Annotated in this window: 470 protein-coding genes, 7 tRNA genes, 3 rRNA genes, 1 other RNA gene, 3 riboswitches and 7 other annotated features (1 of these 491 only partly in view); of the genes, 384 read left to right on the top strand and 97 right to left on the bottom strand. The window is 42.3% G+C overall.

From position 1 onward, the window contains the following. Positions 1-784: 784 nt before the first annotated feature. Positions 785-1291, bottom strand: a complete 507-nt coding sequence (locus ACJA3J_RS16435; RefSeq protein WP_089654146.1) for a phosphatidylglycerophosphatase A — start codon at positions 1289-1291, stop codon at positions 785-787. 186 nt (positions 1292-1477) lie between these two features. On the opposite strand from ACJA3J_RS16435, the gene ACJA3J_RS16430 reads away from it, so the two are divergent. After that, entirely contained in the window at positions 1478-2443 is a 966-nt protein-coding gene (locus ACJA3J_RS16430; RefSeq protein ID WP_406944625.1) for a 2-hydroxyacid dehydrogenase, read from the top strand. Between the two features lie 660 nt (positions 2444-3103). Here the strand turns inward: ACJA3J_RS16430 and ACJA3J_RS16425 are convergent. Next, a complete protein-coding gene (locus ACJA3J_RS16425) occupies positions 3104-3325 on the bottom strand; it encodes a NifU family protein (protein ID WP_089654144.1) in 222 nt (73 codons plus the stop codon). A gap of 164 nt (positions 3326-3489) precedes the next feature. On the opposite strand from ACJA3J_RS16425, the gene ACJA3J_RS16420 reads away from it, so the two are divergent. The 3 genes from ACJA3J_RS16420 to ACJA3J_RS16410 all read left to right on the top strand — a co-directional run bounded on the left by ACJA3J_RS16420 (position 3490) and on the right by ACJA3J_RS16410 (position 4615). After that, a complete protein-coding gene (locus ACJA3J_RS16420) occupies positions 3490-3828 on the top strand; it encodes a YuzD family protein (protein ID WP_089654143.1) in 339 nt (112 codons plus the stop codon). A 68-nt stretch (positions 3829-3896) separates the two neighbouring features. Next, positions 3897-4127, top strand: coding sequence for a YuzB family protein (locus ACJA3J_RS16415; protein ID WP_089654142.1), 231 nt, complete (start codon positions 3897-3899; stop codon positions 4125-4127). 131 nt (positions 4128-4258) lie between these two features. Beyond that, on the top strand, positions 4259-4615 hold the full coding sequence (locus ACJA3J_RS16410; RefSeq protein WP_089654141.1) for an iron-sulfur cluster assembly accessory protein: 357 nt from the start codon (positions 4259-4261) through the stop codon (positions 4613-4615). A gap of 93 nt (positions 4616-4708) precedes the next feature. Here ACJA3J_RS16410 and ACJA3J_RS16405 read toward each other — a convergent pair whose 3' ends face one another. Next, positions 4709-5695: an NAD(P)/FAD-dependent oxidoreductase gene (locus ACJA3J_RS16405; protein WP_089654140.1), complete on the bottom strand. Its 987-nt coding sequence runs from the start codon at positions 5693-5695 to the stop codon at positions 4709-4711. A 295-nt stretch (positions 5696-5990) separates the two neighbouring features. On the opposite strand from ACJA3J_RS16405, the gene ACJA3J_RS16400 reads away from it, so the two are divergent. Next, positions 5991-7211 (top strand): NAD(P)/FAD-dependent oxidoreductase, encoded by a 1221-nt coding sequence (locus tag ACJA3J_RS16400; protein WP_406944624.1) that lies wholly within the window; start codon positions 5991-5993, stop codon positions 7209-7211. Positions 7212-7408: 197 nt separating this feature from the next. On the opposite strand, the gene ACJA3J_RS16395 is transcribed toward ACJA3J_RS16400, so the two are convergent. Next, a complete protein-coding gene (locus tag ACJA3J_RS16395) occupies positions 7409-8590 on the bottom strand; it encodes an IS256 family transposase (RefSeq protein ID WP_406944623.1) in 1182 nt (393 codons plus the stop codon). A gap of 606 nt (positions 8591-9196) precedes the next feature. Between ACJA3J_RS16395 and ACJA3J_RS16390 the strand changes: the two genes are divergently transcribed. Together ACJA3J_RS16390 and ACJA3J_RS16385 are read left to right on the top strand one after the other, a co-directional pair. Next, positions 9197-9514, top strand: coding sequence for a YuiB family protein (locus tag ACJA3J_RS16390; protein WP_244157253.1), 318 nt, complete (start codon positions 9197-9199; stop codon positions 9512-9514). 116 nt (positions 9515-9630) lie between these two features. Next, a complete protein-coding gene (locus ACJA3J_RS16385) occupies positions 9631-10308 on the top strand; it encodes a 3D domain-containing protein (protein ID WP_406944622.1) in 678 nt (225 codons plus the stop codon). Positions 10309-10343: 35 nt separating this feature from the next. Here the strand turns inward: ACJA3J_RS16385 and ACJA3J_RS16380 are convergent, their stop codons facing one another. Then, positions 10344-10826 (bottom strand): divergent PAP2 family protein, encoded by a 483-nt coding sequence (locus tag ACJA3J_RS16380; protein WP_089654136.1) that lies wholly within the window; start codon positions 10824-10826, stop codon positions 10344-10346. 275 nt (positions 10827-11101) lie between these two features. Between ACJA3J_RS16380 and ACJA3J_RS16375 the strand changes: the two genes are divergently transcribed. Together ACJA3J_RS16375 and ACJA3J_RS16370 are read left to right on the top strand one after the other, a co-directional pair. After that, the gene (locus tag ACJA3J_RS16375) at positions 11102-12577 is read left to right on the top strand and encodes a leucyl aminopeptidase (protein WP_406944621.1); all 1476 of its coding nucleotides are present in this window, start codon (positions 11102-11104) and stop codon (positions 12575-12577) included. Between the two features lie 115 nt (positions 12578-12692). After that, positions 12693-12920 carry a hypothetical protein gene (locus ACJA3J_RS16370; RefSeq protein ID WP_406944620.1) on the top strand — a complete coding sequence of 76 codons (228 nt, stop codon included), beginning with the start codon at positions 12693-12695 and terminating at the stop codon, positions 12918-12920. Between the two features lie 34 nt (positions 12921-12954). Here the strand turns inward: ACJA3J_RS16370 and deoD are convergent, their stop codons facing one another. Both deoD and ACJA3J_RS16360 read right to left on the bottom strand, forming a co-directional pair. After that, positions 12955-13665 carry a purine-nucleoside phosphorylase gene (gene deoD, locus ACJA3J_RS16365; RefSeq protein ID WP_089654133.1) on the bottom strand — a complete coding sequence of 237 codons (711 nt, stop codon included), beginning with the start codon at positions 13663-13665 and terminating at the stop codon, positions 12955-12957. A gap of 93 nt (positions 13666-13758) precedes the next feature. Next, complete coding sequence (locus tag ACJA3J_RS16360) at positions 13759-14139, bottom strand: kinase-associated lipoprotein B (protein WP_089654132.1); 381 nt, start codon at positions 14137-14139, stop codon at positions 13759-13761. Positions 14140-14263: 124 nt separating this feature from the next. On the opposite strand from ACJA3J_RS16360, the gene ACJA3J_RS16355 reads away from it, so the two are divergent. Both ACJA3J_RS16355 and ACJA3J_RS16350 read left to right on the top strand, forming a co-directional pair. Continuing rightward, positions 14264-14458: a hypothetical protein gene (locus ACJA3J_RS16355; protein ID WP_089654131.1), complete on the top strand. Its 195-nt coding sequence runs from the start codon at positions 14264-14266 to the stop codon at positions 14456-14458. 85 nt (positions 14459-14543) lie between these two features. Beyond that, complete coding sequence (locus ACJA3J_RS16350; protein ID WP_181898549.1) at positions 14544-15119, top strand: superoxide dismutase family protein; 576 nt, start codon at positions 14544-14546, stop codon at positions 15117-15119. A gap of 29 nt (positions 15120-15148) precedes the next feature. On the opposite strand, the gene ACJA3J_RS16345 is transcribed toward ACJA3J_RS16350, so the two are convergent. Next, complete coding sequence (locus ACJA3J_RS16345; protein ID WP_406944619.1) at positions 15149-16327, bottom strand: MalY/PatB family protein; 1179 nt, start codon at positions 16325-16327, stop codon at positions 15149-15151. Between the two features lie 295 nt (positions 16328-16622). Then, entirely contained in the window at positions 16623-16979 is a 357-nt protein-coding gene (locus ACJA3J_RS16340; protein WP_115893556.1) for a helix-turn-helix domain-containing protein, read from the bottom strand. 165 nt (positions 16980-17144) lie between these two features. Between ACJA3J_RS16340 and yugI the strand changes: the two genes are divergently transcribed. Further along, on the top strand, positions 17145-17525 hold the full coding sequence (gene yugI, locus ACJA3J_RS16335) for a S1 domain-containing post-transcriptional regulator GSP13 (protein WP_089654128.1): 381 nt from the start codon (positions 17145-17147) through the stop codon (positions 17523-17525). 65 nt (positions 17526-17590) lie between these two features. Here the strand turns inward: yugI and ACJA3J_RS16330 are convergent, their stop codons facing one another. Beyond that, positions 17591-17830, bottom strand: coding sequence for a DUF378 domain-containing protein (locus ACJA3J_RS16330; protein ID WP_089654127.1), 240 nt, complete (start codon positions 17828-17830; stop codon positions 17591-17593). A 139-nt stretch (positions 17831-17969) separates the two neighbouring features. On the opposite strand from ACJA3J_RS16330, the gene ACJA3J_RS16325 reads away from it, so the two are divergent. The 3 genes from ACJA3J_RS16325 (at position 17970) to ACJA3J_RS16315 (ending at position 21684) form a co-directional block, all read left to right on the top strand. Then, entirely contained in the window at positions 17970-19136 is a 1167-nt protein-coding gene (locus ACJA3J_RS16325; protein ID WP_406944618.1) for an iron-containing alcohol dehydrogenase, read from the top strand. Between the two features lie 698 nt (positions 19137-19834). Then, entirely contained in the window at positions 19835-21184 is a 1350-nt protein-coding gene (locus ACJA3J_RS16320; protein ID WP_089654125.1) for a glucose-6-phosphate isomerase, read from the top strand. Between the two features lie 83 nt (positions 21185-21267). After that, on the top strand, positions 21268-21684 hold the full coding sequence (locus ACJA3J_RS16315; RefSeq protein ID WP_181898550.1) for a YugN-like family protein: 417 nt from the start codon (positions 21268-21270) through the stop codon (positions 21682-21684). Here ACJA3J_RS16315 and ACJA3J_RS16310 read toward each other — a convergent pair. Together ACJA3J_RS16310 and ACJA3J_RS16305 are read right to left on the bottom strand one after the other, a co-directional pair. Then, positions 21667-22665, bottom strand: a complete 999-nt coding sequence (locus tag ACJA3J_RS16310) for a TrkA family potassium uptake protein (protein ID WP_115824823.1) — start codon at positions 22663-22665, stop codon at positions 21667-21669. The genes ACJA3J_RS16315 and ACJA3J_RS16310 overlap by 18 nt on opposite strands. 99 nt (positions 22666-22764) lie before the next feature. Beyond that, positions 22765-23316: a thioredoxin family protein gene (locus ACJA3J_RS16305; protein WP_406944617.1), complete on the bottom strand. Its 552-nt coding sequence runs from the start codon at positions 23314-23316 to the stop codon at positions 22765-22767. Between the two features lie 119 nt (positions 23317-23435). Here ACJA3J_RS16305 and ACJA3J_RS16300 point away from each other — a divergent pair, with 119 nt between their 5' ends. Both ACJA3J_RS16300 and ACJA3J_RS16295 read left to right on the top strand, forming a co-directional pair. Then, positions 23436-24494: a M20/M25/M40 family metallo-hydrolase gene (locus ACJA3J_RS16300; RefSeq protein ID WP_406944616.1), complete on the top strand. Its 1059-nt coding sequence runs from the start codon at positions 23436-23438 to the stop codon at positions 24492-24494. A gap of 99 nt (positions 24495-24593) precedes the next feature. Beyond that, the gene (locus ACJA3J_RS16295; RefSeq protein WP_089654121.1) at positions 24594-24806 is read left to right on the top strand and encodes a hypothetical protein; all 213 of its coding nucleotides are present in this window, start codon (positions 24594-24596) and stop codon (positions 24804-24806) included. A gap of 143 nt (positions 24807-24949) precedes the next feature. Here ACJA3J_RS16295 and ACJA3J_RS16290 read toward each other — a convergent pair whose 3' ends face one another. Beyond that, on the bottom strand, positions 24950-25126 hold the full coding sequence (locus ACJA3J_RS16290) for a hypothetical protein (protein WP_406944615.1): 177 nt from the start codon (positions 25124-25126) through the stop codon (positions 24950-24952). A 158-nt stretch (positions 25127-25284) separates the two neighbouring features. On the opposite strand from ACJA3J_RS16290, the gene ACJA3J_RS16285 reads away from it, so the two are divergent. After that, positions 25285-25563 (top strand): hypothetical protein, encoded by a 279-nt coding sequence (locus ACJA3J_RS16285; RefSeq protein WP_115824805.1) that lies wholly within the window; start codon positions 25285-25287, stop codon positions 25561-25563. Between the two features lie 110 nt (positions 25564-25673). Here the strand turns inward: ACJA3J_RS16285 and ACJA3J_RS16280 are convergent, their stop codons facing one another. After that, complete coding sequence (locus tag ACJA3J_RS16280) at positions 25674-25886, bottom strand: DUF2164 family protein (RefSeq protein ID WP_115893557.1); 213 nt, start codon at positions 25884-25886, stop codon at positions 25674-25676. 209 nt (positions 25887-26095) lie between these two features. Further along, a riboswitch (FMN riboswitch) is annotated at positions 26096-26242 on the top strand. A gap of 153 nt (positions 26243-26395) precedes the next feature. Here ACJA3J_RS16280 and ACJA3J_RS16275 point away from each other — a divergent pair. After that, entirely contained in the window at positions 26396-26989 is a 594-nt protein-coding gene (locus ACJA3J_RS16275) for an ECF transporter S component (RefSeq protein ID WP_406946310.1), read from the top strand. Between the two features lie 38 nt (positions 26990-27027). Here the strand turns inward: ACJA3J_RS16275 and ACJA3J_RS16270 are convergent, their stop codons facing one another. The 3 genes from ACJA3J_RS16270 to ACJA3J_RS16260 form a co-directional block, all read right to left on the bottom strand. Then, positions 27028-27402 (bottom strand): hypothetical protein, encoded by a 375-nt coding sequence (locus ACJA3J_RS16270; protein ID WP_406944614.1) that lies wholly within the window; start codon positions 27400-27402, stop codon positions 27028-27030. A 34-nt stretch (positions 27403-27436) separates the two neighbouring features. After that, positions 27437-27832 (bottom strand): hotdog fold thioesterase, encoded by a 396-nt coding sequence (locus tag ACJA3J_RS16265; protein WP_089654115.1) that lies wholly within the window; start codon positions 27830-27832, stop codon positions 27437-27439. 702 nt (positions 27833-28534) lie between these two features. Further along, complete coding sequence (locus ACJA3J_RS16260) at positions 28535-29479, bottom strand: 1,4-dihydroxy-2-naphthoate polyprenyltransferase (RefSeq protein WP_089654882.1); 945 nt, start codon at positions 29477-29479, stop codon at positions 28535-28537. Between the two features lie 227 nt (positions 29480-29706). Between ACJA3J_RS16260 and ACJA3J_RS16255 the strand changes: the two genes are divergently transcribed. From ACJA3J_RS16255 to ACJA3J_RS16225, 7 genes are all read left to right on the top strand, one after another. Beyond that, complete coding sequence (locus ACJA3J_RS16255) at positions 29707-31110, top strand: isochorismate synthase MenF (protein ID WP_089654881.1); 1404 nt, start codon at positions 29707-29709, stop codon at positions 31108-31110. Next, positions 31098-32834, top strand: coding sequence for a 2-succinyl-5-enolpyruvyl-6-hydroxy-3-cyclohexene-1-carboxylic-acid synthase (menD, locus tag ACJA3J_RS16250; protein ID WP_406944613.1), 1737 nt, complete (start codon positions 31098-31100; stop codon positions 32832-32834). The genes ACJA3J_RS16255 and menD overlap by 13 nt, the downstream gene beginning before the upstream one ends. Positions 32835-32836: 2 nt before the next feature. Continuing rightward, positions 32837-33628, top strand: coding sequence for a 2-succinyl-6-hydroxy-2,4-cyclohexadiene-1-carboxylate synthase (gene menH, locus ACJA3J_RS16245; protein WP_244157290.1), 792 nt, complete (start codon positions 32837-32839; stop codon positions 33626-33628). Between the two features lie 66 nt (positions 33629-33694). Then, positions 33695-34513 (top strand): 1,4-dihydroxy-2-naphthoyl-CoA synthase, encoded by an 819-nt coding sequence (menB, locus tag ACJA3J_RS16240; protein ID WP_089654878.1) that lies wholly within the window; start codon positions 33695-33697, stop codon positions 34511-34513. A 105-nt stretch (positions 34514-34618) separates the two neighbouring features. Then, on the top strand, positions 34619-36082 hold the full coding sequence (locus tag ACJA3J_RS16235; protein ID WP_406944612.1) for an o-succinylbenzoate--CoA ligase: 1464 nt from the start codon (positions 34619-34621) through the stop codon (positions 36080-36082). Continuing rightward, complete coding sequence (menC, locus tag ACJA3J_RS16230) at positions 36079-37191, top strand: o-succinylbenzoate synthase (RefSeq protein WP_406944611.1); 1113 nt, start codon at positions 36079-36081, stop codon at positions 37189-37191. Before ACJA3J_RS16235 ends, menC begins: the two co-directional genes overlap by 4 nt. 46 nt (positions 37192-37237) lie before the next feature. Continuing rightward, positions 37238-37549 carry a hydrolase gene (locus tag ACJA3J_RS16225; protein WP_089654875.1) on the top strand — a complete coding sequence of 104 codons (312 nt, stop codon included), beginning with the start codon at positions 37238-37240 and terminating at the stop codon, positions 37547-37549. Between the two features lie 41 nt (positions 37550-37590). Here the strand turns inward: ACJA3J_RS16225 and ACJA3J_RS16220 are convergent, their stop codons facing one another. Continuing rightward, entirely contained in the window at positions 37591-38412 is an 822-nt protein-coding gene (locus ACJA3J_RS16220; RefSeq protein WP_406944610.1) for a DUF6612 family protein, read from the bottom strand. A 203-nt stretch (positions 38413-38615) separates the two neighbouring features. Between ACJA3J_RS16220 and ytkD the strand changes: the two genes are divergently transcribed. Further along, entirely contained in the window at positions 38616-39083 is a 468-nt protein-coding gene (gene ytkD / locus ACJA3J_RS16215; RefSeq protein ID WP_115824795.1) for an RNA deprotection pyrophosphohydrolase, read from the top strand. 778 nt (positions 39084-39861) lie between these two features. Here the strand turns inward: ytkD and pckA are convergent. After that, entirely contained in the window at positions 39862-41454 is a 1593-nt protein-coding gene (gene pckA, locus ACJA3J_RS16210) for a phosphoenolpyruvate carboxykinase (ATP) (protein WP_406944609.1), read from the bottom strand. 949 nt (positions 41455-42403) lie between these two features. After that, a riboswitch (SAM riboswitch) is annotated at positions 42404-42514 on the top strand. Positions 42515-42797: 283 nt separating this feature from the next. Between pckA and metK the strand changes: the two genes are divergently transcribed. Further along, positions 42798-43994 (top strand): methionine adenosyltransferase, encoded by a 1197-nt coding sequence (gene metK / locus ACJA3J_RS16205; protein ID WP_089654870.1) that lies wholly within the window; start codon positions 42798-42800, stop codon positions 43992-43994. Between the two features lie 66 nt (positions 43995-44060). Here the strand turns inward: metK and ACJA3J_RS16200 are convergent, their stop codons facing one another. Next, entirely contained in the window at positions 44061-44576 is a 516-nt protein-coding gene (locus tag ACJA3J_RS16200) for a gamma carbonic anhydrase family protein (protein ID WP_089654869.1), read from the bottom strand. Positions 44577-44635: 59 nt separating this feature from the next. On the opposite strand from ACJA3J_RS16200, the gene ACJA3J_RS16195 reads away from it, so the two are divergent. Continuing rightward, on the top strand, positions 44636-45412 hold the full coding sequence (locus ACJA3J_RS16195; RefSeq protein ID WP_406944608.1) for an alpha/beta hydrolase: 777 nt from the start codon (positions 44636-44638) through the stop codon (positions 45410-45412). A gap of 56 nt (positions 45413-45468) precedes the next feature. Beyond that, positions 45469-46509, top strand: coding sequence for a tetraprenyl-beta-curcumene synthase family protein (locus ACJA3J_RS16190; protein ID WP_406946309.1), 1041 nt, complete (start codon positions 45469-45471; stop codon positions 46507-46509). 188 nt (positions 46510-46697) lie between these two features. Here ACJA3J_RS16190 and ACJA3J_RS16185 read toward each other — a convergent pair whose 3' ends face one another. Next, positions 46698-47273, bottom strand: a complete 576-nt coding sequence (locus ACJA3J_RS16185) for a class I SAM-dependent methyltransferase (RefSeq protein ID WP_406944607.1) — start codon at positions 47271-47273, stop codon at positions 46698-46700. A 127-nt stretch (positions 47274-47400) separates the two neighbouring features. Next, positions 47401-47618, top strand: a binding site (T-box leader). A 51-nt stretch (positions 47619-47669) separates the two neighbouring features. Between ACJA3J_RS16185 and leuS the strand changes: the two genes are divergently transcribed. The 7 genes from leuS (at position 47670) to ACJA3J_RS16150 (ending at position 56593) form a co-directional block, all read left to right on the top strand. Further along, a complete protein-coding gene (gene leuS, locus ACJA3J_RS16180; protein ID WP_406944606.1) occupies positions 47670-50084 on the top strand; it encodes a leucine--tRNA ligase in 2415 nt (804 codons plus the stop codon). A gap of 122 nt (positions 50085-50206) precedes the next feature. Then, positions 50207-50518 (top strand): rhodanese-like domain-containing protein, encoded by a 312-nt coding sequence (locus tag ACJA3J_RS16175; protein WP_089654864.1) that lies wholly within the window; start codon positions 50207-50209, stop codon positions 50516-50518. Between the two features lie 455 nt (positions 50519-50973). Further along, a 16S ribosomal RNA gene (locus ACJA3J_RS16170) occupies positions 50974-52540 on the top strand. Positions 52541-52711: 171 nt separating this feature from the next. Beyond that, positions 52712-55627, top strand: a 23S ribosomal RNA gene (locus ACJA3J_RS16165). A gap of 91 nt (positions 55628-55718) precedes the next feature. Further along, positions 55719-55832 (top strand): 5S ribosomal RNA (gene rrf / locus ACJA3J_RS16160). The 16S, 23S and 5S rRNA genes sit together here, the layout of an rRNA operon. A gap of 184 nt (positions 55833-56016) precedes the next feature. Then, a complete protein-coding gene (locus tag ACJA3J_RS16155; protein WP_089650473.1) occupies positions 56017-56286 on the top strand; it encodes a hypothetical protein in 270 nt (89 codons plus the stop codon). Between the two features lie 67 nt (positions 56287-56353). Then, a complete protein-coding gene (locus ACJA3J_RS16150) occupies positions 56354-56593 on the top strand; it encodes a hypothetical protein (protein ID WP_406944605.1) in 240 nt (79 codons plus the stop codon). 443 nt (positions 56594-57036) lie between these two features. Here the strand turns inward: ACJA3J_RS16150 and ACJA3J_RS16145 are convergent, their stop codons facing one another. Next, complete coding sequence (locus ACJA3J_RS16145) at positions 57037-58296, bottom strand: NAD(P)/FAD-dependent oxidoreductase (protein WP_406944604.1); 1260 nt, start codon at positions 58294-58296, stop codon at positions 57037-57039. Positions 58297-58399: 103 nt separating this feature from the next. Between ACJA3J_RS16145 and ACJA3J_RS16140 the strand changes: the two genes are divergently transcribed. Together ACJA3J_RS16140 and ACJA3J_RS16135 are read left to right on the top strand one after the other, a co-directional pair. After that, the gene (locus tag ACJA3J_RS16140) at positions 58400-60007 is read left to right on the top strand and encodes an oligosaccharide flippase family protein (protein WP_406944603.1); all 1608 of its coding nucleotides are present in this window, start codon (positions 58400-58402) and stop codon (positions 60005-60007) included. An 18-nt stretch (positions 60008-60025) separates the two neighbouring features. Continuing rightward, positions 60026-60751 (top strand): pseudouridine synthase, encoded by a 726-nt coding sequence (locus ACJA3J_RS16135; RefSeq protein WP_406944602.1) that lies wholly within the window; start codon positions 60026-60028, stop codon positions 60749-60751. Between the two features lie 68 nt (positions 60752-60819). On the opposite strand, the gene ACJA3J_RS16130 is transcribed toward ACJA3J_RS16135, so the two are convergent. After that, entirely contained in the window at positions 60820-61017 is a 198-nt protein-coding gene (locus ACJA3J_RS16130; protein WP_370551134.1) for a DeoR family transcriptional regulator, read from the bottom strand. A gap of 184 nt (positions 61018-61201) precedes the next feature. Here ACJA3J_RS16130 and ACJA3J_RS16125 point away from each other — a divergent pair, with 184 nt between their 5' ends. The 5 genes from ACJA3J_RS16125 to ACJA3J_RS16105 are packed head-to-tail and all read left to right on the top strand — an operon-like array spanning position 61202 to position 66270. Further along, complete coding sequence (locus ACJA3J_RS16125; protein ID WP_406944601.1) at positions 61202-62221, top strand: potassium channel family protein; 1020 nt, start codon at positions 61202-61204, stop codon at positions 62219-62221. Between the two features lie 2 nt (positions 62222-62223). Further along, positions 62224-63597: a dipeptidase PepV gene (gene pepV, locus ACJA3J_RS16120; protein WP_406944600.1), complete on the top strand. Its 1374-nt coding sequence runs from the start codon at positions 62224-62226 to the stop codon at positions 63595-63597. A gap of 18 nt (positions 63598-63615) precedes the next feature. Then, positions 63616-64797 (top strand): MFS transporter, encoded by a 1182-nt coding sequence (locus tag ACJA3J_RS16115; RefSeq protein WP_406944599.1) that lies wholly within the window; start codon positions 63616-63618, stop codon positions 64795-64797. Beyond that, a complete protein-coding gene (gene thpR, locus ACJA3J_RS16110; RefSeq protein ID WP_406944598.1) occupies positions 64794-65351 on the top strand; it encodes an RNA 2',3'-cyclic phosphodiesterase in 558 nt (185 codons plus the stop codon). The genes ACJA3J_RS16115 and thpR overlap by 4 nt, the downstream gene beginning before the upstream one ends. A 1-nt stretch (position 65352) precedes the next feature. Further along, positions 65353-66270, top strand: a complete 918-nt coding sequence (locus tag ACJA3J_RS16105; protein WP_406944597.1) for an NERD domain-containing protein — start codon at positions 65353-65355, stop codon at positions 66268-66270. Here the strand turns inward: ACJA3J_RS16105 and ACJA3J_RS16100 are convergent. Next, positions 66257-67276 carry an EAL domain-containing protein gene (locus tag ACJA3J_RS16100; protein ID WP_406944596.1) on the bottom strand — a complete coding sequence of 340 codons (1020 nt, stop codon included), beginning with the start codon at positions 67274-67276 and terminating at the stop codon, positions 66257-66259. The two genes, ACJA3J_RS16105 and ACJA3J_RS16100, sit on opposite strands and share 14 nt — an antisense overlap. Before the next feature lie 88 nt (positions 67277-67364). Between ACJA3J_RS16100 and ACJA3J_RS16095 the strand changes: the two genes are divergently transcribed. Together ACJA3J_RS16095 and ACJA3J_RS16090 are read left to right on the top strand one after the other, a co-directional pair. Next, a complete protein-coding gene (locus ACJA3J_RS16095) occupies positions 67365-68294 on the top strand; it encodes a diacylglycerol/lipid kinase family protein (protein WP_406944595.1) in 930 nt (309 codons plus the stop codon). Positions 68295-68452: 158 nt separating this feature from the next. Beyond that, a complete protein-coding gene (locus tag ACJA3J_RS16090; protein WP_406946308.1) occupies positions 68453-69259 on the top strand; it encodes a phosphotransferase in 807 nt (268 codons plus the stop codon). A gap of 651 nt (positions 69260-69910) precedes the next feature. Here ACJA3J_RS16090 and ACJA3J_RS16085 read toward each other — a convergent pair. Further along, entirely contained in the window at positions 69911-70084 is a 174-nt protein-coding gene (locus ACJA3J_RS16085) for a hypothetical protein (RefSeq protein ID WP_167355959.1), read from the bottom strand. Positions 70085-70345: 261 nt separating this feature from the next. On the opposite strand from ACJA3J_RS16085, the gene trmB reads away from it, so the two are divergent. Continuing rightward, the gene (gene trmB / locus ACJA3J_RS16080; protein WP_406944594.1) at positions 70346-70990 is read left to right on the top strand and encodes a tRNA (guanosine(46)-N7)-methyltransferase TrmB; all 645 of its coding nucleotides are present in this window, start codon (positions 70346-70348) and stop codon (positions 70988-70990) included. A 69-nt stretch (positions 70991-71059) separates the two neighbouring features. After that, positions 71060-71914 (top strand): MBL fold metallo-hydrolase, encoded by an 855-nt coding sequence (locus ACJA3J_RS16075; RefSeq protein WP_089650485.1) that lies wholly within the window; start codon positions 71060-71062, stop codon positions 71912-71914. Between the two features lie 34 nt (positions 71915-71948). Here the strand turns inward: ACJA3J_RS16075 and ACJA3J_RS16070 are convergent, their stop codons facing one another. Next, complete coding sequence (locus ACJA3J_RS16070) at positions 71949-72266, bottom strand: PepSY domain-containing protein (RefSeq protein ID WP_089650486.1); 318 nt, start codon at positions 72264-72266, stop codon at positions 71949-71951. A gap of 151 nt (positions 72267-72417) precedes the next feature. Here ACJA3J_RS16070 and ACJA3J_RS16065 point away from each other — a divergent pair, with 151 nt between their 5' ends. Together ACJA3J_RS16065 and ACJA3J_RS16060 are read left to right on the top strand one after the other, a co-directional pair. After that, on the top strand, positions 72418-73485 hold the full coding sequence (locus tag ACJA3J_RS16065; RefSeq protein WP_115825216.1) for a M42 family metallopeptidase: 1068 nt from the start codon (positions 72418-72420) through the stop codon (positions 73483-73485). Between the two features lie 145 nt (positions 73486-73630). After that, on the top strand, positions 73631-74131 hold the full coding sequence (locus ACJA3J_RS16060) for a DUF84 family protein (protein WP_406946307.1): 501 nt from the start codon (positions 73631-73633) through the stop codon (positions 74129-74131). A 634-nt stretch (positions 74132-74765) separates the two neighbouring features. Here ACJA3J_RS16060 and ACJA3J_RS16055 read toward each other — a convergent pair. Then, positions 74766-75206 (bottom strand): YtoQ family protein, encoded by a 441-nt coding sequence (locus tag ACJA3J_RS16055; RefSeq protein ID WP_089650488.1) that lies wholly within the window; start codon positions 75204-75206, stop codon positions 74766-74768. Positions 75207-75298: 92 nt separating this feature from the next. Then, positions 75299-77419 carry a methyl-accepting chemotaxis protein gene (locus ACJA3J_RS16050; RefSeq protein ID WP_406944593.1) on the bottom strand — a complete coding sequence of 707 codons (2121 nt, stop codon included), beginning with the start codon at positions 77417-77419 and terminating at the stop codon, positions 75299-75301. Between the two features lie 190 nt (positions 77420-77609). On the opposite strand from ACJA3J_RS16050, the gene ACJA3J_RS16045 reads away from it, so the two are divergent. From ACJA3J_RS16045 to motS, 14 genes are all read left to right on the top strand, one after another. Continuing rightward, positions 77610-78638 (top strand): PTS transporter subunit IIC, encoded by a 1029-nt coding sequence (locus ACJA3J_RS16045; protein WP_406944592.1) that lies wholly within the window; start codon positions 77610-77612, stop codon positions 78636-78638. 34 nt (positions 78639-78672) lie between these two features. Further along, positions 78673-78990 carry a thioredoxin family protein gene (locus ACJA3J_RS16040; RefSeq protein ID WP_089650491.1) on the top strand — a complete coding sequence of 106 codons (318 nt, stop codon included), beginning with the start codon at positions 78673-78675 and terminating at the stop codon, positions 78988-78990. 410 nt (positions 78991-79400) lie between these two features. Then, positions 79401-80219 carry a DUF1444 domain-containing protein gene (locus ACJA3J_RS16035; RefSeq protein WP_089650492.1) on the top strand — a complete coding sequence of 273 codons (819 nt, stop codon included), beginning with the start codon at positions 79401-79403 and terminating at the stop codon, positions 80217-80219. A 3-nt stretch (positions 80220-80222) separates the two neighbouring features. Further along, a complete protein-coding gene (gene ytpR / locus ACJA3J_RS16030; RefSeq protein ID WP_406944591.1) occupies positions 80223-80828 on the top strand; it encodes a YtpR family tRNA-binding protein in 606 nt (201 codons plus the stop codon). Between the two features lie 153 nt (positions 80829-80981). Continuing rightward, on the top strand, positions 80982-84032 hold the full coding sequence (locus ACJA3J_RS16025) for a DNA translocase FtsK (RefSeq protein WP_406944590.1): 3051 nt from the start codon (positions 80982-80984) through the stop codon (positions 84030-84032). 105 nt (positions 84033-84137) lie between these two features. Continuing rightward, a complete protein-coding gene (locus tag ACJA3J_RS16020; RefSeq protein WP_089650494.1) occupies positions 84138-85253 on the top strand; it encodes a nicotinate phosphoribosyltransferase in 1116 nt (371 codons plus the stop codon). A gap of 198 nt (positions 85254-85451) precedes the next feature. After that, positions 85452-86747, top strand: coding sequence for a UDP-N-acetylmuramate--L-alanine ligase (gene murC, locus ACJA3J_RS16015; protein WP_089650495.1), 1296 nt, complete (start codon positions 85452-85454; stop codon positions 86745-86747). Positions 86748-87284: 537 nt separating this feature from the next. After that, a complete protein-coding gene (locus ACJA3J_RS16010; RefSeq protein WP_089650496.1) occupies positions 87285-87704 on the top strand; it encodes a DUF948 domain-containing protein in 420 nt (139 codons plus the stop codon). Between the two features lie 14 nt (positions 87705-87718). Next, positions 87719-88141 carry a YtxH domain-containing protein gene (locus ACJA3J_RS16005; protein ID WP_089650497.1) on the top strand — a complete coding sequence of 141 codons (423 nt, stop codon included), beginning with the start codon at positions 87719-87721 and terminating at the stop codon, positions 88139-88141. Between the two features lie 61 nt (positions 88142-88202). Further along, entirely contained in the window at positions 88203-88520 is a 318-nt protein-coding gene (gene ytxJ / locus ACJA3J_RS16000; RefSeq protein ID WP_406944589.1) for a bacillithiol system redox-active protein YtxJ, read from the top strand. A 204-nt stretch (positions 88521-88724) separates the two neighbouring features. Beyond that, the gene (locus ACJA3J_RS15995) at positions 88725-89783 is read left to right on the top strand and encodes a bifunctional 3-deoxy-7-phosphoheptulonate synthase/chorismate mutase (RefSeq protein ID WP_406944588.1); all 1059 of its coding nucleotides are present in this window, start codon (positions 88725-88727) and stop codon (positions 89781-89783) included. Positions 89784-90080: 297 nt separating this feature from the next. Next, positions 90081-91079, top strand: coding sequence for a catabolite control protein A (gene ccpA / locus ACJA3J_RS15990; RefSeq protein ID WP_089650500.1), 999 nt, complete (start codon positions 90081-90083; stop codon positions 91077-91079). Between the two features lie 51 nt (positions 91080-91130). Continuing rightward, positions 91131-91958 carry a flagellar motor protein MotP gene (gene motP, locus ACJA3J_RS15985; RefSeq protein WP_089650501.1) on the top strand — a complete coding sequence of 276 codons (828 nt, stop codon included), beginning with the start codon at positions 91131-91133 and terminating at the stop codon, positions 91956-91958. Further along, entirely contained in the window at positions 91948-92733 is a 786-nt protein-coding gene (gene motS, locus ACJA3J_RS15980) for a flagellar motor protein MotS (RefSeq protein ID WP_406944587.1), read from the top strand. The genes motP and motS overlap by 11 nt, the downstream gene beginning before the upstream one ends. A gap of 49 nt (positions 92734-92782) precedes the next feature. Here motS and ACJA3J_RS15975 read toward each other — a convergent pair whose 3' ends face one another. The 4 genes from ACJA3J_RS15975 to ACJA3J_RS15960 all read right to left on the bottom strand — a co-directional run bounded on the left by ACJA3J_RS15975 (position 92783) and on the right by ACJA3J_RS15960 (position 98552). Continuing rightward, positions 92783-93955 (bottom strand): acetoin utilization protein AcuC, encoded by a 1173-nt coding sequence (locus tag ACJA3J_RS15975; RefSeq protein ID WP_089650503.1) that lies wholly within the window; start codon positions 93953-93955, stop codon positions 92783-92785. Beyond that, positions 93952-94599 carry an acetoin utilization AcuB family protein gene (locus ACJA3J_RS15970; RefSeq protein ID WP_089650504.1) on the bottom strand — a complete coding sequence of 216 codons (648 nt, stop codon included), beginning with the start codon at positions 94597-94599 and terminating at the stop codon, positions 93952-93954. Before ACJA3J_RS15970 ends, ACJA3J_RS15975 begins: the two co-directional genes overlap by 4 nt. Positions 94600-94603: 4 nt before the next feature. Next, complete coding sequence (locus tag ACJA3J_RS15965) at positions 94604-95248, bottom strand: GNAT family N-acetyltransferase (RefSeq protein ID WP_089650505.1); 645 nt, start codon at positions 95246-95248, stop codon at positions 94604-94606. Between the two features lie 127 nt (positions 95249-95375). Next, positions 95376-98552, bottom strand: a complete 3177-nt coding sequence (locus ACJA3J_RS15960) for a transglycosylase domain-containing protein (protein WP_406944586.1) — start codon at positions 98550-98552, stop codon at positions 95376-95378. Between the two features lie 120 nt (positions 98553-98672). Further along, positions 98673-98880, top strand: a binding site (T-box leader). Positions 98881-98970: 90 nt separating this feature from the next. On the opposite strand from ACJA3J_RS15960, the gene tyrS reads away from it, so the two are divergent. Further along, a complete protein-coding gene (gene tyrS, locus ACJA3J_RS15955) occupies positions 98971-100239 on the top strand; it encodes a tyrosine--tRNA ligase (RefSeq protein ID WP_089650507.1) in 1269 nt (422 codons plus the stop codon). 160 nt (positions 100240-100399) lie between these two features. Here tyrS and rpsD read toward each other — a convergent pair whose 3' ends face one another. After that, positions 100400-101002: a 30S ribosomal protein S4 gene (gene rpsD / locus ACJA3J_RS15950; RefSeq protein WP_089650508.1), complete on the bottom strand. Its 603-nt coding sequence runs from the start codon at positions 101000-101002 to the stop codon at positions 100400-100402. Positions 101003-101624: 622 nt separating this feature from the next. On the opposite strand from rpsD, the gene ACJA3J_RS15945 reads away from it, so the two are divergent. Continuing rightward, a complete protein-coding gene (locus ACJA3J_RS15945) occupies positions 101625-103508 on the top strand; it encodes a diguanylate cyclase domain-containing protein (RefSeq protein ID WP_406944585.1) in 1884 nt (627 codons plus the stop codon). 42 nt (positions 103509-103550) lie between these two features. Here ACJA3J_RS15945 and ACJA3J_RS15940 read toward each other — a convergent pair whose 3' ends face one another. Continuing rightward, positions 103551-104030: a GAF domain-containing protein gene (locus tag ACJA3J_RS15940; protein ID WP_089650510.1), complete on the bottom strand. Its 480-nt coding sequence runs from the start codon at positions 104028-104030 to the stop codon at positions 103551-103553. 122 nt (positions 104031-104152) lie between these two features. Between ACJA3J_RS15940 and refZ the strand changes: the two genes are divergently transcribed. Then, positions 104153-104752 (top strand): forespore capture DNA-binding protein RefZ, encoded by a 600-nt coding sequence (refZ, locus tag ACJA3J_RS15935; protein WP_089650511.1) that lies wholly within the window; start codon positions 104153-104155, stop codon positions 104750-104752. Here refZ and hisJ read toward each other — a convergent pair. Further along, the gene (hisJ, locus tag ACJA3J_RS15930) at positions 104742-105545 is read right to left on the bottom strand and encodes a histidinol-phosphatase HisJ (protein WP_089650512.1); all 804 of its coding nucleotides are present in this window, start codon (positions 105543-105545) and stop codon (positions 104742-104744) included. The genes refZ and hisJ overlap by 11 nt on opposite strands. A 159-nt stretch (positions 105546-105704) precedes the next feature. Here hisJ and ezrA point away from each other — a divergent pair, with 159 nt between their 5' ends. The 5 genes from ezrA (at position 105705) to ACJA3J_RS15905 (ending at position 112016) form a co-directional block, all read left to right on the top strand. Further along, positions 105705-107396, top strand: a complete 1692-nt coding sequence (ezrA, locus tag ACJA3J_RS15925; protein WP_089650513.1) for a septation ring formation regulator EzrA — start codon at positions 105705-105707, stop codon at positions 107394-107396. Positions 107397-107408: 12 nt separating this feature from the next. After that, positions 107409-107741, top strand: coding sequence for a hypothetical protein (locus ACJA3J_RS15920; protein WP_089650514.1), 333 nt, complete (start codon positions 107409-107411; stop codon positions 107739-107741). Positions 107742-107861: 120 nt separating this feature from the next. Continuing rightward, positions 107862-109001 carry a cysteine desulfurase family protein gene (locus ACJA3J_RS15915; protein WP_406944584.1) on the top strand — a complete coding sequence of 380 codons (1140 nt, stop codon included), beginning with the start codon at positions 107862-107864 and terminating at the stop codon, positions 108999-109001. Positions 109002-109006: 5 nt separating this feature from the next. Next, complete coding sequence (gene thiI, locus ACJA3J_RS15910) at positions 109007-110218, top strand: tRNA uracil 4-sulfurtransferase ThiI (RefSeq protein ID WP_089650516.1); 1212 nt, start codon at positions 109007-109009, stop codon at positions 110216-110218. Between the two features lie 208 nt (positions 110219-110426). Continuing rightward, positions 110427-112016, top strand: coding sequence for an amidohydrolase (locus ACJA3J_RS15905; RefSeq protein ID WP_406946306.1), 1590 nt, complete (start codon positions 110427-110429; stop codon positions 112014-112016). Between the two features lie 225 nt (positions 112017-112241). Here ACJA3J_RS15905 and ACJA3J_RS15900 read toward each other — a convergent pair whose 3' ends face one another. Both ACJA3J_RS15900 and ACJA3J_RS15895 read right to left on the bottom strand, forming a co-directional pair. Beyond that, entirely contained in the window at positions 112242-112439 is a 198-nt protein-coding gene (locus tag ACJA3J_RS15900; RefSeq protein WP_406944583.1) for a hypothetical protein, read from the bottom strand. Between the two features lie 216 nt (positions 112440-112655). After that, positions 112656-113459 carry an NAD kinase gene (locus ACJA3J_RS15895; protein ID WP_115824185.1) on the bottom strand — a complete coding sequence of 268 codons (804 nt, stop codon included), beginning with the start codon at positions 113457-113459 and terminating at the stop codon, positions 112656-112658. Positions 113460-113716: 257 nt separating this feature from the next. On the opposite strand from ACJA3J_RS15895, the gene ACJA3J_RS15890 reads away from it, so the two are divergent. The 4 genes from ACJA3J_RS15890 (at position 113717) to ACJA3J_RS15875 (ending at position 117460) form a co-directional block, all read left to right on the top strand. Continuing rightward, entirely contained in the window at positions 113717-114709 is a 993-nt protein-coding gene (locus ACJA3J_RS15890) for a class I SAM-dependent methyltransferase (RefSeq protein WP_406944582.1), read from the top strand. Positions 114710-114832: 123 nt separating this feature from the next. Next, positions 114833-116023 carry an acetate kinase gene (locus ACJA3J_RS15885; protein ID WP_089650520.1) on the top strand — a complete coding sequence of 397 codons (1191 nt, stop codon included), beginning with the start codon at positions 114833-114835 and terminating at the stop codon, positions 116021-116023. Between the two features lie 93 nt (positions 116024-116116). Next, positions 116117-116947 carry an EcsC family protein gene (locus ACJA3J_RS15880; protein WP_406944581.1) on the top strand — a complete coding sequence of 277 codons (831 nt, stop codon included), beginning with the start codon at positions 116117-116119 and terminating at the stop codon, positions 116945-116947. Continuing rightward, positions 116948-117460 carry a molybdenum cofactor biosynthesis protein B gene (locus ACJA3J_RS15875; protein WP_115893932.1) on the top strand — a complete coding sequence of 171 codons (513 nt, stop codon included), beginning with the start codon at positions 116948-116950 and terminating at the stop codon, positions 117458-117460. 23 nt (positions 117461-117483) lie between these two features. Here ACJA3J_RS15875 and ACJA3J_RS15870 read toward each other — a convergent pair whose 3' ends face one another. Both ACJA3J_RS15870 and ACJA3J_RS15865 read right to left on the bottom strand, forming a co-directional pair. Next, on the bottom strand, positions 117484-117948 hold the full coding sequence (locus tag ACJA3J_RS15870; protein ID WP_089650523.1) for a universal stress protein: 465 nt from the start codon (positions 117946-117948) through the stop codon (positions 117484-117486). A 277-nt stretch (positions 117949-118225) separates the two neighbouring features. Next, positions 118226-119533, bottom strand: a complete 1308-nt coding sequence (locus tag ACJA3J_RS15865) for a purine-cytosine permease family protein (protein ID WP_406944580.1) — start codon at positions 119531-119533, stop codon at positions 118226-118228. 87 nt (positions 119534-119620) lie between these two features. Here ACJA3J_RS15865 and ACJA3J_RS15860 point away from each other — a divergent pair, with 87 nt between their 5' ends. Next, positions 119621-120379, top strand: coding sequence for an SDR family oxidoreductase (locus ACJA3J_RS15860; protein ID WP_089650525.1), 759 nt, complete (start codon positions 119621-119623; stop codon positions 120377-120379). A 143-nt stretch (positions 120380-120522) separates the two neighbouring features. Further along, positions 120523-121641 (top strand): alanine dehydrogenase, encoded by a 1119-nt coding sequence (ald, locus tag ACJA3J_RS15855; protein ID WP_089650526.1) that lies wholly within the window; start codon positions 120523-120525, stop codon positions 121639-121641. A 244-nt stretch (positions 121642-121885) separates the two neighbouring features. On the opposite strand, the gene ACJA3J_RS15850 is transcribed toward ald, so the two are convergent. Then, positions 121886-122851 (bottom strand): bile acid:sodium symporter family protein, encoded by a 966-nt coding sequence (locus ACJA3J_RS15850; RefSeq protein WP_406944579.1) that lies wholly within the window; start codon positions 122849-122851, stop codon positions 121886-121888. Positions 122852-123073: 222 nt separating this feature from the next. On the opposite strand from ACJA3J_RS15850, the gene ACJA3J_RS15845 reads away from it, so the two are divergent. From ACJA3J_RS15845 to ACJA3J_RS15815, 7 genes are all read left to right on the top strand, one after another. Further along, positions 123074-123586: a DUF4178 domain-containing protein gene (locus ACJA3J_RS15845; RefSeq protein ID WP_406944578.1), complete on the top strand. Its 513-nt coding sequence runs from the start codon at positions 123074-123076 to the stop codon at positions 123584-123586. 12 nt (positions 123587-123598) lie between these two features. Then, complete coding sequence (locus tag ACJA3J_RS15840; protein ID WP_089650529.1) at positions 123599-124270, top strand: PspA/IM30 family protein; 672 nt, start codon at positions 123599-123601, stop codon at positions 124268-124270. 167 nt (positions 124271-124437) lie between these two features. Beyond that, positions 124438-125106, top strand: a complete 669-nt coding sequence (locus ACJA3J_RS15835) for a DUF4247 domain-containing protein (RefSeq protein WP_089650783.1) — start codon at positions 124438-124440, stop codon at positions 125104-125106. A gap of 14 nt (positions 125107-125120) precedes the next feature. Continuing rightward, positions 125121-125516, top strand: a complete 396-nt coding sequence (locus tag ACJA3J_RS15830; RefSeq protein ID WP_089650530.1) for a DUF350 domain-containing protein — start codon at positions 125121-125123, stop codon at positions 125514-125516. 85 nt (positions 125517-125601) lie between these two features. Then, the gene (locus tag ACJA3J_RS15825; protein ID WP_406944577.1) at positions 125602-127149 is read left to right on the top strand and encodes a polyamine aminopropyltransferase; all 1548 of its coding nucleotides are present in this window, start codon (positions 125602-125604) and stop codon (positions 127147-127149) included. 29 nt (positions 127150-127178) lie between these two features. Next, a complete protein-coding gene (locus ACJA3J_RS15820) occupies positions 127179-127859 on the top strand; it encodes a metal-dependent hydrolase (RefSeq protein ID WP_406944576.1) in 681 nt (226 codons plus the stop codon). Positions 127860-128007: 148 nt separating this feature from the next. Further along, the gene (locus tag ACJA3J_RS15815) at positions 128008-129321 is read left to right on the top strand and encodes a DRTGG domain-containing protein (protein WP_089650533.1); all 1314 of its coding nucleotides are present in this window, start codon (positions 128008-128010) and stop codon (positions 129319-129321) included. Positions 129322-129359: 38 nt separating this feature from the next. On the opposite strand, the gene ACJA3J_RS15810 is transcribed toward ACJA3J_RS15815, so the two are convergent. Next, positions 129360-129662 (bottom strand): YtpI family protein, encoded by a 303-nt coding sequence (locus tag ACJA3J_RS15810; protein ID WP_089650534.1) that lies wholly within the window; start codon positions 129660-129662, stop codon positions 129360-129362. Positions 129663-129781: 119 nt separating this feature from the next. Here ACJA3J_RS15810 and ACJA3J_RS15805 point away from each other — a divergent pair, with 119 nt between their 5' ends. Then, a complete protein-coding gene (locus ACJA3J_RS15805; protein WP_115893936.1) occupies positions 129782-130741 on the top strand; it encodes a bifunctional oligoribonuclease/PAP phosphatase NrnA in 960 nt (319 codons plus the stop codon). A gap of 14 nt (positions 130742-130755) precedes the next feature. Here ACJA3J_RS15805 and ytrI read toward each other — a convergent pair whose 3' ends face one another. Further along, complete coding sequence (gene ytrI, locus ACJA3J_RS15800; RefSeq protein ID WP_089650536.1) at positions 130756-131253, bottom strand: sporulation membrane protein YtrI; 498 nt, start codon at positions 131251-131253, stop codon at positions 130756-130758. Next, positions 131253-131585 carry a YtrH family sporulation protein gene (locus tag ACJA3J_RS15795; RefSeq protein WP_089650537.1) on the bottom strand — a complete coding sequence of 111 codons (333 nt, stop codon included), beginning with the start codon at positions 131583-131585 and terminating at the stop codon, positions 131253-131255. The genes ytrI and ACJA3J_RS15795 overlap by 1 nt, the downstream gene beginning before the upstream one ends. A 130-nt stretch (positions 131586-131715) precedes the next feature. Between ACJA3J_RS15795 and dnaE the strand changes: the two genes are divergently transcribed. The 8 genes from dnaE (at position 131716) to ACJA3J_RS15755 (ending at position 142497) form a co-directional block, all read left to right on the top strand. Continuing rightward, entirely contained in the window at positions 131716-135066 is a 3351-nt protein-coding gene (gene dnaE, locus ACJA3J_RS15790; protein ID WP_406944575.1) for a DNA polymerase III subunit alpha, read from the top strand. Between the two features lie 120 nt (positions 135067-135186). Continuing rightward, entirely contained in the window at positions 135187-136425 is a 1239-nt protein-coding gene (locus ACJA3J_RS15785) for an NADP-dependent malic enzyme (RefSeq protein WP_089650539.1), read from the top strand. An 80-nt stretch (positions 136426-136505) separates the two neighbouring features. Next, complete coding sequence (locus ACJA3J_RS15780) at positions 136506-137102, top strand: FadR/GntR family transcriptional regulator (RefSeq protein WP_406944574.1); 597 nt, start codon at positions 136506-136508, stop codon at positions 137100-137102. A 102-nt stretch (positions 137103-137204) separates the two neighbouring features. Further along, on the top strand, positions 137205-138065 hold the full coding sequence (gene accD / locus ACJA3J_RS15775) for an acetyl-CoA carboxylase, carboxyltransferase subunit beta (RefSeq protein WP_115893938.1): 861 nt from the start codon (positions 137205-137207) through the stop codon (positions 138063-138065). Beyond that, complete coding sequence (locus ACJA3J_RS15770; protein WP_115824202.1) at positions 138062-139024, top strand: acetyl-CoA carboxylase carboxyltransferase subunit alpha; 963 nt, start codon at positions 138062-138064, stop codon at positions 139022-139024. The genes accD and ACJA3J_RS15770 overlap by 4 nt, the downstream gene beginning before the upstream one ends. A 219-nt stretch (positions 139025-139243) precedes the next feature. After that, a complete protein-coding gene (pfkA, locus tag ACJA3J_RS15765; protein ID WP_089650543.1) occupies positions 139244-140203 on the top strand; it encodes a 6-phosphofructokinase in 960 nt (319 codons plus the stop codon). A gap of 28 nt (positions 140204-140231) precedes the next feature. Further along, positions 140232-141995, top strand: a complete 1764-nt coding sequence (gene pyk / locus ACJA3J_RS15760; RefSeq protein ID WP_089650544.1) for a pyruvate kinase — start codon at positions 140232-140234, stop codon at positions 141993-141995. A 109-nt stretch (positions 141996-142104) separates the two neighbouring features. After that, on the top strand, positions 142105-142497 hold the full coding sequence (locus tag ACJA3J_RS15755; RefSeq protein WP_406944573.1) for an FxsA family protein: 393 nt from the start codon (positions 142105-142107) through the stop codon (positions 142495-142497). 681 nt (positions 142498-143178) lie between these two features. Here ACJA3J_RS15755 and ytvI read toward each other — a convergent pair. Continuing rightward, entirely contained in the window at positions 143179-144300 is a 1122-nt protein-coding gene (gene ytvI, locus ACJA3J_RS15750) for a sporulation integral membrane protein YtvI (RefSeq protein WP_406944572.1), read from the bottom strand. Positions 144301-144557: 257 nt separating this feature from the next. Here ytvI and citZ point away from each other — a divergent pair, with 257 nt between their 5' ends. The 25 genes from citZ (at position 144558) to ACJA3J_RS15625 (ending at position 170516) form a co-directional block, all read left to right on the top strand. After that, on the top strand, positions 144558-145676 hold the full coding sequence (gene citZ, locus ACJA3J_RS15745; protein WP_115824208.1) for a citrate synthase: 1119 nt from the start codon (positions 144558-144560) through the stop codon (positions 145674-145676). Between the two features lie 110 nt (positions 145677-145786). Then, positions 145787-147061: an NADP-dependent isocitrate dehydrogenase gene (icd, locus tag ACJA3J_RS15740; RefSeq protein WP_406944571.1), complete on the top strand. Its 1275-nt coding sequence runs from the start codon at positions 145787-145789 to the stop codon at positions 147059-147061. A gap of 23 nt (positions 147062-147084) precedes the next feature. Next, positions 147085-148023, top strand: coding sequence for a malate dehydrogenase (mdh, locus tag ACJA3J_RS15735; RefSeq protein WP_089650784.1), 939 nt, complete (start codon positions 147085-147087; stop codon positions 148021-148023). A gap of 75 nt (positions 148024-148098) precedes the next feature. Further along, the gene (locus ACJA3J_RS15730) at positions 148099-148575 is read left to right on the top strand and encodes a MaoC/PaaZ C-terminal domain-containing protein (protein ID WP_089650549.1); all 477 of its coding nucleotides are present in this window, start codon (positions 148099-148101) and stop codon (positions 148573-148575) included. A gap of 255 nt (positions 148576-148830) precedes the next feature. Next, positions 148831-149526, top strand: coding sequence for a response regulator transcription factor (locus ACJA3J_RS15725; RefSeq protein ID WP_089650550.1), 696 nt, complete (start codon positions 148831-148833; stop codon positions 149524-149526). Continuing rightward, positions 149527-151281: a two-component system histidine kinase PnpS gene (gene pnpS / locus ACJA3J_RS15720; RefSeq protein ID WP_406944570.1), complete on the top strand. Its 1755-nt coding sequence runs from the start codon at positions 149527-149529 to the stop codon at positions 151279-151281. A 307-nt stretch (positions 151282-151588) separates the two neighbouring features. Then, positions 151589-152548, top strand: a complete 960-nt coding sequence (gene hflK, locus ACJA3J_RS15715) for an FtsH protease activity modulator HflK (RefSeq protein ID WP_406944569.1) — start codon at positions 151589-151591, stop codon at positions 152546-152548. Further along, the gene (gene hflC / locus ACJA3J_RS15710; protein WP_406944568.1) at positions 152545-153471 is read left to right on the top strand and encodes a protease modulator HflC; all 927 of its coding nucleotides are present in this window, start codon (positions 152545-152547) and stop codon (positions 153469-153471) included. Before hflK ends, hflC begins: the two co-directional genes overlap by 4 nt. Before the next feature lie 177 nt (positions 153472-153648). Beyond that, on the top strand, positions 153649-156288 hold the full coding sequence (gene polA / locus ACJA3J_RS15705; protein WP_406944567.1) for a DNA polymerase I: 2640 nt from the start codon (positions 153649-153651) through the stop codon (positions 156286-156288). 15 nt (positions 156289-156303) lie between these two features. Further along, positions 156304-157143: a DNA-formamidopyrimidine glycosylase gene (gene mutM, locus ACJA3J_RS15700; RefSeq protein WP_406944566.1), complete on the top strand. Its 840-nt coding sequence runs from the start codon at positions 156304-156306 to the stop codon at positions 157141-157143. Between the two features lie 47 nt (positions 157144-157190). Next, positions 157191-157793 carry a sporulation membrane protein YtaF gene (gene ytaF, locus ACJA3J_RS15695; RefSeq protein ID WP_089650556.1) on the top strand — a complete coding sequence of 201 codons (603 nt, stop codon included), beginning with the start codon at positions 157191-157193 and terminating at the stop codon, positions 157791-157793. Between the two features lie 12 nt (positions 157794-157805). Continuing rightward, positions 157806-158405, top strand: a complete 600-nt coding sequence (gene coaE, locus ACJA3J_RS15690) for a dephospho-CoA kinase (protein WP_406944565.1) — start codon at positions 157806-157808, stop codon at positions 158403-158405. 131 nt (positions 158406-158536) lie between these two features. Continuing rightward, a complete protein-coding gene (locus ACJA3J_RS15685) occupies positions 158537-159571 on the top strand; it encodes a glyceraldehyde-3-phosphate dehydrogenase (RefSeq protein ID WP_406944564.1) in 1035 nt (344 codons plus the stop codon). A gap of 246 nt (positions 159572-159817) precedes the next feature. Continuing rightward, positions 159818-160195 carry an adenosylmethionine decarboxylase gene (gene speD, locus ACJA3J_RS15680; RefSeq protein ID WP_115824217.1) on the top strand — a complete coding sequence of 126 codons (378 nt, stop codon included), beginning with the start codon at positions 159818-159820 and terminating at the stop codon, positions 160193-160195. Between the two features lie 782 nt (positions 160196-160977). After that, on the top strand, positions 160978-161352 hold the full coding sequence (locus ACJA3J_RS15675; protein ID WP_089650560.1) for a cytosolic protein: 375 nt from the start codon (positions 160978-160980) through the stop codon (positions 161350-161352). 38 nt (positions 161353-161390) lie between these two features. Continuing rightward, positions 161391-161855, top strand: a complete 465-nt coding sequence (gene nrdR, locus ACJA3J_RS15670) for a transcriptional regulator NrdR (RefSeq protein ID WP_089650561.1) — start codon at positions 161391-161393, stop codon at positions 161853-161855. Positions 161856-161988: 133 nt separating this feature from the next. Then, complete coding sequence (locus ACJA3J_RS15665) at positions 161989-163356, top strand: replication initiation and membrane attachment family protein (protein ID WP_406944563.1); 1368 nt, start codon at positions 161989-161991, stop codon at positions 163354-163356. A gap of 14 nt (positions 163357-163370) precedes the next feature. Further along, the gene (gene dnaI, locus ACJA3J_RS15660; protein WP_115893945.1) at positions 163371-164303 is read left to right on the top strand and encodes a primosomal protein DnaI; all 933 of its coding nucleotides are present in this window, start codon (positions 163371-163373) and stop codon (positions 164301-164303) included. A gap of 178 nt (positions 164304-164481) precedes the next feature. Further along, the gene (ytxC, locus tag ACJA3J_RS15655) at positions 164482-165300 is read left to right on the top strand and encodes a sporulation protein YtxC (protein ID WP_089650564.1); all 819 of its coding nucleotides are present in this window, start codon (positions 164482-164484) and stop codon (positions 165298-165300) included. A 328-nt stretch (positions 165301-165628) separates the two neighbouring features. Continuing rightward, complete coding sequence (thrS, locus tag ACJA3J_RS15650) at positions 165629-167575, top strand: threonine--tRNA ligase (protein ID WP_089650565.1); 1947 nt, start codon at positions 165629-165631, stop codon at positions 167573-167575. Between the two features lie 560 nt (positions 167576-168135). Next, positions 168136-168259, top strand: a sequence feature (ribosomal protein L20 leader region). An 82-nt stretch (positions 168260-168341) separates the two neighbouring features. Next, positions 168342-168845 (top strand): translation initiation factor IF-3, encoded by a 504-nt coding sequence (infC, locus tag ACJA3J_RS15645; RefSeq protein ID WP_089650566.1) that lies wholly within the window; start codon positions 168342-168344, stop codon positions 168843-168845. Between the two features lie 32 nt (positions 168846-168877). Next, on the top strand, positions 168878-169075 hold the full coding sequence (rpmI, locus tag ACJA3J_RS15640; protein ID WP_079479460.1) for a 50S ribosomal protein L35: 198 nt from the start codon (positions 168878-168880) through the stop codon (positions 169073-169075). Positions 169076-169105: 30 nt separating this feature from the next. Beyond that, the gene (gene rplT, locus ACJA3J_RS15635) at positions 169106-169462 is read left to right on the top strand and encodes a 50S ribosomal protein L20 (protein WP_089650567.1); all 357 of its coding nucleotides are present in this window, start codon (positions 169106-169108) and stop codon (positions 169460-169462) included. A gap of 161 nt (positions 169463-169623) precedes the next feature. After that, entirely contained in the window at positions 169624-169905 is a 282-nt protein-coding gene (locus tag ACJA3J_RS15630) for a DUF1294 domain-containing protein (protein WP_115893948.1), read from the top strand. Between the two features lie 38 nt (positions 169906-169943). After that, positions 169944-170516 carry a TVP38/TMEM64 family protein gene (locus ACJA3J_RS15625; RefSeq protein ID WP_115893949.1) on the top strand — a complete coding sequence of 191 codons (573 nt, stop codon included), beginning with the start codon at positions 169944-169946 and terminating at the stop codon, positions 170514-170516. Positions 170517-170525: 9 nt separating this feature from the next. Here ACJA3J_RS15625 and ACJA3J_RS15620 read toward each other — a convergent pair whose 3' ends face one another. Further along, entirely contained in the window at positions 170526-170951 is a 426-nt protein-coding gene (locus ACJA3J_RS15620; RefSeq protein WP_089650569.1) for a sigma-w pathway protein ysdB, read from the bottom strand. A gap of 484 nt (positions 170952-171435) precedes the next feature. Here ACJA3J_RS15620 and ACJA3J_RS15615 point away from each other — a divergent pair, with 484 nt between their 5' ends. Beyond that, a complete protein-coding gene (locus tag ACJA3J_RS15615) occupies positions 171436-171918 on the top strand; it encodes a dUTP diphosphatase (protein ID WP_089650570.1) in 483 nt (160 codons plus the stop codon). Between the two features lie 84 nt (positions 171919-172002). Beyond that, positions 172003-173088 carry a M42 family metallopeptidase gene (locus ACJA3J_RS15610; protein ID WP_115893950.1) on the top strand — a complete coding sequence of 362 codons (1086 nt, stop codon included), beginning with the start codon at positions 172003-172005 and terminating at the stop codon, positions 173086-173088. 45 nt (positions 173089-173133) lie between these two features. Here the strand turns inward: ACJA3J_RS15610 and sspI are convergent, their stop codons facing one another. Next, entirely contained in the window at positions 173134-173349 is a 216-nt protein-coding gene (sspI, locus tag ACJA3J_RS15605; RefSeq protein WP_035509556.1) for a small acid-soluble spore protein SspI, read from the bottom strand. A 115-nt stretch (positions 173350-173464) separates the two neighbouring features. Between sspI and ACJA3J_RS15600 the strand changes: the two genes are divergently transcribed. From ACJA3J_RS15600 to pheT, 3 genes are all read left to right on the top strand, one after another. Further along, complete coding sequence (locus ACJA3J_RS15600) at positions 173465-174199, top strand: TrmH family RNA methyltransferase (RefSeq protein WP_406944562.1); 735 nt, start codon at positions 173465-173467, stop codon at positions 174197-174199. A gap of 57 nt (positions 174200-174256) precedes the next feature. Continuing rightward, positions 174257-174472: a binding site (T-box leader), on the top strand. 103 nt (positions 174473-174575) lie between these two features. Beyond that, positions 174576-175610 carry a phenylalanine--tRNA ligase subunit alpha gene (gene pheS, locus ACJA3J_RS15595; protein WP_089650573.1) on the top strand — a complete coding sequence of 345 codons (1035 nt, stop codon included), beginning with the start codon at positions 174576-174578 and terminating at the stop codon, positions 175608-175610. A gap of 15 nt (positions 175611-175625) precedes the next feature. Beyond that, positions 175626-178052: a phenylalanine--tRNA ligase subunit beta gene (gene pheT / locus ACJA3J_RS15590; RefSeq protein WP_406944561.1), complete on the top strand. Its 2427-nt coding sequence runs from the start codon at positions 175626-175628 to the stop codon at positions 178050-178052. Positions 178053-178118: 66 nt separating this feature from the next. Here the strand turns inward: pheT and rnhC are convergent, their stop codons facing one another. Beyond that, the gene (gene rnhC / locus ACJA3J_RS15585; protein ID WP_406944560.1) at positions 178119-179054 is read right to left on the bottom strand and encodes a ribonuclease HIII; all 936 of its coding nucleotides are present in this window, start codon (positions 179052-179054) and stop codon (positions 178119-178121) included. Between the two features lie 147 nt (positions 179055-179201). Here rnhC and zapA point away from each other — a divergent pair, with 147 nt between their 5' ends. The 12 genes from zapA to uvrC all read left to right on the top strand — a co-directional run bounded on the left by zapA (position 179202) and on the right by uvrC (position 192871). Then, complete coding sequence (zapA, locus tag ACJA3J_RS15580) at positions 179202-179486, top strand: cell division protein ZapA (protein WP_089650576.1); 285 nt, start codon at positions 179202-179204, stop codon at positions 179484-179486. Position 179487: 1 nt separating this feature from the next. Continuing rightward, a complete protein-coding gene (locus ACJA3J_RS15575; protein ID WP_089650577.1) occupies positions 179488-180030 on the top strand; it encodes a CvpA family protein in 543 nt (180 codons plus the stop codon). A gap of 104 nt (positions 180031-180134) precedes the next feature. Continuing rightward, positions 180135-181856 carry a DNA polymerase/3'-5' exonuclease PolX gene (polX, locus tag ACJA3J_RS15570; protein ID WP_406944559.1) on the top strand — a complete coding sequence of 574 codons (1722 nt, stop codon included), beginning with the start codon at positions 180135-180137 and terminating at the stop codon, positions 181854-181856. Between the two features lie 18 nt (positions 181857-181874). Beyond that, positions 181875-184220, top strand: a complete 2346-nt coding sequence (locus ACJA3J_RS15565) for an endonuclease MutS2 (protein ID WP_406944558.1) — start codon at positions 181875-181877, stop codon at positions 184218-184220. A 22-nt stretch (positions 184221-184242) separates the two neighbouring features. Next, complete coding sequence (locus tag ACJA3J_RS15560) at positions 184243-184650, top strand: DUF350 domain-containing protein (RefSeq protein WP_089650580.1); 408 nt, start codon at positions 184243-184245, stop codon at positions 184648-184650. Positions 184651-185427: 777 nt separating this feature from the next. Then, entirely contained in the window at positions 185428-187131 is a 1704-nt protein-coding gene (locus tag ACJA3J_RS15555) for a long-chain-fatty-acid--CoA ligase (RefSeq protein ID WP_089652718.1), read from the top strand. 101 nt (positions 187132-187232) lie between these two features. Next, positions 187233-187823, top strand: a complete 591-nt coding sequence (locus ACJA3J_RS15550) for a TetR/AcrR family transcriptional regulator (protein ID WP_089652717.1) — start codon at positions 187233-187235, stop codon at positions 187821-187823. Positions 187824-187839: 16 nt separating this feature from the next. Continuing rightward, entirely contained in the window at positions 187840-188613 is a 774-nt protein-coding gene (locus tag ACJA3J_RS15545) for an enoyl-CoA hydratase (protein ID WP_406944557.1), read from the top strand. A gap of 18 nt (positions 188614-188631) precedes the next feature. After that, positions 188632-189405 (top strand): electron transfer flavoprotein subunit beta/FixA family protein, encoded by a 774-nt coding sequence (locus tag ACJA3J_RS15540; RefSeq protein WP_089652716.1) that lies wholly within the window; start codon positions 188632-188634, stop codon positions 189403-189405. Positions 189406-189430: 25 nt separating this feature from the next. Then, complete coding sequence (locus ACJA3J_RS15535) at positions 189431-190411, top strand: electron transfer flavoprotein subunit alpha/FixB family protein (protein WP_089652715.1); 981 nt, start codon at positions 189431-189433, stop codon at positions 190409-190411. Between the two features lie 133 nt (positions 190412-190544). Next, positions 190545-190859, top strand: coding sequence for a thioredoxin (gene trxA / locus ACJA3J_RS15530; protein ID WP_035509527.1), 315 nt, complete (start codon positions 190545-190547; stop codon positions 190857-190859). A gap of 212 nt (positions 190860-191071) precedes the next feature. After that, on the top strand, positions 191072-192871 hold the full coding sequence (gene uvrC / locus ACJA3J_RS15525) for an excinuclease ABC subunit UvrC (RefSeq protein WP_406944556.1): 1800 nt from the start codon (positions 191072-191074) through the stop codon (positions 192869-192871). Between the two features lie 24 nt (positions 192872-192895). Here the strand turns inward: uvrC and ACJA3J_RS15520 are convergent, their stop codons facing one another. Beyond that, complete coding sequence (locus tag ACJA3J_RS15520) at positions 192896-193339, bottom strand: YslB family protein (protein ID WP_089652713.1); 444 nt, start codon at positions 193337-193339, stop codon at positions 192896-192898. A gap of 282 nt (positions 193340-193621) precedes the next feature. On the opposite strand from ACJA3J_RS15520, the gene ACJA3J_RS15515 reads away from it, so the two are divergent. The 14 genes from ACJA3J_RS15515 to ACJA3J_RS15450 all read left to right on the top strand — a co-directional run bounded on the left by ACJA3J_RS15515 (position 193622) and on the right by ACJA3J_RS15450 (position 206194). Then, positions 193622-194242, top strand: coding sequence for a succinate dehydrogenase cytochrome b558 subunit (locus ACJA3J_RS15515; RefSeq protein WP_089652712.1), 621 nt, complete (start codon positions 193622-193624; stop codon positions 194240-194242). A gap of 62 nt (positions 194243-194304) precedes the next feature. After that, positions 194305-196056: a succinate dehydrogenase flavoprotein subunit gene (gene sdhA, locus ACJA3J_RS15510; protein WP_089652711.1), complete on the top strand. Its 1752-nt coding sequence runs from the start codon at positions 194305-194307 to the stop codon at positions 196054-196056. A gap of 14 nt (positions 196057-196070) precedes the next feature. Beyond that, the gene (gene sdhB / locus ACJA3J_RS15505; protein WP_089652710.1) at positions 196071-196835 is read left to right on the top strand and encodes a succinate dehydrogenase iron-sulfur subunit; all 765 of its coding nucleotides are present in this window, start codon (positions 196071-196073) and stop codon (positions 196833-196835) included. Between the two features lie 728 nt (positions 196836-197563). Next, positions 197564-199888: a sensor histidine kinase gene (locus ACJA3J_RS15500; RefSeq protein ID WP_406944555.1), complete on the top strand. Its 2325-nt coding sequence runs from the start codon at positions 197564-197566 to the stop codon at positions 199886-199888. Next, positions 199885-200535, top strand: a complete 651-nt coding sequence (locus tag ACJA3J_RS15495; RefSeq protein WP_089652708.1) for a response regulator transcription factor — start codon at positions 199885-199887, stop codon at positions 200533-200535. Before ACJA3J_RS15500 ends, ACJA3J_RS15495 begins: the two co-directional genes overlap by 4 nt. 94 nt (positions 200536-200629) lie before the next feature. Then, positions 200630-200854 carry a response regulator transcription factor gene (locus tag ACJA3J_RS15490; RefSeq protein ID WP_008635211.1) on the top strand — a complete coding sequence of 75 codons (225 nt, stop codon included), beginning with the start codon at positions 200630-200632 and terminating at the stop codon, positions 200852-200854. Between the two features lie 202 nt (positions 200855-201056). Beyond that, positions 201057-201494: a MarR family winged helix-turn-helix transcriptional regulator gene (locus tag ACJA3J_RS15485; protein WP_089652722.1), complete on the top strand. Its 438-nt coding sequence runs from the start codon at positions 201057-201059 to the stop codon at positions 201492-201494. Positions 201495-201515: 21 nt separating this feature from the next. Next, positions 201516-202337 (top strand): glutamate racemase, encoded by an 822-nt coding sequence (gene racE, locus ACJA3J_RS15480; RefSeq protein WP_115895018.1) that lies wholly within the window; start codon positions 201516-201518, stop codon positions 202335-202337. A 276-nt stretch (positions 202338-202613) separates the two neighbouring features. After that, entirely contained in the window at positions 202614-203726 is a 1113-nt protein-coding gene (locus ACJA3J_RS15475; protein WP_089652706.1) for a GerMN domain-containing protein, read from the top strand. Positions 203727-203866: 140 nt separating this feature from the next. After that, positions 203867-204625, top strand: coding sequence for a ribonuclease PH (rph, locus tag ACJA3J_RS15470; protein WP_406944554.1), 759 nt, complete (start codon positions 203867-203869; stop codon positions 204623-204625). A 1-nt stretch (position 204626) separates the two neighbouring features. Beyond that, positions 204627-205220 (top strand): XTP/dITP diphosphatase, encoded by a 594-nt coding sequence (locus ACJA3J_RS15465; protein ID WP_089652704.1) that lies wholly within the window; start codon positions 204627-204629, stop codon positions 205218-205220. A gap of 14 nt (positions 205221-205234) precedes the next feature. Further along, the gene (locus ACJA3J_RS15460) at positions 205235-205759 is read left to right on the top strand and encodes a metallophosphoesterase (protein ID WP_089652703.1); all 525 of its coding nucleotides are present in this window, start codon (positions 205235-205237) and stop codon (positions 205757-205759) included. Positions 205760-205872: 113 nt separating this feature from the next. After that, positions 205873-205946, top strand: a tRNA-Gly gene (locus ACJA3J_RS15455). A gap of 174 nt (positions 205947-206120) precedes the next feature. After that, positions 206121-206194: transfer RNA gene (locus ACJA3J_RS15450), tRNA-Arg, on the top strand. A gap of 348 nt (positions 206195-206542) precedes the next feature. Here ACJA3J_RS15450 and ACJA3J_RS15445 read toward each other — a convergent pair. After that, positions 206543-206932, bottom strand: a complete 390-nt coding sequence (locus tag ACJA3J_RS15445) for a thiol-disulfide oxidoreductase DCC family protein (RefSeq protein WP_406944553.1) — start codon at positions 206930-206932, stop codon at positions 206543-206545. 381 nt (positions 206933-207313) lie between these two features. On the opposite strand from ACJA3J_RS15445, the gene ACJA3J_RS15440 reads away from it, so the two are divergent. Beyond that, positions 207314-207478 carry a hypothetical protein gene (locus ACJA3J_RS15440; protein ID WP_167356075.1) on the top strand — a complete coding sequence of 55 codons (165 nt, stop codon included), beginning with the start codon at positions 207314-207316 and terminating at the stop codon, positions 207476-207478. An 84-nt stretch (positions 207479-207562) separates the two neighbouring features. Here ACJA3J_RS15440 and sda read toward each other — a convergent pair whose 3' ends face one another. Next, positions 207563-207709 (bottom strand): sporulation histidine kinase inhibitor Sda, encoded by a 147-nt coding sequence (gene sda / locus ACJA3J_RS15435; protein WP_202410038.1) that lies wholly within the window; start codon positions 207707-207709, stop codon positions 207563-207565. A gap of 352 nt (positions 207710-208061) precedes the next feature. Here sda and ACJA3J_RS15430 point away from each other — a divergent pair, with 352 nt between their 5' ends. The 8 genes from ACJA3J_RS15430 to ACJA3J_RS15395 all read left to right on the top strand — a co-directional run bounded on the left by ACJA3J_RS15430 (position 208062) and on the right by ACJA3J_RS15395 (position 217851). After that, entirely contained in the window at positions 208062-209042 is a 981-nt protein-coding gene (locus tag ACJA3J_RS15430) for a tetratricopeptide repeat protein (protein WP_406944550.1), read from the top strand. Between the two features lie 147 nt (positions 209043-209189). After that, positions 209190-210476, top strand: coding sequence for a trigger factor (gene tig / locus ACJA3J_RS15425; protein WP_089652699.1), 1287 nt, complete (start codon positions 209190-209192; stop codon positions 210474-210476). Positions 210477-210810: 334 nt separating this feature from the next. After that, on the top strand, positions 210811-212088 hold the full coding sequence (clpX, locus tag ACJA3J_RS15420) for an ATP-dependent protease ATP-binding subunit ClpX (RefSeq protein ID WP_089652698.1): 1278 nt from the start codon (positions 210811-210813) through the stop codon (positions 212086-212088). 257 nt (positions 212089-212345) lie between these two features. Continuing rightward, entirely contained in the window at positions 212346-214676 is a 2331-nt protein-coding gene (gene lon / locus ACJA3J_RS15415; protein WP_406944548.1) for an endopeptidase La, read from the top strand. Then, the gene (yihA, locus tag ACJA3J_RS15410) at positions 214666-215253 is read left to right on the top strand and encodes a ribosome biogenesis GTP-binding protein YihA/YsxC (protein WP_089652696.1); all 588 of its coding nucleotides are present in this window, start codon (positions 214666-214668) and stop codon (positions 215251-215253) included. The genes lon and yihA overlap by 11 nt, the downstream gene beginning before the upstream one ends. Positions 215254-215516: 263 nt before the next feature. After that, complete coding sequence (locus ACJA3J_RS15405; RefSeq protein ID WP_115895290.1) at positions 215517-216347, top strand: transporter substrate-binding domain-containing protein; 831 nt, start codon at positions 215517-215519, stop codon at positions 216345-216347. Between the two features lie 137 nt (positions 216348-216484). Continuing rightward, complete coding sequence (locus ACJA3J_RS15400; RefSeq protein ID WP_115822637.1) at positions 216485-217099, top strand: amino acid ABC transporter permease; 615 nt, start codon at positions 216485-216487, stop codon at positions 217097-217099. 29 nt (positions 217100-217128) lie between these two features. Then, entirely contained in the window at positions 217129-217851 is a 723-nt protein-coding gene (locus ACJA3J_RS15395) for an amino acid ABC transporter ATP-binding protein (RefSeq protein WP_181898752.1), read from the top strand. Between the two features lie 562 nt (positions 217852-218413). Here the strand turns inward: ACJA3J_RS15395 and ACJA3J_RS15390 are convergent. Further along, positions 218414-218896, bottom strand: a complete 483-nt coding sequence (locus ACJA3J_RS15390) for a LiaI-LiaF-like domain-containing protein (protein ID WP_258871689.1) — start codon at positions 218894-218896, stop codon at positions 218414-218416. Between the two features lie 248 nt (positions 218897-219144). Between ACJA3J_RS15390 and hemA the strand changes: the two genes are divergently transcribed. The 7 genes from hemA (at position 219145) to ACJA3J_RS15355 (ending at position 226443) form a co-directional block, all read left to right on the top strand. Beyond that, a complete protein-coding gene (hemA, locus tag ACJA3J_RS15385; RefSeq protein ID WP_406944546.1) occupies positions 219145-220518 on the top strand; it encodes a glutamyl-tRNA reductase in 1374 nt (457 codons plus the stop codon). A 12-nt stretch (positions 220519-220530) separates the two neighbouring features. Beyond that, positions 220531-221349 carry an inner membrane protein YpjD gene (locus tag ACJA3J_RS15380; RefSeq protein ID WP_089652692.1) on the top strand — a complete coding sequence of 273 codons (819 nt, stop codon included), beginning with the start codon at positions 220531-220533 and terminating at the stop codon, positions 221347-221349. Between the two features lie 18 nt (positions 221350-221367). Continuing rightward, positions 221368-222297, top strand: coding sequence for a hydroxymethylbilane synthase (gene hemC, locus ACJA3J_RS15375; protein WP_115822592.1), 930 nt, complete (start codon positions 221368-221370; stop codon positions 222295-222297). Further along, positions 222297-223061 (top strand): uroporphyrinogen-III synthase, encoded by a 765-nt coding sequence (locus ACJA3J_RS15370; RefSeq protein WP_406944544.1) that lies wholly within the window; start codon positions 222297-222299, stop codon positions 223059-223061. The genes hemC and ACJA3J_RS15370 overlap by 1 nt, the downstream gene beginning before the upstream one ends. Positions 223062-223063: 2 nt before the next feature. Then, positions 223064-224041 carry a porphobilinogen synthase gene (gene hemB / locus ACJA3J_RS15365; RefSeq protein WP_406944543.1) on the top strand — a complete coding sequence of 326 codons (978 nt, stop codon included), beginning with the start codon at positions 223064-223066 and terminating at the stop codon, positions 224039-224041. 24 nt (positions 224042-224065) lie between these two features. After that, positions 224066-225355 (top strand): glutamate-1-semialdehyde 2,1-aminomutase, encoded by a 1290-nt coding sequence (gene hemL / locus ACJA3J_RS15360; protein WP_406944542.1) that lies wholly within the window; start codon positions 224066-224068, stop codon positions 225353-225355. A gap of 110 nt (positions 225356-225465) precedes the next feature. After that, entirely contained in the window at positions 225466-226443 is a 978-nt protein-coding gene (locus ACJA3J_RS15355) for a LysM peptidoglycan-binding domain-containing protein (protein ID WP_406944541.1), read from the top strand. On the opposite strand, the gene ACJA3J_RS15350 is transcribed toward ACJA3J_RS15355, so the two are convergent. Continuing rightward, complete coding sequence (locus tag ACJA3J_RS15350) at positions 226440-226628, bottom strand: hypothetical protein (RefSeq protein ID WP_089652686.1); 189 nt, start codon at positions 226626-226628, stop codon at positions 226440-226442. The two genes, ACJA3J_RS15355 and ACJA3J_RS15350, sit on opposite strands and share 4 nt — an antisense overlap. A 130-nt stretch (positions 226629-226758) precedes the next feature. Further along, positions 226759-226986, top strand: a binding site (T-box leader). A gap of 52 nt (positions 226987-227038) precedes the next feature. Here ACJA3J_RS15350 and ACJA3J_RS15345 point away from each other — a divergent pair. The 22 genes from ACJA3J_RS15345 to ACJA3J_RS15240 all read left to right on the top strand — a co-directional run bounded on the left by ACJA3J_RS15345 (position 227039) and on the right by ACJA3J_RS15240 (position 252180). Next, on the top strand, positions 227039-229681 hold the full coding sequence (locus ACJA3J_RS15345) for a valine--tRNA ligase (RefSeq protein WP_406944540.1): 2643 nt from the start codon (positions 227039-227041) through the stop codon (positions 229679-229681). Between the two features lie 56 nt (positions 229682-229737). Then, positions 229738-231033, top strand: a complete 1296-nt coding sequence (locus tag ACJA3J_RS15340) for a bifunctional folylpolyglutamate synthase/dihydrofolate synthase (protein ID WP_406944539.1) — start codon at positions 229738-229740, stop codon at positions 231031-231033. A gap of 76 nt (positions 231034-231109) precedes the next feature. Continuing rightward, positions 231110-232843, top strand: a complete 1734-nt coding sequence (locus ACJA3J_RS15335) for a diguanylate cyclase (RefSeq protein WP_406944538.1) — start codon at positions 231110-231112, stop codon at positions 232841-232843. 117 nt (positions 232844-232960) lie between these two features. Continuing rightward, a complete protein-coding gene (locus tag ACJA3J_RS15330) occupies positions 232961-233371 on the top strand; it encodes a prepilin-type N-terminal cleavage/methylation domain-containing protein (RefSeq protein WP_181898751.1) in 411 nt (136 codons plus the stop codon). After that, the gene (locus tag ACJA3J_RS15325; RefSeq protein ID WP_115895281.1) at positions 233368-233868 is read left to right on the top strand and encodes a type II secretion system protein J; all 501 of its coding nucleotides are present in this window, start codon (positions 233368-233370) and stop codon (positions 233866-233868) included. The genes ACJA3J_RS15330 and ACJA3J_RS15325 overlap by 4 nt, the downstream gene beginning before the upstream one ends. A 5-nt stretch (positions 233869-233873) precedes the next feature. Then, positions 233874-235577 carry a hypothetical protein gene (locus ACJA3J_RS15320; protein WP_406944537.1) on the top strand — a complete coding sequence of 568 codons (1704 nt, stop codon included), beginning with the start codon at positions 233874-233876 and terminating at the stop codon, positions 235575-235577. 17 nt (positions 235578-235594) lie between these two features. Further along, complete coding sequence (locus tag ACJA3J_RS15315) at positions 235595-236962, top strand: AzlD domain-containing protein (RefSeq protein ID WP_406944536.1); 1368 nt, start codon at positions 235595-235597, stop codon at positions 236960-236962. A 21-nt stretch (positions 236963-236983) separates the two neighbouring features. Further along, entirely contained in the window at positions 236984-237730 is a 747-nt protein-coding gene (locus ACJA3J_RS15310) for a PRC-barrel domain-containing protein (protein WP_115895279.1), read from the top strand. Positions 237731-237760: 30 nt separating this feature from the next. Next, positions 237761-239071, top strand: coding sequence for a VanW family protein (locus ACJA3J_RS15305; RefSeq protein ID WP_406944535.1), 1311 nt, complete (start codon positions 237761-237763; stop codon positions 239069-239071). A 24-nt stretch (positions 239072-239095) separates the two neighbouring features. Then, on the top strand, positions 239096-240718 hold the full coding sequence (locus ACJA3J_RS15300; protein ID WP_406944534.1) for a GspE/PulE family protein: 1623 nt from the start codon (positions 239096-239098) through the stop codon (positions 240716-240718). Positions 240719-240732: 14 nt separating this feature from the next. Further along, positions 240733-241773 (top strand): type IV pilus twitching motility protein PilT, encoded by a 1041-nt coding sequence (locus ACJA3J_RS15295; RefSeq protein WP_089652675.1) that lies wholly within the window; start codon positions 240733-240735, stop codon positions 241771-241773. 1 nt (position 241774) lies between these two features. Beyond that, the gene (locus tag ACJA3J_RS15290) at positions 241775-242983 is read left to right on the top strand and encodes a type II secretion system F family protein (protein ID WP_406944533.1); all 1209 of its coding nucleotides are present in this window, start codon (positions 241775-241777) and stop codon (positions 242981-242983) included. 137 nt (positions 242984-243120) lie between these two features. Beyond that, complete coding sequence (locus ACJA3J_RS15285) at positions 243121-243567, top strand: prepilin-type N-terminal cleavage/methylation domain-containing protein (RefSeq protein WP_115895276.1); 447 nt, start codon at positions 243121-243123, stop codon at positions 243565-243567. Between the two features lie 64 nt (positions 243568-243631). Continuing rightward, positions 243632-244390, top strand: coding sequence for a prepilin peptidase (locus ACJA3J_RS15280; protein WP_406944532.1), 759 nt, complete (start codon positions 243632-243634; stop codon positions 244388-244390). 15 nt (positions 244391-244405) lie between these two features. Further along, positions 244406-245371, top strand: coding sequence for a type IV pilus biogenesis protein PilM (pilM, locus tag ACJA3J_RS15275; RefSeq protein WP_089652671.1), 966 nt, complete (start codon positions 244406-244408; stop codon positions 245369-245371). Between the two features lie 20 nt (positions 245372-245391). After that, positions 245392-245970 carry a hypothetical protein gene (locus tag ACJA3J_RS15270; RefSeq protein WP_406944531.1) on the top strand — a complete coding sequence of 193 codons (579 nt, stop codon included), beginning with the start codon at positions 245392-245394 and terminating at the stop codon, positions 245968-245970. Continuing rightward, positions 245967-246833: a hypothetical protein gene (locus ACJA3J_RS15265; protein WP_406944530.1), complete on the top strand. Its 867-nt coding sequence runs from the start codon at positions 245967-245969 to the stop codon at positions 246831-246833. Before ACJA3J_RS15270 ends, ACJA3J_RS15265 begins: the two co-directional genes overlap by 4 nt. Positions 246834-246927: 94 nt before the next feature. Further along, a complete protein-coding gene (locus tag ACJA3J_RS15260; protein WP_089652668.1) occupies positions 246928-247740 on the top strand; it encodes an SPOR domain-containing protein in 813 nt (270 codons plus the stop codon). Positions 247741-247903: 163 nt separating this feature from the next. Beyond that, complete coding sequence (locus tag ACJA3J_RS15255; RefSeq protein ID WP_406944529.1) at positions 247904-248470, top strand: Maf family protein; 567 nt, start codon at positions 247904-247906, stop codon at positions 248468-248470. A gap of 60 nt (positions 248471-248530) precedes the next feature. After that, on the top strand, positions 248531-249202 hold the full coding sequence (gene radC, locus ACJA3J_RS15250; RefSeq protein WP_143015261.1) for a DNA repair protein RadC: 672 nt from the start codon (positions 248531-248533) through the stop codon (positions 249200-249202). A 177-nt stretch (positions 249203-249379) separates the two neighbouring features. Further along, a complete protein-coding gene (locus ACJA3J_RS15245) occupies positions 249380-250570 on the top strand; it encodes a phospholipase D-like domain-containing protein (protein WP_406944528.1) in 1191 nt (396 codons plus the stop codon). Between the two features lie 125 nt (positions 250571-250695). Beyond that, positions 250696-252180, top strand: a complete 1485-nt coding sequence (locus ACJA3J_RS15240; protein WP_406944527.1) for a Sau3AI family type II restriction endonuclease — start codon at positions 250696-250698, stop codon at positions 252178-252180. A gap of 57 nt (positions 252181-252237) precedes the next feature. On the opposite strand, the gene ACJA3J_RS15235 is transcribed toward ACJA3J_RS15240, so the two are convergent. The 6 genes from ACJA3J_RS15235 to ACJA3J_RS15210 form a co-directional block, all read right to left on the bottom strand. Continuing rightward, positions 252238-253458: a tyrosine-type recombinase/integrase gene (locus ACJA3J_RS15235; RefSeq protein ID WP_406944526.1), complete on the bottom strand. Its 1221-nt coding sequence runs from the start codon at positions 253456-253458 to the stop codon at positions 252238-252240. Between the two features lie 3 nt (positions 253459-253461). Next, complete coding sequence (locus ACJA3J_RS15230) at positions 253462-254007, bottom strand: ImmA/IrrE family metallo-endopeptidase (RefSeq protein WP_406944525.1); 546 nt, start codon at positions 254005-254007, stop codon at positions 253462-253464. A 77-nt stretch (positions 254008-254084) separates the two neighbouring features. After that, positions 254085-254792: a hypothetical protein gene (locus ACJA3J_RS15225; RefSeq protein WP_406944524.1), complete on the bottom strand. Its 708-nt coding sequence runs from the start codon at positions 254790-254792 to the stop codon at positions 254085-254087. Beyond that, positions 254792-255196 (bottom strand): DUF6941 family protein, encoded by a 405-nt coding sequence (locus ACJA3J_RS15220; RefSeq protein ID WP_406944523.1) that lies wholly within the window; start codon positions 255194-255196, stop codon positions 254792-254794. Before ACJA3J_RS15220 ends, ACJA3J_RS15225 begins: the two co-directional genes overlap by 1 nt. A 53-nt stretch (positions 255197-255249) precedes the next feature. Continuing rightward, positions 255250-256269 (bottom strand): SHOCT domain-containing protein, encoded by a 1020-nt coding sequence (locus tag ACJA3J_RS15215; protein WP_406944522.1) that lies wholly within the window; start codon positions 256267-256269, stop codon positions 255250-255252. Then, complete coding sequence (locus tag ACJA3J_RS15210) at positions 256236-256589, bottom strand: helix-turn-helix domain-containing protein (protein ID WP_406944521.1); 354 nt, start codon at positions 256587-256589, stop codon at positions 256236-256238. The genes ACJA3J_RS15215 and ACJA3J_RS15210 overlap by 34 nt, the downstream gene beginning before the upstream one ends. 50 nt (positions 256590-256639) lie before the next feature. Here ACJA3J_RS15210 and ACJA3J_RS15205 point away from each other — a divergent pair, with 50 nt between their 5' ends. The 12 genes from ACJA3J_RS15205 (at position 256640) to ACJA3J_RS15150 (ending at position 263076) form a co-directional block, all read left to right on the top strand. After that, entirely contained in the window at positions 256640-256987 is a 348-nt protein-coding gene (locus ACJA3J_RS15205; protein WP_406944520.1) for a helix-turn-helix transcriptional regulator, read from the top strand. Then, positions 256987-257289, top strand: a complete 303-nt coding sequence (locus tag ACJA3J_RS15200) for a DNA-binding protein (protein WP_406944519.1) — start codon at positions 256987-256989, stop codon at positions 257287-257289. The genes ACJA3J_RS15205 and ACJA3J_RS15200 overlap by 1 nt, the downstream gene beginning before the upstream one ends. Before the next feature lie 69 nt (positions 257290-257358). Continuing rightward, positions 257359-257883, top strand: coding sequence for an XRE family transcriptional regulator (locus ACJA3J_RS15195; protein WP_406944518.1), 525 nt, complete (start codon positions 257359-257361; stop codon positions 257881-257883). Then, complete coding sequence (locus ACJA3J_RS15190; RefSeq protein ID WP_406944517.1) at positions 257880-258149, top strand: hypothetical protein; 270 nt, start codon at positions 257880-257882, stop codon at positions 258147-258149. The genes ACJA3J_RS15195 and ACJA3J_RS15190 overlap by 4 nt, the downstream gene beginning before the upstream one ends. A gap of 109 nt (positions 258150-258258) precedes the next feature. Then, positions 258259-258516 carry an AbrB/MazE/SpoVT family DNA-binding domain-containing protein gene (locus tag ACJA3J_RS15185; protein ID WP_406944516.1) on the top strand — a complete coding sequence of 86 codons (258 nt, stop codon included), beginning with the start codon at positions 258259-258261 and terminating at the stop codon, positions 258514-258516. Between the two features lie 217 nt (positions 258517-258733). Further along, positions 258734-258946 (top strand): hypothetical protein, encoded by a 213-nt coding sequence (locus ACJA3J_RS15180; RefSeq protein ID WP_406944515.1) that lies wholly within the window; start codon positions 258734-258736, stop codon positions 258944-258946. Between the two features lie 78 nt (positions 258947-259024). Next, on the top strand, positions 259025-259975 hold the full coding sequence (locus ACJA3J_RS15175) for a YqaJ viral recombinase family protein (protein ID WP_406944514.1): 951 nt from the start codon (positions 259025-259027) through the stop codon (positions 259973-259975). Beyond that, complete coding sequence (gene recT, locus ACJA3J_RS15170; RefSeq protein ID WP_406944513.1) at positions 259975-260862, top strand: recombination protein RecT; 888 nt, start codon at positions 259975-259977, stop codon at positions 260860-260862. The genes ACJA3J_RS15175 and recT overlap by 1 nt, the downstream gene beginning before the upstream one ends. Beyond that, positions 260862-261032 carry a hypothetical protein gene (locus tag ACJA3J_RS15165; protein WP_406944512.1) on the top strand — a complete coding sequence of 57 codons (171 nt, stop codon included), beginning with the start codon at positions 260862-260864 and terminating at the stop codon, positions 261030-261032. The genes recT and ACJA3J_RS15165 overlap by 1 nt, the downstream gene beginning before the upstream one ends. 5 nt (positions 261033-261037) lie before the next feature. Then, positions 261038-261826 (top strand): DnaD domain-containing protein, encoded by a 789-nt coding sequence (locus tag ACJA3J_RS15160; protein ID WP_406944511.1) that lies wholly within the window; start codon positions 261038-261040, stop codon positions 261824-261826. Positions 261827-261837: 11 nt separating this feature from the next. Then, positions 261838-262647, top strand: a complete 810-nt coding sequence (locus tag ACJA3J_RS15155; RefSeq protein ID WP_406944510.1) for an ATP-binding protein — start codon at positions 261838-261840, stop codon at positions 262645-262647. A 168-nt stretch (positions 262648-262815) separates the two neighbouring features. Further along, a complete protein-coding gene (locus ACJA3J_RS15150; protein WP_406944509.1) occupies positions 262816-263076 on the top strand; it encodes a hypothetical protein in 261 nt (86 codons plus the stop codon). Positions 263077-263115: 39 nt separating this feature from the next. Here ACJA3J_RS15150 and ACJA3J_RS15145 read toward each other — a convergent pair whose 3' ends face one another. Continuing rightward, positions 263116-263415 carry a hypothetical protein gene (locus ACJA3J_RS15145; protein ID WP_406944508.1) on the bottom strand — a complete coding sequence of 100 codons (300 nt, stop codon included), beginning with the start codon at positions 263413-263415 and terminating at the stop codon, positions 263116-263118. Positions 263416-264018: 603 nt separating this feature from the next. On the opposite strand from ACJA3J_RS15145, the gene ACJA3J_RS15140 reads away from it, so the two are divergent. Genes ACJA3J_RS15140 through ACJA3J_RS15130 form a run of 3 tightly spaced genes read left to right on the top strand, consistent with a single transcriptional unit; the run spans position 264019 to position 265613 of the window. Beyond that, positions 264019-264225, top strand: a complete 207-nt coding sequence (locus ACJA3J_RS15140; RefSeq protein WP_406944507.1) for an XtrA/YqaO family protein — start codon at positions 264019-264021, stop codon at positions 264223-264225. 34 nt (positions 264226-264259) lie between these two features. Beyond that, entirely contained in the window at positions 264260-265072 is an 813-nt protein-coding gene (locus ACJA3J_RS15135; RefSeq protein ID WP_406944505.1) for a putative phage abortive infection protein, read from the top strand. A gap of 49 nt (positions 265073-265121) precedes the next feature. Continuing rightward, positions 265122-265613, top strand: coding sequence for a hypothetical protein (locus ACJA3J_RS15130; RefSeq protein ID WP_406944504.1), 492 nt, complete (start codon positions 265122-265124; stop codon positions 265611-265613). A 110-nt stretch (positions 265614-265723) separates the two neighbouring features. On the opposite strand, the gene ACJA3J_RS15125 is transcribed toward ACJA3J_RS15130, so the two are convergent. Together ACJA3J_RS15125 and ACJA3J_RS15120 are read right to left on the bottom strand one after the other, a co-directional pair. After that, positions 265724-265966 (bottom strand): DUF3006 domain-containing protein, encoded by a 243-nt coding sequence (locus ACJA3J_RS15125; RefSeq protein ID WP_406944503.1) that lies wholly within the window; start codon positions 265964-265966, stop codon positions 265724-265726. A gap of 4 nt (positions 265967-265970) precedes the next feature. Further along, entirely contained in the window at positions 265971-267590 is a 1620-nt protein-coding gene (locus ACJA3J_RS15120; RefSeq protein WP_406944502.1) for an S-layer homology domain-containing protein, read from the bottom strand. A gap of 347 nt (positions 267591-267937) precedes the next feature. Between ACJA3J_RS15120 and ACJA3J_RS15115 the strand changes: the two genes are divergently transcribed. The 33 genes from ACJA3J_RS15115 (at position 267938) to ACJA3J_RS14955 (ending at position 293732) form a co-directional block, all read left to right on the top strand. Next, a complete protein-coding gene (locus ACJA3J_RS15115; RefSeq protein ID WP_406944501.1) occupies positions 267938-268387 on the top strand; it encodes a DNA-binding response regulator in 450 nt (149 codons plus the stop codon). 139 nt (positions 268388-268526) lie between these two features. After that, complete coding sequence (locus tag ACJA3J_RS15110; protein WP_406944500.1) at positions 268527-269015, top strand: hypothetical protein; 489 nt, start codon at positions 268527-268529, stop codon at positions 269013-269015. A 56-nt stretch (positions 269016-269071) separates the two neighbouring features. Further along, entirely contained in the window at positions 269072-269308 is a 237-nt protein-coding gene (locus ACJA3J_RS15105) for a hypothetical protein (RefSeq protein ID WP_406944499.1), read from the top strand. 76 nt (positions 269309-269384) lie between these two features. Then, positions 269385-270152 carry a phage terminase small subunit gene (terS, locus tag ACJA3J_RS15100; protein WP_406944498.1) on the top strand — a complete coding sequence of 256 codons (768 nt, stop codon included), beginning with the start codon at positions 269385-269387 and terminating at the stop codon, positions 270150-270152. After that, complete coding sequence (locus tag ACJA3J_RS15095; RefSeq protein WP_406944497.1) at positions 270145-271446, top strand: PBSX family phage terminase large subunit; 1302 nt, start codon at positions 270145-270147, stop codon at positions 271444-271446. Before terS ends, ACJA3J_RS15095 begins: the two co-directional genes overlap by 8 nt. Further along, entirely contained in the window at positions 271443-272756 is a 1314-nt protein-coding gene (locus ACJA3J_RS15090; protein ID WP_406944496.1) for an anti-CBASS protein Acb1 family protein, read from the top strand. The genes ACJA3J_RS15095 and ACJA3J_RS15090 overlap by 4 nt, the downstream gene beginning before the upstream one ends. Continuing rightward, positions 272740-273549: a minor capsid protein gene (locus tag ACJA3J_RS15085; protein ID WP_406944495.1), complete on the top strand. Its 810-nt coding sequence runs from the start codon at positions 272740-272742 to the stop codon at positions 273547-273549. The genes ACJA3J_RS15090 and ACJA3J_RS15085 overlap by 17 nt, the downstream gene beginning before the upstream one ends. Before the next feature lie 54 nt (positions 273550-273603). Then, positions 273604-274716 (top strand): DUF2213 domain-containing protein, encoded by a 1113-nt coding sequence (locus tag ACJA3J_RS15080; protein ID WP_406944494.1) that lies wholly within the window; start codon positions 273604-273606, stop codon positions 274714-274716. A gap of 25 nt (positions 274717-274741) precedes the next feature. Then, the gene (locus ACJA3J_RS15075; RefSeq protein WP_406944493.1) at positions 274742-275203 is read left to right on the top strand and encodes a hypothetical protein; all 462 of its coding nucleotides are present in this window, start codon (positions 274742-274744) and stop codon (positions 275201-275203) included. Between the two features lie 21 nt (positions 275204-275224). Continuing rightward, positions 275225-276121 (top strand): DUF2184 domain-containing protein, encoded by an 897-nt coding sequence (locus ACJA3J_RS15070; protein WP_406944492.1) that lies wholly within the window; start codon positions 275225-275227, stop codon positions 276119-276121. 1 nt (position 276122) lies between these two features. Further along, positions 276123-276458, top strand: coding sequence for a hypothetical protein (locus ACJA3J_RS15065; protein ID WP_406944491.1), 336 nt, complete (start codon positions 276123-276125; stop codon positions 276456-276458). Beyond that, a complete protein-coding gene (locus ACJA3J_RS15060) occupies positions 276458-276811 on the top strand; it encodes a DUF4054 domain-containing protein (protein ID WP_406944490.1) in 354 nt (117 codons plus the stop codon). The genes ACJA3J_RS15065 and ACJA3J_RS15060 overlap by 1 nt, the downstream gene beginning before the upstream one ends. Position 276812: 1 nt before the next feature. Further along, positions 276813-277421: a hypothetical protein gene (locus ACJA3J_RS15055; protein WP_406944489.1), complete on the top strand. Its 609-nt coding sequence runs from the start codon at positions 276813-276815 to the stop codon at positions 277419-277421. Further along, the gene (locus ACJA3J_RS15050; RefSeq protein WP_406944488.1) at positions 277421-277798 is read left to right on the top strand and encodes a hypothetical protein; all 378 of its coding nucleotides are present in this window, start codon (positions 277421-277423) and stop codon (positions 277796-277798) included. Before ACJA3J_RS15055 ends, ACJA3J_RS15050 begins: the two co-directional genes overlap by 1 nt. Continuing rightward, positions 277795-278277 (top strand): LIC_12616 family protein, encoded by a 483-nt coding sequence (locus ACJA3J_RS15045; protein WP_406944487.1) that lies wholly within the window; start codon positions 277795-277797, stop codon positions 278275-278277. The genes ACJA3J_RS15050 and ACJA3J_RS15045 overlap by 4 nt, the downstream gene beginning before the upstream one ends. A 3-nt stretch (positions 278278-278280) precedes the next feature. Beyond that, positions 278281-279297 (top strand): DUF3383 family protein, encoded by a 1017-nt coding sequence (locus ACJA3J_RS15040; RefSeq protein ID WP_406944486.1) that lies wholly within the window; start codon positions 278281-278283, stop codon positions 279295-279297. Positions 279298-279309: 12 nt separating this feature from the next. Further along, positions 279310-279714 carry a phage structural protein gene (locus ACJA3J_RS15035; protein ID WP_406944485.1) on the top strand — a complete coding sequence of 135 codons (405 nt, stop codon included), beginning with the start codon at positions 279310-279312 and terminating at the stop codon, positions 279712-279714. Between the two features lie 5 nt (positions 279715-279719). Next, positions 279720-280070, top strand: a complete 351-nt coding sequence (locus ACJA3J_RS15030) for a hypothetical protein (protein WP_406944484.1) — start codon at positions 279720-279722, stop codon at positions 280068-280070. A 201-nt stretch (positions 280071-280271) separates the two neighbouring features. Next, the gene (locus tag ACJA3J_RS15025; protein WP_406944483.1) at positions 280272-283946 is read left to right on the top strand and encodes a peptidoglycan DD-metalloendopeptidase family protein; all 3675 of its coding nucleotides are present in this window, start codon (positions 280272-280274) and stop codon (positions 283944-283946) included. A gap of 3 nt (positions 283947-283949) precedes the next feature. Beyond that, complete coding sequence (locus ACJA3J_RS15020) at positions 283950-284528, top strand: LysM peptidoglycan-binding domain-containing protein (RefSeq protein WP_406944482.1); 579 nt, start codon at positions 283950-283952, stop codon at positions 284526-284528. A 12-nt stretch (positions 284529-284540) separates the two neighbouring features. Then, positions 284541-284855, top strand: a complete 315-nt coding sequence (locus ACJA3J_RS15015; RefSeq protein WP_406944481.1) for a phage baseplate plug protein — start codon at positions 284541-284543, stop codon at positions 284853-284855. Beyond that, positions 284852-285643, top strand: coding sequence for a phage protein (locus tag ACJA3J_RS15010; protein WP_406944480.1), 792 nt, complete (start codon positions 284852-284854; stop codon positions 285641-285643). Before ACJA3J_RS15015 ends, ACJA3J_RS15010 begins: the two co-directional genes overlap by 4 nt. Continuing rightward, complete coding sequence (locus ACJA3J_RS15005) at positions 285640-286014, top strand: Gp138 family membrane-puncturing spike protein (protein ID WP_406944479.1); 375 nt, start codon at positions 285640-285642, stop codon at positions 286012-286014. The genes ACJA3J_RS15010 and ACJA3J_RS15005 overlap by 4 nt, the downstream gene beginning before the upstream one ends. Beyond that, positions 286011-286367 carry a DUF2634 domain-containing protein gene (locus ACJA3J_RS15000; RefSeq protein WP_406944478.1) on the top strand — a complete coding sequence of 119 codons (357 nt, stop codon included), beginning with the start codon at positions 286011-286013 and terminating at the stop codon, positions 286365-286367. The genes ACJA3J_RS15005 and ACJA3J_RS15000 overlap by 4 nt, the downstream gene beginning before the upstream one ends. Then, complete coding sequence (locus ACJA3J_RS14995) at positions 286360-287535, top strand: baseplate J/gp47 family protein (RefSeq protein WP_406944477.1); 1176 nt, start codon at positions 286360-286362, stop codon at positions 287533-287535. The genes ACJA3J_RS15000 and ACJA3J_RS14995 overlap by 8 nt, the downstream gene beginning before the upstream one ends. Beyond that, positions 287528-288169: a hypothetical protein gene (locus ACJA3J_RS14990; RefSeq protein ID WP_406944476.1), complete on the top strand. Its 642-nt coding sequence runs from the start codon at positions 287528-287530 to the stop codon at positions 288167-288169. Before ACJA3J_RS14995 ends, ACJA3J_RS14990 begins: the two co-directional genes overlap by 8 nt. A gap of 12 nt (positions 288170-288181) precedes the next feature. Then, the gene (locus ACJA3J_RS14985; RefSeq protein WP_406944475.1) at positions 288182-290965 is read left to right on the top strand and encodes a pyocin knob domain-containing protein; all 2784 of its coding nucleotides are present in this window, start codon (positions 288182-288184) and stop codon (positions 290963-290965) included. A 16-nt stretch (positions 290966-290981) separates the two neighbouring features. Beyond that, positions 290982-291350, top strand: a complete 369-nt coding sequence (locus ACJA3J_RS14980) for a hypothetical protein (protein ID WP_406944474.1) — start codon at positions 290982-290984, stop codon at positions 291348-291350. Positions 291351-291362: 12 nt separating this feature from the next. Continuing rightward, positions 291363-291497: an XkdX family protein gene (locus ACJA3J_RS14975; RefSeq protein WP_406944473.1), complete on the top strand. Its 135-nt coding sequence runs from the start codon at positions 291363-291365 to the stop codon at positions 291495-291497. A gap of 254 nt (positions 291498-291751) precedes the next feature. Next, a complete protein-coding gene (locus ACJA3J_RS14970) occupies positions 291752-292003 on the top strand; it encodes a hypothetical protein (protein ID WP_406944472.1) in 252 nt (83 codons plus the stop codon). Positions 292004-292263: 260 nt separating this feature from the next. Next, the gene (locus ACJA3J_RS14965; protein ID WP_406944471.1) at positions 292264-292500 is read left to right on the top strand and encodes a hemolysin XhlA family protein; all 237 of its coding nucleotides are present in this window, start codon (positions 292264-292266) and stop codon (positions 292498-292500) included. 15 nt (positions 292501-292515) lie between these two features. After that, positions 292516-292794: a holin gene (locus ACJA3J_RS14960; protein WP_406946305.1), complete on the top strand. Its 279-nt coding sequence runs from the start codon at positions 292516-292518 to the stop codon at positions 292792-292794. Beyond that, a complete protein-coding gene (locus ACJA3J_RS14955; RefSeq protein ID WP_406944470.1) occupies positions 292791-293732 on the top strand; it encodes a peptidoglycan-binding protein in 942 nt (313 codons plus the stop codon). The genes ACJA3J_RS14960 and ACJA3J_RS14955 overlap by 4 nt, the downstream gene beginning before the upstream one ends. Positions 293733-293898: 166 nt before the next feature. Here ACJA3J_RS14955 and ACJA3J_RS14950 read toward each other — a convergent pair whose 3' ends face one another. Together ACJA3J_RS14950 and ACJA3J_RS14945 are read right to left on the bottom strand one after the other, a co-directional pair. Further along, entirely contained in the window at positions 293899-294129 is a 231-nt protein-coding gene (locus tag ACJA3J_RS14950; protein WP_406944469.1) for a hypothetical protein, read from the bottom strand. Between the two features lie 92 nt (positions 294130-294221). Beyond that, positions 294222-294434, bottom strand: a complete 213-nt coding sequence (locus tag ACJA3J_RS14945; RefSeq protein ID WP_406944468.1) for a hypothetical protein — start codon at positions 294432-294434, stop codon at positions 294222-294224. A gap of 95 nt (positions 294435-294529) precedes the next feature. Between ACJA3J_RS14945 and ACJA3J_RS14940 the strand changes: the two genes are divergently transcribed. Beyond that, positions 294530-294760: a hypothetical protein gene (locus ACJA3J_RS14940; protein ID WP_406944467.1), complete on the top strand. Its 231-nt coding sequence runs from the start codon at positions 294530-294532 to the stop codon at positions 294758-294760. Positions 294761-294844: 84 nt separating this feature from the next. On the opposite strand, the gene ACJA3J_RS14935 is transcribed toward ACJA3J_RS14940, so the two are convergent. Then, positions 294845-295111: a hypothetical protein gene (locus ACJA3J_RS14935; RefSeq protein ID WP_406944466.1), complete on the bottom strand. Its 267-nt coding sequence runs from the start codon at positions 295109-295111 to the stop codon at positions 294845-294847. A 556-nt stretch (positions 295112-295667) separates the two neighbouring features. Here ACJA3J_RS14935 and ACJA3J_RS14930 point away from each other — a divergent pair. The 29 genes from ACJA3J_RS14930 (at position 295668) to yajC (ending at position 319673) form a co-directional block, all read left to right on the top strand. Next, on the top strand, positions 295668-296438 hold the full coding sequence (locus ACJA3J_RS14930; RefSeq protein ID WP_406944465.1) for a hypothetical protein: 771 nt from the start codon (positions 295668-295670) through the stop codon (positions 296436-296438). Between the two features lie 132 nt (positions 296439-296570). Next, positions 296571-297524 carry a hypothetical protein gene (locus ACJA3J_RS14925; RefSeq protein WP_406944464.1) on the top strand — a complete coding sequence of 318 codons (954 nt, stop codon included), beginning with the start codon at positions 296571-296573 and terminating at the stop codon, positions 297522-297524. 327 nt (positions 297525-297851) lie between these two features. Then, positions 297852-298892, top strand: coding sequence for a rod shape-determining protein (locus ACJA3J_RS14920; RefSeq protein ID WP_089652665.1), 1041 nt, complete (start codon positions 297852-297854; stop codon positions 298890-298892). 11 nt (positions 298893-298903) lie between these two features. After that, the gene (mreC, locus tag ACJA3J_RS14915; protein WP_089652664.1) at positions 298904-299785 is read left to right on the top strand and encodes a rod shape-determining protein MreC; all 882 of its coding nucleotides are present in this window, start codon (positions 298904-298906) and stop codon (positions 299783-299785) included. After that, complete coding sequence (gene mreD, locus ACJA3J_RS14910; protein WP_089652663.1) at positions 299782-300309, top strand: rod shape-determining protein MreD; 528 nt, start codon at positions 299782-299784, stop codon at positions 300307-300309. Before mreC ends, mreD begins: the two co-directional genes overlap by 4 nt. A 38-nt stretch (positions 300310-300347) precedes the next feature. Continuing rightward, a complete protein-coding gene (gene minC, locus ACJA3J_RS14905) occupies positions 300348-301034 on the top strand; it encodes a septum site-determining protein MinC (RefSeq protein WP_406944463.1) in 687 nt (228 codons plus the stop codon). Continuing rightward, positions 301027-301824 (top strand): septum site-determining protein MinD, encoded by a 798-nt coding sequence (gene minD, locus ACJA3J_RS14900; protein ID WP_406944462.1) that lies wholly within the window; start codon positions 301027-301029, stop codon positions 301822-301824. Before minC ends, minD begins: the two co-directional genes overlap by 8 nt. A 107-nt stretch (positions 301825-301931) precedes the next feature. Continuing rightward, the gene (locus ACJA3J_RS14895; RefSeq protein ID WP_406944461.1) at positions 301932-302699 is read left to right on the top strand and encodes a peptidoglycan DD-metalloendopeptidase family protein; all 768 of its coding nucleotides are present in this window, start codon (positions 301932-301934) and stop codon (positions 302697-302699) included. After that, entirely contained in the window at positions 302686-303543 is an 858-nt protein-coding gene (locus ACJA3J_RS14890; protein ID WP_406944460.1) for a site-2 protease family protein, read from the top strand. Before ACJA3J_RS14895 ends, ACJA3J_RS14890 begins: the two co-directional genes overlap by 14 nt. An 11-nt stretch (positions 303544-303554) precedes the next feature. Next, positions 303555-304982, top strand: coding sequence for a ribonuclease E/G (locus tag ACJA3J_RS14885; RefSeq protein WP_406944459.1), 1428 nt, complete (start codon positions 303555-303557; stop codon positions 304980-304982). Between the two features lie 36 nt (positions 304983-305018). After that, positions 305019-305091: a sequence feature (ribosomal protein L21 leader region), on the top strand. Positions 305092-305104: 13 nt separating this feature from the next. Next, a complete protein-coding gene (rplU, locus tag ACJA3J_RS14880) occupies positions 305105-305413 on the top strand; it encodes a 50S ribosomal protein L21 (RefSeq protein ID WP_089652657.1) in 309 nt (102 codons plus the stop codon). A gap of 12 nt (positions 305414-305425) precedes the next feature. Continuing rightward, a complete protein-coding gene (locus ACJA3J_RS14875; protein ID WP_089652656.1) occupies positions 305426-305755 on the top strand; it encodes a ribosomal-processing cysteine protease Prp in 330 nt (109 codons plus the stop codon). 14 nt (positions 305756-305769) lie between these two features. After that, the gene (gene rpmA / locus ACJA3J_RS14870) at positions 305770-306060 is read left to right on the top strand and encodes a 50S ribosomal protein L27 (RefSeq protein ID WP_035509352.1); all 291 of its coding nucleotides are present in this window, start codon (positions 305770-305772) and stop codon (positions 306058-306060) included. 282 nt (positions 306061-306342) lie between these two features. After that, positions 306343-306858 carry a Spo0B domain-containing protein gene (locus ACJA3J_RS14865; RefSeq protein WP_089652655.1) on the top strand — a complete coding sequence of 172 codons (516 nt, stop codon included), beginning with the start codon at positions 306343-306345 and terminating at the stop codon, positions 306856-306858. 14 nt (positions 306859-306872) lie between these two features. Beyond that, on the top strand, positions 306873-308156 hold the full coding sequence (gene obgE / locus ACJA3J_RS14860) for a GTPase ObgE (RefSeq protein ID WP_406944458.1): 1284 nt from the start codon (positions 306873-306875) through the stop codon (positions 308154-308156). A gap of 14 nt (positions 308157-308170) precedes the next feature. Continuing rightward, the gene (locus ACJA3J_RS14855) at positions 308171-308620 is read left to right on the top strand and encodes an ACT domain-containing protein (RefSeq protein ID WP_089652653.1); all 450 of its coding nucleotides are present in this window, start codon (positions 308171-308173) and stop codon (positions 308618-308620) included. A gap of 14 nt (positions 308621-308634) precedes the next feature. After that, positions 308635-309501, top strand: a complete 867-nt coding sequence (gene pheA, locus ACJA3J_RS14850; RefSeq protein ID WP_406944457.1) for a prephenate dehydratase — start codon at positions 308635-308637, stop codon at positions 309499-309501. A 177-nt stretch (positions 309502-309678) separates the two neighbouring features. Then, positions 309679-310758 (top strand): SafA/ExsA family spore coat assembly protein, encoded by a 1080-nt coding sequence (safA, locus tag ACJA3J_RS14845; RefSeq protein WP_406944456.1) that lies wholly within the window; start codon positions 309679-309681, stop codon positions 310756-310758. Next, on the top strand, positions 310748-311707 hold the full coding sequence (locus ACJA3J_RS14840; protein WP_406944455.1) for a phosphotransferase: 960 nt from the start codon (positions 310748-310750) through the stop codon (positions 311705-311707). The genes safA and ACJA3J_RS14840 overlap by 11 nt, the downstream gene beginning before the upstream one ends. Before the next feature lie 35 nt (positions 311708-311742). Further along, positions 311743-312480: an NAD(+) synthase gene (nadE, locus tag ACJA3J_RS14835; RefSeq protein ID WP_406944454.1), complete on the top strand. Its 738-nt coding sequence runs from the start codon at positions 311743-311745 to the stop codon at positions 312478-312480. A gap of 70 nt (positions 312481-312550) precedes the next feature. Beyond that, the gene (locus ACJA3J_RS14830) at positions 312551-313102 is read left to right on the top strand and encodes a YhcN/YlaJ family sporulation lipoprotein (RefSeq protein WP_089652648.1); all 552 of its coding nucleotides are present in this window, start codon (positions 312551-312553) and stop codon (positions 313100-313102) included. 697 nt (positions 313103-313799) lie between these two features. Continuing rightward, positions 313800-314552, top strand: a complete 753-nt coding sequence (locus ACJA3J_RS14825) for a YebC/PmpR family DNA-binding transcriptional regulator (RefSeq protein WP_089652647.1) — start codon at positions 313800-313802, stop codon at positions 314550-314552. A gap of 80 nt (positions 314553-314632) precedes the next feature. Then, positions 314633-315202, top strand: coding sequence for a BofC C-terminal domain-containing protein (locus ACJA3J_RS14820; RefSeq protein ID WP_089652646.1), 570 nt, complete (start codon positions 314633-314635; stop codon positions 315200-315202). Between the two features lie 140 nt (positions 315203-315342). After that, on the top strand, positions 315343-315960 hold the full coding sequence (gene ruvA / locus ACJA3J_RS14815; RefSeq protein ID WP_089652645.1) for a Holliday junction branch migration protein RuvA: 618 nt from the start codon (positions 315343-315345) through the stop codon (positions 315958-315960). An 18-nt stretch (positions 315961-315978) separates the two neighbouring features. Further along, a complete protein-coding gene (ruvB, locus tag ACJA3J_RS14810; RefSeq protein ID WP_115893548.1) occupies positions 315979-316980 on the top strand; it encodes a Holliday junction branch migration DNA helicase RuvB in 1002 nt (333 codons plus the stop codon). Further along, positions 316977-317174, top strand: a complete 198-nt coding sequence (locus ACJA3J_RS14805; RefSeq protein WP_089652644.1) for a DUF2905 domain-containing protein — start codon at positions 316977-316979, stop codon at positions 317172-317174. Before ruvB ends, ACJA3J_RS14805 begins: the two co-directional genes overlap by 4 nt. Positions 317175-317203: 29 nt before the next feature. Continuing rightward, the gene (gene queA / locus ACJA3J_RS14800; protein WP_089652643.1) at positions 317204-318229 is read left to right on the top strand and encodes a tRNA preQ1(34) S-adenosylmethionine ribosyltransferase-isomerase QueA; all 1026 of its coding nucleotides are present in this window, start codon (positions 317204-317206) and stop codon (positions 318227-318229) included. Between the two features lie 31 nt (positions 318230-318260). Beyond that, the gene (gene tgt, locus ACJA3J_RS14795) at positions 318261-319400 is read left to right on the top strand and encodes a tRNA guanosine(34) transglycosylase Tgt (RefSeq protein ID WP_115822548.1); all 1140 of its coding nucleotides are present in this window, start codon (positions 318261-318263) and stop codon (positions 319398-319400) included. 15 nt (positions 319401-319415) lie between these two features. After that, positions 319416-319673, top strand: a complete 258-nt coding sequence (gene yajC / locus ACJA3J_RS14790; RefSeq protein ID WP_089652641.1) for a preprotein translocase subunit YajC — start codon at positions 319416-319418, stop codon at positions 319671-319673. Positions 319674-319721: 48 nt separating this feature from the next. Here yajC and ACJA3J_RS14785 read toward each other — a convergent pair whose 3' ends face one another. Then, positions 319722-320105, bottom strand: coding sequence for a TIGR04086 family membrane protein (locus ACJA3J_RS14785; protein WP_089652640.1), 384 nt, complete (start codon positions 320103-320105; stop codon positions 319722-319724). 125 nt (positions 320106-320230) lie between these two features. On the opposite strand from ACJA3J_RS14785, the gene ACJA3J_RS14780 reads away from it, so the two are divergent. Next, positions 320231-321517, top strand: coding sequence for an ArsB/NhaD family transporter (locus ACJA3J_RS14780; protein ID WP_089652639.1), 1287 nt, complete (start codon positions 320231-320233; stop codon positions 321515-321517). Positions 321518-321537: 20 nt separating this feature from the next. After that, positions 321538-322230 (top strand): DUF421 domain-containing protein, encoded by a 693-nt coding sequence (locus tag ACJA3J_RS14775; RefSeq protein ID WP_089652638.1) that lies wholly within the window; start codon positions 321538-321540, stop codon positions 322228-322230. Between the two features lie 803 nt (positions 322231-323033). Here ACJA3J_RS14775 and spoVB read toward each other — a convergent pair. Next, positions 323034-324590: a stage V sporulation protein B gene (spoVB, locus tag ACJA3J_RS14770; RefSeq protein WP_406944453.1), complete on the bottom strand. Its 1557-nt coding sequence runs from the start codon at positions 324588-324590 to the stop codon at positions 323034-323036. A gap of 113 nt (positions 324591-324703) precedes the next feature. On the opposite strand from spoVB, the gene ACJA3J_RS14765 reads away from it, so the two are divergent. The 7 genes from ACJA3J_RS14765 to dtd all read left to right on the top strand — a co-directional run bounded on the left by ACJA3J_RS14765 (position 324704) and on the right by dtd (position 333602). Further along, positions 324704-325000 carry a post-transcriptional regulator gene (locus ACJA3J_RS14765; protein ID WP_406944452.1) on the top strand — a complete coding sequence of 99 codons (297 nt, stop codon included), beginning with the start codon at positions 324704-324706 and terminating at the stop codon, positions 324998-325000. Between the two features lie 171 nt (positions 325001-325171). Beyond that, positions 325172-327451 carry a protein translocase subunit SecDF gene (gene secDF / locus ACJA3J_RS14760; protein ID WP_089652635.1) on the top strand — a complete coding sequence of 760 codons (2280 nt, stop codon included), beginning with the start codon at positions 325172-325174 and terminating at the stop codon, positions 327449-327451. Between the two features lie 123 nt (positions 327452-327574). Further along, entirely contained in the window at positions 327575-327907 is a 333-nt protein-coding gene (locus ACJA3J_RS14755) for a lipopolysaccharide assembly LapA domain-containing protein (protein ID WP_406946304.1), read from the top strand. Positions 327908-327963: 56 nt separating this feature from the next. Then, complete coding sequence (gene recJ / locus ACJA3J_RS14750; RefSeq protein WP_406944451.1) at positions 327964-330291, top strand: single-stranded-DNA-specific exonuclease RecJ; 2328 nt, start codon at positions 327964-327966, stop codon at positions 330289-330291. Continuing rightward, positions 330281-330793: an adenine phosphoribosyltransferase gene (locus ACJA3J_RS14745; RefSeq protein ID WP_035509302.1), complete on the top strand. Its 513-nt coding sequence runs from the start codon at positions 330281-330283 to the stop codon at positions 330791-330793. Before recJ ends, ACJA3J_RS14745 begins: the two co-directional genes overlap by 11 nt. 137 nt (positions 330794-330930) lie before the next feature. Continuing rightward, positions 330931-333135, top strand: coding sequence for a bifunctional (p)ppGpp synthetase/guanosine-3',5'-bis(diphosphate) 3'-pyrophosphohydrolase (locus ACJA3J_RS14740; RefSeq protein WP_089652632.1), 2205 nt, complete (start codon positions 330931-330933; stop codon positions 333133-333135). Between the two features lie 20 nt (positions 333136-333155). Further along, on the top strand, positions 333156-333602 hold the full coding sequence (gene dtd, locus ACJA3J_RS14735) for a D-aminoacyl-tRNA deacylase (RefSeq protein ID WP_115893518.1): 447 nt from the start codon (positions 333156-333158) through the stop codon (positions 333600-333602). A 71-nt stretch (positions 333603-333673) separates the two neighbouring features. Here dtd and ACJA3J_RS14730 read toward each other — a convergent pair whose 3' ends face one another. Then, a complete protein-coding gene (locus ACJA3J_RS14730; protein ID WP_406944450.1) occupies positions 333674-335182 on the bottom strand; it encodes an SH3 domain-containing protein in 1509 nt (502 codons plus the stop codon). Positions 335183-335342: 160 nt separating this feature from the next. Then, positions 335343-335559, top strand: a binding site (T-box leader). Positions 335560-335629: 70 nt separating this feature from the next. Here ACJA3J_RS14730 and hisS point away from each other — a divergent pair. The 3 genes from hisS to ssrS all read left to right on the top strand — a co-directional run bounded on the left by hisS (position 335630) and on the right by ssrS (position 338952). Further along, positions 335630-336910: a histidine--tRNA ligase gene (hisS, locus tag ACJA3J_RS14725; protein WP_089652629.1), complete on the top strand. Its 1281-nt coding sequence runs from the start codon at positions 335630-335632 to the stop codon at positions 336908-336910. Position 336911: 1 nt separating this feature from the next. Next, complete coding sequence (gene aspS / locus ACJA3J_RS14720; protein WP_406944449.1) at positions 336912-338693, top strand: aspartate--tRNA ligase; 1782 nt, start codon at positions 336912-336914, stop codon at positions 338691-338693. A gap of 66 nt (positions 338694-338759) precedes the next feature. Then, positions 338760-338952: non-coding RNA, 6S RNA (ssrS, locus tag ACJA3J_RS14715), on the top strand. Between the two features lie 173 nt (positions 338953-339125). On the opposite strand, the gene ACJA3J_RS14710 is transcribed toward ssrS, so the two are convergent. Both ACJA3J_RS14710 and ACJA3J_RS14705 read right to left on the bottom strand, forming a co-directional pair. Beyond that, on the bottom strand, positions 339126-339782 hold the full coding sequence (locus ACJA3J_RS14710) for an RsfA family transcriptional regulator (RefSeq protein WP_406944448.1): 657 nt from the start codon (positions 339780-339782) through the stop codon (positions 339126-339128). A gap of 83 nt (positions 339783-339865) precedes the next feature. Next, positions 339866-341143, bottom strand: a complete 1278-nt coding sequence (locus ACJA3J_RS14705; RefSeq protein WP_406944447.1) for a replication-associated recombination protein A — start codon at positions 341141-341143, stop codon at positions 339866-339868. A 118-nt stretch (positions 341144-341261) separates the two neighbouring features. Between ACJA3J_RS14705 and ACJA3J_RS14700 the strand changes: the two genes are divergently transcribed. The 20 genes from ACJA3J_RS14700 to ACJA3J_RS14605 all read left to right on the top strand — a co-directional run bounded on the left by ACJA3J_RS14700 (position 341262) and on the right by ACJA3J_RS14605 (position 359778). Continuing rightward, positions 341262-341945 (top strand): YitT family protein, encoded by a 684-nt coding sequence (locus tag ACJA3J_RS14700; RefSeq protein WP_089652625.1) that lies wholly within the window; start codon positions 341262-341264, stop codon positions 341943-341945. Beyond that, positions 341899-342318: a cysteine metabolism transcriptional regulator CymR gene (gene cymR / locus ACJA3J_RS14695; protein ID WP_089652624.1), complete on the top strand. Its 420-nt coding sequence runs from the start codon at positions 341899-341901 to the stop codon at positions 342316-342318. Before ACJA3J_RS14700 ends, cymR begins: the two co-directional genes overlap by 47 nt. A 17-nt stretch (positions 342319-342335) precedes the next feature. Continuing rightward, positions 342336-343475, top strand: a complete 1140-nt coding sequence (locus ACJA3J_RS14690; protein ID WP_406944446.1) for a cysteine desulfurase family protein — start codon at positions 342336-342338, stop codon at positions 343473-343475. Positions 343476-343493: 18 nt separating this feature from the next. Then, positions 343494-344606, top strand: coding sequence for a tRNA 2-thiouridine(34) synthase MnmA (gene mnmA / locus ACJA3J_RS14685; protein WP_406944445.1), 1113 nt, complete (start codon positions 343494-343496; stop codon positions 344604-344606). Between the two features lie 207 nt (positions 344607-344813). Then, positions 344814-345473, top strand: a complete 660-nt coding sequence (locus tag ACJA3J_RS14680; RefSeq protein WP_089652621.1) for a lipopolysaccharide assembly protein LapB — start codon at positions 344814-344816, stop codon at positions 345471-345473. A 15-nt stretch (positions 345474-345488) separates the two neighbouring features. After that, the gene (locus tag ACJA3J_RS14675) at positions 345489-347813 is read left to right on the top strand and encodes an ATP-dependent RecD-like DNA helicase (protein WP_406944444.1); all 2325 of its coding nucleotides are present in this window, start codon (positions 345489-345491) and stop codon (positions 347811-347813) included. Between the two features lie 11 nt (positions 347814-347824). After that, positions 347825-348637, top strand: a complete 813-nt coding sequence (locus ACJA3J_RS14670) for a TIM barrel protein (protein WP_406944443.1) — start codon at positions 347825-347827, stop codon at positions 348635-348637. 54 nt (positions 348638-348691) lie between these two features. Beyond that, positions 348692-348868: a hypothetical protein gene (locus ACJA3J_RS14665; RefSeq protein ID WP_089652618.1), complete on the top strand. Its 177-nt coding sequence runs from the start codon at positions 348692-348694 to the stop codon at positions 348866-348868. A 6-nt stretch (positions 348869-348874) separates the two neighbouring features. Continuing rightward, positions 348875-349942, top strand: coding sequence for an AI-2E family transporter (locus ACJA3J_RS14660; protein WP_089652617.1), 1068 nt, complete (start codon positions 348875-348877; stop codon positions 349940-349942). A 345-nt stretch (positions 349943-350287) separates the two neighbouring features. Then, complete coding sequence (gene alaS, locus ACJA3J_RS14655; RefSeq protein WP_406944442.1) at positions 350288-352924, top strand: alanine--tRNA ligase; 2637 nt, start codon at positions 350288-350290, stop codon at positions 352922-352924. 64 nt (positions 352925-352988) lie between these two features. After that, a complete protein-coding gene (locus ACJA3J_RS14650; RefSeq protein ID WP_075034715.1) occupies positions 352989-353261 on the top strand; it encodes an IreB family regulatory phosphoprotein in 273 nt (90 codons plus the stop codon). After that, positions 353258-353674, top strand: a complete 417-nt coding sequence (gene ruvX / locus ACJA3J_RS14645; RefSeq protein WP_089652615.1) for a Holliday junction resolvase RuvX — start codon at positions 353258-353260, stop codon at positions 353672-353674. The genes ACJA3J_RS14650 and ruvX overlap by 4 nt, the downstream gene beginning before the upstream one ends. A gap of 14 nt (positions 353675-353688) precedes the next feature. Beyond that, positions 353689-353973: a DUF1292 domain-containing protein gene (locus tag ACJA3J_RS14640; RefSeq protein ID WP_089652614.1), complete on the top strand. Its 285-nt coding sequence runs from the start codon at positions 353689-353691 to the stop codon at positions 353971-353973. Positions 353974-354147: 174 nt separating this feature from the next. After that, the gene (mltG, locus tag ACJA3J_RS14635) at positions 354148-355272 is read left to right on the top strand and encodes an endolytic transglycosylase MltG (RefSeq protein ID WP_406944441.1); all 1125 of its coding nucleotides are present in this window, start codon (positions 354148-354150) and stop codon (positions 355270-355272) included. Between the two features lie 108 nt (positions 355273-355380). Further along, positions 355381-356016, top strand: coding sequence for an O-methyltransferase (locus ACJA3J_RS14630; RefSeq protein ID WP_406944440.1), 636 nt, complete (start codon positions 355381-355383; stop codon positions 356014-356016). A gap of 48 nt (positions 356017-356064) precedes the next feature. After that, positions 356065-356718 carry a uridine kinase gene (gene udk, locus ACJA3J_RS14625; protein ID WP_115822519.1) on the top strand — a complete coding sequence of 218 codons (654 nt, stop codon included), beginning with the start codon at positions 356065-356067 and terminating at the stop codon, positions 356716-356718. Between the two features lie 162 nt (positions 356719-356880). Beyond that, positions 356881-357357, top strand: coding sequence for a transcription elongation factor GreA (gene greA, locus ACJA3J_RS14620; RefSeq protein ID WP_089652610.1), 477 nt, complete (start codon positions 356881-356883; stop codon positions 357355-357357). A gap of 717 nt (positions 357358-358074) precedes the next feature. Beyond that, positions 358075-358776 (top strand): DUF1510 family protein, encoded by a 702-nt coding sequence (locus tag ACJA3J_RS14615; protein WP_406944439.1) that lies wholly within the window; start codon positions 358075-358077, stop codon positions 358774-358776. A 16-nt stretch (positions 358777-358792) separates the two neighbouring features. Beyond that, positions 358793-359485, top strand: a complete 693-nt coding sequence (gene mtnN, locus ACJA3J_RS14610) for a 5'-methylthioadenosine/S-adenosylhomocysteine nucleosidase (protein WP_406944438.1) — start codon at positions 358793-358795, stop codon at positions 359483-359485. A gap of 65 nt (positions 359486-359550) precedes the next feature. Beyond that, positions 359551-359778: a YrhC family protein gene (locus ACJA3J_RS14605; protein WP_089654343.1), complete on the top strand. Its 228-nt coding sequence runs from the start codon at positions 359551-359553 to the stop codon at positions 359776-359778. A gap of 44 nt (positions 359779-359822) precedes the next feature. Here the strand turns inward: ACJA3J_RS14605 and sigK are convergent, their stop codons facing one another. The 8 genes from sigK to ACJA3J_RS14565 form a co-directional block, all read right to left on the bottom strand. Continuing rightward, complete coding sequence (sigK, locus tag ACJA3J_RS14600) at positions 359823-360536, bottom strand: RNA polymerase sporulation sigma factor SigK (RefSeq protein ID WP_089654342.1); 714 nt, start codon at positions 360534-360536, stop codon at positions 359823-359825. Positions 360537-360674: 138 nt separating this feature from the next. After that, on the bottom strand, positions 360675-361061 hold the full coding sequence (gene mnhG, locus ACJA3J_RS14595) for a monovalent cation/H(+) antiporter subunit G (protein ID WP_089654341.1): 387 nt from the start codon (positions 361059-361061) through the stop codon (positions 360675-360677). Next, a complete protein-coding gene (locus tag ACJA3J_RS14590; protein ID WP_089654340.1) occupies positions 361042-361353 on the bottom strand; it encodes a Na(+)/H(+) antiporter subunit F1 in 312 nt (103 codons plus the stop codon). Before ACJA3J_RS14590 ends, mnhG begins: the two co-directional genes overlap by 20 nt. After that, complete coding sequence (locus tag ACJA3J_RS14585) at positions 361354-361830, bottom strand: Na+/H+ antiporter subunit E (protein ID WP_089654339.1); 477 nt, start codon at positions 361828-361830, stop codon at positions 361354-361356. A gap of 6 nt (positions 361831-361836) precedes the next feature. Then, positions 361837-363321 carry a Na+/H+ antiporter subunit D gene (locus tag ACJA3J_RS14580; RefSeq protein WP_406944437.1) on the bottom strand — a complete coding sequence of 495 codons (1485 nt, stop codon included), beginning with the start codon at positions 363319-363321 and terminating at the stop codon, positions 361837-361839. Further along, on the bottom strand, positions 363314-363652 hold the full coding sequence (locus ACJA3J_RS14575; RefSeq protein ID WP_089654337.1) for a Na(+)/H(+) antiporter subunit C: 339 nt from the start codon (positions 363650-363652) through the stop codon (positions 363314-363316). Before ACJA3J_RS14575 ends, ACJA3J_RS14580 begins: the two co-directional genes overlap by 8 nt. Before the next feature lie 3 nt (positions 363653-363655). Continuing rightward, on the bottom strand, positions 363656-365992 hold the full coding sequence (locus tag ACJA3J_RS14570; RefSeq protein WP_406944436.1) for a Na+/H+ antiporter subunit A: 2337 nt from the start codon (positions 365990-365992) through the stop codon (positions 363656-363658). A gap of 278 nt (positions 365993-366270) precedes the next feature. Further along, positions 366271-366423: a sporulation histidine kinase inhibitor Sda gene (locus tag ACJA3J_RS14565; protein ID WP_089654350.1), complete on the bottom strand. Its 153-nt coding sequence runs from the start codon at positions 366421-366423 to the stop codon at positions 366271-366273. A gap of 338 nt (positions 366424-366761) precedes the next feature. Here ACJA3J_RS14565 and ACJA3J_RS14560 point away from each other — a divergent pair, with 338 nt between their 5' ends. Genes ACJA3J_RS14560 through ACJA3J_RS14525 form a run of 8 tightly spaced genes read left to right on the top strand, consistent with a single transcriptional unit; the run spans position 366762 to position 371787 of the window. Next, a complete protein-coding gene (locus ACJA3J_RS14560; protein ID WP_089654335.1) occupies positions 366762-367286 on the top strand; it encodes a YqeG family HAD IIIA-type phosphatase in 525 nt (174 codons plus the stop codon). Then, positions 367286-368386: a ribosome biogenesis GTPase YqeH gene (yqeH, locus tag ACJA3J_RS14555; RefSeq protein WP_115893521.1), complete on the top strand. Its 1101-nt coding sequence runs from the start codon at positions 367286-367288 to the stop codon at positions 368384-368386. The genes ACJA3J_RS14560 and yqeH overlap by 1 nt, the downstream gene beginning before the upstream one ends. Positions 368387-368397: 11 nt before the next feature. Then, complete coding sequence (gene aroE / locus ACJA3J_RS14550; RefSeq protein ID WP_406944435.1) at positions 368398-369234, top strand: shikimate dehydrogenase; 837 nt, start codon at positions 368398-368400, stop codon at positions 369232-369234. A 1-nt stretch (position 369235) separates the two neighbouring features. Beyond that, a complete protein-coding gene (gene yhbY, locus ACJA3J_RS14545; protein ID WP_089654332.1) occupies positions 369236-369526 on the top strand; it encodes a ribosome assembly RNA-binding protein YhbY in 291 nt (96 codons plus the stop codon). Between the two features lie 12 nt (positions 369527-369538). Continuing rightward, a complete protein-coding gene (locus tag ACJA3J_RS14540; RefSeq protein WP_406944433.1) occupies positions 369539-370111 on the top strand; it encodes a nicotinate-nucleotide adenylyltransferase in 573 nt (190 codons plus the stop codon). Continuing rightward, entirely contained in the window at positions 370095-370655 is a 561-nt protein-coding gene (gene yqeK / locus ACJA3J_RS14535; protein ID WP_089654330.1) for a bis(5'-nucleosyl)-tetraphosphatase (symmetrical) YqeK, read from the top strand. Before ACJA3J_RS14540 ends, yqeK begins: the two co-directional genes overlap by 17 nt. Before the next feature lie 45 nt (positions 370656-370700). Beyond that, on the top strand, positions 370701-371054 hold the full coding sequence (gene rsfS, locus ACJA3J_RS14530; protein WP_089654329.1) for a ribosome silencing factor: 354 nt from the start codon (positions 370701-370703) through the stop codon (positions 371052-371054). 16 nt (positions 371055-371070) lie between these two features. After that, positions 371071-371787 (top strand): class I SAM-dependent DNA methyltransferase, encoded by a 717-nt coding sequence (locus tag ACJA3J_RS14525; RefSeq protein ID WP_406944432.1) that lies wholly within the window; start codon positions 371071-371073, stop codon positions 371785-371787. Positions 371788-372120: 333 nt separating this feature from the next. Here ACJA3J_RS14525 and comER read toward each other — a convergent pair whose 3' ends face one another. Beyond that, positions 372121-372930, bottom strand: coding sequence for a late competence protein ComER (gene comER / locus ACJA3J_RS14520; protein ID WP_406944431.1), 810 nt, complete (start codon positions 372928-372930; stop codon positions 372121-372123). A gap of 72 nt (positions 372931-373002) precedes the next feature. On the opposite strand from comER, the gene ACJA3J_RS14515 reads away from it, so the two are divergent. The 3 genes from ACJA3J_RS14515 to ACJA3J_RS14505 all read left to right on the top strand — a co-directional run bounded on the left by ACJA3J_RS14515 (position 373003) and on the right by ACJA3J_RS14505 (position 376465). Beyond that, entirely contained in the window at positions 373003-373584 is a 582-nt protein-coding gene (locus tag ACJA3J_RS14515; RefSeq protein WP_406944430.1) for a helix-hairpin-helix domain-containing protein, read from the top strand. A 56-nt stretch (positions 373585-373640) separates the two neighbouring features. Then, positions 373641-374198 (top strand): ComE operon protein 2, encoded by a 558-nt coding sequence (locus tag ACJA3J_RS14510; protein WP_089654325.1) that lies wholly within the window; start codon positions 373641-373643, stop codon positions 374196-374198. A gap of 92 nt (positions 374199-374290) precedes the next feature. Then, the gene (locus ACJA3J_RS14505) at positions 374291-376465 is read left to right on the top strand and encodes a DNA internalization-related competence protein ComEC/Rec2 (protein WP_406946303.1); all 2175 of its coding nucleotides are present in this window, start codon (positions 374291-374293) and stop codon (positions 376463-376465) included. A gap of 43 nt (positions 376466-376508) precedes the next feature. Here the strand turns inward: ACJA3J_RS14505 and ACJA3J_RS14500 are convergent, their stop codons facing one another. Then, positions 376509-376643, bottom strand: coding sequence for a YqzM family protein (locus tag ACJA3J_RS14500; protein WP_089654323.1), 135 nt, complete (start codon positions 376641-376643; stop codon positions 376509-376511). A 349-nt stretch (positions 376644-376992) separates the two neighbouring features. Between ACJA3J_RS14500 and holA the strand changes: the two genes are divergently transcribed. Beyond that, on the top strand, positions 376993-378012 hold the full coding sequence (gene holA / locus ACJA3J_RS14495; protein WP_406944429.1) for a DNA polymerase III subunit delta: 1020 nt from the start codon (positions 376993-376995) through the stop codon (positions 378010-378012). A 206-nt stretch (positions 378013-378218) separates the two neighbouring features. Here holA and rpsT read toward each other — a convergent pair whose 3' ends face one another. After that, entirely contained in the window at positions 378219-378479 is a 261-nt protein-coding gene (gene rpsT / locus ACJA3J_RS14490; RefSeq protein ID WP_089654321.1) for a 30S ribosomal protein S20, read from the bottom strand. 161 nt (positions 378480-378640) lie between these two features. On the opposite strand from rpsT, the gene gpr reads away from it, so the two are divergent. The 38 genes from gpr (at position 378641) to ACJA3J_RS14300 (ending at position 416252) form a co-directional block, all read left to right on the top strand. Then, a complete protein-coding gene (gene gpr, locus ACJA3J_RS14485) occupies positions 378641-379732 on the top strand; it encodes a GPR endopeptidase (RefSeq protein WP_406944428.1) in 1092 nt (363 codons plus the stop codon). 78 nt (positions 379733-379810) lie between these two features. After that, positions 379811-380959 carry a stage II sporulation protein P gene (spoIIP, locus tag ACJA3J_RS14480; RefSeq protein WP_115822501.1) on the top strand — a complete coding sequence of 383 codons (1149 nt, stop codon included), beginning with the start codon at positions 379811-379813 and terminating at the stop codon, positions 380957-380959. Positions 380960-380974: 15 nt separating this feature from the next. Continuing rightward, complete coding sequence (locus ACJA3J_RS14475; protein ID WP_406944427.1) at positions 380975-381292, top strand: hypothetical protein; 318 nt, start codon at positions 380975-380977, stop codon at positions 381290-381292. Positions 381293-381388: 96 nt separating this feature from the next. Beyond that, the gene (gene lepA, locus ACJA3J_RS14470) at positions 381389-383203 is read left to right on the top strand and encodes a translation elongation factor 4 (protein ID WP_406944426.1); all 1815 of its coding nucleotides are present in this window, start codon (positions 381389-381391) and stop codon (positions 383201-383203) included. Between the two features lie 73 nt (positions 383204-383276). Beyond that, a complete protein-coding gene (hemW, locus tag ACJA3J_RS14465) occupies positions 383277-384416 on the top strand; it encodes a radical SAM family heme chaperone HemW (RefSeq protein ID WP_406944425.1) in 1140 nt (379 codons plus the stop codon). Positions 384417-384820: 404 nt separating this feature from the next. Then, positions 384821-385843 (top strand): heat-inducible transcriptional repressor HrcA, encoded by a 1023-nt coding sequence (gene hrcA / locus ACJA3J_RS14460; RefSeq protein WP_115822497.1) that lies wholly within the window; start codon positions 384821-384823, stop codon positions 385841-385843. Positions 385844-385960: 117 nt separating this feature from the next. Beyond that, complete coding sequence (gene grpE, locus ACJA3J_RS14455; protein WP_089654313.1) at positions 385961-386491, top strand: nucleotide exchange factor GrpE; 531 nt, start codon at positions 385961-385963, stop codon at positions 386489-386491. Between the two features lie 42 nt (positions 386492-386533). Then, the gene (dnaK, locus tag ACJA3J_RS14450; RefSeq protein WP_089654312.1) at positions 386534-388366 is read left to right on the top strand and encodes a molecular chaperone DnaK; all 1833 of its coding nucleotides are present in this window, start codon (positions 386534-386536) and stop codon (positions 388364-388366) included. A 143-nt stretch (positions 388367-388509) separates the two neighbouring features. After that, positions 388510-389640 (top strand): molecular chaperone DnaJ, encoded by a 1131-nt coding sequence (gene dnaJ / locus ACJA3J_RS14445; RefSeq protein ID WP_089654311.1) that lies wholly within the window; start codon positions 388510-388512, stop codon positions 389638-389640. 144 nt (positions 389641-389784) lie between these two features. Next, positions 389785-390723 carry a 50S ribosomal protein L11 methyltransferase gene (gene prmA / locus ACJA3J_RS14440; RefSeq protein ID WP_115893532.1) on the top strand — a complete coding sequence of 313 codons (939 nt, stop codon included), beginning with the start codon at positions 389785-389787 and terminating at the stop codon, positions 390721-390723. A gap of 4 nt (positions 390724-390727) precedes the next feature. Then, positions 390728-391477, top strand: coding sequence for a 16S rRNA (uracil(1498)-N(3))-methyltransferase (locus tag ACJA3J_RS14435; RefSeq protein ID WP_406944424.1), 750 nt, complete (start codon positions 390728-390730; stop codon positions 391475-391477). Between the two features lie 89 nt (positions 391478-391566). Continuing rightward, complete coding sequence (gene deoC, locus ACJA3J_RS14430) at positions 391567-392238, top strand: deoxyribose-phosphate aldolase (RefSeq protein ID WP_089654308.1); 672 nt, start codon at positions 391567-391569, stop codon at positions 392236-392238. Positions 392239-392897: 659 nt separating this feature from the next. Further along, positions 392898-393467 carry a flavin reductase family protein gene (locus ACJA3J_RS14425; RefSeq protein ID WP_406944423.1) on the top strand — a complete coding sequence of 190 codons (570 nt, stop codon included), beginning with the start codon at positions 392898-392900 and terminating at the stop codon, positions 393465-393467. Between the two features lie 94 nt (positions 393468-393561). Then, positions 393562-393735: a 30S ribosomal protein S21 gene (gene rpsU, locus ACJA3J_RS14420; RefSeq protein WP_008638284.1), complete on the top strand. Its 174-nt coding sequence runs from the start codon at positions 393562-393564 to the stop codon at positions 393733-393735. 20 nt (positions 393736-393755) lie between these two features. After that, positions 393756-394202, top strand: coding sequence for a GatB/YqeY domain-containing protein (locus tag ACJA3J_RS14415; RefSeq protein ID WP_089654304.1), 447 nt, complete (start codon positions 393756-393758; stop codon positions 394200-394202). Positions 394203-394362: 160 nt separating this feature from the next. Continuing rightward, complete coding sequence (locus ACJA3J_RS14410; protein WP_089654303.1) at positions 394363-395721, top strand: nodulation protein NfeD; 1359 nt, start codon at positions 394363-394365, stop codon at positions 395719-395721. Positions 395722-395735: 14 nt separating this feature from the next. Then, positions 395736-396704 carry a flotillin-like protein FloA gene (gene floA / locus ACJA3J_RS14405; RefSeq protein ID WP_167356116.1) on the top strand — a complete coding sequence of 323 codons (969 nt, stop codon included), beginning with the start codon at positions 395736-395738 and terminating at the stop codon, positions 396702-396704. A gap of 28 nt (positions 396705-396732) precedes the next feature. Then, positions 396733-397218, top strand: a complete 486-nt coding sequence (locus tag ACJA3J_RS14400) for a hypothetical protein (protein ID WP_089654301.1) — start codon at positions 396733-396735, stop codon at positions 397216-397218. A 71-nt stretch (positions 397219-397289) separates the two neighbouring features. Next, positions 397290-397571 (top strand): sporulation protein YqfC, encoded by a 282-nt coding sequence (gene yqfC, locus ACJA3J_RS14395; RefSeq protein WP_089654300.1) that lies wholly within the window; start codon positions 397290-397292, stop codon positions 397569-397571. 16 nt (positions 397572-397587) lie between these two features. Beyond that, positions 397588-398769, top strand: coding sequence for a sporulation protein YqfD (yqfD, locus tag ACJA3J_RS14390; RefSeq protein ID WP_406944422.1), 1182 nt, complete (start codon positions 397588-397590; stop codon positions 398767-398769). A 2-nt stretch (positions 398770-398771) separates the two neighbouring features. Further along, positions 398772-399734: a PhoH family protein gene (locus tag ACJA3J_RS14385; RefSeq protein ID WP_406944421.1), complete on the top strand. Its 963-nt coding sequence runs from the start codon at positions 398772-398774 to the stop codon at positions 399732-399734. A 64-nt stretch (positions 399735-399798) separates the two neighbouring features. Beyond that, positions 399799-401916 (top strand): HD family phosphohydrolase, encoded by a 2118-nt coding sequence (locus ACJA3J_RS14380; RefSeq protein ID WP_406944420.1) that lies wholly within the window; start codon positions 399799-399801, stop codon positions 401914-401916. A gap of 1 nt (position 401917) precedes the next feature. Next, on the top strand, positions 401918-402388 hold the full coding sequence (gene ybeY, locus ACJA3J_RS14375; protein ID WP_406944419.1) for an rRNA maturation RNase YbeY: 471 nt from the start codon (positions 401918-401920) through the stop codon (positions 402386-402388). Next, positions 402363-402740, top strand: a complete 378-nt coding sequence (locus ACJA3J_RS14370; protein WP_406944418.1) for a diacylglycerol kinase family protein — start codon at positions 402363-402365, stop codon at positions 402738-402740. Before ybeY ends, ACJA3J_RS14370 begins: the two co-directional genes overlap by 26 nt. 78 nt (positions 402741-402818) lie before the next feature. Next, positions 402819-403724, top strand: coding sequence for a GTPase Era (gene era / locus ACJA3J_RS14365; RefSeq protein WP_115893539.1), 906 nt, complete (start codon positions 402819-402821; stop codon positions 403722-403724). 52 nt (positions 403725-403776) lie between these two features. Next, complete coding sequence (locus ACJA3J_RS14360) at positions 403777-403971, top strand: YqzL family protein (RefSeq protein ID WP_309545149.1); 195 nt, start codon at positions 403777-403779, stop codon at positions 403969-403971. Between the two features lie 18 nt (positions 403972-403989). Next, the gene (gene recO, locus ACJA3J_RS14355; RefSeq protein ID WP_406944417.1) at positions 403990-404736 is read left to right on the top strand and encodes a DNA repair protein RecO; all 747 of its coding nucleotides are present in this window, start codon (positions 403990-403992) and stop codon (positions 404734-404736) included. Positions 404737-405020: 284 nt separating this feature from the next. Then, the gene (gene glyQ, locus ACJA3J_RS14350; RefSeq protein WP_406944416.1) at positions 405021-405908 is read left to right on the top strand and encodes a glycine--tRNA ligase subunit alpha; all 888 of its coding nucleotides are present in this window, start codon (positions 405021-405023) and stop codon (positions 405906-405908) included. Continuing rightward, complete coding sequence (glyS, locus tag ACJA3J_RS14345) at positions 405901-407985, top strand: glycine--tRNA ligase subunit beta (protein ID WP_406944415.1); 2085 nt, start codon at positions 405901-405903, stop codon at positions 407983-407985. Before glyQ ends, glyS begins: the two co-directional genes overlap by 8 nt. 82 nt (positions 407986-408067) lie before the next feature. After that, complete coding sequence (locus ACJA3J_RS14340; RefSeq protein ID WP_115822482.1) at positions 408068-408697, top strand: helix-turn-helix transcriptional regulator; 630 nt, start codon at positions 408068-408070, stop codon at positions 408695-408697. A gap of 24 nt (positions 408698-408721) precedes the next feature. Further along, positions 408722-409534 (top strand): pyruvate, water dikinase regulatory protein, encoded by an 813-nt coding sequence (locus ACJA3J_RS14335; RefSeq protein WP_406944414.1) that lies wholly within the window; start codon positions 408722-408724, stop codon positions 409532-409534. Positions 409535-409789: 255 nt separating this feature from the next. Continuing rightward, a complete protein-coding gene (locus ACJA3J_RS14330; RefSeq protein WP_089654290.1) occupies positions 409790-410251 on the top strand; it encodes a DUF188 domain-containing protein in 462 nt (153 codons plus the stop codon). A 37-nt stretch (positions 410252-410288) separates the two neighbouring features. Beyond that, positions 410289-412100, top strand: coding sequence for a DNA primase (gene dnaG / locus ACJA3J_RS14325; RefSeq protein WP_406944413.1), 1812 nt, complete (start codon positions 410289-410291; stop codon positions 412098-412100). A gap of 37 nt (positions 412101-412137) precedes the next feature. Next, the gene (gene rpoD, locus ACJA3J_RS14320) at positions 412138-413271 is read left to right on the top strand and encodes an RNA polymerase sigma factor RpoD (protein ID WP_089654288.1); all 1134 of its coding nucleotides are present in this window, start codon (positions 412138-412140) and stop codon (positions 413269-413271) included. 78 nt (positions 413272-413349) lie between these two features. Then, the gene (locus ACJA3J_RS14315; RefSeq protein WP_406944412.1) at positions 413350-413883 is read left to right on the top strand and encodes a hypothetical protein; all 534 of its coding nucleotides are present in this window, start codon (positions 413350-413352) and stop codon (positions 413881-413883) included. Between the two features lie 108 nt (positions 413884-413991). Further along, a complete protein-coding gene (gene cccA / locus ACJA3J_RS14310; RefSeq protein ID WP_089654286.1) occupies positions 413992-414360 on the top strand; it encodes a cytochrome c550 in 369 nt (122 codons plus the stop codon). Positions 414361-414429: 69 nt separating this feature from the next. Then, positions 414430-415137, top strand: coding sequence for a tRNA (adenine(22)-N(1))-methyltransferase (locus tag ACJA3J_RS14305; protein ID WP_406944411.1), 708 nt, complete (start codon positions 414430-414432; stop codon positions 415135-415137). After that, positions 415134-416252 (top strand): Nif3-like dinuclear metal center hexameric protein, encoded by a 1119-nt coding sequence (locus ACJA3J_RS14300; RefSeq protein WP_406944410.1) that lies wholly within the window; start codon positions 415134-415136, stop codon positions 416250-416252. Before ACJA3J_RS14305 ends, ACJA3J_RS14300 begins: the two co-directional genes overlap by 4 nt. Positions 416253-416287: 35 nt before the next feature. Here ACJA3J_RS14300 and ACJA3J_RS14295 read toward each other — a convergent pair whose 3' ends face one another. Next, the gene (locus tag ACJA3J_RS14295; RefSeq protein ID WP_406944409.1) at positions 416288-417244 is read right to left on the bottom strand and encodes a 4-hydroxy-3-methylbut-2-enyl diphosphate reductase; all 957 of its coding nucleotides are present in this window, start codon (positions 417242-417244) and stop codon (positions 416288-416290) included. Positions 417245-417419: 175 nt separating this feature from the next. On the opposite strand from ACJA3J_RS14295, the gene ACJA3J_RS14290 reads away from it, so the two are divergent. Further along, positions 417420-418739 (top strand): DEAD/DEAH box helicase, encoded by a 1320-nt coding sequence (locus ACJA3J_RS14290; RefSeq protein WP_406944408.1) that lies wholly within the window; start codon positions 417420-417422, stop codon positions 418737-418739. Between the two features lie 15 nt (positions 418740-418754). Next, on the top strand, positions 418755-419648 hold the full coding sequence (locus ACJA3J_RS14285; protein ID WP_406944407.1) for a deoxyribonuclease IV: 894 nt from the start codon (positions 418755-418757) through the stop codon (positions 419646-419648). A 490-nt stretch (positions 419649-420138) separates the two neighbouring features. On the opposite strand, the gene ACJA3J_RS14280 is transcribed toward ACJA3J_RS14285, so the two are convergent. Continuing rightward, positions 420139-420423, bottom strand: coding sequence for a DUF2624 domain-containing protein (locus ACJA3J_RS14280; protein ID WP_089654280.1), 285 nt, complete (start codon positions 420421-420423; stop codon positions 420139-420141). 190 nt (positions 420424-420613) lie between these two features. Between ACJA3J_RS14280 and ACJA3J_RS14275 the strand changes: the two genes are divergently transcribed. Next, a complete protein-coding gene (locus ACJA3J_RS14275; protein WP_406944406.1) occupies positions 420614-421342 on the top strand; it encodes a transglycosylase SLT domain-containing protein in 729 nt (242 codons plus the stop codon). A 115-nt stretch (positions 421343-421457) separates the two neighbouring features. Further along, positions 421458-422030, top strand: coding sequence for a hypothetical protein (locus ACJA3J_RS14270; protein ID WP_406944405.1), 573 nt, complete (start codon positions 421458-421460; stop codon positions 422028-422030). Between the two features lie 34 nt (positions 422031-422064). On the opposite strand, the gene ispG is transcribed toward ACJA3J_RS14270, so the two are convergent. Then, positions 422065-423189: a flavodoxin-dependent (E)-4-hydroxy-3-methylbut-2-enyl-diphosphate synthase gene (gene ispG, locus ACJA3J_RS14265; RefSeq protein WP_089654277.1), complete on the bottom strand. Its 1125-nt coding sequence runs from the start codon at positions 423187-423189 to the stop codon at positions 422065-422067. Positions 423190-423439: 250 nt separating this feature from the next. Between ispG and ACJA3J_RS14260 the strand changes: the two genes are divergently transcribed. From ACJA3J_RS14260 to phoU, 16 genes are all read left to right on the top strand, one after another. Next, on the top strand, positions 423440-424060 hold the full coding sequence (locus ACJA3J_RS14260) for an NfeD family protein (RefSeq protein WP_406944404.1): 621 nt from the start codon (positions 423440-423442) through the stop codon (positions 424058-424060). A 93-nt stretch (positions 424061-424153) separates the two neighbouring features. After that, on the top strand, positions 424154-425938 hold the full coding sequence (locus tag ACJA3J_RS14255) for a methyl-accepting chemotaxis protein (protein ID WP_406944403.1): 1785 nt from the start codon (positions 424154-424156) through the stop codon (positions 425936-425938). Between the two features lie 196 nt (positions 425939-426134). After that, complete coding sequence (locus ACJA3J_RS14250) at positions 426135-427772, top strand: Na/Pi cotransporter family protein (RefSeq protein ID WP_089654346.1); 1638 nt, start codon at positions 426135-426137, stop codon at positions 427770-427772. Positions 427773-428717: 945 nt separating this feature from the next. Then, positions 428718-428794, top strand: a tRNA-Met gene (locus ACJA3J_RS14245). A 23-nt stretch (positions 428795-428817) separates the two neighbouring features. Beyond that, positions 428818-428893: transfer RNA gene (locus ACJA3J_RS14240), tRNA-His, on the top strand. Positions 428894-428896: 3 nt separating this feature from the next. Then, a tRNA-Ile gene (locus tag ACJA3J_RS14235) sits at positions 428897-428973 on the top strand. Between the two features lie 11 nt (positions 428974-428984). Beyond that, positions 428985-429077: transfer RNA gene (locus ACJA3J_RS14230), tRNA-Ser, on the top strand. Between the two features lie 62 nt (positions 429078-429139). Next, positions 429140-429212 (top strand) — tRNA-Phe (locus tag ACJA3J_RS14225). A gap of 176 nt (positions 429213-429388) precedes the next feature. Beyond that, positions 429389-430003: a superoxide dismutase gene (locus ACJA3J_RS14220; RefSeq protein WP_406944402.1), complete on the top strand. Its 615-nt coding sequence runs from the start codon at positions 429389-429391 to the stop codon at positions 430001-430003. Positions 430004-430105: 102 nt separating this feature from the next. After that, a complete protein-coding gene (locus ACJA3J_RS14215; protein ID WP_115822469.1) occupies positions 430106-431341 on the top strand; it encodes an MFS transporter in 1236 nt (411 codons plus the stop codon). Between the two features lie 85 nt (positions 431342-431426). After that, positions 431427-433574, top strand: coding sequence for a peptidoglycan D,D-transpeptidase FtsI family protein (locus ACJA3J_RS14210; protein ID WP_406944401.1), 2148 nt, complete (start codon positions 431427-431429; stop codon positions 433572-433574). A gap of 208 nt (positions 433575-433782) precedes the next feature. Further along, positions 433783-434781: a PstS family phosphate ABC transporter substrate-binding protein gene (locus ACJA3J_RS14205; RefSeq protein WP_115822467.1), complete on the top strand. Its 999-nt coding sequence runs from the start codon at positions 433783-433785 to the stop codon at positions 434779-434781. Positions 434782-434859: 78 nt separating this feature from the next. Further along, positions 434860-435807 (top strand): phosphate ABC transporter permease subunit PstC, encoded by a 948-nt coding sequence (gene pstC / locus ACJA3J_RS14200; RefSeq protein WP_089651714.1) that lies wholly within the window; start codon positions 434860-434862, stop codon positions 435805-435807. Next, positions 435807-436685, top strand: a complete 879-nt coding sequence (gene pstA / locus ACJA3J_RS14195; protein WP_115822466.1) for a phosphate ABC transporter permease PstA — start codon at positions 435807-435809, stop codon at positions 436683-436685. Before pstC ends, pstA begins: the two co-directional genes overlap by 1 nt. 22 nt (positions 436686-436707) lie before the next feature. After that, entirely contained in the window at positions 436708-437556 is an 849-nt protein-coding gene (gene pstB, locus ACJA3J_RS14190) for a phosphate ABC transporter ATP-binding protein PstB (protein WP_406944400.1), read from the top strand. A 19-nt stretch (positions 437557-437575) separates the two neighbouring features. Continuing rightward, positions 437576-438235, top strand: a complete 660-nt coding sequence (gene phoU / locus ACJA3J_RS14185) for a phosphate signaling complex protein PhoU (RefSeq protein WP_089651716.1) — start codon at positions 437576-437578, stop codon at positions 438233-438235. 190 nt (positions 438236-438425) lie between these two features. Here the strand turns inward: phoU and ACJA3J_RS14180 are convergent, their stop codons facing one another. Both ACJA3J_RS14180 and ACJA3J_RS14175 read right to left on the bottom strand, forming a co-directional pair. After that, positions 438426-438875, bottom strand: coding sequence for a hypothetical protein (locus tag ACJA3J_RS14180; RefSeq protein WP_406944399.1), 450 nt, complete (start codon positions 438873-438875; stop codon positions 438426-438428). Then, on the bottom strand, positions 438872-439249 hold the full coding sequence (locus ACJA3J_RS14175) for a hypothetical protein (protein ID WP_406944398.1): 378 nt from the start codon (positions 439247-439249) through the stop codon (positions 438872-438874). The genes ACJA3J_RS14180 and ACJA3J_RS14175 overlap by 4 nt, the downstream gene beginning before the upstream one ends. Positions 439250-439432: 183 nt before the next feature. Between ACJA3J_RS14175 and rpmG the strand changes: the two genes are divergently transcribed. The 5 genes from rpmG (at position 439433) to ACJA3J_RS14150 (ending at position 443747) form a co-directional block, all read left to right on the top strand. Beyond that, a complete protein-coding gene (rpmG, locus tag ACJA3J_RS14170; RefSeq protein ID WP_035509116.1) occupies positions 439433-439582 on the top strand; it encodes a 50S ribosomal protein L33 in 150 nt (49 codons plus the stop codon). Between the two features lie 661 nt (positions 439583-440243). Beyond that, positions 440244-440813, top strand: coding sequence for a 5-formyltetrahydrofolate cyclo-ligase (locus tag ACJA3J_RS14165; protein WP_406944397.1), 570 nt, complete (start codon positions 440244-440246; stop codon positions 440811-440813). 92 nt (positions 440814-440905) lie between these two features. Next, the gene (locus ACJA3J_RS14160; protein WP_406944396.1) at positions 440906-441889 is read left to right on the top strand and encodes an L-lactate dehydrogenase; all 984 of its coding nucleotides are present in this window, start codon (positions 440906-440908) and stop codon (positions 441887-441889) included. Positions 441890-441919: 30 nt separating this feature from the next. Beyond that, positions 441920-442105 (top strand): hypothetical protein, encoded by a 186-nt coding sequence (locus ACJA3J_RS14155; RefSeq protein ID WP_089651721.1) that lies wholly within the window; start codon positions 441920-441922, stop codon positions 442103-442105. A 109-nt stretch (positions 442106-442214) separates the two neighbouring features. Then, entirely contained in the window at positions 442215-443747 is a 1533-nt protein-coding gene (locus ACJA3J_RS14150; RefSeq protein WP_406944395.1) for a rhomboid family intramembrane serine protease, read from the top strand. Here the strand turns inward: ACJA3J_RS14150 and ACJA3J_RS14145 are convergent. Then, entirely contained in the window at positions 443744-444595 is an 852-nt protein-coding gene (locus ACJA3J_RS14145; RefSeq protein ID WP_406946302.1) for a hypothetical protein, read from the bottom strand. The two genes, ACJA3J_RS14150 and ACJA3J_RS14145, sit on opposite strands and share 4 nt — an antisense overlap. A 138-nt stretch (positions 444596-444733) precedes the next feature. Between ACJA3J_RS14145 and ACJA3J_RS14140 the strand changes: the two genes are divergently transcribed. The 6 genes from ACJA3J_RS14140 to ACJA3J_RS14115 all read left to right on the top strand — a co-directional run bounded on the left by ACJA3J_RS14140 (position 444734) and on the right by ACJA3J_RS14115 (position 451498). Further along, entirely contained in the window at positions 444734-446215 is a 1482-nt protein-coding gene (locus tag ACJA3J_RS14140; protein WP_406944394.1) for a spore germination protein, read from the top strand. Between the two features lie 66 nt (positions 446216-446281). After that, positions 446282-446500 (top strand): YqgQ family protein, encoded by a 219-nt coding sequence (locus ACJA3J_RS14135; protein ID WP_089651725.1) that lies wholly within the window; start codon positions 446282-446284, stop codon positions 446498-446500. Next, complete coding sequence (locus ACJA3J_RS14130) at positions 446497-447453, top strand: ROK family glucokinase (protein WP_406944393.1); 957 nt, start codon at positions 446497-446499, stop codon at positions 447451-447453. The genes ACJA3J_RS14135 and ACJA3J_RS14130 overlap by 4 nt, the downstream gene beginning before the upstream one ends. 299 nt (positions 447454-447752) lie before the next feature. Next, positions 447753-449633, top strand: a complete 1881-nt coding sequence (locus ACJA3J_RS14125) for an LTA synthase family protein (RefSeq protein WP_406944392.1) — start codon at positions 447753-447755, stop codon at positions 449631-449633. A gap of 376 nt (positions 449634-450009) precedes the next feature. Further along, entirely contained in the window at positions 450010-450696 is a 687-nt protein-coding gene (locus tag ACJA3J_RS14120; protein ID WP_089651728.1) for an ATP-binding cassette domain-containing protein, read from the top strand. Between the two features lie 13 nt (positions 450697-450709). Continuing rightward, positions 450710-451498, top strand: a complete 789-nt coding sequence (locus ACJA3J_RS14115) for an ABC transporter permease (RefSeq protein WP_406944391.1) — start codon at positions 450710-450712, stop codon at positions 451496-451498. 54 nt (positions 451499-451552) lie between these two features. On the opposite strand, the gene ACJA3J_RS14110 is transcribed toward ACJA3J_RS14115, so the two are convergent. Continuing rightward, positions 451553-451726, bottom strand: coding sequence for a DUF2759 domain-containing protein (locus ACJA3J_RS14110; RefSeq protein ID WP_307725367.1), 174 nt, complete (start codon positions 451724-451726; stop codon positions 451553-451555). Between the two features lie 185 nt (positions 451727-451911). Between ACJA3J_RS14110 and ACJA3J_RS14105 the strand changes: the two genes are divergently transcribed. Continuing rightward, positions 451912-452535 (top strand): MBL fold metallo-hydrolase, encoded by a 624-nt coding sequence (locus ACJA3J_RS14105; protein WP_406944389.1) that lies wholly within the window; start codon positions 451912-451914, stop codon positions 452533-452535. Positions 452536-452606: 71 nt separating this feature from the next. Here ACJA3J_RS14105 and ACJA3J_RS14100 read toward each other — a convergent pair whose 3' ends face one another. Beyond that, positions 452607-452852 carry a DUF2626 domain-containing protein gene (locus ACJA3J_RS14100; protein ID WP_089651732.1) on the bottom strand — a complete coding sequence of 82 codons (246 nt, stop codon included), beginning with the start codon at positions 452850-452852 and terminating at the stop codon, positions 452607-452609. A 246-nt stretch (positions 452853-453098) separates the two neighbouring features. On the opposite strand from ACJA3J_RS14100, the gene ACJA3J_RS14095 reads away from it, so the two are divergent. After that, positions 453099-453482, top strand: coding sequence for a Spx/MgsR family RNA polymerase-binding regulatory protein (locus ACJA3J_RS14095; protein WP_089651733.1), 384 nt, complete (start codon positions 453099-453101; stop codon positions 453480-453482). Positions 453483-453513: 31 nt separating this feature from the next. On the opposite strand, the gene ACJA3J_RS14090 is transcribed toward ACJA3J_RS14095, so the two are convergent. Genes ACJA3J_RS14090 through comGA form a run of 7 tightly spaced genes read right to left on the bottom strand, consistent with a single transcriptional unit; the run spans position 453514 to position 457344 of the window. After that, on the bottom strand, positions 453514-453888 hold the full coding sequence (locus tag ACJA3J_RS14090; RefSeq protein ID WP_406944388.1) for a hypothetical protein: 375 nt from the start codon (positions 453886-453888) through the stop codon (positions 453514-453516). Continuing rightward, on the bottom strand, positions 453851-454267 hold the full coding sequence (locus tag ACJA3J_RS14085) for a competence type IV pilus minor pilin ComGF (RefSeq protein ID WP_406944387.1): 417 nt from the start codon (positions 454265-454267) through the stop codon (positions 453851-453853). Before ACJA3J_RS14085 ends, ACJA3J_RS14090 begins: the two co-directional genes overlap by 38 nt. Beyond that, a complete protein-coding gene (locus ACJA3J_RS14080; protein ID WP_406944386.1) occupies positions 454251-454583 on the bottom strand; it encodes a prepilin-type N-terminal cleavage/methylation domain-containing protein in 333 nt (110 codons plus the stop codon). Before ACJA3J_RS14080 ends, ACJA3J_RS14085 begins: the two co-directional genes overlap by 17 nt. Continuing rightward, the gene (gene comGD / locus ACJA3J_RS14075) at positions 454570-455022 is read right to left on the bottom strand and encodes a competence type IV pilus minor pilin ComGD (RefSeq protein WP_244157109.1); all 453 of its coding nucleotides are present in this window, start codon (positions 455020-455022) and stop codon (positions 454570-454572) included. The genes ACJA3J_RS14080 and comGD overlap by 14 nt, the downstream gene beginning before the upstream one ends. Beyond that, entirely contained in the window at positions 454994-455311 is a 318-nt protein-coding gene (comGC, locus tag ACJA3J_RS14070) for a competence type IV pilus major pilin ComGC (protein WP_089651737.1), read from the bottom strand. The genes comGD and comGC overlap by 29 nt, the downstream gene beginning before the upstream one ends. 16 nt (positions 455312-455327) lie before the next feature. Further along, complete coding sequence (locus ACJA3J_RS14065; protein WP_406944385.1) at positions 455328-456380, bottom strand: type II secretion system F family protein; 1053 nt, start codon at positions 456378-456380, stop codon at positions 455328-455330. Next, positions 456334-457344: a competence type IV pilus ATPase ComGA gene (comGA, locus tag ACJA3J_RS14060; protein ID WP_406944384.1), complete on the bottom strand. Its 1011-nt coding sequence runs from the start codon at positions 457342-457344 to the stop codon at positions 456334-456336. The genes ACJA3J_RS14065 and comGA overlap by 47 nt, the downstream gene beginning before the upstream one ends. A gap of 95 nt (positions 457345-457439) precedes the next feature. Here comGA and ACJA3J_RS14055 point away from each other — a divergent pair, with 95 nt between their 5' ends. Both ACJA3J_RS14055 and ACJA3J_RS14050 read left to right on the top strand, forming a co-directional pair. Then, entirely contained in the window at positions 457440-457922 is a 483-nt protein-coding gene (locus tag ACJA3J_RS14055) for a shikimate kinase (protein ID WP_406944383.1), read from the top strand. 48 nt (positions 457923-457970) lie between these two features. Then, positions 457971-458153 (top strand): YqzE family protein, encoded by a 183-nt coding sequence (locus ACJA3J_RS14050; RefSeq protein ID WP_406944382.1) that lies wholly within the window; start codon positions 457971-457973, stop codon positions 458151-458153. 114 nt (positions 458154-458267) lie between these two features. Here the strand turns inward: ACJA3J_RS14050 and ACJA3J_RS14045 are convergent, their stop codons facing one another. Together ACJA3J_RS14045 and ACJA3J_RS14040 are read right to left on the bottom strand one after the other, a co-directional pair. After that, the gene (locus ACJA3J_RS14045; RefSeq protein ID WP_089651742.1) at positions 458268-459098 is read right to left on the bottom strand and encodes a YqhG family protein; all 831 of its coding nucleotides are present in this window, start codon (positions 459096-459098) and stop codon (positions 458268-458270) included. After that, a complete protein-coding gene (locus ACJA3J_RS14040) occupies positions 459095-460738 on the bottom strand; it encodes a DEAD/DEAH box helicase (protein ID WP_406944381.1) in 1644 nt (547 codons plus the stop codon). Before ACJA3J_RS14040 ends, ACJA3J_RS14045 begins: the two co-directional genes overlap by 4 nt. 167 nt (positions 460739-460905) lie before the next feature. Continuing rightward, positions 460906-460995, top strand: a riboswitch (glycine riboswitch). Positions 460996-461154: 159 nt separating this feature from the next. Here ACJA3J_RS14040 and gcvT point away from each other — a divergent pair. After that, positions 461155-461373: the start of a glycine cleavage system aminomethyltransferase GcvT gene (gene gcvT / locus ACJA3J_RS14035; protein WP_406944380.1), read on the top strand. Its footprint extends 882 nt past the window's final position; only the first 219 of its 1101 coding nucleotides appear in the window; the start codon lies at positions 461155-461157; its stop codon lies beyond the right edge, outside the window.

Here is a 461373-nt window from a genome sequence, read left to right as displayed (position 1 = left end):
TATTGTATCTCCTTCCTTTTTCTGCCTCTTCATGTAGTACGTAGTAAGATTATAAAGGTTTCAGAAAAATAAAAATACGATAAGAAAAGAAGTCTGAAAAATAACATTCAGCATATTTCAATTCATGTTCTTTATTAATCTATATGGCAGGATTGTGGAAGACTCAGTTTCGAGATGTTTCGGGTTTCGTTTACCAAATTGAGCGGTAGGGGTGGCTGGGAAGCAACTCGCTTTCCTGTGGGGGAGTGGCAAGCTTCCTCGGACTTCGTCCTGCGGGATCTCGCCTATCTCCTTTCACCCACGGGAGTCTCGTAGCTTCCCAACCACCCCATTTAATGTATGTGTGAAACGAACCCCTTTGCCGAGGATGAGTGTCTTTCACATTTCCTGGTCTATAGTAATAAAGCGCTCTATAGCAGGCTTTCAATGTAGAATATACACTTTAAGACCTAAAAGCTAATATGGAAAGCTTTGCTATTTATTGAAGTTCTTTCGAGATACTTATATGGCAAAGGGGCGGAGGGGAATGGCGAGACTCCTGCGGGAAAAAAGTGCATGGTGAGACCCCACAGGACGCAGTCCGAGGAGGCTCACCGCGCTCCCGCGGAAAGCGAGTCATTCCCCGCAGCCCCATGCACTCACCAAAAGTCTCGAAACTGAGTCTTCCACAATCGGGAGCTTTTATTGAAGGAGATTAGAGGAAAATAAAAAGCAGCTCAATGGGAAGGTACGGAAATGTCGTACACTTCATTGAACTACTTTACACTTACATCATTCATTTTTATTAAACTTCAGCATCTCCAGCGATGGTGTGGGCAAGTCTGCTGGATGCGGCGGCTGCAATGGCACCGACAATGTCATCCAGGAATGTGTGGCATTCCCCTGAGGATTTATCATTCAGTTTTTGTAAGATTCCTGGTTTCTGTTTATCGATGTAACCGTAATTTGTAAAACCGATAGATCCGTAAACGTTTACGATGGAAAAGGCGATGATTTCATCAATTCCATAAAGGCTTTCGTCTACTTCTATGGTCGACTGCAATGGTTCTTCAAGCATTTTCTTTTCTGCTAGCCGGTCCATTTGAATCCCAGTAATGACTGCATTCTGAACTTCCCGCTTTGTCAGTACTTTATTCACATTGAAGCGGCAGTCGTCCATGGACAAGTCTTCGTGATATTTAGACTGTAAGTAATAGACAAGGTCAGCAATGTCATCAATGGTGACCCCTCTTTCCACCAGCCAATCTCTTGCTGTTTTTTCAAGAGTGGATACTTTTCTTTCTTCTGCCATAGTGAAAAACCTCCCTGCTCATCATGACTTGCACTGTACCATACCCGCGTTTATTATTGCACAAACGAGCGGTGTTATGTTCATTATATCAAAACTTCTCCCTGAAGGTGCAAAAGTGTAGAAGGTTGGAAAGTCTCAGCGGTCATTTGCTATGATAAAATAATAAAAAAGATGGAGGTTCGATCATTGACAAAACCAAAAGTTTTTATTACCCGTCGTCTCCCTGATGAAGTCGTGAATCCTTATAGAGAGCACTTGGATATTGAAATGTGGCCACGTGAAGAAGAACCTGTAGGGCGCCAAGTTTTTATAGAACGAGCCCAATCTTCTCATGGCTTAATGACCATGTTGACAGAAGATGTAGATGAACAAATTCTCAGCCAATCCAATAATCTTTCTATCGTAGCGAATATGGCCGTCGGCTATGATAATGTCGATGTGAAAACAGCTGAGCGTCTAAATATTGCTGTAACTAACACACCAGATGTGCTTACAGAAACAACAGCAGATCTCACATTTGGTTTATTGATGGCCACAGCGAGGAAAATGATTGAGGCAAGTCAATACATAAAAGACAATAAGTGGGAGAATTGGTCTCCGTTGATGTTAGCAGGTACGGATATTCACGGGAAAACAATAGGCATCGTCGGGATGGGCAGAATTGGAGAAGCAGTTGCAAAGAGAGCAAAAGGCTTCGGTATGAATGTGCTGTATTATAACCGTTCTCGTAAACCCGAGGCGGAAGAGACCTTTGGTGCGAGCTATACGGATTTTGAGGTGTTGCTTGAACAAGCTGATTATGTCGTGTGTTTGACCCCTTTGACAGATGAAACCAAACACATGTTTAATAAGGATGCTTTCCATAGGATGAAAAAGGATGCTTTCTTCATCAACGCTTCAAGAGGAGCTACGGTAGATGAAGAAGCGCTGTATGAGGCGATCATAAATAAAAAGATTGCAGGGGCGGGGCTTGATGTATTTGAACAAGAACCGATTTCCTCAGAACATCCATTGCTTTCATGCCCTGAAGTGGTCTGTTTACCGCATATCGGATCATCGACGAAGGAAACAAGATATAAAATGATGAGGCTTAGTCTCGATAACCTTGTCCATCACTTCCAAGGCAAACCATTAATCACACCTGTCATTTAAAGCACTGATAACTTTTAAATTTCATTAAAGCGTTTTTGAATTATCTGGCAGGACTGTGTAAGACTCGATTTCGAGATGTTTCGTGGTTCGTTGCCATATTGAACGTAAGGGGTGGCTGGGAAGCAACTCGCTTTCCTGTGGGGGGGAGTGGCGAGCTTCCTCGGAATTCGTCCTGCGGGGTCTCGCCTATCTCCTTTCACCCACGGGAGTCTCGCAGCTTCCCAACCATCCATACCATGAGACTGAAAAACGAACCCCTTTTCCGAAGATGAGTGTCTTCCACTATCCATGCCAGAGTGTTACCAAGCGCTCCGTAGCAGCTTTCAATGTGGGGAATCCATTCTTTATCATCTGCATGCTAATCATAGTAAATTTCCTTTGTGGAAGTGGTTTCGAGACACTTATATGGTAAAGGGGCGTCGGGGGATGGGGAGACTCCTGCGGGAAGAGAGTGCTTGGTGAGACCCCGCAGTACAGAAGCTCGAGGAGGCTCACCGCGCTCCCGCGGAAAGCGAGTCATCCCCCGACGCCCCGAACCGTCCACACAAAAGTCTTGAAACTGAGTCTTCAAGAATGGAGAGCTTATGTTGAACTGAGATAGGGATGAGTATTACAAAAAAAGAGCCGCTCCATTTTGGGCGGCTCTTTTGGTTAGGTGTATTAAAATACTTGTTCGACTTCGTAAACTCCTGGTACTTCTTGTGCAAGAGCCCTTTCGATTCCTGCTTTCAAAGTGATTGTGGAACTAGGGCAGTTTCCGCAAGCACCCATGAGTCGCAGGCGGACGATTCCGTCTTCAACATCGACAAGCTCGACGTCCCCACCGTCACGTAGTAAAAATGGGCGAAGTTTATTGAGTACCTCTTGAACCTGTTCATGCATGTTCAATCTTCCCCTTTCTTAAGTATCATTATAAAACGAAATGACTAAAAAATCTATGGTTGTTTAAGTCTCTGTACATCAATATTGAGAACTATTATCATTTTATCTTTTTTCTTTTCTTTTGTAAAATGGAAAAAACGTAACATAAAAGGGAGAGGGTACGGATGGGGGAACAGCAGAAAGTTAGAGTAGCGGTTTATGGAGCTGATGTAAAATGTGCCAGTTGTGTCAATGCACCTGGTTCGAGGGAGACATATGAATGGCTGCAGGCGGCTATAGGAAGAAAGTATAATGATTCAATGGTTACCTACAATTACTATGATATCCATGAAGAAGATCGGAATGGCGCTGACTCTTCCATTATCCAACAGCTGTTAGATGACGAACTTTTTTATCCTCTTGTCCTCGTTGAGAATGAAATTGTAGGCGAGGGGGATCCTAAGCTGAAAAAAGTCTATAAGGCCTTGGATAAGAATGGACTCCAGCCAAAGGAAATTTCATAGCAGACTTGGCGGATGATGTGATATGATTAGGAAAAGGTAGGGTTTCATCCAATATAGAGGTGAAGCGGATGAATCCATTAATTGAATTTTGCATCAATAACTTGATCAGTGGATCGCAAGAAGCTAAAGAAACCCTTGAGAAAGATCCTGATCTTGATGTTGTCGAATATGGGTGTTTAAGAAACTGTGGACTATGTTCCCAGACGCTATATGCAGTTGTAGAAGGAGATCGTGTCATGGCCGATACACCGGATGAATTAGTCGATAAGATTTATGAACATTTGGACGAAACCCTATAAGACGGTGTAGCCATGGAAGTGAAAAGGTATCCTTTAAACAAGGGTGCCTTTTGTTTCTGAATACGGGATGTTTGATTAAAAGTTCTGCCATTTAGTATACTGACAATAAGAAGAGAAAGGAGAGGCTTGGTATGATTCTGAATATCACAGAAGCCGCAAGTCACCAGATCAAAGAGATGATGAAAGAAGAAGGAGATGTTCGTCTTCGCTTCGGTGTCAAAGGTGGAGGCTGCAGTGGATTGTCTTATGCCATGGGCTTCGAAGATGAAATCAATGAGGAACTTGATCTTGTAGAGGAGTCCAGTGGAATCCCGGTCGTCATTAACCGTCAAGATGCCGCTATTGTCGAAGGTACGACCATCGACTTCAAACAGAATATGATGGGTGGCGGATTCACCATTGATAATCCGAACGCGATTGTTTCCTGTGGTTGTGGATCTTCATTCAAAACAGCAACAAATGCTGGAACCCCAGATCCAAATTGTTAATATTAAACCTTTCTGTTTTTACAGAAAGGTTTTTCTTATCTCAGAATTTAAAAAGGAAGAAGACCGCTTAATAGGGCTTCTTCCTTTTGTTTTTTATGAAAACATGCTAGTCGAGTGTTTAGGTTGAACACGAGCACCTGGGTCGATATAGGCTTTCGCATTGTTGACGGCTGTTGGACCTTCACCAAAACCAGAAGCAATCAATTTCACTTTTCCAGGGTAGGTGCAAATATCCCCCGCTGCATAAATGCCTTTGATATTAGTTTCCATTTTAGAATTGACGACGATGCTGTTCTTTTCAATTTCCAACTCCCAATTTTTTATCGGGCCAAGGGAGGAGATGAAACCGTAGTTTACAATTACATCGTCAACATCAATCGTTTCTACTCGATCCCCTTTTACTTCTTTTAATTCCACCTGTTCAATGCGTTCCTCGCCAATCATTTTTTCAGGAGTGAATGGAGTCATAATTCTGACGTTCGATTCATTAAGCTGTGACACACTATGTTCGTGCGCTCTGAATTTATCTCTTCTATGGACGAGAGTCACTTGTTCAGCGATTGGCTCAAGCATAAGGGCCCAGTCGACAGCAGAGTCTCCGCCACCAGCAATCATGACTTTTTTGTCACGGAACTTGTCCATATTGCTAACGTGGTAATGGAGGTTTGTATCTTCAAAGCGTTCGGTATCTTCAATCTTTAGTTTTCTTGGTTGAAAGGCTCCATTACCTGCTGTGATAATGATAGTCTTCGTGTAATGAACGTCCTTGTCTGTCGTTAGCTTGATGGTTTCATCATCCATTCTTTCTACGGAAACCACTTCCTGGTTCAAAGAAATTGTAGGATTGAACATCATCGCTTGTTCCTCTAAGTTGTCGACAAGTTCTTGTGCTCGTACTTTCGGAAACCCGGCAACGTCAAAAATGTATTTTTCAGGGTAGAGAGCTGTAAGTTGGCCTCCCAAATGAGGAAGACTTTCAATGATGTTTACACTAGCTTCACGCATTCCGCCATAGAATGCTGTGAATAAACCGACTGGACCACCGCCGATTACCGTTATATCGTATATTTTTTCACTCATAATAAACCTCCTGATGAAAATTTCACTAAAATACATTCTATCATAAAAAAATTTCTGATGGGAACAGTAGGGGAATGTAAACCTTTACAAAAGGTTAATTGATGAATAATTCCGATAAAGGGCTTTCGGGTTGAAAATGGTTAGGAAAAGGTCTAAGATAAAATCAGATAATATAGTAAAAATTTGTGACAATTTTCACCTGAAACCGACTCAGGTTTTTTTCATTTTTTCTTGTGTGAAAGTAGTCACAAGCATTAGTCAACGGATCATTAATACGAGATGGAAGTGATTAACCATGAGAAACCCAAACATTGTGATTCTCGGTGCCGGTTATGGCGGAATCATGACAGCAGTGAAGTTACAGAAGAGCCTAGGTGCAAATGATGCAAATGTGACACTGGTCAATAAGCATAGTTACCATTACCAAACCACTTGGTTGCATGAAAATGCTGCGGGTACCTTACACCATGACCGCACGCGTATCCAAATCAGTGATGTCATTAATACGAGTAAAGTAAATTTTGTACAAGATACCGTGACGGATATCAAACCCGAAGATAAGAAAGTATTGCTCGAAAACGGTGAGCTTTCATACGACTACCTCGTCATCGGACTTGGTTTTGAGTCTGCCACGTTCGGTATTTCTGGATTGAAAGAGAATGCTTTCACCATAAACAGCATCAACAGTGCGCGATTGATTCGTCAGCACATTGAATATAACTTCGCAAAATATAATAATGAAGCGGAAAAAAAGCAAGAACGTTTAAACATTGTCGTAGGCGGTGCCGGATTCACCGGCATCGAGTTCGTAGGTGAGCTCGCTAACCGTGTACCGGAACTTTGTAAAGAATACGACATCCCACGTGAAAAAGTACGCATCATCAACGTTGAAGCTGCTCCAACGGCACTCCCAGGGTTCGATCCGGAGCTTGTGGAGTACGCGATGAACTCCTTAGAAGCAAGAGGCGTCGAATTCAAAATTGGGGCGATGATCAAAGAAGTTACTGAAAACAAGCTCGTTTTCGAGAAAGACGAGCAGCGTGAAGAAATTGAGACGAACATGGTAGTTTGGGCTGCTGGTGTACGTGGCAACTCTCTTGTTGAAAAAGCAGGATTTGAAGCAAACCGCGGACGTATCCCGGTCGGAGATGACCTGCGTCCAGAGGGTTACGACGATGTCTTCATCGTAGGGGACTGTGCATTGGTAATGAACGGGGAAACGGAACGCCCTTATCCTCCAACAGCACAAATTGCTATCCAGCAGGCAGAGCAAACAGCAGCGAACCTCACACGTCTGATCAGAGGTGAGGATCACCTTGAACCATTTGAGCCGGACTTGAAAGGGACCGTCGCCTCCCTTGGTCATAATGATGCGATAGGCGTAGTCTTTGATGATAAGAAATTGTTCGGATGGTCAGCAACCGCGATGAAGAAAATCATCGATAACCGCTACCTGCTAAAACTAGGCGGTGTACCACTCGTCCTCAAAAAAGGAAAATTAAACTTCTTCCATTAATTATAAAAAAGCGAAAGCAGAGCCACTGCTTTCGCTTTTCTTTTTGAAGACTCAGTTTCGAGACTTTTATGTGTGGAAATGGTGGTTGGGAAAACGGCTCGCTTTCCGCGGGGATGACGGCAAGCCTCCTCGAGCTCCGCGGTAGTGTCAAGAAGTCTGTGTAAATCAAATTGGGGCTCCTTTGTTAATCATTAAATTTACTTGTTAGCTGAGGGGCCGTACTTTTCCTCAAACATTTCATCCAACTCCCCGGAAACAGAGACGAATTCTGTTATCCCTCTTTGACTCCATTTTTCATTGAAGTCCCTGGCCACGAGGTAAACAATTTTCTCTAGGGCTCTTTCACTTGGTAAACTGTTCATTTTATGAGTACGCTTTTTCACTTCTTTGATGGTTCTTTCAATCGTGTTCGTAGTATAGATCATTCTTCGAATAAGGCGGGGATAGCCCATAAAAGTGAGTAAGACACCTAGGTCTTCTTCCCAACTTTTAATTACTTTGGGATACTTCTTCCCCCATTTTTGTTTAAAGGAATGGAAATGTTCATGCGCTTCATCTTTCGTATCCGATTTATAAACGTCCTTTAAGTCTTTGGTGAGCTCTTTTTTATCTGTTGAGCGGACAGAGTGAAGAGTGTTACGGATCTTATGGACCACACAGCGTTGAACATCAGCTTTAGGATAGATTTCCTTCATAGCTTCTTCCAGACCAGGAAGGCCGTCGAACACACCTAATAAGACTTCTTCGACCCCTCGGTTATAGAGATCAAGAAGAACTTCCCGCCAGCCATTGGAACTTTCTTTTCCACCTACCCGAAAGCTTATGATTTCTTTGATTCCGGTCTCTGTAATGCCGACCACCACATACACAACTTCACTTTCTACGTCACCTCTCCTGAGCTTAACGTAAGTCCCATCCAAGTAAAGGACGGAATACCGCTTTTCAAGAGGGCGCTGATGCCACTTCTCCATTTCCTCGATGACGACTTCTGTGATATTACTAATCGTGGCAGCTGAATAGGAGTTACCGAGTATTCTTTCGATAAACCTGCCGATTTCCCGAGTACTTGTTCCTTTACTGTACATCTCAATAATGGTTTCCCCTAACCATTTTTCACGCCTTTGGTAGGGATCGAAGAGTTGTGTTCTGAACGCCCCATTACGATCACGAGGCACGGAAAGATCATCAATTCTTCCATATCTCGTATCCAATATACGTTCATAGGAGCCGTTTTTACTGTTCTTCAACTCAGGGTGTTCGACTTCAAAGAAATTTTTCATCTCTTCTCTCATCAACACTTCCGCTTGATTCTTAATCATTTCTTTTAACATCGGTTCTAATTGCTTTATGAATGCTTCGTAGTCTATACTTATAGACATAGGTAGGGCACATCCTTTCAATGTTTTTTGTGGTGATTAACATTAAGGATACCCTACCTTGTTTTTTTATGCCTAAAACTTGTTTACACAGACTATTGTACGTCATCAGCTCCGCTCTGCGGGGTCTCGCCAGCCAATCCATTCCCACAGGAGTCTCCCCGTTTTCCAAACCACCTTACGATAGAAAGGTGCTCGAAACCACCTTCAGAGGCCGAGTTTTTTTGAGACGAAGAATGCTGTCGGACCAGTACTGGGACATGGTTATCCTACTTATAGGTAGGTGGTCTGAGGAGCGATTTCGAGAACTTATTATGGCAAAGGGGCGGAGGGGAATGGGGAAGACTCCTGCGGGAAAAAAGTGCTTGGTGAGACCCCGCAGGACGGAGTCCGAGGAGGCTCGCCGCGCTCCCGCGGAAAGCGACTCATTCCCCGCAGCCCCTAAAGCACACGCAAACGCTACGAAATCAAGTCTTCAAGACTCCTGTCAGTTTGTTTAATAAGCATTTGTATCGATATGGGAGAGCTCTTGCGCTTTTTATGTAACCGTTATAGAATGAGGTTTGGATTCGTTTGTGTTTCGTTGAACATACATAGGGGGAAACGTTAGTGAATATCGTGCAGTTCATCGTGTCAATGTTGTTATTTTTTGTGCTATTCTTCGGAATCTCTTTTTTATTGAATATGATTTTACGTTCTTCGTGGTTGATGGCTATCGTTTATCCGATCATCGTACTATTCATCGTTGATGACTTTTCATGGACAAAGTACTTTTCGGCTCCAGGGACTGCGTTTCCTACAGTTTTTGAACAATTATTCAACCTAAAGCTTGTGGATATCGTCATCTTGGCAAGTGGATTCGTCGGTACCCTGGTGGCTGGAATCGTTATTAAGAAATTACGAAAAAGTGGATACCAAATGTTTTAAAACGGAAAGGCTAACGGCATATTATGCTGTTAGCCTTTTTTAATAATCTTTGTTGAAAAGGACTCGTTTGAATAAAAAAATCGAGCTTGGACATGATTACACCTAGAGGTGATTTCATGAACAAGCGGACGAAGTCTATCTTTTTTATTCTACTGTTCAGCTTTGCTCTTTATAGTACTTTTACGAATGTAACAAACTTATCGCTCTCAGACTTTGACGAATGGCTGGCGTCAAAATTCAGAGGAGAATCCCTGGATGGGGAGACGCTTCTTCAAAAAGATCAAGATTTTAGTGAGAAAAGCTTAAAGATAAAAAATGCTCCGCAGACCAATGTTTCCAGTGCGGTAATCGAAGCGGTGGAACTGTTGGAAGATACGATTGATTTAAGTCAATACCCGAGTCAAGAAGTTGTAGCAACTGGTTATACAGCGGGGTATGAATCCACGGGCAAAACGCCTGAGCATCCTGGATACGGAATTACGTATTCAGGTGTTAATGTGAAGCGGGATTTATATTCTACCATTGCTGCGGATTTAGAAATGTTTCCATTAGGGACTGTATTGTTTATTCCTGGTTACGGCTATGGAGTGGTTGCAGATATTGGCGGGGCCATCAAAGGGAATAAGCTCGATCTTTATTTTCCAACCGTGAATGATGTATACAATCAGTGGGGGAAGCAAACGCTCGACGTTTATGTAGTTGAAGAGGGGAACGGCCAACTCTCTGAAGAAGACTTGAATAAATTGAATGAGGATGAATCGTTGCAAGTGTTCCGTTCACAAATGACTCAATAAAAATCTCTTCCGAAAATAAATCGGAAGAGATTTTTTTAGTAGATCAAGGAATGAAGAAGAAAGGTGAGGAGAATACCTGTCAGTCCCCCGAAGAACACTTCAATCGGCTGGTGGCCCAACAGTTCTTTTAGTTCTTCTTTCTTTTGATAGCCTTCTTTTTGCTGCCAGCTTTTGGCTTCACTTACGAACCGGTTGAAGTCGTTGAGTAAGATGTTCAACATAATGGCTTGTTCGCCAGTTTGACGCCTTACTCCTGTACTGTCGAACATGACGATGATACTGAACACGCAGGCAATAGCAAAAACAGATGATCCGAATCCTTGTTCAATTCCAACACCTGTGGCCAGAGCGGTAACAGCTGCGGAGTGACTGCTGGGCATTCCGCCTGTACTGAAGGCGAGGCTGGTATTCAATTGTCTGGATGCTATGAATTGAATAGGGATTTTAATCACTTGGGCGAAAAGAATAGCAGCGATCGACGCCCAAAGGGGGAAGTTTTGCACTAAATCTAATAGCATGTTGACATCCTTTCTGATCTTCCGGGGAATAGAAATGACAATCTATGTAGTTGTTCATTCATACAATAGAGCATGGGTGAACGAATCAAGTGCATCCATAAAATGATGGCATGTTCTTTTTGTAGCGTTTATATGGTGATGGAGCAAAGTCATTATACCATATGTTCCATGGAGCGAGATAGTTATATTCATGTTAAGTTAAGGTCGAAGAAATGATCTTTTTCACAAGGAAAACAAAGTGGGATTGTGTATACTTAAGTTGGAGGTGTATCAATATGTTTACTGTAACAAACGAATGGAATGATACGGGATCGTTACTTGTAGGTCTTTTTGACGAAAAAGAAGTGAACAAGCATATGATCGACAAGGTGAAAGATTCATGTGGAGTCGATCTTGGAGCGTACATAGATGCAGGACATTTGTCTACGGAAAGTAAAAAACTGGATAAGGTTTTAGTCATGAATGAAAGTGATTTGAAGAACATCTATGTCATTGGTCTCGGATCCTCACATAAATTTGACGAAAACAAGTGCCGCAAGACATTTGGTCGTGTATTTCAAAGCTTAATCAAAGACGAAATCTCGTCTGTGACTGTTTTACTTGAGAGTTTTATTCCTGAAGGGGAAGATGTAGAAAGATACTCCGCTCTTCTTTCGGAAGCTATGCTGACGTCTACGTATCGTCTCCCTTCTTTTAAAACCAATCAAAAAGAACCGGTCGACATCAATGAACTCACCGTTTGGACAGAAAGAGAGGAAAAGGTTGTCCTTGAAGGTTTATATAGAGGACAAGCCTTTGCGGATGGGGTGAACACGGCAAGGTATTTGGTTCATCTGCCTGCGAATATTTTGACAGCATCTGAAATGGCGGAGTTTGCTACAACGATGGCGGAAGACTATCAGTTCGAGTTGAGCATTCTAGAGAAAGAAGATATGGAAGAGCTGGGTATGGGAGCTTTATTGGCCGTCAATCAAGGATCTATAGAACCGCCCAAAATGATTGTGCTCAAATATCAGGGACTGGAAGAATGGAAAGATGTCACCGCCCTTGTTGGAAAAGGAATTACTTATGACACAGGTGGCTATTCGATTAAACCGAAAACCGGAATGCCAGGCATGAAAGGTGATATGGGAGGAGCGGCAGCTGTTCTCGGCGCTATGGAAACCATTGGTCAATTGAAGCCGAAAAAGAACGTCATTGCCGTGATTCCATCATCCGACAATATGATATCAGGCGATGCCTTCAAGCCGGATGATGTGATTACGTCTATGAGCGGCTTGACGATTGAAGTTTTGAATACAGATGCAGAAGGCCGTCTTGCCCTTGCTGATGGGGTCACTTACGCTCAGAGTCAGGGTGCGGATCGAGTGATTGATGTCGCTACTTTAACTGGCGGCGTCGTCACGGCACTAGGCTCCTGGATGACAGGCGCCATGACAAACGATGAACATTTTTATAAAGATGTTGAGGGCGCAGGGAAATCTGTAGGAGAGCCGATTTGGCTTTTACCTTACAATGATGATTATAAAGCGCAAGTGAGAAAAAGTGCGATTGCTGATTTGAATAACTCGCCGACGAGAAAAGCTCATCCAATCATGGGGGGAGCGTTTGTCGGTGCCTTCGTTGAAAAAGTACCATGGGTTCATTTGGATATCGCAGGTACATCCATTGCTGAAGGTGCGCACGATTTGGGTCCTAAAGGTCCGACAGGTGTCATGTCCAAAACTTTAGCCCAATATATTGTGAAATAGTTTAAAAACCTCCCGGGGCCGGGAGGTTTTTATGTTTTTATAGGTCCAGACCTCGCACCTCGTAGATAACAGGCGTATAACATATAGGGAGGTTAATGAGCGGGGAGGCTGGGAGATGTTCCAACTGACGTCGTTGTGGCGCAAAATCCGTTCTACGCCACGCAGGCGTGCCATCCTACGCATGGTAGAAAAGAATGTAGGGACTTTCCTTATCGTTCATACGTTGGATGGGTATTATTTCGGAAAAATGGAAAGAGTGTGGGGTGAGGAAGTTTTTATCAGCATTGGCGACCGTATCTATGTAGTCAATATAAACGATATAGAGAATGTTGAACAAAAATGAAAGCACCCACTACAGCTGTAGGGGTGCTTGTTTATTAGTCTTGAATCGCTGCTTCTAGAGCCACTTCGATCATTTCGTTGAATGTCGTTTGGCGTTCTTCCGCTGTCGTTTCTTCACCTGTCAGGATATGGTCACTGACGGTCAGAACGGATAGAGCCTGACGATTGTATTTCGCTGCCAGCGTGTAAAGCGCTGTTGTTTCCATTTCCACTGCCAGCACGTTGTACTTCGCAAGCAAGTTGAAAAGATCCATCGCTTGATCACGGTAGAAGCTGTCGCTGGTAAATACGTTACCGACTTTCAGCTTCAAGCCTTTTTCTGTTCCCGCATCATACGCATTTTTCAAAAGGTTGAAATCAGCGGTCGGTGCAAAGTCAATGCCACCGAAGACCATACGGTTCATTTGGGAATCCGTTGTGGACGTAGAGGCAAGGATGACGTCACGAACTTTAACGTCGCTTTGCAATGCACCACAAGAGCCGACACGGATCAGTTTTTGAACACCGTAGCTTTCCATCAATTCATTGATATAAATGGAGATGGAAGGAACTCCCATACCTGTTCCCTGAACGGAAATTCTTTCACCTTTATAAGTACCTGTATAACCGTACATGCCTCGTACTTCGTTATAGCATGTCGCATCTTCTAGAAAGTTTTCTGCAATGTATTTCGCTCGTAGCGGATCACCAGGAAGAAGGATCTTGTCTGCAATGTCTCCGGGTTTCGCTCCAATATGTGTTGTCATGGATATGACCTCCTCCATTACTTTTGACTATATAAAATTACCATACCCTTGAATAGAAAACAAATACGAAAAAAAGCGCTGTCATTCTCCCATTTAGCCAAAGTACTGCTTTTCTAAATCATCCAGCTGCTTTTTTGCACTCTGGTTGAATTCCGTCTCTCTTCTTTCAAGCTTTGCTTTAAGAGCATCCACTGCTTCTTTTAAAGACTCTTCGTATGAAGGAACTTCCCCTTCAAAAGGCTTGACTGCTTCTTTTTGTACATTCGCTTTTTCATTGTAGCTTAAAGCTTTCCGCTGATGGAAAAAGACTTCTTCTGTTTTGCCGGGGTTATGAAGGTCCCCTTGCATTGGGTGTTTATCGACGGCCAGGACTTTTACAAGATAAAAGCGGTTGCGGTCTTCGACGACTTCACCGATATAAATACCTGTTTTATAATGGGCTTTCACAATGGAGCCGCTTGGAAACTCTGACATACACTCACTCCTCTCACTTTCTCCATCTATTGTAACAAAAATTGAAATTGTGAAGATATCGTGAAGCTCTTCATTGGTGAGGTGGATTTTTGATATACTTCTAGTTAGAAGGATGTGTTGCCCTATGATGGAATTTCTATATTTCCCTCAAGATAAATCAGAGTATATTCCTGCGATCGTTATGTTAATGCTTTTTATTGTATTTGCCGCAGTCACAATGATCTGGTTCATTAAAATTTCCCAAAAAGAAGAGCAGAAAGTAGACCAAGCCTACAAAGTCGAAGCGAATGCTAATAAAAAGAATGAAAAGCCACGTTAGGGCCTGAGCCTGACGTGGCTTTTGTTATATTTTATAAATCGATGGAGATACTATCCATGGAGTATTTCATGAACGGAGGATTTATATGAGAATTTCAATCGGGTTATTGATAGCATTTGTGTTTATTCTTAATGGATGTTCGGGGGAAGAGCGCTCTCCTTTGAATACGTCGATTTATAATGCCGACAACGATAAAATTGGCACAGCAACATTGACTGAACAATCGGAAGGAGTCGAGGTGACATTAAAAGTAGAAGGCCTCGAACCTGGGATGCACGCAGTCCATATTCATGAGTTTCCGAAATGTGAAGCTCCTGATTTCAAGAGTGCCGGAAATCACTTCAACCCCCTTTCTAAAGACCATGGTTTGATGAATCCTGAGGGAGCTCACGTCGGGGACATGCCGAATGTGGAAGCAGATCAAAGTGGTATGGTGGATACGAAATTAATGTTGCCTGAAGCCAAGTTGAAAGAAGGTCAGAAGTCTTTACTTAGAGATGAGGGGACATCCATCGTGATTCATAGCGGTGAGGATGATGGGATGACCCAGCCGGCAGGGGATTCAGGGGAACGAATCGCTTGTGGTAAAATTACACTAAAAGCGGACGAAGATGAAACGAGTGATCCGACAGAGCCTGATAAGAAGCAGGAAGGAAATTAAAAAAGTCTCCCTTTGAGGGAGACCTTTTTTTATTGCTCTTGTGCCTTCACCGCCTCAATGATACGGTTGACACCATCTTCGATGATCGATTTCGGAGCGGCTATGTTCAGGCGCATAAATCCTTCTCCTTCTTCACCGAAGGAAGCACCATCGTTCAAGCCCACTTTCGCTTCTTTTTGCATAAAGCGCTTCAACTCTGTTTGGTCCATCCCTAGTTTTCTACAGTCCAACCATAGAAGGTAGGTACCTTCTGCTGGAAAAACGCGGATCGAAGATGTTTCGTTATGGAACTGTTGGGTGACGTAATCGCGATGATTTTCCAAAACATCCATTAATTCTATTAACCATTCTTCACCATGCTCATAAGCCGCTTCCATGGCTGTCACGCCTAATGTGTTCAGCATTAACATTCCCTGGTTTTTAAAGTAACGGTCCACTTTCTTCTTGTCTGTTTCATCAGGAATGACGACGTAAGAAGCCTGAAGCCCAGCTAAGTTGAACGTTTTGGTTGGTGATAAGCAGGTGATGGTTTGCTTGGCCGCTTCTTCTGATAAACTCGCTATAGGGACGTGGACGTTTCCTTTATAGATCAAATCTGCGTGAATCTCATCCGCAACGACCTTGACGTCGTGTTTTAAGCAGATGTCCATCATTTTTTGCAGTTCTTCTTTTTTCCACACCCGGCCAACGGGATTGTGAGGATTGCAAAGGATGAACATAGAAATGTCATTTTCTTTGATTTTCTTTTCAAAATCAGCGAAATCAATTTCATATTGCTCTTCGTTTAGTTGAAGAGGGTTTTTCACCACATGCCTTCCGTGATCTTTGATGACGCTGTAAAAGGGAGGATAGACCGGAGTTTGAATAATGATATGATCCCCGATTTCTGTGAGCGATTGAATGATCATATGCAAGGATGGAATAACTCCAGGGCTATAAGTGATCCACTCTGGATCTATTTTCCATTTGTGGCGGTTTTCGAGCCAATGAGTGATGCTTTCTTTGACTTTGGCATCAGGTATCGTGTATCCGAAAATTCCGTGTTCTGCTCTTTCTTTTAAAGCATTCGTTACGGCTGATGGAGTCTTGAAGTCCATATCAGCGACCCACATCGGCAGCACTTCTTTATCCTGGTAAAGATCTTCCACCATATCCCATTTGACGGACCTTGTTCCTTTTCTCGAAACGACTTCTTCAAAACGTTCCATAGCGTTTTCCTCCAATACTCCATTTTGTTATCTATCTTACCCGAATCGGACGGTTGAATGAAAATATGTTGTTTGTGTGCAATGACTCTACGAATAGAACGAAGATACATTGTATAACTAAGGAAAGAGGATCTCTTAGGAATGGCCGTATCTTCGTGATAAGTATTGGTGAGTGTTTGATAAAAAAGCCCAAAAAAAAAGCAAAGCGAACGTTCGCTCTGCTTACACAGGGGGAATACGAGAAAGTCTTACGTTATTTAATATAACCATCTTTCATAGTTTATAAACCTATTTTTTAATTTTTTTGTTGATTTAAATCATAGAGGAGATTCATTGCGCGAAGGACGTCCTGTTCTGAGAAGTCACGGGCTTTTTTAAGTAGGAGTTTTGAACGTTTCACGCCAATTTCCTGTATGAGAGTTTGTAACTCTTCATCAATTTCTGAGGAGTTTTCCTCATGGTTTTCCAATAATTCAGAGGCAGGGATATCAAGGACAGTTGAAATCTTAAGGATTGTATCCAATTCAGGAATACGTTCGTCAGTTTCATAACTTTCGAGAGTATGGACCCCAATTCTGGCTTTCATAGCCAGTTCTTCCTTTGTGAAGTTTTTCAACTCGCGGTATTTGCGGATATTGTTACCAGTGGACATAAGCATACCTCCTCTGTTCTTTCCTATATTATACCACTTTATCGGGGGAGAAATTTCAAACGTTTAGAGAAGTTTAAGATTACTTTGCTAAATGGTCTCTTTTATGGTAAAATCATTTATTGCGTGAAAAGAAGCGAATAATAATTAAATCAGGAGTTGTATAGCATGTCAGATAAGTTTCAAGAAGGTCAAGTTTTAGAAGGTAAAGTTACAGGAATTCAGCCATACGGTGCGTTCGTTGCTCTAGATGAGCAAGTTCAAGGACTTGTACACATTTCAGAAGTAACTCACGGCTACGTTAAGGATATCAACGAGCATCTTTCCGAAGGTGACGAGGTACAAGTTAAAATTTTGAACATCGATGAAAAGAGCAATAAATATTCTCTTTCTATCCGTGCGACGCAAGAAGCTCCAAAAGCAACACGTCGTCCTCGTAAGCAAGCAGCACCTAAGCAAGAAGAATCAACAGCTGGTTTCAACACGCTGAAAGACAAGCTGGAAGATTGGATCAAACAATCCGACGACCGCGAGAAATTCCGTAAATAAGAAAGATTTGAAAAGGACCTGTTCCATGGAACAGGTCCTTTTTTATGTTGATTCATCTTTTAAGTTTATTCCGCCGGATCAGGTGCCGCGGATTCCTCATGTTCGGCAACCGGTGAAAAATAAAGAGATATGACGATAAGTCCGCTAATACCGACAAGTGTATAGATTACCCGTGACAGCCATGCTCCTTGTTCACCACCGCCGAAAAGTCCAGCGACAAGATCGTATTGAAATAAACCAATCAACCCCCAGTTGATTGCTCCAACAATGACTAGAAGAAGTGCCACACGATTTAACCAATTCATCTAAAACACCTCCTTTTTGTTATACTTTATTAGCTTAAACACAGAAAAAAATATTATACGAATTGCATATCTTTTGAGAATACCTTGGAATTCGGGGATAATATCATCGTACGCTCAGTTTAGAAAGGGGAATTTCATTATGGATGCTTTTACGTTTCATAATCCAACGAAATTAATTTTCGGTAAAGACCAAATTAGTCAATTACCTTCCCAGTTACCGGACGGCACTAAAAAAGTGCTTATTGTATATGGTGGAGGAAGTATAAAGAAAAACGGTGTCTATGACCAAGTGATGAGTCAGTTGAACGAAGCGGGTGTGGAAGTCCAGGAACTATCTGGTGTAGAACCCAACCCTAAACTGACCACTGTGGAAAAAGGGGTGCAGATCTGTAAAGAAGAAAACATCGATTTCCTTCTTGCTGTAGGTGGAGGAAGTGTCATTGATTGTACCAAAACGATTGCAGCTGGAGCGAATTACGACGGAGCTCCATGGGATCTTGTTACAAGAAAAGCGAAGCCTGAATCAGCTCTTCCATTCGGAACCGTACTGACCTTAGCAGCTACAGGGTCCGAAATGAATGCAGGTGCTGTCATAACGAATTGGGAAACGAATGAAAAGTACGGATGGGGTGCAGCTCCTCTAACGAATCCGGCTTTCTCTATTCTTGATCCTGCCTACACGGTAAGTGTTCCGAAAGACCAAACGATCTATGGAATTGTTGATATGATGACACACTTGTTTGAGCAGTACTTCCATAACCCAACACAGTCTCCTGTGCAAGATGAGATGGTGGAAGGTGTACTGAGAGCAGTTATTGATACAGCACCTAAGCTTCTTGAAGACCTGGAATCACTCGAACATAGAGAAGCGATTCTATATGCGGGTACAGTTGCGCTGAATGGTATGCTTCAAATGGGTTACCGCGGCGATTGGGCCAGCCACAATATCGAACATGCAGTATCTGCTGTCTATGACATCCCACACGCGGGTGGACTAGCAATTCTATTCCCAAACTGGATGAAACACAACTTGGAAGTCAACGAACAACGATTTGCTCGTTTGGCTACAAAAGTGTTCGGTGTCAATCCAGAAGGAAAAGGGGATAAAGAAGTTGCCGAAGAGGGCATCAAGGCTCTACGTTCCTTCTGGAGTTCAATCGGAGCTCCTGAAACATTAGCTGATTACAATATTGGCGACGACAAATTCGATGTGATCGTCGACCGTGCAATGAAACGAGGACCATTCGGAAACTTCAATCAATTGCATGAAGAAGACGTTCAAAAAATCTTGGAGATGTCTAAATAAAATATGTAAAAAATCGGAGGGTGTGCCCTCCGATTTTTTACGTTTATTCAGCTGATTTGCGGGATTGCGGAAGGCTCGATTTCGAGATGTTTCGGGATTCGCTTGCCGCGTTGATCGTCAGGGGTGGCTGGGAAGCAACTCGCTTTCCTATGGGGGAGTGCCGAGCTTCCTCGGGCGGGCTGACGCACTAAAGGGATCTCGCCTATCTCCTTCTCCCACGGGATTCTCGCAGCTTCCCACCACCCATTCGATGAATATGAGATACGAACCCCTTTACTGTGGGAGGGTACCCTCTACTATCCTGGTGTTTTAAGCATGAAGCGCTCTATACCACATGCAGAATAGCGCCCTTGGGAGTTTATTCCCCTCCAATTACAATGAGTAAAAGCAGCTTATTCGGGGTGTGGTATCGAGATACTTATATAGCAAAGGGGCTGCGGGGAATGGCGCTCCCGCGGAAAGCGAGCTATTCCCCGCAGCCCCATCCACTCAACAAAAGTCTCGAATGAGTCTTCAACTAAAAGGAGCGTTTGTTGAGTTGGTTGGTTAATATTGGGTAAGTGTTACTCCATAATTTTTACAGATGTATGAAAGTTTCGCATGTATCCGTTTACAATTTCGCGTTTGCTTGATTTGAAGGTAAGGTTTCGATAAAGTGAAATTGGTCAAGCAAAAAATGACGATTTGGAGGGTCATCAATGACACATGTTCGTTTTGATTACGAAAAAGCTTTGCCTTTCTTTGGTGAACATGAACTAGAATACATGCAAGGAGCGGTTTCCCTTGCGCACAAATCCCTGCACGAAAAAACAGGAGCAGGAAATGACTTTTTAGGATGGTTGGATTTACCTGAGGATTACGATAAAGAGGAATTCGCACGTATTAAAAAATCCGCTGAAAAGATCAAATCAGACTCTGATGTTTTGCTGGTCATCGGAATCGGTGGATCATACTTAGGGGCACGTGCTGCGCTTGAAATGTTGAATCACAGTTTTTACAATGAGTTGTCTTCTGAAGACCGAAGCACTCCACAAGTGTTCTTCATTGGTAACAGCATCAGTGCGCCATACATGAATGAACTTTTTGATGTACTTAAAGACAAAGATGTTTCCATCAATGTCATCTCTAAGAGTGGAACGACGACAGAACCGGCCATTGCTTTCCGTATCTTCCGTAAGTTCCTTGAAGAGAAGTATGGCGTAGAAGAAGCGCGTAAACGAATCTATGCAACAACTGACAAAGAAAAAGGGGCCCTTAAGACACTGGCTGGTGAACAAGGCTACGAATCCTTTGTCGTACCGGATGATGTCGGTGGGCGTTATTCTGTTTTGACGGCAGTTGGTCTTCTTCCAATTGCCGCAAGCGGAATCGACATTGATGAAATGATGAAAGGTGCTCAGGCTGCTCAAAGTGAGTTGAGCACAGATAAGCTTTCCGAAAACCCTGCGTATCAGTATGCTGCCGTTAGGAATGTCCTTTATAACAAAGGGAAAACGATTGAAATGCTTGTGAACTATGAGCCATCCCTTCAATATTTCTCTGAGTGGTGGAAGCAATTGTTTGGTGAGAGCGAAGGAAAAGACCAAAAAGGAATTTTCCCTGCTTCTGCAAACTTCTCCACTGATCTGCACTCTCTTGGACAATATGTACAGGAAGGGCGTCGTGATTTGTTTGAAACGGTTTTAAATGTAGAAACACCATCTTCAGACATTACGATCGAGGAAGACAGCCAGAACTTGGACGGTCTTAATTACCTCGCGGGAGCTACAGTGGACGAGGTAAATGAAAAAGCCTACCTTGGAACAATGCTTGCACACACAGACGGAGATGTGCCGAACTTAATCTTGCACCTGCCGAAACGCGATGCTTATACGTTCGGATATCTCGTGTACTTCTTTGAAAAAGCATGTGCCATCAGTGGTTATCTATTGGGTGTGAATCCTTTCGACCAGCCAGGTGTAGAGGCATATAAAGTCAACATGTTTGCACTACTTGGTAAGCCAGGATTCGAAAAAGAAAAAGAAGAACTTGAAAAACGCTTGAAATAAGAAGAAAAGCTCAGGTCCTCCAGAAAATGGATGACCTGAGCTTTTTTTGTTTGGGCATAGTAAGGAATAAAGGAGTGATGACAGTGATTCCATTATCTTCACCAATTACAGGGCAAGTCTACACGTATAACGATGTGGAGAGTGAACTGAAGGCTCTCGGCTTTAAACTTTCCGACAACTGGGATTATGAGCATGGATATTTTGATTACAAAATAGACGATCATGTAGGTTACCAATTCATTCGTCTTCCGTTCGTCGTAACCTCAGGCTCTTTAGATGCACCTGGCGATTATGCCATGATTGAAATGAAAGAACCGTTCCTGCTCTCTCATAAATATAATCCAGGTCTTGATGATAACGTGAAAGAAGGGAACTTTCGTGCGATTTTCGATCAGTTCCAGGAGCCGGTGGATAAAGACGCATCTTTTCCTGAAGAACACATCAATAAGGGAAGAGAGTTGCTTGCCCAAGTTGAACAGGTCTTACTTTCGAAGGGGTGAAAAAACAACAAGTACATCCCCTTCTTCCAATACAATATCAGGGTGAAGGTCGAAGGAGAGATCTTCGCCTTTTTTTATGCCGATAATTTGATAATGTTCTTTCAGGAAGTGTTCAAAAGCTTTGAGCATAGGTTTTCCAATGAGTTCACCACTAATTGTTTCTTCATGAAATTGTCGTTCGGTCAACAAGTCAAGAAGAAGTTCAAATGGTTTAACCGGATCGTTGCGATAGAGTTCTTGATAAAAGAGGCTGCTCATAAAGTCATTAGAACGAATGATGGTATTGGCTCCTGCACGTTCTGCATTGATTTTTTGTTTTTCGGTTAGTACTTCAGCGATGATGAACAATCCTGGATGGTGCCCTTTCAGCGAGACAATCTGGTGAATAACCGTCTGATCGGACTGTTCTTCTTCCATGGATGGATCAGCGGTTATGATCGCCATTCTTGCTTCACTTACATTGGCATGTTCAAGTGTTTCTTCGTTCGTGGCACTTCCGTTAATGAAGTGCACACTGGATAAACGTTGATAAAATTGGTTCATTGTCCGGTCGATCAGAACGATTCTTTCTTGAAGGTTCTGTTCTTCCAACATGTCCAGTAAGTGACGGGTCCGTTCATTCCATCCCACAAGAATCAAGTGGTCGCTCCCTTTGTAGGGGACCTTTCCTTCTGATAAGTCTGTTTCATGTTTGACGGTAGAGGCCGAAAGTGTCGCCATATAGAAGGTCACGAGTCCTCCCCCTGATAGAATGAGAAGAATCGCGATGATTTTCCCTGTTGCACTTAAAGGGACATAATCACCATAACCAACGGTGGCGCCTGTCACAAATGCCCACCAGAGACCATCAAAGAAAGTGGGGAAGTTCTCAGGCTCTATGATATGGATGATCAACCCAAATAATGACATGGTAAACAATACTGTAGTCAATAACCGCAAAAACAGCGGCATTTGGAAGTATAGGCGGATTAAGGATTGCATGCCATACGCCCCTTTTTTATCCTCAGTATGGCTGTTCCGGTCTTTCTTCAAACATAAAAGGACTTCCTTAATAATAAGGAAATCCTTTTGGAAGCAGGGTCATGATATTTTTTCTTTCAAATCTTTATAGACACAAGACCAGAAGTCTCGATTATCACGATAGGCCTTTGTAATGAATGTAAGCATTTCCTTTCGTTTTTCGTTAAAATCATCAGCATTTTGATCAGGAAGATTTGCTAATGAATCATCAATAAATGCTTGGATTTCGGGAGCACGTGGTCCCCAAGTTCCCACCTCATTTCCTTTGGTGTCGAAAAAAATGATTTTAGGGATGGATCTTGACCGTCCGTTTGTCAAATATTGATCCATCAATTCTAAATTTTCATCACGCATAAGGAAGTGGACGGGGATATGTGCATGCTCTGCAACTTTTAAGAAAATCGGCAAGTTCAGCATCGCATCTCCACACCAGTCCTCTGTAAGAACAATGGCACGTAATTTCTTATTTTGTACTTTTTCGAATATGGGCTGATCTTCAACGGGGACCGGGAAGTTTTCATATATATAAATGAAGTCTTTCTGGTGTGTTTGCATGTGATCGACGTAGGTCTGTGCTGTCATTCCTCTGTTAAACCAGTTTTCTAAGTTCATTCCAATTCCTCCTCTAAAAACTCCGTACAGAATCATGTTCCCTCATTAGGATCAGAATAAGCGTCTAATTATAATGGTATTCCCCTTTTTTGGTATGATAAAAGAAAAGGGGGATGATTATGGAAAAAGAACGATTGAATTTTTTAATGGAATTGCTTAATACACCTTCTCCATCCAGCATGGAAATGGAGATACAAAAGAGATGGATCAAAGAGATGCGTCCATTTGCTGACGAAATCAAAACCGATCATGCTGGGAATGCTATCGCTGTATTGAATCCTGAAGCGGAATTCAAAATCCTGTTAGCCGGGCACTGTGATGAAATTGCGCTCGTCATCAACCGTATAGATGATCAAGGTTATCTTCATTTTGACAAAATGGGAGGCATCAACCCGAAAGCAGCTGTAGGAATGAAGGTTACTATCCTTGGCTATGAAAAAGAATTGACAGGGGTCATTGGAGTAAACGCTCAACATCATGGTGGGTTGAAAGGTGATTTTGGCTTAGACGATCTTTTTATTGACTGTGGAGCCAAATCGAAAGAAGAGATGGAGCAATTTGTTCAAATTGGTGATCTTGCTGTCTATAAAAGGGAACCGGAGCTGTTGATGGATCGATACATAGCCGGACGCGGTCTGGATAACCGCACAGGACAATTTATCGTAGGGGAAGTATTGAGAATGCTTTCTAAAGAAGATATTAAAGTAGGGGTCTATGCGGCAAGCACCGTCAATGAGGAGACCAACATGGGAGGAGCTTATTTCGCTGCGGCCGGCATTGAACCAACAATGGCGATTGCATGTGATGTAACGTTTGCTACCGATTATCCAGGCGTCAACAAGAATAAACATGGCGACGTACGCTTAGACGGGGGACCTGTACTTGCAAAAGGAGCCCCGATCAACAGGAAGATTAACAACCTTCTTGAAAGCACAGCCAAATCTCTTGAAATGGACGTGCAGTATGAGCTAACGCCTAGAATGACTGGGACGGATGCTGATAAGATGAGACTTACCGGCAAAGGCGTTCCGGTTAGTCTTGTTTCACTGCCACTCCGTTATATGCATTCTCCTGTAGAAACTGTAAGCGTTAAGGACATCGAAGAAGAGATCTCCTTATTGGTTGAAATGATTAAGAATATGACAGGAAATGAAAGTTTGGATCCGCTAGAAGATTAATCTGTTCAGCACCGAGGGGTCTCTCTCGGTGTTTTGTTTATTTAAAGCATAATTGGAAAGAATAGCAGATATAATCTTCTATATTAAGGAGTGATCTGCATGGATCGGGAAGCACTGCATCAACAAATTATGACGTTGAAAGGGAAGATCTGCGCCGGGCAACTACAGTTGCATGGATATGATGAATACCTTCTCATGCAACTCGATAAGGTGAAAGATAGTGAAGATGGTCTCGTCGATGTATCCACTGTTTCTTCAACTCTCCGTCTCTTTATAGATGCTACAGAAAAAATGCAGTCTCCATCGGCATAAAAAAAGTCGCTAGAATGCGCCTTTTTTTATTTTCATTCTCATCACTCCTCGCCACTATCCGGCGAAGGAAGGTGTGAGGTTGAAATTGAACGGAAGACAATAATAAAAAGTGGAAGCCAACGAAGTATGGCTTCCACTTTTTGTTATTGATTATTTTTTGGGAGAGCGTTTTGTAAATTTTGAGCCACTTCGCTATTTTGGACATTTTGGCCAACTTGCTGCATTCCACCATTGCGATTCATTCTATTTATCCCATACATTGCTGCGGCACCTATGGCCCCAGCTGTTCCTAGTGCTAACCATGAATTTCTTCTACCCATATTTTAATCATTCCTTTTGAAGTAATGGTTTGAAAGGAGTTACATGACTATTCTGCCTCGAATGATGGATATTATAATGGTTTTTTTAGTCCGTTTATGTGTATGGATTTTCTGTGCATGCAAATAGTAAAAGGTAAACATATCAAGGAGGTGAGGAGATGAAAAGGCAATTAACAATTGTAATGGTGGTGCTGCTCACTTCCATTTTATCTGCGTGTGCTGGCGTAAATCAAAATGAGCCGGAAGATGTCAACTATCAACCCACACGTTATGATCAAGACAATCAAAGAAATCGTATGGATCGTGATGAAGATATGAGGCGTGACTTGGATGAACCGATCATAGATAGGGATGAACAAGAGCCAGATCTTGGAGAAGAACCTTCCGAAGATAACCGGGAAGTTGAAGAACAAATGAACATGAACCAGAGGGAATAGTTCTGCCTTTGAAATGATCGTCAATAAAAGTCGTTACCTTTTTCATTTAATAAAAGTTGCACTAGTTGGGTCTATTTGGAAAATGTTTTTAAAGCATTTTCCTTTTTTTGTTAACGATGCAGGGGGCGTTCAAGGGTACTAACTTCTTCTTCGATCGAAGAATATTGGGTTTGTAGAACGGTGATCGCGTCGTTTACAGCATAATTATAAAAGTGAGAGGCTAGTGAGTTTTGGAAGAATGCCAAGAGGTTTTCAGCCGCGAACTCCGATATTTCTTCATCTCTTTCGTTTAAGAAGAAGGAATGGATGTCTTCAATCATCATTGGATTGCAGTCTTTTATTAATAAAAAAATTATGTATAAGCCGCTTTTGCACAGTTGGAGATCAATTTAAGACAAAGCCATAAGAGGATTCAGTATAAATTCGTGAATATCAACATAATCCTTAAAGAATAGAAAACAACCAGTCACAAAACATTAAGCTTGCGATCTCACAGCGTTTTGTATAAAATAAATTTACAATAACATATCGATTCCATCTTCGGGGCAGGGTGCAATTCCCGACCGACGGTAAGAAGAACGTGGATTCTTCAAGTCCGTGACCCGTATGGTTTGACCATGCGGTGGACCTGGTGAAAGTCCGGGACCGACAGTTAAAGTCTGGATGGGAGAAGATGTCGAACGGATGTGGTAGATTTAACACTACCTCTATTTCCTATGGACACGACTACCCTTAGCCCTAAATGCTACAGGGTTATTTTTATGTGTTTTTATAGGCCGTTTACCTTCATCTGGGATGTGAATCGATGAAAAGATGAAGGAGGAGATCGATGATGGACTCTTATACAGGGCATTCATCAAAACTGCAAAAATTAGTCATTCTAGCGTTACTTGGTACGATATCTATGGTGTTAATGTTCTTGAAATTTCCGCTTCCTTTTTTACCCCCTTATTTAAAAGTGGATGTTAGTGACATTCCTGCTCTTCTAGCTGCGATTTTATTTTCACCACTCGCAGGTATTGTGGTAGAAGGTTTGAAAAATGGTTTATATATGATTTTTACAGGAGTTTCTGATCCCATAGGGGTCGTTGCGAATTTCTTTGCCGGCGTCCTTTTCATTGTTCCGGTTGCCATTATCTATCGTAAAGGCAAGACGATGAAATCACTCGTTTTAGGTTTGGTTTTTGGTTCCGTCTTTATGGCAGTGACGATGAGTGTGCTCAATTATTTCCTTATCCTCCCTGCGTACAGCTGGTTTATGGGTTGGGAGACAATGAGTACAGATGTGAAATGGATGACGATCGTAGCGGGGATTCTTCCTTTTAATGTGATTAAAGGAGCCATTGCTGGATCATTATTTATTATGTTATTCGTGAAAATGAAGGACTGGATTGAACAAAAAAGTGTACGCCAGTCAGCCGCATAAAGAAAGCGAGGGGCCCATGCCCCTCGCTTTTCATTTGCTTAGTTTTTTTCGTTTTCAATTTCTTCCACGTTATAACGTGCTGTAGGCATGGCTTCCAAACGCTCGACTGGTATGGGGTCACCTGACTTCTCACTCAGACCATAACGTCCCTCTTCCATACGCTTTAGAGCATCTTCTACTTCCATTAATTTTTCTCGCGCCTGTTCATAAAACGTTTGTTCTTTCGCTCTCTCAAATTGATCTGTTCCCTGGTCGCCAGGATGATCAGCAACGCTCGATATTTCACCGGTTCGGTCGTTTTCGTAATCTTCTTTAGCTTGATCTTCTTTGTATTCTTTCATTTGCGCTTCCGCTTCTTCTTTCATTTCTAAAAGGCGGTCCTTGAATTTCTGTTTTTGTTTATCATTCAACATGTTAAAAGTGACTCCTTTCGACTATACAGATCGGTTATTTTTTTAATGGAACGACTCCTACGGTGCATCGGGATAAACACACCAATTCATCAGCTTCATTAACAATTTGTATTTCCCATACCATCGTATTTTTTCCGATATGGGCCGGGGTTGCTGTTCCTTTTACATATCCATCACGAGCACTTTTTATATGATTGGCATTGATTTCTACACCGAAAACTTGTTGTTTAGCAGGGTCAATGTTTAAAAATGCTCCGATGCTCGCAGCGCTCTCGGCTAATGCCACACTTGCTCCACCATGGAGGAACCCCATGGGCTGATGAGTACGGTGATCGACAGGCATGCGAATTTCTACCTTTGTCGGATCTGCCGTCAGAACTTCCATTCCTAGTGCTTCCATCAATGTATTCTTCATCATAGTTTTGTTCATTTTTATCCCGTCCTTTTTTTATTATTCCCATTGTAAAAATGGTCAAACCTTCATGTTACGAACTAAAATCATAAATGACTTATTCAACTATCTGGCAGGATTGTAGAAGACTCAATTTAGAGATGTTTCCGGGGTTCGTTGCTAAGTTGAGCGTCAGGGATGGCTGGGAAGCAACTCGCTTTCCTGTGGGAGAGCGCCTAGCTTCCTCGGACTATGTCCTGCGGGATCTCGCCTATCTCCTTCTCCCACGGGAGTCTCGCAGCTTCCCAACCATCCCATTTGATGTATGCGTGAAACGAACCCCTTTGCCGAGGATGAGTGTCTTTCACAATTCCTGGTCTATAGTATTAAAGCGCTCTATAGCAGGCTTTCCATGTAGAATATACATTCTAGGATTTAAAAGCTAATATGGAAAGCATCGTTATTTATTGAAGTGGTTTCGAGATACTTATATGGCAAAGGGGCGGAGGGGAATGGCGAGACTCCTGTGGGAAAAAGTGCTTGGTGAGACCCCACAGGACGCAGTCCGAGGAGGCTCACCGCGCTCCCGCGGAAAGCGAGCTATTCCCCGAAGCTCCATGCACTCACCAAAAGTCTCGAAACTGAGTCTTCCACAATTGGGAGCTTTAGTGATAATAAAAAAGGATGGTGGGTACCATCCTTTTTTTGTTTCTCTTGATGTGTTTTTTCTGGTTCTCTCATTTAAGAAAGAGGGAAGTTAAGGTGTAATAGTAAGGATAGTCCTAGAAGAAAACCGTAAATGGTGTTCGTCTGGGCCGTCGCTTTCATGGCAGGCATCATTTCCAGTGGCTGCGTTTTTCCTATAAATCCCTGAATGGCTTTCGTTGCTTTTATTACACTAAAGAAGGTAATTAATGACCATAAAGGTAGTGTGCCTAAAATGATCAATACGCCTGTCCATATAAAAGCCGTTGCAAAAAGTGAACTTATGAAAACAATAGATCCTTTGTGGCCGAAAAGTATAGCCAACGTTTTTCTTCCGTTTTCGGCATCCCCGACGCGGTCTCTTATATTGTTGGCTAACAAAATGGTACCGACGAAGATGGCCACAGGAACGGAAACGATAATCACTTCAGCGGTAATAGTCAGGGTTTGTATGAAATAACTGATCCCGATAATGATGGTCCCCATGAAAAAACCTGCAGTTATTTCACCGAATGGTGTATAGGCGATCGGTAATGGGCCGCCTGTGTAAAGATAGCCGAACAGCATGGAAACCAAACCGATGACAGCAATCCACCAACTTGAAGATGCGCAAATATAAACGCCAAGTAATCCTGCAAGTATAAAGAAACTATAGGCTAACGAAAGTACGGTCTTCGGATTGATTCCGTCACGGACAATGGTTCCCCCAATCCCGACTGAATTTTCGTTATCCAGGCCTCGCTTGTAATCATAATACTCATTAAACATATTGGTAGCTGCTTGAATGAGGATAGAGGCGAGCAACATGGCTGCAAATAACCAGAAGTTGATTGTTTGTTCCATAGCAGCAAGCATTGTCCCGACAAAAACAGGGACAAAGGCAGCCGTCAGTGTGTGTGGGCGAAGCAAACGCCACCATACTTGGAAACCTTCGCGTTCATTCAAGGAAGCTTTTATGTTTTGGTTTTGAACAGAGCTCATTGGTGTTCTCTCCCTTGTCATTATACTCTTGTTATGATAACAGTTTAATTTTAGGGAAACCCTCCCGGAGTGTCAATGAATGTAAGAAAATGTTGGTTTTAAAGCAAGATTCCTTGAGTCAAGAGAAAAAAGAGAATAAAATAGAGAGTGATGCATACACACAAAAGCATCAATCGCTGTGTGTGGAGAGAGTAGATAACGTCCCTTAAAGAATGGGAGGAATATATATGCTTCATACGAAGGCCCCTCATATAGAAGAAATGGTCGGGGAAGCTCTTCAGAAAGCACATCATCTTGGGGAACCTCTTTTTATTAGTATAGTTGAACATATAGATGATCAAAACCCCTTTCAATTTTTTGAAACGGGTCAGCATATTGATCAGCACCGCTCGTTTTGGCAGAGTGCTGAAAATGATTTGACCATGGTCGGAATAGGGAAGGCCAGTCAATTGTATGCAAAAAGTAAACAACGTTTTCGTGAAGTCCAATCCCTATGGAAGCATCTGCAGGAAAATGCGATGCTGCATGACGATTACAATAAAAAAGGAACAGGAATGGTGGCTCTTGGCGGCTTCAGTTTCGATCCTGAACAAAAAGAGGATACACCATGGGAATCTTTTCCTGACAGTAAAATGACGATTCCTGCTTTTCTGTTAACGAAAGTGGATGGGGAAACATATTTAACCATCAATGCATTGATTTTTCCGGAAGATCATCAGCAGCAGATCGCTCATCAAATACAAGATCACCGGGACCTTCTTCTTAACGAAGGAGAGGTGTCCGGTTCGCTGCCTGTCATTGATCAGACCTTTGAGGTTGCTCCTGAGGCTTGGAAAGAATCGGTGAAGAAAGCGACGGATGATATTACAGCAGGGTTGATGGAGAAAGTCGTCCTTGCAAGAGAACTCCGCGTCACGTTCAAAGAGGATGTGCAGATCGCGGCTGTTTTAAAAGCTCTGGCTGATACTCAGCCAAACAGCTATATTTTCTGTTATGAAAGTGAAGGGGATCACTTTATTGGTGCGACTCCAGAGAGACTTGCAAAAGTGGAAGACCGTGAACTTGTGTCTACGTGTCTTGCAGGAACAATCCCTCGTGGTAGGACCGAGCAGGAAGATCTCAAGCTGGGGGAAGAATTGCTTGGAGACCCTAAAAATCTTCAAGAGCATCAATTTGTAGTGGAAATGATTAAAGAAGCGGTAGAAGCATGCAGCAGTCAAGTAGAAGTACCGAATGGACCTGTCCTTTATCCGCTCCGGAACCTGCAGCATTTGTACACACCAGTGAGAGCCGTATTGGATCAAGGCTACACATTGCTTGACGTGATTGAAAAGCTGCATCCGACTCCGGCTCTCGGCGGGATGCCGCAGCGAGTTTCAGTCGAGTACATTCGTACACATGAAACGTTGAATAGAGGCTGGTATGCTGGGCCAATCGGTTGGTTTGATGCCCAGGATAACGGTGAGTTTGCAGTAGCGATCCGTTCCGCTCTCATTCAGCAAAAGGAAGCTTCTTTGTTTGCTGGGTGTGGAGTAGTCGAAGATTCCGATCCTGAAGCGGAATATGCAGAAACGGCGGTCAAACTAAAACCGATGATGAATGTATTGGGAGGATCAGAATGGGACATGTAGAAGCATTAACGAAATATGTGACTCATTTTGTAGACCAACTCGTGTTCTCGGGTGTCGAACATGTCGTCATATCACCAGGTTCGAGGTCTACGCCCCTCGCCATGACTTTTGCTGAGCATTCCGGGGTGAATCACTGGGTTCACCTTGATGAACGCTCAGCTGCTTTTTTTGCTTTGGGGATAGCTAAGCAAGAACAAAAGCCAGTAGCACTCGTTTGTACGTCTGGAACGGCAGCTGCGAACTATTATCCTGCAATTGTCGAGGCTTTCTACAGTAGAGTACCTCTCGTAGTGTTGACCGCTGACAGGCCGCATGAGTTGAGAGAAGTCGGTGCGCCTCAAGCCATTAATCAAATCCAAATGTATGGTAGTTATGTTAAATGGTATCAGGATCTAGCGTTGCCAGAAGAAAACAACTTTCATTATGCGAGGCAACAGGCGGCAAGAGCGATGGAAGAGGCAATTTCCGGGCAGGGTCCTGTACATCTGAATATTCCATTTCGCGAACCGTTAATTCCAGACTTCCAGTTGGAAGAGGCATGGCGTGGAAGCGTCCAGCCAATTCCAAGAGCTCAGAGAGGAAGTTTAGCGATGCCGGACGATCAGGTAAAGTCATTATTTGAACAGCTGGCTCAAGGAGAGAATGGATTACTGGTTGTAGGTCCACAAACGGATTCACGCTTAGCTGAGGCAGTTACACACCTCGCCTCTCGTCTCGGAGTTCCTGTATTTGCTGATCCTTTATCCCAGCTTCGTACAGGAAGCCATGATAAGAGGAATATCATTGAAAATTACGATGCTCTGCTTAAGTCACAAACAATTAAGGGTCAAATCGTGCCTGATTACATCGTACGGTTCGGAGCGATGCCTGTATCCAAAGCGTACTTGAAATGGATCCAGGAATACAAAGAACAGATCAATCATTATGTTGTGGATGATCAGCAGGAATTTCGTGAGCCGGCAGGCATCGGGGCGACATTCATTTGGAGTGAGCCTGTCCAATTGTGTGAGAGCCTGTCCGATTTTATGCCTGATGGGAACGTAGAAACCTCATGGCTTTCCACGTGGCAGCAGATGAATGTTTTAGCGAAAAATGAAATGCTATTTGAACCTGGGTATTCGCTCAATGAAGGGCATGCGGTCGCTTATTTGGCAGACACGATGCCGGATGATTCCAACTTCTTTGTGGGCAACAGTATGCCGATCAGGGATGTCGATAGTTTCTTCATGGCTTCACCAAAAAATGTCCAGCTAATGGCGAATCGAGGAGCAAATGGCATCGATGGCGTGATCAGTACAGCGATTGGAACAGCTGCTACAGGCAAACATACAACGCTATTGTTAGGAGATATCTCCTTCTATCATGACTTGAATGGGCTTTGGATGGCAAAGAATAAGAAGATTCCATTGACCATCGTTGTAATTAATAATGATGGAGGAGGCATATTTTCCTATCTGCCTCAATCCAAACATCCTGATCACTTTGAAGAGCTCTTTGGTACTCCTTTAGGTCTAGATCTAGGTCCTGTCATCGGGATGTATGGAGGCACACACAGAAAAGTGACGACTTGGGAATCTTACAAACGGGCCTTAGTAGAAAGTTATGAAAGTCCAGGGCTAAACGTCGTCGAAGTGGTGACGAACCGTGACGATCATGTAGCCTTTCATAGAGAGCGTTGGGCGAATGTGGAAAAAGCGGTTTTGGAATGGAGCGGGAGTTTATGAGGATGAAGGTGAACGGAAGAGAATATTGGGTCGAGGATGAAGGGGAAGGGCAAGCCCTCCTCCTGCTCCACGGTTTTACGGGCCGCACTTCAACTTTTGACTCCATTACTTCCCGTTTTGAAAAACCTTTTCGCTTATTAAAAGTGGATTTGCCAGGTCACGGAAGGACAGGCTCGATTGGTATTGTAACGATGGAACGTTTTTGTCGGGACCTCAAAGCTATTCTTGATCAGCTGGGATTAGAAAAGGTGTCCTTGCTTGGTTATTCCTTGGGTGGAAGAACAGCTCTATCATTTGCTATGCTTTACCCTGAATATGTCGATCGATTAATACTCGAAAGTGCTTCTCCAGGTTTACCTACAACCGAAGAACAGCTGGCGAGACAAGCAAAAGATAAAGGATTGTCGGAAAAATTGATGGAAGAAGGAGTCGAATCGTTCGTAGACTTCTGGGAAAGCCTCCCACTCTTTGATTCGCACCAATCCCTTCCTGATGATGTGGAAAAAGCGTTGAGAGAAGAACGTTTAAGTCAGACGGCTAATGGTCTTTCTGAATCGCTTCTCGGTATGGGAACAGGTCATCAGCCTTCCTGGTGGGATCAGCTATCCTCCCTCAAGTGCCCGGTCTTATTAGTGACAGGAGAGGAAGACGAGAAGTTCCGAAACATCAATAGGGATATGGCTGAACGCTTCACTAGAGCCACTCATCGGGTGGTCGAAAATGCTGGTCATACCGTCCACCTTGAGAATCCTGGGATTTTTGCTAAAATTGTAGATGGCTTCATGATAAAATGAAAATTGTGAGAAAGCGTTTTTTCATGAGGAATATAGGAACTGAATGTAGAAAAAGGAGGAAATACTATGTCTTTTGATTGGGTTAGTGAACGCGAATACGAAGATATTATGTACGAGAGATTTGAAGGGATTGCTAAAATCACGATCAACCGTCCGGAAGTTCGTAATGCCTTCCGTCCGCAAACGGTACATGAGTTAATTGATGCTTTTGCTTATGCTCGCGATGACTCCAGAATTGGAGTTATTGTTCTTGCAGGAGCTGGCGATGATGCTTTCTGTGCTGGTGGAGATCAGAAAGTACGCGGCCACGGAGGGTATGTAGGTGATGACCATATCCCTCGTTTGAATGTACTTGATTTGCAACGTTTGATCCGTGTGATTCCAAAACCAGTGGTAGCGATGGTTTCCGGTTATGCAATCGGTGGTGGACATGTATTACATATCGTTTGCGATTTAACGATTGCTGCTGATAACGCCATCTTCGGCCAGACAGGACCAAAAGTGGGAAGCTTCGATGCTGGTTATGGTGCAGGATTGCTTGCACGTATCGTTGGTCATAAGAAAGCCCGTGAAATTTGGTACTTGTGCCGTCAGTACTCTGCAAGAGAAGCGGAAGAAATGGGACTAGTAAACACAGTTGTACCATTGGAAGATCTTGAAGCTGAAACCGTACAATGGGGTCGTGAAATGCTTGAGAAGTCTCCGACTGCTTTACGTTTCTTGAAGGCTTCTTTCAATGCAGATACAGACGGTTTAGCTGGTCTTCAACAAATGGGTGGAGACGCCACATTGTTGTACTACACAACAGAGGAAGCCAAAGAAGGACGCGACGCCTTCAAGGAGAAAAGAAAGCCTGACTTCGATCAGTTCCCTCGTTTTCCTTGATTCGTCTCTATATATGAAATGTGTGAAGGGGCATCCTGTAGAAAGGATGGCCCCTTTTATGATTCGAGCGTTAGAATAACAGAACTAAGTAAAGGAAGGGTTGTAATGGGCGAACGTATTCCTCATTGGTTAGATAAACAGGCGGCGTTAAATCCGCAGCGTACGGCGATTGAAACATCAGATGGTGGGAGCATCAGTTTTTCTGAACTAAGGGAAAGAAGCCGTGGAATGGCCCATGCTCTTATGGGAAATGGGGTGAAACAGGACGACCATGTAGCCTTACTAGCAAGCAACAGTTCCACGTACGCCGTTTTCATTCACGCCGTCAGCTATGTCGGGGCGGTAGCCGTTCTTTTAAACACGAGGCTGACCCCGGCGGAAATTGCGTACCAGCTTGAAGATGCTCATGTATCACATTTTTATGCTGATGGACACCACTTACAGGTGGCAACAGAGTCGGTAAGAGAGATGAATCTTGATGTGCGTACACTTGAACATGTAGAAGAGAAGAAAGAAAGTCTTCACCAACTTCAAACAGACCTCGACCTCGATGACGTTTATACGATGATGTACACCTCAGGAACGACAGGAAATCCGAAGGCCGTCATGCATACGTATGGAAACCATTGGCACAGTGCCGTCGCCTCTGCATTAAATTTAGGAGTCCAGGAAAAGGACAAGTGGTTGAACTGTTTACCTTTATTTCATGTTGGTGGCTTTTCGATCTTAATGAAGAGTGTCGTTTACGGCATGCCGATCATGCTATTTGAAAAATTCGATGCTCGAAAGGTTCATAAAGCTATTATGGATAAAGCAATTACCCATGTGTCTGTCGTGACCGTTATGCTGCAGCGATTGCTCGAGGTGCTTGAAGATGGTACGTATCCAGACCACTTCCGCTGCATGCTTCTAGGTGGAGGGCCTGTTCCTGAAGTTATGCTGAAAAAGACATCTGCAAAAGGAATACCCGTTTTCCAAACCTATGGGATGACAGAGACTTCCTCTCAAATCGCCACTCTCAGTCCGGAATTCGCTTTCTCCAAACTAGGTTCAGCAGGAAAAGCCTTAAGCCCTGCGCATTTGTATATAGACAGCACGGAAAGAGGGGAAGTTGGTGAAATTATCGTTCGTGGTCCGATGGTATCAAAAGGGTACTACAACCGGCCGGAAAGAGAGGGCGCGTACTTGCGGACGGGGGATCTCGGATTTGAAGATGAAGATGGATTTTTGTATGTCGTTGACCGAGTGAAAGACGTGATCATTTCAGGGGGGGAAAACATTTATCCTGCAGAGGTCGAGAGCGTGTTATCATCCTTGCCGGGTGTACGGGAAGCCGGTGTGACCGGTCGTTTCGATGAACATTGGGGAGAGGTTCCTGCAGCGTATATTGTAGCTGAAGATGGGGCCGGTCTGACGGAAAAGGAAGTGCTGGACTGGTGTAGGAAGCGTTTGGCAAAGTATAAATGTCCGAAAGAAGTTCATTGGATCGAAGAACTCCCGAGAAATGCCTCGAACAAACTATTACGAAGACATTTGTCATCCTATTCCATGCAAGGAGGAGACGAATGAGAATCCAATCAGTTGGTTTAAGAAAAGTTTCCCTTCCACTCAAAGTTCCATTCGTTACTCACCAATTTGAACTGAAAGAACGTCCTCTTATCATTATAGAAGTAAAAGATGATGCAGGACGCATAGGTTACGGGGAAGTGACGGCATTTCCTGACCCTTTTTACACCTATGAAACGATAAATACAGCTTGGCATATTCTTGAGGATTACCTGATTCCTTTCCTTTTAAAAAATGGAGCGGAGCACCCTTCTGACTTTGCAGAAGAAAGTAAGGGAGTGCAAGGTCATCCGATGGCAAAAGCGGGACTGGAAGCTGCTCTATGGGATCTATATGGAAAACAAGCAGAAAAAAGCCTTGCCGATCTCCTTGGAGGTACCCGCTCATTCGTAAGTGCGGGGGCAGTGATCAGCCTGGGGGATTCAGTAGAAAAAGGTGTGTCCATGCTGAAGGAAGAAGGTTTTCAGAGATATAAATTGAAAGTTGTGAAGGGAAGAGAAAAGGAAGCGATTGAAACCATTCAACAAATCGACCCGGACCTTCCGATCATGATTGATGCCAATGGTCAATATAATCCAGAGGATATGAGTCATCTACGTTCGATAGATGATTATGGGTTAACAATGATTGAACAGCCTTTTGCGGCAGGAGACTTTTATTGGCATAAAAAGCTCCAAAAGGAAATGAAGACCCCGATTTGTTTGGATGAGTCCATTATGTCTTTTCACGATGCCGTCCAAGCGGTTGAACTGGAGAGTTGTCAAATCATCAACATAAAAATCAGTCGAGTCGGCGGGTTGACAGCAGCGATACAAATCCATGACTTCTGTCAATCGCGGGGAATTCCTGTATGGTGCGGCGGGATGGTGGAATCAGGCATTTCCAAAGCACATAACCTTGCGTTAGCTTCCCTACCAAACTTTACGATTCCGGGCGATTTGTCTGGTTCGACAAGGTATTTTCATAAAGACCTTGTACACCCTGAGATTGTAATGCACGAAGGATCCATTGAGGTTCCAAAGAAGACGGGAATGGGATTAAATGTGGATGAGGAATATCTGGAAGAAGTAACACTTGCTTATGAGACGTTTCATGAATTTTTCCATCTGTAATAGGTTTCCCTTCCGTGGTTCACACTAAGGAAGAGGAGGGTGAATGATGGAAAAGGATAAGTATTATATCAATATGGGAACAAGGGAAATTTCTTTAAATCACGATGGGAACAATGATGATTTCACGATTTACGCGACAGAGGAAGAAGTTAAAGCCCTTAGGGAAGTGTTCGATGAGATCTATAATGCGGATGCTGAATCTTTCTGGCGGTCTCATGTTCCGTTTAATCCCTATCATAATGATCAGGCGAACGATGAAGCGGATCTCGATATGAAAAAAGCGTTTCAAAAGATTTATGATCTTGGAGATGAAACGACTAAACATCATATCACGGAGATGGGCGTATTGAATGAATAATTGAACCGCTTCTTGAAAAAGAAGCGGTTCTGTATGCTGCATCAGAATAAACCAGGCATATCTTCCATTTCCTCTGCTTGATTAAGGATGTTCTGCGGTACGACAATCTCTTCAATTTCGTTAAAACGGCTGAATTCACTGTATATGGATTGCTTTAACTCGACTTGTTCTCCATTTTCCTCAATTTCAAGGTTCATATCCAGATGGAACATTTCAGGATAGTAGGTGTCTTGATCAATTTTCATCGTGTATTCGAGGTCATTTACAGTCAAGCCTTCTAACAACTTCTCTGGTAATTGACTGGAAGGGAGAGTTTCTTTTAGCGAATCTTCCATGAGCTTTTGTACATTTTCTCCTTCCGATTGGAACGTTAAAATATAATGACCTTCTTCAGACGTTAATTGAAAATCTTCCGTATATTCTTCTAGAAATTCCATTTGTTCTGCTGGTGTTTGACTATTCACGTTTAGGGCTTGAAGTTGTTCGAGGACTTTCTCGGGTGCTTTCACCCACCCGTCACCTGCAGGGTTTGTCATGTACAAGCCTTTGTCTGTATAGTATTGCTCTGTTGTCTGTCCCATAGATTCAATGGTCTGGTGAAAAGCCATAGGCTCAACTTGATGAACAGCATCGATGGTGGATTGGATGGGGATCCCACCTTCTGGAAGTCCGTTGTTTCCTTGCTTGCCCATCTTTATGACTTGTTCAGTCTCGGTTTTAACAGCATAACTTTGTAAGTCTTTGTTAACTTCAGAAGCTTCCGACATAATTTTTTCAATTTTGCTGCCTTCTGCACTGCCACAAGCACTTAGCAAAAGAATCAAAAACAGACTGACCATTGCTACATAGGTTCGCTTAGCCATTATTGCTCTCCTCTCTTTTTCTGCTTTCTGTCTTGTACGAATGATAAGGATCGATCGTTTCATGTTTCTGTATATTTTTACAAATTATTCAGGAAAGAGAGAAGTTTGTCTGCTGACCGGTTTGTATTTAGCGCGGCTTGTGGTACGATTTAAACAGGTGAAAGACAGAACGTATATCAAGGATTAAAGGCAGTTGAGCAGACATGAAAACATTTTATGATTATTACCACAACCCTGTCCGGTTATCTTTTGAGGATCATCCTTTTTCCGAGACACCGAAACACGTGTGGGTGATATGCCGATACAAGGACCAATGGCTGCTCACCAAACATAAAGATCGTGGTCTCGAATTTCCAGGTGGAAAAGTGGAAGAGGGAGAATCAGCGGAAGACGCCGCTGTTCGAGAAGTCAGAGAAGAGACAGGAGCCGTTATTTCTTATTTATCCTACATTGGTCAGTATCATGTAGAAGGTAAAGGGGGGACGGTCATTAAAAACGTGTATTTTGCAATGATTGACTCAATCGATGATCAGGATCATTATTTTGAGACGCACGGACCTGTATTGTTCCGTCACCTCCCGCGTAATTTAAAATCGAATGATCGTTTCAGCTTTATGATGAAAGATGAAGTGTTGCCGGAGTGCTTGAAAAAGGTAGAAAAGTTCAACTAAACTTTTCTACCTTTTTTCTTATGTTTATTCAGCTTTCTGGCATGATTCTTGAAGACTTGATTTTGAGATGTTTATGGGATTCTAGGGGCTCCGGGAAAAGGTTCGCTTTCCGTGGGCGAGTGATGAGCCTCCTCGAGCTAACGATCTGCGGGGTCTCATCTACCACGCACTTCCTCTTAGATATCCGGTTCCGGCGCCTAGCGGCTAGTGAGACTTCCCTCGCTTCTGTACGATAAGTCAACATCGAATCGCTCCGCTCTTCGCGTTTCCTTTATCTCCGCCAGCTCAGTCCAGTCCATGCGCCGCTGACCAAGGCGCCTGCACACTTAAGGTAGGAGTCTCACCGTTTCCCTCCGCCCCTTTATCATATGAGGTTCTCGAAATCCCTCTAACAGTAACCTGCCGAGTTCTGTAAGGAAGACCTGCTCACCCACGCCGTTATAAAGTCGTTTTAACCATAGATTCTGCACGAATAAGGCGAGGGAACAGGGTCTGGGAAATGTCCGCATGAAAAGCAGAAGGAAATCCGGACGTGTGTGTTTCTACTGACTCATCCAAAATACTGCAAATCGTCGTTTCCCTGACCCCGTATCCATGGCCAGGAATTGTCATTCATTATTTCAACTAGGCAAGGCAGCCCCATACACTCAACAAAAGCCTCGAAGCTGAGTCTTCAAGAAAAGGGAGCGTATGTGGTGTTAGGTGGAGGGTATAGAGAAGGCCCCGCTGGGATGCCCAGCGGGGCCTTCTTTTATATGAGGAGATGAGGAAACAATTGTTATGACCTGTGGTAGGTCGGTCCTGCTTTTTTGATATCTTCGCTTGCATATGTGAACTTCTTGAAGTTTTCATGAAACTTGCTGGCCAAAGATTTGGCACTTTGATCATATGCATCAGCGTCTGCCCATGTTTTTCTAGGAAATAATACTTCATCTGGGACACCAGGGCAGTGTGTAGGAATATTCAAGCCAAAAAATGGATCTTGATAAGTGTCCGCAGAGCTTAACTCTCCCTCAAGTGCAGCATGAATCATGGAGCGTGTATAGGACAATTTAATTCGTTGCCCTTCTCCGTAAGATCCTCCTGACCACCCTGTGTTGACCAAATAAACGTCTGCATTAAATTGGTCAATCTTTTCTCCAAGCATCTCTGCATAAGTGGAAGGCGGGAGAGGGAGGAATGGTGAACCGAAGCAGGCAGAAAAAGTAGCTTGTGGTTCTGTGATTCCTCGTTCAGTTCCTGCTAGTTTACTCGTATATCCACTCAAGAAATGGTACATCGCCTGCTCTTTTGTCAATTTACTGATCGGTGGAAGGACACCTGTTGCGTCAGCCGTTAAAAAGATGATGGCATTCGGATGACCGGCAATACTTGGTTGTACAGTGTTGTCGATATGCTCTAATGGATAAGCCGCTCGTGTATTCTCAGTGAGACTTGTGTCATTGTAGTCGGGCTGGTGGGTTTGTGGGTCCAACACGACGTTTTCCAGGACTGAGCCGAAGTGGATGGCGTCAAAGATTTGGGGTTCTTTTTCTTGTGAAAGATTGATACATTTTGCGTAACACCCACCCTCAATATTAAAAATCCCGTAGTTTGACCATGCATGTTCATCATCACCAATCAACCTACGTTGTGGATCTGCTGACAATGTCGTCTTCCCTGTACCTGAAAGGCCGAAGAATAAAGCCACATCTCCTTCTTTACCTACGTTCGCTGAGCAGTGCATAGGGAGAACGTTCTTCTCAGGAAGGATATAGTTCATGACTGAAAAGATGGACTTTTTAATTTCTCCTGCATATTCCGTGCCGCCGATTAAAACGATACGGTGTTTAAAAGAAATCATGATGAAAGCTTCTGAGTTTGTTCCATCGATTTGCGGATCAGCTTTGAAGGTTGGGGCTGATACGACAGTAAACTCCGCCTCATGATCTTCTATCTCTAGTTCATCCGGTCGAATGAACATTTGTTGTGCGAACAAGTTGTGCCAGGCGAACTCTGTAAGTACTTGAAGAGGAAGGCGCTGCTTTTCATCTGCTCCAGCATAGCCTTTAAAGACAAACAGTTCATTCCGTTCTTTTAAATAATCCAGTACTTTATGATAGAGTTTTACAAACGTTTGATCATCTATGGGCTGGTTGACAGCTCCCCAGTGGACTTTATCTCGTGTTACATCATCCTGGACGATGAATTTATCTTTCGGAGATCTACCAGTATAAGTACCCGTCGTTGCCTGGATGGCCCCTTTTTCTGTCAGGGTACCTTCATTACGGTATAAAATCTTTTCCACTAAGTGTGGAACAGATAGCTGATGGTGGACATATTCTTGGGCAAGTAAAAGATTCAGTTCAGACATTTGATTAATGGTACTCATATGTGTCGACCCGCCTTTGCAATTAATTATGATCAACCTAATGTGAGATTAGTATAACACATTGAATTCTTTAGTCCATACTATACGTGAAAAAGCTTACATTTTATTTATTCAGAAAAATTACACTTCAAACATCCTCTTTTGTTCAACAATCTGGCAGAATTCTTGAAGACTCAGTTTCGAGACTTGTGTTGCGTGGATAGGGACTGCGTCCTGTGGGGTCTCACCATGCACTTTCTTCCTCTTCAATATCCGGTTCCGGCGCCTAGCGGCTAGTGAGACTTCCCTCGCTTCTGTACGATAAGTCAACATCGAATCACTCCGTTCTTCGTGTTTCCTTTATCTCCGCCAGCTCAGTCCAGTCCATACGCCGCTGATCGAGGCGCCTGCACACTTAAGGTAGGAGTCTCCCCATTCCCCTCCGCCATGTAAGTGCCTCGAAACCACTTCTCGGAAACTCTGATTGTATGCTGAAGTGAATCGGATAATATAACCTATCTCCAGTGGTCACTTCGAACATGAGAGGTTGATGTAGAGCTATTCTTCCTTCTAACAGTGGGGTAGTGGAAGACAGTCCTTCTTGATGAAAGGGTTCGTTTCTCACTTGGTTGGGAAGCTGCGAGACTCCCGTGGGAGAAAGGAGATCGGCGAGATCCCGCAGGACGTAGTCCGAGGAAGCTCGCCACTCCTCCACAGGAAAGCGAGTAGCTTCCCAGCCACCCCTGACGTCCCACCCGGCAACGAACCAAAGAAACATCTCGAAACTGAGTCTTCCATAATCGGGAGCTTATATGGAATAGCGAGTTTTGTTCTTTTATTAAAAAAAGTGTTCTAATAATATATGTGTATTTCTTTCAAACGTTTACTGGGTTAGGAATAGGTTTTGAAAGAGGTGGAATTCAATTGACATTAAATAAGGTTTTCGATACGATAACGGAGAACGGATACTCTCTTATCCAGAGTTGGTGGAGGGACAGGCCCTTTGAAACCCAGCAACCGTCATGGACATGACACGGTGCTAACCTGAAGCAAGGAGGACATGCTCCTTGGACGATAAGAGCGAAAGGAAGCAGCCCCTTTCCTCGAATAGGAAAGGTTTTTTCTTTTTATAAGGCTTTTTTCCAAACAGGGGGATGAGAACGATCCATCATCTCAATAAGAACAGAGCCTTTAATGAAGAAATATATTCGAACAGGATAACCTGTAGATATTCCTATGTAAATGCTCCATTGGTTGTGAAAAGAGGCAACAAGAACATATATGAAACTTATAAAAGTTTCTACACATACTGGTAAAGAGTTCCGTCTAATACTTTGTACTTACAGAAGGAGGAGTTTTTAAGAATGCCTGCAAACCGCCGGTTATTCACATCAGAATCTGTTACCGAGGGACATCCGGACAAAATTTGTGACCAGATTTCTGATGCGATTTTAGATGAAATTTTAAAAAACGACCCCAACGCGAGGGTTGCATGTGAGACAACAGTGACAACGGGACTTGTATTAGTTTCTGGTGAGATTAGTACAAATACTTATGTGGATATTCCATCCATCGTCCGTCAGACGATTAAAGATATCGGTTATACTCGTGCGAAGTACGGGTTTGATGCAGATACATGTGCGGTCCTGACAGCGATTGATGAACAATCTCCTGATATCGCAGGGGGCGTGGACGTTGCTCTTGAATCCCGTGAAGGGAAAATGAGTGATGATGAAATTGAATCGATTGGTGCAGGAGACCAGGGATTGATGTTTGGTTTTGCTAATAATGAAACCAAAGAATTGATGCCTCTGCCAATCTCCTTAGCTCATAAACTCTCTAAACGTCTATCTGATGTTAGAAATGATGGCACGCTCGATTATCTTCGTCCAGATGGAAAAACACAAGTGACAGTAGAGTACGACGAGAACGATCAACCTGTCCGCGTGGATACAATCGTTATTTCTACCCAGCATGCGGAAGAAGTGACGCTGCAACAAATCCAGGCAGATTTGAAAAAATATGTGATCGAGCCGATTGTGCCTGAAGGATATATTGATGAACAAACGAAATATTTTATTAACCCGACCGGACGCTTCGTCATTGGAGGTCCACAAGGTGACGCCGGGCTAACCGGAAGAAAGATCATCGTGGACACGTATGGTGGCTATGCTCGTCATGGCGGGGGAGCTTTCAGTGGTAAGGACGCCACGAAAGTGGACCGTTCTGCTGCTTATGCTGCTCGGTATGTTGCGAAAAATATCGTAGCTGCTGGACTGGCGGATTCAGTAGAAGTTCAGCTTGCTTATGCCATCGGTGTGGCGCAGCCTGTTTCTATTGCCATTAATACAAATGGAACAGGTACTGTTTCTGAGGAGCAGTTAGTAGAAGCTGTACGTGAACTATTCGACTTACGTCCAGCCGGCATCATCAAGATGTTAGATCTGCGCCGTCCTATTTATCGCCAAACGGCTGCTTATGGTCATTTTGGACGTACAGATGTGGAGTTCCCTTGGGAGCGCACAGATAAAGCGGAAGAATTGAAGGCACGCTGTCAATAAAGAAAAAACCGTTCCAAACTTTGGTTTGGAACGGTTTTTTAGCTTTAAAATGAACGGTTTGTAAACTCATGATCCTCGTATTTCTTTATAATATTGCCCTTTTTCTACATAACTCTTTCTTATCCGGTTCAGTTCTTTTATGTCTTCTTCATTCAGTTCTCTTATGACTTTGGCCGGACGACCGAAAGCGAGAGTATTTGGTGGAATCACTTTCCCAGGGGGGACAAGGCTCCCGGCTCCGATAAAAGCTTGTTCTCCAATAACAGCGCCATCCAAAATAAGAGATCCCATGCCGATCAGAGCGTTTTCTTTTATATGGGCAGAATGGAGAGTGACTTGATGGCCGACGGTTACCCCATCTTCAATGATTAAAGGCTTGTCTGGACTCTGGTGTAAGAGGCTTAAATCTTGAATATTCGTGTTCTTACCAATATGTACGGGAGCAACATCTCCTCTAATCACGGTCTTAAACCAAACACTGGCCTTTTCTTGAATGGTTACATCCCCAGTAATCACCGCATCTTCTGCAACATAGGCGCTCGGGTGAATGTCAGGTACCTTTCCTTTATATTCGCAAATCATGAAAAACCCCCTTATACTATTACTATTGATAGTATAGCAGAAGAAAAGAGGGAGATGCTGTGAAGAAAGTAGAATCAGTCAATGATCGTGCTACGGTTGTGCTCGTTCATGGAGCCTTTGAACATTCAGGGCGGTATCATGAACTGGTCGACCAACTACAAAAGGATGGGTACTCTGTTATTTACGGCGATCTGCCAGGTCAGGGGCGTTCTTCAGGAAAGAGTGGACACATCCGTTCTTTTCAGGATTATGTCAATACCATTATGATGTGGATCCAACAGGCGGACCCCGATAAGAAAATATTTTTAATGGGTCATAGTATGGGAGGCCTTGCGGTTGTGAGGACGATGGAGATCGCTCAACCAAAGGTGGATGGCGTCATTCTCTCTTCTCCTGCACTGGGACTTCTGAAAAAAGCGAGTCTCCCCTTGGAAATCGTGTCGTATATTTTAAACACTTTTTTTCCGTCATTAAGAATCAAGGCTCCTCAAGATCCCGAATATATCACACGTAATAAGGACAAAATTATAGAGTTTCAACAAGATCCTTTGATTATTGATAAAGTCTCTGTTCGCTGGTATCGTGAATTTCAAAAAGCGACGAGAGAAGCGTTCTCTGATATTCAACGCTTTCCTGATATCCCATTATTACTAATGCAGGCTGAAGCGGATTATATGGTGAGAATAGAGAAGACAGCTGAATGGTTTGACCGAGTTCAAATTAAAGAAAAAAGATATAAACAATGGCCGGGTCTTTATCATGAAATTTATAATGAGCCGGAATGGAAAGATGTCTATCAACATACGCATTCCTTTTTAGAGGATCATCTAAAGTAAACGGGCAAGGAGGATTTCTTTTGACACATGCAGTCCCAGGCAACGCCATTCTTTTGATGTACAGAGTGTATCGAAATGTTTTTCCTGCTGTTCATAATGAATTGTCTTACTGGATTGAAAGGGCGAAATTGATTCCTGACGAAGAACTCAGAAGTCAAGCATTAGCGAGTATCGAAGCAAAGACGTTTCACTGTGAAGGGGGATCTATTTACTCTGTTCTCTCCCGTGGCAACCATAAAAAGGCCATTCGCTTCATCGTTGCTTATCAAACCATCAGTGACTACTTGGACAACCTTTGTGACCGGAGCACCTCCATGGACCCTGACGATTTCCGCATGCTGCATGAATCCATGATCGACGCTTTGACACCAGGTAACCCATTACAAGATTATTACCAATATCGTGAGGAGCAGGAAGATGGGGGATACCTCCATGACCTTGTGAAAACGTGCCAACAAGTCCTTTCCGAGGCGGAAGACTATCACACCGTCAAGCAACAAGCGATAAAGTTAGGAAAGTTATATGGTGATCTGCAAGTTCATAAGCATGTAATCGAAAATGAGAGAATTCCAAGACTACAAAATTGGTTCAAGCGCTATCAAAAAGAATGGCCAGAGCTTAGCTGGTATGAATTTTCAGCATGTACCGGATCTACTTTAGGAATTTTTTGTCTTGTTTCCTATACGTTGAGTGGAAAGATGGATGCAACGTTATCCAATCAAATTGAAAGAAGTTACTTTCCATATATGCAGGGGTTACATATCTTGCTTGATTACTACATTGATCAACAAGAAGATGAAAAAGAGGGAGATTTGAATTTCTGTGCGTACTACGATCATGAGGAAGAAATGAAGAATCGTTTCCGGTATTTTGTTGAAAGGACACACGAGGAAATTCAAAGGCTTCCAGATGCACCCTTTCACCAAATGATCCATGAAGGGCTGGTTGGGATGTATTTAGCTGATCGTAAAGTAGGCAAGCTTTCAAATGCTAAAAGCTTTGTGAAAGAAATGTTGAAAGTGAGTGGCAAAAAAGCGACATTCTTTTATTACAATACAAAAATGTACCATAAATTAAAGCCTGGGCGGGAAATATAACCGACCAGGCTTTTTCTTTTCATAGGAAATGATAAAATTCAGGTGTGAACAAATGGTCCTGAGGAGCGGTGTTCGCTAGAGAGACTTGCTACTTGCGTTATCCATCCAGTCTTGCGGGAGGAAAATTGTTCTCACCACTCGTTTGGCTTATTCGTTTCGTATCTCACGGAGTGTTTGCGCTTTGGTTCTTATGAAAGTTTCTCGATAGCTAAGATAAAAGGGGGTGTTCTCTTCTTATTGATAAATACGTAATGAAGGACTTGATAGTGTTTGGAATCTAACTCTGACACATACTCCAGGATGGCATCTTTCTCTTCAGCTCCCCCGGGGTGGCCATGATATACCACTAAAACCACCAGTCCCCCTTTTTTTAAAGTAGCTAGTACGTTTTCGACCGACTGGATCGTCCCTTCAGGTTTGGTCACCACACTTTTATCACTGCCTGGCAAATAACCTAAATTGTAAATGGCTGCGGATATGTTGTTTTGATCTTTTTCCTGTAGGTATTGCTGTACGTGTGCATGGGAATCATGGATAAGGCTTGTATGGTTTGCAAGCCCATGTTCTTTTAATCGCTCTTGGGTGTTTGAGATGGCTTTTTCCTGCACATCAAAGGCATACACATGTCCTTGCTCTCCCACAAGTTCAGCTAGAAAAGCAGTATCGTGACCGTTGCCGCACGTTCCATCTATAACGGCATCTCCAGGTTCTATCGTTTTTTTCATCAATGAATGGGCATAGTCTAAAATTCGTTCAATCGTCATGTTACATCCTCCAATAGTATTGATTTTTAGTATTGTAGCACGAATAGCCCTTTCTTGTAGATGGACGACCAGTTGGGTGGATGCCGCTTGACAAAGCTGTTTTCATTCATTAATATACGGTTATAATAGTATGACGTTGAAAAGGAGTAGTAATGATTCTTTCAAGTGATAGAGAGGCAGCGGCTGGTGGAAGCTGTCCTTGGAAATCATGAACTCGCCTTGGATGTCGCAGAAGTGAACAAAAGTAGTTTCTGCCGGTGTGGTCGCCGTTATTGACGTCAAGTTGAACACAACATATGTGTTAATTTGGGTGGTACCGCGGGAATCAAGCCTCTCGTCCCATATTGGGATGAGGGGCTTTTTATATTTTTAGAGAGAAAATGAGGAGGCAACGAAATGGCTTTTGATCATAAGACCATTGAAAAGAAGTGGCAAAAATACTGGCTTGAAGAAAAGACGTTCAAGACAGACAGCTATTCAGAAAAAAAGAAATTCTATGCATTGGATATGTTCCCTTATCCATCAGGTGCAGGTCTACACGTTGGACACCCGGAAGGATACACCGCTACAGACATTCTTTCTCGTATGAAGCGTATGCAAGGATATGAAGTGCTTCATCCGATTGGTTGGGACGCTTTCGGCCTTCCAGCAGAACAGTATGCACTGGATACAGGAAATGATCCTGAAGAATTTACAAAACAAAACATCGACACCTTCCGTCGGCAAATACAAGAACTAGGTTTCTCTTATGATTGGGATCGAGAAGTGAATACGACAGACCCTGATTATTATAAATGGACGCAATGGATCTTTTTGAAACTATATGAAAAAGGTCTTGCCTATATTGACGAAGTTGCCGTGAACTGGTGTCCTGCTCTTGGTACGGTTCTTGCCAACGAGGAAGTTATCGATGGTCGGAGTGAACGAGGAGATCACCCCGTAGAACGACGCCCGATGAAGCAGTGGATGCTGAAGATTACAGCTTATGCAGATCGTCTTCTTGAAGACTTGGAAGATTTGGATTGGCCGGAAAGCATTAAAGATATGCAAAGAAATTGGATCGGAAAATCAGAAGGGGCAGAGGTCACTTTTGAAATTGATGGTTTTGACCAATCTTTCGATGTGTTTACCACTCGTCCAGATACATTATTCGGTGCAACTTATGCTGTTGTCGCGCCAGAACATCCACTGGTCGATGAAATCGTCACATCTGAACAGAAAGATGCCGTATCTACGTATATCGAAAAAGCTCAAAACAAGAGTGATCTTGAGCGTACGGATTTGGCTAAGGATAAATCAGGGGTATTCACGGGTTCTTATGCGATCAATCCGATCAATGGTGAAAAACTTCCAATCTGGGTAGCTGATTATGTATTGATGAGCTATGGCAGTGGTGCCATTATGGCGGTCCCTGCTCATGATGAAAGAGACTTTGAGTTCGCTCAGAAATTTGACCTTCCAATCATTCCAGTCGTAGAGGGTGGGAATGTCGAGGAAGAAGCGTACACAGGGGATGGTCCGCACATCAACTCTGACTTCTTGAACGGTCTTGGGAAAGATGAAGCGATCGAAAAAGCGATCCAATGGCTTGAAGAAAACGGTAAAGGTCAGAAACAAACGACTTACCGCCTTCGTGACTGGCTCTTCAGCCGTCAGCGTTATTGGGGTGAGCCGATTCCTGTCATCCACTGGGAAGACGGATCGATTACCGCAGTCAAAGAAGATGAACTACCTGTCGAACTTCCGAAAACGACGGAAATTAAACCATCCGGCACAGGGGAATCACCACTTGCTAATATTGATGAATGGGTCAATGTCGTGGATCCTGAAACAGGAATGAAGGGGCGCAGGGAAACGAACACGATGCCTCAATGGGCAGGTAGCTGCTGGTATTACCTGCGTTATATTGATGCGAATAATGAGGAAACGTTCGCTGATTATGAAGCATTGAAAAAATGGCTTCCGGTCGATGTGTATATTGGTGGTGCTGAGCACGCCGTTCTTCACTTGTTGTATGCACGTTTCTGGCACAAAGTCCTGTACGATGCTGGAGTCGTACCAACGAAAGAACCCTTCCAAAAGCTATTCAACCAAGGGATGATTCTTGGTGAGAATAATGAAAAAATGAGTAAGTCCAAAGGGAATGTTGTCAATCCAGATGATATCGTTTATTCTCACGGTGCAGACACCTTGAGGCTTTACGAAATGTTCATGGGACCGCTTGATGCTTCTGTCGCATGGTCTGAAAATGGCTTGGATGGGGCGCGTCGATTCCTTGATCGAGTATGGAGATTATTCGTTACCGAGGGCGAATTGTCCGAGGCGGTCAAAGAAAATACTGATGATACAACGTTGGAAAAGGTCTATCATGAAACCGTTAAAAAAGTGACGGAAAACTTTGAAGCCCTTCGTTTCAATACAGGAATCTCTCAAATGATGGTCTTTATCAATGATGGGTATAAAGCAGACGTTTTACCAAAAGAGTATGTAGAAGGTTTTGTTAAACTTCTTTCTCCAGTCGCTCCACACCTTGCAGAAGAATTGTGGCAAAAGCTTGGTCACTCTGAAACGATCAGTTATCAGCCTTGGCCAGCGTTTGATGAATCCAAACTTGTAGAAGATGAAGTGGAAATCGTGGTCCAGGTTATGGGTAAAGTGCGTGCGAAAATGATGGTGAATAAAGAGGCTTCCAAAGAAGATCTCGAAAAGCAAGCACTTGAAAATGCAGACGTTAAGCAGTGGTTAGAAGGAAAGACAGTTAGGAAAGTCATCGCTGTACCAGGAAAGCTAGTCAACATCGTAGCCAATTAAATGATCTGTAAGCACCCTGTTTTTATGAGCAGGGTGCTTTATTTGTTAGTGATCATATGCCTTGACTTTAATTAACAGTAAATTAAAATAAATGTGCAAACGATTAATATGGAGGGATGAAAATGAATCAAATTAAAGAGATCACGCCCCAACAAGTGGAAGAGAAAATCAACAATAATGATGACTTTACCATAATTGATGTAAGAGAAGATGAAGAAGTTTCACAAGGAATGGTACCGAATGCTAAGCATATACGTCTTGGGGATATTCCTGAAAAAATTGAGAGCCTGCCTAAAGATCAAGAGTATGTGATGATTTGCCGTTCCGGTCGCCGCAGCATGAACGCTGCCGAATTCATGAAAGAACGAGGATTCGGGAACGTACAAAACATGGAAGGCGGAATGTTGAAATGGCAGGGAGAGCTCGTTTTTTAACACAGTCGTTGATTATTATACGGTAAGCTTCAACCTAATGATATTTTTTTACAACACTTCTATACCTCATACCTTAAGAGTTATGACATCTACATTAAAGCGGCCCTTTCTATATAGAAGGGGCTTTTATGTTATCCGTTTCTTAATGGCATTTGTAATTACAAAAAGAAATTCTATAAAACTATTGACGAGGAAAAGTTCACCGTGTATTATAGTTAACGTTGCTTATTCAGCAGCGCACAAAACATCTCATCAAGAGATTTATTTCAACAAATTCTATGAAACCTATTGACGATATATAGTCAATTATGCTAGAATTTGATTACTGTCGGTTAAGGCAGTATTTGATCTTTGAAAACTGAACGAACCAACCAGTACGTCAAAACATTTCTTCTTTATAGAAGAAATTTGAAACAAGCACATTCGGTGTGCAAATGAGCAAGTCAAACTTAACTTTTATGGAGAGTTTGATCCTGGCTCAGGACGAACGCTGGCGGCGTGCCTAATACATGCAAGTCGAGCGCGGGAAGCGAGTGGATCCTCATCTGAGGTGAAGCTCGTGGAACGAGCGGCGGACGGGTGAGTAACACGTGGGCAACCTGCCTGTAAGATCGGAATAACCCCGGGAAACCGGGGCTAATGCCGGGTAATACTTTCTTTCGCATGAAGGAAAGTTGAAAGATGGCTTCTTGCTATCACTTACAGATGGGCCCGCGGCGCATTAGCTAGTTGGTGAGGTAACGGCTCACCAAGGCGACGATGCGTAGCCGACCTGAGAGGGTGATCGGCCACACTGGGACTGAGACACGGCCCAGACTCCTACGGGAGGCAGCAGTAGGGAATCTTCCGCAATGGACGAAAGTCTGACGGAGCAACGCCGCGTGAACGATGAAGGTCTTCGGATCGTAAAGTTCTGTTGTTAGGGAAGAACAAGTACCGTGCGAATAGAGCGGTACCTTGACGGTACCTAACGAGGAAGCCCCGGCTAACTACGTGCCAGCAGCCGCGGTAATACGTAGGGGGCAAGCGTTGTCCGGAATTATTGGGCGTAAAGCGCGCGCAGGCGGTTCCTTAAGTCTGATGTGAAAGCCCACGGCTCAACCGTGGAGGGTCATTGGAAACTGGGGAACTTGAGGACAGAAGAGGAGAGTGGAATTCCACGTGTAGCGGTGAAATGCGTAGATATGTGGAGGAACACCAGTGGCGAAGGCGACTCTCTGGTCTGTTTCTGACGCTGAGGTGCGAAAGCGTGGGTAGCAAACAGGATTAGATACCCTGGTAGTCCACGCCGTAAACGATGAGTGCTAGGTGTTAGGGGGCTTCCACCCCTTAGTGCTGAAGTTAACGCATTAAGCACTCCGCCTGGGGAGTACGGCCGCAAGGCTGAAACTCAAAGGAATTGACGGGGGCCCGCACAAGCGGTGGAGCATGTGGTTTAATTCGAAGCAACGCGAAGAACCTTACCAGGTCTTGACATCCTTGGACATCCCTAGAGATAGGGCTTTCCCTTCGGGGACCAAGTGACAGGTGGTGCATGGTTGTCGTCAGCTCGTGTCGTGAGATGTTGGGTTAAGTCCCGCAACGAGCGCAACCCCTAATCTTAGTTGCCAGCATTCAGTTGGGCACTCTAAGGTGACTGCCGGTGACAAACCGGAGGAAGGCGGGGATGACGTCAAATCATCATGCCCCTTATGACCTGGGCTACACACGTGCTACAATGGATGGTACAAAGGGCAGCGAAGCCGCGAGGTGTAGCAAATCCCATAAAACCATTCTCAGTTCGGATTGCAGGCTGCAACTCGCCTGCATGAAGCCGGAATCGCTAGTAATCGCGGATCAGCATGCCGCGGTGAATACGTTCCCGGGCCTTGTACACACCGCCCGTCACACCACGAGAGTTGGCAACACCCGAAGTCGGTGAGGTAACCTTTTTGGAGCCAGCCGCCGAAGGTGGGGCCAATGATTGGGGTGAAGTCGTAACAAGGTAGCCGTATCGGAAGGTGCGGCTGGATCACCTCCTTTCTAAGGATATAACGGAAACGTACTGTGTTGGTTGTTCAGTTTTGAGAGATCAAACGATCTTTCAACTTGTGAACCTTGAAAACTGGATAAGGAATCATTGTCTTCATCTAACGATGAGACAATTGATGACAAGACATCTAATTGAAATTGTAAACGTCTTTTCACGAAGATAGTTAAGTGAATAAGGGCGCACGGTGGATGCCTTGGTACTAGGAGCCGATGAAGGACGGGACTAACACCGATATGCTCCGGCGAGCCGTAAGTAGGCTTTGACCCGGAGATTTCCGAATGGGGAAACCCACTGTTCGTAATGGAACAGTATCCTATACTGAATACATAGGTATAGGCAGGCACACCCGGGGAACTGAAACATCTAAGTACCCGGAGGAAGAGAAAGCAAATGCGATTTCCCAAGTAGCGGCGAGCGAAACGGAATCAGCCCAAACCAGAAAGCTTGCTTTCTGGGGTTGTAGGACACTCCATTGGAGTTATCAAAGAGGAAGATAGGCGAATCGATCTGGAAAGGTCAGCCAGAGCAGGTAACAGCCCTGTAGTCGAAATCTTTCTCTCTCCGGAGTGGATCCTGAGTACGGCGGAACACGAGGAATTCCGTCGGAATCCGGGAGGACCATCTCCCAAGGCTAAATACTCCCTAGTGACCGATAGTGAACCAGTACCGTGAGGGAAAGGTGAAAAGCACCCCGGAAGGGGAGTGAAAGAGAACCTGAAACCGTGTGCCTACAAGTAGTCGGAGCCCGTTAATGGGTGACGGCGTGCCTTTTGTAGAATGAACCGGCGAGTTACGACCGTATGCGAGGTTAAGCAGCAGAAGCGGAGCCGCAGCGAAAGCGAGTCTGAATAGGGCGAGTGAGTATGCGGTCGTAGACCCGAAACCGTGTGATCTACCCATGTCCAGGGTGAAGGTCAGGTAACACTGACTGGAGGCCCGAACCCACGTAAGTTGAAAATTACGGGGATGAGGTGTGGGTAGGGGTGAAATGCCAATCGAACACGGAGATAGCTGGTTCTCTCCGAAATAGCTTTAGGGCTAGCCTCAGAATAGAAAGTCATGGAGGTAGAGCACTGATTGGACGAGGGGCCCCTATCGGGTTACCGAATTCAGTCAAACTCCGAATGCCATAGACTTTGTTCTGGGAGTCAGACCGTGGGTGATAAGGTTCATGGTCGAGAGGGAAACAGCCCAGACCGCCAGCTAAGGTCCCAAAGTGTGTGTTAAGTGGAAAAGGATGTGGAGTTGCTTAGACAACCAGGATGTTGGCTTAGAAGCAGCCATCATTCAAAGAGTGCGTAATAGCTCACTGGTCGAGTGACTCTGCGCCGAAAATGTACCGGGGCTAAACACACCACCGAAGCTGCGGATTGATCTTATGATCAGTGGTAGGAGAGCGTTCTAAGGGCCGTGAAGTCAGACCGTAAGGACTGGTGGAGCGCTTAGAAGTGAGAATGCCGGTATGAGTAGCGAAAAAAGAGTGAGAATCTCTTTCACCGAATGCCTAAGGTTTCCTGAGGAAGGCTCGTCCTCTCAGGGTTAGTCGGGACCTAAGCCGAGGCCGAAAGGCGTAGGCGATGGACAACAGGTTGATATTCCTGTACCACCTCCTTTCCGTTTGAACGACGGGGGGACGCAGGAGGATAAGGAGAGCGCGCCACTGGATGTGCGCGTCCAAGCAGTGAGACGGTCGGATAGGCAAATCCGTCCGGCAACGTCAAGCTGTGATGGGGAGGGAAATAGAGTACCGAAGCTCCTGAGTTCACACTGCCAAGAAAATCCTCTAGTGAGGAAAGAGGTGCCCGTACCGCAAACCGACACAGGTAGGCGAGGAGAGGATCCTAAGGTGAGCGGGAGAACTCTCGTTAAGGAACTCGGCAAAATGACCCCGTAACTTCGGGAGAAGGGGTGCTCCTCTGCCGAGGAGCCGCAGTGAAAAGGCCCAAGCGACTGTTTACCAAAAACACAGGTCTCTGCGAAGCCGTAAGGCGAAGTATAGGGGCTGACACCTGCCCGGTGCTGGAAGGTTAAGGGGATGCGTTAGCTTATGCGAAGCGTTGAACCGAAGCCCCAGTAAACGGCGGCCGTAACTATAACGGTCCTAAGGTAGCGAAATTCCTTGTCGGGTAAGTTCCGACCCGCACGAAAGGTGCAACGACTTGGGCACTGTCTCAACGAGAGACCCGGTGAAATTATACTATGTGTGAAGATGCACATTACCCGCGACAGGACGGAAAGACCCCGTGGAGCTTTACTGTAGCCTGATATTGAATGTTGGTACAGCTTGTACAGGATAGGTAGGAGCCTTAGAAGCCGGAGCGCTAGCTTCGGTGGAGGCGCTGGTGGGATACTACCCTGGCTGTACGGACATTCTAACCCAGGACCGTGATCCGGTCCGGAGACAGTGTCAGGTGGGCAGTTTGACTGGGGCGGTCGCCTCCCAAAAGGTAACGGAGGCGCCCAAAGGTTCCCTCAGAATGGTTGGAAATCATTCGCAGAGTGTAAAGGCACAAGGGAGCTTGACTGCGAGACCTACAAGTCGAGCAGGGACGAAAGTCGGGCTTAGTGATCCGGCGGTTCCGCATGGAAGGGCCGTCGCTCAACGGATAAAAGCTACCCCGGGGATAACAGGCTTATCTCCCCCAAGAGTCCACATCGACGGGGAGGTTTGGCACCTCGATGTCGGCTCATCGCATCCTGGGGCTGTAGTCGGTCCCAAGGGTTGGGCTGTTCGCCCATTAAAGCGGTACGCGAGCTGGGTTCAGAACGTCGTGAGACAGTTCGGTCCCTATCCGTCGTGGGCGTTGGAAATTTGAAAGGAGCTGTCCTTAGTACGAGAGGACCGGGATGGACACACCGCTGGTGTACCAGTTGTTCCGCCAGGAGCATCGCTGGGTAGCTACGTGTGGTCGGGATAAGTGCTGAAAGCATCTAAGCATGAAGCCCCCCTTGAGATGAGATTTCCCTTTGCTTTAAGCAAATAAGATCCCTCAGAGACGATGAGGTTGATAGGTCCGAGGTGGAAGCGTGGTGACACGTGGAGCTGACGGATACTAATGGATCGATGACTTATCTATCTGATAAAAATCATTCGTGAAAAAAGCGTGCCTTTTCAAACAAGATGTTTCCTTATCCAGTTTTGAGGGTTCACCTCAAACTTTATATTGATGTGGTGGTGAAGGCGAAGAGGTCACACCTGTTCCCATGCCGAACACAGCAGTTAAGCTCTTCAGCGCCGATGGTAGTCGGGTTTACCCCCGTGAGAGTAGGACGCCGCCACATCATACGATAACCCTTCAGGAATATCCCTGAAGGGTTATTTATTTATGGATATTAGCAAAACATTTGATAGAATAATAGTATACATAGGATTCATAAGGTTTTAGAGCTGAGCCAACATATGAGCACATGTAAGGGAACTGAAATGGTGAATGGGGAGTTATTTATGAAGGGAAGGGTGTAGGCAATGGCAGAATTGGTAAGGAAAAGGAATACGTTTTGGAATTGGAAGTATGCAGTAATGTTATTATTAATCCCGTTTGGTTTTTATTTAGTATCATTAAAGGAAGAAATCGGTTTTCTTCAACATATTTTCTTTGTAGGGATTATTGTATGGCTCGCATTTGTTGGAGTATTTGGGATCACCAACCGCTACGAAAGGTTAAAAATGTATGGATTCTTATATTTATCTAGCAGTCTTCTTTTCGCTTATTTAGGACTTGTATTTATTTGGTAGAAATTCTTGAGTTTTTTAATATTCCTCGTTATACTGAGTAAGAGAATGTATGTTCGGAGGGACCGATATGCAACTAGTGCGTTGGAGCTACTCGAGAAGGAAAATGGTCCGAGGGTATTTTGATAAGTTTCCGCATTCTACGGTTTATTTCAGACGAATTCGAAGGTTTTATATTGTGTATATGGTGGATTGGGATGAGGTTGATCCTTTTGTTTCTCAGGGGGATCGTGAAGAGATGCAGCATCTTATAAATGAGGAATTAGGTAGATTGAAAGAATATGAACAAAGAAAGTCGAGAAAGGGCTGACGCTCTCTCGACTTCTTTTTATTCTTCCAACCTTATTCATTTTTGCTCCCGGTTGCGGGAGACACAGTTTCGAAATAATTGGGGTTCGTTTGCTAAATTGAGCGTAAGGAAAGGTTGGGAAGCAACTCGCTTTCCAACCTTTCAGGAGAGAAGCGACCCCCTATACTAATATGGGGGGTATTCCACTCCCACCCGGAAGCAGGCATAAAACGCTCTATATCAATAATTCGCAAACGGAATGGGTGCTAATGAAGTTTATATCCCTTCCTTTTCCTTATACATACAAGGTGCTTATTCCGGAAGTGATTTCGAGTCACTGACATGGTAAAGGGGCGTAGCGAAACTTTCCCCGCAGCCCCAAGAATCGCACAAACATCTCGAAATCAAGTATTCAAGAAACCTGTAACTTAGTTTAACAACGTATGGAAGCTAAAGATCTAAAGTTATGCCATGGCTTCCCATGCTGCGTGCATTCCTGCGACCCTGCCGGTGACCATGGCAGAGGTGATATTGTATCCACCTGTATAACCGTGGATATCAAGAATTTCCCCGCAGAAATAGAGGCGTTCCATAAGCTTGGATTGCATGGTGTTCGGGATGATCTCTTTTATTGAAACACCACCGCCTGTGACGAAGGCCTTTTCAATCGGCTGAGAGTCATGAACATGGACGTGGAATTTCTTTAACAATTGAGTGAAATTCCGCAACTTTTCGTTTGAGATGTTGGCAGATTTTTCATCAGGGGATATCTCAGATTTCTCAAGAACAAAATCAAGCAGTCGTTCTGGTACCATCCCTTTGATCACATTTCTAAAGGTTTTCTTTGAATGTTCTTCCATCATCTTTTGAAGTTTGTCTAATAAAACATTTTCTTTCTCATCAGGTAGAGCGTCAATTTCAATGGTTACAGGTCGGTGTCCTTTCATGAATTCTTTGACAACATATTGAGAGCACCTTAAAATGGCAGGCCCTGATAAGCCGAAGTGAGTAAACAACATGTCCATCCGGTGTGTGACGATTTTTCTTCCTTTTTCATTTAACACAGAAACATCGACATCTCTTAGAGAGAGTCCTTGCAATGTCTTGTTTTTAATAAATGGGTCTTTGGAAAGAAGGGGGACCTCCGTCGGGAAAAGTTGGGTAATGGTATGTCCCGCTTTTTTTGCCCATGCGTATCCATCCCCAGTGGAGCCCGTGTGGGGAACAGCTTTTCCGCCTACAGCCAGGATTAGTGACCGGGTTTGGATCTTTTCTTTGGATTTTAAAATGACTTGGTGCTCGTTATCTCCATAATGGATGGCCTCGACGGGAGTTTCTTTACGAACTTCAATATTCAATTCTTCCATACGATTTAAAAGGGCTTGAACTACATCTTTGGCCTTGTTACTGACAGGAAACATTCGTCCGTGATCTTCTTCTTTCAAACCTACACCGAGTCCTTCGAAGAAATCGATGATGTCATAATTGTTGAAAACAGAGAAAGGGCTGTATAAAAACTTTCCATTTCCCGGGATATGTTTGATCACTTCATCTTCTGGAAGGCGGTTGGTGACGTTACACCGTCCTCCTCCCGATATGGCAAGCTTTGTTCCTAGTTTTTTTCCTTTATCAATCAGCAGAGTGTCGACACCTTGCTCAGCTGCAGCGATAGCAGCCATGAGTCCTGAAGGCCCTCCACCAATAACGGTTACTTGGTAAGTCATGGATGTCTTCCTTTCTTGGGTCATTCGTTCCTTGTTCTTCCTTTATCTATGATAAAATAGATGAGGTCGATTCTACAATAAAATTGAAGGTGAAAAGCGAATTATGTCAAAGATACTTAAAGGTACGATGTTATTAACGGCCGGAACATTTTTGTCAAAGTTTCTAGGAATGATTTATACCGTTCCGTTTGAAAATATGGTAGGTACGGAAGGAACAGATCTATTTTCGATTGCTTACGTTCCCTACAGCATATTACTTAGTCTTTCCAGTTTGGGGGTACCTGTAGCTGTCTCCAAGTTTGTTTCAAAGTATAACTCTTTGGGAGACTATGAAACAGGTCGTAAAATGTTAAAAGCTGGTCTGACTCTTATGTCCATTACTGGTGTATTAGCATTCTTGATTTTATTCTTTTCTGCAGAGCAGGTGGCTGCATGGACGATTGGTGAAAACTCTGATCGACTTGGACATGCCACAATGGTCATACAAATGGTCAGCTTTGCACTGCTTGTGATTCCGCCTATGAGTATTACGAGGGGATTCTTCCAAGGGCATGAATCCATGGCGCCTACAGCTGTTTCACAGGTCATTGAACAAATTGTAAGAATTGTGTTCTTGCTTGTTTCTGTTTTTATTATTGTTCAAGTCTTACAAGGGCCTATTCCTCAAGCGGTCGGTTTTGCAACGTTTGCCGCATTCATTGGTGGAGTTGCTTCTTGTATCGTCCTTTATTGGTATTGGAGAAAGCGAAAACCGTTCTTGGATCGCCAATTAGAGGCCCAGGAGTACACGTATGGTTTGTCCAACAAGGAAATGTTCCAAGAGTTGTTCGCTTATGCAGGCCCATTCATCTTAGTGGGGATTGCTACACCATTGTATCAGCTTGTCGATCAGTTTACGTTAGAGAAAGCAATCAAAGCCTCTGGATTGGAGTATAACAATGCTTTTTCGATTATCAATTTCCTGAGTCATAAATTAATTATGATTCCGGTCACGTTAGGACTTGGATTATCGTTAGCATTGTTACCAGCGATCACTCAGGCTTTTACTAAAAATGAGATGAATCGTCTGAATCACCAGATTAACCAGGCACTACAAATCGTCGCCTTATTGATCATCCCAGCTGTCGTCGGTCTTTCAGTTGTAGCTTTTGAGGCCTATGGTACATTTTATGGGGTTGAGGAGCTCGAATATCGGGGAGATCTATTGCGCTGGTATGCGCCAGTAGGATTGTTTCTGGCCTTATATACAGTAACTTCATCCATCCTACAAGGGATCAATAAACAGAATTTTGCTGTCATAAGTCTTGGGACAGGAATTCTACTAAAACTGGGACTGAACTGGTGGCTCATTCAACTATTTGGAGCAAAAGGAGCGATCATTGCCACAGGCATCGGTGTTGCTGCAGCGGTTATCCTTAACTTTGGACGTATTTTCACTTCCATTGAATTTTCTTACCAACAGTTGTTTAAGAGGACGCTGCTTGTTCTGATTTTGACAACGATCATGGCCATTGTCGTGCTCTTTATCAAATGGGTGCTTGGCTTCATTTTAGATCCGATGGAAAGTAGATTGGATGCACTGATCGTTCTGTTCTTCAGTATAGGTGCTGGAGGTCTTGTTTACCTGTGGTTAACCTATCAGACAACATTGCTCGAGCGTGTCTTAGGTGATCGTGTTCGTGTACTGGATAGATTTTTAAAAAGAGGATAAAAGGAGATTTGGTCCAGGATGAGAATTGATAAACTTTTAGCCAACATGGGTTATGGTACGAGAAAAGAAGTGAAAACACTTTTGAAGGGCGGAAACGTGCGAATCAATGGCAACCCTGAGAAAAGTCCGAAAACCCACGTAAATCCTGATGAAGATCTGGTCACGGTGATGGGGGAAGAAGTAGAGTATAGAGAATACATTTATTTGATGATGAACAAACCAGGCGATTTGATTTCTGCGACGGAAGATGCGCATGATCCAACGGTGATTGATATTTTGCAGCCCGAGGACCAGATATTTGACCCGTTCCCTGTTGGCAGACTGGATAAGGATACAGAGGGGTTGTTGTTGATCACGAATGATGGACAGCTTAATCATCGACTAACCTCTCCTAAAAAAGATGTAGGGAAGACTTACTTCGCTGTCATCGATGGAAAAGTAACAGAAGAAGATGTGAGGAAATTCTCTGAAGGAGTCACTCTGGATGATGGATATCAGACCAAGCCAGGGAAATTGGTCATTCTCGAATCCGACGATGTTTCCGAAATAGAGTTGACCATCACGGAAGGGAAATTTCATCAGGTCAAACGTATGTTTGAAGCCGTTGATAAAAAGGTGACTTATCTTAAAAGGGTGATGATCGGCGAACTTGGGCTGGATGAGGATCTTGACCTTGGCGAGTACAGAGAGCTGACAGATGAAGAAATTGACTATTTGATGGGAATCACAAACTTAGAACAGTAAACATCTTTGAATGATCAACCAAAAAAACACCCGGAATCTTTTCCGGGTGTCATCTATATCCTCATCTTCTATGATATTTTGACTTTCTTTTCAGTGATTGTCCATTTTCCACGGTGCGGACTTGATACAAGCCCGTTGTATTCCAAAATGCTTAAGTCCCTCTGCATAGTACGGTCAGTGATACCGAACTCGTCTGCTAACTCATTAGTCGATACTGTTCCCCGGTCTCTAATATAGAGGTAAACAGCTTTGATCCGATTGAGCATGCGGGATGATGGATGATTCAAAAAACCACTCCTTAATCGTCATTGTATGGAACTTGTGGTGCATGTGAATCTCTGAAGTTGGTTTCATTCTACAATAATGAGACGGAACGTGCTACTATAATCGTTTTAATTTACAGATTATTCATCTAATTTACAAAATATTAAAAGTTAGGAGGCTGGTACTATGATTTTACTTCGGAAGATTTTCTTGAAAATGGTAAGAGTAAACAATACTGTACTGTTTACTGCGAGCGCTCTTCTTATTCTTGTTTCCAGTATTTTAATCGTTGTTGTAGAAAATGATACATTCCCAACTCTTTTTGATGGTTTCTGGTGGGTGATGACAACGGTTACAACTGTAGGTTATGGAGACTACTTTCCGGTGACGGTGGCAGGACGTTCCATTGCGATACTATTATATGTCATAGGTATTGGACTTATTGGTATTGTGATAGGAAAAATTATTGATGGCTTAGCCATTTTTCGAAAAAAACGGTTGGAAGGTGATATTGTGTATAAAGAGAGTGGTCATTTCGTTATTATTGGATGGTCTCAAAAAGCCCATTTTGCGGTAAAGGAAATGATGGAAACAAATAAGGAATGCAATATTGTCATCATAGATCAATTAAAAGAAGCTCCGATTCTTACAGAAAATATCCACTACATAAAAGGCGAGGCTTCGGACGAAGATACGTTGGAAAAGGCGAACATTTCTCAAGCAAAAGCCGTTCTTATATTTGCCGATGAGCGAATGGGCAATGAACAAATGACAGATGGGAAAACTCTCTTAATTGCTTCTTCTATTGAAACGGTAGCACCCAATGTTCATACCATTGCGGAAATTATGGAAGAAAAACATGTGAAAAATTTCAAACATGCCCAAATCGATGAATTCATCGTTTCCAATGAAACGATTTCTTCCCTTGCCGTCCGTTCAGCTTTCAGAAAAGGTGTCTCAGGCATCTATGGACAGTTGCTTAAGAGATCGGTGGGAGAAGACTTATATTACATTCCGAAAAAAGGGAACTGGAGAACATATCGGGATGCTTTTCAGTCTTTACTTGATAATGGTGCGACTTTAATTGCTGATCGGAATGATCTAACCATCAATCGCAAATTGGATGAATCTATACCGGATGGGGCAGAGTTATATGCTGTATGTGACAAACCGACATATGAAAAAATTCTAAGTAAAGGAGAATGAGTATGGACTTTCATAAGTTGAGTAAGAATTACGAAAAGGAATATTTAGAGAACGTGATGGAGTTGTTGAAAATTTCGAGTGTTTACGAAGAAGATCCTGTGTATCCCTATGGAAAACCTATTCATGATGCTTTGGAAAAAATGCTGAGTATTGGGGAAGAAGATGGATTTATTACTAAGAATGTAGATGGACATGGCGGCCACATTGAATTTGGGGATGGTGATGAAATCATTGGTGTTCTTGGCCATTTGGATGTTGTGCCTGCAGGAGCCGGTTGGACCACCCCCCCTTTTGAACCGACCATAAGGGACGGCAAGTTATACGCCCGTGGTGCTCAAGATGATAAAGGGCCTGTGATGGCTGCCTACATCGCTATGAAACTTTTAAAAGAACAAGGGTTTGAACCTAAGAAAAAAATTCGTTTAATTCTTGGTACCGACGAAGAGCGAGACTGGAAGGGAATCGATTATTATTTTAAGAAGGAGACGATGCCTTCTCTAGGCTTCACTCCCGATGCATCCTTTCCGGTCATTCATGCTGAAAAAGGATTGTTAGACAGCTACATCACCTATAAGCTACCTGAAAATGAGGGAGAAACAAAGGTAATCTCCGTGCAAGGTGGAGACCGTTTAAATATGGTCCCTGATGAGGCAGCGGCATGGATTGAATCTCCCCTGAATATATACGAGGTTTTTAACGAATATCTAGCCCAACACAAGCTTGAGGGGACAGTAAAGTCTACAGGCGGACAATATGAGGTGAAAGTGAAAGGCATTGCCGTGCATGCAAGCAAACCAGAAGAAGGACAGAATGCCATTACAGCCTTATTACGTTTTCTACAATCCCTTCCGCTAAATGATGAGTACGAATTATTTATACAAAATATGTATAAGGCCTTTGAATCTACAGATGGGGAAGGTTTAAATGTAAAGCAAATGGATGAAGTTTCTGGATCTCTCACTTCAAACCTCGGGTCGATTGCGATGGATGAGCATACCTGTAAGCTCGGTTTCAACCTTAGGTATCCTGTGAGTGCAGATTATTTAGCCATTGATCAGAAATTAAAAGATCTCGCTGCAAAAAATGAGGGCACGTATGAAGTCTTCGACCATCTAGCATCGATTCACCTTGAAAAGGACCATCCGTTTGTCACCACATTGCTTTCTGTTTATAACAACGTCACTGGTGAAGAAGCGAAAGCGAAGACGATGGGAGGGGCGACCTATGCGAGAGCCCTTGATGCAGGCGTTGCTTTCGGGGCCTTATTTGATGATAGCCCGGATACGGCTCACCAAAGGGACGAACATGTAAGAATTTCAGATATGATCAAGGCCATTGAAATCTATGCCGAAAGTCTATATGCATTGACAAGATAAAGAAAGAGGGACCACGTAATGTCCGAACCTTCCAAGGAGAAAACATATCGCTTTATTCAGATGTTTTACTTTTTTACTTTTTTTGCCTTCGGTTCGATTTTTCCTCTATTATCTGTCTTTTTAGAAGAGGAAAAAGGGCTGAATCACACACAAATCGGCATCGTTATCGCAGCCCTCCCCCTGGTCACCATTTTTGTACAACCGGTTTGGGGGATGCTGAGTGATTATACAAGGAATCCTAAACGGTTGTTAATGATCGCTTCCATTTTCGCTTCCGTGCTGGGAATCTTTTATCCCTGGCTGCAATTGTTCCCCGTCCTCTTACTAGGCATCATTTGTATCGCATTGTTTCAATCAGGGATCGTTCCTTTGTCTGACAGCTTATCATTGAATTTTGTCCAACGGAATGGAAAGGAATATGGTAACATCCGCCTTTGGGGAGCCGTTGGTTTCGCTGTGGCTGTATTTGTTTTAGGACGTTTGACAGAAGCGACTGGTTCAATGAATTGGATTTTTTATTCGTTTTCATTAGGATTACTGCTCGCTTTACTGACTTTATTTGAATTTCCAAAGCGCGCCGATGAGGTGACGGTTTCCTTTAGAGAGGGATTAAAGACCTTAATTAAAGAAAAGCCATTCCTGCTTTTTCTTGTATCTAACTTTCTCATCTTTGGTCCTGTCTTAGCGAATAATTATTATTTTGGTACGTTTATATTAGTTGTAGGAGGGACGCTTTCAGGGGTAGGACTTGCCTTTCTGCTTGCCGCTGGAAGTGAAGCACCATTCATGAAGTTCGCTCAAATGGTCATCAATCGTTTTGGCGTTGTAGTTATTATCATTTTCAGTGCATCGGTCTCTTGTTTAAGATGGTTGTTTTATTATTTTGAACCCTCTAGTACAGTCGTCTACGCAACGACGATTGCCCAGGGGGTTTCCGTGGGACTCTACATACCCGCTGCTCTCATCCTGGTTCGGGAATTGGCGCCGGACGATGTAAGGGCTACGGCTGTGGGCTTATATTCAGCTGTCGGAAACGGACTTGGGAATGCTTGTTTTACATTCGTTGGAGGATTGGTGATTGATCTTTACAGTGTGTCGTTCATGTATGGTGTGTTTTCTTTCGTGACTTTTATAGGAATCATCATTCTCCTGGTCGTTAATAAAATGGTTCAACCTGAAATGAAGGGGCGTATGGCATGAGTCATTATTTTATTGGTATAAAAGTCCATTCTGAGATTAGTGAAAAATTGATGAACTGGCAATCCATTCTGAGAGAGACAATGAACTATAAAGATTGGACGGCGAAAGCAGATTTGCATGTCACATTAAAGTTTCTCGGTAGTTGTTCCGATGAAAGGATTGAACGATATGTCCAACGTTTGAAAAATGAAAGCTGGCCTTCTGAGTATTCTTTAACTGTGGGTCCGGCTGGTTGTTTCGGTGATCAGGAGCGACCGAGGGTTTTCCATGCACAAGTGGAGAAGGCACCTTCCTTGTTGGAAACAAAAGAAAAAGTGGATGGGATTGGTGAAAAGTTAGGTTTTCAAAAGGAAAAACGCGAGTTCAATCCCCATATCACATTAGCGAAAAAGCAGGCAGAAGGGGTCTCCCCATTAATGGAGGCTTCCGAGGACTCTGTCCTTTTTGAAACGTATGAAATGGTCGTGAACGAATTTTCCATTTTCCGAATCCATCCTGGAAAGCATCCAAAGTATGAAACAGTTGCGACGATTAAAGGTGGTCAGAAGATTTAATATGGCACAATTGATTAAATTAAATGATTATATTTCCAGATATGAAACAAATATCTATCAGTATCCCAGCCAATATGTAAAATTAAAAAGTGATCATTGGAATAAAATGAAAAAACGGTTCGAACAAGGTTGGGTTGAAAAGCCAATCGAACATGGCAAAAGAATAGAAGAAGAGGAGCAGAAAGGGATTAAAAAGTTTTTTAAAAAGAAATCGAAAGAAGAAGCGGAGGAATCCATAAAAAATCCTTTGAGCGAAGATGATTTTCCTTCCTCAACGGAAGAATTAAAACAATACTACTTAGATGGTTTAATTCCTTTTCAGTTGAAATGGGCGACGACTACTTTAATGGAAAAATCATTTCTGGATCCCTCTTACAAGCAAAATTCTGACTTGAAGTATTTTTTACAAAGGTTTCCGGATACTTTTCTTCTTATGTTTGAACCTGTTGTGCAAATGAAAAACGCAGAGGTGGAGATCGACCATCTGCTTATCGGTCCATCTGGTATTGAAATCATCTCTCTCCTCTCTCACCCAAACGGCGAATCCATTCATCCTACTTCAGAAAATAGCTGGAATATTGAAAAGGAGGGGGTGCAAAGCAAGGTGTTGAGCCCGATGCACTCCCTCCGCAGAACAGAAACATTTGTAAAAAGTGTACTGAATAAATATCAATTGGACTTTCCATATCGCAAAGTCGTCTTGTCTAAAAATATGCGATTTGTTTCGGAACAAGTTCCCTATAGAACCGACTGGATTGGTAAAGATCAATATACCACATGGTTTCATGAGAAAAGGGCGTTAAAATCTCCATTGAAGCATGACCAATTGAAGGTAGCAGAAGCTTTGTTGAAACATTGCAGGACAATCGCTGTTAAACGCCCGGAATGGGACATGGAAGACAGTTTTACGGAAGGATGAATTCCTTTTCCGGGACAGCCTGTGGCTTTCCGATGTAGTAACCCTGGCCAAAATCAACACCTAATTGTTGAAGCCATTCCCATTCTTCTTGCAATTCGATCCCTTCAGCGAGAACATGGATGTTCAACTGTTTTGCTCGTTCCATCACTTCGAATAGAAAAGCTTGATTGTTTCCATCCGAATGACAATTTTGAATGTAAGAACGATCTATTTTCAAATAATCCGGTTGAAGCAGACTGAGCATCTCTAATGTGCTGTAACCGGAGCCGACATCATCCAATGCCACTTTCATTCCCGACGCTTTATAGGTTTCGAGGATGGATTTTAAATGTTCCACATCATCGATTTTTTCTGTTTCAACGACTTCAAAAACAAGATCTTCTGGATCAATGTTAAATTCTTTAACGATTTGGAACGTGTGCTTCAAGCAAAATTCCGGTACATAAATCGTCGATGGTAGAAAGTTGATGAATATCTTATCTCCCGCATTCAGATGTTCTGACTTTGCTTTTACCGCTGTTCTGCGTGCTTTTTGATCAAGCATGGATTGGAGACCAGAGCGGCTGGCATATGAAAATAATTCGCCGGGTGGTACAGAAAGGTCTTTCGTCCGAAGTAGAGACTCATATCCGTAAACGCGGTTGTTCTTCATGTCAACAATGGGCTGTAAGTGTGATTGAAAAGATCCGGAATGGATCAACTCCGCTAATTCAGGGTATTGCAATCTTTCATATAAATGTTGAATAGAAATCGGAAATGATTGAGAGTTTTCGGTATTGAGAATATGTACCCAATAATCTGGCGTTGAACCTTCAAACCAATCCACCAGAGCAAGTCTTAATTCATCTTTATTCTTATAGCTATAAACTTTTGCCTTCGGACTTTCATAGGTGAGACGAAGTGGAAATTCCTTTCCTCCTTGATGAGGATGTATGGAGTTCAAAACTAATGCTCCCTGTTCTGGAATAAATACAGAAGTACCACAATATTGACAATCCTTTGCCAAAGTATACCCCTCCTTTTTTACTAATAGTATACTAGAATAATAGGAACGTTGTATAATGATATGATCACATAGGTAGGAGAAATGTCTCATGTACATAATGATTGTCAATCCAGTAGCTGGTAATGGTAAAGCAATGAGCCTGTTTCGGCGCATACAAAAAGAACCGCTATATAAAAAAGAGAATTGTCGGTCATTCCTAACTGAAGAAACCGGGCATGCAGAAAGACTGGCCCTTCAAGTGACCAAAATCCATCATGAGTCTTTGAAAGGGATTATTGTCCTTGGAGGGGATGGTACGCTCCATGAAGTCGTGAATGGAATAATAAATTATTCTGAAACTCCTGTTTGTTTTATACCAGCGGGTTCAGGGAATGATTTTGCCAGAGGGATGTCCTTGAAGAAGCGAGGATTAAAACTTTTTCGATCCTATGTGAGAAACCCAAAGAAATCAAAGGTCTATCTTGCAAACTACAGTCTTAATAATAGGAAGAAGCATGGAAGGCGTACGTTTATGAATAGTATCGGCTTTGGGCTTGATGGTGTGGTGGTAGCGGCAGCCAATCAGCAAAAATACCGCTCATGGACAAAAAGGCTTCATATAACTAAACTTACTTATCCTCTTGCTCTTCTGCGATCCATATCGAAGGCCAAACCCATCCAATTTGAGCTTTCTCTTGATGGGAAACAAATGAACATCCATCAAGCCATGATGGTGACCATAACCAATCATCCTTATTATGGTGGTGGAATGAAGATTGCCCCAAAGGCGAACATAAACAGTAAAGGGTTATCCATCCTTGTAGTCAAACCGATATCTAAAAAGAAGCTGCTGGCCATGTTGATCAGCGTATTTTTTGGTCTGCATACAAAGATGAAGGAAGTGGAAGAATGGAAAGCTTCCTCTGTGCATATAAGCTCGGGACAACCGCTCCCTTTTCAAGTGGATGGTCAAAATGGCTCTTGCTGTGATTGCAGCATCAAGAAAGCGGAAACATCGACAACATTCTACTTGGATTGATAGATATCTCTTGAAAGTTGACAGATTGATGGGTTAATCTAAAATAAGGTAACTGTTGAATCGGTATCATGAAAATTTTGGATCATTACCAAAGTACGATATACTAGAACAACAAACAAAGTCGTGATTCAATCACAAGAGGATTTGAGGAATTGAAGGTGAAATGGTTGGAACATATTCTTGGTAGTAATTGGACGATAACACCAGCAGGCGGTTCGACAGGAGAAGCCTACTACGCTCAGACCGAAGGGAAACGTTTATTCTTAAAACGTAATTCTTCCCCCTTTTTAGCTGTTTTATCTGCTGAAGGTATTGTGCCAAAGCTTGTATGGACCAAACGGCTTGAGAACGGAGATGTAATTACAGCACAGGAGTGGCTGGAAGGACGCGAACTGAAGCCTGAGGAGATGAAACATAGACGTGTGGCAAACCTTCTTAGCAAAATCCATCATTCCACAGAACTTCTTGATATGCTCATGAGGCTCGGAAAACATCCGTTAACACCAGATGAAGTACTGAGAGATATAAAAGAAAACCAAAAGGTTCTGGATCAAGTAGATCCCCGGATCGAAATTCATCAAGCCATCAAGTTTTTAGAAAAACACGCTCACCATGTCCACCATGATGTACACGTCGTTTGTCATTGCGATACAAACCATAATAATTGGTTGTTGTCTTCCAAAGACCAGCTTTACCTTATCGACTGGGATAACGCAATGGTAGCAGATCCAGCTCTTGATCTTGGAATGCTATTGTATAATTATATCCCCGAAGATCATTGGAAGGTATGGTTAAAAGAATATGGAATCTACCCTGACTCTCATATGTTTGAACGAATGAAGTGGTACTCTGTATCGCAGGCCCTGGCTTTCATTCAATGGCATCAAATGAGAGGCGAATACGATGAAGCTTCCATTCGGACCGAGAAGCTGAAAAAAATTATGAAAAAGCATGAAATCATATAAAAAAGTTCCATCTGAATTTTATTCAGATGGAACTTTTTTAAATTTCATATTCAACTAAATGGCAGAATTGTGGAAGACTCGATTTCGAGACTTTTCGGGGTTCGTTTGCCGTGTGGAGCGTCAGGGGTGGTTGGGAAGCCACTCGCTTTCCTGCGGGGATGACGGCAAGCCTCCTCGTGCTTCGCACTGTGGGGTCTCGCCAGTCAATCCATTCCCGCGGGAGTCTCGCAGCTTCCCAACCACCCCATTCCATGAAGGTGAGAAACGAACCCTGCTACTGTGTGGGGGGGGCTTCCACTATCCTTGTGTTATATTCATAAAGCGCTACATAACAAGCTTTCCGCACCCAGAATAGAGTGTCTGCAAGTTCGTACCCTCCATTAAATCTGTGCATAAAAGCAGCTTATTCTGGAAGTGGTTTCGAGACACTTATATGGCAAAGGGGCGGAGGGAAACGGTGAGACTCCTATGGGACGTGTGGGACAGGTGAGACCCCGGAAGGCGTAGCCTGAGGAGGCTCACCGCCCGCCCCATGGAAAGCGAACCTTTTCCCGCAGCCCCTAAACTCACACAAAAGTCTCAAAACTGAGTCTTCCAGAAAAGGGAGCGTTAGTGGAAGAGGAGAGGGTTGGATGTGAAAAAAACCGATGCTTACGCAACGGTTTTTTCTGTAGCTGGTGTATATTTTAGTTTCTTTTCCTTTACTTCAGCGCTCATCGTTTCTGATAATTTTTCAAAAGGGTATATAAATAGTGCATAACCTGCGAATAGGACAGAGAAAACAGCCAATACAGTCAGTTCAATCGCTTTAGAGATCATTTTCATAATTTCGATCATCACTCCTGTTTATTTAATAATGCACGATTCTAATACTATATCAGTAAGCGCTTACAACCCAACCCCATAAACCATTCATATTTCGAAATTTATCGTTGATAATCATATTGATGCATCATTAGCTCATGCATTGTCTTATATAAACGAGTTAGATCTGTTTTTCCTCATATAACAAGGAAAACGAGAAAAATTTTTATTTTTAGCAGCTTCGTGGTACCATTTTATCGATAAGAAGGAGGAATCCAATACATGCGTTTAAGAAATAAACCGTGGGCCGATGACTTTTTAAGGGAAAATGATAAAGTTGTCGTCCAACAACCGTTTGATATGAAAGGACAATGGAAGGAGCTTTTCGATAACCAAGAGCAGCCCTTGCATTTAGAAATAGGTTCAGGTAAAGGTCAGTTTATTGCTGGTATGGGGAAACAGCATCAGGATGTTAACTTTGTCGGGTTGGAATTCGTGAAGAGTGTGATTGTCGGAGCGGTCAAGAAAGTCCTGGCAGCTGAAACAACCAATGTCCGTATGGTCAACGAAAATGCCAAAGACCTAAGGGATTTGTTTGAAGATAACGAAGTGGATCATATTTACTTGAACTTTTCAGATCCATGGCCGAAGAATAAACATGAAAAACGCCGGTTGACTTTCCATACGTTCCTAGAACAGTATAAAGCCGTGTTGAAGGAAGAAGGACAAGTGACATTGAAGACAGATAATAAAGGGCTCTTTGAGTATTCTCTCGTCAGCTTTTCAAATTTCGGTATGATACTGGAAGATGTCTCCGTTGACTTGCATGCAGATGAAGACCCTTTAAATGTGGAGACAGAATATGAGGAAAAGTTTTCTGCAAAGGGACAACCCATCTATCGTTGTACGGCACGTTTCCCTATATGATACCGTTTTCATTAGCTCTAGTTATTATGATAAACTAGAGCTATCTTTGTTATTGGGAGGAGATTGCCGGTGGAAAACCTGAAAGTGGGACGAGCTTCATTGACGTGGTTGAATGGTGGGGTGACTCACATGGATGGAGGAGCGATGTTCGGAGTAGTTCCGAAACCTTTATGGAGCAAAAAATATCCCGTGAATGAAAACAATCAAATTGAATTGCGAACAGACCCGATTTTGTTAGAGGTTGATGGGAAAAAGATGCTGATCGACTCAGGTATAGGCAATGAAAAGATGTCAGATAAGCAGAAGAGGAATTTTGGAGTTTGGGAAGAGTCATCCGTCCTCCGTTGTTTAGATAGCTTAAATATCAAGCCGGAAGAGATCGACGCATTGCTTATGACTCATATGCATTTTGATCATGCTTGCGGAATGACGAGGTGGGAAGAGGATCAGCTCGTTCCTACTTTTCCTAACGCTACCATTTATACGAGCGAAGTGGAATGGCAGGAAATGCGCCATCCGAACATGAGGTCAAAGAATACGTATTGGCAAGCAAATTGGGAAGCGGTCGAAGGAAAGGTACATACGTTTAAAGATTCGTTTGATTTGCTGCCTGGTTTGAAGATGATTCATACAAGTGGCCATAGTAATGGACACTCGATCATCACTTTTGAAGATGGTGATGATGTATTCATTCACATGGCAGACCTTATGCCAACTCATGCTCATCAAAATCCACTCTGGGCCCTTGCGTATGATGATTATCCTGTAACTTCTGTGCATGAGAAGAAAAAGTGGATGGAGTATGGCTATCAACGTCGTGCTTGGTATGTTTTTTACCATGATGCCATATACAGAGCATTGAAATTTGATGAGCAAGGACAGATCCTGGACAAGCTAAAGGAAAGAGAACATCACTATCAATAAAAAAATACCCTCGAGTACGAGGGTATTTTTGTGTTTAAGCTGTAGTTTCAGCAACGTCAACAATTGTTCCTGTTTCCGTATCGATGTAAAATTCAAATTGAGATGTTTCGCCGTCCTGGTTTTTTGAAATGCCTCCACGGTACACATCGTAATTAATTCCGTTTTTGTTCAATTCTTCTGGCTTCATGTAAATCCATGAGCCACTGATCGGTCCTTGCTTTTTAAAAGCTTCTTTAGCAATTTTTAATGCTTTTTCAGGAGTCACTCCTTGGCCGTTACTTAATTGCTCTTTTACTACGTAGCCTGCCAATGCTCCTACACCAGCTGCTATTGCGACTTTTTTCCAGTTCATCAACCAATCACCTCACAACTTATTTCTAATCTCCAGTATACTAAATATACCCGATAAAAGGAAATCAAAACTTATAAACATGACTCATTTGTAGAAACGTTTTCAAAATTCCGTTAAACTATGGAAAGAAGGAAAAAAAGGAGATGTACATATGAATCAAGAAACGCAAAGTCTTTTTAAAACATTGACCGAACTCCCAGGCGCGCCTGGGAATGAACACCTTGTCCGTCAGTTCATGAGGCAGGAACTTGAAAAGTACTCAGATGAGATTGTACAAGACCGTTTGGGTGGCGTTTTTGGGTTGAAGAATGGAAAAGGACCTACCGTTATGGTAGCAGGCCATATGGATGAAGTAGGATTCATGGTTACTCAAATTACCGATAACGGCATGCTTCGCTTCCAAACCCTTGGAGGGTGGTGGAATCAGGTCATGCTTGCACAACGTGTTCAGGTTATGACAGAGAAAGGCCCTGTAGTAGGAGTAATTGGCTCCATCCCTCCACATAACTTGACACCAGAACAACGGAAAAAGCCGATGGAAATTAAAAATATGCTCATTGACATCGGTGCAGATGACAAAGATGATGCTAAGGAAATTGGTATAAAGCCAGGGCAGCCGATTGTCCCGATTTGCCCGTTCACTCCAATGGCTAATGAAAAGAAAGTCCTGGCAAAAGCATGGGACAACCGTTATGGCTGCGGCCTTTCCATCGAGCTTTTAAAAGAATTGCAAGGAGAAAAGCTTCCAAACAAGCTTTACTCAGGTGCTACGGTTCAAGAAGAAGTTGGACTGCGGGGGGCACAAGTAGCCGCTAATATGATCCAACCAGACATTTTTTATGCGTTAGATGCGTCTCCTGCCAATGATATGAGCGGGGATAAGAAGGAGTTTGGCCAGTTAGGTAAAGGGGCACTCCTAAGAATTCTAGATCGTTCGATGGTTACACACAGAGGGATTCGTGAATTTATTCTAGATACTGCTGAAACCCATGATATTCCTTATCAATATTTTGTTTCTCAAGGAGGAACGGATGCCGGAAGAGTTCATATGGCGAACGACGGGGTTCCATCCGCGGTTGTTGGTGTATGTTCCCGTTATATCCATACATCCTCTTCTATTATTCATGTGGATGACTATGCTGCAGCGAAAGAACTCCTGATTCAACTGGTAAAAACAACAGATCAAAACACCGTGGAACAAATCAGAAGAAATGTGTAAGAAATAGAAGTCACACCAGCTGATTTCAGCCGAAGTGACTTTATGCTAAAATTGGTGAACAGGTCCCATTGATCTTGTATGAAGTCCTCAATCAAGAGAGATAATGGCAATAAACGGCTAGAGAAGGAGAAAGGTGCTCGCTATGCTGAAAATTTATGTGGGATCCCAAAACCCTACGAAAATTGAATCCGTAAAAAGTGTATTTCCGGAGATGGAAGTCATCGGAATGGAAGTAGAATCGAAAGTTGCAGCTCAACCTTTTTCTGATGAAGAGACATTAGAAGGGGCGATCAATCGTGCGAGAGAATGTGCATCTCAAAACAAAGCTCATATAGGAATTGGACTTGAAGGTGGAGTCATGGAGATTGGAGATGACCTTTACTTATGTAATTGGGGGGCACTAGTAGACGGTAAAGAAAACGTCTACACCGCGAGTGGTGCTCGTATCCTACTCCCTGATGAAATTAAAGCAGGGTTGGAAAAGGGGAAAGAGCTTGGAGAAGTCATGGATGAATTTACGGACAAACACGATGTAAGAAAAAACGAAGGGGCCATCGGTATTTTTACGAATGGTGTCATTCACAGGGAAGAAATGTTCACCCATGTAGTGAAATTATTAAAAGGACAGTGGTCCTATGATCAATAAGAAAAGGATGCATCTTTATTAGATGCATCCTTTTCTTATGTCTTACAGTTTATTGTAGATAAGCTCCCTTTTCTGGAAGACTCAGTTTCGAGATAACCGGGGTTCGTTTGCCGTATTAGGAGTCAGGGATGGTTGGGAAGCTACTCGCTTTCCTGTGGGGGAGCGCCGAGCTTCCTCAGGCTATTGCCTTGCGGGATCTCGCCTATCTCCTTCTCCCACGGGAGTCTCGCAGCTTCCCAACAACCCCATTCCATATAAGGGAGAAACGAACCCCTATACCGAGAAGGAGTTTCTCCCACCCTTCTCTCCTAAGCATGCATAAAGCGCTCTGTATCAAGCTTTTACGTTGTGAATGCCAGCTGTGGAGGGGGGGATATTATCCACTTCCCTCAATCATACAAGCTGATTTTTTCAGAAGTGGTTTCGAGAATCTTCCATGGCAAAGGGGCGGAGGGGAATGGGGAGACTCCTGCGGGAAAAAAGTGCTTGGTGAGACCCCACAGAGCGAAGCTCGAGGAGGCTCACCGCGCTCCCGCGGAAAGCGAGTCATTCCCCGCAGCCCCATCCACTCAAAAAACATCTCGAAACTGAGTCTTCAAGAATCCTGTCATATACTTTAATAATTTTTTGAGGTTTATTCGTATAAGTAGGTAAGGACCTCTAGGGCCTGGTCCAGAGTCTCCACGGTTACATCGGCCTGGTTAGATAATTCTTTGAGTGGATGGACAAGTGATTCAGGTCTTACTAAAATTAACGGCTTTCCTGCCTGAATGGCAGCACCTGCATCCATGGCCGTATTCCACTGTTTGTATGACTCACCGAAATAAGCAATGACGGCCTCGGATTTTTGGAGTAACACACGTGTTCTGAAATTATTTATGCTCGATGCAGCATCATCACGATAGGTTTTATTTGGCTGCTCCCCTAGAATCTTCTCCCCAATATCGTCAGAAAGTGCATGATTCTCTTGAGGACCTACAAAGTGGATGGATAACTTTTCTCTTTCTGCTTTTTTTCGTATTTCATTTCGCCAATCATCATGAATCTGCCCTGCTAGATAAATGGTTAATTCCATTGGTACATCCTCCTTAAATTTCCCTTTTCTTTAGTATGAAAGATGTGAAAAAGGAAGTCCAGCAAAGGAACTTCTGCTGGACTTCCTGATGGTTAGGAAGAAAGTCTTTCTTCTTCATGGACAGGTTCTACTTTTTTATGTGCTTCTGAATTTGGATCTTCTTTAATTTCTTTTGTTTCCAATTGCTCTCCCGCTTCCTTAAACGCGTCATCAGAATTTCCTTCTATTGATGGGTTTTCATTGATGTTGAACTGGCTGATTTCAGCAGACAGTTCCTGAGAAAGTTCTTGAAGGTCAGTAGCTGAATGGTGAACTTTTTCTATTGATGTTAATTGATTTTCACTAGAGGCCGCGACTTCTTCTGCTGTAGCTACTGCTTCTTCAGAAATCACACTAATACTTTGCAGCCTTTCTTTTACTTCCTCATTTACACGATCCACACCTTCAACGGCTTCATTTACTTCCTGAATTTGTTCATTCATAGATTGTACATAGGAGGCGATCCGGTCGAAAGCATCTTTGGTTTGCGTGACAGCTTTATCTTGTGAAGATTGGAAGTGTTTAAATTTCTCTGCTTCATCAGAAAGAGTCGTCATTTGGCTGGACATGGTTGCGACCATTTCTTGAATGCTTCCTGCTTCCTGTTTCGACCGCTCCGCTAATTTTCTAACCTCATCGGCAACGACGGCAAAACCTTTTCCTGCTTCACCAGCCCTGGCGGATTCAATAGCGGCATTTAAGGCCAAAAGATTTGTACTGTCTGCAATCCCTTCAATTGTTGTGACCACTTTATTGACTTCTTCAGATTTTCTTGAAGCGTTCTGAACTTCCTCTGTCATGTGTGAAGCAAGTTCGATAAAATCTCTTGAAGTCTTTTCTAACTCAGCGACCGTTTGTAAACCGGCATGTCCTTCGGTTTCTGCTTCCATCAGTTTCGTTTCGATCGTTCCTGATGCTTTTTTTGTATCGATGATAGCTTCTGTGACTTGCTGGATGAATTGATGGGTTTCATCGATTTTTTGAGCTTGATCCTGAGATCCAGCTGCTACCTGACTAATGGCTTCGTTCACTTCTTCTGCTTGATTTGCTGTTTGATCAGAAATAGAAGTCAGACTTTCAGAAGATGTATTAAGGACACCCGTTGCTTGAAGCACTTTACGTACGGACTGTTCCATTCTGGCGGCCATGTGGTTAAACTGTAAACCTAGCTCAGCCATCTCATCTTTGGAAGTCAAATCTACACGATGAGATAGATCGCCATCACCAATAATCGTGGCGCTTTCTTTAAGACTGTCTATGGATTTTTTAATGGAACGAATTAAGAAGACCCCCGTGGTCAAGATGACTAATAAAATGATTCCACCAATAATAGCGAGTAATGTTGTTAACCACTGCTGTCGCTGTTGCTGTTCTTCAAGCAGGGAAGCATGTAATTCATTGGCTGTGGTCATGACGAGATCAGCTTGACTGGAAACATCTGCTGCAATACTTTCAAAGGACGTGCGGATGGCGTTGGCCTGATTGAATGTATTATCCATGGAGTTGATCGTCTGTTCATATTTCAAAAGGTTCCGGTTTAAGGTGGCAGACTGCTCGGCATCCAAATCCATTTCTTTAATCGTGTCTTTGAAATTTTGAGAGCTGGTTTTAAATGCGGATAATTGCTCGGAGTTTGGCTCGTTGATGTAATTGCGTTCGCTTACCTTCATGGCAAGTAAAGAGTTTTTCAATGGGTCACTATTCACGGACTCAATGACACCGTTGAAACTTTCATAGGACGTTTGAATGTGTTGATGCAGCCCTTCATCTTCAGTAAACCCCACTAATTTATACATATTGACCAAAGGACCTAATTCTTTTTCATATTCTATAGCTTTCTTAGTGATTTCAGTGAACTGACTTTCGATCTTAGGATAATTTTTATAAGCGTTAGCAAAATTAGTAGCTGTTTCTTTCACTGATTGGATGGCGGCTGCTGTTGCCTCCCCTTGCTCAGCGCTCGGGTTATGAAAGAACTTTTGTTGCTCAATCAAGGTTTTAGACATTAAGTAATTAATTTTTTGACTATCAGCGAGTGACTGCTGCACTTCTTGCGTTCGCTGTTCCATCTGTTTTTGTTCTTGAAAGAAATATGTAGAAAAACTAAAGATGGCAAAGATTCCAACAACCGCCACGATTAACAGAAAACGCATTCGGTTTCTAATCGACTTCATTCGACCCCTCCTTTTAAATATTCGCAAATTTCTCTATATACTGATTAATTATAGATCTTTTTATCTAGTAAAACAATAGGGGAACACGCAATGGCGGGAGTCTTTTGACTTATATCGACTTAACGGAAGTGTATTTACACCTGTTTGAATTGGGTGTATGATAGTTTTGGTCAGTTCAGGAGGTTAAGCAATGCTTACTTTTTTAAAAAGAAAAGGCGTTCAATTGTCCTTTCAGGCTTATTTTGTCACAGCGTTAAGCTACATGGCATTGGGGCTTTTTTCTTCACTAATTATTGGATTAATTATTAAAACGATTGGCGAGCAGACAGATATAGTCGTTCTTTCTGAATCATTCATCGAGATGGGTACTTTTGCAATGGACACGAAAATATGGGGTGGAGCTATTGGAGCTGCGATTGCTTATGGTCTTAAAGCGCCTCCACTCGTAATTTTTGCAGCTTTATTCAGTGGAGCCTCCGGCGCAGAGCTAGGTGGCCCTGCAGGAAGTTATATAGCAGCCTTATTAGCCACGGAATTCGGAAAAATCGTCAGTAAAGAAACCAAAATAGATATCATATTGACTCCCTTTATCACTATTATTGTGGGTTATTGTGTGGCGGCAGCTATCGGGGCGCCTATTGGGCGCTTTATGGCAGGAGTAGGGGGCATTATTAACTGGGCGACACAACAACAGCCGATCATCATGGGAGCACTTGTGGCTGTTTTAATGGGAATTGCTTTGACAGCACCTATATCCAGCCTTGCTATTGCTTTGATGCTCTCCTTAGATGGCGTGGCAGCCGGAGCAGCCACTGTAGGTTGTGCAGCACAGATGATCGGTTTTGCCACCATCAGTTACAGAGATAACGGATTTGGCGGTGCGCTCGCTCAAGGAGTCGGAACATCCATGCTTCAAATTGCAAACGTAGTCAAAAAACCGCTTATCATTCTTCCTCCAACCATAGCAGGAGCTGTTTTGGCCCCTATCGCAACCGTTTGGTTAAGTGTAGAAAACAATGCAGCCGGTTCAGGAATGGGGACAAGCGGATTTGTCGGTCAAATTATGACGTTTGAGTCCATGGGTTTTTCTTGGGAAATCCTCTGGATCATCATCAGTTTCCATTTTATTGGCCCAGCCCTGATTAGTTATCTTGTGGCATATTGGTTCCGCAAGAAAGGGTGGATCCAACCAGGGGATATGATTATTCAATACGATTAATGGTGTGCTAGAATAACGTTGGAGGTGACCTGAAATGATTACATTAGAATCAGATCAACAAATGAAAGAACTTCAAAATAATGAACCTGTTATTTTCTTATTTTCTGCAGATTGGTGTCCAGATTGCAGAGTGATTGAACCATTCCTTCCAGAGTTGGAGGAAAAGTACACAGCCTGGAAATTCGTATATGTTGATCGCGATCAATTCATTCACATCTGCGCAGAAAACGATGTGTTCGGCATTCCGAGTTTCCTCGCATTCAAAGACGGCGAAGAAGTCGGCCGCTTTGTCAGTAAGGACAGAAAAACTAAAGAACAGATTGAAGACTTCATAAACAAACTTGACCAGTAAAAAGAAACAGGCCGTGCCAAAGCACGGCCTGTTTCTTTATATTCAATCTAATTTCATCACTAAAGCTCCGATTGTGGAAGAATCAGCTTCGAGATAACCGGGGTTCCTTTTCCGTATTTGGAGTCCGGGGGTGGTTGGGAAGCTACTCGCTTTCCTGTGGGGGAGTGGCGAGCTTCCTCGGGCTAAAGCCCTGTGGGATCTCGCCTATCTCCTTCTCCCACGGGAGTCTCGCAGCCCCAATTCACTCAACAAAAGTCTCGAAATCAAGTCTTATACAATCCTACCAGATAGTTGAATAGCGTTGTGCTTTTGTTATGTAGGGGTAAATGTGTATAATAGAAAACGATGTAGTTTGAAGAAACGAAAATAGAGAACAAATTCTTTCTTCCCATAATAAAGGAGGAAAAAAGATGAAGATGACAAGTATTAAGATGAAGAAAAAACTAGAAGAACGTCTAGCGAATGACCAATGGAAAACGACATTCAATAGAGATAAAGATACTTTCCGTGTCGAGTGGAACAACACTGGAAAAGGAATTACTATTACATTGCCAAATGTGATTTCAAAGTATGAAGCACGCGGGGAAGAAGCCATTGATGAGCTTGAAGACCATGTGAAAGAAGCTCTTCGGGTTATGAATGAAGATCATAAGCTGACAGGGAAAGAACAGCACATTTTCCCTGTCATACGAGCCGGTTCTTTTCCGACAGAAACCGAGCAGGGGAAAAAGTTGATTTATGTCGACCATACGGCAGAAACACGTATATATTATGCTCTGGATTTAGGCAAATCTTATCAATTAATTGATGAGAAAATGTTAGAAGACGAGGGTTGGTCTCTAGACAGGATCAAGGAAGTGGCTGGCTTTAATGTGCGTTCTCTTCCTGTTGAGATGAAAAAAGACAGCGTATATGGAAATGACTTTTATTTCCATTCGGCAAGAGACGGCTATGATGCTAGCCGTATCCTAAATGAAGCCCTTCTTGAAAAACTCAAAGCCGAGTGTAAAGGAGAGCTTGCCATCAGCATTCCTCACCAGGATGTCATTATTTTTGCAGATGTCCAAAATTCAGAAGGATATGATATATTAGCTCAGATGGCTATGAAATTCTTTGCAGAAGGAACGGTGCCTGTTACCTCCTTATCGTTTTTATATGAGGATAAGCAGCTGGAACCGATTTTCATTCTTGCTCAGAAGAAACCGAATAAGGATCGAAAGGAAGAGTAGAACATGGATGTATTTTACAACAAGCAAGGAATTGGAGATATCCTGATTATTCCAATCAAAGAAGGAGACCGCGATACTTTTAAAGAAGAAGCTTACGGAGATGTAGTGAAAATAACGGATAGCAAGGACGGTTCTTTGCTCGGCTACAATATCTTCAATGCTTCTAAGTATTTTAATATCGATGGACAGGGGAAAATGCGTTTAACCGAAGATATGCTTACCCCAATCAAAGACCTATTTACAAAAAATCAGCTCGACGATGTACTCGACTTCGATTTAAGTCCTAAGTTTGTCGTTGGTTACGTGAAGGAAAAAACGCGACATGAGAACGCCGACAAATTAAGTGTCTGCCAAGTGGATGTCGGAGAGGATACGTTGCAGATTGTCTGTGGTGCTCCAAACATCGATCAAGGGCAGAAAGTCGTTGTTGCTAAAGTAGGAGCGGTTATGCCTAGTGGGATGAAGATCAAAGATGCAGAGTTGAGAGGCGTTCCTTCATCAGGCATGATTTGTTCCGCAAAAGAGTTGAATCTACCAGATGCACCAAAAGAAAAAGGAATCTTAGTTCTTGACGAAGATGCTGTTATTGGGCAGCCTTTTGAAGTTTAATCAGGATAGAGATAAGCAAAGTAGCCCAGCTGCTTTGCTTTTTTTGATTCAAAAGTCATTTTTAAAGGTATTGTAAACCAACCAATGCCTCAAACCTGTTAAAATAGGGATAATCCTATAAGTGATTTTAAAATTGAAAAGAGAGTGAACGCAATGTGGAAAGACTTAAGAAATAAGATGAAAAAATTGCTGGATACAGAAGAAAAAAATGACCAGGAGACGCTACATAATATAGAAGAAAGAAATGACGTAAACGCTAAAACAAAAATGACTTACCGCTATCCGAAACAAGGAGAATTTCGTTTTCCTGTCATTCCGGATGCACCAGGAAAAGCTCAAAATGAAAATGAAAGTTATCAACGCCCTCGACGCAAAAAGCCCGTTGAAAAACAAGAACCTGTGGAGGGTATGTCTCAAAGAAAGAAAAGGCCTAGGAAGGAAGAAAAGACTCATGAGGAGTTGCCGGAAACTTCCTCGATTCCTTTTACACCGACCGATGTTCCATCTCCAATATACGGCTACCAGGCACGACAACTCACAAAAGGATTGGAAAGGTTAGAGTATGCCGTAGAAGAACAACAATCACAGCCGGAATTTTTCACTGATTCCAATGATGAAAAACAATGGCAGGAATTACGGAAACGTATGAGAGCTCGTGTTGATGAAGAAAACTCTAGGCCAAAACCTGCTTCCGAGCTGCCGAAAATTCTTGACCGGGAAGAGGCGGCTACTTCGGAAACCCCTTTATTTGAAGAGACCGTCGAGGAGCGCAGAAGTGAGTACACAGAAGACATTAGACCGAATATATCAAAAGATTATCGGGGCCTTACATTCGCTGATGATGAGCTGGGTCAAGCAGAAAACGAACAGCTCGATGAACATTCACTTCTGGAAAATGAAAGTCCTGGTGAAACGGACAAACAGGATAAAACTCTAGAAACAACAAGAGATGAAAAGCACCAAGAGGTTGGAGTAGTAAAGGATGGACCAAAGAACCTTTCAGAATCTCTGCAAGAGGCAATTAAAAGAGGAGAAGAAGACTCATTAGAAACGGCAGAAGCGAGCGAAGATAAAGAAGAAGAGTATACGAGATCAGAAGCTTCTGATGGTGAACAAGAAACGAATGAAATGCAGACAAGTTCAGAGACAGAAAATGAAGAAAAACATAGGGAACTGCCAAAATTCAATCAAGACAAAGAATCAACTTTGTCCATGCTGGATGAGAAAGAGGAATCCCTCTTGACCATGGATGGTATGGAAGATGGAGAGCTGGATGATTCAGAGCTTGAAGTGACGGAGACGCAGGAGAACGATGAACAAACAGATATAGAAAGCGAGCAAGTGAACCATGATGAAGTGCTAGCTCGCCATCAAGAAGAACCCTTCCCCTCTAATAGAGAAGATGAGATGATTGCCAAAGGAAAAACGGAGCAATCCGAATCCGAGATGGCTAAAGAACAACCTGTTGAGGATGGAGTCGATGACTCGACCTCAACTGAACCTTCCGAAGAAGAAACGGAAATGTATCAACAAGCGGAAGTGGAAAAAACTAATAGGGAAGAACAGCCTCAATCACAGAATGAAACGGAAAATAAAACATCTTCGAATTCGCATGAGCCTTCGAAAAAGAAAGATGGACAAAAGCGTCGTGTGCCTTTTAATGTCCTTATGACGCCACGGGACAAAAGAAACCGCGATCACGAGAAAAAAACAAACAACCAGCATGAGAAGACTGAACCAAAAAAAGATGAGCCTGCAGCCAGGGATGTGGAAGAAGAAAAAAGCAAGAGAGTCGAGTATCACACGCCTCTACACTTACTTGAAGACCCGGTACGTCCGACATCACTTGATGATAGTTGGATAACAGAACAGATGGAGCTTCTTGAAACGACTCTTCGACACTTCCATGTGCGTGCTAAAGTTGTTAATGCAATGAAGGGGCCGACAGTCACAAGATTTGAAGTGCAGCCGGAACCCGGGGTCAAGGTGAGTAAAATCACAAACCTGTCGGATGATATCAAACTTAGTATGGCTGCCAGAGATATAAGAATTGAGGCACCGATCCCTGGAAAACAAGCCGTGGGTATCGAAATTCCTAACAAACAATCCATGATGGTCGGACTGCAGGAGATATTTGAATCCGAAGCCTTCCAAAATGACAATTCTCCTTTGACTGTTGGTTTAGGTTTGGATATTGGTGGAGATTCCATTGTTACGAATCTGAAAAAAATGCCCCATGGATTGATTGCGGGTGCGACGGGATCAGGAAAGAGTGTATGCATCAACACCATCTTGATTAGTCTTTTGTATAAAGCACACCATGAAGATGTGAAGTTTTTGCTTATCGATCCAAAAATGGTAGAACTTGCACCCTATAATGACCTCCCACACCTTGTGTCTCCGGTCATTACAGACGTCAAAGCTGCCACAACAGCATTGAAGTGGGCTGTAAAAGAAATGGAAGAACGGTATGAGAAATTCGTAGAAGAAGGCGTTCGGGATGTTGAACGATATAATGAAAAAATGAAGAAGCAACAGAGAGACTCTGAAAAACTTCCTTATTTAGTCATTGTCATTGATGAACTCGCTGATCTAATGATGGTTTCCCCACAGGATGTCGAAGATGCCATTTGCCGCATTGCACAAAAAGCAAGGGCATGTGGGATTCACTTGCTGTTAGCAACCCAGCGTCCCTCTGTGGATGTCATCACCGGATTGATCAAAGCGAATATCCCGACAAGAATCGCTTTTAGTGTGTCATCACAAGTGGATTCTAGAACCATCATTGATTCAGGGGGAGCTGAAAAACTTCTTGGCAGAGGGGATATGCTGTTTGTTGAGAATGGTTCAGGTCAGCCTGTCCGTATTCAGGGAGCTTTCGTCTCTGATGATGAGATTGAAAGAGTGACGCACTATGTTAAAAAGATCGCTCCACCTCAATACCTCTTTCACCAGGAAGAATTGATGAAGCAGATTTCAACAGAAGAAGAAACGGATGAGTTATTTGATGAAGCTGTAGAATTTGTGGTTCAGCAGAATGGTGCGAGTGCTTCACTCATTCAACGCCGTTTCAAAGTAGGATATAATCGTGCTGCCAGATTAATCGACCAGATGGAAGCTTATGGGATTATTTCAGAACAAAAAGGAAGCAAGCCGAGAGACATTTTATTAACGAGGCAGCAAATTGAAGAAATGATGGAGTAATTCATCATCTCGGCAAAAACCTTGTGCAAAACTTCTCAATTTTATATGATTAACAATGAATGAAAACGAGAGTGATCATGACCTCTATGTTTAAGGAGTTAAGCCATGAAGGAAATAGCACTGAAGTTAAATGGAGAAATCAGCCGATTAACAAATAAAACGTTTAAGTTTGATGAACGTGTAGCAGAAGGCTGGTTTTCTGCTGTCTACTTTTTAAAGACAAGAGATATTGTAGAAAATCACTTACCTGATAATAAAGTAACGATGCAATTCTTTCAAAAGGATCATGCGGTATTGTGTGGAACCGATGAAGTCATCGCATTGATCCATACGTTCGCCGAGCAACCGGGAGAGCTAGAGATCCATTCTCTGAAAGACGGAGATAAAATCAGTCCTTATGAAACAGTTCTTACAGTGACTGGTCCTTATCAGTATTTTGGGTTTTTAGAAGGAATCATTGACGGGATATTAGCGAGAAGAACCTCTGTCGCTACCAATGTATATAATGTCGTCAAAGCAGCTCGTTCATCCGGCAAGCAGAAGCCAATCATTTTTATGGGGGACCGGGATGATCATTTCACACAGCAATCCGGCGATGGATATTCTGCTTTTATCGGTGGATCCACGGCACAAGCGACACACGCGATGAATGAATGGTGGGGGAAAGAGGGCATGGGAACAATGCCTCATGCACTGATCCAGATGTTCAAAGGGGATGTTGTAGCCGCAACGAAAGCCTATCATCAACAATTTCCAGATGACCAGCTGATGGCTCTGGTTGATTACAACAATGATGTCATTACTGATTCCTTAAAGGTAGCTCGAGAATTTGGTGATGAATTGAAAGGTGTTCGTCTAGATACTTCACGTAACTTGGTGGATAAATACTTTTTAAGAAATCAGCATCTCATGGGTACTTTTGATCCGAGGGGAGTGAACCCTGAGTTAATTTTTGCCCTCAGACGTGCCTTGGATCAGGAAGGGTTTAAGCATGTGAAAATTGTAGTCAGCGGCGGATTCACGAAGGAACGAATTCGTGCGTTTGAAGAAAAGAAAGTACCTGTAGATATGTATGGTGTCGGTGGTAGTTTATTGAAAATAGGAATCGGTTTTACAGGGGATAATGTATTAATCGATGGTGAACCTGAAGCGAAAGAAGGTAGAAGGTACAAACATAATCCACGCTTGGAATATGTTGAATATACTGGAGCAGAGGAATGATCGCTTGAGAAAGGCACGGACATTGGTTGTTTGTGCCTTTTGATTGGGTCATATTTACTTTTTCTGCAGTCCATTCCGTGATATGATTAGGAAATGCAGATGCGTAGTTTTTTAAGAGTGCAACTTTAAATCGCATATCCATGAATATTACATATACTATACTTAAAGTGACCCACTTTATTTTGGAGGTTCTTGTTTATGACAACTTACCATTTCATTGGTATCAAAGGAACAGGAATGAGTTCGCTTGCCCAGATTCTTCATGATTCTGGTGAGAAAGTTCAAGGATCAGATGTTGAAAAACGTTTTTTCACTCAAGAAGTTTTAGAATCTAAGAATATAGAAATTTTGCCTTTCTCAAAGGAAAACATTCAAGAAGGATTGACGATCATTGCTGGAAATGCTTTTAGCGATGATCATGAGGAAATTCAAGAAGCAAAAAAACAGGGATTACCATTTTATCGTTATCATGAATTTTTAGGGGAGTGGCTGCAAAACTATACAAGTATTGCAGTGACTGGCGCTCATGGTAAGACCTCTACGACAGGATTATTGGCCCATGTCTTATCTGAGAACTACCCAACTTCTTATCTTATTGGAGACGGTACAGGTAAGGGTCATGAAAATAGTCAATACTTTGCTTTTGAGGCGTGCGAATATCGACGTCACTTCCTTTCGTATGAACCGGATTACGCCATCATGACGAATATTGATTTCGACCACCCTGATTATTTCAGTAGTATTGATGATGTATTCCAGGCCTTTCAGGAAATGGCGAAACAAGTGAAAAAAGGGATCATTGCTTGCGGGGATGATGAGCATCTCCAACATATTCAAGCAAATGTACCGGTTCTGTATTATGGACTGGCAGATACAAATGATTTCCAAGCTCAGAACATAACCGAAACATCAGAAGGAACTTCATTCGATGTTTTCGTCAGAAACAATTATTATGATACCTTTACCATTCCACAGTATGGCAATCACACCGTATTGAATGCGTTAAGTGTCATAGCATTATGTCACTATGAAAACATGCAACCAGAGGAAATAAAAAAGCTTGCTACATTTAAGGGTGTCAAACGGCGGTTTACAGAAAAACAGTGGCATGATCAGATATTAGTAGACGACTATGCCCACCATCCAATCGAAATTACCGCCACGATTGAAACGGCTCGTAAAAAGTATAAGGATCGCCCCGTTGTCGCGATTTTTCAGCCTCATACGTTCACTAGAACGAAAACGTTCCTTAATGAATTTGCAGAAAGTCTGAACGAAGCGGATGAAGTTTATCTTTGTGATATCTTCGGCTCTGCAAGAGAAAATGAAGGGAAGTTGACCATCAATCATTTGCAGGAATTGATACCAGAATCCCGCGTATTACAATTAGAGGAAGTCGAACAACTCTCAGCACATGAAAATGGTGTTCTATTGTTTATGGGAGCAGGAGATATTCAAAAGTTCCAAGAGGCTTATGAAAAGCAGAACGACTAAAACTAACATGCGGCTTAAAAAAGCCGCATGTTTTTTCTTTTTCAATGAGCCTTTTTAAAGTGAATGGTAGGATTGTGGATGACTTGATTTCGGAATAACTAGGGTCTGTATCCATATGACCTCAAGCCTTTTCGAGCTTCGTTCCATGGGCTTATCACAGCCCATCCATTCAGCGTAAGTCTCGCAGCTTCCCAACCACCCCCATTTGATGGAGAGGAAAAACGAACCCTGTACTCAAAGGGATATTCTAATTCCTCGATGATTTATAAGAGTAAGCATTCTATAATCAGCTGTTTATCATGGTAAGCCTTTGGACGAAAATGAGTCTGCCAGTATTGTAAGCGTTCGGTGGAATGTAATTTTAATTGTAGGATAAAAGTAAAAGGGAACTTTTTCGAACAAAATATCCGAATGGTGAAGGAATTTGGGGATAGGATAGCGAATAAGTCCATTTATAGTAGCCACCACGTTTAGAAATGCCCATTTAGGGTATAAACTAAACTGTGTTGATTACATAAGAAGGAGTGTGCAGGGGGAATGATTATTATTTTGTACATTGCTGCATTAATTGCAGCAGTGGCTTTTGCTGTTCTTGTCATATTTTTGGCGAGAACGCTGACGGCCGTGCGCCGTACAATGAACAATGTTGCTGACACACTTGAAGGTGTGGAAAAGCAAATGGAAGGAATCACCTTAGAGACAACCGAGCTCTTGAATAAAACCAATAAATTGGCTGAAGATGTAGGAGAAAAGTCACAAAAGTTAAATACTTTAGTTGACGGAGTCAAGGGAATTGGTGACACAGTTCAAGAGTTCAACCAGTCCATTCGATCTGTATCCAAAGGGTTAACCCAGTCAGCCCATGAAAACACGGATACAGCAGCTCAAGCCATGAAATGGGGTCAAGTGGCCATCAATTTGTGGAAAAAAGCAAAGAAAGAAGAGACTAAATCTTAAGGAGGAATTCGGTTATGAGTCAACAAAATCAACAAAATGGTAATGGAAGAGATTTCGTACTAGGTTCCTTAATTGGTGGACTCGTAGGAGCTGCCGTAGCTCTACTGTTTGCACCAAAGTCTGGTCGTGAACTTAGGGAAAATATCAATAGCAATTCCAGTGAATGGAAAGAGCGTGCTGGTGAATGGAAAGACGTCGCTTATGAAAAAAGTGGCGTATGGAAAGATAAAGCTGTAGAGTCTTCTTCTCAACTTTCTAAAAACGTAACAGAAAAATCCCAGCAGTTCAGTGGAGCTGTGAAAGATAAAGTGAAGAACTTCCGTTCGAATGAAGAAGATGAAGCTGAAAAAGCAGCTCAAGAAGTGGCAGAAGCCATTGAAGAAGCTGCACAAGAGCTTGAAAAACAACAAGATTCCACGACATCATCTAATTTATAATGAAAAGTGAGATGGAGGTTGAACATTCAACCTCCATCTTTTCTGTTGAGGAGGAATAAACGTGAAACAAGAAGTAATTGAAAATAAAGAGGAATTTATCAACATCGTAGAAGCATATAAAGAGTTTTTCTTATTGAAGCATAGTTTAACTTGCCCAATCAGTGCAGCTGCTCATCAGCAGTTTGAGCGTTTTGCTGAAGAAACATCGGTTCCGTGCTTCATCCTTCATGTACAGGAATCAAGAGAGTTATCCAGTCATATTGCTGAATACACAGGAATTCGTCATGAGTCTCCTCAGGTCATTCAGTTCCAAGAAGGAGAAGCTGTTTGGCATGACAGTCATTCGGCCATTACTAAAGAAAGATTATTGGAAGTTTAACTTCGTCAAGGCCTGTAAAAAAGCAGGCCTTTTTTTGTTTAGGACAATACGTTGGATGAAGGTTTGGCAAACTTTTGTGAAAGAATTTCATGAAAACCTTTTCTAGGGGTGACAACTGTCGAAATATTAGCTATAATTGTCCCTAATTATTTAAAGTATTCATCCATTTCATCACACAAAATTCTTGGTAGGGGGACGAACATAATGAGTAATCAAAATCTTGACCAGTTACGTAGCCAATTAGATGAGGTTAATTTACAGCTTCTGAATTTAATCAATAAACGCGGTGATCTGGTAAAGGAAATTGGTCAAATCAAAGAGCAGCAAGGGATGAACCGCTTTGACCCTGTGAGGGAAAGAGCAATGCTCAATCAATTATCTCAACATAATAAGGGTCCTTTCGAGGATTCAACAATCGTTCACTTATTCAAAGAAATTTTCAAAGCAGCCCTGGAGCTGCAAGAAGATGATCACAGGAAAGCCCTGCTTGTATCACGGAAGAAGAAACCTGAAGACACCGTTGTAGAAATCAAAGGAGAAAAGGTCGGCAATGGAGCTCCTTCGTTCATCATGGGTCCTTGTTCCGTAGAAAGTTATGAACAAGTATCAACGGTTGCAAAAGCTGTGAAAGATGAAGGGCTTAAACTATTGCGTGGAGGTGCATTTAAACCGAGAACGTCGCCTTACGACTTCCAGGGGCTGGGTATCGAAGGTTTGAAAATGCTCAAGCAGGCAGCAGACGAACAAGGTTTGGCTGTTGTCAGTGAAATCGTAAACCCTGCGGATCTTGAAGAAGCTCTGGATTACTTGGATGTCATTCAGATTGGTGCCCGTAACATGCAAAACTTTGAACTTCTGAAAGCGGCAGGTTCTGTTAATAAGCCGGTACTACTAAAAAGAGGAATGTCTGCTACAATTTCTGAGTTCATCAATGCAGCGGAATACATCATTTCAAGAGGGAACCAGGATATCATCCTTTGTGAACGTGGCATTCGAACGTATGAAAAAGCGACGAGAAACACCCTTGATATCTCTGCTGTACCCATTTTAAAACAAGAAACTCACTTGCCTGTCATGGTGGATGTTACACACTCTACCGGACGCCGTGATCTATTACTACCTGCTGCGAAAGCCGCTCTAGCCATTGGTGCTGATGGAGTCATGGCAGAAGTTCATCCAGATCCAGCAGTAGCCCTGTCCGACTCAGCACAACAGATGGATATCCCTACGTTCCATGCTTTCATGGAAGAGTTAAAAAAATAAATAAAGGCCCATATGGCATGGGCGCTAAGTTATGGAGCAATTGAGAGAAAAAGTTAGGCTGGTCAGCTAGCCTAACTTTTTTGTGTTTTCCGACTCCCATGTTGACTAATCGATGGAAATCTCAAGATCTGAGGTTACCTTTATCTTATTCATTTGCAGCGAAACGGCTATCCGTTATAATAATTAGGGTATAATAATACAGAGAAAAGCTGCGAATATTGCGCGGGTAAGCGATTTATCGTATGATTATCCTATTGAACAAAATGAACGATTGGAATTGACGAAGGAGGATGCATGATGAATGTAACAATATATGATGTAGCAAGAGAGGCTAATGTATCGATGGCGACGGTATCAAGGGTTGTGAATGGGAACCCGAATGTGAAACCGGCGACTCGGAAGAAAGTACATGACGCCATAGAAAGACTAGGGTATCGACCAAACGCTGTCGCTCGTGGATTAGCAAGCAAGAAAACGACAACCGTCGGAGTGATCATTCCTGATATCTCCAGTATTTTCTTTGCTGAACTCGCGCGCGGAATTGAAGATATCGCAACCATGTACAATTACAATATTATTCTGAGTAACTCTGATCAGAATAAAGATAAAGAACTTCATTTGATCAATGCCATGTTAGGAAAACAAGTGGATGGACTGATCTTCATGGGCGGAGATATTACTGAAGATCATATCCGTGAATTCAAAACTTCATCTGTCCCGATTGCACTGGCTGCAACGGTGGATGAGACAAAAGAAACTCCATCCGTAAATATTAATTATGAAGAAGCTGCATATGATGCAACGAAGGTGCTGCTTGAGAATAACAAACAAATCGCTTTTGTTTCAGGACCTGAAAATACGGTCATTAATACTGAAAAAGTAGAAGGCTTTAAACGTGCCATGAAGGAAAGTGGCGAGGACCAGCCGGAAAAATGGATGGTTACGGGTGATTACTCTTATGATTCTGGGCTCGAAGCTTTAGAACAGATCGTGGAGATGGACAACCAGCCAACTGCTATTTTCGTTTCTTCCGATGAAATGGCTCTTGGTGTTATACACGGGGCACAAGACCGCGGCATTCGTGTTCCAGAGGACATGGAGGTCTTTGGCTTTGATAACACCCGTCTAGCCACGATGGTACGTCCAACGCTTTCTACAGTGGTGCAACCAATGTATGATATTGGTGCGGTGGCCATGCGTCTTCTTACAAAATTCATGAATAAAGAAGAAGTGGAAGAACAGAACGTCATTTTGCCACATAGAATTATCGAAAGAAACTCAACTCAGCAAAAATAGTACCGATATATGTACTATAAGATACTTGTTCGAAACTGAGGAGAGAGTGGAATGACAAAAAAAGATTTATTGACTCCCATCGGAATCACGGTTGGTTTTGCCATGGTCATGTTTGGGATCATGGCAAACGCCGGGTTCGGAGGGTTTAAGTCGTTTATTCAAGTGTCTTCGATCTTTATCGTTCTTGGGGGGCTTGCAGCAGCAATTCTAGTAAACTTCAATTTGAGTGAAGTAAAGCTGACGCTCCGTGTGACCAAAGAGGCTTTTAAAACGAGTGACATGAATTTAAGAGAATTGATTTCATTGTTCGTGAGCTTATCTGAGAAAGCAAGGAGAGAAGGTTTACTTGCTCTTGAGACAGAACTGGAAGAAGTGGAAGATCCTTTTATTAAGAAGGGAATTCTTCTTGCTGTAGATGGAATTGAACCAGAGGTCATCAACGACATTATGAAAGCTGAAATCGTGGCCGTTGAGGAGCGTCATCAAAGAGGCAGAGCAATCATTGAGAAAGCAGGGGAGTATGCACCTGCTTGGGGAATGATTGGGACACTAATCGGACTTGTTCTCATGTTACAAAGCTTATCCAACCCTGCAACTCTTGGCCCTCAAATGGCTGTAGCACTGCTCACTACTTTTTACGGTACATTGCTTGCCAACCTCGTCTTTATCCCTTTGGCTGGTAAGCTTGAAAACAAAACTTATGAAGAAATATTCATAAAACAAATCATTATTGAAGGTGTCATTGGAGTTCAGTCTGGGCAAAACCCTAAAATCTTAGAAGAGAAACTGAGCGCATTTTTATCTGAAAGTGATAAAAAAGTAGAAGAAAAGGAACAACAAGAGGAAGATACATTAGGAGCTACGGCTAATGAATCTTAAGCGAAGAAAGGATAAAAAGAAAGGTGCACCTAAATGGATGACTACATATGCGGATATGATCACATTGGTGCTCGTGTTTTTCATTCTTTTATTCTCCATGTCTCAAATTAACCTAGTGAAATTTGAAGCCATAGCAGAGTCCTTTCGTAATCGGATGATTTTTGATTTTTATCCATCGGCTATTGAGAGCGACTATCCTACAGAACAGACGAAGATTCAAGAAAATGGGGAGAAAAATAATGAGTTTGAAGACCCCACACAAAACCCGGATCATGTGGCATCTAATGAGGCTGAGCAGACGGAAGATCTTGAAGAATTAAAAAAAGAAGTTGATGAATACTTAAAGGAAAACGAACTCAGTGACATCATTGCTGCCACTCAAACAGAGCGGGGTGTCGTACTGGTATTAGAAGAACAATTGCTGTTTGAAACGAGCCGTGCTGAAATTCTGGATGGGGCGAAACCTTTTTTGACGAAAGTCGGGACACTGTTAACGAACATTCCTAATTTCGTGAAAGTGGAGGGTCATACCGATAACCGTCAGATCAACACTTATCGTTATCCTTCAAATTGGGAGTTATCTGGTGCTAGAGCAAGCAGCGTCATACGCTATATCATTGCCAATACGGAAGGCTTAGATGCCAAACGTTTTACTGCCGTCGCTTATGGGGAGACAAGACCGGTAGCACCGAATGATTCGGAAGAGAATTGGAGTAAAAACCGGAGAGTGGAAATTGTGATTCTTGATCCGGATTATGAAAGCTCCTCTACTTAATAAAGAAGCCACTACTGAAAAGAGTCTCTTAGTAGTGGCTTCTTTATTATTACATAGAATTGAATTTTTTTTGATTGTGGATTAGTTGTAAGGCTTTGGCCAACACTTTTTTGTTTTTTTCCGTTATTTCTTCCCGGCGTGGAATTGGCTTGAAAGCATCAGGTGGATCATGCCATGTTTCCATCAAGTTCACAGGCGCTTCCTTTTGCCATTTTTGAACCCATTCCACTGGTAAGGAACCTCGGAAAGGGGTTTGATCGCTCATTACTTTCCAAATTTGTGCCCACGCACGTGGGACCACTCTCCAGATGTCATATCCGCCACCTCCGAGAGCAATCCATTTCCCTTCACAATATTCGTGAGCGAGTTCATGAGCTAATTTGGGAATGGCTTCGTAAATTTTCATTGTGGAGCATAAATGAGTTAAAGGATCAAAATGGTGGGCATCCGCACCATTTTGTGTAAGAATGACATCCGGTTTGAAAAAATCGACAATTTCTCTGAAAGCGGATTCATAAACACTTAAAAAAGATTCATCTTCTGTAAAAGCATCGATTGGTATATTGAATGAGTAGCCGTAGCCTTCTTTTAATCCACGTTCATTCACGTTTCCAGTGCCTGGAAAGAGGTATCGCCCTGTTTCATGAATGGAAAAAGTGCATACGTCCGGGTCATCATAAAATGCCCACTGCACACCATCCCCATGGTGCGCATCGGTATCCACATACAGGACTTTAGCCTTGTACTTTTCTCGTATATATTTAATCCCAACGGCTCCATCGTTATAGATGCAAAATCCAGAAGCTTTACGTTCAAAACCGTGGTGCAAGCCACCGCCAAGGTTCAATGCGTGCTGCACGTTTCCATCCATTACTGCATCTATTGCAGATAATGTACTCCCGACAAGCAACTGAGACGCTTTATGCATGCCTTTGAAAATCGGAGTATCTTCGGTACCTATCCCATACTCCATACCTTCATCTTCTGTCAATAACCCTTGCCCTGCTTTTTTGACAGCTTCGATATACTTTTTACTGTGCGCCAGCGACAACTCTTCTTCTGTAGCCAATCGTGGAGCAATAATGTCCTTTTCAGATAACGCACCTGCAGCTTCTAACAATTCTTTTGTCATTACCACACGCATTTGATTGAAAGGATGATCGTCTCGAAAGCGGTATGTCGTAAATTCTTCGGAATACACAAATCCAGCATGACACGTCATGATGGAATCCCTGGCATTTGAGGCCACAGAACTTCGTAACCTTCAGATTTTAAGTCCTCAATCGTAGGCAAGGGATTCATTGTTTGAATTCTCACGACAATGATTTTATATTTAGGGTCAGGTTTATAAGGATAGATGAGGACAGAGCTGATATTCACTTTTCTTTTACCGAACACTTGAGTGACCTGTGGAAGTATTCCAGGTTTGTTGATCACTTTCACTTCAATCTGTGAACTTTGAACGTGTGTGCCTGTCAGTTGAATGAGCGTGTACAACATATCCTTTTCAGTAATAATTCCGACCAGTTTTTCATCTCGAGTCACGGGGACACAGGCAATTTCCTGCTCATAAAAGATCGATGCCACTTCCTCTACGAAATCCAGTGGGTGGACCGTTGTCACGGGTGAGGTCATGACGGATCGAATTGGATTTTTCAGCTCTTCATGATCGGTTTCTTTGTCAAAGATTGAAGGGCTTGCATCTCTGACATCACGGTCTGAGACGATGCCAATGACTTCATTTTCTTCGTTGATGATTGGGATATGGCGAATGTGATGTTCGTGAAGGAGTTTCAGAGCTTTTTCAATGGTTTCTTCAGGAGAAAGGGTAATGACTTTCTCTTTCATGATTTCTTCCACTAACATATAACTACCTCCTCGTCCGGTATTGATGTCTTGTTAAGAACCTCAATTTATCAAATTGTTCCACAGAAGAATCGGAGACATGGCGTCCTATTTTCACCATCAAGCAATTTGCAGGATGGGATATAATTTCTGGATCATCGGTTGGAGAAGGAGTGAGTCCACCCGCTGCCATCATTTTTTCCATGACTTTTCGATAGTCCCAAATATTCAGCCCCGTTCCTTTGAGATCCCAGTGCCAATAATATTCGGTAGAAATGATGATATAGTTTTCCATATACTCATCCATCATGGAGACTCTCAATAGACGTGAGCCGATCCGATAGCCACGGAACTCTGGAATGACTTCAATAGCCCCAAGCTCTATGAGATCTTCCATACTGCCTTCTGACCATCGTTCTAGAGGGTCTGGATGCAGATAGGTTACATATCCAATGATTTCTTCATTGTGCCTTGCGATAATAATGCGACCTTCTTCAAAGTCTGCAATCCCTTTAATGGCCTCGAATTGTTTTTCTGGAGGACGGAAGGCCGTCAAACCTTCATGGAATGTGTATTTCTCAAGATCTTCAGAGGGTAATGGACCTTCTACGATGACAGGTCCATGTTCTGTGTCAAATGCCTCGTAATGATAGGTCTTTTCATGATTCATTCAGCCACCACCTGTCATAGATTAATAGATTATTTTACTAATTTCCTCCATTATACATGAAACCATGCTTGTTTTTCATGATGAATAAAAAATCCGACCGGCAAGCCGATCGGATTTTATTTATTGTTTAATTTTCCTGAGAGTCTGATCCATCATCTGATTCGGAATCATTTCCTCCTGAACCATCACCAGATCCAGAGCCTTCACCAGAACCGGAACCATCTCTAGTGCCATCGCCGGAGCCTTCTCCGCCAGAATCATCTCCGGAGTCGTCGTCTCCGGACCCACTATCTCCTGAATCATTATCTCCTGAATCATTATCTCCAGTTTCATCGTCACCATTTGATTCTCCACCATCTGAATTCTCTTCACCAGAGTTACTCTCTCCAGAATCATTTCCGTTTGAACCATTAGAGTTTCCGTTTCCATCATTGGATGATCCGTTGTTGGAAGAGCCATTCTCTGAGTTGGAACTTCCTCCAGAGTTATTGGATGAGGTGTCTTCATCATCCGAAGGTTCTGGTGCGCCAGGATTACCTACCGTCGTCGTTCCGGATAATCCTGATGATTGGCCGAAGTAATCGACGGCTCTTACAGCATAAATCCCGCTTCCTCCTGAGTAGCCGAGGGAGTTGTCTGTCGTATTTCCAATAAACGTGAAGGATCCCCCTGGAGTAGAAGCGCGATAGACGCGGTATCCTACAACATCGCTACTAGATGAAGGTGTCCAAGAAATTGCTGATCCACTGGCACTTACGGAACCTGGTGCCGCTGGTGCCTGTCCATCATTATCGATGGAAGAAGCTGTTGATCCTATACTTTGTGTGGAAGGAAGAGCCACATTGGACCATGCCCCTGAGTTCGGTAAGAGTTCTCTTAGTACTTCAGAGCTTGTGTATCCATTTTCTTCTAAGAATTCAGGGCTGAGTGTAACCCCGCCACCATCGATAATAAATTCGCCAGGCGTATTCGGACCTGCTACGACCAGCTGATCTTTGACGCGTACAAAGTCACCGCTGATCAAGCTGTCATCTACTTTCGTTGGTGCATAGTCAGCATCGTAGAGATCGCTCTTGGCAAGACCGACAGAGGAACATAGATCAGATGCCAGCAAACCTGATGTTGCACAATAAGAACGTGTGACCAATCCGCCAGGGCTCTGAAAATCGTTCTCTGGAACCATCAACTCTGGGCGGATTTCAGAAACAGCATTGACAACATCTGCCCATAAGCCTTGCGTACGCTGGTTATAGTTCAAGTGCTGCATGTTTCCTTCGGCAAAACCTGTCCACATTCCGACCGTGACATTAGGGTTTGTCGCTACAAACCAAGAGTCCTTGGTTGATTGGGATGTTCCGGTTTTTCCGGCCCAGTCAACGCCTCGGTTATACAACATACCACGGACCCTGGATCCTGTTCCGTATTCCAATACATCACGCATGACATCAACAGTAAGGTAAGCCGCCTGTGGGCTGTACACTTCTGTTTCTTCTACCTGATGTTCGTAGATTTTTTCTCCATCTTTCGTTTCAATTTTTTCAATCATATACGCATCGACAAATTTACCCATGTTTCCAAATGTTGCATAGGCATTTACGTTGTTTTCAACAGTGATTCCGTACGTAAGACCACCAAGCGCCATCGACTCGCTCGTGTAGTCGGCTTTGACTAAATTTTCTTCCATTCCCATTTTAACCAGATAGTTTTCTACAGGCTCTTGAGATTGTATACTTTTGTATTGTTTTACTGCTGGCACGTTATAAGATTGGGCAAGAGCATAACGCGCAGAAACAAAACCTCTATGGTTTCTCGAGAAGTTACGAACTTCTTTCCCGCTATCATAGTAGTATGGAACATCTGCAATGACTGAGCCAGGCTGAGCTGCCCCCATGTCAAAACTCGGTCCATATACAAGGAGCGGCTTCATTGTACTACCGTTCGAGCGGCGGGCTTGGGTTGCGTGGTTGAGATTTTCTTCTTCAAAATCATATCCACCGATGAAACCGTGAATTTTACCTGTAGAGTTTTCGATAATCATACTCCCCAGCTGAAGAGGAGAGTCAACCTTTTCTTCCTGCCCATCACTGTTCAAGACCGTTTCTTGCCCCCAAGGCCAGTTTCCTTCCGTATAGGAATCTCTCACTTTCTGCATGGCGTCATAGACTTCTTTGTCTAGTGTTGTATGAATCTGGTAACCACCGGAAGAAAGTTCACGCTCTGCCATAGTGTTATATTCCTCACGTAAGGCTTCATCTTCTGAGAGGTCTTTTTCTGTATGACCGTTCTGCTTCATCAAGTGATCTTTTATTAAGTCTTTTGCTCTTTTGTGCACTTCCTGGTTAATGGCAGGATAAGTACCTAGAACAGTAGCTTTTGGATCTGTTAATGTTTCTTCATTGATTTGGAACTTCATCGCCTCATCATACTCTGCCTGAGTGATGTACCCGGCCTCATGCATACGTTCCAGAACTTCGTGCATGCGGTCGATTCCCGCTTCTAAATTTTCAGGTTCTTTAATAGATCCGTCATTATAGAAAGGGGTATATCCGAACGGGGATTGAGGCAATCCTGCAATATAAGCGGATTGTGCTAGAGTTAAGTCTTTGGCATCAACACCGAAAAGGCCTTGAGCGGCAGTTTGTACGCCTGCCACATTTTGTCCATTCGCATTTCTGCCAAAAGGTACGATGTTTAAGTAGGCTTCCAGAATCTCATCTTTATCTAAGAATCTTTCAATTCTCAAAGCCAGCAGCATTTCCTTGGCTTTACGTTCAAACGATACTTCGTTCGTCAGGATTTGGTTTTTGACCAGCTGCTGGGTCAATGTACTTCCACCTGTTTTTACGGAGGAGTTGGTCACTTCTTGAACGACGGCTCGCATGACCGCTTTAGGAACCACACCTTTGTGTTCTCCGAAATATTCATCCTCTGTAGCAATCACAGCATTTCTCAAATCTTCACTGACCTGTTCCAATTGGACTTCCTCACGATAGAGATCTGACCTGACGTCTCCAATCTCTGTTTTTCCATCATTGAATAACATGGTCGAGGTCTCTGAATAGTTATAAATGGTTTCTTTCATTTGTTCTTCGCTTCTGACCTCTTCATCTTTCACAAGAGAAGCAAAATAGCCGGCGCCTACACCACCTGCGAAAAATAACCCGATAACACCGATGATGATAAAAAATAAGATGACGTTCCATACGACATCATAGGTGATCCGGCCATTTTTCTGGATGGTGCCACTCTGCCATAAAGAGCGTATATCCAGCTTTTTTCGCCCGTTTTCCGGTTTATTAGACATGATAATACCTCCTAAAAAATCCACCAATATTATAACATACCCAGGGCATATAGGATATAATTCTACCCCTGGTTTATTGCTTTTTGGATTGTGTTGTGATAAATATATACGTAGATGAATATATGTGCGTTGAAGGACTGGAGTAAAAAACAATTCCCTGTCTCAGAGAACCGGCGGTGGGTGAGAGCCGGTACACAGTTGTTTTTGAATTACGACCTGGAGCATTCTTCTGGTATGAATCAGAAGACGGTGAAATGCCGTTATCGATCGGAGTGGCACATCATACGTGTGTGCAACAAGGGTGGTACCGCGAGACCTCGTCCCTTTTCACAAGGGGTGAGGTCTTTTTTTGTTTTCAGAAAATTCATCTCTGAGACCTTAGCACAAGTCTACTTATAACAGATTGAGGAGTGATCCAATGGATATTTTGAAGGATTTGCAACAACGTGGTTTGATCAACCAGATGACAGACGAAGAAGGATTGAAAAAGCACCTCGAAACGGAACAGGTAACGCTTTACTGTGGGTTTGATCCGACAGCGGACAGTCTTCATATTGGGCATCTGCTTCCAGTACTTATGTTGAAAAGGTTCCAACAAGCAGGACATCGTCCTATAGCACTTGTTGGCGGCGGTACAGGCATGATCGGGGACCCGAGCGGCCGATCAAGTGAAAGACAACTGAACAGTGCAGAGGTTGTTCACGGGTACAGTGAAAGTATTAAAGAACAATTGGCGAGAATCCTGAATTTTGATGAAGGTGAAAATGCAGCGGTAGCACGTAATAACCATGAGTGGTTATCACAAATGACAATCATTGATTTCCTTCGAGATACAGGAAAACATTTTGGAATCAATTATATGTTGGCAAAAGATTCTGTAGAGTCTCGTATTGAGCAGGGAATCAGCTATACAGAATTCTCTTACATGATCTTGCAGTCTCTTGACTTCCAACAGTTGTATCAAAAAGAGAATTGCACGCTTCAAATCGGTGGAAGCGATCAGTGGGGGAACATTACCGCGGGGCTTGAATTGCTGAGACGATCTGCTGCAGGAGAAGAAGAAGTGGAAGCCTATGGTTTGACTGTTCCATTGATTACGAAAGCGGATGGATCGAAGTTCGGGAAGACAGCTGGTGGAGCGATCTGGCTAGATCCTGAGAAAACGTCCCCTTACGAATTCTATCAGTTCTGGATCAACGCGGATGATCGTGATGTGATTCGCTTCTTGAAGTATTTCACGTTCTTAAGCTTGGAAGAAATTTCAGAACTAGAAAAAGAAGTAGAAACTCAACCAGAAAAACGTGTGGCTCAACGCCGTCTAGCTGAAGAAATGACAAAGCTCGTCCATGACGAGGAAGCATTGAAACAGGCGGAGCGCATATCTGCTGCTTTATTCAGCGGAGATATCAAGACATTATCAGGTGCAGAAATTGAGCAAGGCTTCAAAGATGTTCCGACTTACAAGTCTGAAGAAAAAGAGCCACAGCTGTTGGACCTTCTTGTAAATGCTGGCATTTCCTCTTCCAAGCGTCAGGCACGTGAGGATATCGGAAATGGTGCTGTTTATATTAACGGAGAACGTAACCAAGATCTTAAACATACGATTGGTGAGGAAGATCGCATCGAGGATCGCTTTACCATTATCCGTCGCGGAAAGAAAAAGTACTTCTTGGTTAAGTTCCAATAATAAAAGTAAGAGGCAGACCACTTCGGTCTGCCTCTATGTTTATGGTGAGAATACCAGCTTTTCCGGTATTTTATTTTCTGTCCTGACAATAATAAAAACGCCTTTGAAATGTGAGTAACATTCCAAAGGCGTTTTTGTCGTAATTCTGCTAAAGCAGAGATTAACGAGAGTAGAATTCAACGATAAGAGCTTCGTTGATTTCAGAAGGAAGCTCAGAACGCTCAGGGAAACGAGTGTACGTTCCTTCACGCTTGTCTTCGTCGAAAGTAAGATATTCTGGTACGAAGTTATTAACTTCGATTGCTTCTTCTACGACGTTAAGCTTTTGAGATTTTTCACGAAGGCTGATCGCTTGACCAGGAGCTACGCGGTAAGATGGGATATCAACGCGACCGCCATCTACAGTAACGTGACCGTGAGTAACTAGCTGACGAGCTTGGTTGCGCGTACGAGCTAGACCTAGACGGTAAACAAGGTTATCCAAACGGGATTCAAGTAGGATCATGAAGTTTTCACCGTGGATCCCCTTCATGTTACCCGCTTCTTCAAACAAGCGACGGAATTGACGCTCAGTCAAACCGTACATGAAACGAAGCTTCTGCTTCTCTTGTAGTTGAAGACCGAATTCGGATAGTTTTTTACGTTGGTTTGGACCATGTTGTCCAGGAGCGTAAGGGCGCTTTTCAAGCTCCTTACCAGTTCCGCTTAAAGAAATACCATAACGACGTGATTTTTTCCAGGTTGGACCTGTATAACGTGCCATAGGAATTTCCTCCTTTTTATTTTATTTTGCATAAAATAAAAACAGTGTGTCCCTTCGATCATTGCTCATTATGTTTTCATGCACCTTCGCCCCAGCAGCAGAGAGTTACACGATGCACCTCAAATAGAGGAACAAAATGATGACAATGGTGGTTCACATAGGCTGCCATTTATTTTACACAACGAATATTGTAATCTTATTAGGGATGGAAGTCAAGGGGATCGAAATAAAAAATGATGATAGGGAATTGGTTAGATGATAATGAAAACACTGTAATCATTATATTTCACGATATTTGAAATAAGAACTCTAGGTGATAGTGAGGGGAAGGGATCCCTGAATCATCTTCAGTTCTATAATTTTCATTAATCTTATATCTTTGTAAGGTTACTTACTATTACTCCCTATTGGTCCTCTCTGTTTTGAAGAAGCGTTTTTCTCACAAAAGAAGGTACGACTTAAGGGTAAAGTTCAAAGATAGATGATTCTAACCAAAGAGAAATAGAATGATATAATAGTGAACAGTTTATAAAGATCTTTTTACATATTCATGGTCGTTTTTGTGATTAAAGTAATGGTACAATATACTCAAAACGTTTGTTAGGGAAGATAGGTGAGTCGAATGATTGTCCAATCCCTCATAAAAAAGAGAATTGAAAAACTACAAAGCCGTCTGTTCCAATACTTTATTTCAGAATCACCCTTTACCTATGAACAGTTTGTTGTCAACCTGACTGATGAAATAAAAAAGTTTTCCGAAGCTTCTTTTTGTGCCATTTATTTGCTGGATGTGTGGAAAGGTCGTTTTCAAATACATTCAAAGGATGGGGTTGTGAAAGAATCATTAAGAAGTCACTTTTCTCTGGATGATTTATATACCCAAACGAAAAGTCAATCAGACGTGCAACACATCATCGATGCAAAAGCAGTTGGTTCTTCTTTAAGAGTCACCTCGCTACATTCTGGGCAAACGATCTTTGGATATCTAGTTCTGAAGGGGACGTCTGCTGTACAGATGGAGGAGGAGTTGCTGCGGGCGATTAGTTCAGAGGTTACGAAATGTATAAAAAAGGTCGAAGGCTTTTACACGTCCATGGAGGAAGAGAAAAAATACGAGTTGTTATACAAAGTGACTTCTCACTTCCATTCCTCTATTGATACAGATGGAGTGTTAAAAGAAATTATAGACACCCTAAGAAAAACCTATCCAGATTTTCAATACTTTTTATTGTTGTCGAATGATTATACGAAAGATAATGATCTCCCTGTCCGCGAGCTCACCTACGATATGGACCTTGAGTCAAGTGCAAGTACACAGGCCTATATAACAGGAGAAGTACAAATTGAAGATCACCTAGTAGAAAAGTGCTCGATTTTATATGCTCCGCTTAAAGGTAAACAAGGCATCTATGGAGTATTGAAGGTTGTGACCCCTGGGTATTTATATTTTCCTAAAAAAGATGTCGAATTTTTCATCTTCATAGCAAACACAGCTGGGAAAGCTCTTGAAAATGCCCAGCTTTACCAGCAATCAAGAAAGTTAAACAGTGATCTGCAATTAATTAACTCCACCTCACAAAAACTCAACTCCAACATGCGATTAACTGAAAAGATTAGTTATATGGCGTATAAAATTCAACAGTCTTTTCATGCGGATGAAGTTGGTTTTGTTACGTATGAAGAACTTTCAAGTCATCACGTTCTTGAGGGGAGTACAGAATACTTTGCTTCATCCGAATCAAGTACGCTGGTGCATTATGTGAAAGAATCCGTATGTCATCAAGATGCCCCACTTTTCATAAGTGATCTGGAGACGAAACCGATTGAACATGTACCCCAATATCGTTCTTTGATGGCCGTGCCAATGAAAGATCACGAACATATCAGCGGTCTTGCCATTGTCCTCCATAAAGAGCCGTATTATTTTACGTTTGAGTCCTTCAAACTTCTGCAATCGCTTGTCGCCCATTCTACGCTGGCATTTGCGAATTCAATCCTGAGAGAAGAGTTGGAGAAGGCAGTCATCACTGATTATCTAACAAAACTTCATTCCAGGGTTCACTTGGACCATTGTGTGGAACAACATGTCAAGGATGATGAGAAGGGTTGTCTGATTCTATTTGATATTGATAATTTTAAAAACATCAATGACACCTATGGCCACCAGGTAGGCGACGAGGTCATTTGCCAGGTGGCTGATATCATCAAGTCAGTCATTGGGGGTCAAGGTCTTTCCGCACGGTGGGGAGGGGAAGAACTCGCGGTATACCTTCCAATGCTTCCATCTGAAAAAGCCCATGATTTAACGGAAATGATTCGTGAAAAGATTGCGATTTCGACTTCCCCTAGTGTAACGGTTTCCTGTGGGATTGCTCCGTGGAAGGCAGAATGGCTCAGGCCGAACCGGAAGCAGATTGTCCAACAGGCGGACCAAGCTTTATATAAAGCTAAAAGTTCTGGAAGAAACCGAATTGTAACGGCTCATCCTATTAAAGAGAGAAGCTAAAAAAGAAGCCACTGGAGTGAAAAACACTTCAGCGGCTTCTTTTTAAATATAATTTTGTAAAGTTTGTACGAATTCGACTAGTTTCTCCTCATCCACTTCATCGAATCTTCCTTTGGAAGGACTGTCGATATCAAGGACACCAAAAATTTCATCACCTTTTACAATAGGGACAACAATTTCAGATTGACTTGCGGCATCACAGGCGATATGGCCTGGAAACGCATGAACATCTTCAATGCGCTGAACTTTGTTATCGGCTACTGCTGTTCCGCAAACCCCTTTACCTGATGGAATTCGAACACATGCAGGAAGGCCTTGAAAAGGGCCAAGAACTAGCTGGCTTTCTTTCCACAAATAAAAGCCGACCCAATTGACATCATCCAAGAACTGGTTGAGAAGGGAGGATGCATTAGACAAGTTTGCGATTTGATCGGGTTCGTCCTCGATGAGAGCTTTTAATTGTTTAATGACCAGATCGTATTTTTCTTTTTTTGAACCTGTATAAGAAGTGGTTTGAAACATCAATATACCTCCTGAGTTTATAGTATTCGACAAAAAACAGAATTTTCTGTCGGTATTTGATGGACGATTGCAAGCAGGAAATCCAACAAATAGAGAGAATCTTTTCCTGAGGGGGAAAAATAATGAGCCGACCAAATGTAACGCGTGACAAAGTATTAGATGTTGCCTGCCGCCTTTTTTACAGCCAAGGTTTCAATGGAACATCCGTCCGAGATATCGCGAAGGCAGCTAATGTAAATGTCTCGTTGATCCATTACTACTTTAAGAGCAAGCAAGGCCTTTTTGAATCGCTCGCCGTCAGCTATTTTGAGCCCTATCTTGAAATGCTGGAAAACGAGCAACCCTCAGAAGGCGAATATCGTCTAAATGATTTAGTGAAAAAAATTCTACATTATAAACAGTCGAATTATCAACTATCTTGTTTGTTAAATAGGGAGCTGACGTTGAACACAACGTTTGCAAGAGAAATGCTTGTCACTTATTTGGCGAAAGAGAATCATTTACTTACTCAAATTCTTTTCCATAAAAACTCCCATATTGATGTCACGTTCAAAGAAAAGCTATGTTTACTACAACTAAAGGGATTATTAAACGCTCCGTTCATGATGCCACATGAGTTTAAAGATCCATTTATTACAGACGCTTCTCTTAATCATTTTGTAGAAATGTATAGCGGGCTAATGAACGATCACCGTTCCGTCCAGGAGCTTGCTAAAGCTTGAGAAGCTGAGAGTCGATAGAATCGTATCCTTGTCCGAGCCCTGCTGCCGTATGAGCATCAGAACCATAGATTAAAGGTATGCCCATAGAAGAGGCTTGTCTGGCCGTTTGTAATGGCGGATAAGTCTCTTTGCAATGTTCTTTCACTACTCCTGCCCCGTTATAATCAAGGGTATATCCATGATCCTGAACGAGTTCGAGGAACGAATGAGCCTGCTTTTCCCAATTTTCCGGTGCGGGATAGAGGTATTGGAACTTCTTCACAAGCGTCATATGTCCGACACGGTTCGGTTTGTATTCACCTAACTCACTGAGAACCGATTGGTTGAGCGTGTTGTAGTAGGCTTGGTAAAGTTGATCGATTCCACCGAAATCATGGATGGCTTCTCTATACATGTCCGGGCTGTAGTCGATACAGTACCACTGACTATGACCTTTTAAGAAGTGAACAGATAGGATGCTGTCATCAAGAGAGGGTCCATAGGTATTTAGAAAGCTTTCCACCTCTTTTTCATACCCTTCGATATAATCTACTTCAAATCCTTTCTGAATGTAAATTTCCCGTTGGTACTCTGTTTTTAGCCGGTCGATTTCCTTTAAATATTCTTCCACTTGTCGAAAAGACATCCCGCTATCCTTGTCTGGAACGGGATCTTCAAATGTGGAAGGAAGCGGCGCGTGCTCTGTGAAAGTCATGGATTGATACCCACGTTTTATGGCTTGTTCAATGTAACTTTTAAGGGTGTCTGAAGAGCCATGGGGGCAATAAGGTGTATGGATGTGACCATCAATCATAGTCGTCTCTCCTTTGTGCTTGAATTTTTTGTCAATATGATAATAAATTTGAAATATTTTAGCCAAAAGGATGTTTTACATGGTATCATTATAAACAACTAAATCACAATTCGGAACGTAATACATCCGTATGGCACGTTTATTGTAAGGAGGCTATTTATGAAGTACGTCATCGGGGCTATTTTACTACTCATCGCATTGTTCATCATAGGGCTGATCTGGCGGAAAAAGGTCTATGATGAAGTGGATCGCCTGGAAGGTTGGAAAATGGATATCATGAACCGGCGCGTCACCGAAGAATTATCCAAAGTGAAAAGTTTAAACCTTTCTGGTGAGACTCAGGAAAAGTTCGAAGCGTGGCGGGCTCGTTGGGATCAAATTTTGACAAAAGAGCTGCCTGAGCTGGAGGAAGACCTTTTCGATGCAGAAGAAGCGGCGGATCGCTATCGTTTTAAACGCGTTAAAGTCGTCTTGGCAAACACAGAGAAAAAGTTAGTAGCCATTGAGGAAGACATTAAAATGATGCTTCAAGAACTGGAAGACCTCCTTGATTCTGAAAAGCAAAGCCGTTTGGAAATTGAATCGATGCAGCCGGAATTGAAAGAACTTACTAAACTCCTTATTCAAAACCGCCATCAATATGGCAAAGCGGTCCGTGTTTTTGAACAAAGAGTGGGTGAATTGAAGGATAAGCTCAGTGAATATGAACAGTTAACCGATCAAGGGGATTACATCGAAGCCAATACCCTTGTGCAAACGATACGTCAAGAGACTACACAATTGCAGGAGGATGTCCATCACTTCCCTGATCGTTTGAAACAAGTGAAGATTGAATTACCTGAACAGCTGAAAGAGCTTAAAAGCGGTGTGGAAGAGATGAAGGCGGAAGGTTACCGCATCTCTCATTTCGATTTTCTTCCAGAGTTACATAACTATGAGCGGTCTCTGGAGGAAATGCTTGTGCAAATGGAGCAGGGAGACCAATCAGGGATTGAAGATGCTTTAACAGAAATTCAAACAAGAATCCAGGAAATGTATCAGCTGCTAGAAAGAGAAGCAGTGGCTCATCATTATGTGGAGAAGCAATTTGTACCACTTAAAGCTCAGTTGGATGAGTTGGAATATGTTTTGGCAGACACGGAGCGGGAATTAGAGGAAATACAACAAACGTATCAAGTGGAGGAAGGACATTTGGAGTCTCACCGAAGCTTGATCAAGTGGTTTAATCAAATGCGCAAACGCGTAACGAGTCTCGATTTCAGACGAGCAGATGGAGAAACCTCCTACGCCCTTCTCCGTGAAGAAGTGGAAGATACGGAGAAACAATTGCAAGAGCTCGAAGAACAGCATGGGTATTTCCATGAGCGTGTTCAAAACCTGAGAAAAGATGAACGAGAAGCTAAGCAGAAAATGACGAAGATGGAAAGCCTTCTTTTAGATACTCATCGTCGATTGAAGAGAAGCAATATCCCAGGAATCCCCACATCCATCTATGAAGATATGAAAGCAGCGAGCCATAAAGTGGATGAGGTATTTCAAAGTCTTGAAGCACAGCCGCTTGATATGGCTGTAGTCAATGAAAAACTGGATGAGGCAATGGAAATGACAGAGCAGTTGAGTCAGGATGCTGAAAAGATTATGGAAACAGCTCAGCTTGCAGAACGAGTGATTCAATGCGGCAATCGCTATCGAAGCAAATATCCAATCTTAGCAGCTAAACTCCTTGAAGCAGAGGAAAAATTCAGGTCTTATCACTATGATCAAGCACTGACGCTTGCTACAGAGGCCATTAAAGAAGTGGATCCGGCCGCGCTGTCCAAAATTGACAAAGAGGAAGAAGTCCTGGTTTAGGAAGTGGTTCAGTTGAAGAAGCGAATCATCATCGGATTAATTTCGGGAACAGTTCTCATATGGTCAAGTGTTCTTGCGGTTTTTTTTCTGACTTCGAATGCGAAGGTTTTAGATAGCAAGGAGCATGGTTTTACTAGGTCCATCCATACTGAAGGCAAAAGCTTGAATGATCAAATATCCGCTGATTTTTTTGAAAGAAACATAGAAGTGGACAATGAGGTACGAACGATCATTGGAGAAAAAACATTGACGAAAGACTGGGTCAACGATGTTCGTGAAGATGGAAAACTAAGTATCGATACCCTCCTTGAATCTCTTGAATTAAATGATACCGACAATAGTTAGGGTGAAGAGCATCTGCATAAAGCAGATGCTCTTTTATTGTTAATAGGGCAGGTGTTTCATTTGACTTCGTGTTATGATAAAATAATGAGCTGCAATTCGAAAATAAAGGAGTCAAAGCCCATGATTTACCTAGATAACAGTGCCACAACTCATCCACACTATGAAGTGTTGGAGAGTTTTCAAAAGGTCGCAGACCAATATTTTGCCAATCCCTCATCCGTTCATCGTTTCGGGAGTGAGGCTGAACGTCTATTGGATCGGTCGAGGAAACAAGCGGCCCAGCTTTTGAGCGTCGATCCTCAGGAAGTGATTTTCACATCCGGGGGGACCGAAGGAAATAACATGGCGATCAAAGGGATTGCGCTTCAACATCAAAATAGAGGGAAACATTTAGTTACGACTCTGATTGAACATCCTTCTGTGATGGAAGCATTCAAGGCACTGGAAACATTGGGTTTTGAAGTCACTTATATAAATGTTGATCAGAACGGGAAAGTTAATCCCGAAGATATTCAGCAAGCGTTAAGAGACGATACGATTCTTGTCAGCGTGATGAGTGTGAACAATGAGCTTGGTACCATTCAGCCCGTTCAAAAAATCGGGGAACTGCTCAAGGCTTACCCTAAAGTATTCTTTCATGTCGATCATGTTCAAGGGTTAGGAAAAATAGAGCTTTCCGTTAAAGAATGGGGCATTGACCTTTGTACCCTTTCCGGGCATAAGATTCATGGATTGAAAGGGACCGGGGCTCTACTCATGCAAAAGCACGTGCGTGTTTTTCCTCTGTTGCATGGAGGAAGCCAAGAAGCAGAGGTCAGAGCGGGAACAGAAAACTTACCTGGAACGGTAGCGTTTGTAAAAGCCCTGCGGCTGCTTCATGAAGATCACAAACAAAAAGTCAACCACTTACGTAGAATGAGAACAATACTATGGGAAGGGCTTATGCTTCGAGACTATTGTAAAATCAATTCACCGGAGGACGGGGTCCCTCATATAATAAATTTTTCCATTCCAGGATATAAACCCGAAGTCATTATTCACGCCCTAGGGGAAGAAGGGATTTTCATTTCCACTAAATCTGCCTGTTCTTCCAAACAGCCGGACGTGAGTGCTGTACTCAAGGCGTGTAACTTGGATTATGAGCGGACGACTTCTGCTTTACGCGTTAGTCTTTCTACAACGAATGAAAAAGATGAAATCGATCTGTTTTTGAAAAAGTTAGATCAAACAGTTGAAAACTTACAAGCGACGATGGGGTGAGCATAATGAATTTCGATCGGATTATGATTCGGTACGGTGAAATGGCGTTGAAAGGGAAAAATAGACGTGCATTTGAACAAAAACTGCAAAGCAATATTGCCATAAAGCTGAGAAAATATCCAAATACAACGATAAAGAAAACTCAAGGGCGCATGTTTGTCCTGCTGAATGGGGAAAAACCTCATGAAGTAATGAAAGAATGCCAGGAAGTATTCGGTATCCACAGCCTTAGTTTCGCTGTGATGGTGGAAAAAGAAGAAGAGCAAATGAAAGAAGCTGTGATGCTGGCATTTCATGACGCAAGGAATGCTCGCACGTTCAAGATATCATCAAAGCGTACGGACAAAACTTTCCCTATCCCTTCACAGGAGCTTAACCCATTATTAGGTGGACATATCCTGCGTCAAACGGAAGATGTAAAGGTCGATGTGCATAATCCTGATGTAGAAATAAAAGTAGAAGTTCGTCATGAGGGATGTTATGTTACGGCACAAGATTACCCAGGAGCGGGTGGTTTGCCGGTTGGTACGACAGGGAAGAGTTTGTTGATGCTTTCAGGCGGAATTGATAGTCCGGTCGCAGGTTATCTGACAATGAAACGCGGAGTTGAAATCGAAGCGATTCATTTCCATTCGCCTCCATACACAAGCGAACGGGCGAAACAGAAAGTCATCGATCTTGCTCAAGCTTTATCCAAGTTCGGTTCGAGAGTGAAAATTCACGTCATTCCATTTACGGCAATCCAGCAAAAAATTCATCGTGAAATGCCAGAAGGTTACAGCATGACAATCATGCGCCGAATGATGATGCGGATCAGTGAACAAGTGGCCGCTAGAAATGAACTTCTCTCCATCACTACAGGTGAAAGCTTAGGACAAGTAGCCAGTCAGACGATGGAAAGCATGAATACCATCAATGAGGTTACCAATTACCCAATTATCAGACCGCTTGTTTCTATGGACAAAATAGAGATTATTGATATTTCCAGGAAAATTGGAACGTATGACATTTCCATCCGCCCTTTTGAAGATTGCTGTACAGTTTTTGTGCCGAAAGCACCTAAGACGAAACCCACACGAAAAAATGCCAATTATTATGAATCTAATTCAGATTTCACCCGTGATATTGAAAAAGCATTGGAAGAATCCTATATCGTTGAAGTCTCCCCAGATCGACAATCGGGTCAACAAGACGACGAATTTGATGATTTACTGTAAATCATTTATCCTCTGGCCTCAAAGGCCAGGGGTTTTTTATTGTCTAGGAAATAATTAAATCTTAAGCTGTAGATCAATCGGTCGAAACTTGAACATTTCGCTACTGTAGCCCAGATACTTCTGTTTGCTCTTTCAATGGCTTGTACTTCAATTCTGTCCACATATAGATTATGGTATAGATAAAAGGAAGAAAGAGGGAGTGTTAAAAGTGAAGCTCTGGTATGGTGGAAAAATATATACGATGAAAAAAGAAGGAGAATGGGTGGAAGCGATTGTGACTTCCGGGGGAAAGGTGAAAGCAGTTGGCGATACACAGCTTTTATATCAAACCTACAAAGATCAAATCACAGAAGAACACGATTTAAAAGGGGCTGTCATGTATCCTGGATTTACGGATAGTCATTTACACATCATCGGCCATGGGGAACGCCTAATGAGGCTTGACCTTTCGTTTATGAAGTCGGCAGAAGAAGTGAAACAGGCGTTACAACAACATGCAGAACAACTGCAGCCTGGAGAATGGATCATTGGTGATGGTTGGAATGAAAATCAATGGGAAGAAAAACGCATCATACATAAAGATGAGCTTGATGAAATTTCTTCCGAACACCCGATGATGCTGACAAGGGTATGCCGACATGCCTTACTAGCTAACACAAAAGCGATGAACATGGCTGGAATTAAGAAAAGCACCCCAGATCCGCAGGGAGGGGTAATCGTAAGAGACGATCAAGGGGATGCGACTGGATACTTCCATGATCAGGCACAGGAACTTATTAAAGGTGCCATGCCTGAAGTTACACCTGAGTATCTAAGAAAAGCCACGGACTTAGCTGTTAAGGATATGCATTCTTTTGGTCTTGTAGGCGGCCATAGTGAAGACTTGAATTATTATGGTGGTTTCAGAAAAACGTACGACGCTTTTCTGCATGTCATTGATGGAAAGGAAACAAAATTCCGGGCCCATCTTCTCATTCACCATGGTGTGATTGAACAGGTAGATCAAGAAGGGCTGGGATTCAAAAAAGGGACCAATTTTGTAGAATTAGGGGCGTTGAAAATTTTCTCTGATGGAGCGTTAGGCGGTAGGACGGCATGGTTAAAAGATGCGTATGCAGATGATCCGGAAAATCATGGAGTGGCCATTCACACGAATGAAGAGCTTGATCAACTTGTGAAAGAAGCAAGAAAAAGAGACATGCCAGTGGCTGTACACGCCATTGGTGACGGAGCTGTCGAAGCGGTGGCCAACGCCATTGCGTCCAATCCTCTTAAGAATGGGGAACGTGACCGTATTATTCATGCGCAAATTCTAAGTCCTGCGTTAATTCACCAATTGCAGCGCTTAAATATCGTTTTGGATATTCAGCCAACATTCGTTGCATCTGACTTTCCGTGGGTCATTGAACGCCTGGGGAACTTAAGGTTGAAAAATTCCTACTCCTGGAAAACGCTGCTGGATGCAGGAATTAAGTGTGCGGGAGGATCGGATGCCCCTATAGAGGAAATCAACCCTCTGCTTGGCATAAGAGCAGCCGTAGACAGAAGGGCGTCTTATGATCACGCCGTTTATCAAGCGGAAGAGAAGCTTACCGTTTATGAAGCCATTTCTCTTTATACGAAAGGGAGTGCTCAAGCGATCCACAAGGAGAATGAACAAGGGATGATTCAGGAAGGGTTCCTTGCTGACTTTACAGTATTAGATAGGGATCTTTTTGCATTGAAATCTCATGAACTCGCAGACGCTACGGTTACCATGACCGTTGTAGACGAGGAAATCGTATATCAGCGCTCCTGATTGCTTATCAAAACAAGTTATTGAACTATAAGGCAGGATTGTGGAAGACTTGATTTCGAGATGTTTGTGTGAGTGGATCGGGGCGGCAGGGAATGACACGCTTTCCGCGGGAGCCGCGATGAGCCTCCTCGGGCTCCGTCCTGCGGGGTCTCCCCATTCCCCTCAGCCCCTTTATATTATGAGGTTCTCGAAATCTTTCTTAAAATAAACGGCCGAAATCTGAAATTAAGTTTTGATCAACCATGTCGTTTTAGTGATTTCAACCATAGAAACTGCACCAATAAGGCGAGGAAAAAGGGTCTGGGAAACGTCCGCATGTAAACCTAAAGGAGACATGAACGTGTGTGTTTTCTCTACTAACTGATCCAAAATAATCCAAATCATCGTTTCCCTGACCCCGTATCCATGGCTAGGAATCGTCATTCATTATTTCATCTAAGCAAGGCTTCCTTTGACTTTTGATAGGTGCTCTTAGCAGTCCAATGGAAAGCGAGCGGTTTCCATTCGCCGCTATTCACTCATCAAACATCCCGAAACTTTGTCTTCCACAATCGGGAGCTTATCTGATAATATCGATATTTTTAACTAAAAAGGAACTTCCGATGTTTTGGAAGTTCCTTTTTCAGGTGTTAAAAGATATTATAGGAACGTACGTTTCACGCGGTCCCAGTACGTATTGTTTTTAAGTTTAACAGTCTTTATGACGTTTTCACTTAGGTTGATCGTGACGTCGTGAATGTTACGAACGGAAAAGGCTTCGTTATCCATGCCAATAATCGGATGGTCATTTCCATCTTGGCGGACTTTGAGTTTTAATGACCGTTCTCCGCTTAAAATAAAGGAAGAGCCGAGGGTACGGTAGCGGTTATTGTTAAGTGAAGCAAGCTCACTGATCTGGAAACACGGAAGTTTCGGATCCACAACCGCACCGTTGATGGATTTATTGTAAGCGGTGCTCCCAGTAGGGGTGGCAATAATTAATCCGTCTCCACGGAAGGTTTCAAAATGCAAGTCATCGATGTGGACATCAATGACGATTGACTTGATCAACGTCGAGCGGACACTGCATTCATTAAGGCACATGAAGGTGGATTCATTATTGATTGTTGTTTCAATGACTGGGAAGCGGCGTACTTCAACTTCAGAATTCTTCATCGCATCGATCATTTCATCATGATCATCGATGTCGAAGTCACAGTAAAGCCCTGCCTCATGCCCGGTTCGGATCCCTACATACAGGCAGTCTTGACGGAAACCGGTCTTACGAACAGCTTGCAAGAAGGTGCCATCTCCGCCTACAGCGATGATGATGTTAGCATCTGTGGAATCTTCAACGATATGAAAATCGTTGTCGCGAGCGAGTTGGAATAAGGACTCCAATTTATCATTTAATTCTTCCGTTTGTTGATAAAAAAAGTATAAATTTCTTCGTTGGTCGTTCATCTAGCATCCTCCTCTTATGTATAGCTTGATGTCATTTTATCATTTCATTCTTGAAACCGCACACAATTTTCAAACAAATCGGGAAAGTTTAACATTGTTGAATTGAAGGGTGGAATTCGATATGGTGGATATAGATGAAAACGTAAACGAAGGTTGGCGCATCATGTTTGATTCAAACAGCTGCGCCAATTTCTTTTGAGATGGTTCTATTTAAGTATACCAAGCGAGAGCATGATTTTATTTTAAGGAGAATGATTATGAAGCAGGAACGAGTGGAAAAACTATTTCAATGGATTGATGATACTTCAACAGTTATATCCGAAGACTTGAATATCACCTATTTAGAAGCGATCGCAGAAACGATGGATGTCCTATTCAATGGACAGCCTTTTGATGATATGGGAGATTCTTTGCAGACCTTTCTTACGAATGAACTGGTTAAAGTGAAAAGAGAAGAATTTGAAAAAGAAGAAATACGAAAAGCTGTTCAACTGGCCATTCTAAAGGGCATGAAAGGAGCCACTCAGCAGCAACATTTGATCACGCCAGATTCGGTGGCCATGTTCATGGGTTATCTAGCTTCCAAATTGTTTGAAGGAAAAGAAAGCTTGAAACTTTTCGATCCAGCTTCGGGAAGCGGAAATTTAATTACTTCCGTTATGAACCAGCTGGATATGTCGCTGCAAGCGTATGCCAGTGAAGTAGACCCTACGCTCATTCAGCTTGCCGTAGCGAATGCCAATCTGCAAAAAAATGAAATTGAATTCTTCCACCAGGACAGTCTTGCCCCTTTCTTAATGGAGCCTGTCGATTTTGTACTGGCTGATCTTCCTGTTGGTTATTATCCGGATGACGTTCAAGCAGTAAGATATAAGCTGAAAGCGGACGAAGGCTTGTCCTATGCCCATCATCTGTTTATTGAGCAGGGATTGAATTATACAAAAGAAGGCGGCTTCCTTATGTTCATTGTGCCGAACTTCCTTTTTGAGAGTGAGCAGTCTAAGGCGCTGAATGCATTCTTGCGTGAACATGCTCACATCGTTGGGATGCTTCAATTTTCTGATAGCTTATTCAAAGATGAAAAGCATGGAAAGAGCATTTTGATTTTACAAAAGAAAGGCCAAGAGACGAAGGCGCCGAAGCAGGCGTTATTAGCCAAGCTTCCTTCCTTCAAGAATCCGAATGGGATGGCGGATATTCTTACCCAGATGAACCAATGGTTTGATGAATATAAAAGAACGCAATTGTGAGAAAATAACGAATATAACAAGTAAACGTTATCATCGGTCAACAACCTTGAAATCGTTGAAAACGGGTGATTAAATGGTAGTGGTAGAAAATTACGAACCTAAATTCTAAGGGGATGAGCAACGTTGAGTAATAAAATTCTTGCTATAAATGCAGGTAGTTCATCACTGAAATTCCAACTGATTGAAATGCCTGAAGAAACTGTAATTACCAAAGGTCTAGTCGAGCGTATCGGCTTGAATGATGCTGTATTTACAATTGAAGTAAATGATGAAAAAGATGAAACCGTAACAGATATCCCTGATCATGGAGAAGCTGTAAAAATGCTTCTTGATAAATTGACAGCGAACGGAATCATCGATTCACTGGATGAGATCAATGGTGTGGGACACCGTGTTGTCCACGGAGGCGAGCGTTTCAGCGAGTCTGTACTCATCACGGATGAAGTGATCAAAGAAATTGAGGAAGTATCTGATTTGGCTCCATTGCATAACCCTGCAAACTTGACTGGAATCAACGCTTTCCGTGAAGTACTTCCGAACGTACCTCATGTAGCTGTGTTTGATACGGCATTCCACCAGTCCATGCCGGAACAGTCTTACCTATACAGCCTGCCATATGAGTACTATGAAGAATATGGGATCCGTAAGTATGGTTTCCATGGTACTTCTCACAAGTATGTTTCTGAACGTGCAGCAGAGATGCTGGGGCGCCCGGTAGAAGAGCTTCGCCTCCTATCCTGCCACCTAGGAAACGGTGCTAGTATTGCAGCTATTGAAGGCGGCAAATCCATCGATACATCTATGGGCTTCACACCACTAGCCGGGGTTACTATGGGGACTCGCTCTGGTAACATCGACCCTGCATTGATTCCATTCATCATGGAGAAAACAGGCAAAACAGCGAATGAAGTCATGAATGTATTGAACAAAGAAAGTGGTATGCTTGCTCTTTCTGGTTTCTCCAGTGACTTGAGAGATATCGAAAAGCGTGCAGAAGAAGGAGACGAGCGTGCGGAGCTCGCTCTTGAAGTCTTTTCCGCACGTATCCACAAATATATCGGTTCTTACGCAGCCCGTATGCACGGCATCGACGGAATTATTTTCACTGCCGGTGTCGGTGAGAATAGTGTTACTATGCGTGAACGTGTGTTGAAAGGCCTTGAGTTCATGGGCGTTTATTGGGACCCTGCTCTTAACAAAGTTCGTGGAAAAGAAGCCTTTGTAAACTACCCTCACTCCCCTGTGAAGGTCATGATTATTCCAACAAACGAAGAAGTCATGATTGCTCGTGACACGGTTGAAAAAGGATTATAATAGAAAAAGCAATCGTACCCTAGGTACGATTGCTTTTTTTTGAGCTTTCAGTCTACAATATATGGTAAGAAACAAAGACGAGGAGGGAGCGCTTTGTCACACCAACGCATACGTACGGAGTTAAAGACATGGTTAGAGCAATACCAGCAGTATCAGCCGAATGATTTTGAAATGGTTTATGATCATTGGGTTCAACAAAATTTGATGAATGTGGATCCTCCAGTGAAAAAAGCATTTTTCTCAAAATTAGATGCCTGGTTCTTCCATACGCATGCTTTTTTACAAGGAACCTCCTATCAATATGAGGCTAGAGAACGAATACTAACGGTGGGAAGAATTTTTTCCAATAAGATTGAAAAAATCGAAGATATGGAGAAAGAGTTGACCGTAGAACAGTTGACCTACATAGCCGAGCAGCAGATGGCTCGGGGGAGACTTTATTCCTTTGCCCAGGGTGGCTTGACAGGAGCAGGTGGCTGGCTTTTCCTAGGGATGGATTACCCTCTGATGATGTTAATGAACCTAAGAGCCATTCAACTGATTGGTTTGACATTTGGTCATGAGATGAACCACCCTTACGAAATGATGATCTCCCTCAAAGTTTTCCATGCCGCTACCTTACCGAAAAGACTGAAAGCGAGTGCTTGGAATGATTTAATTGAAGAAGTGGAGAAGAAAGAGCACCCCTATATTTTTGCAGGTGAGGACCAATTGACAGATGAAGGTTGGATGGAACAACCGATGAAACAATGTTTCAAATCCTTATTCATCCTCATGTTCAGAAAAAAGCTCATTCAAGGTTTACCATTCATCAGTATTGCGATAGGGGCTTATTCAAACTATCATTTAACAAAACAAGTGACAGAGTTCGCCATGAAGTTTTATCAATACCGTCATCTTATGAACAAGGAAGGAGCGTCTTGATTGACCGTAGAAGAACATAAAGCAAGGGCAAGTGATTCAATTTCCTGCCTTGTACTCACAGTGAGCGACACACGCACAGAAGAAACGGACAAAAGCGGTAAGCTAATGATCGATATGCTTACAGATGAAGGGCACAAAGTGAGTGAATACCATATTGTGAAAGATGAACAAAGTCAAATTCGTGACTATATGCAACGAGGAGTGGACGACCCAAAAATCGACGCAGTTTTAATAAACGGCGGTACAGGGATGGCTAAAAGGGATGTAACGATTGAAGTGATCGAAAAGGTGCTGGATAAAGAGATGCCTGGTTTCGGAGAGATCTTCAGAATGCTTAGCTACACAGAAGATATTGGATCTGCAGCTATCTTATCCCGGGCTATCGCTGGTGTATCCGGACGAACGGCTGTTTTCTCAACCCCAGGTTCTTCTGGTGCTGTCACACTTGCGATGGATCGATTAATTCTTCCTGAACTTCCACACATCGTTGGAGAACTGAATAAAGACAAATAAAAGAGCCCCGAAACAGGGCTCTTTTATTTGTCTTGGCTTTCTTCCGTGTCATCCGGTCGAACAACAAGCACATCGCAGGTAGCGTATCTTGTTATGTGTTCGGACACACTACCGATAAAGAAACGTTCCATTGCATTTAAACCAGTTGCACCACAGATGATAAGGTCAGCATTATATTTCGGAGCGACATCTTTAGCAATTTTAACTTTTGGAGAACCGTATTCAACATCAACAACTACATTCTTCACACCGGCTTTTTCTGCTTTTTCCTGGTAGTCATTTAATAATTCGGTTGCATATTGTTCGGCACGGATCGCAAGGGATCGGTCATAAGCTTCTACGGTCGCAAAGGCTCTAGTATCCACCACGTGAGCTAAAACCAGCTTCGCCTCATTCCGGTTCGCAATGTCAATGGCTTTATTAAATGCCACTTCTGCCGTAACGGAACCGTCGACCGCCACTACAATATCTTTGTATTCAAAAGTCATGCTGGATGCCTCCTCTCTTTTCTATATCTTTATTATATCATGCCTGTTTATTGGATAGACGCTCAAGTCGCGCATAACTTTAACAATTTTTCGAAAACTAAACAAGGGAGGTGTTTACATGAAGAAACCGAAGAATCCAATCGAAAGAGAAAAAGAGATGGAACAGGAACAACAACTCATGCAGGCGATGAATGAAAGTTACCAATCTGGAAGTAAAAAAGAAGATTCACGTTAATAAAAGCCCCAACAGCCCTAAGCTGTTGGGGCAATGAAATTATTATTTTTTTATAAAAATAGGGTAAACCGTAAAGATGACCAAGAATGTTAAGAATCCTGGAGACCATTCATTCGGAAGAAGGAAATAAAGCAGGCTCCCTGCCATAATCGCTTCCATAGCTAAGCTGTTCACATAGCGTGGCTTCGTCAATAGAGTCAAATCTTCTTCACTCAAATAGTTTCTTTTTACAATGAGGTAATCACTGCAGATAACAGCTGATATCGGGATGATCAACCCGCCAAGCAAAGAGATAAATGATTCTGCTTCATTTACAAGGGCAGGGAAACCACTAAGGCACACACCTACTGAGCCGAAGGTAATGGCAGCTTGAACTCTAGAGAGTTTTGGGAAGGTATTCAAAAGGCTGAATCCCCCTGTATAAGCATTACTTACATTAATGCTGATCATGGAAATGATGGCTGTCCCTGTAATAATCGCAATAAGAAGCGGGGAATTTGTCAAGTCCGTGGAGGATACATAAGGGTTAATATCGTGAAACAGATAGGCGGATGCACAACCGATAACCGCTGTAATAAAGAAGCCGATTCCATTACCAATGAGTAATCCATAAAATCCTTGAGAAGGGGATTTTGCATACCTTGTCATATCCGCTGATGCGCTTACGCCTGATACATATTGAACAAAAGCAAGGCTTGCAAAAAAGAACATGGAGGAGAATGACCCTTCCAAGCCTGCATTTTGAAGCACCATCAGTGAATCAGGTGTTTGATTTGTAGTAAAGTAAACATACAAGATCGTTGCTTCACCCAGGAGCAATAAAGGTAAAAAATAGCTCATGGCTTGTTTTACCGCATTAAAACCAACGATCGCAAGTGTAACCATGAGAATAGAAAGTGGTATAGAATAGACCCAAAACGGGAGATCTATACCTGTTAAACGTAAGATCAGTTGTTGGATGACATAAGTGCCGCCGATGGTTTGTACACTGAACCAATAAAGGGAAGTGAGGGTTCGGATCGGTGCAGATAAATAACGGGTTCCATTTACTCCAAGAATTGTACGAAGTGCATATTGAGCCGGGATGCCAAGTCTAGCACCTGGTAAGGATAAAAAGGATACAAGTAAGAAGCCGAGGAGTGCTCCGATACTCGTGGAGATGACTCCTGTCCAGAACGAAAGTCCTCCTTCCAAGACAGCTAATGCGGGAACGAGGAAGTTTCCTGCATTCGCAGCTATGGCAATCTGCATGAAAGCAAAGCGGTACCAGGGTGTATCCCGTCTGTCGACAGGGACAGCTTCTAAACCATACTGTTCGATTACATGTTTCCGTGGTGCATAAGCTTTCAAAACGTTCACGTCCTTTCTGACCCAATCATTGTACAGAAAGGTGACTCATGTGTAAATGAAAATAGAGACTCAAGGAGGTTTGGAAAGGTGAGACATGCACTGATTACAGCTGGCACCAAGGGGCTTGGAAGAAAAGTAGCCGAGCATATGCTGAAACAAAATCATTCCATTACCGTTACATATAGAAATGACGAGGCTAAAGCCCTCTCTTTACTCGATGATTTTCCAGATGACCATGACAGAATTCAAATCATACAGGCTGATGTGACAGTGAAAGAAGATATTCATCGCCTTACAGAGAAAACATTGAAGCGCTTTGGCAGGGTGGATTATTTAATTAATAATGCCGGGCCTTATATCTTTGAACGAAAAAAACTGATGGACTACACAGAAGAGGAATGGAACTCGATGATCCGAGGAAACCTTGATGCAGTTTTTTACCTTATGAAAGCCACTGTTCCTCATATGAGAAAGCAAAATTTCGGCAGAATCATTAATTATGGGTTCCAAGGAGCTCAATCTGCTTCAGGGTGGATCTATCGTTCTGCTTTTGCTGCAGCCAAAGTTGGGCTTGTTTCCTTAACTAAAACCATTGCTTATGAAGAAGCAGAATATGGAATCACATCAAATATGATATGTCCGGGAAACATAATAGGAGAGTGGAAGGAATCTTGCATTGAGGTGAGCAGAAAAACCAAAGATGAAGAAACCCCGATTGGAAGGCCAGGAACGGGAGAAGATGTAGCACGAACCATTGATTTTTTATGTCAAGAAGACTCGGATATGATTACAGGTACGATTTATGAAGTCACCGGGGGATTGGACGTTATTCACAGACACCGGTAATGGATAAGGTAAGGATCAAATTTTGTAGTATCTTCATCACATGTAAAAGATTTGGTACAATGAAAGGGCTTTCTTAAATCTTTGGTTGAAATGCCAAGCACTATGAGAAGAAGCCATAAGTGGAACAAGGAGGTTGGATTGCGGTGAAAATAGGAGTACCAAAAGAAGTGAAAAATAATGAAAATCGTATAGCGATGACGCCTGCAGGAGTGGTCAGCTTAACCAATGCAGGACATGAAGTGTTTGTAGAAACACATGCGGGATTAGGTTCAGGATTCACCGATGATCAGTACAGAGAAGCAGGTGCTACAATCGTTGAGTCAGCTCAGAAAGCATGGAGTCAGGAAATGGTCATGAAAGTGAAAGAACCGGTTCCAGGAGAGTACGACTATTTTTATGAAGGCTTAATCTTATTTACTTACTTACACTTAGCGCCGGAATCTGAATTGACGAAAGCACTCGTAAATAAGAAAGTGATTTCAATTGCCTATGAAACCGTACAACTACCGAACGGATCATTACCGCTTTTAACACCTATGAGTGAAGTAGCAGGAAGAATGGCTTCCCAAATCGGTGCTCAATACCTTGAAAAATCAAAAGGCGGAAAAGGAATTCTTTTAGGGGGCATCCCTGGTGTACGTCGCGGGAGAGTCACAGTGATCGGCGGTGGAGTTGTAGGAACGAATGCAGCTAAAATCGCCATGGGTCTGGGAGCCGATGTCACCATTATTGACCTCAACCCTGAGCGTCTGCGTCAACTTGATGATATTTTTGGTTCTGATATCAACACGTTGATGTCAAACCCGCTTAATATTCAAGAGGCCTTGGAAGAGTCTGACCTTGTCATTGGAGCCGTCCTTATACCAGGAGCTAAAGCGCCAAGCCTTGTTACAGAAGATATGGTCAAATCGATGAAAGAAGGGTCTGTCATTGTGGATGTAGCCATCGACCAGGGAGGCATTTTCGAAACGACCGACCGAATCACCACTCATGATGATCCCACTTATGAAAAGCATGGGGTGCTTCACTATGCGGTAGCAAACATGCCGGGAGCCGTCCCGAGAACGTCCACGATCGGGTTAACGAATGTAACGGTTCCTTACGCTCTTCAGTTAGCGAATAAGGGGTACGTGAGGGCCTGTCAAGAAAACGAGGCACTCTATAAAGGTCTCAACACGCTTGACGGACATGTGACCTACAAAGCGGTCGCCGAGGCTCAAGGTCTTGAATATACAGATGCCAAGCAACTTTTTAATAAATAATGATTTAAAAAAGAGCGCGGACTCCACGTCCACGCTCTTTTCATATTTACGATACCATTCTTACACAATATGGTTGAATTGTGTAAGACTTGATTTCGAGATGTTACGGGGTTCGTTTGCCTTGCCGTTCGGCTTATGACAGTCGTCTCTCCCAGGGCGATTCCGCATTTGTACACTTTCCTGTGGGGGAGCGCCGAGCTGAAAGCAAGAGCATTTACGAAATATTGATCACTAATGGTGTTCTTTAGGCAGATTTGATGTGATTTTGGTTTGTATCTTTTGTGTCTGCATCCTTCTGTTTTCTGAAGATGGTTGCAATGATGGGACCGGAAATATTGTGCCAAACACTGAAAATGGCACTTGGCACAGCTGCGAGCGGGTTGAAGTGCACAGCTGCGAGAGAAGCTCCGAGACCAGAATTTTGCATGCCAACCTCAATGGAAATGGCTCGTTGTTTTGCCGGCTCCATGTTAAACAACTTCCCTAAACAATAGCCAGCTAAGTAACCGAGGAGGTTATGGACGACGATCGCGAATATAGCTGCCCCTGTCTCGGCAATTTGAGATTGATTGACACTCACGACTGCAGCTACGATGGCTACGATACTAATAACCGATACAAGTGGGAGGGCCTTGACCGTTGCTTGTACTTTATTCTTGAAAATAGCTTGGACAATAAGCCCTAGAAGAATCGGAATAAGAACGACCTTAACGATGGATGCGAATAGGTCTCCTGCTGAAACTGGAAGCCATTGGCTTGCAAATACCCAAACGAGTAAAGGGGTGAAAAGAGGCGCCAACAGAGTTGATACAGCTGTAATAGAAACGGAAAGGGCCGTGTCACCTTTGGAGAGATAAGTCATAACATTGGAAGAAGTTCCGCCTGGACAACATCCCACAAGAATGACACCAACCGCTACTTCTGTCGATACGGGCAGGATGGTCACTAGGAGAAAAGCGAGAAGCGGCATAAGCGTAAACTGTACCCCCACCCCGATGGCTACATCTTTCGGTCTTTTGAAAACCTCCTGGAAGTCTTGTTTAGATAGAGTCAATCCCATCCCGAACATGATAATTCCTAATAAGGGAACAATATATGGGGCAATCCATGTGAATCCTCCTGGAAGATAAAAAGATAAGGCCGCAAAAAGAAGGACCCAGACAGCGAAAGTGCTGCCTGCAAATTGACTTACTTTTTCTAATGTTTTCATCTGTTTCAACTCCTTATGTAAAAGATATTTTCTGATTATACGCTCTTTTCAGAAAAAACAAAGGTTCGAAGAACAGAAAAAAATGAAAAAAATAAGATAAGGCCGAGGATTTGAGATTCTTTTGAATCCTGCGTAAAATAAAAAGAAAAAAGATGAAACCTTTTATAAATCCGACACGTACATACAGGTACACAGGGTCACAGTTGAAGGAGAGGTGAAGATTTGGGTTTCTTTTCTAGATTGTTTTCAAAGAGTGAAAAGCAGGCACCAGAAGTGAAAGAGCGAACACCGTTGAATATCCAAGTCGGTGACATTGTCACGTACGATCTTGTGGACTATGAAGTTGTTGGTAAGATTACGTATCGGGACGGTGGTTATGAGTGGTTTTCTTATCAGCTATTGGAAGGTGATCAAACGAAATGGCTCGCTGCTGAAATGGATGATGAGCTGGAACTAGGGGTGTATGAGACGGTAAAACTCCCTGTTTCCCTGCCCTTCCCTAAAAAACTCGAATACGAGGGTAAAACCTTCTTTAAAGATGAAGAAGGAGAAGCACGCGTAACAGGAGAAGGAAGAAGCAAATACATCAATGGACGTACCTCTCGATATGCGGAGTATATTTCTGAAGATGAAGAAACATATCTAAGCCTTGAATCATGGGGCAGTGAAGTAGAAGTAAGTGTTGGGTATGACATCGAAGCATATGAAATCAAAATACTAGCAGGTTCAAAATAAGGAGGAAAAAATATGTTTAAATTTTTTAATCGTGTAAAAACAGTTGTAGGTTCTGAGTTGAACTCCATGTTGGATAAAGCAGAAGACCCTGTGAAAATGCTGGACCAATTCATGCGTGATATGGAGAACGACATCCGTGAAGCTGAAAGTGCAGTAGCGAAGCAGATTGCGAATGAAAAAATGTTGAAACGTAAATATGATGATTCTCAGGCTCTTGTGGATAAGCGTATGCAGCAGGCGGAAAAAGCCATTGAGGCAGGAAATGAAGATTTGGCTCGCCGCGCACTGGAAGATAAGAAGAACCATCAGGATCAAGCAGATCAATTCAAGGCTTCTTGGGAACGTGCTCAGCAGGATGCGAATAACCTTCGTCAAAAACTAGATGAAATGAAGAAGGAATATCAGGAAATGAAGTTGAAGAAAGATTCTTTGAAAGCACGTGCAGAGTCTGCGAAAACGCGTACTAAAATGAACCGCACCATGTCAAACATTGGTGGGGATGAGTCACGACAAGGTTTTGAACGCATGGAAGAAAAAGTCATGCACTATGAAGCGGAAGCTGAAACAAGTGAGGATATGTCCTCACAGAGCCGCTCCTTAGACGACGAATTCGAGGATTTGGATAATAAAGATAGCGTGGACAGTGAGTTAGAAGAACTGAAGAAAAAGATGAACAAAGAATAATCTCTGGTCCAACATTCGTGCCTGGCCAAGTGGTCAGGCACGGCTATTTTATGGTCTGGAAAAATAACAAAGTCCGAGTCGTGGATGGATTGTCCGTAATAGTGACGGCATCCGGCTCTAGCGCTCAGTGCAGCCTGAGCCTTTGTCCTTTGGAAGGAGGGTGTATGTTGAAAGATTATGCAGGGATCATAGTCGTAGGAATCATTGCCTTTTTCTTATTGTTCAATGTATTCGGCGGAAATGACCAAAGAGGAATGTCAGGTTCTTATACCGAAGATACATATGGTGAACTGCCCTCAGAGCCTGATCGGTCAGAGATTCTAAGTGGAATAGAAAATTCGGAAGCCAACGATATTGAATCACTGATTCAGGATCATTTCCCTCTATTGGATACGGTCAGATCCGATCAGGGCATCTCAAGAATTTATATGACAAAAGAATTGTCGTTAACCGAGGTGTCAGATTCTTTGACCTCAGTTATTCCCCCAGAAGAAATAAGTGAAAAGCAGGAAAATAAGCAAGCCCTCATTTATCCTGATCATTTTGTGATCCTCCAGGAAAGTACGGAGGAACCTGGTGTGATTACAATTGAACTTGCATCCGATGATTTTGTGAGGAATCATTATTCTCCTGGTTTCTTTAGTGGTTTATTTTTAGGATCTATCCTGAACCGTTCATTGGGGTCTAACGACTGGTATGATCGGCGAAGGGCGAATTGCCAACAAACAGGGAACTGTTATGGTGGATATGGGATGTACGGAAATTATAATTCAGGCGGAACCACTTCTATGAGAGGGTCCTCGAACCGTGGTGGAGGCCCTGGTACAGGAAAATAAAGGAGGTTATTTTAATGGAACCATTTTTGGCTACGTTAGGCTATTTTGTGATGGCGGTTGTGATTGTTGTTCTTGGATTGGTTATCTTCGAATGGTTAACTAGGCAGTATAAGGATTGGGAAGAGGTAAAGCAAGGGAATCAGGCTGTTGCAATGTCCATCGCAGGAAAAATCATCGGCATCTGCATTGTTCTGTCGTTTGCAATCTATCATAGTTTTACTGTATGGGATACGTTGATTTGGGGAGCGTACGGGGTTGTCCTTCAAATGATTGCCTACCTTTTATTTGAATTGTTCACACGTAAGTTTTCTGTTGAAACGAAATTGAAGGAAAATAACACAGCGGTCGGAATCATCACGATGGGGGTATCGATCGGTCTAGCCTTCGTTATTGGTGCGTCGATTACATAACGGCGTCAGAACAACTGAGAGAAGCCACTATGAACCATTCTCATAGTGGCTTTTTAACATACAAGTTTAAGTGGAGTGAACGAAAGTGGAAGCGAATATTAGAAAGAGTCATTTTATTTACTGGGCCTCAGGCATTGTTTCCATATGCGGCATTATATTTGAAGTGTTATTTGGGGCGCTCGGATCGTACATTCTCGGTGATGGTGTAAAGCAGTACACGTTGACGATCAGCTTGTTCCTTACCGGGATGGGGATTGGTGCGAGTATTAGTGAGAGAGTAATGAAACAATTGATCGTCACGTTCATTTGGATTGAATTCATGGTCGCACTAATCGGAGGCTTTTCAAGCTTCACGATGTTTGGTATGACGGCTTTTGCTCCTGCAGGTACAGATGCACTGTTTCTATATCTAGTAACATTTACCATTGGGGCTCTGACCGGCCTTGAGCTGCCGATTCTTATTAGAAAGGCGAATGAGATAGGTGTGGAGCTCAACAGAAGTACGGCCAGGGTGCTGTTTTCTGATTATGCCGGTGGGTTGATTGGTGGTCTCCTTTTTGCTTTCTATCTCAGACCACAAATGGGTATGGTGAAAAGCGCCTTTTTTGTTGCTTGTATTAATTTAGCTGTTGCTGTATTGGTCCTGTATTTATTCCGGTCTGAAATTAAGAGGTTCTCCGTTCATTTGACAGGGGCAATCATCATTGGAACTCTTCTTATTGGTGGGCTGTTTTTCGGTGAAGAAATGGCCTTCTCTTTCGAACAGAAGCTATATAAAGATCCCATTATTCATATGGAAGAGAGTGCTTATCAACGGATCGTACTTACAAAGGAGCAGGGAGATACACGTCTATTCTTAAACGGATCCTTGCAATTCAGTTCAACTGATGAACATCGGTATCATGAAACGCTTGTCCACCCACCCGTCGCCTTTTCTGACAAACAAGACAATGTTCTTATCCTAGGTGGGGGAGATGGGATCGCGGCTAAGGAGTTATTAAAGTATCAGGAAATCAAAGAAATTACGCTCGTTGACCTTGATCCTGCTGTCACAAACCTTGCACGAACCAATTTTCATCTGCTGCAAGTAAATAAGGGAGCTCTAGATGATCCAAGGGTTAACGTATTAAATAAAGACGCGTTCAAGTTTTTAGAGGATGCGGATCAATTTTATGATGTAATTATTATCGACCTTCCTGATCCGAATAACGAAAGTCTGAACAAACTCTATACTCGGGAATTTTATTCTTTAGTGAGAAACCATTTATCACCTGGAGGGGCAGTGATGATCCAGGCAACAAGTCCGCTTTTTGCGACAGAAGTGTACTGGACGATTGATAAAACGGTGGCCTCCACAGGACTGTACACAGAAAATTTCCATGTGGATGTTCCGAGCTTCGGAAATTGGGGATTCATTATGGCCGCAAGGGAACCGCTTGCGATTGAAGAGGTCCAATTTACTGTGGAAACTGAATTTCTGACAGAGGAAGTTTTTCAATCCATGACAGTGTTTGGAAAAGATGAAGATGGGGAAATCTTGAATGGAGAAGGCCAAGTGGTCAAGTTGGAACCCAATACCTTAATTAATCCACATCTCATTCAAAAGTATGAACAAGCTTGGCGAAACTATTGAATCAGCAAAGTTTAAAAGGAGTGTTATGGATGAAAGTTTCTTATCATGGTCATGCTGTTGTGAAAGTTGAAGCAAATGGAAAGACGATTCTTTTTGATCCGTTCATTTCGGACAACGGGAATACAGATCTGGATGCTGACCAAGTAAAAGCTGATGTGATTTTGCTCACTCATGGTCACAACGATCACGTTGGGGATACATTTGAGATTGCAAAAAGAAATGATGCACAAGTCATCGCTCCGTTCGAGTTAGCTACTTATCTTGGAAATAAAGGCCTGAACGCTCATCCTATGTATATCGGTGGAGGTCATGAATTCGAATTTGGACATGTGAAATTCACCCAAGCCTTTCATGGTTCTTCTTATCAGGAAGAGGATGGAACGATCGTGTATACAGGGATGCCTACAGGAATTTTACTAACGATTGATGGAAAGACCATTTATCACGCCGGTGACACCGGTCTATTCTCTGATATGAAGATGATTGGGGAACGTAATGATATTGACCTTGCTTTCCTTCCTATTGGCGACAATTTCACAATGGGACCATCTGATGCGCTCGTCGCTGCTGAATGGCTCCAAGCGAAACAGGTCGTGCCTGTTCACTACAACACGTTTGATTTAATTGCTCAGGACGGGGATGCATTTGCTCATGAAGTGAAACCAGGAAAAGGACATGCATTAAAGCCGGGAGAATCTATTGACCTCTAAGAATAAGAGACTCAAAGCCGTTTGTCTACTCAGGGACAAACGGCTTTTTTTCTGAAACTTCAGGAAGAAATTGCGGATCATCTGTATCAACTGTATAATAACAATTAAAAGAAATTGGATTAGTACAGTTAGAAAGTTTGGTGGGCATATGGCAACAAAACACGAACAGATCCTGGAACACATTGAATCCCTTTCGGTCGGCAGCAAAATATCTGTCAGAAGAATAGCGAAAGCATTGAATGTCAGTGAAGGTACAGCCTACAGGGCAATCAAAGAAGCGGAGAACCAGGACCTTGTCAGCACGATGGAACGTGTCGGAACCATCAGAATTGAAAAGAAGAAAAAAGAGAACATAGAAAAATTGACGTTTGCTGAAATAGTGAATGTCGTCGACGGGCAAGTCCTTGGAGGACGCGAAGGTTTATATAAAACCCTAAGTAAATTCGTCATAGGTGCGATGAAGCTTGAAGCGATGATGCGTTATACGGAAGCGGGTTCTCTTCTTATTGTAGGAAACCGGACAAATGCTCATGAGCTTGCAGTGAAAGAAGGGGCGGCTGTTTTAATTACAGGTGGATTCGATACGAGTGAAGCGGTTAAAAAGCTGGCTGATGAAAAGAAGCTTCCCGTCATTTCTACCAGTTATGATACATTTACAGTCGCAACGATGATCAATAGAGCCATCTATGATCAATTAATTAAAAAAGAAATTGTACTTGTCGATGATATTTATACTTCTTATGAGGAATCAAAGTTCTTGCAATCATCGGATGCAGTTGCCAGGTGGCATGAATTTAACACAGCCACAGGGCATAGCCGCTATCCTGTCGTAGATCAGCAGAATCGTGTGGTTGGCATCGTCACTTCAAGAGATGTAATTGGAAAGGATAAAGAGACGCGGATTGAAAAAGTCATGACACGAAACCCGATGACCGTCCATGCCAAAACCTCCCTTGCGAACGCTGCCCATGTCATGGTTTGGGAAGGGATTGAACTAATGCCCGTTGTCGATCCTTCCCATAAACTTCAAGGGATCATTTCCCGTCAGGATGTGTTGAAAGCACTGCAGCATATCCAAAGGCAGCCTCAGGTAGGCGAAACAATTGATGATCTTGCGACAAATCGCATGGAAGTCATCACAGAAGATGACTCAACCCCTGTTTGGCAAACGAAAGTAACACCTCAAATGACGAATCCTCTTGGTACGATGTCCTATGGTGTTTTCATTTCGTTAATCACAGAAGCGTCGAGTCGATTATTAAGGAAGTATAAAAAAGGCGATCTTGTTGTTGAAAACATTTCTGTCTATTTCATTAAGCCCGTTCAAATCGAAAGTGATATAGAAGTGCGGCCTCAAATTCTTGAGGTCGGAAGGAAATTTGCAAAAGTAGACATTGAGGTTCACCATGAAAAATCTATCGTTGGAAAAGCTCTTCTAATGGCACAGCTCATTGATCGATAAAAAAAGTCGCTGAACAACAGCGACTTTTTCTTAGACATTCATGATTGAGGGCTTGTGCGGTGCTTTTGAAATTCTGCCTGATAATGCTTGCTTGATTTCCATCCCAGCCGGGCTTGGAAAATACCGAAGGCAATGAATACGATACCTACAAAAAGTGAAAGTTTCGTTTGGTAGAATACATACTGGTTAATCCCAAAAAAGAAAATGAAACTTCCAAGGAATAGTTTGGATTTACTATTTAAGTATTCTTGAGTTAGAGGGTCATTGGAACGGACAATCATCACCTTGTAGTAGATATAAAGTACAAAAGAGACTAATATAAGGATCGGAAAAATAATCATTTGATCGACTCCTGCGTTTAAATTTCCCTTTTATTGTAGCTTGTTTCTTCCGAAAAGGCTACCTGTACGGAGAATTCTATAATTAAATGACACGGAAAGCAAAAGAGGAGGACTTTTTTATGAGTAAGCAAGCCATTATGAAAGCTATCAAGGATCACGAAGTTATCATCATCCATCGTCATGTCCGTCCAGACCCGGATGCCTATGGATCGCAGGCTGGTTTAGCTACATTGATTCAAGCCACTTTTCCACAAAAACAAGTATGGATCACCGGCACAGCGGAACCCTCTCTGGAGTTCCTTACTACGATGGATGAGGTGCCTGATGAAGTTTTTAAAGGAGCTCTTACAATCGTGTGTGATACTGCAAACCAGGCTCGTATCGATGATCAGCGTTATGATCAGGGAGACCTTTTAATAAAAATCGATCATCACCCAGAAGTAGATGCTTATGGAGATATCCAATGGGTGGATACAACAGCAAGCTCCACTTCAGAAATGATCTATCAATTGTACTCTGAGTTTGCAGAGGAAGGATTGGTCCTTACTGATGAGGCAGCTCGACTTCTATATGCAGGGATTGTCGGGGATACAGGGAGGTTCCTTTTTCCGAGTACGACGAAACAGACGCTGTCTTACGCAGCTAACCTTGTGAATTTTGAGTTCGATCGACCAGCGTTATATAACGAAATGTATAAGACTCCTGTTCATGTCGCCAAGCTGAAAGGATATGTTTTACAAAATTTCACCGTTAATGAAGCTGGGTATTCAACCATCCGTCTCGATCGTAAAACGTTGGATGAGTTTAACGTTTCTCCTTCGGAAACGAGTCAGCTCGTAGGTTTGCTAGGAGACGTAGAAGGAATGCTTGCGTGGGCATTTTTCGTGGAAGAAGAAGATACCATCCGTGTTCGTTTACGCTCAAAAGGGCCGGTGATAAATGGGATCGCAGCCAACCATAATGGAGGAGGGCACCCGATGGCCTCAGGCGCTTCTGCTTCTTCATGGGATGAAACCGATGAAATTGCAAAAGAACTTGAAGCGGTATGTCTGAAGTATAAGAATGAGCAGGCGGAATAAGCCTGCTCAGATTCCTATCGTTTTAATTTAATTTCGAGATGCAAATTCATGGTTTCAGAGACAATTAATCTCGTCACTTTCAACTCATAAGTGAAATCATCGACGACATAGTTTTTATTTTCAATCGTCGAGATGATGAGATCCACTTGATCAGCAACGATGGAGACATCCTTACCGGATACCGTCACCAGTTGATCTTTGACCAAAGCATCAAGCTGGTGCTGGGTCAACAGGTCGATCTCAAGTTTTTTTGCATTTGTAAACACCACGCTTATTTCTTTGACACTCATGGGCGTGCCTTCTGATCCTTGATCCTGATTGTTTAGGAGTGTTTCATATTTAGCTTCCCATTCACTTAGTCGGGCTGTCATTTCTATATGTTCTTCTGTGTATTTTTGCTGCAGTTGGCCATGAACGTAAATGAAAAAGGCATAACCAATAATCGCTCCTAAAACAAGACCCGCAAAAAAACGTCTCCATTCCTTGTTTTTATGGTAGGCTGGAAAGTGCATTACGTCACCTCATCACCCAGTAACCATTCAAAAAGAAGCAGTGCTGTTTTCACTCCACCCATGGCGGCGATAATGATCATCACTTGCTTGAAGATATCAAACGTGGAACCATCAAAGATTCCTTTTTCGAAATTGCTTATGGCATCAAATGTTCCGCCGATGGCTGCTACAATGGCCCAAATCCTCAAGCCTTTTGCTATCCGAAACATGGATGTCAAAGCGGCTTCCCCTGTTAATAAACTTCCTATACTTCCGATAATGGTTCCACCAACGATGACTCCGAACGCGATAAAGAAGCATTGAATCATGGATATGACTAAACGATCTTCCATCTTGTCCCTCTTTTCGCTGTCTGAAAATAGTCTCTTACCTAACCATTATTCTTTAAATCCTCTCTTTATGCAGAAGGCTTTCATCCAATCCCCAGAGTAGCTATAATTTACATGAAAGAAGGTGTTCGAAATGACGTTTACCCATTTGAATGTGCAATCAGGTTATAGCTTGATGAACAGTACGATTAAAATCAAGGACCTTGTACGAACAGCCAAAGAATCCGGATTTGGTGCTGTTGCCCTCACTGATCAGGATACGATGAGCGGAGCGGTCTCTTTTTATGAGGAATGTAGGAACGAAGGAATAAAGCCAATCATTGGTCTGAAGACCACTGTCATTGATCAAACACTCTCCTTTCCGATGATTTTGTTGGCGGAAACAACCGGGGGTTACCACAACCTGCTTGAAATAAGTACAATCGTTCAAACAGAAAAGGAAAACATAACACTTGAGCAATTGGCTATGTACAAAGAAGGTTTGATTTTTATCCAAATGACTTCAAGTTCTCCGTGGGCCGAGTCGATCGCTAATCGTATGACTGACAAAATAGAGACATCTAGAGAGCGCTGGGTGAATCTATTAGGAATGAATCGTTTATACCTGAGTATCCGGGATCGCGACCTCCATTCGGAACGCCAATTACATACACCTTTAAGAGAATGGGTGAGTAGGAACGGAATGAAGGTTGTGGCCATTGGAGATGTCCGTTATTTGGATCGAGGCGAGGCGGACGCTTTCCAATGTTTACGCGCGATTGATGAAGGGGGACGTTACAGCCCTGAAAACAATGATCATCATTACTATCTTAAGTCTCAAGAAGAAATGGAGCGTTTTTTTGGAGAATGGTGGCCGGAATCACTTGTAGCAACAGAGGAAATTGTGAATGCCTGCCAGGTAGATTTGGAATTGGACAGACAATTGCTCCCTACTTATCCTTCCCCAGAAAATAAAAGCTCTGATGATTACTTACGACAGCTTTGTGAATCATCATTGCCAGACAAATACGACACAAAGAGTCAACAAGCTGTGGAGAGACTAAATCATGAATTGTCTATCATCGCATCTATGGGTTTCAGCGATTATTTCTTAATTGTTTGGGATTTTATCAGTTATGCGAGGGAAAACGGCATTCACGCCGGGCCGGGGCGTGGATCTGCCGCCGGATCCATCGTCTCATATTTGCTGGGAATCACTCAGGTCGATCCGTTGGAGTATCATTTGTTATTCGAACGATTTCTCAATCCCGAAAGAATTACAATGCCGGATATAGATATTGACTTTCCGGACCATCGTAGGGACGAAGTGATCTCCTATGTAGCTGAGAAATATGGGAGTGAACATGTGGCTCAGATTTGTACATTTGGTACGTTTGCTGCCAGGAGTGTCTTGAGAGAGTTGTTCAAGGTGTTGAAAATAGATGAAAGTGATGCTTCCTTTATTCTTCATCAGATTCCTAAAACAACCGCTGCATCACTCGTGGATGTCGTGAAAAAATCGGAGGAGCTAAAAGACTACATCAGAAATTCCGATCGTTTAAAGCTGTTGTTCCGAGTAGCTACGAAGCTAGAAGGGCTTCCGCGACATGTATCGACCCATGCGGCAGGTGTTGTATTAAGTGAAGAACCACTTGTGAAATATACGGCACTCTTGAAAAGCCAAGGTCCTGTTTCATTAACCCAATATGCCATGGGAGACCTTGAAAAAGTGGGACTTCTTAAAATTGATTTTCTCGGCCTTCGGAATCTCTCTTTTCTTGAAAGAATGGAACGGAAAGTGAAACGATATCGTCAAAAGGACTTTTCAATCAGTCATATTCCGCTAAATGACGATCGAACGTTTGATCTTTTGAAAGAAGGAAGAACAAATGGGGTCTTCCAACTGGAGTCTCAAGGAATGAAAAATGTGTTGCATCGTTTAAAGCCGAGTCATTTTGAAGATGTTGTAGCTGTTAACGCTCTTTACAGACCAGGACCGATGGAATACATCCCGTTGTATATTGATAGGAAGCACGGAAGGAAAAATATTGAATATCCCCATCCAGACTTGAAGCCAATTCTTGCCCACACGTTCGGGGTATTGGTTTACCAAGAGCAAATCATGGAAGTCGCTCGTCATGTGGCGGGCTATTCATTAGGAGAAGCCGATCTATTAAGGCGAGCGGTGAGTAAAAAGCAAGCCAACGTTTTAGAAGAGGAACGGATGAGGTTCGTCCAAGGGTGTAAGGCGAAAGGCTATGATGAAACGATTGCTCACCAGTTGTTCGATTGGATTGTTAAATTCTCCAATTATGGATTTAACAGAAGCCATGCGGTCGCCTATAGCTTGATTTCATACAGATTAGCGTACATGAAAGCTCATTATCCTTCTTACTTTATGGCAGAGTTGATGAATGCTCATCTTGGAGATCATGAAAAGATGACGATGTATATTCGTGAAGCCAGAGATATGAACGTAAAAGTTAAAGCTCCATCTGTGAATAGAAGCCAAGCACTGAACCATGATGACTCAGGGGAAATCAGGATTGGAATGACGGCTGTCAAAGGGGTCGGCTACCAGGCCGCCCAAGCGATCATGGAAGAGAGAATGAAAGGACCTTTTCGGAATCTCAACGATTTTTGTTTACGTGTTGACGGGAAGGTTGTTACAAGAAAAGTTATAGAATCCCTGGTTCTTGCGGGCGCATTCGACGATCTGCACCAGAATAGAGCGAGTGTTCTTGCGAGTATCGATCAAGCTTTAGAGCAGGGGGAACTTTTTAAGGAGTTCCAAGACCAACCGGGATTCTTCGGCAATGAGTTAGATATGGAAATGGTGGAAGTGGATCCATTCCCCCCTTTGAAGCGTTTGTCGATGGAAAAAGAGGTGTTGGGCACTTACATGTCTCAACATCCATTGGGCCACCAACGGAAAGACCTCGAGGTGAAGGGGATACTTCCAATTCGAGAGGCTCACCGTTCTACTAAGAAACAAGTGGAGGTTGCCGTGGTTATTGATGGTCTCCGTGAAATACGTACGAAACGAGGCGATCCTATGGCGTTTTTGACCATTAGTGATGAAACCGCTGAGATGGATGCCGTCCTTTTTCCGGAAACTTATCGGAATATAAAAGTTTGGCTGAAAGAACAGATGCTTGTGCACTTGAAGGGGAAAGTTGATGAAAGAAAAGGACAGAAACAATTGATCATTAACCATGCTGAGCCTTTAGGTATAGATGAATATCCAGCTGATAAAAAACAACGGCTTTTTATTAAGGTGACGGAAGAACATGAACACTATTCCATTGAAAAATTGAAAAAGCTTGCTGAATATTTCCCGGGGAATACACCAATCTTCATTTTTCGATCTGAAGATCGAGTGACTTATAAACTGGATGAAACCTATTGTCTTGAAGTGAATGATGTATCGATGGGTAAATTGAATGAATTTTTCGGAGAGTCATCCGTAGCCGTCAGACCTTTGAAAGATGGAGCAGGGCATTAAAAGCTCAGCCCGGATTTTTGTATTTCTTTACACGCTATATTCATCTGTTATAATTAAGAGGTTAATGGTGGTCAGACCACCAGGGTCGGTTCACTATAAGTTTAAAAGGAGAGTGTCGTCGTGTCGAATTTAAGAGATGAAGCTTTGCACATACACCGTGTCAATAAAGGAAAACTTGAAACCCATTCAAAAGTTCCTGTCAGGAATGCTAGAGACTTGAGCCTTGCCTATTCCCCTGGAGTGGCAGAGCCTTGTAAAGAGATTTATGACCATAAAGATACGGTGTACGATTATACAATGAAGGGTAATATGGTAGCCGTCGTCAGTGATGGATCGGCTGTTCTTGGTCTGGGGAATATTGGACCTGAGGCTGCCCTGCCAGTCATGGAAGGTAAAGCTGCTTTGTTCAAAAGTTTTGCAGGAGTAGATGCATTCCCTATTTGTTTGAACACACGTGATATTGATCAGATTGTGCAGACTGTAAAGTTAATGGAACCTACTTTCGGCGGTGTGAACCTGGAAGACATCGCCGCACCCAACTGCTTCATCATCGAAGATCGACTGAAGAAAGAGACGAATATACCAATCTTCCATGACGACCAACATGGTACGGCAATCGTTACAGTAGCAGGATTAATGAATGCATTAAAAATAACTGGGAAAACCTTCTCAGAAATCAAAGTGGTAGCTAATGGGGCTGGTGCTGCTGGAATTGCGATTATTAAATTGCTCTATCATTTCGGTGTGCGTGACATCATCATGTGTGATTCCAAAGGAGCTATTTTTGAAGGCCGCGATTACGGAATGAACGATGTGAAAGATGAAATTGCTAAAATTACGAATAAAGACCGTACAGAAGGGAATCTTGAAGAGGTCATGGAAGGTGCGGATGTGTTTATTGGTGTATCCGTTGGTGGATTGCTTTCCAAAGAGACCGTATCAAAAATGAATGATGATTCTATCATCTTTGCCATGGCAAACCCTGAACCGGAAATTATGCCTGAAGATGCAAAGGAAGCTGGAGCGCGTGTCATCGGAACTGGTCGTTCAGACTTCCCTAACCAGGTAAATAATGTGCTGGCATTTCCGGGAATCTTCCGCGGTGCGTTGGACGTAAGAGCGACTAGAATTAATGAAAAAATGAAAATTGCAGCAGCTGAAGCCATCGCCTCCTTAGTAAGTGAGGATGAGTTGAGTGAAGACTACGTCATTCCTGCACCATTCGATCCGCGAGTGGCGCCAGCCGTTGCTGCAAGCGTAGCAAAAGCGGCGATGGAGTCTGGGGTTGCCCGTCATCACGTAGATCCAGAAGAAGTTGCAGAAAAAACTAGACAACTGACATTAATTGATGAAGATTGATATGAGATGGGGAAGCTTTTCGGTTTCTCCTTCTACATAACTTGGTTGTGGTTAGAGATGAAAAGAGGTGTCCGTATAACGTGGCCCAGGAGCAGCGAGGGAAAGTTTATGAAGGGGTTCTTCAACAGTTGAAATCTTACATTGAAGAGCATCGGTTGAAGCCTGGTGATAAGCTCCCGTCAGAACGAGAGTTAAGTGAACAATTGAATGTAGGTAGGTCCTCAATCCGGGAAGCCTTCCGGGCGATGGAGCTTTTGGGATTAATTGAAACAAGAAGAGGTGAGGGCACCTATATGAGAGCCTATCGCCCTTACCATATGGTCGAGCTGCTATCCAACTTCTTACTTAATGAATCGAGGACCAAGAGTGAATTGATGACCGCTAAACAAATGATTGAAAAAGAAGTACTGCTTTTGTTGAACGGGAATTTAGACAGCCGGAATAGGAGCGACATAAGAGCGATCATTTCTGACCATTCATACGCTCAAAGGCATCAAAAGCTATTTGAATATTTATTCAGCCTTTGTGATCAACCTCTCCTTCTGTCGATGTGGCAATTCATCTCAGGATTTACCCACACTGTCCATGATGTAAGCTATTCTGATGATTGGTATGAAGAATTGGTTACCGTCATGGAGGAAGAAGATACAATGAAAATTATACGTCTATTTCAATGATCGTATCGTGTCGAATCTATTTCGACAGAATGAGTCATATTACAAAATGAAATTTATGTATATTGATAAGAAAGGAAGCTTTGTCCCAAAGGAGGAATCACCTTGCTAAGAGACTTTTTCAGCAAGAAAAAAAGATACGCATCCATTCCCAGCCAGGAAGCAAAGCAGGATGTACCTGAAGGTTTGATGCAGAAATGCCCAAACTGCCAAAAGATCTTTTATAGAAAAGAATTGAATCGAAATATGAATGTTTGCCCTCATTGTGATCATCATCATCGTCTCAGTGCCTACGAACGCATCCAACATTTATTTGATGAGGAATCCTTTGTAGAGTGGGACAAGCACATGATTTCAAATAACCCGTTGCATTTCCCAGAATATGAAGAAAAACTGGAAAAGGACCGTCAAAAGTCTGACTTGAATGAAGCGGTTGTCACCGGAAAGGCGAAAATGAATGACATGGAAACAGCTGTGGCTGTTATGGATGCCCGTTTCCGAATGGGGAGCATGGGGTCAGTGGTAGGTGAAAAAATCACGAATGCCATCGAGAATGCCAGAAAAGAGAAGCTTCCGTTCATCATTTTCACAGCTTCCGGTGGTGCGAGAATGCAGGAGGGTGTTCTTAGCCTGATGCAAATGGGGAAAACCTCTGTCGCTCTCCAGCGCCTTCATTCAGATGGTGGTCTTTTCATTTCAGTCATGACCCATCCGACAACAGGGGGCGTTTCAGCGAGCTTTGCCTCCCTTGGAGATTATAATTTTGCAGAGCCTGGTGCTTTGATTGGATTTGCTGGTCGGAGAATTATTGAACAAACGATTCGTGAAAAGCTTCCAGAGGATTTCCAGACCGCTGAATTTCTTCTGGAGCACGGTCAACTGGACAAAGTCGTTCACCGGCATGACATGAAAAAGACGCTAACGACAGTTCTTGATCTTCATAATGTGGGAGGTGACCAATCGTGAAGCACGTACTCGAATTCGAGAAACCTGTCATTGAGTTAAGAGAAAAGATCTCTGATTTAAAACGATTGACTGAGAATAGTGAAATGGATCTAAGTGATGAAATCGTTACTTTAGAGAATCGTTTGGAAAGACTTGAAACAGATGTCTATGACCGAATGGCTCCATGGGATCGTGTGCAAATGGCACGCCACCCTGAAAGACCGACGACACTTGATTATATCGAATATCTTTTTACAGATTTTCTGGAGCTGCACGGAGATCGTAATTTTGGGGACGATGCCGCGATCGTCTCTGGGATTGCTAAGTTCAAAGGTCAACCCGTAACCGTGATCGGTCATCAGAGAGGAAAAGATACGAAAGAAAATATTCGTCGTAATTTCGGTATGCCGCATCCTGAAGGGTACAGAAAAGCTCTCCGCTTAATGAAGCAGGCAGATAAATTCAAAAGACCGATCATTACATTTATCGATACAAAGGGAGCCTATCCTGGAAAAGCTGCAGAGGAAAGAGGTCAAAGTGAAGCGATTGCCAGAAACTTGATGGAAATGGCAGGCCTCACAGTTCCTGTTATTTGTATAGTGATCGGGGAAGGCGGTAGTGGTGGTGCACTCGGTCTCGGCATTGGAGATCGTATTTTCATGCTTGAGAATTCCACTTATTCCGTGATTTCTCCTGAAGGTGCCTCCTCTATTTTATGGAAGGATGCGGGCCTTGCTCAAGAAGCAGCAGAATCCATGAAAATCACTTCCTATGACTTGAAAAAATTGAATGTGATTGATGGTGTGATTCCAGAGGTAAGAGGGGGAGCGCACAGGGATATCGAGGCCCAGGCTCAAGAAATTGAGAAAATCATTTCCGAATCTCTGGAAACGTTGAGCGCTCTTGAGGTTGAGGAACTATTAGAAAAACGGTTCTTAAAGTACAAAAATATTGGCGATTACACGTATCTTGATTTATAATAGGATGGTTGAAATTAATAAGTCCGTAAAGAAAGGTCGCACTTGGGTGCGGCTTTTCGCATCTTAACAGGATGGTAACGCTATCATTGATGAATGGAATGTTGAAGTTTTATTAATTGTATAGACTAGAGGATAGGCTATCCTTATAAAAATAGACGGAGGTTTCGATTCATCTTTGGTTGGGGACAACATAAATAGAAAACTTTTGAGGTGATGAGAATGAAGAAAATCGGAGTACTTACTAGTGGGGGCGACGCTCCAGGAATGAATGCAGCAATTCGTTCAGTCGTTCGTAAAGCAATCTATCATGGTTTAGAAGTCTATGGGATCAAGTACGGTTACCAAGGATTAATTGATGGTGACATCGAGAAGATGGAGCTTGGTTCTGTTGGGGACATTATTCAGCGAGGAGGTACAAAGCTTTATTCTGCTCGTTGTGAAGAATTCAAAACAGAAGAAGGTCAGCTTAAAGGGATCGAACAAATGAAAAAACATGGCATCGAGGGCTTGATAGCCATCGGCGGTGATGGTACCTTTATGGGGGCAAAAAAAATCACGGAAAAAGGATATCCATGTATTGGTGTACCGGGAACGATTGATAATGATATTCCTGGAACTGATTTCACCATCGGTTTTGACACAGCCCTGAATACTATCATTGATGCTATTGATAAAATCCGTGATACGGCTACATCCCATGAACGTACGTTCATTATCGAAGTTATGGGGCGTGACGCCGGGGATCTTGCACTTTGGGCAGGACTTGCGGACGGAGCTGAAAGTATCATCATTCCAGAAGCTGATGATGATTTTGAAGATATCATCGATCGTTTGAAGCGCGGCCATGATCGTGGCAAGAAGCACAGCATTATCATTGTAGCTGAAGGTGTCGGAAGTGCTGTGGACCTTGGTAACAAAATTGACGAGGCTGCTGGTTTAGAGTCACGTGTAACCGTTCTTGGTCATACGCAGCGCGGTGGTTCTCCAAGTGCTGCTGACCGTGTACTGGCAAGTCGTCTAGGCGCTTATGCAGTGGACTTATTGTTGAACGGTCATGCTGGTCGTATGGTAGGTATACAGCAGAATAAATTGGTGGACCATGATATTGTAGAAATTTTGAACACCAAGCACAAGATCGACTTTGATATGTATCGTCTTTCCAAAGAACTATCTATATAATGCAAGAGGCACTTGAGGAGGAAATAAAATGTTTAGAAAAACAAAAATCGTTAGTACAATCGGACCTGCTTCTGAGTCTGTAGAAAAATTGACCCAGCTGATTGAAGCAGGGATGAATGTCGCTCGTTTGAATTTCTCACATGGAGATTTTGAAGAGCACGGAGCTAGAATTAAAAATATCCGTGAAGCTTCTAAAGCGACAGGAAAGACTGTAGCTATTCTACTTGATACAAAAGGTCCGGAAATTCGTACAGGAACACTGAAAGATGGCGAAGCTTATTTGGAAAAAGGCTCGACGACTTATGTTTCTATGGATGAAATTGAAGGAAATGCCGAACGTTTCTCTGTCACTTATCCTGGATTGATCAATGATGTTCACCCAGGTTCTAAGATCTTGTTGGATGATGGCCTCGTTGAACTTCAAGTAGAAGAAATCGACAAAGAGAAAAATGAGATTAAGACGACTGTATTGAACAATGGCCCATTGAAAAATAAAAAAGGTGTCAACGTTCCAAATGTAAGTGTCAACTTGCCGGGAATTACGGAAAAAGATGCGAAGGATATCGAGTTCGGAATTGAGCAAGGGGTTGACTTCATCGCTGCATCTTTCGTACGTCGTGCATCAGATGTCCTGGAAATCAAAGAACTTCTCGAAAAGCATAATGCCAGTCACATTCAAATCATTCCAAAAATCGAAAACCAAGAAGGTGTCGATAATATTGATGATATCCTTGAAGTCAGTGATGGCTTGATGGTTGCCCGTGGTGACCTTGGTGTCGAAATTCCAGCTGAAGATGTACCACTTGTACAAAAGCGTTTGATTCGTAAGTGTAATGAAGCAGGTAAGCCTGTTATTACAGCTACTCAAATGCTTGACTCTATGCAACGTAACCCACGCCCAACACGTGCAGAAGCGTCTGACGTTGCGAACGCCATCTTTGATGGTACGGATGCTATTATGCTTTCCGGTGAAACAGCAGCAGGAGATTACCCTGTAGAAGCTGTTCAAACCATGCATAACATTGCAAGTAAAACAGAAACAGGCTTAAATCATATGGCCCTATTGCAAGAACGTTCTAAGCATAGCGATATGACAATCACGGATGCGATTAGTCAATCGGTTACTCATACGGCGATTAACTTGAACGCAGCAGCTATCGTTACACCTACAGAAAGTGGACATACGGCTCGCATGATTTCTAAGTATCGTCCAAAAGCCCCGATTGTAGCGATCACTTCTGATGAAGAAGTAAACCGTAAGCTATCTCTCGTTTGGGGAGTTTATGCCGTGATGGGTCCACGTGCTTACTCTACGGATGATATGCTGGACGTGGCTGTTGAGCGCAGTCTTGCCTCCGGTCTTGCCATTCGCGGTGATCGCGTAGTCATCACTGGTGGTGTACCTGTTGGTGAAAGTGGTACAACCAACTTGATGAAAGTCCACGTCATTGGAGATGTCCTCGTTAAAGGACAAGGCGTTGGCCAGAAGAGTGCATATGGACGTGCTATCGTTACTAAAAATGCACAAGAAGCCATTGACCGCGTCGAGGATGGAGACATCCTTGTCACACAAGGAACGGATCGTGACATGATGCCAGCCATTGAAAAAGCTGCCGGGATCATTACAATGGAAGGTGGACTTACATCTCACGCAGCGGTTGTGGGACTAAGCCTCGGTATTCCAGTAATTGTTGGGGTTAATGATGCTCTAGAATTGATCAAGGATGGCTCTGATATTACCATTGATAGTTCACGCGGTGATATTTACGAAGGTCACGCAAGTGTATTATAAGATTGAAACGAGATGAAACAGGCAGAGGAGTATTTACTTCTCTGTCTTTTCTTTTCAATGTATCCTCAAAAAAGGTATAATAGAGGAAATGGAAAGAAGGGAAGATTCTATGTTTCGTTGGTTATTGCTTTTTATTTTAGTGGTTCCCGCATTAGAAATTGGTGTACTCATATGGACAGGAAACTTAATCGGGTCAATATGGGTCATTCTTTTAATTATATTGACGGGCGTTTTAGGTGCATGGCTGGCGAAAAAGCAGGGATTAGAAACGATAAGAAATTTCCAACAATCCGTACATTATGGCCAAGTGCCTCAAGATACACTTTTGGATGGGGCTTGTATACTTGTCGGTGGAGCTGTATTGCTGACACCCGGCTTCATCACGGATGCAATTGGATTTTTACTGTTGTTCCCGGCAACCAGATTTCCTGTCAAACGAGTTATCCGAAATGCGATTCAAAAAGCCATGCAAAAAGGAACGATTACAATATACAGAAAATAAATGCAAACTCAGAGATTCATTTCTCTGAGTTTTTTGCTTTTGCTGATACTCATTCCCTCTTTTACAAAATATCTCTTTTATGGAAGAATCAGTTTCGAGACTTTTGTGAGAGTTTAGGGGCTGCGGGAAAAGGTTCGCTTTCCATGGGGCGGGCGGTGAGCCTCCTCAGGCTACGCCTTCCGGGGTCTCACCTGTCCCACACGTCCCATAGGAGTCTCACCGTTTCCCTCCGCCCCTTTGCCATATAAGTGTCTCGAAACCACTTTCAGAATAAGCTGCTTTTATGCACAGATTTAATGGAGGATACGAACTTGCAAGCACTCTATTCTGGGTGCGGAAAGCTTGTTATGTAACGCTTTATGCATATAACACAAGGATAGTGGAAGCCCCCCCACACAGTAATGGGGTTCGTTTCTCACCTATATCGAATGGGGTGGTTGGGAAGCTGCGAGACTCCCGTGGGAGAAGGAGACAGGCGAGATCCCGCAGGGCGGTAGCCCGAGGAAGCTCGGCGCTCCCCCACAGGAAAGCGAGTGGCTTCCCAACCACCCCTGACGCTCCACACTGCAAACGAACCTCGAAAAGTCTCGGAATCGAGTCTTCCACAATCCTGCCATATTCTTTAATAACTAGTGATGAACACCAACGTTTAAGATTCTTTTCTATAAATAGAAACTATGGCTAGGTTTTTCCAATGATATATGTCCAAATTTCTTTAGTTACTCCTGTTTTAACTAACGTCTGTATTGTCATGAGTGCGATGGGACTGATCAGCATTCCTAATCCTCCAAATAGTTGAAAACCAAGAAAAAGACTGACGAGAAGAATGATAGGAGGAACACCGAAATGATCGGCCAACAACTTTGGTTCCAGCGTTTGTCTTGTAAGCATGACCACCATATAGAGGATGGATAAACAGATGGTCATCATAAATTCTCCCGTGAGAAATTGATAAATGATCCATGGGATAAAGATGATGCCTGTTCCTACATAAGGGATGAAATCGACAAGAGCAGCAAGAAATGTTATGGTCAAAGGGTGTGGAGCACCAATGATTAGTAAACCTATAGCAATGAGTGAAGTTGATATCATAACGAGCATGCACTGAGCACGGATTAATCCTTTGATTGTTTGTATAAATTCACCCCGGAAGATGTAAACACGTTCTGACAGGGCTTCAGGAAAAGCTTTCATTAAAAACTTCACAATCATATTCCAGTCTTTACATATGAAAAAAGTAGCAAGCAGGGTGATGAAGATAAAGGCGAAAGAAGATGGGAGCTCTGCAAGAAAAAGGCCTGTAGCTTCAAGAGCACTGTTTAATAAAGTGAGGCTTGTCTCACTGAATTTTTCCTGAGCAACCTTAAAATATTCTTCCAATGTTTGTTGCTGATTTACACTTAATTTGTTGGTGAGTGCTTCCCCCTTTGTTAGTAGGGGGCTCAAGAAATCCACCGTCCCTTGAGTTAAGTAATTGGTTAGTAGAGAAAAGTGACCAGGAACGCCAGATGCTAAATATTGAATACCCCGAATAATTTCTGCCACTAATAAAGCCAGGAGGCCTCCTGCAAGCCCGCCGAAAATGAACAGGACAAGCAGAATAGCAGCACCCCTTGGGATTCGTAGGTGATTGTTTAACAAGTGAATAAAGGGTTGGAAGAAGAAAGATAACACGATAGCAAAAATAAATGGCTGCAAGTATATCCAGGAAAAATAAGTGAAAAATATAAAGCTGATAGCAATCATAACTACGAAAATAAAACGCAGAGCAACTTGTAATATTTGGTTATCTATATCATCCACCTCCCATTTATGGAAATGAGTTTGAGCTTTGATCAAACAAAGAACCAAAAGTTATCAACGAATGTATAATCCTCATAATTATGTAGGAATATTCGATAAAATCCTGCAAAATTAAACGGTTTCAATTCACATTCTCTTCAGAATACTTTATAATTGTCTGTGGGGTAGTTTTCCTATAAAGGTTAATAAGCAAATAGTAAAGCGTTTTCTTATTGAGAGTATTAAGGAAAAAGGAATTTTTGAAAGGGAGAGATTGTATGTCATCATCAACTAAAGGTCTTGAAGGAATTACAGCAACTGAATCATCCATAAGTTCAATCATCGACGATAAACTGACATATGTCGGATATGATATCGATGACCTGGCCGAAAACTCCAGTTTTGAAGAGGTTGTCTATCTTCTCTGGAATCAAAAGCTACCAAACAAAGAAGAGTTGGATGCTTTTAAGGAAGAACTTATTTCAAATATGGACATTCCGACTGAAGTTGTCGATCATCTGAAGTCTTATGATCTATCGACAGTACACCCTATGGCTGCTTTGCGTACAGCTGTTTCCATGCTGGGACTCTATGATCCTGAGTCTGATGTCATGGAAGAGGAAGCGAACAAACGGAAAGCGCTGCGTTTACAAGCAAAAATCCCTACGGTTGTAACTGCATTTGCTCGTATCCGTAAAGGAGAAGAGCCGGTTGCACCTAAAAAAGATTTAAGTTTTGCAGGAAACTTCCTTTATATGCTCAACGGAAAAGACCCGGAAGATTTAGAAGTAGAAGCGTTTAACAAAGCACTTGTCCTTCATGCCGACCACGAGCTGAATGCGTCTACATTTACAGCCCGTGTCTGTGTAGCTACTCTCTCTGATGTGTACTCCGGAGTGACAGCTGCCATCGGAGCTTTGAAAGGCCCATTGCACGGTGGTGCGAATGAACGCGTCATGAAGATGCTGACGGAAATCGGAAGCGTAGAGAACGCGATTCCAGCCATTGAGAAAAAACTAGAAAATAAAGAGAAAATTATGGGTATGGGTCACCGTGTCTATCGTTCAGGAGATCCACGTGCAAAACATTTGAAAGAGATGTCCCGTGAACTGACAGGACTCACAGGTCACTCCAAATACTATGAAATGTCTATTAAAATTGAGGACTATATCAAAGAGAACAAGGGTCTTCCTGCGAACGTGGACTTTTATTCAGCTTCTGTTTATCATAGTCTTGGAATCGATCACGATATTTTCACACCAATCTTTGCTGTTTCCCGAGTGTCCGGCTGGTTGGCACATATTCTCGAGCAGTACTCCAACAACCGTCTGATTCGTCCTCGTGCGGAATACGTAGGACCGAAAGGACAAAGTTATACACCAATTGAGGATCGATAAGAGCGCTGCCGTAATACCGGCAAGCCTCCCTTTTTATTCAACCTATTTTAACGTATGATAGAAAAGGATGATCCATCCATATTTCTTACAAAATATTAGGAGGGTTTATTGTGACACAAGCACAAAAAATTACAGTAGAACAAAACGGATCACTAAATGTACCAGAGCGTCCGGTTATTCCTTACATCGAAGGTGATGGAATCGGTCCTGATATTTGGGCAGCCGCAAGCCGCGTCATCGAAGCTGCCGTGGATAAAGCATACAATAGTGAGAAATCCATCGAGTGGAAAGAAGTACTTGCTGGTCAAAAAGCATATGATGAAACAGGTGAGTGGCTTCCAGAAGCGACTCTGGATACAATCAGAGATTACAAGATTGCAATTAAGGGTCCTTTGACAACTCCAATTGGTGGAGGAATCCGTTCGTTGAACGTAGCCCTTCGTCAAGAGCTAGACTTGTTTACATGCCTGCGTCCTGTACGCTACTTTGAAGGTGTACCTTCTCCAGTTAAGCGTCCAGAAGATACGGACATGGCGATCTTCCGTGAAAACACTGAAGATATTTATGCAGGTATCGAATGGCAAAAAGGAACACCAGAAGTGAAGAAAGTAATCGACTTCCTTCAGAACGAAATGGGTGTACATAACATTCGTTTCCCTGAAACTTCCGGGATCGGAATTAAGCCGGTATCCGAAGAAGGTACGAAGCGTTTGGTTCGTGCAGCAATTGATTATGCATTGAACGAAGGACGTAAAAACGTCACGCTCGTACACAAAGGGAACATTATGAAGTTCACAGAAGGCTCCTTCAAAGCTTGGGGTTATGAAGTTGCTGAAGAGGAGTATGGTGATAAAGTATTCACTTGGGCAGAATATGACCGCATTGTTGAAAAAGAAGGCAAAGAAGCTGCCAATAAAGCTCAGGATGCAGCAGAGGCTGAAGGTAAGATCATCGTAAAAGATGCCATTGCAGATATCTTCCTTCAACAGATTCTTACTCGTCCGAAAGAGTTCGATGTTGTTGCAACGATGAACCTGAACGGAGACTATATTTCTGATGCACTGGCTGCACAAGTGGGTGGAATTGGAATCGCTCCAGGCGCGAACATCAACTTTGAAACAGGACACGCGATCTTCGAAGCGACACACGGTACAGCTCCGAAGTATGCTGGTCTTGATAAAGTGAATCCATCTTCTGTCATCCTTTCTGGTGTGCTTATGCTTGAACACCTTGGTTGGAGAGAAGCGGCTGACTTAATCACGAAATCTATGGACAAAACCATCGGAAGTAAGGTTGTCACGTATGATTTCGCTCGTATGATGGAAGGCGCAACAGAAGTGAAATGCTCTGAGTTCGGTGATGAACTGATTAAGAATATGGACTAATCAATAAGGGAGAGTGGCTCATGATGGCTATTCGTAGAAACAAAGTATCAGTAATCGGTGCTGGTTTCACTGGTGCTACGACAGCGCTTATGCTCGCACAAAAAGAGCTGGGAGATGTTGTACTCGTTGATATTCCTGATATGGAAGATCCAACGAAAGGGAAAGCTCTGGACATGTTGGAAGCGAGTCCTGTACAGGGGTTTGATGCCAAGGTTACTGGAACTTCTGATTATAAGGATACGAAAGATTCAGACCTTGTCATCATCACTGCGGGTATTGCTCGTAAGCCTGGTATGAGTCGTGATGATCTAGTCAATACAAATTCAAAAATCATGAAGAGTGTGACAAAAGAAATTGTCAAAAACTCTCCGGATTGTTTTATCGTTGTATTGACAAACCCTGTTGATGCCATGACTTATTCTGTATTCCAGGAGGCTGGTTTACCTAAGAATCGTGTCATCGGACAGTCCGGCGTCCTGGATACAGCGCGCTTCCGCACGTTTGTTGCTGAAGAACTTAATGTATCCATCAAAGATGTCACAGGCTTCGTCCTTGGTGGTCACGGTGATGACATGGTGCCACTTACACGGTATTCTTTCGCTGGCGGTATTCCTTTGGAGAAATTAATTTCCAAAGAGCGTTTAGATGCAATTGTAGAGAGAACCCGTAAAGGTGGAGGAGAAATCGTCGGTCTTCTTGGTAATGGGAGTGCCTATTATGCACCTGCTGCTTCTTTAGTTCAAATGGCAGAAGCAATCCTGAAAGATCAGCGTCGTATTCTACCTTCCATTGCTTATTTAGAAGGTGAATATGGATATGATGGGATTTATCTTGGAGTTCCTACAATTCTTGGTGGAAATGGAATTGAAGAGGTCATTGAGCTTGAACTGACAGAAGAAGAAAAACAGCAGTTGGATAAATCGGCGGATTCTGTGAAAAATGTGTTGAATGTATTAAAATAAAGAAGAAGGGATTCGGGGAAAACCCTCGGATCCCTTTTTTAAACAGCAAAGAAAACGTTTACAAGAGGTGATGATATGTTAGGTAAAAAGAGAAAGCTCGGAAAGAAAATCAATGATTTAAAATCCGGCGAAAAATTCACGACTTCTTTTACAGTCGAAGACCGTGATTTACTTATGTATCTAGGCTTGACGAATGATGCAAATCCTTTGTATATCCAACATGATTATGCTTCACAAACTCCTTTTAAACGCCCGGTGGTACCGACAGTCATGGTGTTTGGTATGGTGTCTTCTATTGTTTCTATGCATTTGCCTGGTCCAGGTAGTCATATTATTCAGCAGAATCTAGAATACCCTAAACCTGTTTATCATTATGGAGACGTTCGTTTTCACGCTGAAGTAACAGCTATTCACAAAGAAGAACATCAAGTTGAACTTCAAGTGGTAGGATATGATGAAGAAGGTGACGAAGTGGTGAAAGGAACGCTTATCGTTCAACCCCCGTATGAACCTGATTCCATGAATGCGATCTCCTTGGAAAACTTTTATTAAACTAGAAAAAGTAAATTAGCTTTCACACAATTACCACAAGCCGCTTGGACTCCACAGAGACTAGCGGCTTTTTCCCCACTTTCTATATACCCCCTAAGGATAATCGTTTCATCGCATTCTATTCCTGAGTTTCTTATAAGCGGATGAAGAAGAGGTTATTGTCTATATTAAGATTAAGTAAAAATGGTAAAGATCCGTATTCAAATTGTAAACTTCATTGTATGATGAAAGTAACTTGTAGTAGAGGTGATGGCATTGGAACAAAGAATTTTAATCGTAGATGATGAAGAATCTATTGTAACTTTATTAAAATATAATATTGATCAAGCTGGATATGTGACGGATGTGGCCTATAATGGTACGGATGCTCTTGAAAAAGCATCGAAAGACAATTTTGATTTAATCGTTCTTGATGTCATGCTTCCAGGAATGGATGGTATGGAAGTATGTAAGAAATTAAGGCAAATGCAAGTGAATACCCCTGTCCTCATGTTGACAGCTAAGGACGATGAATTTGATAAGGTTCTTGGTCTTGAACTTGGTGCTGATGACTACCTGACTAAGCCATTCAGTCCTAGAGAGGTCGTAGCTCGAATCAAAGCGATCTTAAGAAGAATGGTTCGCGAAAATGTTGTAAACGATCAAAAGATCATCCAAATTGCTGATCTATCTATTTATCCTGAACAATATGAGGCTACAATTAAGGATGAGCCTTTAACGTTTACACCAAAAGAATTTGAGCTGCTTCTATACCTTGCTCAAAACTTAGGACGTGTCCTTTCGAGAGACCAACTTTTAAGTGCCGTATGGAATTATGATTTTGCCGGTGACACTCGTATTGTCGATGTCCATGTGAGCCATTTACGTGAGAAAATTGAACCCGAGACGAAAAAGCCAGTGTATATAAAAACGATACGCGGGCTCGGTTATAAAATGGAGGAGCCTAAGTAAATGGCCTCCAATACTAGGCCACTGATGACCTATACGGTGTTAGTGGTCATTGTCATGCTCGGGCTCGGAATCATTCTTGCTCAACTGACCCGCGGCTATTTTATCAACATATTTGAACAGCGTGTAGAGTTAGAAAGTCAATATTTCATCACGTACTTGGATCGATTCACAGAAGATCGGGAAGTAAGTCAGGAAGAGTTATATAACTTTAGTGAACAGTTGAATACTGGCATGATTTTTATATCAGATTCCGGAGAAAGAATAATTGATACGGTTGATGCTGTACCTGTCATAAGTAAAGGCGAAAAGCAGGAAGTAATCACAAGGGTTGAGGGTGGAACTTCCCCGATGAATGAAGGGCAAATGCTAGATGAAATCTTCTATTACCCTGTGAATAATAGTGTAGATGATATAAATGGCACACTTATCCTTCTCTCACCTGTTGAAGCCTTGACCAATATCACAAAAAATATTTGGTTATTAATCGGTTTTACGTTACTTCTTGGACTTTTAGTCATTTTTGTGATCGGGTTTAACGTGTTCTCTAAATATATCCGTCCTATTCGATCAGCCGCTAATGTCGCTACAGAACTTGCGAAAGGAAATTATAAAGCAAGAACTTATGAAGGGCATTTTGGTGAAGCAGGGCAATTAAGCCAGTCGATTAATATTCTGGCTAGGAATCTGCAGGAGATGACGAGTACAAAAGGCATGCAGGAGAATCAATTAGAAGCGGTCATAAATAATATGGGGAATGGCTTAGTACTGATTGATGAAAAAGGGTATATTCTTCTTTTGAATCGTGCGTTCTTAGAAACGTTTAAAGGAGAGCAAAACGATTTTATCGGTCATTTATATCACGATGCGATCCCTTATACTACCATTCACGAAACCGTACAGAAGATTTATATGTTTGAAGAAACGGTGAGCGAAACGTTTGTGCTGCCTGTTAATATTGACCGGAAACACTTGGAAGTGACCGGTGCTCCCATTTTCAGTGAAGACCGGAAATGGAGAGGTGTCGTTTTGGTTTTCCATGATATATCAGAACTGAAGCAATTGGAGCAAATGAGAAAAGACTTTGTAGCTAACGTATCCCATGAATTGAAAACTCCTATTACTTCCATTCGCGGCTTTTCAGAAACATTGCTTGACGGGGCTATGAAAGATGAAAAGATGCTCGAACAGTTTTTACAAATTATCTTGAAAGAAAGTGGCCGGTTGCAATCCTTGATTCAAGATCTTTTGGAATTGTCCAAACTTGAAAGGGATGACTTCCTTTTAAATGTTGAACAGGTCGAAGTCCAACGGTTATTGAATGACTTACTGCCAATCGTGGTACAACATGCCGAACAAAAACAAGTGAAGCTCCATGCTTCTATAAAAGGTAATACATTGATCCAGGGGGATTCCAGCCGCTTGAAGCAAGTGTTTATGAACTTGCTTACAAATGCCATTAATTACTCCGGTGATGAAGGGGAAGTTACATTAGAATTTCAGGAATCGGAAAATTATGTAACGATTAAAATTACCGATAATGGCGTAGGGATACCCGAGGAAGAAATATCACGGATCTTTGAAAGGTTCTATCGTGTGGATAAAGCGAGAAGTAGGAATTCAGGAGGCACAGGTCTCGGTCTTGCTATTGTAAAACATATTGTAGAAGCTCATGAAGGGACCATTCGCGTGGAAAGTGAAGTGGATGTCGGCACGGCGTTTTATGTTGAGATTCCAAAGAAGTTTACGGAAAATTAATATTTTATTAAATTAAGGTTAACATTACTTCGATAGAATACCTTTGAAACCCTTTCATCCAAGGTGTTTTCTCTTTTTGGCAGAAGCTTCCCTCGCTTCTGCCTTTTTTTATTTTGATTTAGTTATAATCTTGTAAAAATACACCTCCATTCCCCTTCCCAACTACCATATCACCATGCAAAAGTCTCGGAACTGAGCCTCCGCAATCGAGAGTTTCAATCGAGAACAGAAACGGATTTACTTTTTGAAACCTTTTTGTTACACAATCGTAATTATAGTATCCATAAAAGATAAAGGGGAAGTCGATATGAGTCTTAAACAATTTTACAAATGGACAGGCCTTGTCGCAGTGGGTGTGTTGTTGATCATTGCCCTTCTTACGACATGGTATACCGTGGATGAATCGGAACAGGCCGTGGTGCTTACGTTCGGGAAAGCTGAAGACGGCATAACAGAACCAGGGTTGCATTTCAAAATGCCATGGCCGATTCAAGAAGTAGAGAAAATGTCGAAAGAAACGTTCAGCTTGGATTTCGGTTTCGATGACAGCGGAGAAGAAACGGATAAAGTAACGATGATTACAGGGGACGATATGATTTTACAGGCAGATCTCGTCGTCCAATGGAAGATTACGGATCCAGCTGCTTACTTGTTTGCCTCGGAGAAGCCTGAACAGGTTTTATTTAATGCTACATCTTCTTCACTTAGAGGTGTCATTGGAAGTAGTGAAATTGATGAAGCTCTAACATCTGGTAAAGCTGAAATTGAAAATGAAGTCAGAGAAGGGTTAGTCAGTTTAATTGATAGCTATGAAATTGGTGTATCCATTATAGATGTTCGTCTGCAGGAGGTCGATCTTCCCAATAAGGAAGTACGCTCTGCGTTTACAAAGGTGACAGATGCTAGGGAACAGAAACAAAGTAAAGTGAACGAAGCGGAAAAGTATGCTAACCAGAAACGGGAAGAAGCGCTTGGGGAAAAGGATGCGATTATTCAACGGGCGGAAGGTTCAAAAGTAGAGAGAATTCAACAGGCGACCGGTGGTGTTTCCAGTTTCAATGCCTTACTTGAGGAATATCAGGGCAATGAAACAATAACGCGTGAGCGTCTTGTGATGGAGACGCTGGAAGAAGTGCTGCCAGAAGCCAATGTGTACATCATGAATGATGATGGAAACACGATGAAGTATCTGCCATTGAATCAAGGGACGGTTCAAAATGTGGTACCTCCTAGTTCGACGGAGGATGAGGAGAGTGAAGAATCATGAGTGAAGAAATTTTCAATGAAAATGAAAAACAAAAAAAGGACCTCAAAAAGTACGTGAAAGCCGGGGTCACATTACTTGTTATTATAGGAATCCTTCTTATAGGTATAAATTCAATCGTGATTGCTAAAGAGGGGGAGTATAAGGTAGTCCGTCAATTTGGGGATGTTGTTAAAATTCACGAAGAACCGGGTCTTAAGTTCAAGATCCCATTAGTACAAGAAGTTTCCACCCTATCTAAAAAGAAAATGGTCTACGATGTAGATGAAAAAGAGATCACCACATTGGATAAAAAACGGATGATTATCGATAATTATGCGATATGGAGCATCACTGACCCAGAAAATATGATTGCTAACGCCCGTACCGAAATGAATGCTGAAGCGAGAATGGGAGAGTTTATATTCTCGATTGTCCGATCTGAATTAGGAAAGATGAATTTCTCTGAGATTATTAATGAAGAAGAGAGTTCCAGAGGAGTATTGAATGAAGAAATTACGGCCAAAGTGAACGAATACTTACAAAGAGATAATTACGGTATTGTTGTAGATGACGTGCGAATTAAGCGTTCTGACCTGCCGGAAGCGAATGAAGAAGCAGTTTTTAATCAAATGATTACAGACCGTGAGAAAATTGCTCAACAGTATTTGTCAGAAGGGGAAGCGGATAAGAGTAGAATTCGTGCAGGAGTGGATCGAGAAGTTCAAGAAATGCTGTCCACAGCTCGAGCAAATGCTGAAAAAATCCGGGCAGAGGGCGAACAGGAAGCCGCCCAGATATACAACAATGCCTTTTCTCAAGATCCAGAGTTCTACCAACTCTATCGTACATTAGAATCCTATAAAAAGACGATCGATGGTGAGACGACGATTATTCTCCCTCAGGATTCTCCTTATGCCGAATTGCTTTTAGGTTATTTTGAATAACAGATTAGGCACGCCTTTTTCCTCTCTACTGTAAACATGGTAGAATGAAGAAAAAGGCGTTTTTTATCGAGCAATGGAACCTCAAGCATACATTGATTCATTAAACGAACGAAGACTAAGGAAAAGAAATAGACGAAGATCCTCCTATGAGTATCTTCTATAACGAGGAGTGGGCCAATGGCTGAAAAAGTTGTATTAATTGATGGGAATAGTATTGCGTACCGGGCATTCTTTGCACTGCCCCTGTTAAATAATGATAAAGGGGTGTACACGAACGCCGTGTATGGTTTTACAACCATGTTGTTGAAAATTCTTGAAGAGGATCAACCGGATCATTTGCTCGTTGCATTTGATGCTGGTAAAACGACGTTCCGTCATAAAACATACGAGGATTATAAGGGTGGTCGCCAGAAAACTCCTTCTGAACTATCTGAACAGTTCCCTGTGCTCAAGGAGCTTCTGGACGCGTTTGAAATCAATTATTATCAGCTTGAAAATTACGAAGCAGATGATATCATCGGCACCCTTGCTACTCAGGCGGGGGAAAAAGGTTTAGAAGTGAAGGTGATTTCAGGGGACAAGGACCTCCTTCAACTAGTGAATGAGCAAATCACTGTGAGCCTGACGAAAAAAGGGATTACCAATGTTGATACATACACCCCATCTTTCCTAATGGAAAAGATGGAAGTCCGAGCGGATCAAATCATTGACTTGAAAGCACTCATGGGAGATAGTTCTGATAATATTCCAGGTGTACCTGGGGTTGGGGAGAAAACGGCGGTAAAACTGTTGAAGCAATTTGACACGCTTGAAAACCTTTATGAGAATTTAAATGATGTGAGTGGTAAGAAGTTGAAAGAAAAACTGGAGACGAATAAGGAAGAGGCATTGATGAGTCAGCAGCTTGTGACCATCGAGCGTGCAGCTCCAATTGAAATCAGCCTATCTGATATCGGTTACTCCGGTTATCAATCCCAAAAAGTGAGTGAGTTTTTTAAAGACCTTGGATTCCAATCTTTGCTTTCCCGTGTGCAAGAAGGCGGTACGGAATCTGAGGAAGCTCAGGAACTTCCAGAGATTGATGTAGAAGTGGTCCAGGAAATAACGGCAGATCTTTTTACAGGGAAAGAATCGGTAGTGGTCGAGATGCTTTACGATAATTACCATACGGCACCAGTGGAAGGCATTGCTATTGTAAATGACCAAAGAAAGTTCGTCCTTTCCATGGAAGATGCCAAAAAATCAGATGCCTTTCAAACATGGGCGGAAAGTGCAGATAATGAAAAATGGGTGTTCGATGCGAAACGGACGTGTGTCGCTCTTTTACGTCATGGTATTGAAATGAAAGGAATCACGTTCGATCTATTGCTCGCTTCTTATTTGATTAACCCTGCTGAGAATAACCATGATATTCCTGCGATTGGCCACCGTTTAGGTGAAACAGCCGTCAAATATGATGAAGAAGTGTATGGTAAAGGCGCAAAAATGAAGCGGCCAGATGATGATCATGAGTTCCATGAGCACGTTGGAAGAAAAGCATCTCTTCTTTATAACATGAAAGAGGACATGGAAAAGAAATTGAAAGATAATGAACAGTATCAATTGTTCAGAGAACTTGAAATGCCGTTAGCGCTTATTCTTGGACGGATGGAGCATCGCGGAGTTTGTGTGGATGTCCAGAGGTTAGAGAATATGGGACAAGAACTAGAAGAACGTTTGAATAAGGTCGAACAGGAGATTTACGAACTCGCTGGTGAAAACTTCAACTTAAATTCACCTAAACAACTAGGTCCGATTCTATTTGAAAAGCTGGAACTTCCTGTTATTAAAAAGACAAAGACCGGCTATTCCACGTCTGCGGACGTCTTAGAGCAATTGGAGGATCAACATGAGATCATTCCTAAAATTCTTCTTAACCGTCAGCTTCGAAAACTGAAGTCGACTTATATTGAAGGTCTTCTTAAGGTGGTTCATGAGGATACCGGAAAAATTCATACACGCTTTAACCAAGCTCTGACACAAACCGGTCGATTAAGTTCTACGGACCCTAACTTGCAAAATATTCCGATTCGCCTTGAAGAAGGGCGTAAAATAAGACAGGCCTTTATCCCTTCCCAAAAAGAATGGGTCATGTTTGCCAGTGATTATTCACAAATTGAACTTCGTGTACTCGCGCATATTGCTCAGGATGAAAAGCTTATGCAGGCATTTAAAGAAGGCGAAGATATCCATACCCAGACAGCAAGTGAAGTTTTCGGTGTATCGAGAAGCGATGTGACAAGTGAAATGAGAAGACAGGCGAAGGCAGTTAATTTCGGAATCGTTTACGGAATCAGTGACTATGGCCTGTCCCAAAGCCTTGGTATTACGAGAAAAGAAGCACAAGCTTTTATTAATAAATATTTTGAAAGCTATCCTGGAGTCAAGTCATATATGGATGAAACGATAAGGGAAGCGAAAGAAACAGGGTATGTTTCAACATTTATGAACCGTAGACGATACCTTCCTGATATTAAGAGTCGGAATTTTAATAAACGCAGCTTTGCCGAGCGGACGGCGATGAATACACCGATTCAGGGAAGCGCAGCCGATATTATTAAAAAAGCGATGATCGACCTCGAAGAAAGACTTCAAGAAGAGAAAATGCAAGCCAAAGTCCTGCTGCAAGTGCATGACGAATTGATCATCGAAGCACCAAAAGAAGAAGTGAAGCAATTAGAAGAAGTTGTATCATCTGTCATGGAAAATACCGTAGATTTAGATGTCCCTCTAAAGGTCGATTCTTCGTACGGTGACACATGGTATGATGCAAAGTAAGAGGAGAATGAAACGATGCCAGAGTTACCTGAAGTAGAAACAGTCAGAAAAACATTGAAGCATCTCGCTTTAGGAAAAGAGATTGAAAAGGTATCCGTGTTTTGGGGGAATATCATTAAACAACCTCAAGACCCTAAAGAGTTTGAGCAGTTATTGATTGGCCAGACCATTCAAGATATCGATCGGAAAGGGAAGTTTTTAATCTTCCATATGGATGACATTGCACTCGTCTCCCATTTGCGCATGGAAGGAAAGTTTGGTGTTTATGAGGGTGCGACTGAAAAGCCGAAGCATACCCATGTGATCTTTCACTTTACCGATGGAACAGAACTTCGATATAACGATGTGCGTAAATTCGGGACGATGCATGCTTTTCCAAAAGGAATGGAGCTTGAAAATAAACCACTTATTCAATTAGGACCTGATCCATTCAATGAAACTTTCACCGTGGATTATTTCTATGAGAGGCTGAAGAAAACGTCTAGGAATATAAAAGCTGTCTTGCTTGACCAATCGATTGTAGCTGGGCTGGGAAATATTTATGTAGACGAAGCCCTCTTCAGGGCAGGCATTCATCCTGAAAGAATCGCTAATACTTTGACAAAAGCTGAGGTTGAAAAGCTTCGTGAAGCGAGTATTTCCGTTATCCTTGAAGCTATTGACCAGGGCGGAACAACAATTCGTTCTTACTTAAATAGTCAGGGGGAAATCGGAATGTTTCAGCAGAAGCTCCGTGTTTATGGAAAGCAGGATACGGAATGCGTTCAATGTGGCACTCCGATTAAGAAGTTGAAGGTCAGCGGAAGAGGGACTCACATTTGTCCTAAGTGTCAACCTTTACACACTACTAGGTAAACCCCCATATACTATCCCACAGCTTAAGATATGAAGGTGTGGGATGCATGGGGATTGGCATGTTCATTTTTTTATTCGTTACAGCAGTCAGCATCGATAGCTTTGGAATCGGCTGCGTATTAGGTTTGAAAAAGGTCGGCCTTACATTAAGAGGTGTCTTTTTAATTGCGGGTGTCTCTGGGTGTATGTTTCTGTTGTCTTCCTATTTTGGTCATTTACTGGCAGCGGTGGTGGCAGCAGAAGACGCCGAACGCGTCGGGGCACTTGCGTTAATCGGAATCGGTATCTATTTCTTATGGCAGTTTTTTAAGAAAGAGAAGGATAGTGAAGAAAAGAAGGAGCCGTGGCTTAACCCGGCAAAAGTATTGAACGACCCCTTAGCGGCGGATGTGGACCACTCCGGTGGCATCCGCGGAAAAGAAGTATGGCTGCTTGGAGCTGCACTATCCCTCGATACCATTGGAGCTGGAATCAGTGGAGCTCTCATCGGAATTCCTATTTTATTTACAGCGGTTATGATTACCGTAGCGACTTTCTGCATGCTTGGGTGTGGGATTTTGAGCGGCTCCAAGCTTAGTGATAAAGCCGAAAGTTTGTCCATTTTACCTGGAGTGTTACTCATCATTATCGGCTTGATCAAGTTGTCTTAAGGAGGTGTCAGGATGACTTTAGTCATTGGATTAACAGGAAGTATTGCAAGTGGAAAAAGTACTGTAGCTAAGATGTTCCAGGATATGGATATACCTGTCATTGATGCTGATCAAATATCAAGGGATGTCGTGCAACCTGGAGAACCTGCGTATCAAGAAATTGTAGAAACCTTTGGAGAACAGGTGCTTGAAGAAGGCGGGGATCTGGATCGTAAAAAGCTCGGCAAGGTCGTCTTTGCTGACGAGACAAAGCGAAAACAATTGAATGGCATTGTCCACCCTAAAGTAAGGGAAGAGATGATCAGGCGGCGCGAGCAGTATAAGCAGCAACAATATCAAGCGGTCGTCCTGGATATTCCATTGCTGTTCGAAAGCAACTTAACAGATTACGTTGAAAAGATCCTTGTTGTGTATGTGGATGAAAAAACACAATTGGAACGCTTGATGGAAAGAGATCAGTCGGGACGAGAGGATGCTGAAGAGCGGATCCGTGCGCAGATCCCTGTGAAAAAGAAAGCAGAAATGGCGGATGCGGTCATTGATAATACCGGAACGGTTGAGGGAAGTTTACAGCAATTAAATGACATACTCCACGGTTGGGGCATCGTATAATAACACGTCTGGGTAGACGTGTTATTTTTTGTGGAAAGTTTTTGTTCTGTATGTAAAACCGCTTACAATATGTTATACTAATCTAGGAATTGCAGAGTAAAAGTATATCATATATAGGGGGCTGGAACAGCATGGGGAAAACAAAGATTGCAATTAATGGTTTGGGGAGAATTGGTCGCATGGTATTTAGAAAGGCTGTGGCGGATGAATCTATGGATTTGGTAGCCGTTAATGCAAGTTATCCAGCTGAAACAATTGCTCACATGATTAAATACGACAGTGTCCACGGGCGTTTTCAAGGTGAGGTCAATGTCGTTGATGGAGACTTAGTCGTCAATCGGAAAAAAGTGAAGCTGTGTTCAACTAGGAACCCATTGGAGCTGCCATGGGACGAACTGGATGTCGATATTGTAATTGAAGCAACAGGCAAGTTTAAAACGAAAGAAGAAGCAGGTCTTCATTTAGAATCTGGAGCTAAAAAAGTCATCATTACAGCTCCTGGAAAACAAGTGGATGCGACGATTGTGATGGGTGTTAATGAAGAAACATATTTGCCGGACAGTCACGATGTCATCTCAAATGCTTCCTGCACAACTAACTGTCTTGCCCCTGTAGTAAAAGTGTTGGAGGATGAATTTGGCATTGAAAATGGATTGATGACAACCGTCCATGCCTTTACCAATGATCAGAAGAATTTAGATAACCCACATAAAGACTTACGTAGGGCACGCGGGTGTACTCAATCCATCATCCCTACATCTACAGGAGCAGCTAAAGCCTTAGGGGAAGTGATTCCGACTCTTCAAGGGAAATTGAATGGTATGGCTTTGCGCGTACCGACTCCGAATGTATCTCTTGTTGATCTTGTCGTCGATTTAAAAAGGGAAGTGACGGCAGATGAAGTGAATGAGACCTTTGCGAAAATGGCTGAGGGTGGAATGAAAGGAATATTGGAATACAGTGAAGAGCCACTCGTTTCCATCGATTACACGACTTCCTCATCCTCAGCGATCATAGATGGGTTGTCTACACAAGTCATTGATGACCGTAAAGTAAAAGTACTGGCATGGTATGATAATGAGTGGGGATATTCCTGCCGTGTGGTAGACCTTGCTAAGTATGTCGGTAACATGATGAAACAAGAAAAAGAGGCCCGAGTGTCATAAACAACTCGAATCCTGTTGTATCTGAGTCCCCAGGGGGCGGCAAGAAGTGTTGTGCAAAAGCCAGTAAAATATTTCTTGCAAATTAGGGGTAAACCATATATACTTTCTCTTGAACTTCTGAATTTCATATAAATTCATGTCTACTCAAAGGGTTAGGACCTCTCAGGACTAACTTTCCCCCGTGGTAGTTCATGGCTGTTATTTCAGAGGTATTGAAGAGTGAATGTACAAAGGGGGATCCTTAATATGGATACAATGGGAAGACACGTAATTGCTGAATTATGGAATTGTAATGAAGAAAAATTGAACGATATGTCGTATATAGAACAAGTCTTTGTAGATGCTGCTCTTAAAGCTGGTGCGGAAGTACGAGAAGTCGCTTTTCATAAATTCGCCCCCCACGGAGTTAGTGGAGTGGTCATCATTTCTGAATCGCACTTGACGATTCATAGTTTTCCAGAACATGGCTATGCAAGTATTGATGTTTATACATGCGGAGATCGCATTGATCCTAATGTCGCCGCTCAGTACATCGTTGATGCACTAGAAGCGGGGAAAAATGAAACGGTAGAAGTACCAAGAGGAATGGGACCTGTAGAAGTACAGCAGTCTCGCGCTCTATAATAGGAAGAAGCCACGCAGCTCCAAACGCGTGGCTTCTTTTTCATTATAAGACTCAAAGCCCATTTTTTTTTATTAATTAATCAGTATTAAAGTAAATGACAGGATTGTGGAAGACTCGATTTCGAGACTTTTCGGGGTTCGTTTGCCGTGTTGAGCGTTAGTCGTGTCTCCCATGTCGATTCCGCATTTGAACACTTTCCTGTGGGGGGAGCGCCGAGCTTCCTCGGACTTCGTCCTGCGGGATCTCGTCTATCTCCTTCTCCCCCGGGAGTCTCGCCGCTTCCCAACCACCCCATTCCATGAAGGTGAGAAACGAACCCCTTTCCTGTGAGAGGGTGCCTTCCACTATCCTGGTGTTATAAACATAAAGCGCTCTATAACAAGCTTTTCGTATGTAGAATAGCGTCCTTAGGAGTTCTTTCCCCTTCAATTACCATGGGCATAAAAGCAGCTTATTCCGGAAGTGGTTTCGAGATACTTATATGGCAAAGGGGCGGAGGGAAATGGCGAGACTCCTGCGGGAAAAAAGTGCATGGTGAGACCCCACAGGACGCAGTCCGAGGAGGCTCACCGCGCTCCCGCGGAAAGCGAGCCATTCCCCGCAGCCCCCATCCACTCAACAAAAGTCTCGAAACTGAGTCTTCCACAATAGGGAGCTTATGCGGAATATGGGACTGGGGGGTTATTAGGGACCCATTGGTTTCAATAATCATTTCTTATTTTCCTAAGTCATGTTAAAATAAAGGGAGATAATGTCGAATGAAATTGAAGGGGTTAGGTAAGTGAAAGCATTTATTTCCAGGTATTTCAGCAAACATTCAGAAACGAGTGAAGAGCATAAGGATTCTGCGCTTGTCACACACTATTATAAAGCAAAACATGATGATCTCTTCCGTGCTGTGGAAGGACTTTTTTCGTCACCTTCAGAAATTGTAGCAAGTTCTAAGGAACGTGGAGAACTGACCGTCAAATATAAAGGCAATAGACGCGCGTTTATAGTGGCGACGATCATCATGGTCCGTCCTTTTCGAACAGCCGTTGACTTTTCTGTCACAACGGACTCAGGAGGTCCTGTTGATTTTGGGTACAGCCGGAATCTAATCGTTCAGCTTTATCAAAAATTGGACAGTCAGTTCACAACGGTGGATCCTTCCTGAGTACTGCCGAAAAGAAGATGATGTGGAGTTGATCATACGTGAAGTGCCCGAATTGCCACTATAAAAGTACAAAAGTCCTTGATTCCAGGCCAATCGAAGAAGGACAGGCGATCAGACGACGCAGAGAGTGCGAACAATGCCAATTCAGGTTCACAACTTTTGAACGGATAGAAGAAGTTCCGCTGATCGTTGTGAAAAAAGAAGGCACAAGAGAAGAGTTCAGTCGTGAAAAATTGATGCGTGGACTGATTCGTGCTTGTGAAAAGAGACCGGTGGCCGTGGAGGAACTGGAACGAGTGACCATGGATATCGAAAAGGAATTAAGAAATCGTGGCGTTTCTGAAGTCATGAGTGAAGATATCGGTGAAATGGTGATGGAGCGTCTGTCTGACATTGATGAAGTTGCTTATGTTCGTTTTGCTTCTGTATATCGACAGTTCAAGGACATCAATGTTTTCATCGACGAATTAAAGGAATTAATTAAACATGAAGACAATGAATGAGCCTGTTCCGGCTCATTTTCTTTTTCTAGGATTACAGTTTTAGGGGCCATTTTTGTTTGAGATATGAAAAGAATCTTGGTTTCCTGTTTGAAATAGAATGAATAAGCTTTAACGATTGAAGGAGGTGGAGGCGGTGAGTTACTCTATTGGCAAACTTCTCCCTGTAGACGGTTTTAAAATTATTCGTAATGGAGAGTTGCCTCGAAGTTTTCATCGTTCCTTGTCACATTTATACCAGCCGATTGTAGGGAGGTTGGCGGTCTCGCTTTATCATGTCCTTATATCGGAATCGGATATGGTTGAAGGGGATCAGGTGCAGTCTCACCATACATTGATGTCTTACCTTTCTGCCCCTTTGGACAAAATTTATGAGGCAAGGGGGAAACTGGAGGCTATCGGACTATTACGGACGTTCCGCTCAATTGATGAAGATCAACAGGCGGTATATCTTTACTCTGTGCGCCCTCCTTTTTCTCCTGAAGAGTTCTTTCTTGATGATATGCTCTCTTTGTTGCTGCATTATGAGTTGGGTAAGGAAAAGTATGGGCGCTTACAAAGCCGTTTGTTGAACGCCAGACAAACGCTTGATGGTTTTACTGAAGTTACCGCGACTTTTGATGAAGTCTTCCATAACAAAATGATTGAAACTGTCCAAAGAGAAACTGAAACCATTGCAAAGCAGCAGAAACATCAACCAGAATCCAGAGGGCCGGTAGCATCCATGGATCGAGTGGACTTCCACTGGCTGAACCATGCATTAAAAAAGCGAATGTATCCATCAGAACAAATATTAAATGGGCGCAACAAGAAGTTGATTGTTCAATTGGCGACGTTGTATGATCTTTCAAACACTGAGCTGGAAAAAGCGGTCACCTGGGCCATTGATGAAAATCATTACTTAGTGGAAGAAGAGTTGAAGGCAGCTTGTCATGATTTTATGAAGGAACAAAAGAATGACAGACAGAGAGATTCAGCTCTAGATCGCAGAGAGAAAATGAAAGTGGAAAACACGTCAACAAATGGGACAAAAGAGGATCAGTTCATTCAAATGCTTGAGGAAATCTCTCCTAGGGAATTGCTTGAAGATGTATCCAATGGTAACCGTGCGTCTGAACAAGATTTGAAAATGATTCGTGACGTGATGACAGAACAAGGAATTGAACCAGGAGTCATGAATGTACTCGTCCATTACGTCCTATTAAAAACCGATATGAAATTGTCGAAGCCTTACCTTGAGAAAATCGCAAGTCACTGGGCGAGAAAAAATGTAACGACCGTGAGACAAGCGATGAACCTAGCCAAGGCCGAGCATCAGAAATACCAGCAATGGGGAAAACAGAAGTCTCAAAAGCGTAAAAACCAAAAAGAAGAAGTCATCCCAGCCTGGTTCAAACAACAAGAGGCTCCTCAGCATGAGAAACATGAAAAGCAAGAAGCAGCACAAGTCAATACTGATGATATAGCGGCAAGGATAAAAAGATTGACGAACAAAGGTAATTAAAAGGGGGGATAACAATGGAACCAATTCAACAATCATTAAAAAAATGGATGCGTAACAACGAGCAGTTTCAAAAAAGAATGAATCATATGAAAGCAGAAGTTATGGAATCCTCGGAAGTTAAAAAGTTGATGCAGGAGCATGAAGAGTTAACGGAAGAAGCGATAGAGAAACAGTTGATTAAACTCTATGAATACCGTACTCAGTCAAAAAACTGTGAGAAATGCCCAACACGTGAAGAGTGTATCAATATCCTTCCCGGTTACGTTCCAAGAGTAGAAATGGAAGGTTCTGATGTGAAGTTGATTTATGATAAATGTCGCCGTCAACGGAAACATGAACAGCAGGAAGAGCAAAAATCTTTAGTGAGAAGTCTCCATATGCCACGTGAAATCCTTGAGGCTTCATTAGAACGAATGGATCTTCAAGACCCGGATCGAGGAGCTGCGGTGGAACGAACTGTCCAATATATTGAAGGTCTTAATGATGAACTGCCAAGTAAGGGATTGTACTTTCATGGCCCGTTTGGTGTGGGGAAAACTTATTTCCTTGGAGCTATCGCAAATGAACTAAGCTCAAAAAATATCCCTTCTATGGTCATCTATATGCCGGAATTTGTAAGAGAAATTAAAGCATCAATCAAAGACGATTCCATGAATGAAAAGATTGAAGCATTCAAAGAAATTCCTGTACTCATGCTTGATGATATAGGTGCAGAATCTCAATCTGCGTGGTTTAGAGATGAGGTACTCGGAAGTATTCTCCACTACCGAATGATGGAAAGACTTCCGGTTTTCTTCACTTCTAACTACAATTTGAACGAGTTGGAGAAAGTGTTGATGACGAGTAACCGCGGAGATGTAGAACAAGTAAAAGCAAAAAGAATTACAGAGCGGATCCGCCAACTGAGTGAAGGGGTCCACGTGAATGGGCGGAATAGACGAGGATAAAGATTACAAAACGGAAGACAATAGCATGATTCCCTCTCTTGTCACATAAATATAACAGGGAACAGCCAACTTTATGTCATAGGTGCGTCATCTTTTAATGGCTGATTTTCAGGGCTGGCCCCTGAGGTCTTCCATTGAACATAGAAGTTGAGTGAAGTCGGGACGAGGGGGAATTTTGGTGTTTTGCATTCATTTTTCTAATCGTACGGAAGCGATCCTATTCTATAATGCGATTGTCTCGGAACAAAAACTTTGGATTTTCAAGGAACACAAAGACGGGTTTGATGTGAAGTTGATGAATGCTTCATTGAGTGGAGCGGCTTATGTTGAGGCGATTCGGGCCTTTTTACAAGTAATCCGGAAAAGGAAAATGCTCGGATGGATGGAAGGCGTTTTGAAACATCGGTACTATTATGAGGACGCACAAGAAGTTCAACGAATGCTTGAAATTGGACAAGACTTCGAAGATAAACCACCCGCGGGACTCCAACTTCCACCGATTTACCACTATTTACGCGCTTTTATTCAGGATTATTTGATCGCTAGAAGTTATGTGGAATTTGATGAACTCAGTGCTGCTTGTTTGCAATCCGTCCATGAATCGCTTATTGAATATACAGGGAAAATCATTGATGAATATAAACAAGAAGAGTCCTATCAACTGTTGGTGGATTCATGGCGTCACCGTGTCCATCATAAAGACACAGGCGTTCAGTTGCTTCATCTGCTTGATGATGGTCGTTTAACCTACTACCATGATGAAGGAAACCCGATTAGTGAATCGGAAACAAGGTTGTACATGAAGCAATATCCGGATGATTGTATTGCTCATCTGCCGATTGAATGGCCGGTTACACCAGCTCTTGCTCATGCACCTGATGAGTTGATCATCTATTCGGATGAAACGGACCATTCAAACTTAGAGTTATTGATGAATATATTTGAAGAAAAAGCTTCATGGAGGCCTAAATCACAATTTCCTTTTAAAATGGGTTGATTTCCTTTTCCTAAATGGATATAATAACGTACATATCTAAACAACGGCTTGGAAAAGGACACGAACATAAAGTGACGCAAGACCAGAGAGAGGAGCCATCGGCTGGAAGCTCCTTGTTGACGGCTTTAATGTTTACCACCTTGGAGCTCTGTCTGTGAACATGTGATTAGTAATAGACAGCGTCTGATCCGCGTTAAGGAGAATGAAGCCGCATCGTCTTACTTTGCGGGAATTTGGGTGGAACCACGAGTGATAACGCTCGTCCCTTAGCTTATATGCTGAGGGACGGGCGTTTTTTATATTTATTTTAGATAAAGGAGTGTTAAACATGTCGAATGCGATTCAAATCAAATTTCCAGACGGTAACATTAAGGAGTTTGAGAGAGGTACGACAGGTGAAGAAATCGCACAATCGATCTCCCCTGGCTTGAAAAAACAAGCCCTGGCGATCAAATTAGACGGCGAACCTTATGATTTAAGAAGACCGATTGAACAAGATGGTGCGATTGAAATCTTGACATATAAAAACCCAGAAGGTCTGGAAGTGGTCCGCCACTCTTCCGCTCACTTGATGGCGCAGGCGATTAAACGTCTATATGGCAATGTGAAGCTTGGTGTTGGTCCAGTGATCGAAAACGGATTTTATTATGATATCGACATGGAAGAGTCCCTTACACCAGAGGACCTTCCGAAGATCGAAAAAGAAATGCAGCGCATCGTCGATGAGAATTTAGAAATCGAACGCATCGAACTTTCACGTGAAGAAGCGATTGAAAAGTATAAAGAGATCGGTGACGATTTGAAACTTGAGCTGATCGAAGCAATCCCTGCAGGGGAACAAGTGACAATTTATCAGCAGGGAGAATTTTTCGATCTTTGCCGCGGGGTTCATGTTCCGCAAACAAGTAAAATCAAAGTCTTCAAGCTGTTAAGCATTTCTGGTGCATACTGGCGTGGAGACAGCGATAATCAAATGCTGCAGCGTATTTATGGTACAGCTTTTGAAAAGAAAGCCCATCTTGATGAGTACCTGAAAATGCTTGAAGAAGCAAAAGAAAGAGATCATCGTAAGTTAGGAAAAGAACTCGATATTTTTACAGTCAATCAAAAGGTTGGTCAAGGGCTGCCGATGTGGCTTCCGAAAGGAGCTACAATTCGTCGTACAATTGAACGATACATTGTAGATACAGAGGAACGTCTTGGGTATGATCACGTTTACACACCTGTTCTTGGAAGTGTAGATTTGTATAAAACAAGTGGACACTGGGATCATTATCAGGATGACATGTTCCCAACAATGGAAATGGATAATGAAGATCTCGTCCTTCGTCCAATGAACTGTCCACACCATATGATGATTTACAAAAATCAATTGCACAGCTACCGTAATCTTCCCGTACGTATTGCCGAGCTCGGCATGATGCACCGCTACGAAATGTCCGGCGCACTTGCAGGATTGCAGCGTGTACGTGCGATGACATTGAATGACGCCCATATCTTCGCTCGTCCAGATCAATTGAAGGATGAATTCAAACGTGTGGTTCGTCTTGTGCAGGAAGTGTATCGTGACTTTGGGATCAATGATTACTACTTCCGTCTTTCTTATAGAGATCCTGAGGACAAAGAGAAGTATGTCGACAATGATGCGATGTGGGATAAAGCTCAGGCGATGTTGAAAGAAACAATGGAAGATATGGAGCTTGAGTATGTAGAAGCAGAAGGGGAAGCGGCCTTCTACGGTCCAAAACTCGATGTTCAAGTGAAGACAGCTCTTGGAAAAGATGAAACATTATCTACTGTTCAGCTCGACTTCCACCTGCCGGAGCGTTTCGATCTGACATACGTTGGAGAAGATGGAGAAGATCACCGTCCGGTTGTTATTCACCGTGGAGTGGTATCAACAATGGAACGCTTTGTTGCTTTTCTTATTGAAGAGTATAAAGGCGTATTCCCAACTTGGCTGGCTCCTGTCCAGGCGAAAATCATCCCTGTATCCGCAGATGTGCACCTTGATTATGCGAAGAAACTTGAAGATGAGTTGCGTGAAGCAGGCGTGCGTGTTGAAGTCGATGAGCGTAATGAAAAGATCGGTTACAAGATCCGTGAAGCTCAAATGCAAAAAATTCCGTTCCAGCTTGTGGTTGGTGACAAAGAAATTCAAGACAATGCTGTCAACGTCCGTCGTTACGGAGAACAAGATTCCGCAACAAAACCACTGGATACATTCAAACAGGAAATCCGCAACGAAATCGACCAAAAACTACTACGCAAGTAAAAGAACAAAACCCGAAAGCCTCCTAAAAGGCTTTCGGGTTTTGCTTTTTCCATATTTATTTCGCTATTATGGGAAGGTGCCGTCCACTATCCTGGTGTTATAAGCGTAAAGCACTCTATAACAAGCTTTTCGCATGCTAAATAGCGTCCTTAGGAGTTCATTCCCTTCCAAATTACCATGTGCATAAAAGCAGCTTAATCCGGAAGTGGTTTCGAGATACCATAAAGGCAAAGGGGCGGAGGGGAATGGGGAGACTCCTGCGGGAAAAAAGTGCAGGGTGAGACCCCGCAGAGCGAAGCTCGAGGAGGCTCACCGCGCCCCCGCGGAAAGCGAGCCATTGCCCGCAGCCCCCATGCGCTCACCAAAAGTCTCGAAACTTAGTCTTTCACAAACAAGAGCTATAGTGGAAGAAGGTGGATGGTGAGTCCTGGCTAAAAAAGCCTTGATTTTTGCGGGTGCATGCCTTATCCTAGTTTAAGTAGTCATGTCGGCGGAGTTTAGTTGTTGACATGCATCATAAGGCATGCTATTATAATTTAGGTAACTGAATGAACGGATCTAGAGACAAGTAGGAGCACCCGCTTCTCACCTGATCGACGCACAGCGCAGTTGGCAGGTCACTTATTCCTTTGATTATTAGGAGTCGTGTGGGTGCAGTATGTGTACCGACACTTTTTTTATTTGCATCAGGAAATCTTGTCGATGACAGATCTCATATAAGTTTTCTAAAATTTGTTGGAGGTGGCTCGATATTAGCAAGGATAACATGAACGTTAATGAGAAAATCCGTGCCCGTGAAGTTCGTCTGATCGACGTAAATGGTGAGCAACTTGGAGTTAAACCACGTAATGAAGCTTTAGATATCGCAGCGAATGCGAATCTTGATCTTGTTATGGTAGCGCCAAATGCGAAGCCTCCGGTTTGCCGAGTGATGGACTACGGAAAGTATCGTTTCGAGCAGCAGAAGAAAGAAAAAGAAGCTCGTAAGAAACAAACCGTCATCAAAGTCAAGGAAGTTCGTCTCAGCCCTGGGATTGAAGACCATGACTTCAACACGAAACTGCGTAACGCGCGTAAGTTCTTGGAGAAAGGTGACAAAGTGAAGGCATCTGTCCGTTTCCGCGGTCGTGCAATCACTCACAAAGAACTTGGACAAAAAGTACTTGAACGCATGGCGGATGAGTGCAAAGACATTGCCCAAGTTGAGACCAAGCCTAAAATGGAAGGTCGTAGTATGTTCTTAATGCTTGCTCCTCTTAACGAGAAGTAAGGAATTGTATCAAGTTAAAGGAGGAAATTCACATGCCAAAAATGAAAACCCATAAAGGTTCTCAAAAACGCTTCAAAAAGACTGGAACAGGTAAGGTGAAACGTTCTCACGCTTACACTAGCCACTTGTTCGCGAACAAATCTACAAAACAAAAGCGTAAGTTGCGTAAAGATGCACTAGTTTCTGCTGGAGACTACCGCCGCATCAAGCACATGCTTCCAAACGACTAATATACATTGATTTAAATAGGAGGGATTACCATGCCACGAGTAAAAGGTGGAACAGTGACACGCCAACGTCGTAACCGTGTCCTTAAACTAGCAAAAGGTTATTATGGTTCAAAACATGCACTATTCAAAACTGCAAAACAACAAGTAATGAAATCCGGTCAGTATGCTTACCGTGACCGTCGTCAGAAAAAGCGCGACTTCCGTAAGCTATGGATCGCTCGTATCAACGCTGCAGCGCGTTTGAACGACATCTCTTACAGCCGTCTAATGCACGGTTTGAAGCTTGCAGGTGTTGAAGTTAACCGTAAGATGCTAGCTGATCTTGCTGTAAACGATGAGCAAGGTTTCGCAAGCCTAGCAGAGCAAGCTAAATCTGCTCTTAAGTAATAAAATGACAATGATAAAGAACCATTTCCGATCGGTAGGAAATGGTTCTTTTTTATATTCAGAAACCTATGGATTTACATAATAAGTGATCCAGCATTTTGGAAGACTCAGTTTCGGGACGTTTGTGGAGCAAATGGTATTTAGGAGGAAGGAGTATTATTATGGATGTTGTTATTCTTGTTGGAATGTATGGAATCGTCATTAACCTAATCCTTTTCATTATGATGGGGATAGATAAACGTCGGTCTAAAAGAGGATCTTGGCGGATTGAAGAAAAGAAACTCTGGGGAATAGCTTTAGCCGGGGGGGCTCTTGGAGGGTGGATTGGCATGAGTGTATTTAGGCATAAAACGAAACATACTTCGTTCAAACTTGGTTTTTCTCTCATTACCCTTTTATATATCGCAGGAATGGCCTACCTGTTGAATCGGTTCTATCTCTAACCGCTCTGTCATATTATGTAGACAGGGAGGGGGATGAGATGGGCGAAACAACAAGTACCATTTTTGCATGGTTAGAACATCAAGAAGCCTGGGCACCGCTCTTATTCATTGCTATTCATTTATTACGACCATTTTTGTTTTTACCTGTTATGCTCGTTTGTATTACGGGTGGCGTTTTATTTGGGCCTATTGCTGGAAGTGCGTATTCGGTGGTGGGTACAATGCTCTCGAGTTTATTGTTTTATCGCACCATCAGGCTCGTTCCTTCTGGCTTAAAGAAATTGAGGTCGTTAAAAGGAAAATGGTTGAAGAAAAACTCTCATTTGACGGTAAAACAAGTCGCAATACTAAGACTTGTACCTTTTATTCATTTTCATTTACTTTCCTATTGTTTATTGGAAATTAGCGCAGACTTTAAAGAATATGCGAAGTCATCATTATTTGCAAACTTACCCTTAGCCGTCGTTTATACATCTGTCGGACAATGGATTTCCTTATTTTCCGTCCCGATGATGTTCCTTTTTTCGGGAGCTTTAATTGGCGTGTGCTTTTTGATACGAAAAAAATACGAAGTGTTTCTCTGGAGAGATTTCTTCCAGACGAGTCCATAAACGAAAGCCTCACTCAAAGGAGTGGGGCTTTTTTTCATCGTGATTTTTTAATGGCTGAATGATCAAACGGTTCATCGGGTATTTCCACTCGATGGAAGCATAAGGGTAGCGAATCAAGATTTCTTTTTCCATAAAGTAAAGATCCTCCCTGTCTAGACCTTGTAACCTTTCAGGGTTGTGTACACTCACACTGATGTTGATCACCTCAAACGAATCCTCAGTGGTCCCTAAGTACTTCTCTCCTTCAAAAACATGTCCTTTTAGAGTCATTAAAAAGTTTTCTTTCGTATTCTCCTTGTTATCATGAAAGTAAAATTGTTTCTTGTCTCTGGCAAGCTCTAATTTTCTCCTTGGATTGACGATGAATTTATAGGCGGTATAAATAATGAAGGCTATGGCAATCAGTAAGAGTAACCGGAATAATAGGATGATCATTTCTTTCATCTCCCTGTAAACTGTTCTTTTGCTTCCATACGTATGAACGTATCCTTTTGTTTCAAAAAATGATACATTTAATGAGAAAATTTTTAAATAGTTAGATGCTGATTATTAAAGTATATGGCAGGATTCTTGAAGTCTCAGTTTCGAGATGGTTATTGAGTGGATGGGGCTGCTGGGAATGAGTCGCTTTACCATGTAAGTGTCTTGAAACTACTTCTGGAAACGCTGTTTGTACCCTCAAGTGAAATGGATAATATAAAACTCTCTCTCGTAGTCATGCCGAGCTAGAAAGCTTGATGTAGGGCTCTTTATGCTTATTTCTGAGTGGCCCGATATTGGTATAGGAGTCGTTTCTCTCCTGCATGGAATGGGGGATGGGGAAGCTCAGCGCTCCCCCAACTGAGTCTTCCACAATCGGGAGCTTTTATAAAATCATCACGGAGAGCTGGTTAAATGTAATATGAAGGAGTGGTAGAGTATGAATTGGGAAAGTTTGTATGATATGCAGAGGGAATTAGATCATTATATAGAGCAGCAGCACGGGATTGAAAAAGGACAGAAGGTTGAGGAAAAAGTACTTGCGCTTCTTGTTGAATTAGGAGAGTTAGCTAATGAAACGCGATGCTTTAAGTTTTGGAGTACAAAAGGACCCAGTGAGAAGTCTGTAATATTGGAAGAGTATGTGGATGGGGTCCATTTTCTGCTTTCTTTAGGCTTGGACCTTGATTATCGTTATACGGCCACACCTTTGGTCGAAGTAGATTCCCAAACATCGGCCTTTCTTACTGTTTATCGCTCGATAGAGAGGTTAAGGGAGAGGAAAGACGAACAATCTTATAAGAAAGCATTTTATGATTATTTAGTTCTTGGTCTTACACTAGGTATTACTGAGAAAGAATTGATTGATGCATACGAAAGAAAAAATGCCATCAACTTTGAGCGTCAAGATGAAGGGTATTGATCATGCAGGAAACTGAATTTTTTGTGAAATCGCTTCAAAAGGTTTATAATATCCATTGGATAGGAAAAGGAGGAATTGTTACATATGGCTAAAAAAGACGAAACATTACAAATGTTAAAAGATTTGACGGATGCTAAAGGCGTTCCTGGTAATGAGCGGGAAGCTCGTGATGTGATGAAGCAGTACATCGCTCCATACGCAGATGAAGTGTTTACAGATAACTTAGGCAGCTTGATCGCGAAAAAGGTAGGGAATAAAAAAGGCCCGAGTGTTATGGTAGCTGGTCACCTTGATGAGGTAGGATTCATGGTTACTCGCATTGATGATAACGGGTATATTTATTTCCAAACCGTCGGTGGCTGGTGGAGCCAGGTGATGCTTGCACAGCGTGTGACCATCATGACACGTAATGGAGATTTGACAGGAGTAATTGGATCCAAACCACCACATATCCTGCCTCCGGAGCAACGTAAAAAAGCCGTGGATATTAAAGATATGTTTATTGATATTGGTGCTTCAAGCAAAGAAGAAGCGATGGAATTCGGTGTGAAACCCGGAGATTCGGTCGTTCCATATTTCGAATTCACACAAATGAAAAATGAGAAGATGCTTCTTGCGAAAGCTTGGGACAACCGTATTGGATGTGCGATTGCTATTGAAGTACTGAAGCAGTTGAAAGGTGAAAAACACCCGAATATCGTTTATGGTGTTGGAACCGTCCAGGAAGAAGTAGGTCTGCGTGGGGCTCGTACGTCTTCCAATGTGATTAACCCGGATATCGCTTTTGGTGTGGACGTTGGAATCGCTGGAGATACACCTGGTGTGTCAGACAAAGATGCCTCAAGCAAGATGGGTGAAGGTCCTCAAATCATCCTCTATGATGCGTCCATGATTTCACATAAAGGCCTTCGTGATTTTGTAACAGACACGGCAGATGCTAATGAGATTCCATATCAATTTGATTCTCTTGCCGGTGGTGGCACAGACTCTGGTGCGATCCACCTAAGTCATGATGGTGTTCCTGCATTGTCCATTACGATTGCAACGCGCTACATTCACTCTCACGCAGCGATGCTTCACCGTGATGACTTTGAAAATGCGGTACGTTTGATTGTTGAAGTCATCAAAGGACTTGATGCAGACAAAGTGCAGGAAATAACCTTTAATTAACTCTCAATGACATAAAAAGCCAACCCTTTTCAGGTTGGCTTTTTTTCACTGATTTTGTTTCAATCCCTGCTCTAATGTATCCAGTATTTCTTGTCTTTCCTGCTCATCAGATTCTTTCCATAGCATTTCAAAAAAGACACCAAGACCAGGAAGCATTTTTTCTTCTCCTTTTTGCAAGGCATCATCGATGGTCGCTTCCAATTGTTCAGCGTTATGTCCACTAACGTTAGAAAGAATCGCGGCTCTTAAATTCAGGTTCATCGTTCATTCAACCTCCTTTTCTCCATAACTTCGCGAATATTCTTCTTTAGTTTGACCAACCGTGGTCTTGCTATGTATGATGAATGAGAAATAAACACGCAAATGAGGGACTACTATGTTGACTTCCTTACAAAATACAAAAGTGAAGGAATGGAAAAAGCTACATAAACGTAAATATAGAAATCAAACAGGAACCTTTATTGTAGAAGGCTTTCATCTCGTAGAAGAGGTGATGAAAAGTGATTGGGAGATTGTTGAAATGATTGTTCGTGAAGGAACAGATTTTTCGATCCCCGAAGATATTCCTACGGTAATGGTCAATGATTCTGTGTTTTTGACTATTGCAGAAACGGAAACACCTCAAGGTATTGCAGCAATCGTCAAACAGAAGGAACCATCCTTAAATCAAGCCACATTAACATTAATGCTTGACTCCGTTCAGGATCCTGGGAATGTGGGTACACTGATTCGGACAGCTGATGCAGCAGGGTTCGACCAGGTGATTTTAGGTTCAGGTACAGTGGATGCCTACAATGATAAAGTCATCCGAGCTACGCAAGGGTCCATCTTCCACATCCCCGTCATCACAGGGGAGTTAGAAGACTTTGTAAAACCCATGAAAGAAGAAGGAGTCCAGATTTGGGCTTCTGCTCTGAAGGATGCTGTCCCTTTTCAACAACTGCAAGCTCCTTCTAAAGCTGCACTCATTGTAGGGAATGAAGGGCAGGGGATTCAGGAGTCTGTTTTGAACCAAGCAGATCAACGTGTCTATATCCCGATTTATGGACAGGCAGAGTCGCTGAATGTAGGAATCGCAGGTGCTGTCCTTATGTATCATTTAAAGGGATAAGGTTGCATCCATAGGCTTCTTTGACTATAATATATTCAGTTGATAAAAATTAAACAATGAAAAGCTTAGAAAGAGCAAAGTAGATGAATGTAAATCGTTATAGGGAGGAAGCACCTTGGACTGGAAGTGCTTCTAACGTGGCATGTATCGAAATTTCACTCTGGAGCTGGCCATAGGCCCGGATTTAATCCGTTATTTTCATCAAAGTGGGCACATGTAAATGTGTCAACAAGGGTGGTACCGCGAAACGACCATAAAAGTCTCGTCCCTTTTCAGGGATGGGGCTTTTTTTATTTTCCAGCCGTTTTTCAACCTTAAAAAGTTTTGAAACGTGAAAGGGAAATGAGTCGAAACGATTTTAAAGGAGGAAAAAAGCATGAAGGAACGTTTAGAAGAGCTGCAACAGGAAGCCTTGAAGAAAGTTGATCAGGCGGATTCTGTTCAAGGCTTGAAGGATGTAAGAGTCGAGTACTTAGGAAAAAAGGGCCCGATTACGGAAGTTCTGAGAGGAATGGGCAAATTGTCCAAAGAAGAGCGTCCGGTTATTGGGCAATTGGCGAATGATGTTCGGGAACATATTGCTCAGGCGATTGAAACAAAACAAACGGCTCTTGAGGATGCAGCATTAGAAAAGCAATTGGAAGAAGAGAGCATTGATGTCACTCTTCCTGCCCGTCCTGTAAAGGTTGGAGGTCCTCACTTATTGACGAGTATCGTGGAAGAAATTGAAGACCTCTTCATCGGTATGGGCTTTGAAATCAAAGAAGGACCTGAAGTGGAGACGGATTATTACAACTTTGAAGCACTGAATCTGCCGAAAGGCCACCCGGCAAGGGATATGCAGGATTCTTTCTACGTAACGGAAGAACTCTTAATGCGTACCCATACTTCCCCTGTTCAAGCACGGACAATGGGAGCTAAAGATGGCAGTGAACCCGTTAAAATGATTTGCCCTGGTAAGGTCTATCGTCGTGACACAGATGATGCGACTCACTCTCACCAGTTCACGCAAATTGAGGGACTATTAGTCGATAAAAACGTGCGAATGAGCGATTTGAAAGGCGTATTGAATGCATTCGCGAAGCAGATGTTCGGAGCGGACCGTGAAATACGTCTTCGTCCAAGCTTTTTCCCATTCACCGAACCATCCGTAGAAATGGATATTTCCTGTAAAGTATGTGGAGGGAAAGGCTGCTCAGTATGTAAAGGAACCGGCTGGATCGAAATTCTTGGAGGCGGAATGGTTCACCCGAATGTCCTTGAGATGGCAGGGTATGATCCGAAAGAATATTCAGGATTCGCATTCGGTATGGGACCTGAGCGGATCGCGATGTTGAAATATGGAGTGGATGATATCCGTCACTTCTACACCAATGATATTCGATTCTTAGAACAATACCACAAGGCTTAAAGGAGGAATGAAACCATGCTTGTATCATTGAATTGGTTGCAAGAATATATTGATGTCAGTCGTTACTCGCCAGAAGAACTGGCAGAAATCATTACGAAGACCGGAATTGAAGTGGAAAGTGTTGAACCTGTAGCAGAAGAGGTCACAGGCGTTGTCGTCGGGTATGTACGATCTTGTGAACAGCATCCGAACGCCGATAAATTGAACCTTTGCCAAGTGGACGTCGGAGAAGAAACGCTTCAGATCGTTTGTGGCGCACCGAACGTCGCTGAAGGTCAAAAAGTTCCTGTAGCTACACCGGGAGCGGTTCTTCCTGGCAACTTCAAAATTAAAAAGACGAAACTGCGCGGAGAAGAATCGAACGGGATGATCTGTTCTCTTCAAGAGCTAGGCGTCGATGAAAAAGATGTCCCGAAAGAATTCGCTGATGGAATTTTTGTTTTTCCAGAAGATGTAGAAGTCGGAGCGAATGCTGTTTCCTTGTTAAATCTTGATGATTTGATCATCGAGCTTGGATTGACACCCAACCGTTCGGACGCTCTAAGCATGGCCGGCGTAGCCTATGAAGTAGCAGCAGCCATCGATGGCACGTATGAATTGGCTGAGGAAAACGTCAAAACTTGTGGTGAGAAAACAGCAGACCATGTCTCTGTAGTCGTGGAAGACTCAGAAGCGAACCCTTATTATGGAGCCTTCATTATTAAGGACATCCAAGTCGGACCATCTCCACTGTGGATGCGTAACCGTTTGACTGCGGCAGGCATCCGTCCAATCAACAATGTCGTGGACATTACAAACTACGTACTTATGGAGTATGGGCAGCCGCTTCACGCCTTCGATTACGACCGTTTTGGTTCGCATACTATTGTTACACGTCGTGCAAAAGATGGAGAGAAGATGACGACGCTTGATGACCAGGAGCGCACACTGAAGAGCGATCACCTCGTCATTACGAATGGGGAAAAAGCTCATGCCATCGCTGGTGTCATGGGTGGGGCTGAGTCTGAAGTTCAAGATGATACGACGACGATCATCTTAGAAGCCGCATTTTTCGATCCATCTGTGGTACGTGAAGCTTCAAAAGATCATGGGCTCCGCAGTGAATCAAGTACACGATTTGAAAAAGGTGTCGATCCGAACCGCGTAGAACGTGCCGGCCTGAGAGCTTGCGAACTTCTTGCAAAATATGCAGGAGGAACGGTATTGGATGGTGTCGTGTCCCATGACGAATTGGACCGCTCTGAAAAGCAAGTCACTGTTAACACGAGCACAATCAATGATCGACTTGGAACCGATATTTCCAATGAGGATATCGCCGACATTTTCCGTCGTCTTCAGTTCAATTATGATCAAAACGGGGATGAGTTCCATGTGTCTGTTCCGACAAGACGTGGAGACATTACCATCTTTGAAGATATGCTGGAAGAAGTGGCACGCATTTATGGCTACGATAACCTTCCGTATACACTTCCACAAGGGGCGTCTCAAGCAGGTGGTTTGACGCTTGAGCAATTGCTGAAACGTAAAGTGAAAGCATACTTTGAAGGTGCGGGACTTCATGAGACAATTACTTATTCCCTTACTCATGAGGATAAAGTACAAATGCTTGTCAGCCCTGAAGTGAAAGAAAAATCCGTTAGCCCTGTCGCTCTTGCTATGCCTATGAGTGAAGACCATGGCACGCTCCGCTTGAGCATGGTTCCTGAGTTATTAGAATCCTTATCCTATAACGTGGCACGGAAACAGGAAAACCTGGCTTTCTATGAAGTCGGTACCGTGTTTATTAGTGAAGAGGAAAAAGTAACGAAACAGCCGGAAGAAATGCTGCGTGCATCAGGCGCATTGACAGGGGAATGGCTCTCACATCCATGGCAGCAAGAGAAAAAATCGGTCGACTTTTTCGTTGCTAAAGGGATTTTGGAAGGATTAAGTGAACAGCTGGATCTTCCTTTCAGCTATGAAAAAACGAAGTTGGATCATATGCATCCAGGACGTACGGCAACCGTGTCCGTTAATGGAAAAGTCATCGGCTTCGTTGGGCAGGTCCATCCGAAACTTCAAAAACAGCTCGGACTGAAAGAAACGTATGTCTTTGATGTGAATTTGGAAGTTCTCATTGAGGAATATAAGAAAGAAGAAAAATTCCAGACGATTCCTCGTCACCCATCTGTTTCTCGTGACATTGCGCTTGTCGTAGATGAAAATGTGACCGCAGGATCGATTGAGGCAACGATTGCAGAGGCAGGAAGTCCATTAGTGAAGGATGTTCAAGTATTCGATCTTTATCAAGGTGAACATCTAGATGAAGGGAAGAAGTCTCTCGCTTTCCGTCTGCTTTACTTAGATCCACTTCGCACCTTGAAGGATCAAGAAGTAGAAGAGACGCACAATGCTATCCTGGAAGCGGTGAAAAGTCAGCACCAGGCTGAACTTCGTGGATAAACCATATGATAAACAAAAAGCTCAGAGTTTCCTTAACTCTGAGCTTTTTGTATAAGCAACATCGGATTATTTAACGAATTTTTTTGCTTTTTCAGTGGTGGCAAAGTGAACTTTAGCTAATTCCTCCAGCTTTTCTTCCCCGTAGGCTTCAATGATAGCTGCAGCGGCACGATCCACTTTTCCGGAGGCTCCTTTTGGTATCGGAAGACCTGTATCGAATTCCATCTCGTTCATCGCTTTTACAAAAGCAGACCTTGCAATGATGGAAGCTGTTGCGACAGCAATCGAATAACTTTCCGCTTTTGTCATAAAGTAAACGTGTTCTTGAAGTTGCTGATTCTCACTTCTCAAGTGCTTTTTGTACACATGTGGTTCTGAGAATTGGTCAATTAATATTCCATCCGGTTTTTCAGGTGCAATCTTCTCTAAAAGACGGTTCAAGGCTTGATGGTGGAGGATCGTTTTCATTTTCCCCTGGCTCCATCCTTTTCTCTGCCATTGGTTGTATTTTTTATTCGGCAGTCTCAGTAGACTGTAAGGGATTTTCATAGCTACAATATCTTTAGCCAGGTTGGTAATTTGAGCATCCGAAAGGTTTTTTGAATCTTTCACACCGATCGCTTTCAACTGTGGAATTTGTTCTTTCGTTACAAAAGCGGCTGCTACAGTGATGGGTCCGAAATAGTCTCCTGTCCCCGCTTCATCGGATCCTATATGGGAGCTTACGAAAAGCTGTTCATCGGGATGAAAAGCATGGCGTTTATTCTTGCTTTTGTTCTGACCTCCGGAGGTAGTGGAAGAAACGGTTCCCCATTTTTCAGCTTCTTCTTCTGGTTTTTGACCCTGGAAAAGCACCTTGCCTGATTTGTAGGCTGTAATCGTACAGCTCGCTGTTTTAGCTGCAAACAACGCCGCTGGTGGACTGTTTTTTTGGCTTGAGGCATAATACTTCTTCATCTTCTCTAGTGTAGAGGCAGGTAATTTCAATACAACTTGGGGCATAATGGATTCCTTTCTGTCTAAAATGATAGGATTAGTATAGCAAAATGGATGACAAAAGAGAACATTTGCGAAAAACATCCATATTGGTTTCCTATTTGTCAAGCTTCGTGTTAATATAAAGTTTAGGATTGAGAGAAACTAGGGGGTATGAATGTGTCGCAGTCAGACCAAGAGAAAAAAAGAATTACAGTGGAGATCAACAAAAGATCTTACACTATAGTTGGTCATGAAGAGCCCCATCATATCCGTATGGTATCCAGTCTGGTGGACCAAAAGATGCGAGAAATCCACGAAGCAAATCCTAGCCTGGATACGGCAAAGCTCGCCGTTTTGACCGCTGTGAATACGATGAATGAATATATGAAATTAAAGGAAGAATGTACAGAACTTATGAATTATATTGAAAAGAAAGAGAAAGAGGACAGAGGGTAAAATGATTGATTTATTGTTGTTGTTTATTTTGTTTATTGGTGTAATAACAGGGCTGAAAAGAGGTTTTATTCTCCAGCTTTTCCATCTCATCGGATTCGTTGTAGCCTTTGTACTCGCTGTTATCTACTATGATGACCTCGCGCCGAAACTGACGTTATGGGTACCTTATCCTGAACTGCCTCAGGATTCTTCCTGGGCGATCTTCTTAGAAAATCTGCCTTTGGAACAAGCCTTTTATAACGCTGTTGCTTTTGCCATTATCTTTTTTGGAGCCAAAATCATCTTACATATTATTGCGTCCATGTTGGACTTTGTTTCGGAACTGCCGATCTTGAATTCTTTGAATACGATGTTAGGTGGAATTTTAGGCTTTATTGAAAATTATGTCATCTTATTCGTGGTGCTGTACATAGCGGCGCTTGTACCTCTTGCTGGAGTGCAAAGTGCTTTGGACGGATCGATTCTTGCACAGCTGATCATCGAACACACACCAGTCTTTTCAGAACAATTGAAAACGCTGTGGATTGAACATGTAGCTGGCTGAGTAAGACGTTAGGATGAAAGTACAGGTGGAGCCGCTATGATTATGATCATGGCGGCTCTTTTTCATCTTGAAAACAGGATAAAACGTGAAGGAGTCGATAAATCATGGCTATCGATAAAAAGCAAGTCATTAAATTGTTGGAAAAAATTGCTGTTTACTTAGAGTTGAAAGGGGAGAACCCTTTTAAAATATCTGCTTACCGTAAGGCTGCCCAAGCTTTAGAACGTGATGACAGATCATTAAGTGAGATTGATGATTTCACCAAAATGAAAGGAATCGGAAAAGGCACGGCAACTGTCATCGATGAATACTTAGAAAACGAAGAATCAGATACATTAAAACAATTACAGGCAGAAGTTCCGGCCGGCCTTGTCCCATTACTTGACCTTCCAGGTCTCGGCGGAAAGAAATTGGCAAAGCTTTATCAACAATTAGGTGTGACCGATGCAGAGGCATTGAAAGAAGCTCTGGAGGCAGGAAAAGTGGAAGCGCTGGATGGTTTCGGGAAAAAGTCTGCTGAAAAGATGTTGAAGGCGATTGAAGATGCAGGAGCGCGTCCAGAACGGTTGCCGGTTGCTGTCATGCTTCCATTAGCAGAAAAAATCGAGCGTTTTCTTGAACAGGGAAAGACATTCACACGTTTTTCAAGAGCGGGAAGTTTAAGAAGAATGCGTGAAACGATTAAGGATTTAGATTTCATCATTGCGTCTGAAAATGCTGTTAAAACTCGAGATGAGCTATTGGCGTATCCAGATATAAAAGAGATTGTTGCCTCAGGCGAGACGAAGGTTTCTGTCGTTGTCAATGAAGGCTATGATATAGGCATTGATTTCCGTATTGTTGCACCAGAAGAATTTGCTTCGACCTTACATCATTTCACAGGGTCCAAAGACCATAATGTCGCTATGAGACAACTCGCTAAGCAGAACGATGAGAAAATTAGTGAGTATGGGATTGAAAAAGCGGAAACGGGAGAAGTCCAAACGTTTGAAACAGAAGAAGAATTTTTCCAACATTTTGGTCTTCATTTCATCCCTCCTGAAGTTAGGGAAAATTATGGGGAAGTAGAGAAATTCAAAGAACCCATTGAACTCGTGGAATTGAAGGATATTCGCGGGGACCTTCATATGCACTCGACTTGGAGTGATGGAGCACAGTCCATTAAAGAAATGGCAGAGAAAGCAAAAGCAAAAGGGTATGAGTACATCGCTATCACCGATCACTCGAAATACTTGCGTGTAGCAAACGGGTTGAATGAAGAACGTTTACGTTTGCAAAGGAAAGAGATAGAAAAGGTGAATGAAGAAATGGAAGATTTCCATATCTTTGCGGGTATTGAAATGGATATTCTTCCGGATGGATCACTGGATTTTGATGATGAGTTTTTGAAAGAGATGGACTTTGTCATCGCATCCATTCACTCAAGCTTTCAGCAATCGCAGGATCAAATTATGGAAAGGTTGACCAATGCCCTCGAAAACCCTCATGTTCATATGATTGCTCATCCGACCGGACGCTTAATCGGCCGTCGCGAAGGCTACGACGTGAACCTTGAAGCATTGATTGAAGGGGCAAAGCGAACAGGCACGGTCCTTGAACTTAACGCGAACCCTAACCGATTGGATTTGAGTTGGGAATGGTTAATGAGAGCACAGGAAGAGGGCGTAAACATTGCCGTTAATACGGATGCTCACAGTTATTCAATGTTGGAGCATATGAAAATAGGAATTGGTACAGCACGAAAAGGTTGGCTGAGAAAAGATACAGTCATCAATACGTGGACGAAACAACAGTTGATGGATAAGTTCAAGATCCATAAGGAGTAATAAAGGAGACGGTTACACATGAATCAACGCATCCTTCATGTACTAGAATTTAAAAAAATCATAGAACAATTGAACGAACAAGCGGCCTCTTCCTTGGGGAAAGAAAAGACTGCCGCCTTGAAACCATCTTCTGATTTAGAAGAGGTTCGCTACTTGCAAATGGAGACGGATGAAGCTGGACAAGTCCTGCGCTTGAAAGGCCATGTCCCACTTGGCGGTATATTTGACATCAAGCCAAGCTTGAAGCGGACCACAATTGGCGGCACGCTAAGCGCATTAGAATGTCTGGATGTCGCCAGTACGATATATGGAGGCAGACAACTGAAGCGCTTCATCGAAGATATGGAAGAACCCGAAATGCCCATTTTAAGAGATATGGTTTCTACCATCGCTCCATTAAGGGAACTAGAGAGTGAAATCAGAAATTGTATCGATGAACATGGAGGAGTTATGGATGGAGCTTCTGAGAAATTGAGATCCATCCGTTCGAAAATCCGGACTTATGAGAGCCGGGTAAGGGACAAAATGGAGTCCTTTACAAAATCTAAATCAAAAATGCTTTCCGATGCCATTGTCACCATAAGAAATGAACGGTATGTTCTTCCTGTTAAACAAGAATATCGTGGATCCATTGGTGGGATTGTCCATGATCAATCATCTTCAGGAGCGACGTTGTTCATAGAGCCACAAACGGTCGTTGACTTGAATAACCAGCTGCAAGAAGCCCGTGTCCAAGAAAAAAATGAGATTGAAAAAATCCTGAAAGAACTATCCGATGCGATTGCGGAAAACCATGAACCTTTATATGAAAATGTGAATGTGTTAGGGCATATGGACTTTATGTTTGCCAGAGCGAAGTTAGGTAAGCAGATGAGAGCAGCCATGCCTAAGATGAATGACGAAGGCCGCATTGACATGAAACAAGCAAGACATCCGCTAATATCGGGAGATGAAGTCGTTCCGAATGATATCGAAATAGGCAAGGACTATACATCGATTGTTATTACTGGACCGAACACAGGAGGAAAAACGGTTACTCTAAAACTCGTAGGTTTATGCACGCTGATGGCACAGTCCGGATTACAGGTACCGGCATTGGATGGGTGTGAGATGGCTGTATTCAAAGAAGTCTATGCAGACATCGGGGATGAACAGTCCATCGAACAAAGTTTATCTACTTTTTCTTCTCATATGACGAATATCGTAGACATTTTGGACAAAGTGGACGACCAGTCCTTAGTCTTATTTGATGAACTTGGTGCTGGAACGGATCCGCAAGAAGGAGCGGCTCTTGCGATGTCGATCTTAGATGAAGTGGTCAACCGGAAGGCCCGTGTCATCGCGACGACGCACTATCCGGAATTGAAAGCTTATGGCTACAATCGCCCGGACGTTATCAACGCTTCTGTCGAGTTTGATATTCAAACACTAAAACCGACCTACCGCTTGTTAATTGGCGTTCCAGGTCGGAGTAATGCATTTGAGATTTCCAGGCGTCTAGGTTTAAGAGAATCTGTGATTGAGTCTGCGAAAGGTCATATCGGTGTGGATTCTCAGAGTGTTGAAAATATGATTGCTTCATTAGAAGAATCGAAGCGGGGAGCAGAGCAGGATTATGAAGAAGCAGAACGATTCCTCGCAGAAGCAGAAGAGCTCCGAAATGAATTAAAGCAGAAATGGGACCAATTTGAAGAGCAGCGTGAAAAGTTATATGAAAAAGCGGAACAAAAAGCAGAGAAAGCTATTCGCCAGGCCAGAGAAGAAGCAGAAACGATCGTTGGCGAAATACGGAACATGAAATCACAGGCACAAATGAAAGAACATGAGTGGATTGAAGCTCGCAAGATGTTTGATGAAGCACAGCCTGAACTTGCGAAGAAGAAACCGAAAGCAGCTCCAGCACCTAAGAAAGAGTCGAGAGAATTGAACCCTGGAGATGAAGTGAAGCTACTGACTCTTAACCAGCAAGGAACCATAGTGGAACAGACCGGTAAGAATGAATACCAGGTTCAGGTTGGTGTAATGAAAGTGAAAGCCAAACGCAAAGAACTTGAATTCGTAAAGGCAAAGCAACCTTATAAAGAAAAGCCAATGGCGACAGTCAAAGGGAAGAACTTCCATGTGAAAACAGAACTCGACTTACGTGGCGAACGCTATGAAGATGCGTTGAACCGTTTAGAAAAATATATTGATGACGCTCTTTTAGCAGGCTATCCACGAGTATCTATTATCCATGGAAAGGGGACGGGAGCTCTCCGGACAGCGGTTCAAAATTTTGCAAAGAACCACCGAAGCATCTACAGCCATCGGGCAGGAGGCATGAATGAAGGTGGAAGTGGAGTGACCGTCCTTGAGTTTCGATAATTCGTGAAAAGGGAGCGGAGGAATGAGTAATTTTTGGGAATACACGTTAGTGGAAACCGCCGCTCGTTATAGTGTTGTTGTCCTGTGTTTAGTTCTATTCATGGCGATTTTTGAAATCGTTACTTCCTATAATAACTGGGAAGAAATCAAGAAGGGCAACATTGCTGTAGCGATGGCTACCGGGGGAAAACTATTTGGAATTGCAAACATCTTTCGTTTTTCAATTGAACATAATGACTCACTCACCCAAACGATGGGCTGGGGCTTGTATGGATTTGCTCTTCTCCTTTGCGGTTATTTCATTTTTGAATTCTTGACCCCATCTTTTAAAATCGATGAAGAAATTGCAAATGACAACCGTGCCGTAGGATTCATTTCTTTAGTCATTTCCATCGGCCTTTCGTATGTGATTGGAGCGAATATCATTTAAGGAGAGAGACAGTGGAAACCTTAGCCAAAATATTAATGGTCGTTGCCGCGGCTTTTCTCATCGTCGGCATTCTGTTTTTTATCATATAAGTATTAGATTCCTAATCTAACAAGAAGCCCAAAACTAACCGGGCTTCTTGTTTTTTAAGTTAATGTTGATATTAGTTATTAAAGTATATGGCAGTATTGTTGAAGACTTGATTTCGAGACGTTTGTGGGAGTTTGGGGCTCCGGGAAAAGGTTCGCTTTCCGTGGGCGAGTGATGAGCCTCCTCGAGCTAACGCTCTGCGGGGTCTCATCTACCACGCACTTCCCACAGGAGTCTCACCGTTTCCCTCCGCCCCTTTACCATATGAGGTTCTCGAAATCGCTCTTAAAGCACCCTGCCTAGTTCTGTGTAAAATCCTCCTTAACCCGCGTCGATATAGGATTCTTAACCATAAAAGCTCCTATTACTGGGAGGTAGTTTCGAGAATCTCTTCCGGCAAGTGGGCGGAGGGGAATGGCGAGACTCCTGCGGGAAAAAAAGTGCTTGGTGAGACCCCACAGGACGCAGTCCGAGGAGGCTCACCGCGCTCCCGCGGAAAGCGAGCTATTCCCCGCAGCCCCCATCCACTCAACAAAAGTCTCGAAACTGAGTCTTCCACAATCGGGAGCATATATGCAGGAATGGGGTTAGTTTAAAGGGGAATATTTTCAATTTTATAAATAATAATTCAAATATGAGCCTTTAGTCGTTATAATAGGAGAGAAGACAATTATTAGGGAGGTCTGTCAAATGAGTGATTTTCAACGTCCATGGCACAAGTTATACCCACCAGAAGTCCCTGTCACTATTGATTACAAAGAACAACCACTCCATGATTACCTTAAAGAAAGTGCTGAAGTTTACGGAGAAAAGAAAGCGCTTTATTTTATGGGCAAGGAGTTGGATTATAAAGAAATCTATGAACAGGCCCAAGCATTAGCGAGCTATTTGCAGGACCTTGGGTTGGAAAAAGGCGACCGGGTGTCCATCATGTTGCCGAACTGTCCTCAATCCGTCATCTCCTATTATGGAGTCCTTATGGCTGGAGGAATCGTTGTTCAGACGAACCCTCTCTATATGGAAAGGGAATTGGAGTATCAAATGAATGATTCAGGAGCCAAGATGATCATTTGTCTTGATATTCTTTATCCAAAGGCTGCCAATATTAAACCTGATACCCCTCTTGAACACATCATCGTGACAGGTATTAAAGATTACCTTCCTTTCCCTAAAAATAAAATTTATCCTTTTATTCAAAAACGGCAGTATCAAGTGCTCGTCAAACCGGAACAATCCACAGATACTCATCTATGGTCCCACATCTTGAAAAACGCAAGCGGAAATGTGGAAGAGGTAGAGATCGATCCTAAGGAGGATCTTGCGTTACTACAATACACCGGAGGAACGACTGGTTTTCCAAAAGGTGTCATGCTTACTCATTACAATCTGATCGTCAACACGCAAATGTCGAAGAAATGGTTGTACAAGTGCAAAGACGGCGAAGAAACCGTGCTTGCCATTTTACCGTTCTTCCATGTATATGGAATGACTTCGGTTATGAACCTGTCTGTCATGATGGGGAACAAAATGATTCTTATGCCAAAGTTTGAACCGGAAGATGTTTTGAAAGTCATCGAAAAACAAAAACCGACCTTATTTCCTGGAGCCCCTACGATTTATATTGCCTTATTGAACCACCCGAATTTGAAAAAATATGACCTTTCATCCATTGAAGCTTGTATTAGTGGTTCAGCTCCGTTGCCGGTTGAAGTACAAGAACGCTTCGAAGCTGTCACAGGTGGTCGCCTTGTTGAAGGCTATGGGTTGACGGAAACCTCTCCAGTTACCCATTCCAATCTGGTATGGGGGCAGCGTATGAGTGGAAGCATTGGTGTGCCATGGCCGGATACAGACGCGAAGATCTACAAGATGGATGCTGATGAAGAAGCTGAGAATGGAGAAATCGGAGAAATCGTTGTCAAAGGTCCTCAAGTGATGAGAGGTTATTGGAACAGGCCGGAAGAAACGGCCCAAGTTCTCAGTGAGGATGGCTGGTTCCGTACAGGGGATATGGGGTATATGGACGATGCTGGATACTTTTATATCGTCGACCGGAAAAAAGACATGATCATCGCAGGCGGATATAACATCTACCCTCGCGAAGTGGAAGAAGTTCTTTACGAGCACTCCGAAATTCAAGAAGCTGTCGTTGTAGGAGTTCCTGATCCGTATCGCGGAGAAACCGTAAAAGCCTTCATCGTTAAAAAACAGGGAAGCGAAATTACAGAAGATGAACTGAATGAATATTGTCGTAAAAACATTGCTTCTTATAAAGTGCCGCGGTTGTATGAATTTAGAGATGAGCTACCTAAAACAGCGGTCGGTAAAATCTTAAGGAGAACATTGATCGATGAAGAAAAGCGCAAGTATGAGGAATCTGAAAGTATTCAATAAACCCCAAAAAGAAAGTTGACAGAATATTTCTTTGCTTGTAGAATAATAAGTGAATGATGATTCATTCATTTTTCAGTTCGCAATAGCAAGGAGATATACCATTGAAGAAAAATAAACCGAAATTCAAACAAATTATTGATGCAGCTGTCGAAGTCATTGCTGAAAATGGCTACCACTCTTCTCAGGTTTCTAAGATAGCAAAAAAAGCGGGAGTGGCAGATGGAACCATCTATCTTTATTTTAAAAACAAGGAAGATATCCTTGTATCATTGTTTCAAGAAAAAATGGGGCAATTCATAGAAAAGATTGAGCAGGAAACAACCTCTAAGCAGTCAGCGGAACAAAAACTTTTGACTTTAATCCAAACACATTTTGAACAGCTGGCTGCCGATCACCATCTGGCGATTGTGACACAGTTGGAATTGCGCCAATCGAATAAAGAGTTGAGACAAAAAATCAACTATGTATTGAAGCGCTATTTGAACGTCATTGATCAAATTGTTGAAGAAGGTGTCGAGGAGGAGTTGTTCCGTAGTGGCCTGGATCGCCGTCTTGTACGTCAAATGATTTTTGGAACGATGGATGAGACGGTGACAAATTGGGTCATGAAAGAGCAACGGTATAACATAGAAGAACAGGCCAAAGAAGTCCATAGCTTAATTGTGAATGGATTAGCCCGTCATGATAAGTGAGAAAGGTGATGATGATTTGTCGACTTTAAATTCACAAGTAAAAGGGAATGTAGCAGAAATCACGATTCAGAGCCCGCCTGCCAACGCACTGTCCAGCTCCATACTTCAGGACCTTTCCAAGGAACTGGATCAAATGGAAAGTGACCCTTCCATAAAAGCCATTCTTCTTAAAGGGGAGGGACGATTCTTCTCTGCAGGAGCAGATATCAAGGAGTTTACATCTCTCCAAGGAGAAGATGACTATAAAGGATTGGCAGCTAAGGGACAGCAGTTGTTTAGCAGAATTGAAAATTTTCATATCCCTGTGATTGCTGCTATTCATGGAGCGGCACTAGGTGGAGGCCTAGAGCTCGCTATGTCCTGCCACATCCGCTATGTAGCAGATGATGCAAAGTTAGGGTTGCCTGAATTGAATCTTGGAATTATCCCTGGCTTTGCAGGGACCCAAAGGTTACCAAGATACGTCGGCACAGCGAAAGCTTATGAAATGATTCTTTCAGGCGTGCCGATTAGTGGTGAAGAAGCTGCCAGACTAGGTCTAGCTAATCAAAGTTTTTCTAATGAGGAACTTTTTGAAAAAGCAGAACAACTGGCTCAAACGATTGCTCAAAAAAGCGGCCCGACCATTCACCATGTCATGAAGTTGATTCCGTATGCCCATACTTCTCAGTTTGAAGCAGGGAACCATGCGGAAGCGGACGCCTTTGGAGAGGTGTTTGGGAATGAAGATGCTAAAGAAGGCATTCAAGCATTCATTGAAAAAAGAAAGCCAGCATTTAAAAATCAATAGTCCAGGAGGTATATAGACATGAATATTTACGTTTTGTTGAAAAGAACGTTCGACACAGAGGAAAAAATCTCTGTAAGTAATGGAGTGATTGCTGATGATGGGGCAGAGTACATCATCAACCCATATGATGAGTATGCAGTGGAAGAAGCGATTAATCTGCGTGACGAGCACGGCGGTGAAGTGACAGTCGTGACGATCGGAGAAGAGGAAGCAGAGAAACAGCTTCGGACAGCTCTGGCTATGGGAGCAGATAAAGCTGTTCTTATTAACACGGAAGATGACCTTGAAGAAGGTGACCAGTTTACAACGGTTAAAATTCTTGAAGCATTCTTTGAAGATAAGGAAGTCGACATTATTCTTGGCGGGAACGTAGCCATTGATGAAGCAAGTGGTCAAGTAGGTCCTCGTCTGGCTGAACGTCTGGATATGCCGTGTGTGACGACAATCACGGATATCAAAATTGATGGCACGACAGTAAACATTGAGCGTGACGTTGAAGGGGATGTCGAAAAGGTCGAAACGACGCTTCCTGTCCTGGTTACATGCCAACAAGGTTTGAATGAGCCAAGATATCCTTCTTTGCCGGGAATTATGAAAGCGAAGAAAAAACCACTCGATGAACTGGAAATCGATGACCTGGACTTGGATGAAGACGACGTGGAACCAAAAACAAAAACGACTGAAATTTTCCTTCCACCTGAAAAAGAAGCAGGGAAAGTACTCGAAGGAGAAGTCGATGACCAAGTAAAAGAACTTGTATCATTGTTAAAAACAGAAGCGAAAGTACTGTAAATAGACAAGGGAAAGGAGAATCTTTATGAGTAAAAAAGTTTTGGTGATCGGGGAAGCAAGAGAAGGATCTCTTCGTAATGTTACATTTGAAGCCATTGCGGCAGCGAATATCGTCAGTGATGGGGGAGAAGTCGTAGGTGTCCTTTGTGGAGATGGCGATTTAAATGAGATGGGACAGGAAATGGTTTACTATGGTGCTTCCAAAGTAATCACTGTTTCAAACCCAGATTTGAAAACGTATACATCTGATGGTTATGCTCAAGCGGTATATCAGGTGATCCAGGATGAATCACCTGAAGGAATCATCATGGGTCATACGGCGATTGGTAAGGATTTGACTCCGAAACTTGCCAGTAAGCTCGAGTCTGGATTAATTTCAGATGCTACTGAGGTAGTCGCTGAAGGTGGCGATATTGTTTTCACACGTCCCATCTATTCCGGAAAAGCTTTCGAGAAGAAAGTGGTTACAGAGGGACTCGTGTTTGCGACCATTCGTCCAAATAACATCCCAGCGCTTACAAGAGATGACTCTTTAGCAGGAAGCGTATCCGAAAAAGAAGTGGAGATTTCAAATATCCGTACAATAATAAAGGATATCTTACGCAAGTCTTCGGATGGTGTCGATCTTTCGGAAGCGAAAGTCATTGTAGCCGGTGGTCGTGGCGTGAAGAGTGCGGAAGGTTTTGAACCACTTGATAAACTTGCTGAGGTTCTCGGGGGGACAGTTGGTGCATCCCGCGGAGCATGCGATGCGGGTTACTGTGACTACTCTTTACAAATCGGTCAAACAGGAAAGGTTGTTACGCCAGACCTGTATATTGCATGCGGTATATCTGGAGCTATTCAACACTTAGCTGGAATGTCGAACTCCAAAGTCATTGTGGCGATTAATAAGGATCCAGAAGCAAACATCTTCAATGTTGCTGATTACGGAATTGTCGGCGATTTGTTCGATGTTGTGCCTAAACTAATTGAAGAAATTAAAGAAATGAAAGTAAACGCGTAAGCTTAAAGCCGAAGCCAAATATTTGGCTTCGGCTTTATTCCATGTTTAAATAAGGTATAAACAAATTGTTAGTCACTAAAAATAGATAGTGATATACTCTTAACAGACTATTAGGTCGAGGAGGAATTATATAATGGCAATTGTAAAAGCAACTGATCAAAACTTTACAGAAGAAACTAACCAGGGTCTTGTCCTAGCTGACTTCTGGGCACCATGGTGTGGCCCTTGTAAGATGATTGCACCCGTATTAGAGGAATTGGATGCGGAGATGAGCGATCAAGTAAAAATCGTCAAGCTGGATGTTGACGAAAACCAAGAAACAGCAGGTAAGTTCGGTGTCATGAGTATCCCGACACTGCTTCTATTCAAAGATGGTCAAGTGGTTGATCAAGTCATCGGGTTCCAACCGAAAGAAGCCCTGGCTGAATTGATTCAAAAACATTCCTAATGGAAGAATTAACTTTGAAAGCCGCGTTGCCAAGCAGCGCGGCTTTCATCATCTTTAAGGGTGTACTCAGGTTCAAGATCTTAAGCAGCTTTTTGCGTATTCAATCACTCGAGACGTTGCTTAAGTTGGTCTAGACGCATTGAACCTGCATACTTGTTCCATAGTTGTGGTATTTTTCAATATATAATCTGCAAGTCATGGAGTGAACTTTTATGAACTCAACAATTAAAGAGAAACTGGCTGTACTACCGGATCAGCCCGGTTGTTATTTGATGAAGGATAAGAATGATACAGTCATCTACGTAGGGAAGTCTAAGGTGTTAAAAAATCGAGTCCGCTCTTATTTTACTGGAGCACATGACGGTAAAACACAGCGGCTTGTCCGTGAAATCATCAACTTCGAATACATCGTGACCACTTCAGAGATTGAAGCTTTAATACTGGAAATGAATTTAATAAAAAAATACGATCCAAAATACAACGTTTTATTAAAAGACGATAAAACGTACCCATATTTGAAGGTGACCGCAGAGAGACACCCCAGGCTGATTGTCACAAGAAACGTGAAAAAAGATAAAGGGAAGTATTTTGGTCCCTACCCAAACGTCATTGCTGCAAGGGAAACGAAAAAGCTATTGGATCGATTGTATCCATTGAGAAAATGTAATACCATGCCCGACCGTGTTTGTCTTTATTACCACATGCATCAGTGCCTGGGACCATGTGAGTATAAGGTATCCAAACAAACCAATGAAGAAATTGTCCAAAATATAACCTCCTTCTTAAATGGGGGCCATACGGAAATAAAGAAAGATTTGAAAAAGCGTATGCTTGAAGCTTCAGAAGAGCTTGATTTTGAACGTGCGAAAGAATTGAGAGATCAAATTGAGCATATTGAATCTGTCATGGAACAACAGAAGATGACGATGAATGATCAAGTAGACAGGGACATCTTCGGTTATTCCTATGATAAAGGGTGGATGTGTGTACAGGTCTTTTTCGTTCGTCAGGGCAAACTCATCGAACGGGATGTCACGTTGTTTCCATTTTTCGATGATCCAGAAGAAACGTTTATCAGCTATATCGGCCGCTTCTACTTGCACCAAAACCATCCATATCCTAAACAAGTCCTCGTCCCGGTTGCAACTGACGTCGATGTTTTAGAAGGAGCATTAGATACGAAAGTCCATATACCTATGCGTGGTCGAAAGAAAGAATTGGTTGAGCTTGCGATGAAAAACGCAAAAATATCTTTGGAAGAAAAATTTGCTCTGATCGAACGAGATGAAGAGCGAACCATTAAAGCCGTTGAAGCACTTGGAAATCATCTTCACATTGAAACACCTCACCGGATCGAAGCTTTCGATAACTCCAATATACAAGGGGCAGATCCAGTTTCAGCCATGGTTGTTTTCATTGATGGAAAACCACATAAGAAAGAGTACAGGAAGTATAAGATCAGAGATGTAGAGGGTCCTGATGACTACGAAACCATGAGGGAAGTGATTCGAAGGAGGTACAAGCGGGTGTTAAAAGAAGACCTGCCCCTCCCTGATTTAATTGTCGTCGATGGCGGGAAGGGTCAAATGACGGCAGCTCTTGATGTCCTTGAGAATGAACTCGGTGTTGATGTTCCTCTATGCGGCCTAGCTAAAGACGATAAACACAAAACCAGTGAATTATTATACGGGGATCCACCAAGCCCTATAGATCTTGATCGTCAGTCTCAAGAATTTTATCTTGTCCAAAGGATTCAAGATGAGGTTCACAGATTCGCCATTTCCTTTCACCGACAGCTTCGAGGCAAGGGTGCCATTCAATCTGAACTGGATCGTATACCAGGGGTCGGCCAGAAACGAAGGCGCTTATTGTTAAGACACTTCAAGTCTGTAACGGAAATTAAAAATGCAGATATTGAGGATATTACGAGATTAGGTGTTCCGGAACCTGTAGCTAATACGATTCTCATCCATTTGAATCAGGATAACGTAGAAGAACCAGCTGAAGAATAACAGCTGGTTCTTTTCTTTCTTTATTTATCCTTTTAGTGCTTTAATTTCAACATAGTTCTCTTTGTGGTTTTTCTCTTCAAAACATTCATATGTATAATCACTAATTTGGCAGATGATTTCTGCCATGAACCCACATTCCATGCGGAACTCGACTTCGAACATTTTTTGATTCAGCCGCTTCTCTATCATATGGCCGCTCAATTTAAAAATCATTTCTTTTCTCTTTTCTTTGACTAAAACAAGTTCACCCCAGCCCATGTACTGGAAAAACTCATAGAGCTCATCCAAGGTGCTGATTTCTGTCTGTCTAGCCATGTTCTTCCCCATATAATAAAGGAGGTAGGGGGCATCTTTCCCTAAGAAATCCGGGAGGGTGTAATAACGCATCAAATCAAAACCTGCGCCTGTCCCTACAAGCGATGAAATGTTGCCGGTTGTTAGCTTCGTAGATTCTTTCAAAACGCTCATTCCTTTCTCTCCTTATTATCACTCGAAACAAGGTTTGGTGCAATAAAAATTGTCCCTTTTCATCGAAAGGAAATAAATGTGTATTTTTGAGCAAATTATGAACGTGCTTTCTTGACGCTTATACGGGATAGAAGTACAATAAACATGTCACAAATTGTACATTGGTCAGACAAGTAAGAAGGGAACAGGGGCTTTTCCTATTATTTTTAACGCTAAATTAAAGCGCTTAACTGTCTGAAAAATGTTCATATTCAAACTGTTATCATCTTGAGGGGGGTAAATATGGCGGGAACACGCGGATACGTTAATCGAAGACTGCATTCACTTTTGGGAGTCGTCCCAATCGGGATCTTTTTGATCCAGCACTTGACTGTGAACTATTTTGCAACACGTGGACCAGAAGCATTTAACGCTGCAGCTCATTTTATGGAGAGCTTGCCATATCGTTATGTACTGGAGACTTTCATTATCTTTTTACCACTGTTGTTCCACTCTATTTACGGAGTGTATATTGCTTTCACAGCGAAAAGTAATTTATCTAACTTCGGTTATTTCAGGAACTGGATGTTCATCTTCCAACGGATCACTGGAATCATCACACTCATATTCATTGCATGGCATGTATGGGAAACGAGAATTGCTATTGGTTTCGGTTGGGCAGAATTGAACTATTCGTTGATGGAAGGCATCCTTACTGAACCTTTCTTCTTTTGGTTCTACATAGTAGGGGTCATCTCAACGACTTTCCACTTCTCTAATGGTCTTTGGTCGTTCTTTGTCAGCTGGGGAATCACAGTATCACCTCGCTCACAGAAGATTATGACCTATGCAAGCATTATTATTTTCCTTGCGATCTCTTATGTTGGTGTTCGTACACTGATTCAATTCGCATATGGCATATAATCAATGAAAATTTCAATTACGAAACGGTAGATTTTTAGTATTCAAGGGAGTGAGCTTCAATCATGACAAACCGTAATATTGTTGTTGTCGGTGGTGGTTTAGCCGGCCTAATGGCAACAATTAAAGCAGCAGAACAAGGGGTTCACGTGGACTTGCTTTCCATTGTTCCTGTTAAGCGTTCTCACTCTGTATGTGCCCAAGGCGGAATTAACGGGGCAGTTAATACGAAAGGGGAAGGCGATTCCCCATGGGAACACTTTGACGATACAGTTTATGGGGGCGACTTCTTAGCGAACCAGCCTCCAGTAAAAGCGATGTGTGATGCAGCACCAGGAATTATTCACTTGCTGGATCGTATGGGCGTAATGTTCAACCGTACTCCGGAGGGATTGCTTGATTTCCGTCGCTTTGGTGGAACGCAGCACCACCGTACAGCATTTGCCGGAGCAACAACCGGTCAACAGCTTCTTTACGCTCTTGATGAACAAGTGCGTCGCCATGAAGTGAATGGCCTTGTAACGAAATATGAAAACTGGGAATTCCTATCCGCCATTGTCGATGATAAAGGTGTAGGTCGAGGTATTATTGGTCAGAACCTTAGTGACCACGAAATTAAAGCCTTCCCAGCAGATGCTGTCATCATGGCAACAGGCGGACCTGGAATCATTTTCGGTAAGTCAACGAACTCTGTCATCAACACAGGATCTGCAGCAGGTGCCCTTTATCAGCAAGGCGTAGACTATGCAAACGGAGAATTCATTCAAATTCACCCGACAGCGATTCCTGGGGATGACAAATTGCGCCTTATGAGTGAATCGGCTCGTGGTGAAGGTGGACGTGTATGGACATATAAAGATGGGGAGCCATGGTATTTCTTAGAGGAAAAATATCCGGCTTATGGAAACCTCGTACCACGTGACATTGCGACACGCGAAATCTTTGATGTTTGTGTCAATCAAAAGCTAGGGATCAATGGTGAAAACATGGTGTATCTTGACCTTTCCCATAAAGATCCGAAGGAATTGGACGTCAAGCTTGGCGGAATCATTGAAATCTATGAAAAATTCGTAGGAGATGATCCGCGTAAAGTACCGATGAAGATTTTCCCTGCGGTGCACTACTCCATGGGTGGAATGTGGGTCGATTATGACCAGATGACCAATATCCCAGGAATTTTCGCTGCCGGAGAATGTGATTATACTCAACACGGTGGGAACAGACTCGGGGCAAACTCACTTCTTTCTTCCATTTTTGGTGGAATGGTAGCTGGACCGAATGCTGTTAAATATATTGATGGATTAGAAACACTGGCGGATGATATGACATCCAAACTGTTTGAAGAGAAAGTAAAAGAAGAACAGGATAAATTCGAGGAAATTATGAATATGGATGGCGATGAAAATGCTTACCAAATTCATAAAGAGCTTGGGGAATGGATGACGGACAACGTTACGGTTGTCCGGGAAAACGAAAAGCTTCTGAAAACAGATGAAAAGATCGTAGAATTGATGGATCGTTACAAACGAATCAACATCAATGATACTTCTCGCTGGAGCAACCAGGGAGCCATGTTCACACGTCAGCTTTGGAACATGCTCCAGTTAGCGCGTGTTATTACTCAAGGCGCATACAACCGTAATGAAAGCCGTGGCGCCCACTATAAGCCAGAATTCCCTGAACGTAATGACGAAGATTGGCTGAAGACAACGGTTGCTAGCTTTGATAAAGAAAACAATAAGCCGGTATTCCGTTATGACGAAGTCGATACATCCTTAATCGAGCCTCGTAAACGTGACTACTCGAAAAGTAAATAAAGGAGGTAACGATCATGAGCGAAAATAAAACGGTCACGATGATCATTACTCGTCAGGACCACCCTGATGAATCATCTTATGAAGAGAAATTCGAGATTCCGTATCGTGAAAATATGAACGTCATCTCTGCGCTTATGGAAATTCGTCGTAACCCTGTCAATGCAGATGGTGAACCGACGACTCCTGTTTATTGGGATATGGGTTGTTTGGAAGAGGTATGTGGCGCTTGTTCCATGGTGATCAATGGCACACCTCGTCAATCCTGTACAGCACTTGTTGACCAACTCGAACAGCCGATCCGCTTGGCTCCTATGACGACATTCCCAGTCAACCGTGACCTGGCAGTTGATCGCAGCCGGATGTTCGATTCATTGAAGAAAGTTAAAGCCTGGATTCCAATTGATGGAACATACGATCTAGGTCCAGGACCTAAGATGCCAGAAAGTAAACGTCAGTGGGCTTATGAGCTATCCAAATGTATGACATGTGGAGTATGCTTGGAAGCTTGCCCGAACGTCAATAGTAAGTCGGACTTCATCGGACCTGCTCCATTGTCTCAAGTTCGTCTGTTCAACTCCCACCCTACAGGAGAGATGAATAAGAGTGAACGTTTGCAGACAATCATGGATGAAGAGGGTCTAATGGGTTGCGGAAACGCACAAAACTGTGTACAGTCATGTCCTAAAGGAATTCCTTTAACGACTTCCATTGCTGCCCTTAACCGTGACACAGCTATTGAATCTTTCAAAAGCTTCTTCGGAAGCGACCAACGCGTCTAATATCACTAAAGAAGTCTCCATTTTATATGGAGGCTTCTTTTTTTGCCTTTTCTACTTATTCCACAAACGCTCCCGATTGTGGAAGACTCAGTTTCGAGACTTTTGTTGAGTGGATGGGGGCTGCGGGGAATAGCTCGCTTTCTTTAGGGGTGCAAGGAGCACCTAACAAAAATCCTTAAAGAAGGCCTTGCTTAGCTGAAATAATGAAAGACAAATCCTAGCCATGGATACGGGGTCAGGGAAACGACGATTTGCAATGTTTTGAATCAGTCAGTAGAAAAACACACGCGTTTGTGTCTCCATTCTTTTTTCATGCGGACGTTTCCCAGACCCTGTTCCCACGCCTTATTCGTGCAGGATGTATGGTTAAAACAACTCTATAACGGCGTGGGTGAACAGGCTTTCATTACAGAGATCGGCAGGTTACTGCTCAAGGGATTTCGAGAACCTCGTATGGCAAAGGGGCGGAGGGAAACGGTGAGACTCCTATGGGGTGTGCGGGACAACTGAGACCCCGGAAGGCGTAGCCTGAGGAGGCTCAGCGCCCGCCCCATGGAAAGCGAACCTTTTCCCGTAGCCCCAAGAATTGCACAAACATCTCGAAATCAAGTCTTCAAGAATCCTGCCATATTGCTGAATAATATATGGAAAAAAGACTATGGGTTGTAGGCTGTAAGTTCCATAGTATAATAGACTTGGTTGAATAATGTACGAAGGTGGATTTATACATGTTTAATTTCAAATGGTCTCAGTGGTTGGTTCTATCCTTTTTCATTTTATCCGCTTGTTACATGATCGTATTATCCGTCACCCAGCCCTACCTTGGAATCGGCGTAAACGAAAGACAAGGAGAATGGGTGGTGACCTCTGTACACAGTGGAAGTTGGGGAGACCGTCATGGGGTTCCGCTTGGAGGAGAAATCCATTCGATAAATGATGAACCCCCAGAGGAACATCGTTCTGTTTCAATGTTCAATGAGCTGGAAGGAGCGAACTCATTTTCAATACAACATAATGGACAAGAGACTTTCTACAATGACATTGAAAATTCAAGTCCCATTCATTGGTTATTGTACATTGTCATTCCTGCTCTTTTCTTTTTAGTTATTTTGGGTATATCCTATCTTGTTCATAAACGAGTACCGAAGAGGTATTCAGCAGAACAGTTGATTTTGTTCTTCCTAGCTATTGCTACTGGATATTTAAGCAACAGTGGCGCGGTAAGGGATGATTTGTACGGTCTATTTTTAAACACAGGGTTATTTTTGTTTTCCCCTGTGATTTTAATCCATTTTTTATATAACTACTTTCAGGAATTGAACATTTATTGGTTTTCAAAAAAAATCGTGTATTCGCTATACCTCACTGTAGGGTTTGTATCGTTACTCGAAGGTTACTTCCTGACTATAGAATCTTATCCAGCATTCTTTGACCCGATCCCCGGCGGCTTGCTTTTGGTTTTGTATATTATCTCGTTTTTTATCATTTACCGGGGACTGTATATTCACAAGAGTGCAGCGGTGGGTCCCATTTTTAAATACATGGCCATAGGGATGACGATTGCGTTCTTTCCTTATATTTTTCTTTATTTGATTCCTGCCCTTGCTTTTGGAGTGAAGGTGATTTCACTTGAAGTTGGAGCTATGTTTCTTATCGCTCTACCGATTACCTTCATGTATTTGGTAACGAGAGAAAGATTGATTGATATTGACTTTGTGATGACGCGTGTCCGGTATTATATGATCCTGTCTGTCCTCCCGAGTTTAGCTCTGATGTTTACGATTGGCTGGCTAGTTGAAGAAGATTTATACGTGATCAGTTACATTCAAATGTTTTTGCTGTTCCAATCTGCTTTCGTCTTATTTTTATCAGTAAAAGAAGTGTTGGATTTCAAACTGCAGCGTTATTTGTTTTCTGCTCGTTATGGTTATCAGGAGAGTATGCACCGGATGGCTCAGGACATGAAGGACCAATCCAATGCGGTCGATTTAATGAAGGTCATGCGTGATGAAGTGAAAAATGTACTGAATGTTCGAGATATTTATATTTATTCCAAGCATAATAAACGCAATATGTACTGTGTGTATGACCAGATTCCCAGGGATATCATCGACCATTTTGATGAGCATCTGAACAATCACCATTATGATATCGGTTCAGTGATTGAAACGGAGAAAGGGTTTGGAGTCATTGTAGGCTACTCGTTAGAAAAGCTGACCATGATGTGGTGCAAAGGGAAGAAAGATTACACAACCTTGAACCGAGATGAGAAAACGTATTTGCAAACCATCTCTCATAATGCAAATATTGCGATTCAAAATATGAACACGATTGAAGATTTATTAAAAGAACTTCGTAAATTGAGAAGCGGCCAGACACAAAAATACCCAACATGGCTTTCGAGGTTATTGTTTACGATCGCTGAAAATCAAAGAAAGCAGCTTTCCATTGATTTGCATGATACGGTGCTGCAAGAGCAACTGTACCTTTATAGAAAGATGGATGATTTGATCAGGCACAGAAATGATTTAACCCCAAGTTTGCATGCAGAGTTGATGGTTTATAAAGAGTCTCTCCTTGACAGTATTCACTTGATTCGTGAGACATGTAATGAACTGCGTCCGGCATTCATTGAGGAAATGGGGCTTGTTCAATCATTAAAGAATTTGATTCATCAATATCAGCTTCGCTCGAACTTTACGGTCTATTTCTCGGATGAACGTTTTGATGCAGAACTGGATCAAGAGCGGATCTTAGCTATCTTCAGAGTTGTTCAAGAGCTTTTGACGAACGCTATGAAACACTCGGATGCAAAAATTGTCAAACTATCATTATCCAGCCAAGAGAATCAAGTGATGCTTTTATACTCAGATAACGGAAAAGGCATGGACTATTCCGTTCAACGTGATTTGTTCTCGCATATTGGGTTATCTGGGATCGAACAAAGGGTCAATGGTCTGAATGGGCACCTGGAAATAGAAACCGCATTAGGCGAAGGGTTTAAAACCATGATTACGTTTCCAATTGAAATAAAAAGGGAGGTCCAAGTATGATGAATGTGTTAATCGTCGATGATCATCCTGCTGTAGGCGCAGGAACGAAATCGATGCTCGAGCAAGAAGGGGACATGCAAGTGGATGTCACTCATGAAAACCAAAAAGTAGAACCCCTTTTAAAAGAAAAAAATTATGATATCGTCCTATTGGATTTATACATGCCGGGGATAAACGGAATTGAGTTGGCGAAGAAAATCCGGAAGTCTTACCCTGATCTGAAGCTGCTTATTTATACAGGATTTGATTTGAACACCCATTTCAATATGTTGGTGGAAGCCGACATTAATGGTTTTGTCAGTAAAACGGCAACTAGTGAGCAACTGGTAACCGCGATTCGTTGTGCATGCAGGGATGAGGTGGTTATTCCTATTCATTTATTCAAACAGTTGAGAAGATCAGAGGCCAGTGTAAGCACTCCTTCTGAAACAGAAGAAGGCAACGGTTTTTCTTTGAATGAAAAAGAACAGTCCATTTTACAGGAAGTAGCGTCTGGTTATACGAACAGAGAAATTGCACAAACCCTTCACATGTCGCAGCGAAGTGTAGAATACACCTTAACTGGAATTTTTAATAAACTGAATGTAAGGTCGCGTACAGAAGCGCTCTTCAAAGCGCAGGAACTCGGGCTTGTGTCTAAATCATGAAAGCGTAGCACAGGGCGACCTTCCTGTTCATACGATACAGAGACTAAATAATTCCCCTCATATAAGCTCAGGGACAACAAGGAGGGGTACGCTTGTGAAGGAGGACGGCTATCGGCCAACACAAATTCTTACCAAGCGGGAGCGAGAAGTTTTCGAGCTTCTAGTACAGGATAAGACGACACGTGAGATCGCAAAAGAGCTCTTCATTTCAGAGAAAACTGTGCGGAATCACATCTCGAACGCAATGCAAAAGCTAGGGGTGAAAGGACGTTCCCAGGCAGTGGTAGAACTGCTGCGCATGGGAGAACTGGAATTGTGATCTCCATAGAACAGCTAACCATTGCTATTGAGATGGAGGGGGTCCTTTCAGGTAAGGTCGCGTTTAACGCAGCCATACCTGAAAGGGTTTTTCTTATAAAGAGAAGTTAGACCTTGAATTTTTCTGCTCAAACCATGAGAATGAGATTTATAAAGTATTTTCGTTAGGAGTGCTGAATGTGACAAAATCACAACAGACGACCATGATGGCTGATGTAGAGAAAGAGTTAAGATACATAGCCGGAATTATTAAACAAAGAGGACGAGTTATATTAAATCATTATCCAATTACTGCTCCACAATTTGTTGCTCTCCAGTGGCTTTTGGAAAAGGGAGACATGACGATAGGAGAGCTTTCCAACTATATCCACCTTGCCTGCAGCACGACGACAGACCTTGTAGACCGAATGGAAAAGAATGAGCTTGTAGAGAGAGTTCGTGACCCTAAAGACCGTCGTGTTGTCCGTATTCATGTCTTGGAAAAGGGAGAGAAAATCATCCATGAGGTGATTGAGAAACGGCAGAATTACCTCGAAGAAGTCTTGAAGGGCGTGCCGGAAGAGGATGTAGAAACACTCAACCGCTTACTCCACGTTCTTCATGAAAACATGAAAGAGACAGACAAGGAAACAGACAACTAAGAGATAAAAGAGGGATGCGAATTGAAACAACCGATAGGAGTCATAGATTCAGGCGTGGGCGGTTTAACGGTGGCAAGAGAGTTGATGCGGCAATTACCGAAAGAGACTTTTCTTTATCTAGGCGATACAAAAAGGTGTCCGTATGGTCCTCGCTCAGAGGAGGAAGTTCGAGCATTCACATGGCAAATGGTCAATTTCTTATTAGAGAAAAACATTAAGATGTTGGTGATTGCCTGTAATACAGCCACGGCCTATACGCTTACAGAACTTCAGGAGACGCTGAATATTCCTGTTATCGGTGTCATTGAACCCGGTGCACGTGCAGCGATTAAATTCAGTCGTAATAAACGAATTGGTGTGATCGGGACGGAAGGAACGATTGAAAGTAAAGCCTATCCGAATGCACTCGTAGCGATTGATCAAAACATCCGGGTCAATGGACTCGCCTGTCCTCCTTTTGTACCTATGGTGGAAGACGGAATTCTATCCGGACCAAAAGCTGAAGGAATCGTTTCCAATACCTTGCAGCCTCTGAAAGAAATGAATCATATCGACACCCTTATTTTAGGGTGTACCCACTATCCATTGATTAAGGATCTCGTGCAAAATGAGATGGGAAATCATATTCAAGTGATTAGTTCTGGTGAAGAAACGGCAAGGGAAGCTAGTTTGATCCTTGCTTACCATAAGCTTTTAGAAAAAGGGAACGCTTCTCCTGTTCATGAATTTTATACGACGGGGGATATCGAAAAGTTCCGCCTGGTCGCAAACAGTTGGTTTGAGGAACCCGTACAAATTCTTAAATCTGTTCGAATTGAACATGTTCCGAGCTCTGCTTACTAAAGCAGAGCTTTTTTAGAGTTTGTTATGTGAAATTGTGATCAAAAAGCCTGGCACCTCACAGAAATTTACCGGTGCCTGTCACTACTTTTAGAGCTAGGGTGCCAGGCACCGGTATACCATTTCGAGTGCCTGGCACAGATATTAAAAGTCAAAGATGAACCAGCCGGTGTTCACTTTTTTAAATAGAAGTCTCATTTTCATTCATAAAATTCTCTGGTCTAATCCTTCAGGGGGCTCGTATATATGGTAGTACAATCTATCTCAGGAGGGAAAACTATGAAGAATTACGGCTACAAACCCTTCATACTCGCGGTTTTATTACTGCTGAGTGTAGGGTTACTTTCAGGCTGCCTTTTTGAAGGAGAGCAATCATTAGAGAAAATGGATACACCTGAAGAGGCGGTTACAACAACGCCAGATCCGAGTAGTGATGAACCTCAACCTGAAGGAGAAGGTGAAAATACAGAAGGGGAAGAAGGAGAAGGGACAGAAGGAACAGAAGGTGATGCTTCTTCAGCCACAGTCGCTCGTGAAGTGTATTTAATGGACGCGAACGGCATGGTTGCCCCACAGACACTAGAACTGCCAGCCTCAGAAGAGGTGGCGACACAGGCGCTTGAGTATATGGTAAAAGATGGTCCTGTGACGAACTTACTGCCAAATGGTTTTGAAGCGGTTCTCCCTGCTGGAACAGAAATTCTTGGAGTTAACGCCAAAGAGGATGGAACGCTTGTTGTAGATGTGTCGGAAGAATTCAAAAATTATGCGGCTGAAGATGAAGAGAAAATTTTACAAGCCATGACCTATACACTGACTCAGTTCGAAAATGTGAAACGAATTAAGCTTTGGATCAACGGTCACGAACAGCAAGTGATGCCTGTCGACGGGACCCCGATTTCTAAAGGGGTCTCCCGTGCTGATGGGATCAACCACAGTGTCGGTAACAACACAGATATTATGAACAGTGAAGCGGTGACGGTTTATTTCCCTGCCCAAAATGGGGAACAGGTTTATCAAGTTCCGGTGACCACTCGTGTAGCTAAAGGAAGTGACGAATATACCGCGATGGTACAGGCGTTATTGGAAGGTCCTGAACTCGGAAGTGCACTAATGAATCCTTTTAATGAAGGAGCGGAATTGGTCAACTCTAAGCTTGAAAACGGAGTGCTGACGGTTTCCTTCAATGAAAACATACTGACGAGTGTGGAGGAGCAGCCATCCTTATCTGATGCGGCGTTAGCGAGTCTTGTTATGAGCCTTACTGATCAAGCAGATATTGAATCAGTCGAAGTCCATGTAGATGGAACGGAGCATGTGTTCAATGAAGCTGGAGAGCCATTGGCTGAACCAGTTACAAGACAGGATATCAATGGCGCTGAAGCCATGTAGTCACAAAGTATAGTCAAGAAGCGCTTCAAAAGTGAAAAGCTTTTGAGGCGCTTTTCCATTTGAGCTTTAACTACCTCACGCATGTAATTTGTGTTAAGATGGGCAAGGATAATGGTGTAGGTAAAAGGAGGTCGTTACTGATGAGAAATGATCATCGGGAAGTCAACGAACTAAGAAAAGTAACAATCGAAATGGATTATGTGAAGCATCCAGAAGGGTCCGTGCTGATCAGTTTTGGAGATACGAAAGTAATTTGTAATGCCAGCGTAGAGGATCGTGTACCTCCTTTTTTACGTGGACAAGGAAAGGGCTGGATTACAGCTGAATATGCAATGCTGCCTCGTGCAACCGAACAAAGAAATATACGTGAGTCGTCAAAAGGAAAAGTTTCTGGGCGTACGATGGAAATCCAACGTTTGATCGGACGTTCTCTCCGGGCCGTTGTTGAATTAGATAAAATCGGCGAACGTACCATTTGGGTCGATTGTGATGTGATCCAGGCTGACGGAGGAACACGCACAGCTTCCATAACTGGTGCATTCGTTGCTGTCGTTATTGCCTTAGGCAAATTAGTGAATAAAAAAACGATCAAAGAGCTGCCTATAACAGATTTCTTAACTGCTATCTCTGTAGGTGTATTGCCTGATGGAAATGAGATCCTGGACCTTTGTTACGAAGAAGACAGCAAAGCACAGGTGGATATGAACGTCATCATGACTGGAAATGGTGAATTTGTTGAATTACAGGGAACTGGAGAAGAAGCAACATTCTCCATGCAGCAGCTGCAAAAGATGTTGTCCCTCGCTGAGGAAGGCGTTACAGATCTAATCAAACTCCAGGAAGAAGCAATCGGAGAATGGTCAGACGTCATCCGTACAAAAGCGGAGGCGGCTAAGTAAAATGAAGGAACTAATAGTGGCGACGAAGAACCCAGGTAAAGTAAATGAGTTCCGCCAGATGTTTTCCAAGTACGACATTTCTGTAAAATCCCTATTAGATATTGATCGTTCCATAGACATAGAAGAAACAGGATCGACATTTGAAGAAAATGCGGTCATTAAAGCGGAAGCGATGGCAGAGCATTTTGAAGTTCCTGTGGTGGCTGACGATTCAGGTTTGGAAGTCGATGCATTGAATGGGGAACCGGGCGTTTATTCCGCCCGCTATGCAGGAATAGAAAAAGATGACGGCAAAAATACAGAAAAACTCTTAAAACAACTCTATGGCGTACCCGAAGAAAAGAGAACAGCACGCTTCGTATGTGCTGTAGCAGTTGCGAGGCCAGGAGAAAACACATTTGTTAGAAGAGGAACGTGTGAAGGCGTTATTGCTACCGAACCTCAAGGCACAAATGGTTTCGGTTATGATCCTGTATTCATACCGGAAGGGTCTTCCCGTACGATGGCTGAACACTCCTCTGAAGAGAAGAACGCAATCAGCCACCGTCACCACGCCATACAACAAATTGAAGAGTGGTTGAAAACTCAAAGCTAATCGAGGTGAGTCGTATGCCGAAAGTTTTAATTGTGAGTGATACCCATGGTTTAAAAAACGAAGTGATGGAAATCAAAGAGAGACATCAGGATGTCGATGCCATGATTCATTGCGGAGATTCTGAACTCGCTTATGATGCTGAAGAGCTTGAAGGCTTCACATATGCAAAAGGGAACTGTGATTTCGAACCAGAAATGGAGGAAGAGCAAACCCTTCAGGTAGGAGAAGTGAGGTTTTTGGTAGTTCATGGACATCTGCATCAGATCAAGTCAACGTTGATGCCCCTCTCTTATCGTGCAGAAGAAGTCGGTGCCCAAGTCGCCTGCTTCGGCCATTCTCATTTAGCAGGAGCAGAAAAAGTTGGCGACACACTTTTCATCAACCCAGGAAGCGCAAGGCTCCCGAGGGATCGAGAGGAACCGACTTATGCGATTATGGAATGGGAAGATATCAATGACATACACTTACAATTTTATCATGTGAATGGCGAACCTATGCCTGACTTACACATGACAACAGCACTTGCAGCGAAGAATTAATTTCTTTGCTGCAACCTGTTGACATTTCCCCGTATTCTTAATATAATAATTCTTGTCCGCTTCACAAGACAACAACAAAAACTTGTTTTCTTATAAACTAACTTTTTGATTATGCGGGTGTAGTTTAATGGTAAAACCTCAGCCTTCCAAGCTGATGACGAGGGTTCGATTCCCTTCACCCGCTCCATCACATATTTTAAACTTTAATGAGTATGTCCCAGTAGCTCAGCTGGATAGAGCATGATCGAATATACTTCGAAGCGATACTTCAACGTACCGATTTCAAAGCATCTTGAATTCACCCAAGAAATCGGGACGACAGCCGACAAAAGTTTGCACACTCAACTACATACTATTACATGTCCCAGTAGCTCAGCTGGATAGAGCAACAGCCTTCTAAGCTGTGGGTCGGGAGTTCGAATCTCTCCTGGGACGCTAAATGAAAAAAAGCTGCTACCTTTGCAAATGTAAAGGTAGCAGCTTTTTTATTCAAAATGTATAATAAACAGTGGAGTTCCTCTTTAGAAATAAGTAACAGAGAAAGCTTACAGTCCCAAACAATTTTAATATTGTAAGAGGGGAAGAAAGAAGAAACCCTTGGTAATTTTATATGAATCAGCTCTTTAGTCGTGTACTCAAAATTCTAATGGTAGGAAAGTGTTCCACTCTATCAATGGAACTCAAGCGTATGTAATTAAGTTCATGAATTCTAAGTGGATTATTGTTTTATATAACGAAGGAAGCGCCCTAAAAACAGGACGCTTCTTTTTTGTACCAAGAAGTTCATAAGAAGCGTTTCTTAATTTCTGGTGAAGGCAGTTCACAGGCTTCCAGTTTACCGAACCATTTGTAACGATTTTTAGCTATGAGATTGTAAGCCCGATCCCTTATCTTGTTAGGGACAATAATCAAGGCAAACCCGACCTTCCAAAAACCCTTCAAGGACTTACTTATTCTCAACGCAGCCGAGGATTGAAGGTAAGACTTTGAACCTTCAATCAGGACGATACTGTCCACTTCATTTGGAATTTTATATTTCATCATAAACGATTGTCCGACTTCGCTTTGTTGAGAAGCGAATTTGAAACGTCCTTTAGGATCTCTTTTAATAATGAACTGCACGCTTTGAATGCAAAAATTACATTCCCCGTCAAACAGGACAATCCGTTCCATATTCAATCACCTCTACAAACATTTTATCATGTTTAGTATCAGAGGCTCTAAAAAAGATTTGCCCAAGGGGAGGCACATATCATGTCTTCTTCATACGCTATGGTGTAGAGGAGTGATTCGTTTGATAGCCTTCGCTTATATCCTAATTGGTGTGTTTTTTTGCTTCCAACAAAAAGAACCGATAGACCAGAGTAGAGAAGAGCGGTCCTTATATATGTTTGTGTTATTAGGGTGGGTCATTCTTTGGCCGTTATTCTTATTCCATTTATTACTTAAAGGTAAATAAAGGATAGAGAACATGGTTTTAACTCACATACGTGGTCCTTCTCCCGCACACAATAGAAATGGCTATTAAGCCAAGCGATTTGAGGAGTGATCAGGATGGAGAAGAAGAATGTTCAGTGGTTGCCGATTGTCGCTTCTATCGGAATCGGTGCTGCCACCTACAGCATGATGACTGGTCAGGCAGGGCAGTTGCAGAACGTTATCCCAAGCATTGCTAAAATGTCTGGACAACGTCAAAGCAACCCAACCTCTAATCAATAAAAGAAAGGGTGTGCTTTTTCAGCACACCCTTTCTGTATTCCTCTATAATAACGTTCCCATTTCGAGCGAACGCTTGATGTCGATTCATGTAAGTTGGAGATTTTCTTTAGGCAATTCCATAGATCGCTTATCAATTTCTTTCGTCAATAAGTGGACGAATTCATCATCTAATTGAAGTTTCACGGACTCTATGTACGTTTCCAGCAATGTTTGATCATCTAGCAATGACAAAACGATACATCCCCTTAAATTTAATAATTCGGTGAAATTTTATTCACATTTATTTATTTTAGCAAAAAAAACGAAATCATCATGAGTATAAAGTCCTGTTTTTTGCTAATATGAAGCAAATTTGGATATTATATTGAGATAAAGTTCACGAATGCTTTTTGGAAGTGTTTTTTTGTGTCTGTCCATAACGAATGATGACGAATTTCCCTTTTAATTCAGATACAAAAGTGTTTTCTTTGTGTTTGTTGTGAATATACTTTAGTATATCCTAATAAGCTGAATGAATAGAGGTTTGAAAAATATACAATAAGGTTAAAATGAAGGAAGTATAAACTCTAGGGAAGGGTGTCTTATGGAAAATAAAAACGGGAACTTAGTGATGTTCCCAAAATGGAAAACCGCTCTGGAACGAGTGGGGTTGGAAGCATTGAAGGAAAAAAGGTATAAAGATGCTTCAGAAGCCTTGGAGCCCCTTGTTGAGTATGGCGTTGCAAATGCGGATGTCATTACAGGACTTCTGATGAGTTGGATTGAACTTGGATTGTTCGATGAAGCAGAAGAATTATGTCAAAAGCAAATGAAGGAAGATTACGAACAGTACTATCATTATTTACATATCTATATCACCATCTTATTTCAAAGTAACCAGTATGAAGAAATCATTAATCTTTTGGAAGAAGTGTTCGAATCAGAGGATATTTCTCATCAAAGCCGTACTCAACTCTGGCAGATGTTTGAGGTGAGCCGGAAACTTTTGGAAGATCGTCATAAAGAAGAGGGTACGAAGTATTTTGATGAATTTAAGCATGCATTGGATTCAGATGATATACATAAGCAGTGGCAAGCGATTGATCAATTGAAAAAACAATCCCCTGACCTTTTTGCAGATGAGTTTCAACGCGTCTTAATGAACGAAACGGTCCACCCGATCATTAAATCTTCCATTTTAGAATGGTTCAGAGATGCAGGTTGGAGTCAGGAGCTCACCATTAAGAAATTTGGCCAAACATCTACTGTCGTCCCTTCGGATTTAACACAGCTTCATTCTGATTACATCATTAGACAGATTCAAATGAGGCTCGGTCAAATTGAACAAAACAACCCGACGATGTATGAGATGATTAATCGTCTTTTATATCATTATTGCTATGTACGATATCCAATATTTCCTAATGAAAAGGAAGTCCCGATTCTTGTCGAAGCCCTTAAACAATTAGGGCATGAATATTTACAGCTTCCATTGTCTGTGAATGAAGAATTGGAAAACGTAGAGAAGTACAAATCTGAAATCGAACTATGTGAACAGCATTACGTATTGATCGTTGGGGAATAAATGAAAAAGGTCACGTCTTGAAAGGCTGTAGGATTATGTTATAATGTAGTGGTTGCAAACGAGATTCGTATGTAAAAAGAGTCATAGAATCATCAGATCATCGTCTTCGGACGAAAATGAATGAATAGATGTTGGAGGGAATTTTTTATGTCAGCAAAATGGGAAAAGCAAGAAGGCAATCAGGGGACTTTGACTGTAGAAGTACCTGCAAGTGAGTTCGATAAAGCACTTGACCAAGCCTTCAAAAAAGTAGTTCAACAGGTACAGGTACCTGGTTTCCGTAAAGGTAAAGTACCTCGTAAACTTTTCGAACAGCGTTTCGGAGTGGAGTCTCTTTATCAGGATGCCCTTGATATTGTTCTTCCACAAGCTTACACAGAAGCTGTAGAAGAAACAGGAATCGAACCTGTCGATCGTCCAGAAGTAGACGTGAAACAAATCGAAAAAGGCCAAGACCTAGTATTCACAGCAGAAGTTACTGTGAAGCCTGAAGTTAAGCTTGGCGATTACAAAGGCCTTGTCGTAGAAGAGCAAGATACTGAAGTATCAGATGAAGATGTTGAAAACGAACTGAAGCAAATGCAAGAGCGTCAAGCAGAGCTCGTCGTTAAAGAAGATGCAGCTGTTGAAAATGGCGACACAGTCGTTATGGATTTCGAAGGTTTCGTTGATGGCGAAGCATTCGAAGGCGGACAGGCAGACAACTACTCCCTAGAAATTGGTTCTGGCTCCTTCATCCCAGGTTTCGAAGAACAGCTAGTTGGTAAGAAAGCAGGAGAAGAAACAGACGTTGAAGTAACTTTCCCTGAAGAATACCACGCGGAAGATCTAGCTGGTAAATCTGCAACATTCAAAGTCAAGATTCACGAAGTAAAAGGAAAAGAACTTCCTGAGCTTGATGATGAATTCGCGAAAGATGTCGACGAAGATGTCGAGTCTCTTGAAGAACTGAAGACGAAAACTCGCGAGCGTTTGGAAGAGCAGAAGAAGACAGATGCTGAAAACAGCAAGCGTGACACGCTTGTAACGCAGGCATCTGAAAATGCAGAAGTTGAAATTCCTGATGCTATGGTGGATACAGAGCTTGACCGCATGGTTCAAGAATTCGAACAACGCCTTCAAATGCAAGGCATGACAAAAGACATGTACTTCCAATTCACTGGTCAAGACGAAGATGCCCTTCGTGAGCAAATGAAAGAAGATGCAGCGAAGCGTGTGAAAACGAACCTGACTCTTGAAGCAATCGCAGAGGCAGAAAATGTTGAAGCTTCTGAAGAAGATGTGAATGCTGAACTTGAGAACATGGCGTCCATGTATCAAACAGACGTTGCTCAATTGACGCAAATGCTTGGTGGAAATACAGATATGATCAAAGAAGACCTTAAAGTCCGTAAAGCCATTGATGTTCTAGTTGCAAATTCCAAAGCTGAATAATAAACTAAGAAGACAAGGTGCATGATCGTACCTTGTCTTCTCATATATTTCTATATTATAGAGTATAGAGGTAGAGATTAATGGGGAAGATAGTTGATACTTCTCTAGCTGTTTACATACAATAGTAATGGTGCTCCATTGTTTGACTTATCTGCAGTTGAATTACATAATGAGGATGGTGCAAGAAAAGTTGCGCACACCTCTGAAAAGGTATTGCTTTTTTGTTTGAAGTTAATCTGATATGATGGGCAAAAGAAGTGAAGTGGAAGCGTAAGCGTCGTATCATGAAACTTCAGTCGCAACAATTGCGTCATTATAATAAGGGGTGAAACGAATGTTTAAATTTAACGATGAAAAAGGACAGTTGAAATGTTCTTTCTGCGGTAAAAGTCAGGAACAAGTCCGTAAGCTTGTAGCAGGGCCTGGCGTATATATATGTGATGAATGTATTGAACTTTGTACGGAAATCGTTGAAGAAGAGTTAGGTAATGAAGAGGAAGTGGAATTCAAAGAGGTACCGAAGCCTCAAGAAATCCGCGAAATTCTTAGCGATTATGTCATTGGCCAGGATCAAGCCAAAAAGAACCTGTCTGTAGCCGTATATAATCACTATAAACGTATCAATGCAGGTGTGAAAAATGATGATGTAGAACTTGCGAAAAGTAACATCCTCATGCTTGGACCTACAGGTAGCGGTAAAACCTTACTTGCTCAAACATTGGCACGTATTCTGAATGTACCATTTGCCATTGCTGATGCCACTTCCTTAACAGAAGCCGGTTACGTCGGTGAAGATGTTGAAAACATTCTGTTGAAGTTGATTCAAGCAGCAGACTATGATGTTGAGAAAGCAGAAAAAGGAATCATTTATATTGATGAAATCGATAAAGTTGCCCGTAAATCAGAGAACCCATCCATCACAAGAGATGTATCTGGTGAGGGAGTGCAGCAAGCGCTATTGAAAATCCTCGAAGGAACTCAAGCTAGTGTACCTCCCCAAGGTGGACGTAAACATCCTCATCAAGAGTTCATCCAAATCGATACAACTAATGTGTTGTTTATCGTTGGAGGAGCTTTTGACGGAATCGATCAAATCATTAAACGTCGTCTAGGACGAAAAGTGATCGGCTTCGGTTCTGAGCAAGCAGCGGATGAAGCAGAGAAGAAAGAATTGCTCACAAAAGTACTTCCAGAAGACTTGTTGAGCTATGGTTTGATTCCGGAATTCATCGGTCGTCTACCGGTCATCGGCAGCCTCGAGCAGCTTGATGAGGATGCGCTTGTAGAAATTCTTACAAAACCGAAGAATGCGCTTGTGAAGCAATATCAAAAGCTTTTCCAAATCGACCATGTCGAATTGGAAATGGAAGAAGATGCGCTTCGTGAAATCGCACGTCTAGCTATAGAACGTAAGACAGGGGCTCGTGGATTGCGCTCTATTATCGAAGGAATCATGCTGGATGTCATGTATGAACTTCCTTCACGTGATGATATTGAGAAATGTATCATTACGAAAGAGACAGTCACTGCTAAAAATGGGCGTCCTAAGCTGGTCTTGACAGATGGTACTGTTGAAGATGAGAATAAACAATCTCCTAAAGAGAGTGCGTAAACCTTAGGGAATAAAATCCAAGAAGCCGTGCTACGAAAATGTTGTAGCACGGCTTCTGTATTATTAAATTGACAGATGACTACATAAGCATGAAAGGCTGGTTTCTGTTCATAATAAAGTATTAGAGGAGTGAGCCCCTTGACAGTAATTGGTTAGGGGATTTCGGTGTTGGAATCATTTGGTGCCGTTTCGTTTACTTTCCAAGTACATTTATATATGATAAAAATACGTAGTTGCAATAATCGGAGGTGCAAGAAATGACGGACAAACAGAGAAAAAATATACCTCTACTTCCTCTCAGAGGGTTGCTTGTGTACCCTTCTATGGTCCTTCACCTGGATGTGGGGCGTGAAAAATCGGTACAAGCGTTGGAGCAATCCATGATGGATGACAATGAAATATTTCTCGTGTCACAAAAAGAAGTGAATATTGATGAACCCTCGAAAGGTGACCTTTATGAGGTTGGAACAATTGCCAGGGTAAAACAGATGGTTAAATTGCCAAACGGCACCAATCGAGTCCTTGTAGAAGGTTTATATAGAGCCCGTGTTGAACAATTAGTCGATGATGAGGACTTTTATCACGCGAATATCTCAAAAATTGAGGATGAGCATGTAGGAGAAAATGAGGAAGAAGCTCTCATGCGAACGCTTATGGACCAATTTGAGAAATTCGTTAAAGTATCTAAAAAAGTAAGCCAGGAAACCTTTAATACCGTGTCCGATATCGACGAACCGAGTCATATGGCCGACATGATCGCTTCCCATTTGCCAGTGAAACTAAAAGAAAAGCAGTCAATTCTGGAAACAGTGAATGTGAAAGAGCGTCTTCAAAAGCTTGTCGACATGATTGGGAATGAACGTGAAGTTTTGCAAATCGAGCAAAAGATCGGCAAAAGGGTTAAAAAATCCATGGAAAAAACGCAAAAGGAATATTATTTGCGTGAACAGATGAAAGCGATCCAAAACGAACTTGGTGATAAAGATGGAAAATCAGGTGAGGTCGCTCAGCTTAAGGAAAAAATAGAGCAGGCCAATATGCCTGAACGAGTAGAAGAAATCGCTTATAAAGAGCTCGAAAGATATGAAAAAGTTCCACAAAGTTCAGCGGAAAGTTCGGTCATACGCAATTACATTGAATGGCTTGTGGCCTTGCCATGGTCGAATGAGACCGAAGATAACCTCGATGTGAACCGTGCTGAGAAGATTTTGGACGAAGATCATTATGGTTTGGAAAAGGTCAAGGAGCGTGTCCTTGAATACTTAGCGGTTCAAAAATTGACTCAAACGATCAAAGGGCCGATCTTGTGTCTGGCTGGACCTCCAGGGGTGGGGAAAACTTCCCTTGCTAAGTCCATCGCTCGATCCATCAATCGAAAATTTGTTAGAATTTCTTTAGGCGGAATCCGTGATGAAGCTGAAATTCGTGGTCATCGTAGAACTTATATTGGGGCAATGCCCGGACGTATTATTCAGGGGATGAAACGTGCAGAGACAGTGAACCCTGTATTTTTACTTGACGAAATTGATAAAATGGCTAGTGATTTCAGAGGGGATCCATCTTCAGCCATGTTGGAAGTCCTCGACCCAGAACAAAACGGAACGTTCAGCGATCACTTCATCGAAGAAAACTATGATTTATCAAAGGTCATGTTTGTGGCTACAGCTAATAATATTTCGAACATCCCTGGACCATTGCGTGACAGAATGGAGATTATCACCATTGCTGGATATACGGAAGTTGAGAAAGTTCATATTGCTAAAGAGCATCTGCTTCCTAAGCAAGTGAAAGAAAATGGTTTGAAGAAAGGCCAGCTGCAATTACGTGATGATGCGCTCTTGAAACTGATCCGCCGGTACACAAGAGAAGCGGGTGTACGTGGTTTAGAGCGTGAATTGGCGAGCCTATGCAGAAAAGCTGCCAAAATCATCGTTTCTGGTGATAAACAACGGGTGGTTGTGACGGAAAAACAACTGGAAGAGCTTCTCGGGCGTCCGAAATTCCGTTATGGACGTGCAGAACTGGAAGATCAGATTGGAGCAGCCACAGGCCTTGCTTATACAACAGCAGGTGGAGACACATTATCGATAGAAGTTTCAATATATCCTGGAAAAGGAAACCTTACATTAACAGGGAAATTGGGAGATGTGATGAAAGAATCCGCACAAGCGGCGTTCAGCTATATTCGTTCAAGAGCGAACGAACTGAACATCGACCCTGATTTTGTGGAAAAGAACGACATCCATATTCACGTACCTGAAGGCGCGACACCTAAAGATGGCCCTTCTGCCGGCATCACGATGGCGACTGCCCTCGTATCGGCACTGACAGGTCGCCCTGTCCGTAAAGAGGTGGGCATGACAGGTGAAATCACGTTAAGAGGCCGCGTTTTGCCTATCGGTGGTTTGAAGGAAAAATCATTGAGCGCCCACCGTGCAGGATTAACAAAAATTATCATCCCAGATCAGAACGAAAAAGATCTGGAAGATATCCCAGACAGCATCAAGGAAGGTCTGACTTTTGTTCCTGTGAAGCATTTGGATGAAGTATTAGAACAAGCATTAACGGAGGCAGTACATGAAAGTTAACTCGGCAGACATCGTCATCAGTGCGGCGAGCAAAAAGCAGTACCCAAAAGCACCGATTCCTGAAATTGCGCTGGCAGGAAGGTCGAATGTTGGTAAATCATCATTTATCAACCGGATGATTCAACGCAAAAATTTAGCGAGGACTTCATCAAAACCCGGAAAAACCCAAACGTTGAACTTTTACATCATCAACGATAAGTTCCATTTCGTCGATGTTCCCGGTTATGGATATGCGAAAGTTTCCAAAAAGGAACGCGCGAAGTGGGGAGCCATGATGGAAGAATATTTTGCTGAACGTGAACAGGTGAAAGCAACAGCATTGATCATTGATATCCGTCATAAACCAACAGAAGATGATCAGTTGATGTATGATTATTTAAAGCATTTCGACCTGCCAGTCATGGTCATTGCGACAAAGCTTGATAAAATTAAAAAGGGTCAACGAAAGAAACAACTGAAGATGATTCAAGATGTCTTGGAAATGGAAGAGGAAGATGCATTGATTCCTTTTTCATCCGAAACAGGCGAAGGCAAGGATGTTGCATGGAAGACCATGCTCTCACACTTGAATCTCTAAGATAGAACCACTTCTCTATATAAGGGAAGTGGTTTTTTATGTCATAAAACATGTATATTCATACAAAAATCTATTATATTAAAGCAAATTCATGCATTTATAAGGAAAGTACTGCCTGTCGTAGGTCAAGCCTCTCATCAGCGTTATTCAGTATTTTTTGGACTATGTTTAATTTTGGGAATTGTTTGATAAATAGATATAATTTAAAGTGTCGCTATTATTACAGAAAAATGACAAATTGACGAAGGGGAGAATTTTTGGTTATGAGAAAATATTTATTTATGATCGCCCTGAGCATCTTCATGATCTTTGCACTTGCTGCCTGTGGCGGAAGTGAAGATGAAGGAGAAACGACAGGGGATACAAACGAAACGGATTCCAACGATTCCTCAGAAGAAACAGCCTATGACCTTGTAGAGGATGGACAGTTCACGTTTGCTGCTTCTGGTGAATTCAGCCCATTTAGTATGACAGATGCAAGCGGGGAAATGACAGGTTTTGATATTGATGTTGCGAATGCTATTGCGAAGGAGTTGGGCTTAGAGCCAAATCCTCAAAAACAGAAGTTTGCAAGTATCGTAGAAGGTGTGAAGACGGGCCGTTTTGATGCGGCGGTGGCAAGTCACACTATAACAGAAGAAAGACAACAGGAAGTTGATTTCTCAACACCTTACTATTATTCAGGCGCGCAAATTTTCACGCGTCCAGATAGTGATGTTGAAACACTAGAAGATCTAGAAGGAATGGAGATTGCCATTTCTAAAGGTTCGACATATAGCACGTATGCTGAAGAAGTCACTGAGAACATCAAGACTTATGACAGTGATGTTGTCGCTTTGCAATCCTTGGCAAAAGGTCGTCATGACGCTGTAATCACAGATTTCTTAACGGGTAAGGAAGCTTCAGGGAAAGGGCTTAAAATTGAAGCGAAAGAAATGATTGAGCGCAGTGAACAGGCGGTTGCTATTGCAAAAGAAAACGAAGCCCTACTTGAAGAAATCAATGCAGCTCTAGAAACACTTCGTGAAGATGGAACACTTGCTGAAATCAGTAAAGAGTACTTTGGTGAAGACATTACGACTCTGCCGGAGTAAATACTCGTTTTTCAGTTGAAGACCGAAGTTAAGAAGAGTGCGCAATGAGCGTACTCTTTTTGACATTATAGAGGAGTTGAAGTGAATTGTATTTGTATTCTGCAAACTTTTGGACAGCACTTATAGATAGTCGGGGCATGTTTTTTGAAGCCGCCCAAATGACTCTGGCCCTTACAGCGGTCTCTATTTTAATAGCAATTGTCATCGGGTTAATGTTTGCTTTCATGAAAATATCCAAAATCAAGCCGTTGGAATGGCTTGCGAATATATACATTTATGTGGTGAGGGGAACTCCTCTGATTGTTCAAATCTTCGTGTTCTATTATGGTTTAACAGAAGTGTGGATGATCAGTGGATTCTGGTCCGTAGCGCTTGGACTTGCCTTCCACAATGGTGCCTATATTGCAGAGATTTTCCGAGGATCCATCCAATCGATTGGAAAAGGCCAGACAGAAGCTGGTCGATCACTTGGAATGAGTGGTACTTTGACGATGCGTCGGATTATCTTGCCTCAGGCTTTTAGACGTGCATTGCCTCCGCTTGGGAATCAGTTTATCATTGGTTTGAAGGATTCATCGTTAGCTGCATTCATCGGTGTATCCGAGATATTTGCTGTAGCCACCACCCAAGGGGCCAATACATTCGACTATATGACCTGGTTGCTCGTAAGTGCCGTATGGTATTTGATTCTCGTATTCCTTCTGACCCTCGTTGTCAGTGCGATTGAGAAGAAAATGGCTGTGAGTGACTAACAGAGGAGGAAACACAATTGTCAGAGCAAATGATTCGAGTCAATAAATTAAATAAATCGTTTGGGGATCTACATGTACTGAAGGATATCGATTTCCATGTGGAAGAAAGTGAAGTGGTCGTACTCATCGGGGCCAGCGGGTCCGGAAAAAGTACAATGCTGCGCTGTTTGAATTTTTTAGAAATGAAAAACAGCGGGGAGCTCTTTATTAAAGGGAAACAAATTGATCCTAAAAAAGACAATTTGAACAAAGTAAGACAACAAGTAGGAATGGTCTTCCAGCACTTTAATCTTTTCCCACACATGACGGTATTAGGCAACGTGATGGAAGCACCTACCCAAGTCAAAGGAATAGCTAAAAGTCAGGCGAAAAAAGAAGGTCAGGAGCTCTTAGAAAAGGTTGGACTTGGCGATAAAGCCAATGATTACCCATCAAGACTCTCAGGTGGACAGAAACAAAGGGTTGCGATCGCTAGAGCTCTTGCAATGAAACCAGAAATTATGCTGTTTGATGAGCCAACTTCCGCGCTCGATCCTGAACTTGTCGGAGAAGTTCTGGCGACAATGAAAGACCTGGCGAAGGAAGGAATGACAATGGTCGTGGTCACGCACGAAATGGGATTTGCAAGAGAAGTCGCCGACCGCGTCGTTTATATGCATGACGGAAAAATAGTAGAGTCGGGAGCTCCGAAGGATTTATTCGAAAACCCACAAGAAGAACGAACCCAAGCGTTCCTAAGCTCCATTTTATAAGACACAAAACCCCAGAGGCTACCTCTGGGGTTTTGTGTCTTATTCCTTTGAAAAGTTGTTAAAGAAAATGGCAGTATTGTTGAAGAATTGATTTCGAGACGTTTGTGGGAGTTTAGGGCTCCGGGAAAAGGTTCGCTTTCCGTGGGCGAGTGATGAGCCTCCTCGAGCTAACGCTCTGCGGGGTCTCATCTACCACGCACTTCCCACAGGAGTCTCACCGTTTCCCTCCGCCCCTTTACCATATGAGGTTCTCGAAATCGCTCTTAAAGCACCCTGCCTAGTTCTGTGTAAAATCCTCCTTAACCCGCGTCGATATAGGATTCTTAACCATAAAAGCTCCTATTACTGGGAGGTAGTTTCGAGAATCTCTTCCGGCAAGTGGGCGGAGGGGAAAGGCGAGACTCCTGCGGGAAAAAAGTGCATGGTGAGACCCCACAGGACGCAGTCCGAGAAGGCTCACCGCGCTCCCGCGGAAAGCGAGTCATTCCCCGCAGCCCCCATCCACTCAACAAAAGTCTCGAAACTGAGTCTTCAAGAATAGGGAGTTTTTGTGAATGAGTGGTTATTTCTTTTTTAGTAGATAAAAGCCAAAAGCGATAAGGACAAGTGGCCAGAAACGTTCGATCAACTGAAAAACGCCCTGAATCCATTGGAACCAAGCAGGGTTGGTTGGGGCGAACATGGCAAATAATCCGATACCAAGAAATAAAAGGGCAGGAATCAAACCATTCTTTGTTTTTCTATAATGCAATAGAAAAGCAACGCCAACAATAATAAGATACATGCCCCAGTGATCCCACCAGAAAGGGACGTGGTTAACGGCTAGGAAATGCAAACCGAATCCAGCCAGTATTACACCGGTGAACAAGGATGAATGATCTTTTGTCCAGTAGCTATGTAATAGAAAGGCCAGACCTATGAATATTACTAAAGTAGGCCATGAGTAAAATGGTGTCAGTTCGGGAATATTGAGATGACGAAGCAAATAGTAAACACCTAAGCCGATAAATAATAGTCCGATAAGGGAATTTTGCTTATTCAGCATGAACACATCCTTTTCTATTGTACAAAAATGTCACATCCTTGCGATTATGCGTAGGTTTTGGTATATTACAATCGGATTATAATTTAAAGTTCTTCTAAATAAATCGTTATTATTTTCTATATCATCTAATTTCATCCTATCATAAGGGATTCAAAATCTGTTCATATTTCTAACGAAAACTCGTCCGGATTTTGTGCTATACTAATGGATATGTGATAAGTCTTGAACGTTTAATGGGGGTAGATGAAATGCACATTTTAGCTATCGGTCTTAATTACAGAACAGCCCCTGTGGAAATTCGCGAGAAGCTCACATTTTCTGAGGATGAGCTGACAGAAGCCATGCAGCACCTCAACATACAAAAAAGTGTTTTGGAAAATGTGATTATTTCTACATGCAACCGAACGGAAATTTATGCGGTTGTGGATCAAATCCACACAGGCCGTTACTATATCAAACAGTTTTTATCCGACTGGTTCGACATCGATAAAGAAGAGTTTTCTCCATTTCTTTCTATTTACGAAACCGACGGCGCCATTGAGCACTTGTTGCGTGTAACGGCAGGTCTCGACTCTATGGTCCTTGGAGAGACTCAAATTCTCGGTCAAATGAAGCAGTCTTTCCTGCAGGCTCAGGAAGCTGGGACAACAGGAACCATTTTCAACCAGTTGTTCCGTCAAGCAGTTACTATGGCGAAAAAGGGACATAAAGAGACGGAAATCGGTGAAAACGCTGTATCTGTAAGCTACGCGGCGGTAGAGCTTGCTAAGAAGATTTTTGGTGATCTTGTCCACAAGCATATTGTCATCCTGGGTGCAGGAAAAATGGGCGAGTTAGCTGCCAAGAACCTACATGGGTCCGGGGTCCGAAAAGTTTCGGTCGTCAACCGCACGTTAGCTAAAGCTCAAAACGTAGCTGGTCAATTCAACGGACACCCGCACACGATGGACGAGCTTGAGGGTGTGTTGGAGGATGCTGATATCGTCATCAGCTCAACAGGTGCAACAGACTATGTGATTACGAAGGAAAAGATGGAACCTATTCATAAGAAACGAAAAGGGAAACCTCTCTTCTTTGTAGACATTGCTGTTCCACGAGATTTAGATCCGGCAATGGAAGCTCTGGAAAGTGTCTTCTTGTATGATATCGATGACTTGCAGGGAATCGTAGATGCGAACCTTGCACTCCGGAAACAAGCAGCAAAAGAAATTGAAATCATGATTGAAGCGGAGATTGTGGAGTTTAAGCAATGGCTGCAAACGATTGGCGTTGTTCCTGTGATTTCAGCTCTTCGTTCAAAAGCTTTAAATATCCAGGCGGAAACGATGAAGAGTATTGAAAGAAAGATGCCGGAGCTAACCGATCGTGAACGAAAAGTATTGAGTAAACACACAAAGAGTATCATCAATCAAATGTTGAAAGAACCGATCTCTCAAGCGAAGGAAATGGCAGCTCAGCCAGATTCAGAGGAAACCTTGCGTTTATTCACTCAAATCTTTGGTATAGAAGAGCAGGTGAAAAAAGAGGCGGAAGAACAAGAAAAAAAGAACAGCGCGAAGGTGAAGAACGATACAGAGGCCAGTGATTCCATCTCTATCATCAGCCCTGTAGCCCATTCATAAGGTGGAAGTAAAATGCTTGAATTCAAATGGGTTTATGAACTTATCCTTTTTCTATATGGATTGAGTATCATTGGATACTTCATCGACTTTGTACAAAATAACCGGAAGGCGAACATTACTGCCTTCTGGTTACTTAGTATGGTTTGGGTTTTACAAACCTTCTTTCTGCTTTCGCAGGTTTTTGTCAAAGATGATTTTCCGATCATGACGGTTTATGATGGATTGTATTTTTATTCGTGGATTCTAGTGACGTTCTCCCTCATCATTAACAGACTTTTCAAAGTGGATTTTCTCGTATTCTTCACAAATGTGGTCGGTTTTTTGATTATGATTATTCACATATCTACGAGGGCTCAAAATGTTTTGGAAAATAGGGGAGTGGCTCTCGTTAATGAGCTGCTTGTTATCCATGTCAGTTTAGCGATCATATCTTATGGTTTCTTTACGCTGTCGTTTATCTTTTCCGTTATGTATTTGTTGCAGTACCGCTTATTGAAGAGGAAGAAATGGGATGCAAAATTATTCCGCCTTGGTGATTTAACAAAATTGGATCACTTTTCTTATGTGGCTATCATATTAGGTGTCCCTCTGTTATTGATTGCCATCATTCTAGGTGTCGTTTGGGGATATGTCTCTACGGCAGCTTTTTACTGGTATGATTCTAAGACACTTGGATCGTTACTCGTATTACTCGTCTACATCGTTTATTTGACGCTGAGAGTTATAAAAGGGTATCAGGGACGGACGATCGCTATATTCAATGCAGCAGCATTCCTGTTTCTATTGATCAACTTCTTTTTATTTGGTTCATTATCTAACTTTCATTTTTAGTATCGAGGAGGAAATGTTTTGAGAAAAATCGTCATCGGATCACGCAAAAGTAATTTAGCGATTACACAAACAGAGTGGGTGATCGACCAGTTGAAACAGATCGATCCATCCTATGAGTTTGAAATCAAACGAATTTCGACGAAAGGTGATCAAATCCTTGACGTCACGCTTTCTAAAGTAGGCGGTAAAGGGCTATTCATTAAAGAGATTGAACAGGCCATGTATGATGGAGAAATTGATATGGCTGTTCATAGTATGAAGGATATGCCTGCAGTAGTGGCAGAAGGATTGATGGTGGCGGCTGTTCCGATTCGTGAAGATCACCGTGATGCTTTTGTTTCGAATGGGAACGTTGCTCTTAAAGACCTTCCTGCCGGAGCGATCGTTGGCACGAGTAGTTTGAGACGCGGTTCTCAAATCAAGGCCGTACGCCCAGACGTAGAAATCAAATGGATTCGAGGGAATATCGACACACGCCTCCGTAAGTGTAAGGAAGAGGACTACGATGCTATTGTTCTCGCAGCTGCAGGGTTAAAACGTATGGGCTGGGATGATGATGTTGTAACCGAATATCTAGAGCCTGATGTTTGTGTCCCTGCTGTTGGGCAGGGAGCTCTTGCGATTCAATGTCGTGAGAACGACTCAGAATTACGCGACTTCCTTAAAAAGTTGAACCATGAGTACACTGAAACGACGGTGGCTGCTGAGCGTAAATTCCTCCATGATTTGAATGGAGGCTGTCAAGTTCCTATTGGTGGTTATGCCTACCGTAAAGGCGAGGAAATCGTTTTGACAGCGCTTGTCGGTACACCTGATGGAAAGACCATCTTGCATGAAACGGTTTCAGGTACAGATCCAATTGAAGTAGGGAAAGAAGCAGCGGATCGTTTGAAAGCACAAGGAGCGCAGGAGATTGTGGATCGTGCTAAAGAGGAGTATGACCAATAATGCAGCCATTGCAAGGGAAGAGAATTCTCGTGACGAGAGGACAGTCCCAAGCACGCTCATTTATTGAAAGAATAGAAGCAGAAGGTGGAGTTGTCTATCACACTCCCCTTCTCTCCTTCCAATTGAATGATTCTGAATCTCATCAAGAGATTTTGAAACGACTTCACGACTATTCCTGGGTGTTTATCACAAGCGCGAATGGCGTGAAGTTTTTTTTCGAGCTTCTGAAAAAGTACAAGATTGAGGTTCCACCATCTCTTAAATTCGCCATCATCGGATCTAAAACCGAGAAACGTTTAAATGATTTTGGATTTAAGGCTGATTTCATCCCTTCAAAATATCATGCGTCTTCGATGGGGAAAGAGTTTTTTTCCAGCCAGCCTCAGCCTGGCAATATTTTGTACATAAGAGGAAATCGTTCAAGAGACGCTCTTCCTCGCATGTTTAATGACAAGGGTGTATTTTTCCATTCCATGACCGTGTATGATACGCTACTAGTGGAAGAAAAAAAGCCTGAACTCCTTGCGTGGATTCAGGAACGAGAGATTGATGCATTAACCTTTACAAGTCCGTCGACCGTACGTGCATTTGTGTCTATGGTCCAGAATCAAGGTGGAGAGATTCCTTGTTTCTGTATCGGTCCGACGACAGCTAAAGAAGCAAAAAAATGTGGGTTTACCAACGTTCACGTTCCCGATCAGTTCACTATCGCCCATATGTTAAAACAAATGACTTACTATTTTTCTAACGAAGGGAAAAGATAAATATGAAAGATTTGCAGTTCAAACGCCACCGTCGCTTGCGCCGAACGGATTCCATGAGAGCGCTTGTGAGAGAGACCCATCTTCGTACGGAAGATTTAATCTACCCGATCTTTGTTGTAGAAGGAGAAGACATCAAAAATCCAGTTGCTTCGATGCCGGGAGTCCATCAAGTCTCCCTCGATCACTTGAATGAGGAAATGGACGAGCTGGTCGGGTTGGATATTAAATCTGTCATTGTCTTTGGTGTACCAGCAGAAAAAGACGACGTAGGAAGTCAAGCCTATCACGAAGAGGGGATTGTCCAACGTGCCATCCGTCAAATTAAAGAAGGTTTTCCTTCCTTAACCGTGATTGCGGATACGTGTCTATGTCAATATACCGATCATGGTCATTGTGGAATTGTCCGCGATGGAGATATTGCCAATGATGAGTCTTTAACTTACATTACGAAAACAGCGATCACTCAAGCGGAAGCAGGCGCTGACATCATTGCCCCATCGAACATGATGGATGGTTTTGTTGCGGCTATTCGTGAGGGCCTTGATGAAGCAGGGTTCAGTCACATCCCTGTCATGTCTTACGCTGTTAAATATGCTTCTTCTTTTTATGGTCCATTCCGCGATGCGGCTCATAGCTCTCCTCAATTTGGTGACCGCCGTGCTTACCAAATGGATCCTGCGAACCGCCTGGAAGCGTTAAGGGAGGCAGAGTCGGATGTCGAAGAAGGTGCAGACTTCCTGATCGTTAAACCGGCGCTTGCTTATCTTGACATCATGCGCGAAGTGAAAGATCGTTTCAACTTGCCACTGGTCGCCTACAATGTCAGTGGGGAGTATTCCATGATCAAAGCAGCAGCTCAAAATGGCTGGGTAAATGAAGAAGAAATGGTTCTTGAAAAACTCACCTCTATGAAACGAGCAGGCGCTGATCTCATTATTACTTATTTCGCTAAAGATGCAGCTCGTTGGTTAAATCAATAACGCGGACAGAAAGGGTGTCGTAAAATGAAAACATTTGATCGTTCAAAACAAGCCTATACGAAAGCAGTAGACTTAATGCCAGGTGGAGTGAACTCCCCTGTACGTGCATTTAAATCTGTGCAGATGGATCCGATTTTTATGGAAAAGGGTGCAGGTTCTAAACTCTATGATCTCGATGGCAATGAATACATCGATTATGTCTTAAGCTTTGGTCCATTAATTTTAGGCCATGCCGATGAAAAGGTGACAGAAGCCTTAACCAAAGCGACAGCGAATGGGACGAGCTTCGGTGCTCCTACAGAAATGGAAAACGAATTGGCTTCCCTTGTAAGAGAACGGGTGCCCTCTATTGAAATGCTGCGTATGGTGAACTCAGGAACAGAAGCGACGATGAGTGCCCTTCGTGTGGCTCGTGGGTACACAGGCCGCGATAAAATTTTGAAGTTTGAAGGAAATTACCATGGCCATGGAGATTCCTTGCTGATCAAAGCAGGCTCTGGCGTAGCGACTCTTGGACTGCCGGACTCTCCCGGTGTACCGGAATCCATTGCGCAAAATACGATAACGGTCCCTTACAATGACTTAGAAAGCGTCCGATACGTTTTCGAAGAGTTCGGAGACGATCTAGCTGCTGTCATTATTGAGCCTGTTTCCGGAAACATGGGTGTCGTCCCACCAAATGATGGCTTCCTGCAAGAGTTAAGAAAGATGACGGAAGACAATGGGACGGTCCTGATCTTTGATGAAGTTATGACTGGTTTCCGTGTTGGATACTACAGTGCTCAGGGCCACTTTGGTGTGACTCCTGACATGACTTGCCTTGGAAAAGTAATTGGAGGCGGTCTTCCTGTAGGCGCCTATGGTGGAAAGCGAGAAATCATGGAACGGGTCGCTCCTGTTGGAGATATCTATCAAGCCGGTACGCTTTCTGGCAACCCGCTCGCGATGACGGCAGGCTATGAAACCATCTCCGCTATGACGGAAGAAGCATATGCTTCCATTAACAAAAAAGTAGATCGCCTGATTGAAGGTTACGAGGAAGCCGCTGAAAAACACGACATTCCACTGACAGTGAACCGGGCGGGTTCAATGGTCGGGTTCTTCTTTACAAACGAACCTGTAACGAACTTTGAAACAGCCAACCAATCCGACTTGGAATTGTTCACGCGTTATTTCCAGGGAATGATTGAAGAAGGTGTGTATTTACCGCCTTCTCAATTTGAAGGGTTGTTCTTGTCTGTCAAACATACGGACGAAGATATCGAGAAAACAATTCAAGCGGCTGAGAAAGTCTTTTCACAAATTAAAGGATAATAAAAGCGCATGGGGAATCCCCATGCGCTTTCGTTATGTATATTACTCTAACTCTCGCATAAGGTGGTAATAGAGAAAAGTGTTTATTACCTTAGGGAGGGGACCGTACTTTGCAAAACAAACAAAATGTATTTTCCTTTTATTTAGATGAATCCATATGGTTCAAGGAAGGACAGGGCGTTCGCGAGTTAATCGGCATATCATTAGAACCTGAAATTACCATTGAAGAGCTTGGAGATGAGGTCCGGTTGAAAGGGACTGTCGATCTTGCAGGCGAATACATTCCAACTGGAAGCCAGGATGCGCAGGATGAAAGTCCTCTTGCACCTTCTGTTCGAACCATGGATGTAGTCGAACCATCAGAAGAAGGGATTCATACGTTCAGCCACTCTTTCCCAGTGGAAATCACTGTTCCATTAGAAAGGGTATCGAATTTGGAAGATGTGCTCATCGACATCGAAAGTTTTGATTACGAACTTCCAGCCAATCGTCAACTTCGCCTTCATGCCCATGTGAATATAAACGGACTGGAAGAAAAACAACTAGAAGCATCTAATGAACCGACGTTTGATGAATCCGCGACGGTCGGTCCGGTCAATTTCCAAGAACAAAGTCCAAAAGAATCTCCTGTCCTGCCAGAACGTGAAGCGCCTATTTTTCGGATTGATGAAAAAGATGAAAGTGAGCATAAAGAAGACGATGATGATGGCCGTTGGTTTTATAAGAAATCACAAAGTTTTCCAGAGTTTTTTGGTCATGCTCAGGAAAATACCCAGTTACCTCCTGAAGAGCCTTCCTATGATAGTAGCGAATGGGGCGAAGTCAGTGTAGAAGAGTCCAGCAGCGAAGAATCCGATCAAGAAAGTGCTCAGGCACCTGGAGGCATGGACGGGATCAAACAAATCTTCAAACACCTGTTCCCGAACAGGGAGGACACGTACACACAGATGAAAATGTATATTGCCCAGGAAGAAGAAACGCTGTCCTCTATTGCGGAAAAGTATGAGGTATCTGTGAAACAATTAGAACGAGTCAACGATTATAAAGATGACGTTTCTCCTGGGCAGATTGTGTATATTCCGAACTAAATCCATTTATATTTGAAAGCGAGATACAAACCCAGGACCAATCCGAGAAGGAAGATATCGAAAGTAGTCGGGAAGATAATGGTTCGTAGTGCCTGGAAAATAACGATGGGAAGTAAGGATTTTTCAATGACAAACAACCAGGTTCTGCACCATGGAGGCAGACGATAACGATACAAACGACTCATAAAAAGCACCTCTTTTCATAGGAGAATAAAGGCTCCTGGGCAATCTGCTCAGGGGTTTTCGCCTTTTTCTTTGACAGAGTTGACTAAATGCCTCTTTTTTATATACAATATGTATTATAGTCTTTATACGTGAAATGCTTAGATAGGGAAGAGTACATGAACAATTCCTTCAGAGAGGAAAACAGTTGGTGAGAGTTTTCCAGGAACCCTGTTGATGGAAGGTCGCCCTTGATGCAGCTTCTTTGAACAACGAGTAGGAGAAGCCGGTTAGAAGCCGTTATTTTTATTTGAGTGTACAGGAATGACTTCCTGTAAATTAAAGGTGGTACCACGGAAATGAAACCCTTTCGTCCTTTTTAGGATGAAAGGGTTTTTTATTTTTATAAAGAGAATAAAAGGAGGAAGATCGAATGGATCAAAAAGATCTTTCAATGCCTACAAAGTACGATCCGGCAACCGTAGAAAAGGACCGGTATCAATACTGGGTAGATGGTAAATTTTTTGAAGCAACAGGAGATAAAAACAAGGAACCTTATACAATCGTCATTCCACCGCCGAACGTTACAGGGAAGCTGCACCTCGGCCACGCGTGGGACACGACATTGCAGGATATCTTGACACGTGTGAAGCGGATGCAGGGATATGATGTACTCTGGCTACCGGGCATGGACCATGCGGGAATTGCTACACAAGCAAAAGTAGACGCAAAACTTCGTGAAGAAGGCATCTCTCGTCATGATCTCGGCCGTGAAAAATTCCTCGAAAAATCGTGGGAGTGGAAGCATGAGTATGCGAAATTCATCCGTGCCCAGTGGGAAAAGCTTGGACTTGGACTTGATTATTCTCGTGAACGGTTCACTCTTGATGAGGGTCTTTCAGAGGCTGTTAAAGAAGTTTTTGTAACTCTTTATGACAAAGGCCTGATCTACCGCGGAGAATATATCATCAACTGGGACCCTGCCACGCAGACGGCTTTGTCTGATATCGAAGTGGAGTATAAAGATGTGCAAGGTGCGTTTTACCATATGCGCTACCCGTTGAAAGATGAAGAAGGCACGATTGAGATTGCAACCACTCGTCCTGAGACGATGCTTGGAGATACAGCCATTGCCGTTCATCCGGAAGATGAACGTTACAAGCACCTGATCGGTAAAAAAGCGATCCTGCCGATTGTTGGTCGGGAAATCGAAATTGTCGCTGATGATTATGTCGATATGGAGTTTGGTTCTGGGGCTGTGAAAATCACTCCAGCGCACGATCCTAACGACTTTGAAATTGGGAACCGTCACAATCTAGAGCGAGTTCTTGTCATGAATGAAGACGGAACGATGAATGAAAATGCCGGCAAGTATAAGGGTATGGATCGCTTTGAATGTCGTAAACAAATTGTTAAGGACCTCCAGGATGATGGTGTTCTCTTTGAAATTGAAGAACACTTGCACTCCGTTGGTCACTCTGAGCGAAGCGGAGCCGTCGTTGAACCTTATCTTTCCACGCAATGGTTCGTTGATATGAAGCCACTTGCTGATGCGTCGATCGACTTGCAAAAGGGAGACGATCAAGTACAGTTTGTTCCTGATCGATTTGAAAAGCCATATCTACACTGGATGGAGAACACAAGAGATTGGTGTATTTCCAGACAATTATGGTGGGGCCATCGTATTCCTGCCTGGTACCATAAAGAAACGGGCGAAATTCATGTCGGTAAAGAAGAGCCGAAAGATCCGGAAAACTGGAAACAGGATGAAGATGTCCTGGATACTTGGTTCTCTTCCGCCTTATGGCCTTTCTCTACGATGGGATGGCCTGATGAAAACAGTGAAGATTATAAACGTTACTTCCCAACCAACGTACTCGTTACAGGATATGACATCATTGGTTTCTGGGTAAGCCGCATGATTTTCCAATCCCTAGAGTTTACAAACGAGCGTCCATTCAACGATGTTCTTATTCACGGTCTTGTTCGTGATGCTGAAGGACGCAAGATGAGTAAATCGCTTGGAAATGGTGTCGATCCGATGGATGTCATTGATAAATACGGGGCCGATTCACTTCGTTATTTCTTATCCACTGGTTCATCTCCTGGTCAGGACTTACGCTTCCACTGGGAGAAAGTAGAATCAACTTGGAATTTTGCCAATAAGATTTGGAACGCTTCCCGTTTTGCCTTGATGAACATGGGCGACTTAAAGCATGAAGACATTGATATCACAGGTGAAAAATCAGTTGCTGATCAATGGATTTTGACTCGTCTCAACCAGACGATTGAGCAAGTGACGACGAACATCGATAAATATGAATTCGGTGAAGCTGGCCGTCACCTATACAACTTCATTTGGGATGACTTCTGTGATTGGTATATTGAAATGGCGAAACTGCCATTGTATGGAGAAGACGAAGCGCGTATCCATACGACCCGCTCCATTCTTGCGTACACGCTCGATCAGACGATGCGTATGCTGCACCCATTCATGCCATTCATTACAGAAGAAATCTGGCAGCACCTTCCTCATGAAGGAGAGTCCATTACACAGGCTTCATGGCCGGTGGTAAGAGAGGATTTCCATAATGAAGAAGCGGTTGAAGAAATGAATCGTCTTGTTTCCATCATCCGATCTGTGCGTAATATCCGTTCAGAAGTGGACACACCGATGTCCAAGGAGATCCAGTTGATGATCCAGGCGAAAGACGACGATATCGTCAAAGAGCTTGAGAAGAACCGTGACTATTTAGAAAGATTCTGCAACCCTAGTGAACTGACGATTGCAACAGACTTGCAGGCACCTGAAAAAGCGATGTCTGCCGTCATTACTGGTGCGGAATTGTATCTTCCATTAGCAGGATTGATTAACATCGAAGATGAAATCAAGCGTCTTGAGAATGAATGGAAGAAATGGGATCAAGAAGTCACACGTGTTCAAAAGAAACTTTCCAACGAAGGTTTCGTAAGCAAAGCCCCAGGACATGTCGTTGAAGAAGAACGCAAAAAAGAAACAGACTATCTTGATAAGCGTGCCAAAGTAGAAGCACGAATCAAAGAGTTAAAAGCATAAAGAAGGAGGAGGGTATTCTACGGAGTACTCTCCTTTTTTGAAAAGAGGGAATAGAAATGGATTATGAAGATGCAATTGCTTGGATTCACTCTAGAGAAAAATTCAAAGTGAAGCCAGGGTTGAAGCGAATGGAATGGATGATGGAGAGGCTGGATCATCCAGAGAAAAAATTCAAAGCGGTCCATATCGCGGGAACGAACGGGAAAGGGTCCACGCTCTCTTTTCTCCGGTATATCCTAAAAGAGCAGGAAATGTCCATCGGTACTTTCACCTCACCTTATATAGAGAAGTTCAATGAGAGAATCAGTGTGGATGGACGTCCGATTGAAGATGAAGAATTGGCTGAACTAGTTCTCAGAGTCAAACCTTTATCTGAAGAATTGAGACAAACCTCTTTAGGAGAACCTACGGAATTTGAAATCATAACAGCGATGGCCATGCTTTATTTTTCCGAGGCTCCGCTTGATATTGTATTGATTGAAACAGGTTTGGGAGGAAGGTTTGATTCTACAAATATCCTAACCCCTGTGCTATCCCTTATTACAAATATCGGACATGATCATATGAATGTTCTAGGTGCTACAATAGGAGAAATTGCAGTAGAAAAAGCGGGAATCATCAAACCTGACATTCCTGTAGTTACTGGAGTCAAGCAGCAGGAAGCTATAAACGTAATCACTAAAAAAGCGCGGTCATGTGATTCAAAGGTGTTCAGACTTGGCATGGATTTTGAAGTTACTCATCGATCTAGTAGTGATGAAGGAGAGAGTTTTGTTTTCTCAAATGAAACGTTCCATTCTGAAACCTATGTAAGTCAGATGAAAGGTCCTCATCAGGTGGAAAACGCGGCGTTGGCCCTTCAGGCCGCAGAAGTGTTAAGGTCTCTTGGGGTTCAAATTGACCGTAGTCTTTATGGAAAAGGCACGGCATCCACACGTTGGCCCGCAAGGTTTGAGAAAGTTAAGGACGCGCCTTTGACGATTATAGATGGGGCCCATAATGAAGAGGGGACGAGCGCTCTTGTAGAAACGGTGAAACGTCATTACGCAGGTAAAAAAATTGTCCTCGTCTATTCTGCCTTAGAAGACAAGCCTGTAAAAAAAATGTTGAAACAACTGGAGAGTGTTGTCGATACTGCTTATATGACAACATTTGAGTTTCCTAGAGCGTTGAAAGGGCATGAGCTTGCTGAATACTCGGAGATAACGGAAACCATCGCTATTGAAGATTACAAGCAGGCCATTCGTAAAGCCTCTTTCAATGTTGGAGAAGACGGCGTTCTGCTCATTACAGGATCGCTATATTTTATATCTAAAGTCAGGAAATATTTTGAAAGTAAAGAAAATTCGTGATAGGATAGTAATGTTCTGAATTTCTCATGGTAAAATAGTCGTGCGTAAATGTAGGTCTTTAGGGTGGGGTGGTAGGATGACGAAGCAAAAGAAATATGCCGTTTGGTTTGTGTGGGCAGCTATTTGGCCTGCTAGTTTAGTTTACTTGTACTTATGGTTATCCCCCGTTATAGAAGGAAATAGGGTAGAAATTGCTGCCTTTATCATCCTTGCTTCCATCGTAGCTTTATTTCCGCTGCAAATCGGAGACCACCCCGTATTTTTTACGCAGGGGATCGCATTTGCAGTTTTTTTATATTATGGACTTTTTATAGAGATCATTGTTTCTCAGGTGGCTATCTTAGCATTAATGGCAAAAATGAGACTCGGTCGGACAAACCTGCACCGATTACCGATAAATTTGTTTATGTTTTTACTGATTTCAGTGGTCTCCGCGGGAATCTATTACGCCCTCGGAGGAACACACGGCCCATCAGCTGTGAATGATATAGGCGATGCCGTACCCATCGTGAGTTATGCACTCTCCCAAATTGTCCTCAACCAATTCTCAATAAAATTTGTAGCAAAAGTCCTTTATAATAAAGAGATTAAATGGCTCGATAAAGGTTTTGCCTGGGAACTGTTGACGTCAAGTCTTGTCCTGCCCATTGGCTTTGTCCTTTATATAGTTTACACAGAGTTTGGAATGAGTGGAATTTTCTTTGTCGGCATTCCTTTCGTTTTTATTTCAGGGATGTTGATGCTTTACCATAACAGTAATCAAGTGAATACATATCTAAGAAAGACGAGTATCATCGGACATGAGCTGACAGGAAAACTCGGAGTTAAAGAAGTGCTTGATATTTTTGTCGATCGATTGAGCGAACTCCTTCCTGTGGATTATATTTATGTCTATGACGTTAATAAGAACAAACGGATGGAGCTGATCCGTTTCTTTGATCGATCGGGTGAAATTGATTTTCCTAATATTCAACTTTCCATGGGGCAAAGCATCAGTGGCAATACATGGCAGGAAGGTAAGAGTGTCTTTTATAAAAAGAAATCGGAATGGTCCCACTTAGAAAATCAATATACTCCTGACCGTGCTGAAACGGTATTGTCTGTACCCGTTGAGAGAAATGGAGAAATTGTTGGGGTCATTACCATTTACTCAACCAAAAAGCGAGCTTTCCTACAATTTCAGTTTATGATTTTAAATATACTGGGCAACTATTTAGGTGTGGCGATAGATAATGCTCGACATTATGAGAAAACGAAAGCAGAAAGTGAGCGTTGTGCTCTTACTGGCCTATACAATTATCGTTATTTTGAGGACCATATCGTGAACATCTTTAAAATGAATCAAAGGCAAGAAAGAGGAGCGCCGATTTCCCTCGTTTTATTGGATATTGATCACTTTAAGCGTGTGAACGATACATACGGACATGAAAGTGGCAATGAAGTCCTCGCTTCACTATCAGATAGACTTCAAGAGGTAGTGGGTGGACATGGGACACTTGCAAGGTATGGTGGAGAGGAATTTGTGATTCTTTTGCCAGGGTATTCTCAAAGTGAGGCATTAAAAGTAGCCCATTCCATACGCGCGAGGATCATACAAAAACCTTTTATTTCTAAATTACATATTCATGAATCACATGAGCCTGTATCTATCTCAGTGACAGCGAGTATTGGGGTAGCTACTTATCCTGATCATTGTGAAGAAGCTTTTGATTTAATTCGTCAAGCGGATCGAGCGATGTACATAGGGGCGAAACAAAGAGGGCGAGATCGTGTGGCAAGCTACAAAGAACTGATTGAAACTGTTCAATGACTAATGTTGGACAGTTTTTTTGTAAGCTTAATAGGTAATTTGTCGAATTCTCACAGGACAAAGTCCTATATTTACGATATAATTTTGATAATAGATGCAAAATGGGGGAGAAGGCGAATGCCTGATTTTGGGGAAGAGAAAGCATTCTCACTTGTAGAAGTGATTGTTGCCATGGCCTTACTTCTTGTCATATTCATTGTTTCGACACAAATCATTATGAATACAATAACACAATCAAATACGATTGATGAGGACTTTACGACCATGGAAATTGCAGACGGTGTACTGAAAGCCTATCAATCCAAATCTCTCGAAGATTTGGACGATCATAAAGGCAAGGGAGAAATACCAGTGAACATCCCTGATCTGCTAGAATTGCCAGCCGGCAAAAAAGTCGAACAATATGAAGGGCATGTGCTGGTGACAGATCCTGATGAGACTAGTTTGACTAACTACTTAACGAAAATCGTCGTTACGGTCTCAGCGAACAATAAAGAGACTCAATTAGAAGGATATGTAGAGAGATGAATATTAAAAGCGAAAAAGGCATGACTTTAGTAGAAATTTTAGCCGTAGTCAGCCTCTCCATGATTGTTATGGCAGCTGCTTATCATGCATTTTATTTTGTCACAGGTGCCGTTGAAACGTCATCGACTAAAACGGAGCTAAGAAAAGAGGCAAATATACTCATCTTAAGTTTAGAGGAAAACTTGATCAACGTCGATTCCGTTAAAGTCCAAAATGCGGATACAACGACCTTTCAAGCATTCACTGCAACAGCGGCTCGTTTAAATGGAATGGGTGAAGATTCAGTCTTTACTTACATAGAAGAAACGACAGATGTCTCCATTCAAAATGGTCATTTACTTATAGACGATATTCAACAAAATGCTGATGATATGGACTTATCCAATACAACATTCGAGCTTAATGGTGATAAATTGACGGTCCATTTAGAAATTTTTAAAGAAAATACAGATGAAACCTACAGCCTGGTAAAAATCTTCCGCTTAGGGACTGAGTGATAGAAATGAGAAATTCTTTTAAAAATGAAGATGGCTATGTCCTTGTTACCGTTCTAATTATGTTTGTCATCTTTAGCATCTTAGGCTTGAGTTTGATGAGTTATACAATCGGTTCTCAGCAGTTTTCTTCTGCTAATACAGATTTCATTGAGACGAAAGCGGATGCTGAAATGACAGTGCAGGAAGCTCAGGCCCATATCATGAAAGGTGTCGATGAAATCAATGATGATCTTGCTGAAGCGACCCCTGGTTTAGGTGGAGTCATCAGTAGAATCAATAGTGTTATTCATCAAGCAGAGCAAAGACTGGGTGATGAAGGGCTTATTAAGAAAAAAGTCTTGAAAGATGGCGAGAATGGTGTGTTTTTGCAAAGGATCGATATAGAGGTTGATGTAGAAAGTTCAGATAAAACGTTAGTCCGTACATTTACGATTTCTACGATCGCTGATGTATTCAGGTATGGGGCAGTAACTCCAGGGGACATGCGTTTGAACGGAGCGCCTTATATTAAGGGTGATGTATTCGTTGGTAATGATTTAAGGTTACATGATGAAGCATATTTCATATCTGGCTATGGTCGTTGGGCTGAAACTTCCTATCCATCTATCAAGGGTGACTTATCAGTAAAGGGACGCTATGAAGTTCCGGGATGGCTTTGGGAATGGAGAATATTAGAAGAGGATTTGGACTCTTACTTTGAGATAAAACCTAGAATAGTAGATGAAAACCCAGATGTTGCCCCGTTAAAGGTATTAGAATATATCACTGAAAAAAGAAACGATCCAATGGGCGATATAACCACGAGAGGTTACCCTGGCAACATAGATGAGATTGATGGTTATCAGGTCATTAAAAGAGGTTACGAAAGACAGGGGAAATCTCCAAAAGCTCCTGATCGGTTCTATGGTGATACTTATATTCGTGGAGACCTTAAACTAAAAGGGTCTAATTTAAAAGTGGGTGGGAACTTAATTGTGGACGGAGATATTACTATTGAACCAGATGGAAATGATGAGTCCTCTCTCTCCGTTGATGGATCCATATATGTTCATGAGAATGCTAAATTAACTGGAACAGTCGTGTTGCCAGAAAATAAATTCATGTATATCAATGGATATCCCAAAAATGAGAATTGTAATGGAAACAATACTCAAAACAACAAGTGCGGTATTTATATAAGCGACTTGACCTTTCAAGGAAGCATTTACACAAACCATGAGATTGATATAAGTGAAGACTTAAATATGAACGGAACGCTTTACACTCGTTTAGGCGGACGTATTGAAAATTTATCTAACGAAAGTGGCGGAACACTCGTTGTAGTAAGTGAAGGTAAATTGACGATTGCTAACAATAATTTGTATAACAATGAACCGAAAGTCATAAATGCCTTCTTTTATACGAACAGCGATTTGGATATCTACGGTGTTGGCTCAAACTTGAAAATCCGTGGAGGCGTATATGGAAGGAATGTAACATTAAATGCTGTTAAAGGCTCATCCAGTGATGAGTATTTTCATGGTTCCAGTAATTTCTCAAGTAGTCGTGACCCCTTGTATGTACAGAACAATCAAGATTCTATTAATCCTCAATTGTCCAGGCTGACTATAGAGTATGCTCAAGAACTTATTCTAAATCCACCTGATGGCATACCTACTGTCGATAAAGTCACAGTAAAACAAATAGATTCTCACTTTTATGATCAATAAGGGAAGGAGGAGCAATCATGACAGACATATACATATGGTTAGTTACCATTGCTTTAGCATCTATCATCCTTCGATTTATACCCATAAACCTGCCTATGAAGGGACGGATGATTTTATGGCTTACAGGATCATTAATTAGTTCTTTAGCTCTTCTGGCAACGATTACATATACTTTCTGGATGGGAATTCTTGCAACGCTTGTACTCGGAATTGTGTTTACTGTTCTCTTGCAAGAAAAAGCATCTCAGGTGTTTGCTGGCCAAGATAACACTGGTGTAACACCAGGTGTACAAAAGAATACCCCTCATACAGAAGACTATGATTATGGATACCAGAACGAAGAGGATGAAGAACATATTTTAGAAGGTGAGAATTCGGAAGGGTTTGGGGGTCCTATATCTGAAGAGGGATCTGTTCAGATTGAAGGTTTATCATATAAAAACCTGGAAACGAAAGAAGAACAAGGCATTCCCGCGCTTGAAACAATAGGGGAAGAAGGAGAACATTCACGGTCAAGCGATGTTGAAGTTAACTGGAATGAGGATGAAGAAGCCATTCAAGAGAATGATGATTTAACTGAAGATTCATCTGTAGAAGATATACAAACCCAGGAAGATAAGTTCAATTTCTCCGAGGGCGATGAAGAAGCTCTTTTATTAGATGAAGAGCTTGCCCAGTTAAGAATGGAAGAAGAAAGTGAAGGATATGGAGAGGACCTTGAGAATTCGGAGGACGCTACAGAAGAAGAGTTAATGGCGGAAAGGAATTTTCATTTAGATATCGAAGAAAACGATCTCGAACTTGAACTCATTAAGGCTGAAGAGCTTCCAAGTGATATAGATGATACACACGACAGTATTGTTGAAGAAGATTTAGAATCTGAAGAAGAAATCATAAATGAAATCAACGAATCAACAGATTCTGACAAAGATATTACCCGGGAAATGAACAAACAGGAAGAAGAAATGTCTGTAGATAATCAGGAAGAAATCATATACCCGATCACTAATCATGATATAGACCCAGATATTGAAGATAACGAAGATAGTCTTGCTCTTGAAGAAGATTATGAAGAAGAACTGATAGCAGATGAAGCGTTAAGGAAACAGTTGCTTGAGTTAATGATTGAAAAGATTGAATATATGGAAGAACAAATGACAGGAGTGGAGTACGAGAATTATGTTAAAGCTCATCTATCTGAGAAACTACCAAATTTGGAATACTACTCAATCTCTAAATTCTTAATAAAGTATTACATTAAGAACGAAAAAACAGATGAGCTTGTACTTTTTGTAGGTGAGTTGATTGATAAGTTCGCATCATACTCGCTGCTTATCGAAGAGTTAAGGTATGTACTTCAACAACAAGTTCAATATACAAAATAATGATGGGTGTGTAGAGAGAACATGAAAAAGAGCATAGAAATGATCGGATTTCCAATTATCAGCATCTCAGCCGGTGAAGAAATCGGTCGTGTGAAATCAATCGTAATCAATCCAGAAAAAGGTTCTGTTGATTTTTTGACGGTGGAGCATGAAGACTGGCAAGTGAGCGTAAAGGCGATTCCATTCCAAAAAATCATCGGAATCGGAAAATATGCGATTACGGTAGAGAGTACGCATTCCATTTTGGATTTAAATGAGATCCCGATTGCGAATCAACTGATTAACAAAAAGGTTTATATTAAAGGTGCTCAAGTTATGACTCGTGTTGGGGAATTAGTGGGAGAAATCACGGAGTACTATGTAAATGAAACGAATGGACAAATTATTTCTGTAGATGTGACAACAGGAGATCAAGATAGTATAGAAGTTTCATCTGAGTACATTATTACCTATGGTGAAAACCTGATCATACTGAACGAAGAGTTTTCAACAGGAGAAGTGGAAGCTAGTAGTCCAAAAGAAGCTTCCGCACCAGTAGAAATAAAGAAATCTTTCCATTTCTCAACAACCGCTAACCAGGAGCGTGTGAATGATCTCGATCGTAAGCAGGATGAATTGTTGGAAGGGAAACAAGCGACAAAAAACATTGTGAATTCTCAGGGTGAAACCGTAGTCACAGAAGGAACGGTTTTAACCAAGACTGAAATTGATCAATTAAAACAGTACGGTCCAAGCGTCATGGTTGAATTGAGCATGAATGTGAAGTAATGCAAATAGATCCAGAGGAGATGTTAAAAGTTGAAACAATCATTGAATCTTAAGCTGCTTTTTTTAGTGGTTGCTGTTGGTATGTCGATGTTTCTTTTTACAATCGGAAGTTCAGCAGCTATTCAATATGTCACCACTGGAAAACACCTCCCGGAGAATACTGTGATTGCTTCCGTCAATGTATCAGAAAAAAGTAAAGAAGAAGCGGTACAACTGCTTTCAGAAAAAGTACAGAACTGGAAAGAAAACCATTCGATTGTAGTTAAATTGGATGGGAAAGAACTGACCATTGATCCGGACATGATCCAGTTCGATGTAGCATCAACTGTTGAACAAGCTATGGATACAACCATTCGAGATTTGCAGGTTACCGTTAATGAGTCTTATGTGACGGATTTGAAATCTTATATGAATGATTCACTTGCTTCAGTGTTTTCTCAGGAACAATTCATTGAAACTGTGAAAAGAGATGCAGCACAATTGGTAGATTCCCCTTTAGAGTATGTCGCTTATGACTTTGTTGAGGGAAATACGGCCTCTCTTTACGAGAGCATTGGTAGTCAAACGGCCGCTGTGCCACAAGAAACAAGCATGGATCGGGCTGTGAAACTATTTGATGAAGAAGAGCTTGAAGATGGCGCTGTCTTTTCCTTCAACCGCTTGTTAAATATTGATGGAGTGTACGATGAAGTTTCGCTGGATGTGCTGGCTTCTGCGATTTATGGAGCGAGTGTTAAAGCAGGAATGATCATACAGGAAAGACATATCAGCCACCGATTGCCCGAATACGCAGAAATTGGTATGGAAGCGAATGTAGACGTTAATCAAGACCAGGATCTGAAAGTGTACAACCCATTCTCTGGGGACTATCAACTGTCTGTAAGTGTAGAAGGTGGAAATGTTGTTGTCCATTGGATCGGATACCCGACAACCTCAGATTTTCATGTTCAGTTGTTGGATCGGGAAGAAATATCTCCTAAAACGATCATCCAATATTCTTCTCTTGTTAATAGAGGGACATACAATCTTTTACAAGAAGGGGAAAATGGTGAGGTTGTGTCCGTTTATCGTATTGACAGATCTTTATCCGATGGAGTAGAGGAGTTTATTTCAGAAGACTATTATCCACCGGTAGCTAGAGTGGAAGAACACCCTCCTGCTTCAGAGGCGAGTCCAACAGAGAATTTAGGATCGAATAATGGAGACAGCAGCTCTAATTCTAAAGATGGAAAAAATAGTGCCGAAGAAGGCGATGGGGAAGGAAATTCCAGTGATTCTAAATCATTGCAAAAGAATGAGGATGGCATTTGGGAGGTCGTTCCTGATGGAGAATCTAAGTGATGGACGAAAAAGGATGAGCCGGTCATGATCAAGAGAAAAAGGTTAGGCGATTTGTTAAAAGATGCAGGAATTATTGAAGAAAATCAGATTCAAGAAGCGCTGGAAAGCAAAATGCCGGACCAGAAGCTTGGGGACGTTCTTGTAGAAAAAGGTTTTGTGACGGAAAAGCAATTGATTGAAGTGTTGGAATTTCAACTGGGAATCCCACATGTTTCTTTGTTTCATTTTCCTATCGATCCTCATGTCATCACAATCGTCAGCAAAGATTTCGCTATTCGTAATCTTTTAGTACCTATACAACGAAAAGGAGAAGAATTGACGGTAGCCATGTCGGATCCGATGGACTATTTTTCCATTGATGATTTGAAAATATCTACTGGGTTTAAAATTTCGCCGGTCATTGCAACAAAGCATGAGATCCTTCAAGCCGTCAACCGTCATTATAATTTGAATGATTCGAGTCTTGTTGAAAATGAAGAAGACACGGATGAGGCACCTGCTATTAAGTTAGTGGATCAATTGCTTCAAGCAGGTGTCCAGCTGAAGTCGAGCGACATCCATATTGACCCCCAGGAATCGCGGGTTTTAATCCGCTATAGGATTGATGGTGTGTTAAGGACGGAGCGTACGTTACCGAAGTCTTTCCAAAACAGTCTGATCGCCCGTGTGAAAATCATGGCTAATCTAAATATTACAGAAAACCGCCTGCCACAGGATGGACGGATCAAAACGAACGTTGATCGCTCACCGGTGGATTTAAGAATATCCATCCTTCCTACGGTCTATGGGGAAAAAATCGTCATCCGGATTCTAGACCTTTCTAATGCATTAAGTTCAATCGAAGACCTTGGTTTTAATAAAATTAATGCACAGAAATATAAGCAATTGATTGAGCAGCCGTCTGGTCTCATCCTTATCACAGGCCCTACGGGTTCGGGTAAATCATCTACTCTTTATGCATCCTTGAATCGTTTGAATACAGACGATGTCAACATCATCACGGTAGAGGATCCTGTTGAGTATCAAATCGAAGGACTGAACCAAGTTCAGGTAAACACATCGATTGGATTAACCTTCTCTAAAGGACTCCGCTCGATTTTACGACAGGACCCTAACATTGTCATGGTCGGTGAGATCAGGGATTCAGAAACAGCGGAAATCGCCATTCGTGCTTCTCTGACGGGTCACTTAGTTTTGAGCACGTTACATACGAACAGTGCCATCGCTACAATTCCTCGTTTATTTGATATGGATGTGGAACCATATCTTGTCGTTTCTTCCTTATCAGGTGTGGTCGCTCAACGGCTAGTCAGAAAAATATGCCGGGATTGCAGACACTCGCATGCACTTACGGAGATGGAGAAGAAACATTTTCAAAAACGTGGAATGACGGCAGATACCATCTACAAAGGATCGGGTTGTGACAGCTGTCAAAACACGGGATACCGAGGCCGTATGGCCATTCAAGAAGTGTTAGTTATTGATGATGAAATCCGGACCATGATGATGAACAATGGCAGTATGGACCAAGTCCGGCGTTACGCATTGAAGCAGGGGATGCTTTTCCTATTAGACGATGGTTTGTTGAAAGTGAAGCAGGGACTGACGACGTTAGAAGAAGTGCTTCGCGTCGCCAAAGTCGACTAGCGAGGTGGTAAGACATGAGAGAGAAATTTGATCAGCTCCTGACGGTTGCGAACGAATATGAGGCCTCTGATATTCATTTAACAGTTGGAGTGCCTCCGATATTCAGGATCCACGGTCAGTTAAGAAAGTATGGAAAAAATTCACTGAAACCGGCAGATACAGATGGGATGGCGAAGGCGATCTTATCTGATGATTTACATGAACAGTTGATCAGTAACCGTGAAGTGGATGTGTCCTACGGAATTGCGGGTGTTTCAAGGTTTCGTATTAATATTTACTATCAAAGAAATTGCCTTTCAATGGCCGTCAGGATTGTGCCCCGGGAGATTCCTTCGATTGAAGACCTCCACATGCCGCAAGTGTTAAAGAAAATCAGCAGCTATGCCCAGGGTCTTGTTCTCGTCACAGGTCCTACAGGTTCAGGGAAGTCTACAACGCTCGCTTCGATGGTTGATTACATTAACCAAACCGCCCGCAAGCATATCATCACCCTGGAGGATCCGATCGAGTACACACATAATCATAAAAACTGCATCGTGGATCAGCGGGAAGTCGGGTTTGATACGAGAAATTTTGCCAATGGTTTACGCTCTTGTTTACGTCAGGATCCTGATGTCATTTTGGTTGGAGAGCTTCGTGATTTTGAGACGATTTCGACAGCACTGACGGCTGCCGAGACCGGTCACCTTGTATTTGGGACCTTACATACGACTAATGCTCCAGACACAATCGATAGAATCATTGATGTTTTCCCACCAAACCAACAGGGGCAGGTGAGGGTTCAGCTTGCAAACGTTTTGCAGGCAATTGTTTCTCAGCGCTTATTCCGGCGTTTAGATAAAAAGGGAAGAAGAGCTGCGGTTGAGATTCTGTTGAACACACCCGCCGTCAAAAATCTAATTAGAAATGAAAAGATTCATCAAATTGAAAATGTCATGCAAACGTCTAAGGCTCTGCAAATGCAAACGTTGGAGATGTCGATTCAGGAATTGCTTAGAGAAAAAGTCATTGATGAACGTGATGCGGCTCCATACTTGAAAGAAGGGGGCTTATAGAATGCCCTATTATTCCTATCAAGGCCGTAGTCTACTCGGTAAAGCTCAAAAGGGGAGGCTGCGTGCAAATTCTAGAAAAGAAGCGGTCATGTCATTAAAAGAGCGGGGCATTACCATATCGGAAATTAAAGAAATCGACAGTGTTCTCTTAAAAGATATCCAAATAGGAAACCCTGTAAAACCTAAGGATTTTGTCATTTACCTCAGGCAATTTTCTACGCTCATGAGAGCGGGTATTTCCTTACTTGAATCGACAAAAATTCTTGCAAAACAATCCAATAGTCGTGCGTTGAGTGAAGCTCTCTATGATATCAGCGATCAGTTGGAAGGTGGACGTGCATTTTCTGAAGCAGCAGCTTCCCATTCGAAAATCTTTTCCAACTTATTTATCAATATGGTACGAGCAGGTGAGGTTGGAGGTAATCTGGATGATATCCTGGAACGCTTAGCGGTTTATTATGAGAAACAATACGATACAAGACAAAAAATCATATCCGCTTTAACCTATCCTCTGGTAGTCGGACTCATTGCGATTGGGATCGTTATTTTCTTATTAACCTTTGTCGTTCCGCGATTTGCAAGCATGTTCGACACGATGGGAGGAGAACTTCCGTGGATCACCCAGCTTACGCTTAGTATGAGCCACTTTTTTCAAAATTTTTGGTACGTTGTGATCCTTATTCCAATTGTTTTATTTATCGCTTTTAAATTGATCGTAGATAGGAACCCGAAACTGCAATACACAGTGGATGTACTAAAGCTGAAAATTCCTGTATTCGGACCATTAATACAAAAAGCCGCTCTAGTGCGGATGACAAGTACATTGAGTTCTTTAATGAATAGTTCTGTACCCATTTTAAAATCACTACAAGTGACACAAAACGTAGTCGAAAATAAAGTGGTCGAACGAGCGATTATGAATAGTTATAAATCTTTGGAAAAAGGAAACAACCTTTCCGATCCATTGAGGGAGTATCCAATTTTTCCACCATTGGTCATTCAAATGATGGCTGTTGGAGAAGAGACAGGCTCTCTCGATTACATGCTTTCAAAAGTCGCTGAATTCTATGAATCTGAGCTTGAATATACGACAGACCGATTGAAAACGCTGATCGAGCCTCTGATGATTTTAGCGCTGGCGCTTGTCGTTGGAGGAATCGTTGCAGCTATTGCTGTACCGATGTTTTCGATCTTCGACACGATCAATTAAGATTTTGTAAGAATGTGCAAAAATGCTAGTTTGCAAACATTTTATCCTTTATAATGAACATAGGACATTTTGCTAATGAAAAAAGTAGTACATAACCATTGGCAGAAAATCGAAAGTACTACAAAAGGAGAGAGAAAATGAAGAAGTTGAGAGAAATGTTAAAGAATGAGAAAGGTTTCACGTTGATTGAGCTTTTGGCTGTTATCGTTATTTTGGGTATTATTGCTGCAATTGCTATTCCTGCGATTGGTAATTTAATTGCTAGTACGGAAGATGATGCACATGAAGCAAATGCACTCTCATTATTAGAGGCCGCTCGCTTGGCTAATGTAAGTGGCGAAGCTTTAGAGGGTGTTGGTGATAGTAATGATACTGGGTATTCTGCTACAAAACTTGAATCTAGTGGCTATCTAGAAGGTGTCCCAGTAGATCCTGAAACTAATGATACCTATGATCCAGCTTACGTCGTGGTGACAGAGGATGGAAATGGGAATTACACTTATAAAGTTACACTGGGAAGTTCTATTACTGGTAAAACTAAAGCAGAACTTACTACTGAAAATGAAGCGGAACCTACTACTTAGTATAATAAAGGCCCTGAAATATAAGGGCCTTTACTATAATTGTTTTTATTAAAAGGAGTACATTATGAACGCAGTTATTTATTTATATTTATTCTTTACTGGTACCATTCTAGGTTCATTCTACCACGTCGTCGGTCTACGCTTACCAAAAAACATCCCATTCACAACCTCACGTTCCGCCTGCCCTCATTGTACAACACCTCTACAAGCAAGAGACTTAATCCCACTCTTTTCTTACCTCATATCCAAAGGTAAATGTAGACACTGTCAGCATTCAATTTCGATTACATACCCACTCGTTGAGCTAATCACGGGTTTCCTTTTTCTATTGGCGTACATAAATCTAGGTTTATCATTATCCTTTTTAGGTGCATGTCTGTTGATATCTCTAGCGGTTATAGTAACGGTGAGTGACATGAACTACATGTTGATCCCAAACAAACTGTTATTATTCTTTGCGCTAAGCTTTATCATTTTCCGAACAATCCATCCGTTACAACCATGGTATGACTCAATATACGGTGCTCTAGCCGGGTTTGCCATCATCCTTGTGATTATTGTCCTTAGTAAGGGTGGCATGGGAGCGGGAGACATGAAACTATTAGGAACGCTAGGAATCCTGATGGGTTTAAAGTTAACCTTGCTCACTTTGTTCTTAGCCACTTTAATTGGAACGGTTATCAGTCTGACTTTATTGAGCTTCAAAGTGATCGGCAGGAAAGATCCCTTTCCATTTGGTCCGTCGATAGTACTTGCTGCTGTCATTAGTTACCTGTTCGGTTTTGATCTGTTGCAACTTTATTATGAAACGTTTTTCTTATAGGAGGAGGGAAGACTTATGTTTCGTTTTTTTAAATCAAGCGGTCGGGTGAACTTCGTAATTAAGAACCACTGTATTCGATACGTGTTTTCAAAGTCTGAGAATGCATGGGAAATCGACGACACCGGCGAAATTGTTCTCCCTCCTCATGTTATGGAGGACGGGAAAATCAAAGACTCCAGGGAGCTTACCAGAATCGTTGAAAACTTCATTGAAAATAAAGGCTGGAGTAATAAAGCCCTTTATTTTACCGTACCGGATCACTCGGTTGTCGTCCGTCCTTATGAAGTACCAGCTCATTTGAAGATTGAGGAGATTAAAGGATATCTATATATGCAATTGGGCGAAACGCTGCACCTGCCTTTTGATGATCCTGCTTTTGATTTCAGTGTTATGAGTGAGAGTGAAGAAAAGAAAAAACTGCTTCTTTTTGCTTTTCCGGAAGAACAAATTCGCATGTTAGACCAGGTTTTCGGTGATGCCAAGCTGAAAACCAAAGCGGCAGATATTAGTGCTCTTTCTATTTATCGTCTATACGAATATTTGGATTTGACTTCAGATGGAGAACACCTTTTATTAATCGACTGGAACCTGGATGGCTGTGTGTTGACGGTCTTTAGTGAACATGTACCGGCATTTATCAACCACACACGAAGTCCGCTTTCTATGACGTTGTGGAAAAGGGAAAATGGCCGCTACACATGGCATGGTGATGAAGGAGAACCAGCCGAATTTACCTATGATCAGGTAAACGAAGTGGAAAGAATTATGGATTTTTATAGGTTTTCGGTGATGAACGGAAAAGCCTCTGTCTCGAAGATTCTGCTTACTGGAGATTGGCCGGAGAATAACCTGGTTAAGGGATTACTTGAGGAAAAGGGTGTACAGGTAAATACTTTGAAGGAAACAGATGTTTTCGTAGAAACAGACCAACCTTCCAGCGTTGAATACATAGATGCGATTGGATTGTCCATCAAGCCATAAAGGATGTAGGGGATGAAAGAATGGTAGTAGAAATTAATTTACTAGAACAGAAAGAAAAGAGAAATATTCTGCCGTACTTAGTTGTTGCTTTCTTTGCTCTCCTTTTATTGGTCTTGTCAATCGTGTTCAATGCTCAAAAGTCTAACCTGGTCGAAGAATCATCTCGCTTAGATGAGCAAATCTCACAGGTGAAGGTTGAGCAGGAAAGCTTTGCAACCACATCTGGAGGAGAAGGTACCGAAAGAGAACAGTTGAACAATTCTCTTGAGCAGCTGAAAGGTACGGTTGTCCCTGTCATTCCTGTGGTGGAAGGGCTTGTTTCCTTGCTTCCAGAGCGTGGGTTCTTTGAATCATTTGCTTTAACAGGCACTTCTGAAATAACAGTGAATGTAAGGTTTGACACCATCCAGGAAGCAGCGAAATACACCAATACCCTTCTTCAACAATCGTTTATCTCTGATGTTGAATTAGCTGGTGTAGACACAGATGTAGTGGACGATACAGAGGATTTGTATGATTATCAACCTCGTTACATTGCGAGTTATTATATCGTTCTCGAAGAATCGACGCTCGCTACTGAGGGGGTGTTTACCCAATGAAAATCGAATGGAGTCGTTCGAGTCTATGGGTCATCATTGCTGGAGTTGTCATTATCATAGCTTTTTACCTACTAGGTCAAAGAGTCATACTTGCTCCATACCAGGAGCAGGTGACAGAAAACGAAGCCGCTTTATCCCAAGAACAAAAGATTCTTTCAGCTATAGAGAATATTCAGGAAGGTAACGAAAGAGAACAAATCCTCACTTCCCGTACGATTCAGCAGCAATTGCCAGTCGTTCCTCTCATTGATCAACTGTTAATTGGCCTTGACCGGGCAGAGAACGCCTCCACAAGTCTGATCAACAGTATTGCTATTTCTGATTCAGAGTCATCCGTACCTATTATAGAACCAGAAAATGAGTTAGAGGAAAATGGTGTAAATAACGAAGATGAAGAGAATGTAGATGAAGATGTAGTTGATGAGTCAGTAGAAGATGAGGCAGAGCAACTGATTGAAGGGCTGCATACTCTGCAGTTCACGGTCGATGTAACTTCTGAGAACTATGAAGAGATGATCTCATTCATGAAAGAAATTCAATCGCTCTCCCGTGTAATTCAAATCGAATCCATCCAGTTTGATGCACCTGAGAGCGAAAATGAACTCGGCTATTCTATCGTCATGAATAGTTATTATCAGCCATTATATGCCAATCTTGCTAATGAAGCGCCACAATACCATTATGGTGGAAGTCCGAACAAGGCAGATCCTTTTGCTATCGAACAATGGGACGATCCGAATCCATCTGTATCTACTAGTACAGAGGAAAAAGATGATGAAGAGTCTTTGGATGAGGAAGATCAGGACCGTGTAGAAGAAGACGGGGAAGAATCTTCTGATACTGAACCTGAAAGTCAATTGTAAGCCGAAATTGTCGAAGGGCTGATGACAAATTTCAGCGTGGTTTTCAAAACTGCTGTGATAGGGTTGGAACAAACCTTGCAGGAGTGATCAAACCATGGATTCTAAAAATAAGATCTCCATCTCTTTTCGGAATGAACATCAGCAGGAAACGAAAAATGAAGTTGTTCGGACGCAAAAGGAACAAGCCGCTGCAGTAGAAGAAGATAAGGAAGACGAACGTCCGGCCACCCGGGTGTACCACATTCCTTTTAAAAAGAAACGCTTTTCTTCAACACCCGTCAGACCGTTAATTACAACCGCTCTGACTGCCCTTTTTGTGAGTCTTGGCCTTGGTTTCTTACTGCTTCGTATGTTTGTATCATTAACGGATTCATCCACGACAGGAACGGAAACCGTGCCAGCGTCTGGGGAGGCGAACACAGACACCGAGGTGGTCGCTTCCGAAGAGGAGCCGATGTCTGAGCTCCCGAGTGGTCCTACGCAGACGTTTGATACGTATATCGTTCAAGCAGGGGCCTTTTCAACGGAAGGAAAAGCGAATGAATGGCAGAGTAAACTTACAGCTCTTCTTATACCCTCAGTCGTCTGGCAAAGGGATGGTCAATATTACTTGTTTGTTGGGAGTGCACCGAATAAACAGGAAGCGGATCAGATTGCAGATCGTCTTGCGGGAAAGAGCATTGAAACTTATGTGAAGCCATTTGTTGTAACGATTGAAAAAGAAATCCCACAAGAACTGGTTACTCCGATAGAAACACATGAAATGAAAGATTTGTCTGAGAATGAACGAAAGAAACTCATGGATGAAGTAGGAGAGAATACATTCCTTGGACAAGCCTTAAATGAATGGGAATCTCAGGATGATACGAATATCAATTGGTTAAAAGTTGCTCAATCATTAGAATAAGGAAAACATCACGTGATATTCTATGAAAAAGAGAGTTTTCTTAATGGAAAGCTCTTTTTTTATATTTTTTTCTTGCGGAAGATAATTTTTTCTATGATCCTCGGTTTCATGGAAATCTTGTAGTATAGAAAGAGCCCCATGTTTAGAAAGGATGATGTTTGGAATGAAGCGCTTAGTTTTAGGATCACAGTCTCCAAGAAGGAAGGAACTGCTCGAGCTTGCAGGCTATGAGTTTGAGGTCCGTCCTTCCAATGCTGATGAGGTGATTGAGGAAGGGATGCCCCCCGAAGAGGCCGTCCTTCATTTAGCAAGGGTGAAGGCTGAAAACGTAAAGGTTGATGAGAATGAGGTGCTCCTCGCTTCGGATACTGTTGTTGTTTACAATGGTGAAATCCTGGGGAAACCGAAGGATGATCAAGAAGCAAGGAAGTATCTAAGATTGTTAAGTGATACGACGCACGAGGTTTATACAGGGGTATGTTTAAAAACAAATCAAACAGTGGATACGTTTGATGTTAAGACAGAAGTGACATTTTTCAGGTTGTCAGAAAATGAGATCGATGCTTACATCAGGACAGGAGAGGCTTGGGATAAGGCTGGAGGATATGGCATCCAAGGCAAAGGGTCCTTGTTCGTTGAAAAAATTCATGGAGACTATTACAGTGTAGTCGGTCTGCCACTGTCACGGGTCGCACGTGAACTTAAGAGGTTAGGCATCTTCCCCGAGTGACTCCTTCTTGCATGGGGACTTAGAAGGAAAGGATGCGAATCATTGACCCAAACGAGTGTAATGATCAAAGATGTTCCGAGGCAAGACCGGCCGAGAGAGCGGCTGATTGAACTCGGAGCTTCCCATTTATCGAATCAAGAATTGTTTGCCATCCTGTTAGGAAGTGGAACGAAACGTGAGTCCGTCATGGAGCTTTCCAACCGGCTTCTTGTTCATTTTGAAGGAATCATGCTTCTTAAAGATGCAACGATTGAAGAACTGACAGCTATTCGAGGGATTGGATCAGCAAAAGCTGTCTTACTCCTGGCAGCGATAGAATTAGGGAAACGAATGCAAAAAATGAAACCTGTGGAACGTTACATGATCAGAAGTCCGGAAGACGGGGCGGACTTTATTATGGAAGAAATGAGAGATTTAAAGCAAGAACACTTCATCTGTTTGTTTTTGAACACGAAAAACCAGGTCCTCCATAGACAAACCATCTTTATCGGCAGCTTGAATGCTTCGATTGTCCATCCAAGAGAGGTGTTTAAAGAAGCGGTGAAAAGGTCTGCCGCCTCTATCATTTGCGCCCACAACCATCCTTCCGGTGACCCAACTCCATCTCAAGAAGATATCCAAGTGACACGCAGGTTGAAAGAATGCGGAAAGATGATTGGCATAGAATTGCTGGATCATCTTGTCATTGGTGATCGTAAATTCATTAGTCTTAAAGAAAAAGGCTATTTGTAACACTATCTATTTTATAGGGATATCCTTGAAACAAAGGCCATATTCAAAAAGTCTTGAACATCTGTAGAATGAAACCTCACAGAAATCTCACAAAATAAATTATGTTTAATTTTATGGTAAAATTCAAGTGACATTTTGTTACTACTGTGCCGATAATTATAAATGGGGAGAGATTAGGTGTTTAAAGAGGAATTCACCAATTTTAAAATTGTTTTAACAGAAGAGATTGGAGAGCATACTTATGAAGAAGTTCTCCAAAGCTTTAGCAGAGCTAAGAAAATTTACATTTCTTCATTCGGAGTCACTATTGATACCCGTTATGGGAATAAACTTCTTAATACACTTATTAACTTAAATAATGTAAATGTAGTTAAGGTATTAACAAACCTTAGATCAGAAGAAGAGTTTGAAAGCTTCAAGGAATTGCTGAATAATAATGTTCCTAGTTACCTCAAATTTTATTTTAACACTACAATACACTCAAAAATAATAGTTACAGATGAGATAGCATACATAGGTTCGGAAAATTACACTGAATACAGTGGTAAAGGTGCGAACATGGAGGCAGGAATAATAACTAAAGATAAAAGTGCAATAAGTTACTTAATGAGTAGCTTAGATTCATTGTTAAAAGTTTCATATCCAGCATTAGACTTCGATAAATATAGAAAACGCTTTAATCTCGTTAAGGACTTGAGAGAGTTTAAAGAGGAGATAGAGTGGCGAACGCATTTATTTAATCATTTATTTAATGGCGATCCACATGCGAGCAAAATACGGTATGAACCTCAGGATAAATATAATTTAGATGCAACAAACGATCACTACGTAGAAGATTGGATAAATGATATAAAAAAATATCTTAACCTAATTAACGGAAAAGTTGAGCATGAATTAAGAGGACACGATGAGCCTGTGAGTGAACTTGATCCAAGTGATATTGGTAAAAGGCAGCACCCTAAGGATAAGGTTGTTAAAAGGACTAAGAATGATGTGATTAATAGTTCTAATATTCAGGGCACAATTAAGGAAGTAAGAAGCTCTATTGATAATATGGATTATAGTGAGTACAAAGGGTTAAGTGATAGATTGGATTATTTTTATTCGAAATCTGACAATCCAGAAGAGCATATAGAAGAATATGGCGGAAGTTTGGATTCATTTATTGATGAAAGAGATTACCCTATGACTGAGCAAGAAGGATACAAAAGACTAATTAACAACACTTTGGAAATGATAGATAATGACATTAAAGAACTCGAGGAAGTGTATAAGAAATACCAGGAGCAGATTATTAATACTGAAGATAATCTAAAGGACTTGAGTTATAAGCTGGATTCTTTAATAAAGGTTCTACAAGGTTCTTAAGAGTTTTTTAGAGTACCCTCAATTGAGCTCAAGGGTAAGTTGATAATTTTTAAACATCTCCTAACATGTTTTGTGATATTATTTAATCATAGCATCCAATTTTTGGTTTTTTAGGGGGATATGAAGTGAGTAAATTGTTGAAATATGATGATACTGACCCTTTAAGCATTAAAGAATATGGTGAAGTGTTGTTGGGGAAAAGAATTTTAGACGTGCTTGATGAAACAGGAATGGGGGATGAAGAGAAGAATGAAATAATATCAAAGGTGAATAATCCTAATTATAAAGGCGGGATAGGGCATTTAGTAGAAAATCATCATTTTGGTATTGAAACCAATAGTGAACAAGAACCTGACTTTAAAAAAGCAGGTGTTGAGTTAAAAGTAACAGCTTATGAAAGAGGTAAAAGAGGTGGGTACTCAGCAGGTGAACGATTGGTAATCACTATGATCAACTATAACGAGCCTGTAGATGAGGATTTCTTTTCTTCACATGTTTATAAAAAACTCAGGTTAACACTATTAGTACAATATCAACGTGATAGAACCCTACCAAGAATTGAATATCCTATTCATTTTGTAACGATGTTCTCACCACCTGAAGAAGATATGAAAATCATCATGGATGATTATAAAAAAATAATTTCTAAAGTGAAAAATGGAAAAGCGCATGAGCTTGCAGAGGGAGAAACCATGTATTTAGGTGCATGTACAAAAGGTGTTAATTCGGATAAGAGTAATGTTCCACAAGAATATTATTCGGATGGCACCAAAGCTAGAAGGCGCGCTTTTTGCTTAAAGCAATCCTATGTAACAAATATACTTAATAAGTATATTCTTAATAAAGTAAATACCTATGAGTCAATTTTAAGTAGCGAAAGTGATATTGCAAATAGGACTATAGAAGAACTTGTTTTAGAAAAGATAAATCTATATAAAGATAAAACTGATAAAGAGTTAGTAGATAAATTGAATTTAGATGTTAAACCTGGTACGAAGAACTTCTGGAGTGCAATTACCTATCGTATGCTTGGAGTTAAATCAAATCGTGCTGAAGAATTTGAAAAAGCAAATATTGAAGTCAAAACTATAAGGGTAAATGAGAATGGGACTATAAAAGAAAACATGTCATTTCCAAGAATTACTTTTGAGAGAATTACGAATCAGGAATGGGAGGAGTCTGATTTATACAATCGGTTAAGCTCAAAGCGGTTTCTATTCGTGGTATTTAAGAAAGAAGGCGATCATTATATTTTAAAGGGTAGCCAATTCTGGAATATAACCAATAATGATTTGGAAGAAGCAGGAAAAGGTTGGAGTGATGTACAAAAAGTATTGCAAGATGGCATAAAATTAAATAAACAATACAAGAAAGACGGGATTACATTTTGGAGAATGAGAAATAATCTTCCGAAAAAAAATGCCAATCGTGTTATTCATATTCGCCCCCACACGGGTGAAAGTTTCTATAAACTTAAAAACGGTGAAGTAATAGGAGAAAAACCGGTTTACGGAGATGAACTTCCTGATGGCCAAATAATGACAATACAAAGTTTTTGGTTTAATAATTCTTATGTTCTAAGTCAGTTAAATGAGGAGTTATTAAATTAATAGTATTTTTTATAATAGAAGAAGGAAGTCATTGATGATTTCCTTCTTCTATTATTATCATGGAAGTTTTGACAAAATATTCCCGTATAACTTGGATATTTGAACAGGAGCATCTTTTTTCATTTTATTAGTTACATGTGTATATATCTTCATTGTCGTAGTGGTATCTTCGTGACCTACTCTCTTCATTATCGTTGCCAAATCTACCTTGGCTTCAGCCAGCATACTTACATGTGTGTGTCTAAAAATGTGGGGAGTTGCTCGTTTCTTTATATCGGTAAATTTAAGCAGCCGGTTCATCCTTACATTTAACTGAATAGTGTTGTAAGGGTAACCGTTTTTTCTCGCAAACAGAAAATCTTTATTGTGATAGTCCTCCAAAGAATTACGATATTTCACCAGCGTGTTCCTCAATTTCATTTTTCTTATGTCATTTTCTAACACCACTTTCTTAAGCATATCCATTACCATCTTCTCCATAATTACTTCTCTTACGGATCCGTATGTCTTGGGGGGAGTTAGAATGTATTCCCGCATGTTATTCTTCTCGTTATACATGGTCTTTGTTATATCTATAGTATCTTTCTCGAACAATAGGTCCTGTTTTTGAAGAGCGCATAATTCTCCTGGTCGCATTCCGGAAAAAGCTAAAGTATAAAAACGTTCTTTATCATACGTTTTGCCGTGTTCAACTGCAGCTCTTAAAAATTGCTCAAGTTCATCATGATCAAGGTATTTTTCTTCAATGGTATCTTGTTTAATTTCCTGAATTGTTTTCTGTTCTCTTGGGATCTGTACATCAATTGCCGGGTTCTCTAAGATCCATTTATTTTTCTTAGCAAATTTAAATATCTGCTTTGCCGTACTATGGATACCTTTGACTGTATTTCGGGAGTAGTGTTGGAAAATAGCGTTTATTGCTTTCTGATAAGAAAAGTGAGTGATTTTAATAATAGGTGTCTTAGCCATGTTTCGGTTGAGAATATCAATGTCTTTTCGACACCTAAGCAAGGTGCTGTCTTTTTTTCCCGATACCTTATATATTTCATACCACTCTTGGGTCAAATCATCGAATGTCATCTTTCCACTAAGCTTATTATCGTAGCCTTGTTCCCCCAGCTCCCGAATAGCTGCTAGGACCTTATTCTTGGCATCTTTCTGTTTAACTGCCCTTCTTGTAATTTGATTTCGCTTACCTGTTACGGGATCACGCGGACCATCGGCGACACATTCCCATCTAATCTTTCCAGACTTAAGAGTAATCTTCTCACAATGCATTATTCACACCTCCTCACTGGTACCATATCTCAGATACTGCAAGGGGGATGGTACACTTTCTTTAAAACTTTCGTACAGTTGAGCGCTCAAGGTTTGGTTTTCCAAATGACGCAGCCTTCTTAAAGCGTAGTTAGGTGTAACATTAAACATGTCCGCGACCATATATGAGCTTTCGATAATGTTATGGGGGAGATGCATTCGTCGCAGCATTAATGTCGGGACTGACAAATGCATAGCAAAGTTACGCGCTTTAGACTCTTGGTATTCTACAAATGATTTCTGCAACCTCATTTGGTCGCCATAATGTTGAGTAGCGTGGCAAAATTCATGGCAAAATTCTATCCATTGCAAATTTTCCGGGAGACGTTCATTGATGAAAATGTAAACGGCCCCGTTCGATACAGTGGCAGCACTATCATCGTCATAAAAACGCAGGTTTATATTCGTTCTTTTTGTTAAGCGCGCCATCGTAAGTTGTTTAGGTACAAAGATGGACTTTGAATGTAAGAAATTTTTGATTTGGCTTTCTAACATTGTGTATTGGTACATTTGACCACCTTCCCTCGACTTAGAACGTATGTTCGTTTATTTGGTAAAAAGAAATTGGCGTGAATGTCACGCCAATTTCACAATTGAATCATTAATGTAACAATTATAGCAACCATCGCAGCAAAAAAAGCAAGAAATCCCCATATATTAGCAGTTAAGATTTGACGAGTATCCTTAGCTATATCTTCAATTTTTGTCTCAGATTTATCCAGTCGAATATTAGTGTTTTCCTCAAGCTTATCGATACGATTATTAAAGTTTTGGTCCATGTTATCCATTTTTCCTTCTATGCGATTTATTGTATCAAGGAATCTTTCTTCTCGTTCTTTACTTTCTTGTTGATATTTGTCCATTGACCGTTCAAATCGATCTTCCCGTTGTTCAATTTCTCTCCGTATGCGCTCTTCTCTCTTTTCATTTCGTTCTTCTCTTTCTCGCATGTCATCTTTAATCTCTTTATAAAACGAATCAAAATGATCACTATTACTCATAATCGATTCCTCCTCAACTTCCACTGAAGTTGGATTAAGAAATTCTGAGAGATCCCTAACTTCTCTTACTGCTTCACTGAAGTAACTACCTTCATCAGTTAGTTCTTCCACATCATTTACTCTAATATTAACACCGTTACCAATAAAGGTGTTAGCTACTTTAGGATTGTTACGAAACATATCTATGGTGTCTGCTAATACTTGGTCATCCTTTTTCAAGTGTTCCATATTAGCACCGGTGATTTCTATTTTGTCATTTTCATGTGTAGCAATATATGGTTTTTCTTCAGTCATTATGATTCCTTCTTTCTAACCGAGAAATTAAACTCCTTTGTTTGTGTTTGTTTTTCATCGTTTTTGTTAGTAAGAGTCACTTCAATCATATAAGAACCTTCAGAGGTGAATTTAAAGTTTCTGAAAGGAATGTTCATAATTGTGGAGTGCCATCCTGCGTCTGCTTGAGTATCGAAGTCACCATTAAAACCCCAAAGCTCTTCACTGGATGGGGAATACACCTTGACAGAGAATTCATACACTATGCGAGGTTCAATATCAAAAATAGCGATTGATGCTGTAAATGTATAGTTGTTTGGAATTGCGTCTAATACAATCATTGATAAAGGTCCAACTATTGCCAACTTATTATCTTGTCTTTCGAGAACTTCTTCACAGATTATTATATGACCTATATTAGCCATTGGAATCCCACCTATAACTTTTTTATGTAAAAAAAGGCGTAAAAGCACGCTACTTAACTATTTAATATCTTTTCCTTCTCCGATTGAAATTCTGCATCTGTTAAGATACCTTGATCTTTTAGTTTGCCTATCTTTTCAAGTTGCTCATACTTATCACCTGAGTTTTCAGGGGGCGCGGCAGTTTCTTGGAGTTCCTCTTGCGCTGGAATGAACAGGGAGAGTTTGCTGAGTACCTTACTATCACATTTGATGATCAGCATAATATTTTTCTTCGTTTCTTTTTCTCTAAGGAATAATGCTGCAGTTGAGTTGTCCGTTCCTTTTTGAGAGGCTAGGCCAGTTGCAAGTGCCCCAGTTTTACCCCACAGCATATTCCCTGCAAATGTCCATCCCATTACGTCCAGGGCACTTTTCTTGATGTTTTCTGTTCTTTCATATTTTAGAAAGATAAACACATCGGATGTGGCCTTATAATCTACTTTGAAGCGAATCTCACCAGCTTTTTCTTGAATGATCTGGAATACTGTGCCTTTATACCCGAGTTGGTCTTTCCCGTTCAGTATTTGAATATTTACTTTTGGTGAACCTTTAGTTTTAATATCTGGGGCAGGTATTATACTTTGACCAGTAGGTTTTCTACCTTCGCTAAAACTTTTATATAGCTTAAGAGCAAAAGCTTCAGAATTTTTGTTTCTCGGTAAGCTAAGTTTAACTTTTTCGTTATTGTAACTAAAGTAAACGTAATCTCCTTTAGAAACTCTCTCTGTAGTCAATTCTAATATTTCATTTCTTCGATATTCTTCATGAAAAAAATGATTTCCGAAGTTTTTATTCTTAACAGCAATTAATCTTTTGTTAGTTAATACAAGGATATAATTTTTCATGCCTGAAAAGGCTTCTGAACAACCCTCAATTATTTCATTAGATTCTAAGGTGGAAGATAGATATTCAATATCTTTTTTCATGCTGAACAAGTTGAATTTCCCAATCGGCTTCAACTCAGTTTTGAGTTCCTCGAAAGTATAGATAGAAATACCTCCTATTCGCTTTGGTCCTCTTTTATAATTTCCCACATTTTTCTCAACCTTCTAAGGTCTTCTTCTTTAGACTTAGGGAGTTCCTTGTACCACTTTTGAAGTTCGGGATCGTTTGCGAAGCCTTCAAATTCTTCTTGTTCAGAAAGGTCAGGACTGTTTGATCTCCCTAATAGGTAATCAGTTGTCACATCATAGCGATCAGCGAGCATCTTAATCATACCAATAGAAGGTTCATTTCTTCCTTGTTCATAGTAGCCATATCCACTCTCCGAAATTCCCAATAATTTCGCAACGTCTCTTTGGCTCATTTTGTTTTCTTTTCTAAGCATTTTTAGTCTCTCACTTACATCCGCCATATTAATCACCCTTCTTCCATACCCACATAATACAACAAAGAGTTGGGTTTTTGGGTAAAAACAACAAAAAGTTGTTAGATATTATTGACAACAACAAAATGTTGGGTTATTCTTTATACAACAAAACGTTGGGAGATGGTAATTTGAAACGAGAAAAATTAATTCAATATAGAAAGAACAAAAAGTGGTCTCAAAAACGTGTAGTTGAAGAGCTTTCCACAAAACACGGTATAAAAATAACTGATAGTTACTACGGCATGATAGAAAAAGGCGTGAGAAGTCCAAGTCTTAAGCTTGCTGTTTCTATAGCGAAAATTTTTAAAGTAAGACCAGAGAATATTTTTTTGAACAATAACACAACAAAAAGTTGCGGTGATGATTCAAAGGAGGTGATTTAATGCTACAAGTCACACTTGATGCTGATCAACTGCAACAACTCATTAATGATGCGGTGGACAAAGCGATAAAGCGCCACGCCCTGAAAGATCAGTTACCCCTGTTACTCACACGAAAAGAATTTATGAAATTGATGCAGATTGGTGAGACGAAATGTGCGGAATTGTTTAACCGAGATGATTTTCCAGTGAATCGTGAACTTGGCCATCCTAGAGTCCCAACATCTTTGTTAATGGACTGGATTTACAGCAATACTGATTGGGTTCAAGAGAACCATAACCCTAAGAAATTATCAATTATTTAACTCAACTTAAGAATAACACTAAGACAACTAAATAATGGTACCTCTTTAGGTACAAAAGGAGTGGAGAAAATGGATAAGAAGAGCAAAGCAGCTCGAATGATGAAAGAGGCACGGGTGCATAGTGGTAAAACCCAGCAACAGTTATCGATGGACATGTTCCAATCACGTGAGTATGTAGCCAAGCAAGAGAATGGAGAAAGAAAGATTACTCCATCAACAGTCCAACATTTCACAGAGAAAAACAACAATCCATGGTTGGCTCTTGAAGCAGCTTTTGAGTACACAGGGTGGGGAGTAACACGACTGGATGGACCAGCTGTAGACCTTCATCGTTCAGCCGTCAGAGAGAAAGCAATGGAAGAGTTGAAGGAGGCTATCGATGCTATGGAAAAAGTGAAACTTACAAAAAATCCTTCCTTTACTCAGTCATTCGAGCTTCAGGACATAGAGCTGTCAGCAAGAGAGCACATCGATGTGATAGGAGCCTCAATTACTTATGTTGCCACGCTTTGTGAAGAGTATGACTTGAGCTGGAATCAGCTTTGGGAAGATCACCACCGGAAGCTTCAATCAAGGGGGTACGTCACGACATGAATAATCTAGATAACTACTTGGAACAGGACGCCGGTACAGCAGCAAAGGAAATCCGTTGCTTATATAACCTTAAGAAAAAGCAAGAAGAGTCCATCGCCCAAGGTGACTTTTCAAAAGCGAAACTGATAGGTGTCGACATTCTGAATAGCCTTAACGAATTAGAGTTCTTGCGTGAAAGAAAGATGAACCACGATAGCCTGAAGAAAGTTGCTATAGATCTTGAGAATCAAGGCCCTGATGGTTGCTGTGGTGAAACACGGATATGAGTAGGAGATATACCAAGTTAGATGTAACGTACATCGTACTTTTTATTATTGCTTTTGGAATACTGTACACATCATTTATCAGCTATTAACTAATGAAAGGGAGATTGGAATGAAAGCACTTGGAATCGTACGGAAATTGGATGAATTAGGACGAGTTGTTGTACCAAAGGAAGTCAGGGATTCACAAGGATGGGGACATGGACAGCCACTCGAAATGTTCATGAATGAAGACTCTCTAGTTATTCGACCTTATGGAAAAGAAGAAGAGAAGAAGGTTGTTATCGAAGAGTTAAACCAAATAAAAAGAGAATTGTCTAAGGAGTCTCAAGAGACTATTCAAAAGGTGATCGACTATGTGGAGAAATAAAAATAGTCACCTGGATGGCGGTCCAGATGACTTAATAAATAAGCGCTTAGGTTTAAGCTGCTTCCAATATATCATGCTTATTGAGTACTAGCAATGTGTTAAAAGAGCGACAGGATCAGCCTGTCGTTGAGGCTAGGAACAATACCCCTCTTAAATGATTCGTCCATACATGTTCCTGGCTTCAACGATGCGCTGGCATCAGAAAGGTGGTGTGAATATGAATCATCCAGTACTAGGTCAAATAGAAAGAACCGGTTATCCAGTAGGTGTACCTGAGCCTGATCATTATGGTTTAGATGGTCTTGGTAATGAAGTTTTTGCCGGTGATGAAATTTATGTATTGAATGAGGAGTTTTTCTTGATAGAAACACTCATGCAGGAATCCAGAGAGGTTTTAGAGACTCTTGGAGCAGAAGAAAAGAAGGCATAAAAAAAATCCGCACGGCAATGCGGATACTTAAGAAAGTTCTTTGACAACATTATATCAGAAATCTTGAGGAGGTCCAATATGGGAGTGAAAGCACAGGTTCTTCAAAGCACGGCTGAAATGGAAGAAAAAGAGTGGTTGGAGTCTCGAAGGAAGGGAATCGGAGGATCCGACGCTGCAGCCATTGCTGGCTTTAATAAGTGGAAGTCTCCAGTGGTTGTTTATATGGAGAAGATCGGTGAAGTGAAGTCAGAATCCTCTAATGCAGAAGCTGCTTACTGGGGAAACGTGATGGAGACAACAGTTGCTCAGGAGTTCAGTAAACGAACAGGCTTGAAAGTCCGGAAAAGGAACGCGATACTTCAACACCCTGAACATGAATGGATGCTCGCAAACGTTGATCGTCTTATCGTTGGACGCAACGAAGGCTTGGAGTGCAAGACGGCTAGTGAGTATCTCAAGGATGAATGGGACGGGGAAGAGATTCCGATGGCTTACTTACTCCAATGTCAGCATTACATGGCTGTTACTGGCGCTGATGCTTGGTGGATTGCAGTTCTTATTGGAGGTAACAAATTCGTTTATAAGAAAGTGGAGCGAGATGAAGACCTTATCCAGAACCTCATTGCTCTAGAAAAGGAGTTTTGGGAAGAGAACGTCTTAGGGCAAAATCCACCTAAGATAGATGGTTCAGATGCTTCTGTTGACTTTATAAAAGCTATGTACCCTGATGCAGATCCAAACAGTGAAACAGAACTGGACTCAGGTTCGGATATGTTGCTTGAGGCATTGGAGCAAATAAAACGTGAAGAGAAAGACCTCAAAACCAAAAAGAATGAGTACGAGAATCGTTTGAAGCAAAAGCTAGGAACCTATGAAAAAGGCTTCACCAATCAATATGTTGTTACCTTCAAAAATCAAGAAAGACGTTCGATAGATTCCAAGCGTTTGAAAGCTGAAAAGCCAGAACTATATGAAGAGTACTTGAAGGTCAGCACCTCAAGACCATTGAAATTCAAGGAGGCTAAATAATGGCAACGAATAGTACCGCGAAGAACCAACTAGCTAATAAGAAGAATAAGAGCAGCTCTCCTCAGCAATCAAATAACCAAGTTAACACAATACAAGCTTATCTCAAGAAAATGGGGCCAGAGTTCGAACGGGCCCTTCCTAAGCACATGGACGCGGATCGTCTTGGACGCATAGCAATGACAACGATCCGACAGAATCCTAAGTTACTGGAATGCTCGATTCCATCATTGATGGGAGCTGTGATGCAAGCAGCGCAACTCGGTCTCGAACCAGGGCTGATTGGTCACTGTTACCTGGTACCTTTCTACAACGGCAAGATGAAAGAGACAGATGTTCAATTCATTATCGGTTATAAGGGGATGATTGATCTTGCTCGTCGGTCCGGTCACATCGAGAGTATTTACGCTCATACAGTCCATGAGAATGATGAATTCGAATATGAGCTTGGACTCCATCAGAAACTCGTTCACAAGCCTTCTACTGGAGAGAGAGGCGACATGACCTTTGTATACTCCGTAGCTCATTTTAAGGATGGAGGTTATCAATTTGAAGTCTTCAGTCGTAATGATGTAGACAAGGTGAAAGAACGGTCTAAAGCAGGAAAGTTTGGACCTTGGCAGACAGACTATGAAGAGATGGCCAAGAAAACTGTTATCCGTCGAATGTTCAAATATCTACCTATCAGTGTTGAAATTCAAAATCAAGCAACGAATGACGAGACCGTTCGCAAAGATGTTACAGAAGGTGCTGAATCAGTTTACGACCAAGAGTATATTGATATCCCTTCTAGTGATGAAGAAGCTCAAGAAGATAGTGGAGACCAGTCAAATGAATCGGAAGACCGATCTAAAGTTTCTGCAGAACAGGCAGCTATGGATCTTAAGTGATGAATCGTAAAATAACCATCCCTTATTACTATGTATGGATGGTTGAGGGTGCCAGCTCACCAGGGCAGCTATTCAAGCGTTATGTGCAAAGTTACGTGAGAAACACCTGTCCTGGATGGGAGCTGGTGAAAATCGAGAAGATGAACGCAATTATTAAGAAAGTAAGGTGATATCGGTGGGAGGAGCTTTCCTGACTAGCAGAGATGTGTTTTCCAATCCCATCTGGAACGACGTACCTAAGTTTAGGATCTTCTTCTACATCTATGGTAACGCCGTATTTTCAGAGGATGGGACAAGAGTTGCTGGCATTAAGTTAGAGCGTGGTCAGTTCTTGAGGTCGTACAGAAATTTAAGGGATGACCTGGAATATTTGGAGAATCGAAGTGTTAAGAAATACTCACTTTCATTAATTAAAAGGAAAGTTGATCAGCTTGTTAAAGAAGACAGACTCAAAATTGAAGAGACTGAACTTGGAACACTTTTTACGGTTGTCAATTACGCATCTTATCAAGGGTTTGATAAATATAAAAACAACAATGAGAACGCAGAGAGAACAGAGCGAGAACAGAATAAGAACGATAACGGAACGCAGAGAGAACAAAAGCGGAACAATAATAAGAATGTAATAAATGATATTAAGGTTAATGATGATAATAAAAACGATGAAAATCCGCACACATTCTACGAGCAAAACTTTGGAATGCTGAAACCATTTGTAAGTCAAAACATAACGGAATGGTCTAGCGAAATGTCCGATGAGCTTGTGGTCGCATCTATGAAACTAGCAGTGAAAAACAACAAATCGCATTTTGGATACTGTGGAGCGATATTAAGAGACTGGCAATCAAAAGGGGTTCAGTCTTTGGAAGATGCTCGAGCGGTACAAAAGAGTATCCAGCCGACAAATCAATCTAACGTAACGCCAATCAGGAAGCCAGAGAAGAAATATAACTATGGATTTTAGGAGGGGAGCCGTTGGAAGAATTAACTCATGAAGGACAGATCAAGGCACCTAATAAACATGTCACTGGATCATACACTTGTGAAGGCTGCGGACAATTTGTAGAGGAAAGCCAAATGGAAATTCCGGTGGGCCCGCGTAAGGGAGAATGGATTGAGGTAGCTACTGGATGCAAATGTGAAGATATGGCTCTCGCTCAACAAACTTTGAAGCAGAGAGATGAAGCGATATTGAAGAAAACCTTCAAGGTGTTTGAGCAACATTCGTTCATGAATAAGTCTTTACAGAAAGCGACCTTTGAAAATTACGAACCACCAACAACAAAGCTTAAACAAGCGAAAGATCACCTCCAGGAATACGTAGATACCTTTACTGAAGACTCGAGCAATCTCCTGATAGCAGGTCCATATGGTACTGGAAAAAGCCACCTGGCAGTGTCCATCACTAAGCGACTTATGGAGCAGGGGAAAGGGTGCTTGTTCCTGTCTGTGCCAAAGCTCTTCACGAAAATCAAGCAGACTTACAATGATGATAGTGAGTTCAGGGAAAATCAGATCTTAGAGCTCATTCAGGATATAGACCTACTGGTCCTTGATGACGTTGGTACAGAGTACACGAATTCCAAGGATGGGCAGAACAGCTGGGCGCACACAAAGTTATTCGAAGTGTTGGATGATCGATCAGGGAAACCAACGATTTTCACCACGAATCTTCGTAGTGATTTGTTGGAGAAGAAGTTGAACGAACGTAACTTCTCCAGACTAATGGATGGAACGGAAATTATAAAAATGGACGGACCAGATTACCGTCGGAAGGGGTTTTAAGATGTGTGAGATATGCCACGGCAGAGGAGTCCATTACAACTACGATTACTCAGGGACGTATGTGAATCCTTGCCCGAACGTTGAATGTCGGTTAGCAGCTCAGGAACGATCTAAAGAAGCTATTAAACGACTCAAAGCTGGTCTTGCTAAGCAAAAGGAAGTGTCTGCATGGAGGTTAGTGAGCTGGATTACAAGACCAAGCACGTGATTGAGCACCTGAATGCTATGGGTTTTACAGATACAGAAGGTCTTAGTGTTGCAGAAGCTTGGATGGAAAGTAGGGAAGAAATGAAGTTACTTGAATTAATCGGTGATTTTGAAATCACTTTAAATGGTGGGGCCTCTGTTTATGCGCTTTTATGCATGTTCATTGTTTTTGTCTTAGGTATCTCAGAAACATTAACTTGGATTATTAGCCTTTTACTTTGAGAGGAGCTAGATTGAAGGGCTAAAAAGCCCTCCGGGAACTTATTGGGTGAGGTCATTATAAAGGATTTTGTAAGTAGCCAGTGACCTATAGTCCCAGGAACTCTTGTTAGTATATGGGTCATGTTTAGTATCAGTGTGTTCATTTTGATTATTAGTTCTGTTGATATTCACTAACTCATATCTAGCCCCATCAGGGCCATCATTCCATCCGTTAACAATATTTGTAGCTGCATTCTTACATTGGGCATCTATCTCTCCCAGCAACTCTGCTCCCTCGATTCTATGGTGCTTTTTAATATGAATTTCTTGCTGATAATCCTTGCTTTCTTTAATAGTCATAGAAATACCCCTTTCGAAATTTGTATTAATTAAAATTTGCCATCAAAAAGGTTTTTATTCATTTAAGAAGACAGAACATAATAATTACGTTTTATGAAAATTATGCAAAGGAGTGAACAAATTCGAGTGGAATCTCTATCAAGCTGAATTATAAGCAGCTACTGAGCATAGGGACAATGTCAGAGCTTTCTGAAGAACTTAATGTTTATAATAACACTTTGCGGTTCTGGATGACTCAAGCTGACCAACGAAGACTTGATGCTCAGAAGAAGTCCAGGAACGCTCAAAAGGTTGCTTACTTGGGCTATGATGACGAATGACTAGGAGGATGGATCTTTGAACAAATGGCATTATTTGAATCCGTAGAAATCGAAGTGACTCAATCTGTGAAGTCACCACTGGAATGCAATAAGAAGATAAACTCACAGGGGTTCGTGGCAAATCAAAGTCTCTTTTCTGAATATGTGAGGATGATCCAAAGACAGGAGGGATGTTCCTGGTTTGAAGCTAGGAAGATGTTCTTTGAAATTAGGGACAAAAAAAGCCAGAGCATAAGCCCCAGCTTGAATCTGACAATTCAATTATAACACGGGGGTCTGCTCTATGCGATTAAACCAAGTACAAACTGGTATAGAAAATGGAAAATTAAGCCTTAAATTAGACATGCCGGAAGGAAATTCACCTTTTTGTGTCGTATATTGCGGAGGGAAGGCGAAATTAACCACTCTTCCTGTTCACGGTGAAACTAAAGTAATTACTCACCAAGGTAAGGTTAAGAGGGTTAAGTTTGATGAAGGGGAAGAGTTTTAAAGTTGGAATTTAATTTAGGGGAGGGAGAGTTTAGGTGGAAAAAGATAAAAAGGATAAAACCTTATGGTTTTATTCAGGAGTTGTAACACTTTTCTTTGCCGTAATAATACCATTCTTTATAATGGTTCTAGCATCTAAGGGATTTACTGTCAGTCAACTACAATCTTTGGGACCAGTAGGTGATTTTTTTGGAGGATCTACCATTGGATTATTATCCATTGCCAGTATATTTTTTATAATCCATACTATTACTGTTCAAAGTAAAGAATTGGAATTACAAAGAGAAGAGTTGAAAAACTCTATTGTAGTTTTAGAGTTGCAAAAAAATGAGTTAGAAGATACTAAAAAAGAATTCATAGAGCAAAATAGGACTATGAATATTCAGCGGTTTGAAAATACGTTTTTTAATATGATGAGTTTTCTAAATGATATTACTGAAGAATTTGAAAGTGCGAATGAGAATGGACAATTGGTAAAAGGGCGAAAAGCGTTTCAATTTCTTCATGATTTTCTTTTTAGAAAATATGCGAATGGTTCAGGTAGAATTAATTTTAAAAACCAATATGAAAATTATTACACACAAAAACAACACATGTTTGGACATTATTTCAGGCACATATATCGTACTTTAAAGTTAATCGACGAAGCAGATGTCCCTGATAAGCACACTTACATTGGAATATTAAAAGCTAGATTATCTACTTATGAATTGCTTTTCATATTATACAATTCTATTAGCAAATATGGAGAAGAGAAAATGTTGCCTCTAATTAAAAAGTATAAGCTTTTAGATAATATGAATGAGAATATGCTCATTACAGAAATAGATGAAAAAAGATATAAATAATAACTAGACTCAGTAGCTGGTAGATTGAGTTAAAAGAGAGGTAGCTTTTATGTTTATTATTATCAGCGAAAGTTCTGAAGGATTATCTTCTGCTGAAATAACCCAGATTATTATAGCTGTATTTACTTCTCTAACAGCATTGGTAGCAGCTATTTCATTACTATTGAATAATAAAGATAGGAGGCTAGCTTATAAGCCTCAATTTCAGGTTGTTGACCTAGAAGAAAAGGAAACTACTGAGTTGTTTATTGGTAATTTCAATCCTAATTATCAAACGTTCGAAGTTTCGGATGTTTACATTAATTCCAGAGAAAGAAGTTTATCTTTTAAAAAGGTAATAACTGAAATTAATAATGGTACTGTATTCCTTAAAATAAACATAAGTGGAATTCAAGATACTTTACCTTCATCAAACAATTTACATTTAACATTAATTTATACTAGTATTATTGGTGTTAAGTATAAGGAGTCGGTAGATTTGGATATTGATGTACACGGAAATATAGTTAGAGAAAATCTAATTGGAAAAATTGCTAAGTGACTTGATATAATATACTCCGCTTGTGTCAAATCGTTCATTACCTACTAAGTTTATAGGCCCTTTGCAATTTTAAGTTTTGGGTAAAAAAAGAGAGGTTACTATCCTCTCTTTTAGTTTTGATTTTTTCTTTTTATTTTATCAAGTAAATTTTCTGCTTCTAATTTTCTGGTTTTAGTCTCATTTTTCATGGGTTGATATATAGTACTTCCATTAACATTCTTTTCCTTCACAATATCACCTTCGCTTACATTCTCAGTGAAATACTTTAAAGGCACATCTTTTTGAAAAGTTTCATCCCCTTTTTTCAACAGGACTGCAAGTTCTCCTTCAAAGCGGTCAATTGTGTATTTCATACTATCACCCCAAAGTAATATAAGGTCTCATTTCTTCTAGTGTAGCTGGTCCAATGTATTTTACATTTAAAAGCTGATCATAGGATGTAAAAGGGCCATAGGTATTTCTGTAATCAATGATGTTTTGTGCAATCGCTGGCCCAACACCTTTAATTAATTGCAGAGTTTCATAGTCTGCTGTGTTTACATTGATAGGATATTGAGGTTCAGGGTCCGAATCCGGGTCTGGGTTCGAAGGTGTCGTACATTCGTCAGAACCATCGAACTCATTCGCATTTACATCATAAGAAGTCCCGTTTGTTGAAACGGTGATTGTTCCAGCATCACATGTAGAATACAGTTTAGTACCTGCGTTCCAAAGACGGTTAACTACAGTTGAATTCGGGTGACCGTAGCTATTCTCACCATAAGATAGGATTCCTACCTCTGGATCAACTTCATTTACAAAAGCTTGAGAAGTGGAATTAGACGCCCCGTGGTGTCCTACTTTTAATATTTCTGCTTCAATGTCAAATCTAGATACCATTTCAGTTTCTATGTCCGTTGGTGCATCTCCTGTAAGCATGAAGTCGATTTCACCATGAGTAACTTTAAGAACTACTGACGAGTCATTATTATCGTTGGAGCTATGTTTGCTATTCAGCACTTTGATATCAAGCACATCATCAAAGTTTAACATTTCTCCAGTGTAGGCCTCTTTAAAAGGAATGTCCTTTTCGTCGATTAGAGTAAGGTACTCCATATAAGTATCTGTTGTATGAGACTTACCGCTATCTAAGACTTTGTTGACTTTCATTTGCTCTAAAACATCAATTAATCCGCCAATATGGTCGGCATCAGGGTGAGTAGCTACCAACAAGTCAATTGTGTTTATACCTGCTGAAGAAAGATAGTCTACAATTTCTTGACCTGCTGATTTACGACCACCGTCGATAAGAATTGTCTTACCAGAAGGTGATTCAATTAATGTACTATCACCTTGTCCAACGTCAATAAAGTGGACTTCTAAATCATCCATTGAACGGAAAGATGGCTCAATAGTTGCTGCTAAGATTTTAGCGAATTCAGCACGTGTGATATCTTTATAAGGCTTGAAGCTACCATCTGGTGTTCCGTTGATTATATTTTGAGAATACAAATCCATAATGCTGGTGGTAGCCCAGGAAATATTTTGAGCATCTGGCAAACCACTTACAGAGCCATTTCTCTTAATATCGTATGCACGATCTACCATTACAGCTGCTTCAGCACGACTGATGGGGTCTGTTGGACGTACTTTATTGTCGTATCCAGTAAGTATTCCTTTCTCATATGCAATTGCTACTTCATCATAGTAATACTTTCCTTTGATTAAATCAGTGAATGGTGGAGTTGATTTAGGGCTGGCATTAGGGAATAAATCCCTAACAAGCATTACAGCAACTTGGGCTCTTGTGACATTTAGTTTCGGACCGAAAGTACCATCAGGTAAACCATTGATGATTCCCTCTTCAGTTAAGTATATGATTTCTTCTTTAGCCCAAGGGACTTGGTCTAAGTCTGGGAAACTACTAGCACTCACACTTTGGGTATTAAGTGAAAATACAAATGCTAGTGAAAGCAAAATAGAAAAAAGCTTCTTCACTATTATTCCTCCTTAAAATATGTTCGTTATTAAGTATAGTACATAAAATACCTGTTTGTAAGATAAATGGAAGTTAAAACTACTAATTTTTTCTTGAATTTAGTAGAATGGACATACAAGTTAAGTTAATGAGTTCTACTGGCCAACCAGAGGACACAGTTCGAGAGCAATCACTCTTGATCTGTGTCCTTTTTTTATTGTCAAAAAGGAGATGAACGCTTTGAGAACACAAAAACATTCGATGAAGTTGCGTATACACAAACATAGGCGAGATAAAAGAAGTGGACCTTTGCAGCCAATTAATAGAAGTATGTATATGCAATCATTACTAAATGGGGGGATTCGGGATGAATAAGAAACAGATTGAGAATGCACTACGTGATTATAACTGGATGATTAACGAGATTAGGAGACAAAGAGAGCTGCTCGAAGATGCTGGAACAAACTTGGTCGCTCAGTCCGGAATTGAATCGACCCTTCCTAAAGCACAAGGAGAAACAGGTGATCCAGTAGCGCGTGAAGTTGTCCGGCGTGACAAAAAGTACACATGGGTCCATAAGCTCGAAGTGAAAGTTACATTCATTCAAGAGCGAATGGCTGTTATTGTAGAGGAAAGAGAAAAGGCTGTTCTGGAATGTTTGCTCGATGGGATGAGCATGGTGGCAATCGGAAATCATATGGGATTGTCTTCAAGGCATATTAGACGTATTAAAAATAGCATCGTGTCTCAAATGTCCGCTATGTCCGGGATGTCCGCTTTGTCCTGTAATTTGCCGAATAAAGAACGATGCGTGTAAACTGGATGGCAGGACGGACAGGCAGACATTCCTGGCCAGGAGACATGAATAACTTATAGATCAGGCACCCTGTCGGGTGTCTTTTTATATAACACCTCTCTTCTAATTAAGTTAAAATAACTATATAGGAGGGGTTACGTTGGACTATAAATTGTTAAGTATTATTATTTCTGCATCAGTGGCTATCTTTATTGCGGTGTTAAATCATTTTATTATTACGCCTATTAAAGATAAGCGGAATAGACAGAGGGAACAGCTCAAAAATTTATATGCACCTTTATATAACTTGCTAAGCTATAACATTTTGATACTGAAAGACGCTTCTATACGTCAAAAAGAAATATTATTAGGGTACGTTCAGTCCGATAAAAATAATTATAAATCCAAAGACTATTTAGAAGAATTTATGCTTCAAAGAGCAGGGTACTGTTCAGATGAATTGATGGAAGTATGGACAAAGTTCACCACCTATAATATTTCACCTGAGAATGGTATCTCAAGTAGATTAGTTAAAACAGTAGTTAAAGAATATAACAAAATAAAAAAGGAATTAAACATGGGATACAATAAAGAAGAACTCTCTACTGGCATCCCAGAATGTATTAAAGAACTGAGAGAGGAAATTTAATTTTGAAGGTAAATACTTCCTTTTGTCGAATTAGTTTGATGGGAGGGGGTGAAAATATGTTAATAAGTAAGTTGGATGAAAAAAGGCTTGCTCAACAGATAGCTAGACTACCTTTAGCTTCTCATCAGGCTAATCATAAATGGGTGAGGTCTACGGTGAATGATTATATATTGCCAAGTGAAGACAATTTGGAAGGGCAATACATAGTCGATTTGTTTAAATTGACTACACCAGAAATTATTGAAAAATGGTTTGACGGGGAAGACAATGCTTATGAATTATTAATGAGGTAAACAGGCATCCCATTAGGGGTGCTTTTTTCATGCTTACAAAACAACTTAATTCATTCTGGAGGTGGGTGAAATGTAGATGGGCGAGAAACATAAGCAAGCCGAGATGGATTACATCAAAGGCTTGAAATACAAAGAGATTGCAGGAAAACATGGCGTCTCGATTAATACCGTAAAGTCATGGAAAAGACGTCATGAATGGTCGCGTGAAAAGGGTGCACCCAAAGAAAAAAGTGTGCACACAAAAAAGAATAGCGTAGGAGCTCCTAAAGGGAGTAAGAACGCACTTGGTAACCGTGGTGGTGCTCCAGTAGGTAACAACAACGCTAGCTCACACGGTTTTTTTCGTACCATTTTTCCAAATGACGATGAAACCATGCAGATTGTCGATGCTATTAGTGAAAAATCACCAGTCGATATGTTGTGGGAAAACATCATTATTAAATACACGGCCATTGCTCGAGCTCAGAAACTGTTGTATGTCACTGACCAAGAGGACATGACCAAAGAAGTTAAGAAAACAGAGACTTCTGATGGGGAATCTTACTCTACAGAAAAGGAAGAGTGGGAAATACAGTTTGCATGGGATAAACACGCCACATTCCTTACAGCACAGTCCCGTGCCATGAGCGAGCTACGATCACTGATTAAAGACTTCATCCAACTTAGTGGCCAAGATGATCATAGAAGAACTCAATTAGAAAAGATGCAGCATGATATGAAAGTAACTCAAGAGCGACTCGATTTGGATAAGGCTAAAGCTAGTATTGACAATGGTGAATATGAAGATGATGGTTTCATCAATGCTTTAGATGGAAAGGCCTCAGAGGTGTGGGACGATGATTAAGGCTAAGAAAAAGAAGCCAGCACCGTTTAAATTTAAGCCTTTCTCAAAGAAGCAGCTGAAGGTTTTAACTTGGTGGCGTAAAGATTCCCCTGTTCAAGACAAAGATGGCATCATATGTGATGGTTCTGTTCGTGCAGGTAAGACGGTTGTTATGTCTTTATCTTACGTGATGTGGGCAATGGAAACCTTTAAAGATGAAAACCTCGGAATGGCTGGTAAGACAATAGGTTCATTTAGAAGGAACGTCATCACACCCCTGAAACGCATGCTTAAATCCAGAGGGTACGTCCTAAAGGACCATAGAGCTGATAATTACCTCACCATCACTTATAAAGGGGTATCCAATTACTTTTATGTGTTTGGTGGGAAGGACGAATCCAGTCAGAATCTCATTCAAGGTATCACATTAGCTGGAATGTTCTTCGATGAAGTGGCCCTCATGCCGCAATCCTTTGTCAATCAAGCTACAGCAAGATGTTCAGTAGAAGGTTCAAAGTTCTGGTTCAACTGTAACCCTGCCGGACCTTATCATTGGTTTAAAATTGATTACTTGGACGCTACCGATGAGAAAAACTTGCTCCATCTTCATTTCACGATGGACGATAACCTTTCTCTATCACATAAGGTTAAAAACCGGTTCAAACGTCTTTATACAGGTGTTTTCTATAAAAGATACATTCTTGGTCTATGGGTGCTTGCTGAAGGTGTTATCTATGACATGTTTGATATGGATAAGCACACGACCAATGTCACTTACACCCAGTTTGAAAAGCACTATGTATCGATTGACTATGGTACTCAAAACCCTACGGCATTTGGCTTGTGGGGCTTTCGTCATGATGTGTGGTATAAGCGCAAAGAATATCACTATGACGGCCGTGAAGAAAAGAAACAAAAAACCGACCAGGAATATCTTAAGGATTTAAACGAGTTCCTGGGTGATATTAGACCAGCTGGTATTGTCGTGGATCCGAGCGCATCCTCTTTTATTGCTTTACTTAAAAAGAATGGATTCAAAGTTATCGAGGCTAAAAATGATGTATTAGAAGGAATTCGAAATGTGGCCAACGCTTTGATCAATGGGGAAATCCTATACGACTTATCCTGCACCGAGACATTCAGAGAGTACGCTTCATACATTTGGGATAAGAAAGCAGCAGATCATGGCGAGGACAAGCCAGTTAAAGCTAATGACCACCACATGGACAGTGATCGATATTTTGTAAATACGATTGTAGTTGGCAAATATAAGTTGTCTATTAAAGAACGTTATAAAAAGCTTTATGGGAGGTGAAGGTAATAGGAGGAGCAAAAGCAGCACGCAAAGTAAAAAAAGATTTTCTTCAAGTAGGAGAAAAAGGTGGTCCTCGCGATGTAATGATGAGGCAATCCCCTCAAGTGGGTAGGAGGCTTTCTCCAGAAGAGATTACTAACCTCTATGCTAACGACCAAATCATCCAGAATATCATAGACATCCCTGCTGAGGATGCGACTCGTGAATGGATTACCTTAAATATTGAAGACCAGGCGTTAAAAAAGAAGTTAGAGCTAAAGTTAAGAGCTTTAAATGCTCAGGAATCATTTCAGAACATGGTGAGGTACGAAAGACTGCGAGGGGATGGATTTACAGCGTTAGGGATGACGGAATCCCAGGACTTCCAACTGAGTGATTCAGTAGAAACGGCACGACTGAAATCCGTAGATTATCTACATCCTTTTTCTTCTCGGAAGGTTTCCAAAATGAATGTTGTGGACGATGTGTTCTCAATTGAGTTTGGTGAAGTAAAATCATTCATGATTAAAAATTCCGATCAGCGAGAGGAGCAAGAGGTCCACCGTGACCGAGTTCTTCATCTGCAAACACAGAAGTTAGAGGATGCTGATTGGGGGCAGAGTCGGTTAGAGCCTATGTATAAGTATATTACTCTTTTCGATACTGCTGCATGGTCAACGGGACAAATCCTTTATGACTATGTCTTTAAGAAGTACAAGTCAAACGATGTAGAGGGAATGAGTACACAGGAACGACAAGAGACGCAAATGCTGCTTGATTATATGTTCCGTACAGAGGCATTGGCCATTATAGGAACCGAAGAAGAGCTGGAAAAAGAAGCAACGAATGTTTCAGGTATTAATCACCTATTTGAATTTGTATGGGAAACACTTGCGGGCTCTGCAAGGATGCCAAAGAGTCATATACTAGGTCAACAGTCGGGAACGCTAACAGGGGCGCAATACGACAGTCTGAACTACTACGCAAGAATCGCGGGTATTCAAGAAAACTTTGTTCGGCCAAAGATTGAGTATCTTTTCCGATTGCTTTTGCAGTCAGAGGAGTTTGGAAGACTAGGTCCAGACAAGATAGATTGGTCTTTCAGCTTCAATCCTCTTTGGAAGTTGGACAGTCAATCAGATGCAGATATTCGGAAAAAAGTTGCCGAGACTGATGAGATTTATCTAAGAAACCAAGTCGTCACCTCCGATGAGGTGAGAGAGAAAAGGTTCACCGGTGCTTCATTGAGTGCCGAGCTCGACTTCAGTGAGGATGAACTAACTGAATTGGAGAAGAACATCCAAGAGGCGAGGGATGGTTATGGCCAATAGCCCTCAAATGCCTCAGAGTAAGTTCCCGACGGCCATATCCGTTTCTTATTATCGTGGTATCGGTAAGCTCGTAGATCTGAACCGTAAGAAAATATGGGAAACCTTCACTAACGATATAAAGCCTCTAATCCACCAGTACCGCACCCAGATGGATAGCGGTCTTTTTGTCGTGGATTTGGGAGGTATCCTGTCCAAGATTATGAATCTCTTACAAAAGGCAAGAGAGTTTTCAGGACAGTTTATTTTCACGTCTGAAACCATCAACAAACTTGCTGGAATTTTCGTGAAGTCCATCAATGCATTCCAACGGGATACTTTCAGGAACCAGATGAAAACAGTTCAAGGTATCGACCCTATCGGACGTGAAACCTGGTTAGAATTGTTTATGGACTCTGCAGTAAATGAAAACGTCAGCTGGATTAAAAGCATTGATCAAGACTACCACGATAAAATACAGACCATTGTTCTTCAGGGAGTCAGACGGGGAAAATCCATCAATGAAATGGCTGCTGAAATTACAAGGGCTTCTGGCGCCAGTAGATCCAGAGCTAAGTTCATTGCTCGTGATCAGGCCGGTAGTATTCTTGGTGATTTAACGAAGACTAGGCACACACAAGCTGGTATTGATAAGTTTACCTGGCGAGATAGTGACGATGAGCGAGTGCGAGACACTCACGCCGACTTAGATGGCAATGTTTTCACATGGAAATATGGTGTTACGGTTAAGGGCCGCCAAATATGGCCTGGAACAGATTACAACTGCAGGTGCACAGCTGATCCAGTAATAGAATAGATTTTATGCTCACCTTCTGGTGGGCTTTTTTATTGCTTGAAAGGAGGTGAAATATTGAGTAAGAAGCAGCGTTTTGATCGAGCCTTTATTAAGGATTATAACGAAACAGATGAAGGTTATTTGACTGTTAGAGCGGTAGTAACGAAACCTGGAGTTTACCCCTATGGTCGTGACGATGGATCTATTCAGTTTGAACTCAAACATCCTGAGGACATCTATTCTGATCACACGGTTCGTTCATGCAATGCGAAACCTGTAACGGATGATCACCCCAATGAACCGGTCAACATGAAAAACATCAAAGCCTATGGCAAGGGGATGTCACACACGGATGCTTCTGTTCAAGGCGGGGGAATCATGGTCGGTTTTACAATCTGGGATGAGGACCTTATCGAAAAGATTTACGACGGTAAGCGAGAAATCAGCCTTGGTTTCATGACAAATCTTGTCGCGGAAGATGGAACATACGAAGGACAGAACTATCAATTCCGTCAGACCAAAGTGGATGTGAATCATATCGCCATTGTAGATCAAGGGCGAGTGGGACCGGAAGCAGCCATAAAAGGCGATTCCTCTGGATGGAGGAAAGATTCAGCCGCCTGGCAGGTGGACCATAAAGAGAATAAAAATGGAGGTGGCAGCATGCCAACAATCAAGATTGATAATAAAGATTATGAAGTTGATAGCGTAGTGAAATCACGCATCGATGCTCTGGAAACAAAAGAACAACAGCTCGACACAGTAACCAAAGAGCGTGACACGCTGCAAGGAACGGTGGATGCAAATAAAACGAAAATTGACGGCCTGGAGCAAGAGTTGAAAGATGCACAGGAGTCCGGCCCTTCTCAAGAGGACATGCAAAAGGCTGTGGATGCCCGTCTCGCTTTGATTGATTCAGCCCGTAACTATCTGAATGGTGACTTTGATTACACAACCAAGAGCGATAAGGACATCAAGGTTGCTGTTATTCAAAAGGCTGATGAGAACTTCAAAGCTGATGACAAATCGGATGAATACATTAACGCTCGTTTTGATGGCACAGTAAGTGTTTATCAAAGTAACGGATTCCAAAGCACAGGCGCCAACCAGATGAAGGGAACCAATGATTCCACCGGAGATTTAGATAAGCAACGCCAGGATCGCCTGAACCTACGTGATTCGAAATAAATCAATTATAAAGGAGTGATTGTCAATGGCAATTACAGAGTACAACAAGTACATGCCAGAAGCGCAAGGTAAAGGTAAGCTAGCAAACTACCAAGACTACTCAGCTGAAACCAAAGCAGCTGCAGAGGACATCCCATATGGAGTGGCTGTTCAACTAGGAACCGATCGAGAAACAGTGAGTGTCTTTGCAGGCGGTTCACCTGTCGGTATTGCTTTAGCCCAAGAACCAAACGATTGGCAGGATCCTAATGCTAATAATCAACTTTACAAAGCGCAAATGCCAGTCGCAATCGTCCGTAAAGGTCCAATTTGGGTCGAAGTAGAGGAGGATGTCAACATTGGTGATAAAGCTGTGGCTGATAATTCGACTGGTAACTTTCGTCCTGAAGGTACAGCGACATCCAACATAGTGGCATTCCCTACAGCGGTATTTAAAACAGCAGCCCTTGCCGGGGAACTGGCACAGCTTGAAATCAACCTACCATAAAACTGAAGGAGTGAAAGTTACATGACCATCCGTAATGATGCATTGATCCGTCCGCAGGATTTGAACGCAGTTGACAATACCATTTATGAAATCAATAAAGAAGAGCTAAAAGCTCGAACAATTTTCAATGTGAAGTCAGATGTTCCAGAAGGAGCAGAGACATACAGCTATGACGTTATCAAGCGTTCAGGAGCTGCTAAGGTACTTGCACCGGGAGCCGACGATATTCCGTTGGTTGACGCCGACATGGGACGTCACACAGAACAAATTTATTCTATTGCTGTAGCATTCCGCCTTTCTGTTCAGGAGCTTAGACAAGCTCAAATGTCTGGGCAACCAGTCGAGACAACGAAAGCAGCAACAGCTCGCCGTGCTATCTCTGAGAAAGAAAACAAGATTGCTTGGAAAGGCGATGCTAAGCACAACATTCTTGGTGTGACCAATGCTGAAGGTATTCAGACAATGGCAGTTCAGAATAACGAAGCTGGTTCCTCCTCTTCTTGGAAGGATAAGACAGGACGTGAGATCGTGGCCGATTTACGCAAAGCGCGTTCAGCCGTCAATAAGCTTCCTGGACATACAGCTGATACTCTTATCGTCACGCCAGATGCTATGGAAGAGCTTGAAAAGGAGTATAACCAATACACAGGCCAAACTGTTCTCGGGTACCTTCGCAGTCAAAGCTGGTTCTCGCGTATCGATTTCACCTCTGACCTTGAAAAAGTAGGTGATGGAGAGACAGATAGTTTCCTAGTATTCGATAGTTCACCAAACGTAGTCCAGCTATTGATTCCTATGGATATCAAGCGTCACCCAGAAGAATACAAGTTTCCGAACTATAAGGTTCCTTTGGAAGAGCGCACAGGCGGCGTGATTGTTCGTTATCCAATGGCAATTGTGAGAGGAGATGGAATTTAATATGTTAGTACAGAACAAAGGTAAGTACGTTCGTCATGCTGAAGGTGTCATGCTTGTTCCAGGTAGTAACGATGTGAGCGAGCAGGATTGGAAGAAGTTCAGTAACCACAAAATCATCAAGAGTTTAATTGATAAAGGCGAAATCGTTACTCATAAGGTGAAAAGCACCACTGACATGAATGCGAATCAAGCGATTGAATTAGTAGAAGATACCTTCTCAGTGGATCTGCTTGAGCAATGGAAAGCTAACGAAGATCGTAAGACGGTCCTTGATGCGATTGAGGACCAACTGAAAGAGGTTAAGGGTGAAGGTGAAAACGGCGAGGATGATGTGTAATGGCCAACGACACGACTCCTGACAAAATCAGGAGTATCGCCAAACATCTCAGAAGCTTATCGGATGATGACTTGAATCTATATATTGAAGATGCTAAGGCAGAGCTTGATGAGGAGAAAATACCTGATAAATATCGGGAAAGACTCCAACGTTATCTTTCAGCTCACTTGGCATCTCTTAATGTTCGGAGAGTTGCCTCACAGAAGGTAGACGGGATGTCACAAACATTTTCCAATAGCGACCGCACAAGCGTAGAGAATATGGGGCTGGATTCGAGCCCTTACGGTCAGGAATTTGCACGTCTGATGAAGAAATACACAAGTCGGCCTTCGCTAAAGTTGACGGTGCTTTAGTATGCCAACAAACAACTTCGGTATCCAAGTCAATCAGGATAACATCCTTGAATTCCAGAAGATCATAGAAGATTTAGGACGCTACCGAATTGAAGTTGGAATTTTTGCCGAAGACGATTCTTTTTACGCAATGATTGCGAACGTCCATGAGTATGGAATGACCATCAAAGCAAAAAAGAAGTTCCTTACGATCCCTTTGCCACCTTCAGAAGGACGGAGCGCATCAGAAATCGAAGGATTGTTTCGACCACCGAACACTCAAATACTAGCTACAAGTGAAAATGGAGTGCTGACACCAATGTTCGTATTAAAAGAACAGGTAAAGATTCCAGAACGATCTTTCATCCGAGCTAGTTTCGATGAGAAGGAAGGCGACTGGACAGGCCTTATGGAAAGGTTGTTGGATAAAGTTTTCGCCTTCGAAATCACAGTTGAGCAAATGTTTGAGCAAGTGGGGGCAAGAGTTGTCGCTGACATTCAAGCGAAGATCAGATCCATTAGCTCACCGGCCAACTCCTCCTTAACGAAGAAAAATAAAGGGTCATCAAATCCGTTAATAGATGACGGAGGCTTGATTCAACGAATTACATGGAAGGTGGTGAGTAGCTGATGGGGCAACAAATCTTCTATTTTGATGAAGTCTTTGCAGCTTTCTGTGTTTCGTTTGATGCGATCAAGAAAAGTGAAGGTTATCGCGATTATTCAAATGGAGGTCAATGGGTTCCAGGAGCTGACTTACAGCCTGAGCCTATGGAGGGGATTATTGTTCCTCTATCCAATGATGACCTTAGATTCGATACAGAGGGGCGCTATACGGAAAAAGATCGGAAGATTTACCTGCAGCATCCTCAGCGACTGGAAAAGAACGACCGGGTCCACTTTGATGGGCAAGATTATAGGGTCTTCGATGTGAAGAATCATGAGGTCTACGCGGACTTCTCTGTTTACATCGTTAAAGGGATTGATAAGGGGAGTGATTCGCCATGATGACCTTAAAAACACGAAATACAATCACGAATGAGCTCTTCGAATTCATGGGCATCCCAGTTATCCCTGATGATGACGATGGCGATGTACCGGACTATCCCTATATTGTTTATAGCGATACGACGGATAACAACCGTCGGGGGCAGGATTCCATCACTTATACCGATACTGAAGAGGGATTTGAAAAAACGTATTCCAATCAAGTAGAAACGTCTTATTCGTTCAATGCTTACTCTGATTCACGAGATCAAGCGAAGGAATTAGCATTCCAAATGATTGAGTTTTTCGGAAGGTTAGGTCGTGTTTGGTTGAATAACGCTGGGGTAGCAGTACAAGATGTTTCTTCATTACAGAATCGGAGCCTCATGCTCATTGATCATTATGTGAGACGGTATGGGATTGACGTTCTATTCAATTACGTTGATGAGTCCACATACCCGATTGATTCTATTGATAACACAACCATAACAGGAGGGTAAATGATGCCATTGAATGACTTTCAAGTGAATATCAATTTACAACAGCCACTCGGTCTTGTGGGCTTTGGGAAACCTCTCATTGTCGGCGAGATGACGGGTGGTTTAGCTTATCAAGAATTTCTAACCTTAGATGCGCTGGCAGAAAGTGTAGACGATACTTCTCCTCTATACCAGAAAGCCCAGACGCTTTTAGAACAGGAGAACCGTCCAGAGCGTTTTGCTGTCGCTGCTTATGACTCAGCTGCAGTAGATGAGCCTACGACAGCTGCAGCACTTGTTACTTCGCTTTTGGGGAATGATTGGTACTTCTTGATTACTACTGAAACCGATGTAACTGAAATGACAGCCATTGCTGATGTCATTGAAGGATCTAAAGCAGGTGGATACCCGAAACTCTATTCTGCACAAGTTCCAAGTGTCGATGATCTTACAACGCTAGTTACTGAATATGAACGCTCATTTTTTGCAGTTCATCCATCTGGTGAGCATTTGGATGCAGCTCATGTAGGAGAGAACGGAAGCAAACCAGTAGGGTCTATTACATGGAAGAGTAAAACCCTGAAAGGGATCACTTCTGAAACGCTAACAAGCGATGAACTGGCTACTATCGAAGATGCCAATGGTTATGCTTATGTGAACAAGGCGGGTCAAAGCGTTACCTCTGAAGGCCAAGTGCTTTCCGGGGAGTATATCGATGTTGTTCATGGCTTGGATTGGGTGGTCGCCAATATCGAAACGCGTGTTCAAAAAATCCTCAATCAAGCTGGGAAGATTCCTTATGATGACTCAGGTATTGCGCAGCTTGAAGCTGGAACCCTCTCAGTTCTTAAAGAAGGATATCAGCAAGGGATTATCGCTGATGACGGAAATGGGAATGGGGTTTACTCCACGAACTTCCGTTCCAGCGCACAATCGACCGAAGAAGACCGAAAGAACCGCGTCTATTCCGGAGGGAATTTTGAATTTCAGCTTGCCGGTGCGATTCATGAAGGAAAAGTCACTGGCTCTGTGAGCTATTAAGGAGGGGTATAAATGCCAGTAGGAACGTATGATTCCACGAAAGTTCAGGTTCTCATTAACGACGTGAATATCACGGGATTATCAGAAGATACATTTGCATCTTTTGAACCGGCCGAAGGTGACAGCTTCTCATATTCTGTAGGAGCTAACCCTGGTGATGTTGTGATTTCTGAGACGAACAATGATGTGCACACGATGACACTTGTGTTGCAGCCGACAAGTCCTTATGTTTCTTATTTAAATCGTCTAGCGAAAGAGAAACAGACGGTACCGGCTTATGTCATTAACAACAACGAACCGAAGGAAAAAGCAGGAGGTTCTCAAGCGCGGATCCAAAGACCCGCGAACGTAGCTTATGGAAAAGAAGCTCAGAACCGCGAGTTTACTATCGTCGTATTTGATTACTCTGTTGAGTGATTTGAATGGCAAAGAAAAAGAAAATCAATCATGGAACAAAGCAGTCCAATAGGGCTGCTTTTCATTATTTACAATACAAATTGGAGGTCCATAAAATGGCGAAAATCGGTACGAAAAAAACAATTACAGTTGAAGGAATTGAATACACACTCCAACATCCAGGCTCCCGTGAGCGTATGCGTATCCAAGATAGAGCGCAGTCCGAAAACGGAAACCCCTCCTCAGAAAAACTAGCTGAAGAACTATTCAAAAACGTAGTGGTAGAACCACAGGTTTCCTTTGAATACTTCGATGAGCATGACGGTATGGAAGAGGTCATCACAGAATCAATGAAATTTCTTAGATCCGGAAAGTGATCATGATGATGCCTATTACCGGGCGAAGGTGAAAAAAGAACAATGGTTCTGGCGTCCAATAGTTAATAAAGTCCTTTCCTATACGGAGGCCATTAATATGAGCAAGGATCAGCTTCTGGAAGTCAATGCTGCCATAGACATCCAATACGAAGCTGAGAAGGCTGCGATGAATAAAAAATAGGCAGGGAAAGGAGGGGAAGCATGACTTTAAAAGACTTAACATTAGGATTTCAGGCTGATAACGGACCCCTCCAAGAATTGAATCGTTCCCTAAATCAATTTAATAGTCTTACCTCTGGTGCAGACAAAGAAATCAGACAAATGTCTAAATCGTTTGAGCGCTCTCAACGCGGGATGGTCAAAGAAACTGTCGCATTTAATAGAGAGCTAAGTCGCCAGAGTGATGCAACTCGCAAACTTGCAAAGACAATGGGGACCAGTGCAACTCAACTATCTGACGATTGGTCAGATATGAGCACTGAAATGAAGAAGTCTTTAGTGCAAAACCATAACCAACTACGCGTCTTCCGTAAAGAGGTATTCAAGTCAGAAATGGATATGCGGAAGCTAGGTATGCAGATGGGGAACTACGCTGGAACTACTGATGACTTCATGGGTGAAGTGACCAAGCTTGGTAAGCAGCACAAAAAAGTTACAGATCAGATGATTAATAACAATATGAGCATGCGTCAGGGGTTTATTCAACAGGTTGCTACGATGAAAGCTATGACTGGACAGAGCGATAAAATCATTAAGAGTATTGATCGCATCGATAAGGCTGTTTATAAAGTCAATAAACCTCTTTTACGGATAGGTAGCAATCTAGAAAGAGCTGCACGAGAAGGTAATGCTGCCAATCTAGCACTTAAGATGCTTGGTCCGAATGCCAAAATGAAAGACTTGCTCGACACCACTAGAATGATTAACCGGGGGTTAATGAGGCATCAACAACTTGTCATTGGTATGGGAGTAGCGTGGCTTGGATTCACAGCCATTGTTGCAAATTCTGCAGCGGGGCCCAGCGTATCGAAGAATTTGGATCAACAAAATCAAGCTATAGCTGAGTACGAGAAAGAGTTAAAAAAGCGTACCGAAGAAATTGCTAACACCTGGAGTATTTTTGAAGAGGTTCAACTAGAAGCGACAAAACCTTCTACCCTACAGAAAAACCTAAGTGAACAAGTGAGGATCATGGGTAACTGGCAAGATAACCTTTCCTCTCTTGAACAAAGAATCGATAGCTCCGGGTTTATTAGGCAATTGACGGAAATGGGACCAGAGGCTGCTTCGGAAATTAAAGCCTTGACGCAAATGTCTGATAACAAACTGGATGAATACGTCGATCTCTGGCAAGAGAAAATGAAGCTTTCTCGAGGAGCAGCCCGTTCTGAACTAGAACAATTAAAGCGGGATACAGACCAGAAGGTGAGAGAACTTCAAGACAGCCTTACCCCATTAGGGTTAGCCTGGCATGAAGCTATGCAAACATGGTCAGATGCGCTGAAACCATTTATACAGTTTTGGGGATTGTTCGCTACAGCGATTGTTCAAGGCTTTAATAAGGTTGGAGAATTCATACAACAGCTTAATGAAATCAGTCCTTGGATCACGAAAATAGGTGGCATGTTTTTATACGTTTTCACTACGTTGATGGTCCTTCTAGCACCTTTAGCTGTAGGTATAGGGTTATTGGGAGGTATGCAAGCAGCTTTCACCAGCTTATGGATGATAATCGGACCTTTTGTTACCGGTTTTCTGACTGTTGCCGGCACTGCAATTCTCGTTTCAGCTGCAATGATTGGATTGGCTGCATCTCTATATTTTGCATGGACTAGGTCCGAAACCTTCCGTAATGCTGTACTTGGTGCTTGGGCCGCTATCAAGTCGAAAGCACTGGAAATATGGGGATTCTTGAAGCCTTATATAATGCAGGCGATTGGCGTTATTGTTGATTTCGGACAAGAAAAGATAGCACAGCTGCGCTCATTTTGGGAATCTAACGGTCAGCAAATCCTTCTGGCAGGAAAAAATGTCTTTGGATTCTTAGTAACCGTAATAGGTGGAGCCCTTCGAGGAATTTGGGAGATTTTTAAGTTTATCTGGCCTATGGCTCTTGCTTTAGTACAGTCAATTTGGCGAAATATACGTGGAATTATCGACGGAGCTCTAAATATTATTATGGGTCTCGTGAAAGTTTTCTCGGGCCTCTTTACTGGCGACTTTTCAAAAATGTGGGAAGGTGTCAAACAGATATTTTTTGGTGCTATCCAATTTATCTGGAACTACGTAAATCTTCTGTTTGTAGGTCGTATCCTCAAAGCAGGTAAGCTTTTATTTACGGGATTAAAATCTATTATTTTCACACTCTGGGGTGCACTGCGCGGCATATTTGTCAGCGGTGTTAATTTCGTTAAGAATTTTACCATTAAAGGATTCCGATTCCTTCATTCAGGGGCAAGTAAGCTCATAGACAAGCTGAAGTTTCACGTGGGGCATCAGTTTAAAACCATTGTAGATGCTGCGAAGGCTTTGCCAGGTAAAATTGGTACTGGAATCAAAAATATGGCAGGGAAAGCTTGGTCCGGAATAAAATCATTTGGAGAAAAACTTGCTTCAGGATTCGCCAAAATCATCAATGGAGCGACCGGCGGTGTGAATTGGATCATGGGGAAACTTGGTATCGATTTTGCCATTCCTGAATGGGATCCACCGAAATATGCCAAAGGAACAGACTTCCACCCTGGTGGTCCTGCCATTGTGGGTGAACAAGGCCGAGAGTTAATTCATGCGAACGGACGCACATTCTTAGCTGAACAAGAGCAATTGCTCAACCTTCCTAAAGGTGCATCTGTATTGCCGAATCGACAAACGGAGATGGCTCTGCAAGGTGTGCCAGGATACGCCGGTGGAGTCGGAGGCTTCTTCAAGAATTGTATCGGAAAGTTGAAAGATATTGGACTTGATGTTTGGAACTACCTTACGAACCCTAGCAAACTTGTTGGGAAAGTTCTTGATTCCTTAGGGATAAGTTTCCCAAGTGAAATCACTGGTGCTTTTGGCAAGATGGGACAAGGGGCATTCTCGCTTATTAAAGATAAAGTCATCGACTTCGTAAAAGGTAAGATGCATGAAACGAGTGGGCCTGTCAGTTTTGGGAACCTTGTCAAGACGAGTAGCTTCGGAATGCGATTCCACCCTATTCTTAAGAAGAATTTACTTCATGCTGGTGATGATTATGGCGGAGCTCTAGGAACGGCCATTCGATCTCAAACTGGTGGCCGCGTTATACACAGTGGTCCAGCTGGTAGCTTTGGGAACTTAGTTAAAGTCCAACGAGGAATTTACACCCATTTCTACGCTCACTTGCAACGAGCGATGGCTCGTGTAGGTTCGATGGTGAGTCGCGGTGATGTTATCGGTACGTTAGGTAGTACTGGACGTTCAACAGGTCCTCACCTTCACTATGAAGTGAGGAAAAATGGTGTTCCTATACCTCCTGGTGGAGGATTCGCGACTGGTGGCATTGCCACTCACCCGCAAATAGCGAGCCTTGCTGAGAATGGTTGGAAAGAGTTTATTATTCCGACTCAGCCAAGCATGAGAGGAAATGCTTTGAGGCTCTTAGATCAAGCCAATCAAGAAATTGGTTATAAGCCAAAAGAAAGCCGTTATAATCCGTCAATGGATAACCAACATACAAATGGTGGTATTAAAGGGCAACAGATCGTATTCAGTCCAGAATTTGTAGTCCATGTAGATGCAAATGCCAAAGTCGACCAAGACACCTTAGATATGCTAGAAAGAAAGTTTAAGCAAATGTCTGAGGAACAGTTTGAAAGTTTACTAAGAAGGATGGGATTCAACCGGGAGGGGTGATGGATGATGCAAGGGAAAGCTAACTTACAAGGAGAACAGCTGCACGTTACATTGGAGAACTATCCAAATAACGGGTCAGTAACGAAGCATCCTGTCGAAAAAGAAGGCGGAGGGTCCATCACCGATCATGTCACGGTGGATCCCAAGACCGTTTCTATTAAAGGAATTCTCACACGTAAGACAAACGAAGATGTAGAAACACTCATCACAAAAATGGAGTCTTGGCATAAATCCGGGACTCTTTTGCAATATGAAGGCCGTCGCATCATGTCTAACGTGGTGATTGAAAGCTTTGACGTAGATACGGACAGCAAAAAACAGAACGGCTTCTCGTTTTCTATGACGCTAGTCAAAATTCAACTAGCTAAATCCTCTTATCAAAAATCGTCTAAGCCGGTTACGAACGAAGGTAGAAAGCAAACTAAAAACCCGAATACCGGTAAGAAATATCACTTGGTTCGCAAAGGTGACACGTACTGGGGATGTGCCAGAAAGTATGGAACTACCGTCAAACAGTTAGAAGAATGGAACCCATGGCCAGCAAGGGTGATACCAATCGGTGTAAAAATGAGAGTGGGATAAGGAGGGACACCAGTGAACTTTGAATATGTACCTGTTGAAAAAGAAAAGATTCCCTATCGGTTCTCTATACAGTTAGGGATTGAGCTATTCGACATGGAAGTCCGATACAACGAAACATATGACTTTTTCACCTTGGACCTGCATCGCGGAGAAGAGACTTTAGCTCTTTCTGAAAGAATTGTCTATGGTGTTCCGTTGTTCCAGGATGTTTATGATGACCGGTTCCCTGCCCCCACTATCATTCCTCAAGATGAAGCTGGTCTTGAGCACCAAGTGACTTATGAAAACTTGAACGAAACCGTCTTTTTGATGGTGATGAACCAATGAAGTATTTCGGAAGGAAAGCGAATATTTCTATCGCTGATGTGACGTTTGATAGTGAAGAGTTCGGTATGGAGTTTGAAGTCACCTTCGATCATGATACTGAACCGAATGAGAGCCAAATTACGCTATATAACTTGAACTCTACATCGCTGGGAGAAATCAAGAAACATAACCAGGTCCTCATTAATGCAGGATACAAGGGAGATGTCGGTCAGGTCCTATTTGGGTTTGTCGCCAGTGTTTCAACGTCTAACGAAATCGATAAGAAGACGAATGTGAAAGTGATTGATAAACCTCTCATAAAAGAAGATAAGACAATCAATAAATCATACAAGCAAAACATTAAGGCTTCTCAGTTGATAAGACACCTATTGTCAAAGCTTCGTATTGAGGCAGCTATCAATCTCCCTAAAGATAAACTTTATGCCAAAGGATATGAGGTGGACGGCAATATCGAGGATGAAATAGCATCCATCGCAAAAGATTGCGGTGCAATCTTCTATATTAATCAAGGTAAAGCTTACATCCGAAAGATTCAAAGCAGCACTCCACCTTCTTTTCTATTGAAGCCAGATACAGGCCTCATTGGAACACCATCACCATTTGAAGAAGATGTCGATGGTAAGACGGTTCAGGGGTTCAACGTTGAATGTCTATTACAGCATAGAATCACTACTGGATCTGTCATTAAAATTGAGTCTTCAACAGCGAACGGTGTTTATTATGTCAGAGGTGGAAAACATCGATGGGGGCGAGAAGAGTCTATCACTGAATTGGAAGTGATCGTTTGAAAGATACATCGTTTTTCTCTGAGTTTAAACGAGATATATTAATATCGATTAATACTTGTTTGCCTTGTAGAGTCGTAAGCTACGACAAAATGAAGAGGGAAGCAAAACTACAACCTCTCTTCAAAACCAAAGAAAAGAATCGGAGTCCTAAGTCTCTTCCAGTCATCGAAGGGGTTCCTGTCTTATTTCAACAGTACGAGGTCAATGGAAATGTTGAAACCTATTTCCCTGTACTTCATAAGGGGCAGGTGGTCCAAGTGGCCATTAATCAGCGTGCCATAGATGACGTAATGAATGGTCAAGCTTCTTATCCAGATGTAGCTAAACTCTTTAGGTTAAGGGATGCGGTCGTGATCGGAGTGATTACATGAAGACATTTGCTCTGGATTCTAAAGGAGACTTATTAATTCGTGAGGGCGAATTTGTAGTAATTGAAGAAGCTGAAGATATTAAGCAGTCACTATCACTCATACTTTCAACTAACAAAGGAGAGTGGTTTCTGGATCGGGAGATGGGTCTTGAATTCAGTGCCTTGTTAGATAAGCCTACAGATGCTCGGATAAGAGCTGCAGTGATTGAAGCTATTAGCCAGGAACCAAGGGTGCAGTCCATTGATCATATTGAAATCAACCAGGACAGACAAAAACGAGTGGTCTACATTCATTTCAAGGTGACAACTTCAACGAATGAGCAGGTGGAGAGTGAGGTGAGCGTAAATGCTTGATGAAAATGGCTATAGGCGGAAGACTTATGATGAAATTTTAGAAGAGATGCAAAGCCGGGCAAGAGAGCTGTTTGGAGAGAAAATCAACCTCACCAAAAGTTCTCCAGTCGGACTTTTTATTATGCTGATGGCCTGGTTCCTTTCATTAGTGTGGAAGGATAATGAGGATGTCTACCATTCAGCACACCCAAACCAGGCGACCTGTGTTAACTTGGACCGTCTGCTTCCTTATTCCGGAATCACCCGCAACCTAGCTCAGTTTGCGGAGGGAGAAGTGACGCTGACTGGTACGGCTGGATACACCTTAGAGCAAGGGTTTCAAGTGACCACACCTTCAGATGTGTTTTTCGAAACCACACATGACATTACGCTTGATGATCAAGGAGAAGGTACAGCGAGGGTCCGAGCCTTGGAAGTAGGGCGGACTGGAAATATTTCAGCTGGTGAGATCAACCTGGTTGTAAATCCGGATGCAAATATCGAAAGTGTTATCAACTCATCACCCACCTCAAAAGGCCGTGAAAAAGAAACGGACTTAGAAGTAAGGCAACGCAGAGATATCTCTATTGAAGGCTTGGGTGCTGCTACGGTTCCATCTATTCGTGCGCGACTGTTAGAAATGCCGGATATACGAGCGGCAACCGTCATTGAAAACTATGAAAACGAGACAATCAACGGACAGCCGCCTCATTCTATTCAGGCTTTTGTTTTAGGTGGAGATGACCAAGTCATTGCGGAGACGATTTTCAATACAAAAGCTGGAGGCATACGTCCTTATGGACAAACAACCCGTCAGGTAATGGATGAGAGCGGGCAAGCTCATACCGTCGGTTTTACCCGAGCTGTAGAGGTCCCCATTTATTCACGTATTACTATTTCGAAGTCATCTGCTTTCTCATCTGATGGTGCTGATCGTATTCGCCGTACAATCGTTCAATTCATCGGAGGAGAAGATAATAGTGGGGCCCTCTATAGTGGGTTGAATATGGGGGACGATGTTATTTATTCCAAACTCATAGCTAAAGTGTTTCAGGTTGAGGGTATTGAAGACTTGACTCTTGAATTGTCGAAGGATAACACCACCTTCATGCAGAGCAACATTGCTGTTGGTCCAGAAGAGGTTGCTCAAACAGACGTCGATTACATTGAGGTGACGTTGAATGTATAAGTTATCATCCATTCTCAGCAAATTTGCTGACTCTTTAGCTAAGAAAGAAGACAGCAACATTGGGAAAATATTTAAGATATTTTCAGAACAACTTGAGGACATAAAGTTCACGAATCAGCGCATAAAAGAATGGCGGCTCATCGATAATGCAGAAGGTATAGCGTTGGACCTTATTGGAGAGAACGTTCTACAACCGCGTGGTGTAGCCACAGATGAAGTGTATCGAGTTTTATTGAAATCAAAGATAGCTAGGAACCTTTCAACTGGGGATATTAATACGATAATTCGCGTTTTATCACTCGCCCTTGATTCCGATCCATCCGATGTGTCAATTAAGGAAACTTGGACAGATGAGGTGAATCCTCAACCAGTAGGAATCAGCGTTATCCAAGTTCCCTTGAAAAGGTTAAACGAAGTTGGGCTTCCTGCCGATCAGTTCGCAAGAATCATCCAACGGACAGTAGCTGCAGGGGTTAAAGTGAATTCGATTGAGCTTAACGGAACCTTTGAGTTTGGTTCAACGGATTTAGCATTAGACGATGCTGCTGGTTTTTCAAGCCTTGATAATCCGGATAGAGGTGGTTACTTTGGGTCCGCATTCGTACCTGCATCAAATGAAGACTTACCTATATAAGGAGGGGTATCATTGCCAATCAATACAACCTTACCCGATTGGTTAGCCACAGGAGTGCAGCCTCCTGAAAGTTTACGGACTAACGGTTGGGAAGAAGGGCAGAAACCTGCTGCGGAATACTTCAACTGGTTCTTCTCAACGTCATATTATGCCTTAAAGGACTTAGCTGAAAATGCAGCTTCACAACAGGATTTAGATAATCATAAGAACAATCAAACCAACCCTCACCAAGTTACTAAATCGCAAGTTGGGTTGAGTAATGTAGATGATGTGAAGCAAGCATCTAAAACAGAATTTGATTCTCACACTCAAAATAATCAAAACCCGCACAGCGTAACCGCTGCACAGGTCGGGGCTTCGCCTACGGGTCACGGTCACAGCACCGCGACGACAACGACTGCAGGTTTTATGTCTGGGGTCGATAAAACGAAATTGAACAACATACCCGCGGCTTCCGACGTAGAGACTAAAGCGGGGGCAACGCAAAAAGCGGACGATGCCGAAGCCACCGCGATTAATTGGGCGAAAAGCTACGGAGTGGGAACGTACGCGAAACGTTTGGATATTCACGTAGATAACGCACCGAATGGCGCAGGTTTCTTTTACGTGTTAAACGGTACAGTAAACGGGTCCCCTACTGGCGCGAACGGTTATTTAATTCAACAAGTTTACACCGTTGATTATAAGCAACAGCTCTTTTTTGAGGTAACAACGAACCGAATCCATCAAAGGTTTAAGGACGAAAATGGCTGGAATTCGTGGAAAGAACTTGAAACCACAGATGGCGCACAGGCAAAAGCGGACGGTGCAGAAGCCGCTGCGATTGATTATGCACAAAGATTTGGTCTAGGTGATTGGGGTCAGTACACTAGCGATGCGAATAAAGCGCTCTCATCGGGTTTCTGGGTAGCAGACAACACTACATTAAACATGCCTAACAACAATTACTTCGCGATGTTTGTCAATCGACCGAACGCTTCAGCTTGTACTCAAATCGCGCTAAGCCGAAACAGCGCGGCTAACGGGGAAATGTTTTATCGAAACATGGCAAGCGGCGTCTGGAACCCATGGGTACAGGTCGAAACCACAGCAGGCGCACAGGCGAAAGCTGATGCGGTGGATAGTGAGCAGATAAACGTTATAAGTGAAAAAGTAGGGTCGGATAGTCCTTCCTCTTATCCGGTCGGTATATCTGTTTTTGATTTGAACAGCGGAACAAGCGGTTTTCCGGGTGTTTTAGGGACCGTGGTTACAAACTTCATAAGTGAAAACAGGGGCTATCAGAACTATTATGAAAAGAACGGGAGCACCTGGTATAGAACCGCCGACCTCCAACAAACAAATGGTTGGTCGCCATGGAAACAAATAGCTAACGCAGAAAAATTTGTTCATAAAAACCAATTGACAACCAACAACGATCCTTATGGTAAAGTACCGATTATAAACGGAGATGGCGTTATGGAGATCGGGCGTTATCTTGACTTTCATTTTGAAGATGATGACGGCGCGACGGACTACCATGCTAGGGCGGAAGTGTTACCTTCCAATGAGGTTAACTTTACGCATGGGCTCAAATCCAAAGGTAAAACCGCAGAAACCACAGAAGGCGCACAGGCGAAAGCTGATGCGGTTCAAAGTTGGGCAGAGGGTCTAGGTTTAGGGTCGGGTGCTAGTAATACACTTCCTAGTGGTACAGACCTTAATACGGTAGTGGACAGTGGTTTTTATCGTCTATCTTCAAATCACCCGAACAGCCCTACTGGTGTCGATTATTCCCAAATGATCGTTATGCACGGTGGCGGGGATACAATCGCTCAAATAATAGTTGACTATAACCCACCTTTGATGCATATCAGGGCTGGAAACCCGTCAAACGTAAATGGGGCGGGGAGTTGGGAGCCGTGGTTACGTCAAGCCGGAGAGGGTAGAAACGTTTCGTTTAATTCCATATCAGCGAATGATAATATTTACCTTAACGGCGGTACTCAGTACAAAGAAATAGGTGTTAAGCGTGAAGTCGGAGGTAACGAAACGAATGTCTCTTTGTCTGTTAATGGTTCAAACGGAAACGGGCAAATTGGGGTAGCGAAAAACGGCACTATTGAAAATGTTATCGAAGTAACAGACGATTCTATTATCGTTGGGGGTACGGATTTAAAGCAATCTGTCAGTAACGGGAAACAACAGGTCCGTGACGCCGTTATTGGCAAAGGTGGATCAGTCGCGGACGGTGACGGGGACGGTATACCGACCTTCCAGGAATTGACGGACGGGGTAAACGAAATATTGACAAACCCTATAACGAATATTCAACGAGGCGTAGTAACGATGGCAGGATATAGCAGAATAGTAACCATAAGCACAGTTGATCCCGCTAAAGTCGCGCCTCGAATTGTAGGTATTAGATTTGATGGAGGAACCGCTGAAACGTGGAACGGTGATGAAACTACCGCGACCATTGAGGTGACAAGTTCAAACGAATTACTAATACAGCTAGACTCTTACCCCCAATATGTTACACCGGTTGTGAGCTTCGAGATATTGGAATTTGATGATTCAGTTAACGTCAGCAAAGGCAATACGTTGTTGGAAACCGCGGAATTAGTTGTAACCACACCTACATTTAACCCGAATAAATGCATGTTGTTCCATTCATACACTTATCCGTTTGATCGGGATGATACAAGAGTGAATTTCATCACTTCAGAGTTAGGAGGAGCCGATAGCATAATATTTAGGCGAGGGTACGGATATGCGGATATAACCTTAAAATGGGTCCTTGTAGAATTACCATAGTGAGGAGGATGAAAAGATGAAACATTATGCAGAAATAAACCATTTTAATATTTGCACAGGAATTATGACAATGCCTAAAGAGGTTGATCGTGAAAATTATTTAGAGATTGAAGATTTTAATAATGATTTACTCTGGAGGAAGTATGATCAAGAAACAGAAACATGGTCAGAAGAAAAGTTCTTGCCGGACCGTCCCGCCATTCAATTAGACGAGTTCGAACAGTTGAAAGCAGAAAAGGATCAGCTGGAATTAACATTGAACAGTGTCCTGCAAACTAACGCTATGAGTCTAAAAACAATGGCGGAGCAAAGCCGTCAGTTGAGGGATTCCCAGTCTCTGAGTGCGGACATTATGCTAAAGATGGCACGAAACTCAATTAACTAAGGAGGAGATTGCATGTATTTCGAAACGATTAAACAGTATTATGAATGGAACTTGTATGATAACAAGGATGTGGCAGACTTTGTGGAATACGATTGGTTAACTCCAGCGCAATACCAGGAAATCACAGGAGAAGAATACGTAGCATAAGCACCCATTGGGGTGTATTTTTTATGCGAAAAAAAAGAGTGACTGCCTAACCCAGTCACTCCAAAAGAGCTCATACACACGAGAATTTCCAACTTATACACCGGAGGGATGAGCTAAGATAGATTATGTAACAAATAGTTCATTTTCACCACAGTTATCGAGATTTATTTACAAATTATTTACACTTCTACGGTGCTATATGAAGGAAAGCATTTCTTTATGTTGAATTGAGTAGGCAGGAGGGAGGTGGAAACTTGGAAAATGGGTTCAATAGAATTATAGCAAATGGAGTTTTGATTGAAGGAGAAGGATCTTATTTCAATGATGGTGATACAATATTCATCGATGCAAATGACAAAGTAATTGTAAATGCCTTTAGAGATATTCTTTCAAATAAAATCATTGTGAATACTCTTGATTTCCAAAACGGTACAAAAGAGGCTTCTATTAAAGGGCCGTTATTTGTTAAAGAAGTTTCTGGAGACAGCATAGTCTTATACAAATGAGAGTGATGATTATTGAGCATCCCACCAGGGGTGCTTTTTATTATGTCTAAGGAGGTGATCATGCAAGGGGGAAATCAGTCATACAAGGTGAAGCAAACGAATCAACTTAATGGCCGTAAATGCCAACAAGCCAAAGGGAATAAAAAAAGGTAATAGATAAACCACAAAGTGGCCCGCCAATATTGGTGAGCCACTTTTTATTTACCAAGGGGAGGTACTACACCTCTTCGAATTATAAAGTTGCTATGAGGGGGTCAAGCATGGAGCAAAAATATGTGACGAGAGAAGAGTTTGAAAAGTTAGATGATAAGGTGGATGAATTGAAAAACGAACACACTAAGACTCGACAGCGTGTTCAAAACGTCGAACAAAAACTCGATCGGATTGAAAGTAATACAACATGGATCCTGCGCCTGATTTTAGGCGCTATTATTTTGGCTGTTTTGGGATTGATATTCAATTCACCAAGCCAATTAACGACTCTAGGAGGGTTTTAAGTGGAAAATGAAATCATGACCCAAGTGTTGATGTTTGCTACGGTGATTAGTCCGTTTGTTGCTGGTTTGCTTGAAGTAATAAAACGATTAGCAGCACTACCAAAGAATTTCATTCCTTTGATTGCTGTGGTGATCGGAGTAATTCTAGGGGCCGTGGCTTATCCATTCACAGACATGGATGTTGCTTTGAGATTATGGGCTGGGGCTGGTTCAGGTTTATCGGCCACCGGTCTTTTTGAGTTGGTTCAAAGGCGTTCAGGTCACACCACCAAAATTAAGGAGGAGAAGTCATGAACCGAGTGAAACTTCAAACACTGCTTGATCGATCCATCAGGAATATGGGAGAGGTTTATCCGGCGGTTAAAGACAAGGCCATTCTTATCATCAGGAAAGCTTATGACGAAGGTATTAATGTTCAAATGAGTTCGGGATTTCGCTCTTTCCAACGGCAGAGAGAGTTGTTTAACCAGGGGCGGTACGGAAACTCTGGAAAGATTGTTACTCATGCGGAGCCGGGGCAGTCTGTGCATAACTACGGTTTGGCCATCGATTACTTCCTGACTACCTGGGATGGATCGAAAGCAACATGGAGTGTGAACAAGAGTTGGATAAGAGTTGCTGAAATTGGGAAGTCATTAGGACTCTCTTGGGGCGGGGATTGGATAAGTTTTAAAGATTACCCTCACCTCGAACTCACAGGAGGATTATCATGGCGTGATTTGAAAGCAGGTAAGCGTCCTGGTCACTTGTTGAACAAAGGAGTTCCACAAGAAGGTCACTCTGGTTACGAGTCTTATAAAGTACAGCAGCAACTCAAGGAACTTGGGTACAAACTTTCCGTCGATGGCATCTTTGGTCCTGAAACCGACCGTGTGTTGAAGCAATTTCAGAGGGAATATCAACTTGAAGTGGATGGCCTGTTTGGACCTAACACCACTTCTATGATGAAGAAAGTTAAGAACGGATATGTAACTGCAGAAGAAAAAACAGAGGGGGAAAAGACAATGGAGAAGAACTTGAGGGAAACCGGGTTCAAGGATGTCGAAAAGGACTCACTTTTGCAGAAGGAAATTACCAAAGCCCTGAAGCTAAAAATTACAAAAGGTGTAGGTAATGATTTATTTAAACCAAATCAAAATGTTACTCGTGCAGAGTCCGTAGCTTTTGCTGTGCGTGCCTATGAGAAAGCCTTGGACGCTGCTAAGCTTTATTATGACGGTAAGTTAGATTAAAAAAAGCACATCCATCATTTACTTTTGAGTTTTGTGTAGTTAGAATGGTTTCTATCCACTCTTGGAAGAACCTCAGCGGTGGGGTTCTTAACTTGCTTTGGTTGGTAAGACATAGTGGGTCCCCTCTTAATTATAAGAGGGGTTTTTATTTGTAATTACTGAGTTCTCAATGCTTATCATCTTCCATATAAAGTTCATCCATAATCAGATCCCCTTGCCCCAATCCTTCTAAGTAACCCTCATAAGTAAGTACTTTGACCTTCAAGCGATTAATCTCATAATCCAGATCACCAAAATACATATGCATCTCTTTCAACACCTGTTTCAAATCTTCGTTTAAATCTTGCTTAACCAAAACCTCGTGCCACTTGTCCAACTTTCGCATAGTAGTATTCATATATTTTGCCTCCTTACTTTATAATCGTTAGTTAGGAGGTTTTTGGTGTCATGTTTTGATAAATTTGTTTTGTAAATTTTATGTAAGCCTAATTAGTCATTACTTTTAAGCTCGAAATCTTCAATATCCTCACTGAATTCCACAGGTATTCCCATAAAATTCATCGACATCATGAGAGGGTCGCCTTGATCATCCAGAACAGGTCTGTTCCTTATCTGTTCTTCCAGCCACTCCTCGTTCATCTTTATTTTTGTAGCATCATCATTGTAAAAGATGGCCATCTCCAAATCTCTAAATAACCTCATATAAATGACCTCCATTTTCCAGTTTATTTCTATATAGATTGTGATATCATATACATTAACAGAACAAACGTTCGTGCAAAAGAGGGGTGACGACAATGAGTGGAATATTGAACCGTGCTGTCGGGACTAAGATGAGCCTTGAAATGATTTATATTGATGGTAAAGGAAATATGACTCAACGAAGGATTCGTGTTGTAGAGGTACGCGAGAGCAACGTTCTTGCTTATTGCTACAATCGTAAGAAAGTACGTTCATTTAGGTTAGATGGAATCCTGTCGGTGTACCCTTATAAAGAAAAGAAAGGTGCAGTAGTACAAGGTTTATAAAAAATAAGGATAATAGATGTCTTGAATACTCTGTAACAATAAAACCCCGCTAAATAGCGGGGTTTTTAGTTAAGGAATTTGATATTAATTGTTTTGAGTTCCATATCCTCTTTGTTTTAATACATATACAACTGCAATGCGGTCTTGTATCGAGGTAAGGGATTTATTTTTGAGCATTTTCAGCAATCTTTCGTCAGAATAGTTATCGTAATGATCTATTCTTTTATGTACCTTTTCTTTGTGTGCTTCATACTTGGACGCTAAACTTGATATAAATGATTTCATTTTAATTTTAATCGGATGTATCTGTGCTAAGTATTCAGCATAATCACTTAAGATTGCATCTGTCACATCTAGTCCTACAAAGGATTTCATATCATTATAATCAGTCAGTTTTAGGTTAGCTATAATACTGTCCTCTTCAATAATTCTAAGAGCTTCATAAAAGGAATTATAGTCATTCTTAAACTCATCGAGTGAGAAGGGGGCAATAACCCTATTTTCTAAAGGAGAATCTCCAAAATCAAACCATTGCTCTGAAGGTGGTAGAGAATCCTTATATAAATTTACTACACGTACAATCTTATAAATGATTACATCAATGTCTATTTTAATGCCCCCTCTCCACTTTGGTTATGATTTTTTACGTGGCTTATTTGAATCGCTTCTTTTAGCTCTCCATCTACCATCTTGGTTTTTAGAGCGTACTTCGCCTTTTGTGGGACCACTTCTTACAATAGGACCTTTCGTATCTCTTGGGCTAGGCATAAAAATCCTCCTTTTGCATTCTATAAATCTATAATACCATGATATGGATTTTAATGGTATTATATACTTAGGAATAAAGGTGTGTGACAAAGGGAATATCGATGTGATTTTTGGGAATTTTTTAATTAGGAGGATTTTCATGATAGAAATTAATGAACAAGATATTGAGTCTTGGGAGTCTAGAAGTGAAGGTGAAATATACATAGCTAGAGAAAAATACCACAGAAACGCTGAGCTATTTCTTTCTAATTTTCCAAACCTCAAGAATGATATTGTTAATGCATTTAATGGTACAGTGGATGGTCTTGACTATAATGTATCTACTAATAAAGGGAAATTTTTCAAACGAATAAAAGCTGATTCACTGAACAAAGGTATAAAAAATAGACTTGGCCATATTGATGACTTGAAATTTGAAGTTGAATACAAAGAAGGTATCCTGATGGATTCTCCCGCAACCGGTGGATTTGACTTTGCATTATTTGATGAACGTCAAAACGTGGCTAATTTTAGAAATTATTGTTTCGGAAGAAGGTCTATCCCGAATGGCCAAGTAGAGTGGGAGAAAGAGATTTCTTCAAGAGGAGATTGGGCTGAAATTGCAGAAGCCTATGACTTACCTAGAGAGGATTCTCTCGGAGAAAACATATTGTTTCCAAAACAAAAACCTACAATTATTGGGGAGGTCCAGTTCGGAAATTGGGGTTTATTACATTATGATATGTTAAAAGTGCTACATCTTGATAATTTTACTGATTTGGATCTCCTTATTTACGTAACTGCAGCTGATAGTATGAATGAATACATTAGTAGTGGAACTGTAAATTACTTAAGAACAGAAGAAATCATTGATAAGTATAGCAGCATTTTAAAGGTTCCTATTTGGTTGATTGGATTAGACATTCGTTGATTTAACACCATAACTTTATTAGATAAATATATTGGATTCCTTACTCAGGCCGTCATACGTACTCATTAAAATTGATGACGTCTTATATATTACTTCGATTAAAATAGAAACATTCGGATGGAGGTATATGACTTGCACATAGAGAACAGAAGGGTTATTGAGGTTGAATGGGAAGGGCCATATTCATTGACAACATTGAAGAATGAAAAGGCACTACATAATAATGAAACTGATTATGGAATTTATCAGGTTTACGGTAGACACCCTTTATATGGTGGGAGTGTACTATTATATATAGGAAAAGCTGATATGCAGACAATTGGAAAGAGAGTACTTCAAGAGGGGTGGGAATATGAAAACGATGCTAGTTCCATAAGGGTTTTTGCAGGTAGATTTATTGGTGTTAAAACACCCAAAGAAGAAGAGTGGTCCTCTGAGATAGATTTGGCAGAGAGACTTTTAATCTATGTTCATAAGCCAGCACATAACTCAAAAAGTTTGTACACAATTCCTGATATTAAGCTGCAAAACATCCACATTTTAAATTGGGGAGATCATTGTGATTTGTTGCCGGAGGTTTCTGGTTACAGGTGGACGTCAAAGTTAGATGGACAAGAGTTTGATTTTTATCGGTATAATACAAATCAATCTGAAGATTATGACAAACAAGAGGGCATGTACGATGGAAAGAGCGATGAGAGCTATTTCATAAGTCTATTGCCACAAGACGCACGTGAAATAACTCGAGAAGTAATTCATTACATAAGGGAACAGTACAATGGTCAATTGGTTGATCTCCATGGCGTAAGAGGAGGTATAGCCTTTAAAAAGAGGAATGCACGTGGTTATTTTGCAAAAGTGGCCACCAGTGCTGATAGAAGGTGCTTAATTTTATATTTCTCGAGTAAGTCTCAAGCTATTGGTTTAGATTATCACAAGGAATTTGTAGAGAAGGGCTTTGGAAAGAAGCGCGGACAATATGAGGATAAGAAATATCCTAATGAAGCTTATATAGACTTGGAAAAACTACAAACTGTAGACGATATTGCACAGTACATTGATGATGCTTACCGTTTAAGGCCTTGAAGTTATTACTCCCAGATGTAAAAAATCTCACATATACCTCACAAAAACCAAATGAATTTCGAAGCAACACGAAAATATGTTCGTCTAATTTAGTGATAGATTATCAATTAGACGTTAAACAAAACCCTACGACGCTCCAAAAAGTTGAACATATGATATTTGTAACACTATCTATTTTTGTGGATTTTTCGTATAATTGAATAGATGAAAAAGAAAAAGCGCCATTTATAGGACTTCCTTATAAATAGGCGCTTCTTCTAATCATGATTCTATATAGATGCCTAACCCCCGTTGATAGGAAAGCGGGTTTTAGAAAGGAAGATATTATTGGGGATTTTTGGATTCTCTCAAGATTTAGGAATTGATTTGGGCACTGCAAATACACTTGTCTTTTTGAAAGGTAAAGGAGTCATTGTTCGAGAGCCTTCGGTTGTTGCCAAAAATACACAAACCGGTGACATTGAAGCTGTCGGAAATGATGCGCGGAACATGATCGGGCGAACGCCAGGTTACATAAATGTTATCCGACCGATGAAGGATGGCGTGATTGCCGATTATGATACGACTGCTCAAATGATGAAATATTATATAAAAAAGGCGTTAAAAACGCGTTCCTCTTTTGCAAGTAAACCAAATGTCATGGTTTGTGTACCCTCTGGCATTACGATGGTTGAAGAGCGTGCGGTCATTGATGCAACAAAACAGGCGGGAGCCAAAGAAGCTTATCCGATCGCGGAGCCATTTGCGGCTGCCATCGGTGCAGGCCTTCCAGTATGGGAACCAACCGGAAGCATGGTCGTTGATATTGGTGGTGGCACGACAGAAGTTGCCATCATCTCTCTTGGTGGAATCGTTACAAGCCAGTCTATCCGCATCGCAGGAGACGAGATGGATGACAATATCATTCAGCATGTACGCAAAAAGTACAACTTGATGATTGGTGAACGTACGGCTGAAGAAGTGAAGATGGAATTGGGTGGAGCAGGAGACGTCTCTGAAGTTGACGAAATGGATATTAGGGGACGGGATTTGCTCAGCGGTCTGCCGAAAACCATTACGATTCAAAGCGACGAAATTGTAAGTGCTATGAAAGATACGATTGATTCAATTATAGAAACGGTCAAAAATACATTAGAAAAAACACCTCCAGAATTAGCGGCGGATATCATGGAGCGCGGGATTGTCCTTACCGGGGGAGGCGCCTTGCTAAGGAACATCGATACAGTCATCAGTGAAGAAACGAACATGCCCGTATTTATTGCCGACAATCCCCTGGATTGTGTCGCGGTTGGAACAGGGAAGTCTTTGGAGTATATCCATCATTTCCGTTCTCAACCGAATGTAGCAAGCCGGGCGAAAATGGAGTAGTTTAGCTCGTTATGCCTTCGTTATTTCGTAGAAAAAGACTGATGATTGTATTAGTAGGATTTATCGTACTCGTAGCATTAATCGGCTTTTCAATCCGTGACCGTGATTCGTTAAGCACACCCGAGAAGTTTCTCCAGGATTCGGTCGGTTGGATGCAGACCATCTTCCATAAACCGGTCAGTCTTGTGGACAATACCATTGAAAATATTCAAGATATGTTTGGTGTTTATGAACAGAACGAAGTATTGAAAGCGAGGCTCTCTGAATACAAGGGGGTCATACAGGAAAATCAAAGACTTCGTAGTGAAATTGGTGAGCTTCAGCAAACTTTGGATAAGTCAGATAGTTTAAGTGATTATTCTCCTGTGCAGGCAACGGTCATTGCAAGAAGTTCAGACCGTTGGTTTGAGCAGATGACCATCAATAAAGGGGAAGAGCACGGCGTTGAAAAAGATATGGCCGTCATGACAAGTGACGGTCTAATCGGGAAAATTAAGTCTGTTGGTGCTTTTCATTCCACGGTTCAATTATTAAGTGGGTTTGATCGTTCAAATAAAATTTCTGCCTGGGTCGTTCGGGAGGATCAGGATGAAGCCTTCGGTCTGATTGAAGGCTATGATGATGAAACCGGACGCCTATTACTAGAAGAAATCAAATTGGATGAAGAGCTTAAGCCAGGAGACACTGTGATCTCATCTGGGTTGGGAGGGGTTTTCCCGAGCAACTTGAGAATCGGAACGGTTGAAGAAGTTGTCAATGATCAGTTTGGGCTGACACAAACCGCCTATGTAGAACCGTTTGCCGATTTGTTTGATATCAATCATGTGATGGTCGTCGATCGTACAGCAGAAACGGTGGATACGGGAGCTGAACAGGAGGAAGAAGCATCATGAGTCGATATTTCATTGCGCTCTTATGTTTGTTTTTCTTGATCATGCAGGGAATGGCCATGAGTATGCTGCCGGCTAATCTTGTATACTCTGATTTGCTTATGACCCCCCATTGGATATTGATATTCCTTTTGATTATTGCCATTTTCTATGACAAGGACGATACGTACAATGCTGTCTGGTATGGTCTTGCTTTCGGCTTATTAATTGATGTGATCTACACAGGTGTGCTTGGGGTATATATGATTACATATACCCTGATCATATATACCGTGCATGGTTTAAACAAATGGCTGCATGCCAATTTTTTTGCGGCATCCTTATTGGCTGTCGTCGGTGTGGCTTTGGCTGATACGATGCTGTATATCATTTATTCATTCGTACAAATTACATCCATGACTTGGGGAGATTACGCTCTATTGAGGTTGCTGCCAACGCTGGCAGCGAATATGATTTTCTTCATCATTCTATATCCACTCGTGAAGGAAAAAGTCTATGCCTGGGGAGAAGAAGTGAGCAATATCTAATCTGGTGGAAATGTTTGAGGTTTGAGGTGAAAGAGCCTATGGCTGCTAATGTGCAAAAGGTGATGATTAAAGGTACAAGGGACGGTCTGACATTGCATTTGGATGATCAATGTTCCTTCTCATCCCTTTTAAAAGAATTACAAAACCAATTGTCAATGAACGGATTGACAGACGAACATCCGATGATCCGTGTGACGATTAAGCTTGGCAACAGGTATTTGAATGAAGAACAAAAAGAAAAGCTCACAGAGGTTGTCCGGGAAAAACAGAAGCTCGTCGTTGAAAAAATCGAGTCGGATGTTTTGACGAAAAAGGAAGCTCTTGAGTGGAAAGAGAATACGGAAATCACCCCTTTAGCTAAAACCGTCCGTTCCGGGCAGTTAGTTGAAGTCAAGGGGGATCTGCTTTTGATTGGTGATGTGAACCCTGGAGGACAAATCAAAGCCACAGGCAACATTTTTGTCATGGGAAGTTTGCGCGGGATTGCGCATGCAGGATTCGAAGGGGATACGAATGCAGTGATTGCATCCTCCTACATGCAACCAAGCCAACTTAGAATCGCTGATCAGTTAAGCCGCTCTCCGGATTATGAATCGGAGGGTGTCTATATGGAATGTGGATTCATTGATGAGTCTATCCAAAAAATTCGGATCGATCGAATTCAAGAGGTTGTAAAAAAGAGACCGGATCTGGTTAGTTTTGAAAGGAGAATGATCAATGGGTGAAGCGATAGTCATTACCTCTGGAAAGGGAGGGGTCGGAAAAACGACAACTACTGCGAACCTGGGGACCGCTTTGGCCTTGCAGAAGAAAAAGGTGTGTCTCGTTGATACTGATATCGGTCTCAGAAATTTGGATGTCGTGATGGGGCTTGAAAACCGCATCATCTATGACATTGTCGATGTCGTAAACGAGCGTTGTAAGACGAAACAGGCCTTAATTACGGATAAGCGTTTTGACTGCCTGCATTTGCTCCCAGCGGCCCAGACATCGGACAAATCGGAAGTGACCCCGGAAGCGGTCAAAGCCATTGTTGAGGAATTGAAACAAGAGTACGATTATATCGTCATCGATTGTCCTGCAGGGATTGAGCAAGGGTATAAAAATGCGGTCGCAGGTGCGGACAAGGCGATTGTCGTCACGACTCCTGAGAAATCAAGCGTGCGTGACGCGGACCGTATCATTGGTCTGTTGGAGCAGGAAGAAATGGAATCTCCGAAACTGGTGATCAACCGTATCCGGAATCATATGATGAAAAACGGGGACATGCTGGATGTTGATGAAATCGTCAATGTCCTGTCTATTGATCTATTGGGCATCGTCATTGATGATGATGCGGTCATCAAAGCATCCAATAGTGGGGAGCCTGTGGCCATGAAGCCGAATTCAAAAGCTTCTCTCGCTTATAGAAACATTGCAAGAAGAATCCTTGGGGAAACGGTACCTCTTATGAAACTCGATGAAGAGCGGGGCGTTCTCGCAAAAGTGAAGAAATTCTTCGGCATGCGCACATAACGATCGTTTCACCTGTCACAGTCTGTGGCAGGTTTTTTTATTTTAAATTAATAAACCACCTCCTTGTCCCATAGACTGATAGAAAAAGAGTAGAGAGGGGTTTGGTTGTGAAGAAGAACATTCGTGATGTACGGAAGAATATAGCTGATCGTAAAAAGAGGAAAATGCATCGTCAGGGGACAAGCCCGCCTGGAGTCTTCTCTCCTCCCCAAGATGAAGAAATGCATGGATACCCACCGCTGGTTAATGGCTATGGTCATAAACCGGTGAAAAAGGAAGAACAGTCAAGTGCTACGAGTCGCTTAGGCATGCAAGTGTTATTCGCTGTTTTATTGTTTGCCGTCGTAGCTTTAGGAAAAAATACAGACCTGGCTATTGTTAAAGCACCAGGTGATTGGGCGGTCAGCCAAATGCAGGAAGAATTCCCTTTTGCCAAAGTAACCGCTTGGTACAGCGACCGTTTCGGTGATCCTCTTCAGGTCATCCAGCCGGAGGATGAAACGGATCAAGAAGCTCTCGCGATGCCTGTGAATGGAACCGTAACCACTCCATTCCAAAATGACGGGAAGGGAATCATTTTAACGACGGAAAATGGATCTCAAGTAAAAGCGGTGCGCGAAGGTACCGTCATTTTTGCCGGCAATGATGCGGAATCAGGGAAGACCGTTGTCTTACAGCATGAAGATGGAACGAAAACGACGTACGGATATTTATCATCCATCGATGTCCATTTATATGAACACGTGCAATCGCAAAAGGATTTGGGATCCGTGAAAGCGGAAGAGGGGCAGGCGGCGGAATTTTTCTTCGCCATTGAAAAAGACAATACATTTCTAGATCCAGTACAGGTGATCAAAGTGAATGAAGGTCCTTAAATTTCACGACTATATCCATATCCACCCCCTCTTCTTTTTGCTCGCTCTTTCCGCTCTGTTGACAGGAGCAATCTATGAATTTATCGTTTTGTTTTCTATTGTCATTGTTCATGAGCTGGGCCATTTCCTTATGGCAAAACGGTTTGACTGGCGTGTGGAAAAAATGGAAATCTGGTTGTTCGGAGGGGCTGTTGTGAGTGAAGAACACAACACCCGGCCCTTCCGAGAGCAGATGCTTGTGGTCATAGCGGGTCCTTTCCAGCATTTGTGGATCTTTGTCCTGCTTCTATCCATTCAATCCATGATAGGCGTTCACCCATTATTAGATGCCGCCTTTTTTTATAATGGGGTTATTTTTCTCTTTAACATGCTCCCCGTTTGGCCGTTAGATGGTGGGAAGCTACTCTTTTATTTATTGAACCGTTTCTTTGCATTCAGGGTGAGTTTGGCTGTAGCTCTTAGTTTATCGCTTCTATTCATGACAATCGCGGGATTCTGGATGTTTACGGAAGGCCGCTGGACATTAGCTGCCATCCTACTGACCGCCTTTTTACTAATTGAAAACGTCCTCGAATGGAAACGGAAGACATACACGATGATGCGTTACCTTCTTTATTGCACGTATCAGAACAGGGAAACCTTGAAAACCAAGTACGTAAACGTTCATCAAGAAACGCTCGTCCGTGATGTGCTGAAGAACATCCACTCCAACAGGCGCCATAAGTATGTATTGAAACATACGAATCCTTTCTATATAGTAGATGAACAAGAGTGTCTCCGGGCTTTTTTTGAACAAAAGAAGCCGCATTTAAAAGTAAGGGACATTGCTGAAACCGCTATATAATGAGGGATGACATGAGGAAAATAGTATTACATACAAAGGCAGCTGAAAAATCGGGAGTGGTCATTGAAAATGGGGAAATCCATGAATATGTTATCGACCGGCCCGGTGCTGAAAAGCTTACGGGCTCTATTTTTTTAGGGAAAGTAGAGCGGGTGGATCAAGGTTTGGATGCAGCCTTTATTGACATCGGACAGGAGCGGTCAGGTTTTCTACGAAAGGAAATGGTCCCCTGGTGTGAAGGGAAATTATCTACAGCATTGAATATAGGGCAGAGGGTTATTGTACAAGCGATTAAGGAACCTGTGGGAAATAAAGGTGCTCCATTGACCGCTAACGTGAATTTACCTGGGTTGTATACGGTCTATCAGCCTTTTGCTCAAGGGAAACTATCTATTTCGCGAAAGCTGGAGGTCGAGAAAAAAGCTGAGCTGGAATCGTGGTTGGAGAAGGAATTCGAAAGTTCTGAAGGCTGTATCATACGGACGGCAGCTGGAGACGTCGCTCCCGACACCGTTAGAGAAGAGTTGAGAGGGCTTCGGGATGAATGGAAAACGATGGAACAGAAAGAAATCAATCAACCCTGCAGCTTATGGAGTGAACCGAGCATTCCAGATGCATTCATTCGTAAATTTCCAGCGACTACAATTCAAGAAGTGCTCATCGATGATGCGAACACGTCTAGGCGTTTAAAAGAAAAGTTTCCTTCTTTAGGAAAACGCATCCGCTGGGAAAGTGATGTAGAAGGAAAACTGCCTGTTTCCTTTTCCCGTCTTCAGGAACAAATCATCCAGCCTCTTGTTGAGATGAATAATGGTGTGAGCTTAGTCATTGAAGAAACGGAAGCGATGACAGTGATCGATGTTAACAGTCATAAAGTCAAAGGGAGGTCCTTTTCAAACTCCCAGGCCCTTGATGTCAATATGCTAGCTGCAAAAGAAATTCAAAAGCAGATTCGTTTAAGAAATTTATCTGGCATTATTCTAATTGATTTCATTTCAATGAAAAATGAGAACAAAGAGAAGCAGCTCGTCTCAGAAATGAGGAAGCTGGTGAAAGAGGATCCTACGAAGACAAACGTGTTCGGCATGACTAGGTTAGGGCTTTTAGAACTGACGAGGAAAAGGGAAAGTGCCAGCCTCCCTTCTTTATTAACCAACCCGAAGGAAGTGAATTTTACGGATGAGACGGCTGTTTATCGTTTAGAGAGAGAGCTTCTTCAAAGGAGAGAAGCGGAGGCCCTGATTATTGCTGTGCACCCGGCGTTTATGGATTGCAAAAAACGATTGCTTTCTGAGCCGATTTCTAGTAAAATTCCACAGGAGCTGTTTGTTAGGCAGGATGCTGACATCTCTGGCTATCAAATAGAGCTTGAAGGGTCTTTAGACATGATCCGGGAAGCTGTTCAGCGTCGCGGATATCATGTTGACAACTTGTTTTGATCTGTGGTAACATTGTTTTGTTATTCTAGTAGCACTCCGTTGCTACAACCGCACAGAACAGGTTTTAAAACCGATTTCCGGTACCTGAATGGCGAGTCTGAGTATATTGAGGAGGTGCAAGTATGTACGCAATTATTGAAACTGGTGGTAAGCAGGTAAAAGTAGAAAAAGGCCAGGAGATCTATGTTGAAAAAATGGACGTAGAAGCTGGTGAGTCTATCACTTTTGACAAAGTTCTTTTCGTAGGTGGAGATAACACGAAAGTTGGTGCTCCATTCGTTGATGGTGCTTCTGTAACAGCTAAAGTTGAAAAACAAGGCCTTCAGAAGAAATTGACTGTCTTCAAATACAAGCCTAAAAAGAACTACAAGCGCAAACAAGGTCATCGTCAGCCATACACGAAACTTGTCGTTGAAGAAATCAACGCGTAAGGTTCGTATCGGATGATACAAGTATCGATGTTTCGCTCACAAGGAGAAATTACAGGTTTTGAAATATCCGGACATGCGGAGAGTGGCCCTTATGGTCATGATCTCGTCTGCGCAGCCGTATCGGCTGTTTCGTTCGGTGCTGTCAATGCTGTTATCAGTCTTTGTGGATTCGAACCTGATGTCGAACAAGGTGGTGAAGGTGGTTATTTGAAAATCACACTTCCTGAAAATTTGGATGAATTCATTCATGCAAAAGCTCAAACCTTATTGGAAGGCATGCAGGTGTCCTTGGAAACGATTGAACAAGAATACGATCAATATATGAAAATATCCCAACGATAAGGAGGTGAAGACTCATGCTACGTCTTGATTTGCAGTTTTTCGCCCAGAAGAAGGGTGTAGGTAGTACAAAAAACGGTCGTGACTCTGAGTCCAAACGTCTTGGAGCTAAACGTGCAGACGGACAACAAGCAACAGCTGGTTCCATCCTTTACCGCCAACGCGGGACAAAGGTGTACCCTGGTGCGAACGTTGGCCGTGGTGGAGACGACACATTGTTCGCGAAAGTGGACGGTGTTGTTAAATTCGAACGTTACGGACGTAACCGTAAAAAAGTCAGCGTTTATCCTGTAGCACAGGAAGCGTAAGCGAATAGTCCATCAGCAAAAAAGCCGCGCTTTGCTTTTCGCATAAGCGCGGCTTTTTTATATCTTCAACTCCATTTTTTTAATCAGCACGCGTGAAAAAGGATTTTTTACTATGAGATGGAGAGGTTCTCTAGTCTCTTCAAACCTATTGATGATCCATGGATTCACATTGACCTCCATTCACCTGCACAAAAGTAACGGACCTATACATTTTGGTTTTTTGTTTGCTTGAATTTTTGCTATACTTTTTATTATTATGGGTTGAACGAGGGAGCTGAAAGGATGGAAGAAAAAGAAATCATTGCGCTGCTCAGACATAAGCGTCATGACTGGATGAATCAAATTCAATTGCTACAAGGATACGCTACCCTGGGAAAGCAGGATCGCCTGCTCTCACAAATGGAAGAGATTAAAGAAGAGGCAGAAGAAGAACGGAAATTATTGAACAGTGATGCTCTCCAATTTCCTTTATGGCTGCTATCTTTTAATTGGGTACATAAGACCTACCGACTGCGGTATTTCATAAGGGGAGAAGTTGATTTATCCCGTCATGATCATACATTGTTGGCTTATGGTAAACGGATGATTGAAATCATGGATGGACATATTGGAAATGAAGAACTTTATGAAGGTACATGTACCATCTATGTAGGTGGTCAGGATACGCTTGGGTTGAGCTGGGAATGGGAAGGTCTATTTCATGAGCCGGAACGTTTGAAAGAGCGGCTCAGTGAAGAAGGATTTATTTCAACGATTTTTGACAGTAAAGAACTTTCTATTGAAATGACAATAGAATGAAGAGGTGAATAGACATGTTTGTCGATCAGGTGAAAGTATTTGTAAAAGGTGGAGACGGTGGGAATGGCCTTGTGGCTTACCGTCGTGAAAAATTTGTACCAAGAGGTGGACCTGCTGGTGGTGATGGCGGAAATGGCGGAGATGTCATTTTCGAAGTCGATGAAGGTCTCAACACATTGATGGACTTCAGGTATCAACACCACTTTAAAGCGGCTAAAGGTGAAAATGGGATGAACCAGAAGCAGCATGGGAAGAACGCTGATCCACTGGTTATCAGTGTTCCTCCTGGGACGACAGTGAAAGAAGCGGGAACAGATAAAGTTATCGCTGATTTGACGGACCATAAACAAAGAGCGGTCATTGCTAAAGGTGGTCGTGGAGGACGTGGGAATGCTCGTTTTGCTACGGCTAGGAATCCCGCTCCTGAAATTGCTGAAAATGGGGAACCAGGGGAAGAACTTGACGTTGTGGTCGAGTTAAAACTGTTGGCAGATGTCGGATTAGTCGGTTTTCCAAGTGTCGGTAAATCGACATTCTTATCGGTCGTAACCGCTGCAAAGCCGAAGATTGCGGATTATCACTTCACCACTCTTTCTCCAAACCTTGGAGTGGTAGAAAGTCAGGACCATCGTAGTTTCGTAATGGCCGACCTTCCCGGGCTTATCGAAGGAGCACATGAAGGAGTCGGTCTCGGACATCAATTCCTAAGACATGTCGAGCGGACGCGTTTGCTGCTTCATGTCATTGATATGTCTGGAATGGAAGGCCGCGATCCATATGAGGATTATGTAACGATTAATAATGAATTATCATCGTATGATCAACGGTTAGAAAATCGTCCTCAAATCATTGTAGCGAATAAAATGGATATTCCTGATTCAAAAGAAAATTTAGAACGGTTCAAGGAGCAGCTTGGCAATGAGGACATTCCAATCTATTCCATCTCTACAGTAACACGGGACGGGCTGGATGAATTGTTGTATGCCGTAGCAGATAAATTGGATCAAATTCCGAAACAGGAAGAACAGGTCGAAGAAGTGGATGAGCGAGTCATTTACAAATTTGAAAAAGAAGAAGCGCCATTTAAGATTACGCGTGATGACGACGGTGCCTACGTCTTATATGGGGAGAAGATTGAATCACTGTTCAAAAGAACGGACTTCTCCCATGACCAATCCATCAACCGTTTTGCTCGTCAGATGCGGAGTATGGGTGTGGATGAAGCGCTCAGAAAACGCGGAGCGAAAGATGGCGACACGGTGAGATTGATGGATTATGAATTTGAGTTTGTCGATTAAAGGGGAGTTTTTTCATGGCGGATTATAATGAAAAATTTTATTTAGTCCGTAGCGACATTCTTCCTGAAGCTATGATGAAGACCATCGAGGCGAAAGAATTATTGGAGCGGGGGAAAGTGGAGTCCATTTTTGAGGCTGTGCAGCAAGTGGGCTTATCCCGTAGTGCTTTTTATAAATATAGAGATGCTGTTTTTCCTTTTCAGGCAATGGTCAAAGAGCAAATGATTACATTGTTCTTCCACCTTGAAGACCGAAAAGGAACGTTGTCGAATTTGTTAATGACGGTTGCTCAATCGGGTTGTAATGTTTTGACCATTCATCAGACAATTCCTCTTCAGGGTAAAGCGAATGTGACGCTCTCTTTGAATACTTCCGGAATGGAAGACAGCATAGAAAAATTGTTGCAGCAACTGCACAAGTTAGATTTTGTAGATCGTGTAGAGATCTTAAGTACGGGAGCTTAATTGGAGGGGAAATCATGACGGAACAACGGATTGGATATTTAGGACCAAAGGGTACATTTACAAAAATGGCAGTGGATGCTTTGTTTGAAGGTGGAGAGTTCGTCGGATACGAGAATATTCCTGCCTGTCTGGATGCCGTGGAGGCAGGGGAAATCAGTACGGCCGTTGTCCCGATTGAAAATGCGATCGAAGGTTCTGTGCACTTGACGGTCGATTATCTCGTCCATCACGTTAACCAATCGATTATTGCAGAGCTTACGGTCCCAATCAAACAACACCTCCTCGTCCATCCGGATCATGAAGGGGAAATTAAAAAAGTTTATTCTCACAGCCATGCCATTGCTCAGTGTCACCAGTATTTGCACACCCAGTATCCAAATGCTGAAGTTGAATACACAGCTTCGACAGGGAAAGCGGCTGAAGTTGTAGCAAGTGAAGGTCCAGGTGTCGCTGCGATTGCCAATCATTTAGCGGCAGAGCAAAATGGGCTGAGATTTATGGATACGGATATCCATGATTATGATAATAATCATACCCGGTTTGCGGTCGTCCAGAAGGTCCCGACCACTTTGAAAGTGAAAGATCATCCTGTAACGAAGCACAAAACGACGGTCATGGTTACATTGCCAAAGGATTATGTCGGAGCCTTGCATCAAGTGCTCGCAGCCTTTGCATGGAGAAAAATGAACTTATCGAAAATTGAATCAAGGCCACTGAAGACTGGTCTTGGTAACTACTTTTTCTTGATAGATGTCGATCAACCATATGATCACGTGCTTTTTCCTGGCGTGCAGGCAGAACTTGAAGCGTTGGGCTGTCAGTTGAAGGTGCTCGGAACGTATCCGAGTTACCAGGTTGATGTCCCGAGCCCTGTGAAATAAGCTTGATCCTCATAACCCCAGAATCCCTTTGTTAATAGGGATTCTGGGGTTTGTTTATATTTTTTATCAAATTATTATAGGCTTTTTCATCAATGTTTTGGCTTGTGTTGCATAGAGTGTTATGAAGCTATTATTGCCTTATTGTTTTTACAGAATTACAGGAAGGGAGTTGCAGATGTGAGAATTCACATTGTACAAAAAGGAGATACACTCTGGAACATTGCCAAGAAATATGGGGTCGACTTTGAACAGTTGAAATCCATGAATACCCAGCTTTCCAATCCTGATATGATTATGCCGGGTATGAAAATCAAAGTCCCTCAAGGTACAAAGCAAGTGAAAAAAGAGGCTCCTAAGAAAGAGGCCCCTAAACAACAAGCACCAGCACCTAAGAAGGAAATGCCTTCTCAACCACCATATAAAGATACAACACCAAAGCCAATTCCGAAGATTAAAGAAGATGAGAAGAAGCCTGCACCTAAAGGTGTGATGGAAAAACCGATGAAGCCGATGCAGCCTATCAACATGAATATGCCGATTACCATGCCGAGTATTGATCAGCAGATGCAAAATTATTATACAACTTTCCACCTTCCGCAAATGCCGATGCCACAGCCTAAAGAAGAATCGCCTAAAGAGGCTCTAAAAGAAGATGTAAAAGGTGAAAAGATGGAAGAAGTGAAGGGGATGAAATCTCCGGAACAAACTTCTATGCCCGAGCAACCTTATTATCAACCCATGCAGCCCATGCAGCAGCCCATGCAGCAACCCATGCAACAGCCAATGCAACCGCAGGCGATGCAGCAACCAATGCAACCACAGTTGGTTCATACAGACTTTTATTGCTGCCCACCTTATCCTGTTATGATGCCGATGCACATGCCTATGCACCACCAGCCTATGCCGATGCAACAGCCCATGATGGGGGACGAATCAAGCGATGATATGGTCCAAGGCGTGCAAGCAGGTGGGGACTGTGGATGCGGAGGAGGACAGGGACCGCAACCATATGGACCGATGATGGGACCATGGGGGCAGCCTCCTTATGGTGCTCAGCAACCATGGGAGCAAGCACCTTATGGGGGCATGCAGCATCCGATGGGTTATGGACAACAGCAGCCTCCCCACATGGGGTGGGGTCAGCCACAGCAAGGTTGGGGTCAACCGAACCCACAACAAATGGGACAGTGGGATCCCCAGCAGATGGGCCAAGGATATCAGCAGCCTTGGAGGGAAGATGATGTAGATGAAAGCTGAACATCGAATGGGCGATTCATACACGGATCGCCTTTTTCAATGGATGCAAACGGAGGAAAAGCTTCCGATTGAATTTGAACAGACCATCAAACCGAAGGTATATAAAGTAAAGTATGAAGGGCTGCCTTTTATTTTGAAGGGATATCGCAGATTTCATGTGATTGAAAAACAAGTAGAGTTTTTCAATCACTGGAATTATGCCTATAAAATAGCTGCAAGGCCGTATCCTTTCTATGACCGAGTATTTACCATCAGCAAACTTGGTTGTGATTGGGCATTATTTGAACGCGTGGAAGGAAGGCATGCAGACTTCAGCCGGCATAAGGATCGAAAACAAGCGGTCCGGATCCTCCATCATTTTCACCGAACCACCAAAGGAATTGGAGTGTTGTCGATTCCGAAGGATCCCTTATATGTAAAATGGGAAAGGCGTTTAGAACAATTTGAAGAAACGAAAGATTTATTCACGGAGTTACGAAAGCGGGAAATGTTTCAGGAACTGCATGCTTGCATGAGTAAGCGCCTGGAGGATTTTACAGATCATCCCTGGGGGGAAGTTGAGGAGAGGGCCTGGGACCGTCATGAATGGCTCCATGGAGATGTGGCTCATCATAATTTCATTGTCGATGCTGATAAGAATATAAAAATGATTGATTTTGACCTTTTGCATACAGGACCTCGTTTATATGATCACATTCAACTAGCTCAGCGCTTTTTACCATATGTGGAGCTTAGAAAATCTACATTGCTGCCGTATTTTCCTCACGTTACTGACAAAGAGATCTGGTGGAAAGGCGTCCTCGTCCCCGCTGACCTTTTGAGGGAATGGCTATATGGATACCGGTTAAGTTTAAGGGAAGAAGCATCAGTGACCAGGCACATGAGAAAATTAGAAAAGGCATGGGAGAACCGGAAGAAGTTTGTCCGATATGCTGAGCATATGCTATGATTAGGTATCATATGTGTGAAAGGATGAACAATCCGGTGGAACAAAAAGTTGAAAAAATCGTGTCCTGGCTTCAGGAAAAAGTGAAAGAAGCAAAAGTGGAAGGGTTGGTCGTGGGCGTCAGTGGTGGAATCGATTCCGCTGTCGTTGCCAATCTAATTAAAAAAGCATTCCCTGACCGATCTCTGGGAGTTATTATGCCTTGTAAAAGTCAGTCCGATGATCAAATCCATGCGAAAAGTGTTGTGGAAGCATGCGAATTGCCGGTTATGACGGTTGATTTGACGGAGACACATAACGTCTTGTTTTCAACGATCAAGCAGCAATTGAACGCTGCTGGCTCTCTGAATGAAGAACAAGAAAAGTTAGCCGATGCTAATTTAAGAGCCCGGTTACGAATGAGTACTCTGTATACAATAGCCACCAACCATAAATACTTAGTTGTCGGTACAGACAATGCAGCAGAATGGTATACGGGTTACTTCACGAAGTTCGGAGATGGAGGCGTTGATCTCGTCCCACTCGCAAACCTGACCAAAGGCGAAGTTCGAGAAATGGCTGAATATTTAGGTGTGCCTGACGAAGTCATCCATAAACAACCAAGCGCAGGACTGTGGGAAGGGCAGACAGATGAGAACGAAATGGGCACGAGTTATGACATGATCGATCGTCACTTGAAGGGTGAAGAAATTCCTGAAGAAGATCGTAACATCATCGAAGCGATGCACAAGCGTTCCGCACACAAGCGTCAACTGCCTCCTGCACCTCCAGAGTAAGCTTGGCGAATATTGACAGACTAAAACATTCTTCTTGGACCCATAGTAAGGGTAAAAGGAGAATGTTTTTATGTGGAAAATCGTTAGTATTCTTATGTTGACCTCGATAATCATGTTTGCTTGTCAGGCGGATGAAACCGCAGAACCGAAGGAAGAAGAATCTTCCCCTTATCAACCTCTTGGTTACGCTCAAGATGGAGCGATTGAACGCCGTGGGCAAATTCCTACAGGAAAAGACAGTTACTTTAAACGGACAGCTGAAGAAGAGTTCAGAAATGCGAAGTATGGTGAAACCAATCGTTCTCATGACAATGACTTCAATAATGAAGATGCAATGGCTGTCGTGGAAAAGGTGAATGAATTGAAGGAGATTACAATGACTCAAGCTTATTCGACCGATGATAAAGTGTATGTAGCTGTCATGATTAACCCGTATGATATGAGAGATGAGACGATACCGGGAAAAATAGAAGCCAAGGTAAAGCAAGTGACAGATAAAGACTTGATCGTCTACACGAACAATAGTAGCTGGGACCAAATGAAAAACTTCAATTCACGCGAAGATACATCCGAAGCTCCTAAAAATATCAGAGAACGCATGCGCAATTTCTTCAATCAATAAGCTTTCTTTGTCTGTAAAGAGTGAAGTGGATGATTAGTTAGTAAAGTATATGACGGGATTCTTGAAGACTCAGTTTCGAGACTTTTGTTGAGTGGATGGGGGCTGCGGGGAATGGTTCGCTTTCCGCGGGAGCGCGGTGAGCCTCCTCGGACTGCGTCCTGTGGGGTCTCACCAAGCACTTTTTTCCCACAGGAGTCTCTCCATTCCCCTCCGCCCCTAGTCAAATAAGTGTCTCGAAACAGCTTCTGGAATCATTTGCTCCTACTCACAGCGAAAGTGGAAATATATATGTCCATGGCCTCTATTCTGGATGTGAAAGCTTGATATAGAGCGTTTTATAACTGCTTCTGATTGGAAGGGAGACAGCCCATCTTGGTATAGGGTTTCGTTTCACGCATACATCAAAATGGGGTGGTTGGGAAGCCCGTGGGCGATCGAGCTAGACGAGTAGCTTCCCAACCACCCCTGCCTCCAAATATGGTAGAAGAACCCCGACTATCTCGAAACTAAGTCTTCCACTAAAGGGAGGTTATTTAATACTTACAATGAGTTGGAACAGTACCGGGGAATAAGAAAAGGTGTTGCTTTAAAGAAGAATAGGGATTGTGATATATTTAAGGATAGAGTCATATGCGTAAGTATACTTACGAAAAATACAAAGAATGATAAAGATTTGTTTGGGAGAGGAGAATGTCCAATGGCTGGCCATTCAAAATGGAGTAATATCAAGCATCGAAAAGGTGCTCAAGATGCGAAACGCGGAAAACTCTTCATGAAGCTTGCTCGTGAGATTTTCATGGCGGCGAAACAAGGAGGCGGGGATCAAGAAACCAATCCTGCGCTTCGTATAGCTGTAGATAAAGCAAGATCAAACAATATGCCGAAAGATAACATCGATCGCGCTATTAAGAAAGCGACCGGCGATCTTGAGGGTGTCAATTATGAAGAATATACGTATGAAGGGTATGGTCCTGGCGGAGTAGCGGTCATGGTTAAAGTATTGACGGACAATAAAAACCGTACGGCTGCAGACGTCAGACACGCTTTCAATAAAAATGATGGCAATTTAGGAGAAAATGGTTGCGTTTCTTTCATGTTCAACCGCTCAGGTTATCTCGTCATCGACCGGCAAACAACAGAGGCCGATGAAGAAGAATTGATGCTTGAAGTCATTGAAGCCGGTGGAGAAGAAATGGAAACAACAGAAGAACAATTTGAGATTTATACAGATCCTGAATCTTTTTCTGATGTAAAACAGGCCCTGGAGTCTAGTGGATATGCGTTTACCACAAGCGAAGTGACGATGATCCCTGAAACCTATACGGAACTTGGTGAAGAAGGCGTAGAAAAAATGTTGAAGCTGATCGATATGCTCGAGGATAACGATGATGTGCAAGAAGTCTATCACAACCTCGATGCAGATGAAGCGATTCTAGAAAAATTATCGTGATCTCCCGTTGCTATGATAATAACTTCTGTTTCTGGACACAATAGAAACAGAAGTTATTTTTATTTAGGGGGGATCCTGTCATGAAACGATGGGCCTTGATTGTTGGGTTAACTATAGGCGTTGCCGTATTGAGTTGGTCGTTGATCGGCCAAACTCCACCGAAAACCTTTCAAGATAACACGCCTCAAAGAGTCATTCAGGGTAAGGAGAAGCAAACAGAATCAGTGGAAACATTGGTGAAGCCTGAACCTTTGAAACTGACGGTTATTTTGAAAGAGCATTATATAGATGGTGTGACAGAAACGACGAAGAAAGAAGAAACCATTTGGTCAATGATGGACTTTTGGGCCTCCTATGAGGGATGGATGGTGGAAGAACAGCATTTGGACAGAGTGGTTTTTCAAAGGGAAGTCGATGATATCTCTCCTTTGACAAAACAGACGGGGTATTTTGGGTTGACAGAGGGTGGGGAGTTAGCTGTCTTTCAAGGCCTTCCTAATCAAGGGAAGGTCATAGAGTCTTTTAAACCTGTACCCATTAAGCCGTTGGAAACAAAAAGAGAGAATGAGTTGAAACAGGGCATCAAAATCAAGGATCATCGTCACTTTGAGCAAGTCGTCCGTCAATTTTCCAAACAAGAAGAAATATAACAGACGTGAAACAGCCGCAAATTGTTGTGGCTGTTTTGTGCCGTTTCTAAGGGGAGCTACGGCTTTTAAGCATGGGCGAACATGTGCTTGTATGTTACAATAGGAAGGATAGCAATAAAGGGTAGAGAGGGAATTTTACAATGATTAGTTACGTGAAAGGGCAATTGACGACACTCGATGAAGGGTCGATCACTATAGAAACAGGCGGCATAGGATACGAAGTGCTATGCGCGAATCCATATCATTTTCAAGATGCGATGAACAATGAAGTGAAAGTACATACGTACCACTATATAAGAGAAGATAATCAATCGCTTTACGGTTTTAAGAAAAGAGAAGACAAACAACTATTCGCTCAATTACTAAACGTTTCCGGGATTGGACCAAAAGGAGCTCTTGCGATACTTGGAACAGTCAGCGTACCTGAATTCGTATCGGCCATTGAGCAAGAAGACGATAAATACTTAACGAAATTTCCAGGAGTCGGTAAGAAGACGGCTCGTCAGATGATCCTTGATTTGAAAGGGAAATTGATTGTCTGGCTTCCTGATGAAGATAATGAGGATACCCTTTTCTATAAGGAAGATTTGACCTCGAAAGAGAAAAGGGCAGTAGTGGACGACGCGATTGAAGCATTAAAAGCTTTAGGTTATACAGAAAAAGAAGTGAAGTTTGTCCGTACAGAACTTGAAAAAGCCAAACATGGCAGCGTGGATGATTATGTCAGACAAGGGCTGCAACTACTTATGAAATCTTAAGGTGAGGAGGGATGAATGTTGGAAGATCGTATGATATCTGGAGAACAACAGGATACCGATCAGGAGATTGAGCTTAGTTTACGACCAGAAACTCTGAAGCAGTATATTGGCCAGGATCAAGTGAAAAATAATCTAAGCATTTTCATTGAAGCGGCAAGAATGCGAAACGAGCCGCTTGATCATGCGCTGTTATATGGGCCTCCTGGTTTAGGTAAAACAACACTTGCCTCCATTATTGCTAATGAGATGGGCGTCCAGTTTCGAACGACGGCTGGTCCAGCAATTGAGAGAGCCGGGGATTTAGCAGCGATTCTGTCTTCATTGGAACCAGGGGATGTCCTGTTCATTGATGAAATCCATCGCCTCCCCCGTTCTGTAGAAGAAGTCCTCTATCCTGCAATGGAGGATTTCTGTCTTGATATTGTCGTAGGTACAGGGCCGAGCGCGCGTTCTGTAAGACTTGATCTTCCGCCTTTCACGCTGGTCGGTGCCACGACTCGAGCCGGGTTGCTTTCCGCACCTCTCAGGGATCGCTTCGGGGTGCACAGCCGCTTGGAATATTACGATACAAAAGCGCTTTGTTCGATTGTAGAACGGACAGCAGAAATCTTTTCTGTAGAAATCGATAGCGCGGCAGCTGTCGAAGTCGCACGTCGTTCTAGGGGTACACCAAGGATTGCCAACCGCTTGTTGAAGCGTGTCCGCGATATTGCTCAGGTAAAAGGGGAGACCGTCATTAGCAAGGAAACGACACAGGAAGCGCTGGAAATGCTTCAAGTAGATGCAGAAGGTCTTGATTTTATCGACCACAAATTGCTGAAAGGGATCATGGACAGCTTCCAGGGAGGACCCGTAGGCTTGGATACGATAGCCGCAACGATTGGAGAGGAGCCTCAGACCATCGAAGATGTTTATGAGCCTTTCTTATTGCAAATCGGCTATATTCAACGGACGCCAAGAGGCCGGGTGGTCACACCTAAAGCCTACGCTCACTTCAACAGGGAGGTGCCTGGCTCTTGACGGGCTTTGGTAAAATCTTTATTGTAATAGGGATTGTGTTCATATTGATCGGTATACTATGGAGTATATTTGGAAAATTACCAGGCGATCTCAGCTTTAAAAAAGGGAACGTCACGTTCTATTTTCCCATTATGACCTCCATTATCGTGAGCATTGTCCTTTCGTTGATTTTCTATTTCATAAGAAAATTTTGACCGATTAAACATAAGAATAGGGGATTCACATGGATATTAAGCAATACGATTTTGATTTACCGGAGGAGCTGATTGCTCAAGTTCCATTAGAAGATCGGACAGCTTCCCGGCTCATGGTTTGTGACCGTAATGAACAAACCATCGAACATCGACATTTTTCTCAAATCACCGATTACTTAGAAAAAGGCGACTGCCTTGTATTGAATGACACGAAGGTTTTACCTGCCCGGCTTTACGGTGCCAAAGAGGGGACCGGTGGGAAAGTGGAAGTCCTGCTTCTTCACCAGACCGAAGACGATGAATGGGACGTTCTTGTTAAGCCTGCAAAAAAGGTGAAAGTCGGGACGAAGATTGTTTTCGGAGAAGGAAAGCTTGTAGCCGAATGTACGGAATTGCAGGAGCATGGAGGGCGCAAGGTCAAATTTAGTTACGATGGAATTTTCCTTGAAGTATTGGAATCTCTAGGTGAGATGCCTTTGCCTCCGTATATTAAAGAACAGTTGTCGGATAGAGACCGGTATCAAACCGTTTATGCAAAAGAAGAAGGATCAGCAGCTGCTCCTACCGCTGGACTACACTTTACAGAAGAACTGTTAAAGGATTTGCAGTCAAATGGGATCGAACTCGCTTATTTGACGCTTCATGTAGGGCTAGGTACCTTCCGTCCCGTCAGTGTGGACCAAGTTGAGGAACATGATATGCATGCAGAGTTCTATCAGTTGAGTGAAGAAACAGCGGACCAGCTGAATGCTGTCAAAGAAAGAGGCGGTAGAATCATATCGGTTGGGACGACCTCCACCAGAACCCTCGAGACGATCATCCGTGATCACGGGACATTCAAAGAGGCGAGCGGTTGGACGGATATCTTCATTTATCCTCCTCAGAAGCTGAAAGCCATCGATGGTTTAATTACAAACTTTCATTTGCCGAAGTCCACACTAATTATGCTGGTAAGCGCATTTGCTGGACGCGATTTTATTTTGGAAGCCTATAGACAGGCGGTAGAGGAAAGGTATCGTTTCTTTAGTTTTGGAGATGCGATGTTCATAAAATGATCTTAAGGATCAAGAGTGAGAAAGGGTAGAAATCATGGCAATCACATATGAATTGATTAAAACATGTAAGCAGACAGGCGCACGTTTAGGTAAGGTCCATACGCCACACGGATCTTTCGAAACACCGATGTTTATGCCTGTCGGTACACTAGCAACCGTTAAGACAATGAGTCCGGAAGAATTGGAGCGGATGGGCGCACAAATCATTCTCTCGAATACGTACCACTTGTGGCTCCGTCCAGGAGAAGACATCATTGAAGAGGCGGGCGGTCTTCACAAGTTCATGAACTGGAACGGGTCCATTCTAACGGATTCCGGAGGCTTCCAAGTCTTCAGTTTGAGTGACCTTAGAAAAATTGAAGAAGAGGGTGTCCATTTCCGGAATCATATTAGTGGGGAGAAGCTTTTCTTATCTCCAGAAAAAGCAATGCACATCCAAAACTCCCTTGGACCAGATATTATGATGGCTTTTGATGAATGTCCACCATATCCAGCCGAGCATAAGTACATGAAAGATTCGGTAGAGCGTACGAGCCGCTGGGCTGAACGATGCTTGGAAGCACACCAACGTCCGCATGACCAGGGTTTATTCGGAATCATTCAGGGCGGAGAGTATGAAGATTTACGTCGTCAGAGTGCTCGTGACCTGACATCTATGGACTTTCCAGGTTATGCAATCGGGGGGCTTTCTGTTGGTGAACCGAAGGACGTCATGAATCGTGTTCTTGAATTCACAACGCCTCTGATGCCGGATCAAAAGCCTCGTTATCTGATGGGCGTCGGCTCACCGGATTCTTTAATAGACGGCAGTATTCGTGGCATTGATATGTTTGACTGTGTACTCCCAACACGAATTGCAAGAAACGGAACTCTGATGACTTCAGAGGGAAGACTTGTAGTGAGAAATGCGAAATATGCACGTGATTTCCGTCCGATTGACGAGAATTGTGATTGCCACACATGTAGAAATTACAGCCGTGCTTATATCCGCCATTTAGTCAAAGCTAACGAAACATTCGGTTTCAGACTTACGACTTATCATAATCTTTATTTTCTGTTAAACTTAATGAGGCAAGTGCGTGAAGCCATTAGAGAAGATCGACTCGGTGACTTTAGAGAAGAATTCTTTGAAATGTATGGTTTCAACAAACCAAACGCAAAGAACTTTTAGAAAGGGGGAAAATAAATGGATACATTAGTAGGTTTACTGCCAATTATTCTAATGTTTGTCATTTTCTATTTCCTATTGATTCGACCGCAGCAAAAGAAACAGAAGCAAGTACAACAAATGCAGTCGGACCTCCAAAAGGGCGATAGAGTTATAACAATCGGAGGACTTCACGGAACGATTCATGCGATTGATGAAGGTACTCTTGTGATTTCTGTACAAGATGGTACTCAACTGAAATTCGATCGTTCGTCCGTACGTGAAAAATTGAGCTAATCAAATGCAATCCCGCTACATATCCTTGTAGCGGGATTTTACGTACAGTCATCTCTTCACCGTTTTACGTGGCAGGTTGACCCCTATCATTCCTCCAAGCCAGGCCGCGAGGACCAATCCTCCGAAATAGCTCAACTGAGGCAGGGACACCCATGAGTTTTCAAAAATGACCTGAAATAAAATCATCGCACTGACGAAGATCAGTCCGGTCATCCCTCCAGAAAGCCATCCCTTTTGTTCTCCCTTATAAGCAGCAAGCATGCCACCAATGGCAAGTATGCTAATGCCGGCGACTAAAGCCAATTGATTGAGTGTCTCATATTCCATTCCAGTAAACCTTAGTAAAACTGCCAACACGCCAGCAAACACAATCATCAATATAAAAATTGAGCCGACTCCATACCCCAGGACCCCTGACAATAACTTTTTCATCCCATCCCCCCTTGATATGCTTGTCACTTTTATCTATATGCATGAAAACTCTATAGATAGAAGCAGATATTTTCCTATGGACTTGAATAAGTATTAGTAAAGTCCGTCCAAAAAGGGGAAGATCTATGTCAACTGTACTTGCAATACTTATTTTTGTAGCTAGCTATGTACTGATTATGACGGAGAAGTTAAACCGTGCACTGGTAGCTGTAGCAGGTGGCGTACTTCTATTAATGACAAAAATTTATGAGTGGGAACAAGCTTTTGGTTTTATAGACTGGGAAACCGTTGCCCTCCTTTTTTCTATGATGGTGTTGGTGTCTATCACGAAAAAAACAGGGATTTTCACTTTTTTAGCGATTTGGTTAGCGCAGCTTGTTAAAGGGAGACCTGTTCCACTTCTGCTTGTAACAGCGCTGTTTACAGCGGTAGGATCTGCTTTTTTAGATAATGTTACGACAGTCCTCTTGTTTGTACCTGTGCTATTAACCCTTGTAGATCGTCTGAAACTTCCGGCGTTTCCGTATTTAATCATGACGATTTTCAGCTCGAATATTGGTGGTACCGCTACGCTCATCGGTGATCCTCCGAACATTATGATCGGACAAGCGGTGGACCACTTCAGCTTTGTATCATTCCTTTATCATCTAGGACCAGTGGTATTGATTATTTTTGTCCTGGTGACGATAAGCGTCATCTTATTATTCCGAAAAGGACTTACGTATGATCACGCATTAGCTGAAGATTTAATGAGAGTAGATGCAAAGGAACATTTAAAAATGTCTCCTTTACTCTTTCAATCCATTTCCGTCATGCTCCTTACCATCATCGGTTTTATGATGCATCCGTTTATCCACATGGATATAACGACCATTGCGGTTAGTGGAGCCCTTTTATTGCTGTTTTTATCAGAAAAAGAGCTTGATGTTGAACATGTTTTTCAGGAAGTTGAATGGGTGACATTATTTTTCTTCATGGGATTGTTTATGCTTGTTGGAGGTTTAGAAACAGTAGGAGTGATCGATGAATTAGCAAGAGGAATGGTGTGGATCTCAGGTGGAGATATGCCGGTCACTTCAATGGTGATGCTATGGAGTGCAGGGATTCTTTCAGGTGTGGTCGATAATATTCCGTTTGTAGCTGCGATGATTCCTGTTGTGCAGGAGCTGCAAGGGTATGGAATGATGAACGTCGATCCAGTTTGGTGGTCTTTGGCTCTTGGGGCATGCCTTGGAGGAAACGGTACCCTTGTCGGAGCATCCGCCAATGTGGTAGTCGCCGGCTTAGCAGCCAGCCATAATAAACCTATTCCTTTTATTAAATTTTCACTGTACGGCTTCCCGGTTTTGATCCTTTCATTAATCGTATCATCCATTTACGTTTGGTTCCGCTATTTGCTTCCATTTCTCTAATAAAACAGCAGAAATAGGTGATGTTAACTAAAGGGAAACCTTTAGGAAAGGTTGTGCTCGGAGTGCTTGTATTCAGCATTATCATTCGCACACTAATTACCTATTTGATCATCCTTCTTGTTTTCCGCTTCATGGGAAAAAGAGAAATTGGTGAACTTAGTGTGATGGATCTGGTCGTATTTATCATGCTCGCTGAAATTGCTGTCTTTCTTATCGAAAATCCAGATGAGGCTATTTGGAAAGCCATCGTCCCCATGGCTGTCCTCCTTGCCATCCAAATCGGGAGTGCATGGATTTCGTTGAAAAATCAGCGGTTTAGAAATTGGTTCGACGGAAAACCCTCCATCATCATAAAACATGGGAAAGTAGATGAAAAAGAGATGAGGCGGCAGCGTTATAATTTCAACGATTTATTATTACAATTGCGAGAACATGGCATTCAACAAGTCGGAGATGTCGCTTACGCTATCCTGGAGCCATCAGGGAAGCTTTCGGTATTTGAAAGGAAAGATGACGGCAGCTCTGATTATGCTGTTGTTTTAATTGCTGATGGTGAAGTGCAATATAGTGGTCTGCAAACGATTCGAAAAAACAAACAATGGCTCGTAAATGAAGTACGAAAGCAAGGATTTCAATCCTTCCAAGAAATATCCTTATGTACCATTAATGACCAGGGTGAAGTTCAGATCGACCAAAACAACGAATTCAAGTAATCCTTCTCTTCAAAGAAAGAATAGGGTTCTTCAACTAACTGGCAGGATTATGGAAGATTCATTTTCGAGACTTTTGTTGAGTGGGCGGGGGCTGCGGTGAATAGCTCGCTTTCCGCGGGAGCGCGGTGAGCCTCCTCGGACTGCGTCCTGTGGGGTCTCACCATGCACTTTTTTCCCTCTTCAATATCCGGTTCCGGCGCCTAGCGGCTAGTGAGACTTCCCTCGCTTCTGTACGATAAGTCAACATCGAATCACTCCGTTCTTCGTGTTTCCTTTATCTCCGCCAGCTCAGTCCAGTCCATACGCCGCTGAACGAGGCGCCTGCACACTTAAGGTAGGAGTCTCGCCATTCCCCTTCGTCCCTTTGCCATGTAAGTGTCTCGAAACTATTCCTGGAAACGCGGCTTGTGTACTTAAGCTAAATGGATAATATCATACTCTCTACAGTAGTCATTCAAAGCCCGAAAGCCTGATATAAAGCTCCCTATGCCTATTTCTGAGTGGTGTGCCCCCTCATCTTGGCATAGAGGTTCGTTTCTGTTCCACATGGAATGGGGTGGTTGGGAAGCTGCGAGACTCCCGTGGGAGAAAGGAGATAGGCGAGATCCCGCAGGGCGATTAGCCCGAGGAAGCTCGCCACTCCCCCACAGGAAAGCGAGTTGCTTCCCAGCCACCCCTGACGCTCAAAAAAAGCAAACGAACCCCGGTTATCTCGAAACTGAGTCTTCCAGAAAAGGGAGCTTTAGTGAAGTAAGGGGTTATAAAAATAAAAAAGAGGATAAAAAAATAACCGCTTCAAGCGGTTATTTTTTGTGGAACAGGCGGTTCCAGGGGATCATTTTCAATTCTTCCATCCGGATTAAACGAAAAACGAACAATAACACAATGTACAAAACAGAAAGTCCCATTCCCATCGTCAACAATTGCGAAAGTGGTTTGCTCTCTAGAAGCCAGTTGTGTTTCCATTGAAATCCTACCATACCGATGACGCCGATGACGAGGCCGAATCGGAAGAACATCTGTAAAGGGAAGGAAATGACTTTATATTTCATAAGTACACCTAAATGCAGCAGTGTAACAACTACGACACCGACTACGATAGCAAGGGCAACTCCATGAATGCCGAATTCAGGACGAGAGCTTAACCCGACAAGGACAATAAACTTAATGATGGCTCCAATCAACGTGTTCCACATGGCCGGACGGGCAAGGTCCAAAGCTTGCAAGGTTGCTTGGAGAGGCGTCTGGATATAATGAAGTAGAAAGAATGGTGCCATGAACTGAAGCATGAAAGAAGCCTGGCTCGTCCCATACACCGTCGTAAGGATGACAGCTGGGAAGATCATGAACACGATAGTGATCAGTCCTCCAGAGGCAATGGATAATCGGATCGACTGCATGATTCGGTAAGCAATCGTCTCATTCTTTCCTTGGGCTGCAGCTTCACTGATCGACGGTACAAGAGCAATAGAAAGCGCGTGAGTCAAAAAAGTCGGTAAAAATAGCAAAGGCAGCACATAGCCTGTGAGCTCACCATATTGTTTGGTAGATTCTATAGCCGTGATTCCTGCAATAGCCAAACTTTGTGCGACAAGGATCGGCTCAAAGAAATACGTTAAGGAACCGATAAAGCGGCTTCCTGTCGTTGGAAGAGCGATCGTCATCAATTCGTTTAGGGTCTTCTTGCCCTCATGGATATGCTTTTTCCAGGACTTCCGAAGCCTAAAGCTTTTGTGGATATTGAATTGTCTCAACATGTACATTAAGGAAACGAATTCACCTATGACAGCAGAAACCATGGCTCCTGCGGCAGCATATTGAACGCCGTAGGGATAAAGCATTTTTGTAAGAACCACCACTGAACCAATCCGTACAATTTGTTCAATAACTTGAGAGAGCGCCTGCGGTTTCATATTTTGTCTTCCCTGGAAATATCCTCGAATGACAGATGATATAGCGATGATAGGGATAATGGGAGTGACGGCTAGCAATGGATAGAGAGCTCTTGAATCAGTAAGAAAATAAGTAGCTACAACGGGGGCTAACAGAAAGAGTCCGATCGTAAACAAAATGCTTAATGATCCTGTAATCGCAAGAGAAACTAATAGAATGCGCTTGATTTTACTTTCGTTCCGAGTCGCTTCTGCTTCTGACACTCTCTTTGAAATGGCCACGGGAAGACCGAACTGGGTAATGGTAATGGCTAAGATCAAAGTAGGTAAAGCCATCATATAGAGCCCCACACCCTCAGGGCCCATTACGCGGGCAACGACGATCCTGTTAATGAAACCGAGTAAACGGGTGATTAGTCCAGCAGCAACCAGAATCAGTGCACCATGTAAAAAAGTTTGTTTTGACATATGATTGATCCGCCTTCTCAAAGAAATGAAATTCCGCTACAATGAATTATATGCGTAAGTATGGACAAGGCATGACACCCGTTTACGAAAACCTTAGAGTGAGGAGTAACCTAATGGATCAGAAAAAAGTGGTCACAAGCTGGAGAAATGAAATGAAAATAGTCTTGCAAAGCAAAGTAGAGGAGTTTCACTTATTAGGTTATAAACGTGCGACCGAAGAAGAAGTGTGGGATTGTTTGATAAAAAAAGTTTGGAATGGCGAACCTGAAAAGAGACTGTACCAAGTGGTCCAGGATATCCTCCATTTACAGACCCATACATATACGAGTTATCTGACAACAGAGGCCTATCAGAATGATGATCTGCTAGCTTCCATCGAAGCACTGAAGGGAACTTCGGAATATGAATAAATAAAGCAAAATCTCTGTGCGGTGATCAGCGTAAAGTTTTTCCTATTGTTGCGAAAGTTTGAAAAAGTAGTAGAATAGGTACGGGGATTATCAAATATTGTCTATTAGCATTTATACATAGAGTCGATGGATCATCGCATGTGTTCGTACATAAAGGAGGAAAAGGACAGTATGGTGAAACGAGGGCGGATCGTCGCCTTTTTTATCGTAGTTTTATTACTTGCTGCTACGATAGGGACGACCATAACAGGAGTTACAAAAGATATTAAGTTAGGCTTGGATTTGCAAGGTGGCTTTGAAATCTTATATGATGTCGAGCCATTAGATGAGGATCAGGAAGTTAATGAACAGGTTCTCGAAGCTACGGCACGTTCATTGACGGAACGTGTGGATACACTTGGTATAAGTGAAACGAACATCACGATTGAAGATGGCGGAAGAATTCGAGTACAACTCGCTGGTGTGGAAGATCAACAAACAGCCAGGGAGCTGCTTTCGACAACCGCTGAACTTTCTTTCCGAGGCACGGATGGAAAGTTGTATATGGATGGTTCAGATTTGGTTGAAGGAAGTGCTCAACAGTCTTATCATCCGGATACGAACGAACCAATCGTTACGTTGAAGGTTAAAAGTGCTTCAAAATTTTATGATGTTTCAGAGGAAATCTATAATACTCCAAACGATCCAAATACGCCCTACCCGGATAATCTTTTAGTGATATGGCTGGATTATAATGAAGAGACTTCCTTTGCAGAAGAGTGGGGCAAAGAAGATCCAGCTTACATTTCAGCACCAGGATTTTCAGATGGGCCGGTAAGAAGTAATTCAGTCATGATCAGTGGAGATTTCACACAGGAATCCGCCAAACAATTGGCAGACATCCTGAATGCAGGATCATTACCGGTAAACCTTGAAGAAACGTACTCGACATCTGTCGGTGCTCAATTCGGTGAACAGGCCATGAACAAAACAATACTGGCAGGCTTCATCGGTATTGCGGCGATTTTCTTGTTCATGATTGCATATTATCGCTTCCCAGGAATTATTGCCACCCTCACTCTGAGTGTGTATGTCTACTTAATTCTCGTTGTATTTGAGTGGATGAATGGAGTTTTGACCTTACCAGGTATTGCTGCCTTGATTCTCGGTGTTGGTATGGCGGTCGATGCCAATATCATTACTTATGAACGGATTAAGGAAGAGCTCAAATCAGGGAAGTCACTACTGTCAGCCTATAAGGCGGGTAACAAACGCTCTTTAGCTACCATTCTTGATGCGAACATTACAACATTGATTGCTGCGACCGTCCTCTTCATATTCGGAACGAGTTCTGTCAAAGGTTTTGCAACGATGTTGATTGTTAGTATTCTCGTCAGTTTCATAACAGCTGTATATGGCACGCGTTTATTCATGAGTTTATGGGTGAAGAGCCGCTTCTTGAACAAGAAACCAAAGTGGTTTGGTGTGAAACCAGAGGATATACATGATATTGCTGAAGGTGATGAAGTAGAAGCCACCTTTATGAAGCGTAAATTCGACTTTGTAGGGCTTCGGAAACGATTCTTCACAATTTCCATCGTCCTCGTTTTGGCGGGGATTTTAGCCCTTGCTTTCTTCCGCTTGAACTTAGGGATCGACTTTACAAGTGGTTCTAGAGTTTCGATTTTGTCTGATGGGAACATAACATCAGAACAAGTGGAACAAACGATGCAGGAAGAATTTGATGTCAATCCGAAACAGGTCATCATATCCGGGGACAACAGTGAGATTGCCGTCGCTCGTTTCGATGATGAACTGAGTAAAGGTAAAATAGGTGAAATTCAAAGCTATTATGAAGAAGAATTCGGCAATACGCCTAACGTCAGTACCGTATCACCGATCGTTGGGCAAGAGCTTGCTAAAAATGCGGCCCTGGCTGTTTTATATGCATCGATTGGAATCATCATCTACGTGACGATTCGTTTTGAAATTTTCTTTGCTTTGACAGCCATTATCGCCTTGCTGCATGATGCCTTCTTTATCGTTGCGTTCTTCAGTTTAACAAGGTTGGAGTTTGACATTACGATCATCGCAGCTATTCTTACTATTGTTGGTTACTCGGTGAACGATACAATTGTCACGTTCGACCGAATACGAGAAAACTTGAGGATGAAGAAGAAAGTCAAATCTTTCAAAGAGCTTGCTAAAGTTGTAAATGACAGTTTGATGCAAACGCTCGCCCGTAGTTTCAACACGGTCATTACTGTAATTTTTGCGGCTGCCATGCTGTTATTCTTCGGAGCGTCATCCATCACGAACTTTTCATTCGCTCTAGTGATTGGACTATTAGCAGGAACGTATTCGTCCCTGTTCATTGCTTCTCAACTATGGCTCATATGGCGTGGGCGCAACATTAAAGATAACCCGATCAACTATGTGAAAAAGAAAAGAACAGACGGACCTCAAGTGTAAAACAAGAGGGCCACATACAAGAGACCATCCTCCACGAGGGTGGTTTTCTTTGGTTATTACAGTCTGTTTCAGGGTATATCATGAATATATAGAAACCTTTATCTATGAAGGAGTGTTTAAGTGATGAAAGGACAAAGCTATCTTATATTGGCTTTCATTTTTGCGTTAGTGATTGCTGTTTTTGCCGTCATTAATGTAGATCCGGTTCAGGTCAACTACCTGTTTGGCACAGGTGAAGCACCACTAATTCTTGTCATTCTTATATCTGTTTTATTAGGTGGGTTAGCCACAGCATCCGTCGGGGCTTTGCGTTATTACAAGTTGAAAAGAGAAAACAGCCGATTAAAGTCAGCGGCTGCTGCCTCTCCTGAACACGACACGGATAAAGATAGGAACGTTTCTGATGAAAAAGAAGCAGCATCTGAAGAGGAAAGTTCTTCATCAAAAGTCACATAATTGCGTTTGCTCCCCCTGGTCCGCTCTTGTATAATAGATGGGTCAGGGGTGAACATATGATACAAAGTAAGATGAAATGGAAATTTACATATAGAAATCCGGAAGAAAGTTCCGTTGGCCTTCCAGGGGTTACTCCGCTTACCCAGCAGCTTTTGGAAAAGAGAGGGATTTATGATGCGGAAACGGCTGACCGGTTTTTAAAGCCTTCGATTGATCAGCTTCATGATCCGATGCTCATGGAGGGAATGGATCGTGCCGTGGCTCGTGTGAAAGAAGCCATCGCATCCGATCAGTCTATTCTTGTGTTTGGTGATTATGATGCAGACGGAGTGACTTCTACGTCCGTGATGGTGGAAGCGCTCAGAAAAGCAGGGGCGGACTGTGACTTCTATATTCCGAACCGCTTCACGGAAGGATACGGACCCAATAAAGAAGCTTTCCAATTTGCCTTTGATTCCGGTTATGCTCTGATCATAACGGTAGATACAGGTATTGCCGCTATGGAAGAAGCAACTTTCGCGAAAGATTTGGGTATCGATTTGATTATTACAGACCACCACGAAGTCCAGGAGGTTCTTCCTGATGCCTATGCCATCATCCACCCGAAGACCTCAGCTGATTATCCATTCCAAGAATTAGCTGGTGTCGGTGTGGCTTTCAAATTCGCTCATGCTCTCTTAGGCCGGTTTCCAAAAGAGTTTCTTGACCTTGTCGTGATTGGTACCATTGCCGACCTTGTCCCTTTGAAAGGTGAAAACAGGGTGCTTGCTTCGGTTGGTCTGCAGGCGATCTCCCACTCGAACCGCCCTGGAATCCAGGCGTTGAGGAAAGTGTGCAGCATTGAGGGGGATATGAATGAAGAGACGATCGGTTTTACAATTGGACCTCGACTCAATGCTGTAGGGCGACTGCAAGATGCAACTCCTGCGGTAGACTTATTGCTTTCAGAGGATCGGGAAGAAGCTGAACAGATTGCAGCCTTCATTAACCAGTTGAACCAGGAAAGGCAGAAGATCGTTGCTGCTATCGCAAAGGAAGCCGAAGAAATGGTTTCCGTTGAAAATGGAGAAGCTGAGAATGTGATTGTGGTTGCTAAAGAGGGATGGAACCCAGGCGTGCTTGGAATCGTCGCATCCAAACTCGTCCGTCAATTTGACCGTCCGGCGATTGTCTTGGCCATTGATGAAGAAAAAGGGGAAGCCAAAGGTTCAGCACGAAGTATTGATGCTTTCGATTTATTCGCGAACTGTATGGAAATTCGCCATCGATTCATACACTTCGGTGGGCATGCTCAAGCTGCGGGTATGACACTTGCCCTGGACCAAATCGATGATTTACGAAGCGATTTAATTTCTTTAGCTGAGGAAAAGCTATCGGATGACGATTATCAACAAGTCCTTGATATTGAAACGACAGTTGAGTTGGAAGATATATCGCTGAAGCAGATCGAAGAAGTCAACCAGCTCCGTCCCTTTGGAATGGGAAATCCAAAGCCTTTGTTTCATCTCAAGCATACCCCGAAAGAAGTACGGTTAATTGGCAGTAAAAAAAATCATTTGAAATTTCAGTTTCAGAGTCAACAGTCTCGAGTGGACGGGATTGCATTTGGGTTGGGAGATCTCTATCAACAAATATCCCCCCAAGCTCCACTGGACGTTGTAGGAGAACTTGGAATCAATGAATGGAACGGCAGAAAAAACCTACAAGTGATGATTAAAGATCTCAGTGTGAAAGAATGGCAGTTATTTGATCACAGAGGTTCCAAGCATATAGAGAAAAATTTGATCATTCCACCGAACCAAACGTTCGCAGCGGTCAGCTTCCAAGGAGCAGAACAAGCGCCTTGTGATGTTCCTGTTATTCAGGCGGATACATTGGATCATGGGGAATCATTTGATGGCCTTCTGCTCATCGATTTACCTGAACGCATGTCGGACATGACCGAGCTTTTATCTAAACTTGAAACTCGTAAAGTTTTTGCCTGTTATCATATACAGGAAAGTACTTTTCTAAAAACATGGCCTTCAAGAGACCACTTCAAATGGTTTTATGGTATGCTATTGAAGCGTGGTCGGTTCAACCTTCACGAAGAAGCCGATTTACTTGCCAATCGTAAAGGATGGGACAAGTCCATGGTGGAATTTATTTCTGAGGTGTTTTTTGAACTCGACTTTGTTAGAATAAAAGACGGGATTATTACAGCGGAATCCGAACCTTCTCAAAAAGATTTGCGGGAATCTTCGCTTTATCTTCAACGGGAAGAACAGCTGCAAATTGAACGTACCTTGTATTATTCCACATATAAAGAATTGAAGAGTTGGTTTGACCAATATATGAACCAGCGTTCTAAGCAAGTCAAGGAGGAAGTAACGAATGGATTATAAAGAGCATATTGCGATCGTTGAAGATTGGCCGAAAGAAGGTGTCCAATTTAAGGACATCACACCATTGATGGACAATGGGCCGGCATTCAAAGCAGCGGTTGATGAAATTGTAGAATACGCAAAAGATAAAGAAATCGATATCGTAGTAGGACCGGAGGCACGCGGATTCATTGTCGGATGCCCAGTCTCTTATGCGTTGGAAATCGGCTTTGCACCTGTTCGTAAAGAAGGAAAGCTTCCACGCGAGACGATTAAAGTGGATTATGGCCTGGAATACGGAAAAGATGTATTGACGATTCATAAAGACGCGATTAAGCCTGGTCAACGAGTGTTGATTATCGATGACCTTCTTGCCACTGGTGGTACAATCGAAGCTACCATCGATCTTGTCGAGCAGTTGGGCGGAGAAGTAGCTGGATGTGCGTTCTTGATTGAACTCACATACTTAGATGGCCGCAGCAAATTGGATGGACATGACGTCCTTACTTTAATGCAATATTAATGGAAAGAGTGCCCTTTTCAGGGGCGCTCTTTGTTTTACAATTGATGATTGGGCTTTTCCCTTTACAAGAAGAGTCCTTTTTTTGATAATGTTAATCAAATATACTTTGAAAGTTCTAAAGAAACTAGGGTGATTGAATGGCGAAAGATACAGTTCTAACTGCGGAAGAAGTCATAGAACAAGCGAGTCAGTATTTGAATGAGTCAGATCTGGCGTTTATTCGTCGTGCTTATGAATTTGCTGAAAAGGCGCATAGCAACCAGTTCCGAAAGTCAGGAGAGCCTTACATCATCCATCCCATTCAAGTAGCAGGTATTCTTGTGAACTTAGAGATGGATCCGGAAACGATCGCAGGCGGTTTCCTTCATGATGTCGTAGAGGATACAGATGTGTCCCTAAAAGAAATTGAAGAAGCCTTCAATGAAGAAGTTTCGATGCTGGTTGATGGCGTAACGAAATTAGGTAAAATCAAGTATAAATCCAAAGAAGCTCAGCAGGCCGAAAACCACCGGAAAATGTTTGTCGCTATGGCGAAAGATATGCGCGTCATTTTAATTAAGCTTGCGGACAGGCTTCACAATATGCGCACTTTGAAGCATCTTCCAGCTGAAAAGCAACGTCGGATTTCAAATGAAACGCTTGAGATTTTTGCACCTCTGGCACATCGACTTGGTATTTCTACGATCAAATGGGAGCTTGAAGATACGGCCCTTCGGTATTTGAATCCTCAGCAATACTACAGGATTGTTCATTTGATGAAGCAGAAAAGGAATGAACGGGAGCATTATATCGAGGAAGTCATTGATGAAATCCGAGCTCAATTAAAGGAAGTCAACATTGATGCGGATTTATTTGGGCGTCCGAAACATCTTTACAGTATCTACCGGAAGATGGTTCTTCAGAATAAACAGTTCAACGAAATTTATGACTTGTTAGCCGTTAGAATTACAGTTAACAGCATCAAAGATTGTTATGCCGTACTCGGCATCATACACACGTGTTGGAAACCGATGCCGGGTCGCTTTAAAGATTATATAGCCATGCCGAAGCCTAATCTATATCAATCTCTGCATACGACCGTAATCGGACCAAAAGGAGATCCTCTTGAGGTCCAGATCCGTACACACGAAATGCATGAAATTGCTGAATATGGAATCGCTGCTCACTGGGCTTATAAAGAAGGAAAGCAGACGTCAGCTGAACAATCGTTTGAAGAGAAGCTTACATGGTTCCGTGAAATTCTAGAATGGCAAAGTGAAACACATGATGCCGAAGAGTTCATGGAATCTCTTAAAGTGGATTTATTTTCAGACATGGTCTATGTCTTCACACCAAAAGGAGACGTGATTGAACTTCCATCTGGATCCGTACCCGTAGATTTTGCCTACCGAATTCATACGGAAGTTGGAAATCAAACGATTGGTGCAAAAGTGAATGGCAAGATGGAACCTCTGGATTATGAATTGAAAACCGGGGACATTGTTGATATCATGACGTCTAAGCATGCGTACGGACCTTCCAAAGACTGGATAAAGCTTGCTCAGACATCACAGGCGAAAAATAAGATCAAACAATTTTTCAAGAAACAGCAAAAAGATGAGAATATTTCTAAAGGGAAAGAACTTGTCGAGCGCGAAATTCGCAATTTCGGTATTCAACCGAAAGATGTGTACACGACAGATAACTTGAATCGTGTGTCTGAAAAGTTCAATTTCGCAAACGAGGAAGACATGTTTGCTGCTGTTGGATATCAGGGAATTACAGCCGCTCAAATTGCTACTCGGTTAACTGAGAAAATCAGGAAGAAGAAGCAGCAGGAACAGGACCTGGAGCAGACACTTGCTGATGTGAATACAACTGAAATTAAAACACCGGCAAAAACCGGTAAAAAGGATTCAGGAGTACGAGTGGAAGGGGTGGACAATCTTCTTGTCCGTCTATCCAAATGCTGTAACCCAGTACCTGGCGATGAGATTGTCGGTTACATTACAAAAGGACGAGGAGTATCTGTCCACAGAAGCGACTGTCCTAACGTGCATACAGAAGAAGCGCAGACACGTCTATTACCTGTTAAATGGGAGACTTCAGTCACGGATTCCAAACAGTATCATGTGGATCTTGAGATTTGGGGGTATGATCGACGTGGTCTGCTTAATGAAGTCCTTCAAGCAGTCAATGAAACGAAAACGAATATTACCGCAGTCTCAGGGAAGTCAGACCGCAATAAAATGGCGACCATTCATATTACCATTTTAATACAGAATACAAACCATTTACGGAAGATTGTCGAGCGGATCAAACAAATTCAGGAAGTGTACACGGTTCGTCGTGTCATGCAATAGAAGTAAAAGGGGAATCTACGATGAAAGCAGTTATTCAAAGAGCTGTAAACGCCTCTGTCACCGTTGAGGAACAAGCCGTAGGTACCATAGATCAGGGCCTTGTCGTTTTATTAGGTGTGACTCATGAGGATACAGAAGAAGATGCACGGTATTTAGCTAAAAAGATTCCATACTTGCGGATTTTTGAAGATAAAGATGGAAAAATGAATCATTCATTGGTTGATTTAGGCGGCCAGATGCTCTCAATTTCTCAATTCACTTTATACGGGGATTGCAGGAAAGGGCGTCGCCCCAACTTCATGCAGGCAGCGAAGCCGGACCAAGCTGAAGAGTTGTATGAATCTTTTAATAAGATGGTGGAACATGAAGGTGTTAAAGTGGAAACGGGACAATTTGGTGCAATGATGGACGTTCAACTGACCAATTCAGGTCCTGTGACATTAATCATCGACAGTAAAGAACGATAAGAAAAGCTGTACTCATATCGAGTACAGCTTTTTTAGTATGGCACAGTCAAATTTATAATGAACCTTACATACTAGTTGAAGTGATTGATTAAACCTTCGGTGATTCCTTGACTGGCTTTCATTTGATAAGAACGGGTATTGACGGTTTGTTCTTCTCTTGCATCAGATAGGAAGCCAAGTTCTAATAGAACAGAGGGCTTATTGTTTTCTCTGATGACATGGAAGTTACCTTTTTTTGTACCCCGATCCCTCAGACCTGTATGAGCAACCATGGATGTCTGCAAAGAAGCTGCAAGTGCTTTGTCTTTAGAAGAGTAATAGTAACTATTTAGTCCTCTGGCAATAACATTCAATGGTGCCGCATTGTAATGCAAACTAATGAAAGCATCGGCATTGGAACGGTTTGAATGGAACGTACGGATGGAAAGAGAGATGTACTGATCATTCGTCCTGGTCATCAGCACTTTGGCTCCTTTGCTTTCCAGCTGGCTTTTAAGAAGAAAAGCCGTATCCAGCGTTAATGTCTTTTCGTAACTTCCACTTCTTCCAACTGCCCCAGGGTCGCGTCCTCCGTGTCCTGCATCGATCATAATGGTTTTCCCTTTAAGGGGGTTTGAAGTTGCCGTTGGTGTGGCAACACTTTCTTTATTTACCTCTTCTACAATCCATCCAGCCACGTAAGCTGTTTTATTGTCATATGAGATCTTATACCATTGTCCTTCTTTGCTTAAGACTTCAAATCGGTCGCCTTTGTGGCCACGACCAACGATTTTGTAATTGGTAGATGGGCCTGATCTCAAATTCGTTCCGTTATAGTTCAAAGATACATAGGTGTTTTTTGAAGCAGGGGTGTTCGTTTGATCGGTGTCAGTTTCATTCACAAGCCAACCGGCTACCCACCCGGTCTTTCCGCTGCTGTACTTAATTTGATACCAGCGGTCTTTCTTCGCTATGTATGCATAAGTTTCACCTTTACGTATTTTTGTAAGGATTCGACCTCGCGTCGAGTATTCACTTCTGACATTTAGAACGGCTGTTCCTACCTCCACTTTTCCTTTGACGGTAGATGATTGGTCCTCATCTGCTTTCTCGTCTTTTTGAGGTTCATGAGCTTCTCTATTTTCTTTCGTCAGATAGTCTCCATGCACCCAGCCACTCGTATTTCCTTTTTGTACATAGACCCATTTCCCGTCCGTCTTCTTTGGCTTTACAAGATCGCCCTTCATCAAGTAGCCTTTAATTTTCCCATCCAGATTCGGAGCGGATCGAATCCTTAGATAATCATACTTGGAATAATGGCGGTCGTTTGTGGCTTGCTCAGCTTTTACTTTTGTCAGCCATTTGGCGACCCAGCCGTCTTTCCCGCTTCGATTAATTTTGAGCCAATTGTCTTTCTCTTCTAAAATTGTGTACGTTTCCCCTGTATGTACCTTGCCAATACGGTCGTAATTCGTTCCAGGTCCTGTTCTTACATTCAAGTGATCGACCTGGATCACCGCTTTGTCTGCATACACGGGGGGAGTTTCAAAAATGGTAAGAACTCCTAGAATAAAAATGAAGAAAATTATGCCTTTTTTCAAAAAATATTCCACCTCCTCAACAGTCTCCTTTCACTATTCGACAAATACAGCAAATATCCTTCTCCATAGGAAAAAGATTGATCTTATTAATTTGTGGCCATAAACTTGACATAAGGTTGACGGAGATTATATGATTATAATCAATTCTAAAATGATTCGAACAAAACCATTGAGGAAAAAAGTAGTCAGATTCCATGCGGACAGAGAACGAATGCCTTAGGCTGAAAGCATTCGATCGTTATATTCTGATGAAAGACGTTTCTTAGGTTCTACATCGAAATGAGAGTAGGTGTAGACGTACACAGGCGTTAACTGTTTTGAGTGGAGGCTCTTAAGCCTCAAATCAGGGTGGCAACGCGGGTAATCCCGTCCCTTTTTCGCAAGTGCGGAAAAGGGACGGGATTTTTTGTGGTAAAAAATGGTTTATTTCGTTAGGAGGAGTTAGAAATGAGTATGAATGCCCCTCGTGGTACGCAGGATATTCTGCCTGGTACATCTGAAAAATGGCAGTATGTAGAAGAACAATTAGCAGACCTATGCCGTCGCTATCATTATAAAGAAATCAGAACGCCGATTTTTGAACATACCGAGCTTTTCCAACGAGGTGTCGGGGATAGTACAGACATCGTCCAAAAAGAAATGTACACGTTTGAAGATCGAGGAGGAAGAAGCATCACCTTGAGACCTGAGGGAACAGCTTCTGTCGTTCGTTCTTATGTACAGAATAAAGTTTATGGTTTACCGAACCAGCCGACCAAATACTTCTACATGGGTCCAATGTTCCGCTATGAACGACCTCAACAAGGAAGAATGAGGCAGTTTGTACAGTTTGGTATCGAAGCCCTAGGCAGTGATGATCCTGCTATTGATGCAGAAGTGCTTTCCCTAGCGCTGAACTCTTACAGAGAACTAGGTCTGCGATCCTTGAAACTAGTCGTGAACAGCCTTGGCGACCAAGAAAGCAGGGAGGCACACCGAGCAGCTTTGGTGCGTCACTTTGATCCACACCGGGAGGAACTTTGCGCGGATTGTCAAGTGCGGCTTGATCAAAATCCACTTAGAGTTCTGGATTGTAAGAAAGACCGTGAACATCCGGCAATGGAAACAGCTCCTTCCATTCTTGAATACTTGAATGATTATTCCAAAGGTTACTTTGAACAAGTGAAACAGTATTTGGATGTGATGGACATTGATTATGTCGTCGATCCAAACCTTGTCCGCGGGCTTGATTATTACAATCACACCGCTTTTGAAATAATGAGTGAAGCTGAAGGTTTCGGAGCCATTACGACACTGAGTGGCGGGGGTCGTTATACAGGTTTAGTTCAAGAAGTGGGTGGTCCTGAAACATCTGGAATCGGTTTTGCCATGAGTATTGAGCGCTTGTTGATGGCTTTGGAAGCAGAAAATGTTGAACTCCCTACGGATGAGGGGTTAGATGTATTCTTTGTTTCCCTGGGCGATGAGGCGAATCGTACAGCTGTAAAGTTAACGGATGAATTACGCCGTGCTGGCATTCAAGTGGACAAGGATTACTTAGGGAAGAAGATGAAAGCCCAGTTCAAAGCGGCTGATCGTCTTGGCAGTAAATTTGTACTTGTCCTTGGTGATCAGGAACTTGAGAATGGGGTCATTAATGTTAAAAACATGGCATCAGGCGAGCAACAAGAGGTGGCTCTTGATGGCATCATCGAACATATGAAGAAAGAACTGACAGGAGGCAAATAAGATGGAAAGAACAAAATGCGGATCTTTACGCAGAGAACATCTGGAACAAGAGGTCACACTTAAGGGATGGGTACAAAAACGCCGTGATCTAGGTGGTTTGATTTTCATCGATTTAAGAGACCGTTCAGGCTTAGTACAGGTCGTTTTCAATCCTGAGACTTCCGGTGAAGCTCTGGAGAAGGCTGAGAATGTCCGTAGCGAATATGTCCTTGAAGTTAAAGGGACTGTTGTTGCACGGGATGCTCAAACCGTCAATAGCAACCTAGGCACTGGGGAAATAGAAGTAGCTGCAAAGGAATTGACGATTCTTAACAAAGCGAAGACACCACCATTCATGATTGAAGATCAATCAGAGGTATCCGAAGATCTTCGTCTTAAATACCGCTACTTGGATTTGAGAAGAAAGGAAATGCAGGAGACGTTTAAAATGCGTCACCAAACGACCCAGTCGATTCGTAATTTCTTAAATGAGGAAGAATTTTTAGATATGGAAACGCCGATGCTTACGAAGAGCACACCAGAAGGTGCGCGTGACTACCTTGTTCCGAGCCGGGTTCATGAAGGTGAATTCTATGCATTGCCTCAATCACCTCAGCTTTTCAAACAGCTGCTGATGATGTCAGGGTTCGAGAGGTATTACCAGATTGTCCGCTGTTTCCGTGATGAAGACTTGCGCGCTGACCGTCAGCCTGAATTCACACAAGTCGATATTGAGACTTCATTCATGACGACAGAAGATATCATGGCCATGACAGAGCGTATGATGAAGCGGGTTATGAAAGAAGTGAAAGGCCAGGAAATCGAAACACCGTTCCTTCGTATGCCTTATGATGAGGCGATGGAACGGTACGGTTCTGATAAGCCTGATACCCGCTTCGGCCTTGAATTAGTGAATCTTTCTGAAGATGTAAAGAACTCCGGTTTTAAAGTCTTTAGCGGAGCCGTTGCTTCCGGCGGCCAAGTAAGCGCCATTAACGTGGAAGGGAAAGCCGATGAGTTTTCCCGAAAAGATATTGATAAAATGACAGAAGATGTAAAAGTTTATGGAGCCAAAGGATTGGCATGGTTGAAAGTGAAAGACGGGGAGTTCAATGGACCGATTGCGAAATTCTTCTCTGAAGAAGAGGTGGCATCAATCAAAGAAAAGATGGCTGCAAAAGATGGGGACCTTCTTCTCTTTGTAGCGGATCAAACCTCCGTTGTTCATGACAGTCTAGGAGCATTACGTCAAAAGCTTGCGCGTCGCTTAGACTTAATTGATGAGACCAAGTTCAACTTCCTTTGGGTTACGGACTGGCCACTATTTGAGTATGATGAAGATGAAGGCCGTTATCATGCGGCGCACCACCCGTTTACGATGCCTGCGGGCGGACGTATGGATGAACTGAAGAAAAATCCAAAACACGTCCGTGCAGAAGCCTACGATATTGTTCTTAATGGTTATGAACTTGGTGGAGGTTCCTTGCGTATCTTTGAAAAAGGCATGCAGCAGGAGATGTTCGAAGTGCTTGGTTTCAGCCAGGAAGAAGCGAATGAACAATTTGGATTCCTTCTTGAAGCATTAGAATATGGTACGCCGCCACACGGTGGGATTGCCTTTGGACTGGACAGGCTCGTCATGCTTTTAGCCGGCCGTACCAACTTGCGTGACACCATCTTGTTCCCGAAAACGGCGTCAGCCCAAGACCCTATGACAAACGCTCCGGGACCTGTCAGTGAAGCACAGCTTGATGAACTTCACCTGCAGTTGAAGCCATCTAGTCAGTCTGACTCAGATGAATAAATGTGTTGGTTAATTGTTGATTCTGTTTTGGTTATATGCTAAGATTACATTACAAAATTAAAGAGACCAATCCTGATGTGTACGTTGTTCGAATGTACGTTTTGACCGAACATTTTTGAAACGGGAGCCTGGTGTTTCCACATGGAATGCATGCCTCATAACCATCATTGATGGGAGGACGCAAGAAATGTGGAACAGGGCACCCACCTGCCTAGAGCGGGTTCAAAACTCATGATACGACGGCACAATTGGGATTGGTCTTTTTAATTGCTCTTTACTAAAAATCAATGTGATTAAATAACAAAAGCGTTTCCCTATCAGGGAAACGCTTTTTTAATGGGCAATGCAATGATAAAACAATTAACTGTGTGAAAATTGACTTATGGGGCGACGTCCCGCTCCATTGCTCAGACACACGCGACCTTTATCTGATTAGCGTGCAAGGTTTTCGAGATTTCCGTTTTTCTCCATGCGGAATTGAGGTTTGTAAGCATGATCAGAATCATCAAACATGACCATTTTTCTAGCACGGTCCATAATTTGAATCAAAGCCTGGTAATCTTCGGTCATGGCTTCAAGCTGTCCACTTAATTGCTGGTTTTGTTCTGCTAACTCTTTGTTTTGACGTTCTAGTTCAGATAGTCGGATTTGAAGAGATCCGGAATTTGTACTCTCTTGTTTAAGGTCCGTCAAATAAGCAATGATGTCTTCTAAACCAAGTTCTTGATGAGTTCGCTTCTCCTCATGGATTTCTGAGGTAGCCGGCTCAGGAAGTAAATAGTCTTCTTCCTCTATTTCTGCTTGATACACAACAGGAGCCTGAGGTCTTTGATAGACAGGTTGCTGTTTCGCTTCTTTCCGCTTTTTCTCTTTTCGTTGTTTCTTCGCAAGCTCAACGGCCTGTTCATACTTTTGTCGGACTTCTGCATTCCATCTAAACCCGCAGGCAGCGGAAGTACGGTTTAAAATATCACCGACTTCATCAAAAGCTTTCAATTGTGTGCTTCCTTCCCGTATATGTCTCAGAACGGTTTCAGCTAATAATAGATCATCTTCATGAGACCAGGCATCTTGTCTTACTTTAGGCATATTCACCACTCCTAATTTTATCTTTAAAGATAATAGTTTGTCAGATTTAGTAGTAGTGTAGCCAAGAAGAAGTGGAAATATACTCAAGTAGATTTTTGCTTTTTGATTTTGCTATAAACCTGCTCAAGAGCTTGTTCGAATTTACCCGTCCGTTTCGGTTCATAGTATTGACGTGTTTTTATGAGATCAGGAAGGTATTGCTGGTCTACCCACGCATTCTCATAATTATGGGGATACTTGTACTCGATCCCTCTTCCTAGCTTTTCGGCTCCTTTGTAATGAGAGTCTTTTAAATGTTGAGGAACTTCTCCGCTTTTCCCATTCCTAATATCTGAAAGTGCCGCATCAAGTGCTTTGTACGCACTGTTGGATTTCGGTGAGAGAGCTAGTTCCGTCACAGCCACCGCTAATGGGATGCGGGCCTCAGGAAATCCGATTCTCTCAGCTGCTTCCACGGCAGACAGGGCTCTAGGACCTGCTTGGGGATTGGCGAGGCCAATGTCTTCATATGCAATGACTACTAATCTTCTAGCGATACTATCCAGGTCCCCAGCCTCAATCAAACGACCTAAATAATGAAGGGAAGCGTCAACATCACTGCCGCGAATCGATTTTTGAAACGCTGAGAGGACATCATAATGAGCATCTCCATCCTTATCATGTGTGAAGCTTTTCTTCTGCATACATTCTTCGGCAACCTCTAAGGTGATCTTCACAAGCCCATTTTCCTCAGCAGGTGTAGAGAAAGCGGCGAGTTCCAACCCGTTCAAAGCTGAGCGCAGATCTCCATTGGAAGATTGAGCAAAGTGGTCAAGAGCATCGTCAGTGATTTGGATGTTCATGTGACCAAGGCCCTTTTCGCGATCGTCCAGTGCTCTGTGAATCGCCTGTTTGATGTGATCACTATCCAATCGGAACAGCTCAAATAAATGACAACGGCTTCGAATCGCGGGATTTATGGAATGGTATGGGTTGCTTGTCGTACAACCGATCATGGTTAAACGGTTGCTTTCCAGGTGTGGGAGAAGGAAATCCTGCTTTGCTTTATCCAGCCGGTGGACTTCATCAAGGATCAATACGAGTTGCCCGTGCATCTTCGCTTCTTCAACGGCAATTTCCATGTCTTTCTTCTTATCTGTTACCGCGTTCAACGTTTTATGAGGGATATTCAAGCTTTTGGCAAGTGCGGTCGCCATCGAAGTTTTTCCCGTCCCGGGTGGTCCGAATAAAATCATCGATGCCAGGCGTTCAGCCTTAATCATACGATTGATGGTTTTTCCTTCGGCAACGAGGTGGGACTGTCCGATAATTTCATCTATATTGGCTGGTCGCAATCGAAAAGCGAGGGGTTGCTGACTCATAGAACATTCTCCTTTTGACAGTTATAAATGTAAGCGTAGAATGATTCCAAGGAAAATGCAAGGGACTTGCCATTCATGCTATAATAGCGTTTGGTATAATAGAGAGAGGAAGATGATCATGACTTATGTGAAGGAGAAAAAGCGCGAAAACTTCATTCGCTGGAACTTTTTCTTTATCGGTTTAGTCATCCTGGGCCTCGGCATTTCAATGACAATGCAGGTGAAAGAGTTTGGAATTGGACCATGGGATGTTTTTCATTATGGTCTGTTTCTTAAATTAGGTCTTACCGTAGGAACCTGGTCGATTATTGCCGGATTGCTGATCGTTCTGACGAGTTCAGTTTTACAAAAAATGTGGCCGCAAGTAGGAACGATATTGAATATGATTCTCATCGGTGTTTTTATTGATTTCTTTAATTGGCTTTTGCCAGAACCTGAAACATTGATCATGCAATTATTGATTTTTATATCAGGAACGTTTGTCATTGCTCTTGGGATTGGTGTTTATGTTGCACCTGACATCGGGGCAGGGCCACGTGATAGTCTGATGTTATTGATTACGAAGGCTACTGGATGGAAAGTGTCGACAGTAAGAAATGGAATTGAAATTATCGTAGCCGTGGCAGGTTTTGCTCTTGGTGGGCCTGTTGGGGCAGGGACGGTATTCATCGCCCTGTTTCTGGGTACATTTGTAGGATACACCTTACCACAGGCAAAAACATGGCTACAGTTTTTAATAATGAAGGGTGACATGTATGAAGATATCTACCAAAGGCCGGTACGGGCTAACCATCATGATTGAACTGGCAAGGAAATATGGAGACGGTCCAATTTCCTTGAAACAGATTGCAAGAGACAATAATCTATCCGAACATTACCTGGAGCAACTGATTGCTCCATTGCGAAACGCAAGTCTCGTAAAAAGTGTTCGTGGTGCCTATGGAGGCTATATGCTCACAAAGGCTCCCCACGAAATTACAGCAGGAGATGTGATCCGTGTTTTAGAAGGTCCTATCACACCTGTTGAAGGTATTGAAAATGAAGAGCCTGCGAAACAGGCGTTGTGGAAGAGGGTCAGAGATGCAGTGAAAGATGTCCTTGATACCACGACGCTTGAAGACTTAAAGGATCATGTCGATGACCAGACTCAAGATGCTTATATGTTTTATATTTAATGGTTGGAGGTGAAAAGATGAAGTCAATTTATTTGGACCATGCAGCGACTTCACCCGTCCATCCCAAAGTGATCGAAGAAATGATGCCTGTATACAAAAGTGTATTTGGCAATCCGTCAAGTGTTCATCAGTTTGGAAGGAAAGCCCGGCGGATTTTGGATGAAGGGCGAAGAAGAATTGCTCATGGCCTCGGTGCGAATGAGAAAGAAATTGTTTTTACGAGCGGAGGAACCGAAGCGGACAATTTAGCGATTATTGGTACGGCGAGAGCTAATCGTTCCAAGGGTAAGCATATCATTACCACTTCGATCGAACATCATGCTACATTACATGCAGTCGAATACTTGGAGTCTCAAGACTTTGAAGTCACCTATTTGCCTGTAGATGAGGATGGAATAGTAAAAGTGGATGACTTAAAAGGTGCTCTTCGTGAGGATACTATTCTTGTCTCTATCATGATGGTTAATAATGAAACAGGAGCGATTCAGCCGATTGAAGAAATAGCCGCTGTTTTAAAGGATCATCAGGCTTATTTTCATTCTGATATTGTTCAGGCATACGGTCTGATGGATATCGATGTTTCACACCTTGGAGTCGATTTGATGGCGGTTTCCGGTCATAAGATCAATGGCCCGAAAGGCATCGGCTTTTTGTATATCCGTGAAGGCACGGGAATTGAATCTCTTCAATATGGTGGAGAACAGGAACGGAAAAGACGAGCAGGGACAGAAAACATTCCGGCCGTTCAAGGGCTGAAGACAGCTGTTGAGATTATGGAGGCTGAGCGTTTGACGTATAAAGAAAAATACCTTCATTATAAGCAGCTCTTTCTTCAAACACTGGAGGAGGAGAACATTTCATGTGAAGTGAATGGGTCCCATGAAAAAACAATAGAATCAATCGTAAACATCAGTTTTCCTGGGATGAACGTGGAAACGCTGCTCACGAATTTTGATTTATCAGGCATCGCTGCTTCGAGCGGAAGTGCCTGTACGGCAGGGTCTGTAGAGCCATCTCATGTTCTTTCCGCGATGTTTGGTTCCGACCACCCGAAAACCACCAATTCGATACGGTTCAGTTTTGGACTTGCAAATAATGAAGAAGATATAACAGAAGCAGCAAGGAGAGTCAGCCAAATTATTAAACGGCTGGCTTGATAAAGGAAGGTGAAAGAAATGAAAGATCCTAAAGATACACGGGTAGTCGTTGGAATGAGTGGCGGGGTGGATTCATCCGTTGCAGCTCTCCTATTGAAAGAACAAGGCTATGATGTCGTGGGTATTTTTATGAAGAACTGGGACGATACCGATGAAAATGGTGTCTGTACAGCTACGGAAGATTATGAAGATGTTATCCGCGTCTGTAACCAGTTGGATATTCCGTATTTTGCAGTGAATTTTGAGAAGCAGTATTGGGATAAAGTGTTCACTTATTTCCTTGATGAGTACAAAAAAGGCCGAACACCGAATCCTGATGTAATGTGTAACAAAGAGATCAAGTTCAAGGCGTTCATGGACCACGCGATGTCTCTCGGAGCTGACTATTTGGCGACGGGCCACTATGCGCAAGTCCGTGAAAACGACGGCACATATGAAATGCTTCGTGGAGTCGATCACAATAAAGACCAAACGTACTTCTTGAACCAGCTATCACAGGAAGTGCTTTCTAAGGTGATGTTCCCTCTAGGTCATCTTGAGAAAAAAGAAGTGCGTAGGATTGCGGAAGAGCATGGTCTTGCCACTGCGAAGAAGAAAGACTCTACAGGAATCTGCTTTATCGGAGAGCGTAACTTCAAGGAATTCTTAAGTGAATATTTACCTGCACAACCAGGCAATATGGAAACTCTTGATGGTGAAGTGAAAGGCAAGCATGACGGATTGATGTACTACACATTAGGTCAGCGTCAAGGACTGGGTATTGGAGGCGCTGGAGACCCATGGTTCGTCGTAGGTAAGAATGTGACGGATAATATTCTCTACGTTGGACAAGGGTTCCATCATGATGCGCTGTACTCTGACGGTCTCATCGCTTCCGAAGCGAGCTGGACAAAAGGGTTCGTACCGACTGAGTCATTCAAATGCACGGCTAAATTCCGTTATCGCCAAGAAGACAGCGGAGTGACGGTATACCCGATGGAAGATGGAACGTGGAAAGTCATGTTTGACGAACCAGAACGTGCGATCACTCCAGGGCAGGCGGTCGTCTTTTACGATGGAGAAGTCTGCCTCGGTGGGGCGACAATCGATGTTGTTCTCAAACAAGATCAAGCCATCACTTATGTAGGATAGAATGAAAAAGTCATGTCCGTATTTTTTGGACATGACTTTTTTATGAGTGTCGATTTCCCTTAGTAGCAGGGCATTGAAACAACTTACTTTCCATGTGTGTTTAGTGAGCCTTGCTCTGGAAACTTTCACATGGGCTTCATAGAAAAAATGGTTTGTGATACGAAAGTGTCGTTATTATAGGAGACATATTGAAAGGAGAGGTTTGAAATGGATAAGTTAAAGCAAGGAATCGAACAGATGCAAAACCATAATTATGAGGAAGCAGCAAAACTATTTACGGAGGCCATTGACGAGAATCCAAAAGAGCCTGTAGGGTACATCAATTTCGGTAATTTGCTGACACACATGAATGAGCATGAAAGAGCCGAGCGCTTCTTTCATCGTGCCATCGAATTGGATGATACGGCAGCAACCGCCTATTATGGCCTGGGAAATGTGTATTATGAACAGGAAAAGTATACGAAAGCACAGGAACAGTTTATCCAGGCGATTCAGCAAGGATTAGATGAAGCAGATGTCCACTTTATGTTAGGAATGACATTCATTCATCAAGAATACGTGAAGCTTGCTCTCCCTTATCTTCTGAGAGCATCAGAACTGGCACCGGAGGACGTGGATGTCCAATTCCAATATGGTCTATGCCTGGCTCAAAATGGACAGATTGATCAAGCTGAACAAGTCATGAACCATGTGCTACAATTAGAAGAACAACACAGTGATGCGCATTACAACCTTGGTGTCGTTGCTCTTCATCAGGAGAACGCCGGAAAAGCGCTGGAGCATTTTTCTAAAGCATTGGAAATCAATCCTGAGCATATGCTGGCAGCTCATGCCAAAGGGCAAGTGGAACAAGCGTTAAACGAGTAGAGGAGTTCGATGGTTATGACTCAACAATCGCTCTTTCAAGAATCGAATGAAGAACGTCCTTATGTCAAAGGGGAATTGAGCCGGATGATCTTTCACAATGAATCCGAGCACTTTTCGATTGCTTCCATTCATGTGAAGGAAACGAATGAAGCCTTCGAAGAGAAGTCCCTTGTGATCAAAGGGCATTTTTCTCCTTTGGAGGAAGGCGAAACCTATATGTTTTATGGAGAATTCAAAAACCATAAAAAATTCGGGCTGCAATATGAAGTAGACATGTACAATCGTGTGTTGCCGGAAACGAAAGATGGAATCGTCCTCTACTTGTCCAGTGATCTTTTCCACGGCATTGGAAAAAAAACAGCCGAACGGATCGTGGATGAGTTAGGAGAACAAGCGATATCAAGAATTTTGGAAAACCGTGATGTGTTAGATGCTGTTCCAAAGTTGCCTAAAGATAAAGCGGATCAACTATATGAGGCCTTGAAAGAGCATCAAGGGTTCGAACACGTCATGATTCATTTGTCTCAATATGGATTTGGTTTGAAGCTTGCTCAAAAAATCTATGAAGCCTTTAAGGATCAAACGATGGCGATCATTGAAGAAGATCCTTACCAGCTCGTCTTCCACGTGGATGGCTTCGGTTTTCATCGAGCGGATGAAATGGCAAAGATGCAGAATCTTTCCCATGATCATCCAACAAGGATTCGAGCGGCGTGCTTGTATATGATGCAAAAAAGCATGAGTGCGGGACATGTCTATCTCCCGACAGAAGAGTGCCTCGTCCAGGTTGAACAACTGTTAAATCAGGGCTCAGAGCCTGCCATTACTTTCGAACAGCTATCTGAGCAAATGATCCATCTTGGTGAAGAACGTTTTGTATATATTGAAGAGGAACGCATCTATCTTCCGACTCTATACTTTGCTGAAAATGGTTTTTGCAGTCATGTGGACCGCATTCAAGAAAAAGAGGTTGATGTAGCACACACACAAGCAGATTTGATGAAAATCATCGGGGACTTGGAAGAAGAGGAAGCGATGAGTTATGGCGAAGACCAGTTCAACGCCATTGAAAAAGCCCTTCATTCCAAATTGATGATTTTAACCGGTGGACCGGGAACGGGTAAAACGACCGTCATTAAAGGAATCATCCATACGTATGCAGAATTGAACGATTTTTCTATCCATCCCGAAGATTATGATAGTGACAAACCTTTTCCATTCGTCCTTGCAGCACCGACAGGAAGAGCTGCAAAAAGGATGACAGAATCGACAGGACTGCCTGCAAGCACCATCCACCGTTTGTTAGGGTGGGATGGACATGACTCCTTTGAACGCAATCAGAACAACCCGCTGGAAGGGAGTCTGTTGATCATCGATGAATTTTCGATGGTCGATATTTGGCTTGCAAATCAATTGTTCCGCGCCATCCCTGATGATATGCAAGTCTTACTTGTTGGAGATGAAGACCAACTGCCTTCGGTAGGTCCCGGTCAAGTGCTTGCTGATCTCTTAGCTTCTAACACACTTCCATCCGTAAAGTTAACAGAAGTCTATCGTCAAAAGGAAGGTTCGAAAATCATCCAGCTTGCCCATGAGATAAAGAAGGATGCTTGTACGACAGCCTCCCTTGAAAAGGACCATGACTTCAACTTCATCCCGGCAAGAGAACACCAGTTAAGTGATCTCGTGACTAACATTGTCCAAAAAGCGTTGGACAAGGGGAATGAATTGAAAGACATTCAAGTACTTGCTCCGATGTATCGAACAGACGTAGGGATCCATAAGTTGAATGAAAGCATCCAGCAAACGGTTAATCCGAAAAGTAAACAAAAACGCGATTTAAGGCACTTTGAGGTTACTTATCGAAAAGGGGATAAGGTCATCCAATTGGTGAATCAGCCTGAAGATGGTGTTTATAATGGAGATATCGGCGAAATCGTAGCCATTTTCCGTGCGGAAGAAAACGTGGATGGCGTTGAGCAGGTGGTAGTCGATTTTGAAGGAAAAGAAGTCGTCTATCCGAAAAAAGACTTGAACAGCATCATGCATGCCTATTGTACCTCCATTCATAAATCCCAGGGCAGTGAATTTTCCATAGTTATACTGCCAATCGTGAGAAGCTATCGCCGAATGTTAAGAAAGAATCTAATCTATACGGCCATTACAAGATCCAAACAGTCTCTCATTATTTGCGGTGACCGGGAAGCTTTCCTTGACGGTGTGGGTACAACAGATACGAATACAAGATACACAAGGTTAAAAGAGAAACTGCAAGAAGAATCCGTACCTGAAGTGGATACAGAAGAAGAAGAACAGTTGTCACCATATGATTTTATGTAGGAGGGAACGTTTTGGCACATTCTATTGGGATGTCTGGAAGTACCATCATGTCTGATCGTGACCGTCTTCCGGAGCTATTTGATAAAGGATTGCCTCATGTGGAAATAGGAGAGTTTGGGGACAGGGATTCCTATCTCTCCTTTTTGAATTTAGCCAGAGAGAACAAGGTTAGTTTTGGTATTCATGTTCCTCACTTTAGAGAAAATAGCAAGTATGATCTTCTAGAAGAAGTGAAAATGCATCCCTCCCTCGCCAGGAAATTGTTTGTAGAGGAAGTGCAGGAAGCGGCACGATCAGGGGCATCCTATGTCCTTGTTCACTTTCCTTATTTCAAAGGTGAGGCGGAGTCTACTCTTGAAAAGATAGAGGAAGGCTTGCAGTTTTTACAACACTTACAGGAATCGTATGGGGTTCCAATCGTATGTGAACCAAAGCTTGGTCATAATAAATCTTCTGCAGGCATTCAATACCTGTATGATTTTCCTATGAATCTCTGGGAAAAATATGGTCTGAGTATTTGTATTGATATCGGTGATTATAGGATTGCGGTGGGAAACAATTGGAGAGAGTATATAGAGCCACTTCTTCCATTTACCAAAGTCGTACATATGCATAATGTTCGGTTCACTAATAAAGGATATATTTGGACACCGATTCACCCGGACTTTGAAAAGCAGGACACAGCTTTTGACATGACTCCTTGCATAGAACTGCTTGCAAAAGGCAGGGACAAATATTTTATCCTTGAGCACACGCCGCACACCAACCCTTCTGAGGAAGAGGTGGATGAGGGGATTGAATGGGTGATGGAACAACTCAAGTAATGTATGAATCTCATTTTCGTGGACATACTATTTGGTAAAAAAGGAGTATGTCCGATGAGATGTCCGAACTGCAATAATAAGAACCTTGGGAAAATCGGTAACGAACAATACTATTGTTGGAATTGTTGCCTTGAGTTAACGATTGAAGATGGAAAAATGAATATCAACCAAATTGAGGAAGATGGCAGCTTAAGTTCTTTGAATGATATTTTTTATCAGCAGGGATCTTGATGATTCATGAGTGATCGCTCCTCTAAATGGTTGCGGAGATTCACCATCTTTTTTATCATCCTACTTTCTCTCTTATTGCTAGCTTGGTTGTTCCCTTATTATGACGGTGTCCTCATCGTCATGGGGAAAGTGCTGTTGCCGTTTTTACTGGCTCTTGTGTTATCTCTTTTACTGCATCCACTCGTGCACGTGATCGAGGATCTCGGCCTGTCTCGTACGATTAGCATACTTGTGATTTTTGTGCTCTTCTTTTCGCTGACGGCTTTTGGATTATATAAAGGTATTCCACGATTGCTTGATCAATTGAAGCTTTTAAACGAGCATTTGCCTTATTTGGTTGAGTCCTATCAAGATTGGACAAAGCAGCTTTATGCCCAAACAGAGAAATTGCCGGACGGTCTTCACCATGAAGTCGATGCGCGTTTTGCAAGCTTTGAAGAATGGGTGAGTGGAAGAGTACTGGCTCTACTAGCTGGTCTTAGTGGGATATTTAACATGATTGTGCTTCTAGCTGTTGTGCCTGTCATGACGTTTTATTTTCTTAAAGACTATAAGAGCATAGGGAAAGCTCTAGTTTTCCTACTCCCTTCTCAATGGCATGAGGAATCCAACAGGTTGGTCAGAGAGTTGAATCACTCTCTGGGAGGCTATATTCGAGGGCAGCTATTGATCAGTTTATTTGTAGGCGTATTAGCTACCGCAGGGTTTTGGTTGATTGACCTTCCTTACCCTTTAGTCTTAGGGTTAATTGCAGGGTTGACCAATATTATCCCCTACTTCGGCCCTCTTCTTGGAGCAGGTCCTGCGGTCATTGTGGCTCTTACCGTGAGTGTGAATACACTCCTTTTCACATTAGCTGTTATTCTGATCATTCAACTGGTCGAAGGAAATCTCCTTTCCCCGTATATCATGGGGAAGAGTATTCATATCCACCCCTTGTTCATCATCTTAGCCTTACTGGTCGGCGGAGAAGTGGCTGGAATTCCTGGACTGATTTTGGCCGTTCCTGTATTGACATGCTTAAAAGTAGTGGCCTCGGAGATCCGTACAGGAAGGTTAAACGTTGACAGATGAACGACAGTTATCTATAATAACGCTTAGCAAAGACTATAAGGACGAAAGAAAACGATGAAGGAAAAAAGTAGGCGATTCGTTCATGATCAGAGAGGTGCGTTCCAGGCTGAAAAACGCATTGCATGGAGGTTGTTGAAAGCTATTCCGGAGTGCGGTTAATTCCCGCCGGGGTCATGCCACGTTAAAGGCATTCAAGCTGATAGACGTGTATGTCTATAACCAGGGTGGTACCGCGGAAACAAAACCCCGTCCCTGCCGATCTAAAGGCAGGGACGGGGTTTTTTTGTTCCTCCTTCGTCCGGAACGGTCTCTATACTATCGATGAAACTGAGGAGGTTGTTGAAAATGAAATCATTAACATCAGCGGAAGTCCGTCAAATGTTTCTTGACTTCTTTAAAGAAAAAGGCCATAGCGTAGAACCTAGCGCGTCACTCGTCCCTCACGAAGATCCTACACTTCTATGGATCAATAGTGGTGTGGCAACATTGAAAAAATATTTCGATGGCCGCGTTATTCCTGAAAATCCGCGGATTGTAAATGCTCAAAAATCGATTCGTACGAACGATATTGAAAATGTAGGATTCACGGCCAGACACCACACCTTCTTTGAGATGCTGGGTAATTTTTCTATTGGAGATTACTTCAAGGAAGAAGCCATGGAATGGGCCTGGGAGTTCCTTACGAGTGATCAATGGATTGGGTTCGACCAAGAAAGGCTTTCTGTAACTGTACACCCGGAAGATGATGAAGCTTACCAAATCTGGAAAGATAAAATCGGACTAGATGAAGAGCGCATCATCCGCATCGAAGAGAATTTCTGGGATATCGGAGAAGGACCTAGTGGCCCGAATACAGAAATCTTTTATGACCGTGGAGAAAAATACGGAAGTGACTCGAGTGATCCTGAACTTTACCCTGGCGGAGAAAATGAACGCTATTTGGAAATCTGGAATCTTGTTTTCTCCCAATTCAACCATAACCCTGATGATACTTATACACCACTTCCTAAGAAAAACATTGATACAGGGATGGGTCTTGAGCGTATTGTTTGTGTCATTCAAGAAACAGAAACGAACTTCGAGACAGATTTATTCCTTCCGATTATTGAAGCAACAGAAAAAATGGCTGATAAAAACTATGGAGACAGCTTCGATACAGATGCATCCTTCAAAGTGATTGCAGACCATATGAGAACCGTGACATTCGCAGTTAGTGATGGGGCCCTGCCTTCGAATGAAGGACGTGGTTACGTCCTGCGTCGTCTGTTGCGAAGAGCTGTACGTTTTGCAAAGCAGATCGGGATTGACAAACCATTCATGTACAAACTAGTTCCTGAAGTCTCTAAAATCATGGTCGACTTCTATCCTGAAGTGAAGGAGAAAGAATCCTTCATTCAAAACGTCATTCAAACAGAAGAAGCACGTTTCCATGAAACCTTGAATGATGGGTTACAAATTCTTTCCACCATCATCAAACAGGAGACCGAGAAAGGAAGCAACGTGTTCCCTGGAACGGAAGTCTTCCGTTTATATGACACGTATGGCTTCCCGAAAGAACTGACAGAAGAGTACGTAGCAGAAGCTGGCTTCACCATTGATGAAGAAGGTTTCCAAAACGAAATGCAAAAGCAACGGGAGCGCGCACGGAGTGCTCGTCAAAAGACCGATTCCATGCAAGTCCAAGATGGAGTACTAGGTGACGTTCACGTAGAAAGTGAATTCATTGGCTATGACACACTTCAAGTTGAAACGGAAATTGTAGAACTGATTAAAGGAAAAGAGTTCAGTGGATATGCAGAAGAGGGCGACACCATTTACCTGTTCCTATCCCAAACACCTTTCTACGCCGAGAGTGGTGGTCAGATCGCCGATCGCGGTTTCCTGAGAACAGAATCTGCTGTAGTTGAAGTCACCAATGTTCAAAAAGCGCCGAATGGTCAGCACATGCATGAAGCGATCGTTAAACAAGGTTCTATAGAAAAAGGAGCCACAGTGAAGGCAGAAGTCGATCAAAGTGGACGTTCCTTTATTGTTAAAAACCATACGGCGACACACCTTCTGCATCAAGCTTTGAAAGATGTCCTTGGCGAACATGTCAATCAAGCCGGCTCTCTTGTAGCTCCAGATCGCCTGCGCTTTGACTTTTCCCACTTCGGTTCTGTAACGAACGAAGAAATGGAGAAAATTGAGAGCATCGTGAATGAAAAAGTATGGCAGTCTATTCCGGTCTCCATCGAACTCAATTCTATTGAAGAAGCAAAAGCTAAGGGCGCAATGGCCTTATTTGGTGAAAAATATGGGGACACGGTTAGAGTCGTTCAGGTTGGCAATTACAGCCTTGAGCTTTGTGGAGGTTGTCATGTCATGAACACGGCCGAAATCGGCTTATTCAAGATTATTTCAGAGTCTGGAATTGGTGCTGGCACCAGAAGAATCGAGGCTGTCACAGCTAAGGATGCTTATTTGTATATGAATGGCAAAGAAGCATTGCTGAAAAAAGCTGGGGAGCAGTTGAAGACCAAGCCTGAGCAGGTTCCAGAGCGAATTGAAGTCCTTCATAAAGAAATGAAAGATCTTCAAAAAGAAAATGAATCACTAAGTGCAAAATTATCAAACATGGAAGCCTCCAATATTTTGGATGAAGTGGAGGAAGTCAATGGAGTGAAGATTCTTGCCAAGCAAGTAGATGTGAAAGATATGAATGCTCTCAGGACAATGGTTGATGATCTGAAGCAGAAACTTGACTCCGGAATGATCCTTCTTGCAGCTCCGAATGGAGATAAAGTTCAATTAATTGCAGGAGTATCGAAGGACTTAGTAGAAAAAGGATATCATGCAGGTCAATTAATCAAAGAAGCAGCGACCCGATGCGGTGGTGGCGGTGGTGGCCGTCCAGACATGGCACAAGCGGGTGGTAAGGATGCTTCTAAAATTCCAGAAGCACTTGAATATGCCAAGGAATATGCAAGTCAAAACGCCTAGTTTTTCCTATAGAAGAATTAGGTATATAATAGAGTAAATACTACAAAAGTGCGAGGTGACTGTAATGAGTTCAATGGATAAAACGATGAGGTTCAACTTCTCTGAAGAACCGTTTGATCAAGATGTCCAATCCGTACTTCTATCTGTTTACGGAGCATTACAAGAGAAAGGGTACAATCCGATCAACCAGATTGTCGGATATTTGCTTTCAGGCGACCCTGCGTACATTCCTCGTCATCAGGATGCCAGAAACTTAATCCGCAAAATTGAACGCGACGAGTTGATTGAAGAACTGGTTAAATTTTACATCAAAGAGAATAAAGAGGGCATTGAATGAAAAAAATAGGACTGGATGTGGGCGAAAAAACGATAGGCATCGCCATATCGGACGCCTTTGGCTGGACGGCCCAGGGCCTCACCACACTCCGTTGGGACGAGCAGGACTTCAATACGGCTAAGGAGCCGTTAAGAAAAGTCATCCGTGACCATGATGTGACGGAAGCGGTTGTAGGATTTCCGAAGAATATGAATGGTACGGTCGGCCCACGTGGAGAAGCAAGTCAGGTTTTCGCCTCATGGCTGGAAGAAGAATTTCATCTCCAAACACATCTTTGGGATGAACGCTTAACCACTATGGCAGCCGAACGCGTGCTGTTGGATGCAGATGTCAGCAGGAAAAAACGGAAAAAAGTCATTGATAAAATGGCTGCTGTCATGATTTTGCAAAGTTACTTGGATTCGAAACAATAAGGAGGACGTTTGATATGGCACTAGAAAAAGAAGAACGCATCATCATTCCTGATGAAAATGGGGAAGAGCATTTATTTGAAGTTTTGTTCACCTTTGATGTTGAACAAACAGGACATTCTTACATCGCAGTCGTCCCTGCTGAACAAAAGGATGGGGAAGAAGTAGAAGTCTTTGCCTTCCGTTATGAAGAAAAAGGGAATGAAGAAGATGACCTTGCTCTATTCCAGATCGAATCCGATGATGAATGGGAAATGGTTGAAGAAATGTTGAATACGTTGACAGATGAAGATTTGACGTAATTCCTACCGCCTGCAGCGATCAGCTGCAGGCTTTTATTATTCTCTGAGGTGGCACACTTATTTCATGCTATATAAAACCGAAGAGTCTCTTCTCCTTGTAGAAAATTAAGGGAATATGTAGAAAGATTCTTTCATTTTATAGTATAATGAACCGGATGAAAGGGGGAAGTCCGTTTGTCTAATTCTGACTTTAAAAATCAATATAAAAAAAGATTGAAAACGAGAATAGAGGAAGCAAGTAAAGTGAGAAAAATTGTCTCAATCATTCTTACAGTTTTGGTTCTTGCCCTTGTGATCGGAGGACTTACTGGTTATTTTTACGTGAAGTCTGCTTTAGAGCCTGTAGAGCCAGGGAATGATAAACAGATCAATGTGGATATACCTTTGGGATCTTCTACATCTTCAATAGCAAGTATTCTTGAAGAGAATGATATCATCAAAAACGATTTGATCTTCCGTTTTTATACAAAGTTTAAGAACGAATCTGGATTCCAAGCGGGAAATTATCAATTTACATCTTCCATGACTTTAAATGAAATTATTGAAACATTAAAAACAGGTAAGCTCGTGAAAGAACCTGTTTACAAAGTGACTGTTCCTGAAGGGCGTAACCTGGGGCAGATTGCAGAGGTGTACGCAGAAGACTTACCATTTACTAAAGAAGAATTCATGGAAAAAGTGGATGATGAAACCTATGTAAAAGAACTGATGTCTGAATATCCTCAACTATTAACAGAAGATATATTGAAAGAAGAAATACGCCATCCCCTCGAAGGGTATTTGTTTGCTGCGACCTATGATGTTTATGTCGAGGATCCAACCATCGATCAGCTTGTGAAGAAAATGCTGGATAAAACCCAGGCGGTGGTCCTTCCTTATGTCAATCAAATGGGGAACCTTGAAGGGATTGAAAATGTTCACGATCTCGTCACGATGGCATCCCTTCTGGAAAACGAAGCTCGAACAGCAGAAAGTCGTCAAATGATTTCCGGCGTGTTTCAAAACCGTATAGATAAAGATATGAAACTTCAAACAGACCCGACCGTGCTTTACGCCCACGGAGAGCATAAAGACCGAGTCCTGTATGAAGATCTGGAAATCGAATCCCCATACAACACCTATTATATAACCGGGCTCCCGGTTGGACCGATTTCAAACTTTAATGAGAACTCTTTACAGGCAGCTGCTAAACCGAAGGATCATGAGTATTTCTATTTCCTGGCTGATAGTAGTGGAGAGATTCATTACGCAAGTTCACTAGAAGAACATAACCAACTGAAAAATGAGTATATCAATTAACATGTTTTTAGAAGGAATGCAAAAAGATACTCGCATTCCTTCTTTTTTTTATGTTAAAATAATGGGGTTGTAAATCGGATGTAAAATTGATGGGAAGGGTGAAACAGGATGAATCAAGAAGAATATTTACAGTCATTGCTTTCAAAGCCTTCCACAGCTGTTAAGAAAATGGAATCCGAAGCAGAAGAACAACGAGTACCAATCATGGAACCGTTGGGGATAGATTTTCTCATGCAGCTTCTCAGGATCCAACAACCAAAAAGAATCCTGGAGATCGGTACAGCCATTGGTTATTCAGCCCTTCGGATGCTGGAAGCTTGTCCAGGTGGTCAAATAATAACGGTCGAACGTGATGAACAGCGGTATAAGGATGCTTTGAAAAATATTAAGGATATGAACGCCGAGGAACAGATCCATGTCATCCAGGGAGATGCCCTAGAGGTAGCATCTACCATTGAAAAAGAAGGCCCGTTTGATTTATTATTTATCGATGCAGCCAAAGGAAAGTATGAAGAATTTTTCCATATGTATTCCCCTATGGTATCCGATACAGGCGTCATTATTTCTGATAACGTACTATTTAAAGGTTTTGTTGCTGACGATTCAGAAGCAAGTCCAAGAATGGCGAAAATCGCTGGTAAAATCAGGAGTTTTAATGAATGGCTTATTCAACATCCTGATTACTACACAACCATTGTCCCGATCGGGGACGGGGTTGCTATTACGAAAAAGAAGGAAACATAAGAGCTATTATAGATAAGAATGGAATGGATGAAAGGAGCACCCAGGAGCATGAGTGATAAACCAGTAGTGATTGGAGTAGCGGGAGGATCAGGATCAGGGAAAACGAGTGTGACTCGTTCGATTATCCAGCGCTTTACAGATAAGACGTTATTAATGCTAGAACAAGATTATTATTATAAGGATCAAAGTGATGTTCCGTTTGAGGAAAGGTTACAAACAAACTATGATCACCCTCTAGCTTTTGATAATGATCTTCTCATTGAGCACTTGGAACAATTGCTTGATCAAAAGCCTGTAGAAAAACCGGTCTATGATTATAAGATGCATACCCGCTCAGATGAAACCATTCATGTCGAACCGAAAGAAGTGATTATCGTTGAAGGGATTCTAGTCCTGGAAGATGAACGCCTCAGAGATCTCATGGATATTAAAGTTTTTGTAGATACAGATGCAGATGTAAGAATTATCCGTAGATTAATGAGAGATATTAATGAGAGAGGCCGTTCACTCGACTCTGTGATTGAACAATATATCAATGTCGTTCGTCCCATGCACTTGCAATTCGTAGAACCGACCAAACGATACTCGGATATTATCATCCCAGAAGGTGGGCAAAACCACGTGGCCATTGATCTTATGGCAACGAAGATTCAAACGGTTCTTTACGAAAAAGGACAAACAGTGACGAAAGAAAATAGTTGAAATACTACCAAAAATCTGGCATAGTTTTCACTAGTAGTTCTAAATCATAATGTCCTCGGGTAAAGTATAGTAAATCATCTTTAATGAGCGTACAGTCGTACTGCTCATTTCCTATATTAAGGACATCATTTTTTCTTGTATTTAAAGGAGTGTATTTGGACCATGGCAGAAGACAAAAGTTATTATATGACGGAAGAAGGTAAACAAAAATTAGAAGAAGAATTGCATCATCTAAAAACAGAGCGACGCAAAGAAGTAGTCGAACGGATTAAAATCGCTCGCGGTTTCGGAGATCTATCAGAGAACTCTGAGTACGATGCAGCTAAAGATGAACAAGCATTTGTAGAAGCGCGAATCACACAAGTGGAAAACATGATTCGAAATGCAGTCATCATCGAAAATGATAATGAAAACCCTGACACAGTGACGATGGGTAAATCTGTAACGTTCCAAGAGCTTCCGGATGGAGACGAAGAGACGTACACGATTGTCGGAAGTGCTGAAGCCGACCCATTTGAAGGCAAAATTTCCAATGACTCTCCAATGGCTCAAAGCTTAATTGGACATGTTGTTGGTGACAAGGTCAAAGTCGCGACACCAGGCGGAGAAATTGACGTAAAAATCATCACAGTCGAATAATAAAAAAGACAGGGTCCTGCCCTGTCTTTTTTTATGCCTACATACGGATCTTCTTAAAGAGTATGGCAGGATTGTGGAAGACTTAGTTTCGAGACTTTTGTTGAGTGGATGGGGGCTGCGGGGAATGGATCGCTTTCCGCGGGAGCGCGGTGAGCCTTCTCGAGCTTCGCTCTGTGGGGTCTCACCAAGCACTTTTTCCCCGCAGGAGTCTCCCCATTCCCCTCCGCCCCTTTGCCTAATTAGTGTCTCGAAACCTCCTTCTCGAATAAGCAACAATCCAGCGATGAGAGTATAAGGAATAAATTCCCGTGCAGAGGTGTTTGAATCCTGAAAGCTTGATACTGAGCGCTTTGTACTCCTAACAGTGGCATAGTGGAAGACAATCCAGTTTGGTAAAGGGTTCGTTTCTCAAATAAATCGAATGGGGTGGTTGGGAAGCTGCGAGACTCCCGTGGGAGAAGGAGATAGGCGAGATCCCGCAGGACGCAGTCCGAGGAAGCTCGGCGCTCCCCCACAGGAAAGCGAGTAGCTTCCCAAACACCCCTGACTCAAAATACAGCAAACGAACCCGGTTATCTCGAAACTGAGTATTCAAGAAAGGGGAGCTATAGTGATGTTTGGAATATAGCCCGGGAAATGAGATAGGAAAAAGAAAGCATTGGTAACAGTCAAAACTTCATGTATAATAAACGGCGAGTAAAAAGGAGGCAGAAAATCATGTCGAACAAACAATCCCCGTATTCTCGCTCAGGCCGTTATGAGAAAAAGCGTCGTGGTACGAAGATGTTGACTTGGCTTGTAGGGGCAGGCAGTGTTTTCATGGTGTTGCTCATTGGATTGTTGGTCTTCGGTGGAGAGGACCAAAAAGGACAAGCACAAGAGACAGAAAGTCAAGAGGTCACAAAGGAAGATCAAGGTCAGAATGAGGATTCTCAGGCGGAAGCCGATGAGAACACTGATAAAAACGATAAGGACGAAAAAGATAAAAGTGGTGAAGATACAGAGGAAGAATCAGATAAACAACAGGTTTCCATTGAAAAATTCGAAGAGCTGAAGCCGATCGAAGACGAAAAAGGGCTGAAAATAGAAAAAAGTGATGACCCTAATGTAGAACGTGTCATCACAAAGGACTGGCCGGTTATTCCGACAGAAATGGAAACGAATGGTGAACACGGGATCACTTATCAATCAGGTACTCAGGACTATAACGAGTTGAAACAAGCGATCAGAAGCGCTGTCGGCCTTTCTGAGGACAATATCATTTATTGGGATGTAAGTAATAGAGGTCACCCTCAAAAAGCTAAGGCGACGGTCTCTGACAAAAATAAGACAGGATATCTCAGGGTACACATTGACTGGATTGATGGCCAAGGTTATAAACCAGTGAGACTTGAGGTCTTAAAAAATAAAAACGGTTGAGAGAGGAAGTTCGGTTATGGCAATTGGAATTATTGGAGCTATGGATGAAGAAGTTGAATTATTAAAAGCAAATATGGATGTAGCGTCAGAGAAAGAGGTTGCGGACAGTCTTTTTGTTGATGGCCTATTACATGGGAAGGAAGTCGTTCTTTTAAAGTCGGGCATTGGTAAAGTCAATGCAGCTATGGCTACGACTATTCTTCATGAACAATACGAAATTGATGCCGTCATCAATACAGGATCAGCCGGCGGTTTTGCCAAAGATCTTGAAGTTGGAGATGTGGTCATATCTTCCTTAGTGACACACCATGATGTCGATGTGACAGCTTTTAAGTATAAATATGGTCAAGTCCCAGGAATGCCTGACATGTATGCTGCGGATGAAAACCTTGTTAAAAAAGCGATGGATGCAGTTGAGAAGACAGATGCTAAAGCAGCGAAAGGCATCATTGCTACCGGAGATTCCTTTATGCAAGAGGAAGCGAAGGTGGATTTTGTGAGAGGTAAGTTTCCTGAAATGATTGCAGCGGAGATGGAAGCCGCTGCGATTGCCCAGGTTTGTTATAAGTATGGAACACCATTTGTTGTCATTCGAGCGTTGTCCGATATTGCTGGTAAGGAATCGTCAATTTCGTTTGATCAATTCTTACCGAAAGCTGCCGAAAATGCAGCCGTCATGATCATGGAAATGGTTAAGAATTACGAATGACAATCATTTCCACCGATACTATGATTCTCATATGTTATGATTTTCATAGTAGGGGGTGGACCGTTTTGGATACTTCCCAATGGTTAAAGAAAAAAGTAATGGATTATAAGCGGTTCGTGATGACACTTTTAATCATGAGCACGTATCTTTATATTGGTACATTGATCAGCCTCTATGAATATGCTACAAAAGCCTATTTGTTTTTGTATCCTGTCATTGGTACAGCCCTTTTGACAGCATTCATCATGACTTTGAAAATCAGAAAATGGAAACGACAACTCGTAGAGGACTGAATGAAACAGCCACTCCATTCTTATAAGATGGTAGTGGCTGTTTTTTATCCATTTTTCCCTTGTTTACTCTGCTTATAGAACTCATGAAAGATCTTCATTAATGCTCGCTTTTCGATTCTTGATACATAACTTCTCGATATACCCAGCTCTTTGGCTATTTCCCGCTGCGTTTTTTCTTCTGTCTGATTCAGTCCATATCGGAAGATAATCACTTCTTTTTCCCGCTCATCTAATACAGTGATGAAATCTTTGATCTTTTCCAATTCCATATGAAGTTGGATTTCCTCGACAATATCCGTTACATCCGCCTGTAGAATATCAAGAAGGTTCAATTCGTTCCCTTCTTTATCATGGCCGATCGGATCTTGCAACGAAATGTCTTTGCTCATTTTTTTCGTTGACCTGAGGTGCATGAGAATTTCGTTCTCAATGCAGCGTGCGGCATAGGTAGCAAGTTTCGTCCCTTTTCCTGTCGAATAACTTTCAATACCTTTGATCAAACCGATCGTCCCTATAGAGATAAGGTCTTCAAAGTCCTCTTTCGTGTTTTCAAACTTTTTCACAATGTGTGCGACAAGTCGTAAATTGTGCTCAATCAGTTTGTTCCTGGCTTCATGACTCCCTTCTGCCATCAATTGGAGCTGTTTGGCTTCTTCTTCTGGAGGCAGGGGGTTCGGGAAAGCCTGGTTTTTTACATAAGACATGAAGAAGAGAGACTCTTTGAAAAAATAAAGGATGGAAGCGATGAGACTGCTCATAGGACGCACCTCCTCAAGGATTAGGCGAATGCCTACAACATACTTATGTCCTTGAGAAGTCGTCTGTGCTTGTCTGTGGTTAAAAATAATGTTCATAAACGTAAAAAAATGCCCCCATGAGAATGGAGGCATGTCGTATTATGAATCTGGTGCTTGTCGCTTCTGCTCTTCTTTTAAGACTTCTGCGTATTCATCCTTTACACTCTTTTCCCAAAGAGGCACGCCAGCACGGTAGGCAGCTCTTGAGATCATATGTCCGGAGACAGGGGCTGTCAACAAGACGAAGAATATTCCAAGAAGCAGTTTACCACTTACGATGTCATGTTCTACATAGTGAAATAGAAAAGCACCGATCATAATTCCGGCCACTCCAAGGGTCGAGCTTTTTGTCGCCGCATGAAGCCGTGTGTACACATCAGGAAAACGCAAAATCCCTATGGAACCAGAGATAAGGAAAAAGGCACCAATCAATAGAGACAGACATATAGTGATGTCGAAAATTAAATTAATCCATGTCCCGCTCAATGATAACACCCTTTTCTAAGAATTTCGCCAATGCGACCGTACCGATGAAGAGTAGAATACCAATCAGTAGGACGACGTCATTAAACCTTGTCGTTACGAGCAGGACGGCGATTAGTCCAGCTAAGGCCATTAGATTTATTCCAATGATATCAAGCGCAACCGCCCGGTCCGGATTTGTCGGTCCGAGAATTGCGCGATACAAAAGGAGGATCACGGAGATAGCTACAGCTACAACAGCAATGGTAGCTGATATTTGTATCAATGTTTGTGTCACATTAAGGATGTCTTCCATTTAACGGGTCACCTCCATGATACGCTTTTCAAATGAATTTTTAATTTCGCTAACAGATTCCTGAACATCCGGCATATCCATCGCATGGATAAAGATCTTCGTATGATCTTCACTTACTACGACAGATAAGGTCCCGGGAGTTAATGAAATCAAGTTTGCGAGAAGAGTGATTTCAAAGTTTGTTTTTACATCAATCGGAAGTGCGAATATCCCTGGCTGCATGTCCATTTTTGGCTTGTAGACATGCTTGACGATGTCGATGTTTGATAAGAAAAGCTCTCGTATAAATAAAAGAATGAGAAGGAAAAACTTCCACGCCCGTTTCATATAGAATGAATCTGGTACAAAACGCTGCAGGACGAAGAGGAGTATGATTCCTAAGATATAACCGACAAAAAAGGTTGTGAAATTATATGTTTCACTCAGGAACATCCACATCATAGCGATGATGATGTTCAGTACGATTTGTAAAGGCATCAGCTTCTACTCCTTTAACACAGAATCAATATAGAGTTCTGGATCCATCATGTATTGAGAGATGGTTTCTATTGTCGGGAAGAACCATTCAGCACCTACACCGAGGAGAATGGAAACCGTAAGCAGTCCCGCAGCAGGAAGCGCCATTCGTTTTCCTCTTTTCTCTCGCTCCGGAACAGGAATATCCATCTTTTCTCCCCAAAATCCTCTGATGAAAATCCGGATCATCGAGAATAGAATCAGTAGACTTGAAATGAGAGCGGTGATGACGATGAAAATTTCCTCTTCGCCTAACCCGCCGCGTAATAATAATAGTTTACCGATAAAACCACTGAATGGTGGTATTCCTGCCAATACCAAGGATGCTAGAAACATAAGCCATCCGAGAACGGGATAATGGTGAATCAATCCACCCATTTTACGGAGATCCGATGTCCCCGCTACATAAGCAGTGGCCCCCACCAGGATGAAGAGTGCTCCTTTGATTACCATATCATGAACAAGATAATAAATGGTCCCGCTTATCGAAACCTCTGTGAAGACACCTATCCCCATAAGCATGAAACCTACAGCCGGGATAATATTATACGCGACAATCAGCTTGATATTGTTCGTTGAAAGAGCGCCAACAACACCAAAAATCATCGTCAATGCTGCTAAGTAGATGAACAAGGTATGTGTCAATGCGACCTCGTGATTAAAGATCAGTGTGAACGTCCGCAAGATCGAATAAACCCCTACTTTAGTTAACAAGGCCCCGAATAAAGCGGATACGACCGGATTTGGAGATATATAAGGTCGTGGCAGCCAATAATAAAGAGGGAACACAGCCGCTTTTGTTGCAAAAACAAAGAAGAACAAAATGGCTATTGTCGTTAAAATCCCCTGCTGGTCCACTTCCTGAACACGTTGAGCAGCTTGAGCCATGTTGACTGTTCCTACAACCGAATAAAGGAAAGCTATGGTCGTTACGAACAACATGGAAGAAAATAAGTTGATCAATACATATTTAATCGATTCCCTAAGTTGTGCCTTACCATTCCCAAGCACGATCAAACCGTAGGAAGCCATCAAAAGTACTTCGAAAAATACGAAAAGGTTGAATAAATCACCGGTTAAAAATGCACCGCTCACTCCCGAGATCAACATGAAGAAGAAAGTATAGAAGTAAAAGGACTCTTCTTTTTCTGATAAGGATTGAGGTGCAAAGAAAACACTGGCCACCGCAATGACGTTTGTCGTCAGAACCAAAGTTATAGCAAGTAGATCAGCGACAAGTACGATGCCGAAGGGTGCCTCCCAGCTCCCCATTTCAAGGACGATGTTCCCGTTGTCTCTCACTTGAATGAAAATCAACCCGACAACGAGGAGATTAATAATCGCAAAAGCTTTGGATAAATTTCGAACTAATTTTGTTTTTTTGTGTATGAAAGCTAAGAAGATGCCTGCTAATAAAGGCAGCAGAATAGGCAATACAGCTAAGTTACTCATAATCGTTACCCCTTAATTGCTCCATATTATCAGTGCCGTTAATTTTTGCAGCACGATAAGCTAATACAAGTAGTAGGCTAGTAACACCGAAACTTATGACGATTGAAGTCAAAATCAATGCTTGCGGGAGCGGATCCGTGTAATTTTCTACTCCCTCTGTCAGTACTGGCGGTGCTCCTGTTTTCAACTCTCCCATTGTCAGGATGAAAAGGTGGGCCCCATGAGATATGAGGCCTGTCCCTATGATAATTCGTAACAATTGCTTTTGAAGGAGGTTGTAGACACCCATCGTGAAGAGAATGCCGGCTAGAACGGCCATAATAATTTCCATGTATTATTCCTCCTCCTTGTTCTTTCTAAAACGGATCAATCCGTAAATGGCCATGGCGGCAATTCCAAGTACGACAATTTCAAACAAGGTATCCAATCCACGAAAGTCAACAAGGATGACGTTTACAATATTGTCTCCGCCGCCGAGCTTGTAAGAATTGTCTGTAAAGTAATTAGAAATAGACTCAAAGAACTTACTACTGTGAGAAGAAATGGCCACCATTGTCATTAACGCACCGAAACCGATAGATATGACGAGGTTAAGCACCTTCGTACTTACAGGTTCGTCTTTTTTTCGTAGCTTCGGTAAATGATAAAAGACAAGCAGGAACAAAGCGACGGTTACTGTTTCTATAATTAACTGAGTAAGAGCTAGGTCAGGTGCTCGGTATAATACGAAAAGCATCGACAATCCATAACCTACAACACCTAAGATAAGGATTGCGGCTATTCGATTATTGGTAAGAGCGGTACCTATAGCTGCAATGACCATCGTAACGGCGACAAGTATTTCAGGAGCCGTAATTTCCGCTACAGTAGAAGTATCCACTGTAAATCCACCAGTCATCGCCATAAAGGCAAATGAAATGACGATAATGGCTGCTAAAATGAGTCGGACGTATCGTCCGAGAGAACCATTCATATATCCTTTTGTGATTGTAGTTGAATATCGTTCTACTCGATCAACGGTACCGTCATATACTTTGTTCATACTTAGAACTCCGGGCACAATGTTGTACACGGGCGCCCATACTTTTCTAGAAAGGGCTAAGATACTTCCAAATACGAGAACTGTAAGGGACATAATGAATGGTGGAATAAATCCATGCCAGAAGTATATGTCCTTCTCTTCTAACCCGACCCCTTTGACAGCTTCAGCCGCATGGGCAATGAAGGGCTCATTGATCAAACTCGGGAACAAGCCAATGATGACCACACCAGCTACTAGAACAATCGGTGAAATGAGCATACCGATGGGAGCTTCATGCGGTTTTTTAGGCAGTTCATTCAAGTGTGATTGACCACGAAATGTTCCGAAGAAAAAGTACATGGAATATACGAAGGTAAATATACTACCGAAAACAGCTAAGTAAGGCACGCTCGTTTGTAGTATTCCAGCAATGCCGGAACTCGCGGCTTCCAAATGCAACGAAGATTCAAAGAACATTTCTTTACTATAGAACCCGTTTAAGAAGGGGAGGGGTACCCCAGCCATCGAGAACGAGGCAAATAATGCAAGTGTGGCTGTCATAGGCATAAATGTCATCAATCCGCCAAGTTTACGGATGTCCCTTGTTCCAGCTTCATGGTCTACAATGCCGGCAACCATAAATAGACTACCTTTGAACGTAGCATGGTTAAGAATATGGAAAACAGCACCAAAGATTGCTGCTTTTGTACCGAATCCGAGCATAGCCATTATCATTCCAAGCTGACTGATTGTGGAGAAAGCTAGAATTCCTTTCAAGTCTGTTTGTCTTACAGCCATATAAGAACCCCAGCATAATGTGACAATCCCTGCAATCGACACAATGATAAAGAACCATTCATTTGCGGAAAGCATTGGGGAATAGCGGGCAACCAGATAGATGCCGGCTTTCACCATTGTAGCCGAGTGTAAATAAGCGCTGACTGGAGTCGGAGCTTCCATAGCATCCGGCAGCCAGATATGGAACGGAAATTGAGCAGACTTTGTAAAAGCACCGAGTAATAATAAAATCAAAATCAATGGAAAATATTCATTGTTAAGAATCAACTGTTGCTGATCAATCATTCCTCGTATACTTGAAGTGTTTGTCAATACACTCATAAAGATTAGAGCACCCAATAAGCTTAATCCACCAAAAACAGTGATGAGCATCGATTTTAATGCACCGTATCTTGATTCTTTCTTATAGTTCCAAAATCCGATCAATAAGAAAGAAGATAGGGAAGTGAATTCCCAAAAGCTGTACAGGGCAAATACGTTATCAGATAATACAACTCCCAGCATAGAGCCCATAAATATGAGAAAGTACACATAAAAATGTCCCAGTTGCTCCGATTTATGTAGGTAAAAAACCGAATAGAAGGCAACTAGGGCGCCGATTCCGCTGATTAATAGAACAAAAAGTAAACTCAGACCATCCAGATGAAAGACCATATTCATGTCCAGGGATGGGATCCACGAGTACTCATGGACGACCGGTTCGAAACCAGTACCTAAAAAGCGGGCAAAATAAATAAAAATCAACACAGGTACAATTGTAACGAAGAATCCTGTGTGAATCTTTTCTTTCCATTTACTTAACAATGGGATAAAGATAGCAATGATAAAGGGCAATAATACAGCCACCAACATGTGGTATGTTCCTCCTTTGACGTAACTTTCCTCTATTTTTAATTGGATTTTGGATGTTCGTAACAATGTGTTCACTCAATTGTAATCAAAAAAAGGTTCATTATTCAACTGTAGCATACCGGGGATATGCGGCGATAGGCTTTAATTAGTCTGTCCTTATAAATAAGAAGGAAGACATCATTTAACCAAATAAAAAAAGTCATAAAAAAACTCGTCCTTTGTTGAATGGACGAGCGTTTCTCAAATAGAAAGTCATTTTTTGTCATAAAGTGTAAAATTCAGCCTACATGTGAAATATGCTTATCTAAAAGGTGCTGGATGGATCGCGCGTTTATTTCTCGTTTGATTTGTTCTATAAACTCATCTGAAAGATTGAGTTCAATGGCTTTGTGGTAAGATTGTATTAGTAGGGAATCCGATAATTGCTTCATGCCGCTGTCACACATGTGACAGTCACCTCCCGCTTAATTTGAATCACTGAACGTCTCAATTTTTAATGTATTCTTACCTTATCACGACCCTTATTTCGCCACAATATGGAAGTTATCTACATAAAATTGTAGATAACTTTTTGAAAAAAGAGGTTTACATGAGTGATAACAAAGAAGTTACTGTGTGGAATATGTGCATAAACTTATCCACAACCTAATTTTGTCGGGATTTGTCGAACGATTTTTGTTCTTATTATAAGTCTTTTTGAAACATGCTTCGATTTTGTATATGATGGTGAAGGAGATTTTGCCGTTGTATGAGGAGATGAACTGTATAGATGTTAAAAAACTTTTTACCAGATGAACATGTGCCGAGCGTTTTTGATATCGACCCGGACCAATTAAAAGATAAAGGAATTAAAGGTGTCATCACCGATTTAGATAATACCCTTGTCGCCTGGGATGAACCTGATGCCACGGAAGACATTAAAGGATGGTTCAAGAAAATGAGTGATCATGGCATCCAGGTGACTATTGCATCTAACAATAATGAAGCCCGGGTTAAGCTCTTCTCGGAACCATTGGATACGACTTTCATCCATAGTGCAAGGAAGCCATTATCGAAGGCTTTCAAGAAAGCACAGAAACAGATGAAGCTTAAAAAGGATGAAGTTGCCGTGATCGGTGATCAACTGCTGACAGATGTCCTTGGTGGAAATTCCGCTGGCTTTCATACAATCTTGGTTGTTCCTATAGTAGAAACCGATGGGTTTATTACAAAATTCAACAGAAAGATTGAAAGACGAATATTAAATTGGATGCGAAGAAAAGGGAAAATTACATGGCAGAGGAGAGATCAGTGATGGCTGAAATACAATGTCAAGGATGCGGAGCCGTCATTCAAACGACAAACCCAGAAGAAGCAGGCTATGCACCTGCGTCAGCACTAGAAAGAGAAGACATCATTTGCAAGAGATGCTTCCGTTTAAAACACTATAATGAAGTGCAGGATGTTCCATTTCAAGATGATGACTTCCTGGAGATGTTGAACCAAATCAGTGATACAAAAGGTCTGGTTGTTCAGCTAGTAGATATCTTCGATTTCAATGGAAGTTTTATATCAGGATTGAAGCGTCTGACTGGAAACAATCCTGTCATTCTTGTGGGTAACAAAATGGACGTACTTCCAAAGTCAGTGAACCACGGGAAAGTTAAACATTGGTTAAAACGTTCAGCTAAAGAGAATGGTTTAGAGGTTGAAGATGTGTACTTAATCTCAGCGGAGAAAAATCAAGGGATCCAGCAATTATCCCAAGCCATCGATCAATACCGTGAAGATGGAGATGTATATGTGGTTGGTACGACGAATGTTGGGAAATCAACATTTATCAACACCCTTATTTCAAATACATCTGGCGTTAAGGACGCCATTACGACATCGTATTTCCCTGGTACAACTTTAGGGTTTATTGATATTCCTCTAGATGAAAAAAGCTCCCTGTACGATACACCCGGGGTTATCCAACGTCATCAGATGGCTCACTACGTATCCGATAAGGATTTAAAGCTTATTACACCCCGTAAAGAAGTCAAGCCGAAAGTGTATCAGTTGAATGAAGAGCAGACGCTTTTTGTAGGCGGGCTCGCTCGACTTGATTTTGAAGCAGGTGAACGGAGTTCTTTTGTATGCCACTTCTCTAATGAATTGACTATCCATCGAACAAAATTGGAAAAAGCAGACGAACTGTATAAAAATCATGTGGGAGAATTATTATCACCACCAGATCAAGATACAATTGAGAAGCTTCCACCGTTAAAAGGTCACACGTTAAAAATCAAAGAAGACAAAACGGATATCGTCTTTTCTGGACTAGGTTGGGTGACTGTACCAGAAGGGGGCATCACGGTTACGGCACACGTACCAGAGGGAGTGAAGGTGTCCTTAAGAGAATCACTCATATAGGAGGGGATCACTTGTATAAACTAGGGTTGATCGGCCACCCGATTGGTCATTCCATGTCTCCATGGATACATGAAAAACTTATGGAACAACAGGGGATTGAAGGGAAATACGAACTGTTGGAAATTCAACCGGATGAGTTCGGAGAAAAAGTCAATTTATTGAAAGAAAAAGGCTTGGATGGTTTCAATGTGACTGTGCCCTATAAAGAGAAAATCATCCCATACCTTGATGGTCTGGATGAAAGCGCTCGGCACTTGGGCGCTGTGAACACTGTTCATCACACCGATCAAGGTTGGATCGGATATAATACCGACGGCAGGGGGTTTGTCCACTCTCTGAAGAATCGCTTCCCGGATATTTTTCATAATAATGCAAAAGCCCTTTTGTTAGGAAGCGGAGGGGCGGCAAGAGGGATATTCGAAGCTCTTACAAGATCTGATATCGCTCGTGTAGACATAGCGAATCGTACAATAAAGAGAGCAGAGGACCTCATTCAGGATATTCCTTCAAAGGCGTACTCTAGTCCCCTGACACTTGAACAGGCGAAAAATACCCTTATGGATTATGATTTAATTGTTCAAACGACGACGGTCGGGATGAACCCTGATCATGACAAAATGATCGTATCACTTGATCACTTGACAAAAGGGACTGTTGTAAGCGATATTGTTTACCGTCCTATGAAAACGAAATTCTTAAACGAAGCGGAAAAAAGGGGAGCGCGTCTCCATTTTGGACATGAAATGCTGTTGCAGCAAGCGGTTTATGCCTTTCAAATATGGACAGACACTGAACCTGAATCTTCGCTCTTGCTCAATGAATTCGAACAGAAATTGAAAGGGGTATAGAATGTTAACAAGTAAACAGAAGAAGCATTTACGAGCGGCTTCCCATAATATACAGCCGATTTTTCAAGTAGGGAAAGCCGGTGTGAATGAAAATATGACGAAACAAATTGATGAAGCCCTCGAAAAAAGGGAACTGATAAAAGTAAGCATTTTACAAAACTGCTTTGAAGATAATCATGTCGTTGCGGATGAGATTGTTGAAGCAACAGATGCTCATATTGTCCAGGTGATCGGAAATACGATCATTCTTTATAAAGAGTCTAAAGAGAATAAACAAATCGAATTACCATAAAGGGGAAGGTCAATGAAAAAAGTTGGAATTCTTGGCGGTACGTTCGACCCTATTCATCAAGGTCATTTAATCATGGGTGAGTTTTCCCGTGAGGCCATGGACCTTGATGAAGTATGGTTCATGCCTTCCTATATCCCCCCTCATAAGCAGGAGTCTTCAACTAAGCCTGAAACACGACTTGCCATGGTGCGTACAGCGATCAAGGAAAATCCGCACTTCCGCATTTGTGATATTGAATTAGTCCGGAAGGGAACATCGTTCACGGTTGATACCATGACTGATTTGGTGGAGCAATTTCCTGACTATCAGTTCTTCTTTATCATTGGAGGGGACATGGTTGAGCATTTACCGAAATGGCACCGGGTTGAAGACCTTTCGAAAATGGTCCAATTTGTTGGGGTTGAAAGGCCTGGGTATGGGTGGAATAATGAAATTCCTGTCCATTTTGTTGATATTCCCTCAGTCGATGTATCTTCCACGATGATACGCGAACGTATTTCACAAAGGAGAAGCGTTCTGTATTTACTGCCGGAAGTTGTGGATTCTTTTATAAAGGAGCATCATCTGTATGAAAATAAGTCGTGAGGAGGCACTTGAATATGTGCGTCCTGCCTTGAAAACCTCCAGATACGAACACACAGTGAGAGTAACAGACCAGGCGGTTGAACTTGCTGAGCGGTTTCATGCAAATGTTAAAAAGGCGGAACTGGCAGCTGCATTCCATGATTATGCGAAGTATAAACCTGTAAAGCTCATGGAACGTTGGATTGAGAGTGACCGTCGACTGCCTAAGGCTCTATTGGATTATCATCATGAGTTGTGGCATGGACCAGTAGGGGCGTTGATGCTTGAACAAGAAGTCGGGCTTACAGATGGTGAAATCATTTCTGCCATCAGCTGCCACACAACAGGAAAAAAACACATGTCCACGTTGGATAAAGTAGTGTTTTTAGCTGATTATATAGAACCCGGGCGTGAGTTTCCTGGTGTAGATCAAGTACGGAATAAAGCAGAAGAAAATTTGGATGAAGCATGTGCCTTAGCTTTGAAAAATACAATCATTTTTCTTATTGGTAAGGAAAGGACCGTTTATCCGGACACGTTTCATGCATATAATGACTTAATATGATCAATGGATCATGGAAAAGATAGAGATGAAATAGGGAGGAAACCCATGGAAAGTAAAGAATTAGTAAATTTAGCAGCACAAGCGTGCGATGAAAAAAGAGCACAGGATATCGTTGTTTTAGATATGTCAGAAGTTTCTTTAATCGCGGACTATTTTCTAATCTGTGAAGGGTCCAATGAACGCCAAGTGCAAGCCATTGCGAGGGAATTGAAAAATCAAGCAGAAGAAAATGGGATAGAAGTGAAGCGAATGGAAGGGTTTGAGCAAGCCCGCTGGGTACTTGTCGACCTTAATGATATCGTTTGCCACATCTTCCATAAAGATGAACGCCATTACTACAATTTGGAAAGACTATGGGGCGATGCAGACACAGTCGCTGTAGAAGGATTAGAAAACTAATATGAGCTACGGGGATATGGCGCGTGTATACGATCTCCTTATGCAGGATGCACCCTACGATCAATGGGTGGATTTTACGAAGGAAATACTTCAACAGTACCGTCCAGAAGGTCAAAAAATACTTGATGTAGGTTGTGGAACAGGGGAGGTCACCCATCGCCTCCATAATGAAGGTTATCATATGACGGGGATCGATTTGTCATCTGATATGTTGGCCGTCGCGCAACAGAAAAATCCTCGGGCTGCAATCGAATGGATTCAACAGGATATGACTTCATTAGAAGGTTTAGCTGATTACGACTGTGTCATCAGTTACTGTGATGTTTTCAACTATTTAACAGATGAACAGAAGGTACAGCAAGCGTTCCGTTCGATTTATCAATCCCTTGCTAACGGGGGAGTATTTATGTTTGATGTGCACTCTATAGATCATATTCGTAATGATCTCAGTGGTGCAACATTTGCTGAAGTCCGTGATGATCTATCTTTCATTTGGTTCTGTGATTCCGGAGAGCTGGAAAATAGCCTTGTACATGATTTAACATTCTTTGTAGAAGATGATGATAAATATCAACGCTTTGATGAAATTCATGAACAGCGAGGGTATGATCATAAATCTTTGCAATCCTGGCTCACCCAATCAGGTTTCAAAGTCCAAGGAGTCTTTTCGGATTTTAGTGAGACGCCTTCCATTGAAGGAGAACGTTGGTTGTTTGTCTGTACAAAAGGATAGAAGTTATGAAAGAGTCCGTAAATAGCGGACTCTTTTTTGGGTTGCTCTGGCCGTATTCTTGAAGACTTGATTTTCGAGATGTTTGTGTGAAAGGAACCGGGGTGTCGAGGAATGACTCGCTTTCCACAGGAACCATCGCTCTCAGGCTAAGCAAAAGGTCTCACTAAGCCCTCTATTCCAGCAGGAGGCTCTCCCCATTCCCCGCCGCCCTTTGCCATATAAGTATCTCGACACCACTTCAATGAATAGCGAAGCCTATCTTAATAGAGATTAAATCCTGCAATAAAAGTATGGTTATTGCAGGAAAATTGGATCTTTTGTCGAATGTGTAAATTATAAATTAATGTGTTTTTTATCTTCTTTATGTTTATTTTGAGTAGCTTCAAACATTTTTTGAAACAATGGCCCAATGTGATCTTCTAGAGCTTGTAATCCCTCTCCCGTAACCCCACCCTTTACAGTCACTTTTTCCATTAATTCTTCCAGAGTCATTACTTTTTGTGCTAAAAGTTCTCCCAGTCCAACCATCATATTTTCTGTTAATGCCGTCGCTTTATCTTTAGGAAGCTCCGCAACATCACCAGCAGCTGCTATCCATTGGCTGAGCAGGTAACTGATGAATGCAGGCCCGCACGATACGATGTCTGATGCTACACGGATATGCTTTTCTTCAACTTCGATAGGTGTGGAAATATGTTGGAAAGTCTCTTTTAATAAGTCGCGATTCTCCTTTTTTATCTTTGATCCAAAAGTGAATAAACTTACCCCTGACCATGCATGATTCGTTATAGAGGGTACAATCCGTGCAACCTGGCAAGGTGTGACTTTTTCTAATTGATCCACCGCGACCGGGCTTGTAATGGAGACAAGACATTGATTTTCAGACCATTTTCCTTCTAATTCATCGATGATGTTTTTGTAATGATGCGGCTTGACGCATATGAAAATGATGTCACTGTTATTTTGCAGCTCAGATACATTCTTCGCTACATGAAGCTTTGGAAATTCTTCTTGGATCTTTTCCGCTTTTTCTATGGTTCGGTTGTAAATCGTCAACTTCTCAGCAGGTACGGCTCCGCTCTTAATAAGCGTAGAGATGAGCATACTCCCCATATTCCCTGTGCCGATGATTCCCCATTTCATTGGAATCCCTCCTTAATGATTACCTATATATCCTTATTCTGAAAATATACAATTATGAAAGAAGGTAAGAGAATGAGCGTATTAAAAAGATACGTGTGGGTGTTTATTGTCCTGGCAGTCGCTGGTGTTCTTTATTTTTTCAAGCCTGCAGATGATGCTGAGAGCCATATGGTCGAAATGGAAGTGGAGCAGACGGACACTCTTGCAACAGTCGAAGAAGCTCCTGGTTCTGTTCCTGTAAAAGTCGATGTAAAAGGGGAAGTGCATCATCCCGGTGTATATACAATGAAAGAAGAAACAAGAGTTGACGATGCTATCAAAGAAGCCGGGGGAATGACAGAAGAGGCTGATCCTACGAGTGTGAATTTGGCGCAAAGAATACAAGATGAAATGGTGATCTTTGTAGCCTCCGAACGAGTATCATCCGATGAAATAGTCGAAAAGGGTTCACAAGCAGCTGAAAAAATAAGCATTAACCGTGCTTCAGCAAGTGAAATGGAAAAATTGAATGGAATTGGACCCTCGAAAGCTGCTAGTATTATCAAGTATAGAGAAGAGAATGGCCCATTTTCTTCTGTGGAAGATCTAGTGAACGTCCCTGGAATAGGTGAAAAGACGTTGGAAAATCTCAAGGAAATGATCACCGTTCCGTAAGTTTGACGGAACGCATACGTCAGAGTAAACTTGATGAAAAAAGTGGAGGTTACATAATGGAACGGATTACTTGGAATCAATACTTTATGTCACAAAGCTATTTGTTAAAATCACGCAGCACTTGTCAGAGGTTAGCTGTAGGCGCTGTTATTGTAAGAGATAAGCGAATGATTGCCGGGGGATACAATGGAAGTGTATCCGGAGGTGTTCATTGCATTGATGAGGGATGCTATGTAGTGGATGGTCATTGTGTCCGTACCATTCATGCCGAAATGAACGCACTCCTGCAGTGTTCAAAGTTCGGTGTTGCTACAGAAGGGGCAGAAATTTACGTGACTCATTTTCCGTGTCTGCATTGTACAAAGGCAATTATTCAAGCGGGGATAAAAGCCGTTTATTATAGTGAAGATTACAAAAATGACCCCTATGCTATTGAAGTCCTGCAACAATCAGGTGTTCGTGTACAAAAGGTTCCGGTTGAAAAGGAACCGCTTCAATTTGAGCACAAGCTTCTCATTAAACAGATGCTTGAGAAACTCGAAATGATGGAAGATCCTGAATCTGAACAGCTTGTAAAAGAAGCATCACAACTCTTAAAGCTTGAGAGCCGGTGATTTTTTTGAGAGGATCCTGGCACATCCCCGTCTTAGCCTTTGTGCTTGGCGGGGTGTTATCCATTCAAGAAGGATTCACTTTTTTGGTATTTGTGTTTATTATGCTTTACTGGCTCATCAATTACCGCCGACATCTTCTCTTTCTATTTATTCTTTTTCTGTTTGGAATAGGTGGATATATCCACCTTTCCCCAAGCACCTCTTCGTTTTATCCTCAACTCCTTGATCATGAATCGAGAAAAGGTACAATTGTTTCTGATGTAACAGAAACAGCTCAATCAATCTCCATGGTGGTGAAAGGGGAAGAAGGGAAATTTCTAGTTCGTTTTTTGAAAGAGAATGAGAATGATTTTTCTCCCGGGTGGAAGCATGGAGCCGTATGTACGGTAAAAGGAAAGGCAGAACCTTTAGATAGTGCTCGGAATCCAGGGCAGTTTGATTATCGTGCTTATATGGCAGACAAAGGCATTCATGCTCAAATCCTCATAAATGATGAAGCAGCTCTACAGTGTGAAGGAGAATCGTGGACCAGCCATTTGTACGACACAAGGAAACAATTGAAATTGACTGTTAAAGATCGTGTTCACCCAGGTACTTATATATGGATGGAGGCTCTAATATTTGGAGATACAGGCCTGATCGACGCATCGACGGTTGAATGGTTTAGAGCGTTTAACTTGTCCCACATTCTAGCCATATCAGGACTTCACGTTGGGCTTACACTTGGGGGAACTTACTTTCTTTTATACCGTACAGGCCTGGCAACCAAAAAACAATCCAAGCTTTTTTTGTTATTACTATTGCCTTTTTATATGTTTATTTCGGGTGGTGCTCCATCTGTCATGCGCGCTGGGGTAATGGGCGTGCTTCTTATCTTCACAAGCTCCTTCCAAAAAAAGATCCCCCTTACCGACATCCTTTCCTTCACTTGTCTATTCTTATTGGTTTCTTCTCCGTCTTATTTTTACCACCTTGGTTTTCAATTTTCGTTTTTAGTTACTTTTAGTTTGTTACTCACTATTCCAATTTTGAAACAATACGAAAGTAAATGGATGCAGTCAGCGGTCATAGGGATGGTGAGTCAGCTATCACTTCTTGCATTGCAAATCCATTATTTTTATGAATTTCAGCCCTTTTCTTTATGGATGAACATGATTGCTGTTCCATATTTTTCGTTTTTTGTAATCCCTTTTTTGATGATCCTCTTTATCCTATCCCTTCTCGTCCCTGCCTTATGTTCGGTTCTTTCTCGTGCATTTGCCATCGTCCATGAATCTGTTCTGTCCTTTCTAATAGCGTTATCAAAATATCTTGATTACCCTTGGGTGATTGGTGAACTTCCCCCTATTTATATCGTTGTGTATATATGCTTTTTTTTAGTGGTGATGAGGAATTGGGAACTAAAGAAAAACGTGAAGGCTTTTACTGCTTCCCTTGCCGTGGTTTTTGTACTTATTTTTTATAGTTCGACTCCATATTTCTCAAAGGAGGGTGTCGTAACTATGTTGGATGTTGGTCAGGGCGATTCGTTCGTTATAGAACTGCCTTATAGGAAAGGTGTCGTTATGATTGATGCAGCGGGACCCCCGATTTTTACAACGAACAAGGAAAAGACAGCGAAGGAAGTAATCTTGCCTTATTTACAGTCACGAGGGATTGATCACATTGATGCTTTATTTATCACTCACGAAGATTCGGATCACAGCGGAAGTATTCCTTTTATTCTTGAAGCCGTGGATGTCGATCGAATGTACGTCAGTCCTTTTCATACCGAGAAATACGAAAGTGAGGTAAGAGTGGAGAGAGTAAGTGCAGAACAAAGCGTTTGGGTAGGAGACCATGAATTTCGTGTCGTACACCCAGTTATAGATCAAGATCATGGTGACCCAAATGACAATTCGCTCGTATTGGATAGCGTAATAGGTGGGAAGCGGTGGCTTTTCACGGGGGATATATCTGCTCCTATTGAGAGGGAAATCGTAAAGAGAAACCGTATAGGGCAGAAAGATGTATTGAAAGTTGCCCATCACGGGAGTCATACATCAACATCAGAAGAGTTATTGAAGCGGGTGAATCCTAAGATCGGGTTGATTCCAGCTGGTGTGGACAACAGGTATGGTCATCCTCATGAAGAGGTAGTGGAAAGATTGACCGAGCATGGAGTTGTATTGCTTCAAACAAATCGACATGGAGCCGTCCAATACATTTTTTCTGGGCAAAGTGGAACGTTTTCAACATTTTTCCCGTATAATGCGAGCAGAGAATAAAAAAAGACTGCCGAAAACAGCAGCCTTCCGGTTTTGTATCCAATTACTGTCCGAGAAAAGAAAACAAAACACCGATGAAGAAAATAACGAAGAAGAAAACAAATGAAAATACAAACCCTAACCCAGAGTCGATCACATCATTAGTTTTGGATTGAATATCGTTTTTAAACTCGTTCACTGTTACCCCTCCTATATCAATTATTAAGTATAGTCCATTTTTAACCAAAAATCTACATTTACCGGGCATGAAAACGAATTTTCATTGATGATTCATACCTTTCCCACTCCTAGCAAGACTTGTCACAGATAATTCTTACGTAAGCGGTCAAACTAAACGCAAGAGAGGAACAACATCGTCCTCTCCAAGAGCTCCCGGGGCTTTTGGAATGGCGTTTATATAGATGGTTCATACGGCGATATCAGCACACCATTTTGACAGAAATTCCAAAGAAACATAAAATGGTGACACTGAGTTCCCCTTAATGGGGCGCCGTACTCTTTTTTTATAAAGGAAGGACAACCACATTATGGTCAATGTAAAACAATCACAAGTGTACTTATTATATGGGGAAGAATCCTATTTAATTCAAGAACATAAAAATAAAATCATTGAAAAAACATTAAAGAAAGAAGACCGGGAGTTTAATATTTCCCAGTATGATTTAGAAGAGACACCTATTGAGGATGTCATAACAGATGCAGAAACCTTTCCATTTCTTGGTGAAGGGAAAGTGGTTATTGCCAATCATCCCGTCTTTTTAAAGGCGAAGCCGGATAAACTTCCGTTCGAGCATGACACGGAGGTGCTGCTGGAATACCTTCAAAATCCTGCGGAATACACGGTGCTTATTCTAATTGCTCCTTATGAAAAGCTGGATGAACGGAAAAAAGTGTTCAAACAATTAAAAAAGAACGGAGAAGTCATCAGTTGCCAGCCGGTTAAAGAATGGGACGTTGACAAATGGGTCCAAACATTAGCGAATGATTTACATATCACCGTTCCTCCAGAGATTCATGAACTGTTCACTCAAGAAATTGGTGCAAATCTTATGGCGCTTAGAAAAGAAATGGAAAAATTGGCTTTGTATGTCGGAGAAGGCGGCGTTGTCACGAGAGAAATCGCAGAACAGCTTCTTTCCCACAGTGCAGAAGCTTCAGGGCTTAAACTTGTCGATGCCGTCATGGAAAAAGATTTGGGTCGAGCCATTCGGATTTATAAAGATCTGGAAAAACTGAATGAGGAGCCGATCGCTTTAACTGCCCTTCTGGCTTCTCAATTCAGGATTATCAGTCAAGCGAAGGTACTCAAACAAAAAGGATACGGCCAAAATCAAATGAAAAGTTATATTAAGGCCCACCCTTACGTTATAAAAATGGCGCTTAAAAGAGAGCGTGCCTTCACCCAACAGGAACTGGATCAAATTATGAATCAACTTGCAGAAACTGACTACAATTTGAAGCAGGGGAAAATGGAGAAAGCCCTGGCTTTTGAAATGCTTCTCTATCGCTTGATCAACATCAAACAAAACACACCCGTTTCTTCCTAATTATTGATCCAATATACTTGATCACGAGTCGTTTTCAAGCCAACCTGATCTCTAACATATCGGCTATAATAATTTTGAAATCGAGTCTTCCATTTAATGAAGATTAAACGAAAAGAAGCCCTCCAATGAATCGGAGGGCTTCTTTCATGTAAAAACGACCCATTCAAGAAAGAAGGATCGTCTGTTGGTCATAAATTACGAATGAATTATAATGCGTTGACTAGTTTAGTTAGGCGGGATTTTTTACGGTTCCCTGTGTTTTGAGGAAGGGCACCACGTTGAACAGCTTTGTCGATTTTCTTAACAGCTGTAGGAAGTGCTTCTTTCGCGTTCTCTACATCCTTGCTTTCAACAAGCTTTTCTACACGTTTAACCGCTGTACGCATGTCAGATTTGAAAGCTGCATTCAAGGAACGAGCGTCATCATTCGTACGTACACGTTTTTTCGCTGATTTAATGTTAGGCATAGTTTCACCTCCTAGGTAAAAACAAAAAACTCATTCATATCGAACAAGAGACATTTTACCAGAGCGGTAAGCTGTTTTCAATACTTATCTCATTACCAATCCCTTCATTTGCATAGTTTTTATCTGCTTGGGAGAAGATTTTCTTAAGGAGGTTGAAGTGAATGGAGGAAAATTTCGACTACACGTTGAGAACGGACCTGGCACTTGAGGCACAGGAAATGAATGTGAAAGATGAACCCGGATCCTCAGATACTGATGGGGTTGAGGTTCATGAAAATGAAAAGAATGATATTAAAATCACGTATGTAACGGTAGATGAAGCGGGTGCTGAACGAATTGGGAAGAAAGCGGGGCATTATGTCACGTTAGAATCGCTCGCTATTCGTAAGCAGGATCATCAATTGCAAGTGAATTTATCCAAAACGTTATCCGGCCAGCTAAGAAAATTGATGAATGAGTGTGGAATAAAGGATATGGACCGTGGGTTAATTGTCGGCCTTGGTAACCAAAATGTGACCCCGGATGCTTTAGGACCATTGGTAACAGAAGAAGTCTATGTAACGAGCCACTTATTTGAGCTTCATCCGGAAACCGTATCTGATGGCTACCGTCCCGTATCTGCTTTCACCCCCGGGGTCATGGGTGTCACAGGTATTGAAACCAGTGATATGGTCCATGGAATCATAGAACAAACGAAACCGGATTTCGTTCTGGTCATCGATGCTCTTGCATCACGTTCAATCAATCGCATCAATGCGACCATACAACTCTCTGATACGGGGATCCACCCAGGCTCTGGTGTGGGCAACAAGCGGAAAGAAATCAGCCGAGAGACATACGGAATTCCTGTGATCTCCATTGGTGTACCAACAGTAGTAGATGCCGTGACCATCACGAGTGATGCGATTGATTATGTGTTAAAACATTTTGGCAGAGAGTGGCGGGAAAAAGACCGTCCGTCCAATGCTTTGTCACCTGCCATGAACCCGTTTGAAAGAAAGACGCTGACGGCTGAAGACCACCCGAATGAAGAGCATAGCAAAGCGGTTATGGGCATGTTCGGCCAATTAGAAGAGATGGAAAAGAAACAACTGATTAAAGAAGTGCTGACCCCTCTGGGCCACAATTTGATGGTCACACCGAAAGAGGTGGACAGCTTTATCCAGGACATGGCTCATGTCATTGCTAAAGGGATCAATGGGGCCTTGCATCCGGGTATAGAAGATGGAGAAGCACAATCATATTTGAAATAATGATTTAATAGAGAGGTTCTATTAAATTCCTCTCTCTCATACCATTTACTAGATAGTGGATGAGGGGGAGGATTTTTCATGTCTCGTTACCCGATCATGAAGAAAAATAAGAAAAGTTATATGAAGCAGGGGACAAGGTGGACCATCATCGCAGTCACTGTTTTGCTTTTATTATTTATTGGTATCGGTATTCTTACAGGGGCAAAAACGACCTATCGTATTTATTCAAGTACGATACAAGAATGGACAACCAAGCTTGAAGGCAGTGCTTTTTTATATCTGTTCGAAATGGAAAACCGCTCCTTTAAAGATGCCCATCCGGAAGGAAATCGAATTCCGAGCTTGACCACATTGTCTTTTCAACTACTTACGAGCCTTACACCGAATGATCCAAGAAGCCTCCTGGGAAGGGAAATCCCTGGATTGTCTTCTTACAACAGTCAAATTATCATTGCTGGTAAAGGGACGGACTATTCCACACTCCCTATTGAGTCAGAACCTCCTATGATCGTAGATGACCGAGGGGAAGAAGGGGATGTGGAAGAAAATAACGAAGACGAAGGCAAATTGGAAGAGAAACCAGTGGGTGAAGATCGTGTTTATATTTACCACACGCACAACACAGAATCTTTTTATCCACACTTACCGGATGAGTCCACGGACCACGATGGAAAAGTAAATATTACTCTTATCGGAGAACGTCTTGGCGAAGGGTTAGAAAAAAGAGGGATTGGAACGATTGTTGATACAACAGATGTAGCTGCATTAAGAAGTGAAAAAGGAATGGAATATTATCAATCCTATGATGCCGTGAGACCAGTTGTTGAAGAAGCCATCAGTCAGAATGGTGACATCCGATATTTGTTTGACCTTCACAGGGATTCACTTTCCAAGGAGCACACCACAACGACGATCAACGGAAAAAATTACGCGCGTTTCGCTTTTGTTATAGGTGCGGAACACCCTCAATATGAACAAAACTTACAACTCGCATCCAAAATTCATCAGCTTCTCGAGGAAAAATATCCTGGGATCAGCCGGGGTGTCATTACGAAGAAGGGTTCGGGGGTAGACGGCATTTATAACCAGGACTTGCATCCGAATGCCATACTTATCGAGTTTGGCGGAGTTTATAATCATTTAGATGAGTTGTATCGTTCAGCAGATGTGATGGCTGAAGTTTTCAGTGATTATTACTTCGAGGATGAAAAAGTATCCACAGATTGATGGAGGAGGGGCGCAATGAAATGGTTGGCGGGGGGACTCATCGTTATCATTGTTTTTGTGACGGGAGCTTTTTATGGCATTGATAAAACGAACGAAAAGCTGGATGACCGGCCCGCTGTGGTGACGACTCAAATATCAGAGCAAGAAGTGGATCATAGCGTGGAAAAGCCAACATCCAAATCACCGGGTTCCGATGATTTTTGCGCCTCTCCTAATATAGAATCTGGAGCACCCTGGATCTCTAAGCTTGCCGGAGGGATGGGGCAAGGGGTAGCTTCGAGCTTCAATGGAGTCATCGTTGTTTTGTCTGAAATCATACAGGCGGGAGAATAAGATTCAGATGTTGTTGGGGTTTACATTGAATAATGCTTGCCGTATTGCTATAATCAACCTAGATATTTGTGTCGAATTCAGTAGGAGTGATTTAAGTTGACAGCACAATCTAAACAAGAAAGGGTCCGCAATTTTTCGATTATTGCCCATATCGACCATGGGAAATCGACGCTTGCAGACCGTATTCTGGAAAAAACGAAAGCTTTAACACAAAGAGAAATGAAAGAACAATTCCTTGATGCAATGGATCTTGAACGTGAACGTGGAATCACGATTAAATTAAATGCCGTTCAATTGTCTTATGAAGCGAACGATGGACAGGATTATACGTTCCACTTAATCGATACCCCGGGCCACGTCGACTTTACATATGAGGTCTCTCGTAGTTTAGCGGCCTGTGAAGGGGCGATCCTGGTTGTAGATGCTGCCCAGGGAATAGAAGCACAAACATTAGCCAATGTTTATCTAGCACTGGAAAACGATTTGGAAATCATCCCTGTCATTAATAAAATTGACCTTCCTGGTGCAGATCCTGAGCGGATTAAACAAGAAATTGAAGATGTCATCGGGATCGATGCTTCTGATGCCATTCTTGCTTCAGCTAAAGAAGGAGTAGGAATCGATGAGATTTTAGAGCGGATCGTTAGCGATATTCCGGCTCCTGAGGGCGATGTCAAAGATCCGACAAAGGCTCTGATTTTCGATTCCTTGTACGATTCGTACAGAGGTGTCGTTGCCTATACCTGTGTTCGTGAAGGCTCTATCAAACTTGGCGATAAAATTAAAATGATGGCGACGGGTAAAGAGTTCGAAGTGAACGAACTGGGTGTGTTTCGCCCGACCCCGACCCCATTGAAAGAGTTGAATGTCGGGGATGTCGGTTATTTGACGGCATCGATCAAAAATATCGGCGACAGCCGTGTGGGGGACACCATTACACTTGCCAATAACCCTGCAGCCGAACCACTGCCTGGTTATAAAAAGATGAATCCGATGGTGTTCTGCGGAATGTATCCTGTAGATGCGAGCAAATATAACGACCTTAGAGATGCTCTTGAACGCTTGGAACTTAATGATTCATCCCTTCAATTTGAACCGGAAACTTCCCAAGCACTTGGTTTTGGGTTCCGTTGTGGTTTCTTGGGAATGCTTCATATGGAAATCATTCAAGAACGTATCGAACGGGAATATAAGATCGATCTTATTACGACCGCACCAAGTGTTATATATCAGGTAACCCAAACAGATGGATCTGTTATCAATGTCGATAACCCTTCTATGATGCCGGATAACCAAAAACTTGAAGAAGTTCAGGAACCTTTTGTTAAAGCAACGGTCATGGTCCCTAACGATTATGTCGGTCCAGTCATGGAAATCTGTCAGCGTAAACGTGGTAATTTCATGGATATGCAGTATTTAGATGACAATAGGGTCAATATCGTTTATGAGATTCCATTGTCTGAAATTGTGTATGATTTCTTTGATTCCCTGAAATCTCAAACAAAAGGATATGCATCCTTTGATTACGAGTTGATTGGGTACCGTGTCTCCAACCTCGTGAAAATGGATATCTTGTTGAATGGGGATACCATTGATGCATTGTCCTTCATCGTACACCGTGACTTTGCGTATGAACGTGGAAAGCTCATTGCTGAAAAGCTTAAGCAATTAATTCCAAGACAGCAATTTGAAGTTCCTGTCCAAGCCGCGATCGGAAATAAAATTGTGGCTCGAACGACGATTAAAGCGATGCGTAAAAACGTTCTTTCCAAATGTTACGGAGGAGACATTTCCCGTAAGCGTAAATTGCTTGAAAAGCAAAAAGAAGGGAAGAAACGCATGAAGATGGTCGGATCTGTCGAGGTCCCTCAAGAGGCCTTCATGTCGGTCCTTGACTTGAACGAAGACTAAAGCTAAAGGAAGACAGTTGAAACCGCAGGAGATTTTTCTCTTGCGGTTTTCCTTATGAAAGGTGGTAACATCCATGAAAATTCCATCCGCATATATTCACATCCCTTTTTGTCAGCAGATTTGTCACTATTGTGATTTTACGAAATTTTTCTATAATGAGCGACTGGCAGATGAATATTTAGAAGCACTGGAAAAAGAAATTCACACCTATATCCCTGGAGAAAAAGCGAGTGTACGAACCATTTTTGTCGGAGGCGGAACCCCGACAGCCGTGAACCACAAGCAGTTAGAGAAGCTTTTACAAATGATTGATAATCATTTTGATATAGCTGGCTGTGAAGAATACACCTTTGAAGCAAATCCTGGTGATTTAGATGTGGAAAAAGTACGTTTGTTAAAAGAGTATGGCGTCGATCGTATATCACTCGGAGTTCAAGTCTTCGACGATGATATGCTCGAAAAGATTGGTCGTGTACACAAAGTAAAAGATGTTTATACGAATATTGATCGTCTAGTTCAGGCGGGTTTAACGAATGTGAGTATAGATCTTATGTATGCTCTCCCGGGACAAACGGTTGAAGATTTTGAAAAAACCATTGATGAAGCGATGCAGTTCGGCTTACCGCATTATTCTTCCTACTCTCTACAAATTGAACCGAAAACTGTGTTTTATCAACGGTACAAAAAGGGTAAGCTTTCCAAGGCGAAAGAAGATGATGAAGCAGAAATGTACGAATTACTACAGCGTAAATTAGCAGAAGCTGGCGCTGTGCAGTATGAAATCAGCAACTTTGCCAAGCCTGGGTTTGAAAGTAAACACAACCTGACATACTGGAATAATGAATATTATTATGGAATCGGAGCGGGTGCTCATGGGTATCTTCCGGGTAAACGGACAATAAATATCCGTCCTTTGCCTGCCTATGTGAAGAAAGCCACGGAAGATGGAAAACCCGTTCTCCACGAGGAACCTATTGGTCTGAAAGAACAGCTGGAGGAAGAAATGTTTCTCGGCCTCAGAAAGACACAAGGGGTATCGAAAGAGCTCTTCCAACAAAAGTATGGGAAAACACTTTTAGATGTTTTCGGAAACAAGCTTACGGAACTGAGAGAGCGCTCCTTAATAGCAGAAGACGCTGACCATATTCGTCTCACATCTAAGGGTCGCATTCTTGGTAATGAAGTATTCCAAGAGTTCTTATTGGATGAATAACGATCTACACGTTCTTCATCTATAAATGGTCGCCATAAGAAAGGTCTGTTGATTTACAATGATATGGGTAGGGTGGGTAACGGTGAGAATTCCACAAAAGAAGGAGCCGGGCGATACCTCGAAGGTCTTGTTAGAGATGGGTTTCCAGTACCTCCTGAGCGAGTCTGTTTCCTTCTCCCAACCCGAACTCTTATTGCGTCACTGTCTATACTTCCTGTCTTCAAAAAGGGTGCTTTAGGGAACGGAACATCAAGTATAAAAGGGGCATTTTCTAAAAGAGAAGAAGGACAGGGAGGAACGACTAAAAAAAAGAGCTTTATCCGTTGACATCCCTCAACCCTTTTGATAATTTATTATTAGATTTAGCACTCACTCCAAACGAGTGCTAACAGGGGTGATCATCGATGTTAACAGATAGACAATTGCTCATTTTGCAAGTCATTATTGATGATTTCATTCTGACCGCACAACCTATAGGGTCACGGTCAATAGCCAAAAAAGATGCTGTAACATTCAGTTCAGCAACGATAAGGAATGAAATGGCTGATTTAGAGGAACTGGGTTTTATTGAAAAAACTCATTCATCTTCCGGAAGGGTCCCCTCTGAAAAAGGGTATCGCTTCTATGTCGACCATCTTCTTTCTCCATTGCGCCTTTCCAGTCAAGAGATTGTGACAATTCGGGAAGCATTCGATGATAAAATGATGGAGTTTGAACGTGTGGTTCAGAAGTCAGCAGGTATTCTCTCCGATTTGACGAACTACACATCCATTGTCCTTGGACCTGAAGTATTCGAAACAAAACTAAAACAACTGCAGATCGTTCCATTGTCTGATCAGTCTGCTATTGCCATTTTAGTTACGGATACCGGTCATGTGGAGCATCGCGCTTTCAATGTTCCTGTTGAGATCAAGGGTGCAGATCTGGAAAAGATGGTGAACATTTTAAACAGCCGGCTCCAAGGAGTCCCGTTAGTAAAATTGCACGAGAAACTCTATTCTGAAATCAATGATCTATTAAAAACACATACAGATCATCACGAAGAAGCTTTCCAGTATTTGCGTGCAGCTCTTGTGGATGAACATCCGACGAAACTGTACATTGGTGGAAAGACAAACATTCTCATGCAACCTGAATTCAGGGACCTTGATAAAGTCAGGTCTTTATATGCCACCATCGAACGGGAAAGTGAGATGGCTGACTTGCTGCGGACCGGTAAGGAAGGAATTCAAGTCCGAATAGGACAAGAAAACCCTTTTGATGCTATGCAAAACTGCAGTCTGATTACGGCAAGTTATCAGCTCGGGAATGATCAAGTGGGTACAATTGCCCTCTTAGGTCCGACTCGCATGGAGTATAACCGAATGTTTTCATTGATGAACGTCTTATCAAAGCATATGACCGATACTTTCCGTGCCTGGTATTAGGACGGAAAACAGAAGAGGGTCAGCCGGCCCGTCGCTTCATTTTGTGTCATGCTTTTTCAGGATAAGGATTCATGTTATAGTCAGTAACGGTGTAATGGAAAGTAGGAGGTGGAAGTCATGGAAGAGAACAAACAAGAAATCATTGATGAAAAAGATGAAGCTCAAAATGAGGAATCTGAACAAACGGTAGTAGAAGAGACAGATGAATTAGAACAGCTTCGTCAGGAAAAAGAAGAAATCAATAATCGACTGCTTCGTTTGCAAGCGGATTATGATAATTTCCGCCGTCGTACTCAAAAAGAGAAAGAGGCGGATAGGAAATATAGATCCCAGAGCCTTGTAGAGGAATTGATCCCGGCTTTGGATAACTTTGAAAGAGCTCTCCAGGTGGAAGTGGATGGCGATGCTGCCAAAAACTTCGCAGATGGAATGAAAATGGTTTATGACCAATTTAAAGCAGCTCTGGAAAAAGAAGGCGTCGAAGAAATTCCTGCTAAAGGGGAAGAATTCGATCCTCATATGCATCAGGCGATTATGCAAGTCGAAGACGAAAATTATGAAAGTAATATTGTCGTAGAAGAGTTGCAAAAAGGATACCGCCTGAAAGATCGGGTTATCCGCCCGTCAATGGTAAAAGTGAACCAGTAAAAATTATCTTATGAACGAGTACGTAAAGGAGGACATTTAACCATGGGTAAAATCATTGGTATTGACTTAGGTACAACAAACTCTTGTGTAGCAGTAATGGAGGGTGGAGAAGCGAAAGTAATTCCCAACCCTGAAGGGAACCGTACAACCCCATCTGCTGTTGCATTTAAGAATGGTGAACGTCAAGTAGGGGAGGTCGCTAAACGACAGGCGATTACAAACCCGAACACGATTCTTTCCATCAAACGTCATATGGGAACAGACTACAAGGTAGAAGTTGAAGGTAAAGAATATACACCTCAAGAAGTTTCTGCCATCATTCTTCAGTATATCAAGAGCTATGCAGAAGATTATCTTGGAGAAACAGTAGATAAAGCAATTATCACGGTACCAGCTTACTTTAACGACGCTGAGCGTCAGGCTACAAAAGACGCTGGTAAAATCGCTGGTCTTGAAGTAGAGCGTATCATCAATGAGCCGACAGCAGCTGCACTTGCTTACGGCATTGATAAAGAAGACCAAGATCAAACAATTCTTGTTTATGACCTTGGTGGCGGTACATTTGACGTATCTATTCTTGAAATTGGAGATGGAACGTTTGAAGTTATTTCTACAGCCGGGGACAACCGTCTAGGTGGAGATGATTTCGACCAAGTCATTATTGATCACATGGTAGCTGAATTCAAAAAAGAAAACGGCATTGATTTGTCCCAGGATAAAATGGCAAAACAGCGCCTTAAAGACGCCGCTGAAAAAGCGAAAAAAGACCTTTCTGGCGTTGCGCAGACACAAATTTCTCTTCCATTCATCACAGCAGGGGAAGCAGGACCGCTTCACCTTGAGATGAACTTGACTCGTGCGAAATTCGAAGAGCTTGCATCTGACCTTGTTGAACGTTCTATGAAACCGACACGTCAAGCTCTTAAAGATGCAGACATGAGTGCAAGTGACATCCACAAAGTTATTCTTGTAGGTGGGTCTACTCGTATCCCAGCTGTACAAGAAGCCATTAAGAAAGAAATCGGCAAAGAACCTTCTAAAGGTGTAAACCCTGATGAAGTTGTCGCGCTTGGTGCATCCATCCAAGGTGGCGTACTTCAAGGCGATGTGAAGGACGTTGTACTTCTTGACGTCACTCCACTTTCCCTTGGAATCGAAACAATGGGCGGCGTTACGACGAAATTGATCGAACGTAACACAACAATTCCGACGAGCCACTCTCAAGTGTTCTCAACTGCTGCTGACAACCAGACAGCTGTTGATATTCACGTCTTGCAGGGTGAGCGTGAAATGGCCCAAGATAACAAGACACTTGGTCGTTTCCAGTTGACAGATATCCCACCAGCACCACGCGGTGTGCCTCAAATCGAAGTAAGCTTCGACATTGATGCTAACGGAATCGTTAACGTACGTGCTAAAGACATGGGTACAAACAAAGAACAATCCATCACAATCAAGTCTTCTTCCGGCCTTTCTGATGAAGAAGTCGAAGAAATGGTTCGTCAGGCGGAAGAAAACGCTGAAGAAGACAAGAAGAAACGTGAAGCGATTGAACTTCGTAACGAAGCGGACCAGCTAATCTTCACGACAGACAAGACCATCAAAGATCTTGGCGAACAAGTAAGTGAAGAAGAAAAACAAAAAGCTGAATCTGCGAAAGAAGAACTTCAGACAGCCCTTGAAGGCGAAGATCTAGAAGCAATCAAAGAGAAGAAAGAAGCACTTCAAGAACAAGTGCAAGCTCTTTCTGTGAAGCTTTATGAGCAGGCACAAGCACAAGCTGAAGCTGCTCAAGGCCAAGAAGGCGGCGGTGCTGAAGATGATGTCGTTGATGCAGACTATGAAGAAGTGAACGACGATGAGGACAAGAAGTAAGAAAAGGTAGAAAAAAAGTCAAAGTCAGGTTCTTCTTGACTTTGACTTTTTTCATGAAAAGGCAAAGAGGTGACGTTTGCCTGCCTAGATTTTCAATGTTAATATAAACCTTATGTAATAGCGTCCGGGAGAGTGATCGACAAGTGAGTAAACGTGATTATTATGAAGTCCTTGGCGTGTCCAAGGATGCTTCAAAAGATGAAATAAAGAAAGCCTACCGAAAACTGGCGCGTAAGTATCACCCTGACGTCAGTGAGGAAGACAATGCTTCTGAAAAGTTCAAAGAAGCGAAAGAAGCTTATGAAACGTTAAGCGACCAGCAAAAACGTGCCCAATATGATCAATTTGGTCATGCCGGTCCTAACCAGGGCGGCTTTGGAGGCTTCGGTGGAGGCGCTGAAGACTTCGGCGGCTTCGGCGATATTTTCGATATGTTCTTCGGTGGTGGAGGACGACGCCGTGATCCGAACGCTCCACGTAAAGGTGCGGATTTGCAATATACAATGACCCTTCAGTTCGAAGAGTCCATTTTTGGTAAGTCTACCGATATCGAAATTCCAATGGAAGAAGAGTGTGATACTTGTGATGGTTCCGGCGCTAAACCAGGAACATCACCTGAAACTTGCTCCCACTGTCAAGGTTCAGGACAAGTCAATCAAGAACAGAACACACCGTTCGGTCGCGTCGTCAACCGTCGTGTTTGTCATCACTGCCAAGGAACAGGTAAATTCATCAAAGACAAATGTAACACCTGTGGCGGCGATGGCCGTGTGACAAAGCGCAAGAAAATTCACCTGGATATCCCAGCAGGTATTGATGACGGCCAACAAATTCGTGTCCAAGGTAAAGGGGAAGAAGGTGTCAACGGAGGTCCGGCTGGCGACTTATTCGTAGTCATCCGCGTTCAGCCACATGAATTCTTCCAACGTGAGGGCGATCACATTTTCTGTGAAATTCCTCTTACCTTTGCACAGGCAGCACTTGGGGATGAAATTGAAGTCCCTACCGTACACGGGAATGTGAAGTTGAAAGTGCCTGCAGGAACACAAACAGGAAAGACATTCCGTTTGAAAGAGAAAGGGGCACCGAACGTCCATGGCCGTGGGCAAGGGGACCAGCATGTTAAGATGAAAGTCATAACCCCTAAGAATTTGACGGAAAGACAGAAAGAATTGCTTCGTGAATTTAATGATATTAGTGGTAATGAAGCCACAGATGAGCAGCACGGGAACTTTTTCGAACGTATGAAGCGTGCATTTAAGGGAGACAGCTAAAGGTTAAAAGGAAGGTGTCTGTACGATTGGTTGATGGGTAGTTCATGGAATTTCCCGTTCTTTCGTGCAGGCACTTTTTATCTTGAGAGTCTGGTTGACTATCCATAGGTACTTAGAAAAAATAATGAAGAGGGTGGATCATCAATGAAATGGTCTGAAGTATGTATCCATACGACAACAGAAGCAATTGAACCGGTATCAAATATTCTGCATGAGTCAGGAGCGAGTGGCGTCGTCATCGAAGACCCATCAGATATGAAAAGAAAGAAAACGAAGCTTGGAGAAATTTACGAATTGAATCCAGATGATTATCCGGCTGAAGGCGTGTATGTTAAAGCCTACCTGCCTATGAATAGTTTTCTTGGTGAAACCGTTGATGGAATTAAAAAAACTGTATCAAATCTAACAGAATTCGGCATTGATATTGGGCACAATAATGTGACGATCAGTGAAATTCATGAAGAAGATTGGGCAACCGCGTGGAAAAAATATTATAAACCAGTCAAGATCTCAGAAAAGATCACGATCATCCCGACCTGGGAAGACTACACGCCGGTATCCAGTGATGAAATCATTATTGAAATGGACCCTGGAATGGCTTTTGGAACAGGTACACACCCGACAACAGTTCTTAGCATACAGGCTTTGGAGCAGTATTTAGAAAAAGGAGATAAGGTACTGGATGTTGGAGCGGGATCTGGAATACTAAGTGTAGCCTCTGTTCTTTTGGGTGCCGAACATGCGTATGCCTATGATTTAGATGATGTAGCTGTTTCAAGTACAAAGAACAATGCTGCTTTAAATGGTGTGGAAGATAAAGTCACATCTAAACTCAATGACCTTCTTGAAGGAGTAGACTGGGAAGCAGATTTAATTGTGTCAAATATTCTGGCAGAGATTATTGTCAAATTCACAGATGATGCCTATCGTGTCGTCAAGCCTGGAGGATATTTCATTACTTGCGGAATTATTTCTGGGCGAAAGGAAATGGTTCGAGAACAATTGATTCAATCAGGTTTTGAAATTGTTGAGACGAACAAGATGGAAGACTGGGTAAGCATCATCGCGAAAAAACCGGAGTGATTGCATGCAACGTTATTTTGTTGATCAAGAATGTTGGAACGATGACGCCCTTTATGTGAATGGGGAAGATACCCATCATATTGTAAGAGTGATGCGAATGGGGGAAGGGGACAACCTTGTAGCCATCCATCCAGAAAAAGGCCCCGCTTTATGCGAAATCACAAAAGTGGCTGAGGACGTTGTCCATTGTATTGTTGTCACCTGGATGGAGGAAGACCGGGAACTTCCTGTCCACGTGACGATCGTAGCGAGTCTTGGAAAAGGGGATAAACTGGAGCAAATTGTCCAAAAAGGAACAGAACTTGGTGCTTCTGCTTTTATTCCATACCAAGCCGATCGTTCCGTTGCCAAATGGGATCAGAAAAAAGCAGTCAAGAAGGTCGAGAGATTGCAGAAAATATCCAAAGAAGCGAGTGAGCAGTCTGAACGAACCATTATCCCTGAGGTTCAGTCTGTTCATACTATTCATCAACTTTTGGAATTAAAAGAGCAATATGACCACTGTTTATTCGGATATGCGAAAGAGGCGAGACAAGAAAAGTCTCGTTCGTTGAGTGAGGTTTTCGGATCATTAAAGCGGGAGGAGTCGGTTTTAGTGGTTTTCGGACCTGAAGGTGGATTTTCTGAAAGTGAAGTGGAAAAACTATTACACGAAGGGTTCAACTCGATTCGGTTAGGTCCGCGAATTTTACGAATGGAAACAGCCCCTCTTTATTTCCTTTCCAGTCTTTCTTATAAGTTGGAAGAAGTTTGAATAAGAGAGATTAGCTCGCATTTTAATCGCTTTCATGCTAAGATGTAATAGATGTACGGACAACTTAAACTTGAAAGGACGATCTACAAATGGAACAAAATCTAGCTAAAATGATTGATCATACACAGCTTAAACCCGACACACAGAAAGATAAAATCACCCAAATTTGCAAGGAAGCAAAAGAACAAAACTTTGCCTCTGTATGTGTCAACCCTCACTGGGTATCTTACTGCGCCGAGTTACTAGAAGGAACAGATGTGAAGGTTTGTACAGTCATTGGTTTTCCACTAGGAGCGACAACGAAAGAAACAAAAGCTTTTGAAACAAAGCAAGCTATTGAAAAAGGCGCAACTGAAGTTGATATGGTAATTAACATCGGTGAGTTAAAATCAGGGAACAAACAACTTGTCCAACAAGATATTGAAGCAGTCGTTCGTGAAGCGGAAGGAAAAGCTATTGTAAAAGTAATCATTGAGACTTCCCTTCTTACAGAGGATGAGAAAGTAGCAGCATGTGAACTTGCAAAAGCTGCAGGAGCAGACTTTGTCAAAACATCGACTGGTTTCTCTGGTGGAGGAGCTACGGTTGAGGATATCAGCTTGATGCGTAAAACAGTCGGCCCGGAAATGGGAGTGAAAGCATCCGGCGGAGTCCGTGACTACGAAGGTGCAAAAGCAATGATCGAAGCTGGTGCGACTCGCATCGGTGCAAGCTCCGGAATCGCCATCGTAAATGGCGAACAAGGAACTTCTGATTATTAATCATCCGAAAGAAGCCATCTCGAAAAGGGGATGGCTTCTTTTTATGAGCTCACACCTTTATTAAAGAATATGGCAGGATTCTTGAAGACTCAGTTTCGAGATAACAGGGATTCGTTTGCCGTATTCAGAGTCAGGGGTGGATGGGAAGCTACTCGCTTTCCTGTGGGGGAGCGCCGAGCTTCCTCGGACTGCGTCCTGCGGGATCTCGCCTATCTCCTTCTCCCACGGGAGTCTCGCAGCTTCCCAACCACCCCATTCCATGAAGATGAGAAACGAACCCCTTTACTATGGGAAGTTGCCTTCCATTATTCTGGTGTTATAAGCATAAAGCGCACTATAACAAGCTTTTCGCATGCAACTACCATATGCATAAAAGCAGCTTATTCCGGATGTGGTTTCGAGATACTTATATGGCAAAGGGGCGGAGGGGAATGGCGAGACTCCTGCGGGACAAAAGTGCATGGTGAGACCCCACAGGACGCAGTCCGAGGAGGCTCACCGCGCTCCCGCGGAAAGCGAGCCATTCCCCGCAGCCCCTATCCACACAACAAACAACTCGAAACTGAGTCTTCCACAAACGGGAGCTATAATGGAGGAGAGAGTAGTGGGGTTTGACTTTCGAGGTTATTTGAAAGAATGTATAGGGGAGGAGGGATGAGATGAATAGGAAAGATCATGTTAAAATGCACAGTTACCCTGGGATGGTAGCCGTTGTGGGGGTTTTTCACGAAGGGAAGGTCAACTTTATGGCTGCCGGCTGGCACGCATACTTATCTATGTCCCCACCCATGTACGGCGTAGCTATAGGAAGAGAAAGGCATACATATGAGATGGTAAAACAATCGACCCAATTTACGATCAACTTCCTCCCTTTTGAGGAGGCGGGATTCATCCAATACAGCGGGACTGTTTCAGGAAGGGATGTTGATAAAAACCAAATGTACGATCAGCCTTGGAGAATGGAACGGAATGGATTTCCTTTGCTTGAACGTGCCTATCTCGCCTATGAGTGCCAAGTCCATCAAATCGTTCCTACAGGGGACCATGATTGGGTGATCGGTGACATAGAGGGCTGTCACTACAAGGAAGAAAAATTTCTTGAAAATGGGTTGCCGAACTTTGAAAACTTGAACATTCCGCTCTACCTCGGGCGTTCAAGTTATATGGGGCTGGATAAAGAGGTAGAGATCAGAGAAGTTAACGCCCCATTATCTTTCAAAAAAAGTTGACCATATGACATGCATATAATATAATTGTCAAAGGTATGGGGGGTTCCCATACAAGAGAAACAGTTTTGTTTGCTTCGGAGGGAGGGAAATTAGCATGTCAAAAACAACTCGCGTTCGTAAAAACGAGTCTCTTGAAGATGCTCTTCGTCGCTTTAAGCGTGATGTATCAAAAAGTGGTACATTAGCGGAATATCGTAAGCGTGAATATTACGATAAGCCTAGCGTACGCCGTAAGAAAAAGTCTGAGGCGGCTAGAAAGCGTAAGTAATTAAAGAGGGTGTTGAAGAGATGACAATTACAGACCGTCTCACCCAGGATATGAAAACAGCCATGAAAGCCCGCGATAAGGAAAGATTATCGACGATCCGCATGGTGAGAGCTTCTATGCAGAATGAAGCCATAAAACTGGGAAAAGACTCATTATCTGAAGAAGAAGAATTGACTGTTTTATCTCGTGAGGTAAAGCAGAGAAATGATTCCCTCCATGAATTCAAAGAAGCTGGACGTGAAGATCTTGTAGAAGGACTCGAACGTGAAATTGAGATTTTACAAGTATATATGCCGAAACAGCTGACAGATGAAGAACTCAAGCAAGTCGTTGATGAGACGATTCAGGAAGTAGGCGCTACTTCTAAGAGTGACATGGGTAAAGTCATGAGTGCCGTCATGCCTAAAGTCAAGGGCAAGGCCGACGGAACCAAGGTCAATAAGCTCGTTCTTCAGCAACTATCGTAAATATAAAGGCCTCTCTTTGTTAAGGGAGGCCTTTTTACATACGCTAAACATCTCTTCGATCCGTTTATGAAAGTACTAAACTTTTTTGAAACCAACCATGGTTTTGTTTCGTAAACGTATTATATGGTGGGAAGGCTACCTGTAAAGGAGGTGAAAATGAATGAAGCGGTCTTTACGTTTAGGTGTTTGGGGGATACTCCTTATTTTAGGAAGCGTTTTATCATTCTTCCATCTTCAATCAACGGTGCAAGCAGACGGGGAAGGTCAGACAGTTTATGTCATTCCCGTAAAAGATACGGTGGAGCGTGGGATGGCTGCATTCCTTAACCGAACGACAGAAGAAGCTCGTGAAAATGGCGTGGATCATATTATATTTGAAATCGATACGCCGGGAGGTCGCGTGGATGCGGCGGGTGATATAGGAGAAATCTTTCAAGATTTAGATGTTCCGAATAGTGCGTTTGTAACAAACAGGGCTTATTCGGCTGGTTCATATATTGCTTTAAACGCAGATGCGATTTACATGAAGCAGACGGCGACCATGGGCGCATCCGGGGTCATTAATTCTGATGGAACGGCTGCTGATAAGAAGGCTCAATCGGCCTGGATTTCATCCATGGTAGCAGCTGCTGAATCTACAGGACGTGACCCTATATATGCACGGGCTATGGCCGATTCCTCCGTCGATTTAAAGGATTATGGAGCTCCTGAGGGAGAATTTTTGACATTGGGAGCAACAGATGCAGAAGAGGTAGGCTATGCGGAAGGAATCGTTGACGACCGTAATGAGCTTCTCAGCGTCCTTGGTTTGTCTGATGCAACCGTCATAGAGGAGAACCCTACTCTTTCTGAGAATATTGCCAGATTCCTGACAGATCCCGTTGTTATTCCAATCTTATTATCCGTTGCAAGTATTGGTCTCGTTGTTGAATTGTATTCACCAGGCTTTGGCATACCAGGAACAATGGGAGCGCTCTCGCTTGTGCTGTTTTTTTATGGTCACATTGTTGCTGGCCTGGCCGGATATGAGGCGATTATTCTGCTCGTCCTTGGGATCGGGTTAGTGATAGCTGAATTCTTTTTACCAGGAGGCATTGCAGGAATAGCTGGGGTCGTAGCGATAGTATCCTCATTAATGCTTTCATCAGCGGATATGGGGCATATGGCCATGAGTATAGGAATTGCTTTATTGGTGACAATTGTTGTATCCATTGTACTATTCAAATTTGTTGGTTTGGAAAGAGGCTTCTTTCGTCATATCATTTTGAATGATTCCACTTCATCTGAAAAAGGATATGTATCTTCACAAAACCGTTTGGATTTAATCGGTATGGAAGGGGAGGCGATTACACCACTCCGCCCTTCTGGTACAGCTGATTTTGATGGTGAACGGTTGGATGTTGTATCTGAAGGTGGTTTCATTTCTGTTCATCAAGCAGTAAAAATTATCAAAACAGAAGGCTCACGTATTGTTGTGCGTGAGGTTAAAAAAGCAGAAAAAGAGGAGGAAACAAAGTGACACTTGAACAATTAATGCCAATCATCATCATTGGTATCATTATTATCGTAGTAGCGGTGTTGTTTACATTTATTCCTGTCATGCTATGGATCAGTGCTCTAGCTGCAGGGGTGAAAATTAGTATTTTCACATTAGTAGGTATGCGATTAAGAAGGGTTATTCCTTCACGTGTGATCAATCCGTTGATCAAGGCCCATAAAGCTGGGGTGAATGTGAATACAAACCAACTAGAGAGCCACTACCTAGCAGGTGGTAATGTTGATCGCGTAGTAAACGCTCTAATTGCAGCACAAAGAGCAAATATTGAACTCAGCTTCGAGCGTTGTGCAGCCATTGATCTCGCTGGTCGTGATGTTTTGGAAGCCGTTCAAATGAGTGTTAATCCAAAAGTTATTGAAACGCCATTCATCGCAGGTGTGGCGATGGACGGTATTGAGGTGAAAGCAAAGGCGCGTATTACGGTAAGAGCAAATATTGACCGACTTGTCGGTGGTGCCGGTGAAGATACAGTCATTGCTCGTGTTGGTGAAGGTATTGTATCCACTATTGGGTCAAGCGAAAATCATAACAAAGTATTGGAAAATCCAGATAGGATTTCGCAAAATGTATTAGGGAAAGGCTTAGATGCTGGAACCGCCTTTGAAATTCTCTCCATTGATATTGCGGATATTGATATCGGGAAGAACATCGGAGCCATCCTGCAAACAGACCAAGCGGAAGCAGATAAGAATATTGCACAGGCGAAAGCGGAAGAACGCCGTGCCATGGCGATTGCTCAAGAGCAAGAGATGCGTGCGCGCGTACAAGAAATGCAGGCGAAAGTGGTGGAAGCCGAAGCTCAAGTGCCTCAAGCGCTTGCCGAAGCTTTGCGATCCGGTAAGATGGGCGTCATGGATTACATGAACTATCAGAACATCAATGCGGATACGGATATGAGAAACACGCTTGGTAAAATGTCCGATGAAGAGGAAGAAGAAAAATAATCCTTGAGTACCTTAAAGGAGAATTTGTATGGGAGATCTGATTGAGCTCATTTTCAGTAATTTCCTTATTCTTGCTGCTATTATTGGCGGGATTATCAGCTGGTTTAGCGGGATGACAAAAGAAAATGAGAATAAACAAAAGCCTGAAAAGAAAACATCTCCAGTTCCTCCTGCCTACCCTAGTGGTCCTTCTCCAGATCTTCAGGAAAAGGAAACGAAGACTACATTAGGGGAAGATAGGTTGCGGGATTACTATGAGACCAAACAGAAAAAACTGGCCGAAGCGGAAACGGCTCGAAATGAAGATCCTCAAGAAGGGGAAATCTATACATTCCCTGATCAGGTGAGGAAAAAACAAACTACACCTTCTGCGCAGTTAAATCAAAATGGTCCAATTATAGAAAAAACAAGAAAGTGGGATAAAAAGCGGTTAGCTGAGGGGATTTTAATGGCTGAAGTTCTCGGTTCACCCCGTGCTCGCAAGCCTCACAGCTCCCACCCGCGAAAAAGATAAGCAGAACGCACGAATTGTAGTGATACAATTCGTGCGTTTTTCGTATAAATGAAAAGAGGGGAGGGCGTCGCATGTCAAAATGGCAGCAGCAATTACGGACTTGGATCAGTCGTTACTTTGATTTACCATCTGATGTCATGTTGGATCTTCCTAGAATAACAACAATTGGGTCCATTCATGTGTACATAGAAAATCATACAGGCCTCCTTCATTTTTCTGATGAAGAAGTTCGAATTCAATACAAAAAAGGTCAGGTTCGCATTTTGGGGAAAGACCTGGGTGTGAAAATGATGCTGAAGGAAGAGTTATTACTGGAAGGTGAACTCAAATCCGTAGAATTTTTGCCGGAATAAAAAGGGGGGTGAGACGATGAAGAACCAGCATGATTTCTTTCAGGGAATCATGAAGGTACAAGTAGAGGGACCGTTAATCGAACCTTTTTTGCAAGCATGTACGAAACGTGGCTGTCAAATCACAAATATGAGAAGATTGGATGCTTCTCTCGTCATTTTAACGATTCGGTTAAAGGATTGGAAAATCTTTAGGCAATTAAGGAAGAAGTACCGTTGTAAAATATCCATCAAAGGTGGAAAAGGGCTTCCATTTATTATTCAGCATATGATAGGGAGGCTGTCGGTTCTTCTCGCTTTCATTGCAGCGGTTGTAATCATTTTTGTTCTCGCGAATACGTTGTGGTCCATCAAGGTGGACGGACTATCGCCGGAACTTGAAGCAGATGTTGAAAGTAAATTGAATAGTTATGGGGTCTCTCCTGGAAAACTAACGATAGGGATGAAGGATCCTATTGAAATACAACAGCAGTTATTGGAAGATATCCCGGACCTTTTATGGATTGGTGTAAAAAAACAAGGGACGAGCTATCATTTGTATGGGGTGGAGAAAACAAGATACGATACAGAAATGAACACTCGTCCATCAAACCTTGTAGCAGCCAAAAAAGGGATGATTATTGAAACATTTATAAAAAAGGGTCGTCCAATGGTGTCGGTTTATGACGTTGTACAAAAAGGACAAATCCTTGCCACGGGTCAGTTGGTGGAAGAAGAGGATCTATTTATACATTCTGAAGGAGAAGTAATTGCAGAAACATGGTACCGTGTCGCTCAAAGCCTTCCTATGAAACAAGTGCTTTCCTTGACAGATGGTTCTGTTGAAAGTGAATATCACTTGAAGATTGGGAAGTTTGCTCTTCCTATTTGGGGGTTTTGGCGAGGAGAGGAAGGAGACTTCAGGGAAGAATCACATTCATCAAACTGGAGTATTTTTGGGTTCCACATTCCTGTGAACATGAAGACGATCGACTACTATTCGATTGACCGAAAAGCGTATGAATCATCCAAGAAAGATATCGAAGAGATTGGGATTTCATCAGCAAGGAGCAACCTTCAGCAAGAACTCGATCCAGATGCGGAAATTAAGGATGAAAAAGTTTTGCACCTCAGTGAGGAGAATGGTAAAGTAAAATTAATCCTAATGTACAAAGTTTATGAAAATATTGCAGTGACCAAGTATGTAAGTCAAGGAGATTGAGTATGCCAGAAGATTTAAAAACAATGGACATTCAATTAGATAATACAACAGAAGCATTAGCCCTTTTTGGTACAGAAGACCGTAACCTCAAGCAAATTGAGGAACAGCTGAAAGTCACGATCATTTCACGCGGGGAACAAGTCAGAGTATCCGGTCAAGCGGAACATGTTCAGCTTGTTGAAGAAATACTCAACAGCGTTCTTGCAATCATTCGTAAAGGTTTGACTGTTACGGAACGAGATATCGTTTATGCTGTAGAACTCGCTAAAAAAGGGAAAATAAATCAATTCGAAGCATTGTTCGAAGATGAAATCACGAAAAATTCAAAAGGGAAATCAATCAGGGTCAAAACCCTTGGTCAGAGGAATTATATCGCAGCGATCAAGAAGAATGATCTTGTCTTTGGTATTGGCCCTGCTGGTACAGGAAAGACATACCTTGCTGTGATTATGGCCGTCAATGCTTTGAAAAATGGAGATGTGAAGAGGATCATCCTGACTCGTCCCGCAGTGGAAGCCGGAGAAAGTTTAGGTTTTCTTCCAGGGGATCTAAAAGAGAAAGTCGATCCTTATTTAAGGCCGCTTTATGACTCTTTGCACGATGTGTTTGGCGCAGAACATACAGCGCGCTTGATAGATAGAGGAACGATTGAGATTGCTCCACTAGCTTATATGAGAGGGCGGACGCTGGATGATGCATTCGCTATTTTGGATGAAGCTCAAAATACGACACCTGAACAAATGAAGATGTTTCTGACTCGATTAGGATTCGGTTCAAAAATGATTATAACGGGAGATATCACGCAAGTGGATCTTCCAAAAGGCGTGAAGTCCGGTTTGCGAGTCGCCGAGGAGCGGTTAGGTAAAGTAAAAGGGTCTGCCTTCGTTCATTTGGATCAATCCGACGTTGTCAGGCACCCACTTGTGCAGCGGATTATCGATGCATATGAAGGGGAAAATAAATAAGACCCAGCGACTGGGTCTTATTTATTGTCTTTACATGGAATAAATTGGGAAGGGGTGGGGTGATTTGAAGGCGCGATTCCTTCAACAGCTTCAAAAACTTAACATGCACAAGTCAAAGCTGTTGCTTGCATTACCCGCATTCGTTGTTGCTGTTTTCTTTTTTGCGCTTGCCATTCCAAATGTCCACACGGAAACGTATAAGCTTGAGAAATACAGCACCGCACCCGAAACCATCCGTTCCCCCATCACCATAGAAAACAAACATAAGACAGAGCAGCAACTGAGAGAAGTTACTCAGTCCGTTGAGGATCAATATACGATTTCTGAAGATATTACAGAAGAACGTCTTAGGATGGTAAGTGAAATTTATGATGTTGTGGAAGAGACCAAAACCCAAGGGGAAAACCTGACTAAAGAAGAACAAATAACCATGATTGAATCGCTTCTGACGGATGAACTTTCTGAAGGTCTTCCTACAGAAGTTTTTCTACCTTTGCTGAGGATGGATCAACCGTCCTTGAATGAGAGCCAGCAGCTGCTTGAGACCCTTTTACATAACTATTTTAAAGAAGGGGTGCAAGGATCTGAAGTTGAAGGTTTAGAACGAAGGATTCAGCTGAAAGTACAATATTCAGAAACACCATCACATTTGAAGCGAGTCATTTCGGATATAGGGACTTTTGCTCTTGTTGAGAACTCCTTGTTCGATCCTGAAAAAACAGATACAGCCATTAAAAAGGCGGCTGCTACTGTCGAGCCAGTCATGATTAGAGCAGGAGAAGTGATCGTTGCAGAGGGATCTACGATAACAGGGGATATCTATGATGATCTTCTGTTGACCGGCCTGCTCGATCAACAGCGCAATTTACTTCCATCCATTGGATTAGCCATGTTTGCAATCCTCTTAGGTGCTATTATGTATGCAGAATACAGGAGGGCGGTTAAAAAGGACAACTGGACTGTTCGTCATATCTTCATATCCGCGTTTGTATCCATATGGATTATTGTACTCATGAAAGTGTTCAGTATGTTCGGATCAATGGACCAACCTGTGTACTATCTTGTACCCGCTGTCACAGGTGTCATGATTGTTAAAATCCTCTGTTCTGAGCGTTTTGCGATCGTGCTGGCGGTGGTCTATTCTTTAATGGCTTGCTTGTTGTTCAACGGACAGTTAGCTGGAGCTCTTCATGCAACCGCAGGAATGTATTTGCTGCTATCTCAGCTGGCAGGCATCTTTTTCCTTACCCAAAGTAAAGATAGGTTGTCCATTGTTCGTGCAAGTGCAGGTGTTGCCTTTACCAATATATGTGCGATCCTTTTCTTTCTATTCATTTCTTTTGAAAAATATTCATGGACGGAAGTGTTTCTGTATAGTGGGTATGGAGTCAGCGGCGCCTTTCTCTCGGCAGTTCTGACGCTCGGCTTTCTTCCTTTCATAGAGACCGGTTTCGGAGTCCTTTCTGATCAGAAATTGCTAACACTTGCCAGTCCCAACCACCCGCTTTTACGTAAAATACTCGTGGAAGCTCCAGGTACGTATCATCACAGTGTCATGGTAGCCAATTTAAGCGAATCGGCGTGTGAATCAATTGGAGCTCATGGTCTTCTTGCACGTGTGGCATCCTATTACCATGACCTCGGAAAAACCGTCCATCCCCATTATTTTATTGAGAATCAAATGGGGATGAGAAATCCGCATGATTTTCTGGACCCTGAACAAAGCGCTGAGATCATCATCAACCATCCTTATGAAGGCGCGAGGATGCTGAAGAAGAGTAAGTTTCCAGACGAGATCATTGATATCGCTAAACAACACCATGGAACGACACTTTTGAAGTATTTTTATTATCAGGCCAAGGAAATAAACGAAGATACCAAAGAAGATGATTATAGGTATCCAGGTCCGAAACCTCAAAGTAAGGAAGCAGCAATCGTTTGTATTTGCGATTCTGTGGAGGCAGCTGTAAGGTCTTTGAATCATCCGACAGAAGAAAGAATCAGAAAAATCGTGAAATCCATTGTGGAAGACCGCATGCTTGATGGTCAGCTGGATGACAGCAATTTGACGTTTAATGAGTTGAAGACAATGGAAACAGCCATATGTGAAACGTTGCAGGGCATCTTTCATTCAAGAATCGAATACCCGGAAACCAAACCATTAGTCAAGGAGGCAAAATAATATGATTACTATTGATTTTCAAGACGAAACCAATTCAGTAGATGAAGCATTTGTTGATATGATTCAACGTATTATCCGTTTTGCAGGAGAAAAAGAAGGAGTTACAGGGGATACGGAAGTCTCTGTTAGCTTTGTGGATAACAAAGAAATACAGGAAATCAACCGCAATTACCGTCAAAAAGATGAACCGACAGATGTGATCTCTTTTGCCATGCAGGAACTGGGTGAAGACGAAATGAATGTGTTGGATGAGAACATGCCGCTCATGCTTGGAGATATTATCATTTCTGTCGATAAGGCGAAAGAACAAGCCGAGGACTATAACCATTCTCTTGAACGTGAATTCGGCTTCTTGGCGTTACATGGCTTCTTACATTTGCTAGGTTATGATCACATGAATGAAGAAGATGAGAAGAAAATGTTCGGCAGACAAGAGGAAATTTTACATGAGTTCGGACTTCAAAGATCGTAAAAAGAAAACAGGGATCGGTTTCCGTTTCGCTTGGAATGGGATAAAAGAAGTGTATGAGTCAGAGCGGAATTTTCGCATTCATCTGTCGGTAGCTCTTTTAGTCATCATCGCGGCCTTCGTATTCGGTTTGTCTAAGTGGGAATGGATCACTATCCTCCTCACGGTGGGCATGGTCCTAAGCCTTGAAATGGTCAATACAGCTATGGAAAGGCTGCTTGATTTTTACCATCCTGAACACCATCCTATCATCGGTTCCATTAAAGATATTACGGCCGGGGCTGTCCTTATAGCAAGTATTGGAGCGGTCATCATAGGAATTATCATTTTCCTCCCCAAGCTTTTCATGATATGAGAATAGGAATGTACCTGAGAAGATGATATAGTAAAATGGAGCAGAACGAATGCGTGAACATTTATTGGAGGAACATTTATGACAGAGAATTTCAAATCGGGTTTTGTTACGATCGTTGGTCGTCCGAATGTAGGCAAATCGACGTTCATGAATCGTGTGATCGGTGAAAAAATCGCCATCATGAGTGATAAACCCCAAACAACCAGAAACAAAATCCAGGGAGTCATGACAGATAAAGAATCGCAAATCATTTTTATCGATACTCCTGGAATCCATAAACCAAAGCACAAGCTTGGAGACTATATGGTGAACGTTGCAGAGAACACATTGAACGAAGTGGATGCCGTCCTTTTTATGATCAATGCAGAGGAAGGATACGGGAGAGGGGACCAATTCATTTTGGACCGTCTGCAACGTGTTGACCAGCCTGTATTTTTAATCATCAATAAGATTGACAGGGTACACCCTGATGACTTACTGCCTTTAATTGATCAGTACAAAGAGAAGCTTGATTTTGAAGAAATCATTCCAATCTCAGCCCTTGAAGGCAATAACGTCAATCATTTACTGGACGTTCTAAAAAAACATTTACCTGAAGGTCCGCAATTTTATCCAGAAGACCAAATCACGGATCATCCGGAACGCTTTGTCATCAGCGAATTTATCAGGGAAAAAGTTTTACATTTGACTCGTGAGGAAATCCCTCATTCCATTGCTGTTGTCATTGAAGCGATCGAGCCTCGAAATGAACATGACAAAGTACAAATTCAAGCCGCCATCATCGTGGAACGAAAATCTCAAAAAGGCATCATTATCGGTAAGCAAGGCAGTATGTTAAAAGAGATCGGTAAGAGAGCTAGAAGAGACATCGAGTCCCTGTTAGGAAGCAAAGTGTATTTGGAACTTTGGGTCAAAGTGCAAAAAGACTGGAGAAACAAACAAATCCAACTCAGTGATTTCGGCTACCGAGAAGACGAATATTAAGGGTTGGAAAAAATTAAGCCTTATGTTTTCAGTAAGGGGAAGCATTCTAGTAATGTACACTCGTTTAGCGATGATAAGAAAGGCGGTGTTTCTTGTGCGCGACAAGCTTTCATGGAACGTTTTCAGTCAAACAGGTAGTGTGGAAACTTATTTATTGATGAAAGAATTGGAGTCTCAAGATCAGCAGTCTCAAGAACAGCTCGCTTCCCCTACTGAACCAATATCTACGGATGAATTCCATTCGTAAACAGAGCAGGTGAGCCATTTGATGGACAAGGTGGAAGGACTCGTCATCCGGACGAATAATTACGGTGAAACACATAAAATCGTCACGATGATGACACGAGAAAAAGGAAAAATCGGCGTAATGGCTCGTGGTGCTAAGAAACCAAAGAGCCGGATGTCCTCAATCACCCAACCATTCATCCACGGCACATTTTTAATTCAAACAGGGTCCGGCTTAGGATCAATGAGTCAAGGGGAAATGTTATCTTCCCTAAGGTCAATTCGCGAGGATATTGTAAAAACGGCTTATGCGTCTTACATCGCAGAATTAACCGATAAGCTCATTGAAGAAAAACAGCCGGATCCTTTTCTTTATGAACAGTTGCTTCAAACGTTCCAATGGATGAATGAAGGAAAGGATCCAAACATCCTGACGTTGATGTATGAATTGAAAATGTACAAAAAAGCGGGGTTCGCCCCGGTCGTCGATCACTGCATCCAGTGTGGCAGTCAGGAAGGTCCTTTTGCATTTTCAATGACAGAGGGCGGTCTGTTGTGCTTTCGTTGTAAACAGCGGGACCCACAAGCCTACGGTTTGCCGGATCCTTTACCAAAATTGTTGAAAGTGTTCTTACATATGGATGTGAAGCGACTTGGTCAGATTACGATGAAAGAAGAGAATAAAAAATTGTTGCGTCACATTATGGATGAATACTATGATCGATATGGTGGATATTTCATTAAATCAAAGAAATTTTTAAAGCAGTTGGATTTGTTTTCAGACTGAGGTTTGACAATTTTGCTGGAATTAGAGTATGATTCTATTACTAAATAACGTGTTGCTGTGAAGGAGAGTAGTAACCGGTTTTTCTGTTTCCAATAGCGAGCTTGTGACGGTGAGAGACAAGCGGAAACAAGCTGGTGAAGGCGTTCTGGAGCGATGATGAAAGTGGCTTCCTTTTTTGGGAAGCAATTAGGGTGGAACCGCGGAGACCCCGTCCCTATGTCTGGATGCAGACGTAGGAACGGGGTCTTTTTCTTTTGAGTAAGTCATTTTCTAGGAGGGAACGTATGAATATTCAAGACATGATCTTAACATTACAGAATCATTGGTCAAAGCAAGGGTGTTTGCTTATGCAGGCCTACGATACCGAGAAAGGGGCAGGAACGATGTCTCCTATGACGCTTTTACGGAGCCTTGGACCTGAGCCGTGGAACGTGGCCTATGTAGAGCCGTCCCGCCGTCCTGCTGATGGACGCTATGGCCAAAATCCGAACCGTTTATATCAACACCATCAGTTTCAGGTCATTATGAAACCTTCTCCTGATAACATCCAGGAATTGTACTTAGAGTCACTGGAAGCCCTTGGAATTGACCCGAAGAAACATGACATTCGGTTCGTAGAAGATAATTGGGAAAACCCAACCTTAGGTGCCGCAGGTCTTGGTTGGGAAGTGTGGCTGGATGGCATGGAAATCACTCAATTTACGTATTTCCAGCAAATCGGCGGTCTTGAAGCTAAGCCTGTCTCTGCTGAAATTACGTACGGTCTGGAACGACTGGCCTCTTACATTCAGGATAAAGAAAATGTTTTTGAATTAGAATGGACCAACGGAGTAACGGTAGGTGATATTTTCACGCAGCCGGAATATGAACATTCGGTTTATACGTTCGAAGCTTCTGATGAGGACATGTTATTCGATCTTTTCTCAACTTATGAAAAGGAAGCACAGCGAATCATGGAACAAGGACTTGTCTTCCCGGCTTATGATTATGTTCTGAAATGCTCCCATACGTTTAATATGCTTGATGCCAAAGGAGTCATTAGCGTAACGGAAAGAACCGGTTATATTTCCCGTGTAAGAAACCTGGCTCGGAAAATCGCTAAGACCTATGTAGAAGAAAGGGAGCGTCTTGGCTTCCCGATGTTGAAGAAGGAGGAGGGTCATCATGAGTAATACCGTATTATTTGAACTAGGTGTGGAAGAGCTTCCCGCTCGTTTTATCAATGATGCTTTAGATCAGCTGCAAGAAAAAACAGCTCAATGGTTCAAGGATAACCGGATTCCTTACGGAGACATCACAGGCTTTGCTACTCCAAGAAGATTGGCTGTTAAAATTACAAATGTTGAAGAAAAGCAGCCGGATATTGAAGAGGAAGCAAAAGGACCTGCGAAGAAAATCGCTCTTGATGAAGAAGGAAACTGGACGAAAGCGGCCATCGGGTTTTCTAAAGGTCAAGGGAAAGATGTAGATGATATCTATTTCAAAGAAATCAAAGGCACGGAATATGTTCACGTCAATAAGTTCATTGAAGGAGAACAAACCACTAAACTTCTTCAAAACTTCCGTGATGTTTTCTTATCGCTTACCTTCCCTAAAAACATGCGATGGGGAAATCGCGACCTGCGTTATGCACGTCCAATCCGTTGGATGATCGGTCTTTTCGGAGAAGAAGTCATTCCTTTTACAATCGAAGGGGTTGAAACAGGAAATACGACATACGGCCATCGTTTCTTAGGATCCAAAACGACAGTTGCTGAAGCTGATGCTTATGAACCAACGTTGAACGAACAGTATGTCATGGCTTCGGTAGAGGAAAGAAAAGCGGAGATTGTAGATCAGCTGAAGAAGCTTGAAAGGGAAAATGAGTGGAAGCTGATTATAGATGAAGAGTTATTGAACGAAGTGACGCATTTAGTCGAATATCCGACCGTTTTCAGCGGCACGTTCTCGGAAGAATTCCTTGAAGTTCCTGAAGAAGCACTGGTTACTTCGATGAAGGAGCATCAGCGGTATTTCCCGGTACGTTCTCTGAACGGAGAATTGAAGCCTCATTTCGTCGGCGTTCGTAATGGGGATGACAAGCACCTTGAGACGGTAGCAAAAGGAAACGAAAAGGTTTTGAAGGCACGTCTTAAGGATGCTCAGTTCTTTTATGAAGAAGATCAAAAGGGAAGCATTGATGAAAAGATGAAGAAGCTTTCTCGCATGGTCTACCAGGAAGAGCTTGGTACGTTAGCGGATAAAGTCCAACGGATCGTAGCCATTACTGGTAAACTCGGGGAATGGATCGGCCTTGAAGAAACTCAACTGCAAAAAGCGAAACGGGCAGCAGAAATTTGTAAGTTTGACCTTGTTACCCAGATGGTTGATGAATTTACAGAACTACAAGGAACGATGGGGGAAAAGTATGCACGAATTTTCGGTGAAGATGAGGAGGTAGCTGTAGCCATCAATGAACATTACATGCCTCGTCAAGCAAATGGATCCGTACCTTCTTCAACCATCGGTTCTCTTGTCAGTATTGCAGATAAACTGGATACAATCGTAGGTAGCATCTCTATCGGCATCATTCCGACAGGTTCACAGGACCCTTACGGATTGAGACGCCAGGCTTTAGGTATTCTGCAAACCTTAACGGCACATGGATGGTCGCTTCCAGTTGAGCAATTGATTGCTCTCGTGCATCAATTCTATTATGAACTGGATCTCCCGACTCGTGATGAAAAAGAAGTTCATAACGACTTACATGAATTCTTCCGAGTGCGTGCGGCTTATTTAATGAAAGAGGAAGGAGTCGCTCCAGATGTTGTGGAAGCTGTGTTGGCAAGAGGCATCGGCGTCTATCCCACGACGAAGGAAAAAGCGGTTCTTTTAGTAGAAAAACGCCAAGATCCTTCTTTCAAATCTGTGCATGAAGCACTTGGTCGTGTATTGAATTTAGCGAAGAAGGCAGATGCTGCGGATGTCGATCCTTCATTGTTTGAAAATGAACAAGAACGCCAATTGTATGATGCTTATCAACACATACATGAAGATTATCGACAAGCATTAAAAGAGAATCAACTGGACCTGGCTCTGAATCAGTTATCCAAGCTTGCAAGTCCAATCCATACTTTCTTTGATGCAACGATGGTTATGACGGAAGATGCAAGCATACGCCGTAATCGCTTGGGTCTATTGAAACAGATTTCCGAAGACGTCTATGCGTTCGCAGACTTGAATGCCATTGAATGGAAACAACAGTTCTAATCAGCTTTCTTTTACCGATAATTAAAAATGAGCTATAATTAAAAAATAGTATGTCACAGTTAGTGATCGGGGTGAAGAAAGATTGGAACTATCAAACCGGCAAGAGCAAATTATTCAAATTGTGAAAGATAACGGGCCGATTACGGGTGAGAATATAGCGGATCAGCTGAACTTGACACGGGCCACGCTGCGTCCAGACTTAGCCATTTTGACAATGGCGGGCTTCTTGGACGCCCGCCCGCGTGTCGGTTACTTCTTTACGGGGAAAACAGGATCTGAGCTTTTTACGGAGAAGCTGAAGAAGTTCAAAGTGGATGAATATCAATCCCGCCCGATAGTTGTGGAAGAAGATGTATCTGTTTACGATGCCATCTGTGCCATGTTTTTAGAAGACGTTGGGACGCTTTTCGTAACGGATCAACATTCCATTTTAACAGGGGTCCTATCAAGGAAAGATCTGCTGAGAGCGAGTATCGGTAATCAGGATCTTACATCCGTTCCTGTCCATATCATTATGACAAGAATGCCGAATATTACGGTTTGTGAACCTGAAGATTTGTTACTGGATGCGGCCCAGAAGTTGATTGAAAAACAAATTGATGGTCTACCTGTCGTTCAACCTAGTGAGGAAGGGTTGAAAGTAGTCGGTAGACTGACGAAAACGAATATTACGAAAGCACTCGTGGAATTGGCCAGGGACCAACACTTGTAATTTTAGAGGGGGAGGAGGGAAAGTATGGAAAAACCTTTAATTTATGTCTTATCAGATTCCGTTGGAGAGACGGCAGAACTGGTCGTAAAAGCATGTCTCAGTCAGTTTGATGACGGGCCTTTCGATTTGCAGCGAATTCCTTATGTGGAAGATAAAGGGACGATTAACGAGGCGGTACAGCAAGCCAAAGAACATAAGGCGATGATCGGTTTTACATTGGTGATTCCAGAGTTTAGACAGCATCTGAAACAAGAAGCTGAAAAGCATGGCATTCAGTGTGTCGATATTATGGGGCCGATGATGGAGGTTATGGAAAACCACCTACACATTAAACCTCGTCTTGAACCAGGTCTTGTTCATAAATTGGATGAAGATTACTTTAAGAGAGTTGAGGCCATCGAGTTCGCTGTCCGGTATGATGACGGGCGTGATCCACGTGGTATTTCCAAAGCGGATATCGTGCTTATCGGTGTTTCTCGAACATCCAAGACACCATTGTCTCAGTATTTGGCTCACAAACGCCTAAAGGTAGCGAATGTGCCGATTGTACCGGAAGTGCAGCCACCATCAGAATTGTTCCGTGTCGATCCTGATAAATGCATAGGCTTGAGTATCAGTGCAGAAAAACTAAATGATATAAGAAAAGAAAGATTAAAGTCATTAGGGCTTGGAGATCAAGCAAGTTATGCGAATATGACTCGTATTCAGCAGGAAATCGACCATTTCAATCGGATTGTGGAACGGATTGGTTGTCCGGTGATTGATGTATCGAATAAAGCCGTCGAAGAGACAGCCAATGTCATTATGAACAAATTACGTCAGAATGCCCAAGAATAGTACAAATAGCGGAAGTCGTGCTTTGATTAAGCGCGACTTTTGTTGGGAAGAATGAAATTAGGTACAATTAGACATAGCGTAAATGATAGGAATGTATTATAATATCTATTTGTGGTAAAAATCCTTATAGTGAAGGGATGTCCATTCCTACCAAGTTTTTCTGATAAGGAGTCAGAGAAAGCACATACTTTTCAGAAAAATAAAACATTCACTTTTAAGGAGGATTCTACCGCTTATTGTAGAAATATTGATACTATGCCAAATTTAAATGTTCATATTTATGTCGATGCAGATAGTTGTCCAGTACAAGAGGAAATCATCGATGTTTGTATGCAGTATGATCTACATCCTTATTTCATAGCAACCGTCAATCATTATAGTCGGGAGAAAGCAGAAGCTGGATGGATGTTCGTCGATGACGGATCGCAATCTGTCGATTTGTACATCCTTAATCAAGTTGGAGAAGGCGATGTCGTTATTACCCAGGATCTTTCGCTGGCTGTATTATTGACTTCCAAAGGGGTTTATGTCCTTACTCCAAGAGGTAAACTGGTTAGAGAAAATGATGCAGACAACATCATGAACCAAAAGTTCATACGGCAGCAGACAATGAAGCAGAGAAAGAAATGGAAAGGCCCATCGGCATTTACAGCGAATGATCGCGAAAAGTTCCGATCTGTTTTCCAAAAATTGTTGTCAGAACATGAAGGATTTTAAGCTTTGAACGAGAATAATTGAGTAGTATGGTGATTTTATGGCTGGACATATTCCAGAAGAAAAAGTCGATGAAATCAGAAGGTCAACGGATATTGTAGAAGTGATCGGCAATTACGTCGATTTGAAGAAACAAGGCAGGAACCATTTCGGCCTTTGTCCTTTCCACGGGGAAAACACTCCTTCCTTTTCCGTTTCTCAAGATAAGCAAATCTTTCATTGCTTTGGTTGTGGAAAGGGAGGGAATGTCTATACCTTCCTGATGGAGATTGAAGGGTTTAGTTTTATCCAGGCACTAAAACAACTGGCTGAGCAGACTGGTATCGATCTTCCTGATCAATTATCTGAAGAGGTCCCGTCAGAAAAGAGCCAAGAATCCCAGGCGATGCTTGAAGCCCATCAATGGTTGACTAAATTATATCATCATTTGTTAAAGAATTCCAAAGATGGTCGGGAAGCTTACCAATATTTAATTGACCGTGGTTTTACGGATGAAACGATCCAAAAATACCAAATTGGATATTCCCCGGATTCTAAGGACTTTGTCGTTACATTCCTTGAAAAGAAAGGGTATCATCCACAGACGATGGTTAAAGCAGGCTTGCTCAGTACCAATGATCATGGAGAATATGCGGACAGGTTCCGTGGGAGAGTCATTTTTCCCCTCAGGAACCATTTAGGAAAAACCGTGGCTTTTGCGGGAAGGTCTCTCGGACAACAGGAACCTAAATATTTAAACAGCCCGGAGACAGAACTTTTCCATAAGGGGCGTCTGCTTTATAACTTCGATCTAGCCCGTTCCGCCATTCGAAAAGAAAAAACGGTCATCCTGTTCGAAGGTTTCGGAGATGTCATTTCTGCTGACCAAGCAAATATCCACCAAGCCGTAGGTACGATGGGGACATCTTTATCAAGCATGCAGGCGAACCTTTTGAAGAAATACGCAGAGCAGATCATCATCTGCTATGATGGTGACCGCGCAGGAATCGAAGCAGCTGTCAAAGCCGCGAAACTCTTAAAAAGTGTAGGTTGTCAAACCTACGTTGCTCGTGTCCCTGATGAGCTCGACCCAGATGAATTTATCCAAAAGTATGGCGGGGACCGATTCAAACGGGAAATTATTGATACGAGTGATACGTACATTTCCTTTATGATGAATTACTTGCGAAGAGATTATAATCTGCAAGTAGAAGGAGATCGCATCACTTATATCGAAAAGGTATTACAAGAGATTGCAGGGCTTGACCGTGCTGTCGAACGAGAGCACTACCTGAATGAAATCGCTACAGAATTTCAGCTCTCCGTAGAAACTCTGAAAGAAGAAGTTCAGCGGATTCGATCACAAAGCGGTGTAAAGGATAAGGAGCCTAAGAACCGATATACTAATGATACAAGGCAGCCAACGGTTCAAAAAAAACTTTTACCCGCTTTTCATAATGCAGAAAGAAAACTGATTGCGTATATGTTGAGAGATCCATATATCGCTGATAAAGTTCAAGAGGAAATCGGAGGAGCTTTCAATATTGAAGACCATCAGGTCATTGTCACCCATCTTTATGCATATTATGAAGACGGCAATGAATCGGATATCAGTCAGTTCGTCGAGATGATTGAAGATGCTTCCATCAAAAATTTGGCGATCGAGCTTGCAATGGCACCTGTCAGCGAAGAAGTTTCTGATCAGGAAATCCACGATTACATCACAAGGATTCGATCAGAACAGTGGGATCGAACGGATATTAGAAACCTTGAATCTGAGTTGAAAAAGGCTGAACAACAAAATGAGCCGATCAGAGCAGCAGAAATTGCGATGGAAATCATCAAGCGCAAGAAAGAATTGAAACACCACTAGGTAGAGTTTGTATAGATTGTTGGAAGGAGGGGGACTTATGGCAGATAAGCAACAACAGCCATCACGTTCTAAAGAAAATGAGAATCAAACAGAATTAACACTTGAGCAAGCGAAAGAGCAAGTGGTAGAGTTAGGGAAAAAACGAGGGATCCTCGCATATGAAGAGGTAGCGGAAAAACTATCGAGCTTCGAACTGGACTCTGATCAAATGGATGAATTCTATGAACACCTGAATGAACAAGGTGTAGAAGTAATCGGGGATTCTGAATCAGATCCAAGTATGAAGCAATTGAATAAAGAGGAAGAGTTCGATCTTAATGACTTGAGTGTACCCCCTGGAGTCAAAATCAATGACCCTGTACGTATGTACCTCAAAGAAATCGGTCGAGTGAACCTGCTTTCTGCCAAAGATGAAATCAGTCTTGCTCAACGTATTGAGAATGGCGACGAAGAAGCTAAGCGTGATTTAGCGGAAGCCAACCTGCGACTTGTTGTAAGTATCGCTAAAAGATATGTAGGCCGAGGTATGCTTTTCCTTGATTTAATTCAAGAAGGTAACATGGGTCTGATCAAAGCAGTAGAAAAATTCGATTATCGTAAAGGTTACAAATTCAGTACCTATGCAACTTGGTGGATTCGCCAGGCGATTACAAGAGCAATCGCTGACCAAGCTCGTACGATTCGTATCCCTGTACACATGGTAGAGACAATTAACAAACTTATTCGTGTCCAGCGTCAACTTCTTCAGGATCTTGGTCGTGAACCAACGCCGGAAGAGATTGCACAGGATATGGACCTTACTCCAGATAAAGTCCGTGAAATTTTGAAGATTGCTCAAGAACCGGTATCCTTAGAAACACCAATCGGGGAGGAAGATGATTCTCACTTAGGTGACTTCATTGAAGACCAGGAAGCGACATCTCCTTCAGATCACGCAGCTTATGAACTGTTGAAAGAACAGCTTGAGGATGTCCTTGATACATTGACAGATCGAGAAGAAAATGTACTCAGACTCCGATTCGGTTTGGATGATGGACGTACAAGAACACTTGAAGAAGTAGGGAAAGTGTTTGGGGTAACTCGCGAGAGAATCCGTCAAATCGAAGCGAAGGCTTTGCGTAAACTCCGCCACCCAAGCCGGAGCAAACGTTTGAAAGACTTCATGGAATAAAGATTCTTCCGACTCAGGGGTCGTTTCGCAAATGGATGCGGGAGGGCTCCTGAGTTATCTTTTCTTTTGGAGGCTGCTATGAAACATGAAAGGACAAAAACCATCGTTGATGAAATCAGGTACTGGAAACAAAATCATTTGCTTCCAGATGAATATTGCAATTTCTTGTTAGCGCTTTATACTCAAGGGGAAGGTCAGGAGAACGAAGAGAGCGCTAAAGGTGCACAAAGCCCCGCCTTTTATATGTTCATGGCAATGAATGCTTTTTTGTTACCCCTTTCATTTCTTGTCATTTATTTTACTGAAATGGGAATCATAATGCAAACAGTGGTTTTGTCGAGTTTTGTAATCGGGGTATGGATTCATATTCGTTGGTTACAATATAAAAAGTCGGACTGGCTTTTTATTCCGCTTCTCAATGGTGCGTTAATTCTTCTGCTTTTGACCGTTCACCTTAATCAAAATATGATAGGTCTGGGGCTGTCCTTTTACATAACGCTCACTTTAAACTTTACCTTGTGGATTTATCTTGGATGGTTATGGAAGGTGAAAACGCTTTTTTATTCAGGTGTCATTGGCTTCATTTTTTTAATTATTTACATTGTTTCATAAGTTTTCACATGATATCTCTTTAATAAGTAACGGTTTTCAAGTAAAATAAATATAGTCGAATAGACACGAAAATTCTATATGAGGGAATACATAAGGAGGTTGCAACAAATGAGAAAGAACCCTGTGATTCCATTCGCAATTATCGCTGTGCTGGGGATCGTCGTTATGATTGTCGTATCTGCAGCTGGGATTAATCAACGCGAAGCTATTCAGAATGAAGAAGAGGGCGGCGGTGAGAAGCAAGAAGAAACCGCAAGTGCAAGTCCTGAAGAGTTGTATCAGAACCAATGTGCAAGCTGCCACGGTGGAGACCTTGGCGGGGGAGCTGGCCCTAACCTTCAACAAGTAGGAAGCCGCTATTCAGCTGAAGAAATTAATGACATCATCGTAAATGGTAAAGGTTCTGCCATGCCTGCTGGTCTTTACACAGGAGAACAAGCAACTAAATTGGCCGAATGGCTTGCTGAAAAGAAATAACAATAAGAAGAAGAACGAAAAGCTTTCTGGCCAATCAGAAAGCTTTTCTTTTATGAGGGGAAAGAGTCTATGAATGTAAATCAATTATCTCAACGTTTAGCACTTGTTGCCGACTATTTACCGAAAGGGGCCCATTTTGCGGACATCGGTTCGGATCATGCCTATCTTCCGTGCTTTGTATGTTTGAATGATCCGGAAGCAAGAGCTGTGGCAGGTGAAGTGAATCAAGGCCCATATGATAGTGCAAAAAACGAAGTGGAAAAACATAAGCTTGAGGATCGTATTGATGTCCGTCTCGGTGACGGCCTCGGAGTTGTTGATCCTGGAGAAATAAAACAGGTTGTCATTGCTGGAATGGGTGGACCTTTAATCCGTGATATTCTTGAGGGAGGAAAAGATAAGCTTTCTGAAGTCAATCGAATTGTCGTCCAACCCAATATCGACGCAAGATCTCTTAGAAGGTGGTTCTTCCAACATGACTATACACTTGTCGATGAGACAATTGTAGAGGAAAGTGGGCACATTTATGAAATCCTTGTGGCAGAAAAGGGAGACCCTTCCTCCTGTTACCATCAGCAAATCATAGAGAAGGAAATGTGGCTGGGGCCGTTTTTATTAGATAAAAAAACAGAGGCGTTTATCCAAAAATGTAAAGAGGAATGGAAGAAGAAACGATATATTGTGAAACAGATGAAGCGTGCGACTTCTCCTGATGAAGAGAAATTGAAACAACACCAAAAGGAAATGGAATGGTTAGAGGAGGTATTGCAATCATGAATCGAACATACACAGCCCAGGATATCATCCGTGAATTTGAAAAATGGTCACCCAAGGGGTTGGCTTTTGAATGGGATAATGTGGGCCTCCAGGTTGGCACCCTCAATAAACCGGTGAAAAACATCATGGTTACCCTGGATGTTTTGGAGAATGTTGTAGACGAAGCGATTGACAAAGAAGTGGATTTAATCATTGCCCATCACCCTCTGCTTTTTGTCAAATTGAATCAAATTAATTTGGATACACCTAAAGGGAGAATTGTCCAAAAACTGATTAAACATGACATCACGGTTTATGCTGCTCACACGAATCTTGATATTGCCGAAGGCGGTGTGAATGATGTTATGGCTGAACTGATCGGAGTAACGAATTGTCGGCCGCTGATCGAAACAGGAACCGACTCTCTCGTAAAGCTTACCGTTTTCGTCCCTGAAAACCATTCAGATGAATTACGGGATGCGATTAGTGAGGCAGGTGCAGGGCATATCGGTCATTACAGTCACTGTACGTATCAACTTTCGGGACAAGGGACATTCAAACCGGAAGCTGAAACGAATCCGTATATCGGTGAACAAGGAAAACTTGAAATCGTGGATGAAAAACGAATCGAGACGATTGTTCCAAAATCACGCCTATCCGGAGTCTTGAAAGCGATGGAAGAGGCTCATCCTTATGAGGAGGTCGCCTATGATGTTTATCCATTATTAAATGAAGGTGAATCAATGGGGGCAGGGCGTGTAGGAGAACTCGTAAACCCTGTGACTTTAAGGGAATTCGTCGAGCTGATCAAGAAGGAATACGATGTCCCTCATGTGCGTGTATCTGGTAATATGGATAAAAAAGTGAAGAAGGTAGCTCTTCTTGGAGGCAGTGGTGAAAAATACATTCATAAAGCCAAGAGAAGTGGGGCCGATGTTTATATTACCGGAGATATGACTTTTCATATGACACAAGATGCCATGGAAATGGGGCTTTCCGTCATTGACCCCGGTCATCACGTTGAAAAAGTCGTCTGTCCGAAAGTAAAACGGTACTTGGATGAGAAGTGTAATAAAGATGGAGATTTGAACATTTTTGTTTCCAAAGCGGAGACGGAGCCCTTTACAATTGTATAAAAAAAGGATGAAAGCTAGAGCTTTCATCCTTTTATCTATCTCTTCACTTTTTTTCTGGCACGGACGGGCGGCAGAATCTTTTTCTGCTCAACTTTTGACTCGCGAATCCATGTGCTTTCATCATTATGATCGAACTGTTCGATGAACTTAATGACTTCTTTTGTTATAGGAGTTGGAGTTGAAGCGCCCGCTGTAACGGCTACTTTCTCGACACCCTCCAACCACTCTAATTGAATTTCTGTTACATCAGCAATGCGGTAAGCCGTTGTACCAGCTTTTTCCATAGAAACTTGGGCAAGTCGATTGGAGTTGTTACTCATCGGGTCACCAACAACCAGCGTTAAATCTGCTTCGCCCGCTTGTTCGGAAACAGCTTCCTGACGTACCTGGGTTGCCATGCAAATCTCCTGCTGTTTTTCGAGTTGCGGAAACTTTTCTTTCGCTTTTTCCATAACATCATAGACGTCCCACTGACTCATCGTCGTTTGGTTAGTAATCATCAATTTGTCATGATCAATGTTGAGTTCTTCCACATCCTCTTCCGTTTGGACGAGATGGACTTTACCTGGTGCTACGCCCATAGCGCCTTCTGGTTCCGGGTGTCCTTTTTTCCCTACGTAAATGACTTCAAATCCCTCAGCCACTTTTTTTCTAATCAAGTTGTGGGTATTGGTCACATCAGGGCAAGTGGCGTCTAAAACGGTGAGACCTTTCGCTTTCGCGCGCTCCTTCACTTGAGGAGAAACACCGTGAGCGGTAAAAATAACCGTTCCATCATGAATGCCTTCTAACATGTCGGTGCGATTTTTTCCATCAACAGTAATGATTCCTTCTTCCTTAAAGGCGTCGGTTACATGTGAGTTGTGGACAATCATACCTAGTATATATATAGGACGTGGCAGATTCGGGTCTTTAGCTGCGTTTCGAGCAATGACCATTGCATCTACTACACCATAACAATAACCGCGAGGGGCGATTTTAATGACTTCCATTGATTAACGTCCTCCTCTATAAATCCAATCCAATAACTTTAAAGATACCATTATCATTATAAAGGGTAAAGGGAAAGATGACAAAGAAAGACGTTCTAAGACAAGGTTATCGTGCAATTTACCTTCAGCTCTATTATAATAAGGAAGGAACATTTTACATTAAAGGAGAACGGTTATGAGTAAGCACACATTTGATCAATATGCCATCACTTCTACAGTCAGTCGAATTGTAGAGGGATTAGGTTTTAAGAAACCCACCCCCATTCAAAAGCAGGTACTGCCTGCAGCCTTGAGAGGGGAGAGTCTTATCGGACAGTCCCATACAGGATCAGGTAAGACCCATGCCTATTTACTTCCATTGTTCAATCATATGGATGACGAGGCAGACCACGTACAGTTTGTGGTTACAGCGCCCACAAGAGAGTTAGCCATCCAAATTCAGGATGAAGTAAAAAAAGCAATTCAAATGGCTGGAAAAGAAGAGGTTTGGCGTTCAAAACTCCTCATAGGTGGTACGGATAAGCAAAAAATGGTCGGAAAACTATCTTCCAGACCTCCTCACATTGTCGTCGGAACACCGGGGCGTATTTTAGACATGGTTAAAGAAGAGGCGGTTGATCTTTACCAAGCCAAAGCGTTTGTGCTGGATGAAGCAGACCTGATGCTGGATTTAGGCTTTATTGAAGAGGTAGACCAAATTCTTGTACGGATGGACCAGGATGTACAGATGCTCGTCTTTTCAGCGACCATTCCAGAACGACTGCAACCATTTTTAAAGAAATATTTGACGAACCCTACACACATCCAGATTGAAGATGACAAACCATCACCAGAAACGATGGAGCATCGACTAGTCCCGCTAAGACATAAAGACCCGGCCGATGTGATTGTTGAAATATCGAAGGCGATCCAGCCTTATTTGGCCATCATTTTTACAAATGGCAAAAATCATGCCGACGAGCTAGCTGGTGAATTGATGAACAGAGGTCTTGAAACAGGAATTCTTCACGGTGGGCTTTCACCAAGAGAAAGAAAAAGAATGCTTAAAGAGTTGCAAAACTTGCGCTATCAATATATTGTAGCCACAGATCTTGCTTCACGAGGAATCGATATTCAAGGCGTCAGTCATGTCATCAACGCCCAGATGCCGAAAGAAGAAGAATTCTACATTCACAGAGTCGGACGAACAGCTCGAGCTGGAATGCAAGGAACGGCTATTAATTTGTATAAGGAATCCGACCTTCCTCTCATTCAGAAACTCGAGAAAAAAGGACTTACTTTTGAATTTTATGAAGTAAAAAACGGTGAATGGAAAGAAACAAATGCCTACAACGAGCGACAGAACCGTGAACGACATTCTTCCGATCTAGAGAAAAAAGCAAAGCAGATGGTACGGAAACCGAAGAAAGTGAAGCCTGGTTATAAGAAAAAAATGAAGCAACAGACAGATAAGAATATGAGAAAGCTGAAACAGAACCGTTTCAAGAAGAAATAAGAAAGGGTAGATCTTATGTTGAAGATTGGGTCACACGTTTCAATGAAAGGGAAGAAAATGCTGCTGGGCGCTAGTGAAGAAGCAACTTCCTATGGTGCGAGCACATTTATGATCTATACAGGAGCCCCGCAAAACACAAGGCGCCGTCCCATTGAAGAGTTGAACATTGAAGCAGGGACGGATCATATGAAAGCGAATGGCATCAGCGACATCGTGGTCCATGCTCCTTATATCATCAATATTGGCAATACAACAAAGCCGGAAACGTTCCAGCTTGGTGTTGATTTTTTAAGAAATGAAATCGAACGTACAGAAGCTCTCGGAGCAAGGCAAATCGTTCTTCACCCAGGGTCTCACGTTGGACAAGGGGTAGATAAAGGGTTACCAAAAATCATTGAAGGTTTGAACGAAGTCCTTCATAAAGACCAAAAGGTTCAAATTGCCCTTGAAACGATGGCGGGGAAAGGCTCTGAAATCGGGAGAAGTTTCGATGAGTTGGCAAAGATCATTGATGGGGTGAACCTTAATGAGAAATTATCTGTCTGCATGGATACGTGTCACATTCATGACGCAGGTTACAATGTGATTGAGGACTTCGATGGCGTCTTAGATGAATTTGATAAAGTCGTCGGGATCGATCGTCTGAAAGTCATTCATGTAAATGACAGTAAAAATATCCAAGGGGCAGCCAAGGACCGTCACGAGAACATCGGGTTCGGCCATATCGGTTTTGATGCTCTTCATAAAGTCATTCATCATCCGACCTTGAAAGATCTACCAAAAATCCTTGAAACACCATATGTAGGGGAAGATAAGAAAAATAAAAAGCCTCCGTATCGCTATGAAATTGATATGGTCAAAGAAGGCGTATTTGACGAAGGTTTAAAAGATAAAATCATGCAGCAATAAAGAAGGAGCCCTTGTGCTCCTTCTTTTTTTCGTTAGTCATTAAAGTAAATGGCAGGGTTCTTGAAGCGTCAGTTTCGAGATGTTTCTGGGTACGTTGCCGTGTTGGGTGTCAGGGGTGGCTGTGCCCTTATCCGAGGAGGAATGTCTTTTACAATTCCTGATCTATAGTAATAAAGCGCACTATAGCAAGCTTTTTTTATCCAGAATAGCGATTATGGAACTTCATATAGCTCTACTTTCCTTGTGAGTAAAAGCAACTTATTCCAGGGGTGGTTTCGAGGCACTTATATGGTAAAGGAGCGGAGGGGAATGGGAGACCTCTAGGGGAAAAAAAGTGCTTGGTGAGACCCCACAGGACGCAGTCCGAGGAGGCTCACCAAGCTCCCGAGGAAAGCTAGCCATTTGCCGCATCCCCCATCAAACTCAACAAAAGTCTCGAAACTGAGACCTCAATAAAAGGAAGCTTTTGTTGAATTAATATGGGGGTAAGTTATTTTAACCAATGCTCAACACCGTATTCTTTGGACATTTTCATGAGCAATTTATATACAGATCTTGCCGTATCTTTTGATGTGATTTTCGCGAGTTTGCTGAACATGCGCTTTCTTCCATCAGGGTCGAAGGGGTTATCCTTGTTTTTCTTTAAAGCTGTGACAATGGCAGCAGCTTCATCCTTAGTTATTGGGATTTGATATTTCTGACTATAAAAAAGTAGTTCTTTTACGGTTAACTGTTTCAATTTCTGGGTAATTAACTGTTGTGCCACATTCTTCATAGGCTTATACTCCCTCTCACCGTATTTACTACACCATATGAATGTTGAGAAGGATTTGTGTTTTTAAAAAATTATGTCTATAAGTGTTTCAATTGAATTACATATACCAATCGGTTAGTATAAGCCAATGGGTTCAGTGTGGTACTAGTCAAAAGTACCAATGTGCAGAAAGTGAAGGAGTGAAACAAATATGAAGGAACAAAAACCTCTTTGGACAACGGGTATTGCATTGCTTCTCGTTGTGGCGGCATTCTTTACTATAAACCAATGGAACCAAAAGCAGGAAAAAGCCCTGGCTGATCAAAAGCAGGAATTGAAAAATAAAAATGAAAAGCTATCCAAGGAAATTGAGCGGCTACAGTCCACGAATGATTATTTGAAGGAACAGCCTTCAGCAGCAGAAGAAAAAAATGGGTATCATACGTGGCCGGAAATTGAGAAAAAGGCAGACCGTCTCGTAAAAGAAAGTGATGGGAATTTCAAAAAATCCTGGGCCATGTACCTGGTTAAGGAAGCAGAGCGCTATAAAATCAACCCTTTTCTTGTTTATGAGTTACTGAAAGTGGAAACAGGAGGAACCTTTGATCCTGAGCTCGTGGGACCTGAAACGAAATATGGACATGCTTATGGGATGTCACAATTTATGAAAAACACGGCTCCTTGGATTGCTGATATGGCTGGCTTACCTTATGAAGAAGAGTTGCTTTTCGACCCTTATTATTCCATGCAATTATCATTAGTTTATTTAGATTTTTTACAAAACAAATACGATAATTGGGACGAAGCACTCACAGCCTATCACCGAGGTATGGGCGGCTTGAATGAATATAAAGAAGAAAATGGACATGCCGAAAGCTGGTATGCAAAAGAAATTCAAGAGAAAGCAGAAAGTCATACGACCGTAGTATTAGCGAATTGATTGTAACCGTCTGACGTGATGTCAGGCGGTTTTTTACCATCAAATCCCTCATGTAATTTCTTGGACTCTCCATATAATAATCATGATTCTTCAAACAGAAAGTGAGGGTATTCTAATGCGTGATCCGAAAGATACTGTTGAGAATCATAAAACACAAAAGGCCCCTGAGCATGGGGATGAAATAGAACAAGTGCATGTTGAAGCTGTTGATGAACATGACAAACCTTCGACAGAACAAGTGTTGAACGAAGCTTTTGAAGAAATTCAAGACCATGATTTACGACAAGAACCTGGTAACAGCGAAGCCAGAGCTTCTGACTTTGATGACGTTGTCGCCGTTGATAATCACGGTCGTGAATCAGATGAGCCTGTTTATGGCGATAGTTATGAGGAAGAGTTCGCTCAGGAAGCGGCCATAGGGCCGATCGATGAGCCAATGAATAACGAAGAAAAAGAAACAACAATGGAAGAAGAGGAAGATGTAAAAGTGGGGATGGGCTGGTTGGGATTATCCGCCGCGATCCTTTCTTTCTTTTTTGCTCCGTTAATTCTCGGTGCGGCCGGGATTGTTCTCGGGATCATTGGTAAGCGACGCGGAGCCGATACACTAGGGAATATGGCGATTATTGTCAGTATCGTTTCCATCGCATTTTCATTATTCTTCGCCCCGATTTATAACTTGATATAAACAAAAAGGTGACCCTGATCAGGGTCACCTTTTTTTAGGATTGTTCTTGCTCTTGTTTTAGTTTCTCTTTTTCTTTACGCTCTTTTTCGTAGTGTTCTTCTGCCAATTTGTCGACTTCTTTCTTCAGTTCATCGACCATGATGTCTTCAGGTACTTTACGGATGATCTCCCCATGACGGAAGAGTAGACCTTCCCCGCGGGCACCGGCAATCCCAATGTCTGCTTCTCTCGCTTCACCTGGACCATTGACTGCGCAGCCGAGTACAGCTACTTTAATTGGTGCTTTAATGGTTTGGATATATTCTTCAACCTCATTGGCGATAGAGATCAAGTCAATCTCAATCCGTCCACAAGTCGGGCAGGAAATTAATGTCGCAGCATTTGATGCAAGACCGAATGATTTGAGAAGTTCTTTCGCTACTTTTACTTCTTCCACAGGGTCAGCACTTAAGCTGATCCTTACGGTACTTCCTATCCCTTTACTCAAGATGGCACCAAGTCCGGCAGCACTTTTTACTGTACCTGCGAAAAGGGTTCCTGATTCAGTGATTCCCAAGTGAATTGGATAGTTGAAAGCTGCAGCAGCTTTTTCATACGCTTCAATCGCCAATTTCACGTCAGAAGCTTTAAGGGACACAATGATGTCATGAAAATCAAGGTCCTCGAGAATTTTGATGTGATGCAAAGCACTCTCGACCATTCCGTCTGCGGTCGGGTAACCGTATTTTTCAAGGATATGGCGCTCGAGAGAACCTGCGTTGACTCCGATTCGGATTGGAATGCCTTTTGCTTTGGCTGCTTTCACGACTTCTTCGACTTTTTCGCGTTTCCCGATGTTCCCAGGATTAATACGAATCTTATCTGCTCCACCTTCAATGGCTTTCAGAGCTTTTTTATAATCGAAGTGGATGTCAACAACCAGTGGGATATTGATGCGTTTTTTAATTTCAGGAATGGCGTCAGCAGCTCGATCATCCGGGCAAGCCACTCGGACGATCTGACATCCGGCTTCCTCTAGACGCTTGATTTCAGCGACTGTTGCTTCTACATCGTGTGTTTTGGTGGTGGTCATGGATTGGATAACAACCTCATCCGATCCACCTATCGTAACGTCTCCGACTCTTACGGGACGAGTATCTTTTCTGTGCGTAATTGCCATTAATATCGCTCCTTTGTATATTCACAAAAAGGTATGCAAGATGAATTCCAATCTTCATTATAAGGGCTATTTTTATAAATGAGAAGTCAGGAACCTTAAATATGCACATTTGTGAGTTAAATTTGTGTAAACTCATAAATGTTGTCATCATTATATCATGGGGTTAGTGGAGAAAAAATAATTGTAACTTTGAAACAAAAGGACATCTTCGGACGTACATATAGTAATTAAGGAGAGGATGTGAACCATCATGTTTACTTATGATTGGATCGCTTTATTTATTACTTTTCTCGGTACTATGTTTTTAATAGGGGAATTACTCGTTAACATGCGTGGAGTGTTTGCGATTATCGGTTTCGGCTTTATAACTGTCTATTTTTCAGGTTATCTTGAAACAGAAATGTTCATCGTCATGATGCTCGTATATTTTCTGGGAATCATTCTTATGATTATTGATGGGAAACTATTGAATGATGGGACACTGGCGGTAATTGGTGCTGTAACGATGATTATTGCTGTCGGCTTCAGTGCACCTAATTGGGTAGCGGGTTTGTACAGTGTAATAGGGGTTATTTTAGGTGGAGCGGCTTCTTTGCTGTTCTTGAAAGTTTTCAAGAACAGAAAGATGTGGTCGAAAATGGCTCTCAATGACCAACTTTCCTCAGAGATGGGGTACAATTCAATGAATGAAAAGTACCTATACTTACTTGAACAACAAGGAGAAGCACTAACAGATATGAGACCTGTAGGTACGATAAAAATTGAGGATGAAGAATACAGTGCTGTTTCAAACGGCCAGTGGATTACCTCCGGGGATAAAATTAAGGTCGTGAAAGTGGATGGTACAAAAATCCTGGTCAAGAAGTTGTGAAATTACCAAACCTTAAAAAATCGTTAACAATCCCTTAACACTCTGTCGTCATACTTTGTTTGTGCAATCAATCAAAGAGATGGAGTGTTTTTTATGAAAATAGGGATACGATTCAAGCCGGTGCCGTTAAAAGTGCTATGGTCTCAAATCAACTTGCAAATAAGGCTGACAGCCATCGTTTGTGCTCTCGTGCTTATATCAGTTTCCATGATTGGTTTCTTCTCTTACACGAAAGCTAAAGAAAATCAAATGGATTTGGTTCAGGATCGCCTGGAACGCGAGTTGTTAATGGCTCAGGATGTGGCAGAACAATTGATGTACGCCTTCGTAGGAGACCAGGAAGAATTCACAAAACGCATGGAAGGATACTCAAATGCGCAACAGGCGCAAATCCAACAAGATGGTTTATCCTCTGAAGCTTATCTCATTAATAACGAGGGAATCTATTCGTACCCTACAATGGATGAAGCGCCTTTTCCTGAACCTCTTGCGAAGGAACTTCTGAACAAAGAGAATGGTACAGAAACCGTGCAGTTGGATGGGAAAGGTTTTGTATTATCTTACGCACCTGTCCAAGAATTACAAGGAATTTATGTTCTTGGAGTCCCAGAGAGGGATTTTATGAGTGGAGTGCGCCAAATGGCCATGTACACATTGATATTAGGTCTCATTACCATAATAGCGATTGGTATAATTGTTTATTTGGTTGTAGGGAAAATCGTTCATCCAGTGAAACAGATGCAACGTGTTATGAAGCAAGCGAGAAATGGGGTTCTTAGTGAAGCAAGCTCCATTAATACAAGCCTTCCTGAGATCCAGTCGTTAAGAAAAAGTTATGAAGAGCTTATACATAAAATTGCGGAGATTCTATCTTCCCTTCAAGGGGCTGTTGTTCAACTTGAAAAGGGAGGAGAACAGATGGATGATTCCTCTCGGGAGTTGAAGCTTGTCCATCAGGATTTAAGCAGAAGTGTGAATCAAGTCCAGGAGGAAAGTAATCAAACTTCAGAATATATGGACAGCCAAAAAGAAGTTTTCGATGAATTGAATAGGGTATTCGGTCAGATACACCAAACGTTGGAAAACCTTTTTGGAGAACAGGAACGAATGAATGAAGCTGTTCAAGTGGGAAATGGAGGAGTGGAGCAGGTCGAACAATCTTTCCACAGTTTGAGAAAAGAAATTCAAGAAATGACTTCAAAAATCGAATCTTTTCAAAATTACATGTTGAACATCCAGGATTCGGGAACCAAAATACAAAATATTGCAGAGCAGACGAGAATGCTTGCATTGAATGCTTCTATTGAAGCGGCTCGTGCCGGACAGCATGGAGAAGGATTCGCCGTAGTGGCCCAAGAAGTTAGACGACTGGCGGATCGGTCCAGAACAGCAGCTGTTGATATTGATCAGCGGATGAAGGATGTCATGTCTCTCGGAGGAGATCTTTCCACACAATTTGACCGAATGGAAAGAGAAATTCAGGAAAGGCAGCTGCAAATGGATATCTCAAAAGATGCCTTCAGGAATTTATCGGATGGAATGAGTACATTTAATTTACAATTAGAGTCCACTAAATATCAGTTAAAAGAAGGCAAAGAGGTTATGCCGCGTATGGAAAATGTGATTGAAGGCATGAAAGAAGTTACATCAAATCAGGCTCGTTCAACAGGGGAATTAGTAGAAACTTCTAACCGCCAACAAATAACGATGCAAACCTTTGATGCTTTTACTACTGATCTGATAGGACTTACCCAAGAGCTCTCCCTTATTATTGCTTCCAATCAATTTGAAAAGGAAGAATTCAAAGAGGAACAATCCCAGGGAGATGTAAAAGAAAAATATAAAGATACTTCTACAATAAATGAGAAGGCTTCATAAAAGGTCCCTATGAGGGCCTTTTTTTATCGGAAAATTCAAATAACACACTACGGTTGTGTTGGTATTATGCGAATGTAAATTTAATGTTAAGATTCATGAATTGCCTTTACAAAAGCTTTTTCCATGGTTAATATGAGTGAGGTTGTTTTAATAAAGAGAAAAATGATGAAACTTGGATGAAGAAAGGGTGGAGAACATGGAAATCGATGTGCAACAGATGATATTTGAATTCATCGGTGGACTCGGTATCTTTCTATTCGGCTTAAAGTATATGGCGGATGGACTACAACGTACGGCGGGAGATCGTTTGAGGGAACTGTTAGACCGCTTCACGAGCAATCCATTTATGGGTGTGATCGCGGGTACAGTCGTTACGATTCTTTTGCAGAGTAGTAGTACGACAACCGTACTGACAGTTGGTCTTGTCAACGCAGGATTCATGACATTCAGACAAGCGATTGGTGTTATTATGGGTGCCAACATTGGTACCACCATGACCGCATTTATTATTGGTATAGATATTAAAGCTTATGGATTGCCAATCCTTGCCGTTGGTGCTTTCTTGCTATTCTTTTTCAAAAGTAAAAAAGTTGCGAACTTTGGTCAGACCATCTTTGGTCTAGGTGCTTTGTTCTTTGGACTTGAAGTAATGAGTGGAGGAGTGAAGCCACTTCGATCATTACAGGCTTTCCAAGATTTGACGGTAAGTATGAGTGATAACCCTATTTTGGGTGTTATTGTAGGTACCCTATTCACGGTTATCGTACAAAGCTCCAGTGCAACAATCGGAATTTTGCAGACGTTGTTGGGAGAAGGACTTGTGGATTTACAAGCAGCTATTCCTGTATTGTTTGGAGATAATATCGGTACAACAATTACAGCAGTTCTTGCTTCCATAGGTGCAAGTGTCGGCGCGAAGCGAGCTGCATTTGCTCACGTCATATTCAATGTGTTAGGTGCTACCGTATTCTTGATTTTCCTAGTTCCATTTGAAAGATATGTGAACTGGTTACAAACGAGTATGGATCTAGAGCCTGAAATGACAATTGCCTTCGCTCACGGATCCTTTAACATTGCTAATGCGGTTGTACAATTCCCGTTTATTGCAGTCCTCGCATGGATTGTCATTAAACTGGTACCAGGGAAAGATTCAGAAATTGACCATAAACCACAGCATTTGGATCCGATCTTTATTGAACAATCTCCATCCCTTGCTTTAGACCAAGCAAAAGAAGAAGTTGTTCGTATGGGCGAATATGCTTATAAAGGTCTTGAAGAGACAAGCCTTTATTTGAACAATAAACAGCAAAAGCACTCTGAACTTGCCATGCAGATTGAAGATGCTTTGAACAACCTTGATCGTAAAATAACAGATTATCTCGTGGATCTTTCTCAAGCTTCTCTTTCGGATGAGGAAAGTCATAAGCATTCGGCACTAATGGATTCTGTCAGAGATTTAGAACGTATTGGTGACCACTTTGAGAATATCATTGAGCTGATCGATTATAAGAACTCAAATAAAGTGAACCTTACCCCTCAGGCCATTGAGGATTTGAATACAATGTTTGACCTTACGCTAATGACCGTCAAGCAGGCGACAAGATCTCTTGAAACGATGAGCCGCGAAGAAGCATTGGCCGTCGTCCAAAAAGAGAATGAGTTGGATCGTATGGAACGTAGTTATCGTAAGAAACACATCATCCGTTTGAACGAAGGTGTGTGTACAGGACAAGCAGGTATTGTATTTGTAGACATGATCAGCAACTTAGAACGTATCGGTGACCATGCCGTGAACATTGCTGAGGAAGTATTGGGAGAAAAGGAAAGTCTATAAAGGAAAAAGGCGGCTGACACAGCCGCCTTTTTTTGTTTAACGGATATGTAATATAAAAAATGTTATTAAAGAATATGGCAGGATTGTGGAAGACTCAGTTTCGAGACTTTGGGGGTTCGTTTGCCGTGTTGAGCGTTAGGGGTGGCTGGGAAGCTACTCGCTTTCCTGTGGGGGAGTGGCAAGCTTCCTCGGACTTCGTCCTGCGGGATCTCGCCGATCTCCTTTCTCCCACGGGAGTCTCGCAGCTTCCCAACCACCCCATTCCATGAAGGTGAGAAACGAACCCCTTTCCTGTGGGAGGGTGCCTTCCACTATCCTGGTGTTATAAGCATAAAGCGCTCTATAACAAGCTTTTCGTATGCAGAATAGCGTCCTTAGGAGTTCCTTCCCCTCCAATTACCATGGGCATAAAAGCAGCTTATTCCGGAAGTGGTTTCGAGATACTTATATGGCAAAGGGACGGAGGGGAATGGCGAGACTCCTATCTTAAGTGTGGAGGCGCCTCGATCAGCGGCGTATGGACTGGACTGAGCTGGCGGAGATAAAGGAAACACGAAGAGCGCAGCGATTCGATGTTGACTTATCGTACAGAAGCGAGGGAAGTCTCACTAGCCGCTAGGCGCCGGAACCGGATACCTAAGAGGAAAAAAGTGCATGGTGAGACCCCACAGGACGCAGTCCGAGGAGGCTCACCGCGCTCCCGCGGAAAGCGAGCTATTCCCCGCAGCCCCCATCCACTCACCAAAAGTCTCGAAACTGAGTCTTCCACAATCGGGAGCATATGTAAAAGTATATTCAATACATTATTTTTCTTAAAAAAACCCTTGATTGGAAGAGAAGAGCGTGATATATTATTTTTGTCGCTGATTTGAAAGAGAAAAAAACAGTTGACGCTTTTAAATGGAAATGTTATATTATTAAAGTCGCTCACAAGCGATATCAATTGGCGGTGTAGCTCAGCTGGCTAGAGCGTACGGTTCATACCCGTGAGGTCGTGGGTTCGATTCCCTCCACCGCCACCAAACATACATAAATAAAAAACGTGGCGGTTGTGGCGAAGTGGTTAACGCACCGGATTGTGGTTCCGGCATTCGTGGGTTCGATTCCCATCAACCGCCCCATGTGGACCCTTAGCTCAGCTGGTTAGAGCTATCGGCTCATAACCGATCGGTCGCAGGTTCGAGTCCTGCAGGGTCCACCACAACATGTTACGGAGGAGTACCCAAGTTTGGCTGAAGGGAGCGGTCTTGAAAACCGCCAGGGGCTTTACGGCCCGCGGGGGTTCGAATCCCTCCTCCTCCGCCATGATACATAATTGATGAAAAATTATCGAGACATGGCCAATAATAAATAATATATATAATTATGGCTCGGTAGCTCAGTCGGTAGAGCAACGGACTGAAAATCCGTGTGTCGGCGGTTCGATTCCGTCCCGAGCCACTCAGTTTAAACAATCAAGTGATGCTTGGTTGTTTTTTTATGTTTTAAAATTTCCTTTCAGGGAATTCTTAATATCGTGATGCAAAACATTTGCTAATCAATTTTCCGTTTGATAATGTAAAATATGAAGCGGAATGCTTCTGTTTTACATATTATTTTAAAGGAGGAGTTACATTATGGCTAAATTTGAATTACCAGAACTACCTTACGCTTATGATGCACTAGAACCTACTATTGATAAGGAAACAATGAACATCCACCATACGAAGCACCACAACGGATATGTGACAAAGCTTAACAATGCACTTGAAGGGCATCCAGATCTTCAAGACAAATCCTTGGAAGAGCTTCTTTCCAATAATCTTTCTGTTGTACCAGAGGATATCCGCACAGCGGTGCGCCGTAACGGCGGAGGCCACGCAAACCACAGCCTTTTCTGGACAATCATGTCTCCGAATGGTGGCGGTGAACCAACAGGTGATCTTGCTACGAAAATCAATGATACGTTCGGCGGTTTCGACCAGTTCAAAGAAAAGTTTGAAGAAACGGCCAAAGGCCGCTTCGGATCTGGTTGGGCTTGGTTAGTAGTCAATAATGGTGACCTTGAAGTAATCGATACTCTTAACCAAGATTCTCCGATTATGGAAGGTAAAACTCCAATCTTAGGTCTTGATGTTTGGGAGCATGCATATTACCTGAACTATCAAAACCGTCGTCCTGATTACGTTTCAGCATTTTGGAACGTTGTAAATTGGGATGAAGTGGCTAAGCGTTTCGACGCAGCTAAATAATTGAAAATAACCGAGAGGCATGGATATTAATCCATGCCTCTCTTTTTGTATATCTCCTTTTGTTCTGAAAACACTAAAGGTGAACACAAAGGAGACATGGATATGGTGAGTAAGCTGCGTGTGTGGCTCAGCCACGAAAATGTATCAAAAGATTTATTGCTGTTACTTCTCATTGGAGGCTTATACTCTCTCGGTATATTCTTATCCAGTACATTTGTGAACATATACTTATGGAAACAATCCAATAGCTACATTGACATAGCTCTATATAATTTAGCCATTTATGTCTTACAACCATTAACTTTCATATTAGCGGGCAAGTGCGCGAAGAGAATAGATCGTGTAATCGTGTTGAGAACCGGCGTGACCGTTCTCTCTTTGTTTTTTTTAACCGTGTTACTCGTGGGTGAAAGGGCCGCTACGTTTAATATTATGCTGGGTTCACTATTGGGGGTAGGGTATGGCTTTTATTGGCTTGCTTACAATGTATTGACCTTTGAAATTACCGAACCTGATACCCGGGATTTTTTCAATGGATTTCTTGGTGTGCTGCAATCTCTTGGTGGAATGACCGGTCCGATACTTGCCGGATATATCATTTCCAGGTTGAACAATTTTACTGGATACACCGTTATTTTCACTATTTCTTTCGGCTTGTTCATAATTGCTGTCCTTGTAAGTTTTGGTTTATCAAGAAGAAAGGCTAAGGGCAATTTTTCGTTCCGTAGAATTGTATCAGAGAGAAAGAATAACTCAAATTGGAGACGTATATTGAATGCTCATGTTTCTCAGGGCTTCAGAGAAGGGACTTTCTTATTTGCTGTTTCTATCTGGATCTTTTTAATGACTGAAGATGAGTTGTCTTTAGGTGTATTCAACTTGGTTTATTCTGGTTTTTCTTTTCTATTTTATTTTCTTGTCAGTCGGTGGGTTAAACCGAGGAGGAGGAAGAAGGCGATTCTCATATCAGGATTGGCTTTATATCTGAGCGTTTTGATTTTACTATTCAGTGATACGATGGCTCTTTTGCTCATCTATGCAGGGGTTGCAGGTGTATTTTTCCCATTACTCTATGTGCCATATATTTCTTTGACGTACGACGTTATAGGAAAATCGTGGAATGCAGCTGAAATGCGGATTGAATACATTGTAGTCAGAGAAATTTTTCTTAATATCGGGAGAGTATTGTCCATTGTAATTTTCCTTTTTGCCATAACTCTTATCCCGCCGGAAACCGGAATCCCTTATATTTTGTTGATTGTTGGAGGCGGTCATTTCTTTATTTATTTCTTTGTGAAGGGTATTGACACGCAGTGCACAGAATCGTCACATAATTGAACCCAATAACCCATGAGCTTCGTCTATTCTATGGTGCATAAAAAATGCTATAATGAATGAAGCATGAAAAGAAGGAGAGGAGTTCATGGGAAAGAAGCAAAAAAACAAATCGAAGCACAAGTCACACCTTTCTTTCCGATTGAACGTGGTGTTTTTTGTTGTATTCCTAATATTTTCTGGGATCATACTTCAACTTGGGGTCGTTCAAATTCTAAACGGGGAAGAGGCCCAGGAAGAAATTAACCGTACAGAAAACACAACGACCAGCATACCAGTACCCAGGGGAGAGATGTATGATCGATATGGCCGTGTAGTGGTTGATAACCAGCCGTTGTATTCAATTACCTATACACCTCCAAAAGGTGTTCAACCTAAAGATAAGCTGCAATTAGCTGAAGAAATATCTAAATATATAGATATGGAATTTGAAGGGAAGTTAACGGATAGAGATCTTAAGGAGTACTTCTTTCTTCAAAATCAGGAAGAAGTTACTGCGCGTATTGAAGATGAGGATACATCAGAATTGGATAATGGTGAAGTCTATCAACTTCAATTAGATAGCATTAGAAAAGACGAAATTGCTGGCTATGACAACCAAACGAAGGAGATCATAGCAATTAAGAAGGAATTAGACAAAGCCTATGCTCTTGCTCCTCACGTTTTGAAAAATACGGATATCTCTGAAAGGGAATATTCTGTTGTGGCCGAACACTTAGCTGAGTTGCCCGGGATCAATGTGACATCGGATTGGGAGCGTACATATCCATATGATTCTGTTTTCCGCAGTTATATTGGCAGCATTACTTCGAAAGAACAAGGTGTTCCGCGAGATAAACTGGATTATTTCATGTCGCTGGATTACAGCCGTAATGATCGAGTAGGTACAAGTGGGCTGGAACAAGAGTATGAGGATGTACTGAGAGGTACGAAAGAAAAGGTCCAATACGAAACGGATAAGAACAATAATGTAATTAATTCCAAGGTGATTCGTGAAGGAGAGAAAGGCAAAGATCTCGTCCTGACGATTGATATGGAATTGCAAGAACGAGTCAACAAGATTGTTCAGGAGGAGCTGGAAGCAGCAATTCGCAAAGCGCCTGGTCCAAACAGACACCTGGAAAATTCGGTTGCGGTCGTCTCCGATCCAAATACAGGAGAAATTTTGGCGATTACAGGTCAAACCTACAACAGAAATCCTGAAGAGGGGGAATCCAGATTCTCCGATACTTCCCATCAGGCTCTTTATAATTCCTATATGCCTGGATCCATAGTAAAAGGAGCAACTGTCTTGACTGGTTTACATGAAGGGGCCGTGACACCTAATACTTGGATCAATGATAAACCTATAACAATTGCTGGAAGGCAAAAAGGTTCCTACACGTCTAATATAGGTACAGTCAATGATATTGCAGCTCTTCAACAATCCTCAAACGTCTATATGTACTTCCTTGCGATGTACTTGGGTGAAGAGTATAGCAACAATTATGATATGAACTATCTGTCTTTAAAAGATGGAACATTTGATAATTTCATTTTTAATTTTAATCAGCTAGGCCTTGGCGTAAAAACAGGTATAGACTTCCCTTATGAAGGTTTAGGAGTCACTGGTGAAATTGGGAACCCAGGACACATCCTGGACTTCTCCATCGGACAATTCAGCACTTATACGCCGATGCAGTTAAACCAATATGTATCCACCATAGCTAATGGCGGTGACAGAATGAGGCCAAGATTGGTGAAAAGTGTTCATGAGCCGTCACTAGAAGATGGACTGGGTCCTTTGTACAAAGATTATAGTCCACAGGTGTTGAACCAATTAGAAATGGATCAGTCATATATTGAAAGAGTCCAGGAAGGGTTCAGGCAAGTGGCTCAAACAAATCAGGGGACAGCCAGTCATGTGTTCTCTAAAGAGCCTTATGCAAAGTATAATATGGCTGTCAAAACAGGAACAGCACAAGCATTCAAAGCTGTGTTTGATGAAAATGGGGAAAGAACAACCTATAAGAATCTATTGAATAAAACCTTAGTTGGATATGCACCCTCGAATGATCCTGAAATTGCTTTCTCCATTGTCTCCCCTTATTTAGGAGAAAACGCAACAAGCACGTTTGATATCAGCAACAAAATTGGTGCACGGATCGGACAAGCGTATTTTGAACTGAAAGAGGAACGTAAAGAGAACGGTATACAAGCGAATAATTCAGATGAAGAAGCAGAAACTGAGAAGTGATACGACAAGTATCACTCCTTTTTTATATTAACGGAAGAATTGTGTGGATTATCCAAACATAAGGGTGTTTATTCAACAAAAAACGCCAATTTACAAAACCTTTACGTTTGATTCATATGTCATTAAAACTCTCTCGTTAATATATAAAATGTGAGATGGCCAAGCCGTCGAACAAAAAACATAACCACAAATATAGGGGGAGAAAGAAATGAAAAACTTTAAAAGTTTAGCACTAATGCTAATGTTCATCCTAGTGCTGGGAGTACTTGCTGCATGCGGAGGATCTGAAGAGGAACCAGCAGCTGAAGAAGGCAACAACTCAGAAGAAGGCACAAACGCTGAAGGCTCAGAAGAAGTATCCGGACCAATCGCGATTGATGGATCTTCTACTGTATTCCCGATCATGGAAAACTTGACTTACACTTACAATCAGGAAAACCCTGATGTGAACGTAACAGTAAACTCTTCCGGTTCCGGCGGTGGATTCAAAAAATCCACAGTAGGCGAAATTGACTTAAGTAATGCTTCTCGTCCTATTAAAGAAGAAGAAATGGCAACTGCTGAAGAAAACGGCATTCAATTGGAAGAACTTGAACTAGCTTATGATGGTCTTTCTGTTGTTGTTAGTCAACAAAACGATTTCGTTGAAGAATTGACAATTGATCAGTTGAAACAAATTTTCCTTGAATCTTCAGACGCTACAATGTGGTCTGATATCAATCCAGAATGGCCAGAAGAAGAAATTAAAATCTTCAGCCCTGGACATGATTCCGGTACATTCGACTACTTCAATGAAGTAATTCTAGAAGAAGAGCCGATGAAAGAAGGAGAAAATACTACACTTTCTGAAGATGACAACGTACTTGTGCGCGGTATTGAAAACGATCCAAACGCAATCGGTTTCTTCGGATATGCTTACTATGCTGAAAATGAAGATGTATTGAAAGTTCTTGGAATTTCTGAAGACGGTGAAGAATATGTGAAGCCAAATGGTGAAACAATCCAAGACGGTTCTTACACACCACTTTCCCGTCCGCTATTCACTTATGTAAACGTGAATGCATATAAAGAAAAACCACAAGTTCGTGACTTCGTAGAGTACACATTGAACAATGCTGGGAAAGCTGCTGAAGAAGTTGGGTATGTAGCTCTTCCAGAAGATAAGTATCAAGAGCAACTTGAAACAGCGAAAAGCTGGGCAGAGTAATTGATTTGAAAACCTAACAAGGAGGGTGAGACTTTATTGGGGTCTCACCTTGCCTTATGGATGAGAGGAGTTTTTAACATGGACAAGGGGTTACAATCAGAGGGGAAAATGATTGACGTCCAACAAATGATTGAAAGGAATAAGAAGAAGAAGAGTTTCGGGGAAAGAATAGAGAAAATCATTCCTTTTTTCTTGCTTCTTTGTGCTGCAGTTAGTGTTCTAACAACTGTAGGGATATTATTTACTTTGTTGAGAGAGTCTATTGGCTTCTTTTCCAATGTGTCTTTAGTTGATTTTTATACAGGAACAAGTTGGTCACCATGGTCCGGTGAGTATGGTGTTGCTCCATTGATTGGGGGTACATTACTCATCACTTTGATCGCCACGCTTGTAGCTGTACCTTTGGGGCTCATGTCGGCCATATTTTTGAGTGAATATGCAAATGATAAAGTAAGACGTGTGATCAAACCTGTGCTCGAAGTTTTAGCAGGAATCCCGACTGTCGTTTATGGTTATTTTGCTTTGACATTCATTACACCAATGTTTCAATCCTTCATTCCTGATTTAGGGATTTTCAACGCCCTAAGTGGTGGCTTTGTTGTCGGAATCATGATTATTCCTATGGTCGCATCTCTTTCAGAAGATGCTATGAACTCTGTTCCTAATGCTTTAAGGGAAGGAGCTTACGGATTAGGTGCAACAAAATTAGAAGTTGTATTTAAGGTGGTTTTACCTGCTGCACTATCCGGAATCATCGCATCCATTGTTCTTGCTATATCAAGAGCTATCGGTGAAACAATGATTGTAACGATCGCAGCAGGGGCTACACCTAATCTGACATTCAATCCGACAGAATCGATCCAAACCATGACTGCTTTCATTGTTCAAGCAGCAACAGGTGACACCACTTTCGGATCTACCATTTATTACAGTTTGTATGCAGTAGGGATGACGTTGTTTGTCTTCACCCTCGTCATGAACCTTATTGCTCAGTACATTTCTCGTAAGTTCAGGGAGGAATATTGATGCTTGGTCAAAATGAACAAAATATCAAGAAACGTATGGAAGGGAGAGTAGCCTTCAACAAAGTCCTTATGGTCTTGTTTGGTATGGCTACTGCAGTGGGGTTAGTCTTTCTAGTCTTACTTTTTTATCGTGTATTGACTCAAGGAATTGGTTATCTAAGTCTTGACTATATTTTGAACTTCCCAGCACCCTATCCGGAAGAAGCGGGTATTTATGCTGGTTTGATCGGTTCAGTATTCTTAATGATTATTGTTGCTATTTTTGCTGTCATTATAGGTGTTGCCACAGCGATCTATTTGGAAGAGTACGCACCTAAAAATAAGTTCACAGAATTTATCAGAGTAAACATTCAAAACTTAGCTGGGGTGCCTTCCATTGTGTTCGGACTACTAGGATTAACATTCTTCGTTTATATGTTTAATTTCGGTTATACACTCATTGCTGGTGGACTAACGATGGCATTGTTGATTCTTCCTGTTATAGTAGTAGCTGCCCAAGAAGCTGTTCGTTCGGTTCCGGCCGAAATTAAAGAAGCATCCTATGGCATGGGAGCTTCTAAATGGCAAACCATTGCACGAGTGATTTTACCAGCTGCAATTCCGGGAATTCTTACCGGAGCAATTATCGCTTTGTCTCGTGCAATTGGTGAGACTGCGCCTTTAATTATCGTAGGTGCAGCCACTGCGATCTACACGTTACCGGAGTCATTACTTGCTAAATACACGGTTATGCCGATTCAGATCTATAACTGGACAGGTAGACCACAGGAAGAATGGCAGTATGTAGCAGGAGCAGGAATCATTGTTCTTTTAGCCGTGTTGCTACTCATGAATTCAATTGCTGTTTTGATCAGAAACAAATATCAACGTCGTCTTTAATTAGGATGAGGAGGGTTTCAATATGAATAAAGTAATGGAAGAGAAAACAAATAAAAAGGTGAACCAGAGAACAGCGAAGCCTGAGGTTAAAAAAGAGGGAATTAAAAAAGAGAAAACGAATAGCATTATCGAAGTCAATGATTTGAACTTATGGTATGGCTCTGATCAAGCTTTATACGAAGTAAGCATGGAGGTACCAGAGAAACAGGTGACAGCAATTATCGGGCCTTCGGGTTGCGGAAAATCGACATTCTTAAAGACATTAAACCGCATGGTGGAAATGGTGCCGATTGTAAAGACTTCCGGTTCCATTAAATATCGTGACCAGGAAATCTTCAGCAGTAAATATAAAGAAGAATACCTTCGTACGAAGGTTGGTATGGTTTTCCAAAAGCCTAACCCGTTTCCTAAGAGTGTGTATGATAACGTAGCTTACGGACCAAGAATCCATGGAATTAAAAAGAAAGAAGTATTAGATCAGATCGTTGAGAAAAGTTTAAGAGGTGCGGCGATTTGGGACGAGTTGAAAGATCGTCTAAATGAAAATGCTTATGGTCTATCTGGTGGTCAGCAGCAGCGTGTATGTATCGCACGTGCTCTAGCGGTTGAACCGGATGTTATCTTAATGGACGAGCCGACTTCAGCTCTAGACCCGATTTCTACGGCAAAAGTAGAAGAGCTTGTTCAGGAGTTAAAAGAAAAATACAGCATTATTATTGTCACGCACAACATGCAGCAGGCCGCTCGTATTTCAGATAAAACAGCCTTCTTCTTAAATGGAGAATTAATCGAGTTCGCTGACACAGATAACTTGTTCCAGAACCCTCACGATAAGCGAACAGAGGACTATATTACTGGACGCTTCGGCTAATCTTTTAGGGGGGATATCCATGTCAATCCGTGTTCATTTTGAAGAAGAACTCGAAGATTTAAAGAAACAAATTAAAGAGTTAGCTCATAATGTAAAAGATTCACTCGACCAAGCGATCTATGTCCTATATCAAGGGGACGTTGAGGCGGCAAAAAAAATCCTGGAGGATGATGCAGCCATCGATCGTAAGGAAGAAAAGATAAACGATGATGCTATTCTGATGCTGGCAAAGCAACAGCCGGTAGCAAGGGATTTGAGAAGGATCATCATTGCTATAAAAATTTCTAGCGATTTAGAACGTATGGCCGATCACTCGACCAATATTGCGAAGGCAACGATTCATTTAGGTGAAGAGCATGGCATTGAAATTGACCCTGAGCTACGTGAAATGGCTGTCCTTGCTATGGATATGGTGGATTTGGCAATCAAATCCTTTGAGTATGAAGATATATCGTTAGCGAAGAAGCTTGCTGAAATGGATGATGTTGTAGACAAAAAGTATGGTTCGATTGTAAAAGAAATGCTGGAATTGACGGCGATTAATCCAGAACAGATCCAGCACATTATGCAGATGGCTTATGTAGCCAGGTATATTGAAAGGTTCGCTGATCATATAACGAACATCGGCGAAAGTATATTTTATCTGGTAAAGGGAAGAACTTACGATTTGAATAAATAATAGAAGAGAAGACATGAATCGATTGTTTCGGTTCATGTCTTTTAGTATTAACGTATTTGCCGTCTTTCGTTATTAGATGACGATTATATGATTCTATATATGATGTATAGACCTCCTTACATGCTTAAAAGGGTGGGGAGATTACGTTAATTTTAAAAGAAAAAAGAAGCCACAAAAAATACGGCTTCTTTTACTTCGATGTAATAGCTTCAGCAATTTCTTGAAGCGACATTTCTGAATTTAGAGTAGCTTGACCAATTTGTATATAACGGCTATAGTCATTTTCTTTCATAAAGGATTCAAACGCAGCATCATCTTTAATGATATTGGCCTGCAGCAGTTTTTCACTGATATCATCTGTTGTAGTACCTGAGACGATGTCAATGGAAAAGGTCGATATAGGTTCCTCAACAGGGGTAGGAGTCGATGCTTCTCTATTATTGTTTTCCTTGAGAGTTTCCCACTCATCCGTAGTTAAAGTTCGATATCCTTCCCTTTCGAGCTGTTCAATCAACTCTTCCGTTTTATACTCTTTTTCTACGGCTGTCGTGGATGTCGCATCTGTGTTCCAGTAGGATATAGCAAACACAAGAACCGCCGTAAGTAATCCTAGGGCATAAGATCGAGTCCATTGTTTCATGTTTGAACACCGCCACTTTTTTTCTGTTGTATCATCGAATGGACATCATGCTCACTCAAATTCGTCTGTTTTGCTATGTAATGGGTCTTATAGCCTTTTTGATACATGGATCGAACAGTATCGACTAATGGAAGGGTTTGAGGTGCTTCTTTTTTCTTCGGCGGCTGGTTCATTATTTCTTGAGTTAAATCTTCAGCCAGAAGCTCTTCTTCCAAAACCTTCATTTTCTTTTTGAGCTGGTAGTTGCTTTGCATCATTGTCATATTGACCTGTTCCACTTGGTTTTCGAGTTCTTTCATGCGGTCGTTCATAAAGAATGAAAGAACAAGTAGACCAACGGCAACAGCAGCCAATGTACCAATTACATAAATCAAGCTGTATCACTCCTTTGGTTGTCCACGTTTATTTATATCATAGAAATAGTGGCATGGCTATGGGATATTTCGCCGCTTTTACATGAATAACTACTTGAAAGGTTCAACCGTTTTTGGTATTATGAATTAGTCTGATAATGTGAATGAGACAGTGAAAAGCACTTATGATTAGGAGGAATAATAATGCGCGTAAACATTACACTTGCATGCACCGAAACTGGTGACCGCAATTATATTAGCACAAAAAACAAGCGTAAAAACCCAGAGCGTCTAGAGCTTATGAAATACAGCCCACGCGTAGGGAAGCACACGCTTCACCGTGAAACAAAGTAAGCAGTAGGATTATTTCCTACTGTTTTTTTTATATCTAAACTGCTAATCGCATGTATATTCGTTATTAAACAATATGGCAGGATTCTTGAAGACTCAGTTTCGAGACTTTTGTTGAGTGGATGGGGCTGCGGGAAATGGCTCGCTTTCCGCGGGAGCGCGGTGAGCCTCCTCGAGCTTCGCTCTGCGGGGTCTCACCATGCACTTTTTTCCCACAGGAGTCTCCCCATTCCCCTCCGCCCCTTTACTATGCAAGTGTCTCGAAACCACTTCTCAGAAACTCTGCTTGTATGCTCAAGTGAAGTGGATAATATAAGACTCTCCCCGGTGTGAATCCGAATGTGAAAGCTTGATATAGAGCGCTTTATGACTACTTCTAAGTGGGGATGGGAGACGCCCCATGGTAAAGGGGTTCGTTTCTCACATACATCGAATGGGGTGGTAGGGAAGCTGCGGGACTCCCGTGGGAGAAAGGAGTTAGGCGAGATCCCGCAGGACGTAGTCCGAGGAAGCTCGGCGCTCCCCCACAGGAAAGCGAGTAGCTTCCCAACAACCCCTGACGCCCAACAGGGCAACGAATCCCGGAAACATCTCGAAACTGAGTCTTCCAGAAAAGGGAGCTTTTGTGAAATTAATTTTATGAGTAGAAGATGAGGTGTGGAAAATGGAAAAGAACGAACTCAGGTTCAAAGGTAAGAAGATTCTTCAGGACATTAGTGTGAAAGAGCGACTCTTTATAGAAGCCAAAATGCAAGAGGAATTGTTCAACAGTGAAATATGGAAGGATGCCCATGTGGTGGGTGTCACGTTATCTCAAACGCATGAATGGTCTACAGAACCTATTATCGAGGAAGGGTGGCGGACTGGTAAGAAGATGGTCGTGCCAAAATGTATTCCTGAGAGTAGGCAGATGGAATTTTACCACCTGGAGAAGTATGATCAATTGGAGAGAGTCTATTTTGGTTTAAGAGAACCCAAGCCTGAAGCCTCAGCGCTGGTGAAGAAAAATGATATTGATCTTCTACTTGTACCAGGGCTATTGTTTAATGAAAAAGGATACAGAATAGGTTACGGCGGGGGATATTTTGATCGTTTCATTGAAGGTTTCCCGGGGAAGACATTAATGATTGCATCGGATCGACAAGAATACTCACCACTTCCTTTCGAAGAATTTGACCAGAGAGTGGAATACGTGCTTACAGAAAGTGGCGTTCGATCTACAAACCATCTTTAGTTCTGAGGATGTCACAAAACATTCATTCATTGTGAAGTATTGAGCAAGCTTATGAGTTATAATGGGGTTAGATTAAATGAGGAGGGGTTGTATTGGAACATGTAAATCGAGTGGCACTAATCGGTACGGGTGCGGTAGGTTCCAGCTATGCGTTTGCTTTATTGAACCAGGGAGTTGCAGATGAATTGGTCATGATTGATTTGAACAAAGAAAAGTCGGAAGGCGATGCGATGGATCTGAATCATGGCCTTGCTTTTGCTCCTGCAAACAAGAAGATATGGTTTGGGGATTATGCTGATTGTGAAAGTGCGGATATTGTCGTCATTACAGCAGGGGCAAATCAGAAACCTGGCGAAACAAGGTTGGATTTGCTTGAAAAAAACACGGCCATATTTAAGTCCATTGTTGATTCCGTAATGGAGAGTGGTTTTGATGGTATTTTCCTTGTAGCAACAAACCCTGTTGATATCTTAACCTATATGACATGGAAGTTTTCCGGCCTTCCTGCTGAACGTGTTATTGGGTCAGGGACAATCCTTGATACAGCTCGACTACGTTTCAAGCTCAGTGAATACTTCAATATCGATACACGTAATGTCCATGCGTATATTATGGGGGAGCACGGAGACTCTGAGCTCCCGGTTTGGAGTCACGCAAACGTCGCTGGACGCTCTGTGTTCGACCGTATCAAAGACCATCCTGATTTGTATGATGAAAAAGACCTTGAAGGTATTTTTGAACAGGTCAGAGATGCCGCCTATCACATTATCGAACGCAAAGGAGCCACTCATTATGGGATCGCAATGGGGCTTGTTCGTTTAACAAAAGCGATTCTTCACAATGAAAACGCGGTTTTGACTGTATCGGGTTATCTACAGGGTCAGTATGGCATGGATGATCTCTATATAGGTGTGCCTGCGATTGTTAATCGAAGAGGAATTCAAGAAATCATTGAATTGAATCTTGATCAAGAGGAAATGGAAAAGTTTCATGCGTCTGCTGCCTTATTAAAGGAAACGATGAAACCTGTCATTCATAACTATGTGTATAAGGATGGGGACTCTAGTGAAAGATAAGTTCACCTAATAAAAGAAGAGGTGGATGAGATGCGTCAATTTTTCAGATGGGTCATGATCATCGGCTCGGTTGTAGCAACGATTTATAAGTACCGATACAAAGCGTTGGACTTCGTTACGAAAATCCCTTTTCTTCGGAAGCTCCTTGTCCGGTTGTCCATGAACATTCCTTGGATTCGGCAAAAATTTCTTTCACAAATGTTCCGTGGGCTATGAATATAATAAGCTGTCAGGATATATTCCTGGCGGCTTTTTTCAATGCTTTCAGTTAGCTCCTTAACAAAGGGGCATGATATGATGTAGGTGTTATTGAGGGGGATGCAACGTGTTTATTGAACAAGAATATTATTTATGGAAACTTACCTATGACCTGGTTGTAACACAAGACTTTCAAGTGCTTAACATGAGTACAGAACGAGGGGAAGTTTGGCTTGAGAAAGAACATGATTGGCAGACGCATGTCATCCGTTTATCTCATAAACAAATCAATTGGAAGAATGAATTGCGGAGGGACCTGGAAAAATCATATCGACAGTTGTCTCAAAACAAAAAAATATTCCGAGGCGGAAAAGTCCAATTCCATGTTCTGTATGTTTCGGAGTACCCTCCTGTGGAAGAGTGGGAGAATGTTGAAAATGACATCCCTTCATCACAAAAAAATCCAATCTTTCTTTACTATATGGATGATGAAAACAAAACATTAGAAAAGAAAAAGCTTTATAATGCCTTTCAATTAGAACAACCTCTCATTGATCAGCAGATTAGTGAAACCGAAATGGAGGCCATGCTTCCATACTTGAAACATCAGCTTGTCAAAAAACAACAAGATCAAAGAAGACAAGTTATGTCGATATTCGATTATGGCAAACCTCGAATGACCTACTTTTTACTTGCTGTCAATGTATTCATTTTTCTTTACATTGAATGGGTGGGTGATAGTACTTCAGTAGAAACCCTTATACAATACGGAGCAAAATTCAATCCAGCAATCATGGATGGGGAATGGTGGAGGATCGCCACTTCTATGTTTCTACATATAGGGTTTCTCCATCTATTTATGAATATGTTCGCCCTTTACTATTTAGGTACTGCCGTTGAAAAGTTGTACGGGACGTGGCGTTTCACCTGGACCTATTTACTTTCGGGTTTGTTTGGCGGTATGGCGAGTTTTATGTTGAATCCTCATGTGGCAGCTGGAGCATCAGGCGCCATTTTCGGTTTGTTTGGGGCGCTCTTGTTCTTTGGTGTCCAGCATAAACAGTTGTTTTTCCGAACAATGGGTTGGAATCTCATTTTTATCGTCATCATCAATATTTCATTCGGATTGCTCGTTCCTCAAATTGATAATGGAGCACATATCGGAGGAATGATCGGCGGTTTCTTTGCCACTGCGGTCGTACGAATGCCAAAGCAGAGGGATAGGTCTAAACAGTTGATTGCTTTTGTGATTTATTTATTGCTTATCTCAGGTATGGCGGTTACTGGCTATATGGGGCTTTTCAATGATGAGGAAGGGTTGAGCGAGGTCCAGGAGACACAGGAGTTAAATCAATCGGGTGACTATGACGAAGTGATTGAAATCACTAGTAAAGCCTTGGAGGAACCTGGTAAATATGAAGCTGCTCTTCTATTCAATCGATCTTTTGCTTATTTACAAAAAGACGAAACCAGTGCAGCAAAGAAAGATTTGCTCCGTGTCCTTGAACTCTCCCCTGAGATGGCAGAAGCTCATTATAATTTAGCCCTCTTATACCAACAGGTAGGAGAAGAAGAGAAAGCGGCTGACCATGCGGAACGAGCCGCTGACATTAATCCTGATCAAAATGATTTTAAAGAACTCTTCGACAACCTCCGTTAATAGGACTGAATGAGGCGATGTTTTTTCCCAGTATCATCCTCATAAAGGACGATCAAATGCTTTCCTTTTTTATCAAAAAGAATGAGTGGAATATAGCTTTGTATAGGATGGGAGGATTTTGTATCACTAATGCCCAGCACATAGTTTTTATACAAACCTTCCCACAGTTGTCCTTTTATTCGTTCTGAGTCATCTTCATTCGTTCCAGGTAGCGGCTTGTCTTCAAATGCTGCGAGTTCAGTCAATGGAACAAGGGTGTAATCATCTTTGTTGATGCCGTAGTATGTTAGCAACTCTTCCCATTGGACTTCGAGTTGTTGCTGAATGGAATGATCCAGTCGTTGTTTCCATTCTTCCTCCTCTTGATTTGCTGGCTCTTTGAATGCGGTTCGCTTTGAATGGGGAGAGTCGATAACATAAAGCTCGTCCTTCGAGCTTGCTTGGATGCTTCTTATCGGACCACTATCCTCATGTATTTCCCCGTGGTGGAAAGAGATAGCCTGGTATTTCTGACTATCTTCTCCGTGTAATGACGTTTCTTTCTTTATTTTTGATGTGTTTTCCTCCCACTTGCTCACCACACCTTTTAGTCTCCCATTTACATATAAAAGGGAGACGTCCTGTCTCAAGTACATGGCTTTATCACTCTCTGAGAACATATTCCATAGGATCTCATATTCGTCCTCATCTTCCTCGGAAGCGAAATTCAAGGTAGTCCCGTAAGAATGAAACCCACTTCCTTCATCTAAAGGGAAATATTTGATGACTGCCTCTTCATTAAAATATTGAGTATATAATGCGATGAATATGGCTAAGGCCAAAGGAACAAGTACCCAATGTACCCACACTTTTCTCAAACCATCATCTCCTCATACATCCTCTCTGCATAGGTGATCTATAGTTCAGGATATGTCCCATTTTCCACGGACATGCGTATAATCCTACCTCTTCCTTCTGTGTATGAATAATTAAATTTGGAAGAAACTATGCAAAGAAGGTTAAGAGGAGGATGCGTTTTGGAAGAACAACGTTTATTTAATAGTTATGAAAAAAATGTATCGTATCTCAAAGATCGGCTTGGAGTGGAAGAAAGTTTCGACATGGTTCATCTTGATCTTGTCTACGCTGGACGAGGCATGTCCTTATTTCTCGTAGATGGCTTTGTAAAAGATGATATTCTTCACTATTTAATGAAGCTCCTCTCAAAGTTGGACCCAGATCAACTGGACCCGGATCCTCTTGAGAAGTTATTGAAAACCCATCTTCCTTATGTGGAGTTAGAGAAGAAAAAAGATTTGAATGCAGCTGCGGATTGGGTGTTAGCAGGCCCAACAGCGTTAGTCGTCGAAGGCGTCGATGAAATCATTATGATTGACGCTCGTACTTATCCTGTTCGTGGACTGCAAGAGCCTGATCTCGAAAGAGTAGTGAGAGGATCGAGAGATGGTTTCGTAGAGACTATTATCTTCAATACGGCTTTGACGAGAAGAAGAATCAGAGACCGTTCTTTAAGAATGGAATATTTGCAAATCGGACGCCGATCATTAACGGACGTGTGTATTTGTTACGTCAAAGATATTGCAGATTCCGACCGGGTCGATGAATTGAAGAAAGTATTGCAGGAGATCGATACCGATGCGCTTCCGATGGCCGAAAAGACCATTGATGAATATATCAGTGGTCGTTATTGGAACCCCTATCCAGTCATCCGATACACAGAACGCCCTGATACGGCAGCTGCCCACCTTTATGAAGGGCATATTCTCGTAATTATTGATGGATCACCGAGTGTCATGATTACTCCATCAACCTTTTGGCACCATCTACAACATGCAGAAGAATATCGGCAAAAACCGTTGGTAGGCGCTTATTTGCGTGCCGTGCGATTTTTCGCTTTCTTTGCGTCGATCTTTATTTTGCCCCTGTATTTTCTTTTCTCTAAAAGACCGGATTTGCTTCCTGAAGCCCTCGCATTTATTGGACCTACGGACACGGGAACCCTGCCGCTCATCGTCCAGTTTCTAATTGCAGAAATAGGCATCGATATGCTGCGTATGGCAGCGATCCATACTCCGTCTACGTTAGGGACCGCTCTTGGTTTAGTGGCTGCCATATTAATTGGCCAAGTGGCTGTAGAGGTTGGGATGTTCTCAAGCGAAGTGGTTTTATATTTAGCCCTTGCTGCTATTGGGACATTTGCTACTCCTAGTTACGAATTTGGACTAGCTGATCGGATAACAAGGCTTGTGCTGCTTCTCATTACTGGCTTATTCGGGTTAAAAGGGTATGTGTTAGGGATTACTCTTTGGCTGCTTTATATTTCCAGCATGAAGTCATTCAAAACACCATACTTATGGCCGTTCCTACCTTTCTCATGGAAACCACTAAGAGATGTCTTGCTCCGTTCCCCGATACCTTTGAAAAACCGGAGACCGGCATTTTTACACCCAGATGACCCTGATCGTTGATCGATCGGGGTTTTTTACGTTTTCAAGTTTGAAAGGTATTGGTATAATGAATGGTGGTGATGAAGTATGAAAACGATTTATGATATTCAGCAGTACTTGAAAAAATTTGGAACGATCATTTACATAGGTGACAGGTTGGCCGATTTAGAAATGATGGAAGATGAAGTAAGGGAGTTGTACAAGGCCCAATGCATGCCGTCAGAAGACTATCAGATGGCCATCCTGCTTTTAAGAAGTGAAATCGCGAAACAAAAAGATCGTCAATTAGGGGAGGAAAAGCGATGAGTCATTACTATATTGGTGCAGACATCGGTGGAACAACAGTAAAATTGGCTATTATTGAGGAAAACGGAACAATCACTAAAAAGTGGGAGATCCCAACCAATACTGACAATCAGGGAGAAGCCATTCCTTCTGATATCGCAGCGTCCATTTCAAACACTTTGAAAGAAGAGGCCATCGACACGTCGATGGTTGCAGGGATTGGTGCAGGAGCACCAGGGTTTGTTGATACGACAACAGGTTATATTCATGAAGCCGTGAATATTGGTTGGAAAGATTTTGACTTCGGAAACCTTCTCAAAGAATTGACAGGAATGACTGTATGGGTAGATAACGATGCTAATTTGGCTGCTTTAGGTGAGAATTGGCTCGGTGCTGGAGAAGGGTGCACAGAACTGATTGCGGTTACTCTTGGTACAGGTGTAGGTGGTGGCATTATTGCAAACGGGCAGATTCTTAATGGAGCCAATGGTACAGCAGCAGAACTAGGCCATGTTACAGTTGTACCTGATGGTGGAGCTCCTTGTAACTGTGGAAAAACCGGATGTCTTGAGACCGTTTCTTCAGCAACTGGTATTGTAAGAAAGGCAAAAGAAGCAGCTGAAAAATACCCGGAATCTAAGCTGAATGCGTATTTAAATGATGCGACGTTGACCTCCAAGGATGTATTTGAAGCAGCCAAGGATGGCGATGAAGCAGCAAGTGGTGTGATTGCGGAAATCACAGATGTCCTTGGAATGGCGATTGCAAACATGGCAATTGCTATCAACCCAGAAAAAATCGTGATTGGCGGCGGAGTATCCAAAGCAGGAGGATTGCTGCTGGAACCCCTTGAAAAAGCTTATCGGAAATATGCCTTGCCAAGAACGGCTGAAGCATCGAGTTTTGGCATAGCGGAATTAGGGAATGATGCCGGTGTCATTGGTGGAGCTTTCTTAGTTAAAAAGAATAATTAAAAAAGTTGGAGCCTCGGGGCTCCAACTTTTTTATGTTTCATTTGTATAAAATTTGTAAAAAGATTTTAACCGCTAGGACTTCTTTTTATAATGTTTTTGTCTTATGATAAAAAAAGCTCCATCACATCATTTTGAAAATGATGGAAATTGTAAATTTGATGAAACCTTTATGGGACCATTTACGTCATATATGAAGAAAGAGTTTAATATGGATTATAAGTGGAAATTGTTAAAGAAGATAAGGAACCTGGTTAATTTTTGTTAAAAAGGACCAGTATCGTACTAGAGGAGGAACCATGATGCAATGGAGAATGAAGAACATGCCATTATTTATCATTGCGACATTGTTATTTGGTCTGAAGACATATGTCGTGTATAGATTCATGTTCGATTTATCGATTGAGAATCCAATGCAAGAATTCATACTTTTATTTAATCCGATTGCCAGTGCCTATTTGATTTTCGCCATCAGTGTATGGATGAAACCTAAAAATCAAATGAAATATTTACGATGGACGACGTTGATCGGTTCATTGGTCTTATTCTTAAACTTGATTTTCTATAGGAACTTTACAGACTTTATTACCATTCCTGTATTATTCCAGGGGAACAACGCCGCAGACCTTACAGGAAGTTTTTTGACATTGCTTCACATCGAAGACATTTTTATCTTCGCTGATGTGGCACTCGTATGGTATTTGAGCCGACAAAAGTTTGACCTTACTGTAAAACTCCCGAAACGTGGTAAAATTGCAGCTACAGCTGTTACATTTTTGCTTTTGGCAGGGAATGTTGTGCTTGCAGAGATTGAACGTCCGATGCTTTTTGTACGGGCCTTTGACAGGGAATATCTTGTTAAGAATATTGGTATATACAACTACCACCTTTATGATGCTACGATGCAAACGAAAACAAAGGCTCAGCGCGTCTTTGCTGATGGCAGTGAAATCAGTGAGATAGAAACGTATTTAAAAGAAACTTCTCCTGATCAAACAAATAAAGATTCCGAGCTATATGGCATTGCAGAAGATAAAAACGTTATTTTTGTCAGTGTCGAGTCTTTCCAGAACTTCCTGTTTGATTCAGAGATCAATGGTACAGAAACGACGCCGTTTCTTAATGATTTGAAACAAAGCAATGACACGATCACCTTTGAAAACTTCTACCATCAAACAGCACAAGGGAAAACATCCGATTCGGAGTTTATTGTTGAAAATTCCCTTTACCCGTTGGGAAGAGGCTCTGTGTATTTCACACATGCAGGGAATGAATACAATGCTTTGCCTGAAATATTGAATGAAGAAGGTTATGAAACATCTGTTTTTCATGCCAATAACGCAAGCTTTTGGAACAGGGACGTCATGTATGACAATGTAGGGTATGACCAGTTCTATGATGAGAAATCTTACGAAGTGACCCCTGAAAATTCTTTTGGTTGGGGACTGGAAGACAAAGCGTTTTTTGAACAATCCATTAAATATTTGCAATCACAGGAAAAACCGTTCTACAGTAAGTTCATTACTTTGACTCACCATTTTCCATTTGAACTTCCTGAGGAAAAAGCGAATATCGATAAATATGATTCCAATTCAAAAACGTTGAATTCTTATTTTCAAACCGCTCGTTACACGGATGAAGCCTTGGAACAATTTTTCCAGCAGTTGAAAGATGCCGGTATTTATGAAGATTCCATTATTGTTCTTATGGGTGACCATTATGGGATTAGTGATTTTCACAATAAAGCCATGGGTCAATTCTTAGGAAAAGAAGTAGACCCTTATGTGCAAACACAACTACAGCGAGTTCCATTTATGATCCACATTCCAGGATATGAAGGTGGGGGAGTACAAGATAAGGTTGTCGGTCAAATTGATGTTAAACCGACATTACTCCATCTCCTTGGTATTGAAGAGAATGGAGATTTAACTTTCGGTGATAATATGTTCGCCGAAAAAAATAAAGACTTCGTTGCTTTAAGAGACGGCAGCTTCATTACAGAAGATTATTTGTACTCAAATGAAACGTGTTATGATCGCTCCTCAGGAGAACCTCTTCCTGAAGAGAACGCACAGGCCTGCCAACCCATTAAAGAAAAAGTGAGCAAAGAAATGAATTACTCGGATAATATCATTTATGGTGACTTGTTCAGGTTTTACGATTTTGATCAATCAGAAAAATAAGGAAAAGCCGCTGGGACATTGTCTTAGCGGCTTTATTTTTGTTTGTGTAAGAATTGAGAAACTTTCGATATGAAAACGGTTAGGCCCAAAAGGCATCTGAAGCGAATATCCAGTCATAAGCGGCCCTAAAATTTAGATATCTTAATAAAAACCTGATAAGCTTTATAAAGGAGGAGGAACGTTTATTTGAATTTTGATGGAAAGTCTCATTAAATCCCATCCTCTAAAGTGAAAATTTAGTAATCGAGGCTTACGGAGGAACAGGGAGCGTTGATAGAAACACTAAAGCAGCTTTTACTTCGCTATTCACATAAATTCATACATCTAAGGGTAATGATATTTACAAACAACGTTTTATGGAGAGAGAGGGAATGGTATGTTTCGTTTTGAGCATGTGTACCAAGGGGTTCTTCAAGATATTAATTTTACAATTGAAAAGCAGGACAAAGTCATCCTCTTCGGCCCTTCAGGCGCGGGGAAGAGTACATTATTATTCTTATTGAACCGTCTGAATGACCCAGATCAGGGGGATATTTACTTTAACGGGAAACCGATTGAAGAACATTCCATCACTGCCTTAAGAAAACAAGTGGGTCTCGTCTTGCAGGCACCTAATTTATTTCCGGGAACCGTATTGGATAACATTAAATACGGACCATCATTGTTTGGTGATTGGGAAGAACAGCAAGGGAAAAAATTATTGGATTACGTTCAACTCCCATCCGATTATTTGGAAAGAGATGTGGATCAGCTTTCGGGCGGGGAGAAACAACGGGTATCCCTGGCAAGGACTTTGGCCAATTCACCCGAAGTTTTACTACTCGATGAGCCGACCAGCGCCCTGGATTATCGCACGGCAGAAGAAATTGAAGAGGTTCTGGAGTGCTTGATGGAAGAACATAAACTCACGATGCTCATGGTTACTCATAACTTAAATCAAGCACGGAGGCTTGGGAACCGGGGATTATTTATTAGTGATGGACAGATCGTAGAAGACGGAAAAATACCGGATATGCTTGATCATCCGAAGACAGAAGAACTTGGGAAGTTTTTAGAGCAGTAGGGAGGAAGAAGATTTGGAACCAGAAATATCGAATCAGTCACTATTTTTTTTAATCATATTCGTCATCGTTCCTTTAGCATTGTCTTATTATTACCAACTGGGTGTGAGCAAAAATGTCATTTGGTCTACGGTTAGAGGAACAGTCCAACTGTTTGCCATCGGTTACATATTAACATTCCTTTTTGATCTACCCGCTCGTTACGGCATCCCATTCATGTTGACAGTCATGATCGTTATTGCAACCTTTCATGCCAGGCAAAAAGGGAAGGACTTGCCTTATGTCGGGTTTATTCTTTTTGGAGGCCTTTTGGCCATTGAGGTCGGAGTGCTGAGTTTGTGGCTCCTATTTGACATGATCCAGTTTAAACCTTCAGAGGTCATTCCGATGAGTGGAATGGTCATTGGTAACAGTATGACTGCTATGGGGCTTGCTCTTGAACGAATGAAGAATGAGTTTAAAGAAAACAACGGCCGGTTGCTCGCTTCCTTATCCTTAGGAGCAGAACCGAAGCAGGCCTCTCATCTGATTGTTCAAAATACGTTGCATGCTTCTTTAATACCTAACGTCGACCGGCTAAAAACCATAGGTCTTGTTCAGCTTCCGGGAATGATGACTGGTTTGATTCTGGGTGGTGTATCACCTGTTATGGCCATCAAGTACCAGTTAGTCATCTCTCTCAGTATTTTTTCTTCCGTTTCATTGAGTGCCATGTTCATTACTTTATGTATGTACAGGTACTTTTTCAACAAAAACAAACAGTTGTTGCAAACGGATGAAGAAATTAGAAGTTCTCGTTCCTGATATAATCCCTATAAAAAAGCAAGCAGACCTAATAGGTCTGCTTGCTTTCACTGTTTAACCGAATAAGTTGTACCAGATGGTCATGACTGAGAACCATCCGAAAATCAATGCTGATGCACCTGCAAAAAGAACAGCAAAGAAGTTTTTTGTTTTAAGTTCACGGAAAATTGCCCAAACACACAAGATTGTTACGAGTAAAAGAAGAATAGCTGTTACCAAATTCAGCACCCCCTAAGTCTCTTTTCATTATTATCATCCACAAAGGATAGATGTTATACTATATGTAGTTATTATTGGTACTTATCTATTTTATAGTATAAACAAAAAATTGTCGAGTTATCTACATCTTTTTTACACATTGTACGATAAAGCCAATAAAATATAAAAAGAAACGAATAAATGAGGTGTAAAGAATGAAGAAAATAACCAGGTTACCGCTTGGGCCGATAGCGACGAACGCTTATATCATCCATGAAAATCATAAAGCGCTGGTCATTGATCCAGGTGGAGATTTTGAGAAGTTACAGAACTACTTACAGGAAAGAGAACTTGATGTCATTGCGGTCCTACTAACACATGCACATTTCGATCATATTGGAGCCGTTGACGCCGTAAGGGATGCTTATGGGGCTCCGGTGTACATACATGAAAAAGAAGCAGAATGGCTGGGGGATCCAGAAAAGAACGGTTCTGCCTTATTCGGCTTAGGGGAAATTACTGCTCGACCAGCGGATCACTACTATGAAATAGGTCAAATGCAAATAGGTGACTTCCCATTTGAAGTCCGTCATACCCCGGGACATTCGCCAGGAAGTGTTTCCTTTGTCTTTAGGAACCAGCGTCTTACGATTGCTGGAGACACCTTGTTCCAAAGGGGCATCGGACGTACAGATTTACCCGGAGGAAGCAGGGAAGTTCTTGAGAGAAGCATTAAAGAACAGCTTCTTCCTTTACGTAATGACATGCGCATCTTTCCAGGCCACGGCCAGCCGACAACAATAGGAGAAGAGCGGGAAGAAAACCCGTTTCTAACCTAATCCGTGCCATGAAAAAGAAGAGATAGAAAAAGAACCTGTCACCCTTTTATAAGGATGACAGGTTCTTTTGTTTAGTGGCCACCAAATCCTGGTACTAAGATAAAGGAACAATAATACGTAAATCCGATCATGAAGACTGTCAAGTATGAGAAAAATATGTACACATACATACGTTCTGACAGCTTAAGGTAACCAATAGTAAGGAAAAAAGCCGTTTGAACTAGAGATAATAAGGAAGCTTCCATCATATCGCCTGTATAGAACATGACAGCGAAGATACCTGTCCAAAAGGCCATTACTCGAAACATACGATCCATGCTTTTTTCCCCCTCCTTTTCTATCGTTAAACTATCATTCATATTATAAACGACCCGGATACAATTGTAAATAAAACGTATTCATCTTTCATTTCTCAGTATTTGTATTCCCGCTTGTCCTTATTCCTTAACCCTCCAAGTTGTGAAAATTATTTGTCTAATAGAAAAAAGGAGTTTAAAATATTGTACAAAGGTTATACAATCAATATACAATAAAGGTATATAAAAAAGCGAGGAGCGTTAAACATGGAAAAGTTAAAATTCTACACATACCCAAGTTGTACATCCTGTCGGCGCACGAAATCATGGTTAAAGAGTCAAGGGGTGGATTTTAACGAACAGCACCTGTTTCGTGAGACTCCTACCGCTGAGGAATTAAGGAGAATCCTATCACTTACCACCCACGGGATTGATGAAATTTTAGCGAAAAGAAGCAAAGAATTTAAAACGCTTGACCTAGATGTAGAGGACCTAACATTGAATGAATTTCTAGAGCTGGTCATTGAGAAGCCTAAGCTGTTAAGGCGGCCGATTTTGACGAATGGAGATAAATTAGTCATCGGTTATGATTTGGATGGACTACGTGGGATCACAGATAAACGGATGGAATATAAACAAAACATTTCATAAAAGCATCGTCCCTCGATGAGGGGCGATTTTTTTATGGTCTTTGGAAAGTTCTTACCTGAGATTGATTACCGTTTACTACTATATTCCATAGGCATACCCATTGAATTTCTTCACGTGTGCATTCCGCAACACTTTCACCATCCGGTGTAAGAAAGGCAGAAGAGTATTGCATTTGTTCTAAAGGGATTGTTTCTAATTCTTCATCCAATTTCATTCGTGAAGTGTCGAGGATATGTTGTTTTACAACCGAAGCTTGATGACTTTTGATAAGGATCAGGTGGTTTTTATACTGGTTGATGGTTGTTAATGTGACAATGAGAAGTAAAAAGCAAAAAATGAGCACCCATGGGAAGACGATGCCATGCGCATTATGGAAGATGAATTTTTCTCGTGTAGGGTTGGTCATGAATTTCTACCTCCATAAGAATTGAAGGAGATTCATGTACAAAAGAAATAGCTCCTACATTTTGAATGAGGGTTTCGTGTCCAGAACCGTCCACGGTTCGCCTGAAAATTTTTCCATACTTCTCCATGACAATATGGCGGTTTTGCTTATCAATCAATGAGATGGAATGATCTGAAACATTGTAGGAACGGCACTGGTTGATTTCCCATTGGATCACTGCGCTCAACTGATCAACCGATAATTCAGAGTAATAGTCATATCCTTTTAGTAAAGAAAATAAGGGGACGGAGATCGTTAATAGAATCATGGTCGCCATTAGGCTGATCAATACTTCCGACAATGTAAACGCTCTTTCACTTGTCCTATTCCCTTTTTTCATGCAAACAGAACTCCTTGTTTTCATTTCTCTGGTTTTTCCATAATACACAGCCTGCGATCCACTCTTCTTCTGATTGAAAGACTAGAGTGATTTCATGAGGTAATTGATGTTTTGCTATATAAGGAAGAGGATCATCCCTCATCCTGTGTTCAAAGAATTCGTTATGAAGCAGTGAGATGGCTTCTCTTTCTGTTTGAAGATCCTTTTGGGCAGTCCTTATTTCTGTAAGCAAAGGTAGCGTAAATAGTGTGATGATCGTCAAAAGTGTAAAAGCACATAACGTCTCAAGCAGCGTGAAGCCCTCAGATCTCTTCAATGCGTAACCTGCTTGATCCGAAAGGGAAAACGACTTTATACGTTTTATGTGGTGCATACAGGTACATCGTTCCTGCTTTTTGAATGATTCCCTTCTGATTGAATCGCACCGTTGGCTGTAGGGTAGTCAAACGCATCACCCATTTCTCGGGCAATTTTCTATGGAAGATTGTTTTTCTTTCTTTTGTGTCATATAAAAAATAGCCTCCTGATTCTTGCTCGAAATTCACCGTATAGTAAACATGTTCGTTCATGGAAAGGTGTTGGGTGAGGAGAAGGTCTTCCTTTAGTTGTTGAAGAGTAAGGGTTGCTTCAAGGTTTTGATAGGTGCGATACTGCAAAGGAATGAAACAAGAGAGAAGAATGGACCAGCATAATAAAACGATGACCATTTCTGTAAAAGTGTAACCATTATGTTCCTTCTGTTGGGGCTTGTTCACTTACATCTCCTTCTGAGCTTATGATCAATTGCGTACCATCTGGACATGTATCCTGCGATATATACTCTTCATCCACCAACGTTTGAATAGAAGCTGGGAACGCTCCTGTTTCAATGAAGTACGCCTGGACTTGAGCCTCTACGGTTTTTTGAAGGGCTTCACACCCTTTTGCTTTTACGGAATCACTGTTCTTAGACATGTTAGGAATTGTTATGATCAGAAGTACGGAGATGACAAGCAAAACAATGAGCATCTCAATTAATGTGAATCCTTTTTCGTTTTTTAACATGAGGGTTCCTCCTCGTTCAAATTTGGTTCATCCATTGGTATAGAGGCAGCATTATGGATGCGTAGATCAAGATGATGACGGTGGCGATGATGATGAAAAAAGCAGGCTGAATGATATGGAGCCATGTGGAGATCTTTTGGCTGAGATACTCCATAAAGAATTCGGCAAGAAGTTCGAGTTCATCTTTCAAAGCATCGATGTCGTTGGTATGATGAAAAATATTGGTGAGTTCCGGTCTGAACAACGGACAGCTGTAGATCGCCTGAGCAACAGTTTTGCCGTTGGACAGTTCATGTAATAGTTGCTTGCAGTAATGAGAGAGCAGTACATATTTCTTATGACCATGGATCATTTCAATCGCCTCCTTTAGTGGAAGGCCTGCCTGGAGTAATGAGTGGAGGTGGGTTGTGAATAGAAAGGAGACGGAGTAGGAATGGTACAGCTTTAAGAGAGAGACTCTTTCATATAATGACAGCTTTTTTTTTAATGTCATCCGCGGTAAGATAATCATAACAGCTATAAGCAGAAGGGAAGTCAGAAGGACGAGGAGGCCTAACCCATTCATGACGTGCATGATGATGACCATCAGGCGGAATGTTCCGTCTTTCTCACCTTCAAATAGATTTAAAAAATTGGGAATCACTGTCCTTTGTAAGATTGTGCAAGCAATGATGAGGAAAACAAATAAGAAAACGGGGTACCGGATAACCTTTACAAATTTCTCTTTGTAATCTTTCTTTAATTGCAACATGTCTTTACACTGTTGAAAGCTTCTGGACAAGTTATGATGAACCTGACTGAAGTAGAGGAAGTTTGTAACAGAAAGGGAGAAGCGGGCTTTTATAAAAGCTTCATGAATGGGGTGACCAGCGCTAAGGTGCTGTGTCAAGATGTCACATGTGGATTTCAATTTTGTATCCCAGCCAGTCATTTGTAGAGCATCGAGAAGTGGATAGCCTTTGTCCAAAATATGACTGCACCTTTTGAAAAACAAAATTTGCTGACCCACAGGTAAAGGCGGGTCACGAAAACGGGTCCACTTCGTTTTTTGCAACGAAGCCAAGTGCATAGGCTTTCCTCCTCAAGTGTCTGAACGACTGGAAATTCTGCTGGTGTTTGGTCTGACTATCAATCGCTCTTTTTAATTGGACCCCTTCTAATAGTTCCAGAATCGCCGCTCTTTTTGGTAGTTGTTTGGCACCTTCAAGAGAAATGAGCTGTTGAGAGGCGATGGCAATCATGGTTTGTTCGATATCGGTTTGTTTGATACTCATTTCTTTAAGACGGTGAATGGTTCCGTGTGCATCACGGGCGTGGATGGTGCTGATGACGAGGTGTCCGCTTAACGCAGCACGAAATGCGAACTGTGCGGTTGATTTGTCTCGAATTTCTCCGACCATTAATAGATCCGGATCATGTCTTAAGGCTGCTTTTAATCCCGTATCATAAGTCACACCTGCACGCTCATTCACTTGAACTTGAATGATGTTGTTTAAATTCTTTTCAATCGGGTCTTCAAGAGTAATGGCTTGAAAAGAACTTGTTGAGGTAAGGGATTGGAGCAAGGCATATAAGGTGGTGGTTTTTCCACTTCCCGTTGGTCCGGTAAAAAGGATCATGCCACTACGGTGTCTTAACCAGCGCTGGATTTTTTTTAATTGGTAAGGAAAAAGGAAAAGCTGTTCAAGCGGGGTATGGTCCATTGGTCTTAGAAGTCGAATGGCTAAACTTTCGGTGCCGGTTATGGGGAGAGTAGATAAGCGTAAGTCAAATGTGTTCTGGTTGGAGCGATGCTGGATTGTTCCGTTCTGAGGTCGTTTGTGTTCTCCGATATCCATTCCAGAAGTGAATTTGAAGTAGGAAAGAAGCTTCTTATACATGGGTAGCGGAGTCGTCGAGTGGAAAATACGGTTGCCATGGATGCGGAAATGGATGGAAGCTGTTTCTTCATAGGGGGAAAAGTGGATGTCCGTAGCAGTTTGCTGGATAGCAGAAACGATAAGTTCATGGGCATATTGAGCGATGGATTTCAATCATTTACCACCTCTTTCGTATTATTTGGCCTTTTATAATATTCGACATAAAGGGCCTAATTCCTGCAATGATTTTTATAAGGGGGAAAATTATCGTGATTTTTTTAATAGGATTCATGGGAAGTGGCAAGTCGACAATAGCAAAAATGGTAAGTGAAAAAACAAAATACCCATACATAGAAATGGATCAGGCCATAGAAGAAGCGGAAGGAATGAAGATCCGGGATATGTTTGCTTCAAAAGGAGAGCAGTACTTCCGGGATAAGGAAACAGAATTTTTGAGGCACTTAAAGGATGAAGTTGTCCTATCTACAGGAGGAGGAGTCATCCTCCGGGAGGAAAATCGAGTTCTTTTGCAAGAGGGGACCGTTGTTTATTTAAAAGCAGAATGGGAAACCATTGTGGAAAGGTTGACCGGTGACACAGACCGGCCATTGTGGAAAGGTGAAGACTCGGAGAAGAAAAAGCGGTTTGATGAACGTTTGAGTTTATATGAACAAGCAGCAGATGTAGTCATTGATGTGGACCAGAAAACCCCAGAAGAAATCGCCGAAGAAGTGGTGGGACGTCTAAAATAGCAAGGTTTGGTGCATACTAAAGGCAACAATGGAAAAAGAGGGGTTTTCATGAATCAGAATGATTATGTAAAGTTTTTGACAGAAGAAGTTGTCAAGTATATGCACATGTCTAAGGATGAGAAGCAGCAACGAAAAGAATCCAAACCCTCCAAAAAATCTTCCTTTTACTGGTTCGGATTGCTTCCTTTCGCTTTGAAAATGTTCAAAAGGAAACGATTCAACAATCATTGAAAGAATAAGAAAAGCCGCTGAGCAAGTCAGCGGCTTTTTTCGTTTTTCATAAGTGAGCCTGTGTTGTGGAATCGTTTGGAGTTTACCTTCCGCCAGCTTTTTTGCTTATGGATTCTATTCTCTTACAGTGCCTGCTCCTTCGTTCTGCATCCAAGTCTTACTGGTTTCCTGTGAAATATAAAATAATCCCCCGTTGATGACTTCCATTTCAATGTAAGGCTTGTACCGATTGTCGAGCTGCTCACGTTCTTTTGTGAAAGAGTCCAAACCGATGTCTTCAGACTCATAAAAGGATTCAAGCAAGTGGGTTTCTTTTTCAAGATGATGCAGAGAATCCTTGGCCCATTGGTGATCGAGAGATCCAACATATGTTTCAATATGGCGTTCCATGCGTTTATAAGCATGGGATAAAGAGATCACAGGCCTCATAGGAAACGTGTAGTCTGAAACGGTTGTTTCAAAATTCATGTTAATAATCTTGTCCATCATTCCAAGCATCATCGTGCCGTGAATTAAGTTGATTCCTATGGAAACGGGTTCGTCCCTCGTATATTTTCCTCGAAAGTGCAGAAGCCCATTAACGACAAGCCAGGGGCTCATAGCCCGGTTTTGTCCTGTTGTCTGATGTACCACTTCATAAAGTCTAGCTGTCCGTGCTTTCGAAATCGCCGTATTGTATAAGCGGTGAAGTTTAGGTGTTCCTGCATGAAGGTAAATACCACCCGCCTGCTTCTGATCTGTATCGCTGAACGTCAGCTTCATAGGGACGCCTTCTCGATTCATTTTCTTCATGTAATGCCAGTAGAAAGGTCGATTCATGATTTCCTCATCCATCTCATTTGTGAGCTGTACGGTGAAATGGGAAGGAGCATCGTTTACAATCGAACAACCATGGGATAAAAAGAACTGTTTGACGAACGTTTTGTATGGATTCGGAGCATTCAACTCGACTCTCTCCTTTCATTCACCGTATGTTCGACATAACTGACCAAATTGTTGAGTTTAATGTCTACTTCTCCTTGACTCTCCGACTGTTTGATAATGGACTGGATTTGATGCTCGAACGATCCACCTGGAATCTGCTCAAGAATATGATCCAGGTCACCGACCGCATTTTTGAACATTTCGATTTTCTCATACAGCATCTTCATGATGTGATCTTCGATTGTATCTTTGATCGCAAAATTAAAAATTTTAACATCGTGCTCCTGTCCGAAGCGGTGAATGCGCCCGATTCTTTGTTCAAGCCGCATCGGGTTCCATGGAAGATCGTAGTTGATCATGTGATGGCAGAATTGGAGGTTGATTCCTTCGCCACCGGCTTCTGTAGCGATCATCACTTGGGCTTTGTTCTTAAACAATTGTTTCATCCAGTCCCGTTTACTCTTGTTAAATTTTCCGCTGAATGGAACGGACGTGATTCCGTTCTGTTGAAGATACCACTGCAAATAAAATTGGGTGGCACGGTATTCTGTAAATACAATGAATTTTTCGCCTGTTTTTTCAATGAGTTCCGTCATCCGTTTTGCTTTTACATGATGAGGAACCTGTCCGATTGCTTCAATGTACTCATCATAAACGTCTGCTTTTTCTTCCGGTGCATTTTTCTTCAATTGGTTCAAGGACATATAACAAGCTTCTCTCGATGAACATAATTCTTTAGCAAGCGTCAGCCAAGTAAAGGATGGGTGATTTACTTTTAATTGTTCTAGTTTTTTGTACATTTCCATTTCTTCATCTGAAAACGAAAGTCGTTCATTGACAACTTTCCGCTTGGAAGAGTCAAGACCGGTGTCTTTTCTACGGTTCCGGATCATTAAATGTCCGACAAGGGAATGGATGTGTTGGATATTATCCTTATCGGCAGCATTTTCTTTATACTTCTTTTTAAAATCGGTCAAATTTCCGAGGTAACCGGGTTTAAGAATGGATACTAAATTAAACAAATCACTCAATTTGTTTTGAATAGGTGTGGCTGTTAATAAAAGGCAATACGTCTTTTTCAAGGACTGTACGAACTGGTAATTTTTCGTTTGATGGTTCTTGAGCTTATGAGCTTCGTCAATAATGATAAGATCGTAGTCAATATCCAAAATGACTTCCCTGTGGTTTTCACGTTTAGCCATATCTATGGAAGTAACCGTCACATCCCATTCTTTCCAAGAGGCCTGTTTCTTCCTTGGGGAAGCTGCCTGGATATAGAATTTTTCATTTAATTCCTGAATCCATTGGTTTACGAGGGAAGCAGGTGTCAGAATGAGGATCTTTTTAGCTCTTCCCCTGATCATGTACTCTTTTAGAATCAGTCCTGCCTCTAAAGTCTTTCCGAGCCCTACCTCATCAGCTAGGATGGCACGTCCATTCATCTGATGGACCGCTGTTTCTGCTGCTTCAATCTGGTGTTCCATAAAATCTACATGGGGAAGGTGTTCAAGAGCAAGAAGGCCATCAAATTCTGGTACGGTTTTAAATTGAGCCGCCTGATAAGCAAGCTTAAAACCATCCCATGTAGCGAGTTTGTCAGGGTGTTCGAGATTCTCACTCAATAACCCAATAAATGACTGGTCTGGATGAATTTCGATCATATTTGTAGCCCTCCATCAATAGGAATGATAAAAGATTGTGAATTATTGTAGAATTATCATGTCTTTTGTGAAAGACGCGTGATATAATGATGCTGAAAATATACAAAACATTGTGTGAACGTTACACAATAGTATGCCCGGTAAAATCTAGAAAAATACGAAAGCGAATGACTGTAGAGGGAGAGACCACGCATGTGGCGCCGAAGGAGCAAGCAATCATTTGTGAATCTCTCAGGCAAAAAGACCTCTATAGGACGCAACTCTGGAGAGTGTTTGCATTTTGTGTGCAAACCACCCAAGAAGCAAGCGTCAGGGTTTCCTGATGTGAAACTTTCTGGTGAAACGGACAGAGACTCCCGTGCAAGCGGTGAAGTCTCTTTTTTTATGGGCGAAATCAGTGATAAGGAGTGGTTCCAATGGCAGATTTAAAACGAACACCGTTGTACTCTGAATACAAGAAACTCGGAGCAAAAACGATCGATTTTGGCGGATGGGATTTACCTGTGCAGTTCTCTAGTATCAAAGAGGAGCACCAGGCCACACGAACAGCCGCAGGGTTGTTTGATGTTTCTCACATGGCAGAAGTGATGGTGGAAGGACCGGATAGTCTTCCTTTTCTGCAAAAAATGCTGACG

It is taken from the genome of Halobacillus sp. SY10 (assembly GCF_045401165.1).
GTDB classification, from domain to species: Bacteria; Bacillota; Bacilli; order Bacillales; family Halobacillaceae; genus Halobacillus; species Halobacillus aidingensis.
This window is presented reverse-complemented; position numbering and strand designations above follow the sequence as displayed.

Coding starts and splice junctions, on each gene's coding strand:
- ACJA3J_RS15445 (WP_406944553.1), bottom strand. CDS start 206,932: ATGGAACGGATTGTCCTGTTTGACGGGGAATGTAATTTTTGCATTCAA.
- ACJA3J_RS15400 (WP_115822637.1), top strand. CDS start 216,485: ATGTTTTTTGAAGCCGCCCAAATGACTCTGGCCCTTACAGCGGTCTCT.
- ruvA (WP_089652645.1), top strand. CDS start 315,343: ATGATTAGTTACGTGAAAGGGCAATTGACGACACTCGATGAAGGGTCG.
- ACJA3J_RS14755 (WP_406946304.1), top strand. CDS start 327,575: ATGAAAGGACAAAGCTATCTTATATTGGCTTTCATTTTTGCGTTAGTG.
- ACJA3J_RS16355 (WP_089654131.1), top strand. CDS start 14,264: ATGATGGAATTTCTATATTTCCCTCAAGATAAATCAGAGTATATTCCT.
- tig (WP_089652699.1), top strand. CDS start 209,190: ATGTCAGCAAAATGGGAAAAGCAAGAAGGCAATCAGGGGACTTTGACT.
- pheA (WP_406944457.1), top strand. CDS start 308,635: ATGACGGAACAACGGATTGGATATTTAGGACCAAAGGGTACATTTACA.
- ACJA3J_RS16145 (WP_406944604.1), bottom strand. CDS start 58,296: ATGACTTACCAAGTAACCGTTATTGGTGGAGGGCCTTCAGGACTCATG.
- ACJA3J_RS15730 (WP_089650549.1), top strand. CDS start 148,099: ATGTTAGGTAAAAAGAGAAAGCTCGGAAAGAAAATCAATGATTTAAAA.
- ruvX (WP_089652615.1), top strand. CDS start 353,258: ATGAAAAAAATAGGACTGGATGTGGGCGAAAAAACGATAGGCATCGCC.
- ACJA3J_RS14425 (WP_406944423.1), top strand. CDS start 392,898: ATGAATAGGAAAGATCATGTTAAAATGCACAGTTACCCTGGGATGGTA.
- prmA (WP_115893532.1), top strand. CDS start 389,785: ATGAAATGGTCTGAAGTATGTATCCATACGACAACAGAAGCAATTGAA.
- ACJA3J_RS15260 (WP_089652668.1), top strand. CDS start 246,928: ATGGATTCTAAAAATAAGATCTCCATCTCTTTTCGGAATGAACATCAG.
- phoU (WP_089651716.1), top strand. CDS start 437,576: ATGTCAATCCGTGTTCATTTTGAAGAAGAACTCGAAGATTTAAAGAAA.
- hrcA (WP_115822497.1), top strand. CDS start 384,821: ATGTTAACAGATAGACAATTGCTCATTTTGCAAGTCATTATTGATGAT.
- ACJA3J_RS14765 (WP_406944452.1), top strand. CDS start 324,704: ATGGATCAGAAAAAAGTGGTCACAAGCTGGAGAAATGAAATGAAAATA.
- ACJA3J_RS15020 (WP_406944482.1), top strand. CDS start 283,950: ATGATGCAAGGGAAAGCTAACTTACAAGGAGAACAGCTGCACGTTACA.
- ACJA3J_RS15520 (WP_089652713.1), bottom strand. CDS start 193,339: ATGAGCGTTTTGAAAGAATCTACGAAGCTAACAACCGGCAACATTTCA.
- ACJA3J_RS15265 (WP_406944530.1), top strand. CDS start 245,967: ATGAAAATCGAATGGAGTCGTTCGAGTCTATGGGTCATCATTGCTGGA.
- ACJA3J_RS16035 (WP_089650492.1), top strand. CDS start 79,401: ATGAAGATGACAAGTATTAAGATGAAGAAAAAACTAGAAGAACGTCTA.
- ACJA3J_RS15125 (WP_406944503.1), bottom strand. CDS start 265,966: ATGAAATACACAATTGACCGCTTTGAAGGAGAACTTGCAGTCCTGTTG.
- ACJA3J_RS16435 (WP_089654146.1), bottom strand. CDS start 1,291: ATGGCAGAAGAAAGAAAAGTATCCACTCTTGAAAAAACAGCAAGAGAT.
- pstA (WP_115822466.1), top strand. CDS start 435,807: ATGCTTGGTCAAAATGAACAAAATATCAAGAAACGTATGGAAGGGAGA.
- ACJA3J_RS15130 (WP_406944504.1), top strand. CDS start 265,122: ATGTTTATTATTATCAGCGAAAGTTCTGAAGGATTATCTTCTGCTGAA.
- ACJA3J_RS15050 (WP_406944488.1), top strand. CDS start 277,421: ATGGGGCAACAAATCTTCTATTTTGATGAAGTCTTTGCAGCTTTCTGT.
- cymR (WP_089652624.1), top strand. CDS start 341,899: ATGAAGATATCTACCAAAGGCCGGTACGGGCTAACCATCATGATTGAA.
- ytkD (WP_115824795.1), top strand. CDS start 38,616: ATGAAAACATTTTATGATTATTACCACAACCCTGTCCGGTTATCTTTT.
- rpmI (WP_079479460.1), top strand. CDS start 168,878: ATGCCAAAAATGAAAACCCATAAAGGTTCTCAAAAACGCTTCAAAAAG.
- ACJA3J_RS14290 (WP_406944408.1), top strand. CDS start 417,420: ATGAGTAAGCACACATTTGATCAATATGCCATCACTTCTACAGTCAGT.
- ACJA3J_RS15610 (WP_115893950.1), top strand. CDS start 172,003: ATGGCTAAAAAAGACGAAACATTACAAATGTTAAAAGATTTGACGGAT.
- menH (WP_244157290.1), top strand. CDS start 32,837: ATGAAGGTGAACGGAAGAGAATATTGGGTCGAGGATGAAGGGGAAGGG.
- ACJA3J_RS16010 (WP_089650496.1), top strand. CDS start 87,285: ATGATTATTATTTTGTACATTGCTGCATTAATTGCAGCAGTGGCTTTT.
- spoIIP (WP_115822501.1), top strand. CDS start 379,811: ATGTCTCGTTACCCGATCATGAAGAAAAATAAGAAAAGTTATATGAAG.
- ACJA3J_RS14885 (WP_406944459.1), top strand. CDS start 303,555: ATGAGGAAAATAGTATTACATACAAAGGCAGCTGAAAAATCGGGAGTG.
- ACJA3J_RS14370 (WP_406944418.1), top strand. CDS start 402,363: ATGAGTTCGGACTTCAAAGATCGTAAAAAGAAAACAGGGATCGGTTTC.
- ACJA3J_RS16305 (WP_406944617.1), bottom strand. CDS start 23,316: ATGAACTTAGAAAACTGGTTTAACAGAGGAATGACAGCACAGACCTAC.
- dtd (WP_115893518.1), top strand. CDS start 333,156: ATGAAAGCAGTTATTCAAAGAGCTGTAAACGCCTCTGTCACCGTTGAG.
- ACJA3J_RS14640 (WP_089652614.1), top strand. CDS start 353,689: ATGGCACTAGAAAAAGAAGAACGCATCATCATTCCTGATGAAAATGGG.
- ACJA3J_RS15440 (WP_167356075.1), top strand. CDS start 207,314: ATGGAGAAGAAGAATGTTCAGTGGTTGCCGATTGTCGCTTCTATCGGA.
- ACJA3J_RS14820 (WP_089652646.1), top strand. CDS start 314,633: ATGAAACGATGGGCCTTGATTGTTGGGTTAACTATAGGCGTTGCCGTA.
- ACJA3J_RS15870 (WP_089650523.1), bottom strand. CDS start 117,948: ATGACTTTTGAATACAAAGATATTGTAGTGGCGGTCGACGGTTCCGTT.
- dnaE (WP_406944575.1), top strand. CDS start 131,716: ATGACGTTTACCCATTTGAATGTGCAATCAGGTTATAGCTTGATGAAC.
- recT (WP_406944513.1), top strand. CDS start 259,975: ATGGCAACGAATAGTACCGCGAAGAACCAACTAGCTAATAAGAAGAAT.
- ACJA3J_RS14050 (WP_406944382.1), top strand. CDS start 457,971: ATGAATCAGAATGATTATGTAAAGTTTTTGACAGAAGAAGTTGTCAAG.
- alaS (WP_406944442.1), top strand. CDS start 350,288: ATGAAATCATTAACATCAGCGGAAGTCCGTCAAATGTTTCTTGACTTC.
- ACJA3J_RS15310 (WP_115895279.1), top strand. CDS start 236,984: ATGAAAAAGAGCATAGAAATGATCGGATTTCCAATTATCAGCATCTCA.
- mtnN (WP_406944438.1), top strand. CDS start 358,793: ATGGCAATTGGAATTATTGGAGCTATGGATGAAGAAGTTGAATTATTA.
- ACJA3J_RS15175 (WP_406944514.1), top strand. CDS start 259,025: ATGGGAGTGAAAGCACAGGTTCTTCAAAGCACGGCTGAAATGGAAGAA.
- ACJA3J_RS14385 (WP_406944421.1), top strand. CDS start 398,772: ATGCCAGAAGATTTAAAAACAATGGACATTCAATTAGATAATACAACA.
- ACJA3J_RS15075 (WP_406944493.1), top strand. CDS start 274,742: ATGGCAATTACAGAGTACAACAAGTACATGCCAGAAGCGCAAGGTAAA.
- menD (WP_406944613.1), top strand. CDS start 31,098: ATGGGACATGTAGAAGCATTAACGAAATATGTGACTCATTTTGTAGAC.
- ACJA3J_RS15575 (WP_089650577.1), top strand. CDS start 179,488: ATGATTGATTTATTGTTGTTGTTTATTTTGTTTATTGGTGTAATAACA.
- ACJA3J_RS14630 (WP_406944440.1), top strand. CDS start 355,381: ATGAATCAAGAAGAATATTTACAGTCATTGCTTTCAAAGCCTTCCACA.
- ACJA3J_RS15070 (WP_406944492.1), top strand. CDS start 275,225: ATGACCATCCGTAATGATGCATTGATCCGTCCGCAGGATTTGAACGCA.
- hisJ (WP_089650512.1), bottom strand. CDS start 105,545: ATGATTGATGGTCACATCCATACACCTTATTGCCCCCATGGCTCTTCA.
- ACJA3J_RS14085 (WP_406944387.1), bottom strand. CDS start 454,267: ATGAAAAAAGGGAATAGGACAAGTGAAAGAGCGTTTACATTGTCGGAA.
- radC (WP_143015261.1), top strand. CDS start 248,531: ATGATCAAAGATGTTCCGAGGCAAGACCGGCCGAGAGAGCGGCTGATT.
- ACJA3J_RS15325 (WP_115895281.1), top strand. CDS start 233,368: ATGAATATTAAAAGCGAAAAAGGCATGACTTTAGTAGAAATTTTAGCC.
- terS (WP_406944498.1), top strand. CDS start 269,385: ATGGGCGAGAAACATAAGCAAGCCGAGATGGATTACATCAAAGGCTTG.
- ACJA3J_RS16265 (WP_089654115.1), bottom strand. CDS start 27,832: ATGAACAAAACTATGATGAAGAATACATTGATGGAAGCACTAGGAATG.
- rsfS (WP_089654329.1), top strand. CDS start 370,701: ATGGAAAGTAAAGAATTAGTAAATTTAGCAGCACAAGCGTGCGATGAA.
- ACJA3J_RS15340 (WP_406944539.1), top strand. CDS start 229,738: ATGGATTATGAAGATGCAATTGCTTGGATTCACTCTAGAGAAAAATTC.
- ACJA3J_RS15035 (WP_406944485.1), top strand. CDS start 279,310: ATGCCAGTAGGAACGTATGATTCCACGAAAGTTCAGGTTCTCATTAAC.
- ACJA3J_RS15820 (WP_406944576.1), top strand. CDS start 127,179: ATGAAAGTTTCTTATCATGGTCATGCTGTTGTGAAAGTTGAAGCAAAT.
- ACJA3J_RS16420 (WP_089654143.1), top strand. CDS start 3,490: ATGGGGGAACAGCAGAAAGTTAGAGTAGCGGTTTATGGAGCTGATGTA.
- glyS (WP_406944415.1), top strand. CDS start 405,901: ATGAGTAATACCGTATTATTTGAACTAGGTGTGGAAGAGCTTCCCGCT.
- ACJA3J_RS14950 (WP_406944469.1), bottom strand. CDS start 294,129: ATGAATACTACTATGCGAAAGTTGGACAAGTGGCACGAGGTTTTGGTT.
- rph (WP_406944554.1), top strand. CDS start 203,867: ATGAGAAATGATCATCGGGAAGTCAACGAACTAAGAAAAGTAACAATC.
- yqfC (WP_089654300.1), top strand. CDS start 397,290: ATGTCAAAATGGCAGCAGCAATTACGGACTTGGATCAGTCGTTACTTT.
- ACJA3J_RS16085 (WP_167355959.1), bottom strand. CDS start 70,084: ATGAAAATGATCTCTAAAGCGATTGAACTGACTGTATTGGCTGTTTTC.
- aspS (WP_406944449.1), top strand. CDS start 336,912: ATGGAAAGAACAAAATGCGGATCTTTACGCAGAGAACATCTGGAACAA.
- ACJA3J_RS14125 (WP_406944392.1), top strand. CDS start 447,753: ATGCAATGGAGAATGAAGAACATGCCATTATTTATCATTGCGACATTG.
- ACJA3J_RS14165 (WP_406944397.1), top strand. CDS start 440,244: ATGGAAAAGAACGAACTCAGGTTCAAAGGTAAGAAGATTCTTCAGGAC.
- ACJA3J_RS14960 (WP_406946305.1), top strand. CDS start 292,516: ATGACCCAAGTGTTGATGTTTGCTACGGTGATTAGTCCGTTTGTTGCT.
- ACJA3J_RS16405 (WP_089654140.1), bottom strand. CDS start 5,695: ATGAGTGAAAAAATATACGATATAACGGTAATCGGCGGTGGTCCAGTC.
- ACJA3J_RS14690 (WP_406944446.1), top strand. CDS start 342,336: ATGAAGTCAATTTATTTGGACCATGCAGCGACTTCACCCGTCCATCCC.
- hemW (WP_406944425.1), top strand. CDS start 383,277: ATGAAAATTCCATCCGCATATATTCACATCCCTTTTTGTCAGCAGATT.
- ccpA (WP_089650500.1), top strand. CDS start 90,081: ATGAATGTAACAATATATGATGTAGCAAGAGAGGCTAATGTATCGATG.
- ACJA3J_RS14585 (WP_089654339.1), bottom strand. CDS start 361,830: ATGCCTTTACAAATCGTACTGAACATCATCATCGCTATGATGTGGATG.
- ACJA3J_RS15270 (WP_406944531.1), top strand. CDS start 245,392: ATGGTAGTAGAAATTAATTTACTAGAACAGAAAGAAAAGAGAAATATT.
- ACJA3J_RS14220 (WP_406944402.1), top strand. CDS start 429,389: ATGGCTAAATTTGAATTACCAGAACTACCTTACGCTTATGATGCACTA.
- yqfD (WP_406944422.1), top strand. CDS start 397,588: ATGAAGAACCAGCATGATTTCTTTCAGGGAATCATGAAGGTACAAGTA.
- ACJA3J_RS15565 (WP_406944558.1), top strand. CDS start 181,875: ATGAATCAACGCATCCTTCATGTACTAGAATTTAAAAAAATCATAGAA.
- ACJA3J_RS15795 (WP_089650537.1), bottom strand. CDS start 131,585: ATGGAAGATCGTTTAGTCATATCCATGATTCAATGCTTCTTTATCGCG.
- sspI (WP_035509556.1), bottom strand. CDS start 173,349: ATGAACCTGAATTTAAGAGCCGCGATTCTTTCTAACGTTAGTGGACAT.
- ACJA3J_RS15685 (WP_406944564.1), top strand. CDS start 158,537: ATGGGGAAAACAAAGATTGCAATTAATGGTTTGGGGAGAATTGGTCGC.
- ACJA3J_RS14300 (WP_406944410.1), top strand. CDS start 415,134: ATGAATCGAACATACACAGCCCAGGATATCATCCGTGAATTTGAAAAA.
- ACJA3J_RS15285 (WP_115895276.1), top strand. CDS start 243,121: ATGAAGAAGTTGAGAGAAATGTTAAAGAATGAGAAAGGTTTCACGTTG.
- dnaK (WP_089654312.1), top strand. CDS start 386,534: ATGGGTAAAATCATTGGTATTGACTTAGGTACAACAAACTCTTGTGTA.
- ACJA3J_RS15040 (WP_406944486.1), top strand. CDS start 278,281: ATGCCATTGAATGACTTTCAAGTGAATATCAATTTACAACAGCCACTC.
- pfkA (WP_089650543.1), top strand. CDS start 139,244: ATGAAGAAAATCGGAGTACTTACTAGTGGGGGCGACGCTCCAGGAATG.
- ACJA3J_RS15320 (WP_406944537.1), top strand. CDS start 233,874: ATGAGAAATTCTTTTAAAAATGAAGATGGCTATGTCCTTGTTACCGTT.
- ACJA3J_RS16200 (WP_089654869.1), bottom strand. CDS start 44,576: ATGATTTGCGAATATAAAGGAAAGGTACCTGACATTCACCCGAGCGCC.
- infC (WP_089650566.1), top strand. CDS start 168,342: ATGAACGTTAATGAGAAAATCCGTGCCCGTGAAGTTCGTCTGATCGAC.
- ACJA3J_RS15140 (WP_406944507.1), top strand. CDS start 264,019: ATGCGATTAAACCAAGTACAAACTGGTATAGAAAATGGAAAATTAAGC.
- ACJA3J_RS14590 (WP_089654340.1), bottom strand. CDS start 361,353: ATGGAAGACATCCTTAATGTGACACAAACATTGATACAAATATCAGCT.
- grpE (WP_089654313.1), top strand. CDS start 385,961: ATGGAAGAGAACAAACAAGAAATCATTGATGAAAAAGATGAAGCTCAA.
- hflC (WP_406944568.1), top strand. CDS start 152,545: ATGAGTGAAGAAATTTTCAATGAAAATGAAAAACAAAAAAAGGACCTC.
- yajC (WP_089652641.1), top strand. CDS start 319,416: ATGGATACATTAGTAGGTTTACTGCCAATTATTCTAATGTTTGTCATT.
- ACJA3J_RS16045 (WP_406944592.1), top strand. CDS start 77,610: ATGCTTACTTTTTTAAAAAGAAAAGGCGTTCAATTGTCCTTTCAGGCT.
- ACJA3J_RS15195 (WP_406944518.1), top strand. CDS start 257,359: ATGGATAAGAAGAGCAAAGCAGCTCGAATGATGAAAGAGGCACGGGTG.
- rpmG (WP_035509116.1), top strand. CDS start 439,433: ATGCGCGTAAACATTACACTTGCATGCACCGAAACTGGTGACCGCAAT.
- pstB (WP_406944400.1), top strand. CDS start 436,708: ATGAATAAAGTAATGGAAGAGAAAACAAATAAAAAGGTGAACCAGAGA.
- ACJA3J_RS15055 (WP_406944489.1), top strand. CDS start 276,813: ATGCCAACAAACAACTTCGGTATCCAAGTCAATCAGGATAACATCCTT.
- ACJA3J_RS14415 (WP_089654304.1), top strand. CDS start 393,756: ATGACAATTACAGACCGTCTCACCCAGGATATGAAAACAGCCATGAAA.
- ezrA (WP_089650513.1), top strand. CDS start 105,705: ATGAAGTACGTCATCGGGGCTATTTTACTACTCATCGCATTGTTCATC.
- ACJA3J_RS15330 (WP_181898751.1), top strand. CDS start 232,961: ATGCCTGATTTTGGGGAAGAGAAAGCATTCTCACTTGTAGAAGTGATT.
- ACJA3J_RS15315 (WP_406944536.1), top strand. CDS start 235,595: ATGACAGACATATACATATGGTTAGTTACCATTGCTTTAGCATCTATC.
- ACJA3J_RS14990 (WP_406944476.1), top strand. CDS start 287,528: ATGTATAAGTTATCATCCATTCTCAGCAAATTTGCTGACTCTTTAGCT.
- pheT (WP_406944561.1), top strand. CDS start 175,626: ATGCTTGTATCATTGAATTGGTTGCAAGAATATATTGATGTCAGTCGT.
- ACJA3J_RS16235 (WP_406944612.1), top strand. CDS start 34,619: ATGGGCGAACGTATTCCTCATTGGTTAGATAAACAGGCGGCGTTAAAT.
- ACJA3J_RS16370 (WP_406944620.1), top strand. CDS start 12,693: ATGTTCCAACTGACGTCGTTGTGGCGCAAAATCCGTTCTACGCCACGC.
- ACJA3J_RS15230 (WP_406944525.1), bottom strand. CDS start 254,007: ATGTACCAATACACAATGTTAGAAAGCCAAATCAAAAATTTCTTACAT.
- yqeK (WP_089654330.1), top strand. CDS start 370,095: ATGAAAATAAGTCGTGAGGAGGCACTTGAATATGTGCGTCCTGCCTTG.
- ACJA3J_RS15755 (WP_406944573.1), top strand. CDS start 142,105: ATGTTTCGTTGGTTATTGCTTTTTATTTTAGTGGTTCCCGCATTAGAA.
- ACJA3J_RS16020 (WP_089650494.1), top strand. CDS start 84,138: ATGAAGGAAATAGCACTGAAGTTAAATGGAGAAATCAGCCGATTAACA.
- rpsD (WP_089650508.1), bottom strand. CDS start 101,002: ATGGCACGTTATACAGGTCCAACCTGGAAAAAATCACGTCGTTATGGT.
- ACJA3J_RS15830 (WP_089650530.1), top strand. CDS start 125,121: ATGGAACCATTTTTGGCTACGTTAGGCTATTTTGTGATGGCGGTTGTG.
- ACJA3J_RS15625 (WP_115893949.1), top strand. CDS start 169,944: ATGGGCGAAACAACAAGTACCATTTTTGCATGGTTAGAACATCAAGAA.
- ACJA3J_RS16225 (WP_089654875.1), top strand. CDS start 37,238: ATGGAAAAGGATAAGTATTATATCAATATGGGAACAAGGGAAATTTCT.
- ACJA3J_RS14435 (WP_406944424.1), top strand. CDS start 390,728: ATGCAACGTTATTTTGTTGATCAAGAATGTTGGAACGATGACGCCCTT.
- ACJA3J_RS15620 (WP_089650569.1), bottom strand. CDS start 170,951: ATGATCATCCTATTATTCCGGTTACTCTTACTGATTGCCATAGCCTTC.
- ACJA3J_RS14105 (WP_406944389.1), top strand. CDS start 451,912: ATGAAGAAAATAACCAGGTTACCGCTTGGGCCGATAGCGACGAACGCT.
- ACJA3J_RS15970 (WP_089650504.1), bottom strand. CDS start 94,599: ATGTTAGTGGAAGAAATCATGAAAGAGAAAGTCATTACCCTTTCTCCT.
- ACJA3J_RS16425 (WP_089654144.1), bottom strand. CDS start 3,325: ATGCATGAACAGGTTCAAGAGGTACTCAATAAACTTCGCCCATTTTTA.
- ACJA3J_RS14155 (WP_089651721.1), top strand. CDS start 441,920: ATGCGTCAATTTTTCAGATGGGTCATGATCATCGGCTCGGTTGTAGCA.
- ACJA3J_RS16360 (WP_089654132.1), bottom strand. CDS start 14,139: ATGTCAGAGTTTCCAAGCGGCTCCATTGTGAAAGCCCATTATAAAACA.
- ACJA3J_RS15965 (WP_089650505.1), bottom strand. CDS start 95,248: ATGAATCATGAAAAGACCTATCATTACGAGGCATTTGACACAGAACAT.
- ACJA3J_RS14955 (WP_406944470.1), top strand. CDS start 292,791: ATGAACCGAGTGAAACTTCAAACACTGCTTGATCGATCCATCAGGAAT.
- ACJA3J_RS16185 (WP_406944607.1), bottom strand. CDS start 47,273: ATGACGATTGAACGAATTTTAGACTATGCCCATTCATTGATGAAAAAA.
- ACJA3J_RS14680 (WP_089652621.1), top strand. CDS start 344,814: ATGGATAAGTTAAAGCAAGGAATCGAACAGATGCAAAACCATAATTAT.
- ACJA3J_RS14280 (WP_089654280.1), bottom strand. CDS start 420,423: ATGAAGAATGTGGCACAACAGTTAATTACCCAGAAATTGAAACAGTTA.
- comGC (WP_089651737.1), bottom strand. CDS start 455,311: ATGTTAAAAAACGAAAAAGGATTCACATTAATTGAGATGCTCATTGTT.
- ACJA3J_RS16385 (WP_406944622.1), top strand. CDS start 9,631: ATGAACAAGCGGACGAAGTCTATCTTTTTTATTCTACTGTTCAGCTTT.
- ACJA3J_RS14840 (WP_406944455.1), top strand. CDS start 310,748: ATGAAAGCTGAACATCGAATGGGCGATTCATACACGGATCGCCTTTTT.
- ACJA3J_RS14930 (WP_406944465.1), top strand. CDS start 295,668: ATGATAGAAATTAATGAACAAGATATTGAGTCTTGGGAGTCTAGAAGT.
- ACJA3J_RS16320 (WP_089654125.1), top strand. CDS start 19,835: ATGACACATGTTCGTTTTGATTACGAAAAAGCTTTGCCTTTCTTTGGT.
- ACJA3J_RS15430 (WP_406944550.1), top strand. CDS start 208,062: ATGGAAAATAAAAACGGGAACTTAGTGATGTTCCCAAAATGGAAAACC.
- ACJA3J_RS16290 (WP_406944615.1), bottom strand. CDS start 25,126: ATGGGTAGAAGAAATTCATGGTTAGCACTAGGAACAGCTGGGGCCATA.
- ACJA3J_RS16295 (WP_089654121.1), top strand. CDS start 24,594: ATGGATCGGGAAGCACTGCATCAACAAATTATGACGTTGAAAGGGAAG.
- ACJA3J_RS16375 (WP_406944621.1), top strand. CDS start 11,102: ATGTTTACTGTAACAAACGAATGGAATGATACGGGATCGTTACTTGTA.
- citZ (WP_115824208.1), top strand. CDS start 144,558: ATGTCATCATCAACTAAAGGTCTTGAAGGAATTACAGCAACTGAATCA.
- ACJA3J_RS15290 (WP_406944533.1), top strand. CDS start 241,775: ATGCCCTATTATTCCTATCAAGGCCGTAGTCTACTCGGTAAAGCTCAA.
- ACJA3J_RS16040 (WP_089650491.1), top strand. CDS start 78,673: ATGATTACATTAGAATCAGATCAACAAATGAAAGAACTTCAAAATAAT.
- rplU (WP_089652657.1), top strand. CDS start 305,105: ATGTACGCAATTATTGAAACTGGTGGTAAGCAGGTAAAAGTAGAAAAA.
- pckA (WP_406944609.1), bottom strand. CDS start 41,454: ATGAGTACCATTAATCAAATGTCTGAACTGAATCTTTTACTTGCCCAA.
- ACJA3J_RS16220 (WP_406944610.1), bottom strand. CDS start 38,412: ATGGCTAAGCGAACCTATGTAGCAATGGTCAGTCTGTTTTTGATTCTT.
- ACJA3J_RS14575 (WP_089654337.1), bottom strand. CDS start 363,652: ATGGAAATTATTATGGCCGTTCTAGCCGGCATTCTCTTCACGATGGGT.
- ACJA3J_RS14040 (WP_406944381.1), bottom strand. CDS start 460,738: ATGATCGAAATTCATCCAGACCAGTCATTTATTGGGTTATTGAGTGAG.
- ACJA3J_RS14540 (WP_406944433.1), top strand. CDS start 369,539: ATGAAAAAAGTTGGAATTCTTGGCGGTACGTTCGACCCTATTCATCAA.
- ACJA3J_RS14410 (WP_089654303.1), top strand. CDS start 394,363: ATGAAGCGGTCTTTACGTTTAGGTGTTTGGGGGATACTCCTTATTTTA.
- hemL (WP_406944542.1), top strand. CDS start 224,066: ATGAAAACATTTGATCGTTCAAAACAAGCCTATACGAAAGCAGTAGAC.
- ACJA3J_RS15370 (WP_406944544.1), top strand. CDS start 222,297: ATGCAGCCATTGCAAGGGAAGAGAATTCTCGTGACGAGAGGACAGTCC.
- minD (WP_406944462.1), top strand. CDS start 301,027: ATGGGTGAAGCGATAGTCATTACCTCTGGAAAGGGAGGGGTCGGAAAA.
- ACJA3J_RS15335 (WP_406944538.1), top strand. CDS start 231,110: ATGACGAAGCAAAAGAAATATGCCGTTTGGTTTGTGTGGGCAGCTATT.
- ACJA3J_RS16325 (WP_406944618.1), top strand. CDS start 17,970: ATGGATGCTTTTACGTTTCATAATCCAACGAAATTAATTTTCGGTAAA.
- ACJA3J_RS14210 (WP_406944401.1), top strand. CDS start 431,427: ATGGGAAAGAAGCAAAAAAACAAATCGAAGCACAAGTCACACCTTTCT.
- mreC (WP_089652664.1), top strand. CDS start 298,904: ATGCCTTCGTTATTTCGTAGAAAAAGACTGATGATTGTATTAGTAGGA.
- ACJA3J_RS14745 (WP_035509302.1), top strand. CDS start 330,281: ATGGATTATAAAGAGCATATTGCGATCGTTGAAGATTGGCCGAAAGAA.
- ACJA3J_RS16125 (WP_406944601.1), top strand. CDS start 61,202: ATGATTTTACTTCGGAAGATTTTCTTGAAAATGGTAAGAGTAAACAAT.
- ACJA3J_RS16345 (WP_406944619.1), bottom strand. CDS start 16,327: ATGGAACGTTTTGAAGAAGTCGTTTCGAGAAAAGGAACAAGGTCCGTC.
- pheS (WP_089650573.1), top strand. CDS start 174,576: ATGAAGGAACGTTTAGAAGAGCTGCAACAGGAAGCCTTGAAGAAAGTT.
- ACJA3J_RS14675 (WP_406944444.1), top strand. CDS start 345,489: ATGACTCAACAATCGCTCTTTCAAGAATCGAATGAAGAACGTCCTTAT.
- trxA (WP_035509527.1), top strand. CDS start 190,545: ATGGCAATTGTAAAAGCAACTGATCAAAACTTTACAGAAGAAACTAAC.
- ACJA3J_RS14965 (WP_406944471.1), top strand. CDS start 292,264: ATGGAGCAAAAATATGTGACGAGAGAAGAGTTTGAAAAGTTAGATGAT.
- ACJA3J_RS16310 (WP_115824823.1), bottom strand. CDS start 22,665: ATGCAATCCTTAATCCGCCTATACTTCCAAATGCCGCTGTTTTTGCGG.
- leuS (WP_406944606.1), top strand. CDS start 47,670: ATGGCTTTTGATCATAAGACCATTGAAAAGAAGTGGCAAAAATACTGG.
- ACJA3J_RS14295 (WP_406944409.1), bottom strand. CDS start 417,244: ATGGAAGTCATTAAAATCGCCCCTCGCGGTTATTGTTATGGTGTAGTA.
- ACJA3J_RS16270 (WP_406944614.1), bottom strand. CDS start 27,402: ATGTTGAATGATAAACAAAAACAGAAATTCAAGGACCGCCTTTTAGAA.
- ACJA3J_RS15025 (WP_406944483.1), top strand. CDS start 280,272: ATGACTTTAAAAGACTTAACATTAGGATTTCAGGCTGATAACGGACCC.
- ACJA3J_RS15000 (WP_406944478.1), top strand. CDS start 286,011: ATGAAGACATTTGCTCTGGATTCTAAAGGAGACTTATTAATTCGTGAG.
- floA (WP_167356116.1), top strand. CDS start 395,736: ATGCCAATCATCATCATTGGTATCATTATTATCGTAGTAGCGGTGTTG.
- menC (WP_406944611.1), top strand. CDS start 36,079: ATGAGAATCCAATCAGTTGGTTTAAGAAAAGTTTCCCTTCCACTCAAA.
- dnaI (WP_115893945.1), top strand. CDS start 163,371: ATGGAACCAATTCAACAATCATTAAAAAAATGGATGCGTAACAACGAG.
- ACJA3J_RS14305 (WP_406944411.1), top strand. CDS start 414,430: ATGAATGTAAATCAATTATCTCAACGTTTAGCACTTGTTGCCGACTAT.
- ACJA3J_RS15995 (WP_406944588.1), top strand. CDS start 88,725: ATGAGTAATCAAAATCTTGACCAGTTACGTAGCCAATTAGATGAGGTT.
- lon (WP_406944548.1), top strand. CDS start 212,346: ATGACGGACAAACAGAGAAAAAATATACCTCTACTTCCTCTCAGAGGG.
- ACJA3J_RS15555 (WP_089652718.1), top strand. CDS start 185,428: ATGAGTGATTTTCAACGTCCATGGCACAAGTTATACCCACCAGAAGTC.
- ACJA3J_RS14710 (WP_406944448.1), bottom strand. CDS start 339,782: ATGCCTAAAGTAAGACAAGATGCCTGGTCTCATGAAGATGATCTATTA.
- ACJA3J_RS15395 (WP_181898752.1), top strand. CDS start 217,129: ATGATTCGAGTCAATAAATTAAATAAATCGTTTGGGGATCTACATGTA.
- rpsT (WP_089654321.1), bottom strand. CDS start 378,479: ATGCCTAACATTAAATCAGCGAAAAAACGTGTACGTACGAATGATGAC.
- ACJA3J_RS15190 (WP_406944517.1), top strand. CDS start 257,880: ATGAATAATCTAGATAACTACTTGGAACAGGACGCCGGTACAGCAGCA.
- ACJA3J_RS14120 (WP_089651728.1), top strand. CDS start 450,010: ATGTTTCGTTTTGAGCATGTGTACCAAGGGGTTCTTCAAGATATTAAT.
- holA (WP_406944429.1), top strand. CDS start 376,993: ATGGTCAATGTAAAACAATCACAAGTGTACTTATTATATGGGGAAGAA.
- ACJA3J_RS14095 (WP_089651733.1), top strand. CDS start 453,099: ATGGAAAAGTTAAAATTCTACACATACCCAAGTTGTACATCCTGTCGG.
- ACJA3J_RS15350 (WP_089652686.1), bottom strand. CDS start 226,628: ATGAGTCGTTTGTATCGTTATCGTCTGCCTCCATGGTGCAGAACCTGG.
- pilM (WP_089652671.1), top strand. CDS start 244,406: ATGTTTCGTTTTTTTAAATCAAGCGGTCGGGTGAACTTCGTAATTAAG.
- ACJA3J_RS14285 (WP_406944407.1), top strand. CDS start 418,755: ATGTTGAAGATTGGGTCACACGTTTCAATGAAAGGGAAGAAAATGCTG.
- ACJA3J_RS16395 (WP_406944623.1), bottom strand. CDS start 8,590: ATGTCTATAAGTATAGACTACGAAGCATTCATAAAGCAATTAGAACCG.
- ACJA3J_RS14275 (WP_406944406.1), top strand. CDS start 420,614: ATGAAGGAACAAAAACCTCTTTGGACAACGGGTATTGCATTGCTTCTC.
- rpmA (WP_035509352.1), top strand. CDS start 305,770: ATGCTACGTCTTGATTTGCAGTTTTTCGCCCAGAAGAAGGGTGTAGGT.
- ACJA3J_RS15630 (WP_115893948.1), top strand. CDS start 169,624: ATGGATGTTGTTATTCTTGTTGGAATGTATGGAATCGTCATTAACCTA.
- thrS (WP_089650565.1), top strand. CDS start 165,629: ATGTCGAATGCGATTCAAATCAAATTTCCAGACGGTAACATTAAGGAG.
- ACJA3J_RS15560 (WP_089650580.1), top strand. CDS start 184,243: ATGAGTAATTTTTGGGAATACACGTTAGTGGAAACCGCCGCTCGTTAT.
- motS (WP_406944587.1), top strand. CDS start 91,948: ATGAATCTTAAGCGAAGAAAGGATAAAAAGAAAGGTGCACCTAAATGG.
- ACJA3J_RS14100 (WP_089651732.1), bottom strand. CDS start 452,852: ATGGATCGTATGTTTCGAGTAATGGCCTTTTGGACAGGTATCTTCGCT.
- ACJA3J_RS14400 (WP_089654301.1), top strand. CDS start 396,733: ATGGGAGATCTGATTGAGCTCATTTTCAGTAATTTCCTTATTCTTGCT.
- trmB (WP_406944594.1), top strand. CDS start 70,346: ATGCGTTTAAGAAATAAACCGTGGGCCGATGACTTTTTAAGGGAAAAT.
- mutM (WP_406944566.1), top strand. CDS start 156,304: ATGCCAGAGTTACCTGAAGTAGAAACAGTCAGAAAAACATTGAAGCAT.
- ACJA3J_RS15485 (WP_089652722.1), top strand. CDS start 201,057: ATGATGGCTGATGTAGAGAAAGAGTTAAGATACATAGCCGGAATTATT.
- ACJA3J_RS14825 (WP_089652647.1), top strand. CDS start 313,800: ATGGCTGGCCATTCAAAATGGAGTAATATCAAGCATCGAAAAGGTGCT.
- cccA (WP_089654286.1), top strand. CDS start 413,992: ATGAGAAAGAACCCTGTGATTCCATTCGCAATTATCGCTGTGCTGGGG.
- ACJA3J_RS15945 (WP_406944585.1), top strand. CDS start 101,625: ATGATTGTCCAATCCCTCATAAAAAAGAGAATTGAAAAACTACAAAGC.
- ACJA3J_RS14980 (WP_406944474.1), top strand. CDS start 290,982: ATGAAACATTATGCAGAAATAAACCATTTTAATATTTGCACAGGAATT.
- ACJA3J_RS16155 (WP_089650473.1), top strand. CDS start 56,017: ATGGCAGAATTGGTAAGGAAAAGGAATACGTTTTGGAATTGGAAGTAT.
- ACJA3J_RS14315 (WP_406944412.1), top strand. CDS start 413,350: ATGAAACATGAAAGGACAAAAACCATCGTTGATGAAATCAGGTACTGG.
- ACJA3J_RS15105 (WP_406944499.1), top strand. CDS start 269,072: ATGTTAATAAGTAAGTTGGATGAAAAAAGGCTTGCTCAACAGATAGCT.
- mreD (WP_089652663.1), top strand. CDS start 299,782: ATGAGTCGATATTTCATTGCGCTCTTATGTTTGTTTTTCTTGATCATG.
- ACJA3J_RS14360 (WP_309545149.1), top strand. CDS start 403,777: ATGTACACTCGTTTAGCGATGATAAGAAAGGCGGTGTTTCTTGTGCGC.
- mnmA (WP_406944445.1), top strand. CDS start 343,494: ATGAAAGATCCTAAAGATACACGGGTAGTCGTTGGAATGAGTGGCGGG.
- clpX (WP_089652698.1), top strand. CDS start 210,811: ATGTTTAAATTTAACGATGAAAAAGGACAGTTGAAATGTTCTTTCTGC.
- menB (WP_089654878.1), top strand. CDS start 33,695: ATGTCTTTTGATTGGGTTAGTGAACGCGAATACGAAGATATTATGTAC.
- spoVB (WP_406944453.1), bottom strand. CDS start 324,590: ATGTCAAAACAAACTTTTTTACATGGTGCACTGATTCTGGTTGCTGCT.
- ACJA3J_RS14525 (WP_406944432.1), top strand. CDS start 371,071: ATGGCGCGTGTATACGATCTCCTTATGCAGGATGCACCCTACGATCAA.
- ACJA3J_RS14775 (WP_089652638.1), top strand. CDS start 321,538: ATGTTAACTAAAGGGAAACCTTTAGGAAAGGTTGTGCTCGGAGTGCTT.
- ACJA3J_RS15940 (WP_089650510.1), bottom strand. CDS start 104,030: ATGTTTCAAACCACTTCTTATACAGGTTCAAAAAAAGAAAAATACGAT.
- ACJA3J_RS14890 (WP_406944460.1), top strand. CDS start 302,686: ATGAAGGTCCTTAAATTTCACGACTATATCCATATCCACCCCCTCTTC.
- comER (WP_406944431.1), bottom strand. CDS start 372,930: ATGAAATGGGGAATCATCGGCACAGGGAATATGGGGAGTATGCTCATC.
- ACJA3J_RS15210 (WP_406944521.1), bottom strand. CDS start 256,589: ATGGCGGATGTAAGTGAGAGACTAAAAATGCTTAGAAAAGAAAACAAA.
- ACJA3J_RS14650 (WP_075034715.1), top strand. CDS start 352,989: ATGAGTTCAATGGATAAAACGATGAGGTTCAACTTCTCTGAAGAACCG.
- ACJA3J_RS16380 (WP_089654136.1), bottom strand. CDS start 10,826: ATGCTATTAGATTTAGTGCAAAACTTCCCCCTTTGGGCGTCGATCGCT.
- ACJA3J_RS14205 (WP_115822467.1), top strand. CDS start 433,783: ATGAAAAACTTTAAAAGTTTAGCACTAATGCTAATGTTCATCCTAGTG.
- recJ (WP_406944451.1), top strand. CDS start 327,964: ATGATACAAAGTAAGATGAAATGGAAATTTACATATAGAAATCCGGAA.
- motP (WP_089650501.1), top strand. CDS start 91,131: ATGACAAAAAAAGATTTATTGACTCCCATCGGAATCACGGTTGGTTTT.
- secDF (WP_089652635.1), top strand. CDS start 325,172: ATGGTGAAACGAGGGCGGATCGTCGCCTTTTTTATCGTAGTTTTATTA.
- thiI (WP_089650516.1), top strand. CDS start 109,007: ATGAATTTCGATCGGATTATGATTCGGTACGGTGAAATGGCGTTGAAA.
- ACJA3J_RS15045 (WP_406944487.1), top strand. CDS start 277,795: ATGATGACCTTAAAAACACGAAATACAATCACGAATGAGCTCTTCGAA.
- ACJA3J_RS15890 (WP_406944582.1), top strand. CDS start 113,717: ATGAAGCAGGAACGAGTGGAAAAACTATTTCAATGGATTGATGATACT.
- thpR (WP_406944598.1), top strand. CDS start 64,794: ATGAGTCATTATTTTATTGGTATAAAAGTCCATTCTGAGATTAGTGAA.
- gpr (WP_406944428.1), top strand. CDS start 378,641: ATGGAGGAAAATTTCGACTACACGTTGAGAACGGACCTGGCACTTGAG.
- ACJA3J_RS16275 (WP_406946310.1), top strand. CDS start 26,396: ATGGACTCTTATACAGGGCATTCATCAAAACTGCAAAAATTAGTCATT.
- ACJA3J_RS15540 (WP_089652716.1), top strand. CDS start 188,632: ATGAATATTTACGTTTTGTTGAAAAGAACGTTCGACACAGAGGAAAAA.
- ACJA3J_RS15850 (WP_406944579.1), bottom strand. CDS start 122,851: ATGAAAACATTAGAAAAAGTAAGTCAATTTGCAGGCAGCACTTTCGCT.
- ACJA3J_RS16150 (WP_406944605.1), top strand. CDS start 56,354: ATGCAACTAGTGCGTTGGAGCTACTCGAGAAGGAAAATGGTCCGAGGG.
- metK (WP_089654870.1), top strand. CDS start 42,798: ATGCCTGCAAACCGCCGGTTATTCACATCAGAATCTGTTACCGAGGGA.
- ACJA3J_RS15225 (WP_406944524.1), bottom strand. CDS start 254,792: ATGACTGAAGAAAAACCATATATTGCTACACATGAAAATGACAAAATA.
- ACJA3J_RS15010 (WP_406944480.1), top strand. CDS start 284,852: ATGAAGTATTTCGGAAGGAAAGCGAATATTTCTATCGCTGATGTGACG.
- ACJA3J_RS15475 (WP_089652706.1), top strand. CDS start 202,614: ATGAAGAATTACGGCTACAAACCCTTCATACTCGCGGTTTTATTACTG.
- ACJA3J_RS15150 (WP_406944509.1), top strand. CDS start 262,816: ATGGAGGTTAGTGAGCTGGATTACAAGACCAAGCACGTGATTGAGCAC.
- ACJA3J_RS16175 (WP_089654864.1), top strand. CDS start 50,207: ATGAATCAAATTAAAGAGATCACGCCCCAACAAGTGGAAGAGAAAATC.
- greA (WP_089652610.1), top strand. CDS start 356,881: ATGGCAGAAGACAAAAGTTATTATATGACGGAAGAAGGTAAACAAAAA.
- ACJA3J_RS14945 (WP_406944468.1), bottom strand. CDS start 294,434: ATGAGGTTATTTAGAGATTTGGAGATGGCCATCTTTTACAATGATGAT.
- ACJA3J_RS14660 (WP_089652617.1), top strand. CDS start 348,875: ATGAGTGATCGCTCCTCTAAATGGTTGCGGAGATTCACCATCTTTTTT.
- ACJA3J_RS15300 (WP_406944534.1), top strand. CDS start 239,096: ATGATCAAGAGAAAAAGGTTAGGCGATTTGTTAAAAGATGCAGGAATT.
- polA (WP_406944567.1), top strand. CDS start 153,649: ATGGCTGAAAAAGTTGTATTAATTGATGGGAATAGTATTGCGTACCGG.
- ACJA3J_RS14335 (WP_406944414.1), top strand. CDS start 408,722: ATGGAAAAACCTTTAATTTATGTCTTATCAGATTCCGTTGGAGAGACG.
- ACJA3J_RS14135 (WP_089651725.1), top strand. CDS start 446,282: ATGAAAACGATTTATGATATTCAGCAGTACTTGAAAAAATTTGGAACG.
- ACJA3J_RS16255 (WP_089654881.1), top strand. CDS start 29,707: ATGCTTCATACGAAGGCCCCTCATATAGAAGAAATGGTCGGGGAAGCT.
- ACJA3J_RS14975 (WP_406944473.1), top strand. CDS start 291,363: ATGTATTTCGAAACGATTAAACAGTATTATGAATGGAACTTGTATGAT.
- yqeH (WP_115893521.1), top strand. CDS start 367,286: ATGGCTGAAATACAATGTCAAGGATGCGGAGCCGTCATTCAAACGACA.
- rpsU (WP_008638284.1), top strand. CDS start 393,562: ATGTCAAAAACAACTCGCGTTCGTAAAAACGAGTCTCTTGAAGATGCT.
- polX (WP_406944559.1), top strand. CDS start 180,135: ATGGCTATCGATAAAAAGCAAGTCATTAAATTGTTGGAAAAAATTGCT.
- ACJA3J_RS14570 (WP_406944436.1), bottom strand. CDS start 365,992: ATGTTGGTGGCTGTATTATTGCCCTTTATCATTGCTATCTTTATCCCA.
- ACJA3J_RS14330 (WP_089654290.1), top strand. CDS start 409,790: ATGCCAAATTTAAATGTTCATATTTATGTCGATGCAGATAGTTGTCCA.
- ACJA3J_RS15065 (WP_406944491.1), top strand. CDS start 276,123: ATGTTAGTACAGAACAAAGGTAAGTACGTTCGTCATGCTGAAGGTGTC.
- ACJA3J_RS15380 (WP_089652692.1), top strand. CDS start 220,531: ATGCTTGAATTCAAATGGGTTTATGAACTTATCCTTTTTCTATATGGA.
- refZ (WP_089650511.1), top strand. CDS start 104,153: ATGAGCCGACCAAATGTAACGCGTGACAAAGTATTAGATGTTGCCTGC.
- ACJA3J_RS16130 (WP_370551134.1), bottom strand. CDS start 61,017: ATGCTCAATCGGATCAAAGCTGTTTACCTCTATATTAGAGACCGGGGA.
- glyQ (WP_406944416.1), top strand. CDS start 405,021: ATGAATATTCAAGACATGATCTTAACATTACAGAATCATTGGTCAAAG.
- ACJA3J_RS14855 (WP_089652653.1), top strand. CDS start 308,171: ATGGCGGATTATAATGAAAAATTTTATTTAGTCCGTAGCGACATTCTT.
- hisS (WP_089652629.1), top strand. CDS start 335,630: ATGAGTATGAATGCCCCTCGTGGTACGCAGGATATTCTGCCTGGTACA.
- ACJA3J_RS15405 (WP_115895290.1), top strand. CDS start 215,517: ATGAGAAAATATTTATTTATGATCGCCCTGAGCATCTTCATGATCTTT.
- coaE (WP_406944565.1), top strand. CDS start 157,806: ATGACTTTAGTCATTGGATTAACAGGAAGTATTGCAAGTGGAAAAAGT.
- hemB (WP_406944543.1), top strand. CDS start 223,064: ATGAAAGATTTGCAGTTCAAACGCCACCGTCGCTTGCGCCGAACGGAT.
- ACJA3J_RS14780 (WP_089652639.1), top strand. CDS start 320,231: ATGTCAACTGTACTTGCAATACTTATTTTTGTAGCTAGCTATGTACTG.
- ACJA3J_RS14090 (WP_406944388.1), bottom strand. CDS start 453,888: ATGACCAACCCTACACGAGAAAAATTCATCTTCCATAATGCGCATGGC.
- ACJA3J_RS16340 (WP_115893556.1), bottom strand. CDS start 16,979: ATGTCCACTGGTAACAATATCCGCAAATACCGCGAGTTGAAAAACTTC.
- ACJA3J_RS15390 (WP_258871689.1), bottom strand. CDS start 218,896: ATGCTGAATAAGCAAAATTCCCTTATCGGACTATTATTTATCGGCTTA.
- ytpR (WP_406944591.1), top strand. CDS start 80,223: ATGGATGTATTTTACAACAAGCAAGGAATTGGAGATATCCTGATTATT.
- ACJA3J_RS16140 (WP_406944603.1), top strand. CDS start 58,400: ATGTCAAAGATACTTAAAGGTACGATGTTATTAACGGCCGGAACATTT.
- ACJA3J_RS15220 (WP_406944523.1), bottom strand. CDS start 255,196: ATGGCTAATATAGGTCATATAATAATCTGTGAAGAAGTTCTCGAAAGA.
- era (WP_115893539.1), top strand. CDS start 402,819: ATGACAGAGAATTTCAAATCGGGTTTTGTTACGATCGTTGGTCGTCCG.
- ACJA3J_RS14180 (WP_406944399.1), bottom strand. CDS start 438,875: ATGAAACAATGGACTCGATCTTATGCCCTAGGATTACTTACGGCGGTT.
- yhbY (WP_089654332.1), top strand. CDS start 369,236: ATGTTAACAAGTAAACAGAAGAAGCATTTACGAGCGGCTTCCCATAAT.
- ACJA3J_RS14995 (WP_406944477.1), top strand. CDS start 286,360: ATGCTTGATGAAAATGGCTATAGGCGGAAGACTTATGATGAAATTTTA.
- pstC (WP_089651714.1), top strand. CDS start 434,860: ATGGACAAGGGGTTACAATCAGAGGGGAAAATGATTGACGTCCAACAA.
- pepV (WP_406944600.1), top strand. CDS start 62,224: ATGGACTTTCATAAGTTGAGTAAGAATTACGAAAAGGAATATTTAGAG.
- ACJA3J_RS15615 (WP_089650570.1), top strand. CDS start 171,436: ATGAATTGGGAAAGTTTGTATGATATGCAGAGGGAATTAGATCATTAT.
- ACJA3J_RS15345 (WP_406944540.1), top strand. CDS start 227,039: ATGGATCAAAAAGATCTTTCAATGCCTACAAAGTACGATCCGGCAACC.
- ACJA3J_RS15030 (WP_406944484.1), top strand. CDS start 279,720: ATGGCAAAGAAAAAGAAAATCAATCATGGAACAAAGCAGTCCAATAGG.
- ACJA3J_RS14865 (WP_089652655.1), top strand. CDS start 306,343: ATGGAAGAAAAAGAAATCATTGCGCTGCTCAGACATAAGCGTCATGAC.
- minC (WP_406944463.1), top strand. CDS start 300,348: ATGGCTGCTAATGTGCAAAAGGTGATGATTAAAGGTACAAGGGACGGT.
- rpoD (WP_089654288.1), top strand. CDS start 412,138: ATGGCAGATAAGCAACAACAGCCATCACGTTCTAAAGAAAATGAGAAT.
- ACJA3J_RS15810 (WP_089650534.1), bottom strand. CDS start 129,662: ATGATTATTTTTCCGATCCTTATATTAGTCTCTTTTGTACTTTATATC.
- hemA (WP_406944546.1), top strand. CDS start 219,145: ATGCACATTTTAGCTATCGGTCTTAATTACAGAACAGCCCCTGTGGAA.
- ACJA3J_RS15600 (WP_406944562.1), top strand. CDS start 173,465: ATGTTGACTTCCTTACAAAATACAAAAGTGAAGGAATGGAAAAAGCTA.
- ACJA3J_RS14260 (WP_406944404.1), top strand. CDS start 423,440: ATGTTTACTTATGATTGGATCGCTTTATTTATTACTTTTCTCGGTACT.
- mdh (WP_089650784.1), top strand. CDS start 147,085: ATGGCTATTCGTAGAAACAAAGTATCAGTAATCGGTGCTGGTTTCACT.
- ACJA3J_RS15280 (WP_406944532.1), top strand. CDS start 243,632: ATGAACGCAGTTATTTATTTATATTTATTCTTTACTGGTACCATTCTA.
- ACJA3J_RS14740 (WP_089652632.1), top strand. CDS start 330,931: ATGGCGAAAGATACAGTTCTAACTGCGGAAGAAGTCATAGAACAAGCG.
- ACJA3J_RS15975 (WP_089650503.1), bottom strand. CDS start 93,955: ATGACGTGTCATGCTGGATTTGTGTATTCCGAAGAATTTACGACATAC.
- ACJA3J_RS15535 (WP_089652715.1), top strand. CDS start 189,431: ATGAGTAAAAAAGTTTTGGTGATCGGGGAAGCAAGAGAAGGATCTCTT.
- ACJA3J_RS15085 (WP_406944495.1), top strand. CDS start 272,740: ATGGTTATGGCCAATAGCCCTCAAATGCCTCAGAGTAAGTTCCCGACG.
- deoD (WP_089654133.1), bottom strand. CDS start 13,665: ATGACAACACATATTGGAGCGAAACCCGGAGACATTGCAGACAAGATC.
- uvrC (WP_406944556.1), top strand. CDS start 191,072: ATGAACTCAACAATTAAAGAGAAACTGGCTGTACTACCGGATCAGCCC.
- ACJA3J_RS14615 (WP_406944439.1), top strand. CDS start 358,075: ATGTCGAACAAACAATCCCCGTATTCTCGCTCAGGCCGTTATGAGAAA.
- ACJA3J_RS14705 (WP_406944447.1), bottom strand. CDS start 341,143: ATGAGTCAGCAACCCCTCGCTTTTCGATTGCGACCAGCCAATATAGAT.
- ACJA3J_RS16260 (WP_089654882.1), bottom strand. CDS start 29,479: ATGAGCTCTGTTCAAAACCAAAACATAAAAGCTTCCTTGAATGAACGC.
- ACJA3J_RS14475 (WP_406944427.1), top strand. CDS start 380,975: ATGAAATGGTTGGCGGGGGGACTCATCGTTATCATTGTTTTTGTGACG.
- ACJA3J_RS16135 (WP_406944602.1), top strand. CDS start 60,026: ATGAGAATTGATAAACTTTTAGCCAACATGGGTTATGGTACGAGAAAA.
- ACJA3J_RS14130 (WP_406944393.1), top strand. CDS start 446,497: ATGAGTCATTACTATATTGGTGCAGACATCGGTGGAACAACAGTAAAA.
- ACJA3J_RS15805 (WP_115893936.1), top strand. CDS start 129,782: ATGAGTAAGCAAGCCATTATGAAAGCTATCAAGGATCACGAAGTTATC.
- speD (WP_115824217.1), top strand. CDS start 159,818: ATGGATACAATGGGAAGACACGTAATTGCTGAATTATGGAATTGTAAT.
- ACJA3J_RS15465 (WP_089652704.1), top strand. CDS start 204,627: ATGAAGGAACTAATAGTGGCGACGAAGAACCCAGGTAAAGTAAATGAG.
- ytaF (WP_089650556.1), top strand. CDS start 157,191: ATGGGGATTGGCATGTTCATTTTTTTATTCGTTACAGCAGTCAGCATC.
- ACJA3J_RS15840 (WP_089650529.1), top strand. CDS start 123,599: ATGTTTAAATTTTTTAATCGTGTAAAAACAGTTGTAGGTTCTGAGTTG.
- ACJA3J_RS15815 (WP_089650533.1), top strand. CDS start 128,008: ATGGCAACAAAACACGAACAGATCCTGGAACACATTGAATCCCTTTCG.
- ACJA3J_RS15165 (WP_406944512.1), top strand. CDS start 260,862: ATGAATCGTAAAATAACCATCCCTTATTACTATGTATGGATGGTTGAG.
- ACJA3J_RS16415 (WP_089654142.1), top strand. CDS start 3,897: ATGAATCCATTAATTGAATTTTGCATCAATAACTTGATCAGTGGATCG.
- ACJA3J_RS15200 (WP_406944519.1), top strand. CDS start 256,987: ATGCTACAAGTCACACTTGATGCTGATCAACTGCAACAACTCATTAAT.
- ACJA3J_RS15960 (WP_406944586.1), bottom strand. CDS start 98,552: ATGTCTAATAAACCGGAAAACGGGCGAAAAAAGCTGGATATACGCTCT.
- ACJA3J_RS16105 (WP_406944597.1), top strand. CDS start 65,353: ATGGCACAATTGATTAAATTAAATGATTATATTTCCAGATATGAAACA.
- yihA (WP_089652696.1), top strand. CDS start 214,666: ATGAAAGTTAACTCGGCAGACATCGTCATCAGTGCGGCGAGCAAAAAG.
- ACJA3J_RS16025 (WP_406944590.1), top strand. CDS start 80,982: ATGTGGAAAGACTTAAGAAATAAGATGAAAAAATTGCTGGATACAGAA.
- hflK (WP_406944569.1), top strand. CDS start 151,589: ATGAGTCTTAAACAATTTTACAAATGGACAGGCCTTGTCGCAGTGGGT.
- yugI (WP_089654128.1), top strand. CDS start 17,145: ATGTCAGATAAGTTTCAAGAAGGTCAAGTTTTAGAAGGTAAAGTTACA.
- ACJA3J_RS14580 (WP_406944437.1), bottom strand. CDS start 363,321: ATGAGTAACTTAGCTGTATTGCCTATTCTGCTGCCTTTATTAGCAGGC.
- murC (WP_089650495.1), top strand. CDS start 85,452: ATGACAACTTACCATTTCATTGGTATCAAAGGAACAGGAATGAGTTCG.
- ACJA3J_RS15145 (WP_406944508.1), bottom strand. CDS start 263,415: ATGACTATTAAAGAAAGCAAGGATTATCAGCAAGAAATTCATATTAAA.
- ACJA3J_RS16280 (WP_115893557.1), bottom strand. CDS start 25,886: ATGATGATTGAAGACATCCATTCCTTCTTCTTAAACGAAAGAGATGAA.
- ACJA3J_RS16410 (WP_089654141.1), top strand. CDS start 4,259: ATGATTCTGAATATCACAGAAGCCGCAAGTCACCAGATCAAAGAGATG.
- ACJA3J_RS14065 (WP_406944385.1), bottom strand. CDS start 456,380: ATGCACTTGGCTTCGTTGCAAAAAACGAAGTGGACCCGTTTTCGTGAC.
- udk (WP_115822519.1), top strand. CDS start 356,065: ATGAGTGATAAACCAGTAGTGATTGGAGTAGCGGGAGGATCAGGATCA.
- ACJA3J_RS15495 (WP_089652708.1), top strand. CDS start 199,885: ATGATGAATGTGTTAATCGTCGATGATCATCCTGCTGTAGGCGCAGGA.
- ACJA3J_RS14565 (WP_089654350.1), bottom strand. CDS start 366,423: ATGAAGCAATTATCGGATTCCCTACTAATACAATCTTACCACAAAGCC.
- ytrI (WP_089650536.1), bottom strand. CDS start 131,253: ATGCACTTTCCAGCCTACCATAAAAACAAGGAATGGAGACGTTTTTTT.
- ACJA3J_RS16330 (WP_089654127.1), bottom strand. CDS start 17,830: ATGAATTGGTTAAATCGTGTGGCACTTCTTCTAGTCATTGTTGGAGCA.
- ACJA3J_RS15915 (WP_406944584.1), top strand. CDS start 107,862: ATGATTTACCTAGATAACAGTGCCACAACTCATCCACACTATGAAGTG.
- ACJA3J_RS14510 (WP_089654325.1), top strand. CDS start 373,641: ATGGAACGGATTACTTGGAATCAATACTTTATGTCACAAAGCTATTTG.
- ACJA3J_RS14255 (WP_406944403.1), top strand. CDS start 424,154: ATGAAAATAGGGATACGATTCAAGCCGGTGCCGTTAAAAGTGCTATGG.
- ACJA3J_RS14140 (WP_406944394.1), top strand. CDS start 444,734: ATGCAAAGAAGGTTAAGAGGAGGATGCGTTTTGGAAGAACAACGTTTA.
- sigK (WP_089654342.1), bottom strand. CDS start 360,536: ATGAGCAGTCTCATCGCTTCCATCCTTTATTTTTTCAAAGAGTCTCTC.
- obgE (WP_406944458.1), top strand. CDS start 306,873: ATGTTTGTCGATCAGGTGAAAGTATTTGTAAAAGGTGGAGACGGTGGG.
- ACJA3J_RS15185 (WP_406944516.1), top strand. CDS start 258,259: ATGAAAGCACTTGGAATCGTACGGAAATTGGATGAATTAGGACGAGTT.
- ACJA3J_RS14515 (WP_406944430.1), top strand. CDS start 373,003: ATGAGCGTATTAAAAAGATACGTGTGGGTGTTTATTGTCCTGGCAGTC.
- ACJA3J_RS15095 (WP_406944497.1), top strand. CDS start 270,145: ATGATTAAGGCTAAGAAAAAGAAGCCAGCACCGTTTAAATTTAAGCCT.
- ACJA3J_RS14700 (WP_089652625.1), top strand. CDS start 341,262: ATGACTTATGTGAAGGAGAAAAAGCGCGAAAACTTCATTCGCTGGAAC.
- ACJA3J_RS16400 (WP_406944624.1), top strand. CDS start 5,991: ATGAGAAACCCAAACATTGTGATTCTCGGTGCCGGTTATGGCGGAATC.
- ACJA3J_RS14270 (WP_406944405.1), top strand. CDS start 421,458: ATGCGTGATCCGAAAGATACTGTTGAGAATCATAAAACACAAAAGGCC.
- ACJA3J_RS15255 (WP_406944529.1), top strand. CDS start 247,904: ATGAAGCGCTTAGTTTTAGGATCACAGTCTCCAAGAAGGAAGGAACTG.
- ACJA3J_RS15515 (WP_089652712.1), top strand. CDS start 193,622: ATGGCGGGAACACGCGGATACGTTAATCGAAGACTGCATTCACTTTTG.
- ispG (WP_089654277.1), bottom strand. CDS start 423,189: ATGGCAATTACGCACAGAAAAGATACTCGTCCCGTAAGAGTCGGAGAC.
- ACJA3J_RS15900 (WP_406944583.1), bottom strand. CDS start 112,439: ATGACGATTCCTAGCCATGGATACGGGGTCAGGGAAACGATGATTTGG.
- ACJA3J_RS14250 (WP_089654346.1), top strand. CDS start 426,135: ATGGAAATCGATGTGCAACAGATGATATTTGAATTCATCGGTGGACTC.
- dnaG (WP_406944413.1), top strand. CDS start 410,289: ATGGCTGGACATATTCCAGAAGAAAAAGTCGATGAAATCAGAAGGTCA.
- ACJA3J_RS14830 (WP_089652648.1), top strand. CDS start 312,551: ATGTGGAAAATCGTTAGTATTCTTATGTTGACCTCGATAATCATGTTT.
- pnpS (WP_406944570.1), top strand. CDS start 149,527: ATGGCCTCCAATACTAGGCCACTGATGACCTATACGGTGTTAGTGGTC.
- ACJA3J_RS15895 (WP_115824185.1), bottom strand. CDS start 113,459: ATGAACGACCAACGAAGAAATTTATACTTTTTTTATCAACAAACGGAA.
- ACJA3J_RS16095 (WP_406944595.1), top strand. CDS start 67,365: ATGTACATAATGATTGTCAATCCAGTAGCTGGTAATGGTAAAGCAATG.
- ACJA3J_RS16285 (WP_115824805.1), top strand. CDS start 25,285: ATGAAAAGGCAATTAACAATTGTAATGGTGGTGCTGCTCACTTCCATT.
- ACJA3J_RS16065 (WP_115825216.1), top strand. CDS start 72,418: ATGAATCAAGAAACGCAAAGTCTTTTTAAAACATTGACCGAACTCCCA.
- queA (WP_089652643.1), top strand. CDS start 317,204: ATGGATATTAAGCAATACGATTTTGATTTACCGGAGGAGCTGATTGCT.
- ACJA3J_RS15115 (WP_406944501.1), top strand. CDS start 267,938: ATGAATAAGAAACAGATTGAGAATGCACTACGTGATTATAACTGGATG.
- ybeY (WP_406944419.1), top strand. CDS start 401,918: ATGATTACTATTGATTTTCAAGACGAAACCAATTCAGTAGATGAAGCA.
- ACJA3J_RS16115 (WP_406944599.1), top strand. CDS start 63,616: ATGTCCGAACCTTCCAAGGAGAAAACATATCGCTTTATTCAGATGTTT.
- ACJA3J_RS14785 (WP_089652640.1), bottom strand. CDS start 320,105: ATGAAAAAGTTATTGTCAGGGGTCCTGGGGTATGGAGTCGGCTCAATT.
- zapA (WP_089650576.1), top strand. CDS start 179,202: ATGAATGTGTCGCAGTCAGACCAAGAGAAAAAAAGAATTACAGTGGAG.
- ACJA3J_RS15235 (WP_406944526.1), bottom strand. CDS start 253,458: ATGCATTGTGAGAAGATTACTCTTAAGTCTGGAAAGATTAGATGGGAA.
- ACJA3J_RS16350 (WP_181898549.1), top strand. CDS start 14,544: ATGAGAATTTCAATCGGGTTATTGATAGCATTTGTGTTTATTCTTAAT.
- sdhB (WP_089652710.1), top strand. CDS start 196,071: ATGAGCGAAAATAAAACGGTCACGATGATCATTACTCGTCAGGACCAC.
- ACJA3J_RS16300 (WP_406944616.1), top strand. CDS start 23,436: ATGGAAAAAGAACGATTGAATTTTTTAATGGAATTGCTTAATACACCT.
- pyk (WP_089650544.1), top strand. CDS start 140,232: ATGTTTAGAAAAACAAAAATCGTTAGTACAATCGGACCTGCTTCTGAG.
- ACJA3J_RS14665 (WP_089652618.1), top strand. CDS start 348,692: ATGAGATGTCCGAACTGCAATAATAAGAACCTTGGGAAAATCGGTAAC.
- ACJA3J_RS14875 (WP_089652656.1), top strand. CDS start 305,426: ATGATACAAGTATCGATGTTTCGCTCACAAGGAGAAATTACAGGTTTT.
- rplT (WP_089650567.1), top strand. CDS start 169,106: ATGCCACGAGTAAAAGGTGGAACAGTGACACGCCAACGTCGTAACCGT.
- ACJA3J_RS14560 (WP_089654335.1), top strand. CDS start 366,762: ATGTTAAAAAACTTTTTACCAGATGAACATGTGCCGAGCGTTTTTGAT.
- ACJA3J_RS16050 (WP_406944593.1), bottom strand. CDS start 77,419: ATGAAGTCGATTAGAAACCGAATGCGTTTTCTGTTAATCGTGGCGGTT.
- ACJA3J_RS15295 (WP_089652675.1), top strand. CDS start 240,733: ATGAGAGAGAAATTTGATCAGCTCCTGACGGTTGCGAACGAATATGAG.
- ACJA3J_RS15060 (WP_406944490.1), top strand. CDS start 276,458: ATGGCCAACGACACGACTCCTGACAAAATCAGGAGTATCGCCAAACAT.
- ACJA3J_RS16055 (WP_089650488.1), bottom strand. CDS start 75,206: ATGGAATTAACCATTTATCTAGCAGGGCAGATTCATGATGATTGGCGA.
- ACJA3J_RS14215 (WP_115822469.1), top strand. CDS start 430,106: ATGGTGAGTAAGCTGCGTGTGTGGCTCAGCCACGAAAATGTATCAAAA.
- ACJA3J_RS15180 (WP_406944515.1), top strand. CDS start 258,734: ATGAATCATCCAGTACTAGGTCAAATAGAAAGAACCGGTTATCCAGTA.
- ACJA3J_RS15500 (WP_406944555.1), top strand. CDS start 197,564: ATGTTTAATTTCAAATGGTCTCAGTGGTTGGTTCTATCCTTTTTCATT.
- sdhA (WP_089652711.1), top strand. CDS start 194,305: ATGACAAACCGTAATATTGTTGTTGTCGGTGGTGGTTTAGCCGGCCTA.
- tyrS (WP_089650507.1), top strand. CDS start 98,971: ATGGATATTTTGAAGGATTTGCAACAACGTGGTTTGATCAACCAGATG.
- ACJA3J_RS16190 (WP_406946309.1), top strand. CDS start 45,469: ATGTACAGAGTGTATCGAAATGTTTTTCCTGCTGTTCATAATGAATTG.
- ACJA3J_RS16005 (WP_089650497.1), top strand. CDS start 87,719: ATGAGTCAACAAAATCAACAAAATGGTAATGGAAGAGATTTCGTACTA.
- deoC (WP_089654308.1), top strand. CDS start 391,567: ATGGAACAAAATCTAGCTAAAATGATTGATCATACACAGCTTAAACCC.
- rnhC (WP_406944560.1), bottom strand. CDS start 179,054: ATGCCCCAAGTTGTATTGAAATTACCTGCCTCTACACTAGAGAAGATG.
- ACJA3J_RS14940 (WP_406944467.1), top strand. CDS start 294,530: ATGAGTGGAATATTGAACCGTGCTGTCGGGACTAAGATGAGCCTTGAA.
- ACJA3J_RS16070 (WP_089650486.1), bottom strand. CDS start 72,266: ATGAACTGGAAAAAAGTCGCAATAGCAGCTGGTGTAGGAGCATTGGCA.
- ACJA3J_RS15460 (WP_089652703.1), top strand. CDS start 205,235: ATGCCGAAAGTTTTAATTGTGAGTGATACCCATGGTTTAAAAAACGAA.